At 51.2% G+C, this 369,620-nt stretch carries 292 protein-coding genes, 6 tRNA genes, 1 other RNA gene and 14 pseudogenes (1 of these 313 running past the window's edge); 126 read left to right on the forward strand and 187 right to left on the reverse strand.

From position 1 onward, the window contains the following. The 6 genes from KMZ15_RS07390 to rph form a co-directional block, all read right to left on the reverse strand. Positions 1-1,413, reverse strand: the 5' portion of a protein-coding gene (locus tag KMZ15_RS07390; protein ID WP_223691866.1) for an IS1634 family transposase. The gene continues 267 nt to the left of window position 1, outside the view; 1,413 of the gene's 1,680 nt are visible here — the first part of the coding sequence; the start codon lies at positions 1,411-1,413; the stop codon falls past the left edge of the window. 444 nt (positions 1,414-1,857) lie between these two features. Then, positions 1,858-5,874, reverse strand: coding sequence for an NACHT domain-containing protein (locus KMZ15_RS07395; RefSeq protein ID WP_223692161.1), 4,017 nt, complete (start codon positions 5,872-5,874; stop codon positions 1,858-1,860). A gap of 669 nt (positions 5,875-6,543) precedes the next feature. Beyond that, positions 6,544-6,633: transfer RNA gene (locus KMZ15_RS07400), tRNA-Ser, on the reverse strand. 28 nt (positions 6,634-6,661) lie between these two features. Next, positions 6,662-7,903, reverse strand: a complete 1,242-nt coding sequence (gene hemW, locus KMZ15_RS07405) for a radical SAM family heme chaperone HemW (RefSeq protein ID WP_223692163.1) — start codon at positions 7,901-7,903, stop codon at positions 6,662-6,664. Further along, on the reverse strand, positions 7,900-8,526 hold the full coding sequence (rdgB, locus tag KMZ15_RS07410) for an RdgB/HAM1 family non-canonical purine NTP pyrophosphatase (protein WP_223692166.1): 627 nt from the start codon (positions 8,524-8,526) through the stop codon (positions 7,900-7,902). Before rdgB ends, hemW begins: the two co-directional genes overlap by 4 nt. Then, positions 8,516-9,256, reverse strand: a complete 741-nt coding sequence (rph, locus tag KMZ15_RS07415; RefSeq protein ID WP_223692168.1) for a ribonuclease PH — start codon at positions 9,254-9,256, stop codon at positions 8,516-8,518. Before rph ends, rdgB begins: the two co-directional genes overlap by 11 nt. A 159-nt stretch (positions 9,257-9,415) precedes the next feature. On the opposite strand from rph, the gene KMZ15_RS07420 reads away from it, so the two are divergent. The 4 genes from KMZ15_RS07420 (at position 9,416) to KMZ15_RS07435 (ending at position 13,863) form a co-directional block, all read left to right on the forward strand. After that, entirely contained in the window at positions 9,416-10,354 is a 939-nt protein-coding gene (locus tag KMZ15_RS07420) for a YicC/YloC family endoribonuclease (RefSeq protein ID WP_223694787.1), read from the forward strand. A 125-nt stretch (positions 10,355-10,479) separates the two neighbouring features. Then, positions 10,480-11,154 (forward strand): guanylate kinase, encoded by a 675-nt coding sequence (gene gmk / locus KMZ15_RS07425; RefSeq protein WP_223694789.1) that lies wholly within the window; start codon positions 10,480-10,482, stop codon positions 11,152-11,154. A gap of 78 nt (positions 11,155-11,232) precedes the next feature. After that, complete coding sequence (gene rpoZ, locus KMZ15_RS07430; protein WP_223692170.1) at positions 11,233-11,439, forward strand: DNA-directed RNA polymerase subunit omega; 207 nt, start codon at positions 11,233-11,235, stop codon at positions 11,437-11,439. A gap of 54 nt (positions 11,440-11,493) precedes the next feature. Further along, the gene (locus KMZ15_RS07435; protein ID WP_223692173.1) at positions 11,494-13,863 is read left to right on the forward strand and encodes a bifunctional (p)ppGpp synthetase/guanosine-3',5'-bis(diphosphate) 3'-pyrophosphohydrolase; all 2,370 of its coding nucleotides are present in this window, start codon (positions 11,494-11,496) and stop codon (positions 13,861-13,863) included. 53 nt (positions 13,864-13,916) lie between these two features. Here the strand turns inward: KMZ15_RS07435 and greB are convergent, their stop codons facing one another. Further along, on the reverse strand, positions 13,917-14,486 hold the full coding sequence (gene greB / locus KMZ15_RS07440; protein WP_223692175.1) for a transcription elongation factor GreB: 570 nt from the start codon (positions 14,484-14,486) through the stop codon (positions 13,917-13,919). Positions 14,487-14,670: 184 nt separating this feature from the next. Between greB and KMZ15_RS07445 the strand changes: the two genes are divergently transcribed. After that, a tRNA-Gly gene (locus KMZ15_RS07445) sits at positions 14,671-14,746 on the forward strand. A gap of 69 nt (positions 14,747-14,815) precedes the next feature. Beyond that, positions 14,816-14,889: transfer RNA gene (locus KMZ15_RS07450), tRNA-Cys, on the forward strand. Positions 14,890-15,488: 599 nt separating this feature from the next. Here the strand turns inward: KMZ15_RS07450 and KMZ15_RS07455 are convergent. From KMZ15_RS07455 to KMZ15_RS07465, 3 genes are all read right to left on the reverse strand, one after another. After that, positions 15,489-16,448: an Rpn family recombination-promoting nuclease/putative transposase gene (locus tag KMZ15_RS07455; RefSeq protein ID WP_223692177.1), complete on the reverse strand. Its 960-nt coding sequence runs from the start codon at positions 16,446-16,448 to the stop codon at positions 15,489-15,491. 132 nt (positions 16,449-16,580) lie between these two features. Continuing rightward, positions 16,581-21,983 carry an NACHT domain-containing protein gene (locus KMZ15_RS07460; RefSeq protein ID WP_223692180.1) on the reverse strand — a complete coding sequence of 1,801 codons (5,403 nt, stop codon included), beginning with the start codon at positions 21,981-21,983 and terminating at the stop codon, positions 16,581-16,583. 374 nt (positions 21,984-22,357) lie between these two features. Beyond that, positions 22,358-23,638: a class I SAM-dependent RNA methyltransferase gene (locus KMZ15_RS07465; protein WP_223692183.1), complete on the reverse strand. Its 1,281-nt coding sequence runs from the start codon at positions 23,636-23,638 to the stop codon at positions 22,358-22,360. A gap of 240 nt (positions 23,639-23,878) precedes the next feature. On the opposite strand from KMZ15_RS07465, the gene KMZ15_RS07470 reads away from it, so the two are divergent. Together KMZ15_RS07470 and KMZ15_RS07475 are read left to right on the forward strand one after the other, a co-directional pair. Beyond that, positions 23,879-25,291 carry an amino acid permease gene (locus KMZ15_RS07470; protein WP_223692185.1) on the forward strand — a complete coding sequence of 471 codons (1,413 nt, stop codon included), beginning with the start codon at positions 23,879-23,881 and terminating at the stop codon, positions 25,289-25,291. Between the two features lie 54 nt (positions 25,292-25,345). Further along, positions 25,346-26,743, forward strand: a complete 1,398-nt coding sequence (locus KMZ15_RS07475; protein WP_223692188.1) for a KamA family radical SAM protein — start codon at positions 25,346-25,348, stop codon at positions 26,741-26,743. 152 nt (positions 26,744-26,895) lie between these two features. Here the strand turns inward: KMZ15_RS07475 and KMZ15_RS07480 are convergent, their stop codons facing one another. From KMZ15_RS07480 to KMZ15_RS07490, 3 genes are all read right to left on the reverse strand, one after another. Beyond that, a complete protein-coding gene (locus tag KMZ15_RS07480; RefSeq protein WP_223692191.1) occupies positions 26,896-27,393 on the reverse strand; it encodes a hemerythrin domain-containing protein in 498 nt (165 codons plus the stop codon). A gap of 137 nt (positions 27,394-27,530) precedes the next feature. Further along, the gene (locus KMZ15_RS07485) at positions 27,531-28,490 is read right to left on the reverse strand and encodes a hypothetical protein (protein ID WP_223692193.1); all 960 of its coding nucleotides are present in this window, start codon (positions 28,488-28,490) and stop codon (positions 27,531-27,533) included. Between the two features lie 764 nt (positions 28,491-29,254). Beyond that, a complete protein-coding gene (locus tag KMZ15_RS07490; protein WP_223692195.1) occupies positions 29,255-29,800 on the reverse strand; it encodes a hypothetical protein in 546 nt (181 codons plus the stop codon). 102 nt (positions 29,801-29,902) lie between these two features. Between KMZ15_RS07490 and KMZ15_RS07495 the strand changes: the two genes are divergently transcribed. Next, positions 29,903-31,228, forward strand: a complete 1,326-nt coding sequence (locus KMZ15_RS07495; protein ID WP_223691058.1) for an IS4 family transposase — start codon at positions 29,903-29,905, stop codon at positions 31,226-31,228. Positions 31,229-31,586: 358 nt separating this feature from the next. On the opposite strand, the gene KMZ15_RS07500 is transcribed toward KMZ15_RS07495, so the two are convergent. From KMZ15_RS07500 to KMZ15_RS07535, 8 genes and pseudogenes are all read right to left on the reverse strand, one after another. Beyond that, positions 31,587-32,795, reverse strand: coding sequence for an aromatic amino acid transporter (locus tag KMZ15_RS07500; protein ID WP_258134746.1), 1,209 nt, complete (start codon positions 32,793-32,795; stop codon positions 31,587-31,589). 203 nt (positions 32,796-32,998) lie between these two features. Beyond that, positions 32,999-33,424, reverse strand: coding sequence for a CopD family protein (locus tag KMZ15_RS07505; RefSeq protein WP_223692199.1), 426 nt, complete (start codon positions 33,422-33,424; stop codon positions 32,999-33,001). A gap of 229 nt (positions 33,425-33,653) precedes the next feature. Further along, positions 33,654-34,925: a glutamate-5-semialdehyde dehydrogenase gene (locus KMZ15_RS07510; protein WP_223692201.1), complete on the reverse strand. Its 1,272-nt coding sequence runs from the start codon at positions 34,923-34,925 to the stop codon at positions 33,654-33,656. 1 nt (position 34,926) lies between these two features. Next, on the reverse strand, positions 34,927-36,012 hold the full coding sequence (gene holA, locus KMZ15_RS07515; RefSeq protein ID WP_223692205.1) for a DNA polymerase III subunit delta: 1,086 nt from the start codon (positions 36,010-36,012) through the stop codon (positions 34,927-34,929). Positions 36,013-36,043: 31 nt separating this feature from the next. Further along, on the reverse strand, positions 36,044-36,556 hold the full coding sequence (gene lptE / locus KMZ15_RS07520) for an LPS assembly lipoprotein LptE (protein ID WP_223692207.1): 513 nt from the start codon (positions 36,554-36,556) through the stop codon (positions 36,044-36,046). Positions 36,557-36,566: 10 nt separating this feature from the next. After that, positions 36,567-39,233 carry a leucine--tRNA ligase gene (leuS, locus tag KMZ15_RS07525; RefSeq protein ID WP_223692214.1) on the reverse strand — a complete coding sequence of 889 codons (2,667 nt, stop codon included), beginning with the start codon at positions 39,231-39,233 and terminating at the stop codon, positions 36,567-36,569. Between the two features lie 90 nt (positions 39,234-39,323). Next, positions 39,324-40,130 (reverse strand): 4-hydroxy-tetrahydrodipicolinate reductase, encoded by an 807-nt coding sequence (gene dapB, locus KMZ15_RS07530; RefSeq protein ID WP_223692215.1) that lies wholly within the window; start codon positions 40,128-40,130, stop codon positions 39,324-39,326. 2 nt (positions 40,131-40,132) lie between these two features. Further along, positions 40,133-40,576: pseudogene (locus tag KMZ15_RS07535) on the reverse strand (outer membrane protein assembly factor BamE); the annotation flags it as partial. A gap of 244 nt (positions 40,577-40,820) precedes the next feature. On the opposite strand from KMZ15_RS07535, the gene fur reads away from it, so the two are divergent. Continuing rightward, entirely contained in the window at positions 40,821-41,258 is a 438-nt protein-coding gene (gene fur / locus KMZ15_RS07540; protein ID WP_223692217.1) for a ferric iron uptake transcriptional regulator, read from the forward strand. Between the two features lie 153 nt (positions 41,259-41,411). On the opposite strand, the gene gap is transcribed toward fur, so the two are convergent. The 5 genes from gap to rplM form a co-directional block, all read right to left on the reverse strand. Beyond that, on the reverse strand, positions 41,412-42,422 hold the full coding sequence (gap, locus tag KMZ15_RS07545; protein ID WP_223692222.1) for a type I glyceraldehyde-3-phosphate dehydrogenase: 1,011 nt from the start codon (positions 42,420-42,422) through the stop codon (positions 41,412-41,414). A 129-nt stretch (positions 42,423-42,551) separates the two neighbouring features. After that, positions 42,552-44,570: a transketolase gene (tkt, locus tag KMZ15_RS07550; RefSeq protein ID WP_223692223.1), complete on the reverse strand. Its 2,019-nt coding sequence runs from the start codon at positions 44,568-44,570 to the stop codon at positions 42,552-42,554. 35 nt (positions 44,571-44,605) lie between these two features. Further along, a complete protein-coding gene (erpA, locus tag KMZ15_RS07555; protein ID WP_223692225.1) occupies positions 44,606-44,974 on the reverse strand; it encodes an iron-sulfur cluster insertion protein ErpA in 369 nt (122 codons plus the stop codon). 200 nt (positions 44,975-45,174) lie between these two features. Beyond that, positions 45,175-45,567, reverse strand: a complete 393-nt coding sequence (gene rpsI, locus KMZ15_RS07560; protein WP_223692226.1) for a 30S ribosomal protein S9 — start codon at positions 45,565-45,567, stop codon at positions 45,175-45,177. Positions 45,568-45,577: 10 nt separating this feature from the next. After that, positions 45,578-46,006, reverse strand: a complete 429-nt coding sequence (gene rplM / locus KMZ15_RS07565; RefSeq protein ID WP_223692227.1) for a 50S ribosomal protein L13 — start codon at positions 46,004-46,006, stop codon at positions 45,578-45,580. A gap of 286 nt (positions 46,007-46,292) precedes the next feature. Here rplM and KMZ15_RS07570 point away from each other — a divergent pair. Continuing rightward, a pseudogene (locus KMZ15_RS07570) lies at positions 46,293-47,360 on the forward strand (YhcG family protein). Between the two features lie 79 nt (positions 47,361-47,439). Here KMZ15_RS07570 and recG read toward each other — a convergent pair. After that, a complete protein-coding gene (recG, locus tag KMZ15_RS07575) occupies positions 47,440-49,584 on the reverse strand; it encodes an ATP-dependent DNA helicase RecG (protein ID WP_223692228.1) in 2,145 nt (714 codons plus the stop codon). A 95-nt stretch (positions 49,585-49,679) separates the two neighbouring features. Here recG and queA point away from each other — a divergent pair, with 95 nt between their 5' ends. The 5 genes and pseudogenes from queA (at position 49,680) to secF (ending at position 55,354) form a co-directional block, all read left to right on the forward strand. Further along, entirely contained in the window at positions 49,680-50,786 is a 1,107-nt protein-coding gene (queA, locus tag KMZ15_RS07580) for a tRNA preQ1(34) S-adenosylmethionine ribosyltransferase-isomerase QueA (RefSeq protein WP_223692229.1), read from the forward strand. Beyond that, the gene (tgt, locus tag KMZ15_RS07585) at positions 50,780-51,910 is read left to right on the forward strand and encodes a tRNA guanosine(34) transglycosylase Tgt (protein WP_223692230.1); all 1,131 of its coding nucleotides are present in this window, start codon (positions 50,780-50,782) and stop codon (positions 51,908-51,910) included. Before queA ends, tgt begins: the two co-directional genes overlap by 7 nt. 79 nt (positions 51,911-51,989) lie before the next feature. After that, positions 51,990-52,322, forward strand: coding sequence for a preprotein translocase subunit YajC (gene yajC / locus KMZ15_RS07590; RefSeq protein WP_223692231.1), 333 nt, complete (start codon positions 51,990-51,992; stop codon positions 52,320-52,322). Positions 52,323-52,455: 133 nt separating this feature from the next. After that, positions 52,456-54,309, forward strand: a pseudogene (gene secD / locus KMZ15_RS07595) (protein translocase subunit SecD); the annotation flags it as partial. 103 nt (positions 54,310-54,412) lie between these two features. Continuing rightward, positions 54,413-55,354: a protein translocase subunit SecF gene (secF, locus tag KMZ15_RS07600; RefSeq protein WP_223692233.1), complete on the forward strand. Its 942-nt coding sequence runs from the start codon at positions 54,413-54,415 to the stop codon at positions 55,352-55,354. A 183-nt stretch (positions 55,355-55,537) separates the two neighbouring features. Here the strand turns inward: secF and KMZ15_RS07605 are convergent, their stop codons facing one another. The 5 genes from KMZ15_RS07605 to KMZ15_RS07625 form a co-directional block, all read right to left on the reverse strand. Further along, positions 55,538-60,505 carry an NACHT domain-containing protein gene (locus KMZ15_RS07605; RefSeq protein WP_223692235.1) on the reverse strand — a complete coding sequence of 1,656 codons (4,968 nt, stop codon included), beginning with the start codon at positions 60,503-60,505 and terminating at the stop codon, positions 55,538-55,540. Positions 60,506-60,626: 121 nt separating this feature from the next. Further along, the gene (locus KMZ15_RS07610) at positions 60,627-61,037 is read right to left on the reverse strand and encodes a DNA-binding protein (RefSeq protein ID WP_223692238.1); all 411 of its coding nucleotides are present in this window, start codon (positions 61,035-61,037) and stop codon (positions 60,627-60,629) included. After that, positions 61,030-61,647, reverse strand: a complete 618-nt coding sequence (locus KMZ15_RS07615; RefSeq protein ID WP_223692240.1) for a nucleotidyltransferase domain-containing protein — start codon at positions 61,645-61,647, stop codon at positions 61,030-61,032. The genes KMZ15_RS07610 and KMZ15_RS07615 overlap by 8 nt, the downstream gene beginning before the upstream one ends. Positions 61,648-61,654: 7 nt before the next feature. Next, positions 61,655-61,840 carry a hypothetical protein gene (locus tag KMZ15_RS07620; protein ID WP_223692242.1) on the reverse strand — a complete coding sequence of 62 codons (186 nt, stop codon included), beginning with the start codon at positions 61,838-61,840 and terminating at the stop codon, positions 61,655-61,657. A 139-nt stretch (positions 61,841-61,979) separates the two neighbouring features. Further along, the gene (locus KMZ15_RS07625) at positions 61,980-62,552 is read right to left on the reverse strand and encodes a phospholipase D-like domain-containing protein (protein WP_223692244.1); all 573 of its coding nucleotides are present in this window, start codon (positions 62,550-62,552) and stop codon (positions 61,980-61,982) included. Positions 62,553-62,669: 117 nt separating this feature from the next. On the opposite strand from KMZ15_RS07625, the gene KMZ15_RS07630 reads away from it, so the two are divergent. Further along, positions 62,670-63,911, forward strand: coding sequence for an ATP-binding protein (locus KMZ15_RS07630; RefSeq protein WP_223692246.1), 1,242 nt, complete (start codon positions 62,670-62,672; stop codon positions 63,909-63,911). A 106-nt stretch (positions 63,912-64,017) separates the two neighbouring features. Here the strand turns inward: KMZ15_RS07630 and KMZ15_RS07635 are convergent, their stop codons facing one another. Both KMZ15_RS07635 and purN read right to left on the reverse strand, forming a co-directional pair. Then, positions 64,018-65,298: an RsmB/NOP family class I SAM-dependent RNA methyltransferase gene (locus KMZ15_RS07635; protein WP_223692248.1), complete on the reverse strand. Its 1,281-nt coding sequence runs from the start codon at positions 65,296-65,298 to the stop codon at positions 64,018-64,020. After that, a complete protein-coding gene (purN, locus tag KMZ15_RS07640; protein WP_223692250.1) occupies positions 65,295-65,939 on the reverse strand; it encodes a phosphoribosylglycinamide formyltransferase in 645 nt (214 codons plus the stop codon). Before purN ends, KMZ15_RS07635 begins: the two co-directional genes overlap by 4 nt. A gap of 283 nt (positions 65,940-66,222) precedes the next feature. On the opposite strand from purN, the gene KMZ15_RS07645 reads away from it, so the two are divergent. The 5 genes from KMZ15_RS07645 to dut all read left to right on the forward strand — a co-directional run bounded on the left by KMZ15_RS07645 (position 66,223) and on the right by dut (position 72,264). Next, positions 66,223-67,164, forward strand: a complete 942-nt coding sequence (locus KMZ15_RS07645) for a bifunctional riboflavin kinase/FAD synthetase (RefSeq protein ID WP_223692253.1) — start codon at positions 66,223-66,225, stop codon at positions 67,162-67,164. Next, a complete protein-coding gene (gene ileS, locus KMZ15_RS07650) occupies positions 67,161-70,001 on the forward strand; it encodes an isoleucine--tRNA ligase (protein ID WP_223692255.1) in 2,841 nt (946 codons plus the stop codon). Before KMZ15_RS07645 ends, ileS begins: the two co-directional genes overlap by 4 nt. Then, a complete protein-coding gene (gene lspA, locus KMZ15_RS07655) occupies positions 70,001-70,492 on the forward strand; it encodes a signal peptidase II (protein WP_223692257.1) in 492 nt (163 codons plus the stop codon). The genes ileS and lspA overlap by 1 nt, the downstream gene beginning before the upstream one ends. A gap of 127 nt (positions 70,493-70,619) precedes the next feature. After that, the gene (coaBC, locus tag KMZ15_RS07660) at positions 70,620-71,816 is read left to right on the forward strand and encodes a bifunctional phosphopantothenoylcysteine decarboxylase/phosphopantothenate--cysteine ligase CoaBC (RefSeq protein ID WP_223692258.1); all 1,197 of its coding nucleotides are present in this window, start codon (positions 70,620-70,622) and stop codon (positions 71,814-71,816) included. A 1-nt stretch (position 71,817) separates the two neighbouring features. Then, complete coding sequence (dut, locus tag KMZ15_RS07665) at positions 71,818-72,264, forward strand: dUTP diphosphatase (RefSeq protein ID WP_223692259.1); 447 nt, start codon at positions 71,818-71,820, stop codon at positions 72,262-72,264. Positions 72,265-72,391: 127 nt separating this feature from the next. Here the strand turns inward: dut and KMZ15_RS07670 are convergent, their stop codons facing one another. Then, positions 72,392-76,054 (reverse strand): NACHT domain-containing protein, encoded by a 3,663-nt coding sequence (locus KMZ15_RS07670; protein WP_223692260.1) that lies wholly within the window; start codon positions 76,052-76,054, stop codon positions 72,392-72,394. A 70-nt stretch (positions 76,055-76,124) separates the two neighbouring features. After that, entirely contained in the window at positions 76,125-81,506 is a 5,382-nt protein-coding gene (locus tag KMZ15_RS07675; RefSeq protein WP_223692261.1) for a HEAT repeat domain-containing protein, read from the reverse strand. Between the two features lie 747 nt (positions 81,507-82,253). Between KMZ15_RS07675 and KMZ15_RS07680 the strand changes: the two genes are divergently transcribed. From KMZ15_RS07680 to KMZ15_RS07690, 3 genes are all read left to right on the forward strand, one after another. After that, positions 82,254-85,082 (forward strand): DEAD/DEAH box helicase, encoded by a 2,829-nt coding sequence (locus tag KMZ15_RS07680; protein ID WP_223692262.1) that lies wholly within the window; start codon positions 82,254-82,256, stop codon positions 85,080-85,082. A 33-nt stretch (positions 85,083-85,115) separates the two neighbouring features. Further along, the gene (locus KMZ15_RS07685; protein ID WP_223692263.1) at positions 85,116-86,183 is read left to right on the forward strand and encodes an SWIM zinc finger family protein; all 1,068 of its coding nucleotides are present in this window, start codon (positions 85,116-85,118) and stop codon (positions 86,181-86,183) included. A 530-nt stretch (positions 86,184-86,713) separates the two neighbouring features. Beyond that, positions 86,714-87,619 carry an Rpn family recombination-promoting nuclease/putative transposase gene (locus KMZ15_RS07690; RefSeq protein WP_223692265.1) on the forward strand — a complete coding sequence of 302 codons (906 nt, stop codon included), beginning with the start codon at positions 86,714-86,716 and terminating at the stop codon, positions 87,617-87,619. Positions 87,620-87,784: 165 nt separating this feature from the next. Here the strand turns inward: KMZ15_RS07690 and lpxC are convergent, their stop codons facing one another. The 17 genes and pseudogenes from lpxC to coq7 all read right to left on the reverse strand — a co-directional run bounded on the left by lpxC (position 87,785) and on the right by coq7 (position 107,030). Next, positions 87,785-88,702, reverse strand: coding sequence for a UDP-3-O-acyl-N-acetylglucosamine deacetylase (gene lpxC / locus KMZ15_RS07695; protein WP_223692269.1), 918 nt, complete (start codon positions 88,700-88,702; stop codon positions 87,785-87,787). A 177-nt stretch (positions 88,703-88,879) separates the two neighbouring features. After that, positions 88,880-90,061, reverse strand: a complete 1,182-nt coding sequence (ftsZ, locus tag KMZ15_RS07700; protein WP_223692278.1) for a cell division protein FtsZ — start codon at positions 90,059-90,061, stop codon at positions 88,880-88,882. A gap of 130 nt (positions 90,062-90,191) precedes the next feature. Then, positions 90,192-91,421, reverse strand: a complete 1,230-nt coding sequence (ftsA, locus tag KMZ15_RS07705) for a cell division protein FtsA (RefSeq protein WP_223692280.1) — start codon at positions 91,419-91,421, stop codon at positions 90,192-90,194. A gap of 52 nt (positions 91,422-91,473) precedes the next feature. Then, a complete protein-coding gene (locus tag KMZ15_RS07710; RefSeq protein WP_223692282.1) occupies positions 91,474-92,223 on the reverse strand; it encodes a cell division protein FtsQ/DivIB in 750 nt (249 codons plus the stop codon). Positions 92,224-92,238: 15 nt separating this feature from the next. Then, positions 92,239-93,168 (reverse strand): D-alanine--D-alanine ligase, encoded by a 930-nt coding sequence (locus tag KMZ15_RS07715; RefSeq protein WP_223692284.1) that lies wholly within the window; start codon positions 93,166-93,168, stop codon positions 92,239-92,241. 26 nt (positions 93,169-93,194) lie between these two features. Next, positions 93,195-94,583, reverse strand: a complete 1,389-nt coding sequence (murC, locus tag KMZ15_RS07720; protein WP_223692286.1) for a UDP-N-acetylmuramate--L-alanine ligase — start codon at positions 94,581-94,583, stop codon at positions 93,195-93,197. Continuing rightward, a complete protein-coding gene (gene murG / locus KMZ15_RS07725; RefSeq protein WP_223692289.1) occupies positions 94,580-95,677 on the reverse strand; it encodes an undecaprenyldiphospho-muramoylpentapeptide beta-N-acetylglucosaminyltransferase in 1,098 nt (365 codons plus the stop codon). Before murG ends, murC begins: the two co-directional genes overlap by 4 nt. Next, a pseudogene (gene ftsW / locus KMZ15_RS07730) lies at positions 95,674-96,810 on the reverse strand (putative lipid II flippase FtsW); the annotation flags it as partial. The pseudogene ftsW and the gene murG, both read right to left, overlap by 4 nt. Continuing rightward, positions 96,810-98,354 carry a UDP-N-acetylmuramoyl-L-alanine--D-glutamate ligase gene (gene murD, locus KMZ15_RS07735; RefSeq protein ID WP_223692299.1) on the reverse strand — a complete coding sequence of 515 codons (1,545 nt, stop codon included), beginning with the start codon at positions 98,352-98,354 and terminating at the stop codon, positions 96,810-96,812. The pseudogene ftsW and the gene murD, both read right to left, overlap by 1 nt. Positions 98,355-98,368: 14 nt before the next feature. Continuing rightward, positions 98,369-99,538: a phospho-N-acetylmuramoyl-pentapeptide-transferase gene (mraY, locus tag KMZ15_RS07740; RefSeq protein WP_223692301.1), complete on the reverse strand. Its 1,170-nt coding sequence runs from the start codon at positions 99,536-99,538 to the stop codon at positions 98,369-98,371. A 12-nt stretch (positions 99,539-99,550) separates the two neighbouring features. Further along, positions 99,551-100,948 (reverse strand): UDP-N-acetylmuramoyl-tripeptide--D-alanyl-D-alanine ligase, encoded by a 1,398-nt coding sequence (murF, locus tag KMZ15_RS07745; protein WP_223692303.1) that lies wholly within the window; start codon positions 100,946-100,948, stop codon positions 99,551-99,553. After that, positions 100,945-102,525: a UDP-N-acetylmuramoyl-L-alanyl-D-glutamate--2,6-diaminopimelate ligase gene (locus tag KMZ15_RS07750; protein WP_223692305.1), complete on the reverse strand. Its 1,581-nt coding sequence runs from the start codon at positions 102,523-102,525 to the stop codon at positions 100,945-100,947. The genes murF and KMZ15_RS07750 overlap by 4 nt, the downstream gene beginning before the upstream one ends. Continuing rightward, positions 102,522-104,306, reverse strand: a complete 1,785-nt coding sequence (locus KMZ15_RS07755; RefSeq protein WP_223692307.1) for a penicillin-binding protein 2 — start codon at positions 104,304-104,306, stop codon at positions 102,522-102,524. Before KMZ15_RS07755 ends, KMZ15_RS07750 begins: the two co-directional genes overlap by 4 nt. Next, positions 104,303-104,605 (reverse strand): cell division protein FtsL, encoded by a 303-nt coding sequence (gene ftsL / locus KMZ15_RS07760; protein WP_223692310.1) that lies wholly within the window; start codon positions 104,603-104,605, stop codon positions 104,303-104,305. Before ftsL ends, KMZ15_RS07755 begins: the two co-directional genes overlap by 4 nt. Further along, entirely contained in the window at positions 104,602-105,540 is a 939-nt protein-coding gene (gene rsmH, locus KMZ15_RS07765; RefSeq protein ID WP_223694791.1) for a 16S rRNA (cytosine(1402)-N(4))-methyltransferase RsmH, read from the reverse strand. Before rsmH ends, ftsL begins: the two co-directional genes overlap by 4 nt. A gap of 13 nt (positions 105,541-105,553) precedes the next feature. Further along, positions 105,554-105,982, reverse strand: coding sequence for a division/cell wall cluster transcriptional repressor MraZ (mraZ, locus tag KMZ15_RS07770; RefSeq protein WP_223692312.1), 429 nt, complete (start codon positions 105,980-105,982; stop codon positions 105,554-105,556). A gap of 418 nt (positions 105,983-106,400) precedes the next feature. Next, positions 106,401-107,030 carry a 2-polyprenyl-3-methyl-6-methoxy-1,4-benzoquinone monooxygenase gene (coq7, locus tag KMZ15_RS07775; protein WP_223692316.1) on the reverse strand — a complete coding sequence of 210 codons (630 nt, stop codon included), beginning with the start codon at positions 107,028-107,030 and terminating at the stop codon, positions 106,401-106,403. A 361-nt stretch (positions 107,031-107,391) separates the two neighbouring features. On the opposite strand from coq7, the gene KMZ15_RS07780 reads away from it, so the two are divergent. After that, positions 107,392-108,579, forward strand: a complete 1,188-nt coding sequence (locus KMZ15_RS07780) for a porin (protein WP_223692319.1) — start codon at positions 107,392-107,394, stop codon at positions 108,577-108,579. A 103-nt stretch (positions 108,580-108,682) separates the two neighbouring features. On the opposite strand, the gene KMZ15_RS07785 is transcribed toward KMZ15_RS07780, so the two are convergent. The 10 genes from KMZ15_RS07785 to KMZ15_RS07830 form a co-directional block, all read right to left on the reverse strand. Further along, positions 108,683-110,353, reverse strand: a complete 1,671-nt coding sequence (locus KMZ15_RS07785; RefSeq protein WP_223692321.1) for a long-chain-fatty-acid--CoA ligase — start codon at positions 110,351-110,353, stop codon at positions 108,683-108,685. Positions 110,354-110,411: 58 nt separating this feature from the next. Continuing rightward, positions 110,412-111,113, reverse strand: coding sequence for a phosphate signaling complex protein PhoU (gene phoU / locus KMZ15_RS07790; RefSeq protein WP_223692323.1), 702 nt, complete (start codon positions 111,111-111,113; stop codon positions 110,412-110,414). Between the two features lie 12 nt (positions 111,114-111,125). Beyond that, positions 111,126-111,911 (reverse strand): phosphate ABC transporter ATP-binding protein PstB, encoded by a 786-nt coding sequence (pstB, locus tag KMZ15_RS07795; protein ID WP_223692325.1) that lies wholly within the window; start codon positions 111,909-111,911, stop codon positions 111,126-111,128. Further along, complete coding sequence (gene pstA / locus KMZ15_RS07800) at positions 111,912-112,793, reverse strand: phosphate ABC transporter permease PstA (RefSeq protein ID WP_223692328.1); 882 nt, start codon at positions 112,791-112,793, stop codon at positions 111,912-111,914. Next, positions 112,790-113,779, reverse strand: coding sequence for a phosphate ABC transporter permease PstC (gene pstC, locus KMZ15_RS07805; protein ID WP_223692330.1), 990 nt, complete (start codon positions 113,777-113,779; stop codon positions 112,790-112,792). Before pstC ends, pstA begins: the two co-directional genes overlap by 4 nt. Before the next feature lie 27 nt (positions 113,780-113,806). After that, a complete protein-coding gene (gene pstS / locus KMZ15_RS07810) occupies positions 113,807-114,838 on the reverse strand; it encodes a phosphate ABC transporter substrate-binding protein PstS (protein WP_223692332.1) in 1,032 nt (343 codons plus the stop codon). Positions 114,839-115,249: 411 nt separating this feature from the next. After that, positions 115,250-116,605 (reverse strand): phosphoglucosamine mutase, encoded by a 1,356-nt coding sequence (glmM, locus tag KMZ15_RS07815; RefSeq protein WP_223692335.1) that lies wholly within the window; start codon positions 116,603-116,605, stop codon positions 115,250-115,252. A 15-nt stretch (positions 116,606-116,620) separates the two neighbouring features. Next, entirely contained in the window at positions 116,621-117,406 is a 786-nt protein-coding gene (folP, locus tag KMZ15_RS07820; protein ID WP_223694793.1) for a dihydropteroate synthase, read from the reverse strand. A gap of 150 nt (positions 117,407-117,556) precedes the next feature. Beyond that, on the reverse strand, positions 117,557-119,458 hold the full coding sequence (gene ftsH, locus KMZ15_RS07825; protein WP_308710176.1) for an ATP-dependent zinc metalloprotease FtsH: 1,902 nt from the start codon (positions 119,456-119,458) through the stop codon (positions 117,557-117,559). A 118-nt stretch (positions 119,459-119,576) separates the two neighbouring features. Then, on the reverse strand, positions 119,577-120,230 hold the full coding sequence (locus KMZ15_RS07830; RefSeq protein ID WP_223692337.1) for an RlmE family RNA methyltransferase: 654 nt from the start codon (positions 120,228-120,230) through the stop codon (positions 119,577-119,579). A 116-nt stretch (positions 120,231-120,346) separates the two neighbouring features. Between KMZ15_RS07830 and KMZ15_RS07835 the strand changes: the two genes are divergently transcribed. Beyond that, on the forward strand, positions 120,347-120,865 hold the full coding sequence (locus tag KMZ15_RS07835) for a YhbY family RNA-binding protein (protein WP_223692339.1): 519 nt from the start codon (positions 120,347-120,349) through the stop codon (positions 120,863-120,865). Between the two features lie 38 nt (positions 120,866-120,903). Here KMZ15_RS07835 and greA read toward each other — a convergent pair whose 3' ends face one another. The 5 genes from greA to KMZ15_RS07860 all read right to left on the reverse strand — a co-directional run bounded on the left by greA (position 120,904) and on the right by KMZ15_RS07860 (position 127,353). Beyond that, on the reverse strand, positions 120,904-121,380 hold the full coding sequence (gene greA / locus KMZ15_RS07840; RefSeq protein WP_223692341.1) for a transcription elongation factor GreA: 477 nt from the start codon (positions 121,378-121,380) through the stop codon (positions 120,904-120,906). Positions 121,381-121,415: 35 nt separating this feature from the next. Continuing rightward, positions 121,416-124,691 carry a carbamoyl-phosphate synthase large subunit gene (gene carB / locus KMZ15_RS07845; protein WP_223692346.1) on the reverse strand — a complete coding sequence of 1,092 codons (3,276 nt, stop codon included), beginning with the start codon at positions 124,689-124,691 and terminating at the stop codon, positions 121,416-121,418. 21 nt (positions 124,692-124,712) lie between these two features. After that, positions 124,713-125,867, reverse strand: a complete 1,155-nt coding sequence (carA, locus tag KMZ15_RS07850) for a glutamine-hydrolyzing carbamoyl-phosphate synthase small subunit (RefSeq protein WP_223692347.1) — start codon at positions 125,865-125,867, stop codon at positions 124,713-124,715. Between the two features lie 254 nt (positions 125,868-126,121). Then, positions 126,122-126,583 (reverse strand): ribonuclease HI, encoded by a 462-nt coding sequence (gene rnhA / locus KMZ15_RS07855; protein ID WP_223692349.1) that lies wholly within the window; start codon positions 126,581-126,583, stop codon positions 126,122-126,124. Further along, positions 126,583-127,353: a methyltransferase domain-containing protein gene (locus tag KMZ15_RS07860; RefSeq protein ID WP_223692351.1), complete on the reverse strand. Its 771-nt coding sequence runs from the start codon at positions 127,351-127,353 to the stop codon at positions 126,583-126,585. Before KMZ15_RS07860 ends, rnhA begins: the two co-directional genes overlap by 1 nt. 9 nt (positions 127,354-127,362) lie before the next feature. Between KMZ15_RS07860 and gloB the strand changes: the two genes are divergently transcribed. The 4 genes from gloB to KMZ15_RS07880 all read left to right on the forward strand — a co-directional run bounded on the left by gloB (position 127,363) and on the right by KMZ15_RS07880 (position 130,767). Next, complete coding sequence (gene gloB, locus KMZ15_RS07865; protein WP_223692354.1) at positions 127,363-128,163, forward strand: hydroxyacylglutathione hydrolase; 801 nt, start codon at positions 127,363-127,365, stop codon at positions 128,161-128,163. A 75-nt stretch (positions 128,164-128,238) separates the two neighbouring features. After that, positions 128,239-129,840: a transglycosylase SLT domain-containing protein gene (locus KMZ15_RS07870; protein WP_223692356.1), complete on the forward strand. Its 1,602-nt coding sequence runs from the start codon at positions 128,239-128,241 to the stop codon at positions 129,838-129,840. Positions 129,841-129,895: 55 nt separating this feature from the next. Then, positions 129,896-130,612, forward strand: a complete 717-nt coding sequence (dnaQ, locus tag KMZ15_RS07875; protein WP_223692358.1) for a DNA polymerase III subunit epsilon — start codon at positions 129,896-129,898, stop codon at positions 130,610-130,612. Positions 130,613-130,692: 80 nt separating this feature from the next. Beyond that, a tRNA-Val gene (locus KMZ15_RS07880) sits at positions 130,693-130,767 on the forward strand. A 638-nt stretch (positions 130,768-131,405) separates the two neighbouring features. Here KMZ15_RS07880 and rnpB read toward each other — a convergent pair. After that, positions 131,406-131,802: RNase P RNA component class A (gene rnpB, locus KMZ15_RS07885), an RNA gene on the reverse strand. A gap of 169 nt (positions 131,803-131,971) precedes the next feature. On the opposite strand from rnpB, the gene KMZ15_RS07890 reads away from it, so the two are divergent. Together KMZ15_RS07890 and KMZ15_RS07895 are read left to right on the forward strand one after the other, a co-directional pair. After that, positions 131,972-132,304 (forward strand): helix-turn-helix transcriptional regulator, encoded by a 333-nt coding sequence (locus KMZ15_RS07890; RefSeq protein ID WP_223692360.1) that lies wholly within the window; start codon positions 131,972-131,974, stop codon positions 132,302-132,304. Positions 132,305-132,414: 110 nt separating this feature from the next. After that, entirely contained in the window at positions 132,415-132,603 is a 189-nt protein-coding gene (locus KMZ15_RS07895) for a hypothetical protein (RefSeq protein ID WP_223692362.1), read from the forward strand. Here KMZ15_RS07895 and pyrC read toward each other — a convergent pair. Next, entirely contained in the window at positions 132,600-133,688 is a 1,089-nt protein-coding gene (gene pyrC, locus KMZ15_RS07900; protein WP_223692365.1) for a dihydroorotase, read from the reverse strand. The genes KMZ15_RS07895 and pyrC overlap by 4 nt on opposite strands. 373 nt (positions 133,689-134,061) lie before the next feature. Between pyrC and KMZ15_RS07905 the strand changes: the two genes are divergently transcribed. The 6 genes from KMZ15_RS07905 (at position 134,062) to cofD (ending at position 146,416) form a co-directional block, all read left to right on the forward strand. Further along, the gene (locus tag KMZ15_RS07905) at positions 134,062-139,728 is read left to right on the forward strand and encodes a non-ribosomal peptide synthetase (RefSeq protein ID WP_223692367.1); all 5,667 of its coding nucleotides are present in this window, start codon (positions 134,062-134,064) and stop codon (positions 139,726-139,728) included. Between the two features lie 421 nt (positions 139,729-140,149). Continuing rightward, positions 140,150-140,998: a GTP cyclohydrolase FolE2 gene (gene folE2, locus KMZ15_RS07910; RefSeq protein WP_223694797.1), complete on the forward strand. Its 849-nt coding sequence runs from the start codon at positions 140,150-140,152 to the stop codon at positions 140,996-140,998. 142 nt (positions 140,999-141,140) lie between these two features. Continuing rightward, on the forward strand, positions 141,141-141,953 hold the full coding sequence (gene cofE, locus KMZ15_RS07915) for a coenzyme F420-0:L-glutamate ligase (RefSeq protein ID WP_223692369.1): 813 nt from the start codon (positions 141,141-141,143) through the stop codon (positions 141,951-141,953). A 212-nt stretch (positions 141,954-142,165) separates the two neighbouring features. Next, positions 142,166-142,825, forward strand: coding sequence for a 2-phospho-L-lactate guanylyltransferase (gene cofC / locus KMZ15_RS07920; protein WP_223692371.1), 660 nt, complete (start codon positions 142,166-142,168; stop codon positions 142,823-142,825). Continuing rightward, entirely contained in the window at positions 142,803-145,301 is a 2,499-nt protein-coding gene (gene cofH / locus KMZ15_RS07925; RefSeq protein WP_223692374.1) for a 5-amino-6-(D-ribitylamino)uracil--L-tyrosine 4-hydroxyphenyl transferase CofH, read from the forward strand. The genes cofC and cofH overlap by 23 nt, the downstream gene beginning before the upstream one ends. Positions 145,302-145,444: 143 nt before the next feature. Beyond that, positions 145,445-146,416 (forward strand): 2-phospho-L-lactate transferase, encoded by a 972-nt coding sequence (gene cofD / locus KMZ15_RS07930; protein WP_223692376.1) that lies wholly within the window; start codon positions 145,445-145,447, stop codon positions 146,414-146,416. Between the two features lie 105 nt (positions 146,417-146,521). Here the strand turns inward: cofD and KMZ15_RS07935 are convergent, their stop codons facing one another. Continuing rightward, the gene (locus KMZ15_RS07935) at positions 146,522-148,387 is read right to left on the reverse strand and encodes an ABC transporter ATP-binding protein/permease (protein WP_223692379.1); all 1,866 of its coding nucleotides are present in this window, start codon (positions 148,385-148,387) and stop codon (positions 146,522-146,524) included. Between the two features lie 433 nt (positions 148,388-148,820). On the opposite strand from KMZ15_RS07935, the gene KMZ15_RS07940 reads away from it, so the two are divergent. The 3 genes from KMZ15_RS07940 to KMZ15_RS07950 all read left to right on the forward strand — a co-directional run bounded on the left by KMZ15_RS07940 (position 148,821) and on the right by KMZ15_RS07950 (position 151,083). Then, the gene (locus KMZ15_RS07940; protein ID WP_223692381.1) at positions 148,821-149,507 is read left to right on the forward strand and encodes a DUF6088 family protein; all 687 of its coding nucleotides are present in this window, start codon (positions 148,821-148,823) and stop codon (positions 149,505-149,507) included. Then, the gene (locus tag KMZ15_RS07945; protein WP_223692383.1) at positions 149,441-150,559 is read left to right on the forward strand and encodes a nucleotidyl transferase AbiEii/AbiGii toxin family protein; all 1,119 of its coding nucleotides are present in this window, start codon (positions 149,441-149,443) and stop codon (positions 150,557-150,559) included. The genes KMZ15_RS07940 and KMZ15_RS07945 overlap by 67 nt, the downstream gene beginning before the upstream one ends. A 125-nt stretch (positions 150,560-150,684) precedes the next feature. After that, entirely contained in the window at positions 150,685-151,083 is a 399-nt protein-coding gene (locus KMZ15_RS07950; RefSeq protein ID WP_223692386.1) for a hypothetical protein, read from the forward strand. A 15-nt stretch (positions 151,084-151,098) separates the two neighbouring features. On the opposite strand, the gene KMZ15_RS07955 is transcribed toward KMZ15_RS07950, so the two are convergent. The 6 genes from KMZ15_RS07955 to KMZ15_RS07980 form a co-directional block, all read right to left on the reverse strand. Next, a complete protein-coding gene (locus tag KMZ15_RS07955) occupies positions 151,099-151,812 on the reverse strand; it encodes an ABC transporter ATP-binding protein (protein ID WP_223692388.1) in 714 nt (237 codons plus the stop codon). Next, positions 151,812-152,606, reverse strand: a complete 795-nt coding sequence (locus KMZ15_RS07960) for an ABC transporter ATP-binding protein (RefSeq protein WP_223692390.1) — start codon at positions 152,604-152,606, stop codon at positions 151,812-151,814. The genes KMZ15_RS07955 and KMZ15_RS07960 overlap by 1 nt, the downstream gene beginning before the upstream one ends. Further along, complete coding sequence (locus KMZ15_RS07965) at positions 152,603-153,736, reverse strand: ABC transporter ATP-binding protein (protein WP_223692393.1); 1,134 nt, start codon at positions 153,734-153,736, stop codon at positions 152,603-152,605. The genes KMZ15_RS07960 and KMZ15_RS07965 overlap by 4 nt, the downstream gene beginning before the upstream one ends. A gap of 96 nt (positions 153,737-153,832) precedes the next feature. After that, positions 153,833-154,783, reverse strand: a complete 951-nt coding sequence (locus KMZ15_RS07970; protein ID WP_223692395.1) for a branched-chain amino acid ABC transporter permease — start codon at positions 154,781-154,783, stop codon at positions 153,833-153,835. Between the two features lie 9 nt (positions 154,784-154,792). Beyond that, on the reverse strand, positions 154,793-155,782 hold the full coding sequence (gene ispH / locus KMZ15_RS07975) for a 4-hydroxy-3-methylbut-2-enyl diphosphate reductase (protein WP_223692397.1): 990 nt from the start codon (positions 155,780-155,782) through the stop codon (positions 154,793-154,795). A 9-nt stretch (positions 155,783-155,791) separates the two neighbouring features. Then, positions 155,792-156,247 (reverse strand): peptidylprolyl isomerase, encoded by a 456-nt coding sequence (locus tag KMZ15_RS07980; protein WP_223692400.1) that lies wholly within the window; start codon positions 156,245-156,247, stop codon positions 155,792-155,794. A 29-nt stretch (positions 156,248-156,276) separates the two neighbouring features. Between KMZ15_RS07980 and radC the strand changes: the two genes are divergently transcribed. From radC to nadB, 4 genes are all read left to right on the forward strand, one after another. Continuing rightward, on the forward strand, positions 156,277-157,038 hold the full coding sequence (radC, locus tag KMZ15_RS07985) for a DNA repair protein RadC (RefSeq protein WP_308710177.1): 762 nt from the start codon (positions 156,277-156,279) through the stop codon (positions 157,036-157,038). A 213-nt stretch (positions 157,039-157,251) separates the two neighbouring features. After that, positions 157,252-157,485 carry a 50S ribosomal protein L28 gene (gene rpmB / locus KMZ15_RS07990; protein ID WP_223692402.1) on the forward strand — a complete coding sequence of 78 codons (234 nt, stop codon included), beginning with the start codon at positions 157,252-157,254 and terminating at the stop codon, positions 157,483-157,485. Positions 157,486-157,497: 12 nt separating this feature from the next. Further along, the gene (rpmG, locus tag KMZ15_RS07995; protein WP_223692405.1) at positions 157,498-157,665 is read left to right on the forward strand and encodes a 50S ribosomal protein L33; all 168 of its coding nucleotides are present in this window, start codon (positions 157,498-157,500) and stop codon (positions 157,663-157,665) included. A 101-nt stretch (positions 157,666-157,766) separates the two neighbouring features. Then, positions 157,767-159,395 carry an L-aspartate oxidase gene (nadB, locus tag KMZ15_RS08000; RefSeq protein ID WP_223692408.1) on the forward strand — a complete coding sequence of 543 codons (1,629 nt, stop codon included), beginning with the start codon at positions 157,767-157,769 and terminating at the stop codon, positions 159,393-159,395. Positions 159,396-159,439: 44 nt separating this feature from the next. Here the strand turns inward: nadB and KMZ15_RS08005 are convergent, their stop codons facing one another. From KMZ15_RS08005 to KMZ15_RS08015, 3 genes are all read right to left on the reverse strand, one after another. Beyond that, positions 159,440-159,580, reverse strand: coding sequence for a hypothetical protein (locus KMZ15_RS08005; RefSeq protein ID WP_223692411.1), 141 nt, complete (start codon positions 159,578-159,580; stop codon positions 159,440-159,442). A gap of 5 nt (positions 159,581-159,585) precedes the next feature. Beyond that, on the reverse strand, positions 159,586-195,468 hold the full coding sequence (locus tag KMZ15_RS08010; protein WP_223692414.1) for a non-ribosomal peptide synthetase: 35,883 nt from the start codon (positions 195,466-195,468) through the stop codon (positions 159,586-159,588). 654 nt (positions 195,469-196,122) lie between these two features. After that, positions 196,123-197,292: a Fic family protein gene (locus KMZ15_RS08015; protein ID WP_223692417.1), complete on the reverse strand. Its 1,170-nt coding sequence runs from the start codon at positions 197,290-197,292 to the stop codon at positions 196,123-196,125. Positions 197,293-197,350: 58 nt separating this feature from the next. On the opposite strand from KMZ15_RS08015, the gene KMZ15_RS08020 reads away from it, so the two are divergent. Together KMZ15_RS08020 and KMZ15_RS08025 are read left to right on the forward strand one after the other, a co-directional pair. Beyond that, positions 197,351-197,605 (forward strand): hypothetical protein, encoded by a 255-nt coding sequence (locus KMZ15_RS08020; protein ID WP_223692419.1) that lies wholly within the window; start codon positions 197,351-197,353, stop codon positions 197,603-197,605. A 132-nt stretch (positions 197,606-197,737) separates the two neighbouring features. Next, entirely contained in the window at positions 197,738-198,550 is an 813-nt protein-coding gene (locus KMZ15_RS08025; RefSeq protein ID WP_223692421.1) for a BPSS1780 family membrane protein, read from the forward strand. A 91-nt stretch (positions 198,551-198,641) separates the two neighbouring features. On the opposite strand, the pseudogene KMZ15_RS08030 reads toward KMZ15_RS08025, so the two are convergent. The 4 genes and pseudogenes from KMZ15_RS08030 to KMZ15_RS08045 form a co-directional block, all read right to left on the reverse strand. Beyond that, positions 198,642-199,144 (reverse strand): annotated as a pseudogene (locus KMZ15_RS08030) (nicotinate-nucleotide diphosphorylase); the annotation flags it as partial. Between the two features lie 290 nt (positions 199,145-199,434). Further along, a complete protein-coding gene (locus KMZ15_RS08035; RefSeq protein ID WP_223692424.1) occupies positions 199,435-200,484 on the reverse strand; it encodes an inosamine-phosphate amidinotransferase 1 in 1,050 nt (349 codons plus the stop codon). 93 nt (positions 200,485-200,577) lie between these two features. Further along, entirely contained in the window at positions 200,578-201,585 is a 1,008-nt protein-coding gene (locus KMZ15_RS08040; protein ID WP_223692426.1) for an aminotransferase class I/II-fold pyridoxal phosphate-dependent enzyme, read from the reverse strand. 91 nt (positions 201,586-201,676) lie between these two features. After that, positions 201,677-202,678: a fatty acid desaturase family protein gene (locus KMZ15_RS08045; RefSeq protein WP_223692428.1), complete on the reverse strand. Its 1,002-nt coding sequence runs from the start codon at positions 202,676-202,678 to the stop codon at positions 201,677-201,679. Positions 202,679-202,967: 289 nt separating this feature from the next. Here KMZ15_RS08045 and KMZ15_RS08050 point away from each other — a divergent pair. The 3 genes and pseudogenes from KMZ15_RS08050 to KMZ15_RS08060 all read left to right on the forward strand — a co-directional run. Next, a pseudogene (locus tag KMZ15_RS08050) lies at positions 202,968-203,129 on the forward strand (IS982 family transposase); the annotation flags it as partial. A 142-nt stretch (positions 203,130-203,271) separates the two neighbouring features. After that, the gene (locus KMZ15_RS08055; protein WP_223692430.1) at positions 203,272-203,451 is read left to right on the forward strand and encodes a hypothetical protein; all 180 of its coding nucleotides are present in this window, start codon (positions 203,272-203,274) and stop codon (positions 203,449-203,451) included. A 208-nt stretch (positions 203,452-203,659) separates the two neighbouring features. Beyond that, on the forward strand, positions 203,660-204,670 hold the full coding sequence (locus KMZ15_RS08060; protein WP_223692433.1) for a DMT family transporter: 1,011 nt from the start codon (positions 203,660-203,662) through the stop codon (positions 204,668-204,670). 29 nt (positions 204,671-204,699) lie between these two features. Here KMZ15_RS08060 and nadC read toward each other — a convergent pair whose 3' ends face one another. The 8 genes from nadC to KMZ15_RS08100 all read right to left on the reverse strand — a co-directional run bounded on the left by nadC (position 204,700) and on the right by KMZ15_RS08100 (position 212,563). Further along, on the reverse strand, positions 204,700-205,566 hold the full coding sequence (gene nadC / locus KMZ15_RS08065; RefSeq protein ID WP_223692435.1) for a carboxylating nicotinate-nucleotide diphosphorylase: 867 nt from the start codon (positions 205,564-205,566) through the stop codon (positions 204,700-204,702). A gap of 57 nt (positions 205,567-205,623) precedes the next feature. Next, the gene (gene nadA / locus KMZ15_RS08070) at positions 205,624-206,772 is read right to left on the reverse strand and encodes a quinolinate synthase NadA (protein ID WP_223692438.1); all 1,149 of its coding nucleotides are present in this window, start codon (positions 206,770-206,772) and stop codon (positions 205,624-205,626) included. Between the two features lie 2 nt (positions 206,773-206,774). Further along, positions 206,775-207,971: a fatty acid desaturase gene (locus tag KMZ15_RS08075; protein ID WP_223692440.1), complete on the reverse strand. Its 1,197-nt coding sequence runs from the start codon at positions 207,969-207,971 to the stop codon at positions 206,775-206,777. Positions 207,972-208,243: 272 nt separating this feature from the next. Continuing rightward, positions 208,244-208,501, reverse strand: a complete 258-nt coding sequence (locus tag KMZ15_RS08080) for a YfhL family 4Fe-4S dicluster ferredoxin (protein WP_223692442.1) — start codon at positions 208,499-208,501, stop codon at positions 208,244-208,246. 3 nt (positions 208,502-208,504) lie between these two features. Then, a complete protein-coding gene (coaD, locus tag KMZ15_RS08085) occupies positions 208,505-209,032 on the reverse strand; it encodes a pantetheine-phosphate adenylyltransferase (RefSeq protein WP_223692444.1) in 528 nt (175 codons plus the stop codon). Continuing rightward, positions 209,029-209,733: a 16S rRNA (guanine(966)-N(2))-methyltransferase RsmD gene (rsmD, locus tag KMZ15_RS08090; protein ID WP_223692446.1), complete on the reverse strand. Its 705-nt coding sequence runs from the start codon at positions 209,731-209,733 to the stop codon at positions 209,029-209,031. The genes coaD and rsmD overlap by 4 nt, the downstream gene beginning before the upstream one ends. Before the next feature lie 23 nt (positions 209,734-209,756). After that, positions 209,757-211,115 (reverse strand): pitrilysin family protein, encoded by a 1,359-nt coding sequence (locus KMZ15_RS08095; protein WP_223692448.1) that lies wholly within the window; start codon positions 211,113-211,115, stop codon positions 209,757-209,759. Next, on the reverse strand, positions 211,115-212,563 hold the full coding sequence (locus tag KMZ15_RS08100) for a pitrilysin family protein (protein ID WP_258134747.1): 1,449 nt from the start codon (positions 212,561-212,563) through the stop codon (positions 211,115-211,117). The genes KMZ15_RS08095 and KMZ15_RS08100 overlap by 1 nt, the downstream gene beginning before the upstream one ends. Before the next feature lie 259 nt (positions 212,564-212,822). Between KMZ15_RS08100 and ftsY the strand changes: the two genes are divergently transcribed. Next, complete coding sequence (ftsY, locus tag KMZ15_RS08105; RefSeq protein ID WP_223692452.1) at positions 212,823-213,848, forward strand: signal recognition particle-docking protein FtsY; 1,026 nt, start codon at positions 212,823-212,825, stop codon at positions 213,846-213,848. 19 nt (positions 213,849-213,867) lie between these two features. Here ftsY and KMZ15_RS08110 read toward each other — a convergent pair whose 3' ends face one another. Next, the gene (locus KMZ15_RS08110) at positions 213,868-214,566 is read right to left on the reverse strand and encodes a fumarylacetoacetate hydrolase family protein (protein ID WP_223692455.1); all 699 of its coding nucleotides are present in this window, start codon (positions 214,564-214,566) and stop codon (positions 213,868-213,870) included. Positions 214,567-214,776: 210 nt separating this feature from the next. Here KMZ15_RS08110 and rpoH point away from each other — a divergent pair, with 210 nt between their 5' ends. Then, entirely contained in the window at positions 214,777-215,628 is an 852-nt protein-coding gene (rpoH, locus tag KMZ15_RS08115; protein WP_223694801.1) for an RNA polymerase sigma factor RpoH, read from the forward strand. A 23-nt stretch (positions 215,629-215,651) separates the two neighbouring features. On the opposite strand, the gene clpA is transcribed toward rpoH, so the two are convergent. The 8 genes from clpA to KMZ15_RS08155 all read right to left on the reverse strand — a co-directional run bounded on the left by clpA (position 215,652) and on the right by KMZ15_RS08155 (position 223,556). After that, complete coding sequence (clpA, locus tag KMZ15_RS08120) at positions 215,652-217,949, reverse strand: ATP-dependent Clp protease ATP-binding subunit ClpA (RefSeq protein ID WP_223692457.1); 2,298 nt, start codon at positions 217,947-217,949, stop codon at positions 215,652-215,654. Continuing rightward, positions 217,946-218,260: an ATP-dependent Clp protease adapter ClpS gene (gene clpS / locus KMZ15_RS08125; protein WP_223692459.1), complete on the reverse strand. Its 315-nt coding sequence runs from the start codon at positions 218,258-218,260 to the stop codon at positions 217,946-217,948. The genes clpA and clpS overlap by 4 nt, the downstream gene beginning before the upstream one ends. A 125-nt stretch (positions 218,261-218,385) precedes the next feature. Next, on the reverse strand, positions 218,386-219,489 hold the full coding sequence (gene nagA, locus KMZ15_RS08130; protein WP_223692462.1) for an N-acetylglucosamine-6-phosphate deacetylase: 1,104 nt from the start codon (positions 219,487-219,489) through the stop codon (positions 218,386-218,388). 67 nt (positions 219,490-219,556) lie between these two features. Then, positions 219,557-220,150 (reverse strand): SCO family protein, encoded by a 594-nt coding sequence (locus tag KMZ15_RS08135; protein ID WP_223692464.1) that lies wholly within the window; start codon positions 220,148-220,150, stop codon positions 219,557-219,559. 16 nt (positions 220,151-220,166) lie between these two features. After that, positions 220,167-221,075, reverse strand: a complete 909-nt coding sequence (gene cyoE, locus KMZ15_RS08140; protein ID WP_223692467.1) for a heme o synthase — start codon at positions 221,073-221,075, stop codon at positions 220,167-220,169. A gap of 22 nt (positions 221,076-221,097) precedes the next feature. Continuing rightward, positions 221,098-222,168, reverse strand: coding sequence for a heme A synthase (locus KMZ15_RS08145; RefSeq protein WP_223692469.1), 1,071 nt, complete (start codon positions 222,166-222,168; stop codon positions 221,098-221,100). A gap of 21 nt (positions 222,169-222,189) precedes the next feature. Beyond that, on the reverse strand, positions 222,190-222,798 hold the full coding sequence (locus KMZ15_RS08150; protein ID WP_223692472.1) for a cytochrome C oxidase subunit I: 609 nt from the start codon (positions 222,796-222,798) through the stop codon (positions 222,190-222,192). A gap of 47 nt (positions 222,799-222,845) precedes the next feature. Beyond that, the gene (locus KMZ15_RS08155) at positions 222,846-223,556 is read right to left on the reverse strand and encodes an SURF1 family protein (RefSeq protein WP_223692474.1); all 711 of its coding nucleotides are present in this window, start codon (positions 223,554-223,556) and stop codon (positions 222,846-222,848) included. 92 nt (positions 223,557-223,648) lie between these two features. On the opposite strand from KMZ15_RS08155, the gene KMZ15_RS08160 reads away from it, so the two are divergent. Then, on the forward strand, positions 223,649-223,858 hold the full coding sequence (locus tag KMZ15_RS08160; RefSeq protein WP_223692478.1) for a twin transmembrane helix small protein: 210 nt from the start codon (positions 223,649-223,651) through the stop codon (positions 223,856-223,858). Between the two features lie 86 nt (positions 223,859-223,944). Here the strand turns inward: KMZ15_RS08160 and KMZ15_RS08165 are convergent, their stop codons facing one another. From KMZ15_RS08165 to KMZ15_RS08180, 4 genes and pseudogenes are all read right to left on the reverse strand, one after another. Beyond that, on the reverse strand, positions 223,945-224,802 hold the full coding sequence (locus tag KMZ15_RS08165) for a cytochrome c oxidase subunit 3 (RefSeq protein WP_223692480.1): 858 nt from the start codon (positions 224,800-224,802) through the stop codon (positions 223,945-223,947). A gap of 104 nt (positions 224,803-224,906) precedes the next feature. Beyond that, entirely contained in the window at positions 224,907-226,502 is a 1,596-nt protein-coding gene (ctaD, locus tag KMZ15_RS08170) for a cytochrome c oxidase subunit I (protein ID WP_223692483.1), read from the reverse strand. A gap of 40 nt (positions 226,503-226,542) precedes the next feature. Next, positions 226,543-227,820 (reverse strand): annotated as a pseudogene (gene coxB / locus KMZ15_RS08175) (cytochrome c oxidase subunit II); the annotation flags it as partial. A gap of 97 nt (positions 227,821-227,917) precedes the next feature. Further along, the gene (locus tag KMZ15_RS08180) at positions 227,918-228,922 is read right to left on the reverse strand and encodes a methyltransferase domain-containing protein (protein ID WP_223692486.1); all 1,005 of its coding nucleotides are present in this window, start codon (positions 228,920-228,922) and stop codon (positions 227,918-227,920) included. Positions 228,923-229,020: 98 nt separating this feature from the next. On the opposite strand from KMZ15_RS08180, the gene KMZ15_RS08185 reads away from it, so the two are divergent. Then, complete coding sequence (locus KMZ15_RS08185) at positions 229,021-229,809, forward strand: ComF family protein (RefSeq protein ID WP_223692489.1); 789 nt, start codon at positions 229,021-229,023, stop codon at positions 229,807-229,809. A 79-nt stretch (positions 229,810-229,888) separates the two neighbouring features. Next, the gene (gene trmL / locus KMZ15_RS08190; protein WP_223692493.1) at positions 229,889-230,359 is read left to right on the forward strand and encodes a tRNA (uridine(34)/cytosine(34)/5-carboxymethylaminomethyluridine(34)-2'-O)-methyltransferase TrmL; all 471 of its coding nucleotides are present in this window, start codon (positions 229,889-229,891) and stop codon (positions 230,357-230,359) included. 32 nt (positions 230,360-230,391) lie between these two features. Here the strand turns inward: trmL and KMZ15_RS08195 are convergent, their stop codons facing one another. The 4 genes from KMZ15_RS08195 to KMZ15_RS08210 form a co-directional block, all read right to left on the reverse strand. Further along, on the reverse strand, positions 230,392-231,408 hold the full coding sequence (locus KMZ15_RS08195) for an NAD(P)H-dependent glycerol-3-phosphate dehydrogenase (RefSeq protein ID WP_223692495.1): 1,017 nt from the start codon (positions 231,406-231,408) through the stop codon (positions 230,392-230,394). 94 nt (positions 231,409-231,502) lie between these two features. Beyond that, complete coding sequence (secB, locus tag KMZ15_RS08200; RefSeq protein WP_223694803.1) at positions 231,503-232,060, reverse strand: protein-export chaperone SecB; 558 nt, start codon at positions 232,058-232,060, stop codon at positions 231,503-231,505. A gap of 45 nt (positions 232,061-232,105) precedes the next feature. After that, entirely contained in the window at positions 232,106-232,369 is a 264-nt protein-coding gene (gene grxC / locus KMZ15_RS08205; RefSeq protein WP_223692497.1) for a glutaredoxin 3, read from the reverse strand. An 8-nt stretch (positions 232,370-232,377) separates the two neighbouring features. Next, the gene (locus KMZ15_RS08210; protein WP_223692499.1) at positions 232,378-232,785 is read right to left on the reverse strand and encodes a rhodanese-like domain-containing protein; all 408 of its coding nucleotides are present in this window, start codon (positions 232,783-232,785) and stop codon (positions 232,378-232,380) included. A gap of 152 nt (positions 232,786-232,937) precedes the next feature. Here KMZ15_RS08210 and gpmA point away from each other — a divergent pair, with 152 nt between their 5' ends. The 4 genes from gpmA to KMZ15_RS08230 all read left to right on the forward strand — a co-directional run bounded on the left by gpmA (position 232,938) and on the right by KMZ15_RS08230 (position 236,452). Continuing rightward, positions 232,938-233,684, forward strand: a complete 747-nt coding sequence (gene gpmA, locus KMZ15_RS08215; protein WP_223692501.1) for a 2,3-diphosphoglycerate-dependent phosphoglycerate mutase — start codon at positions 232,938-232,940, stop codon at positions 233,682-233,684. Between the two features lie 81 nt (positions 233,685-233,765). Further along, entirely contained in the window at positions 233,766-235,271 is a 1,506-nt protein-coding gene (locus tag KMZ15_RS08220) for a S41 family peptidase (RefSeq protein ID WP_223692510.1), read from the forward strand. 13 nt (positions 235,272-235,284) lie between these two features. Continuing rightward, positions 235,285-236,037, forward strand: a complete 753-nt coding sequence (locus tag KMZ15_RS08225; RefSeq protein WP_223692512.1) for a molybdopterin-synthase adenylyltransferase MoeB — start codon at positions 235,285-235,287, stop codon at positions 236,035-236,037. 187 nt (positions 236,038-236,224) lie between these two features. Beyond that, the gene (locus tag KMZ15_RS08230) at positions 236,225-236,452 is read left to right on the forward strand and encodes a cold-shock protein (protein ID WP_223692515.1); all 228 of its coding nucleotides are present in this window, start codon (positions 236,225-236,227) and stop codon (positions 236,450-236,452) included. 68 nt (positions 236,453-236,520) lie between these two features. Here KMZ15_RS08230 and icd read toward each other — a convergent pair whose 3' ends face one another. Next, positions 236,521-237,780, reverse strand: coding sequence for an NADP-dependent isocitrate dehydrogenase (gene icd / locus KMZ15_RS08235; protein WP_223692517.1), 1,260 nt, complete (start codon positions 237,778-237,780; stop codon positions 236,521-236,523). A 265-nt stretch (positions 237,781-238,045) separates the two neighbouring features. Between icd and KMZ15_RS08240 the strand changes: the two genes are divergently transcribed. Continuing rightward, positions 238,046-238,531: a DUF192 domain-containing protein gene (locus tag KMZ15_RS08240; RefSeq protein WP_223692519.1), complete on the forward strand. Its 486-nt coding sequence runs from the start codon at positions 238,046-238,048 to the stop codon at positions 238,529-238,531. Between the two features lie 179 nt (positions 238,532-238,710). On the opposite strand, the gene rhuM is transcribed toward KMZ15_RS08240, so the two are convergent. The 3 genes and pseudogenes from rhuM to KMZ15_RS08255 form a co-directional block, all read right to left on the reverse strand. Continuing rightward, positions 238,711-239,733, reverse strand: a complete 1,023-nt coding sequence (gene rhuM / locus KMZ15_RS08245; protein WP_223692521.1) for a virulence protein RhuM/Fic/DOC family protein — start codon at positions 239,731-239,733, stop codon at positions 238,711-238,713. Further along, positions 239,734-239,955 (reverse strand): hypothetical protein, encoded by a 222-nt coding sequence (locus KMZ15_RS08250; protein WP_223692524.1) that lies wholly within the window; start codon positions 239,953-239,955, stop codon positions 239,734-239,736. Beyond that, positions 239,904-240,157 (reverse strand): annotated as a pseudogene (locus KMZ15_RS08255) (IS481 family transposase); the annotation flags it as partial. The pseudogene KMZ15_RS08255 and the gene KMZ15_RS08250, both read right to left, overlap by 52 nt. 34 nt (positions 240,158-240,191) lie before the next feature. Between KMZ15_RS08255 and KMZ15_RS08260 the strand changes: the two are divergent. Further along, positions 240,192-240,317 (forward strand): annotated as a pseudogene (locus tag KMZ15_RS08260) (DUF192 domain-containing protein); the annotation flags it as partial. A gap of 43 nt (positions 240,318-240,360) precedes the next feature. On the opposite strand, the gene KMZ15_RS08265 reads toward KMZ15_RS08260, so the two are convergent. Both KMZ15_RS08265 and xseA read right to left on the reverse strand, forming a co-directional pair. Then, the gene (locus KMZ15_RS08265; RefSeq protein WP_223692526.1) at positions 240,361-240,942 is read right to left on the reverse strand and encodes a superoxide dismutase; all 582 of its coding nucleotides are present in this window, start codon (positions 240,940-240,942) and stop codon (positions 240,361-240,363) included. An 84-nt stretch (positions 240,943-241,026) separates the two neighbouring features. Next, positions 241,027-242,271: an exodeoxyribonuclease VII large subunit gene (gene xseA / locus KMZ15_RS08270; protein ID WP_223692529.1), complete on the reverse strand. Its 1,245-nt coding sequence runs from the start codon at positions 242,269-242,271 to the stop codon at positions 241,027-241,029. Positions 242,272-242,567: 296 nt separating this feature from the next. Between xseA and lpxK the strand changes: the two genes are divergently transcribed. The 4 genes from lpxK (at position 242,568) to adk (ending at position 245,393) form a co-directional block, all read left to right on the forward strand. Continuing rightward, the gene (gene lpxK / locus KMZ15_RS08275; protein WP_223692531.1) at positions 242,568-243,590 is read left to right on the forward strand and encodes a tetraacyldisaccharide 4'-kinase; all 1,023 of its coding nucleotides are present in this window, start codon (positions 242,568-242,570) and stop codon (positions 243,588-243,590) included. Beyond that, positions 243,571-243,777: a Trm112 family protein gene (locus KMZ15_RS08280; RefSeq protein ID WP_223692534.1), complete on the forward strand. Its 207-nt coding sequence runs from the start codon at positions 243,571-243,573 to the stop codon at positions 243,775-243,777. The genes lpxK and KMZ15_RS08280 overlap by 20 nt, the downstream gene beginning before the upstream one ends. A gap of 16 nt (positions 243,778-243,793) precedes the next feature. Then, complete coding sequence (gene kdsB, locus KMZ15_RS08285) at positions 243,794-244,645, forward strand: 3-deoxy-manno-octulosonate cytidylyltransferase (RefSeq protein WP_223692536.1); 852 nt, start codon at positions 243,794-243,796, stop codon at positions 244,643-244,645. 79 nt (positions 244,646-244,724) lie between these two features. Continuing rightward, positions 244,725-245,393, forward strand: coding sequence for an adenylate kinase (gene adk / locus KMZ15_RS08290; RefSeq protein WP_223692539.1), 669 nt, complete (start codon positions 244,725-244,727; stop codon positions 245,391-245,393). 38 nt (positions 245,394-245,431) lie between these two features. Here the strand turns inward: adk and murJ are convergent, their stop codons facing one another. Continuing rightward, entirely contained in the window at positions 245,432-246,982 is a 1,551-nt protein-coding gene (murJ, locus tag KMZ15_RS08295; RefSeq protein ID WP_223692542.1) for a murein biosynthesis integral membrane protein MurJ, read from the reverse strand. A 161-nt stretch (positions 246,983-247,143) separates the two neighbouring features. On the opposite strand from murJ, the gene rpsT reads away from it, so the two are divergent. Further along, on the forward strand, positions 247,144-247,434 hold the full coding sequence (gene rpsT, locus KMZ15_RS08300; protein ID WP_223692544.1) for a 30S ribosomal protein S20: 291 nt from the start codon (positions 247,144-247,146) through the stop codon (positions 247,432-247,434). A 530-nt stretch (positions 247,435-247,964) separates the two neighbouring features. Here the strand turns inward: rpsT and KMZ15_RS08305 are convergent. Beyond that, a pseudogene (locus KMZ15_RS08305) lies at positions 247,965-248,280 on the reverse strand (DUF3579 domain-containing protein). Between the two features lie 235 nt (positions 248,281-248,515). On the opposite strand from KMZ15_RS08305, the gene KMZ15_RS08310 reads away from it, so the two are divergent. Continuing rightward, positions 248,516-249,454, forward strand: coding sequence for an NAD(P)-dependent oxidoreductase (locus KMZ15_RS08310; protein WP_223692547.1), 939 nt, complete (start codon positions 248,516-248,518; stop codon positions 249,452-249,454). Positions 249,455-249,496: 42 nt separating this feature from the next. Then, a complete protein-coding gene (locus KMZ15_RS08315) occupies positions 249,497-250,777 on the forward strand; it encodes an FAD-dependent oxidoreductase (RefSeq protein WP_223692549.1) in 1,281 nt (426 codons plus the stop codon). A 23-nt stretch (positions 250,778-250,800) separates the two neighbouring features. On the opposite strand, the gene KMZ15_RS08320 is transcribed toward KMZ15_RS08315, so the two are convergent. Continuing rightward, positions 250,801-251,115, reverse strand: coding sequence for a DUF3579 domain-containing protein (locus tag KMZ15_RS08320; protein ID WP_223692552.1), 315 nt, complete (start codon positions 251,113-251,115; stop codon positions 250,801-250,803). 190 nt (positions 251,116-251,305) lie between these two features. On the opposite strand from KMZ15_RS08320, the gene argF reads away from it, so the two are divergent. Further along, positions 251,306-252,235: an ornithine carbamoyltransferase gene (argF, locus tag KMZ15_RS08325; protein WP_223692555.1), complete on the forward strand. Its 930-nt coding sequence runs from the start codon at positions 251,306-251,308 to the stop codon at positions 252,233-252,235. Positions 252,236-252,253: 18 nt separating this feature from the next. Beyond that, positions 252,254-253,480 (forward strand): argininosuccinate synthase, encoded by a 1,227-nt coding sequence (locus KMZ15_RS08330; RefSeq protein WP_223692558.1) that lies wholly within the window; start codon positions 252,254-252,256, stop codon positions 253,478-253,480. Positions 253,481-253,486: 6 nt separating this feature from the next. Here KMZ15_RS08330 and murB read toward each other — a convergent pair whose 3' ends face one another. After that, positions 253,487-254,512, reverse strand: a complete 1,026-nt coding sequence (murB, locus tag KMZ15_RS08335; RefSeq protein WP_223692568.1) for a UDP-N-acetylmuramate dehydrogenase — start codon at positions 254,510-254,512, stop codon at positions 253,487-253,489. 179 nt (positions 254,513-254,691) lie between these two features. Here murB and KMZ15_RS08340 point away from each other — a divergent pair, with 179 nt between their 5' ends. After that, on the forward strand, positions 254,692-255,177 hold the full coding sequence (locus KMZ15_RS08340; protein ID WP_223692570.1) for a YajQ family cyclic di-GMP-binding protein: 486 nt from the start codon (positions 254,692-254,694) through the stop codon (positions 255,175-255,177). Positions 255,178-255,203: 26 nt separating this feature from the next. On the opposite strand, the gene plsY is transcribed toward KMZ15_RS08340, so the two are convergent. Further along, the gene (gene plsY, locus KMZ15_RS08345) at positions 255,204-255,839 is read right to left on the reverse strand and encodes a glycerol-3-phosphate 1-O-acyltransferase PlsY (RefSeq protein WP_223692571.1); all 636 of its coding nucleotides are present in this window, start codon (positions 255,837-255,839) and stop codon (positions 255,204-255,206) included. Positions 255,840-255,997: 158 nt separating this feature from the next. On the opposite strand from plsY, the gene KMZ15_RS08350 reads away from it, so the two are divergent. Beyond that, the gene (locus KMZ15_RS08350) at positions 255,998-257,656 is read left to right on the forward strand and encodes a class I adenylate-forming enzyme family protein (RefSeq protein WP_223692572.1); all 1,659 of its coding nucleotides are present in this window, start codon (positions 255,998-256,000) and stop codon (positions 257,654-257,656) included. Here the strand turns inward: KMZ15_RS08350 and ppa are convergent. From ppa to KMZ15_RS08365, 3 genes are all read right to left on the reverse strand, one after another. After that, positions 257,625-258,152: an inorganic diphosphatase gene (gene ppa / locus KMZ15_RS08355; protein ID WP_223692573.1), complete on the reverse strand. Its 528-nt coding sequence runs from the start codon at positions 258,150-258,152 to the stop codon at positions 257,625-257,627. The two genes, KMZ15_RS08350 and ppa, sit on opposite strands and share 32 nt — an antisense overlap. A gap of 116 nt (positions 258,153-258,268) precedes the next feature. Continuing rightward, entirely contained in the window at positions 258,269-259,204 is a 936-nt protein-coding gene (gene xerD / locus KMZ15_RS08360; protein ID WP_223692574.1) for a site-specific tyrosine recombinase XerD, read from the reverse strand. 126 nt (positions 259,205-259,330) lie between these two features. Continuing rightward, the gene (locus KMZ15_RS08365; protein WP_223692575.1) at positions 259,331-259,813 is read right to left on the reverse strand and encodes a methylated-DNA--[protein]-cysteine S-methyltransferase; all 483 of its coding nucleotides are present in this window, start codon (positions 259,811-259,813) and stop codon (positions 259,331-259,333) included. Between the two features lie 610 nt (positions 259,814-260,423). On the opposite strand from KMZ15_RS08365, the gene KMZ15_RS08370 reads away from it, so the two are divergent. Beyond that, positions 260,424-260,813 carry a CCDC90 family protein gene (locus tag KMZ15_RS08370; RefSeq protein WP_223692576.1) on the forward strand — a complete coding sequence of 130 codons (390 nt, stop codon included), beginning with the start codon at positions 260,424-260,426 and terminating at the stop codon, positions 260,811-260,813. Positions 260,814-260,819: 6 nt separating this feature from the next. Here KMZ15_RS08370 and queG read toward each other — a convergent pair whose 3' ends face one another. Continuing rightward, entirely contained in the window at positions 260,820-262,112 is a 1,293-nt protein-coding gene (gene queG, locus KMZ15_RS08375; protein ID WP_223692577.1) for a tRNA epoxyqueuosine(34) reductase QueG, read from the reverse strand. Between the two features lie 15 nt (positions 262,113-262,127). Here queG and KMZ15_RS08380 point away from each other — a divergent pair, with 15 nt between their 5' ends. Both KMZ15_RS08380 and KMZ15_RS08385 read left to right on the forward strand, forming a co-directional pair. Continuing rightward, entirely contained in the window at positions 262,128-262,691 is a 564-nt protein-coding gene (locus KMZ15_RS08380; protein WP_223692578.1) for a tRNA (adenosine(37)-N6)-threonylcarbamoyltransferase complex ATPase subunit type 1 TsaE, read from the forward strand. Continuing rightward, positions 262,673-264,154 (forward strand): N-acetylmuramoyl-L-alanine amidase, encoded by a 1,482-nt coding sequence (locus tag KMZ15_RS08385; RefSeq protein WP_223692580.1) that lies wholly within the window; start codon positions 262,673-262,675, stop codon positions 264,152-264,154. Before KMZ15_RS08380 ends, KMZ15_RS08385 begins: the two co-directional genes overlap by 19 nt. Before the next feature lie 4 nt (positions 264,155-264,158). On the opposite strand, the gene KMZ15_RS08390 is transcribed toward KMZ15_RS08385, so the two are convergent. Beyond that, positions 264,159-264,800, reverse strand: coding sequence for a VTT domain-containing protein (locus KMZ15_RS08390; RefSeq protein WP_223692582.1), 642 nt, complete (start codon positions 264,798-264,800; stop codon positions 264,159-264,161). Positions 264,801-265,027: 227 nt separating this feature from the next. Here KMZ15_RS08390 and mutL point away from each other — a divergent pair, with 227 nt between their 5' ends. From mutL to KMZ15_RS08405, 3 genes are all read left to right on the forward strand, one after another. Further along, on the forward strand, positions 265,028-266,980 hold the full coding sequence (gene mutL, locus KMZ15_RS08395) for a DNA mismatch repair endonuclease MutL (RefSeq protein ID WP_223692584.1): 1,953 nt from the start codon (positions 265,028-265,030) through the stop codon (positions 266,978-266,980). After that, on the forward strand, positions 266,977-267,954 hold the full coding sequence (gene miaA, locus KMZ15_RS08400; RefSeq protein WP_223692586.1) for a tRNA (adenosine(37)-N6)-dimethylallyltransferase MiaA: 978 nt from the start codon (positions 266,977-266,979) through the stop codon (positions 267,952-267,954). Before mutL ends, miaA begins: the two co-directional genes overlap by 4 nt. A 108-nt stretch (positions 267,955-268,062) precedes the next feature. After that, complete coding sequence (locus KMZ15_RS08405) at positions 268,063-268,377, forward strand: hypothetical protein (protein ID WP_223692588.1); 315 nt, start codon at positions 268,063-268,065, stop codon at positions 268,375-268,377. Here the strand turns inward: KMZ15_RS08405 and purM are convergent. Next, positions 268,374-269,429 carry a phosphoribosylformylglycinamidine cyclo-ligase gene (purM, locus tag KMZ15_RS08410; protein WP_223692590.1) on the reverse strand — a complete coding sequence of 352 codons (1,056 nt, stop codon included), beginning with the start codon at positions 269,427-269,429 and terminating at the stop codon, positions 268,374-268,376. The genes KMZ15_RS08405 and purM overlap by 4 nt on opposite strands. Positions 269,430-269,549: 120 nt before the next feature. Between purM and hda the strand changes: the two genes are divergently transcribed. The 5 genes from hda to panB are packed head-to-tail and all read left to right on the forward strand — an operon-like array spanning position 269,550 to position 273,845. Next, positions 269,550-270,278, forward strand: coding sequence for a DnaA regulatory inactivator Hda (gene hda, locus KMZ15_RS08415; protein WP_308710652.1), 729 nt, complete (start codon positions 269,550-269,552; stop codon positions 270,276-270,278). A gap of 10 nt (positions 270,279-270,288) precedes the next feature. Next, positions 270,289-270,975, forward strand: a complete 687-nt coding sequence (locus KMZ15_RS08420; protein ID WP_223692595.1) for an HAD family phosphatase — start codon at positions 270,289-270,291, stop codon at positions 270,973-270,975. Further along, on the forward strand, positions 270,972-272,450 hold the full coding sequence (gene pcnB / locus KMZ15_RS08425) for a polynucleotide adenylyltransferase PcnB (protein WP_223692605.1): 1,479 nt from the start codon (positions 270,972-270,974) through the stop codon (positions 272,448-272,450). The genes KMZ15_RS08420 and pcnB overlap by 4 nt, the downstream gene beginning before the upstream one ends. Before the next feature lie 12 nt (positions 272,451-272,462). Further along, positions 272,463-272,948, forward strand: a complete 486-nt coding sequence (folK, locus tag KMZ15_RS08430; RefSeq protein ID WP_223692607.1) for a 2-amino-4-hydroxy-6-hydroxymethyldihydropteridine diphosphokinase — start codon at positions 272,463-272,465, stop codon at positions 272,946-272,948. A gap of 60 nt (positions 272,949-273,008) precedes the next feature. Further along, positions 273,009-273,845: a 3-methyl-2-oxobutanoate hydroxymethyltransferase gene (gene panB / locus KMZ15_RS08435; protein ID WP_223692609.1), complete on the forward strand. Its 837-nt coding sequence runs from the start codon at positions 273,009-273,011 to the stop codon at positions 273,843-273,845. Between the two features lie 102 nt (positions 273,846-273,947). Here panB and KMZ15_RS08440 read toward each other — a convergent pair whose 3' ends face one another. Both KMZ15_RS08440 and KMZ15_RS08445 read right to left on the reverse strand, forming a co-directional pair. Continuing rightward, the gene (locus KMZ15_RS08440; protein ID WP_223692612.1) at positions 273,948-274,259 is read right to left on the reverse strand and encodes an H-NS family nucleoid-associated regulatory protein; all 312 of its coding nucleotides are present in this window, start codon (positions 274,257-274,259) and stop codon (positions 273,948-273,950) included. 467 nt (positions 274,260-274,726) lie between these two features. Continuing rightward, positions 274,727-274,882, reverse strand: a pseudogene (locus tag KMZ15_RS08445) (branched-chain amino acid ABC transporter substrate-binding protein); the annotation flags it as partial. A gap of 165 nt (positions 274,883-275,047) precedes the next feature. Between KMZ15_RS08445 and KMZ15_RS08450 the strand changes: the two are divergent. The 4 genes from KMZ15_RS08450 (at position 275,048) to fliO (ending at position 277,650) form a co-directional block, all read left to right on the forward strand. Then, positions 275,048-275,539, forward strand: a complete 492-nt coding sequence (locus tag KMZ15_RS08450; RefSeq protein WP_223692615.1) for a hypothetical protein — start codon at positions 275,048-275,050, stop codon at positions 275,537-275,539. Further along, positions 275,536-276,345 carry an endonuclease/exonuclease/phosphatase family protein gene (locus KMZ15_RS08455; protein WP_223692624.1) on the forward strand — a complete coding sequence of 270 codons (810 nt, stop codon included), beginning with the start codon at positions 275,536-275,538 and terminating at the stop codon, positions 276,343-276,345. The genes KMZ15_RS08450 and KMZ15_RS08455 overlap by 4 nt, the downstream gene beginning before the upstream one ends. Positions 276,346-276,469: 124 nt before the next feature. After that, positions 276,470-277,240: a ferredoxin--NADP reductase gene (locus tag KMZ15_RS08460; RefSeq protein ID WP_223694805.1), complete on the forward strand. Its 771-nt coding sequence runs from the start codon at positions 276,470-276,472 to the stop codon at positions 277,238-277,240. A 26-nt stretch (positions 277,241-277,266) separates the two neighbouring features. Next, positions 277,267-277,650, forward strand: a complete 384-nt coding sequence (gene fliO, locus KMZ15_RS08465) for a flagellar biosynthetic protein FliO (RefSeq protein ID WP_223692626.1) — start codon at positions 277,267-277,269, stop codon at positions 277,648-277,650. A 57-nt stretch (positions 277,651-277,707) separates the two neighbouring features. On the opposite strand, the gene wzxE is transcribed toward fliO, so the two are convergent. Next, a complete protein-coding gene (gene wzxE / locus KMZ15_RS08470) occupies positions 277,708-278,967 on the reverse strand; it encodes a lipid III flippase WzxE (RefSeq protein ID WP_223692634.1) in 1,260 nt (419 codons plus the stop codon). A gap of 454 nt (positions 278,968-279,421) precedes the next feature. On the opposite strand from wzxE, the gene kdsB (KMZ15_RS08475) reads away from it, so the two are divergent. After that, complete coding sequence (gene kdsB, locus KMZ15_RS08475) at positions 279,422-280,249, forward strand: 3-deoxy-manno-octulosonate cytidylyltransferase (protein WP_223692636.1); 828 nt, start codon at positions 279,422-279,424, stop codon at positions 280,247-280,249. A gap of 104 nt (positions 280,250-280,353) precedes the next feature. Here the strand turns inward: kdsB (KMZ15_RS08475) and KMZ15_RS08480 are convergent, their stop codons facing one another. Continuing rightward, positions 280,354-281,841: a DASS family sodium-coupled anion symporter gene (locus KMZ15_RS08480; protein WP_223692644.1), complete on the reverse strand. Its 1,488-nt coding sequence runs from the start codon at positions 281,839-281,841 to the stop codon at positions 280,354-280,356. Positions 281,842-282,188: 347 nt separating this feature from the next. On the opposite strand from KMZ15_RS08480, the gene KMZ15_RS08485 reads away from it, so the two are divergent. Genes KMZ15_RS08485 through KMZ15_RS08495 form a run of 3 tightly spaced genes read left to right on the forward strand, consistent with a single transcriptional unit; the run spans position 282,189 to position 284,860 of the window. Beyond that, entirely contained in the window at positions 282,189-283,625 is a 1,437-nt protein-coding gene (locus KMZ15_RS08485; protein ID WP_223692646.1) for a cytochrome ubiquinol oxidase subunit I, read from the forward strand. A 33-nt stretch (positions 283,626-283,658) separates the two neighbouring features. Next, complete coding sequence (gene cydB, locus KMZ15_RS08490) at positions 283,659-284,675, forward strand: cytochrome d ubiquinol oxidase subunit II (RefSeq protein ID WP_223692649.1); 1,017 nt, start codon at positions 283,659-283,661, stop codon at positions 284,673-284,675. Continuing rightward, a complete protein-coding gene (locus tag KMZ15_RS08495; RefSeq protein WP_223692652.1) occupies positions 284,675-284,860 on the forward strand; it encodes a DUF2474 domain-containing protein in 186 nt (61 codons plus the stop codon). The genes cydB and KMZ15_RS08495 overlap by 1 nt, the downstream gene beginning before the upstream one ends. Here the strand turns inward: KMZ15_RS08495 and KMZ15_RS08500 are convergent. Continuing rightward, positions 284,846-285,625, reverse strand: a complete 780-nt coding sequence (locus KMZ15_RS08500) for a phytanoyl-CoA dioxygenase family protein (protein ID WP_223694807.1) — start codon at positions 285,623-285,625, stop codon at positions 284,846-284,848. The genes KMZ15_RS08495 and KMZ15_RS08500 overlap by 15 nt on opposite strands. A gap of 102 nt (positions 285,626-285,727) precedes the next feature. Between KMZ15_RS08500 and KMZ15_RS08505 the strand changes: the two genes are divergently transcribed. The 4 genes from KMZ15_RS08505 to KMZ15_RS08520 all read left to right on the forward strand — a co-directional run bounded on the left by KMZ15_RS08505 (position 285,728) and on the right by KMZ15_RS08520 (position 288,989). Then, entirely contained in the window at positions 285,728-285,913 is a 186-nt protein-coding gene (locus KMZ15_RS08505) for a hypothetical protein (protein ID WP_223692654.1), read from the forward strand. 36 nt (positions 285,914-285,949) lie between these two features. Beyond that, positions 285,950-286,840, forward strand: coding sequence for a BadF/BadG/BcrA/BcrD ATPase family protein (locus KMZ15_RS08510; RefSeq protein WP_223694809.1), 891 nt, complete (start codon positions 285,950-285,952; stop codon positions 286,838-286,840). A gap of 56 nt (positions 286,841-286,896) precedes the next feature. Beyond that, complete coding sequence (locus KMZ15_RS08515; RefSeq protein WP_223692656.1) at positions 286,897-287,187, forward strand: H-NS family nucleoid-associated regulatory protein; 291 nt, start codon at positions 286,897-286,899, stop codon at positions 287,185-287,187. 122 nt (positions 287,188-287,309) lie between these two features. Continuing rightward, positions 287,310-288,989, forward strand: a complete 1,680-nt coding sequence (locus KMZ15_RS08520) for an IS1634 family transposase (RefSeq protein WP_223691866.1) — start codon at positions 287,310-287,312, stop codon at positions 288,987-288,989. Between the two features lie 13 nt (positions 288,990-289,002). Here the strand turns inward: KMZ15_RS08520 and KMZ15_RS08525 are convergent. The 5 genes and pseudogenes from KMZ15_RS08525 to KMZ15_RS08545 all read right to left on the reverse strand — a co-directional run. Next, positions 289,003-289,275, reverse strand: a pseudogene (locus KMZ15_RS08525) (hypothetical protein); the annotation flags it as partial. 43 nt (positions 289,276-289,318) lie between these two features. Further along, positions 289,319-291,070, reverse strand: coding sequence for a phosphoenolpyruvate--protein phosphotransferase (gene ptsP / locus KMZ15_RS08530; RefSeq protein ID WP_223692658.1), 1,752 nt, complete (start codon positions 291,068-291,070; stop codon positions 289,319-289,321). Positions 291,071-291,125: 55 nt separating this feature from the next. Beyond that, positions 291,126-291,395 carry an HPr family phosphocarrier protein gene (locus tag KMZ15_RS08535; protein ID WP_223692660.1) on the reverse strand — a complete coding sequence of 90 codons (270 nt, stop codon included), beginning with the start codon at positions 291,393-291,395 and terminating at the stop codon, positions 291,126-291,128. Then, on the reverse strand, positions 291,367-291,837 hold the full coding sequence (locus KMZ15_RS08540) for a PTS sugar transporter subunit IIA (protein ID WP_223692663.1): 471 nt from the start codon (positions 291,835-291,837) through the stop codon (positions 291,367-291,369). Before KMZ15_RS08540 ends, KMZ15_RS08535 begins: the two co-directional genes overlap by 29 nt. Positions 291,838-291,956: 119 nt before the next feature. Further along, positions 291,957-292,295 (reverse strand): P-II family nitrogen regulator, encoded by a 339-nt coding sequence (locus KMZ15_RS08545; protein ID WP_223692665.1) that lies wholly within the window; start codon positions 292,293-292,295, stop codon positions 291,957-291,959. Between the two features lie 244 nt (positions 292,296-292,539). On the opposite strand from KMZ15_RS08545, the gene KMZ15_RS08550 reads away from it, so the two are divergent. The 5 genes from KMZ15_RS08550 (at position 292,540) to KMZ15_RS08570 (ending at position 297,401) form a co-directional block, all read left to right on the forward strand. Further along, positions 292,540-292,791, forward strand: a complete 252-nt coding sequence (locus KMZ15_RS08550; protein ID WP_223692667.1) for an accessory factor UbiK family protein — start codon at positions 292,540-292,542, stop codon at positions 292,789-292,791. A 21-nt stretch (positions 292,792-292,812) separates the two neighbouring features. Then, positions 292,813-294,348, forward strand: coding sequence for a YifB family Mg chelatase-like AAA ATPase (locus KMZ15_RS08555; RefSeq protein ID WP_223692669.1), 1,536 nt, complete (start codon positions 292,813-292,815; stop codon positions 294,346-294,348). A gap of 59 nt (positions 294,349-294,407) precedes the next feature. Then, positions 294,408-294,953, forward strand: coding sequence for a TlpA disulfide reductase family protein (locus KMZ15_RS08560; protein WP_223692671.1), 546 nt, complete (start codon positions 294,408-294,410; stop codon positions 294,951-294,953). Positions 294,954-295,129: 176 nt separating this feature from the next. Then, complete coding sequence (locus tag KMZ15_RS08565) at positions 295,130-296,179, forward strand: N-acetylmuramoyl-L-alanine amidase (protein ID WP_223692682.1); 1,050 nt, start codon at positions 295,130-295,132, stop codon at positions 296,177-296,179. A gap of 58 nt (positions 296,180-296,237) precedes the next feature. After that, positions 296,238-297,401: a Fic family protein gene (locus KMZ15_RS08570; protein WP_223692685.1), complete on the forward strand. Its 1,164-nt coding sequence runs from the start codon at positions 296,238-296,240 to the stop codon at positions 297,399-297,401. Between the two features lie 18 nt (positions 297,402-297,419). Here KMZ15_RS08570 and KMZ15_RS08575 read toward each other — a convergent pair whose 3' ends face one another. After that, positions 297,420-298,304, reverse strand: a complete 885-nt coding sequence (locus KMZ15_RS08575) for a ferritin-like domain-containing protein (protein ID WP_223692687.1) — start codon at positions 298,302-298,304, stop codon at positions 297,420-297,422. 341 nt (positions 298,305-298,645) lie between these two features. Between KMZ15_RS08575 and KMZ15_RS08580 the strand changes: the two genes are divergently transcribed. Beyond that, the gene (locus KMZ15_RS08580; RefSeq protein WP_223692689.1) at positions 298,646-298,903 is read left to right on the forward strand and encodes a DUF3567 domain-containing protein; all 258 of its coding nucleotides are present in this window, start codon (positions 298,646-298,648) and stop codon (positions 298,901-298,903) included. Positions 298,904-298,967: 64 nt separating this feature from the next. Here the strand turns inward: KMZ15_RS08580 and can are convergent. The 5 genes and pseudogenes from can to argS form a co-directional block, all read right to left on the reverse strand. Beyond that, positions 298,968-299,639: pseudogene (gene can, locus KMZ15_RS08585) on the reverse strand (carbonate dehydratase); the annotation flags it as partial. Positions 299,640-299,686: 47 nt separating this feature from the next. Continuing rightward, on the reverse strand, positions 299,687-301,300 hold the full coding sequence (locus tag KMZ15_RS08590; RefSeq protein ID WP_223692691.1) for an ABC transporter substrate-binding protein: 1,614 nt from the start codon (positions 301,298-301,300) through the stop codon (positions 299,687-299,689). An 86-nt stretch (positions 301,301-301,386) separates the two neighbouring features. Beyond that, on the reverse strand, positions 301,387-302,025 hold the full coding sequence (locus KMZ15_RS08595) for a thiol:disulfide interchange protein DsbA/DsbL (protein ID WP_223692692.1): 639 nt from the start codon (positions 302,023-302,025) through the stop codon (positions 301,387-301,389). A 60-nt stretch (positions 302,026-302,085) separates the two neighbouring features. Beyond that, positions 302,086-302,688, reverse strand: coding sequence for an SPOR domain-containing protein (locus KMZ15_RS08600; RefSeq protein ID WP_223692694.1), 603 nt, complete (start codon positions 302,686-302,688; stop codon positions 302,086-302,088). A gap of 59 nt (positions 302,689-302,747) precedes the next feature. Next, positions 302,748-304,520, reverse strand: a complete 1,773-nt coding sequence (argS, locus tag KMZ15_RS08605; protein ID WP_223692697.1) for an arginine--tRNA ligase — start codon at positions 304,518-304,520, stop codon at positions 302,748-302,750. Between the two features lie 101 nt (positions 304,521-304,621). On the opposite strand from argS, the gene KMZ15_RS08610 reads away from it, so the two are divergent. Then, positions 304,622-304,945: a DUF1840 domain-containing protein gene (locus KMZ15_RS08610; RefSeq protein WP_223692699.1), complete on the forward strand. Its 324-nt coding sequence runs from the start codon at positions 304,622-304,624 to the stop codon at positions 304,943-304,945. A 64-nt stretch (positions 304,946-305,009) separates the two neighbouring features. Here the strand turns inward: KMZ15_RS08610 and mnmE are convergent, their stop codons facing one another. Continuing rightward, a complete protein-coding gene (gene mnmE, locus KMZ15_RS08615; protein WP_223692702.1) occupies positions 305,010-306,404 on the reverse strand; it encodes a tRNA uridine-5-carboxymethylaminomethyl(34) synthesis GTPase MnmE in 1,395 nt (464 codons plus the stop codon). Positions 306,405-306,503: 99 nt separating this feature from the next. On the opposite strand from mnmE, the gene KMZ15_RS08620 reads away from it, so the two are divergent. After that, the gene (locus KMZ15_RS08620) at positions 306,504-307,979 is read left to right on the forward strand and encodes a deoxyribodipyrimidine photo-lyase (RefSeq protein ID WP_223692705.1); all 1,476 of its coding nucleotides are present in this window, start codon (positions 306,504-306,506) and stop codon (positions 307,977-307,979) included. A gap of 51 nt (positions 307,980-308,030) precedes the next feature. Here KMZ15_RS08620 and KMZ15_RS08625 read toward each other — a convergent pair whose 3' ends face one another. The 4 genes from KMZ15_RS08625 to KMZ15_RS08640 all read right to left on the reverse strand — a co-directional run bounded on the left by KMZ15_RS08625 (position 308,031) and on the right by KMZ15_RS08640 (position 310,780). Next, positions 308,031-308,753 carry a pirin family protein gene (locus KMZ15_RS08625; RefSeq protein ID WP_223692707.1) on the reverse strand — a complete coding sequence of 241 codons (723 nt, stop codon included), beginning with the start codon at positions 308,751-308,753 and terminating at the stop codon, positions 308,031-308,033. A 136-nt stretch (positions 308,754-308,889) separates the two neighbouring features. Next, positions 308,890-309,372 carry a DUF4411 family protein gene (locus KMZ15_RS08630; protein ID WP_223692710.1) on the reverse strand — a complete coding sequence of 161 codons (483 nt, stop codon included), beginning with the start codon at positions 309,370-309,372 and terminating at the stop codon, positions 308,890-308,892. Beyond that, the gene (locus KMZ15_RS08635; RefSeq protein ID WP_258134748.1) at positions 309,359-310,510 is read right to left on the reverse strand and encodes an ImmA/IrrE family metallo-endopeptidase; all 1,152 of its coding nucleotides are present in this window, start codon (positions 310,508-310,510) and stop codon (positions 309,359-309,361) included. The genes KMZ15_RS08630 and KMZ15_RS08635 overlap by 14 nt, the downstream gene beginning before the upstream one ends. Positions 310,511-310,704: 194 nt before the next feature. Continuing rightward, positions 310,705-310,780: transfer RNA gene (locus KMZ15_RS08640), tRNA-Lys, on the reverse strand. Positions 310,781-310,831: 51 nt separating this feature from the next. Here KMZ15_RS08640 and rfaE2 point away from each other — a divergent pair. Beyond that, positions 310,832-311,350, forward strand: a complete 519-nt coding sequence (gene rfaE2 / locus KMZ15_RS08645) for a D-glycero-beta-D-manno-heptose 1-phosphate adenylyltransferase (RefSeq protein WP_223692714.1) — start codon at positions 310,832-310,834, stop codon at positions 311,348-311,350. Positions 311,351-311,740: 390 nt separating this feature from the next. Continuing rightward, on the forward strand, positions 311,741-312,199 hold the full coding sequence (locus KMZ15_RS08650; protein WP_223692717.1) for a copper chaperone PCu(A)C: 459 nt from the start codon (positions 311,741-311,743) through the stop codon (positions 312,197-312,199). 328 nt (positions 312,200-312,527) lie between these two features. Here the strand turns inward: KMZ15_RS08650 and KMZ15_RS08655 are convergent, their stop codons facing one another. Together KMZ15_RS08655 and KMZ15_RS08660 are read right to left on the reverse strand one after the other, a co-directional pair. Next, positions 312,528-313,355: a type III pantothenate kinase gene (locus tag KMZ15_RS08655; RefSeq protein ID WP_223692719.1), complete on the reverse strand. Its 828-nt coding sequence runs from the start codon at positions 313,353-313,355 to the stop codon at positions 312,528-312,530. A gap of 54 nt (positions 313,356-313,409) precedes the next feature. After that, the gene (locus KMZ15_RS08660; protein ID WP_223692722.1) at positions 313,410-314,261 is read right to left on the reverse strand and encodes a biotin--[acetyl-CoA-carboxylase] ligase; all 852 of its coding nucleotides are present in this window, start codon (positions 314,259-314,261) and stop codon (positions 313,410-313,412) included. 84 nt (positions 314,262-314,345) lie between these two features. Here KMZ15_RS08660 and KMZ15_RS08665 point away from each other — a divergent pair, with 84 nt between their 5' ends. Genes KMZ15_RS08665 through KMZ15_RS08680 form a run of 4 tightly spaced genes read left to right on the forward strand, consistent with a single transcriptional unit; the run spans position 314,346 to position 318,209 of the window. After that, positions 314,346-315,356 (forward strand): ABC transporter permease subunit, encoded by a 1,011-nt coding sequence (locus tag KMZ15_RS08665; RefSeq protein WP_223692724.1) that lies wholly within the window; start codon positions 314,346-314,348, stop codon positions 315,354-315,356. Positions 315,357-315,358: 2 nt separating this feature from the next. Then, entirely contained in the window at positions 315,359-316,228 is an 870-nt protein-coding gene (locus KMZ15_RS08670) for an ABC transporter permease subunit (protein WP_223692726.1), read from the forward strand. A gap of 5 nt (positions 316,229-316,233) precedes the next feature. After that, a complete protein-coding gene (locus KMZ15_RS08675; RefSeq protein ID WP_223692728.1) occupies positions 316,234-317,235 on the forward strand; it encodes an ABC transporter ATP-binding protein in 1,002 nt (333 codons plus the stop codon). After that, complete coding sequence (locus KMZ15_RS08680) at positions 317,232-318,209, forward strand: peptide ABC transporter ATP-binding protein (protein ID WP_223692730.1); 978 nt, start codon at positions 317,232-317,234, stop codon at positions 318,207-318,209. The genes KMZ15_RS08675 and KMZ15_RS08680 overlap by 4 nt, the downstream gene beginning before the upstream one ends. Before the next feature lie 27 nt (positions 318,210-318,236). Here KMZ15_RS08680 and KMZ15_RS08685 read toward each other — a convergent pair whose 3' ends face one another. Further along, positions 318,237-319,328, reverse strand: a complete 1,092-nt coding sequence (locus tag KMZ15_RS08685; protein ID WP_223692733.1) for an ABC transporter substrate-binding protein — start codon at positions 319,326-319,328, stop codon at positions 318,237-318,239. Beyond that, on the reverse strand, positions 319,321-320,289 hold the full coding sequence (locus KMZ15_RS08690; RefSeq protein ID WP_223692735.1) for a LysR family transcriptional regulator: 969 nt from the start codon (positions 320,287-320,289) through the stop codon (positions 319,321-319,323). Before KMZ15_RS08690 ends, KMZ15_RS08685 begins: the two co-directional genes overlap by 8 nt. Positions 320,290-320,848: 559 nt before the next feature. On the opposite strand from KMZ15_RS08690, the gene KMZ15_RS08695 reads away from it, so the two are divergent. From KMZ15_RS08695 to KMZ15_RS08715, 5 genes are all read left to right on the forward strand, one after another. Further along, a complete protein-coding gene (locus KMZ15_RS08695; RefSeq protein WP_223692737.1) occupies positions 320,849-322,108 on the forward strand; it encodes a 2-hydroxycarboxylate transporter family protein in 1,260 nt (419 codons plus the stop codon). A gap of 105 nt (positions 322,109-322,213) precedes the next feature. After that, a tRNA-Phe gene (locus KMZ15_RS08700) sits at positions 322,214-322,289 on the forward strand. Between the two features lie 69 nt (positions 322,290-322,358). Continuing rightward, positions 322,359-323,084, forward strand: a complete 726-nt coding sequence (queC, locus tag KMZ15_RS08705; protein ID WP_223692739.1) for a 7-cyano-7-deazaguanine synthase QueC — start codon at positions 322,359-322,361, stop codon at positions 323,082-323,084. A 36-nt stretch (positions 323,085-323,120) separates the two neighbouring features. Then, on the forward strand, positions 323,121-323,756 hold the full coding sequence (gene queE, locus KMZ15_RS08710) for a 7-carboxy-7-deazaguanine synthase (RefSeq protein WP_223692742.1): 636 nt from the start codon (positions 323,121-323,123) through the stop codon (positions 323,754-323,756). A gap of 12 nt (positions 323,757-323,768) precedes the next feature. Next, positions 323,769-324,233 carry a 6-carboxytetrahydropterin synthase gene (locus KMZ15_RS08715; RefSeq protein WP_223692744.1) on the forward strand — a complete coding sequence of 155 codons (465 nt, stop codon included), beginning with the start codon at positions 323,769-323,771 and terminating at the stop codon, positions 324,231-324,233. Here KMZ15_RS08715 and rodA read toward each other — a convergent pair. From rodA to KMZ15_RS08740, 5 genes are all read right to left on the reverse strand, one after another. Next, complete coding sequence (rodA, locus tag KMZ15_RS08720; protein WP_223692746.1) at positions 324,230-325,372, reverse strand: rod shape-determining protein RodA; 1,143 nt, start codon at positions 325,370-325,372, stop codon at positions 324,230-324,232. The genes KMZ15_RS08715 and rodA overlap by 4 nt on opposite strands. A gap of 36 nt (positions 325,373-325,408) precedes the next feature. Then, a complete protein-coding gene (gene mrdA, locus KMZ15_RS08725; RefSeq protein WP_223692748.1) occupies positions 325,409-327,370 on the reverse strand; it encodes a penicillin-binding protein 2 in 1,962 nt (653 codons plus the stop codon). Between the two features lie 99 nt (positions 327,371-327,469). After that, on the reverse strand, positions 327,470-327,982 hold the full coding sequence (gene mreD / locus KMZ15_RS08730) for a rod shape-determining protein MreD (RefSeq protein ID WP_223692750.1): 513 nt from the start codon (positions 327,980-327,982) through the stop codon (positions 327,470-327,472). Then, positions 327,979-329,010, reverse strand: coding sequence for a rod shape-determining protein MreC (gene mreC, locus KMZ15_RS08735; RefSeq protein WP_223692753.1), 1,032 nt, complete (start codon positions 329,008-329,010; stop codon positions 327,979-327,981). Before mreC ends, mreD begins: the two co-directional genes overlap by 4 nt. Before the next feature lie 62 nt (positions 329,011-329,072). Continuing rightward, positions 329,073-330,116 (reverse strand): rod shape-determining protein, encoded by a 1,044-nt coding sequence (locus KMZ15_RS08740; RefSeq protein ID WP_223692755.1) that lies wholly within the window; start codon positions 330,114-330,116, stop codon positions 329,073-329,075. Between the two features lie 157 nt (positions 330,117-330,273). Here KMZ15_RS08740 and gatC point away from each other — a divergent pair, with 157 nt between their 5' ends. From gatC to KMZ15_RS08760, 4 genes are all read left to right on the forward strand, one after another. Continuing rightward, on the forward strand, positions 330,274-330,573 hold the full coding sequence (gene gatC, locus KMZ15_RS08745) for an Asp-tRNA(Asn)/Glu-tRNA(Gln) amidotransferase subunit GatC (protein ID WP_223692757.1): 300 nt from the start codon (positions 330,274-330,276) through the stop codon (positions 330,571-330,573). Positions 330,574-330,650: 77 nt separating this feature from the next. After that, a complete protein-coding gene (gatA, locus tag KMZ15_RS08750; RefSeq protein ID WP_223692766.1) occupies positions 330,651-332,168 on the forward strand; it encodes an Asp-tRNA(Asn)/Glu-tRNA(Gln) amidotransferase subunit GatA in 1,518 nt (505 codons plus the stop codon). Positions 332,169-332,170: 2 nt separating this feature from the next. Continuing rightward, positions 332,171-333,667: an Asp-tRNA(Asn)/Glu-tRNA(Gln) amidotransferase subunit GatB gene (gene gatB, locus KMZ15_RS08755; protein WP_223692768.1), complete on the forward strand. Its 1,497-nt coding sequence runs from the start codon at positions 332,171-332,173 to the stop codon at positions 333,665-333,667. A gap of 69 nt (positions 333,668-333,736) precedes the next feature. Next, the gene (locus KMZ15_RS08760) at positions 333,737-334,513 is read left to right on the forward strand and encodes an exodeoxyribonuclease III (protein ID WP_223692771.1); all 777 of its coding nucleotides are present in this window, start codon (positions 333,737-333,739) and stop codon (positions 334,511-334,513) included. 11 nt (positions 334,514-334,524) lie between these two features. Here KMZ15_RS08760 and KMZ15_RS08765 read toward each other — a convergent pair whose 3' ends face one another. From KMZ15_RS08765 to hslV, 5 genes and pseudogenes are all read right to left on the reverse strand, one after another. Then, positions 334,525-335,775 carry an AmpG family muropeptide MFS transporter gene (locus tag KMZ15_RS08765; protein WP_223692773.1) on the reverse strand — a complete coding sequence of 417 codons (1,251 nt, stop codon included), beginning with the start codon at positions 335,773-335,775 and terminating at the stop codon, positions 334,525-334,527. Between the two features lie 103 nt (positions 335,776-335,878). Beyond that, positions 335,879-336,044, reverse strand: a pseudogene (locus KMZ15_RS08770) (methionine biosynthesis protein MetW); the annotation flags it as partial. A 142-nt stretch (positions 336,045-336,186) separates the two neighbouring features. Continuing rightward, complete coding sequence (argB, locus tag KMZ15_RS08775; protein WP_223692775.1) at positions 336,187-337,086, reverse strand: acetylglutamate kinase; 900 nt, start codon at positions 337,084-337,086, stop codon at positions 336,187-336,189. 56 nt (positions 337,087-337,142) lie between these two features. Then, positions 337,143-338,522 carry an ATP-dependent protease ATPase subunit HslU gene (hslU, locus tag KMZ15_RS08780; protein ID WP_223692778.1) on the reverse strand — a complete coding sequence of 460 codons (1,380 nt, stop codon included), beginning with the start codon at positions 338,520-338,522 and terminating at the stop codon, positions 337,143-337,145. Positions 338,523-338,532: 10 nt separating this feature from the next. Next, on the reverse strand, positions 338,533-339,069 hold the full coding sequence (gene hslV, locus KMZ15_RS08785; protein WP_223692780.1) for an ATP-dependent protease subunit HslV: 537 nt from the start codon (positions 339,067-339,069) through the stop codon (positions 338,533-338,535). A 45-nt stretch (positions 339,070-339,114) separates the two neighbouring features. Here hslV and KMZ15_RS08790 point away from each other — a divergent pair, with 45 nt between their 5' ends. Next, positions 339,115-339,258 (forward strand): hypothetical protein, encoded by a 144-nt coding sequence (locus tag KMZ15_RS08790; protein WP_223692783.1) that lies wholly within the window; start codon positions 339,115-339,117, stop codon positions 339,256-339,258. 42 nt (positions 339,259-339,300) lie between these two features. On the opposite strand, the gene dksA is transcribed toward KMZ15_RS08790, so the two are convergent. From dksA to KMZ15_RS08815, 5 genes are all read right to left on the reverse strand, one after another. Then, positions 339,301-339,720: an RNA polymerase-binding protein DksA gene (dksA, locus tag KMZ15_RS08795; RefSeq protein ID WP_223692786.1), complete on the reverse strand. Its 420-nt coding sequence runs from the start codon at positions 339,718-339,720 to the stop codon at positions 339,301-339,303. 232 nt (positions 339,721-339,952) lie between these two features. Then, positions 339,953-340,312 carry a c-type cytochrome gene (locus KMZ15_RS08800; RefSeq protein ID WP_223692788.1) on the reverse strand — a complete coding sequence of 120 codons (360 nt, stop codon included), beginning with the start codon at positions 340,310-340,312 and terminating at the stop codon, positions 339,953-339,955. A gap of 42 nt (positions 340,313-340,354) precedes the next feature. Then, positions 340,355-341,035, reverse strand: coding sequence for a BON domain-containing protein (locus tag KMZ15_RS08805; protein WP_223692790.1), 681 nt, complete (start codon positions 341,033-341,035; stop codon positions 340,355-340,357). Positions 341,036-341,070: 35 nt separating this feature from the next. Beyond that, a complete protein-coding gene (locus KMZ15_RS08810; RefSeq protein WP_223692793.1) occupies positions 341,071-341,661 on the reverse strand; it encodes a phosphoheptose isomerase in 591 nt (196 codons plus the stop codon). Between the two features lie 146 nt (positions 341,662-341,807). Further along, positions 341,808-342,170: a YraN family protein gene (locus KMZ15_RS08815; protein ID WP_223692795.1), complete on the reverse strand. Its 363-nt coding sequence runs from the start codon at positions 342,168-342,170 to the stop codon at positions 341,808-341,810. Between the two features lie 93 nt (positions 342,171-342,263). On the opposite strand from KMZ15_RS08815, the gene rsmI reads away from it, so the two are divergent. Further along, positions 342,264-343,181 (forward strand): 16S rRNA (cytidine(1402)-2'-O)-methyltransferase, encoded by a 918-nt coding sequence (gene rsmI, locus KMZ15_RS08820; protein WP_223694811.1) that lies wholly within the window; start codon positions 342,264-342,266, stop codon positions 343,179-343,181. A 240-nt stretch (positions 343,182-343,421) separates the two neighbouring features. Here rsmI and lipA read toward each other — a convergent pair whose 3' ends face one another. The 15 genes from lipA to def all read right to left on the reverse strand — a co-directional run bounded on the left by lipA (position 343,422) and on the right by def (position 358,167). After that, the gene (gene lipA / locus KMZ15_RS08825) at positions 343,422-344,393 is read right to left on the reverse strand and encodes a lipoyl synthase (RefSeq protein ID WP_308710653.1); all 972 of its coding nucleotides are present in this window, start codon (positions 344,391-344,393) and stop codon (positions 343,422-343,424) included. A 54-nt stretch (positions 344,394-344,447) separates the two neighbouring features. Further along, entirely contained in the window at positions 344,448-345,155 is a 708-nt protein-coding gene (gene lipB, locus KMZ15_RS08830) for a lipoyl(octanoyl) transferase LipB (protein ID WP_223692797.1), read from the reverse strand. Between the two features lie 30 nt (positions 345,156-345,185). Beyond that, complete coding sequence (locus KMZ15_RS08835; RefSeq protein WP_223692799.1) at positions 345,186-345,455, reverse strand: DUF493 family protein; 270 nt, start codon at positions 345,453-345,455, stop codon at positions 345,186-345,188. A 25-nt stretch (positions 345,456-345,480) separates the two neighbouring features. Continuing rightward, positions 345,481-346,419, reverse strand: a complete 939-nt coding sequence (locus tag KMZ15_RS08840; protein ID WP_223692801.1) for a D-amino acid aminotransferase — start codon at positions 346,417-346,419, stop codon at positions 345,481-345,483. A gap of 18 nt (positions 346,420-346,437) precedes the next feature. Next, complete coding sequence (locus KMZ15_RS08845; RefSeq protein WP_308710245.1) at positions 346,438-347,628, reverse strand: D-alanyl-D-alanine carboxypeptidase family protein; 1,191 nt, start codon at positions 347,626-347,628, stop codon at positions 346,438-346,440. 68 nt (positions 347,629-347,696) lie between these two features. Next, a complete protein-coding gene (locus KMZ15_RS08850; RefSeq protein ID WP_223692805.1) occupies positions 347,697-348,341 on the reverse strand; it encodes an alpha/beta hydrolase in 645 nt (214 codons plus the stop codon). A 79-nt stretch (positions 348,342-348,420) separates the two neighbouring features. Continuing rightward, positions 348,421-348,735 (reverse strand): ferredoxin, encoded by a 315-nt coding sequence (locus KMZ15_RS08855; protein WP_223692808.1) that lies wholly within the window; start codon positions 348,733-348,735, stop codon positions 348,421-348,423. Continuing rightward, a complete protein-coding gene (locus KMZ15_RS08860; RefSeq protein WP_223692810.1) occupies positions 348,735-349,445 on the reverse strand; it encodes a response regulator in 711 nt (236 codons plus the stop codon). The genes KMZ15_RS08855 and KMZ15_RS08860 overlap by 1 nt, the downstream gene beginning before the upstream one ends. Continuing rightward, a complete protein-coding gene (locus tag KMZ15_RS08865) occupies positions 349,446-351,845 on the reverse strand; it encodes a PAS domain-containing sensor histidine kinase (RefSeq protein ID WP_223692812.1) in 2,400 nt (799 codons plus the stop codon). Beyond that, a complete protein-coding gene (locus KMZ15_RS08870) occupies positions 351,835-352,386 on the reverse strand; it encodes a DUF4390 domain-containing protein (RefSeq protein WP_223694815.1) in 552 nt (183 codons plus the stop codon). The genes KMZ15_RS08865 and KMZ15_RS08870 overlap by 11 nt, the downstream gene beginning before the upstream one ends. 29 nt (positions 352,387-352,415) lie before the next feature. Then, on the reverse strand, positions 352,416-353,726 hold the full coding sequence (gene rsmB / locus KMZ15_RS08875; RefSeq protein ID WP_223692814.1) for a 16S rRNA (cytosine(967)-C(5))-methyltransferase RsmB: 1,311 nt from the start codon (positions 353,724-353,726) through the stop codon (positions 352,416-352,418). Between the two features lie 99 nt (positions 353,727-353,825). Then, positions 353,826-354,797, reverse strand: coding sequence for a methionyl-tRNA formyltransferase (fmt, locus tag KMZ15_RS08880; protein WP_223692816.1), 972 nt, complete (start codon positions 354,795-354,797; stop codon positions 353,826-353,828). A gap of 58 nt (positions 354,798-354,855) precedes the next feature. Beyond that, entirely contained in the window at positions 354,856-355,716 is an 861-nt protein-coding gene (gene htpX, locus KMZ15_RS08885; protein ID WP_223692819.1) for a zinc metalloprotease HtpX, read from the reverse strand. Between the two features lie 123 nt (positions 355,717-355,839). Continuing rightward, entirely contained in the window at positions 355,840-357,621 is a 1,782-nt protein-coding gene (locus tag KMZ15_RS08890) for a glycosyltransferase family 39 protein (protein WP_223692821.1), read from the reverse strand. Between the two features lie 42 nt (positions 357,622-357,663). Beyond that, entirely contained in the window at positions 357,664-358,167 is a 504-nt protein-coding gene (def, locus tag KMZ15_RS08895; protein WP_223692823.1) for a peptide deformylase, read from the reverse strand. Positions 358,168-358,358: 191 nt separating this feature from the next. On the opposite strand from def, the gene dprA reads away from it, so the two are divergent. The 3 genes from dprA to KMZ15_RS08910 are packed head-to-tail and all read left to right on the forward strand — an operon-like array spanning position 358,359 to position 362,650. Continuing rightward, on the forward strand, positions 358,359-359,594 hold the full coding sequence (dprA, locus tag KMZ15_RS08900) for a DNA-processing protein DprA (protein ID WP_223692825.1): 1,236 nt from the start codon (positions 358,359-358,361) through the stop codon (positions 359,592-359,594). Positions 359,595-359,629: 35 nt separating this feature from the next. Beyond that, entirely contained in the window at positions 359,630-360,025 is a 396-nt protein-coding gene (locus KMZ15_RS08905; RefSeq protein WP_223692827.1) for a thioredoxin family protein, read from the forward strand. 36 nt (positions 360,026-360,061) lie between these two features. Beyond that, positions 360,062-362,650: a DNA topoisomerase III gene (locus KMZ15_RS08910; RefSeq protein ID WP_223692829.1), complete on the forward strand. Its 2,589-nt coding sequence runs from the start codon at positions 360,062-360,064 to the stop codon at positions 362,648-362,650. Between the two features lie 297 nt (positions 362,651-362,947). On the opposite strand, the gene KMZ15_RS08915 is transcribed toward KMZ15_RS08910, so the two are convergent. After that, entirely contained in the window at positions 362,948-363,796 is an 849-nt protein-coding gene (locus KMZ15_RS08915) for a CoA ester lyase (RefSeq protein WP_223692831.1), read from the reverse strand. Positions 363,797-363,904: 108 nt separating this feature from the next. Next, on the reverse strand, positions 363,905-365,269 hold the full coding sequence (locus tag KMZ15_RS08920; RefSeq protein WP_223692832.1) for a 2-hydroxycarboxylate transporter family protein: 1,365 nt from the start codon (positions 365,267-365,269) through the stop codon (positions 363,905-363,907). 230 nt (positions 365,270-365,499) lie between these two features. Here KMZ15_RS08920 and KMZ15_RS08925 point away from each other — a divergent pair, with 230 nt between their 5' ends. Continuing rightward, on the forward strand, positions 365,500-365,916 hold the full coding sequence (locus tag KMZ15_RS08925; protein WP_223694817.1) for a transcriptional regulator: 417 nt from the start codon (positions 365,500-365,502) through the stop codon (positions 365,914-365,916). Positions 365,917-366,207: 291 nt separating this feature from the next. After that, positions 366,208-366,627, forward strand: a complete 420-nt coding sequence (locus KMZ15_RS08930; RefSeq protein ID WP_223692834.1) for a transcriptional regulator — start codon at positions 366,208-366,210, stop codon at positions 366,625-366,627. Between the two features lie 94 nt (positions 366,628-366,721). On the opposite strand, the gene yidC is transcribed toward KMZ15_RS08930, so the two are convergent. Genes yidC through rpmH form a run of 4 tightly spaced genes read right to left on the reverse strand, consistent with a single transcriptional unit; the run spans position 366,722 to position 369,194 of the window. Continuing rightward, positions 366,722-368,350: a membrane protein insertase YidC gene (yidC, locus tag KMZ15_RS08935; protein ID WP_223692836.1), complete on the reverse strand. Its 1,629-nt coding sequence runs from the start codon at positions 368,348-368,350 to the stop codon at positions 366,722-366,724. After that, positions 368,340-368,615 carry a membrane protein insertion efficiency factor YidD gene (yidD, locus tag KMZ15_RS08940; protein ID WP_223694819.1) on the reverse strand — a complete coding sequence of 92 codons (276 nt, stop codon included), beginning with the start codon at positions 368,613-368,615 and terminating at the stop codon, positions 368,340-368,342. The genes yidC and yidD overlap by 11 nt, the downstream gene beginning before the upstream one ends. A 14-nt stretch (positions 368,616-368,629) precedes the next feature. Then, positions 368,630-369,025 (reverse strand): ribonuclease P protein component, encoded by a 396-nt coding sequence (locus KMZ15_RS08945; protein WP_223692838.1) that lies wholly within the window; start codon positions 369,023-369,025, stop codon positions 368,630-368,632. A gap of 34 nt (positions 369,026-369,059) precedes the next feature. After that, positions 369,060-369,194, reverse strand: a complete 135-nt coding sequence (gene rpmH, locus KMZ15_RS08950) for a 50S ribosomal protein L34 (RefSeq protein ID WP_223692840.1) — start codon at positions 369,192-369,194, stop codon at positions 369,060-369,062. Positions 369,195-369,620 lie beyond the last annotated feature (426 nt).

A 369,620-nucleotide genomic window follows, 5' to 3' on the forward strand; every position in this document is an offset into this window, starting at 1 on the left:
CATGAGGCATAAGGTCATCACCATCATCAATGCAGCGATACGCTGTGGCGATTTTAAAAAGAGCGTATCCGCTAGGAAGTCAGGATTTTTCAAAAACCGAAAGCCATTCTCAACCGTTTGCTGAGCTTTGTAGTCGGCGAGAATGCGCTTGTCGGGGTAACCCTGCTTGTCACCCTCGTTGGTGGCCAGGATGAAACGCCCTTTAGTTTGCAGTAGCTTCTGGATCGCTTCGTCATTGCGCTGGATCTGAACCTGGATTTGATACCCCATACATTGTTTTGTTTCTCCCTTCTTGGGACGACCTGCTTTCTCATACTTTTCTACTGGCGCAACAGTCGGGGCCAAGATGAATAGCGGGTGCGACTTCTGTTCTCGCCTGAATGTTTTATGCGCGTCGGCTTCACACGCAAACAGCTCGGTGCTGAATTGTTTCATTTGTTTTTGCAGCGCTTGTTCTTGTTTGGTCAGGCGCTTTTGGAGAGACTGTGCTTCGCGTTGGTATGCCTGTTCTGAGAAGACGAGTAACCAGCGTTGTTGGATGCCGGCATAATCCATATCGAATGATGCATGTCGATAGCCGTCTTCCTGTTCACTCCAAGCTATTTCTTGCGTTGATTTGCTCACTAACTCCCGAGCTTCCAGGATTGTTTCTGGTACACGTGATACCCAAATGGTGTGCTCCATCTTTTTGAGGTTTTCAGCTGTGTAAAGCGCCGAATCGGCCACCCAACGCAGCGTACGGGTGCAATCAATTTCTTGGCGAAATGCATTGATGCGTTCTATTGTTTCTGGCAACACCGTCTTGTCTGAGGCGTTGCCATCGCAAGGCATCATCCATAACGGAATGCCTGAACCGCCTGCCACCGCCAATGACAGCACGACTTGTTTCAAATCAGGGCGATGGTCTTTGGAGTACCCATGAGTCACAGTAATTTCAACCGCCTCGCCTGCGTCCTCTCTTTGTTCGCTAACTCCCTCATCGCTTGCATATTTGCCATGCACAGAAAAACTCGTCGTATCCACATGCACCAACTCATCAAGAAGGTCATGTTCCAGTGCAATCTCAAAGGCCACTTCCCCGAATAGCTTGCTCGGCCCATACTGCGCTATCGCGTCCAATGCGTCTCCCAACGCATCATCATTCAAATGCCTGGCCTCAATCCCAGACCCTAATAAAGCTTCTAATGGTTTGCTTTCAAAAAACTGTGGCGTCAGATACAGTCGACGGTTCGTAAATCCCAGTCCATTCAGAATCATCGCAACGCAGGCTGTGCCATAGCTGACAATTCGCCCAGGGTGGCTAGTCAAATGCTTATCTATCCGCTGAGCAAGTTGCAAGTCCTGGCATTTCGATGCAACCAAGCCATGATGATCTAGTACATGTGTGATGATTGCTGGTGCACTTTGACCCATATTCCGCCCTCTGAAAAATCAAATGGCTATCTCAACATGATGTAAAGTGAAATTCAAGTTTTTTTGAAGGGGAGGTGGCGGAATGTCGGTGCAAAGGAAATTTATGTTAAATTGACACTAAAAACCTGTAGCGAAAGCGCCTCACCGCGCTTTCGCTACTCCCTGTCAAAACCACACTTTCAACTCCACACAACTCTACAAAAACATCAAAGGGCCCCTCTCTCTACATTATTAGGCTCCGGCGCTTCCAACTTCCTTTGAGTTGAGCCCAGCATCATTATTTTCCTCCCTACCTCCCCCAAGCGCGACACAGATCCTCGCTGATCAAGGAGTGCCCTGTTTAACTCGCTTAAGCCTTCTACTCTATGGATCGAGACACCTTCCACTTTCAGCTCCCCATGCGGGGACATCCAGCGCAGGCGTACTTTATATCCGCCTCCCTCATTACTCCGAGGCAACATCCCACACTCGCACCGTCTTGTCACCACTGCCCGAGGCAAGCTGATCTCCGCTCGGCGAATACGCTACGCTATTAATCTCACCGGTATGGCCGCTTAAGGTATGGCGGACTTCTCCCGTGTTAGCGTCCCACACTCGCACCGTCTGGTCATCACTGCCCGAGGCTAGTTGATCTCCGCTCGGCGAATACGCTACGCTCAAAACCCAGGAGGTATGGCCGCTTAAGGTATAGCGGGCTTCTCCCGTGTTAGCGTCCCACACTCGCACCGTATTGTCCCTACCGCCCGAGGCCAGTTGATCTCCGCTCGGCGAATACGCTACGCTATAAACCCTGTTGGTATGGCCGTTTAAGGTGTAGCGAGCCTTTCCCCTGTTAGCGTCCCACACTCGTACCGTATGATCCCCACTGCTCGAGGCAAGCTGATCTCCGCTCGGCGAATACGCGATGATAAAAACCCAGGAGGTATGGCCGCTTAAGATGTAGCGGGCCTCTCCCGTGTTAGCGTCCCACACTCGCACCGTCTGGTCATCACTGCCCGAGGCAAGCTGATCTCCGCTCGGCGAATACGCTACGCTCCAAACATAGGCGGTATGGCCGCGCAAGGTGTGGTGGGACGCTCCCGTGTTAGCATCCCACACTCGCACCGTATTGTCCCGACTCCCCGAGGCGAGTTGATCTCCGCTCGGCGAATACGCTACGCTATAAACCCTGTTGGTATGTCCTTCTAAAGTGTGCACAAGTACTCCGCTTTCCGCCTCCCACAGGCGTACCGTATTGTCCCAACTCCCCGACGCGAGCTGCGAGCCGCTCGGCGAATACACAACGCTAGTAACGTCTCCGGTATGTCCGTCTAAGGTGCGGATTACTTCCCAATTCGAGATCGAATCCACATTACTTTCTTCTTCAAGATACGACCAATCTCCATACTGTACCCCTGACATCTTCACGCCACTTAAATTCACACCCTCCTGCTTTATATTCCGTAAATTCACCTTTCTTAAATCCGCCCCCTCCAGCTGCGCACCATTAAACTCACCACCACTCAGATCCGCTCCAGGTATCTGAATTCCCTTTAAATCCGCCCCGGTAAACGGCACCTCTGCTCTAACTAAAATCGTTATCGCGTTCGCTGCTGCTTGCCGCAACTCACCATCCGTTTTCGACCGCTCGACTATCCTTAACAGCTGAGCCTTAAAAGCAGTCTCTTGAGCAACACGATCCGTCAACAAGCCCACAACACCCTGATCCCCTACCCAATGCTTCGGCGATAACGATAACCCTACCAGCGTTCGACGCGGCACAACAGCTTGCTTTTCAAAACTATAAACTGATGCATCACTACCTCGACGCGAGCGGCTTTCCGGCTCTATGCACGCATCGAATGAATCAAACAACGTCCGCACTGCGCAATATTCCAGCAGCGATTTATGGATAAACCGGTATTGATTCCCGCTTCGGATCAGCGGCCACGCTTCTCGCAACAGTTGCTTTTCGTCTTCTCGACCGAAAAAGCTCCCCTTCCAATTTCCCTTGTCTTGGCGCAACGAATACTCAACAACGGGGTTACCCCCATTCTCTGTATACAAATGCACCGCTAACTCTTGCACAAATCCAATTCCGTGCTCGGCAAAATCATCATCGCACAATTCTCTAAACAGCTCTCTTTTTGCCCCTGTTAAATTTTGCGCGCTTAACCACTGCTGGTTGCGATCAAACCACTGTCTAAAGAACTGATCATACAGATCCAACCGTAACTGCACCGCACTTCGCTCTTTCAACTCATTTTCTAGGTACGGCAAAGCTTCCAGCACCACTCGCAGCAGAAACGGCGTGCTCGCCAATTCTTTTAAATGTTCTTGTTTAAGCGCAAACTGATATCGTTGCGCGGTCCAGCCCGTAGCGTTGTGCTGCACATATTTTTCTAGATACTGATTGCGCTTTGCTTCTGAAAACGGCTCAATTTTCACCTCTTGAAATAACACGTCCTCCCCCTTAAGACGCGGCTTTGGTTGAAAACGTTTGCCATACTCTCCGCCAAGATACTCGCTGCCACAACTGATTAACATTTGGCCCTGCCAGTTGCCCGCACGGTTGATCTCATTACTCAGATACAGATTCCGCGTCTGACGTATCTCATCATAACCGTCCAAAATAAATACAAATTTATGCTTTTTCTTTAACTTCTCTATCTGATATTCTGACAACCCTCTTTTCTTTAATGCTTTGCCAATCAGATCGTGCTCTGGCTTATCGATACTCGCCAGAGATATAAACAGCGGAATCGCTTCATCCGCTTCTTTTCTATTCTCCCATAAGTGCTTTTCTAGCACTCGGCTGAACGTCGTTTTCCCCGATCCAGAATCTCCCTTCAACAAAATCACCCGTTTATCTTTGAGCAACCCTTCGACCTGCGCTAACAGGCCGGTAGCAACTCCTTGCAGACTCGCTTTACCCTGCGGTTCAACATACAGCTGTAGCGTTTCATTAAATGCCTCATCTTGCTTCAGCGCAGCAAAATACTGTTCCTTCAGCGCAGCTCTCGGGTCTGCATTCAGCAACCGCAGTTGCTGATGCTGCTGTTGCATGGTCGACGCAAGCTGGCTGTGCAACGTTGTCCGTATACCGTCGAAGATGCCATCTAATAGCTTCGCAAACTCTAGCCTGCCAAACTTTGAATCACTCTTTAAACAGGATATAAAATTGCTGTGACCATCCCAAAATTTGCTTAGAAACGTTTTAGCCTCATCACTGCCCACTAACAGCCGCTCGATCACCTTAAACAGCACACCATGCGAACCTTGGTTCAGATAAACTTCCTCTCCCTTTTTCGCTTGCAAATCAAATCGCAGAGGATCCTCCATCCGAACTGTCGTCGACTCAATAAATTCCTTCAGACAGTAGTCATAGCTATTTGCGGTCAATGAAACCGGGATTATGCCGTGTTGACCTTCCAGATGCGCTGCGCGAATTTCCAAAAAGGCCATTTCCGTCAATACATGATGGAACTCCAACTTATATTTTTCCTCTTGGGAAAATTTTCTGACTACCTCACGTAACGCTGGAGTACCCTTTTGTTTATCGTCTTTGAGGTAGACTTCTCGATCTTCGTCATAGGCTTTTTTAAGCTCATCACGAAACTCTTTATAGGACTGCCCTTTTAGGTAGCTTCCTAAGACATCAGAACAACACACAATCACCTTATTCACCGGCTCCACATCAGCTCGCAACTGAGCGGGCAGCAAGCAAAGCTGATTGGTTAAAATATCTTCTAGCTTGCCATCCGCTTCCAGACTTTCAACCGAGCTTGAATACGCTTGTCCTATCGGCGTTTGATCCGAATAAAGCGTCACGCCTCGGATTTTTGATAAATTATTGATTAAATATTTAGATGTCGAGGCCTTCGCCTCTCCATGAGCATCATTGTCATGGGCATACACCAGAAACAGGCTCGGTTTATTCGACACCTCTAAGGTGTTAAGCGTCAACAGCGCCTTTTCAAACAGATAATCAACCAACTCGCTTTTTTCTTGGAGCGATGTGGCAGACAGCCGCTGCATTGAGGCAGAAGCCACCGTCTGTGCCAAAGCCGACACTCCACGCGCAGGTAACGACTCAGGCGGCACAGGGGCTAACTTGCTCGCGTCATAGCCCCACGCTTGCGCTTTCCTGTAACTCGCTTCCGCTTTTGCCGCTTTGCCCAATTTTTCCAACAGTTCCGCGCGCTCAAAATACACCTCTGCAATGCGCCGGTGCAGCAACACTTCTTCCTGTGTCTTAGGCGTCATGGCTTCGATCAAAGCGTCTTTCACCTCCGATAACGAAGGCATAAGTTGGCGACCATTTGCGACATGCATAAAGGTCACTTTTGCTTGGTCATACAAGGCTAAGGACACCTCGAAACTCTTCGCCGTCTTTTGCTGACGGGCTTGATCCAGATAGATTTGCGCGAGCACCTGTGCTTGATTACGGCTCATGGCTTGCGAAATAGGATTACCTAACATAATGAACTCTCACTAAGGATTTTCGCCACCCCCTGCACTGGTGTTGACCTCATTTGTCAGACAGCGGAGCGTTTCAATTCATCCGCACAAAGGCAAGGCGCGTGAGAATATGTTGCGAGGAGATATTTACACTCAGAAAAAGGGACTGGGCTTTCCCTGGATTTAGACGGCCTCATTTATGCAATAAATAGGCCAGCTTAATCCAGCCATTTTGCAATGAACTTATTTCAAAATGGAAAAGAGATAGAGGATTGGGCGCCAATTACATGCACTTGCCTTAACCTTGCTATTGGACACTCAACCTGAGCATCCTATCGCACACCCACATTCCTTTTAATATAAAACACTTCAATGCAAGCATACAGCTTACATTGCCCCCTAATCTATGTTCATGCCCAAACTAGACCGCTACATTCAACACTTTTTGTACTTCGATTTCAGATGAACTGCTGAATGGATAATAGGCACGAAAAAAATGTTCGTCAAGGAAATTTTGCAGGCTGCGTAGCAACGCTTATCGAACGATTAACGCTCCCTTAAAATCCTGAAAGTTACCCACAATTTGCACTGGCTGCCCCTTGTTAAACCTGGGCATTATTTGCAACAAAAACCTCGCCAACCCTTTTAAATACTTATTTTTTTAAATCTTGGCAAGGTTTGCGCTATAACTGGCGGAGGCGGTAGGATTCGAACCCACGGTACGGTCGCCCGTACGGCTGATTTCAAGTCAGCTGCCTTCAACCACTCGGCCACGCCTCCAAAGAGGACGCTATTGTAACGCATGGGCTCACAAAAACAAACTCTGTAAATCATTTAAAAAACGCCGGCCAAGTGGCGTTGGCGCAATCGTTTCATGGTCACGCAGCAGTAGCCCGCGTGCTTCGGCTGCACGCAATGGCGCCTCGATGGTGCTGAGCGACAAGCCAGTACGCTCAATAAAACGATAGACTGGAAACCCTTCCGGCAAGCGCAATGCGTTCAACATAAATTCAAACGGCAGGTCATGAGTACGCACCTCATGTTCTTCCTGTACGGGAAGCGCCTGCTTGCATTGCGTGAGATAGGTCGCTGGATGCTTATACCTGATTTGCCGGATGATTCGCTCTGGAAAAGATAATTTGCTATGCGCGCCTGCGCCAATGCCGAGATAATCACCAAAACGCCAATAATTCAGATTGTGCCGACAGGATTGGCCTGGCTGCGCATAGGCGGAGACTTCGTACTGAAGGTAGCCCGCCTCCTGCATCCTCAGTTGAATCCACTCCTGCATATCCGCGCAGAGATCGTCATTAGGTAAGATCGGCGGGTATTTTGCAAAGCGGGTGTTAGGTTCAAGCGTGAGCTGATACAGCGAGAGATGGGGCGGGTTATAGGAGAGCGCGGTTGCTAGATCTGCGCGGCATTCCTCTAGGGTCTGACCTGGCAGCGCAAACATTAAATCAAGGTTAAAGTTACCAAACACGTGTTGCGCAATTTCGGTGGCTCGCCGTGCTTGCTGCGCATCATGGATGCGACCAAGCGCAGTCAGATGTGCGCCATTGAAACTTTGGATCCCAATCGATAAACGGTTAACGCCACTGGTGCGAAATTGGCTAAATTTCTCAGCCTCAAAGGTACCAGGATTCGCTTCTAATGTAATTTCCGCATCTGCCACCAGCGGCAAGCGCGCGCGTACATCCGCTAGCAAGCGGTCAAGGCCTGCTGCCGACAAAAGGCTAGGCGTCCCGCCGCCAATAAATATCGAATGAACCGGCCGCCCCCAGATCAATGGCAACGCATGCTCGAGGTCCGCACAGAGCGCATCAAGATAGGCCTCTTCTGGAAACTCACCAGCCCCCTTCCATTCATGCGAATTAAAATCGCAGTAGGGACATTTTTTAACGCACCATGGAAAATGCACATAGAGCGAAAGCGGTGGCAAGGCAGACAGTTGAATCCGCCCCGGCGCGAACAGCGGAGCGACTACGCTACGTTGCGCGGTTGGCAAGCTTATAACAACTGGCTTGACTAAGCTTATATCTAAGCTCATAGCGCGGTCTCAACGCCTTCGTTTTTGAGACGCAGCAATAAGCGCGCACTCGCGAGGGCACGATGACTGATGGTATTTTTAATCGTTGGGTCTAATTCAGCGGCCGTTTGTCCGAGTTCTGGCAGATAAAAAAGTGGGTCATAACCAAAACCATGTGCGCCGCGCGCAGCGGTTGCAATTTCACCGTACCAGCGTGCTTCAACGATGATTGGCTCAGGGTCATGCTCGTGTGCGACATAGACTAAGACACAAGTGTAATGCGCACGCCGGTCGCGATACGACTCAAGCTCGCTGAGTAACAGTGCGTTATTGGCCGCATCTGTTTTAGCGCCACCCGCGCGTTGCGCAAATCGAGCTGAATGCACGCCAGGCGCACCCTGCAGCGCGTGCACACATAAACCGGAATCATCCGCCAGCGCAGCCATGCCGCTTGCACGCGCGGCATGGCGTGCTTTAGCCAGCGCATTTTCAACAAAGGTTAGGTAGGGTTCTGCCGCTGGTGTCACACCAAGCTCATTTTGCGGCACTAATTTAAGTCCCGCTTGCGCCAACAAAGCGGTAAATTCACGCAGCTTATTGGCATTGTTTGACGCTAACACCACCTGGGCAGCTTTACGCAACATCGAGTCCCAACGCTTCTCTTTGTTTTGTGATTAGACTTGCGATACCGGACTGCGCCAGATCAAGCAACTGATTCATTTCTACTCGCGAGAAAGCAACTCCCTCGGCGGTGCCTTGGACTTCGACGAAATGACCTTGGCCGTTCATCACGACGTTCATATCGGTGCCACATTGCGCATCTTCATCGTAGTTCAGATCAAGCACAGGAACGCCATTGACAATCCCAACTGACACCGCAGCCGCCCAATCCGTGATGGGCGACAGCGCAATCCGCCGGGTTGTCAGTAGCTGGGTTACCGCATCGTGCGCGGCTACAAAAGCACCGGTAATACTCGCCGTGCGTGTGCCCCCATCAGCCTGAATCACATCGCAATCGATATGCAGCGTACGCGCGCCAAGCTTTTTAAGGTCAAATGCTGCACGTAACGCACGTCCAATTAAACGCTGGATTTCCTGGGTGCGGCCGGTCTGCTTACCGCGTGCTGCCTCGCGCTCGCTACGCGTATGGGTCGCGCGCGGCAACATGCCATATTCCGCGGTGAGCCAACCTTGATCTTGTCCGCGCAAAAATTCTGGCACTCGCTCAGCGACGCTCGCCGTACAAATCACTTTGGTATGACCAAATTCAACCAATACCGAACCTTCGGCATGTTTTGTGTAATCGCGGGTCACGCGTACTTCACGCATTTGACCAGGGGAGCGGCCATCCGGCCGTAGTGATAATCCATTCATAGAGCGCTAATTATATACTGCTACGCGGCCTAAGCGCGTTGCTACCAAGAATAAAGGAAGCGTATATCCTTTAGAATACGGTAATCTACCCTTGACCTAGTTAAAATGAATTTTCTCGCCGTTATTTAGATGGCGTTGCAACATCTAGCGAGCACAATGATGATTTATAGCATGACCGGCTATGCCAGCGTCACACACGAAGTACCTATTGTAGCGGATAGTGGTGATCCACCAACGAGTGTATCGGTTGAGTTACGCACCGTTAACTCGCGTTTTCTGGATCTCAATTTTCGTATCCCCGATGACGTTCGCGCCAGTGAACCCATCTTGCGCGAAATGTTGACACAAAAATTAGGCCGCGGCAAAGTCGAGATTCGCATCAATCTGCAGCGCAGTGAAATACTTCCTACAATCAATACGCTTAACCATGATGCGCTAGAACAGCTCGCTTTACTTGAGCCTCAGATATTGCGCCACTTTCCAGCAGCGGGACGGCTGACAACTAACGAGATTTTGCATTGGCCTGGCGTACTGAGTAGACGTAACGGCAGCGCTCAAATGGCAGATAGTTTGAGCGAAACCGTGATCAAATGCGCTCAGCAAGCCCTCCACGAATTAATTAGCATGCGCGCACGCGAAGGCGCGCAACTTGCAGCCATGCTGCTTGCCAAAGTGGCTGAGATGGAGAGCCTTGTCAGTCAAATTACGCCTTGGGTGCCAGAATTAATGGCCAAGCACCAACAGAAGATTGTCGAACGTCTACAAGAGGCGCTTGGACTGGCCACCGCAGGCAATGCGCCGGCGCTGGTCTCGCCAGAGGAAACCGCCGAGCGCATACGGCAGGAAATGACCATTTACGGCATTCGCATTGATATCAATGAAGAATTGTCGCGCCTATCGGCTCATTTAAACGAGACCAGACGCATGACCCAGCAAGGTGGTCGAGTGGGCAAGCGGCTTGATTTCATGATGCAAGAGCTCAACCGAGAAGCCAACACACTTGGCTCAAAAGCTGCCGCTAAGGAACTGGCCGATACCGCCATGTCGCTTAAGCTTTTAATCGAGCAAATGCGCGAACAGATACAAAATTTGGAGTAAGCTTCTGGCTTATTATTCAGCACCTATTTTCAAGCTATAACCCTTCTCTCGCGGTCCCCAATCATGCGAGAGAGCATTTTTAAACTGGAGCCCGTTTTATCATGAGCCAGGCCACCTCAGCTTCCATGCCTCCCTCTGCCACTCCACGCAGCCACTCAGCGGACAATCAGTATCCTGGCCATTTGTTTATGGTCATAGCGCCTTCAGGCGCTGGCAAATCAACGCTGGTCAATGCCTTACTTGAGCAAGATGCAGGCATTAGTTTATCGGTCTCTTATACGACACGCGCGCCTCGGCCTGGTGAGGTAGATGGACAGGCTTATCATTTTGTGACTCAGGAAGATTTTTTCGTGCGCCGCGCCAGCGGTGAATTTATCGAGAGCGCCGAGGTGCATGGACATTATTATGGGACTTCACGCCTGTGGATTGAAAAACAGATCGAAGCTGGCCACGATGTGCTGCTTGAAATTGATTGGCAAGGCGCGCGGCAAATACGCCGGCAGTTTAGTCATGCGGTGAGCATTTTCGTTTTACCGCCTTCGCTTGAGGCCCTCGAAGAACGGCTAAAAAAACGCGGGCAGGATGCGCCCAATGTGATTGTGAGAAGGTTGCTCGCCGCCGGCAACGAAATAGCACATGCCGCCGAAGCTGATTACGTCGTCATCAACGATGTGTTTGCACATGCACTCGCCCAATTGCAATCGATTGTCACCACGACACGGCTACGCTTTGCCTCGCAGTGTGCGCGTCATGCTCAGTTGTTTACTGAGTTAGGCATTCATGCGCCTAACGCCAATTAAACAACAAAATACCTTTAAAAACCTCTTTAAACCCTACTGAGGTAAAATGCACTTACTCTTATAAAGGAAGAACTCATCATGGCCCGCATTACTATCGAAGACTGCCTGCAACCCGGTACCAATCGTTTTGATCTTACGCTGGCGGCTACTTACCGGGCGCGCCAGCTCATCTTAGGACACGCCACTAAAGTGGGTAACCGCAATAAGCCGCCTGTTGCCGCTTTGCGTGAGATTGCCGACGGCGTTGTAGAGATTAATGAGATGTTAAAAAAAGTGCCGCTGTAAGCACATCCAGCCGCGCTCATCTCAAGCGAGTACGATTAATTTATGGAGGCAAATATGAACGAAAGTCCATCCTCTGCCTCCAAATCAGATACACCGGTAGCGCGCCAATATATCGATGAAGTGCTTGAGCAGTCGTTTAAGCATTTATTTGGCCCCACTGCCACGCCTGAACAGCCGCGTAAGCATGAAGTCGTTTCAATCGCACAATTAACCGCAGCTTTATCCGATTACCTCGAACAGTCAGAAATCGAGCAAATCAAAGTTGCTTTCCATTTCAGCGATCAAGCTCATCTTGGCCAGTATCGGCAAAGTGGCGAACCCTACATCACCCATCCGATTGCAGTTGCCGAAATTTGCGCCAGCTGGCGACTCGATGCGCAATCCATTATGGCAGCCTTGCTCCATGATGTGATGGAAGACCAAGGGGTCACCAAAGACGCGTTGGCGGAGCATTTTGGGCCGAAGGTCGCTGAATTGGTCGATGGTTTATCCAAACTCGACCGCATGGAGTTTCGCAGTCGCGAAGATGCACAAGCGGAAAATTTCCGCAAAATGATGCTGGCCATGGCGCGCGATGTGCGTGTGATCCTCGTCAAATTAGCCGATCGTTTGCACAATATGCGCACACTCGGCGCTGTGCCGGCGGAGAAACGCCGCCGCGTCGCGCGTGAAACGAACGATATTTATGCGCCGATTGCACACCGACTAGGCTTAAATAATACCTATCGGGAATTGCAGGAAACTAGTTTTGCGAATTTTCATCCGCATCGCTACGCAACGATTGAAAAAGCCATAAAAGCAGCACGCGGTAATCGCCGTGAAGTGGTTGGCAAAATCCTGGAGGCAGTCCAGTACGCATTTGCAGATGAGCAGATTGACTGCGAAGTCACGGGCCGCGAAAAAACCATCTATAGCATCTACCGTAAGATGCGTGACAAACAATTGTCGTTTTCGCAAGTTCTTGACGTATATGGTTTTCGCATCGTGGTCGAAAAACCAATTGAATGTTATTTATGTATGGGAGTCTTGCACTCCCTTTACAAACCCGTACCCGGTAAATTTAAAGATTACATCGCGATTCCCAAAATCAACGGCTATCAGTCATTGCATACCACACTGGTGGGCCCGTTTGGCACCCCCGTTGAATTTCAGATCCGTACCGAAAAGATGCACGATATCGCCGAGGCCGGCGTCGCTGCGCATTGGCTCTATAAAAATGGCAGCGCAGATCTGAACGATGTCCAACAACGCGCTCATCAATGGCTCAAATCGTTGCTGGATATTCAATTGGAAGCGGGCGATGCGAGTGAGTTCCTGGAACACGTTAAGATCGACCTCTTTCCAGATGCCGTCTATGTGTTTACGCCGGCATCAAGCATCATCACGCTGCCACGTGGCGCCACGGCACTTGATTTCGCTTACGCCATCCACAGCGAACTGGGCAATCAATGCGCCGCAGTAAAAATCAACAATGAAATGCTGCCGGTGCGCACTGAGTTGCAAAGCGGCGATATTGTCGAGGTTATCACCGCCCCCTCTTCCAAGCCGAATCCAGCGTGGCTTAGCTTCGTGCGCACTGGCAAAGCGCGCTCGGCCATTCGGCACTACCTCAAAACGATGCGCTTCAATGAATCCATACAATTGGGTAAACGGCTTATAGAACAAGCCCTCAAAGGCTATGGCCTCTCATTAGAAAGCATGACGCCGCAGGTTTGGAGCAAACTAGAGCAATGGACGAATCACAGCAGCCAAGAAATCTTCGCTGACGTTGGACTGGGCCGTTGCATTGCCGCCGTCATGGCGAAACGGATTGAGGTCTTGCTAGGAGGACATGAAGATGAAGCTCATAAAGATACACAGACTAAGCCTCTAGGGTCAGACACCGCCCCGGCCAACAGCACCCATAGTCCAATCCCCATTATGATTAGCGGCGCTGAGGGCATGTCTGTCCAATTATCGTCCTGCTGTCGCCCGATTCCAGGGGACGCCATCATGGGCTACATTGGACTCGGCCTGGGGATGGCGGTTCACACCACAGAATGCCGCGTAGCCCACCGCATTCACAAGCGCGATCCAGAGCGTTGGATTGATATCGCCTGGGCACCCCAACCAGGACGTTTGTTCGATGTCGTGATCAAGATCCTAGTGCGTAAAACAAAAGGCGTTTTTGCGCGCATTGCAGCGGATATTACAGCCGCCGATGCCAATATTGCGCATATTGCGATGGACGAAGATTTCGCCCAAGAATCTGCTGTGCTACGCCTGGTGATTCAGGTGGCTAATCGAGTGCATCTAGCGAATGTGATGCGCCGCACGCGCATCAATCCGGATATTATGCGTATCGCCCGCGAAAAATCTGGCGAAAACCAAGCTAGCCGTCGCAATGGCGGTATGCAGATTGAGCGCGAGCGGCCAGATTATTAATGGTATTACTATCCCCAAGAACCGTGCTTGGCGCACGCATATAGAAGTCTCACTTAACCCGCATCGGCTCGGTCAGGGTATTGGATCTTAAGCACCTCGATTTGCATTATGCCGGTTGGCGTATGAAGCGGCACCGTGTCACCTATTTTTGCTTTAAGCAAAGCCCGCGCAATCGGTGAGACCCAACTCACATGACCTTGCTCTAGATTAATTTCATCCACCCCGACAATGGTGACGGAGTGTTCAACGCCCTCATCTGTCGCATAGGTAACCGTTGCGCCAAAAAACACCTGATCTAGATTTTCTTGGTAACTGCTGTCTACGACCTCCGCATTATCCAGCCGCTTGGTCAAAAATCGAATTTGTTTGTCGATTGCACGTAAGCGCCGCTTGCCGTAAATATAATCTGCATTCTCCGAACGGTCTCCATTGGCAGCCGCCCAGGATACGGTGCGAACCACCTCAGGCCGCTCATGATCAAGCAAACTCAATAACTCTGCTTTTAATTTACGATAGCCTGCTGGCGTCATGTAATTCTTCGCCCCAGCGGGTATTTGCACCTGCTCAAGCTCCATTTCATTTGGCTCAGCGGGTTCCGATTCTTTAATCCAAGCTTTATTCACGTACAACCTTTTCCTCTAAATCCAGCCCCTAATTGGCCTTGCCACCCAATTTTACCCTAGCGATCGCCCCTTCTTTTACATCTAAATGTAAGTATATTGTAGCAATCACTTGACACCAAATAAGCACTTATTCATAATCTCGTCTTTGCATTAAATAAGACGCAAAACGCGCATTGCAATTTATGCGGGAATAGCTCAGTTGGTAGAGCGCCACCTTGCCAAGGTGGAGGTCGCGAGTTCGAGTCTCGTTTCCCGCTCCAATCTATCAGTCTACATATAGAGGGATGACTGGCAATGTAAACATTGTCGCCCAGTCAAGCTTGATACATGGCGGGATGGCAGAGTGGTCATGCAGCGGCCTGCAAAGCCGTCAACGCCGGTTCGATTCCGACTCCCGCCTCCAGTTCTCCAATGCCAAGAACACACGCAAAAGCTGGCTGGCTCGCTTTTACGTCTTTCCTTTATCCGCGTTATTCCATCCTACCTTTGCTGTTGGTTTGAGTTCTTAGATCCAATCGTACGCAAAACTATTTCCTAGATGGATACGCCAGAAGTACTGGCACGAAATCGGAAAGATAGACCGCACAGCAGATAAATCGGACATGTTTATTTTCTCCTAACACTTCAAGTGGTTAAATGCGTGATTTACAGATATAGTTTTACTTAAAATACGCGGATGAACGAAGAAATTCATCGGCAACTTAAATGGGTCAAGATGTAGGCGTAGGATGCCGACGTTGTGGCGTCAGAAGAGTATTTTGCCCCTCTTGCTTTTAATATCTAAGCTTTTCTTAGTGTGTTTGCTTAAGGATTGTGGCGATTTCTTTCTCTCTTAGCCCAGTGGCCTTCTCAATGAAAGCGTTGTCCATTCCCATCGCTCTCAAACTCTGAACAATGGTACTCGTTTCTTCTCGGCGACCTCGTTGTAAACCTTCTTGCAAACCTTTCTGCAGGCCGTCTGCCCAGACGTTCAATGCTGGGCTCCTGTCTAAGACGTACAATTCAATGACATGTAAGCTCTTTGATTTTATCGTCAGAAAGTTTAGTGGCTTGCTTGATCAAATCTAGCGCGGCACCTCCTGCTAGCAAATTCTTAGCAATTTCAAGCGCAGCTTTTTGCCAACCTTCGAGCAGTCCCTTTTGCTGCCCTTCGAGTAGCCCCTTTTGCTGTCCTTCAAGCAATCCTTCGAGTAGCCCTTTTTGCCGGCCCTCTTCAATTAAATATTGTGCAGCAGACATAATATCCTCCTGGTAATGTGGTGCAATGTTAATCATAGATTGGACAAATTGCTTGTCTAATCCTCGGCCTTCATTTGCTAGATAATATAGCAATGCTTTTCTTTTTTCAATAGAAATTGGATAACGCTCAAATAGCTCAAATATTTTTGGTGCAAGCTCCATCAACTCCAAACCATGAATGTGTTTTTGCGCCAATTCCATTACTGCACAACGTTTATGTGTCATCAACATCTCGTCTGGTATCGTCGATAACGCAATCAGTTGAATGGGTTCTGTTAATGCAAATATTTTTTGTGCTATTGGCTTGTGTCTGAAGCACTCTAAGAGACAGAGTGAGCCTTTATATGGATCTGTACCCCGATAAAAAATTAATGGCAATACCACCGGTAGCAATGTATCGCCTTGATTAAGGTGTTGTTTCATGATGGCACTTTGATAACGCCACAGCTTAAAAGGTGTTAACTTACCCACCGCACTTTCATGTTCTAGCAGGATATACGCTAAGCCTTGGTTTTTCATTACGTGGACTGAATAGACAATGTCGCTGTAATGCTGGCTTAAATTGGCCTCAACGAATGCGCCCGGAGCAAGGGATAGAGTATTGAAATCAAATTCTTGTTGCCAAGAGTCAGGCAAATGGATTTGTAGAAATTCTTTAGCAATTTCGATATCCATAAGAAATAATTTAAATAAGGCATCGTGCGGCATTGATAAGTTGTTCATCTAGCATTTATCTTGTTTGTTGACTTACCGCCAACAGGTTGAGAATGCTAAATATTCTGGCACGATGACCCAATAATAAATACTAGGCTGAATGGCTAATTTTTTTCCCTGAACGAGTTCTTTTTAATTTAATCATCCTTGTATTTGCCTTTGTGCGAATAAGCGAACGTTCATTGGACTTAAGCCTTGTGCATCTTGAATCGAGGCATGGGTTAAGGTGAGTTGGTTTTGAGATGAAGCCCAATATAACCCGACCCGCCAATCATTCGCTTTCGGTTCTATTTGCCAAATATGCGCGGCCCGCCCTTTGCCACCCGCCAATTTGATAATATGTTCCGCGGACTCAGGCCAAACGATTGAATCAACCCAGTCAAAAAAACAGGGCAGTGTCGCCTTGCATTCTCCTGTCTCTACTGACCACAGCCTGACCGCCTCATCCTTGCCACTCGACACCAAAAGCGTGTTATCTGGTGAGAAATTCACGCTCATCACCCAATGAGTATGTCCGGCAAGCGTGTGCACTATTTTTCCGCTGTCTACTTGCCATAGCTTCACTACCTTATCAGCCCCGCCTGACGCCAGCAGCTTGCCATCTGACGAAAAAGTCACGCTACTGACCCCAGGCCAATGCCCTTCAAGCACACGCAACATTTCTCCGTTTTCTATGTTCCATAGCTTCACGCTCCCATCTTTACTCGCCGACGCTAGGAGCTTACCGTCTGGTGAAAAATTCACACTACTCACCCAACTATCATGGGCCTTAAGGGTATATAGCTCTGCTTTGCGGTCTACGCTCCATAGCTTCACTGTGTTATCCCAACTCCCTGAGGCCAGGAGTTTGCCATCTGGCGAAAAACTCACGCTACTGATCCTTTCACTATGTCCTGCAAACGTATGCAACTCTTCTGCGTTGTCTACATTCCACAGCTTCACCGTATTATCCCAACTCCCTGAGGCCAAAAATTTGCCATCTAGTGAGAAATTGACTTTAAGCACACTGAGTGTATGACCTGTAAGCGTACGTAATTCTTCGCCGCTTTTTACACTCCATAGTTTTACCGTGTTATCCGCACTGCCCGACGCCAGATACTCACCGTTGGGGGAAAATTTCACACTCCTCACCCCATGACTATGCCCTCCGAGCATAGGCCGCTCTTCCCCGTCTTCGACTCGCCATAACTTCACCGTTCCATCCCCACTCCCCGACACCAAAAACTTGCTGTCTGGCGAGAAGCTCAACCCTTTTACCCTACCGCTATGCCCTTCAAGCGTAGACAATTCCTCGCCGCTTTCTACGCTCCATAGCTTGACCATATTATCTGAACTGCCCGAGGCCAGAAACTTGCCATTGGGCGAAAAATTTACACTACTCACCCAACCATTATGCCCTTCAAGCGCATGTAATTCTTTACCACTTGCTACTTCCCACAGCTTCGCTACCCTGTAATTGCCGGCCGCCAGCAATTCGCCATTAGGCGAAAAATTCACACTATTGACTGCGCTACCATGGCATTCAAGTGTACGTAACGCTTCTCCGCCTGCGGTGCGCCATAGTTTCACCGTCCCATCCTTGCTCCCCGACGCGAAAATCTCACCGTTTGGCGAAAAACTCACGCTCCTCACCCGGTCACTATGCCCGGCAAACGTATGCAATTCTTCGCCGCTTTCTGTGCGCCACAATTTCGCCGTTTTATCCCGACTCCCCGACACCAGGAATTCACCATTGGGGGAAAAACTCACACTATTCACCGCATCGCTATGGCCTTCAAACACATGCACTGCATCTCCGCTTTCTACTTGCCATAGCGTCACCTTTGTATCCTCTCCTCCTGACGCCAGGAATTCGCTGTTTGGTGAAAAACTCACACTATTCACCCTCACAGCATCATCCGCCCCTGCAAGCGTATGCACCAACTCTAATGCTTCAGTTCGATACAGTTTTATCTCGCCCTCGCTGGTACCCACAGCCAACCAGTGCCCATCAGGGGAATAACAACAATCAGACACCTTGCTATTCAACTCTAAACTAGGCAACTCACCAAAGTTAATGCCTCTCAACTGTGCCGTCTCTAAGTTTGCCCCACGCAACCATGCGCCGCGAAATTTGACTTCCCTTAAATCCGCCCCTTTAAATTGAGTTTGGTCAAAGACCCCATAACTTAAATCCGCTCCCGGCACTTTGATTTGGCTCAAATCTAAGCCATTCAATTGCCGGCCTGCCTTGACTAAAATAGTCAAAGCATTGGCCGCGGCTCTGTCAATGCCATCTCGGGTCTTTGACGCCTTGACCCACGCTAAGAGGGACTTGATTAAAGTAGGCTCCTGCCTTACTTGCTCGACTAAAAAACTCAGTACCGCTGGATCTTCCACTACGTTAAGTTGGTTGAGCAACGCCGCTGGCTGCAACGCAAAAAAATCTTCCAACTCGTTCCATAACAGACGTTGATTGTTCGTGGCACTAAGTTCCTTAGATAACTCTTGCCCGCTCCCAGCAGAGGTTCTCATTTCTTCCCATAGCGCACGCGCCACAAAATAATCCTGTAACGATTTATGGATAAAGCGATACTGATTATCTTGGCGGATTAACGGAGCATTAAAGCGCAGCAAACGCGTCTTTTCAGCGTTGCCTAAAAATTCTTCGCGCCAATCTCCATGCTTGGCATCACTTGCCGCTGAATAAGTGACGGTGACCGCTCGAGCTAGATGCAACGCTACCGCAAAGCGTTGACTAAACTCTATTTCGTGGGCCACAAACCCCTCTTCATCTAAACGCTCAAATGCCTCCTGTTCCGCGGGTCTTAATTGAATCCGCCCTAAGCGTTCTTGCGAGCGCGCAGACCAGTTGTCCACAAAGATGTCATAGAGCGCGACGCGCGTCAGTCGTGACTTCCGGCTCTTGTGCGAATCCAGTGTAGACAATACCTCTAAGGCCATATTGAGCATAAAGGGATTGCGCACCAGATCTTTTAATTCCGGCGCACCTTTAAAAGCCTGTTGATATTCTTGAGCACCCCATTTTGGCTTTACATATTTCACATATTGATGAATATAGTGTTCTATTGACGCATCCGAAAATGGCGCCAGCCGACACTCTTCGAATAAACGAGGTTTGCCTTGTGGCTGGAATTTACTTTGATAGCCGCTCCCTAAATATTCTGGCCGGCTACTCATGATCACATGCGCTTGCCACCGATCCAATCGGTTATCTGCATAAAAAGCACGTGAGCGCTGGGCCAGCTCATCATAGCCGTCTAGAATAAAGATAAAGCGACGTGCCTGACGTAACGCCTCTATCTGAGCCTTTGACAAACCCTGTCCTGCCAGATATTGCTCGATCAAATTCTTACTTGAATCCTCCAAGGTAGAAAGTGGAATAAATAAGGGGATAGGACGCTCCTGCGATGACTGAGCTTTGTGATAGTCATCCCATAAGCGACGGGCAAGGTGCCGGTTAAAGGTTGATTTGCCAGAGCCGGCCTCGCCCAACAACAAAAATACCTTTTTCTCTGATGCCAGAAATGCGCTCACTTTGCGCTCTAAATCGAAGTGCTCAGACGCATCAACGGTCAGCTTGCCCTGTGGCGCGACATACATCGCGAGGGCATCTTTTACCTCATCCACTTCCTCAAGCTCTTTTGCATAGTGCGCTTCTAATGCCAAGATATCTTTCTCTAGACCTAAAAACGCCAGCGGGGCCTTGCTGCTTTGCAACATAACGCTTTGCGACTGGGTTAAAAGAAGATCATCTCCCCGCGCCAGCTGCAGTAACTGAGTGCCCACTTGCTGCCAAGCCGGATCCCATACTGGCACAACGTAGTGATCTATAGCATGCGCTGTTTTAGCTTGCTGAAGCATAGGCGGCAACTGCTCTAGCAGTGCTCTGACTTGCGCTTGCATGCGTTCAGATAAAGTTTGGGTCTTTGCCAAGCGGCCTAAGGCGTGGCGGACAGCTTGCTGCACCCGGGCATACTGCCCCCACTGGCGGCTTTTGTTTTGCACCACATCACCTAAAAACTGAAGGGCTGCGGCTTGCGTGGTGTCCTCTGTTTGGATACGAGCTATTTGCTCTAAGCGTTGGCACAATCCTAATAAGAAGGCTTCGTTGCGGCTATATAGACTATGCCGAGCAAATTGCTCGAATGGCACCAGTTGGCCCTCTTCTAAGCAGGTATCTAAGAATTGCAGCGCCGCATACCAACGTTGCTGCTTACTTTTTGTTAAACGATCACGAATTGCCGTGCCGGTTGCCAGCACAGTGGCACCAAAATCGTTCATTTCATCGGCTAACTCGGCTAAACGCTTGACGGTCTCGCTCGCGCCAGAAAATGCCTCGCTAAAATGATCAAAAGCATTCAGCAATTTTTTCGGGTCAAAAGTCTGCACCACATGAGCCAAGTTCGTCGCGCCTAAAATGACGCTTGAACTCCGGCGCCATGTTTCTTGCCAACGGCTTTCATCATTCGGAATATGCGCTAAAGCTTGACGCGCGTAGTACGCTTGAAAGCGCAACTCGGGCGTTTGGCTTAATTTTGCTAAGACCTTATCTAGCGGTTCCTGAACCTGGATACGGTTAATCCCGGTAACGCTCGCTTTGGCCATCGCGTCTAAGACCTGTGAGGTGGTGTGCAGCAGCAACTGAAATTGCTGCACATTACCTTCTATATGCTCGCTAGATAAACGCCTCGTCAAGGTTTGCAACAGTTTGACTAAATCTCCTGCACTTTTCTTAAAGAGCGCTTCCGGCAAGTTGTGAATCATCATAGCCAAACTCTGGAGAGCAGATAGATCCAAGAGTTTTTCTTGTATCACCAGTGCATCATGAGCTTTGCCAATCAAATAACGGCATTTCTCTGGATCTGCGGTGGCCGCTAATGGCACAACTTCTCGCCAGAGATCTAAATCTTTGAAATCTCTTTGGGCGAAGGCCTCCAAGATATTACGCGCTAATTCGTTTAATTCTTGAGTTGGAGGTGATTGAGTAGATTGCAGACAGCGGGCTAAGTGGCGAGTATTTTTAATGTCACGCGCAGCCGTTGAATGATCAGTATCCACCACCACAGGCGGTAAATTATGCTTAAAGCAGGTTGCCCTGAGCGCCGCAGACGATAGCAGTACGCGGGCGTCTAAATTGACGGAAGAGGCAATTAAGTTTTGAAATACGAGTTTTTGAGGAAAACCTGGCGTTTTAACCACGCTCAATGCTTGCAGTTTTTCATCTGCGGCAGGTTGATCAAACGCTCGGGCAGCTTCGTAACTGGCACGCGCCTCTTTGATAAAGCCCATATCTCGCAGTCGATTACCGTGCTCAAGATGAGCTTGCGCTATATTTCTGTTAATTTCTGTATTTTTTTCGGCAGGGGGGATTTTATTAAAGAAGGTTTGCGCTTTGCTGAATAAGCGCCGGGCTTCAAGCAGATTTTGACTTTGCTGTTGGTAAGCCCGATCTAAGTATTTTTTACCTTCTTTGAAGTAATGAAGCTGGCTATAGCCTAAAGCATTGCGCTTGAAATTCGAAACCCCGGAGATTCTTTGCATCGTGATACATATGAGCCCCTCCCGGTTCACCAAGCAATTCCTTCCATTTCAAGCTGATGGAGCGACTCTTTAACCTTACCGCCTCATCGCCACTTGCTTGAGCCACCTATCACAAGCCCACATCCTATTCAAAATGAATGACAAATGCTATACAAGTTTGCAATGTGTATAGTCCCTCTAGCTTCTATTGATGGCACGAAATGAGCCGCTTAACTCACAGTTTACTGATGACCCCAGCTACGCTATGGATACTAATCGGGCTAAGCGTCATTCGTCAATCCTATCGTCTGGATTTGTCAGGAGCAAATAAAAATGCCGGCTTGGGGTCCGCGACCGCAGACTGATATAAAGCAGGGCCGCATAAAATAATACAATTACTCTTCATCGGAGCGCCGCTCGCGCATTGAACCCGTCACCAGATCAAAGCGGAATAGCCGGCACTCAATTGGGCCATTGAAAAGCGGGGTTCGTTTTGCTGCCCGTAAACGCATTTGGCCGGGCAGACCGCGGTCAGAAGTTAAAACAAAGGCTTGCCAACCCGTAAAACGTTGTTTAAGAGCATCACCAAAAGCACGAAAAAATTCAGCGCTAGCCTCGTCTGGCTGCGCGTCGCGAAAAAATTCGTTCTGGTCGCGGCGTCCAGTCTGCATCTCACGGTCTTGGCTACGCGCTCGCGGCGCCTGGCCACGCACCTCGACCCGCTCGCCATAAGGCGGATTAGCGACAATGATGCCTGGCGTTTCCGTAGGCGCTACCATGGCACACGCATCAACCTGCTTTAACCACAGTTGACGAAGCCCAGCCCGCTCTAGATTAGCCTGGGCTTTAACCAGCATATCACCCGAAATATCGCTACCAAATATATTCAACTCACTGTGCTGACTACGCGCTATCTGTTGCGCCTCAAGCGCTGCTGCCTTTAACATAGGCCATGCGCTCATATCGTAGGATTGGAGTTTTTCAAACGCAAAATGGCGCTCGCCTCCAGCCGCCAAACCAAGCGCCATCTGGGCCGCCTCTATAATAAAGGTACCGCTGCCACACATTGGATCATAGAGCGGTACCGCCGGCGTCCAACCGCTTAAGCGCAAAATACCCGCGGCTAGATTTTCGCGCAGCGGCGCCGCGCCCTTATCAAGCCGCCAACCGCGTTTAAACAGCGCTTCGCCAGTTGTATCTAAGTACAGCGTGCACTCTGTGGCACTCAGAAAAACGAATACCCGCACATCTGGTGTGGCGGTATCAATATTAGGTCGTGCGCCGGTTACCGCGCGCAGACGATCGCAGATCGCATCTTTGACACGCAAAGCCGCGAAACCTACATTGCGCACGGGCGCCGTCTTAATCGCGGTAATATCCACGCGCAATGTTTGTTGTGCCGTGAACCAATCCTCCCAAGCCTGCTCAGACGCAAACGCAAAGAGATCATTCTCATTGTGATAAGATTGCTGGGCTACTTTCAATAAGACACGGCTTGCAATACGCGAATGCAAATTCACGGCCATGGCAGCGGCGGGCCCGCCGGTGAAATATACGCCACCCGGCACAGAAGCGCCGACCTCAAGAGGAGCACGTAAGGCAATCTCATGCAATTCGTCAACAAATACTGCCTCAAGGCCGCGCGGGCAGGGTGAAAAGAACTCGAATGAAGGCATAATTTTTGTTAGACTTGGCGCTTTTTGCGCGAAGCCCTCATTTTAATAGGTTCTTAACTAGAATAGAGGGGAATCTACTGGTTTTTTACGCTTTTTCAGGTGAATATAGCTAATTTATAGCATTGTATTTTCCAGAACTGAAGGTATCGTTTTGGAAAGCTCTGGTTAATTTAACGTTAGAAAAATAGCTAATGTTCTAACGAGATGTTCAAAATATTGGAGTAGAAATTGAAGAAAGGCATGACCAAACCATTGGGCAGTCGAATTGCTGCACCAGCAACTTGCGGTGTTCTCGATACTGGGCTCAAGGAACGCCACGTTGCAATGCTTTCGATTGGCGGCGTGATTGGCGCTGGCTTATTCGTTGGTTCTGGACATGCGATTGCCGCGGCTGGGCCAGCTGTGATCATTGCGTATCTGATTTCAGGAATCATCGTTTTATTGGTCATGCGGATGTTAGGCGAAATGGCAGTCGCTTTACCGGATACGGGCTCTTTTTCAACTTATGCCGATCATGCCATTGGTCGTTGGGCAGGTTTTACAATCGGCTGGCTTTATTGGTGGCGCAAGGTTTTAGTCATCCCGCTAGAAGCGACTGCCGCAGCGATTATTTTGCATTCATGGTTTCCAGATATTGCCACTTGGGTCTTTGCTCTAACGATTACTGCGGCGCTAACTTCAAGCAATTTATTGAAAGTCGCGTACTACGGCGAGCTTGAATTCTGGTTTGCCCTCACCAAAATTACCGCAATTATTATCTTTATTTGCATTGGCGCGGCCGCGATTATGGGCTTTCTGCCAAACAGTAGCGTCAGCGGCATAGGCGCGCTTTCTAATGCGGTGGGCGGCTTTGCGCCAAACGGTTTGGAGGCGGTGATCGGGGCCATGGTGATTGCCATGTTTAGCTTATTTGGCGCGGAAGTCGCGACGATTGCTGCGGTTGAATCCAAAAATCCCGTCCGGCAAATCACCCGAGCGACTAATTCCGCCATCTGGCGTATCAGTATCTTTTATCTAGCCTCGCTTTTCGTAGTGATCTCGTTAGTGCCATGGGACGATCCCCTATTGCCAGAGATGGGTGCGTATCAACGTGTGCTTGAGTTAGTTAACATCCCTTATGCGAAAGCGCTGGTGGATATTATTGTCCTGATCGCGTTAATTAGTTGCCTAAATTCTGCTCTATACACTGCCTCAAGGATGATTTTTTCGCTTAGCCAGCGTGGCGATGCCCCGGCTGCAATTCAACGCACAACGCGCAATGGCGTGCCAGTACTCGCAGTGCTTGCCTCTACCGCAGTCGCTTTTTTAACGGTCATTGCCAACTATATAATGCCCAAGCAAGTATTTACCTTCTTGCTCGCAACTTCAGGCGCGATCGGGTTGTTAGTGTATTTAGTCATTGCCGTCTCTCAGCTGCGTTTACGCAAGCGCTTACTCGCTAACGGTGAGCAACTAAAACTTAAGATGTGGCTCTTCCCATGGCTCACTTGGATTGTCATTGTAGCTATCGTTGGGATCTTATTCGCCATGTTTATCCAGCCTCACCACCGCACGGAAATGCTGATCACGACAGCGTTAGCAGTGATTGTGGCAGTGACGGGCTTAGTCATCAATCGCCACCGCAAGGAACCTGAGTTCCCATCTAATCGTTAAGCTGAGATGTAAGCGCAATTCTTAAGAAAATCAGACTGAATAGGGGTATATAAAGTGACTCAAGAGGTTCTCGCTGCACCGAAATTTAAGCCTTATACCCGGCAATCCATCCAGCAAGCGCCGCAGTGGGAAAAAATCCCAACAGAACTGCGCGAAGCAGTACTCGTAGTTTCGCGTGTCCTGCCCTTTCGTACGAATCAATATGTCATGAGCGAGTTGATTGATTGGGATCGTGTGCCAGACGATCCAATGTATCGTCTCACCTTTCCGCATCAAGACATGTTGCCACCCGCAGAGTATGCTCATCTGAGGGATTTAGTGCTCATCAAAAAAGATGAGGCGGCGATTGAAATGCAAGTTAAAAAAATCCGCTTGCAAATGAATCCGCACCCAGCCGGCCAAATGACGCACAACGTGCCTATGCTAGATGGAGCCCCTGTTCAGGGCCTACAGCATAAATATAAAGAGACCGTGTTGTTCTTTCCAAGCGCCGGACAAACCTGCCATGCCTATTGCACATTCTGCTTTCGCTGGCCGCAATTTGTGGGCATGGAAGGCCTCAAGTTCGATGCGAGAGAGTCAAGCGAATTAGTTTCCTATCTCAAGCAACATAAAGAAGTCACGGATGTGCTGATTACTGGGGGGGATCCCCTCATTATGAACACCCGCTCGCTGACTGGGTACATTGAGCCACTACTCGATCCAGAACTCGAGCATATTCAAAACATTCGCATTGGGACTAAATCGGTTGCTTACTGGCCACAGCGGTTTGTAACTGATAAAGATGCCGACGATTTATTGCGCCTTTTCGAGAGGGTTGTCAAGGCAGGTAAAAACCTAGCGCTCATGGGCCATTACAATCACCCGGTTGAATTGCGCCAAGAGATGGCGCAAAAAGCGCTTAAGCGTATTCTGTCAACCGGCGCCACGGTACGAATGCAGTCCCCGTTAATCCGCCACATCAATGACGACGCTAAAGCATGGGCCGAATTATGGACACTGGGCGTTCGTCTAGGGGCCATTCCGTACTATATGTTTGTTGAGCGCGATACCGGACCCCATGAATATTTTCAAATGCCGCTGGCCAAAGCGTATGAGATTTTTCAGGCAGCGTATCAAACCGTCTCTGGCCTAGCTCGCACCGTGCGCGGCCCTTCAATGAGCGCGTTTCCGGGTAAAGTGGTGGTAGATGGTATCGTGAATATTCGCGACGAAAAGGTGTTTGCGCTACAGTTTCTGCAAGCCCGCAACCCAGATTGGGTACGTCGGCCTTTCTATGCGAAATTCGATCCAAAGGCCACTTGGTTAGATGACTTAGTGCCGGCTTTTGGCGAGAAACGCTTTTTCTTTGAGACAGAAGAAAAGGCTCCTACAGATATTAGGTCAAACATAAGCCACCCGACGCATTCAGTGATCAAATTTACTCCGCGCGAACTACGCAAGGCGTCTTAGAGCAATTTAAAATAATTGATCAAAAACGGCTCTAATCAGCCGATGGATTAAGGCCTATTCACCCTTATTATTTTGTAATTCGGTTGATCTCCGAGGGCCGGCAACTTCAGTCCATCTCAGTTTTTGCAAAAAACTGAGATGGACTACATCAACTACGCAAACTTTATCCTCAACTCATCCTTACGAGCTGCCATCTGGGCACCTAGTTCAATCATGTCTAACTTTGAGCCCTCGACCTTTGGAAACATCTCGTTCTGCTCTTCCTTGACATGATGCTTCACGTACTCGGACAACACTTTGATCTTCGCGTCGAACATTTCGCCATTGGGCTCAACGTCCTTGACTTGAGCGATGAGGTTCTTAAGGGTATCGTGTTCGACAGTTGCCTCAGGCACCAGCTCGTGGTCCTTTAAAGCTTTCTTGACGGCGGGATAAAATATCTCCTCTTCAAGCTGGGCATGGACCGTTAACTCGATGCAAATTTGCGTGACCAAGTCTTTTTTCTTCGTGGCCACGCGCGCTTTTTCGTATTCTTCGAAAAGCTCCTTGACGTGTTTGTGGTCAGCCCGCAGCATCGCTGTGGCTCCTAAGGTTTTTGATGCATGGGTGCTCTTCTTCGTGGTCGTCGTTGCCGTCTTTGTGCTTGCCATGATTGAGTCCTTTAAAAGGGTGCCACAAGAATGAGGGCATGAACAAAGCGATCAAAATGGTGATCGGAATGGGCATACCAAGAAAAAGCAATAGCGGTGAATGCATGTTACGGCTATAAAAACCATTCTATGGCGATTTATAAATCTTGGCGACGGCCGCCATACATGGCACCCAAACTGCCAAAAAAAGCACCGAAAAGCAACGATGCAGAAAACCAAAGCGCTGCATAGGAAGACGCTTTGCGCACCTTGTCGGCGGATTCCTTCGCAGTGTCCTCGACCTCCTTGAGCTTCACCTGAATCTTGTCAAAGATAGCTGTCACGCGCTTTTCGGCATCGGCTTGAGCCATGCCTGTGCGTTGCGCAACCAATTGGGCAACGTAGCGCCTATCTTCTGAAGGCAAAGTGTTCGTTCGGATGCCATTGGAAAAGATACGAATCACTTCAGACTTGGAATTGGCCGAGCTAACTTCACTGCCTGTTGGCTGGGCTGAAAATGAGTCCGTTGATGCGCTCATGCCCTTGCGAAAAAGCGAATCGACAAAGTAATCCGTATTCTCACCAAGGGAAGGAGCAGCATTCTTGGCTACGGCCCCTCCAGCGCTGACAACAGTGCCGGCTACCGAGGCAGCTGCTTCGCCGCCTCTAGTGAGAATAGAGCTGATCGTTGTAGTCAGCAATGCTGCGGTCAATAGTGTCGCTACGGCCCATGTAATGAAACCATGCGCTGTGTCGCGAAAACATCTCTCGTCCGTTTGCACGACCGCCCATTTCGTCCGCAGCCGACCGGCCAGATAGCCGCCCACACCAGACGCCGCTAGTTGCGTAAAAGTAAGCCACAAAATGGTCGACATACCTATCGCCGCCGTGCTGGCGCCTTGGTTCGACCACGGCGAGACGGATGACAAGCCGAGGCCCATGCCAAGCATCAGAAGAATCAAGGAAAGCGCTGCTGCCCCGGCTGCGCCTGCAAAAATGGCACCCCAAGAAACGCCTGAGGTGATGGGAGCTATCTCAGCTGACTGAAGGCTGCCTGCTGTCTGGCTGCCCCCGCGTGAGGTTGTGGTGGCTAAGGTTGGTGTAGTTGGTGTACTCATCTTTTCCTCTGTCGTGAATTCAAAGCATTATTCTCGCAAATCAATACATCTACCTTCAAAGCATCGATCGTAGTGCGTTTAGCCTTACAGATCCCTTTGAAATTCCTTGATCTCATTTAGAAAATCGTTTTGTGTACCGACTAACGTTATCATTTTCTGCTCCTTATAAAAATGTGAGAAGAGGACCACGGTATAGCTAAAAGTGAGCTTTTTTCTATCAAATTAAAAGCCCTAGATGGCTAACACAATCTAATATAGCACCATGCTGTGACTTATCAGTGGTAAATGTCCTCGAATTTTGGGGGTTGAATTGCTGCGCTTTTTGGCCTATGGCCGGCGCTTGTCAGGATGAAAATGCGTCGGTCAGGGATGCGGCAGCCCGTGCGCTCAGTATGCATATTGATCTTATTTACTTGTGTGATTGAACACAAAAGTAGATTTTTTTAATTCGAATTTGACACTCATCGTGACCGATTTATGTACAATCTCAACACCTTCACTTGCCTCACTTTATCGATCACGATAAATCTGCAACTGGCAGTCACGATCGCCGAAATACGCAATGTGATACGTTTTATGTGAAAGATCCTGAGTATAGCTCTGATAGAAGCTATGCAGCAAAACATGCAAATTGTGCTTAAGTACACTTTACGTTCCATTGATCCCCAAAGGCTTTAACTAGTTTATCGTCCAACTTTCGGGAGTCAGTTCAAACTTCAGGATACCTTATCGAAGCAAGGTCAAACTAACCTCAAATACACGCCCTAGCAATTGCGTTTAGAAAAATCAAGTTGATCGTAGGGAGTGAGTTGTGCGGCTTCTGCAAGTTGCTTTGTCGCGGCAACGTCAGAACCTTTGATAATGATGGCACAGTAGGAGTCAGAATCTGTTTCAAAATGCAGAAGTGCAAGTTCTCTTGCGGCCAGCCACTCCGACAATGCCTGAAATGCAGCAGGAACTGATTCGAATTCCATTTCGCAATCATGATCCCACTGCTCTTGGACATTGAGGGTTGCCAGAATCTCAGCAACCTGCCATCCAATTTCTTCACTTGCCTTCCAGTCTAGTTGAATAATCAGCCACTGACCTCGTCGTTGGCCGTCGTCCCCTGACATGACTTCCTGTAGCGCCTCAAACGAGCTTTCTGTTTCGTATAGGGCGGTGCGGGCTACTTGCCATAGACGCCGAGCTTCCGTCTGGGATAAGGAAGCGGTCAAGAGCTGGATGAACTTCTGAAGATTTTTTTCCAATTGTTCCAAATCAGGCCCATTTTCATTATCCAATAGTTCGGCAACACTTTCTTCAGGCACATCTGTATCAACAGGATCGGCATCCTTAGACTCATGTCCTTACACACAACTATAAACAGCCAAGTACAATAAACCTTTAAAAGAAAGAGATGACAGGCAGAGATGAGCTGGGCAGCGAAAGAATTTAAGACAGTAGATTTAGGTGACAAGCGGTTAAACAAGAGGCTGATGTTGCTTGCAGAGCGTCTTGGGGAAAAGCCGACGGCGAGTCTGCCTGGGGCATGTAAAGGGTGGGCGGAAACCCAGGGGGCGTATCGATTTTTATCTCAAGAGGATATAGGTTGGGAGTCTATTTTAGAGCCGCACTGGTCCTGTTCGCGTGCGCGCTTACAAGAGCAGCGTACCGTTTTGTGCATCCAAGACACCACGGAACTGAACTTCAACGGACAATCGATAGAAGGCTTGGGTCCCCTGTGTTACGAAGCGCAACGAGGTATGTACCTGCACCCGACGTATGCGGTATCGTTGGAGCGTGAACCGTTAGGCGTATTAGATGCGTGGATGTGGGCACGTGCATCCAAAGAAGACGTAGAGAATCGGTCTGGGATCAAGGAAAGTATACGCTGGATCGAAGGGTATAGCCGACTGGCAGAACTCTCAGCCGAGTTACCCGAGACACGTTTGGTGTATATGGCAGACCGTGAATCCGACATGCTAGAACTGATATGCAAAGCCTCCGAACTGGGGAATCCGGTGGATTGGTTAATTCGCTCGTGTCACAACCGGGTGCTACCAGATGGTGCTCGCCTGTGGGAGGCAGTCGGTGCGCAGGCAGCGGTAGGCGAATTGCATTTTATGATGCCCTCACGGCATGGCCAAAAGGCTCGAGCGGTACGTCAGCAAGTCAGAATGAAACGCGTTGTCCTTGATGATAGAAAGGGCTCCCCGTTAGAAGTGACCTGCGTAATAGCCCAAGAAGTGGAGGTACCGTCTGGCTGTAAGCCTGTGGAGTGGCGCTTGCTCACTAATCGCGTGGTACTTGATTTCGACGCAGCAGTGGAGTTGATTGACTGGTATCGGGCTCGCTGGGAGATTGAGATGTTCTTCCACGTTCTCAAAAACGGCTGTCGCGTCGAGGCGCTGCAACTAGGGGCTATCGAAAAGTTAGAGAGGGCGCTGGCGGTCTATATGGTGGTGGCTTGGCGAATCGCTCGCTTGATGAGACTAGGCCGTACTTGCCCTGATCTGGAAGCAGAACTGCTGTTTGAGCCAGAGGAATGGCAAGCCGCGTATCTTCTCATGAAAAAACCTGTGCCAAAAAAGACGCCTCGACTCAATGAAGTAGTGCGGCTTATTGCGATGTTGGGTGGATTCTTAGGCCGAAAAGGGGATGGCGAGCCCGGCGTAAAAACCATCTGGCAAGGATTACAGCAGGTTACTGCCTTTGCTCAGGGTCTACGCTGGGCGCGCCAAAACCAGATATTTTGAGTTGTGTATAAGGATATGCCTTAGACTGGCTACCACTAAATATTTTTTTCAGAAATTTCAACATTTTGATCATTCTCCAAAATTTCCTAGATGGGGATGTAAGCTGGAAGCGGAGAAATTTTTGAAATCTAAATAAATCAACAGGTTACATTAGGCTCGTTGGGTTAAGTGACTGGAATAGGCCTTTTATAAGTTATTGATTTATATACGTTCCAAAAATTTCTCCGCTTCCAGCTTACACCCCCTAGATGGTATCGTAGATATTCGCGACGAAAAGGTGTTCGCGCTGCAGTTTCTGCAAGCCCGCGACCCACTTAGATGGCACTTTCTGCTCTATGCGGTCACTACCTCTACAGCTTTACTTGAAAACTGGCAACCAACCAAACATACTCATAATCACCGTCAGGTAAACTATAAAGCCGCAAACAATAATCAGGTTAAGCATTAGATTATTGCATGGTGCAGTATATATTGCCTGCGCATAACGCTTGCGAGCGCTTTTTACCAAAAACGGCGGTAAAATCACGCTCCAAATAGTAAAAGCTAGCCCAGCATACCCAATAGCATAAATAAAACCATTAGGATAAAAAGAACAGACCACCGCCGGAGGTAAATAGGTGATAACGGCGGTTTTAAATCGTCCAATACGATCATTTTTGAAATTAAAGAGGTCGGCGATATAATCAAACAGCCCTAATGTTGCCGCCAACATTGAACTCGCCACGGCAAAATTCCCAAAAAACGTCAAAATCAAATCCATGTACTTGCTGTTCAAAGCACCGTGGAGCGCTCCGACAAAGGTATCGATGTTGCCGCCTTTGGCGATAATCTGGGGAAACTCGGCGCGGCTAATATTGCCCATTGTGACTAGCAGCCAGAAGATATAAAGCAGAAGAGAAACTGCCATGCCGATAATAATAGAACGAGTGATGTTACGGATGCCGGATTTTCCATACAATCTCACTAAGCTAGGCATGTTACCGTGAAAACCAAACGAAATAATACAGAAGGGCAAGGTCATCAGTACATACGGGAAATAATGAGTGTCTTTGAGCGCGACCGAGGCCGAATCTAAAAGTTTAGCTATTTCAATATGGCTGACCATGCCGGAAAAGGTAGCAAAAAAAGCAATAAATTTACCAAAGGTCAGTACGGTAACAATCCGGCCGACCCACCGTGAGCTATACCAAGCAATCAGACCAACAATAAAACTAACGATAAGCACCAAGAAACTCACCGGCAGCGATATATCAGTATATTTAATTAGGGTCTGAGAGAGTACTGCTGAAGAGCCGGAAATATAAGCATAGGTCAGAATATACAGCACAAAAATAAAAGAGGCGCCAACTAGCACGCTCCATTTTTTACCCAGCAGCTCGGTGGTAAAAGTATTAAAACTCGCACCGGGCTTGAAATGAAGATTGACCTCCAGTAAAAGCAAGCCAGTCATCAGCATCATTAAGGCAACTAAAATAAGGATAGTTGCCCCGCCAACAAACCAGACGCCGGACATGGCGATAGGCAAGGAAAACATACCGCCGCCTACCACCGTGGCGATAATCAACATCACTCCGCTGGTCAAGCCAGGGGGGTTTTGGGGATTTTTTATGTTTATCATTTGTAGGTATGCAAAATACAAAATAGCCTCACCATACGATGAGGCCGACTGAATCGAAACGCGATCGGATGGTAGGGCTCTGATCTAGCCTGAGAGAGGATGTTACGATGCAATAGTCAAAGGATTGATAGGGAGCGACGCTACAATACGCTTTAAAACGGTTTGAAAACCACTAAAAGTACAGCAGCTAGCAGCCCCAACACCGGCAGCTCACTAAACCCCCGATACCAGCATTGGCTACGTTTATTACGCCCCTGCTCGAATACCGCTAGCAGCTTGCCACAGGTAATATGGTAAGCAATCAGCAGCGCAACAATACTTAGCTTCGTATGCATCCAGCCATTACCTGGGCCTTCCAGGCCAATGCCAACCACTAGCCATAACCAAAGGCCAAAGCCAAGCGCGGGTATGGCAATAATCGTCATAAAGCGAAACAGCTTACGAGCCATCATCAGCAAGCGTTTGATCGCTGCCGGCTCGGTTTCTTGCGCCAGATTCATATAAATCCGTGGCAGGTAAGCCAGGCCCGCAAACCACGATGCAACAAAAACAATATGTAACGATTTAATCCAAAGCATGAGTATCTTTTAAAAAAGACGCCAGCTGACAGGTTTTGCAACACGCTAAGTTTGTCAGACACCAAACGTCAAAAAATAAATATCGGAGATCACTAGGCCGGATATTATGCCAGACTTGCTAACCGTGACGCAGTAGTTTTGCGCTCATTCCAGGGCCTTTTCGGCAACAAATAATCGAATGTTCATTGAGTTAGCTGCCATGACATCATTTTCGGTAATCCTGAACTTTTTAGCTCCTGCCTTCGCCGTGGCCTAACACAATATATTTCAACGAAGTTAAACCTTCTAAGCCCACCGGTCCGCGCGCGTGCAGCTTGTCGTTTGAGATGCCGATTTCCGCGCCAAGTCCATATTCAAAACCATCGGCAAACCGCGTTGAAGCATTCACCAGAACACTGGCCGAGTCCACTTCGCGCAAAAAGCGTTGCGCATGGTCATAATGCTCAGTCACGATGGCATCTGTGTGGGCTGAACCGTAAGTATTAATGTGGTCAATGGCAGCATCTAGATCATCGACAATACGAATCGCTAGAATAGGTGCGAGGTATTCGGCACGCCAATCTGCTTCAGTTGCATCGGTCAGAGAAGCAATCCCGGCTTGCTCAAGCACTGTACGACTGCGAGCACAGACGCGTAAGGCGACGGCTTTATCCTGATACAGCCGGCATAGCGGCGGCAGGACGGTCGCCGCTATGCTAGCGGCAACTAATAGTGTCTCCATCGTGTTACACGTGCCGTAGCGCTGCGTCTTTGCATTGTCGCAAACCGCTAGGGCCTTGGTCAGGTCGGCCGCACTATCGACGTATACATGGCACACACCGTCTAGGTGCTTAATCATGGGCACGCGCGCTTCGCGCATTAAGCGCTCAATCAAACTCTTGCCGCCACGCGGTACCAGCACGTCGATATATTCAGCCATCGTCGCCAATTTGCCCACAGCAGCCCGATCAGCCGTCGCGACCACTTGCACTGCATCGGCCGGCAAGCCGGCGGCTGCAAGCCCGCTGCTAATTGAACGAGCAAGGGCCAGATTGCTATTGAGCGCCTCCGAACCACCCCGCAAAATCACCGCATTACCGGCTTTCAGGCACAGTGCCGCAGCGTCAATGGTGACATTCGGCCGAGCTTCATAAATGATGCCAATCACGCCAAGTGGCACGCGCATCCGGCCAACCTGAATGCCACTTGGGCGGAATTTGAGTTCACTGATTTCGCCAATCGGGTCTGGCAACGAGAGTACCTGTCGCAGGCCAGCAATCATTGTGCGCAGCGCTGCATCGGATAGGGTTAGGCGATCAATAAAAGCTGCCTCCAAGCCTTTTTCTTGCGCCTGCGCACAATCGCGTGCATTGGCTTCTTTTAACACCGTAATGTCTTGCTCAAGCGCAGATGCAATCGTCGCTAGCGCATTATTCTTGGCCGCCGTTGTGGCTCGCGCCATGGCACGTGAAGCGGTGCGAGCGCGTTGACCGAGATCGGTCATATAGTGATCAATATTCATATTATTCCCGGCTTTGGCCTACCCTTGATTGATTCGACAGCGCTACCATCATAGCTAACTCAAAGAGGCCATGCCACAGGTCCGCAGGTGGCAAAGCCTGCGGCGGCTCACTGGCAAAAAGACGCGTAAGCCCTTTCATTTGACGATCTAGGCGCGCCGCAAAAGCTAAGCCCGCGACCAGTGCTTCTTCGCTCAAGCGCGCTAACGCAGGACCTATGAGCTTCTCGCGCGGCCCCCATACGCGCTGCTCACGCAGCAGGGTATTGAGCGGCCGGCCAGCAGCCACGCCGCGCTTAAGCTGCAGCAGCACCCGCAATTCTTCAACCAATGCCCATAGTACCAGCATAGAAGCTTCGCCTTCGCCGCGCAAACCATCCAGCATGGTGGCGAGCCGCCGCACATCACCTGCGAGCATGGCCTCATTCAGCTTAAAGACATCATAACGAGCCACATTTAATACCGCCTCGCGGATTTGCTCGACGCTAAGCTCGCCCGGAAGGTAGAGCAACCCAAGTTTTTGAATTTCTTGATGAGCCGCCAGCAAATTACCTTCGACTCGTTCCGCAATCAGCCGCAATGCCTGCCGCCCGGCTTCACCAGGCGGCATCTGCTGGCCCTGGGCGGTCAGACGCTGGCTAATCCAGTTCGGCAGCAAGGCTCGCTCAACGCGATCAATGCGGATGGCGACCCCGGCTGCGAGCAAAGCCGTAAACCACGCGGTTTTTTGAGTGGCGGCATCCAGTCTAGGTAAGGTAATCAAGACCACCCTATCTGGATGAGACTCAGCCGCTAGTATTTTTAGAGCTTCGGCGCCCTCCTTGCCCGGCTTACCGCTTGGAATGCGCACTTCAAGCAATTGGCGCTCACCAAACAGCGACATGGCTTGGCTGGTGCCGAGCAACGCGCTCCAATCAAAGCCACGCTCCACCGTAAAAATAGAGCGATCCGTATGAGCTGCCGCGCGCGCAACTGCGCGAATGGCATCCAGTGTTTCTTGAATGAGAAGATGCTCATCGCCATATACAATGTAAAGCTTTGCAAGCTCCTTGCGTAAATGGCTAGCGAGCGAATCAGCGCGCAGTTGCATGGGTTTCTTGTTGAGTCAAGCAGGTATAAAGCTATTGTGCAGGCTTAAGGCTATGCACCAAGGCCAGACGACGCATTAATTGATCCGTCGCATCATTTTCCATATCGCGATACAGCAATTCAGATTCAGCTTGTTTGGCCAGCGCATACCGATCATTATAGGTCATCGAACGATTCAGCCTAATCATACTGGTTGGGATTAAGATCGTGCCGTCCATGCTGGTGAGTGCATAAACCACCGACGTAGCCAGTTCATATTCTTCAACCACCCCTTGGGCAGTCAAGCTTAGGGCGCGCTGATTGCGCGCGGCGGAGACCGACAGGATCGCATCGGCATCATGCGTGGCAGCGACGATAACTGTATCGCTGCCAGTCTGAATCATCCGCTTCACGCGCACGATCATCGACGGACTGGCCGTGCCAGAGGGCTCGATATAAAGGCGCTTGAAAGCGTAATCCTGCTGACCTTTAAGCTGAAAGCCACACGCCGCTAGCAAGATCAAGGTGAGGAGGATGGGCACAGCGGCCACGCGGGTGCTCAACATAAGAAGCCCCTTAAATCACCAGATTGACAAGACGCCCAGGCACCACCACCACTTTCTTTGGCATCTGGCCATTAGCAAAACGCTTAAACACCTCATGAGCGAGCGCTGCTTGCTCAATCTCATCACGGCAGGCCTCTTTGGCAACGGCGAGCGCGCCTCGTACCTTACCGTTGATCTGCAACACCAACTCGATCTCGCTTTTCTCAAGCGCGCCCTGATCAATCTCAGGCCAAGGCGCATCTAATAGCGCGCAGCCAAATTCAGCGTTAAATCCAAGCGCATCCCACAAGTTGCAAGCAATATGCGGTACCACTGGGTACAACACGCGCAGCAAAATGCCATATCCCTCGCGCACCACTAGACCCCACATTTCGGTGGCCTCACCCGCTTGGGCCTCGGTTGCAGCTTCAAGTGCCTTGAGCATTTTCATGGCAGCCGAGACAACCGTATTGTACTGAACGCGCTGATAGTCAAATTCAGCTTGCGTCAAGATGCGATGAATGTCGCGGCGCAATGCCTTTTGCGCTTCAGTTAAACGAGCTAAATACGTACTGGAGGCCAACGAAGTGACGTTCAAAGAGGCTGCACGCGCCATCAAGTCAGCCTGTGCATAGCCAAATGTCCAAAGCCGGCGTAAAAAGCGACTCGCGCCCTCGACCCCGGCACTCGACCATTCAAGCTGTTGCTCGGGAGGCGCGGCAAACATGATAAATAAACGTGCCGTATCTGCGCCGTACTGGTCAATCAATGATTGTGGGTCAACGCCATTATGTTTTGATTTGGACATTTTCTCAATGCCCCCCACGACCACCGGTAAGCCATCCGCGTTGAGCACGGCGCCACAAGGCCGGCCTTTACTATCACGGCTCAAGGTCACTTCAGTCGGGTTAAACCAGGTGCGTTTGCCAGCAGCATTTTCACGATAAAAAGTTTCGTTGAGCACCATGCCCTGTGTCAGTAAATTTTTTATCGGCTCAGAAAACGTCACCAGGCCGAGATCGCGCATCACTTTGGCCCAAAAACGAGAATACAGCAAATGCAAAATCGCATGCTCAATACCACCGATATATTGGTCCATCGGCATCCAGTACTCGGTGCGCGCATCGACAATCGACGGTTGGCCATTGATTTGCGCAGCCGGACAGGTATAGCGCGAGAAATACCAGGATGAATCGACAAAGGTATCCATCGTGTCGGTTTCGCGACGTGCAGGCGCACCGCATTTAGGGCAGCTGCAATTAACAAAAGCCGCTGATTTGGCCAGCGGATTGCCGCTGCCATCTGGCACTAAATCTTCCGGTAAGACAACGGGCAAATCCGCCTCTGGCACGGGGACCTCACCACATGCAGCGCAATGAATCAGTGGAATCGGCGTGCCCCAATAGCGCTGCCGCGAAATACCCCAATCGCGCAAACGCCATACCACACGTTGCTCACCCAGACCGAGTGCGGCTAAGTCAGCAACAATCGCCTTGACTGCCTGCTCATAGGCCAAGCCATTGTATTTTCCGCTATTTACGCAGACGCCATTTTCTTTATCTGTATACCAATCGGCCCAGTTGGTATTAGAGTAAGGCTGCTCATTGACCGCAATCACTTGCTTAATCGGCAGACCATATTTAAGCGCAAACGCAAAATCACGCTCATCATGCGCTGGCACCCCCATCACCGCGCCTTCGCCGTAGCTCATTAACACGTAATTACCCAGCCATACTTCGATGTCTTGCCCGGTCAGTGGATGCTGAACGAAAAAACCTGTGGCGACACCTTTCTTTTCAAGGGTTGCCAGATCGGCTTCGGCACTGCCGCCTAATTTGCAGGTATCAATAAAAGCCTGCAATTCTGGCCGGTTTTGCGCTAAGTGCAGCGCCAGCGGATGTTCGGCAGCTATCGCACAAAAGGTTGCGCCCATCAGAGTATCGGCGCGCGTGGTAAAAACCCGTAACAGCTTTTGTTCCCCATCGAGTTGATAGGGAAAGCTGATATTCACTCCGGTACTTTTACCTAGCCAATTCTGCTGCATCAGCTTAACCCGCTCTGGCCAGCCCAGATCATCGAGTGCGTCTAATAACTCGCCCGCATAGTGCGTAATCCGCATGTAGTACATTGGGATTTCACGCTTTTCAACTAACGCGCCTGAGCGCCAGCCGCGGCCATCGATAACTTGTTCATTCGCCAATACGGTTTGGTCAACCGGATCCCAATTGACGGTGCCGGTTTTTTTGTAGACGATGCCCGCCTCAAGCATCTTCAAAAACAGCCACTGATTCCATTTGTAGTAATCCGGCTCACAGGTTGCAAATTCGCGCGACCAATCTATGGCCAAGCCCATCGCCTGCATTTGCTTTTTCATGTAGGCAATATTGTCATAGGTCCATTGCGCCGGCGCCACGCCATTTGCCATCGCCGCATTTTCTGCCGGCATGCCGAATGCATCCCAGCCCATCGGCATTAATACATTGAAGCCTTTCATCCGTAGATAGCGGGCCATCACATCATTGATTGTATAGTTGCGCACATGCCCCATATGCAACTTGCCAGAAGGGTAAGGCAGCATCGACACGCAATAAAATTTCTTATCCCGAGGGGCCGCTTCGCTTGCCTGATATACATTGTGTTGAGCCCAATGACGTTGCATCGCCGCTTCAACTTCGGTAGGAATATATTTTTCTTGCATAACAGGTAAGGTATTCAATAAAGTAACCGGGAAATTCTATGAAATAGCGTAACCGCTGCGCGGTAGATAATTATACTGGCTGCACTCTAATCAACGCAGACCAAGCACATCTTGCATATCAAATAGGCCATTTGGCTTATCCGCCAAAAAATGCGCCGCCCGTAGCGCACCTTGCGCATAGCTCAGGCGGCTAGATGATTTATGAGTAATTTCAATGCGCTCGCCGATGCCCGCAAACAGCACCGTATGATCGCCCACAATATCACCGCCGCGCACGGTTGCAAAACCAATCGTCGCAGGGTCCCGCGCTCCGGTGACCCCTTCGCGGCCATACACTGCCACTTCCGCTAAGTCACGGCCCAATGCATGCGCCACGATTTCGCCCATCTTCAAGGCAGTGCCTGATGGCGCATCGACTTTATGCCGGTGATGCGCCTCAATAATTTCAATATCATAACCGCTAGCTAAAGAACGCGCAGCCAGCTCCAGCAGCTTAAAAGTCACATTCACGCCAACACTCATATTCGGCGCTAGCACAAGCGGCACTTTAGTCGCGGCCACGGCCAACTCGGCCTGCTGAGTTGGCGTAAACCCGGTCGTGCCAATCACCAACTTTACGCCGTACTGACAGGCTAGGTTCAAATTGGCGAGGGTACCTTCTGGACGCGTAAAGTCAATCAAGCATTCAGCCGGCGCTAACACCGCGTCGAGATCATTAGAGACGGCCACCCCTGTAGATTGACCTAAGAAAGCCCCGGCATCTTGCCCTACCAGCGCATTATTGCTGCGCTCATACACGCCCACGAGCTGCACGCTGGGCGTAGCCAGGATTGTCTCAATCAGCATGCGGCCCATGCGCCCAGAAGCGCCCGTCAAGGCAATTTTAAGCGCACTCATTAGCTGCCCGCACGGGGTGAGCCAGCAGCTGCCCCTTGTTTGCTACGCGTATTTGCATGCCGATCACCATCGATCTCAGCCAGCAATTCATATTCAGAGGGTAAATCTTCTCCGCCAGCCCAGCGCAACAAGCGATCACGCTCAAAATAAACCACCAAATGGCGTTGTTGCACCACTGTATTGGCACCACGCTTAAAGTAAAAAATATAATCCCACTGCTCTGAGTGGAACATATCGGTGACAAGTGGCGTACCCAACACTGCGCGCACCTGCTCTCGCCCCATGCCGGCGTGTAGCTTGGCAATTGCCTCGCGGGAAATAAAATTGCCCTGTACAATCGTAATCTGGTAGGGTGTAATGCGCTGGATGATGCGTTGACTTGTGCTGTCATATGTCGAGCAAGCCGTCAACAGCGTAGCGCACGCTATTGCCATCGACCACCCCATGATATGAGGCAAATCAAATCGGCGTTGGCGAGTGGACGTGAAAAGAAACGATTTCATGTTAAAAACTTTGACTAAATAGAGAGTTGGAACTGATGACCGGCTAAAGGCTATAAGAGACTTATCCCTTTATACATCCTGCAAAAAGAAGCTTCTTTCACTGGTCATAAATTACATTGCTTGGCCCAAAAACCTATTATTATTAAAGATACGCATTGTACTCTCTACTCCTGACTGATATCCAATAATGACCAATCATTCCGATCTAAAGAGCATCGGCCTCAAAGCGACCTTACCACGCCTGAAGATCCTCGAGATCTTTCAAAACAGTGATATCCGGCATTTGAGCGCTGAAGATGTGTATCGCGCGCTTCTTAACGAGGAGCTTGATATTGGTCTTGCCACCGTTTATCGAGTGCTCACGCAGTTTGAACAAGCTGGGTTGCTGATCCGCAGCAACTTTGAATCAGGTAAATCCGTGTTCGAGCTTAATGAAGGCACGCATCATGATCATTTGCTTTGTATCGACTGTGGTTTAGTCGAGGAATTTTACGACCCTGAAATTGAGCGACGCCAGCAGATGATTGCAAAAAGCCGGGGGTTTGTCCTGCACGAGCATTCGCTTTCCTTATATGGTTCATGCCGTAAGGAAAACTGCCCGCACAAGAAATCTTCATCTGTTTAGACAGAGTTCTTTTTCATTTAGACGAAGTTCTTGCTCATACACTTTGTACTTTTCTAATTCTGCTTCTCGCGTGCCATCCTTAGGATTCTAATCTTATAATCAAGTTGGCCGCGATGGGCCAACTTATTGAGGATACTTGAGCTTTAAACGCGTTTACTTCGCCTGTGCAAACGCCACTGCTGTATCTAGCATGCGATTTGAAAAGCCCCATTCATTGTCATACCAACTCGAGACTTTAACCAGCCGGCCTGATACTTTAGTCAGGGTTGCATCAAAAATTGACGACGCTGGATGGTGATTGAAATCTGTCGAAACGAGCGGCAGTGTGTTGTAGGCCAAAATGCCCTTGAGCGGACCATCAGCGGCTTCTTTTAGAATTGCGTTGACCTCATCCACTGTGGTGTCGCGCGCTGCTACAAAAGATAAATCCACAATCGATACATTGATCGTCGGCACACGGATGGCAAAGCCATCAAGCTTGCCGTTCAGCTCAGGCAGGACTAAGCCAACCGCTGAGGCAGCGCCGGTTTTAGCTGGGATCATGCTCTGCGTGGCCGAACGCGCGCGCCGCAGGTCTTCATGATACACATCGGTCAGTACCTGGTCATTGGTATAAGAATGGATGGTTGTCATCAAACCGTTGACCACCCCAATCTTGTCATGCAATGGCTTAACCAAAGGGGCCAGACAATTGGTCGTGCACGATGCATTTGAAATCACGGTGTGCTCTTTTTTTAGCGTCTGATGGTTCACGCCATACACAATCGTGGCATCCACATCTTTGCCGCCAGGCGCTGAAATAATGACTTTCTTCGCGCCCCCTTGCAAATGGGCACTGGCCTTTTCTTTGCTGGTAAAAAACCCGGTGCATTCCAGCACCACATCGACCCCAAGCTCGCCCCATGGCAAAGCCGCTGGGTTACGATTAGCCAACACGCGAATCCGGTCGCCATTGACGATTAGGTTTTCGCCATCGACCTCTACCGTACCCGGAAATTGACGATGGGTTGTATCGTATTGCGTCAAATGAGCATTGGTCTTGGCATCGCCTAGATCATTAATCGCCACAATCTCGAGATCGTGCTTTTTGCCTGCTTCATAAAATGCGCGTAGCGTATTGCGGCCAATACGGCCATAGCCATTAATTGCGACGCGAACCGTCATTTTTTCTCTCCTGATTACCTAAGTGAATAATGAACGCGTACGCCATCGCCTACTCTATGAATTAACCGACTCGCAAGCGATCTGTTCAGTAAGCGCTGGCATACGCACAAACCATTGTGTCAGTCGCCGCTAGCTCAACAAAGCGCGCGCCTTTTTGACAATATTTTCTACCGTAAAACCGAAATGCTCAAAGAGCGCCGCCGCCGGGGCTGACTCGCCAAACGTATCAAGGCCAATCACATCACCTTCCAGGCCAACGTATTTGCGCCAGTAATCGCTTACGCCCGCCTCAATCGCCATACGCATCACCCCTTTGGGTAATACAGATTCGCGCCAATCTGCCGTTTGCCGGTCAAACACGGTGGTTGCAGGCATGGATACAATACGCGCCGCAATGCCAACGCGCGCAAGTGGCTCAATTGCCGCTAACGCCAGCTCGACTTCTGAACCGGTAGCCAGCAGAATCAACTTGTGTGCAACGATCTCTTCATTCCAATCACGCAGCACATAGCCACCTTTAGCGATATTCTCAATCTGCGCATCGCTACGCGCAATAAAGGGTAAATTCTGGCGGCTAAACACCAGACAACTGGGTCCTTGTCTCTCAACCGCATGCACCCATGCTACCGCGGTCTCAACGGTATCGGCGGCACGCCACACATCCAGCTGCGGAATCAAGCGCAGGCTGGCGAGGTGCTCGACTGGCTGATGCGTCGGGCCATCTTCACCTAAACCGATTGAGTCATGCGTAAACACGAAGATCGAACGCGCCTTCATTAAGGCAGCGACACGAAGCGCATTGCGACTGTAATCGGAAAACGTCAAGAAGGTGCCGCCAAACGGCCGATAACCACCATGCAATGCAATACCATTCAAGACTGCGCTCATACCGAATTCACGCACGCCATAATTGATATGATGGCCGAATTGCAAGCCATGTTCAGTCGCACGCACGGGTTTTGCAGCTTTCCAGTTGGTCAAATTTGACCCGGTCAAATCTGCTGAGCCGCCGAGCAATTCGGGCAGGATCGCAGCCAGGCCGTCAATGGTCTGTTGCGAAGCTTTACGGGTAGCAATGGTTTCAGCTTTTGCATAAGTACCGGCGATGAAGGCGCGGGTTGCCTCAGGCCAGTTAGCCGGCAGTTCGCCGTTGCTGCGGCGCATAAATTCAAGAGCTTGCTGTGGGTACTTCGCGCGATAAGCGTCAAAGCGCTCGCGCCAGTTAGCTTCCGCTTCAGCGCCACGGTCACGCGCGCCCCAAGCGGCGTAAACCTCAGCAGGTATGGCAAAAGGCTCAAACGGCCAGTCAAGCGCTATCCGGGTAGCCGCGATCTCAGCTGCGCCTAACGGAGCGCCGTGGACATCATGCCCTCCCGCTTTAGTGGGAGCGCCCTTGCCGATCACTGTGCGGCAACAAATCAAAGTTGGCTTACCGGTTTTTTTCGCGGCAGCAATAGCGGTATCTACCGCCTCGACATCGTGTCCATCGACTTGACGAATCACGTGCCAGCCATAGGCTTCAAAGCGCTGCGGCGTATTATCCGCAAACCAGTGCTCAACGTTCCCGTCAATTGAGATCCCATTGTCGTCATACAATACGATCAATTTGGCGAGCTTCAAGGTGCCAGCCAATGAACAGGCTTCATGCGAAATGCCTTCCATCAGGCAACCATCGCCAACGAAAGCATAGGTGTAATGGTCGACGATTTTGATCTCGTCATGATTGAATTCTTGTGCCAGCAGCGCCTCAGCAAGCGCCATCCCAACTGCGTTGGCGAGCCCTTGTCCAAGTGGGCCGGTGGTGGTCTCTACCCCTGACGTAATACCGACTTCTGGGTGTCCAGGGGTCTTGCTATGCAATTGCCTAAAGCGTTTTAACTCTTCGATTGGCAGATTATCATAGCCGGTCAAATGGAGCAGCGCATACAGCAACATTGAACCATGTCCATTTGACAACACAAAGCGGTCACGGTCAGGCCAATGGGGATTCGTTGGATTATGTTTCAAATGACGATGCCAAAGCGCAACGGCAATCTCAGCCATGCCCATTGGCATGCCAGGGTGACCAGAATTCGCTTGCTGCACTGCATCTATAGCTAACACACGGATCGCATTCGCCATCCGTGTGGCCTGAGAAGTTGACGACATTATTTTTTAGATTTAAAACAACACTTAGATAGGCATCAGACAGAAAATGAAGAGCCACAACCGCAACTGGTCGACGCATTCGGATTTTTGATCACAAACTGCGCACCGCTCAGATCATCTTTATAATCAATTTCAGCCCCTACCAAATATTGATAGCTCATCGCATCAATCAGTAGCTGAACACCGTTTTTATCCATCACGGTATCGTCTTCTCCGATTTCTTCGTCAAAAGTAAAACCGTATTGAAAGCCCGAGCAACCGCCACCTTGCACAAAAACGCGCAGCTTGAGTGCTGCATTACCTTCTTCCTCAATTAATTGCTTGACCTTATTCGCCGCGCTATCGGTAAAAATTAGTGGCGCTGAAGGGATGTCCGCTGTAGAAACTTCAATTGCCGCGCTCATCATTTTCTCCAAATAAAACAGGGTTCCGACATTATAAAGCCGCAAGGCAGCTCAAGTCGATCGCAATGCTGCTGATATTACACTACGCATATAGTGTAGCTGGCTTCTGGAAGAATAGGTAAAGTCCCCTATTTGAAAAAAGCCGCATAAGCGGCTTTTTTCGAGCAATATCCACCAGCACTTGCGTGCCAACAAATATATTAACGCTTCGAGAATTGCTTACGACGGCGGGCTTTATGAAAGCCGACCTTCTTACGCTCAACTTCGCGGGCATCTCGGGTCACAAAGCCGGCTTTCGACAAAGCAGGCTTTAACGTCAGATCATAATCGATTAACGCACGAGTAATGCCATGACGCACCGCACCCGCTTGACCGGTCTCGCCACCGCCGCTCACGTTGACTTTAACATCAAACGTTTTGCCATGTTGGGTCAGCTCAAGTGGCTGGCTCACAATCATTAGCGATGTTTCACGCGAGAAATAATCAGCGATTGGCTTGTCATTCACAATGATAGCGCCGCTACCCTGCTTAATAAAGACGCGCGCAACCGCACTTTTGCGGCGGCCGGTGCCATAGTTCCAGTTTCCAATCATAACGGTCTCTTTAGATTTCTAGGGCTTGCGGCTGCTGTGCCGTATGCGGGTGGGAATCGTTTGCATAGATCTTAAGTTTCTTGATCATTGCATACCCTAACGGGCCTTTAGGCAACATCCCTTTAACGGCCTTTTCTAGCGCGCGCCCTGGGAAACGCTCTTGCATCTTGCTGAAAGTTGTTTCATAAATACCACCCGGGTAACCCGAGTGACGGAAATACTTTTTGTCAGTGGCTTTATTGCCAGTGACTTTCAACTGACCAGCGTTAACGACAACGATAAAATCGCCGGTATCGACGTGTGGAGTGAACTCGGGTTTGTGCTTACCGCGCAAACGGCGCGCCACTTCACTGGCGACACGACCGAGAATCTTATCCTTCACGTCAACCACATACCATTTATGCGTAACCTCAGCAGGTTTAGCAGAAAATGTTTTCATGATTGATCCAAAATAAACCACCCCTTGTTTTTCCTGCTTATATTTTTAGCGCAGGCTCTCCCTATCATTTTTCCGCGGAGGCGTAAACGGAAAACCCTAGATTATAAAGGATTTTTGCATTTAAAAGAATTTCCCGAAAGGGGGAGTGGTGGAGGCAACGATCGCGGGTTATTTTCTGGTGCATGAAAACATTGTGCACGGAAGTAGATTTTCATCTGAACACACAGCTACCTATCGAGGACAGCATAGCATTCACCTCTTGAAACAAATTACCAAGGACACTCATATGCCCCAAAAGGCCACAGAAATAAATTTACCCTCGATAGATGCACAAACTGGAAAAATTGACCGCATTGCATCGACAATCATTGGTGACATTCGTGATTTGATCAACCAAGCCAAGTCCGAACTAGCCACCACCGTCAATTCGGCTCTAACCCTGCTTTATTGGCATATTGGACGACGCATATATATAGAGGTACTCAAGGGGAAGCGAGCTGAGTACGGCGAGCAAATTGTTGTGGCGCTGGCTCAGCAGTTGGAGGCCGAATATGGGCGTGGTTTCAGCACTAAGAACCTTCGCCATATGCTGCGTTTTGCCGAAATATTTGAAGCTGAGAAGATTGTCTACGCGCTGAGTAGACAATTAAGTTGGACTCACTTGCGTAGCCTAATCTACATTGAAGACCCTCTCAAACGCGAATTCTACCTTGAGATGTGCCGCAGCGAGGGCTGGAGTACCCGTACTTTACAGAATCGCCTTGATTCTATGTTGTTCGAGCGCACAGCGCTCTCGCGCAAGCCAACCGAGTTACTCGCAGTCGAACTAGCAACATTACGAGATCAAGAAGCTTTAAGCCCTAATCTCGTACTAAAAGATCCCTAGGGACTGCATGATCGCTATCTTGAAAAAGACCTCGAAGATGCAATCCTACGCGAACTGGAACACTTTCTGCTTGAGTTGGGTACGGGATTTAGTTTTGTCGCTCGTCAAAAACGGTTGCAGATCGACAATGCCGATTTTTATATTGATTTGTTGTTCTACAACCGTCGTCTCAAACGACTCGTAGCCATCGAATTAAAGCTTGGTGAATTCAAAGCAGCAGATAAAGGTCAAATGGAACTTTATCTGCGCTGGCTTGCAAAATATGAGCAAGAACCGGATGAGGCACCACCGCTGGGCATCATACTATGCACAGGCAAAAATCATGAACAAATTGAACTTCTGGAACTAGGCCAAAGTGGCATTCATGTCGCCGAATACATGACCGGTCTGCCATCTCGACAATTACTAAAACAAAAGTTGCATGAAGCAATAGAGCTGTCGAAGGCGCGGCTTGAGAACTGTGCATGACCATTATTCAGCTTAACTCAATAATACTTGGCACAGGCATGTTGCTCACCCAAAATGCTTTAAAGCTTCGCCCTATCCGTCATACTTTTAAATAGTTTTCTCGTCCCTCTAGCCAGCGCTTTAAATGTTGCATCACAATATCTGGATGCTTACGCAGTAAATAATCAGCTGCCCGCTGAGCGGGTTCAATCAGCCAGAGATCTTCCTGCAGATCGGCAAAACGCAGCATCGCCGTACCAGATTGACGCGCGCCCAGAAACTCGCCCGGCCCCCGGATTTCAAGGTCACGCCGCGCAATTTCAAAGCCATCATTCGTTTCGCGCAATGTATTTAAACGCGCTCGCGCGGTATAGGACAATGGCCCAGCATATAACAAAACGCAGGCGGAAGCTGTGCTTCCGCGTCCGGTGCGGCCGCGCAATTGGTGTAACTGAGACAAGCCAAAACGCTCAGCATGCTCAATTACCATCAGCGATGCATTCGGTATATCAACGCCCACTTCAATGACCGTGGTGGCCACTAACAACTGAATTTCATTCCGCGTGAAGGCGGCCATCACCTCAGCTTTGTCTGCTGGCTTAAGCCGGCCATGGATTAAGCCAATCTTTAATTCAGGCAGCGCCGCAGATAACATCGCAAAAGTATCCTCTGCCGTTTGCAATTGCAAGGTTTCGCTTTCTTCGATCAATGGGCAAACCCAATATACCTGCCGGCCAGCCAGCGCTGCTTGCCGTACACGCGCAATCACTTCTTCGCGCCGCGCTTGTGAAACCAACTTCGTCACAACCGGCTGGCGGCCAGGCGGAAGCTCATCTAGCGTAGACACATCAAGATCTGCGTAATAGCTCATGGCAAGCGTACGCGGGATGGGCGTGGCGCTCATCATTAATTGATGGGGCTGCCAGTTTAAACCAGCCACCTCATGGTGCGCCTTGCTCCGCAATGCCAGCCGCTGCTCAACGCCAAAACGATGCTGCTCATCGATAATCACCAGCCCAAGCCGGGCAAATTCAACTTTATCTTGAATGATCGCGTGCGTGCCCACAATCAACTGCGCGTCGCCTGCCGCTGCCGCCGCCAATGCGGCGCGTTTTTCTTTGGCTTTTAGGCTTGCGGTCAACCATACGAGATGTATGCCAAGCGGCTCAAACCAACCACGCAGCTTGCGCACATGTTGCTCAGCCAGCAGTTCTGTGGGGACCATCAGCGCAACTTGATAGCCAGCGTCAATTGCTTGCGCTGCCGCAAGTGCTGCAAGCACCGTTTTGCCGCTGCCGACATCGCCTTGCAAGAGCCGCTGCATTGGATGGGGCACCGCTAAATCCACGCTAATTTCTTTTTGCACACGCTGCTGAGCGCACGTTAGCACAAACGGCAGCGCAGATAATAAGCGCGCCACCAATGTTTGCTCTGTGGCCAAAAGACTAGCAACTAACGCCGGCGCTGAACGCGTGCGCCGTTGCATGTGCGCTCGCTTTAATGACAATTGTTGCGCTAAGAGTTCTTCAAATTTGATGCGGATCCAAGCAGGATGCGTACGCTCAAGCAATGCGGTGGCATCAACCTCAGCAGGCGGATGGTGTAGCGTGCGCACCGCAGCCGCCAGCGGTGGCAATTGCAGCGGTGCGATAATCTCGGCCTTCAACTCATCCGGAAACAATTCTGGCAACGGGGTCTCAGCCAGCGCATGATTAATCGCTCGGCGTAGATACGCTTGACTCAAACCCGCGCAGGTTGGATAGATAGGCGTCAGCGCTTGCGGTAATGCTTCATCTTGGGTAACGATCCGATACGCTGGATGCACCATTTCCATCCCCAAAAATCCATCCCGCACCTCACCACGGGCACGCAGTCGCACGCCCACAGCAAGCTGCTTGACTTGCGAACCGTAAAAATTCAAAAAGCGCAGCAGCAGCGGATCGCCATTTTCATCCGTTAACGTAATACACAGTTGGCGGCGCCCTCGATACGTAATTTCATGATGAGTAATCAGGCCCTCAACCTGAGCACTTGCGCCAGGAGGCAGATCGCGGATTGCCGTGAGCGTCGTTTCGTCGTCATAGCGCAACGGCAAATGCAAGACCAAATCAAGCGCGCGCCTCAGCCCAAGCTTAATCAGCTTGTCCGCTTGAGGTCCAGAAGAGGACTTGGGGAGACTCGCAGGCGTTGCGGCAGGCGCCGCATCCGCCAGCGGTTCGTTTAACAAGGTTTTAGATGCCGGCATCGCCGCCTTTTCTGTAGAACTTTAACCAGATACAAGTACAATATTGGGCTTCATGCCCTATCCTACCCTGGCCTTTATGTGGCTTAGGCCCCTTCATGTATACACTTTCTGACTTCGATTTTAAACTGCCCGCTGAATTAATTGCCCAAACGGCCCTCGCTAACCGTAGCGCAAGCCGTTTGCTTGAAGTCGATAATTCACGCACACCAGCGCAATGTATTGACCGACACTTTACCGAATTACCTGCTTGTATTGCAGCAGGCGATCTGCTTGTATTTAATGACACTAAAGTGCTTAAAGCCCGTTTTTTCGGGCACAAGGCAAGTGGCGGTAAGGTCGAAGTACTCATTGAGCGTATTATTGACACGCATACGGCGCTGGCGCAAGTGCGTGCCAGTAAGCGCCCAGCAGTAGGCAGCACACTACGCCTGGCCGATGCATTTGACGTGACCATAGGCGAGCCGATTGAAGCTCAAGCTGATGAGGCTAACCCGCCATCGCAGTTGGATGCTTATGCGCCTTTTTATACGCTGCACTTTCCTGCCGACTGTCTGAGCCTCATCGAACGCTATGGGCGGTTACCGCTGCCACCTTATATTACGCATGATGCCGATGCAACGGATGCAGTCCGTTACCAGACCGTTTATGCCACCAACCCAGGCGCGGTGGCGGCGCCCACTGCCGGCTTACATTTTGATGAAGCACTGCTGGCTCAGCTTGACGCGCGCGGCATACAGCGCGCAACCCTTACGCTGCACGTTGGCGCTGGCACGTTTCAGCCTGTGCGCACGGAAAATCTTGCACAACACCGCATGCATAGCGAGTGGTATCACATACCGCAGTCGCTGGTCGATGCCATTGCACACACTCGCGCCGCCGGACGGCGGGTGATTGCAGTGGGCACCACCTCACTGCGCGCACTTGAAGCCGCGGCTCATGCCAGCGACCCGCAAGAAGCCCGCCCCCATCTGCTCCGCGCCGGTAGCGGCGAAACAGATATCTTTATCACGCCGGGCTATCGCTTTCGCTTAGTCGATCAACTGGTGACGAATTTTCATTTACCTAAATCGACTTTACTCATGCTAGTGAGTGCCTTTGCCGGCATTGACACCGTGCGCCTGGCCTACCAGCATGCCATCAGCCAACAATATCGTTTCTTCAGCTATGGTGATGCCATGTTTTTAACCCGACTACCATGCTAAATTTTAACTTACTGAGTACAGACGGCCATGCGCGCCGCGGCCGCCTACAATTAAATCACGGCACGATTGAGACGCCCATTTTTATGCCAGTGGGCACCTATGGCGCAGTCAAGTCCATCTCACCGCATGAGCTTGACGACATCGAAGCACAAATTATTCTTGGCAACACTTTTCATTTATGGCTACGACCAGGGTTGGAGGCAATCGCCGCCCATGGTGGTTTGCACCGCTTTATCGGCTGGCAAAAACCGATTCTTACCGACTCCGGCGGCTTTCAGGTGTTTAGTCTGGGCGCCTTACGCAAAATTACCGAAGAGGGGGTCACCTTTGCCTCGCCGATTAACGGCGATCGCCTTTTTTTATCGCCTGAAGTATCGATGCAAGTACAGCACAAGCTGAATTCAGACATCGCGATGCAATTCGATGAATGTACGCCATACGCAACTGCCGGCGTGCTCACGACTCAAGCGGAAGCCGCCGACTCAATGCGCTTGTCGTTGCGTTGGGCGCGCCGTTCAATCAACGAATTTAAGCAACTCAACAACCCCAATGCATTATTTGGGATTGTCCAAGGCGGCATGCATGAAGCTTTGCGCGACGAATCGCTTGCAGGGTTAACTGAACTGGATTTTGATGGCTATGCGATTGGTGGGCTCTCCGTAGGTGAGCCCAAAGAGGAAATGAAGCGCATCCTGAATCATGTCGGCCCGCGCTTGCCCGCCGATAAACCGCATTACTTGATGGGGGTGGGGACACCGGAAGATTTAGTCGCTGGCGTCGCCGCAGGAATTGATATGTTCGATTGTGTGATGCCAACCCGCAACGCACGTAATGGCTGGCTCTTCACTCGCTTTGGCGACTTAAAAATCAAGAATGCCGCGCATCGCCAAGATCCACGTCCGCTCGACGAAAGCTGTGCTTGCTATACCTGTAGCCATTTTTCGCGCGCCTATTTACATCATTTACATCGCGTTGGCGAAATCCTGGGGGCACGGCTCAACACGCTCCATAATTTGCATTATTACCTTGAGTTAATGCATGAAATGCGCACCGCCATTGGCTCACGCACATTTAGCGCGTTTGTGCAAAAATTTCACGCAGAGCGCGCGCGTGGCGTGTTATAAAGCGTTGGCTTAAGACTTTCGCCATCTAATGATGGTAGAATGCCCAACCATTTTGACCACCCATTTATGGAGATTTAGCATGTTTATTACCCATGCTTTCGCTCAAGGCGCAAGCGCCGGCGCTACCGGCATCGAATCTAGTCTGATGAACTTTTTGCCTCTCATCGCGATGTTTGCTGTCTTGTATTTCATCATGATCCGCCCGCAAATGAAGCGGCAGAAAGAGCATCGTAATTTGCTAGCAGCCATGGCAAAAGGCGATGAAGTCGTCACCAACGGCGGTATTCTCGGCAAAGTTTCCAAAGTCAACGACGCTTATGTTGACATTGAGATTGCTGAAGGTGTTGAAATTACAGTACAAAAAAATGCAGTGACGGCGACCTTGCCTAAAGGTACGATCAAGTCGCTATAAAAGCATTCGCTTCAAAAGGCTGCCACAAACTCCACCTGCTTATGCCGGTGTTTTGTGACAGCCTTGCAATCAAATGCAGCGCTAAGCAGATGGCTGCGTATTGTGTTTTTCCTTATTCTCACCGCGCCCCTCAATGAACCGCTACCCTCTGTGGAAATATATCGTGATGTTGATGGCACTCGCCATCGGCCTGCTATATACACTGCCTAATTTCTTTGGTGAAACGCCTGCAGTGCAGATCTCAAGCGGCAGGGCAACCGTGAAGATCGATCATGGCGTCTTAAAAAAAGTAGAAGACGCGCTCGCTTTAAATCAAATTGCAGCGATTAACACGACGTTCGATAACAGCGCCAATAACGCTAGCGTACGCATACGGTTGGCGGATACAGATACTCAGCTGCGCGCCAAGGATCTACTTGCCAAAGCCCTCAATCACGATCCCTCTAATCCGGCTTATATTGTTGCTCTAAATTTGCAAAGCGCTTCGCCTAAATGGCTGACAGCGCTACACGCGCTACCCATGTATCTGGGCCTAGATTTGCGTGGCGGCGTGCATTTCTTGTTACAAGTGGACATGGCCGGCGCACTCGCCAAAAAACTCGATACCAGCGCAAGCGATATCCGTACCCTGCTGCGTGAGCGCACTATTCGTAGTGGCGGCATCAGCCGCGTTGAGCAAACCATCCGCATCAATTTTGCCACTGCGGCGCCTGCCGAAGCTACGCGCACCTTGCTCTCAGACAAGTTCAGTGAGTTGCAATGGAACGTGCAAACAGCGGCAGACGGCTATCAGGTGATTGGCGTTTTTTCTCCGAGCGCCCTGCGTACCGTTCAAGAAAATGCTCTGAAGCAGAATATCGCAACGCTGCATAATCGTGTCAATGAGCTCGGTGTGGCTGAGCCCGTGATCCAACAACAAGGGGTGGATCGCATCATTGTCGAGCTCCCGGGCGTACAAGACACGGCTAAAGCTAAAGACATCATAGGCCGCACGGCAACCCTCGAAGCGCGCTTAGTCGAGGTCAACGCGCCGCGTTTCCCCAATCCACGTGATCCAGTGCCGGCGGGTGCTGAACTCTTCACCGAGGGCAACAGCGCTCCTGTGCTCCTCAAAAAACAGATTATCTTTACTGGCGATCGCATCACCGATGCGGCGGCAGGCTTTGATGAACACCAGCAAGCTGCGGTTAAAATTCGCCTAGATGCAGCCGGCGGCCGCGTGTTGCGCAGCGTCTCGCGCGACAACATCGGCAAGCCAATGGCGATTGTGTTATTTGAAAAAGGCAAAGGCGAAGTCCTGACAGTCGCCACGATTCAATCCGAGCTCGGCGAAAATTTTCAGATCACCGGCTCCGCCTCCACTGCGGCAGCCAATGATCTCGCCTTGCTGTTGCGCGCAGGCTCACTGGCCGCGCCAATGGAAATCATAGAAGAGCGCACCATCGGTCCTAGTCTAGGCGCGGATAATATCAAGAAAGGTTTTGATTCCGTACTCTATGGCTTTACCGCTATCGCCCTCTTTATGTTGGCGTATTACATGCTGTTCGGCTTGGTTTCAGTTCTGGCCCTATCGCTTAACCTGCTGCTCTTAATCGCCGTGCTATCGATGCTGCAAGCCACGCTGACTCTGCCAGGCATTGCCGCGATTGCCCTCACCCTTGGTATGGCCATCGATGCGAACGTATTAATCAACGAGCGCATCCGCGAAGAACTGCGTCATGGCGCATCACCGCAAACGGCCATTTCTTCTGGCTTTCAGCATGCCTGGTCGACCATTCTCGATTCAAATGTGACCACCTTAATTGCTGGTCTTGCCTTGCTAGCCTTCGGCTCCGGGCCAGTACGAGGCTTTGCCGTGGTGCATTGCATCGGTATTTTGACGTCAATGTTCTCGGCCGTATTCTTTGCCCGCGGTTTAGTCAACCTCTGGTACGGTGGCCGGCGCAAGCTGAAGTCACTGTCAATTGGCCAGATATGGCGTCCGGCAACGCCCGCCGCCCTCTTCCCGTCTACCGACAATCAGAGTGACGGCAAAAAGGTCAACGCATCGTCGGCTAACCACACTACGTCACGCTGATTCGGAGAGCAAGATGGAATTTTTTCGCATCCACAAAGACATCCCATTTATGCAGCGTGCGTTGATCTTCAACGCAATCTCATTGCTGACGTTCATCGCTGCGGTGTTTTTTTTACTCAGTCGCGGACTGCATTTGTCGGTTGAATTTACCGGGGGGACGGTGCTTGAAGTCAATTACCCTCAGCAGGTTCAGCTCGAGCCGGTACGCGCCACGCTTGGCAAGCTCGGCTATAACGATGCGCAAGTGCAAACTTTTGGCACCTCACGCGACGTATTGATCCGCCTGCCCTTGAAAGCCGGGATGTCATCTGCGCAGCAAAGCGAGTACGTCATCAACGCGCTCAGTGCACACACGCCGCAAGCTCGCCTACAACGGGTTGAGTTTGTCGGCCCACAAGTCGGCAAAGAGCTTGCTGCCCATGGGCTACTCGCCTTACTCTGCGTGGTACTCGGCATTATTGTGTATCTCTCATTTCGCTTCGAGTGGAAATACGCAATCGCAGGGGTGCTTGCCAATTTGCATGATGTAATTATTATTCTTGGCTTCTTTGCATTTTTTCAGTGGGAGTTTTCGCTCTCAGTTCTAGCCGCAGTGCTTGCTGTGCTAGGCTATTCGGTTAATGAATCTGTAGTGGTCTTTGACCGGATCCGTGAAACCTTTCGTAAAACGCGTAAACTCACCGTCATTGAGGTGATTAACCACGCCATCACCAGCACCATCTCACGCACGATTATTACGCATGGCAGCACCCAGATGATGGTATTAGCGATGCTGTTATTTGGTGGGCCTACGCTGCACTTTTTCTCATTAGCGCTCACAATCGGGATTTTGTTCGGGATTTATTCATCGGTCTTTGTCGCCGCCGCGATTGCCATGTGGCTTGGCGTGAAACGCGAAGATCTGATTAAACCGGCTAAGCCTAAATATGATCCGAATGCTGGGGCGCAGGTTTAAGGTTTAGCAGAGTTTTTTAATATTTTTGGCCAGTATGATCGTTCAACTTGACACCCAAAGCCCGTAGCTAAAGCCCCCTCAGAGGCCTTTAGCTACGCCCTGTTAAACCCCACTTTCAACTCTACACAAACATCAAAGGGCTGCTCTCCCTACATTATTAAGCACCGGCGCTTCCAACTTCCTTTAGGTTGATCCCAGCATCATTATTTTCTTGCCCACCTCCCGCAAGCGCGACACAGATCCTCGCTGATCAAGAAGCGCCCTGTTCAACTCGCTTAAGCCTTCTACTCTATGGATCGAGACATCTTTCACTCTCAGCACCCCATGCGGGGACATCCAGCGCTGGCGTATTTTGTATCCGCCACCCTCTCCTATCACCTGCCACTGCCGAACTAAATTATCATCACTCCCAGTCAACAAATAGGAACCCTCAGGCGTCGCTTTCCAGGCTACGCTATTGACTGCCCCGAAAAAATCTTTAATCACCGCCTGACACTGACCCGAGGCAACATCCCACAGTCGCACCGTCTTGTCCTCACTGCCCGAGGCGATCTGCAAACCGCTCGGCGAATACACCACGCTCCTAATTTCTCTGGTATGTCCTTCTAAGGTGTGCCCAAGGGCTCCACTGTGCACGTCCCACACCCGCACCGTCTTGTCATCACTGCCCGAGGCGATCTGCAAACCGCTCGGCGAATACACCACGCTATTAACACCTAAGGTATGTCCTTCTAAGGTGTACTCAAGGGCTCCGCTTTCCGCGTCCCACACCCGCACCGTCTTGTCAGAACTGCCCGAGGCGATCTGCAAACCGCTCGGCGAATACACCACGCTCCTAATTTCTCTGGTATGTCCTTCTAAAGTGTGCCCAAGGGCTCCGCTTTCCGCGTCCCACAGCCGCACCGTCTTGTCAGAACTGCCCGAGGCGATCTGCAAACCGCTCGGCGAATACACCACGCTCCAAACATAGGAGGTATGTCCGCGTAAGGTGTGCCCAAGGGCTCCGCTGTGCGCGTCCCACACCCGCACCGTCTTGTCATCACTGCCCGAGGCGATCTGCAAACCGCTCGGCGAATACACCACGCTCCAAACAGAGTTGGTATGTCCTTTTAAGGTGTGCCCAAGGGCTCCGCTGTGCGCGTCCCACACCCGCACCGTATCGTCATGACTGCCCGAGGCGATCTGCAAACCGCTCGGCGAATACACCACGCTCAAAACATAGGAGGTATGTCCTTCTAAGGTGTGCCCAAGGGCTCCGCTGTGCGCGTCCCACACCCGCACCGTAGTGTCCTCGCTACCCGAGGCGATCTGCAAACCGCTCGGCGAATACACCACGCTAAAAACAGAGTCGGTATGCCCTTCTAAGGTGTGCCCAAGGGCTCCGCTGTGCGCGTCCCACACCCGTACCGTCTTGTCTAAACTCCCCGAGGCGATCTGCAAACCGCTCGGCGAATACACCACGCTAGTAACATAGTAGGTATGTCCTTCTAAGGTGTGCCCAAGGGCTCCGCTGTGCGCGTCCCACACCCGCACCGTCTTGTCATCACTGCCCGAGGCGATCTGCAAACCGCTCGGCGAATACACCACGCTCCTAATTTCTCTGGTATGTCCTTCTAAGGTGTGCCCAAGGGCTCCACTGTGCGCGTCCCACACCCGCACCGTCTTGTCATCACTGCCCGAGGCAATCTGCAAACCGCTCGGCGAATACACCACGCTATTAACGCCTAAGGTATGTCCTTCTAAGGTGTAATCAAGGGCTCCGCTGTGCGCGTCCCACACCCGCACCGTCTTGTCATCACTGCCCGAGGCGATCTGCAAACCGCTCGGCGAATACACCACGCTAGAAACAGCTTCGGTATGTCCTTCTAAAGTGTGCCCAAGGGCTCCGCTATGCGCGTCCCACATCCGCACCGTCTTGTCCCTACTCCCCGAGGCGATCTGCAAACCGCTCGGCGAATACACCACGCTCCAAACAGTGAAGGTATGTCCTTTTAAGGTGTGGATTTTTTTCCAGTTCGAGGCGTCATATACACTGATCTTGCCGTTCTCAAGACCCACAGCACAGGTTTTCCCATCCGGGGAATACGCGCAGGACCTCACCTCGCTCTTTTCTTTGAGAGTCGGCCATTCCCCAAACTGCACTCCGGACATCTGCGCTCCGCTTAAATTGGCATTACGCAGCCATATACGGCGAAGAGTGGCCTTTCTTAAATCCGCCCCTTGTAACTGCGCTGAATCGAATACGCCAAAACTCAGATCTGCACCAGGTATCTGGATTCCCTTTAAATCCGCCTCAATAAACTGCACCCCGGCTCTGACCAGAATCGTCATGGCATTCGCCGCTGCCTGGCGCACACCCGCATCCGTTTTAGAGCGCTCGATTATCGCTAATAGTTGTTTCTTAAATGACGGCTCTTGCCAAACTCGCTCCGTCAACAAACGCACAACCCCCAGATCGCCTACCCAATCCCTTAGCGCTAACGATACGTCTCGCACCTTTCGAGGGGGTGGAACCCGTTGGTTTTCAAAACTATAGACGGAAGCGTTGCTACCACGGCGGAGGTGGGGGACCGGCGCGATGCATTCATCAAACGACTCAAACCACTCAAACAACTCTCGCGCCACAAAATACTCCAGGAGCGATTTATGCATAAACCGGTATTGATTCCCGCTTCGGATCAGCGGCCACGCTTCTCGCAGCAGTGGCTTCTTATCTTCTCGACCAAAAAATGTTTCCTTCCAATTCCTTTGGTCTTTGAACTCTGAATACTCGACTATCGGATTGCCTCCATTCTCTGTATACAGATGCACCGCTAACTCTTGCACAAAGGCGATACCATGCTCGGCAAAGTCATCATCGCTCAACGCTCTAAATATCTCTCTTTGACTTCCCGCTAAATTTTGTGTGCTTAAACGCTGCTGGTTACGCTCGAACCAGCGTCTGACAAAATGCTCATACAGGTCCAGCCGTAACTGCACGGCACTGCGCGCTTTTCCCTCATTTTCCAGAAACGGCAACGCTTCCAGCACCACTTGCAGTAAAAATGGGTTACTCACCAAGTCTTTTAAATGAGGCTGCTCCAGCGCTCCTTGATAGCGTTGCGCTGCCCATCCCATCCCGTTGTGCTCCACATATTTTTTGAGATAGCGATTGCGCTCTTCTGCTGAAAACGGCTCGATCACCACTTCTTCAAATGACGGGTCCTCACCTGGCCGACCCGGATTCGGTTGAAAACGGTTTCGATAATCTTGGCCCAGATATTCGCTGCGACAACTGATCACCATCCGGCCCTGCCAGCCGTCGGACTGGTTGATCCGATTGCTCTGATACAGATTCTGCGTCTGCCGTATCTCATCATAGCCATCTAAAACAAAGACGAACCTTTGTTTTTCCTTCTTCAAGGTCTGAATCTGAAATTCTGACAGCCCTCTTTTCTTTAACGCTTTGCCAATCAGATCGTGCTCAGGCTTGTCAATACTAGGCAAAGAAATAAACAGCGGTATCGCATCATGTTCTTTTTTATTCTCCCATAAGTGTTTTTCTAGGACGCGATTCAACGTGGATTTGCCCGCCCCCGAGTCCCCCGTCAACAACACCACGTGTTTATCCTTGATCAGCGCTTTAACTTTGGATAAAAGGTCAAACGTCTCTGCCTTCCCATCTAAACTCGTTTTGCCACGCGGTTTAACATACAGCTGTTGGGTTTCCGTAAACGCGTCATCTTGTTTGAGCGCAGCGAAATATTGCGCCTTCAGTGCTTCTCGGGGATCCGCATTCAGCACCCATAACTGGTGGTGCTGTTGCTGCACGGTAGAGGCCAGCTGACTGTGGAGTGCTGTGCGTATGTCGTCGAAGATGCTGTCTATTGACTGGGCAAAATCAAGGTAACTAAGTGGAGGCTCTTTTTTTAAACGGGCAATAAAATTGCCATGCCCATCCCAAAACTTGTCCAAAAACGTTTTAGCCTCATCGCTGCTTGCTAACAGTCGTTCAATCAGCTTAAACAGCACGCCCTGCCGACTTTGGTTCGAATACACTTCTTGCCCAGCTTGCGCTTGCGCCTCAAAGCGCAGGCAGTCCTCCATCCGAACGATCGTCGCTGAAATAAATTTCGCCAAACATTGATCATAGCTCCCTTGGGTTAACGAAACTGGGATAATGCCGTGATCCTTCAGATACTCTGCCCGAATTTGCAAAAAGGCCATTTCCGTCAACACATGATGGAACCCTGCTTTATAGTTTTTCTCTTGGGAAAATTTTCTCACCACCTCACGAATTTCTGGGATGTCTGCATTGGCCGGTTGTTCACGATCTTTCAGATAGGCGGCTCGAAGCTCCTGATAAAAGCGATCATAGTCCGGCCATTTTAGATAGCTTCCTAATACCTCAGAACAACAGACGACGACCTTATTGACCGGTTTCACGTCGTCTCTTAGCTGGGTGGGCAACAAACACAACTGATTGGTTAAAATATCTTCGAGCTTGCCATCCTTTTTCAGCGCTTCTGGCGAGTCGGAATATTTTTTTCCCATCGGCGTTTGATCGGAATACAGATTGACTTGGATTTTTGATAGCTTATTGATTAAATATTTAGATGTACTGGCCTCCGCCTTGCCGTATTCGATATTATCGTGCGCATAGACCAGAAACAGGCTAGGTTTATTGGATACCTCTAAAGCGCCCAGCGTTAACAGGGCCTTTTCAAATAGATAATCCACCAGCTCGCTTTTTGCCTGGGTAGGCATTACGCTAGGCGTTGCAGTTTGAGCCAAAACCGGCGCACCGCGCGCAAGCAGCGACGCAGCGGGCGTCGAGGAACATGTCATTTCCTGATAGCCCCATTTTTGCGCCTTTTGATAGCTCACCTGCGCCCTATCGGGTTGCCCTAACTGGTCTAACATCTTGCCGCGCTCAAAGTAAGCTGCGCCGATGTTATTGCGCAGCGTTTGATCAGACAGTATCTCCGGAGAAAGCGCTCGTTTGAAGGCATTTTTTGCTTGGGACAACGAGATTTCCGCCTCATCGCAGAAGATTGAAGCGAGATGCCTATCCTGGGTTTGTCGAGCGTTGTTTAAATAAGTATTGGCAATGTCAAGCATTTGCTCTGCGGAAAGCGAGCTCCGTGATGACGAAAAGATGCTGCCCAACATGGTGTTCTCCCTGTTATTTTCTGCTAGAGCCGTCGACCGTTCCGGCACGCACAGGGAAGTATATCGGCACTTTTCGGGTGCTACCATTCATTCGTTGCTAGCTGAAGCAGCCTAACCGGCTCTATATCAACTCTGGTCTGTTCGCCCTTAGCCAAGCTTCTATATGTATTAACAGCGCCTTTGCGCTTGCGACACATTCCTGCACTGCTGACTCAGGCACCAAATCACCCGAATAATCCAAAAGATTACGCTGTTTCCTTAATGCATCTAGCACAATCACTTGATCCATCTTTAACCCTACCGTCTGTGGCAAAGTCTGAATTGCTATCTGATGATGCCCAGGCTTGCTTGTCAACGTACGGTAGCCATTGGCGTGAAGCGCTAATATCGCCAGTTGCATCACAGCTTTATACGCTGTATCAAACCGATTTTCCTCGCTTAACTCTACGAGCTGAGAGTCCGCTAAATTGCGCTTAGCCGCAGCCAGCAATTTAAGTACCATTGGCCGATTTGGCTCAATGACATCAAACATTCTCCCGACTAAATTTTGCAAAGTCACTGTCATCACCAATCAGAAAAATTTTGGGTTTATTTACGACATCTTGTACGAATGAGTCACCTGCTTCCATTTTGGTTCTCCACTCTTTTACTGTAAATACCTTTGGATTGATCTCCCGCCCTATAGTCGCTTGCACCGGATATAGCAACCGAACAGCTTCCGCAAAACCAAGGGCGCCAATTATCATTACATCCACATCGCTATTTTCGTTCTCTTGCGCCCTTGCAACAGAACCAAACACAAAAGCAATGGCGATTTGTGCCGCTACTGGCATCAGCGCTTGTTCAATCACATGCGCGATCCCAGAGGTCTTACGCATAATAGCGGCTAGCTCGCCATAAATAGGGTTCGCCTGATTAGCGCTATAGACAAGTTGATTGCCACGCTGCTGACGTAGCAAAATACCTGCGCTTGCCAATTTGTTCAGCTCTTTGTGAAGCGTACCCGCCACAGTACCCGTAAGACGCGCAATTTCCCGAACATGATAAGACTGCTCTGGGTGCAGCAAAAGCAAGCCTAAAACATGGCGACGATATCCACCAAAAAGAGTTTGAGATATAAGTTGAAGCATAATTAGCTTCAAATGTAGCCTAATTGACTACGATATGCAATACTGAGAATCCATTGAGTTGTTGCCCATCGGCAAAATCAGATCTCTGAATAGCGAGATTCTGAGTGGCTACCAGTGCAATGGTGATCAGGGTCCAACCCTTTAATTCAATCAATAAGGTGAAATATAAACCAATTACAAAGAATGCGCAAGTGCTTTCAGCCATACCTGTGGGGGCAAATGAATTGTCCGGTTTTTGGGTGGGTTATGGATATCCCCAAACAAGGCGGGTTTCTCTACCACTTGATTGAGTTGATGTGAATCACTCAATTTTACAGAAATTGATCACGGCCTGCCGTCCCGAATTAGTACCGCACAGCCTCATCCGCATGACGTTGCCAATTTTTTGCATATTCACGCGCAAGCGCTGGAAAATCCCGAATAATCAGCATATTCTCTGCATTTTTTTGCTGAGCCGTATACGTAAAATTAAAACTACCTGTAATCAACACTGGATGCGCGCTATTAGCGTCGATTACCATCACTTTGTTATGAGCATTACGATATTTCACTTCTCGGCGAACCCAAATGCCAGCCTGAGCCAGCGCAGATAGGCGTGAATTGCGTGCCTCTTCCAGCCGCGCGGCGTCAACTAATATGCGCACATCAACGCCGCGCGCATGAGCCTTAAGCAAGGCATGAATAATTCGTTTATTTGACAGCAGATAGGTTTGTACCAGAACTTGTTTGCGCGCACGCCGCACAGCAGCCACGATTAATCCCTCAACATTATCGCGTGGCACAAACGCAGCCTGCACCGTGCCTTGCGCCTTCAGCACTACAGGTGGCATGTAGTTAATTGATATGCGAGCATCGCTTGCAGTCACTAACGATGCCGTCAAGACAAGCAATGTACTTAAACTAAAAAGAGCCTTCATGATTCGATCACAGGAGTTTATAATCCGGATTGGACGAGCTTTTAATCCAAATTAGACGAGCTTACAATCCGAATTGGACGGGAGTTAAATCCATATTAGACGGAGTTTAAATACGAAATGGCCGGGACTCATTTAACCCTTTTTCCGCGGTTTGCCATCGAGCGCATCCTCACGGCGCTTAAAGACACCCCAGTGGTGATGGTCAACGGCCCGCGTCAGTGCGGCAAAACCACCTTGGTTCGCCAGTTTACCAGCACGGGCCATGTCTACATTACGCTTGACGATGACACAGTGCTTGCGGCTGCTCGCAGCGACCCAAGCGGATTTGTGCGCCAACTGGATTATGCCATTATCGATGAAGTACAGCGGGCCCCCGAGCTGTTACGCGCAATCAAAAAGGCGGTTGATGATGATCGCCGGCCCGGGCGCCTCCTGCTCACTGGCTCAGCCAATATACTCACTCTGCCGACAGTATCAGAGAGCTTAGCTGGACGCATGGAAATCGTGCAACTGTTGCCCCTTTCGCTCACTGAGATCAACAGTAAAAAGCCAGCATTCTTAGCTCATGCATTTGCTGGCGCCCTTGTGCAGCCAGCAGAAATAATGCTCGATCATGCACTTGTGCAAACCGTGTTGACTGGCGGTTATCCAGAAATGTTTGTGCGTCAAAATCCAAAACGGCGCCAAGCATGGCGACGTGATTACCTGCATGCGCTCTTACAGCGCGATGTGCGAGACGTCGCAAAGATTGAGAAATTTGACCTTTTACCGCGTTTGCTACAAATTCTCGCCCACCACTCTGGGCAATTGCTCAATTTCACCCAGATTGCGGGCCAACTTGGCCTTGATAGCAAGACGGCAAGTAAATATTTGGCTGTTTTCGAGCAATTATTTCTTGTTTATCGCCTCAAACCTTGGTTCCGCAATCAGCTTAAACGAGTTATCAAGACGCCCAAGCTACATTTTTTTGATGCCGGATTACTGGCCAGTATACTAGGTGCAACACCTGAACGAATTGCAGAAAACCACACCCTATTCGGTCCGCTCCTTGAGACTTTCGTTGTCTCTGAAATAATGAAGCAGATCACATGGAGCGATGAAACGTATACGCTCCACCACTATCGAGATAAAGAGCAAGATGAAGTAGATCTTGTGGTTGAAAACGAAGTAGGCGCCGTGCTTGGTATCGAAATTAAGGCATCCGCTTCGATCTCTGCCAGTGATTTCAAAGGGCTGCGCAAGCTAGCTCATATCTGCCAAGATGACTTTAAGCTCGGGATTGTTTTTTATAACGGGGAGAACATCGTTCCGTTTGGGGATCGTCTATTCGCCGCGCCTATATCCTGCCTTTGGGGATAAGCACTGCTTTCTCACGCGCTACATGGGTCAACAAAATACGGAAGGCCCCCGATACACAGAGTTCGGGGGAGATCTAGCAAGATGAATTTAAGCTCGAGATGGCCTTTTATTCAACACGCCGCTCAAGCACCGCAGCAAAAAAACCATCTGTCATATGTCGGTGCGGCCATAGCGATAAATAATCGCCGGTATCAAGATCGATATGCTGTCCGGCAAACACCCCACTAGCGGGGATTAACTCAAACCCCGGATGCGCTGCCAAGAAAGCTTCAACCACGGCTTCATTTTCTGCCGCAAGCAAGCTGCAGGTTGCATAAATCAAGCGTCCACCTGGCTTAACCAGACGCGCCGCGCTCGCCAGAATTGAGGCTTGCTTAAGCGCCAACTCAGCCACTGACGCAGGCGTGTGTCGCCACTTAAGGTCAGGATTACGGCGTAGCGTGCCTAAACCACTGCATGGCGCATCAATCAAAACCCGATCAATCTTGCCAGCAAGCCGTTTGATCTTGCTATCGTGCTCACTATCCAGAAGCACAGGATGGACATTAGACAGACCGCTTTTTGCCAGCCGGGGCTTGAGTTTGGCCAGGCGCCTATCGGCCACATCAAAGGCATACAAACGCCCGGTAGAGCGCATCAGCGCTCCTAGCGCCAGTGTTTTGCCACCCGCTCCCGCACAAAAATCTACCACCATCTCACCTCGTTTAGGCGCGACCAGATGGCACAGTAACTGACTGCCTTCATCTTGCACTTCAAAGTGACCTTGCTCAAAAGCCAGCAGACGGTTTAACGCGGGTTTACCTGTCACGCGCACGCCAAACGGCGCAAATGGGGTCGCCTGTGCTTCTATGCCAGCTTCAGCCAGCGTAGCAATCACTTCATCACGGCTTGCTTTGAGGGGATTGACCCGCAAATCAAGCGTCGCGGGGTAGTTGAGCACGGTGGCCAGGTGTTTGTATTCATCGGCGCTAAAACCCTTGCCGGAGAGTTGCTCACTGAGCGCTGTCTCAAGCCACTCCGGCAAATTCATTTGAATCCGTGGAGGTAAGCTTGCCGGATCAATTTTTGCGACGCGCTCAAGCCACTCTACCTCAGCAGCAGATACAGAAGGCAGCAGTGTTTGCCGTCCCACTGTTTGCATCAGCCCAAGCAGTGCAAGCCGCCGAGTAGGCCGGTTGCTGCCGCTTTCAGCCAAATGCGCAAACTCAAGCTTACGGCGCAAGACTGCAAATACCGCTTCAGCAATGAAGCCACGTTCAGCATGGCCAAGCTTTGGCTGGGAGCGGAAAAAACGGCTGGTGACGACATCTGCCGGGCCGGTAAATTTCAATAACTCATTGAGCAATGTTTCGCTTTGATCGATGAGCCAAGGAGGGAGTTTTCTCATATTGAGCCTTCGGGGGCAATCAGCCATTGGGGGTCAGGTGGTATCAATCTCACGCGCGCGCCATCAAGCATCAGCCGGTCTTCGACAAACCAGCGTACGACGCGCGGATAGAGGATGTGTTCGCTCGCCAAGACGCGTGCGGCTAGGGTTGTCTCGTCATCATCCACCATTACAGGTACGGCGGACTGGGCAATAATCGGCCCGCCATCGAGTTCTGAGTTAACGAAATGGGCCGTCGCGCCATGGATTTTGACACCGGAATCTAACGCGCGCTGATGCGTGTTTAAGCCACGAAAGCTCGGTAACAATGAGGGATGGACGTTCAGTATGCGGTTTGCGTAACGCTCAACGAAAGCTGCTGTTAAGACCCGCATAAAACCCGCTAATACAATCAAATCTGGCGTAAATGAATCAATTGCTTCAGCCAGCGCTGCTTCAAACAACGCGCGCTCAGGATACGTCTTTGAATCAACGGTCACCGCCGCAATCCCTTGCGAGCGCGCGAAGATCAGACCTTTTGCATCGGCCCGATTTGCAATTACAGCCGCAACGCGTGCAGGCCAACGCTGCGCTTCACAGGCGCGCACAATCGCTTCCATATTGCTGCCGCGCCCGGAAATTAGAATCACAATTTTTTTCATTGACGGATTTTAACACCAGAGACGGCCGATTCATTCCCTCTGAGCGTAATAAGTACCCAGTGCTATACTTGTTATCTTCCTCTTCTGAGCTAGCCGAAAAACAGGATAGCTCGATTAAACGGTTAAACAGCACGAAAAGCAGTGGATAGGCAAAAATTGGGTTTATGGCAGCATCGAAGCGGCAATTGTCAGATCATTTGCGCAACCGAAAGTGTCCAATCAACAATGGTTATCATCAATCGGTCACAGCACATAAATAGATGGCACATAATAGAGGCTGAATGTGAGAGTGTTTAGAGGCCTTTCGAACGCGCGCAGCAAAACACCATGCGCCTTAACTATTGGCAATTTTGATGGCGTGCACCGCGGCCATCAAATGCTGCTAGCGCATATGCGCGAACAGGCTCAGCAACGAGGCTTGCCGGTTTGCGTGATGACTTTTGAGCCACATCCACGCGAATTTTTTAATGCGGCCAGCGCACCGCCACGCATTGCGCTGTTGCGTGACAAGCTTGAAGCCTTGCGCCTGTGTGGCGTGAACCAGGTGATTGTTGAGCCATTCAATGCTACTTTCGCGAGTCAAGCTGCGGCGACTTTTATCGAGCGCGTCATCGTACAAGGCCTAAATACACGCTGGCTCTTAGTGGGCGATGACTTTCGTTATGGCGCAAAACGGGCTGGCGATTTCGCTACCTTACAAACCGCCAGCAAGCAATATGGGTTTGAGGTCGAGAAAATCGCCACTATTACCAATGGCAATCTACGGATCTCTAGCTCTGCTGTACGGGCCGCCTTGCTCACGGGAGATCTGGCCAGCGCCGGCGTTTTGCTGGGTCGTGCCTATATGATTAGCGGTCATGTCATACATGGCAGAAAATTGGGGCGCGAGCTTGGTTTTCCGACCTTGAATTTTCGCATAGCGCCCCAACGCTTAGCGCTTAGCGGCATCTTTGCGGTACGTGTGCATGGACTAGCCCCAAACCCATTGCCTGCTGTCGCCAGCCTTGGCATACGACCTACGGTGGATGATTCGGGCCGGACGTTGCTCGAAGCGCATGTCCTCGATTGGCAAGGCGACGCTTATGGCAAACTAGTGCGAATTGAATTCCTGAAAAAATTGCGCGGCGAGGAAAAATATGATGGCCTTGCCACCTTACGCGCCGCGATTGCGCGCGACGTAGACAATGCGCGTACATTCTTCATCTCCTCTGATCAGAAACTATGAGCGATAAAAAAGCGGATGCAAAACCAGTTGCAAAATATCCGGTTAACCTCCTAAACACCTCTTTTCCAATGCGCGCTGAGCTACCCAAACGCGAACCGCAATGGATCAAAGCATGGCAACAAAAAAAGGTGTATCAAAAAATTCGCCAGATTTGCAAGGGGCGCCCGCAATTTGTCCTGCACGACGGCCCCCCCTATGCCAATGGCGATATTCACCTTGGCCATGCGGTTAACAAGATCTTGAAAGACATGATTGTGAAAGCGCGCACGCTGGCTGGCTTTGATGCCGCCTATGTGCCGGGCTGGGATTGTCATGGCATGCCGATCGAAATTCAAATTGAAAAAAAGTTTGGCAAAGCACTGCCCACTGCCGAAGTGCAGCGCAAAGCGCGCGCTTACGCGAATGAACAGATCGAGCGGCAAAAGACTGCATTTCAGCGCTTAGGGGTACTCGGCGATTGGGAGTCACCTTATCTCACGATGGATTTTGCCAATGAGGCTAATGAAATCCGCGCCTTCGCCAAAATTCTCGAAAAAGGATATATCTTTCGTGGCCTAAAACCTGTGAATTGGTGCTTTGATTGCGGCTCGGCCCTAGCCGAAGCGGAGGTCGAATATCAAGATAAAACCGATCCCACGATTGATGTTGGCTTTGCTTTCGCCCAACCAGAAAAAATCGCACAGGCATTTGGGCTCACCACGTTACCCCAAGCAAACGGTTGGATTGTCATCTGGACCACGACCCCGTGGACCATTCCGGCGAATCAAGCGCTGAATCTCCATCCAGAGTTTAGCTATAGTTTGGTTGACACGCCACGTGGCTTACTGATTCTGGCTACCGAACGCGTTGAAACATGCCTACAAGCGTATGGGCTCAGCGGCACGATCATTGCATCGGCGCCAGGTAAAGCGCTAGCAGGGCTCCATTTTCATCATCCGCTGGCCACTGCGCACGAAGCCTATCAACGGACTGCGCCCATCCACCTTGGCGATTATGTAACCTTAGAGACGGGCACGGGGGTGGTTCACTCAGCACCGGCCTATGGCGTTGAGGATTTTATTTCGTGTAAAGCGCATCACATCCATGATGAGCAGATCATTAACCCGGTGCTCGGCAATGGCCATTATGCTGAATCGCTGGCCCTTTTTGGCGGCCTGTCGATTTGGCAAGCGAATCCTAAAATTGTCGAAGCCTTAGACCAAGCTGGCGGGTTATTCAAAACCGAAATGTATACGCATAGCTATATGCATTGCTGGCGGCATAAAACACCCATCATTTATCGTGCGACTTCGCAATGGTTTGTGGGCATGGATCTAGTCCCTAAGGAAGGCGGCAAAACTCTGCGCGCCGCCGCCTTGGAAGGCATTGAGGCGACACATTTCTACCCGGCCTGGGGCAAACAGCGGCTATTTGGCATGATTGCTAACCGTCCCGACTGGACGGTCTCGCGGCAACGTCAATGGGGCGTACCGATCGCTTTTTTTGTGCATAAAGAAACTGGCGAGCTCCATCCTAATATGCTGGCCCTGCTTGAAGAAATCGCCCAACGCGTTGAGCAGGGCGGCATTGAAGCATGGCAAGCGCTTGATCCGCGTGAGTTACTCGGCGATGACGCAGATCACTATGAAAAAAACCGCGATACGCTCGATGTTTGGTTTGATTCTGGCACCACCCATTGGCATGTACTACGCGGCTCTCATCAGGATCAGCTTACCTTTCCAGCTGATTTGTATTTAGAAGGATCCGATCAGCATCGTGGCTGGTTCCATTCATCGCTGTTAACCGCGTCTATGCTTGATGGCCAGCCGCCTTACAAAGCCCTGCTCACGCATGGCTTTACTGTCGACGGACAAGGCCGCAAGATGTCAAAGTCGCTCGGCAATGTGATTGCGCCGCAGCAAATCACTGACACCCTGGGTGCTGAGATTATTCGGCTCTGGGTCGCATCGACCGACTATTCAGGCGAGTTATCCATTTCCGATGAAATCTTAAAACGCGTCGTCGAGAGTTATCGACGCATCCGTAATACGCTGCGCTTTTTATTGGCCAATTTGTCTGATTTTGTATATGCGCAGCACGCTCAACCGATCGCTAGCTGGCTTGAAATGGATCGCTATGCGCTGGCAATGTCAGCGGCTTTGCAACGCGAGATTCTCGTGCATTACGAGCAATATGAATTCCAGCCAGCGCTAGCAAAGCTCCAAACCTTTTGTTCAGAAGATTTGGGGAGTTTTTACCTGGATATCCTTAAAGACCGCCTCTATACCGCAGCGCCAGATGCGCCCGCACGGCGCGCCGCGCAAACCGTGCTGTATCACATCACGCAAAGTCTGTTGCGGATGATTGCGCCTATTTTATCCTTTACCGCCGAAGAAGCATGGCAAGTCCTAGAGCCGGACGCAGCCACCATTTTTACCGAAACTCATCACACATATCCAGCCGTCGAGCACGCTGAAACACTGATCGCCAAATGGCAACTGGTGCGCACGGTACGTAGTGAAGTCACCAAAGCACTTGAAGCTGCTCGCACCAGTGGTCAGATCGGTTCATCGTTGCAAGCCGAGGTGGAGTTAAGCATGAGCGGCGTGCGTTATGAGACCTTAGCAAGCTTAGGCGACGACTTAAAATTTATTTTGATTACGTCCGCCGCGACCGTCGTCAAAGTTGAGCAGGAAAGCGATGAAGGCATCTATGTGACCCCTTCTGCGCATCACAAATGCGAGCGTTGTTGGCATTATCGTAGCGACGTCGGCACAGAATCCGCCCATCCCACCCTCTGCATGAGATGTTTTAACAATCTATTTGGCGCTGGCGAACCTACGCGGAGGGCGGCATAATGGCAAACCAACACAATCGCGAAACACTCATACGTTGGTTAGGGTTAGCGCTGGCCATTATCTTGTGCGACCAGCTCAGCAAGCTCTCAATCATGCACACTTATGCTTATGGCGAGTCGCATCCGCTGACTTCATTTTTTAATCTAGTCCTGGTCTATAATCCAGGCGCGGCTTTTAGCTTTTTAGCGAAAGCCGGCGGCTGGCAACGCTGGGCTTTTATTGCGTTGGGCATAGCTGCAGCACTTTTTATCACTTACTTACTTAAACGGCACAGCGGCCAAAAGCTTTTTTGCACTGCGCTGTCTCTCATTCTTGGGGGCGCGCTTGGCAATGTCGTCGACCGGCTGTTATATGGCCATGTCATTGATTTTCTCGATTTTCATTTTCGGGGCTGGCACTGGCCAGCCTTCAACGTGGCCGATAGCGCGATTACGTGCGGTGCAATTTTGCTGATTATCGATGAACTGCGGCGTGTTCGTCGCGCACGCTAAAGCAATAGAGGTGCGGCGCCGCAATCACGAACGCACGGCTGATGAGGCCATGCTCATTTAGGCTGATGACGCCATGCTCAGTTATTGTGCGAAACTCCGAACCGGCTGATTAACTTAAAGAATCCAGATGGATCTGCTCAACAAACATCTCGTGCTTGGTCTAACAGGCGGCATTGCCTGCTATAAATCAGCGCAACTAACCCGTCTTCTCACCCAAGCAGGCGCTACTGTACAGGTCGTGATGACCGACGCCGCGACCCAATTCATTACACCGGTTACGATGCAAGCGCTGTCAGGCCGCCCAGTCTATACCAGCCAGTGGGATGCACGCATGAGCAATAATATGGCTCATATCGACCTCTCACGGGCAGCCGATGCAATCATCATCGCGCCCACTTCAGCGGATTTTATTGCGAAACTGGTCCACGGCTTGGCCGACGATCTTCTCTCCACGCTAGCCATTGGGCGCACTTGCCCGCTGCTGGTGGCCCCGGCGATGAATCAGCAGATGTGGCAAAATCCAGCCACCCAGCGCAACCTCGCGCAACTTCATGCAGATAAAATCTTGGTGCTGGGCCCTGATGCCGGGTCGCAAGCATGCGGCGAAACCGGTGCAGGCCGGATGCTTGAGCCAATGGCAATATTAGATGCCATCATTGCATTTTTCCAACCGAAATTACTGGCCGGCAAACGCGTACTCATCACGGCAGGCCCGACCTATGAACCGATTGATCCAGTCCGCGGCCTCACCAACCGTTCAAGCGGCAAAATGGGCTTCGCTCTGGCACGCGCAGCGGCGCACAGTGGCGCGCAGGTTCGCTTAATTGCAGGCCCAACGCCACTTGCCACGCCCGCCGGCGTGATCCGTGACGATGTACAAACCGCTCAACAAATGTGTGATGCCGTCATGGCCGAAATAGCCGAAACCGATATTTTTATCGCGGTCGCAGCCGTTTCTGACTGGCGCGTTGACCAAGTCAGCATGGAAAAGATTAAGAAAAATAGCGAAGCCATCACCCCTCGCTTCACTTTTGTTGAAAATCCAGATATTTTACGGATGGTCGCCCATTTGCCCAAGCCCCCCTTTTGCGTAGGTTTTGCAGCAGAAAGTGAAGAGCTTGAGAAGCATGGACAGGAAAAACGGATACGCAAAAACGTACCGCTTTTAGTCGGCAATCTTGGTCCTAAGGCTTTTGGTTACGACGACAACGAAGTCACATTATTCGACGCAACAGGCGCGACCCCGCTGCCGCGCATGGATAAACAAGCGCTGGCCCGCACTTTAATCGCTGAAATTGCACAGCGTCTAACTGTTAAAGATTAATATGAAAATCGATATCAAAATTCTCGATCCGCGCATGCGTGATCAATTACCGCACTATGCAAGCCCGGGCAGCGCCGGCCTTGATTTGCGTGCGTGCCTTGAAGCTCCGCTGACGCTTGAGCCTGGCGCTACGGCATTAGTTCCCACCGGGCTCGCGATTCATCTAAATGACCCAGGCTATGCCGCGCTGATTTTGCCACGCTCAGGGCTTGGGCATAAACACGGTATTGTGCTGGGCAATCTAGTGGGGCTGATTGATTCCGACTACCAAGGGCAGTTGATGATCTCGACCTGGAACCGAGGGCAAACTCGCTTTACGCTCACGCCCTTTGAGCGTTTGGCCCAACTCGTAGTCGTGCCTGTGATACAAGCTGAATTTAATATTGTTGATGAGTTTGCGCAAAGTGCACGTGGTGAAGGCGGGTTTGGGAGTACAGGTAGGGCGTAGATAACTCCGATTTGTGCGGCTAGCACCTGTGTTTGGTTGCGTTGGAAAACGCGATGATTGAACGTCATCAACGCTCTCCATTTTGCTTCGTTTTAATTTGGTGCTAAGCCGCTTGAACTCACTGGGGTTACATAACTAGACAACGATTTTGCTGTTGTCGCGCCTCTTCGGCTCTGCGTTGCGCGTCAGCCTCACTTTTAAACGGCCCATCATACGGGCGAGTGCGCGCCTCAAGCGGGGAGCCCAATCGATATCCGTAGACGCTAGGAAGCGCTTGCTGGGACAAGAGATACATCGCTTGCCCTGCATCTTCCGCCTCCACCCTGAGGCCCGGTTTGGCGAAAAATCCTTGCACACTCCAAGGCTTTTTTGGCTGCTTCGATTCTTTCCCTTTGAGCCGAGTTAAGCTGGTACTCGCTTCGCCCGTCATCAACGCGAACACTACCTGCTCCTGGGAAGACAATGTGCCGGCTCGCCCGATTTTCAGATAGTCCATCACACGCCGTGCACCATACTCAGCCAGCTTTTCAATATCGTTTATTGGCCAGGTGTGTGCCGAGAGCACAGGCTGCCAGCAACGGGCCGCGTAGTTGGCCATCTCCTCAATCTGCTGCTCAATACGGTCACGTACTTGTAGACTCTTAGGCTTTTGCCCTGCGGCTGCCAAAGCATCGGCCACCTGCTGGGCCTCCGCCTTTTCCTTCATGCGCTGCCGCTCGCTAAGCGTTTTCGTCACCCCCTGCACAAGGGCCGCCAGATCCACTGCGGCGGTGATACTCCCCCCCATGACGTCTAACTGGATTTCAGGCAATAGCCCCGAAAACGCATCGATCAATCCTTGTGTCAATTCAGCTTTACCCATCGGCATCGGCTCTCCATTCGCATGGCGCAGTTGTTGAACCATTTGATACAACAGTGCTTCTTTGAATTGCTCAGCAAACAGACTAATCTGTTTGTTCTCTTGCGCCTTCAAGTCAATCCTCTGCGCTAAAGTACGGTACCACTGCTCTTCCCTCTCACGCTGCTGTTCATGTTTTTTCGCCCGTTTTTTTTCCTGAGCGTCGAGCTCAGCGCTTTTCTCCGCCAACTCGGCCTCCTTAGCGTCAAACTCGGCGTCTGAATGATGCTGCCATAACCAGCCGTAGGCCGCCGTCTCAAGCGCCTGAATTTGCGCTCGAGAAATGCGTTTTGATGGCGCACTGTCTGTGACCAGTTGTTTTTCACAATATTCGGTTAGGTTCGCCTGCTTCTCCCAGCGGGCAGTTGAGGCATAACCTGAATGCGACGTCGTCCGCTTATGGCGCTGCAGTAGTTTCTGTTCTATTTTGATACGTAACGCCTCTGTTGTGGGCTGATAAGCCTTGATTTGAAGAGGTGCTGCCAGATCAATAAAGAGTTTAGCCAGGGCTCCATATTCCGCCTCATCAAACGCACGCGCCAGAATGAAATAAGCCCGCGCCTGTCTTTCTTGGCGCTTGCCATCGTAATGCAAAATCTGGCAGGTATGCGTGACCCCGCTTTCGAAATCCTGATTCGCCAGATAGGTTTCACCGAGATAAATGGACAGCATCCCCAGTGCCTGGCGTTGGTTTTGGGCCTCGTGTTTCAGATAAATACGCTGCGTCTCACACAGCAAATCGAGCGCCGCCTGATAATTTCGCTGATCTTCGGGCTGGCCATCTTCCACTTCCTTTTGGATAATCCCCTGATCAACCAGAAGCTCCGCACGCCTGCGCTCATCGAACTTTGCCGAGTGCTGATCCAGCCATTCCGTTAATTTTTGATATTCTTCGAGGGCATCCAATAAACGGCCCTGCTTGCGTAAGGCTCGCGTGAAGTTGCGTAGCGTATAGGCAATCGCCTCCGGATCGACCGCCTCACCCAAATTCACTTGAATCGCGTAACTCGTCTCAAAATCCTGCATCACCTCTACCGCCACCTGGCCCCGTGACACCAGTTGGGAAGCGAGGGTGCCCGACTGATACAGGTACTCCTGCGCATACAGTTTAAGTAACGCCGCTTCTTCCTCGCTCGGTGACTGAGCCGTAAAGTCCTTTGGCGCTTGTTCAAACTGCGCGATCAATTCCTTGGATAGCCCTTGCTTAAAGAAGTGCTGGGCCCTTTGTAGGCACTCATAGGCGAGCTTCAATTCACCGTGATACTGGTAATAGAGTCGGGCCAAACTGCTACCCAAGGTCAATACCTGATTGAGTAAAGGCAGATTTTCTGACAAACCGGCACATGTCTTAAAAAGAAGAGTGTGCACCAGATCCGCATAGGGTTTTAAGTCTTCTGGCTGGCTCTGGCGACCGCTTGTACTTTCATTATCCGTCAAATAACTAAAGACTTCTGATAGGCGCTGAATGTTTTTTTCTAGCAGCGAGCGCTGCTCTGATAGATACTGGTTTTGCACCCCGCTCAGAAAAACCGAGTTTAACTTCAGACTTTGAGTGGCTCGATCGATCTCCACAATCGCGAGTTGCTTGTTGCGTAACGTCTGAATGGCCTCTAGATCGACCTGCCGGTGCTCATTCACAAAAAACGCAAAAGGAATAGAATTCTCTCCCAACCCGGCGGCTTGCTTAAGCAGCATCAAGGCGCGGGCAGTGACTGGGTTCGTCTGCGCTTCCGTTTCGAGCGACGCTAGACTGGCCCGAGCAATTTCATTCAGCAAACTCTCTCGCACCCCTTGGTGTTTCACCGGTTGTGCCAAAAAGTCAGCAAAGTTCCTAAACCCCACATCCACGGTCTGATAGTGTCCGCACAGCGCCTGAATCACCCCGGGATACCCTTCTGTCAGCAGAATGAGCTGGGCAAAATCGCCTGCTTCAAGCGACTCTTTTGGTAGACACTGCTGCACTAAATTCTGCGCTTGATCTGCGTTTAACGGGCTCAGAGGAAGCAATTCGACAGATCGCCCTAGGGGGCTCAGTTGATCGGTCAAGCTCCGGGTCGTCGTGTAAATCAGCTGAGCAGATCCCAAAGACGACTTAAGCCAACTCAAGACAAAATCGACATTGCTTGGCGCTAATCCATCCAAGATCAAGAGCGAATGCGGATGCTGCTGCACATAATTCGCGACTTTCTTCAGCGCCGATTGTGGGTCTAAGCTGCCGTGACCCAGCGCATAACTGATGGCTTGGATGTCCTCATGGGCGCTGCTCACGCTACTGCAGTCAACCCAGCCAATTAAATCGTAGGACGCGAAGAGTGGATCGAGGCGTGGATGCATCAGGCGCTGCAGCAGCATAGTTTTGCCCACCCCCGGCGGGCCACTGATTTCAACCACAGCTTCAGACTGATCCTTCAGTAGCTCGAGTAATTTGGCCGACGGCTCTTTGTGTACATCATGGGCGGATTGAACCGGGCGCCGACCCAGGGAAAACCGAGGACCTGATACCGGCAGTCCACGGTTCAATTGCATCGCAGCATCAGGGTGGCCCCAAGCCTGGGCTTGTTGGTAACACGCTTGCGCTGAGTCAGTCTGTTTGAGCCGGTCAAAGACAGCCCCATGCTCAAAATAGACCTCAGCAATAAGCTGCCGTAAGGCGCTTTGCTCCAGCGTCTCAGACTCGTCACGATCGGTCAACAGAACCGCTAGATCTGATGGCTTTACGCCCTGCTCCTCAACCAATTTAAGCAGGGTGTCTTCTACCTGCGTATATAAGCGATCGGCCTGTTCGGGCTTTGTTTCTTTGTGTGCGCGCGCTTGCGCTAAATTCTTTGTAAGGCTATCTGTGGCAAATGGAAGTGACGGCGCCTGCGGATAATGCACTTGAATTGTGTTCATTAGATGGGCCTTATTTTTTAGACTTTGGATAGGTTTTATTTCAGTGAGTTTTCTGTGCCTATTGATTACTTCACTCCTCTATTAAAAAACGCTCTTCCTCGGGTAACAGCGGAAGATCTGCTTCCGAACGGATTGCTTTAAGCGCTTTAATAATAACTATACTCTGTTCAGAATTCAGTTTAATCGGTTGCCCCAGACCAATCGCTGTATAAAAGTGAAGCTGATTGTTTTGAATAACTAATGGAGCAATTTGTTTGCAACTATGCGGAAATAAAACTTTGGTACAAATAATTTGAAGTTCTTTAAATTCTAGGCTTGGGAACAAACTATAAAGCTCATTAAGATGCCAGCTTAATGCCCAAATTGATGAAGACCTGACTTCTTTATGAGTATCGTGCAACGCTTGGATCAAAACGCGAATAGCACTTTGTGAAAGCGTATTCTGTACGCGCAATACTCTGGCACTTGCAGCTCTGACACGCCAGTCCTGATCATTGATTAGTGCAAGGCTCAAAGTAGAAATCACCGTTTCTAATAGTGTTTTTTGATTTTCTAACACTTTAATCGCTGCCAATTTATTGAGCACATCTTGGTCCCGTAACAATAATTCAGTTAGGGCGAAAACAGCGTCTTCTGGTAACGATTCTTGCTCGCCTAATGCTTTAATTACCATATGCCTGACATCTTCATCGTTATATTGTAGTGTGCTGCTCAAGGCACTAACAACCTCTTTTTTCAGCGTTTTCTGACCTCCTAATACGGCTGCAGTCACTTGCTTAGCATCTCTATTCCCACCTTGCAGCACCTTGACCAAGCTAGAAATAGCCGTCTCTGGCAGACTTTCTTGATGCTTCAAAGTCCCCATCGCTACGTCTCTTATAACTTTATCATTGCTCTGCAATGTATCAATTAAGGTAAGAATAGTGGTTTCTGGTAGATTTTTCTCTTTTCTTAATATGCTAAGTACTGTCAAATTTATACTACCATTTTCATTCTTTAAAATATTGCGTAATTCAGAAATAGCGTTTTCATTCAAAACTGTTTGCTTGTATAAAGTGTTGGTGGCCACAGTTCTGATTTCCTCGCTTGGATCCTGTAACGCAGCAATTAAGACAGAAACACCCGCCTCTGGCAACGAGTCGTAACTCATTAATGCACTAAGAACGGTATTTTTAAGAGCCTCTTTGTTGTTTTTTTGTAGTGTGGTAATCAAGATAGAAAGAACAGCCTCTGGGAGCGTATTATGGACAGCTAATGCCAAAGCGAACATAAATCTGACACTTTCATTGTCAACCTGTTGTAATATCCTGAGCAATACTGCACTCGTTGATTCTGATAACGTTCTCTGTCGGAATATTACCTGGGAAGTGTATAATTTAACACCCAGATTCAACGCAAGCGTCTCAAACTCTTTTTCCTTACACAGTATCAGTAGCGCCTTAGCCAAGGCAGAAATGATGCGCTCTGTTAGAGCGTTCTGTTGGATTAGAGCATCAACAGCAGAAGCTCTAATCATTGTGCTTTCATCTTCTAGCGTACCAATCAGTGCCGCAATGGCCTCTTCTGGCAGGGCCTTTTGCTCCTTTAAGTTGTTAGCCGCATCATATCTAATCGAGTGATCTTTATGTTTTAGCTCAGCACTCAAAGCAGAAATGGCAGCTGCCGATAGTGTATTCTGGCTACCTGATACTTGAGCAACCAAAAATTTAATATCTTCGTCATCTGTATCTTCTGACAGCTTGCTCAGGGCAAAAATAGCAGCTTCAGATAACGTATTTTGCTTACCCAATACATCCAATGCCGCTAATTTAGTAGATTTAGTTTGAGCTTGAATAATCATGTCAATTAACGCAGAAATAGTAGCTTCTGGTAAATTTTTCTGAGTGCCTAATTCATTGGCAGCCATAACTTTAAATTTTTCTTTTTCATCCCTTAACACATCAGTTAAAGCAAAAATCATGGCCCCTGACAGCTCATTGCGACTGCCTAATGCATAAATCGCTCGCCCCTTTATAAATTCGTCGCTCTCCTTTATTAGATTACTTAATACAGAAATGGCTGCTTCTGTTAAGATTTTCTGTCCCTTCAGCACGTCAATTGCCTCTAGTCTGACCCTTAGGCTTTCATCTTGTAGCAAATGGACCAAGATTGAAATAGTATTTTCTGGCAGCGCTTGCTGCCGGCTTAACGCTAGTACAGCTTCAAGCCTAATGTCCGAATATCCATCCTTTAGTGTCTCCGTCAAGGCTAGAATGGCTTCTTTGGGCAAGTTTTCTTGCTCGCTTAATGCTTTGGCGGCCTCGTTTCTAACCTTCGTATCCTCATCTTTTAATCCATTGATCAACTTCAAAATAGTGGGATCGGAGCTTATATCGTGAGCCTCTAATACTTTAGCCGCAGCAGCCCGAGCTCTTTGGTTACTACTTTGTAGAGCCTGATTAAGATTCGAAACAGCATTTTTTGATAATGTTTTCTGTTTGCTTAACGCCTGCACTGCCACATCTTGAACCTCACCATTTTCATCCCATAATAAGTTGATCAAATCACAAATCGCTTCTTCAGACAAAATTGAACGTACGCCTAAAGTTTGCACGATCTGCTTTTTTTTGCTTTCAGACTGCGTCAAGCTCTTAAGCAGCAAATGTTCTGGAAAAATGGTCTGGCGGCCCAGTTCACTCAAGCCATTTTCGTTCCATTTCATTTCAAAATGGAGCCATTTCATAAACGCTTGCTCTAGTTCAGTGATTTTTGTTTCATGCAATTGACTGCGTGCCTCGCTCAAGCACCCCATGATCACTTGCTGGTGACGACCTCCAATTAAATCTCGCGGTGTTTTTTCTAATAGAGCAAAGAAATGCTGCAATGCGCCACCTGTCAACAACCCTGCCACCATAGACCACACAATTTCATAACGCGGGTTATATTTATGCTCTGCAACAAAAATTTTGAGTGCGTCTGGGCTGAGCATTAATCCCAACTTGGCGTGCGTGGCTTCTGAAGAAACCGACCTTGCAGTTGATTCTGAATAAGCTCGAAGATGGCCGACAAGAAACTTCGCCGCAAAAAATTCTTGAAATGTTAAATGCAGAAAATGGTAGTGTCGCTCGGCTTCGAGCCGCTCCGCATCCGCCGTATGTAAATACGAGGTCTTTTTTAGATTCGTGGTGAAATCAAGGGGTAATTTTCTCCCGGTTTGAGACCACTCACTCAGCTCTTTTCTACGCTGACTCAGCTCTTTCCGGCTAAATTCAATTTTCTCCGTCTCTAATCCCTTAAACGCTAAATAGCCTAAATAGTGGATTTCGGCCGTCATTAATTCTTCCAGATCCGATTCTGACAAATCTTCAATGACATCGACTCCTAATACCTTTCCATCCTCTTCTTTCTCTAAACGCACGCTGTCTTTGCGCCATAATTTATCCACCATGGCCTCATATAGCATGGCCATCGTTACTTCTTGATTTTGGGGGAGCCGATCCCAGCTATAACATAGTGCATCCAGCTGAATCGGGATATTCACCAGTCCCCGAATCAACGGCGTACGATAGATAAATTGCTGAATCGCCGCCTGGTTCGATTCAGGCACACATTTTCCAATATAGGCCTGTACATTAGCCGTGCTAAAGCCAATCGTTTCCAACTCCAAATCAAACTGACCCAACAGTTTGGCATTGACCCCCGCAGGCCGGGAGGTAATCACCACATGCGCCTGATTGAGCAACATCCGTAAAAAATCCTTTAAAGGCCTGCCTTCGTTGAGTTCCCCGATCACTTCATCCAAGCCATCTAAGATAAATAACGTTTTGTCCTGATGCGCGTAAAAAACCTTTGATAATGCCTGCGCTGGCCTGCTTTCATAGCCTACAAAATACTGTGTGCAGAGCAAGTCTTCTAAACGTTTAGGAGCATGTGTCTTGAGTTCTCGTAAGGGCACCCACAACACGCTCTCAAACTGATCTTGCCAAAGTCCATTTTGATGGTATTCATAGACTAATTTTTTGCATAACGTGGTCTTGCCAATACCCGCCCGCCCCTGAATCAGAATCCGTTTTGGCACCCCTTCTGAGCCGTTGCGTAACTTTTGCGCCTCAAAAAGCTTCTCTAGTGCAATCAACCTGTTTGGATTGGTCGCCTCAAGCTGCTGCCGCTCACTGCTGGGCAGGCGTTCAAAAGTCGCGGCTTGCTTTTCCAGTTCTTTTTTGTCTTCTTCACGTTGTGCCTGACTTTCTACAATCGCTAGATTGATATAACAGTTACGCAGTGATGTTGTCTGGCCCGATACTCGCTGGATCGAGAGATTCGAGCGTTGATAATGCTGATACAGTGCATCGCGCAGCTCTAAGAGACTGGGTAGACGCAGTTTTCCTACTATATTTTTGTGCTGCTGCAAGACGTGGACGAGCTGACTGCGCAACTCTCTGTCTATATCGTCGAAGATACTGTCTACTAGCTTGGTAAACTCAAGCTCGTCAGGCGTTGATGACTCTTTGTTTAACCGAAAAATACACTTGTCGTATCCCTGCCAAAACTTGTTCAGAAACGTCTGGGCCTCATCGCTGCCCACTAATAACCGTTCGATCAGTTTGAACAGCACCACGTGCTGACCTTGATTCAGATACACGTCTCTTCCTGCTTTAGCCTGCTCCTCAAAGCGAGAAATATCTTCCATGCGCACTGTGGTCGAGGCAATAAAACCTCCCAAACACTGCTTAGCACTTTTTGGCGTAAGCGAAATCGGGATAATCCCATGCTGCTCCGTGAGTTGCTCTGCCCGGATTTGCAAAAAAGCCATTTCCGTTAACACATGGTGAAACTCTGCCTTATATTCCTCTCCTTGTGAAAATGCGTTGACCACTTCCCGTATTGCCGAAGTCCCCTTTTGCTCACAGTCTTTGCGATACGCTTCTCGAAGTTCTTGACAAAATTCTCCGTAGTGCGGCCATTCCAAGTAGTTTTCTAACACCTCAGAACAGCACACCACGACCTTATCGACTGGTTCTATATCGTCTCTTAATCGAGCGGGCAACAAACAGAGCTGACTGGTTAAAATATCGTCTAGCTTGCCGTCTTCCATACAATCTTCTACAGCACGCGAAGGCGGTTGCCCCATCGGCGTTTGATCCGAATACAGGTTGACCCGGATTTGAGATAATTTATCGATTAAATACCTAGAAATAGCGGCCTCAGCCTTTCCATAAGGCGGATTGTCGTGGGCATATACCAGAAAAAGGCTGGGTTTATTCGGCAGCTCTAAAGAACCAAGCGTCGATAACGCTTTTTCAAATAGATAATCGACCTGCGTGTTTTTTGCCTGGACAGACAAGCTAATCGGATGCCCATTTAATGGAAGTTCGTTTAACAAAGTCAAGGATCCAGCGCGTATCTCATCGACGACTCTTTTTGCTTGCGAATTACCGGGATTTTCTTCGAGTTCAATTTCGGCCTTTTCCATCGCATCTCTGTACGATTTTTGGGCTGCCTCTAGATTTCCAACGGCTTTGTACGCGTGCGCCTGGCCTAACAAATGCTGCGAAGTTATGGCCAGATGCCGCGAGGAGGGGACTGGCGATGACGGACGCAATCCGGCGATAAAATTAAACAATTTCTTCCCCTATGTATTCTGAAGTGTTTCTATTTTTGGAGGCCGTTACTCGGTGTAATGGCTACTGCGCAACCGCCATCCTCCTGAACAATTTTTCTGAATTGTAGAGGATTAGGTCTAATTTTGGCAAAGAATTTTTGATACCTCTGTGACACACGCCTCTTTGATTTCGTTGGACCGAGGATGTTTGAGCGGGCGGTCAAGTTTGATAGCCGGTATTAGCGGGCTTACAAATGCGATTTTAATTTTAAAAATGGTTGGACGATAGGAGCCAGATGAATCGAGAGATTCACGTCCTGGTGTATTAGGTCTAGCGGTACAATTGAAACTCATTGTAAGCTATTCGTAATCGGACCCAAAGCGCCCTTCTGCGGAATTGGAAGATAGCAAGAGTCCCGTAAAACATAATGCCCTCATCCAAAACCATAACTGCCGATAATTACGAACCTTACGTTTCTCACCAAACGTTCGTCGCAACTCTTCGTACTGCACATTCTCGTAAAAGTGGTTTTTGGGCTCACATGAAAGAATTTGGCATGGATCAGTCGATTGCTTAATTTTGCTTAGAATGTATTCAACCTCCTCCAAAAAAACTTTATGTCGAGCAAGCAGGCGCATCAACCCCAACCACAGAAGATGGACCAGCAGGAGCATTTAAACCAAGGGAATGGTCGCCCTCTCCCATCTGAGGTTGACGATTCTGCGCGGCCCGACACTGGCTCCACAGAGAGTACTCTGGCCCTGGAAATATCTCCGACGGGGCGAATCCATCTGGCATCTGTTGCAGGGTCGTCTGATTTATCCCCAGCGGCCACCACGCGCATCCGCCAAGCCTTCGAGCGCGGCAGCGGCCATGGGCTACTCCACTTGGGCGCAGTAGAGCTGGCGACGTGGTTGCCGTCTTCTCTTGCATTCGGTCGCGAGTTGGGCCATCTGTTCATGGCGCGTTTGTGTGCGGTGCCGGATTTAACGCATCAGTGGGACAGCGCCGAGATTGCCCCCCCTCTCACCGAGTTGGAAAAGCTGGTAGCGTCAATTCCGCTGATGATCGGAGCGCACTATCTGGATCTCGCCGGCTTGGCAATTTTTTGGGCTGATCTGCACGCCGCGGCGCGCACAGAAATCTCAGCCGAACATGGCGACGTGCAGGCATGGCTACAGCGTAAGCACGCAAGCTGGAATTTGGTTGGTCGCGTTTGTTTTCATCTCGCCGAAAATAAAAATAATGAGCAAGCGCCCTTCGCTTTTCTCGCGACGTATGCAGCCGGCGTATCGCAACGATCACAGGTGCAGCACCAGGCGCTAGGCAAGGCGTTACAAGAGTACGCTGGCGTAGGCGACCGCAACACGCTGCTTGGGCTGCTGCTGCCGGTGCACAAGGCGGCCGAGCAGAGTCCATGGTTAAAAGTGCTGGTGGACTCCGGCGCCATTTTTCGTCCAATCGCGTGGGCGCCATCCGACGCACATCAATTCTTGCGTAACATTCCACTCTTCGAAGCATGCGGTATCGTGGTGCGGATTCCGGACTGGTGGAAACCCCATCAGCCAGCACGACCGCAGGTACAGGTGAGTATCGGCAACCGCGCTGCTGGGTTAGGGCTGGATACGATGCTCGACTTCAATGTATCGCTTTCACTCGATGGCGAGGCGCTTTCGTCTGCTGAATGGGAACAACTGCTCGCTGCCGGCGATGGTTTGGTACGACTCAAAGGGCGTTGGGTTGAACTGGATCGAGAAAAGCTCGATGGGGTCCTCGCACATTGGCAAAAAGTACAGCGCGAGGCGGCTGGAGAGGGTATTTCTTTTCTTAATGGTTTGCGCTTGTTAGCCGGTGCCGCAGTAGAAGCCAATGGCATGGCAGCACTATCACACGATACGGCAGATTGGTCTACTGTAGTGGCGGGTGACTGGCTGAAGGATGCGCTGGAAGGGCTACGCAATCCACACAATGTGCGTAGCAAAGCGCACCCCGGAGCGGAACTCAAGGCACAGCTACGCGCCTACCAACAAGATGGCGTGCAGTGGTTATGGTGGTTGCATCGTCTGGGGTTGGGAGGATGCCTGGCAGATGATATGGGTCTAGGAAAGACGGTGCAAGTCATCGCGCTGCTCTTGCTAGCCAAACAGGAAGCCGATCCGGGTCCGCATTTACTGGTGTTGCCCGCCTCATTGATCGGCAACTGGCAAGCCGAAATGGCCCGCTTCGCGCCTACTTTACGCATATTTGTGGCGCACTCCTCGGCGCAACCAAGCAAAGCGCTTGCTACCCTATCTGCCGGGCAACTGGCCGAGTGGGATATTGTCATCACCAGTTACGGTAACTTAATCCGCCTACCCTGGCTGCTGGAGATACACTGGTCGCTGGTGGTGCTGGATGAAGCCCAGGCCATCAAAAATCCGGGGGCGCGGCAGACGCAAGCGGCCAAGGCATTGAAGAGCCGGGTGCGATTTGCGTTGACCGGGACCCCAGTGGAAAACCGACTGGGCGATTTATGGTCACTGTTCGATTTTATCTGTCCCGGTCTACTGGGCTCCAACAAGACGTTCAGTCGTTTCGCACGCCTTTTAGAGCAAGACGAGCAGCTTGGTTACGCGCCGTTGCGCAAGCTGGTTCAGCCTTACATTCTGCGCCGCCTGAAAAGCGATAAGCGGATTATTGCCGACCTGCCGGACAAAACCGAGGTTAAGGCTTATTGCGTACTCAGCCGACTGCAAGCCAGTCTGTATCAACAAGCGGTCGATGCGCTGGCCAAGCAGATCGAAACTCTGGATGGCATCGCCAGGCGGGGTGCGGTGTTGGCGTTCCTGATGCGCTTCAAGCAGATCTGCAATCATCCGTCCCAATGGTTAGGCGATGGTGCTTATGCGCCAGATGACAGCGGAAAATTTGCCCGTTTGCGCGAACTTGCAGAAGCGATTGCGGCGCGCCAAGAAAAAGTCTTAATATTTACCCAATTCCAGGAAATGACCGGGCCGTTAGTTGAATTTTTACAAGGGGTGTTTGGGCGACCTGGATTGCTGTTGCATGGCGCAACCCCTGTCAAAACACGCCAGTCGCTGGTTGATCAATTTCAACAGGAACAAGGACCGCCGTTTTTTGTGCTATCCATCAAAGCGGGGGGCACTGGCCTTAATCTGACGGCCGCATCGCACGTGATTCATTTCGATCGCTGGTGGAATCCCGCGGTGGAAAATCAGGCGACCGATCGTGCCTACCGCATCGGCCAGAAAAAAAATGTGCTGGTCCATAAATTTATTTGTCGCGGTACTGTCGAAGAAAAAATCGATGCGCTGATCGATGCCAAACTCGGACTATCAAATGATATCCTTGCAAACGGTGGTGAAATGTTGCTGACCGAAATGGATAATAAGGCATTACTAAAGTTAGTATCGCTTGATATTAATAGCGCCATGGATGATAAATAAACTCGCTTTGCAGCTCTGTCATGTGGAATGAAAATGGATTTTTATGATGGTGGTTGGGCGCCTTATGTCTCGGTCGCGGAACGACGCGACAAAGCGCAACGAAAATTAAAATCCCTTGAAAAAAAAGGGCGAGTCTGTCAGCCAGTCACCATTGAGGGGCGCGCTATCGCTCGTACTTTCTGGGGCAAAAAATGGTGCGACAATCTTGAGGCCTATAGCGACTATGCTAGCCGCTTACCGCGCGGACGCGCCTATGTGCGGCATGGTTCGGTGGTTGATCTAAAAATCAAGGCCGGCAAAATTACGGCGTTGGTTTTTGGCTCAGAAATGTACACGGTTAGCATCGGAGTAGACGCACTAGAGGCCGAGCGCTGGCAATCGATTTTGCGTGAATGCGCGGGTCAGGTTGCATCGCTGGTGGAGTTGTTGCAGGGGCGTTTGTCGAACTCCGTCATGGAAGTGGTCACGCGTCACGGCGCCGGCTTGTTTCCGGTCCCGCAACAGATTGCTTTTCGTTGTAGCTGCCCCGATTCAGCGTCGATGTGCAAACATATTGCCGCGGCATTGTATGGTGTGGGCACTCGCCTAGATAGTCAGCCAGAATTATTGTTTGAGTTGCGCCATGTCGATCCGCTGGAATTGATTCGGCAAGCGGGTAACCTATCGATAGCCGACGCACAGTCGGAACCGCACCAACAACTGGATACGTCAGATCTGTCGGCATTATTTGGTATTGAATTAAATGAGTCACCGGTTGCGATAGCTGCACCTTCTGTGGCGGCAAAGAGTCCTGCGATCACGGCCAAACGCTCTGGCAAGCCTGCCCGCTCGCTGGCCCCAAAGGCGGCCACTCGTCAAGCAGCGCAGGTCCAGCCTGCGCCGGTAAAGAAAAAAATGGCAGCGCTGCGTCAACCGCGCCAGAAACCAGCAAAGACCGTCACCGCACGTGATCTACTTGGGCGCGGCATACCTCGCCATATGCAGCAAAGCTGGCTCAAATCTGGCATCCTGCTACGTACTGACGAACGCGGCGTATATCACGCAACGAAGCAAACAAAAAAACGAATCGAGGATTACCTAGGGCGAGTCGCGATGACCTGAGCTTAGGCCACCACCCGGATTGGGGTAAACCACAGCGGGGCGATCCAAACACACGGGGTTGGATGCACTGCCTGAATCTAGCCGGCGATACTCTCTTAAGCCTATACTCCGCTACCCCCGCTTTCAATAAACAGAATTATAAGCTATTGATATATAAGAACTATTTATATTTCCTTTGAAGGCCATTCGGCTAGCGAGCCGCTTACCACACTTCCAAAAGCTTGAGTTTGAGCAAGTTATCACTTCAATTTACTAGTTAATTTTGCATATTGGCGAACTCAGTATATTTACCGAAACTACGTGCCCAACCGTAGTGCTGATCATCTGTTATTCCATCTTAAAAGCTAATAGCAAGCTCAATTAAACCTTTAGCCGCCCCCTGACTGTCGTCCAGATTAATAGACAAATCATGGTAGTCACCCAAGTATCGTTTGAGTCACACAAAATTAATCATAACACCTCGACTTACACCATTTTAACTAGTATACTATTTTTCTTTAACATTTGAATTCAGTATTCCAGCGACTTCTATGTCCATCATTTCTCACCCTCATGACAAATTTTTTAAGGGAAGCCTCAAAGAAAAACAAATTGCTCTCGATTTTCTAAAAGCCCATTTACCTGCTGATATCTATCAACAGCTTGACTTCAGCACTCTGCGAGCCATTGATAAAAGCTATGTTAGTGCTGAGCTACGCGAAGTGCATAGCGACATGGTCTATGCTTGCCAAATCAATGGCAAAGCGGGCTATATCCCCCTTTTACTGCTGCTTGAGCATCAATCTACCGCCAGCAAACATATGGCTTTTAGACTGCTGCAGTACACTGTAAATTTGATGGGAGATCATTTAAAAGCTGGACATAACTCACTACCACTAGTCTTGCCAATATGTCTTTATCATGGCGCCGTATCTCCCTATCCGTATTCAACAGATATCTTTGAAGACTTTGATGATGTTGAGATGGCAAGAGCGCTCGTCTTCAAACAGTTCCAACTCATTGACTTGACAATGCTGCCAGTCGATACCTTGAAGCAGCATGGAGCAGCCTCACTGATGGAACTACTTTTTAAGCGCTATCAGGAACGCGATTTTATTGAAACAATTCGGCAGCTTGCAGACCAAGGCATCTTGAAGATGGCCGTATCTCATACGACAGAGTCATATTTTTTTGCTATGCTAGAGTATATTGGTTCAAATGAACAAGGGAAGCAACCGCAAAAAGCGGAAGATTTATTTAAGCTACTAAGCACAGTATTACCTGAGAAGCGGGAGAGTATCATGACTTTTAACGAACAATTACGGCAAGAAGGTGAACGTCAGAAAGCGCTCGCTATTGCTAAAAAAATGCTAGCCGAGGGATCAGAACCTGCTTTTGTTAAAAAAGTGACCGGGCTTTTTGACGAAGACATCCAAAAAATAGCACTCCAGCATTAAATACTCTCAGCACGCTTTAACCGGGCTTCATTGTCTATTTGCTCAGTTACTACACAACTAGTACCTGAGAAGCGGAGCGGGGGTAGCGGAATATGGGATTAAGCGAAGACCAGCAACGGTGACTCTCTCCGCTTAAAGACATCAGCGATGATCATAAAACTTAATTTATACAAAAGCCGTTTGCACATCAAAGGCAAAACCACGAGGCGCTTTGTGTACATCCTCAAAGGTCACAATCTCATAAGCGTCTTCGTGCGCAAACAGCTCACGCAATAATGCATTGTTAAGCTTATGGCCCGATTTATAAGCCTCATAAGAAGCCAACAGCGGGTGACCCGCTACATATAAATCGCCAATCGCATCCAGCATTTTGTGCTTCACGAATTCATCTTCATAGCGTAAGCCATCGTTATTCAAGATGCGATATTCATCGAGCACAATGGCGTTGTCCATACTGCCGCCGCGCGCTAAACCCAACTCGCGCATCGCTTCCACTTCATGCGCAAAGCCAAAAGTCCGCGCGCGCGCGATTTCGCGCACATAGGAGGTATCCGCAAAATCAACCACTAGCTTCTGGCCTGTTTTGTCAACGGCAGGATGGTGAAAGTCAATCGTAAATTTAAGCTTAAAACCAAAGTATGGATCGAAGCAGGCGAATTTATCGCCATCGCGCACCTCAATTCGCCGTTTAATTTTGATGAATTTTTTGGCAGCGTTTTGCTCTTCAATGCCAGCTGACTGCAATAAAAAGATAAAAGAAGCGGCGCTGCCATCCATAATTGGAATTTCTTCAGCGGTCACATCGACGTAAAGATTATCAATCCCAAGCCCGGCACAAGCCGACATCAGATGCTCAATGGTTGAAATGCGCGCGCCCTCTTTTTGCAGCACTGAGGCTAGCCTAGTATCGCCGATGCTAGAGGCAGAGGCTGGAATTTCAACTGGCGGCATCAGATCAATGCGCGTAAACACGATACCCGTATGAACTGCTGCAGGACGTAGCGTAAGCTCGACCTTGCGACCAGAATGCAATCCGATGCCAACGGTTCTGACAATGGATTTAATTGTGCGCTGCTTTAGCATATTTAATATTTATAATCGAAAACCTTGGACCAATAGGTTGAATTATACTCAATTCAGCCTATTGGCTTTTATCAAACTGTTGCGCACTGTTACCAAAAGCAAACGAGCGCAGTCCCCCTCCCGTTTGCCATCCGTAGCGCTTAAGGGGAGTGGCTTGGTCAGCCGCGGCGCCGTTCGTCAATCCGCCTGATTACGCAAAAAGGCCGGAATATCATATCGATCCACGCCTTTTTTCTCTAGCGCGCTAACATGAGCAGACGCCGTCTCACGCGAGCTGCGCCAAACGGCAGGGGTATCCAGCGCACCATAGTCGGTTGTATTCGATAACGGGGCGTGAGCCACGTTCACCGGTACATTATCCGTTCCCGTTCTTAATAGGGTCATCGGCACGGCTTGTGCTTTTTTGGCAGTCCGGCCTAAACCTGTTGCCACTACGGTGACCCGCAGCGCCTCACCCATGGCATCATCATAAACCGTGCCAAAGATCACCGTTGCATCTTCAGCAGCGTAGCTTTTGATGGTATTCATCACTTCGCGTGTTTCAGATAGGCGCAATGAACGGCTGGCGGTGATATTCACGAGCACACCACGCGCCCCCGACAAATCAACCCCTTCCAGCAATGGGCTGGCCACCGCTTGTTCTGCCGCCAGACGTGCGCGGTCAATGCCGGCGATGGTGGCCGTACCCATCATCGCTTTGCCTTGTTCGCCCATGACCGTTTTCACGTCTTCAAAGTCAACGTTGACTAGACCTTCGACATTGATGATTTCTGCAATACCGGCGACAGCGTTGTGCAGCACGTCATCCGCACACTGAAAACATTTGTCCATCTCAGCATCATCGCCCATGACGTCAAAGAGCTTATCGTTGAGCACGACAATCAATGAATCCACTTGCGCTTCAAGCGCTTGCGAGCCGGCCTCAGCGATACGCATCCGCTTGCCCCCTTCAAATTCAAAGGGCTTGGAGACGACACCAACAGTCAGAATGCCCATTTCCTTGGCGATTTGCGCCACCACTGGGGCCGCTCCGGTGCCGGTGCCTCCGCCCATGCCTGCGGTGATAAAGACCATATGCGCACCGCGCAAACAATCGGCGATGCGCTCACGTGCTTCTTCGGCAGCAGCTTGCCCCATTTCAGGTTTAGCGCCCGCGCCCAGACCCGTCTTGCCAAGTTGAATCACATGCGCGGCTTGTGAGCGCATCAAGGCTTGCGCATCGGTATTCATACACAAAAAATCCACCCCTTGCACGCCGCGGTTAATCATGTGCTGCACCGCATTGCCGCCTGCTCCGCCCACGCCTACCACCTTAATGATGGTACCGCTGGTTTCCGTTTCCAGCATTTCAAATTCCATTATGATTCTCCATCAAAATTAAATTAACTTAAACTTTTCAAACTCTAACTGGCCTTTTCGATGTTTTAAAAAAGCGTGCGCCACGCGCTCGCTTGCCACCTCTAAGATCCACTTTTCCCTGTTAATTTTTTTAAAAACTGCGCAAAAACCACTCCTTCATCCGCGTCCAAACCTGTGCGGCCGAACCCGCGCGCACAGCAACTTTGCGGCCCCTTATCCGTTGTGCATGTCCTTCGAGTAACAGCCCCATGGCCGTTGCATAACGCGGGCTACGCACGACATCAGCCAAACCGCCGAGATAATGAGGAATGCCAATACGTACAGGTTTCAAGAAAATATCCTCACCCAACTCGATCATGCCGGCCATTAGCGCTGCGCCGCCGGTTAAAACTACACCGGAAGACAATATTTCTTCGTAGCCGGATTCCCGCACAACTTGTTGCACCAGTGAAAAAAGTTCTTCAATGCGCGGCTCAATCACCGCTGCTAGCGCCTGCCGAGACAGCATGCGCGGGCCACGCTCGCCAAGACCTGGGACTTCGATCATTTCATTTGGATCAGCCAAGACCTGTTTAGCAATGCCATGGCACACCTTAACGTCTTCTGCATCTGGCGTAGGGGTGCGTAAAGCCATCGCGATATCGCTGGTGATTTGATCGCCGGCAATTGGAATCACCGCCGTGTGCCGAATTGCGCCTTCAGCAAAAATAGCGATATCCGTCGTGCCACCACCAATGTCAACTAACACCACGCCTAGCTCTTTCTCATCTTCGGTGAGCACCGCTAGACTTGAGGCTAAGGGCTGTAAAATCAGATCATTCACTTCAAGCCCACACCGCCGCACGCATTTGACGATGTTTTGCGCCGCCGAGACCGCGCCTGTCACGATATGCACTTTCACCTCAAGCCGAATGCCGCTCATGCCAATCGGTTCGCGCACATCCTCTTGCCCATCGATAATGAATTCCTGGGTGAGGATGTGCAGCACTTGCTGATCGGTCGGAATATTGATGGCTTTGGCCGTTTCGATGACACGAGAAACATCGGCTGACATCACTTCTTTGTCTTTGATCGCCACCATGCCGCTCGAATTAAAGCTGCGGATATGGCTACCCGCAATGCCGGTGAAAACATTCGCGATTTTGCAATCCGCCATGAGCTCAGCTTCTTCGAGCGCGCGCTGAATCGACTGTACCGTGGCCTCAATGTTGACCACCACCCCTTTTTTGAGTCCTTTCGAGTCACTTTGGCCAAGACCGATCACTTCGTAGCGGCCCTCGCCCTTTTGTTCAGCCACCACCGCGACCACTTTCGAGGTGCCGATGTCAAGTGCGACTAATAGGTCTTGATAATCTTTCATAGGATCAATTAAAGCAGTAGTAAAGTGTCCAGCCTATTTAAGCGTATGAGCGCTATTTTGGGCGGTCGATAAATTTCATCCCAGCAGCACGAATTGCAAAACCATTTGGATAGCGTAAGTCGGCATATTCAATCTGAGAGCCCCATTGCGTGGTCATATAGTGCCAGGCAGCAACCAAGCGGCTACAACGTTTCGCTAACGTGTCCATATTTAAGTCTTCACTCTGCTCACGGCCGAGTTCAATGCGCATGCCACTGGCAAGCTCAACGCTCCACGCATAGCGAGACGATAAAGTGACCTCTTGCACCTGGACACCAAGTGGGGCAAACCAGCGTTTAAAATCGTGATAGCGCGCCACCACCTGCTGCTCGCTGCCCGGCGGCCCGTTAAACGCGAGCAAATCATCGCCGGCTTCCGCCGGATTGGCGGTGAAACGCTCGCCTTGCGTACTGACCAACCAATCACTACCCCATGTGCCAAGCGGCTTATATTCATCGAGCGCTACGCTGAGCCGATTAGGCCAAATGCGCCGTACGCTCGCGTGGCGCACCCATGGCATGGCCTCAAAAGCGGTGCGGGCGGCATCCAAATCCACCGTAAAAAAATTACCCCGCAACTGACTCATCGCGGCGCGCGCGCCTTGCATATTGAAGTGGCTCGTATCCCCTTCAATGCGCAACGCTCGCAGCACAAACACCGGTTGCCGATTTAACCAGTACGCCAAACCCACCAGCAATAGCAACGCACCGCACGCGCTCAGCAGATTAGCGAGTAAGTTGAGTTGACGAAGGTTGTGCCACATTTTGCGCGGATCTTTTTAGACTAAGGTGAGAGACAGCGCATGCAGCATTAATTCGTCATAACTGATCCCGATGGCAGCTGCCGCCTTGGGGATCAGCGAGTGACTGGTCATGCCTGGCACTGTATTGCCCTCTAAAAACCAAGCCTTACCATTGGCGTCAAGCATAAAATCTATCCGTCCCCAACCCTTGCCGCCGAGTACTTTGAAGGCATGGCGGGCGAGTTCCAGCAGGCGTTTTTCCTCGGCGCTCGCCAGCCCGCAAGGAACAATATATTGGGTATCTTCAGCAAGATATTTGGCGTGATAATCGTAAAATTCACTGGCGGGTATGATTTTTATGATCGGCAGGTCAAGCCCCTCGACAAGCGATATCGTATATTCACCCCCGCCGTCGATGCCTTTTTCAACCAGCACAACGGGCTCATGATGAGCAATTTCCGCCAGTGCCGCGGCTAATCGATCCGCTGTTTTCACTTTGCTAATGGCAATACTTGACCCTTCGTTGGCGGCCTTCACGAAAAGAGGTAAGCCGAGTTGAGTGGCGATCTCTTGCGCGCGGGCTTCGTAGTTTTCACCTCGCAGCACCACCTCAAACGGGGGCGTGGGTACGCCGCTTTGCTGCCAGATCCATTTGCTGCGCACCTTATCCATCATCAAGGCGCAACCCAACACCCCAGAACCGGTACAAGGAATACCGAGAAATTTCAGCGCACCTTGGACCGTGCCATTCTCGCCATCCCCGCCATGCAGCACGTTAAAAACGCGTGCAAACCCCTCTTCCTTTAGCGCGAAAAGTGGCCGCTCGCTAGGATCGAATAGCCAAGCATCCACGCCGCGCGCGCGCAACGCAGCTAATACCGCCTGCCCAGAATTCAACGATACGCCACGCTCGGCGGACTCGCCACCGCATAGCACCGCAACCTTGCCAAATATTTTTGGATCCATGATTGATCTATCCTCTGCCTCTAATTTCAAATATGCGACTGCGTTAGCCACACCGGGACATAACCCATCGAGCCTGCCCCCATCGTAATCACAACATCACCGGCTCGCGCCTGCTGGGTAATCGCCTCGGGCATCGCCTCGATGGTCTCAGCAAAGACAGCGTCTACCTTACCCAGCGCACGAAGTGCGCGCACCAAGGCCTGTCCATCGGCCGCGGTGATAGGCTCCTCACCGGCCGAATACACTTCTGTGAGGATGGCTGCATCCGCACTAGAAAGCACTTTAACGAAATCCTCAAAGCAATCGCGGGTACGCGTAAAACGGTGCGGTTGAAAAGCCAGCACTAGCCGCCGCCCAACAAAAGCGCCGCGCGCAGCCTCAATCGTGGCCGCCATTTCGACCGGATGATGGCCATAGTCATCAATCAAGGTATAACTGCCACCAGCGCTTAGCGGGATTTCTCCATAGCGCTGAAAGCGGCGGTCTACACCCGTAAACTCTGCCAGCGCTTGGCAAATAGCCTCATCGGCCACCTCCAGTTCAGTGGCAATCGCAATCGCCGCTAAAGCATTACGGACATTGTGCAGGCCCGGCAGATTCAACTCGATGGCCAAGGGCGCAGCATCTGCGCGCAGAACAGTAAAGTGCATACGGCCGGCCTCGGCGCGAATCTCCACGGCGCGTACCTGAGCCTGCTCCGACAGTCCATAACGCACAATCGGCTTAGTCACGGCAGGCAAAATCTCGCACACATGCGGGTCGTCAACGCATAACACCGCAATACCGTAAAACGGCAAGCGCTGCGTAAATTCGATAAAGGCTTGCTTCAGTTTTGTAAAATCATGTCCATACGTCTCCATATGGTCCATATCAATATTGGTGATGACTTCGATCACGGGGAACAGGTTCAGAAAAGAAGCATCTGATTCGTCTGCCTCGGCCACAATAAAATCACCGGCGCCAAGCCGGGCATTCGCGCCGGCACTATTTAATCGTCCGCCAATCACAAAAGTTGGGTCGAACCCACCTCGCGCCAGAACACTTGCCACTAAGCTCGTGGTGGTGGTTTTGCCGTGCGTGCCGGCAATCGCAATACCCTGCTTTAAGCGCATCAATTCGGCTAGCATCGCAGCGCGCGGCACCAGCGGAATGCCACGTTGACGGGCTGCTAGCATTTCCGGGTTATCTGCGCGGATCGCGCTAGACACCACCACCGCGTTGGCCTCTCCAATATGCTCAGCCTGATGACCCAATGCGATGCGCGCACCTAATGCCGCCAAGCGATCCGTGACTGCGGTCCGATTTAAGTCGGAACCGCTGACGCAATACCCTAGATTTAACAGCACTTCGGCAATGCCGCTCATGCCCGAGCCACCAATGCCGACAAAATGAATGTTTTTAACGACATGCTTCATAGCTGTCCCTTATTGCGTTCAGCCACCGCTAAACAAATTTTGCTCACTTGCTCGGCTGCATCAGGTTTAGCCAGCAGGCGCGCACGCTCAGCCATTTGGCTTAAGGCCTCACGGGTTTGTGTTTTCAGCCAAGCCGCCAGCTTGTCTGCCGACAACTCGCGCTGCTGAATCATCACGGCGGCTCCATGCGTAGATAAAAACGCCGCATTGGTTGTTTGGTGATCATCTACCGCATGTGGAAACGGCACCAAGAGGGCCGCGACCCCGACTGCGGCAATTTCTGCAATCGTCATCGCGCCGGCCCGGCAGATCACCAAATCAGCATCGGCATACGCCTGCGCCATATCTTCAATAAACGGCGTCAATTCAATTTGTTCATGATCGTGCAAACCAGCGGCGGCATAATTTGCCCGCAAAGCATCAATCTGCCGCACGCCCGCTTGATGCACGACATGCGGCTGCTCATCGACAGCTAAAGCGCTGAGCGCGCGCGGCACAACCTCATTGAGTGCCGCCGCGCCTAAACTGCCACCGACCACCAATAAGCGCAATCGACCACTCCGCTGCCGATAGCGTTGCGCTGGCTCAGGCAAGGCCATCAGCGCATCGCGTAGTGGATTACCGGTCCATTCGGCACGCGGCAAGACATCTGGAAACGCAACCAACACCCGACGCGCAATTTTGGCAAGCACTCGGTTCGCCAGCCCAGCAATTGAGTTTTGTTCATGCAAAATAAATGGGCGGCCGCTGAGTACAGCCATCACGCCGGCCGGGAAACTAATATAGCCACCCATCCCGAGCACCACAGTCGGTTTAATTTTTGCCAGCACACGCAGGCTTTGCCAAGCCGCGCGTAGTAAATTAATCGGCAGCATTAACTTGGTGCGCAAACCCTTGCCGCGCAGCCCGCTAAAGCGCACAAATTCAATTGGAATACCGTGCTTGGGCACCAGCGCAGCCTCCATGCCCGTGGGATTGCCAAGCCAGACAACATGCCAGCCATGACGGCGCATCCGATGGGCGACGGCTAGCCCCGGAAACACATGCCCTCCCGTGCCTCCTGCCACAATCAGCAAAGTGCGCGCATTACTCATACTTTTCCTCCGCGCATTAAGAGGCGATTTTCATAATCGACCCGCATTAATAGCGCAAGCGCAATACAATTAAGCAAAATACCTGAGCCGCCATAGCTCACTAGCGGTAGGGTTAACCCTTTAGTCGGCAACAAACCCAGATTGACTCCCATATTGATAAAGGCTTGAGCCCCTAGCCACAAGCCAATACCTTTGGCGGCAAGGCCCGCAAATACACGATCTAGCACCAGTGCTTGACGGCCAATTTCGAAGGCGCGCCGCACCATCCAGTAAAACAGCACAATAACGGCCAACACACCGAAAAAACCCAGCTCTTCGCCAATCACAGCCAGAATGAAATCGGTATGGGCCTCTGGCAAGTAATTGAGTTTTTCAACGCTGCCGCCTAAACCAACGCCAAACCATTCACCGCGGCCGAAGGCGATCAACGAATGCGTCAACTGGTAGGCTTTACCTTGGGCATAACGTTCATCCCACGGATTTAGGTAAGCAAAAATGCGTTCACGCCGCCATGGCGATAACCAAATTAACAAGGTAAAGGTACCCACTACCGTCAGAGCAATGCCACCAAACCATTTGCCATTCACTCCGCCCAGAAAAAGCACCCCCATCGCAATCACCGCGATCACCATAAAGGCGCCCATATCGGGTTCAAGCAGCAACAATGCACCGATACACCCTACGGCCAACGCCATGGGCAAAAATCCCTGGCCTAGGCTATGCATTAATTCCTGTTTACGAACGGTGTAATTCGCGGCATAGACGGTGACTGCGAGTTTCATAATTTCGGAGGGCTGGATATTGAGTAAACCCAGCGAAATCCAACGATGTGCACCGTTAACCCCTTTGCCAAATGGAGGAATCAAGACCATCACCAGCAACACCAAGGCGAACAGAAAAAGCTTAGAAGCAAACCGATCCCAAAGTTTAAGCGGCACCCAAAACACACAAAATGCCGCCACCATCCCCAGCGACAGCGACACAATATGCCGCAACAAGAAATGATTCGCCTGATAAGAGGCATATTTCGGCGCATCCGGCATCACAATCGATGCCGAATACACCATCACCAACCCTAGCCCCAGCAGCGTAATGACGGCCCACATCAACGGCGCATCATATTCAAGCAGCTTCATAAAACCACTCCGCAAGCACTCGCTAGCTCGGCGACTGTCTGCCTGAACACTTGCGCCCGGTGGCGGTAGTCGCGAAACATATCAAAGCTCGCACAAGCCGGCGAGAGCAGAACTGTGTCGCCCTTTTGGGCCAGGGTGGCGGCCGCGCGGGTCGCATCTATCAAGGTGGCATATTCGTTCAGCGGCACGCCCGTAGCCGCCAATGCCTGCCGCAAACGCGGCGCATCGCGACCAATCAACATCACGGCCCGGCACCAATCGGCAACAGGAGCGGCGAGTGGCGCAAAATCTTGCCCTTTACCCTCCCCGCCCATAATTAATACAGTGCGCCGCGCCAAGCCATTCAGGGCAGCAACCGTTGCCCCGACATTGGTGCCCTTACTGTCATCAACAAACTCGACGCCGTTTAAAGAGAGAATCGTCTCAACCCGGTGCGGCTCACCATGGTATTCACGCAGGCCATGCATTAGACTGGCTAGCGGCAGGTCGATCGCGCGACATAAGGCCAACGCGGCCAGCGCATTCGCCGCGTTATGCAAACCACGAATGCGCAATGCCTCAACCGGCATCAGCCGTTTCAGGGCAATCTCATCCGCAACTTTTGCCCGCGGGCGCGCACGCGGAGATAGCGGCACCGTGCTGTCAGAAACAGATTCAGCCAGCGCCAACCAGGCCATGCCGTTTTCTTGCGCTAAACCGTAATCCCCATTGATGTGCGGAGCGTCAAGTCCGAAGCTAATCACCCGCGCCGCTTTTTGCGTCGAGCTGCATAGGTTTTTTTCGCTCTCTTCGCTGACCCAGTCAGAACTTTGCACGAGCGCCATGATATTCGCATCATCACGATTCAAAATACGCACGGTATGAGCGCCAAAAATACGGCTTTTAGAGGCAATATAGTGTGCCAAACTCTGATGCCAATCGAGATGATCTTGCGTGATATTGAGTATCACAGCAGCGTCAGGCGCAAACGTGTAAGCACTTGCCAGCTGAAAACTCGACAGCTCAAGCACCCAAATTTCGGGCAGCTGATGAGCGTTGAGGGCTTCGGCTAAGCGCTCAAGCAGCGGCGGACCAATATTGCCGGCGATACCCACGCGCCGGCCGGCGCGCTCGCACAATAAACCCGTGAGCGCAGTGGTTGTCGTTTTGCCGTTAGTGCCGGTAATCGCGAGCAGTTTCGGCTGATAAGCCTCCATCCTCAGTGCTCGCAACGCCTGTGCAAAAAATTCAAGCTCTCCCCACAGCGGCACACCACGGGCACGCGCAACCTCAAGCAATGGCGCAAATTCGGGATGCCACGGCGAAATCCCCGGGCTCAGGGCAACTAACTCAATGCCATCGAGTAATGCTGGCGTTAACTCACCATGGATAAATTCCGCGGCGATCTGTTCTTCTTTAAGCGCTGCCAGTTTAGGCGGCTCTGCTCGCGTATCGGCAATCCGCACGGCACAACCATAGTGTGCACACCAACGCGCTAAGGCCAGGCCCGAAGCGCCTAGGCCTAGCACTAACACAGCGGGTTGTTGGAGTTCACCAAACATTGACATAGTTTCTTTTACCGCAATTTGAGCGTAGATAGACCGATCAAAACTAGCATCAGCGTAATAATCCAAAAACGCACGACCACCTGAGTTTCTCTCCAGCCTGATAACTCAAAATGATGGTGCAGCGGCGCCATCTTGAATAAACGGCGCCCGGCGCCGTAATACCGTTTGGTATATTTAAACCAGATGACTTGGATCATCACCGACAAGGTTTCGACAACAAATACGCCGCCCATGATAAAGAGGACGATTTCCTGCCGCACAATCACCGCCACCGTACCCAGTGCGCCACCCAGCGCGAGCGCACCTACATCGCCCATAAAGACCTGTGCCGGATAGGTGTTGTACCAAAGGAAGGCAAGGCCTGCGCCCCCCATCGCCGCGCAAAAAATCAGCAACTCGCCAGCACCTGGAACATGGGGAAACAACAGATATTTTGAATAGACGGCACTGCCCATCACATAGGCAAAAATCCCCAATGCTCCGCCGACTAACACAACCGGCATAATCACTAGACCATCCAAGCCATCGGTTAAATTCACCGCATTGCTAGTACCCACAATCACAAAATAAGTGAGCGTAATAAAACCATATAAACCTAATGGATAACTGATCGACTTGATAAACGGCAGCAGTAAATCTGCCCGCGCCGGCAAATCAGTCGACAAGCCACTGCGCACCCATGCCATAAAAAAATCAAACACGGGAACATTGCTGGCCTCCGATACGCTACACGCAAGATACACCGCAGCAAAAAGGCCAATCAGCGATTGCCAGCCGTATTTCTCGCGTGACGACATGCCACGCGGATTTTTATGAACCACTTTGCGATAATCATCAACCCAACCAATCAGGCCAAAGCCAAACGTAACCAGCATCACAATCCAGACAAAACGATTGGTCAAATCGGCCCACAATAAAGTCGATACGGCGATACCAATTAAAATCAGCACCCCGCCCATGGTTGGGGTGCCTGCTTTGACCAGGTGCGTGCTCGGACCATCTTGGCGCACAGCCTGGCCCATTTTGAGTTTGGTGAGCTTACGAATCACCCATGGACCGCACACTAAGCCGATCACTAGGGCAGTAATGGCGGCCATCACCGCTCGCAAAGTCAGATAGTGAATCACGCGCAAAAAACTTACGTCATGTTGTAGCCAGTGCGCCAGCCAAAGTAGCATTGCCTTAATTTCCTATGAATGTAAAAGGGGCGCTTGGCCCTCAATCGATTCAGCGCTAAGCGCTGCGACAATGCGTTCCATTTTCATAAAACGCGAACCTTTAACCAGCACAGTGGCGCTGGCATCAAAACCCGCACCTAACAGCTGTTTAATTAATGCTTCAGCACTACTGAAATGTTTAGCCTCTGCACCAAATGCGCTACAGGCATCGCGCGTAGCGTCTCCTAATGCATATAACGCATCAATGCCACGCTCACGGGCATAGATCCCCACTTCACGGTGAAAAGCAGCGCCTTGCGGCCCGAGCTCACCCATTTCGCCAATCACCAATACCCTCGGCGTCGCACGCGTTGCCAACACGTCAATTGCTGCGCGCATTGAATCGGGATTCGCGTTGTAGCTATCATCAATTACCATGGCCCCGGCAAATGGCCCAACGCGAACCACTTTGGCAGCCAGCCGGCCACTCACCGGCTGGAATTTTTCAAGTCCCAAGCGGATGGCAGCCAGCGTCACTCCCGCGGCCAGCGCCACGGCGGTTGCCGCCAGCGCATTGCGTGCATTGTGTACGCCCAGCACCGGCAAGGTGAGCTCGAACCGACCAATGTCCGTTTGCACTGCCAGCCGGCCCTCAGAGCATAACGTGCCGCTGACAGCCGCGGCGCTCGCCAGTGCAAAATCGATGATGCGACGTCCACTCGCCGCACTGCGCCAAATCGACGTATAGACATCGTCTGCTGGCAGCACCGCGATACCCTCCACAGGTAAGGCACGCAGCACATTCGCATGTTCGTGCGCCACGGCTTCTACGCTGGCCATGAATTCTTGATGCTCGCGCTGCGCATTGTTAATCAGCGCGATGGTGGGTTCGGCAATCGCGGCCAGCGGCGCCGTTTCACCTGGATGATTGATGCCAAGCTCGACCACAGCGAGCCGATGCGCCGCATTTAAGCGCAACAAAGTGAGCGGTACGCCCACATCATTATTTGAGTTACCGCGGGTAGCAAGCCACGCCCCCTCGCCCACTGCCGCCGTGAAAATCGACGCAATCATTTCTTTGACTGTCGTTTTGCCATTGCTACCCGTCACCGCGACCAAGGGTAGTTTGAATTGGCGGCGCCAGCCACGCGCCAACGCACCGAGCGCTTGTTGTGTATCAGACACACATAAAGTTGGCACAGAAACCTGACTAGGAGGGCGTGACACTAAGATCGCAGCCACGCCACGCGCCACTACGTCGGGCAGAAAATCATGCGCATCAAAGGTTTTTCCCTTTAGTGCGATGAAGAGATCGCCTGGGCCGGCGGTGCGGCTGTCAGTAGAAATTCGCTCAAAACAGGTGTCTGGCTCGCCCAGAATCTGAGCACCCGCGATCAGTAGCGCGGCCTCACGCAATGACAGTGGACTCATCCATGCCCCCCTACCGCTTGCGTTGCACGCGCGGCCAAGGCAAGACGCACATGGTCTTGATCACAAAATTGATACTTTTGGCCCTGTATTTCTTGCGTCGTCTCATGACCTTTGCCGGCCAGCAAAATCACGTCCTCACAGGCAGCCGCACGAATCGTACGCAAAATTGCGCGCGCGCGATCTTCAATGCACTCAGCACGTGTCGGGTCGGACATGCCGTGCACAATCTCGTCGATGATCGCAGCAGGCTGCTCGTGACGCGGATTATCGCTGGTTAATACGACGGCATCGGCAAGCCGTTCGGCGCTACGCCCCATGAACGCGCGCTTAGTGGTATCGCGGTTACCGCCACAGCCAAAAACACAGACCAAATTACCCCCGCGGGCCTGGGCAATTGGGCGCAGTGCAACCAAAGCCTGTTCCAGGGCATCAGGGGTATGGGCATAATCAACTACCACCAGCGGCTCGTTCAATGTCATATTGCCGCCCAATTGTTGCATGCGGCCAATCACTGGCTCTAAGCGAGCAAGTTGAGCCAACGCAACCTCGAATGGCACCTCTGCCGTTAACAACGTAGCCAACACGGCAAGTAAATTACTCACATTAAAAGTACCTAACATCGGCACCGTAATTTCACCCTCGCCCCAACTAGAACTCACTTTGAATGCCGTACCCGCGATCGTCGAGCGAATGTCCTGCGCGCGCAGCACACCGTCTGCGTTCATTCGCTGAGACGCCACGGTCGCTTCATTAATACCATAAGCAATCGTCTGCACTTTGCCATGCAGGCGCGCCAGCAAACGCGCGCCTGCAGCATCGTCACAATTAATAATGGCGTAGCGCAATGTCGGCCAGTCAAATAAACGCGCCTTCACGCTTTCATAGTTCTCTAATGTGCCGTGATAATCTAGGTGGTCATGCGATAGATTGGTAAAAATCGCCGTATCAAAAGCAATGCCATTGACACGCTCTTGCTGCAAGCCGTGCGATGACACTTCTATGGCAACCGCTTGCGCACCTGCGCGACACACCTGCGCTAAACTGCGCTGCAGTTGAGTCGCATCGGGAGTCGTGAAGCCCGTGGCCACCAATTTGCCAGGCAAGCCCGCCCCCAAAGTACCCATAATCGCGCACGGTTTATCAAGCGCGGACAAGGCCTGCGCAACCCAATGGCTACAAGAAGTTTTACCATTCGTGCCAGTCACTCCGATGACCATTAGCGCCTGACTGGGCGCACCGTACCATTCACTGGCAATCGGCCCCGCCAACTCAGTGAGGTTAGGGATGGCTAAGGTTGGCACAGCAAAATTTTCTGCCCCTACCAAGCCGATCGGCGCAGACTCCGATTGCCCAGGCTGCCACAGAATTGCGCCCGCGCCCCGTTTGATTGCTTCGCCAAAATAACGGCGCTGCTCTTCTTCCGTGACGGCATAACTCAAATAAATATCGCCTGACTGCACAGCCCGGCTATCTGCGTGCACATTCGCGGTGGCAGGAACACGCGCACGCAGCCAGTTAAGCGTGTATGCCAGCACGTCCACCACCTTATCATTCGCTAAATTACATACGCTGCTCATCTATTCGCCTCCAAACGATTCTGTTGCACACTATTCGCTACCGCCATCAGTTGTACCGGTTTATCGGGGGTCACATTTAATGCCCGCAACGTATCATTGGCGATTGCCGCAAACACTGGAGCGGCGACTTGACCGCCAAAATGTTTGCCGGCGCTTGGCTCATCGATGGAAATTGCAACAATAATGCGCGGCGCCGACATGGGCGCAATGCCAACAAACGAGGCACGATATTTTGATTTATCGTACTGACCCTTAGCATGCTTATACGCAGTACCCGTCTTGCCGCCAGCCCGGTAATCGGCCAACTGCGCAGCTGGCGCCGTGCCACCAGGCCCGATCACCGCTTCGAGCATCTGCCGCACCTGACGAGCCGTCTGCGGCGAAATAACCTGCACGCCAGCAATGCGTTCACTTGCCTGATTGCCATGGTCAGAATTTTTGAACAGTGTCAGCGGCAGCAACTGCCCATCATGCGCTAACGCAGTATAAGCACGCGCTATCTGAAACAACGAAACTGAAATGCCATAGCCATAAGCCATCGTCGCTTGCTCAATCCGCCGCCAACGCTGCCAAGGTCGCAAGCGGCCTGCAACCGCCCCCGGAAAACCAATCTCCGGCGCCTGCCCAAAACCAACGCTGGTAAACATGTCCCACATTTCTTCTGGCTTGAGCTGCAAGGCAATTTTGGTGGTCCCAATATTGCTTGATTTTTGCAGCACGTTAGCCACCGTCAGGACACCAAAATCACGGCTATCGCTAATCGTTGCGTTATCCAGTTTATAGCGGCCAGGCGAAGTGTTAATCAGTGTCGTGGGCGCGACCCGCTTCAAGTCGAGCGCCCGGGCCAAGGTCAGCGGCTTCATAATCGAGCCTGGTTCAAAGGTATCCGTCAGCACGCGATTGCGCAGCTGAGCACCGGTCAACTGGGTTCGACGATTCGGGTTATAGGCCGGATAATTCACTAAGGCCAACACTTCGCCAGTATGCGCATCAAGCACAATCGCGGCCCCCGCTTTGGCTTTATTGAGCAGCACCGCTGCTTTCAAATCGGTATAGGCGATATACTGCAATTTGCTATCAATCGACAAGGTTAAATCACGCCCATCGCGTGGCGACACCAATTCATCGACATCTTCTACCACGCGCCCCATCCGATCTTTAATCACACGGCGGCTGCCTGGCATACCGATCAGTTGCTTTTGCATACTGAGTTCAATCCCTTCTTGACCCTCATCCTCAATATTGGTAAAGCCCACTAAGTGGGCTGTGATTTCCCCTTCTGGATAAAAGCGTTGATATTCCTTACGCTGATAAATCCCTGGGATATCCAGCGCCGCAACCTGCTCAGCTACGTCAAGCGGCACTTGACGTTTGATATACACAAAACTTTTATCTTCGGCCAACTTGCGACGCAGCGCCTGACGACTCAAACCTAGCAGTTTGCCCAATGCCTCAAGCTTAGGGTCAGCTAGGTCACTCGGTGCATCTTCTGGAATCGCCCAAATGGCGCGCACCGGCAAACTGGTCGCCAGCACCACGCCATTACGATCAAAAATTTTGCCACGGGTTGCCGGTAGCGCAAGCGTGCGCTGATAACGGCTCTCACCTTGTTTTTGATAAAAGTCGTTACCCGGCCCCTGGATCCATAAGGCGCGCACAGCCAGTGCAGCAAAGCCCAGAAAGAGCAAAAAGACGACGCATTTTGAACGCCATAACGGCAAGCGCAGCGATAACACTGGGCTTGCCGAAAACGGAATGGCGCGGTGTGAGACCTGTTTCATCCCCCACCCTTTTCAGAAAAAACCGGCGCTTGGGGGGCTTGATCAGTTAAATAGTGAGTCAAACCGGAACTCACCGGCCGCATTTTAAGCACGCGCTGCGCGACGCTCTCGATACGCGATATTTTTGACAACGCACCTTGCTGATATTGCAATTGCGACCATTCCTGCCGCAACTGGCGCTCTTGCGTCTGCGCACGATCAAGCTCGATAAAGATGCGACGCTGCTGATCGGTTGCGTTAATCACGGATAACGCACACATCACCAGCGCACCTAACAACAAAAAATGCAGGCGGCTCATGACGCCACCTTTTCGGCGCAGCGCAGCAACGCCGAGCGCGCACGCGGATTAAGCGCAATCTCAGCTGCGCTCGCGCGTATACGCCCATGCAATTTAAGTAATGGCATGGGCAGATCAACAGCCCGAATCGGCAAGCGGCGGTCAAGCATAGGAGGCATCGCATGTTTTTTTAAAAACTGCTTAACGATCCTATCTTCAAGCGAATGAAAGCTGATCACCACCAAACGCCCTCCTGGTTCTAATAAATTGAGTGCCGCGGCCAGCGCTATTTCCAATTCTTCAAGTTCTTGATTAAGGTAAATCCGTATAGCTTGAAAGGTGCGCGTAGCCGGGTTTTTCCCCGGCTCACGAGTTTTGACGGCGCTGGCCACGATCTCGGCCAACTCGCGGGTGCGCGTGATCGGTCCCAAGCGTTCAGCTTGCGCCCGGCGAGCAATAATCGCTTTTGCAATCTGATGAGCAAACCGCTCTTCCCCATAATCCCGTATGACCTCGGTTAATTGCTGTTGTGGCACGCGCGCCAGCCACTGCGCCGCCGACTCGCCACGGCTTGAGTCCATCCTCATATCCAGTGGCCCATCTGCTTGGAAGCTAAAGCCGCGCTCAGGATCGTCAAGCTGCGGCGAGGAAACGCCCAAATCCAATAAAACACCCGCGACCCGCTCTACGCCACGCTGCGCCATTTCGTCATGCAAATTAGCAAAACTGCTATGCACGATCTCAAAACGCCGATCTGTCATCTGCTGTGCCGCCAGCAACGCCTGCGGGTCTTTATCAAAAGCCACCAAACGCGCATCCGCACCCAGCCGCTCAAGCACCAACTGGCTGTGTCCGCCGCGCCCAAAAGTGCCATCAATATAGATGCCATCGGGCCGCCAAATCAGGGCGTTAACCGCCTCCTCAAGCAGCACCGTACAATGTCGCAAACCCTGCATAGCGACAGTCACCTTAGAACGTAAAATTTTTCAATGCAGCAGGCATTTCTTGAGCCATCACCGCTTGTTCTTTAGCTGCATAAGTCTGCGCGTTCCAAATTTCAAAACAGCCGCCCATACCCAGTAACATGACTTCTTTATCGAGCGCTGCGGCGCTGCGCAATTCAGGCGAAATTAACACCCGGCTCGTACCATCCAGTTCGACCTCAGAGGCATTGCCTAAGAAAATGCGACGCCACCAATGAGCATCCATCGGCAAAGCGGCAATTTTTGTGCGAAAGTTTTCCCATTCAGCGCATGGAAAAAGCAGCAAACACCCATCCGGGTGCTTTGTCATCGTCACCCGACCTGCTGCTTGTCCTTGCAACGCCTCCCGATAGCGAGACGGAATCGACATCCGTCCTTTCGCATCGAGTGTCAGCGCTGACGCCCCTTGGAACACTCGCTTCTCCTAACTTGGAACACCTCACGGCGCCCACTCAATCCATTTAACCCTCATTAGAGTTATCCCTAATGAGAAATTCACACAAAAATGCACTTTGTCACACTTTTCCCCACTTTAGATGAAGGTTGCACAATGGTCAAGCGACACAACGGCTTTTTATTTGATTTTTATTAGAAAAAACAACAACTTAGCGAGGACACTTTAGAACCCAAAAGGGAATTCCCTTTGAAATAAGGCAGATACTGAGGTTTGTGAAGGTAATTTATGAAGATTAAGGGAAACCGGGAGGCGAAAAAAGACCCGCTAAGCGCACGCCCCGCTTAGCGCAGCGAAGGCCCGGCTCACTCACCGGCCATTGCGATAATGACCGGGATGCATCACTTGCTTCCTCGAGGGGAAGAGCCGCTCATTACATCTATATATAATAAGCGGTATAGGTCATCACCCGTGAACTCATGCGCATTAAATCACGCACCGGCAACGGTAACTCTACTCCCCCGGCATCGGAGGCGGCGCGCCCATGCGCGATTTCATCAGTACGCATTTGTTCGATAATGGCACGCGATGCATGGTCATTTACTGGCAATTTTTCTAAATGGGTATCAAGATGCTGCTCAACTTGCCGCTCTGTCTCGGCCATAAAACCGAGGCTAATGCGATCGCCCATTTTTCCAGCGATAAAACCAATCGCAAAAGCACCAACATACCATAACGGATTAAGCAAACTCGGACGCGCGTCTAACGTATTTAAACGCTCCGCTAACCAACTCAGATGGTCCTCTTCCTCACGTGCTGCATGCTCGAAACTGGCTTTCAGGCGGGATGACTGAGTCGCAAGTTTCTGCGCTTGATACAGCGCTTGCGCACAAATCTCCCCAGTGTAATTCACGCGCATTAACGCACCTGCCTGCTTTTTCTCTGGTTCCAGCAACTCGGCCGCCATCCCTTCATCCAAGGCCTGGGGTATGGGCCGCGCGGCCCGGACAACACCTGTTATCGCCCGCAAACTTCGGTCAAATTCACCAATTAAACCATCAATCATCATCTTTACCCCATTACTGAAAACACTCGCCACCATGCAGCAGTTGCTCGCGCTTAGCTATATGCACCCAGCCTGTTGTTGTGTAAATGTGACATAAATTTAGAATACATGGCGTGTAAAAGAGCTTTTTCTTTAACCTAGCTACTGAATTTGTTACAGTAGATTAACTTCTTGTGAAGTTGTAGCAGTAAATTTGATATCTGGCTCCGTATTTTTTATGGGCGGGTTTACCTAGTGTTTTAGGGGGCCGCTGGAGCGCAGCGCTATAGTGCTTGCAGGTTATTTGGGCCTCAAGTTGTGAGCTGTGCGAGGGTCAGATCGTATATTTTGCCAAATAAATTCCCAATCTTCTTGGAGATACTCAATGAAAAAGTCACTTCTTGCTCTCGCGGCACTGGGTGCATTCGCTGGTGCGGCTCAGGCCCAAAGCAGCGTGACGCTGTACGGTGTAATTGACGCAGGTGTTAACTATGTTAGCAGCGTGCAAGCTACAGCTAAAGCTAAAGGCGGCAGACAATTTAGCCTAACTAGCGGTGTTATGCAAGGCAGCCGTTGGGGTGTGCGTGGTACGGAAAACCTCGGTGGTGGCTTGAAAGCTATTTTCACCTTGGAAAACGGGTTTGAATTGAACAATGGCCGTTTGGGTCAAGGCGGTAGCGAGTTTGGCCGTCAAGCTTTTGTTGGCTTGTCAGGTGACTTCGGTACAGTAACCGTTGGTCGTCAATATGACTCGATTGCTGATTTTGTCGGTGGCTTTGCTGCCGGCAGCCAGTGGGGTACATATGCGGCTCACCCAGGTGACCTCGATAACTTCAATAATAGCGCTCGTATCAACAACTCGATCAAATACACCAGCCCAAATAACGGCGGCTTCACGTACAGCGCGTTGTACAGCCTGGGCGGCGTAGCAGGTGAATTCCAGAAAAACCGCACCTGGTCAGTTGGTGCAGGTTATGCAAATGGCCCGTTGGCTTTTGGTGTTGCCTACTTGAACGCGATGAATCCTAATCTCTCGTTCTACGGCAATACTTCGGCAGACGGCGGCGTTGCAAAAAGCTTCTCCAACAACGCGATCTTAGGTGGCTTTGCATCTGCTAGCACCTTGGAAATCGTTGGCTTGGGCGGTGCCTATACATTTGGTCCAGCTACGGTTGGTCTGACTTATAGCAATGTCAAACTCAAAGATTTGAATGACAGCCGCTCAGATGCAGGGAAATCTAACTTTACTGGTTCGCCTAAGTTCAACAACGGTGAAGTTAACCTCTCGTATCAATTGACACCAGCTCTGAAAGTAGGAACAGCTTACTCCTACACAGAAAGTAACTCTGTCAGCATCAAAGGTAGTGACGAAAAAACTTCTAAAGCGAAGTTTCATCAAGTTAACCTCGGTGCTGATTACTCTCTGTCAAAACGCACCGATGTTTATGCCCTCGGCGCTTACCAGAAAGTCTGTGGTGGTAATGATGTAGTTGCTGCACAAATCGCTGGTCTTGAGCCTTCACGGAACAAGCGCCAAGCTGTTGTGCGCGTAGGTCTTCGCCACAAGTTCTAAATTGAGAAATGAAATTTAATTGAAAAATTAAATTAAGTTCTTATTAAAAAGGCGCCTTCGGGCGCCTTTTTTATTGGTGCACCACATGGCTTAGTCACAATGATCATACCTGCTCCCGCAAAACCCTACGCAAAACCTTCCCCACCTTCGTCTTAGGCAATTCAGCGCGAAACTCTATAAACTTCGGGCGCTTATACCCGGTTAACCGTTCTTTGCAAAAAGCTATCACATCCGCTTCGATCAAAGCGGGGTCTTTTTTAACCACAAAAATCTTAACCACCTCTCCTGAATGCTCATTTGGCACGCCAATCGCCGCTGCTTCAAAAATACCCGGATGCTGCGCCAGGACTTCTTCGACCTCAGTCGGGTAGACATTAAATCCTGACACAATCATCATGTCTTTTTTGCGATCGACGATTTTGAGGAAGCCCTCTTCATCCATAACCCCAATATCGCCCGATTTAAAAAACCCATCCTCAGTCATTGCTTTAGCGGTTTCTTCCGGCCGATTCCAATAACCCGCCATCAATTGCGGCCCACGGATGCAAATTTCGCCCTCTTGACCTAGCGCTACTTCAACGCCGTCTTCATCTCGAATTGATACCTCAGTGGAGGGAATAGGCACTCCAATCGTACCTGAATACGTCGTGGCAACCACCGAATTGCACGTCACGCACGGTGAAGTCTCAGACAGCCCATAGCCCTCAACAATCGGGACGCGTGTGAGATCAAACCAGTGGCGCGCCACCACTTCTTGTACCGCCATGCCTCCGCCATGCGCTACCAATAACTTTGAAAAATTGAGTTGCCCAAAGCTAGGGTGATTCAGCAATGCTTTATATAAGGTATTCACCGCCGGAAAAGTATTAAATGGATACGGTTTTAAGGTTTTAATCAAACCAGCAATATCGCGCGGGTTCGGAATTAAAATGCCCAGCCCGCCCGTGCGAATGCTTAGCAGCGCACATACGGTAAGCGCATACACATGGTAAAGTGGCAAAGCAACCACCGTGACCAGTTGCTTAATCTCTGGCCGATTGCGATGCGCGGGCGCCAGCCAGGCTTCTGATTGCAAAACATTCGCCAAAATATTGCGATGCAATAAGACAGCGCCTTTAGCTAAGCCTGTCGTACCGCCGGTATATTGCAAAAATGCAATCTGATCGGCGCTTGGCCGAGTGAATTTAAAGGCTAAGCGCGCACCGCTCGCCAACACCTGATTAAAGCGGACATACTTTTTAAGCCGCCAAGCAGGCACCATTTTTTTCAAATAACGCACAGCCGCATTAATGAACGGCCCTTTAACACCCATTAAATCGCCCATTGACGCCACGATTACCTGCTTAACGGCCGTACGGCCAATAATCCTGGCTAAGGTAGCTGCAAAATTTTCCAGTACGACAATGACCTCAGCGCCGCTGTCGCTCAATTGATGCTCAAGCTCATGGTCCGTATAGAGTGGATTCACATTAACCACCACATAGCCCGCCCGCAACACCGCCATCATCGCCACTGGATATTGCAAAATATTAGGCATCATCAAGGCAACGCGCGCGCCTGGCTGCAAATTTCTTGCCTGCAACCAAGCCGCCATCTGGCGCGAGAGCCGGTCCAGCTGACCATATGTCATGCTTTTGCCCATGCAGACAAAGGCTTCCCGTTGGGCGTATTGGCTTAAGCTTTCTTCAAATAACTCAACCAATGATGCATAAGCCGATAGATCAACTTCGGCAGGAACTCCGGCTGGATAGGATTTAAGCCAGATTTTTTCCATTTTTAATACTTCCCTTTAATCTCTTTACTCTTATTTTTTAACCAAATGAAGTATTTTTCTAAGTTAATATTTCACGCTCAAGCTGGTCAGGTGGTACATGGCGTACATCCGTGCCTTTCACGATATAGATAATCAATTCGGCGAGATTGGTGGCATGGTCGCCAATGCACTCAATCGCCTTAGCGATAGAAAGATAATCCAAGCCCACCGAAATCAGGCGTGGGTCTTCCATCATATAGGTAATCAGCTTGCGGACAAAAGCCCGGAATTCTTCGTCAAGCGCGCGATCATCGCGGACGATTTGCGCCGCTGAAAGAGTGTCAAGCTGGGCAAAGGCTTCTAGCGCGCGCCGCAAAATGGTCACAGCCATCTCGCCGGCCAGTTTGACTTCAGAATAATTAATCGCGCGAGCGCCGTTTGCGATGATATATTGGGTGCGCGTGGCAATTTTTTCGGCTTCATCGCCTACGCGCTCGAGATTGGTAATCATCTTAGAAATCGCCATGAGGAGGCGTAGATCGCGGGCGGCTGGCTGGCGCCGGGCAATTGTGTAGCAACACGCTTGATCAATTTCAATTTCCATCGCGTTGACAGATTGCTCATTTTTGATCACTTGAGCTGCATTATCCGCATCGAGCTCATTCAGTGAACGCATAGCAACAATCACTTGCGTTTCAACAAAATGGCCCATTTCCAGCACCTTTGCGCGCAGAAGATTCAAATCGGCATCAAACTGGCTAGAGAGATGTTTGTCGGACATGGATCAGCCTCCTCAGCCAAAACGGCCAGTAATATAATCTTCCGTTTCTTTGCGAGCCGGCTTCACAAAAATTTGGCTGGTTTCGCCAACTTCGATCAACTCGCCCAAATACATATAAGCAGTGTAATCTGAGCAACGTGCTGCTTGCTGCATATTATGCGTGACAATAACCACCGTGTAGTCACTTTTTAATTCTGCAATCAACTCTTCAATCCGCCCGCTCGAAATAGGATCAAGCGCAGAACAAGGCTCATCCAGCAGTAAAACCTCTGGACGAATGGCGATCCCCCGCGCAATGCATAGCCGTTGTTGCTGGCCGCCTGATAGGCTATGGCCGCTTTGTTGCAATTTATTTTTGACTTCCTTCCATAACGCCGCCTTAGTCAGCGCCCATTCAACGCGATCATCCATTTCAGTACGCGAGAGCGCTTCAAACATGCGTACACCGAACGCAATATTGTTATAAATCGACATTGGGAAAGGCGTAGGTTTTTGGAACACCATGCCAATCCGTGCGCGTAACAAAGAGATATCTTGCTTGGGGCTCAGCAGGTTTTCTCCATCCATCCAAATTTCGCCCTCGGCGCGCTGCTCTGGGTAAAGCGCATACATTTTATTGAAGGTGCGCAAAAGAGTCGATTTACCGCAACCGGAAGGGCCGATAAATGCGGTTACTTTACCTTCAGGGATGGCTAGCTCAATATTTTTTAGCGCGCGATATTGGCCATAGAAAAAATTCAGTTGTTTCACCTGAAGCTTGGCGGGTATAGATAAAACAGGGGCAGGGGCGTGCACCATTTATTTTTTCCTCAGCGCTAGACGAGCCAAAATATTGAGTCCTAACACGCTTAGCGTAATTAAAAAAACTCCAGCCCATGCAAGCTGCTGCCATTCTGTGTAAGGACTCATCGCAAACTGGAAAATCGTCACCGGCAAACTCGCTAAAGGCTGATTCAAATCGATGCTAAAGAAACGATTGGACAAAGCCGTAAAGAGCAGCGGCGCGGTCTCGCCAGCAATCCGTGCAACCGCCAACAGGATGCCGGTGATAATTCCGCCCGCAGCCGCTTTTAGCGTAATCGCGCCAATCATTTTCCATTTTGGCGCGCCTAGTGCGAAGGCTGCTTCGCGTAGCGCGCTAGGCACTAACTTGAGCATGTTTTCAGTGGTGCGCATCACAATTGGAACTTGCAAGAGCGCAAGCGCCATCATACCGGCCCAGCCACTGAAATGCCCCATACGCATCACCACCAAGGCGTACACAAAAAGACCGACGACAATCGAAGGGGCGGAGAGCAAAATATCATTGAAAAAACGCACGCTCTGCGCCAGCCAACTGCGCTGCCCGTATTCAGCCAAATAAATCCCCGGCAGAATGCCGAGCGGCACACCGATCAAGGTAGCGAGCCCGACCAAAATCGCACTGCCGACAATCGCGTTGGCGAGCCCTCCCCCCGCGGTATTGGGCGGCGGCGTCATCTCAGTAAAAAGTTGCAGCGATAAACCGCCTAGCCCGAGTTTGAAGGTGGTCAACAAAATCCAGACGAGCCATAACAAACCAAACACCATCGCCGCCAATGAGAGCGTCAATGCAAGCAGATTGCGGCGACGGCGGCGTGCTTGCAGCTTAATCAATGACGCATTTATGCGGGGCAAGCTCAAGGCCGTGTTTAAGCTCATGTGCCCTTCTCTTTTTGCTCAAGCCTGAAGAGCATTACTTTAGACAGCGCCAAGACCACGAAGGTAATCAAAAAGAGAATCAAACCAAGCTCCATCAACGCCGCAGTATGCAAGCCCGCGCCGGCTTCGGCAAATTCATTGGCGAGCGCCGAGGTAATACTATTGCCTGGCGAGAAGAGTGATGCATTGCGCAGTAAATTGGTATTGCCAATCACGAAAGTAATCGCCATTGTTTCGCCCAGCGCGCGGCCAAGCCCAAGCATGATGCCACTCACCACACCTGCTTTGGTATAAGGTAAGACAATATAGCGCATGACTTCCCAGCGGGTGCAGCCGATCCCATAGGCTGACTCCTTCAACAACACAGGAGTCAACTCAAACACATCGCGCATCACCGCAGCGATATACGGCACGATCATAATTGCTAGGATCACGCCGGCGCACAGAATCCCAGTGCCAATTGGCTGCCCTTGGAATAACGCACCGAGCAAAGGCACTGGACCGAGCAATTGACCAATCGGTTTTTCAAAAAATTCAGCAAAGATCGGCGAGAAAACCAGTAAGCCCCACATGCCATAGACAATTGACGGAATCGCTGCCAGCAGTTCAATTGCCATTCCAAGCGGCTGACGCAACCATGCAGGCGCCAATTCAGTCAAAAAAAATGCGATGCCAAAGCTCACGGGTACGGCAATCAGTAAAGCAATCGATGACGTCACCAACGTGCCGTAGATTGGCACCAACGCACCAAAGATCTCGGCCGGCGGGTCCCAGCGAGAATGCCAAAGAAAGCCTAAGCCAAATTTTTGTATCGCTGGCCAGGCGGTAACCAGCAAAGACAGGATAATGCCCGCGAGCATCAGCAAGCTCACTAGCGCCGCCACATAGGTCAGCGCGGCAAAGCACTTATCGCCCAGCCGAGACAGCGGACTCAGTGCTTTGCGGCTGACCTGGCGCGACTTAGGCAAGGCAAAGTCGCCAGACATATTTATGTGCAGCAGCCAATGGCATATTTAGTGGGTCAGTGGTTTGCCAGCAGCATCTTTTAGCCTGAGCTGCCATTGCGAGCGAATCTTCGCCGCGACTTGCTCAGGCAAGGTCACATAATCAAGCTCAGCCGCCGCTTGCTGGCCTGCTTTAAACGCCCAGTCGAAGAATTTAAGCGTTTCCTGAGCTTGTGCTGGTTTATCTTGCGTTGTATGCAGCAGCACAAAAGTAGCGCCAACAATCGGCCAAGCATTTTTGCCCGGCTGCTCAGTCAGAATTTGATAGAAAGATTTGGACCAATCCGCGGCTGCAGCAGCGGCTCTAAAGGTTTCGGTTTTGGGCTCAACGATCAAGCCTGAAGCGTTTTTTAACCGTGCATATTGCATCTTGCCCGATTTTGCATAGGCCCACTCAACATATCCGATGGCGCCTGGCAAACGTTGCACAAAAGCTGCCACGCCATCATTGCCCTTGCCACCCGTACCAACCGGCCAGCTTACCGTAGCGCCCTCGCCCACGCTCTTTTGCCACTGGGGATTCACTTTAGATAAATAATTCGTCCAGATAAAATTGGTGCCTGAGCCATCTGCGCGATGCACAACCGCAATATCGAGATCAGGCAGTTTCAGCTTGGGGTTTAATGCAACAATAGCCGGATCATTCCATTTTTTAATTTTTCCGAGATAAATATCGCCCAACACTTGGCCCGATAACGCAAGTTTATCCTGCTTCAGATTGGGTACATTCACGACGGGGACAACACCACCCACAACGGTTGGAAATTGGAACAAACCCGCTTGGTTGAGTTCAGCGCCTTTCAAAGGCATATCGGAGCCTGCGAAATCGACTGTTTTTGCAATGATTTGCTTAACCCCGCCAGACGATCCAATACCTTGATAATTCACCCTACCGCCGCCTGCTTTCTGATAACTATCGGCCCACTTAATATAAATATGGGCAGCAAAAGTACTGCCAGCGCCAGTGAGATCAGCCGCCTGGCTGGTAGCCGCCACCACACATACAGCCAAGCCAACCGACAAAGTTTTAATCAGATTCATTAGAACTCCAACAGGTTAAGAAGTTGAACAAACAAACCGAAAACATCACAAAGCTTAGCATCTTCATTAGCGCAATCGATGACATGAGCGAAAAAACTAGCAAGCTACAAATGGCTCATCGCTTAGCAGATAAAACATAACATAAATGCTCAACTTAGAAAGCGCCGTCGTACGCATTATGGTTAATTTAGCCGAAATTAGGCTAAAGTATTGCGAGATAGCTCGGCTTACCCCCCCGTTCGGTTGAAGCAAAAGCACCGCCCAGAGGAAAATTTTGATAAACAGGAGATGAAGATTGAGTATGTTGAGGAAAGCGACCTACCGCTGACAAATGAGTACTAAACCAAATGGCTAATTCATTAGCCCTAAAAGAAATAGAAGAAGGTCGAAGCGATTAGATCATCATAATCGTTAGGCGACACTACGCACCTTGTCTGCAATGGCTTCGGCATAGTGTACTGCGGCAGTTGCTTCCGCCGCCTCAACCATCACGCGCAATACTGGCTCGGTGCCAGAAGCCCTGATGAGCACACGACCGGTAGCGCCAAGGGCATGCTCAGCATGCGCAATCGCTGCTTTAATTTCATGATTACTATGCCAATCACTCCCTGGGCGTAGTTGAATGTTAATTAATTTCTGCGGGAAAAGCTGCACGTCGCGCAATATCGCAGCCAGCGTCTTGCCACTACGTTTTAACGCGGCCAGCACCAGTAACCCAGAAACGATACCATCGCCAGTGGTGTGCCGATCAAGCGATAGAATGTGGCCCGAGCCTTCTGCGCCCAGTTGCCAGCCGCGCGCCCGTAAACGCTCAAGCACATAGCGGTCACCCACCGCGGCCCGCTCAAAGGCCACGCCTAACCGTTGTAAAGCGATTTCTACCGCTAAATTGGTCATCTGCGTCCCGACCACGCCAGCCACTTTGCCGTCTGTTGCAATGCGGTCAACAACGAGCACATAAAGCAGCTCATCGCCGTTATAGAGGCGCCCAGCAGCGTCGACAATTTGTAGCCTATCGGCATCCCCATCCAGCGCAATCCCCAAATCTGCATGGTTTTCTCGTACGGCTTGGATTAATGCATTGGGCGCAGTGGCACCACACTCTTTATTAATATTAAAGCCATTTGGCTGAATGCCAAGCGCGACGACATCGGCGCCCAATTCATGAAATACATGGGGCGCAATATCATACGCTGCGCCATGCGCACAATCGACCACTAATTTCATCCCGCGCAAATCAAATTGTGCGGGAAAAGTACTTTTGCAAAACTCGATATAACGCCCTGCTGCATCATCCAACCGGCGCGCCTTGCCCAATTGCTCAGAGGGCGCGCACACTAGAGCCCGATCCAGATTTGCCTCAATCTCACGCTCAATCTCATCAGGTAGTTTATTGCCATCGCCTGAAAAAAATTTAATCCCATTATCGTAGTAAGGGTTATGCGATGCGCTAATGACCACCCCCGCGGCTAAGCGTAAGGCACGGGTAAGATAAGCCACGCCTGGCGTTGGCATCGGACCCGCCAACATGACATCGACCCCAGCAGCAGAAAGCCCCGCCTCTAAGGCCGCTTCCAGCATATAGCCAGATACCCGCGTGTCTTTTCCTATTAGGACAGTTGGCCGGTTACCTGTTTGTAGTCCATGATCCGCACCTGCCAAGACTTTACCGACGACATAACCCAAGCGTAATACGAAATCAGGGGTGATCGGCAATTCACCGACTTTGCCGCGAATACCATCTGTACCAAAATAATGGCGGTTCATTGTTGGGGGTTTCCTTTATCTAGCAGAATCTGCGGTTCGTACCGCACTCCATATTTTTAATGCATCAACCGTTGGCGCCACATCATGCACGCGAATGATGCGCGCGCCCCGCTCGGCGGCACAAATTGCACCCGCAATGCTTGCTGCCGCGCGCTCGCTAGCCGGCCGGTCAATTACCGCCCCCAACATCGATTTGCGCGATAGGCCAATGAGTAGCGGCACATCAGCGGGCGCTAACTGCGCCAAATGGGCCAGCAAAGTGTAATTATGTTCAAGCGTTTTGCCAAAACCAAAGCCAGGGTCTACGCTAATGCGCGAGCGCTCAATCCCAGCTGCTTCCAATTCTGCAATCCGTGCGTGCAAAAAAGCCGCGACTTCGGCCACCACGTCTTGATAGGATGGCGCCCTTTGCATCGTCTGCGGAGTGCCGCTCATATGCATCACGCATAGGCCACAACCGCTTTGCTTGACGAGTTCAAGTGCGCCAGGCTGGCGCAAGCCCCAAATATCGTTAATTAGATCTGCCCCCTCAGCAAGGGCGGCCCGCATGACATCCGGCTTATGCGTATCGATAGACAGCGGCACGCCGACATCGCGCAAGGCTTTAATGATTGGCAGCACACGCTCGAGTTCTTCGTTAAGCGGTACGGCTGGTGCGCCCGGACGCGTCGATTCGCCACCGATATCGATAAGATCCACGCCTTCATCAACCATTTGCATAGCACGCGCCAGGGCAGCATCATGGGTCAGAAAATGCGCGCCATCATAAAATGAATCGGGCGTAATATTTAGAATGCCCATGACCAGCGGGCGCGTCAGCGCAAGCTGAAAGCGCCCGCATTGAAATTCACTCGGACCAGAGATATTCACGCGTTGCACAAAGAACGTTTAAGTTAAGACCAAGAAAAAATGAGCGGCGCTCCCACCCCCGCTCACTCACATCACCACCGATCAGCCCGCTTCAGCAGGTTGTGCTGTAGTGGCTGGCTTAATTTCGGAATAACCGTCGTTGTCACCGCCCGCAGCCGAACTCCCGTCTGATGAATCATTCTTTGGTGAACGGGGAGGATTGCCAGCCATAATGTCGTTGACTTGATTGGCATCGATGGTTTCCCACTCAAGCAAAGCTTTGGCCATCGCTTCAACCTTATCACGGTTATTTTCGAGCAAATCGCGAGCCCTCTGATACTCTTGATCTAGCAGCCGGCGAATTTCTGCGTCGACCTTCTGTTGGGTGGCTTCGGAGACTGATTTTGAGGCTACTTTACCAAACATTGATTCTTGCTCGGTATCTACGTAAACCATCGTGCCCAGCACATCCGACATACCATAGCGAGTGACCATATCACGGGCAATTTTAGTCGCGCGCTCAAAATCGTTTGAGGCCCCCGTAGACATCGAGTCGAGAAATACTTCTTCCGCTACCCGGCCGCCAAAAAGAATGGCGATCTCTTCTAGCATTTTGTCGCGATATAAATTGACCCGATCGTGCTCAGGCAGTTGCCAGGTAATCCCTAGCGCCATGCCGCGCGGCATAATCGAAACCTTATGCACGGGATCTGCGTGCGGCAAGAGTTTAGCGACCACAGCATGACCAGATTCATGGTAGGCCGTATTACGGCGCTCCTCTTCCCGCATGACCGCCGACTTGCGTTCTGGCCCCATAAAGATCTTGTCTTTTGCATCTTCAAAATCTTTCATTTCGACAATACGCTTATTGCGCCGTGCAGCAAACAACGCAGCTTCGTTGATGAGGTTGGCAAGGTCAGCGCCAGAAAAACCCGGTGTGCCACGCGCGATAATCGATGCATCGACATCATTTGAAATCGGCACTTTGCGCAAATGTACCTTCAAAATATGCTCACGCCCGCGGATATCAGGCAAACCAACATAGACTTGGCGATCAAACCGGCCTGGGCGCAATAGTGCTTTATCCAGCACATCAGAGCGGTTGGTGGCGGCAATCACAATGACGCCTGAATTGGCTTCAAAGCCGTCCATTTCAACCAACATTTGGTTTAAGGTTTGTTCGCGCTCATCATTGCCGCCGCCCATACCCGCGCCACGGTGACGCCCGACGGCATCGATTTCATCAATGAAGACAATGCATGGTGAATGTTTTTTTGCTTGTTCGAACATATCACGTACGCGCGCAGCACCCACGCCAACAAACATTTCAACGAAATCTGAGCCAGAGATACTAAAGAAAGGGACCTTCGCTTCGCCAGCAATGGCGCGAGCCAACAAAGTTTTACCTGTACCCGGCGGACCAATCAGCAGCACGCCACGCGGAATACGGCCGCCAAGTTTTTGAAACTTCTGCGGATCGCGCAAAAAATCGACCAACTCTAGTACTTCTTCTTTGGCTTCGTCGCAACCTGCGACATCGTTAAAATTGATCGCATTATTATTCTCGTCGATCAGCCGCGCACGCGATTTGCCAAACGAGAAAGCGCCGCCTTTGCCACCGCCTTGCATCTGCCGCATCATATAAAACCAGAAGCCGATGATCAAAAGCGTTGGCCCGAGGTATGTCAGTGCAGAGATCAGTACATTGGTTTCTTCGTCAGGTTTACCGCTCACCTGGACGTTGTATTTCATTAAATCGCCAACCATCCACATATCGCCAGGCGATGCAACTTGATATTTATTACCCTCAACTGGCGTCACCGCCAAATTGCGCCCGTGCACTAGAACATCCTTGATTTTGCCGTTCTTTGCATCCTCCATAAACTGGGAGTACGCAATCGTATTCTCGGGTGGGCGCGGCTTATCGAACTGCTTAAACACAGTAAACAATACCAGTGCAATGACCAGCCATACTAATGTCTTCGAAAGCATATTGTTATTCAAAGCGTCACTCCTTGGTCCATCGTGTGGAATTCACGATGCATAATATTAATTCAGTCCGCCTGCTATCTTCATAGCAAAAACTAAGCAGCTCATAGAAAATGCTGCAATGACTCACATATTATTGCGCCACTTTTAAACATTTTCCTAAAATAAAAACCTCGGCAGACTTGTCGCGCGAAGCCTTAGGCTTACGTGCTGCGACTGATTTGAAGCTCTGCTTAAACTTCTTAATAATTTGGCTATAGCCACTGCCATGAAAACATTTAACAAGCAATGCACCCTCTTGATGCAAGCACTGCTGCGCAAATTCTAACGCTAGATCGCACACATCTTCAATCCGTGCTGCGTCCGCTACCGCCACCCCTGATAAATTGGGCGACATATCAGAAAGAATCAGATCTATTTTACGCGTTCCAATCATTTCGGTTAACTGCGCCAACACAGCATCCTCACGAAAATCGCCCTGAATAAAATGGACATCTGCAATAGGCTCCATCGGTAGTATATCAAGTGCAATGATCGTGCCCGAGAGATTATTTGTCTCAGAACGTGAATTTTGTGCAAGTTTGTGACGAACATATTGGCTCCAACTACCCGGAGCCGCCCCCAAATCAACAATAATTTGGCCCGGGCGAATGAGCTTATCTTGTTCATCGATTTCTTTCAATTTGTAGGCCGCCCGGGCCCGATACCCTTCACGCTGGGCAAGTTTTACATAAGGGTCATTGATATGATCATGCAACCAAGACTGGTTAAACCGGTTTTTTGCCATCTAATAAAAGTTATATCTATGTTTTTACTGAAATTTTAGCGGATAATATGGTTTTATATTTACTATAGCTGACTCTTTGTCTAACGTCAGTGTGTAAAAACTACTATTCTTAAATCATGCCTGCTTTATCCATTACGCCCGCCAAACGGGCGACTTTACGCGCACAAGCCCATGCCCTCAAGCCCGTCGTTATGATTGGCGCTGATGGCTTAACCGAAGCTGTGCTTGCTGAAATTGAAATCCATCTCAGCGTGCATGAGTTGATCAAAATTCGTGTCTTGGGCGACGATCGCGACGCGCGCGCCGCCATCTACCAACATATTTGCGGGCAACTTAACGCCGCGCCGGTTCAACATATTGGCAAGTTATTGCTGATTTGGCGCGCCACGCCTGCGCCTCAGGAACACCAAACAACTTTAGCGCGCCCGACCCATCAAGGCCAAGCAGCCAAGCCTGCTAAAGGACGCGGCTCACGCCTGGTGACGATTGTCAAACCGAACCCAAATCCAAGCCGGCGTCCGCAAACTAAAAGCGTCCTAGTGCGCGGCAATGAACGCGTCACGGCAGGCGGCTCAATCAAGAAAGCAAAAAACCGGCAGGCCAGCACAAAACGCCAGTATCAGTCTGACAAATAGCGCTATCGCTAGACCTGTTTCAGCCCCCTACAGGTCTATTAAATATAGCGAATCGCAATAATTTCATATTCGCGCACGCCGCTTGGTGCTTGCACGGTCGCAACATCGCTTTCATATTTGCCAATTAGCGCTCGCGCAACGGGCGAACTGATTGAAAGCAAGCCGTGCTCAAGATTGGCTTCATCATCCCCAACAATTTGATAGGTTACTCTTTCGCCCGAGGCCAGGTCCTCAAGATCAACCGTGGCGCCAAATACGGCGCGGCCGTCCGCATCAACCAGCGCCGGCTCGATAATTTGCGCGGCAGATAATTTTGCTTCTAACTCTAAAATCCGGCCTTCGATAAAAGCTTGCTTCTCTTTTGCCGCATCATATTCGGCATTTTCCGAAAGATCACCCTGAGCACGGGCTTCTGAGATTGAATAAATCACCGACGGCCGCTCGACTGTTTTCAGCCGATGCAGTTCGTCTTTTAATAGGCCAGCGCCACGTTTGGTTAACGGAATAGAAGTCATGAGGAAATTATACGGTACCTAAATACATTGAGGGGTTAGTTTAGACTAGCATGTAGCCCTTGTATATCATATACCTCTAGATTTTTTAAATAACGCAATCCCTCAACCGCTGCGCGCGCGCCTGACATCGTTGTGTAATACGTGACTTTATTAGCCAGAGCGCTGATCCGAATCGAACGGGAATCGGCAATCGCTGCGCGCGTTTCATCAACCGTGGTAAAAACTAACGCAATCTCACCATTTTTAAGCATATCGACAATGTGTGGGCGGCCGTCTTTCACTTTATTGACCGCCTTGACCGGCACGCCAGCCGCACTAATCGCCGCGGCCGTGCCTTTGGTTGCAACCAAGAAGTACCCGAGCTCGTGCAGTAAGCGCGCCAACTCAACTGCAGTGGGCTTATCGCTGTCTTTTACGGTCATCAAGACCGTACCAGAAACCGGTAAGCGCGAGCCAGCTGCAAGCTGCGACTTAAATAGCGCCTCGCCAAAAGTGCGACCAATCCCCATCACCTCGCCAGTTGAGCGCATTTCAGGACCAAGTACGGGGTCAACGCTTGGAAATTTAGCAAACGGAAAGACCGCCTCTTTAACGCTAAACCAAGACGGTTCAACTTCCTCACCGATATGCTGCGCATCAAGGCTTTGCCCAACCATGCAACGCGCGGCAATTTTTGCGAGTTGCATGCCGGTTGCCTTGGAAATATAAGGGACTGTGCGTGAAGCGCGTGGATTGACTTCAAGCACATAAATAATATCTTCAACCTGCTGGGTCGGTCCAGTGCCCGCAGCTTGACGCTGAATCGCAAACTGCACGTTCATCAGCCCAACCACTTTTAGAGCCTGTGCCATCGCGACCGTTTGCCGCTTCAACTCGGCAATCGTGGCAGCCGAGAGCGAATAGGGCGGCAGTGAACACGCCGAGTCGCCCGAATGCACCCCAGCTTGTTCAATATGCTCCATCACGCCACCAATAAAGACCCTTTGCCCATCTGCAATGCAATCCACATCACATTCAATGGCATCGTTCAGAAAACGGTCAAGTAACACCGGCGAATCGTTGGAAACCTTAACGGCCTCTCGCATATATCGCTCAAGCTCGCGCGGCTCATGCACAATTTCCATCGCGCGCCCACCGAGCACATAAGAAGGCCGTACCACGAGCGGATAACCAATTTCCTCGGCCAGCGCCAGCGCTTTTTCTTCGGTTCGAGCGGTGCGATTGGGTGGCTGGCGCAAGCCAAGTTTAGATAACAATTGCTGAAACCGCTCGCGGTCCTCAGCCATATCGATCATATCCGGCGTCGTCCCGATGATCGGCACGCCATTGGCCTCAAGATCAAGCGCCAGTTTGAGCGGAGTCTGCCCACCATATTGCACGATCACGCCTAAAGGTTGTTCTTTATCGACAATTTCGAGCACATCCTCTAACGTCAGCGGCTCGAAATATAGGCGATCCGACGTGTCATAATCAGTCGATACTGTTTCTGGATTGCAATTGACCATAATCGTCTCATAGCCATCTTCACCCAGCGCAAGCGCCGCATGCACGCAACAATAATCAAACTCAATACCTTGCCCAATCCGATTCGGGCCACCACCTAACACAACAATTTTTTTGCGCTGAGTCGGCTGTGCTTCGCATTCTTCTTCATACGTTGAATACAAATAGGCCGTTTTTGTCGCGAATTCAGCCGCGCAACTATCCACGCGCTTATAGACTGGGCGCACATTGAGCGCCAGGCGACGGGCGCGCACGGCAGCTGGCTCCACCTCCAGCAGTTTAGCCAAGCGCCGATCGGAAAAACCACTCCGCTTTAACTCACGCAATTCGTCGGCTGACAGACTCTCCAATGAACGTGTCCTCAAGGCCTGCTCTTTCAGCACGATTTGCTCAATCTGCGCTAAAAACCAAGGGTCGATATGGGTTTCTTGGTAAATTTCAGCTAGACTTAAACCGATCCGAAACGCATCGGCCACATACCAGATACGATCGGGGCCAGGCTCACCAATTTCTTCGCCAATTTGGTCGCGATCGGTCGATTTTTCATCCAGCCCATCCACTCCCACTTCAAGCCCGCGCAACGCTTTTTGAAAAGACTCCTGAAAGGTGCGGCCAATTGCCATGACCTCCCCGACCGATTTCATTTGGGTGGTCAAATGCGGATCAGCGGCGGGGAATTTCTCAAAAGCAAACCGTGGGATCTTGGTCACTACATAGTCAAGCGTAGGCTCAAACGAAGCCGGCGTGCCGGAGCCCGTTTCATTGCTGGTAATTTCATTTTTTAATTCATCGAGGGTGTAACCTACGGCAAGCTTAGCGGCGATCTTCGCAATTGGAAAACCGGTTGCCTTTGAGGCCAGCGCTGATGAACGCGATACCCGGGGGTTCATTTCAATGACCACCATCCGGCCATCGGCCGGATTAATCGCAAACTGTACATTTGAGCCCCCCGTATCAACGCCAATTTCGCGCAAGACGGCTAGCGAGGCGTTGCGCAAGAGCTGATATTCTTTGTCCGTGAGCGTTTGCGCAGGCGCGACAGTAATTGAATCCCCGGTATGGATCCCCATTGGGTCTAGGTTTTCAATTGAGCAAACAATGATGCAGTTATCATGCCGGTCGCGCACCACTTCCATCTCAAATTCTTTCCAGCCCAAGAGAGACTCTTCAATCAATAACTCATGGGTCGGCGAAAGATCAAGGCCGCGTTTGCAAATTTCTTCAAACTCTTCACGATTATAAGCAATCCCACCGCCTGAGCCACCCATTGTAAAAGAGGGCCGGATAATCATTGGATAACCCATACCGCCGGTTTGTATTGAGATCTCGGCCTGTACTCTTAGCGCGTCCTCAAACGAATGAGCAATGCCAGATTTTGCCGAAGCCAGGCCAATCTTTGTCATGGCTTCTTTAAATTTCTGCCGGTCTTCTGCTTTATCAATCGCAGCCGGCGAAGCGCCAATTAATTCAACGTTGTATTGGGCAAGCACGCCATGATGATGTAGATCAAGCGCACAATTAAGGGCGGTCTGCCCACCCATGGTTGGCAAGATGGCGTCAGGACGCTCTTTGGCGATAATTCGCTCAAGCACTTCCCAAGTAATAGGCTCGATATAGGTCACATCCGCCATTTCCGGGTCAGTCATAATCGTTGCCGGATTACTATTGACCAAGACCACCGTGTAACCTTCATCACGCAATGCCTTGCACGCTTGCGCGCCTGAATAGTCGAACTCGCATGCTTGGCCGATGATAATCGGACCCGCTCCGATGATTAGGATTTTATTAATATCTGTGCGCTTAGGCATAAAATTCTCTAAATAGTTTTCTTATACGGCCGCTTTGTTGCCGGCACGTTCACGTGCCATGAGCGTGATGAATCGATCGAATAGATAGCCTAGATCATGCGGCCCCGGCGATGCTTCTGGGTGGCCCTGGAAGCAAAATGCCGGGGACTCCTTCAAAGCAAAACCTTGCAAGGTACCGTCAAATAGCGAAACATGCGTGATCCGGGCGTGTGCCGGCAAGCTCTGCGCATCCACCGCAAAACCGTGATTTTGCGAAGTAATCACCACGCGGCCATCATCCAGGTCTTTCACCGGATGATTAGCGCCATGATGGCCGGTTTTCATTTTGACTGTCTGCGCGCCAATCGCCAACGCCATAATCTGATGCCCAAGGCAAATGCCGAAAGTCGGCAATTTTTGCTCGATCAACTCACGCACAGCACGAATTGCATAATCGCATGGCTGAGGATCGCCCGGACCATTGGATAAAAAGATGCCATCTGGTTTAAGCGCCAGCGCCTCAGCTGCGCTCGTTTGAGCCGGCAGCACAGTGACCCGGCAGCCACGCTGCGCTAACATGCGCAAAATATTAAATTTGACGCCATAGTCAAAAGCCACGACGTGGTAGCGTGGTTGCGTCAACGTGCCGTAGCCAGTACCCAACTGCCATTCGGTTTGCATCCATTCATAGGGTTTAGGCGTTGAGACAACTTGAGCCAAGTCCTTCCCTGACAACCCGGCAAAAGCTCTGGCCAACGCAAGCGCTTTCTCAGCATCCGTGTCGCCAGCCAGAATACAGCCGTTTTGAGCGCCACGCTCGCGCAAAATCCGGGTCAAGCGACGCGTATCAATACCGGCAATCGCGACCATCTGCTGCTCGCGCAGATAATCAGCAAGCGGCTGATGCTGACGGAAATTAGACGACAATACAGGAAGATCACGAATGATAAGGCCAGCCGCTTGTATTTTTGCAGCATCAATATCTTCGTGATTAACCCCCGTATTACCAATATGAGGATAAGTAAATGTCACCAGCTGATGAGCGTAACTCGGATCCGTCAGGATTTCCTGATAGCCCGTCATTGCAGTGTTAAAGACTACCTCACCCACAGTATGACCGGCAGCGCCAATCGAAACGCCACGAAAAATCGTGCCATCAGCAAGCGCAAGCAAAGCAGGTTGAAAAGACGGCAACACGGCTAACTCCTAAAGGCAACACGCCTACTGTCAACCCGCCGCCGGTCACTAAATTGCCCGTGTGCTCGCCAGAGAGCTCCACACCAGCATTAAGGCTTGGTTGCATGCAGTCGCTCTACTTGACTATGCGGGACCAGAACGGAGGATACGGGTAGGCGCTAAGATAAATTTAACTCAGATAAACCTTCTAATTATAACTTGAAAGCGTTCTATTTTTTGTATTTTTTGAGGATAAAACCTTGCCCCTTATCCGCTTAGCCACTATTTGCCTGATATTTCTGCGCCTCAATCAGGCCACGATTAGCCAACGCATCAGCACGCTCATTCTCCGGATGACCCGCATGTCCCTTAACCCAGCACCATTCAATTTCATGCTGATTAGCTAGCCGATCTAAGCGCTGCCATAAGTCGACGTTTTTCACCGGTGTTCTCGCTGAGGTTATCCAGTTTTTTTGCTTCCAACCGTGAATCCATTGACTAATGCCCTGTTGCACGTATTTTGAATCTGTATAAATAGCAATTTTGGCGCGGCGCTTTAATGCTTCAAGAGCCGCAATCACCGCCATCAACTCCATCCGATTATTGGTGGTAGCCGGTTCGCCGCCTGACAATTCTTTTTCTTGCATACGATAGCGTAACAACGCGCCCCACCCCCCTGGACCTGGATTGCCTTTACAAGCCCCGTCGGTGTAAATTTCGATCGTTTCGGAATGCATTATTTACGCCTCTGAGTTTGTGGCGTGGCCACCGGCGGCAAAGCCGGCGCCAGGGCGGCGGAACTGCGCGGCGCGGCGCCGACTAAACGCACGCCACGCACGCGCTTAATCGCCGTAATCATGTACACTGCGCCAAAAATAGGCCACCAGCGATCCCCGGCTTTTTCTACGCACGCAAATCGCGTCAGCCACTGTTCACTCATAAAGGGCGGCTGATAACAACCAAAGCGCCCGCGATTTAATTCAAAACCCAGTAACTTAAGCCAGTCCTTGAGGCGCGAAAACGCAATCAGCTTACGGTGAGCGGGAACAAAAGAGCGCTTAGTTAACCCCTTAAGCGCTTGTCGAGCTCCCCATAGACTCAATGTATTAAAGCCAAAGATCACCAATTGTCCTTCGGGCAACAACACGCGCTCAACTTCTCGTAATAGCCGATGTGGCTCACACGTCAATTCAAGCGTGTGTGGCAAAATAAGTAAGTCGACACTTTGGGAGGCGAAAGGCAGCTCAGGCAAATCGCACCGAATGCAGCTATATTCGGCAAACGCAGCCAACATTTTTAAATCAGACTCTGCATTCAACACCACCGCGCGGGATGGCATGCGATTTTCACGCAGCGCGTCAAGTTGAGGCAGGCCAAGTTGTAATGCATAATAGCCGAAGATATCACTCACCAGGCGATCAAGTTGTGCCTGCTCCCAGGCAAGCACATAGCGCCCAGGGGCAGAAGCCGCCCAAGCGGACCACTCTATAGTAGATTGATTAGACATGATGCTCCAATGAATACGTCATTTACTGCTCGCAAATTACTTGAGTACGTAGCAGTCCCCGCGTTTCAAGACAACTATATTTGGTTGGTATCGGATGGCCAAGCCGCATTCGTGGTCGACCCAGGCGATGCAACCCCGGTCATCGCTCAATTGCGCGAACGTGGCTGGCATTTAAGCGCTATTTTACTCACACATCATCATTACGATCATGTCGCTGGAGTAGCGAGCCTACTTAGCAGGTGGGACGTCCCTGTATACGGCCCAGCGCAGCAGACCATCGACACCGTCACGCACCCGCTCAAACATAATGATACGGTATGTCTGCTAGCACCGCAGTTAGAATTTGCCGTGCTTGAAATACCCGGCCATACAAATGACCATCTGGCTTATTTCATCAAAGGCGCAGAGCAGACAGCGCCTCGCGTATTCTGCGGCGATACGCTTTTTGCTAGCGGCTGTGGCCGTCTATTTGAGGGTACGCCGCAGCAGATGCTCGCCTCACTCGATGCGTTAGCCGCGTTACCCAGCGCCACGCGCGTACACTGCGGACACGAATATACGCTAGCGAATATCCGCTTTGCGTTAGCTTGCGAGCCGAATAATTTAGACTTACACACTTGGCAACGCCAAGCACACGCTCTGCGCGCACAGGGTAAACCAACCGTACCCACGACCTTGGCTCACGAAAAACGCGTTAACCCCTTCTTACGGGTTGACCAAGCAGAGATACAGCAGCGGCTTGCTGTGCCAACGAGCGATCGGCTCGCTACATTTATCGCGCTGCGTGAATGGAAAGACCACTTTAGTTAAAATACGGTTGAAAACAAGTTAAGCTTCCCTGCTATGCTTGTACTTTTTACGGCTTTACCTGGAATTCTTGCCCTAATGAGATTCATCTTTAGTGTGCTATGGGTCGCATCGGCCATATTATTAGCCTCCTGCGCCAGTAGGCCGCCCGCTAATACTGAGAACACGCTGTCCACGGTAGATGAGCGCTCTTCTTTTTTCTCTTCTTTCGCCGCTCGTTTTAAAACCGCCAACGTTGATCAAACGATTGACCTTGACCATGATTCCGTCAATGCCCATAGCGGGAATTCGGCTGATTTATGGAGCCGTATCCGGCGCGGTTTTCAGATGCCAGATCTCAAAAATGACCTAGCCCAAGCACAACTGTCTTGGTATGCTGCGCGGCCTGAATATGTCCAGCGCATGACCGAGCGTTCCAAACTTTATCTTTATCATATTGTAGAAGCGCTGGAAGCACGCAATATGCCCACTGAGCTTGCGTTGCTGCCCTTTATTGAATCTGCCTATAACCCACAAGCCCTGTCAGTCGCTAAAGCGGCAGGTATGTGGCAATTTATCCCGGGGACAGGGCGCAGTTATAATCTCAAACAAAATATTTTCCTAGATGAACGCCGCGATGTACTCGCTTCAACCAATGCCGCGCTCGATTACTTAGCTAAGCTACACGGTATGTTTGGCGATTGGCGCCTCGCCCTAGCAGCTTATAATTGGGGAGAAGGCAATGTCTTGCGCGCGATCGCGCGTAATCGCAAAGCAGGTTTGCCAACCGATTACCTCAGCCTAAAAATACCTAAAGAAACGCGTCATTACGTACCCAAATTACAAGCTGTTAAAGATATCGTTGCGCAACCGCAAAAGTATGGCTTAACGCTGCCGTCGATTCCAGATCATCCCTACTTTGTCACCGTGACGACTGCACGCGATATTGATGTTGCGGTAGCCGCACAGCTTGCCGGCTTATCGGTTGATGCATTTCGCGCACTCAATCCATCGTTTTCAAAACCGATTATTTTAGGGGCGACGCAGCCACAAATTTTGTTGCCGTTTGAAAATGCACAAATGTTTGAGCAAGGCCTAAATAACTATCAAGGTCTACTCTCAAGCTGGACCACCTATACCGTCACCAAACGCGAGCGCACAATGACGCTGGCAGCAAAAATCGGCGTTGATCCAGCAACCCTATCTGCGATCAATAAAATTCCGGTTGGCATGCGGCTCAAGCCAGGCTCTACGGTACTGATACCCAAAGTCAAAGCCGAAGACGATGAAGATATCAGTGCCTATATCGCAGAAAATGCGGTCTTCGCACTTGAGCCGGATGTGCCAGACACTCGCAAAATGTTGATTCGTGTGCGCCGGCATGAAACGATGGCCGCCTTTGCTAAGCGCTATCGTATCCCGGTTGCCCAAATTCAAGCGTGGAATCATACCAAACGCACCAAGCTCGCGCCTGGGCAGATTGTGATGCTGCATGTTCCGACGAGCCAAAAACCTACGTTGGTTAAAGCTAAACTGCGCGTGCGGCCACTGCCGCCGACAGCCAACGCAATCAAAGCACGAGCCGTTAAGCTCAACGCGAAAAAACCCATAGTCAAGCACAAAGCAAAAGTTGGGCCAATCAAAACCCCCAAGGCCAAAGCCCAAAGCTCGCTGCCGGCGCGAAAAATAGCCTCAAATTAACCCGCTCCATTCACAAAAAACAGAACCGAGATAACCCGTCTCAGTGGAAAAATTTATGCGCCAACTTGTACTCGATACTGAAACGACCGGCCTGAAAGCCCGTGGCGGCGATCGTATTATTGAAATTGGCTGTATTGAGCTCATCAACCGCCAGCTCACCGGCAACCATCTACATTTTTATATCAACCCAGAGCGTGACAGCGACCCAGGTGCGCTGGCGGTACACGGGCTAACCACCGAATTTTTAAGCGACAAACCCAAATTCGCTCAAATCGCCAGCGAACTATGCGATTTTGTCAAAGGCGCACAAATTATTATTCATAATGCGCCGTTCGACGTCGGATTTCTGGACGCCGAATTAGCCTTACTCGGCCTTGCGCCATTTAATGAACAGTGCGGCACGGAAGTGATCGATACGCTCGTTCATGCAAGGCAGATCTTTCCCGGCAAACGCAACTCGCTCGATGCGTTATGCGAACGCTTTAGCATTAGTAACGCGCACCGGACCTTGCATGGCGCGCTCCTTGATGCTGAGCTACTCGCTTTAGTTTACCTAGCCATGACGCGTGGCCAGGAGAACCTATTGCTGGATATGCTAAACGAGCCCTCCGCCGATACCCGTCACCATGCGTCGGTCGCACTTGAGCAACTCATATTGCCGGTACTCCGTGCGACTCCAGATGAAATCGCGGCCCATATCACTGTATTAGACGAATTAGAAAAAGCCGCAAAAATCCAAAGTGTGTGGCGCAGCAGCAGCATTGAAAAGTAGCGTTCCACACCCTTTATCTGATAAGCTTATTAGTTGTGCTGCGCAGACATGCATGCGTGACTATCTCAAGCAATCAATTAGGGCGATTAACTCAGCGGTAGAGTGCCACCTTCACACGGTGGAAGCCAGTGGTTCGATCCCACTATCGCCCACCAAATCCTTCCCGCCAGCGACATTGTGCTTTTCTTTAAGGATCGTAAGCTCGCTGAATTTTCTACGACCCGCTTTTTGCTAAAACAAAAAGGATTGAGTCGATACCCCTGCCTTGCTGCGCTAAAAAGCCAGCGAAATACCTATAAACATAACGGATAAAAAAAAGCCCAAACCGGAGTTTGGGCTGAATCCACCAAAGGAGGAGGGTGGAGGAGACACTGCTTGGTTACCAATCGGTAACCGATAAACAGATTATAGCAATGACTCTTGTGCAATGCAAGGAACTTTATAATATAAAATCATTTTTTACATTATGAAAAATTAGAGGATTTTGCCAGAAAAATAAAAGTGCTTATTATTCAATAGGTTAGACTCCAACACCCCGAGCTTGGGCGTTACCTTACAAAAAATTAGAGAACTATTCAGTCGTTATTTTAGGTCATTTACCCTAAAAATTAATTTGCTGCGCAGCACAAATTATTTTGGATAATCTATCTGCCGCGAGCTTGAAATGGTATCCGTTTGCCACGCACACGCACAGTCGCAGCGTAAGTAATACCCAGATGAATAAATGTGAAGAGGAAAAAATACTGAAGAGGTTCGCAGCCCCAATACACAACGGGGCCTAACTATAAAGAAAAGGCAAAGCAGACCGATAAGCCGGATTCTGTGCACGCAACCAGAGTTGCGCGTGACAGCCATTCCTCTAGGCGCGTCATTACTGACGCGCTCAAGCTTCCTACCCGCGAACTAGCAAGGGGCCTGCTTGCATCCTATAGATGCATGCTCGCCTATTTGGAATTGCTCCGGGTGGAGGTTACCGTGCCAGCTGCGTCACTGCAGCCGCGGTGCGCTCTTACCGCACCGTTTCACCCTTACCTGAGCCATCAAACTTAACGCTTGAGGCCATCGGCGGTTTGCTTTCTGTTGCCCTATTCCGCGTGTCGCCACGGATGGCCGTTAGCCATCACCCTGCCCTTTGGAGTCCGGACTTTCCTCCCCCTTCTAACGAAGGCGGCGGCTGTCTGGTCTACTTTGCCAACTAAAGTTTAGCACGCTTATTCAATTAACCCGAGTTCTGGTTAAGGAAATGCCGAGATAGGAGAAGAAAATTTGCTCGTTTAGCGCTAAAAATTTAAAACACTGTATTCAAGTACAGAAAAATACCCATTATAATAGGCAAAAAATCGTATAGAGCCTACTATAATGAACAAATTTACACTTCCCGCACAGGTTTTAGAGCATATAACTCAACTTGGACAGCGTATCCGTTTAGCAAGAATACGTCGCAACTTATCCGTCGTTGACTTAGCAAAAAAAGCTGGCATTAATCGAAATACTCTTAATTCCCTGGAGCTTGGTAAGCCTGGAACCAGTATCAGCGCAATTATTGCCACACTGTGGGCGCTCGGATTAGATAAAACGCTAGATACTGTCGCTGATCCCGATATGGATACGCATGGCAAGGTATTGGAGGCTTCACGTCGGCCAAAGCGAGCAAGCAAACTAAAAACCGTAGGAAATGAATATGATTTCTGAACGCAAAGTCTATATTTATATTCAGCTTCCCGGCTCATTAGAAAGCATTCCTGCAGCTATTCTCAGGGTGCAAACTTTGTCAGATGGTATGTGTATAGGTCGGTTCCGATATGGTGACCGCTATCTTCAGCCTGTCAGTCGAGGATGCACGCCACCAAATCAACCATATCGTCGAAGTAGTGCTGCAGTGGCGCGAAATCTTTTTTAATTGTGGTGTGTCAGTGCACGATATGGACTATATCGCTCCAGCGATATTGCCCAAGTGCTTCTTACTTGAAACCCCAGCTGACGTCAATTAAGCGAGTCGCCACGCGATTGTTTCACCTGCACCTAATGGCACAATCGTGTGCTCACCTGCGGGTAATTCAAGTGGCAGCTGCCATGACTCGCGCCGCAGCGTCACCGTTCCCGAGTTGCGCGCCAAGCCATAAAACGCCGCGCCGTGAAAGCTTGCAAACCCCTCAAGCTGCGCCAAGGCACCGACCCGATCAAAAGCCTGCGCGTAAAGTTCAAGCGCATGCAAAGCCGTGTAACACCCAGCGCACCCACACGCGTGCTCCTTCAAGCCTTTAGGGTGTGGTGCACTATCCGTACCCAAAAAAAAGCGCGGATTACCCGAGGTTGCCACTTTTACTAATGCCATCCGGTGCCGCTCGCGCTTTAAAACTGGCAAGCAATAATAGTGTGGCCGCAACCCTTTTTGGAACAGCGCATTGCGGTTATACAACAGATGATGCGCGGTAATCGTCGCGCCAAGCGTGCCAGGCGCTGCCTCTGCGTCGCGCACATAGTCAGCCGCTTCTTGCGTGGTGATATGCTCAAAGACAATCTTCAACGCCGGAAATGCGCGCCGCACAGGCACCAGTACTTGATCGATAAATACTTTTTCACGATCGAATAAATCAATTGACGGATCCGTCACTTCACCGTGTACCAGCAGCGGCAAACCAAGCTCTTGCATCACTTCAAGCGTTTTTGCGCAGTGTTTAAGGTCCGTCACGCCGGCATCTGAATGAGTCGTGGCCCCTGCCGGATAGAGCTTAATCGCATGTACAACGCCTGACTCATGGGCGCGACGAATTTCATCAGCAGGCGTGTTATCGGTGAGATACAGTGCCATCAATGGTTCAAAATCCGCAGAGTCTAGCAACGCATCCAGAATGCGGCGGCGGTAAGCCAGTGCTTGCGCTGTGGTCGTTACCGGCGGATTCAGATTGGGCATTACTAGCGCGCGCCCAAACTGGCGCGCGCTATGCGGCAACACAGCCGCCAGCATCTCACCATCGCGCAAATGCAGATGCAAGTCATCCGGACGCGTCATGGTGAGTGAGTTAATCTGCGCTGTTTGAGGTTGAGTGGGAGCTTGATTAAAGTGATTTTCCATGAAGTTGAGCCTAACTCAGAAGATATATGATTCAATTTATTATAATCTGCAAGCGCATCTTAATGGGATGGTTAGAAATTAGAGTATAAACACAAATTGTGCTTGCGATAAATTTGCTCATCAGGCAAAATCTTTCCAAGCTTCAATCGAAATTCATCCATAAGAAGTAATCGACGCATTGCAAACTCGCATTGTGTCGGTATGAGAACCTCAACAATACGGGCTTGCTCTTATTTTGCAAGAGCTTAGTGCCAAACTTCAACAGCCCCCCTAGTATTTTTTAGGTTCTGTAGTCCAAGTTCCATAGTTGAAATTTTATAGCGTGGCTCATCAACCTATGGCCGACCTTTAATTTTTGCTTTAGGTAAGACTTATGCCTGCTTGCGTCAATCCAAATCCAGTAACCTATCCCTTATCCGCTGCACAAATGGAGATTTGGCTCGCGCAGCAAATCACCCCCCGTAGTCCTGTCTACAATATTTGCCAATTCACAGAAATCCATGGCGCCGTTGACTCGGCCTTGTTCGAAGCCGCCTTGCGACAGGTGGTCGCGGAAGCAGAAAGCTTTTGTCTTCAGTTCATCGACAGTAGCGATGGCATTCAACAATTTGTCAGTTTACCGGATTGGTCACTTCCTTTGATCGATCTCAGCGCAGAGGTTGATCCTCAAGCTGCTGCCGAAGCTTGGATGAAAGCGGACTACGAACAGCCAACCGACCTACTGAATAACCTGCCGTTTGGCTTTGCATTGTTAAAAGTCGCACCTGACCGATTTTTTTGGTATCAGCGTTGTCACCATATCGCGATGGATGGGGCCGGTGGCCGCCTCATCGCGCAACGCATGGCGCAGGTATATAGCGCACGAGTCAAAGGGGTAATAGCACAAGAGCGCCCATTCGGACCCGTATCGCTGCTGCTGGAAAATGACGTTCGCTACCGCGCCTCTGCGCACTTTACAAAAGACCGGGAATATTGGCTTGCGCACTGCGCGGATTGGCCCAGCGCTGTGACACTTGCAGATAGGCAAGCCCCCGCTTTGCACCACCGTTTGCGTCAGACAGCTTACCTCTCCTCTCAAACAATGCGCACTTACGCTTCTGACGCAAGTGGTTTGGCTCAGTTTATTACCGCTGCCGTGGCGGCGTATCTTCATCGTTTAACCGGTGCTCAAGACGTGGTGTTGGGCTTTCCGGTGCCAGCTCGCTTTGGCGAAGGCCGGCGTATTCCCGGCATGACTTCTAATGTCATGCCTATCCGACTCACGGTGCAGCCAGACACGAGCCTCACATCATTGATAGAACAGGCGGCGCAAGAGATTAAACGCGGATTTCGGCATCAACGCTATCGCTGTGAAGAGCTACGGCGGGAACTTCGACTGGCGCAAGGCCGGCCATTGTTTGGTCCCACCATCAATCTGATGCCATTTGACCATGACCTGCGCTTTGGCAAACATGCATCGACCACTCATAATCTTGTCAATGGGCCGGTCGAAGACCTAATGATCGCGGTCTATGTCCTATCCGGGGACAGCCCATTGCGGATTGACTTTGACGCGAACCCCGCCCTCTATACAGCAAACGAACTCATTGCACACCAGCGCCGTTTTCTAAAATTCCTGGACGCCCTGGTCACAGAGCCCACCCAGCCAATCGACGGCATCGACCTGCTCAGTGCAGCGGAGCGGCGGCAATTGCTGGTCGAATGGAATACAACGGAGGCGCCCTATCCAGCGCACCAGTGCATTCATCAGTTATTTGAAGCACAGGCTGAGCGTACACCGGACGCCATTGCCTTGGTGTACGAAGGTCAGGCATTAGGGTATGCGGAACTGAATGCGCGTGCTAATCGTCTTGCGCATCAACTCATCGAGCTGGACGTTCAACCAGATACGCTGGTGGCGATCTGCGTGGAACGCAGCCTAGCGTTGGTGGTGGGGCTACTGGCAACTCTCAAGGCGGGTGGTGCTTATGTGCCACTTGATCCGGCGTATACGGGCGAGCGGCTGGCGAGCATTCTCACCGATGCGGCGCCACGGATCCTGTTGGCAGACGCAGTGGGCCGCGCCACATTGGGCGAAAGGGCCCTAGCCTCGTTGACTGTGCTCGATCCAGCGGTGCAGCCAGAACAGGCAGTCACTAATCCGCACGTGCTTGGCCTGACTGCTCGTCATCTTGCCTATGTAATCTACACGTCCGGTTCTACCGGCGCACCCAAAGGCGTGATGGTTGAGCATGCGCAGATTGTACGTCTGTTTGATGCCACAGAACCTTGGTATCACTTTAACCAGCATGATACCTGGTGCCTGTTCCATTCTTTTGCCTTCGACTTTTCGGTTTGGGAGCTCTGGGGAGCCTTGCGCTATGGCGGGAAACTGATCTTAGTCCCTCATCAGATTGCCCGCTCGCCACAAGAGTTTCATCGGCTGGTTTGCGAGCAGGGCGTGACCGTATTGAACCAGACGCCCAGTGCTTTTAAGACCTTTATCGCCAGCCAAGCACAAAGCCAATTGCGTGATCAATTACGCTATGTGATTTTCGGTGGTGAAGCGTTTGAACCTGCAATCTTGCAGGCATGGTACGCCATGCGTTCAGAGCACGCGCCTCAATTAGTGAACATGTATGGCATTACGGAAACCACCGTGCATGTCACTTACCAGCCGCTACGACAACAGGATAGTCATCAAGTGGGCAGTCCGATTGGGGTAAGGATTCCCGATCTTAAGGTTTATCTGCTGAACGCCGATGGTCAGCCCGTGCCGTTGGGAATGGTCGGCGAACTGTATATTGGCGGAGCGGGTGTCGCACGTGGCTATTTGAACCGCCCTGAATTGACCGCCGAGCGTTTTCTTTGCGATCCGTTCAGCAATCATGTTGATGCCCGCATGTATAAGACGGGCGACTTGGCCCGCTATCTGCCCGACGGCAATCTCGAGTTCCTCGGCCGCAACGATCACCAGGTTAAGATCCGGGGCTTTCGGATTGAGCCCGGCGAAATCGAAGCACACCTTATCGAGCATCCGCTGGTGCGCGATGCTATCGTGCTTGCGCTAGGCGAGGACGGCGACAAGCGGCTGGTTGCCTATGTTGTGGCCGAGGTGGACGAACAGCTAGCGAGCACACTGCGTACGTATCTCGTGGCCGGGCTACCTGAGTATATGGTGCCGGCCGCCTTTGTGCGCTTGGATGCACTGCCGTTGACGCCCAACGGCAAACTTGATCGCCGGGCACTGCCGGCGCCGGATGGCGAAGCCTTTGCGCGCCAGGCATACGAGGCGCCGCAAGGTAAGATAGAGACCACGCTGGCCACAATCTGGGCAGAACTGCTCGGGGTTGAATGCGTCAGCCGTCACGACAGCTTCTTTGCGCTCGGTGGCCATTCGATGCTCGCGGTGCGGATGATCGAACGCCTGCGTTATCTTGGCTTGACGGTCTCGGTGCGTGCATTGTTCGATACGCCTACGCTGAGCGTGCTAGCCCAATCGCTGGGCCAGCATCGGGAAATAGCCGTGCCGCCCAATCTCATTACATCCGACACCACCATGCTTACGCCGGACATGCTGCCGCTGATCGATCTCAGTCAGGCTGAGATCGACCGGATTGTGGCACAGGTCCCCGGTGGCGTTGCGAACATCCAAGATATTTATGCATTGTCCCCGCTGCAAGACGGTTTCCTGTTTCACCACCTGCTGGCGACTGAAGGCGATCCGTATCTGTTGATTGCCCAAATAGCCTTTACTGACCGGGAGCAACTCGATCGTTATCTAGACGCGATCCAGCAGGTCGTCAAGCGCCACGATATCCTGCGTACCGCCTTTGTCTGGGCGCATCTGTCCACGCCCGCGCAGGTAGTCTGGCGTCAGGCAACGTTGTCTATCACGGAGCTCACACTGGATCCGTCCGATGGACCGATCACTGAACAACTGGCTCAGCGTTTCCGTCAGCATCGTCTTGATTTGACCCAGGCCCCGTTGCTGCGTTTCGTGATTGCGCAGAACAGTGATGGCCGCTGGCTGCTGGTCCAGCTGTTACACCATTTGATCGAGGATCATTCGACGCTAGAAATCATGCAGACCGAGGTGCAGGCGTTCCTCGAAGGCCGGGGCGATATGCTGCCCGCTGCCCAACCGTTCCGCAACCTGGTGGCGCAAACGCGTCTGGGTATGAGTCAGGCCGCGCACGAGCGGTTCTTTACCGATATGCTGGCCAAAGTGGAGGAGCCTACGTTGCCCTTCGGGCTGACCGATACTTATCGCGACGGCACCCAGGTTACCGAATCGCGTCGACTACTGCCGCAGGAGTTGAACGATCGCCTGCGCGTTCAGGCGAAACGACTGGGCGTGAGCCTGGCCAGTCTATGCCATCTGGCCTGGGCACAGGTGCTGGCACGCAGCAGTGGCCTACAGCGAGCGGTGTTTGGCACGGTGCTATTTGGGCGGATGCAGGCAGGTGACGGGGCGGACCGTGCCCTGGGGCTGTTCATTAACACCTTGCCACTGTGTGTTGAGTTGAACCGCAGCGTTGAGCACAGTGTGCGGGATACGCACGCGCTCCTAGCTGGACTACTCGACCATGAGCATGCATCGCTGGCGCTGGCCCAACGCTGCAGTGGTGTGCCGGCTGGTACATCCTTGTTTAGTGCGTTGCTGAACTACCGGCACCACATTGTGGTGCCATCAGAGGGCCAACTGGCGCCCGGTATTGAGTTGTTGAGTGTGGACGAACGCACGAACTATCCACTCGCTCTGTTCGTGGAGGATTTCGGAAAAACGTTGGGACTGATCGCTCAGGTTGTGAATCCGCTTGATCCTAATCATATCTGCGGTTATATGCAGCAGGCGTTGCAGAGCCTAGCCGAAGCGCTTGAACAGCGGCTGGACAAACCGGCTTGGCAACTGGAAGTGCTGCCGAGCGAAGAGCGCGAGCTTCTGCGTATGTACAAGACGGGGGACCTAGCGCGCTACCTGCCCGACGGCAAGCTTGACCGTCGGGCGCTGCCAGTCCCGAACGACGAAGCCTTCGCCCATCAAGCGTATGAAGCGCCACAAAGCGAGATCGAGATCGCATTCGCCACAATCTGGGCTGAACTGCTTGGTTTGGAGCGCATTAGTCGTTACGACAATTTCTTCGCGCTCGGCGGCCACTCACTGCTCGCCGTGCGGATAATCAATCGTATTCGCACCACGTTGGGCGTCGAGATTGCCCTCCACATGCTGTTTGAAGCGCCTACCATCGCGGGACTGGCGCAGCGTTTACTCAAGCTAGACGGAGCCCAAGACGATTCATTTAAGGTCTTGCTTCCCATCAAGCCAGAAGGCGCTCGGCCACCTCTTTTCTGCGTTCACCCCGTGGCTGGTCTGAGTTGGAGTTATATCAGTCTATCTCAGCATTTAGACGCGGACCAACCTATCTATGGTCTGCAAGCTTGTGGACTCAGTGGCGTATCGCAGCTTGCAGAAACAATCGATACCATGGCGTCAGACTATATTAAACACATTCGCCGCATTCAGCCTAACGGGCCTTATTATTTGCTGGGATGGTCTTTTGGCGGCAATGTTGTTCACAGCATCGCAACACAGCTTGAACAACAAGGCGAAAGAGTCTCTTTGCTTGCTTTATTGGATAGTCATCCGGGCCCTTTCCAGTTGAACAATAAACTTGAGTTAGATCAAGAAACTATCTACATCAAACTTCTTGATCGCTATAGCGGTGAAAATATTTCAAATGCGGGGGAATATTTATGGGAAAAAACCCGAAATATCATCAAAAATAACCTTTGCCTTTTAAATAATTTTTCTCCGCTCATTTATTCCGGCGACCTGCTCTTCTTTCATGCAACGATAATGGAAGATGGATCTACCCAGCCCTCCTTTTCTCATTTATGGAAACCTTACGTTCTCGGCAATATCGAAACTTACGATATCCACTGCAAACACGACGATATGGATAGGCCCGTGCCAACCGCTAAAATCGGTCGTATTCTAGCCCGAAAACTAGATGAACTACAGAAGAAGCATCACCCACCCCAAAGCGAAGAGGTGTAAACAGGGGTTCCTACATGGTTAGAAATTAAAGTTGCCCGCTTTTCACAGATAATCTAAACTAGCCAAAACTTAGCCGCACACCTCAGCGTGACATGACACTCTCTATGCAACGCTGGGCTAGTAACACAATGTAAAACAATGAGTGTAGTCAATCGATGCGCTGGTGACGATTGAAAAGGAGGAGCGTGTGCTGAAAAACGGAGACTCAGCCCATCTCAAAGACCTGATCGCTACGGGTATCTAGCACCTTAACTCATCATTAAATTTGCCAGTTTTTATCGTTCATAGGGACCGGCGCAGCAATTGGCAGACTGTGACTTAAAGAGCGTCCGCATAGACAGATCATGCGGATCGAAATTTGGGAATTGGGCACCAACTCCACTGAATTTATTATATAAAAAGCTCGGGAGATTATTTTATGATGAATTGTGTAGACTCTGTTTTGGCTATGTCAGATGTGCAAAGCAGCACTGATCACCGCGAAATCTCGATTCAGCGAGTTGGCATCAAAGCGATACGTCATCCACTAACAGTACTGAGCGCCACTGGCGCGAGCCAGCCAACAATCGGCCATTGCGAGCTTGATGTTTACTTACCGGCCAATCAAAAGGGCACTCATATGTCGCGCTTTATTGCCCTATTGCAAGAAAGCACGGTAGACCCTAAGACAGGAAACACGATCCCGCTCGATCTCTCGGGCTTTCAGAAGATGGCCCTCAAGATGCTCAACAAATTAGAGAGCTCCGCGGGCCGCATTGAAATTACTTTTCCTTATTTCATCAATAAAACAGCGCCAGTATCGGGAGCTCAAAGCTTGCTTGATTATGAAGTCAGCTTTATTGGCGAAGCGCATGGCAATACGAGCCGGATTTTTTTGAAAGTTTTGGTGCCCGTGATGAGTTTATGTCCATGTTCCAAAGAAATCTCGTTTTATGGCGCGCATAATCAACGCTCGCATGTGACCATTAAGGCAGAGTTAAATAGTCTTGAGATATCGATTGAGACATTGATACGCATCGCTGAGGAATCGGCATCTTGTGAATTGTGGGGGCTCTTAAAACGGCCAGATGAGAAATTTGTGACCGAGCGCTCTTATGATAATCCAAAATTTGTCGAGGATTTAGTGCGTGATACTGCTAGCCGGCTCAATCAAGATGATCGGATTATCGCTTACGTGCTTGAAGCCGAGAATTTTGAGTCGATCCATAATCACAGCGCGTATGCATTAATCGAACACGATAAGCGGAAAAGAAACTTGAAAGTTGTTTAAATTTGTCCAGCTCAATACACCATCATGGCTAATGCGAAAGCAATCGGGCTACTGTGCGGCACACTTAGACGCCCGTTTAACTTTCCTTGTTGGTGAAGAGCTGACTGATTAATCATTGAAAACTTAAAAAGGAGAGCAGGAGATGAGCCGTTTTATACCATCAAGCAAAAGCCTAACGTTACACGCCGTATCTGGCATTCCCCTTATCCAGACTGGGGATGACCTTAGCCAAATCATTCTTAAGGCGCTACATGAGGACGATCTCGTCTTAGCAGATGGCGATGTGTTGGTGCTGGCTCAAAAGATCGTTTCCAAATCTGAGGGGCGATGGGCTAAGTTATCCTCAGTCACGCCTTCTGAGCAAGCCATCGATTTGGCACAGAAGGTCGATAAAGATCCACGACTGGTTGAACTCATCCTCTCGGAGTCGGTGGAAGTCATCGCGCACAGGGAAACAGGTATGCTCATCGTCATGCATCGCCATGGATTCGTCATGGCGAACGCCGGTATTGATCATTCGAATGTTGGCGGTGGCGACACCGTACTTTTACTGCCCAAAGACTCTGATCACAGTGCGCAGAAATTGAAAGAGCAGATTCACCACCTGTGCGGTGTCAACGTTAACGTTATCATCAATGACAGCTTTGGCAGAGCCTGGCGCCGCGGTACGGCGGGATGCGCAATTGGTGTGGCAGGCTTTGCGCCGCTTAAAAACTATATTGGAAAGCCAGATTTATTTGGCTGCCTCTTACAGACAAGTCAAGTGGCAGTAGCTGACGAACTCGCCGCAGCGGCCTCCTTTCTGATGGGGCAAGCGGACGAGAGCAGGCCTGTTGTGCTGATCCGCGGCGCGAATCTGCCCCCAGCCGATGGCACGATTCAGCAGCTGATTCGTAGCAAACCAGAAGATGTGTTTCTTGAGACGGCGTCGACGTTTTCGCTAAAAGCCGCGTGAACGGTGGCTTAGCACAAGACATCGCAAAAAGAGAACGGGCGAACCATCGGCGCGGAGTGTGTCAATCAGAAATGATTAGACAACTGAATTATTATATGGCAGCATCGTGTTCAAATATAAAAATATTGAATGAAGAACCCATTGAAGTGACGCGCATTCACAATGCGCGTCACCTTGATTTTTCAGGAAAATAATAAAAAGGAGACTGCACTATGCATTCTGCTTCTGCGCGTCAGCGCAGCGACGGTATTTGGGGAGTAGTGCCATTAAAAGCGCCTGAATGCGCTAAGACACGCCTGGCTGGCGTTCTCAGCCACGCCTCCCGCCGCTCATTGTTTTTCTCAATGGCTAATCACGTCATTAGTACGCTGAAGGCATCATCCCAAATCGCGCGTCTGCTGGTGGTTACGCCCTCTGAAATCAGCGCAGAGATGGCTCGGGCCGCGGGTGCAGAGATCTTGTGGGGACCCCCCGATGAAGGCATGGCCAACGCCTGCGCGCGGGCAACCGCCCATGTTGCCGCAGCGGGCGGACAACGTGTGATGTTCGTCCCCGGCGATTTGCCGCTGCTAGATGTAGCCGCGGTCGACATGTTGAGTCGCGCACCAGTAGATGCAATTGGCATGGCGCCGAACCGGGAAGGCTATGGCACCAATGGGCTGATTTGCCGACCTGGCGCGATTCCGATGCATTTTAGCGGGCACAGCCTGTCCGCTCATAAAGACGCTGCGCGGCGCGCAGGAATTGATGTTTGGATCGTCCGTTCAAGAAGCTGGGCGCTAGATGTTGATTTACCAGCCGATCTTGACGAATTCAAGTCTTCTATCAAAAATGTCCAATGGAGGGGTTATGATGAAAGCAGCAATGAGTAGTCCGGTGAGTCAAATACTCAAGAAAATTGAGTACTCCGCTGATGCCGCTCAGCCAAGGCTGAATCAAAAGGAGTTAGCGTATGAACTTGAGGCGGTGCAGGATTGGCGAGCGCTATCTGATCTTGCCTCGGCCTGGCGAGATATCGGTTGGGGCAACAACGTAAGCTATTCGCGCAAAGTTTTCATTCCGCTCACCCATCTGTGCCGGGATGTTTGCCACTATTGCACATTTGCCAAAGCACCGCGGGTGGTTGGCCCAGCATTTCTGACGGTGGAGCAAGCGCTAGAGATTGCCCGGGCGGGCGCTGCAGCAGGCTGCCGCGAGGCCTTATTTACGCTGGGTGACCGACCTGAAGCGCGCTATGCAGCCGCGCGCGAAGCACTCCAGCAACTCGGGCATGCTAGCACAGCCAGCTATGTCGCTGAGGTCGCGCAACGCGTACGAGCCGAAACAGGACTGCTGCCGCACTTCAATATGGGCGTGCTCAGCGCTGCCGAGTACCAGGCGTTGCGGCCGCATGCGCCTTCTTTCGGAATCATGTTAGAGACGGCCTCTGAACGGCTTTCCGAGCGTGGCGGGCCACATTACGGCTCACCGGATAAACATCCGGCAGTGCGGCTTGAAACGATGCGCTTAGCTGGCGAAGCACATATACCGATCACTTCAGGCATCTTGATCGGCATCGGCGAGACCCGCCGTGAGCGGCTGGAATCGCTCTTTGCGCTGCGCGATTTGCATGATCGCTATGGACACCTGCAGGAAGTCATTGTCCAAAATTTTCGCGCCAAAGCCGGCACCAAGATGGTTAACGCTCCTGAGCCATCGATGGACGAACTATGTTGGACCACAGCGGCTGCCCGTTTAATCCTCGGCTCAGCCATGAGTATTCAGGTGCCACCTAATCTTTTCGAAGGCGATCTCACCGACTTGATCCGCGCGGGCATTAACGATTGGGGAGGTGTATCGCCCATCACCCCCGATCACGTCAACCCCGAAGCACCTTGGCCGCACCTCGAACGGCTGAGCGACGTCACGGCCCGTGGTGGCAAGGTATTGGTCGAGCGACTGACGGTCTATCCGCAGTATATCGATGCCCGCGATCAATGGGTCGACCCAGGTTTGCACCGCGACCTCCTCCTCCATTCAGACTGTGGTGGACTGGCCAGAACCGATGGTAAATGGATAGCAGGCTCCAGTACGGCAACCGACATTTCCGGCCTGCAGGTGCAGGCTACGATACCCAATGCTGATAGCGTTTCGCCACAGACCATCGATATCGTCAACAAATGCTTGTCTGGCGATCGCCTTGAAGAAGCTGATCTCGTGCACTTATTCAAGGTCCGCGGCAACGATTTCGCGTATGTTACTCAAACGGCTAATCGTCTGCGCCAAGAGACCAACGGAGACAATATTACTTATGTTGTCAATCGAAATATCAACTACACCAATGTCTGCCAATATCATTGCAACTTTTGCGCCTTCTCGAAAGGGCGCGTAGAAGAAAGCTTGCGCGAAAAACCCTATATCGTCGAGCTTGACGAAATCCGCCGCCGCGTCCGGGAGGCTTGGGATCGCGGCGCCACCGAAGTTTGCCTGCAGGGTGGCATTCATCCAGACTACACGGGACACACTTATCTCGACATTTGCTCAGCGGCCAAAACGGAATGCCCGGACATTCATATCCATGCCTTTTCACCCCTTGAGATCATGCATGGCGCACAGAGTCTGGGCAGAACAGTCAAAGCATTTTTGTCTGATTTGAAAAAGGCTGGCTTAAGTACCTTGCCTGGCACTGCGGCCGAGATTTTAGATGACGAAGTGCGGCGTCAGATTTGTCCAGACAAATTAAATACGCAGGAATGGCTGACGGTCATTCGAACGGCTCACGAGCTAGGCTTGCGCACCACCGCCACGATCATGTTTGGCCATGTCGAATCTTACCGGCACTGGGCGCAGCATATCCTCAAACTAATCGAGCTGCAGCGGAACACAAGAGGGCTGACTGAGTTTGTCCCGCTGCCCTTCGTGCACGAAGAAGCTCCCCTGTTCAGAAGAAATCGCTCTCATCAAGGGCCGACCTTGCGCGAAGCCGTTTTGATGCATACCGTAGGACGCCTAGCCTTTCATGGTCTGATTGATAATATCCAGACATCTTGGGTGAAGATGGGCGAGCAAGGCTCACAACTTTGCTTGCAGGCAGGTGTTAACGATTTGGGTGGCACCTTGATGAACGAATCGATCAGCCGTGCTGCCGGCGCGGCCCACGGACAAGAACTACCGCCAGCAGCGATGGCAGCACTTGCTGCCCGCTTGGGACGAACCGCCGTACAGCGCACCACGCTGTATGGGCGCGTGAGTATCGAGCGGCAGCAGGCGGCCCAGGCCGCTCTTCCGCTAACCCCTGTCAAGTATGTAAAAGCCGGGCGTCTCGTGCGCGGAGAGGGACACCAAGTCTTACGCAGCGTGGCGTCATGAGCTAAATTTTCTAAAACACCGCGGCGTCATGATCTAAATTTCTAGCCTTGTGATTGACGCCGCGAAAAACGCTGAAGTAGCGTATACACCCGCTGCAACAGCATTAAAAACGCTCTCATGCGGGTCTCCGTAAGGAAAATAGGATGGCAAAGTATGTTGCATTATGCGGCGGGGTTGGCGGCGCCAAATTGGCGTTTGGATTAGCACACGCCCTCCCACCCGGCGAATTAACGATTGCTGTAAACACCGGTGACGATTTTGAGCACCTTGGCTTACTCATTTGCCCCGATCTAGACACGGTTGTCTATACGCTCGCAGGCATCGCTGACGCAGGCAAGGGATGGGGACGTGCTAGCGAGAGTTGGTTAGTGCAGGAAGAACTGGCTCGTCTAGGCGGGCCAACCTGGTTTCAGCTCGGTGATAAGGACCTAGCACTTCACCTTTATCGGCGCAGCTTGCTTGACGGCGGAAATAGCCTATGCGACGTGACCACAACACTCGCTAACACTTTGGGTATCAAACATACGATCGTCCCGATGTCCAATGACCCAGTGAGAACCATCGTTGAGACAGATGAAGGCGCTTTGGCTTTTCAGCATTATTTCGTCGCCCGGCGATGTGAGCCGCGCGTCTCGGGCTTTCGCTATAAAGGCACTACCACAGCAAGAGTATCACCGGCGCTTGCAGCAGCGCTCAGCGCACCCGATCTCACTGGCATCATCTTATGCCCTTCGAACCCATTCGTAAGTATTGGACCGATACTGGCATTGCCAGGGATGCGCGATCAGTTGCGCACCAGCAATGCCCCAATCTTAGCCGTTGCACCGCTTGTCGGTGGCGAAGCAGTCAAAGGCCCGCTGACCAAAATGATGCATGAACTAGGGCTAAAGGCTTCCATTGACGGGATCGCATCGCTTTACGCTGATTTTCTTGACATTCTTGTTATTGATCCACAGGACGAGTGTGATGCCAGCGCCTTGTGCACGGATTCGATAGAAATCGATATGATCAAAACGCTCATGAAAACGCCTGACGAGCGTATCACTCTCGCGCAGCACGTCCTGGCCCGTCTTAAAAACCTATCCTCAGATGGCAAAGTGTACGCAATGTCTTAACCCGCGTCGACTTATCGCAAATCTCGCAGCGGTTTAGGATAGGCGTTTCTGTTGTAATTCATACCCCGGTGCCGAGCTCAACCGGCGGACACGAACACAGTCACTTCAATCGGCGACCAGAGGCAGCATTTCATCTTCCCCCGTTGGCGCATGCTGCTGATGTTGCAACGCCCACATCTGAGCATACACATTGCCCGCAGCAAGCAATTCTTGATGGGTACCGCGCTCAATGATGCGGCCCTGATCCATCACCAGAATCTGCTGTGCATGGATGATGGTTGACAGGCGGTGCGCGATAATCAGCGTTGTACGGTTGCGCGCGATCTGCTCCAGCGCTTGCTGAATCGAGCGCTCTGCACGTGAATCGAGCGCTGACGTCGCTTCATCAAAAATGAGAATATGCGGATCTTTCAATAATGCGCGAGCGATCGCAATGCGCTGCTTTTCGCCGCCAGATAACTTCAGACCACGCTCACCCACTAGGGTGTCATAACCCGCTGGCAGGCTTTCGATGAAAGCATGAATATGCGCATGGCGCGCAGCCGCGATGACTTCGTCTCGCGATGCGGATGGCCGACCATACGTGATGTTGTGATAGATCGTGTCATTGAAAAGCACGGTATCTTGCGGTACGATACCCATTGCTGCGCGCAGTGAATCCTGCGTCACTGCACGAATGTCCTGGCCGTCGATCACAATCCGTCCCCCAGCCGCCTTATCGATATCGTAAAAACGAAGTAACAGTCGCACCAGCGTTGATTTGCCTGAGCCGCTATGACCGACAACCGCGGTGGTTGTGCCGGCTGCAATCGTAAACGTCAGATCACGCAAAATCTGCCGCGGCGGTTCATAGGAGAAGCTGACATGCTCAAAGCGCACCTCAGCGCTACGCACGGCAAGCGGGGGTGCCCCCTGGATATCCTGAATTTCAGACTCGATTTCTAACAGCGAAAACATCCGCTCCATATCGGTAATGCTTTGCTTCAAAACGCGATACCTATTGCCCAAGAAACTGAGCGGAATATAAAGTTGCAACATGAAAGTATGAATTAACACAAAATCGCCCAATGTTAATTGCTTATCCAGCACCCCCTGCGTCGCCCGCCACAGAACCGCGATCAGACAGAGGGCGATGATTAACTGCTGGCCAAGACTCAACAATGACAGTGATCTTTGTGCACGAATCGCCGCCTTACGGTAAAGCATCAAGTGCTCATCGTAGCGCTGCGCTTCATAGTGCTCATTACCAAAATACTTGACGGTTTCGTAATTGAGCATCGAATCGACCGCTCGCGTACTGGCGGCTGAGCCGAGTTCGTTGATCGTGCGCCTTAAGTGCGTGCGCCACTCAGTCATTTTCACGGTAAACGTGATATAAGCGACAAGTACGGAAAAGGTGACAATCGCATAGTATGCTTCGTAGCGGACCGCGAGAAAAATCAACACCAGCAACACTTCGATAGCGATCGGCAAAATGCTGTAAAGCGAATATGAAACCAGAGTTTGAACACCCCGAGTGCCACGCTCGATATCGCGCGACACACCGCCAGTTTGTCGCTTCAGATGAAAGCGCAAAGACAATCTATGCAGATGCCGGAAAGCCGCAAGCGCTACCTGCCGCCCCGCGCTATAAGCCACTTTCGCAAAGAGAATCTCACGCAACTCGGCAAACAGCGAGCTTGATAAGCGCACAACCGCATACGCCACGACCAGCAAACCAATGCTGCTGAGCAAGCTAAACGTCGTCTCATACGCCGGTGCCGGCAGCCGATTAGTTACCGCGAGTTGATCGACAATCGCTTTCATCACAATCGGCACACCCAAATTCGCGATTTTCGCGCTAATCAAGCAGGCCAACGCGAGCGCGACACGCACTTTATAGGCCAGTAGATAGGGCAAGAGTGTAATGATTGTCTGCCAATCGCTGCGCTGATCTGAAGACGGAGGCAAAGAAGTGGGGAACGGGTGCATAGTGAATAGGTATCGTTATCTTGCTTGCGCGGTACGGCAAGCATTTTTGATTCTTCGCATCGTCGACTCCGGGCAAAAAGCGCACTTACGAGTATACGGATACGCACTAAGCAGGTAAACGGCAGCTTTTCCTATGTTTTACCGCTCGCACCATTTCCTGCTGCTAATAAACCTGAAGTTTCAGCCAATGGCATGCTCTTTCTTGCTATATCCAGGCCATGGCGAGCCAAGCAACATTGATCGCTCGAATTTAGCAAATGACACAACGCTCTACATCACCAACTTACGCGCCGTAGAGAATACCAATAATATACAGCCTCCACGGCGAAGGCAATAAAAGCGCGCTTTTATCATTGGTGATAAATCTATGGCATCACCTCTCCTCTCTCAGGCCTGCTTGACTATGTCCGAAAATTGTATACAATTTTCGGACATGAGGCAAAATACACTTTATCCATCTCCAAACATCAAGTCGTTGATCGTGCAACGCATTGATCAAGCCCCGGTAGACACCGTATGGACACCGGTGGATTTTCTTGACCTAGGCGGTCGCGATGCGGTCGATAAAACCTTACAACGCATGGTCACTGGCGGTGATTTGCATCGTTTCGACCGTGGGCTCTACGGCCGACTTCGGTTAAATGCATTGACCGGACGGCTTACTGTTCCTGATTACCGTAATGTAATTAACGCTGTAGGTCGGCGTGACCAAATTCGAATGTTGATCGACGGCATGACTGCCGCTAATGATTTGGGTTTGACCAATGCCGTACCTGGGCAAGTTATCATACATACCGATGGTCGGCTGCGTCCTATCCAGTTGGGAAATCTAACGATCCAATTCAAATTGACCGCGCCCAGCAAACTTTACTGGGCAGGTCATCCAGCTATGCGTATCGTGCAAGCTTTGTACTGGTTGCATGACAGCATCAAAAATAGTGCTCAATTGGAACATGATGTCGTCAAAGCCAAATTGATTCGACTACTGTGCGATCCAAATCAATCGGATAAGATTTATGATGATCTGCAAACTGGCTTGCACACGGTCCCCTCATGGATGCAGCAGTGGATAAGAGAGCTACTGGCATCGACGCCCCAGGAAATGGGGGGGCAAACATGAATCCAGGCTTCCTTTCCGTCATTGCAGCTACACCTAAAGATCGCCTTGGCTTATTTTTGGCAACGGCCAACCAACTTGGTACCTCTTTGCAAAACGTTGAAAAAGATTTTTTGGTATGCTGGGTATTGGATTTACTATTTAATGGAAGAGAAATTACCGAACCACGATTGTTATTCAAAGGGGGGACCTCGCTCTCCAAGGCCTATGGATTGATCTCTCGTTTTTCGGAAGATATAGACATTACGGTTTTCCGTGAAGATATCGGCCAAGACATTGAAATCAGTGACCTAGAGAGATTGTCTGGCAAGCAACAACGCATACGTCTAGGTGCTATCAAACAGGCTTGTCAGACATACATTCAAGGAGCCCTCAAAGAGCGGTTAAATCTGCAGATCGAAACTGTATTTCGTGAAGCAGGCATCTCAGCGATCCAAGAAGCAGTGGTTTCAGATGTCGATGACCATGACCAGCAAACACTGTTGATACGTTATCCAGCAACGACTACCGAAGTGGAAGATTATGTTAGACCAACCGTCAAGATAGAAGCTGGTGCTAAGTCTGCTTTGGATCCGCATCGCCAGACCATCATCAAACCTTATATAGCTGACGAAATAACTGGGGCCAATTTGGCTGTAGAAAATATTGTCACTATTGATGCCGAACGCACGTTTTGGGATAAGGTAGTCATTTTGCATGGTTTGCGTCGTTGGCATGACAACCGTGGGCAGCTACGTCAGCAAGGGCATCGGATATCGCGGCATTACTACGATATCTACAAGCTAACTCAATCCGAGATGGGACAGCGCGCCAAAAGAAACCATATGCTTGCTATCGATTGCGCGCGTCATGCACAAATGTTCTTCAACAGCGCAGATTTGGACTTAAAAAGTGCTCGCCCAGGATCGTTTGCACTTGCGACAACACCAGAGATGATCGATGCGCTTAGACGAGACTATCAGGCGATGTCTGGAATGATTTTTGGTGAAGTACCGGATTTCACAATAGTGATAAATGAGATTAGGGAGCTGGAACAGCAAATCAATCAACTTTGAGATTAAGGTTTTCTTCATTTAAAATAAACACAATGTAACCGATAGTAGAAGCACGCAGATTGAAAGTGGATTTAAGCGACTGCGATATACTTTTTGACACACCAGTATCAATAAAGGAAAGAGTCATGATGCCGACGTTTAGTGAACGACAGAAACTTGCCCAACAATTCGCCACCGACATTACTCGTATGCAGCATTGTCTACATACGGCCGGTCGCCATGTCTCTGACGACAACGTAGTCTATGCGTGGGCGGAATATTCCGATCATGTCAGCGCAAGTTGGCTCACGCTACCGGACGATGAGGCAGCATTACTAGAAACCTTACTGAAATATTTGCCGTCCGGAGCAGGTACACAGGCCATTATGTGGCGTACCACTTGCCTGTATGCAGGTGATGGTAGCGGTGACAGCATCGTCGAGTTGCCCGACGAACTGCTGGCTCAATTGGGCTGGAAGGTGGGAGACACACTGACCATCAGCAAGACGGATTCAGGCGAATTGATACTGCGGCGTGCGGATTGAGCATACCCGAGCCAATCATTCCCCCAAATAAGACGCCCTCACTTGCGGATCTCCGAGCATCTGTTTGGCGTCTCCAGACATCGAGATCAGCCCAGATTCCATCACATAAGCACGATTAGCCGCGTGGAGCGCAAGCCGCGCGTTTTGCTCGACCAGTAAGATTGTTAGCCCTTGCGCTGAAATTTCCCGCACGACTTCAAAAATGCGCTCAACCATCAATGGCGAGAGGCCCATTGATGGCTCATCTAGGAGCAGTAGCTTGGGCCGGCTCAGTAGCGCGCGCGCCATGGCCAGCATCTGCTGCTCCCCGCCCGAAAGGGTGCCGGCAAGCTGCGATATACGCTCTTTCAAACGCGGGAAATAAACGAACATCTGCTCAATGTCTTGCTTAATGCCGCGGGTATCATGACGCAAATAGGCGCCCATGCGCATGTTTTCGAGAATGGTCATGCGCGCAAAAATGCCACGCCCTTCAGGAACCATAGCGAGCCCACGTTTGAGCAATTCGTGCGCAGGAACGCCTCTGAGCAATTCACCACAATACTCGATATCGCCAGCAGCGCAGCTTTTTAAACCGCAAATTGCCTTCATGGTGGTTGTTTTACCGGCGCCGTTAGCACCGATAAGCGTGACCAACTCACCTTCAAAGATTTCTAAGTCGATCCCCTTAACCGCTTGAATGCCGCCATAAGCCAGTTGCAGCCCTTTGATTTTTAAGAGTGCTGACATTAACTGCCTCCTGCGCCCAGATAGGCTTCGATAACTTTAGGGTTTTTTTGGACCTCCTGCGCTGACCCAGTGGCAATCACTTTACCGTACTCCAGCACGGTCATTCGGTCACATAGCCCCATCACAAGTTTCACATCGTGTTCGATCAACAAAATAGTTTTACCATCGTTGCGAATTTTTTCGAGTAACTGACGCAAATCTACTTTTTCAGTGGCATTCATGCCCGCGGCAGGTTCATCGAGGGCCAGCAGTTTCGGCTCAGTTGCCAATGCACGCGCAATCTCAAGCCGGCGTTGGTGACCGTACGATAAGTTACGGGCCGTGTAACCCGCATACTGTCCAATCTCAACATAATCGAGTAAAGCGCGAGCATATTCTTTAATTTCTTTTTCTTCACGACGTTCAGCAGGCGTGCGCAAGACCGCTCCTAATAGTCCTTGCCGCGTACGCACATGGCGCCCTACCATGACATTCTCAAGCGCTGTCATGCCACCGAATAGACGGATATTTTGGAAGGTGCGCGCAATTCCGGCGCGCGCTACTTGATGCACCGCAGTGGGCTGATAAGGCTCGCCATCAAGTATAAAGGTACCGGCATCGGACTTAGATAAGCCCGTTAACACATTGAAAAGAGTGGTTTTGCCTGCCCCGTTTGGGCCGATCAGGCCATAAATATGTCCGCTGACGATCTCTAAACTCACGCCATGCAGTGCCTGCAAGCCACCAAAACTTTTATTGACACCTTTAACCGATAAACGAATGGGTTGAGTGGGTACTATCGTCTCAAGATTCATATACGCCCAATGCAATTGCGCTTGGCTTTTTTAGCCATCCGGTCTTCATGCTTAGCGGCCGGCCATAAGCCTGCAGGACGGTAAAGCATGATAATAATCATGGTCAAACCATAAAATAGTTGACGAATGGCCTCGGCGTCGACAATTTCACGAGCAAATAGCGCATGCTGTAAAGGTCCCATTGTCGAGCGCAAAAACTCTGGGAAGAGTGAAAGGAGTAAGGCACCCAAAATCACACCTGGAATATGCCCCATGCCACCCAGCACAACGCAAGATAGCACCACAATGGATTCCCAAAAAGTGAAGGACTCAGGTGAGACAAAACCTTGGAAAGCCGCGAACATGGCTCCCGACACACCACCAAATGAAGCGCCCATGGCAAATGCGAGCAGCTTCATATTACGCGTATTAATACCCATCGCTTGGGCCGCCGTTTCATCTTCGCGAATTGCTACCCAAGCCCGGCCGATGCGAGAATGCTGCAGCCGGATAGAAACAAAAACCACCAGCACAGCAAGCGCGGCAAATAGATAATAATATAAATAGACGGAGGGGAAGTTCAGGCCCAAAAAAGTATGCGTCTTCGATAAATCAAAGCCAAATATAGTAACCGGTGCAATATTGGCGATCCCTTTTGGGCCGTTGGTAATATTGAACGGGCGGTCAAGGTTGTTCAGAAAAATCCGCACAATCTCGCCAAAGCCAAGCGTCACGATAGCCAAATAATCGCCACGCAAACGCAGAGTCGGCGCACCCAACAAAACGCCAAAGAGGGCTGCCATGGCAAGCGCAATGGGCAAAATCAACCAAATTGAGAAGTGTGGTCCAGCTGGCAGTAATTGGGCAATCCAATCAAATTGCATCAATAGATGCGGGGACGATAAAAAAGCTGCGGTATATGCACCCACCGCATAGAATGCGATGTACCCTAAATCAAGCAAACCGGCAAAGCCAACCACCACATTCAGGCCCAATGCCAGCATCACATAGAGCATGGCAAAGTCAAGCACCCGCACCCAATAATTGCCGCCCACCGCACCAATCAAAATCGGCGCTAAAAGCAGCGTGAGCGCAAGCAATATCATGCCGACATAGGCCGTCACTGGTTTTTTTGTAGTGAACGCTATCATATGTTTAAGCAAAACTTAATATAGGAGAGTTAATCGCAAAGCCAAGGCTGATACCGGCGCTTTATAGAGCCGGCTACGTCAGAGTCATGCGATGCTTTATGCACGGTCAGCAACCCGCTCGCCTAACAAACCAGATGGCCGGAGCACCAACACGACAATTAACACCATAAAGGCAAATACATCTTGATAATTACTGCCGAATACACCGCCGGTCAAATCCCCAATATAACCCGCGCCCAGTTGCTCGATAACACCGAGCAAGATCCCACCTACCACCGCACCGCCTAGATTACCAATACCTCCTAGAACCGCCGCAGTAAAAGCTTTAATCCCCGGGATAAAGCCCATATTGAAATGGGCATTGCCATATTCGGAAGCAATCATCACGCCGGCCAGTGCCGCCAGAGCCGCCCCAATCATAAAAGTGGCGCAAATCACAAGATTGGGATTCACGCCCATTAAGCTTGCCACGGCTCGGTTTTCCGCGGTGGCACGCATCGCGCGGCCAAGGCGCGTTTTATGAACCAACAGCAATAAACCACCCATGGTGATAAAAGCAACCACAATAATAATGATCTCAGTCATTGAAATCACCGCCCCCGGCTGATCGCCTTTAGGTGTAATCACATTAATTGGATCTGTCGGCAGCAATTGCGGAAACATCAATGGATCGCGCGACCAGATCATCATCGCCAGTGTTTGCAGCAAAATCGAGACGCCAATCGCCGTGATTAATGGCGCCAGCCGTGGTGCATTACGTAGTGGCCGGTAGGCCACCCGCTCGATCACATAGGCAAGCGCAGCACAGGCAAATGCAGCGACTGCCAGGGCCATCAATAACGTCGGTATAGGTCCAAGCTGTGGCCAGTACGCTTGGATGAGCTTAATCACCGAGAGCGCGATGAGCGCGCCGGCCATCAGCACGTCACCATGAGCAAAATTGATAATGCCCAAAATGCCATAAACCATGGTGTAGCCTAGTGCAATCAATGCATAAACACTACCCAGCACTAAACCATTCAGAATTTGCTGGATAAAAATATCCACTTACCCTCCTCAATTTGGCTTATTTGAATTTTCCGGGCCACCGGCTAATGCACTCAGTTCACGCGGCAGCGGGAAAGACACGTTTTCAGCAACGCCCTCTAAGGTGCGCACCTTCGCCACGCCAAGTTCGCGCAAGCGTTCAATCACCGATTGCGCGAGCGCTTCAGGCGCTGATGCGCCTGCCGTGACGCCAATCCGACGTTTGCCCACGAGCCAGGCGGGGTCAATTTGCGCTGGCTCATCCACCATATAAGATGGAATGCCAAGCTTTTGAGCCACTTCACGCAGGCGATTTGAATTTGAACTATTCGGACTCCCCACTACAATCACCAGATCGCATTGCGGCGCCATAAATTTGACGGCATCTTGCCGATTCTGCGTGGCATAGCAAATGTCTTGCTTTTTTGGCCCAAGAATCGCCGGGAAACGTTTCTTTAACGCCGCGATCACCTGCGCTGCATCGTCAACCGATAAGGTTGTTTGCGTCACATAAGCAAGCTTTTGTGGATCAGCCACTTGCAGTTGCTCAACATCGGCTAGATCTTCCACGAGATGCATTCTATCGCGCACTTGTCCCATCGTGCCCTCAACTTCGGGATGGCCTTTGTGTCCAATCATAATGATCTCATAGCCATTGGCCCACATTTTAGCCACTTCGACATGCACCTTCGTCACTAATGGGCAGGTTGCATCGAAAATATGTAAACCAAGGCTTTGAGCTTGCGCATGCACTTCCTTGGGCACGCCATGCGCACTAAAAATAACCGTGCTACCGGCAGGCACTTGCTCAAGCGACTCAATAAAAACAGCCCCTTTGCGGCGCAAATCGCTCACCACATAGGCATTATGAACAATTTCGTGGCGCACATAAACCGGCGCGCCAAAACGCGCCAGCGCACGCTCGACAATTTCAATCGCGCGATCAACTCCCGCACAAAATCCGCGTGGCTGCGCCAGCAGAATCTCAGCTTCAGTCTCGGTTAAAGCAGGGTGCGTCATGATATGCCTCTACAAAATACCAATAATGTGCACCTCAAAAACAAGCGCCTGACCCGCTAACGGGTGATTAAAATCAAACAGCGCTCCACTTGCATCTATTTCTTTTAACACCCCCGCATAACGCCCGCCGCTAGGTGCATTGAATTCAACTAAATCTCCTGGCACAAATTCATCACTACCCACCCCATGTTCGTGCAAAGTCGTTAACGTGACTTTTTGAATCAAGGCGGGGTTGCGAACCCCAAAAGCCTGCTCCGGTGTTAGCCGAAAGGTAGAGTGGCTTCCTACTTTCATTCCGAGCAAAATAGCCTCAAGCGGCGGTGCGATCTGACCGGCTCCTAATAACAAAGTAGCCGGCCGATCATCGAAAGTATTCACGATATCAGCACCCTCTGCTAACGAGAGGCGGTAGTGCAGCGTAATGTGCGAGCCTTGCTTCACTACATTAATATTAGTCAGGGTCATGCGATGCTTAATCAATATTTATCAAACCGGTGGCAAAAAAACTGCACCGTAAAACACAAAAAAACGATATTGTAAGCGACTTAACCCAGATGAGACAGTTAGACAACGGAACCAGCCATCCCATTCACGCTTGGCCAAATAGCGAACGCCCGCGCGAAAAATTAGCCAATGCCGGCCCCGCGGCCTTATCAAATGCCGAGCTGCTGGCCATTTTTTTACGCGTTGGGGTCGCCGGACAAAGCGCGGTTGACCTTGGGCGCACTTTGATCAATCATTTTGGTTCGCTACGCGCTTTATTGAACGCTTCACATGCGGATCTGAACGCCGTGCATGGCATGGGACCCGCCAAAATTGCTCAACTCCATGCAATCAGCGAGCTTATTCAACGCGCTCTAGCCGAAGAATTACGCAATAACACCTACCTAGAGTCGCCCACGGCGGTCCGAGATTATTTAAAACTGCTGATCGGCACGCGCCCTTATGAAGTTTTTGTTTGCCTATACCTTGATGCGCGCCATCGGCTCATTCGGGCGGAAGAGTCATCACGCGGAACGTTAACCCAAACGACCGTTTATCCGCGAGAAATCACTCGACAAGCGTTACTATTAAACGCGGCGTCTCTTATCGTGGCCCATAACCACCCCTCTGGCACTGTCGCCGCAAGCCCGGCCGACCAACATTTAACTAAGCAGCTGCAAGCCGTCCTGGCGTTATTTGAGATTAAGCTGTTGGATCATTTTATCGTCGCCTCTAATGCCATTTTGTCGTTCTCTGAACATGGCTGGCTTTGAGGCGAACGGTCAACCGCAGATGGCAACATGATTTGCCGCATATCTCCTGGGATATTAGTGGCCTCCGGTATGTAATTAAAAAAATGGCAAAACGCAAATGCCACCAACCGAAAGTTTTTATGCTAGAATCTCGCTCCTGTTTTTATAATCTTTTTTGCAACGCGCAGTAGTCATGACTACTGCAGCTAGAATTTAGCGTACCAGGAGTGCTCAATGGCACGAAAATGTAAGGTAACCGGGAAAGGGCCAATGGTTGGCAATAATGTTTCCCATGCCAATAACAGAACAAAACGCCGCTATTTACCAAATTTGCAGTATCGTCGCATCTGGGTAGAAAGCGAAAACCGTGACGTGCGACTGCGCATCTCGAGTGCCGCATTACGCCTGATCGATAAGAAAGGAATTGATGCCGTGCTCGCTGATTTGCGTGCACGTGGCGAAATTTAAGGGGTATAAATCATGGCTAAAGGCGGACGCGAAAAAATCAAGCTAGCATCATCAGCTGGCACTGGTCATTTTTATACCACGACAAAAAATAAACGCACTAAACCAGAAAAGATCGAGCTTATGAAATTCGATCCGGTTGTGCGCAAGCATGTTTCTTATACAGAAACAAAGCTCAAGTAAGCGGTTTTAGACCACCGAATCAACAAAAACCCCGCCAGCTGCTGCCTCATCGTTTTGTTGCAGTTGCTTCGTGCGGGGTTTTTGCTGCACCTGGCTTGTAGATGCCAAACCTTGAAGAATCTTCCAAACACTTAAATTTCGACGTTGTCATCGTAGGCAGCGGCCTAGCTGGCTTAAGTGCCGCCTTAAAACTCGCCCCTACGTTGCGCGTAGCGGTGATTGCTAAGCGCTCAGTACAAGACAGCGCAAGCGACTGGGCGCAAGGCGGTATTGCCGCTGCGTTGGATTCAGCGGACAGTATTGAAAACCATGTACAAGATACGCTGATTGCTGGCGGCGGGCTGTGTCATGAAAGCATGACCCGCTTTATCCTCGAACGGGGTCAGCAGGCGATCGAATGGCTGATCAAGCAAGGTGTGCCTTTTACACGCGATGATGCCAGCGAGTTTGGTTTTCATTTAACCCGCGAGGGTGGCCATAGTCACCGGCGGATTATTCACGCAGCAGACGCCACCGGCCATGCGGTGGTGACCACTCTAGCCCAGCGCGTACGGGCACACCCTAATATCACGCTGCTTGAAGAACATTTTGCGATTGACCTGATCACAACCGCCTTGCCTGGCTCGTCCGGGCGGCGTTGCAATGGCCTATACGTACTAGATTCAAGCAATGGCCGCACCCTCACCCTACAAGCACACCATACGATACTCGCCACTGGCGGCGCAGGTAAAGTCTATCTATATACGACCAACCCTGATACCGCAACCGGCGATGGCATTGCAATCGCTTGGCGGGCAGGCTGCCAGATTGCGAATATGGAGTTTATCCAGTTCCATCCCACCTGCCTTTACCATCCCTATGCAAAATCATTTTTAATCAGCGAGGCGGTGCGCGGTGAAGGCGGCCTACTCAAGCTCCCGGCTAGCGACGGCAATGGCATACGCTTTATGCCCACGCACGATGCACGCGCTGAGCTAGCGCCTCGCGATATTGTGGCGCGCGCCATCGATTTTGAAATCAAAAAGCACGGCATCGACTATGTTCATCTTGATATTAGTCACCAGCCGGCCGAGTTTTTACGCGCACATTTTCCAACCATTCTCTCGCGCTGCCTGGAATTTGGTATCGATATTACGCGCCAGCCTATTCCAGTTGTGCCGGCGGCACATTACACCTGCGGCGGGGTGGTAACCGATGTGTCTGGACGCACTGAGATTGCGGGGCTCTTTGCGATTGGAGAGACGGCTTACACGGGTTTACATGGCGCTAACCGGCTAGCCAGCAATTCTCTGCTCGAATGCGTCGTCATGGCGCACTCAAGCGCGCGGGCTATTCAAGCCGATCTCGCCACCCATACATATCGTCCGAGCGCGCAGCTGCCCATCTGGGATGAAAGCCGCGTGACAGACCCGGACGAAGAAGTGGTGATTACCCATAACTGGGACGAACTACGCCGACTAATGTGGAACTATGTTGGCATTGTCCGCACCGATAAACGTTTGTCGCGCGCCAAACATAGAATTGCACTCTTGCGCAGTGAAATCGATGAATATTATGCAAATTTCCGCATTAGCCGGGATTTGCTCGAATTACGTAACCTAGTCGATGTCGCAGCGCTGATTGTGGACAGTGCGTGCTCACGGCGCGAAAGCCGTGGCCTACATTTCAGCCGAGATTGGCCTGACCAGCTTGCTAAAGCGCGGCCTACTGTGCTGGCGCGGCAGCGTTAAAGGGCTACAAAATTTTTCTCTTATTGACCTATGGAATTGATAGGTCAGATGTTATCTTCTCTCTCCGTACAATCGCCGCTCAGATCATGAGCGCGGTATCTTAGGCGGCTTTGCAAAGCGGGCATTGAAATCAGCGGCGCAAAAGCATTCGCCGCGTCCTTGGTGTCAACAGCAATTTTCGTCATTGGCATCACCCAACTAAAGGCTCCTCTTCGCTTTGGAGCGATTGGCCCATCTGTAATTTATCTAGCTTATGAGCCAGAATACGACCGATTTCAGCGATCGAGGCGGGCTTATCCATGTCTTCGTGCCTACAGTGGATATCGTAAGCTTCGATCTCCCCGAGAACATAAGGCTGCCATAAATCAGGAGAGGAGCACGGGATAGTTTCATCGGGCCCTATCGTTGCCCGAAAGAAGAGCACGTCGCCACAAAAAATAAGTGGGGAAAAACTCTTTACGAGATGAACATTATTTTTGGTGACATCTCGGGTTTTTTCCCATAAATATTCCCCCACATTTGGCATATTTTCATCGCCATAACGAGCAAGAAGCTTAATGTAGGCATCATCTTGAGCCATCTCCGGTTCATCATCCAGCCGAGCATGGTCTGGGTAACTATCTAGCAAAGTCAGTAGCGCCACTTTTTCGCCCTCTTGTTCGAGTTGTGTAGCCATGCTGTGAGCAACGTGGCCGCCGAAGGACCATCCCAGAAGATGGTAAGGCCCATTAGGCTGAATGTGGCGAATTTGCCTGAGGTAGTCTGACGCCATGGCATCGATGGTTTCCGCAAGCGGCGAAGCACCATTGAGTCCACGGGCTTGCAGGCCGTATATGGGTTGATCTGCGTCTAAATGTTTAGACAGACTGATATAACTCCAACTCAGACCAAGAGCAGGGTGGACACAAAAAAGAGGAGGTCGGGTACCTGTTGGTTTGAGAGGAAGCAAAACATCAAATGAATCGTCTTGGGTAATGCCTATCTCTTGGGTAATGTCTATCTTAAGTAAACACTGCGCCAGTCCTGCGAGGATAGGCACTTTAAACAGCGTGCTCAGAGCAATCTCGACGCCCAATGTAGTGCGAATAAGATTGATCATCTGCACCGCGAGCAGCGAGTGGCCCCCAAGCGCGAAAAAGCTGTCGTGCCGGCTAACGCGCTCCAGACCCAGCAACTCAGCCCAGATGGCGGCCAGTGCAGTCTCGATTTCCCCTTGCGGAGCCTCATACGATTGACGGGCAAAAGCCTCGTCATCTGGGACAGGCAATGCTCGGCGATCGAGCTTGCCGTTAGGCGTCAGCGGTAGCACATCCAAGCCCACGAAGGCCGCTGGCACCATGTATTCAGGCAACCGGCTTGTAAGGTATGAGCGTAGCGTGTGAGCGAGCTGTTCGTCAGGCTCAGCCACGACATAGGCGACCAAACGCTTGTCACCCTCCTCGCCTAACGCGAGCACGACGGCTTCGCGTACCTGTGGATGCTCTATAAGCCGCGCTTCGATCTCACCAGTTTCGATCCGAGAGCCTCGGATCTTGACCTGATGGTCGTTACGGCCCAAAAACTCCAGATTACCGTCGGGCAGATAGCGGGCCAAGTCGCCTGTTTTATACATCCGTGCTTCTTCATCATCGCTAAACCGATCAGAGAGGAAACGCTCAGCGGTCAGTTCAGGACGGTTTAGATAGCCACGCGTAACACCGGCCCCGCCAATGTACAGTTCGCCTACTGCCCCCAATGGTACAGGTTGACCGTGCACGTCCAGCAGGTAGAGCCGAGTATTCGCGATGGGTCGACCAATGACTGCCTGTGGCGGTACTTGGTCCACGCAGCCGTATTCATAGAACGTGACGTCGCCATTAACTTCCGACGATCCATAAAAATTTAGCAACCGAATGCTCGGCCATGTGGTGACAACCTGCCGTGCCAACTCGGGCGCTAGCCGCTCGCCACTGCATACGAGTATTCGTAGCATGTCGAGCTGATCCTTTTCCCCTTCCAAAAAAGCTTTGAGCAACGATGGCACGACGACCAAATGGGACACGCCAGTCTGCCTTAAACGTCGCGCGAATAAGGACGCGTCTTTAACCGTAGCATTGTCGAACGCAACCAACATGCCGCCAGCGAGCAACGCCCCAAGTACCTCGGTGACCGAGTCTACGAAGCCAATACTCGTCTTCAGTGCAGTGATCGGCGGTTCTTTCACCACATTCAGGACAAACCACAGCAGGCGGTTAGTCAGTCCCCCGATGGTCGCGCTTACCCCCTTAGGCGTGCCGGTCGAACCCGACGTATAGATCACATACGCGAGATGACGATCCGTGAGGCCCGGCACCGACGGATTCGTGTCCGCCCGATCCAGTAACGCATTCGGATCGAGCACAATCAACGAGCCAACAGCTGCCTCGCCCAGCGCAGCGCGTCCAACCCCATCGGCCAACAGGAGTGTCGGCATAGCATCGGCCAGAATGTACGTCAAACGATCGCTCGGATAGGCTGGATCAAGCGGTACATAGGCGCCCCCTGCTTTCAAGATCGCCAGCAGCCCAATTATCATCGCAGGGCTGCGCGCCACACAAATCGCCACACGCGCATCCGGTTCAACCCCCAGTTCGATAAGGCGATGCGCGAGGCGGTTGGCGCACACATTCAGTTCGGCATAACTCAGCATTTGATCTTCATACACGAGCGCTGTCGCTTCTGGCGTACGCTCGACCTGCTCTTCGAACAACTGGTGGATGCACTGCTGTTCGAGATACTCTGTTGCCGTTGCATTCCACGTCTGAAACAACAGTTCACGCTCCTCAATAGGCAGCACTTCCAGTTGCCAAACTGGCATATAGGGCGTGAACTCTAGCGCTTCAGCCAAGCTTTCCAGCGTTTGTTGCATATAGCCACACACACGAGCTGGATTGAACGGCTGTATGACCTGAGCAGTCAGCCCCAACGCGGAACCAAAGTCCTCCATCGACAGTGTAAACGGGTAATTGGTGCGCTCCTGCGCACCGAGAAATTCCATACCGGACGCTGCGGAGCTTCCTCCTGGCGACATCGCATTGTGCCGGTAGTTCAGCAGCGCGCTAAACAACGGTGCCCCGGCTGGCACGCTGCTGCAGCGCTGCGCGAGAGCCAGCGACGCATGCTCATGCTCGAGCAACGCAGCGAGCCGTGCATGAGTATCACGCACGCTGCCTTCAACGCCACCAACCAGATCAATGCGTAGCGGCAGCGTGTTAATAAACAAGCCCATTGCATTGTCTGCGCCCTCACCTGCCTGCATTCGACCGAATAACACCGTGCCAAACACCACCCGCTGTTGGCCGCTTGTGCGCGCAAGTACCTGAGCCCAGGCCAGATGGCACAGACTTGCCAAGCTCACACCTAACCGCTTAGCCTGAGCGCGCAGGCGGTCATTCAAGTCCTGCGGCAGCATGCGGTGCGATTCCGTAACTTCGCCGCCATCACGGTGGACTTCGGCCAACCCGAAGGGAAGTGTGGGCTCGTCCACCTCAGTCAGCATCTCCTTAAAGAAGCGTTCGTGCGCCTCTTGACTCACCCCTAAGCGCGCCTGTACCACTAAGTTACGAAACGGCTGTGGAGCAGGCAGACTATCGCCCCGGCCTTCGATAAAAGCCTGCACCTCAGCATGCATCACCTCTAGCGTCGTATGGTCGCCAATCAGATGGTGCAGCAGTTGGAGCAGCAGCCAGCGGCCATCACTGTCCTGCGTGATCGCGAAACGCAGCAAGGGAGCCTGGCTCAAGTCAACACGATAGTGGCGAGGATTGAAACACTGGAGCAGTTGCTCGATGATCGGTCCATCGACTGTATTCAACGCGAGCTCAGTAATTGACAGCGATGCCCGGCGCCAGACCGTCTGGGCCGGCGTGGACACCCCCTCCCAGACAAAGGCGGTACGCAGAATATCGTGGCGATTCACCACTTGCTGGACCGCCTCCAGGTAACGATCGAGCAACGCTCGGTCGGAAAAAGCCAACTGGGCAACCAGCAGATAAGGATCGCCCTTAGTTGCCAGTAGGTGGTGGAACAGAATGCCATCCTGCAGGGGAGATAGGGCATAGATATCTTGGATATTGCCAACGCCACCCGGCGTCTGTGCAACGATACGGTCGATTTCGGCTTGGCCAAGGTCGATCAGTGGCAGCAGGTCCGGCGTTAGTGCAATAGTATTCGGCGTAATAAGATTGGGTGGTGTGATCACTTCGCGGTGTTGGCCGAGAGATTGAGCCAGCATGCTGAGCGTGGGCGTCTCGAACAGCGTGCGCACGGAGAGACCCAGGCCAAGACGCCGCAAGCGCTCGATTATTTGCACCGCGAGCAGCGAGTGGCCCCCGAGCGCGAAAAAACTGTCGTGCCGGCTAACGCGCTCCAGACCCAGCAACTCAGCCCAGATGGCGGCCAGTGCAGTCTCGATTTCCCCTTGCGGAGCCTCATACAATTGACGGGCAAAAGCCTCGTCATCTGGGACAGGCAATGCTCGACGATCGAGCTTGCCGTTAGGCATCAGCGGTAGCACATCCAAGCGCACAAAGGCCGCTGGCATCATGTATTCAGGCAACCGGCTTGTAAGGTGTGAGCGTAGCGTGTGAGCGAGCTGTTCGTCAGGCTCAGCCACGACATAGGCGACCAAACGCTTGCCACCCTCCTCGCCTAACACGAGCACGGCGGCTTCGCGTACCTGTGGATGCTCGATAAGCCGCGCCTCGATCTCACCCGTTTCGATCCGAAAGCCGCGGATCTTGACCTGATGGTCGTTGCGGCCGAGAAACACTAGATTGCCGTCGGGCAAGTAGCGGGCCAGATCGCCCGTCTTGTACATACGGGCATCCTTACGCTCGCTGAACGGATCGGGGAGGAAACGCTCGGCGGTTAATTCGGGGCGGTTCAGATAACCGCGCGCGACACCGACTCCGCCAATGTACAGTTCGCCCACCGCCCCCACTGGCACGGGCTGGCCGTGCGGGTCCAATAGATAGAGCCTGGTGTTCGCAAGTGGTCGGCCAATGGGGACCACTTCACTGCTGAGCTCCGCTGAGCAACGCCATGCAGTAGCACAAACCGTGATTTCCGTTGGACCGTAGTCATTGAAGATAACGCCTTGGTGAAGCAAGGTTTGAAGCAAGGTTGCACTGAGCGCTTCACCTGCTAGAATCAGAGTTAAAGGGGTGCTCAGGCGAGGCAAATCCTTACCATCCTGAAGCAGCGCGGGGGTGAGTGTCACGTGAGTGATCGCATATCTCGCCAAGTAATCCCACAGCTCATGCCGATCAAGACGGACGCTATCGGGTGGCAAATACAAACCTGCACCACATCCCAAGGCCATGAATATTTCTGAGACGCTGGTGTCAAAACTGAGAGAGGCAAACTGCAAGACTCGGCTGGAGGGGTGAACCCCAAGGTAGGCCGGCTGTGCTAGAGCGAGATTCACCACGCCTCGATGCTCGATCATGACACCCTTGGGGGTGCCGGTGGAGCCGGAAGTGTAAATTACATAGGCGAGATGATGGGAGACCAGTGCAGAGACCTGCGGGTTGGTGATCGCTGACTCTGGCAGTCTGTTCGGATCGAGCACCGTCAACGAGCCAACAGCTACCTCGCCCAGCGCAGCGCGTCCAACCCCATCGGCCAGCAGGAGTATCGGCGTCGCATCGGCCAAAATGTGCATCAGACGATCGCTCGGATAGGCTGGATCAAGCGGTACATAGGCACCCCCTGCTTTCAAGATCGCCAGCAGCCCAATTATCATCGCAGGGCTGCGTGCCACACAAATCGCCACTCGCGCATCCGGTTCAACCCCCAGCTCGATGAGACGATGCGCGAGGCGGTTGGCGCACACATTCAGTTCGGCATAACTCAACATTTGATCTTCATACACGAGCGCTGTCGCTTCTGGCGTACGCTCCACCTGCTCTTCGAACAACTGGTGGATGCACTGCTGTTCGGGATACTCCGTTGCCGTTGCATTCAATGTTTCGAGCACACGTTTTCGCTCAACTGGCGCAAGCAGATCGACCGTGGCAACGGGGCGCTTCGCATCGGTGGCCATCTCCCGCAGCATCACATGCAGGTAGCCGACCTGCCGCTCAATCGTTTGAGGGTCGAACAAAGCAGTGGCATAACGCAATTCCCCAACGATCTCGTCGCCAGTCTCTCGTAGATCAAGTTCGAGATCGAACTTGACGATGTCATAGTTCAATGCAACGGGTGCCATCTCGAGAGTGAGCAAAGGCCATTCACCCACGTCATTATTTTGCCACGCGAACATCACCTGGAACAACGGCGTATGGCTAAGCTTGCGAGGAGGCTGCATAATCTCGACAACCTGTTCGAAAGGCAAATCCTGATGAGCATACGCCGCCAGCGTACTACACCGAACCCGCTCAAGCAGCTCAACCGTATTCGGCTCGCCGGCCAGATCGATGCGTAGCGCCAGTGTGTTGACAAAAAAGCCGATCAAAGGCTCGATCTCACGGTGATTGCGATTGGCGATAGGCGTGCCAATCACGACATCGTCTTGGCCAGCTAGCCTAGATAGGACTGCCCCCCAAGCAGCTAACACGATCATAAATAAGGTCACGCCCTGCTCTTGACTCAGGCGTCTGAGCAAGCGCGTCATCTGCGCATCAAACCGAACTGGCACCTGAGCCCCAGCAAAGGACTGCTGAGATGGACGAGGTCGGTCGGTGGGCAGATCGAGCAGCACGGGCGCCTCAGCCAGTATCGTATGCCAGTACGCACCCTGAGTCTGGAGCCGTTCGCCCGAGAGCCATTGTCTTTGCCAAGCAGCGTAGTCCGGATATTGGATCGCCAGCGGCGGCAATGGATCGGGTTTACCCGCATGGTACGCCGCATAGAGTATGCTCAATTCACGCAAAAGCACCCCTAAAGACCAGCCATCTGAGACGATATGGTGTTGCGTGAGCAGGAAGACGTGCTCCTCGTCAGCCAGTTGGATTAAGCGTGCGCGAATCAGCGGCCCCTGGGTTAAATCGAATGGCACGTGGGCTTCCTCCGCGCTCAACTTCTCTAGTTGCTCATTAGCATTGAGTGCATCCCGCAGGTCATGCCTACGTGTCGGCAGGCCCGATTCGGGGGCCAGCAGTTGAACCTGGGGCTGACCATCAACGGTGATGAAGACCGAACGTAATGCTTCGTGTCGCGCAAACACAGTATCCAATGCCTGCTGCCAAGCAGTCCAATCTAGAGGCCCACACAAATGGAACCCCAGTGGAATATGATACGTTTCACTTACCCCATCGAGTTGCGCGAGGAACCACAGGCGCTGCTGAGCAAACGAAAGCGACAAGACGCTTTCGCGGGACACAAGGCTAATAGCAGGAGGCGTATCACCCCCTTGGACCAGATGCTGACTGACCACTTCAGCGAAAGCTGACAGGCTGGGCGAAGCAAACAAGGTAGCTAACGGCAGTTCAGCACCGAGTGTTGCGACGCGGTTCATAAGACGCACCGCAAGCAGCGAGTGACCACCGAGCGCGAAAAAACTGTCGTGACGGCTGATGCGCTTAACACCAAGCAGCTCGGTCCAGATCGCGGCAAGTGCGCTCTCAATCTCGCCTTGTGGCGCTTCATACGCTTGACGGGCAAAAGCGTCATTGTCCGGTGCCGGTAGCGCCCGACGATCAAGCTTACCGTTAGGTGTCAACGGCAACGTATCCAACCGTACGAAGGCCGCTGGCATCATGTACTCCGGCAACCTGGCCGTGAGGTGCTCGCGTAGTGTATAAGCGAGTTGTTCGTCAGGTTCTGCCGTGACATAGGCAACTAGGTGTTTATTGCTGTCCTCGCCCAGCGCAAGCACGATGGCTTCGCGCACCTGTGGATGTTCGACTAGGCGCGCCTCGATCTCACCAAGTTCGATCCGGAAGCCACGAATCTTGACCTGATGGTCATTACGGCCAAGGAACTCCAAATTGCCATCAGGCAGATAGCGGACTAGGTCCCCAGTCTTGTACATGCGAGCATCTTTATCTTCGCTAAATGGATCGCGGAGAAAACGCTCAATGGTTAATTTGGGGCGGTTCAAATAGCCACGTGCGACCCCGTCCCCGCCAATATATAGCTCACCCACTGCCCCTAGAGGCACTGGCTGGCCATGTGCATCCAATAAATAGAGCCGAGTGTTTGGAATTGGTCGGCCGATGGAGGACATTGCATTGTTAAGGTAACACCGTGTCGTAGCCCAAACGGTTGCCACGTGAGTTTCTGTCGGGCCATAGGCATTGAAGACGACGCCTCGGTGGATCAAGTTTTGAAGCAATGTTGTACTCGGCGCTTCACCTGTCAGAATCAGTGTCAGAGGGGTTTTTAGGCTGGGTAAATCCTTACCCTCTTGAAGCAGAGCGGGGGGTAATATCGCATGAGTGATTTCATATCTATCTAAATAATTCCACAGCGCATCCCGATCAAGGCGGACGGCAGCAGGCGGCAAATACAGGCTCGCGCCACAACTTAAGGCTGTGATGATCTCCCAGATACTCACATCGAAACTAGGGGAGGCAAACTGCAAGACCCGGCTGGAAGGGTGAATATCAAAATAGCCCGTCTGCCCTTGAGCAAGGTTCACAATGACTCGATGCTCAACCATGACACCCTTGGGTATGCCAGTGGACCCGGAGGTATAGATCACGTAAGCAAGATGACGTGAAGTCAGTTCACGGACTTGCAGATTGGTGATGGGCAATGGCGGCAAGTTATTCGGATCAAGCACCTTTAATGAGGCAAGCGTTGCCTCGCCTAGTGTAGCGCGGCCAATCGCATCAGCAAGCAGAATGGTTGGCCTTGCATCGGCGAGGATGTGCGTAAGACGCTCGCTTGGATACGCCGGATCGAGTGGCACATAAGCGCCCCCTGCTTTTAAAATCGCTAGTAGCCCGACTAGCATCGCTGGTGAGCGTTCGGCACAGATCGCCACGCATGTATCTGGTTGAACACCTAATTCAATCAGCTGATGCGCAAGGCGGTTCGCATGCGCATTGAGTTCGGCATAGCTCAATATTTGATCTTCGTACACTAGTGCAGTGGCCTGTGGCGTGCAGGCCACCTGCTCTTCAAACAAATGATGAATGCATTGCTGTTCCAGATACGGTGTTGCTGTTGCATTCCACGTCTCGAGTAAAAGTGCTCGTTCGCTTGGCGCGAGGATATCAACAGCGGTAACAGATCGCTTGGCATCGGTCACCATCGCTTGCAACATTGCATGCAAATAACCAACCTGCCGCTCAATCGTCTGACGATCAAACAGGGCGGTTGCATAACGCAATTCCCCGGCGATCTCGTCGCTCACCTCTTGTATATGTAGTTCAAGATCAAACCGAATAACGTCATTGCTCAATGCGACTGATATCGCTTCTAGTGCAGGCAGGCGCCATTCGCCCACCTCGTTGTTTTGCCAAGCGAACATGACTTGGAATAGAGGAGTATGATCCAGCCTGCGCGGCGGCTGTACAATTTCCACCACTTGCTCAAAAGGCAAATCCTGATGGGCTTGAGCGGCAAGTGCGCTACGCTTTACTTGCTCAAGTAATTCAACTATATTCGGCTCGCCGGCCAGATCGATACGTAGTGCGAGCGTGTTAACGAAAAAGCCAATCAAGGGCTCGATCTCAGGGTGGTTGCGATTGGCGCTGGGTGTGCCGATGACAATGTCGTCTTGGCCAGAAAGTCGGGACAAGACCGCGCCCCAGGCGGCCAATACGGTCATAAAAAGGGTCACGCCGTGCTCTTGGCTTAGACGCTTGAGCGAGCGCGTCATCTGCGCATCAAGGCGAATTGGCACTTGAGCCCCGGCAAAGGACTGCTGAGGTGGACGAAGTCGGTCGGTGGGCAGATCTAGCAGCACCGGCGCCTCAGCCAGTGTCGTATGCCAGTACGCAACCTGAGTCTGGAGCCGTTCGCCCGAGAGCCATTGTCTTTGCCAAGCAGCGTAGTCCGGATATTGGATCGCCAGCGGCGGCAATGGATCGGGTTTACCCGCATGGTACGCCGCATAGAGTATGCTCAATTCACGCAAAAGCACCCCTAAAGACCAGCCATCTGAGACAATATGGTGTTGCGTGAGCAGGAATACGTGCTCCTCGTCAGCCAGTTGGATTAAGCGTGCGCGAATCAGCGGCCCCTGGGTTAAATCGAATGGCACATGGGCTTCCTCCGCGCTCAACTTCTCTAGTTGCTCATTAGCATTGAGTGCATCCCGCAGGTCATGCCTACGTGTCGGCAGGCCCGATTCGGGGGCCAGCAGTTGAACCTGGGGCTGACCATCAACGGTGATGAAGACCGAACGTAATGCTTCGTGTCGCGCAAACACAGTATCCAATGCCTGCTGCCAAGCAGTCCAATCTAGAGGCCCACACAAATGGAACCCCAGTGGAATATGATACGTTTCACTTACCCCATCGAGTTGCGCGAGGAACCACAGGCGCTGCTGAGCAAACGAAAGCGACAAGACGCTTTCGCGGGACACAAGGCTAATGGCAGGAGGCGTATCACCCCCTTGGACCAGATGCTGACTGACCACTTCAGCGAAAGCTGATAGGCTGGGCGAAGCAAACAAGGTAGCTAACGGCAGTTCAGCACCGAGTGTTGCGACGCGGTTCATAAGACGCACCGCAAGCAGCGAGTGACCGCCGAGTCCGAAGAAGCTGTCGTGGCGACTGATCTGTTCGACCTTGAGCAGCTCGGCCCAGATGGTGGCGAGTGCGGTTTCGATTTCGCCTTGCGGCGCTTCATATGCTTGACGCACAAACGCATCGCCGTCCGGTGCGGGCAGCGCCCGGCGGTCGAGTTTGCCGTTGGGCGTTAGTGGCAGGCCATCTAGGCGCACGAAGGCGGCCGGCGTCATGTACTCCGGCAGCTTGGTCAAGAGATGCGCGCGTAGCGTATGGGCGAGTTGTTCGTCGGGCTCAGCCACAACATAGGCGATGAGGCGCTTGTCGCTGTCCTCACCCAGCGCGAGTACAGCGGCTTCCCGCACTTGTGGATGTTCGACGAGACGCGCCTCGACCTCACCAGTTTCGATCCGAAAGCCGCGGATCTTGACCTGATGGTCGTTGCGGCCGAGAAACACTAGATTGCCGTCGGGTAAGTAGCGGGCGAGATCGCCCGTCTTGTACATACGGGCATCCTTACGTTCGCTGAACGGATCGGGGAGGAAACGCTCGGCGGTTAATTCGGGGCGGTTCAGATAACCGCGCGCGACACCGACTCCGCCAATGTACAGTTCGCCCACCGTCCCTACTGGCACGGGCTGGCCGTGCGGGTCCAGCAGGTAGAGCCGGGCGTTTGGGATCGGTCGACCAATGGGAGCTACTTCACCGCTGAAATCACGTGAGCAATGCCATGCAGTGACATAAACGGTGGTTTCTGTTGGACCGTAGTCATTGAAGACGGCGCCTTGGTAAAGCAAATTTTGAAGCAAGCTTGCACTGAGTGCCTCACCCACCAGAATCAGCTTCAGAGGAGTGCTTAGGCGGGGCAAATCTTTACCATCTTGTAGCAGCGCAGGGGTGAGTGTCACGTGAGTGATCGCATGTCTTGCCAAATAATTCCACAGTTCATTTCGATCAAGGCGGACAGTATCGGGCGGCAGATACAAGCTTGCGCCACTAGTTAGGGTCATGAAAATTTCCCCAACGCTCACGTCGAAACTGAGAGAGGCAAACTGCAAGATTCGATTGGAGGGGTGAATCTCATAGTAAGTTGTCCGTGCTTTAGCGAGGTTCACAACACCTCGGTGCTCGATCATCACCCCTTTGGGTATGCCAGTGGAGCCGGAGGTGTAGATCACATAAGCAAGGTGACGCGAGGTCAGTGCAGGGACCTGCGGATTGGTAATGGGTGATGTCAGCTGTACATTTGGATCGAGTATTGTCAGCGAAGAGAGGGCTGCCTCGCCCAGCGCAATGCGTCCAACCGCATCGGCTAGCAGAATCGCCGGCATCGCATCGGCGAGAATGTGCGTAAGACGCTCGCTCGGATACGCTGGATCAAGTGGCACATAGGCGCCGCCCGCCTTCAAGATCGCCAGTAGCCCAATTATCATCGCAGGGCTGCGCGCCACACAAATCGCCACACGCGCATCCGGTTCAACCCCCAGTTCGATAAGACGATGCGCGAGGCGGTTGGCGCGCACATTCAGTTCGGCATAACTCAGTATTTGATCTTCATACACGAGCGCAGCCGCTTCTGGCGTACACTCGACCTGCTCTTCGAACAACTGATGAATGCACAGGTGTTCTGGATACTCTGTTGCTGTTGCATTCCATGTTTCGAGCACACGTTTTCGCTCAACTGGCGCAAGCAGATCGACCGTGGCAACGGGGCTCTTCGCATCGGTGGCCATCTCCCGCAGCATCACATGCAGGTAGCCGACCTGCCGCTCAATCGTTTGAGGGTCGAACAAAGCAGTGGCATAACGCAATTCCCCAACGATCTCGTCGCCAGTCTCTCGTAGATCAAGTTCGAGATCGAACTTGACGATGTCATAGTTCAAGGCAACGGGTGCCATCTCGAGAGTGAGCAAAGGCCATTCACCCACGTCATTATTTTGCCACGCGAACATCACCTGGAACAACGGTGTATGGCTAAGCTTGCGAGGAGGCTGCATAATCTCCACCACCTGCTCGAACGGCAGATCTTGATGCGCTTGCGCGTCCAATGTCGTGCGTCGCACCCGCTCGAGCAGTTGCGCCAAACGCGGCTCGCCTGACAGATCCAGGCGCAACGCCAGCGTGTTCACAAAGAAGCCGATCAATGGCTCGATCGCGGTGTGCCCCCGGTTCGCGCTTGGCGTGCCGATCACCAGATCGTGTTGGCCCGACAAGCGCGAGAGCACCGCGCTCCACGCCGCGAGTACCGTCATGAACAGTGTCGCGCCGTGCGTGTGGCTCAAACGCTTGAGCGCGCGCGTCGTGGTCGCATCGATATAAATGGGCACCCGCGCGCCGGCAAACGACTGCTGCGCGGGGCGGGGACAGTCCGTGGGCAGTTCGAGCAGCACCGGCGCGTCAACCAGCGTCGTGCGCCAGTAGTCGCTTTGGGCCTCAAGCCGCTCGCCCGAGAGCCACTGCCGCTGCCAGGCCGCATAATCCGGATATTGGATCGCCAGCGGCGGCAGCGGATCGGCTTGGCCGTCACAGGCCGCGCGGTACAGCGCACCGAATTCGCGCACGAGCACCCCGGTCGACCAGCCATCCGAGACGATATGGTGCTGCGTGAGCAGCAATACGTGCACATCGTCGGCCAGCTGGATCACGCTCGCGCGGACCAGCGGGCCATGCGTCAGATCGAATGGCGCGTGCGCTTCCTCGGCACAGAACGGCGCCAGTTGCGCATCGGCATCGCTCACTTTACGCCAATCGTGCCAATTCAGCGGCATGCCCACCTCGGCGGGCAGCAGCCGTACCTGCGGCTGGCCGTCCACGCTCAAAAAGACCGAGCGCAGCGCTTCGTGACGGGCCCATAGCGCATCCAGCGCCTGCTGCCACGCGCGCCGGTTCAAGGACCCCCGCACGCGCAGCGCGAACGGGATGTGATACGTGGCGCTCACGCCATCGAGCTGCGCGAGGAACCACAGCCGTTGCTGCGCGAACGACAGCGGCAGCGCCCCTTCGCGGGAGAGAGGTGAGATTGCAGGCAGCGCGGCGCTGTCTGGCGTGCTCTGCACGTTGAGCGCGGCGGCGAACCCGGCCAGCGTGGGCGCGGCGAATAGCGCGGCGAGCGGCAAGTCGGCACCGAGCGCAGCCACCCGGTTCATCAGTCGCACGGCGAGCAGCGAATGCCCGCCGAGCGCGAAAAAGCTGTCGTGCCGGCTGACCTGCTCGACGCCCAGTAGTTCAGACCAGATTGCCGCGAGCGCGGTCTCGAGCTCGCCTTGCGGCGCCTCGTATGCTTGATGCGCGAACGCATCGGCGTCCGGCGCCGGCAGCGCACGCCGGTCCAGCTTGCCGTTCGGCGTCAACGGCAACGCGTCGAGCTGCACGAACGCGGCCGGCACCATATACTCGGGCAAGGTTGCGGCGACATGTGCGCGCAGCGTGCTGGCCAGCGCATCATCCGGCTCAGCCACCACATAGGCGACCAGGCGCTTGTCGCTGCCGTCGCCCACCACCAGCACGACCGCGTCGCGCACTTGCGGGTGCTGCGCCAGACACGCCTCAATCTCGCCCAACTCGATACGAAAGCCCCTCAGCTTGACCTGATGGTCGTTACGGCCGATGAACTCCAAATTGCCATCGGGCTGATAACGCGCCAGGTCGCCCGTCTTGTATATCCGTGCGTCATCCTTGTCCGAGAACGGATCGCGCACAAAGCGCTCGGCCGTCAACTCGGGCCGGTTCAGGTAGCCGCGCGCGACGCCTGCGCCACCGATGTACAGCTCGCCGACCGCGCCCAGCGGCACCGGCTGACCGCAGGCATCCAGTAAATAAATTCGTGTGTTCGCAATCGGCCGGCCGATCGGCACAGTGTCTTCTGCGTAATCCGATGGGCAACTCCAGGCCGTCACGTCAATCGCGACTTCCGTCGGACCATACAGGTTATACAGCCGCGCACCCGGTAATAGCGTTTGGCAAAGCCGGACACTCGCACCGGATAGCGCTTCACCACTGCAGATCAACCGTTGCACAGACGTACAGTGCTGAATCCCTTTATGGTGCAAAAACGTGCCGAGCATGGACGGCACGAAATGAACAGTGGTAATGCGCTGCCGGATTACCAACGCCATTAAGGCCGCGGTATCTCGGTGCACATCCGGTGCGGCCACAACCAGGGTGGCACCATTGAGCAAAGTCCAGAAAAACTCCCAGACAGACACGTCAAAACCAAAGGACGTTTTCTGTAGCACGCGGTCGGCCGTCGTCAAGCCATAGGCTTGTTGCATCCAGACCAGACGATTGATCAGCGCCCGATGCTCACTTTGCACACCCTTCGGGGTACCGGTGGAGCCGGACGTGTAGATTACATACGCGAGATGGCGGGCCGTGAGACCCGGCACTGACGGATTCGTGTTCGCCCGCTCCGGCAGCGTGTTCGGATCGAGCACGGTGTGCTCGGTGAGCGCCGCATCACCGAGCGCGGCACGGCCCGCCGCATCGGCCAGCACAATGTCGGGCGCGGCATCGGCCAGTACCTGCGCGAGCCGCTCGCCCGAATACGCCGGGTCCAGCGGCACATAGGCGCCGCCCGCCTTTAAGATCGCCAGTAGCCCCACCACCATCGCGGGACTACGCTCCACACAGATCGCCACGCGCGCATCCGGCTGTACCCCCAACTCGATCAGCCGATGCGCGAGGCAATTGGCCTGTGCATTCAACTGTGCGTAGCTGAGCGTTTGATCCTCATACACCAGCGCCGTCGCCTCGGGCGTACGTGCCACCTGCGCTTCGAACAGCTGATGGATGCATTGGTGCGCAGGATAATCCTGTTGCGTTGCATTCCATGTCTGCAGCAGTAAGGTCCGCTCCGCGTTGGGCAACACCTCCAACTGCCGCACCGGCCGCTCGGGTGTCGCCTCGAGCGCCTCGGCCAGGCTTGCCAGCGCCTGCTGCATATAACCACACACCCGATCGGGATCCAGCGGCTCCACCACCTGCGCCGTCAGCCCCAGCGCCTGCCCGAAGTCCTCCACCGACAGCAGCAACGGATAATTGGTGCGTTCCTCTGCACTCAGTAGCTCGACGCCTGCTAGCCCGCCGCGCTCGCCCGAGGGCACATTGTGCCGGTAATTGAGCAGCGCACTAAACAGCGACGCGCCCGCCGGCACCCCGCTGCAGCGTTGCGCCAGCGCCAACGACGCATGCTCATGTTCGAGTAGCGCCGCCAGCCGCGCATGCGTGTCGCGCGCGCTGTGCTCAACGCTGCCGTCGAGCTCCACGCGCAGCGGCAGCGTATTGATAAACAGCCCCATCGCGCTGTCGGCGCCGTCACCCGCCTGCATCCGCCCGAACAGCACTGTGCCAAACACCACCCGCGGTTGACCGCTCGCGCACGCGAGCACCTGCGCCCACGCCAGATGACACAGGCTGGCCAAGCTCACACCCAGGCGTCTGGCCTGCGCACGGAGCCGATCGTTCAATGCCGGCGGCAACATCCGCTGCGCGTCGTGCACGTGCGCACCGTCGCGATGCACCTGCGCAAGACCAAACGGCAACGTGGGTTCGTCCACGTCCGCGAGCCACTCGGTGAAAAAACGCGCATGCTCGGCTTGACTCACGCCCAGGCGCGCTTGCGCGACCAGATGACGGAACGGCTGCGCTGCCGGCAGTGTCTCGCCCCGGCCTTCGATAAACGCCTGCACCTCAGTATGCAGGACTTCCAGCGTTGAGTGATCGCCAATCAGATGGTGCAGCAGTTGGACGAGCAGCCAGCGGCCATCGGCATCTTGCGCAAGCGCAAAGCGCAGCAGCGGCGCCTGGGTCAAATCCAGACGAAAGTGGCGGGGATCGAAGCGCTGCGCCAATTGTTCGGCGATCGGCCCGTCGGCGGCCTCCAGCACGAGTTCGGTCACCGACAGCTGCGCGTGACGCCAGACCACCTGCGTGGGTGTGGACACCCCTTGCCACACAAATGCGGTGCGCAGAATGTCGTGCCGGTTGACGACCTGCTGGATGGCACCCAGATACTGCTCGAGCCGCGCCCGGCTATCAAAGGCCAGTTGGCCGATCAGCAAATACGGATCGCCTTCGCTTGCCAGCAGATGGTGAAACAAGATGCCGTCCTGCAATGGCGAGAGCGCATAGATATCTTGGAGATTCGCGATGCCACCCGGCACTTGCCCGACAATCCGGTCGATCTCGGCCTGCGTCAGGTCAATCAGTGGCAACATCGATGGCGTGAGCGCGGTGGTCTCGGGCGTGATGACGTTGGGCGGCACCGTCACGTCGCGAAGCTGGCCCAGCGCTTGAGCCAGCGCGCTGAGCGTCGGGGTGTCAAACAACGCACGCACGGACAATCCGAGCCCCAGACGCCGCAAACGCTCGATGAGCCGCACCGCGAGCAGCGAATGCCCGCCGAGCGCGAAGAAGCTGTCGTGACGGCTGACGCGCTCCAGACCCAGCAACTCAGCCCAGATGGCGGCCAGTGCAGTCTCGATTTCCCCTTGCGGAGCCTCATACAATTGACGAGCAAAAGCCTCGTCATCTGGGACAGGCAATGCTCGGCGATCGAGCTTGCCGTTCGGCGTCAGCGGTAGCACATCCAAGCGCACGAAGGCCGCTGGCATCATGTATTCAGGCAACCGGATTGTGAGGTGTGAGCGTAGCGTGTGAGCGAGCTGTTCGTCAGGCTCAGCCACGACATAGGCGACCAAACGCTTGCCACCCTCCTCGCCTAACACGAGCACGGCGGCTTCGCGTACCTGTGGATGCTCGATAAGCCGCGCCTCGATCTCACCCGTTTCGATCCGAAAGCCGCGGATCTTGACCTGATGGTCGTTACGGCCCAAAAACTCCAGATTACCGTCGGGCAGATAGCGGGCCAAGTCGCCTGTTTTATACATCCGCGCCTCTTCATCACCGCTAAATCGATCAGGGAGAAAACGCTCAGCGGTCAATTCAGGACGGTTTAGATAGCCACGCGTAACACCGGCTCCGCCAATGTACAGTTCGCCTACTGCCCCCAATGGCACAGGTTGACCGTGCACGTCCAGCAGGTAGAGCCGAGTATTCGCGATGGGTCGACCAATGGGAACCACTTCGCTGCTCAATTCATGAGAGCAATGCCATGCTGTGGACCAAATGGTGGTTTCTGTCGGGCCATAGGCATTGAAGACAGTACCCTGACAAATCAAGGTTCTAAGCAATGTCGAACTGGGGGCTTCGCCTGTCAAAATTAGCGTCAGAGAGGCGTTCAGGCAAGGCAAATCCTGGCCACCCTGAAGCAGTGCGGGGGGTAAGATCGCGTGAGTGATCACCTGCCTAGCCAAATAATCCCATAGTTTATGCCGATCAAGACGGATATTATCGGGCGCCAGATACAAGCCTGCACCACACCCTAAGGCCATGACGATTTCCCCGACACTCACGTCAAAACTGAAAGAAGTAAACTGCAAGACTCGGCTGGATGGGCGAACCCCAAAGTAAGCCGTCTGTGCCTGGGCGAGATTCACAACGCCTCGGTGCTCGACCATCACCCCCTTGGGCATGCCGGTAGAGCCGGAAGTGTAGATCACATAGGCAAGTTGACGCGAGGTCAGTCCGGGGACATGCGGATTGGTGGCAGATGATTCCGGCAGTCTGTTCGGATCGAGCACAGTCAACGAGCCAACAGCTGCCTCGCCCAGCGCAGCGCGTCCAACCCCATCGGCCAACAGGAGTGTCGGCATAGCATCGGCCAGAATGTACGTCAAACGATCGCTCGGATAGGCTGGATCAAGCGGTACATAGGCGCCCCCTGCTTTCAAGATCGCCAGCAGCCCAATTATCATCGCAGGGCTGCGTGCCACACAAATCGCCACTCGCGCATCCGGTTCAACCCCCAGCTCGATGAGACGATGCGCGAGGCGGTTGGCGCACACATTCAGCTCGGCATAACTCAGCATTTGATCTTCATACACGAGCGCTGTCGCTTCTGGCGTACGCTCCACCTGCTCTTCGAACAACTGGTGGATGCACTGCTGTTCGGGATACTCCGTTGCCGTTGCATTCAATGTTTCGAGCACACGTTTTCGCTCAACTGGCGCAAGCAGATCGACCGTGGCAACGGGGCGCTTCGCATCGGTGGCCATCTCCCGCAGCATCACATGCAGGTAGCCGACCTGCCGCTCAATCGTTTGAGGGTCGAACAAAGCAGTGGCATAACGCAATTCCCCAACGATCTCGTCGCCAGTCTCTCGTAGATCAAGTTCGAGATCGAACTTGACGATGTCATAGTTCAATGCAACGGGTGCCATCTCGAGAGTGGGCAAAGGCCATTCACCCACGTCATTATTTTGCCACGCGAACATGACTTGGAACAACGGTGTATGGCTAAGCTTGCGAGGAGGCTGCATAATCTCGACAACCTGCTCGAAAGGCAAATCCTGATGAGCTTGCGCGTCCAATGTCGTGCGTCGCACCCGCTCGAGCAGCTCAACCGTATTCGGCTCGCCTGCCAGATCGATGCGTAACGCTAGTGTGTTGACAAAAAAGCCAATCAAAGGCTCAATCTCACGATGATTGCGATTGGCGGTAGGCGTGCCAATCACGACATCGTCTTGGCCAGCTAGCCTAGATAGGACTGCCCCCCAAGCAGCTAACACGGTCATAAATAAGGTCACGCCCTGCTCTTGACTCAGGCGTCTGAGCAAGCGCGTCATCTGAGCCTCAAACCGAACTGGCACCTGAGCCCCAGCAAAGGACTGCTGAGGTGGACGAGGTCGGTCGGTGGGCAGATCGAGCAGCACGGGCGCCTCAGCTAGCGTTGTGCGCCAGTAAGCACTCTGAGTCTGAAGCCGCTCACCTGAGAGCCATTGTCTTTGCCAAGCAGCGTAGTCCGGATATTGGATCGCCAGCGGCGGCAATGGATCGGGTTTACCCGCATGGTACGCCGCATAGAGTATGCTCAATTCACGCAAAAGCACCCCTAAAGACCAGCCATCTGAGACGATATGGTGTTGCGTGAGCAGGAAGACGTGCTCCTCGTCAGCCAGTTGGATTAAGCGTGCGCGAATCAGCGGCCCCTGGGTTAAATCGAATGGCGCATGGGCTTCCTCCACGCTCAGCTTCTCTAGTTGCTCATTAGCATTGAGTGCATCCCGCAGGTCATGCCTACGTGTCGGCAGGCCCGATTCGGGGGCCAGCAGTTGAACCTGGGGCTGACCATCAACGGTGATGAAGACCGAACGCAATGCTTCGTGTCGCGCAAACACAGTATCCAATGCCTGCTGCCAAGCAGTCCGATCTAGAGGCCCACACAAATAGATCCCCAGTGGAATATGATACGTTTCACTTACCCCATCGAGTTGCGCGAGGAACCACAGACGCTGCTGAGCAAACGAAAGCGACAAGGCGCTTTCGCGGGACACAGGGCTAATGGCAGGAGGCTTATCACCCCCTTGGACCAAATGCTGACTGACCACTTCAGCAAAAGCTAACAGGCTGGGCGAAGCAAACAAGGTAGCTAACGGCAGTTCAGCACCGAGTGTTGCGACGCGGTTCATGAGACGCATGGCAAGCAGCGAGTGACCACCGAGCGCGAAAAAACTGTCGTGACGGCTGACCTGCTCGACGCCTAGCAGCTCCGACCAGATTACCACGAGCGCGGTCTCGAGTTCGCCTTGCGGCGCCTCGTATGCTTGATGCGCGAACGCGTCGGCGTCCGGCGCCGGCAGCGCCTGACGGTCGAGCTTTCCATTAGGCGTGAGCGGTAGTACATCTAAGCGCACGAAGACGGCTGGCACCATGTACTCAGGCAGCCTAGCCGCAAGGTGCGCACGTAGCGTGTGGACAAGCTGCTCGTCCGGCTCTGCCACAACATAGGCGATGAGGCGCTTGCCACTGTTCTCATCTAACGCGAGTACCGCGGCTTCCCGCACCTGCGGGTGCTCAATCAAGCGCGTCTCGATCTCGCCGAGTTCGATCCGAAAGCCGCGGAGCTTGACCTGCTGGTCGTTGCGCCCCAAGAACTCTAGATTGCCGTCAGGCAAGTAGCGGGCCAGATCGCCCGTCTTGTACATACGAGCATGCTCACGCTCGCTGAACGGATCGGGAAGGAAACGCTCGGCGGTCAATTCAGGACGATTCAGATAGCCACGCGCAACACCCGCCCCACCAATGTACAGCTCGCCTATTGCCCCTAATGGCACGGGCTGGCCGTGTGCATCCAGCAGATAGAGTTGGGTGTTCGCGATCGGCCGGCCGATAGGTAGCCGATCCAGTTGATCGTCAAGTCTACTCACCTCGTAAGTTGTTGAAAAAGTGGTGCTCTCAGTGGGCCCATAGCAATGGATAAGATGACTCGGCCCTCCATTTTTCAGTAACGCTACGAAAGACTCCCGTTTTTCTTGCTCTCCTCCACAGAGTAGATATTTCAGTTGCGCTAAGGCTGGACCTATAGCCAAAACGAATTGATTGAACAACACGGTCGTCAAGAAGAGCGATGTCACCTTATGCCGACAAAGCGCATTTGCTAGACGTTGTGGGTCAGTGAACGTATCGGCATCAATGATGACAATACGGCCCCCATTAAGCAAAGGGGCCCAGACTTCAAAAGTGCTAGCGTCGAAAGCGGAATTGGCGGCAAAGGCCACGCGATCATTGACTCCGATGTCGGCATAGCCGTTGTTGATCACCAAGCGAGCAATGGCGCGATGCGGCACGAGCACCCCTTTGGGGACGCCGGTCGAGCCTGAGGTGTACATCACATAAGCGGTATCTAGACTGGAATGGACCAGGTCGGGATTGGCAGCTGGCGCATCCGTTTCATTTACGTCCCTTGATGCCAGACGTAGCAATGGTGTAAGCAGGGCGGCAGGAATCTCGGTATGAGTATCGGTGACCAATAGGCGCGCGGCGCAATCGGCCAAGATCCAGGTTTGTCGCTCCGCAGGGGCTTGAGGATCAATTGGCACATAGGCGGCCCCCACTTTGAGGATCGCCAGTTGAGTGGCGACCAACTCCACAGAGCGCTCAAGCAACGTAGCAATATAGTCACCCGGTTGAACCCCCAGCTCGATGAGCTGATGCGCGAGACAGTTGGCGCGCGTATTCAGTTCGGCATAACTCAGCATTTGATCTTCGTACACGAGAGCAGTCGCTTCTGGCGTACACTCGACCTGCTCCTCGAACAACTGATGAATGCACAGGTGTTCTGGATATAGCGTGGCCGTCGCGTTCCAGGTTTCGAGTAAGCATTCACGCTCTTCGATAGGCAGCACCTCCAGTTGCCAAACCGGCATGTCGGGCGCGTGCTCCAGCGCCTTAGCCAGGCTTTGTAGCGTCTGCTGCATATAACTGCACATCCTAGCCGGATCGAGTGGTTGCACGACCTGAGCAGTCAGGCCCAACGTGGCACCAAAGTCTTCCACCGACAGCGTGAACGGATAGTTGGTGCGCTCCTGTCCACCCAAGAACTCTATGCCGGACGCGATTGCGCTCTTGCCCGATAGCATGGCATTGTGCCGGTAGTTCAGCAGCGCGCTAAACAACGGTGCCCCGGCTGGCACGCTGCTGCAGCGCTGCGCGAGCGCCAGCGACGCATACTCATGCTCGAGCAACGCAGCGAGCCGTGCATGAGTATCACGCACGCTGCCTTCAACGCCACCAACCAGATCAATGCGTAGCGGCAGCGTGTTAATAAACAGGCCCATTGCATTGTCTGCGCCCTCACCTGCTTGCATTCGACCAAATAAGACCGTGCCAAACACCACCCGCTGTTGGCCGCTTGTGCGCGCAAGTACCTGAGCCCAGGCCAGATGGCACAGACTTGCCAAGCTCACACCTAACCGCTTAGCCTGAGCGCGCAGGCGGTCATTCAAATCCTGCGGCAGCATGCGGTGCGATTCCGTCACTTCGCCGCCATCACGGTGGACTTCGGCCAACCCGAAGGGAAGCGTGGGCTCGTCCACCTCAGTCAGCATCTCCTTGAAGAAGCGTTCGTGCGCCTCTTGACTCACCCCTAAGCGCGCCTGTACCACTAAGTTACGAAACGGCTGTGGAGCAGGCAGACTATCGCCCCGGCCTTCGATAAAAGCCTGCACCTCAGCATGCATCACCTCTAGCGTCGAATGGTCGCCAATCAGATGGTGCAGCAGTTGGAGCAGCAGCCAGCGGCCATCACTGTCCTGCGTGATCGCGAAACGCAGCAAGGGAGCCTGGCTCAAGTCAACACGATAGTGGCGAGGATCGAAACACTGGAGCAGTTGCTCGATGATCGGTCCATCGACTGTATTCAACGAGAGCTCAGTAATTGACAGCGATGCCCGGCGCCAGACCGTCTGGGCCGGCGTGGACACCCCCTCCCAGACAAAGGCGGTACGCAGAATATCGTGGCGATTCACCACTTGTTGGACCGCCTCCAGATAACGATCGAGCAACGCTCGGTCGGAAAAAGCCAACTGGGCAGCCAGCAGATAAGGATCGCCCTTAGTTGCCAGTAGGTGGTGGAACAGAATGCCATCCTGCAGGGGAGATAGGGCGTAGATATCTTGGATATTGCCAACACCACCCGGCGTCTGTGCAACGATATGGTCGATTTCGGCTTGCTTGAGGTCAATTAACGGTAGCAACTGCGGTGTTAACCTCGTGGTATCAGGCGTAATGAGGTTAAGCGGTACAAGCACTTCGCGGTGTTGCTCCAGCGCTTGGGCCAGCACGCTGAGCGTGGGTGTCTCGAACAGCGTGCGCACGGAGAGACCCAGGCCAAGACGCCGCAAGCGCTCGATTATTTGCACAGCAAGCAGCGAATGGCCCCCAAGCGCGAAAAAACTGTCGTGCCTGCTAACGCGCTCCAGACCCAGCAACTCAGCCCAGATGGCGGCCAGTGCAGTCTCGATTTCCCCTTGCGGAGCCTCATACAATTGACGAGCAAAAGCCTCGTCATCTGGGACAGGCAATGCTCGGCGATCGAGCTTACCGTTAGGCGTCAGCGGTAACACATCCAAGCGCACGAAGGCCGCTGGCATCATGTATTCAGGCAACCGGCTTATAAGGTGTGAGCGTAGCGTGTGAGCGAGCTGCTCGTCAGGCTCAGCCACAACATAGGAGACCAAACGCTTGTCACCCTCCTCGCCTAACACGAGCACGGTGGCTTCGCGTACCTGTGGATGCTCGATAAGCCGCGCCTCGATCTCACCCGTTTCGATCCGAAAGCCGCGGATCTTGACCTGATGGTCGTTACGGCCCAAAAACTCCAGATTACCGTCGGGCAAATAGCGAGCCAAGTCGCCTGTTTTATACATCCGCGCCTCTTCATCATCGCTAAACCGATCAGAGAGGAAACGCTCAGCGGTCAATTCAGGACGGTTTAGATAGCCACGCGTAACACCGGCCCCGCCAATGTACAGTTCGCCTACTGCCCCCAATGGCACAGGTTGACCGTGCACGTCCAGCAGGTAGAGCCGAGTATTCGCGATGGGTCGACCAATGGGAACCACTTCGCTGCTCAATTCATGAGAGCAATGCCATGCTGTGGACCAAATGGTGGTTTCTGTCGGGCCATAGGCATTGAAGACAGTACCCTGACAAATCAAGGTTCTAAGCAATGTCGAACTGGGGGCTTCGCCTGTCAAAATTAGCGTCAGAGAGGCGTTCAGGCAAGGCAAATCCTGGCCACCCTGAAGCAGTGCGGGGGGTAAGATCGCGTGAGTGATCACCTGCCTAGCCAAATAATCCCATAGTTTATGCCGATCAAGACGGATATTATCGGGCGCTAGATACAAGCCTGCACCACACCCTAAGGCCATGACGATTTCCCCGACACTCACGTCAAAACTGAAAGAAGTAAACTGCAAGACTCGGCTGGATGGGCGAACCCCAAAGTAAGCCGTCTGTGCCTGGGCGAGATTCACAACGCCTCGGTGCTCGACCATCACCCCCTTGGGCATGCCGGTAGAGCCGGAAGTGTAGATCACATAGGCAAGTTGACGCGAGGTCAGTCCGGGGACATGCGGATTGGTGGCAGATGATTCCGGCAGTCTGTTCGGATCGAGCACAGTCAACGGGCCAACAGCTGCCTCGCCCAGCGCAGCGCGTCCAACCCCATCGGCCAACAGGAGTGTCGGCATAGCATCGGCCAAAATGTACGTCAGACGATCGCTCGGATAGGCTGGATCAAGCGGTACATAGGCGCCCCCTGCTTTCAAGATCGCCAGTAACCCAATTATCATCGCAGGGCTGCGCGCCACACAGATCGCCACTCGCGCATCCGGTTCAACCCCCAGTTCGATAAGACGATGCGCGAGGCGATTGGCGCACACATTCAGCTCGGCATAACTCAGCATTTGATCTTCATACACGAGCGCTGTCGCTTCTGGCGTACGCTCCACCTGCTCTTCGAACAACTGGTGGATGCAATGCTGTTCAAGATACTCTGTTGCCGTTGCATTCCACGTCTGAAGCAACAGTTCACGCTCCTCAATAGGCAGCACTTCCAGTTGCCAAACCGGCATATAGGGCGTGAACTCTAGCGCTTCAGCCAAGCTTTCCAGCGTTTGTTGCATGTAGCCACACACACGAGCTGGATTGAACGGCTGTGTGACCTGAGCAGTCAGCTCCAACGCGGAACCAAAGTCCTCCACCGACAATGTAAACGGGTAATTGGTGCGCTCCTGTCCACCCAAGAACTCTATGCCGGACGCGGTTGTGCTCTTGCCCGATGGCATGGCATTGTGCCGGTAGTTCAGCAGCGCGCTAAACAACGGTACCCCGGCTAGCACGCTGCTGCAGCGCTGCGCGAGAGCCAGCGACGCATGCTCATGCTCGAGCAACGCAGCGAGCCGTGCATGAGTATCACGCACGCTGCCTTCAACGCCACCAACCAGATCAATGCGTAGCGGCAGCGTGTTAATAAACAGGCCCATTGCATTGTCTGCGCCCTCACCTGCTTGCATTCGACCGAATAACACCGTGCCAAACACCACCCGCTGTTGGCCGCTTGTGCGCGCAAGTACCTGAGCCCAGGCCAGATGGCACAGACTTGCCAAGCTCACACCTAACCGCTTAGCCTGAGCGCGCAGGCGGTCATTCAAATCCTGCGGCAGCATGCGGTGCGATTCCGTCACTTCGACGCCATCACTGTGGACTTCGGCCAACCCGAAGGGAAGCGTGGGCTCGTCCACCTCAATCAGCATCTCCTTGAAGAAGCGTTCGTGCACCTCTTGACTCGCCCCTAAGCGCGCCTGTACCACTAAGTTACGAAACGGCTGTGGAGCAGGCAGACTATCGCCCCGGCCTTCGATAAAAGCCTGCACCTCAGCATGCATCACCTCTAGCGTCGAATGGTCGCCAATCAGATGGTGCAGCAGTTGGAGCAGCAGCCAGCGGCCATCACTGTCCTGCGTGATCGCGAAACGCAGCAAGGGAGCCTGGCTCAAGTCAACACGATAGTGGCGAGGATTGAAACACTGGAGCAGTTGCTCAATGATCGGTCCATCGACTGTATTCAACGAGAGCTCAGTAATTGACAGCGATGCCCGGCGCCAGACCGTCTGGGCCGGCGTGGACACCCCCTCCCAGACAAAGGCGGTACGCAGAATATCGTGGCGATTCACCACTTGTTGGACCGCCTCCAGATAACGATCGAGCAACGCTCGGTCGGAAAAAGCCAACTGGGCAGCCAGCAGATAAGGATCGCCCTTAGTTGCCAGTAGGTGATGGAACAGAATGCCATCCTGCAGGGGAGATAGGGCATAAATATCTTGGATATTGCCAACACCACCCGGCGTCTGTGCAACGATATGGTCGATTTCGGCTTGGCCAAGGTCGATCAGTGGCAGCAGGTCCGGCGTTAGTGCAATAGTGTTCGGCGTAATAAGATTGGGTGGTGTGATCACTTCGCGGTGTTGGCCGAGAGATTGAGCCAGCATGCTGAGCGTGGGCGTCTCGAACAGCGTGCGCACGGAGAGACCCAGGCCAAGACGCCGCAAGCGCTCGATCATTTGCACCGCGAGCAGCGAGTGGCCCCCGAGCGCGAAAAAGCTGTCGTGCCGGCTGACCTGCTCGACGCCCAGTAGTTCAGACCAGATTGCCGCGAGCGCAGTCTCGAACTCGCCTTGCGGCGCCTCGTATGCTTGATGCGCGAACGCATCGGCGTCTGGCGCCGGCAGCGCACGCCGGTCCAGCTTGCCGTTCGGCGTCAACGGCAACGCGTCGAGCTGCACGAACGCGGCCGGCACCATATACTCGGGCAAGGTTGCGGCGACATGTGCGCGCAGCGTGCTGGCCAGCGCATCATCCGGCTCAGCCACCACATAGGCGACCAGGCGCTTGTCGCTGCCGTCGCCCACCACCAGCACGACCGCGTCGCGCACTTGCGGGTGCTGCGCCAGACACGCCTCAATCTCGCCCAACTCGATACGAAAGCCCCTCAGCTTGACCTGATGGTCGTTACGGCCGATGAACTCCAAATTGCCATCGGGCTGATAACGCGCCAGATCGCCCGTCTTGTACATCCGTGCGTCATCCTTGTCCGAGAACGGATCGCGCACAAAGCGCTCGGCGGTCAACTCGGGCCGGTTCAGATAGCCGCGCGCGACGCCCGCGCCACCGACGTATAGTTCGCCCACCGCGCCCAATGGCACCGGCTGTCCGTATGCATCGAGCAAATAAACCTTCAAATCCGGAATCCGCACGCCCATCGGACTGCCAACTTGAGTGCTGTCCTGGGATCGAAGCGGCCGGTAGGTCACATGCACAGTCGTTTCTGTAATTCCATACATGTTTACCAATTGCGGAACCTGCTCTGCGCGTGTCGCATACCACGTTTGCAAGATGGAAGTCTCCAACGCTTCTCCACCAAAAATCACATAGCGTAATTGATCCCGTAATGTGTTTTGCGCTTGGCTGGCGATAAATGTCTTGAACGCACTCGGGGTCTGATTCAATACGGTGACACCCTGTTCACAGACCAACCGGTGGAAGTCTTGTGGTGAACGAGCAATCTGATGGGGAACGATGATGAGCTTGCCACCATGACGCAATGCTCCCCAGATCTCCCAAACAGAGAAATCGAAAGCAAAGGAGTGAAACAGGCACCAGATATCATGCTGGTCAAAGTGATACCAAGATTGGGTCGCGTCAAACAGACGGACAACCTGTGCATGCTCGACCATCACGCCCTTGGGCGTGCCGGTCGAGCCAGATGTATAGATCACATACGCGAGATGACGGGCCGTCAGGCCCGGCACCGACGGATTCGTGTCCAGCCGATCCGGCAGCACAGTCGGGTCGAGTACGGTACGGGACACGAGCGCCACGTCACCGAGCGCGGCGCGGCCCGCCGCATCGGCCAGCACAATCTCGGGCGCGGCATCGGCCAGAATATGCGCGAGCCGCTCGCCCGAATACGCCGGGTCCAGCGGCACATAGGCGCCGCCCGCCTTCAGGATCGCCAGTAGCCCCACCACCATCGCCGGACTCCGCTCCACACAGATCGCCACGCGCGCATCGGGCTGTACCCCCGACTCGATCAGCCGATGCGCCAGGCGATTAGCCTGTGCATTCAACTGTGCGTAGCTGAGCGTTTGATCCTCATACACCAACGCCGTCGCCTCAGGCGCGCGCGCGACCTGCGCTTCGAACAACTGGTGGATGCATTGGTGCGCAGGATAATCCTGTTGCGTCGCATTCCATGTCTGCAGCAGTAAGGTCCGCTCCGCGTTGGGCAATACCTCCAACTGCCGCACCGGCCGCTCGGGTGTCGCCTCGAGCGCCTCGGCCAGGCTTGCCAGCGCCTGCTGCATATAACCACACACCCGAGCGGGATCCAGCGACTCCACCACCTGCGCCGTCAGCCCCAGCGCCTGCCCGAAGTCCTCCACCGACAGCAGCAACGGATAATTGGTGCGTTCCTCTGCACTCAGTAGCTCGACGCCTGCTAGCCCGCCGCGCTCGCCCGAGGGAACATTGTGCCGGTAATTGAGCAGCGCACTGAACAGCGGCGCGCCCGTCGGCACCCCGCTGCAGCGTTGCGCCAGCGCCAACGACGCATGCTCATGTTCGAGTAGCGCCGCCAGCCGCGCATGCGTGTCGCGCGCGCTGTGCTCAACGCTGCCGTCGAGCTCCACGCGCAGCGGCAGCGTATTGATAAACAGCCCCATCGCGCTGTCGGCGCCGTCACCCGCCTGCATCCGCCCGAACAGCACTGTGCCGAACACCACCCGCGGCTGACCGCTCGCGCACGCGAGCACCTGCGCCCACGCCAGGTGACACAGGCTGGCCAGGCTCACACCCAGGCGTCTGGCCTGCGCGCGGAGCCGATCGTTCAATGCCGGCGGCAACATCCGCTGCGCTTCGTGCACGTGCGCGCCGTCGCGATGCACCTGCGCAAGACCGAACGGCAACGTAGGTTCGTCCACGTCCGCGAGCCACTCGGTGAAAAAACGCACATGCTCGGCTTGACTCACGCCCAGGCGCGCTTGCGCGACCAGATGACGGAACGGCTGCGCTGCCGGCAGTGTCTCGCCCCGGCCTTCGATGAACGCCTGCACCTCAGTGTGCAGGACTTCCAGCGCCGAATGATCGCTCACCAGATGGTGCAGCAGTTGGACGAGCAGCCAGCGGCCATCGGTGTCTTGCGCAATCACAAAGCGCAGCAGCGGCGCCTGGGTCAAATCCAGACGAAAGTGGCGGGGATTGAAGCGCCGCGCCAATTGTTCGGCGATCGGCTCGTCGGCGGCCTCCAGCACGAGTTCGGTCACCGACAGCAGCGCGTGACGCCAGACCACTTGCGCGGGTGTGGACACCCCTTCCCACACAAATGCGGTGCGCAGAATGTCGTGCCGGTTGACGACCTGCTGGATGGCGCCCAGATACTGATCGAGCCGCGCCCGGCTATCAAAGGCCAGTTGGCCGATCAGCAAATACGGATCGCCTTCGCTTGCCAGCAGATGGTGAAACAGGATGCCGTCCTGCAATGGCGAGAGCGCATAGATATCTTGGAGATTCGCGATGCCGCCCGGCACCTGCCTGACAATCCGGTCGATGTCGGCCTGCGTCAGGTCAATCAGTGGCAACATCGATGGCGTCAGCGCGGTGGTCTCGGGCGTGATGACGTTGGGCGGCACCGCCACGTCGCGAAGCTGACCCAGCGCTTGAGCCAGCGCGCTGAGCGTCGGGGTGTCAAACAGCGCACGCACGGACAAGCCGAGCCCCAGACGCCGCAAACGCTCGATGAGCCGCACCGCGAGCAGCGAATGGCCGCCGAGCGCGAAGAAGCTGTCGTGACGGCTAACGCGCTCCAGACCCAGCAACTCAGCCCAGATGGCGGCCAGTGCAGTCTCAATTTCCCCTTGCGGAGCCTCATACGATTGACGGGCAAAAGCCTCGTCATCTGGGGCAGGCAATGCTCGGCGATCGAGCTTGCCGTTAGGCGTCAGCGGTAACACATCCAAGCGCACGAAGGCCGCTGACATCATGTATTCAGGCAACCGGCTTGTGAGGTATGAGCGTAGCGTGTGAGCGAGCTGCTCGTCAGGCTCTGCCACGACATAGGCGACCAAACGCTTGTCACCCTCCTCGCCTAACGCGAGCACGGCGGCTTCGCGTACCTGTGGATGCTCGATAAGCCGCGCCTCGATCTCACCAGTTTCGATCCGAAAGCCTCGGATCTTCACCTGATGGTCGTTACGGCCCAAAAACTCCAGATTACCGTCGGGCAGATAGCGGGCTAAGTCGCCTGTTTTATACATCCGTGCGTCATCCTTGTCCGAAAACGGATCGCGCACAAAGCGCTCGGCGGTAAGCTCGGGCCGGTTCAGGTAGCCGCGCGCGACACCTGCTCCACCGATGTACAGCTCGCCGACCGCACCCAGCGGCACCGGCTGACCGCAGGCATCCAGTAAATAAATTCGTGTGTTCGCAATCGGCCGGCCGATCGGCACAGTGTCTTCCGCGTAATCCGATGGGCAACTCCAGGCCGTCACGTCAATCGCGGCTTCCGTCGGGCCATACAAGTTATACAGCCGCGCACCCGGTAATAGCGTTTGGCAAAGCCGGACACTCGCACCGGATAGCGCTTCACCACTGCAGATCAACCGTTGCACAGACGTACAGTGCTGAATCCCTTTATGGTGCAAGAACGTACCGAGCATGGACGGCACGAAATGAACAGTGGTAATGCGCTGCCGGATTACCAGCGCCATTAAGGCCGCGGTATCTCGGTGCACATCCGGTGCAGCCACAACCAGCGTGGCACCATTGAGCAAAGTCCAGAAAAACTCCCAGACAGACACGTCAAAACCAAAGGACGTTTTCTGTAGCACACGGTCGACCGTTGTCAAGCCATAGGCTTGTTGCATCCAGACCAGACGATTGATCAGCGCCCGATGCTCACTTTGCACACCCTTCGGGGTACCGGTGGAGCCGGACGTGTAGATTACATACGCGAGATGGCGGGCCGTGAGACCCGGCACTGACGGATTCGTGTTCGCCCTATCCGGCAGCGTGTTCGGATCAAGCACGGTGCGCTCGGCGAGCACCGCATCACCGAGCGCGGCACGGCCCGCCGCATCAGCCAGCACAATCTCGGGCGCGGCATCGGCCAGAATATACGTGAGCCGCTCCCCCGGATACGCCGGGTCCAGCGGCACATAGGCGCCGCCCGCCTTCAAGATCGCCAGTAGCCCAATTATCATCGCAGGGCTGCGCGCCACACAAATCGCCACACGCGCATCCGGTTCAACCCCCAGCTCGATAAGACGATGCGCGAGGCGGTTGGCGCGCACATTCAGTTCGGCATAACTCAGCATTTGATCTTCGTACACGAGCGCAGTCGCTTCTGGCGTACACTCGACCTGCTCCTCGAACAACTGATGAATGCACAGGTGTTCTGGATATGGCGTGGCCGTCGCGTTCCACGTTTCAAGTAAGCGTTCTCGCTCCTCGATGGGCAGCACCTCCAGTTGCCAAACTGGCATGTCGGGCTTGCGTTCTAGCGCCTCGGCTAGGCTTTGCAACGTCTGCTGCATATAGCTGCACACATGGGCTGGATCGAGCGGTTGCACAACCTGAGCGGTCAGGCCCAGCGCAGCGCCGAAGTCTTCCACCGACAGCGTGAACGGATAGCTGGTGCGCTCCTGCCCACCCAAGAATTCTATGCCGGACGCGGTTGTGCTCTTGCCCGATGGCATGGCATTGTGCCGGTAGTTCAGCAGCGCACTAAACAATGGTGCCCCGGCTGGCACGCTGCTGCAGCACTGCGCGAGAGCCAGCGACGCATACTCATGCTCGAGCAACGCAGCGAGCCGTGCATGAGTATCACGCACGCTGCCTTCAACGCCACCAACCAGATCAATGCGTAGCGGCAGCGTGTTAATAAACAGGCCCATTGCATTGTCTGCGCCCTCACCTGCTTGCATTCGACCAAATAAGACCGTGCCAAACACCACCCGCTGTTGGCCGCTTGTGCGCGCAAGTACCTGAGCCCAGGCCAGATGGCACAGACTTGCCAAGCTCACACCTAACCGCTTAGCCTGAGCGCGCAGGCGGTCATTCAAATCCTGCGGCAGCATGCGGTGCGATTCCGTCACTTCGCCGCCATCACGGTGGACTTCGGCCAACCCGAAGGGAAGCGTGGGCTCGTCCACCTCAGTCAGCATCTCCTTGAAGAAGCGTTCGTGCGCCTCTTGACTCACCCCTAAGCGCGCCTGTACCACTAAGTTACGAAACGGCTGTGGAGCAGGCAGACTATCGCCCCGGCCTTCGATAAAAGCCTGCACCTCAGCATGCATCACCTCTAGCGTCGAATGGTCGCCAATCAGATGGTGCAGCAGTTGGAGCAGCAGCCAGCGGCCATCACTGTCCTGCGTGATCGCGAAACGCAGCAAGGGAGCCTGGCTCAAGTCAACACGATAGTGGCGAGGATCGAAACACTGGAGCAGTTGCTCGATGATCGGTCCATCGACTGTATTCAACGAGAGCTCAGTAATTGACAGCGATGCCCGGCGCCAGACCGTCTGGGCCGGCGTGGACACCCCCTCCCAGACAAAGGCGGTACGCAGAATATCGTGGCGATTCACCACTTGCTGGACCGCCTCCAGATAACGATCGAGCAACGCTCGGTCGGAAAAAGCCAACTGGGCAGCCAGCAGATAAGGATCGCCCTTAGTTGCCAGTAGGTGGTGGAACAGAATGCCATCCTGCAGGGGAGATAGGGCGTAGATATCTTGGATATTGCCAACACCACCCGGCGTCTGTGCAACGATATGGTCGATTTCGGCTTGCTTGAGGTCAATTAACGGTAGCAACTGCGGCGTTAACCTCGTGGTATCAGGCGTAATGAGGTTAAGCGGTACAAGCACTTCGCGGTGTTGCCCCAGCGCTTGGGCCAACACGCTGAGCGTGGGTGTCTCGAACAGCGTGCGCACGGAGAGACCCAGGCCAAGACGCCGCAAGCGCTCGATTATTTGCACCGCGAGCAGCGAATGGCCCCCAAGCGCGAAAAAACTGTCGTGCCGGCTAACGCGCTCCAGACCCAGCAACTCAGCCCAGATGGCGGCCAGTGCAGTCTCGATTTCCCCTTGCGGAGCCTCATACGATTGACGGGCAAAAGCCTCGTCATCTGGGGCAGGCAATGCTCGGCGATCGAGCTTGCCGTTAGGCATCAGCGGTAACACATCCAAGCGCACGAAGGCCGCTGGCATCATGTATTCAGGCAACCGGCTTGTGAGGTGTGAGCGTAGCGTGTGAGCGAGCTGTTCGTCAGGCTCAGCCACAACATAGGCGACCAAACGCCTGTCACCCTCCTCGCCTAACGCGAGCACGGCGGCTTCGCGTACCTGTGGATGCTCGATAAGCCGCGCCTCGATTTCGCCGGGTTCGATCCGAAAGCCGCGGATTTTGACCTGATGATCGTTGCGGCCGAGAAACACTAGATTGCCGTCGGGCAGGTAGCGGGCTAAGTCGCCTGTTTTATACATCCGTGCGTCATCCTTGTCCGAAAACGGATCGCGCACAAAGCGCTCGGCGGTGAGCTCGGGCCGGTTCAGGTAGCCGCGCGCGACACCTGCGCCACCGATGTACAGCTCGCCGACCGCACCCAGCGGCACCGGCTGACCGCAGGCATCCAGTAAATAAATTCGTGTGTTCGCAATCGGCCGGCCGATCGGCACAGTGTCTTCCGCGTAATCCGATGGGCAACTCCAGGCCGTCACGTCAATCGCGGCTTCCGTCGGACCATACAAGTTATACAGCCGCGCACCCGGTAATAGCGTTTGGCAAAGCCGGACACTCGCACCGGATAGCGCTTCACCACTGCAGATCAACCGTTTCACAGACGTACAGTGCTGAATTCCTTCATTGTGCAAGAACGTGCCGAGCATGGACGGCACGAAATGAACAGTGGTAATGCGCTGCCGGATTACCAGCGCCATTAAGGCCGCGGTATCTCGGTGCACATCCGGTGCAGCCACAACCAGCGTGGCACCATTGAGCAAAGTCCAGAAAAACTCCCAGACAGACACGTCAAAACCAAAGGACGTTTTCTGTAGCACGCGGTCGGCCGTCGTCAAGCCATAGGCTTGTTGCATCCAGACCAGACGATTGATGAGCGCCCGATGCTCACTTTGCACACCCTTCGGGGTACCGGTGGAGCCGGACGTGTAGATTACATACGCGAGATGGCGGGCCGTGAGGCCCGGCACTGACGGATTCGTGTTCGCCCGCTCCGGCAACGTGTTCGGATCGAGCACGGTGCGCTCGGCGAGCACCGCATCACCAAGCGCGGCACAGCCCGCCGCATCAGCCAGCACAATGTCGGGCGCGGCATCGGCCAGAATATACGTGAGCCGCTCCCCCGGATACGCCGGGTCCAGCGGCACATAGGCGCCGCCCGCCTTCAAGATCGCCAGTAACCCAATTATCATCGCAGGGCTGCGCGCCACACAAATCGCCACACGCGCATCCGGTTCAACCCCCAGTTCGATAAGACGATGCGCGAGGCGATTGGCGCACACATTCAGTTCGGCATAACTCAGCATTTGATCTTCATACACGAGCGCTGTCGCTTCTGGCGTACGCTCCACCTGCTCTTCGAACAACTGGTGGATGCACTGGTGTGTCGGATAATCACACACTGTCGCGTTCCACTCGACCAGCAATTGCCGCCGCTCCACCGCATCGAGCAAGTCGACGCCGCCAATCGGCTGAATGGGCTCGGTGGCGAGGGCATCTAGGAACTTTAAGAAACGGCGTTGGTGTGCAATCAGTTCATCTGCCGTATAAAGCGCAGGGTTCGCGTTAAAGTCAATCCGTAGCGGGCTGTCGTCGGATCGCATATAGACCGCGATCATCAGATCTTCTACCGGCCCATTGCTGAGGTTATGAGTGGTCGACGCATGTTTGCCAAAGTGCAGGTCATTGTCAAATGGCATAAGATTGATGGTGGGACCAAACAATTGCTGGCCTTGCGCCAGTCGGAGTTCTCGCCGTAGCTCTTCACAGCGATAGCGTTGATGCCGAAACCCGCGTTGAATCTCTTGCGCCGCTTGTTCTATCAATGATGTGAGGTTCGTGTCTGGCTGCACAGTGAGCCGGATAGGCATGACATTAGAAGTCGTGCCGGGAATACGCCGGCCTTCGCCAAAGCGAGCTGGCACCGGAAAGCCCAACACCACGTCTTGAGCACCGGTTAAACGATGAAGATACGCCGCCACGGCAGCGGTAATAAACTGGGCCAAACCACTTGCGTCAGAAGCGTAAGCGCGCACTGTTTGAGAGGATAGGTAAGCTGTCTGACGCAGACGGTGGTGCAAAGCGGGGGCTTGCCTACCTGCAAGTGTCACAGCGCTAGGCCAATCCGCGCAGTGCGCAAGCCAATACTCCCGATCTTTTGTAAAGTGCGCAGAGGCGCAGTAGCGAACATCATTTTCCAGCAACAGCGATACGGGCCCGAATGGGTGCTCTTGCGCTATTACCCCTTTGACTAGTGCGCTATACACCTGCGCTATACGTTGCGCAGTGAGGAGGCCACCGGCCCCATCCATCGCGATATGGTGACAACGCTGATACCAAAAAAATCGGTCAGATGCGACTTTTAACAATGCAAAGCCAAACGGCAAGTCATTCAGTAGATCGGTTGGCTGTTCGTAGTCCGCTTTCATCCAAGCTTCGGCAGCAGCTTGAGGATCAACCTCTGCGCTGAGATCGATCAAAGGAAGCGACCAATCCGGCAAACTGATAAATTGTTGAATGCCATCGCTACTTTCGATGAACTGAAGACAAAAGCTTTCTGCTTCCACAACCACCTGCCGCAAGGCGACTTCGAACAAGGCCGAGTCAACCGCGCCATGGATTTCTGTGAATTGGCAAATATTGTAGACAGGACTGCGGGGGTTGATTTGCTGCGCGAGCCAAATCTCCATTTGCGCAGCGGACAAGGGATAGGTTACCAGATTGACACAAGCAGGCATAAGTCACCTAGAGTAGAAGTTAAAGGTCGGCCCTGGGCTGACGGGCCGTACAACAGAACTTAAACAGATTTCAACACGACAGGTGAAGCATAAGAACTAAAAAGCTCCCAATCTCCTATTCACGCTTTCATTCAGGGCGTGAATAACTCAGATTGAATGGTAACCAAGCGTCAGCAATTTAAGCAGCCAATGTGGATACGGTAGCACTTAGCCAAGTCAATAGTGGGGGGTTTTTGATCCATCGTGCAATTACCTTTCTTCTTGTTTCGGGTGAACCCTCAACACCGCACGAACATTAATTTAGGCAATACTAGGCACGCATAGGCACTCACCCTCTGCGCTTGCCAAGCAGCATTCTCCACCTATCTCCATGCTCTATTTTTACGACTGAGGACACCCCTTAGTTAAGGAAGTCTGACAACAGTACTTTTTACTTTGAAGCTAAATCTTTGAAAAAGATAACAAAGGATTTAAATTTTTGCAATACAAAATTTGTATATTGATTTTTACCCTTAAGAAACAAATTATAAGCAATTGATTTTAACCAGTTGGCTAAAGCGCGGCCTACTGTGCTGGCGCGGCAGCGTTAAATATTAATTGGTCTGTCACAAAAGGTCCACTAAGAAGTTCCCCACAACTCTAGGCTAAAGCGCGTCACTTCTCCAACGGCCCTATACCTCGATCCACTATTTCTATATACCTTGCATAACTGAACAGGCGGTTTCGCTTCTGGGGGGTGAGTGCTTGTACGATACCCAGTTTTTCCATGTGAGCCAATGTCTTATTGACAGTGGCGGGTGTTAGACCCGTTTTCTCTACTAACCCGCCCGAGGTGGTAACAGGGCGCTCGATAAGTACTTGGTGGATTTGCAAAGCAGAAGGTGCCGCTCTGCCCAGCCTATTCATTTTTTCTCGATCCTGAGCGAGCAATTCGAGAAGTTGTTGCGCCGTTACTACTGCCTGGGTAGCGGTGACAGTAATGGCTTCAGTAAAAAAATCGAGCCAGGCTTCCCATTCACCAGTCAAGCGGACATTATTGAGCAGTTCATAATAGTATTGGCGATGGGCTTTGAAATAGAGGCTCAGATAGAGCATGGGCTCTCGTAACACCTTCTGTTCATATAAAAGCAACGTGATCAGGAGGCGGCCCAAACGACCATTACCATCGAGAAATGGGTGAATCGTTTCAAACTGCACATGCGCTAGCGCTGCTTTAAGCAAGACTGGCGTTGGCTCTGGCTGATCATGAAGAAATAGCTCGAGCTTGCTCATACATGCGAGCACTTCCTCAGCAGGAGGCGGAACGAAAGCCGCGTTGCCTGGCCGTGTGCCCCCAATCCAGTTTTGGCTGCGTCGAAATTCCCCTGGGGTTAGCCTACAACCACGACCCTCTGCTAACAGCACGCTGTGCACTTCTCGAATCAGCCGCAATGACAATGGCAGCCCTTCTTTGAGCAGGCGCAAACCATGTTCGAGTGCTGCGACATAGTGGCTCACTTCACGTACATCATCTAATGGGACACCCGGCATTTCATCTAGCTCGAATAACAACAAATCGGAGAGTGAAGATTGCGTCCCTTCGATCATGGATGAGAGCACCGCCTCTTTACGTACATACATGTATAGAAAAAGCGAGGTGTCAGGTAGCAGCGTTGATACGCTATCTAATTGTCCTAGCGCGAGTAACGCCCGGTCGAATTTTCTGCGCAATTCGGCAGTCCAAGCGATAGGTGGGCAAGGTGGAAGCGGTGCGGGTACGAAGGCCCGCGCTTTTTCGCCCGTTGTCGATATCGTGACATAACGACCTTGGAGCATTCGTTTCATCGGGCGTAACCTAAAATAAGAAAGGTCCTTATTTTACGATACAAATCGAAAGTAAAATATGTTTTTGTCAAGGAATTTTATTGTGATCGAAATGGTGGCGGGTGACAACACCAAGGGAAGCGAGCGTTGTGTAGCCAGTACCCTCTCTGAGCGCTGGCATACCACGAGCGGCCGGTTTGACCCCGATGTGAATGCCAGGCTGGCATTGCTGTGCAAGAACACGAGTGTTGGGTCTACCCCTTCAAAAAGGGCGTGCAGTGGATCACCGTTAGAGGCGTACCCTCATCCACCCGCTCAGGCCACGCCTTTATGATGTTTATTTACCACGTCAAGCGCAAATGCTTAAGTCTCATGACCCGGCGTACTTTGAGAAAATACTACGTGCTCATATAATAGCGCCAGCTTTGCATCCACTTTAATTTATAGGAATTTTCCACTCCTGTATATGCATATTAATAAACTCCCCGCCAAAGCGGGTTATACATGGTTTAAAAAAGGGCTTTGGCTGTTTGGGCAAAACCCTTTTATTTTCCTGATCGGTTCTTTGTGCAGTTTGTTTTTAATCCTACCCCTTTTAATTGTAGGAGAATGGCTTTTAAGTCCATTCATACGAGTCGGCTTTATGGCAGTATGCCGCAAAAAACTCAATCAAAAATCAACCTTACTTGCCACCCAGTCAACTCTACGCAGCACGTATAATAAAAAAACTGTTGGGCGACTGCTATTGCTCGGTTTATATGAAGTGATCGCCCTTTTTATCTCGGCTGTTTTAGCGCTTTTGGTAGTCTTAATATGGGTCACTCCCAATCAATTTATTAAAGACATAGCAGCAGGAAATTATGCGTCGTTTTATGTGCTAGGCGCAATGATGATAAGGATAATAATTTACAGAATATTTCGTATGTTGACCCGATTTACCCCAGCTTTAATCACTTGGCATCGGATGCCGCTACATAAAGCGCTAGGTCTTAGTGTGCTTGCATGTTGGCGTAATTTTAGCGCGATTATGCTGAACTCACTGCTGTGGCTACTATGTTTAAGCGCTGCCTATATCTTGGCGTTTAGCATACTCTTTATGTTAAACGTTGATACGCTGGTGTTTGCAGTATTAGCACTGACCATTCCCATCCTCTCGATACCGATTCTTTTGTGTATGAATTATGCGAGCTACGTTGACTGTTTTTCACACGATATTGAGTCTTTAAGCGATAAGCTAGATTCTGAAATTAACCTCCTCTCACGAACAGTTAATGGCTGATATTTTTTAATGTGGAAGTGAGTGTAACAATATTTTCCAAGATGAGACTGTTGGCAGAGTAGGTAGAGTCTGCCGCTCTGGCACGGCAGCGCTACTCAATCACCCGTAACGAGTAATCCGTTGCCTGCAGATGCTTAGTCAATGCTCCGATTGAAACTCGATCCACACCCACCTCAGCAATTGCGCGTACGGTCTCTAGATTCACACCTCCCGAGACCTCGAGTACAGCGCGTCCAGCATTGATGCGCACAGCTTCGCGCAGGTGCTTAAGGGTAAAGTTATCCAGCAGAATTAACCGTGCCTGTGCGCTAAGCGCCTCTTCAAGCTGAGCCAATGTCTCAACCTCTATTTGGACTGGCACCTGTGCCTTCAGCTCACTGGCGGCAGCAAGCGCCTTAGCGACGCCACCTGCTGCGGCGATATGATTTTCTTTAATTAAAAAATACCATCATATAACGCCAGCCGCTGATTCTCACCGCCGCCAACACGGACCGCATATTTTTGCGCAAGCTGTAAGCCGGGTAAGGTTTTGCACGTATCAAAGATATGCGCTTGCGTGCCTGCTATAGCGTTAACATAATGCTGTGTCGCAGTCCGCGAAAGCCACGGCCTACATTTCAGCCGCGATTGGCCTGACCAGCTTGCTAAAGCGCGGCCTACTGTGCTGGCGCGGCAGCGTTAAAGCGCTATAAAATTTTCTCTTATTGACCTATGGAATTGATAGCCTAGGCACGCGCGCCGGGCGCATGGCTCGCCCCCCTCCGGCAATTGGTTGTTGCCCCTCCATTTAACCTCCGAAAAATCCCCAAAAAACCATCTCAGCAGATTTCAGAAAAATATTCAAGGGCTTCAAAGGGGGAGTGGCAGAATGTAGGGGCAGCCGGTTAAAAATATTTTTCCAATTTTCCAGCGCGTTTCACATCCAGCGTAATACAGTGAAATCCTCCTCCTAACGTCCGCCCATGTCGCAATGTAAGAGGTAACACGTTTATGTTGTTCTGCTCTAGCAACTTAATTAATGGGGTCTGGTGCGCATCAACTACTGCGAGATCAGGCGCAAGCATGAGGAGATTCATGCCAAGCCATTTAGAGGATATTGGCTCCATTTCTGAGTAAGAATACTCAACCATGTCTGGTGCGTAAATAACCTTCCAGCTCTGCAGAGATTTGGGAAGTGACTCCAAACTCTTAACTCTCTCCGGATTAGCCAGAATGAGTCCTGGTCGAAGTAGGCAAAGCGTGGAATCGATGTGAACTGACGAATAAATATCTGAGCTGATTGGATGGACGGTATATTCTGAGCCAAGCATACTTGCCAACCATTTCAGGCCCATTTCATTGCCAGTGTCGGAGATTTGGTAAAAAATATCGTACCCAGCTCGCAAAACATTGGCTGCATCAAACACCGGCTCATCATTGTTCAACTTTAGCCCATTGGCATTTCGTGTGTAGTCATAGATAGTGTCTAGTAGCCTCGGCTTTGGTGCTGAGAACCATCGGGCACCCTGATCCATGTATTCCGCGAGCAGATTTCTATAGGAAATGGTTTCAAAATATCTGGATCGATAAGGCCCTGGAGTCTCAATAATTCTGTCTCCAACAACCAGCAGTACATCACGTGGGCAATAGGGGAAAAAACGATCACACTTCCAATCTGGCGTAGCAAAATCCGCCATTGGAGGCGGCTCAGGTCGCCGGACAGTTATCTTTAATTTGTTCAGTTCTTCTACGAATTTATTAATGTCCTCCTCAGTTTCCTGAAGAATCTTGGCTGGATAATTTCCATAAAAAGGATTGTTGTTTATCCCATCTGGAGATGAAGTATTTGTAAACTCCATATTAAGCCCCGTATCCAAACTTGGGGCGTAGCAGTAAAGCCCAGTACCAACAATAATTTCCTCAACTTTGTCCCACTCATTGTGGCTTTGAATCATTATTAAATCTCCCTTTAATTTATATGAATTGGACACCAAAACAGCAGAAAACTTAGATCGACTCAGCGTCTAACTTTCTTGGAACACTTCAGTTTATTTCAATAGACGCGACATGCGTAACATGGCCTCTTTGAAATGATCTGGTGGTACTCCTAGCCTCAAGCGGAAAGAATCTGGCATACCAAAGGCATCACCAGGAAGCACGAGCACGTCTTCTCGCGTAATGAGTTCCTTTGCAAAAGCTTGCGCTGATGGCCAGTTTTTGATTCTAGGAAAGGCCACCGAGCCAGCTTTCGGCGGAACATACTCGATTGCAGATGGATGCGCATTCACTAAAGTATTTAATGTGGCAAGATTGGTTAAAATCCAGGTGCGGTATTGGCTAGTGAGCTCCGTATGACGCTCAATAATTTTACGCGCCAAAAAGTCCGATCCTTTAAATACCGTATGTGTTGTGAGCGTTTTAAAACTAGCACACCGTTCTATAATCTCTTTTCTCGCTGCCATCCAACCAACACGTAGTCCAACACAGCCAAAACATTTTCCAGGTGATGATAGGGAAATCACGCGCGGGGATTGGTCAACAGGGCTGGGTAAGTAATTGCTAGCAGTTTCATAGGGTAAAAATCGATATTCCTCATCTGCCACAATATCGCAGTCGACACGCTCTGCAATTTCAATCAATGCCTTCCAGTCGCTAGCCGTGCACACCATACCTGTTGGATTATTGGGGGAGCACACAATAATCGCTGAGGTGCGGTTATCAACATTTTGCTTAATCTCATCGAGCGGCAGAGCAAACTTGTTTTCGCGGCGCATGGAAACTTTCCGTACTTCAAATCCTAAGTCGCTCGGCACATCATATAAACAGTGGAAAGTTGGCAGAACGATGACGACATTGGCCCCTGCTTGGAAAGTCGATAAATAATATAAAAGAATAGCTTCTGTAGCGCCGCTGGTGATTAATATCTGATTCTCGTCGAGCGTGTCATAAAGAGCAGCAACGGCACGCCTGAGTTCAGGCGAACCCAGTATATCGTTATGCTCAAAGTCGAGCCTGGCAAACTCATCAAGGCCATCACGGTTCAGAAAATCACTCACTAGATTATTCTGAATGCCACTTTCACCGAGGTTAAAAAGTGCATCTTTGTAGGTGTCTAGCCAGATATCTAAAGGACTGAGTTCCATAATCTTATTTAACTAAGTTTTGAGATGATTCAAACATTTTGCGTTGGCGGCATTGCTGTATCAAAAAAGAGATCACTGAGGGTGCTCCATTCGATGACATAAAAATACCACCGCATTGACTATCCCATTTTTTGTATTCCGCATCCTGCAATAGGATTTTGTGACACGCAGCCACTTGCCAGAATGGAATGCGAGGCCTTAGATGATGTACCAGATGGTAAGACTCACCATGCATGCCGGTTAGAAACTTCTCGAGCCAGTGGCTGTGCCGATTGCGGGTCATATGCAGATCAAGCTTATTTTCCATCAGCGGCCCATGCTCCGCGAGTTCTATAAACCATCCGATAATTTGGAAAGTAGTAAAAAATGGAATAATCCAAAACAAAAACAAATTCAATAAGTTTCCTGAAAGATAAAAACCTATAAGTAAAATAGCCCAATAAGCACATAAAATCCCATGCTCTAATCGCTCTTTAGGGATTTTTGCGCCAAATGTGCGAGCTTTAATTAAATAAAATAAAAAGCTAGGCATACTCCACAACAAGAGAGGTTTTATTATTGCATCACCAATAAGTTTCTTCTCATCTTTTATACGATATATATCTTTCCCTATCATATATTTATAATCAGGGTCTAGCTCTACATTACCGAACTGACCATGGTGATATTTGACATGCGAAGCTTTATACACGGAGAAAATAGAAAAAATCAAATAACCACTGAAAAAGGTGGCCAGAATCTGTGAAAATCGTTTATTAGACGTTAAAGTACTATGAGCTGCTTCATGCAATATTGTTGCCAAAGCGCGTTGCCGTGAACCGATGATAAGCACAGCAAGTGGATAAATTATCCATCCAATATAAAGAGTGGCGATTATTGAAGCCATAATAACCGTGTAATCAAGAATGACTGCAACTGGAGCGTGCCAATTGTCTAATCTAGAAAGCTGTTCTGATTGCTCTAAGATATTGCGGTCAAAAATATGTCTTTTATAGCTTCGTCGCATTTCCTTTCCATTTCCAAATTTTTTGATTTGTTTAACGCTCTATTGTTCTATGCAAATTCTGTGTTTCGATGTTTGGAAAACGATAATACCGTAATAGAATATAGTTTGCAAATTTAGGCCAAGCACAGATGCAAGTAATGCCCAAAAATGGTGACAAGCTCTGGCAAGCAATAAACCCAACACATCCCTTTATCCCTCCTATGTTTGACAGCCTAGCCAGACTTGCTTTTTGCAATTTCTACCCTGATTTCCATGGATCTCAATCTAATTCATTGATTTATATAACCTTCCAAAATTTCCACGCTTCCAGCTTACCCCCTGTATTGAGCTGCTACCGCGCTGTAACCTTGCTTTGGCTGCGCTGTTTGAAACCCTCAAAGGGCAATGCTCAGGGATTTCTATTGCAGACTCTACGCCAACCGCAGTTTGCGACTGCCTGCGTATTAGTCGCCCAGGGCTTTCGCATGAAGCCCTAAGTAAATAAAAGAGTAGAGCCAATAACAGGGTTGTAAATTGTAAATAAAGAGGGTCTACTGTTGGCTTTTTTTGGAGCCAAGAGATGCCGTCGATGATGGAATCGTTTTCGGAGCTGAGTGGATACGTGGGAAATGATGGTTCTGTGGGGACGTAGTCAACTAGAATGGTTTGCTGCTGCCCAAGCCGCCGGTAAATTAGAGCATTCTTATTTGGGTCGTTTGACGAAACGTAAATTAAAGTACGCTAAACCTTTGGAATGGGTTGAACGGCCTGAACCCAATTTCTCAACGCCCTAGAAGCTCCACAGGCTCGCCTTACGGACAATTGTGGTTCATTAGGTTGAACCGATCGCCATCGAACCGGAAGCATAAACAAAGTAGTCATTAAGCATAGAAGGCTTTATAAATAAAGGGTTTCAATGCACTAGCGTACTTTAATTTACGCTTCGTCAAACGGCCCCCTATTAAAAATGAGAAGATTACCAAGGTGCAATAAAGGTGAAATATGAGAGTTAAGCAATACGGTACGCAGGAAGCAGCAAAATTTTTTGCTGCTTTATTTTTAAATCGTCAGGCACAGTGGCCAGCGTTTGCTTTGATTGTTGGCGCATCGATTTGGGGTGTGATTTGGTATCCATTACGCCAATTAGCTGCGTTGGGTTTATCAGGTGCTTTAGCTGTGGCGCTTATTGGGCTGGCGGCATGTTGTTTTGCGCTGATTGCATTTCGCCAGCCGTTGCTGGAGTCATGGCGAATTATATTGACGCAAGCTGCGCCTAAAGGAAGTTCGTATTGGTTGTTGCCAATCTTAGGGGTGACCGCTGGGATGAGTAACGTAAGCATTATATGGGGCATGATTCATGGCGAAGTGATACGGGTACTGCTGTTGTTTTATCTGTCACCTGTGTGGACCGCATTTTTTGCTCATTGGCTTTTACGTGAGCGCGTCACTTTGGTCGATATGGCGGCTGCGCTGTGTGCGCTGATAGGCACAGCGTTGATTTTATGGTCGCCTGAGTTGGGCTTCCCCATACCAACCGTGTTAGCTGAGTGGGCTGGCCTTTTCGCTGGCATTGGCTTTGCTTTGCAAAATGTGTTGGCGCTCAAAATTAGTCGTACGCTGCCCGTGCAAACGCCACAATTGCGCACCACTATTGTATTTGCTGGCGATATGGTGGTCGGCTTTTTGATTTGCGGGTTTGAGTGGATGCGTGGCTCTCTTATGAGTGCGCCACTGACTCAGCCAGGTTTTGCTTTTATCTTATTAATCGGCTTAGGTATTTTGCTCGCAGCGAATAGCCTGTTGATTCAATATGGTTTGTCACGTATGCCTGCGAATCGAGCCGCGCTTTTAATGCTTTTTGAAATTGTGGTGACAGCTATTTCAACTTGGTTGCTAGCGGGAGAAACACTAGGATGGCGCGAGGTGTCTGGGGGCGGGGCAATCGTGGCAGCTTCACTCTTGTCTAGCTGGTTTCAGCAGCAAGAGCGTGTTGCCCACCAGGCTGTGCCATAGAGTGGCTAATAAATGGATGCTAGGTTAACCTAATCAATCACCCGTAACGAGTAATCCGTTGCCTGCAGATGCTTAGTCAATGCACCGATTGAAATTCGATCCACACCTACCTCAGCAATTGCGCGCACGGTCTCTAGATGCACGCCTCCCGAGACCTCGAGTACAGCGCGGCCAGCATTGATGCGCACGGCTTCGCGCAGTTGCTTAAGGGTAAAATTATCCAGCAGAATTAACCATGCCTGTGCGCTAAGCGCCTCCTCAAGCTGAGCCAATGTCTCAACTTCTATTTGGACCGGCACCTGCGCCTTCAGCGCACTAGCGGCAGCCAGCGCCTTAGCGACGCCACCTGCTGCGGCGATATGGTTTTCTTTAATTAAAATACCATCATATAACGCCAGCCGCTGATTCTCACCGCCGCCAACACGGACCGCATATTTTTGCGCAAGCCGTAAGCCTGGTAAAGTTTTGCGCGTATCAAAGATACGCGCTTGCGTGCCTGCAATAGCGTTAACATAATGCTGTGTCGCAGTCGCTACCCCTGATAGCATTTGCAAAAAATTGAGCGCAGTTCGTTCACCGGTCAAGATTAAACGGAGCGGTCCACGCACGATGCAAACCACATCGCCAGCTCGCATCAGTTCACCTTCCTGATAAAACCATTCGAGCGTAATCGTTGGCTCAAGCTGACGCATCACCTCGGTAACCCACGGGATGCCGCACAACACGGCAGCTTCACGCACGATGATGCGTGCCGCGCCCATCTGACTCGCATTGAGCAAACGGCCCGTTTGATCTTGTGAACCAATATCCTCACTCAGCGCATCCGCTACAGTGCGGATCAGCGCCTGCTCAAATAGTTCGCCATATTCACTACGGATTGTTTCAGAGGGTGCCATTTTGTGAAGAAGAGAATGCGTTGGGTATTGAGTCAGATGCTTTCCGCGTCAAAGCACTCAAGCTGGTCCAACATGAGCAAATAACGCGCCATCGCGTGCGAGATCGCCACTGGCACGCACGGTACTACGCTGACGCGCGGCAAAATCCAGCATGCGATCAATCGGCACACGCGCGCGCGCCGCAATCTCTGCATCAATCTGAATTTCGTTATGTCCACGCTCCAGTACATCGGCGAGGTTGGCCAGCCCATTCATCGCCATCCAAGGGCAATATGCACAACTTTTACAGGTTGCGCTATTGCCCGCTGTTGGCGCTGCAATGAAGTGCTTAGTGGGCGCTGCTGCGCGCATTTTGTACAAAATCCCTAAATCGGTGGCAACGATAAATTCAGTTGCATCGAGGTTTTGGGCGGCAGCAATCAATTGCGTCGTTGAGCCAACCACATCCGCTTGCGCCACCACGGCAGCCGGCGACTCTGGATGCACCAGTACTTTAGCGTGCGGATGCTCAGCGCGCAGTAGTTCTAGTTCAACCCCTTTAAATTCGTCATGCACCACGCATGAGCCCTGCCAAAGCAACATATCCGCGCCGGTCTTTTGCTGAATATATTGGCCGAGATGGCGATCTGGCGCCCAGAGGATTTTTTCTCCCTGAGCATGCAATTGAGCGATGATCTCGAGGCCAATCGATGACGTTACCATCCAGTCCGCCCGCGCTTTGACGGCGGCGCTGGTGTTAGCGTAGACCACTACCGTGCGCTCTGGATGAGCATCGCAAAAAGCCGAGAATTCATCTGCCGGGCAACCCAAATCCAGTGAGCAAGTCGCATCAAGATCAGGCATCAGCACGCGCTTGTCTGGGCTTAGAATTTTGGCGGTCTCACCCATAAAGCGCACCCCTGCCACCACTAAAGTGCGCGCGGGATGATCGCGGCCAAAACGCGCCATTTCTAGTGAATCTGCCACACAGCCGCCGGTTTCATCCGCCAGCTCCTGCAATTGAGCATCCACATAATAATGCGCCACCAACACGGCTTGATTGCGGATGAGCAAAGCACGAATACGCTCTTTTAACGCGAGTTGCTCAGTTGGGCTCGGCACGTCTGGCACACGCGCCCAACCACGCCCTACGCCGCAGACGGCGCCTTGCGTTTGCGGGTGGTCAAAATCAACCGCCTTAATAACTTGCGACGAAGATTGCTTCATTGTCATGAATAACAGCGTAGGCGTAGCGAAAAGTCTTGTAAAGCTTTAATGCCACTTTCTTCGGCCCGGTGACACCAAGTTTGTAGCTGATGTAACAGTTGCTCGCGTGAAGCATTTGAGCGTTCCCAGATAGCGGCTAGCTCGCCCTGCAACTCATGAAAGGTACGCAATGCATTGCTATGCGCCAAAATGTGTGGCAACTGCTCTTTTTGAAATTTCTCGAGGCGAGTGCTTTCGTTATGAAACCATTCACGCGCGCTTTTAACCAACAGATATTTTTCTTGGCCGCCGAGTTCTTTAAGGTGCACCAATTCCTGCCGATACGCACGCTTTGCCGTCTTGGCGTAACGCGCCATCACCTCATAACGATTCGCCAAGACCGCCTGCAAAGTCTCAAGATCCAGTACCGGCTTGCCTTGTGTCAGTTTGGGTACGGGCGCCACTTTTTTGACTGTAGCCAGTCGTAGCGCAGACAAAATCCGAATATACATCCAGCCAATATCGAACTCATACCATTTACTCGATAGCTTAGCTGAGGTAGCAAAAGTGTGGTGATTGTTATGTAATTCTTCGCCGCCAATTAATATCCCCAATGGGAAAATGTTGGTGCTGGCGTCGGCGCAATCATAATTGCGATAACCCCAATAGTGCGCAAGCCCATTCACCACGCCGGCAGCCCAAAACGGCACCCAAATCATCTGCACCGCCCACACTGACACACCAACCACACCAAAAAGCGCAATATTGATGATCATCATCAGAGAGACGCCAAGCACCGAATGCTTGCCATATACATTGCGTTCCAGCCAATCATCGGGCGTGCCACGGCTATATTTGCTCAGTGTTTCTTGATTTTTTGCTTCCGCTCGGTACAATTCGGCGCCTTCTAGCAATACTTTCCAGATGCCGCGCCGTTGCGGGCTGTGTGGATCTTCATCGGTTTCACATTTGGCATGATGTTTACGATGAATGGCGGCCCACTGACCCGTCACCATCCCCGTTGTTAGCCATAACCAAAGCCGGAAAAAATGACTGACGATTGGATGTAACTCAAGCGCACGGTGCGCTTGGCAACGATGCAGATAAACTGTCACCCCAATAATCGTGATATGGGTTACAGCAAGGGTATAGATGGCAATTTGCCAATATGACAAATTCAATAAGCCATGAGAGAAAAATTCAAGCAAAGCGTGCAACAAAATAGCCGCCTCCTGTTAGAAAGGTCAAAAATAACACCGCTAAGCGCTCTCAAAACTTCGGCTTCATAAGATTTCACTGAGACGGCAGAATAAGCGTATTTTATCCTATACGGCAGATGCGCCGTTCACCTAAGCTAGATATTGCCCAAAAGCGCGCGCTAGTCGGTTATACAGAAATAGCATACGCCTCAGTCTAGAAGGGGGGACACGCGGTATTTCGGGGCCGTTCGCGATAACGAACTATTCAGCCGTAGCGGGCAATCTGCCATTGATTACTCTCCCTTTTGCACCACCAGTTTATGATATTTCTGCAGTAACTGGACGCGTGTTTCAGTATATTCAGGGTTAAGCGGAATGCACTCAACTGGACATACTTGCTGGCATTGCGGTTCATCAAAATGTCCGACGCATTCAGTGCATTTACTCGGGTCAATGACGTAAATCTCAGTCCCCATTGAAATCGCGTCATTTGGGCATTCCGGTTCACAAACGTCACAATTAATACACTCATCGGTAATCATCAGCGCCATAGCTTATCCCCGCACCTGTTGCGGCAGGCTATGACGATCAACCTCAGCCGCGAGCACCGCGACTTTTTCTTTGATCTTTTTTTCGACCGATGGAAAGACAAATTTGCTAATATCGCCGCCCAGTTGCGCGATTTCTCGCACAATCGTACCGGAAATAAATTGGTACTGGTCAGCCGGGGTCATAAACATCATTTCAATATCCGGCATCAGATAACGATTCATGCCGGCCATTTGAAATTCATATTCAAAATCTGACACGGCGCGCAGGCCACGCACAATTACGCGCGCTTCATGGCTACGTACGAAATCTTTTAGTAAGCCCTTAAAACTCTCGATTTGAACATTAGGATAATGTCCAAGCACTTCGCGCGCAATCGCCAGCCGTTCATCGAGGGTAAAAAAAGGCCGTTTATTACGACTATCGGCAACCCCGATAATCAGTTTGTCGAAAATGCTGGCAGCCCGGCGCACAATATCCTCGTGGCCGCGCGTGAACGGATCAAAGGTCCCCGGATATACTGCAACGATCATGCCGTTTCTCCATCAGAAGGCAAAATATCGCCAGCCTGGCTAGCCAGGCGGCGAAGTAAATGATAATGCACAGCCCCTGCCCTACCGTGCCGTACGACGCTCCACTCCATCTGCTCACCCGTCAGCGCTAACCCAGATGGGTCGCCCGTCGAGATAGCATCCGTTGGCAAGACCAGTTGCTTGCCCCGGGCCAGTGACCTAGATGATTCAATATAAATGGCGCCTCCTATGCGCACAAGCGGCATACACAGCTTTAATGCAGGTTCAAGCAAGTTCGTAGCAAACGGGGGATCAAGGAAGATTAAATCAAAACTGCCCGCGGCAAGCCCACAGGCAAATTTTAGCGCATCCGCATGGACAATTTCTATTGTCTGAGCCGCGAGCTTTTCTCGATTGCGCCGTAGTTGCTGCACAATCCGTAATTGTCGCTCAACCATCAGCACGCGCGCAGCGCCTCGCGAGGCAGCCTCGAAACCTAATGCGCCGCTACCGGCAAATAAATCCAAGCACACCAAGCCATCAAGCCTTTGGCCCAACCAATTGAATAGTGTTTCACGAACCCGATCAGGGGTTGGCCGCAATTCGCCCATATCCAGCACCGGCAAATGCATGCGCTTCCAAGCCCCGCCGATGATGCGCACCGAATGTGCCGCGGCGCGCGTACGCGCTGCGGCAGTAGAAAATTCAGATGAAATAGCCATAAACTAAAATGCTGATTGCACCTCTAGGGTGCAACTGGCGCGCCGACTAATACGGTCGCCATCTGGTTTACACTCACATGTTTTACAAATGCGGCGTGCGCTTCGGCACGCGTCACTGCATTGACACGCGCAGGCCAGGTTTCTAGATAATCCAAAGGCAGCCCGTAAACACCTATGGTCGCCACGATCCTCAGCCACTTGCCATTACTGTCAAGTTGCAATGGAAAACTGTTCACCAGATAATTCTTGGCCGCATCCAATTCTGCTTGGGTAGGCCCCTGGGCAATAAATGTCGCGAGAGTTTCACGCACCACAGCCAAGGCCTCATGAGCCTGGTCTTTGCGTGTTTGCAGGCTAATTTGGAAACTACCCGGCTGCGCTGCAGGGATGAAAGCGCTGTATACACCATAGGACAAGCCGCGCTGCTCCCGCACTTCATGCCCGAGCCGAGAGATCAGTGTGCCACCACCTAGCACTTGATTCGCCACTAATAACGGAAAATAATCCGGGTCACCTCGTGCAATGGCGGGCGCGCCAATCAAAATGTGCGCTTGCGAGGCCGGATTCAGCAGCTTAATCTCAGATGAGCCAGATAGCGGTACCACCGGGGGCAGCGCTGCGCCTGGCGCGCTATCAGGCAACGCGCGCATCAGCTGCTCAGCAATGCGCTCTGCTTGCGCCCGGTCACAGTCACCGACAATGCTGAGGACCGCATGTTGGGCAGTATAGTGTGCCTGATAGAACGAAATTAGGTCGGCTTGCGTCAAAGCTGCAATGCTTTTGGGGCCAGGCGATGCGCCATATGGATGCGCGCCAAATACGGCGGCCTTGAAGGCCTTTTCAGCCTGCGCCTGTGGCTGCTTTTCCGACACATTGAGAGCCGTGATCACACGCTGCCTTTCACGGACTAACTTTTTTTCCGGCAAAGCCGGACACTGCAAAATGCCCGCAAAAACCGCCAGCGCCGCATCGCGCTTGGGCGCAGCTGACAATGTGCGCAAGCGCAAAGCCGCGCTATCGCCATCCACGGTATCCGAGATCACGCCGCCAATCTCGGCTAAGCGATCTTCAATCTGCGCTTCCGTCAACCCTAAGCAACCTTTGGCCGTACGCGTTCCCGTACTCAACATGTGCGCCGTCATGGCGGCTAATCCGCTGCGGTTAGGTGGGTCATAACGGCTGCCTGCAGAAAAATTGACTTGAATATCGAGCATTGGAATCGCATGATCTTCAACCAACAGTACTTTTGCCCCCGACGGTGTGGTCCATTGCTGAATCAACGGTCCAGCCAATAACGGCGCCGGCCATCCCAGCACGACTGCGGCAAGCAGAGTCGTTAAACGTAAAAATTTAATCCTAAGCGGCATCCTGACTCGTTCCATTACTTTCCTTGCGATCTTTTTCTCAAGCGCGGCGTTGACTGCGTGTGCGGTGGCATCAGCGTAGCCACGGTCAGCTGATCATCACTGAAATAACGCGCCGCCACCGCTTGCACATCTTGCGCCGTCACCGCATTGAGGGCTTGATCCATGGGCTCGATGGCGCGCCATGAATGCCCCGCCACTTCAGCTAAACCTATTTCCATCACTTGGCTAAAGACAGAGTCTCGTCCATAGATCCGCGCGGAGTACAGTTGCGTTTTGACACGCTGTAGCTCCTGAGCACTGACCCCGTTTTGCGCAATTCGCCGTAGCTCACTGCGTAAAGCAGCTTCTAGCTCGATTAACGAGCGGCCCTGCGCCGGGATCGCGCTTAGCGTAAATAGCTGAGGCCCACGCGCCACCATACTATAAGAGGCATCGACCCAGTCGGCTAGGCGTTGTTCGCGCACAAGATGTTTTTCCAGTCGTGCATTTGGATAGCCATCCAGCACAGCGGCCAGCACACTGAGGGCGTAAGCATCTTGCTTCGCCGCGGAGTTTGCCTCTAACGGCATGGCTTTGAATGCCAATACGACGCGTGGCACATCAGCAGGCGCCTTGATCGTCACGCGTTTCAAGCCGCGCTGAAGCGGTTCATTTTGTGGTTTACGCGCCGGCAATGGCCGTGCTGGAATCGCGCCAAACCAACGCTCAGCCTGGCTGCGCACAGATGCAGCATCAACATCTCCGGCCACCACCAGCACTGCATTATTCGGTGCGTACCATCGTTCATACCACGCCCGGGCGTCAAACCACGTCATCTGTTGCAAATCATCCTGCCAGCCAATCACCGGCCAGCGCGCAGGCGACGCATTATATGCCGTTGCCTGCAAGGCCTCATCCAGCAGCGCCTCAGGTTTATCTTCAAGGGATAAACGCCGCTCTTCCATCACCACGCGAATTTCCCGCTCGAATAGTTCGCTGGTGATAGCAAGATTTTGCATCCGGTCCGCTTCTAACGCCATGATTTCAGATAGATGCGATTTCTCTATACGCGTGAAATACGCTGTACAGTCTTGCATCGTAAACGCATTCTCGCTGCCGCCGAGAGCTGCCACGCGTTGCGAAAATTCTCCCGGTCCAAACTGCTGAGTGCCGCGAAACATCATGTGCTCGAGCACATGCGCCACCCCAGTGGTACCGCTTAGCTCATCTAGCGAGCCGGCTTTATAAAAAAGCATCTGCAGCACAGTCGGCGCCCGGTGATCTTCACGCACGATGACGCGTAAGCCGTTAGCTAAAGTAAATTCCGTTGTCGGCAACGCGTGTTGGAGGTCAGCACTTGACGCGCCTTCAGCCCTCGAGGTGGCAGCCGATACGCTAGCTACGCAGAGAAGTGTCAACAGACAGGCACCGCTTCGCAAGAAATGGCCTCGCATATAAGCGCGCGCCATAACGCGTAATGGCATAGCTGCTTTAGCTAGCTTTTTCAATATATTCTTATTCAGCAACATAAATTAATTGAACTCAATGCTGATTGATCAACAGTCCTAGATACCGTGATTTTCGACTAAGCACATTTTGCTTACACTAAAAATACCCAATCATGATGAAAGCACTGATACATGCTCCGTAGGGAGAGGGCTTTCCATTCCATCTGCTAGAATAAACGCTTCTTTTGCATCCACACTGAGCGCTTTCCAAGCCAAGTGCTCGAAACTATAAACCATGTTTAGCTTCTTCAAAAATCTTAATAAGGGCTCAACATCGGCCCCAGCACCTTCTGAGCCAGAGAATAAATCAAAAGCCAGCACTCCGGCTAAAAATCTGCCGAGCACAGAGCCTACTGCCAACCGCTCAACTTCCTGGGTAACCCGACTAAAATCAGGTTTAGCGAAGACGCGTAACAGCTTTACCAGCATTTTTGCTGGCGCAAAAGTCGATGAGGCCCTTTTTGAAGAACTCGAAGCTGCGCTATTAATGGCCGACACAGGCATTGAAGCGAGCGATTTTCTACTGAGTGCCCTACGTCAGAAAGTAAGCGCTGAGCGGCTGAATGAAGGTGAAGCCGTCAAATCTGCCTTGCGCGCTCTCTTGATTGATTTATTAAAACCGCTTGAGCACACATTAGTACTGGGCCGCGCGCAACCCTTGGTGATGATGATCACGGGCGTCAACGGCGCAGGTAAAACCACCAGCATTGGCAAACTGGCCCAACATTTACAGCAACACGGACAGTCTGTGTTGCTGGCCGCAGGTGACACTTTTCGCGCCGCCGCACACGAACAGCTTGCACTGTGGGGTGAGCGTAATCAGATCAATGTCATTTCACAGCAAAGCGGTGACCCCGCCGCGGTCATTTTCGACGCCCTTAACGCCGCGCGCGCACGTAAGCTAGATATACTCATGGCGGACACCGCTGGGCGCCTACCGACACAATTACATTTAATGGAGGAGTTAAAAAAGATCAAACGCGTCATCGGTAAGGCGATGGAGGGGGCCCCGCACGAAGTGCTGCTGGTGATTGACGCAAATACCGGGCAGAATGCCCTCGCGCAGGTGAAAGCTTTTGATGACGCCCTTGGCCTCACCGGATTGATTGTGACCAAGCTTGATGGCACTGCTAAAGGCGGCATCCTCGCCGCGATTGCGCGACAGCGACCTATCCCCGTGTACTTCATTGGCGTGGGAGAACAAATTGATGATCTACAGCCGTTTTGCGCCGCAGAGTTCGCCAGCGCGCTGCTGGATTAAACCCTCACTCAGCCTAAGCTCAAGTGACTTTGACGGCAAATTCACCCAACCCCTCAATGCCGCCTATCATCAGGTCACCCTTCACAATCGGCCCCACCCCACCTGGGGTTCCCGTATAAATTAAATCCCCCGGCACAAGCTCGGACAAGGTTGATAAATAAGAAATGGCCTGCGCCACCGGCCAAATTAACTGAGACACATCAGCACGCTGCTTCTCAACGTCATTCACTTTGAGCCAAATCGCCCCCTGCTGGCAATGCCCAATCTCGTCTACTCGGTGAATCGGCCCCAGCGGCGCAGCATGGTCAAACGCTTTGCCGATTTCCCATGGATAACCTTGTCGTTTCATCTCCGCTTGCAAATCACGGCGCGTCATATCGAGACCTAGGGCATAGCCAAACACATACTCAAGCGCCCGCTCAACCGGGATATCGCGACCGCGCTTACCTAGCGCAACCACCAGTTCCATCTCATAATGCACATTGTTTGAACTGGGTGGATAAGGAAATTGTCCAACCATACCGGGTGCTACATACAAGATAGCGTCAGTCGGTTTATTGAAAAATACTAAGGACTGATGATCCGGCTCACCACCCATTTCACGGGCATGCTCGACATAATTGCGGCCAATGCAGTAAATACGGCGCACAGCAAAGCAGTCGTTTGAATGGGCGATTGGCACAGTGACTGGGGCTGCTGCGGCAAATATTTCACTCATGATGATTTTCCTAGCCTAATTTAGATGGGTTTGCTCGGCATGGGCAAACCCATCGCATGATTATAATTCTCTTACGTCTCTCGATAGCATTAGCACTCTATCAAGAAGAGTGCTAATATTATTAAAAACGTCCTCTCTAAGGAGTGTAAAGTGAGTGCGAATCATCTCAATAAATTCAATCAAGACGGAGCATTGACCCTGGCTCCTGCGATGCCGGTACTTGGCCAGCTAGGCGATCTTAACGCCTATATCCAAGCGGTTAACCGGATTCCAATGCTGCAAGTACATGAGGAGCAGCAGCTCGCTGCCGACTACCGTGAACACAGCACGCTTGAATCCGCCCGCAAGCTGGTTTTATCCCATCTGCGTTTGGTCGTCTCAATTGCCCGTAACTACTTGGGTTATGGGCTGCCGCATGCAGACCTCATTCAAGAAGGCAATATTGGTCTGATGAAAGCCGTGAAACGCTTCGATCCAGAACAAAATGTACGGCTCGTGTCATACGCCATTCATTGGATCAAGGCTGAGATTCATGAATATATCCTACGCAATTGGCGGATTGTGAAAGTCGCCACGACCAAGGCTCAACGGAAGCTTTTTTTCAATTTGCGCCGCCATAAACAAACGATGCAAGCGTTTACATCGAGTGAAATCGATGCCTTAGCTAAAGAATTGAACGTCAAGCGTGAAGATGTCCGCGAAATGGAAACGCGCATGACGAGTGGGGATATTGCGCTAGAAGGACAAATGGAAGATGGTGAAGAATCATTTGCTCCGATCGCCTATTTAACCGATACTCAGCACGAGCCAACTGAAGTGCTGGCAAATCGCCAGTTGGATCGGTTACAAAGCGACGGCTTAACAAGCGCACTGGATACCTTAGATGCCCGTAGTCGCCGCATTGTTGAAGCGCGTTGGTTACAGGTCGACGATAATGGTACTGGCGGCGCCACACTGCATCATCTAGCGGCTGAATTCGGCGTATCCGCCGAGCGGATTCGCCAGATCGAAGTCAGTGCAATGAAAAAGATGCGCAGTGCACTGACTTCTTATGCCGCATAAAGTGGAAATCAAGGTTTGAGCCGTCAGTCAATCTCCGCCGTTTCGGGGTTTGTATTCTGTGATGCGCCGTTTTCATCAAAGACGAGTTGCACGTTGTTTTGATCGTCTACATCAACCGTGACACGGCCCCCGTTTGACAGCTTGCCAAAAAGCAGTTCGTCGGCCAACGCACGCCGGATGGTGCTTTGAATTAAGCGTTGCATAGGCCGCGCGCCCATTAACGAATCAAAACCGCCTTTAGCAAGATATTTGCGCAGCTCATCCGTAAAGACAACGTCCACCTTCTTTTCATGCAGTTGTTCTTCCAGTTGAATTAAGAACTTATCAACGACGCGCAGAATAATCTCTTCGTTGAGCGAATGGAAGTTAATGATCGCGTCCAGCCGGTTACGAAACTCCGGGGTGAAGGTCCGTTTAATTTCAGCCATTTCATCACCGGCTTCGTTGCGTACGGTAAAGCCAATTTTGGCTTTTTGCAGCGCTTCTGCGCCGGCGTTGGTGGTCATGATGAGAATCACATTGCGAAAATCCGCTTTACGGCCATTGTTATCTGTCAATGTGCCATGATCCATCACTTGCAGCAAAATATTATAAATATCTGGATGCGCTTTTTCGATTTCATCAAGTAACAGCACGCAGTGGGGCTTTTTCGTAATCGCCTCAGTCAACAGGCCACCTTGATCAAAGCCGACGTAGCCGGGCGGTGCGCCGATTAAACGGCTGACCGCATGACGCTCCATATATTCAGACATATCGAAACGTGTCAGCTCAATCCCTAAAGTGAACGCCAGCTGACGTGCGACTTCAGTTTTGCCAACGCCGGTTGGGCCTGAAAATAAAAACGCGCCGATTGGCTTGCCAATTTGACCTAGCCCGGCACGGGCCATTTTAATCGCAGCTGCCAATGCTTCAATGGCGGGGGCTTGTCCAAAGACCACACTTTTAAGGTCACGCTCAAGCGTTTGCAATTTGCCACGATCATCCAGTGAAACGCTTTGCGTAGGCACGCGGGCCATTTTTGCGATAATTTCTTCGATGTCGACTTTACCGATAATCTTTTTTTGTTTCGATTTAGGTAATACACGTTGCGCGGCACCGGCTTCATCAATGACGTCAATCGCCTTATCAGGCAAATGACGATCCGCAATAAAACGAGCGGATAATTCAGCCGCAGCCGATAACGCGGCGAGAGAATATTTAACATTGTGATGTTCTTCAAAGCGCGACTTAAGACCACGCAAAATCGCAATGGTTTGGGCTACGGTTGGCTCAGATACATCGATTTTTTGAAACCGCCGTGACAGCGCTGCATCTTTATCAAAAATACCGCGATATTCAGTAAAAGTCGTGGCGCCAATACATTTTATTTGCCCTGAAGAAAGCGCTGGCTTTAATAAATTTGATGCGTCTAGGGTACCGCCTGAGGCAGCGCCGGCACCAATCAAAGTATGAATTTCATCGATAAAAAGTATTGCATTTGGGCGATCTTTTAATTCCTTAAGCACTATTTTTAAACGCTGCTCAAAATCCCCACGATATTTGGTGCCGGCCAGCAAGGCGCCCATATCCAATGAATACACAATTGCATTGGCCAAGATATCGGGTACTTCGCCACGCGTGAGCCGCCAGGCGAGCCCTTCAGCGATCGCCGTTTTGCCTACACCGGCTTCACCGACTAGCAACGGATTGTTTTTGCGACGGCGGCACAAAATTTGCACCACACGTTCAACCTCAGGCTCGCGGCCAATTAACGGGTCAATGCGACCCTCTTTTGCCAATTGATTTAGATTTTGCGTAAATTGCGCCAATGGCGTTTCTTTCTGCCCGGCCGACCCGTCACTCTCTGCGCCCACGTCAGTCGATTTTGCAGCTTCACCCTCGCCTGTTTTGGTCATGCCATGCGAAATAAAATTGACCACATCTAAGCGCGTGATACCTTGTTGTTGCAAGGCATAAACAGCATGCGACTCCTTTTCTCCAAAAATGGCAATCAGCACATTGGCGCCCGTGACTTCTTTTTTGCCATTTGAAGCAGACTGCACATGCATAATTGCGCGCTGAATCACCCGCTGAAAACCTAATGTAGGCTGGGTATCAGCATCTACCGAACCCGGCACAATAGGGGTGTTGTCATGAATAAAATGATGCAAGCTATGTCGCAAGTCATCAATATTGGCCGCACAGGCACGCAAAACTTCAACGGCGGTTGGATTATCCAACAGTGCCAATAGCAGATGCTCTACCGTAATGAACTCATGCCGGGCTTGGCGCGCTTCCATAAACGCCATATGCAAGCTGACTTCTAGTTCTTGGGCGATCATATTCTCTCCATAACACACTGTAGCGGATGGCCTTCTTGTCTGGCATGGGTTGTAACCTGCTTGACTTTAGTCATCGCCACATCGCGCGTATAAACCCCACAAATTGCTCTACCTTCGCAATGTACTTTCAGCATAATCTGAATTGAGGCCTTTGGGTCTTTTCTAAAGTATTTTTGAAGAATCATGACAACAAACCCCATCGGCGTAAAGTCGTCATTTAACAACACCACTTGATACATGGATGGCGGTTTTATTTTTTGCTTTTGCCGCTCAACCACAGCGTTGTCTTCTATATCTGAAAAAATAGCCATAGTCTTTATTCTAAACAAGTTGCATGTACTTGCATGCCGGCTGAACTCATTAGAGTAGAGCAACTAGCTTTATATTTAACCTCTTTTCTACAACACTGTCGAACCAAAATGCGCTTCGACCCAGCTTAAATCTCTTCCCCTTCGACATAGGTCGCCTGTACCATCAGTTGGCGGTCAAGCACCACTAAATCTCCCCACGCACCGACACCAAGCCGGCCACGTTGGGCTAAGCCAAGGTAGTCCGCCGCATAGCGCGATAACCGATGCGAGGCTTCGGCTAAAGGCAAACCAAGCGAGACTAGATTACGCAATGCTTGATCCATCGTCAATGTGCTCCCCGCCAACGTGCCATCGGCAAGACGTACGCCGTTTACGCATTTAGTCACCGTCTGGCTACCCAGCGGGTAAGCGCCATCCGGCATCCCTGCTGCCGCCGTGCTATCCGTCACGCAGTAGAGCTTAGGAATCGCGCGCAGCGCGGTGTGAATCGCACCTGGATGCACATGCAGCAAATCTGGGATAAGTTCCGCATATTCAGCATGCGCCAGGGCCGCCCCGACCATGCCTGGCGCCCGATGATGCAAGCCCGTCATGGCATTAAATAGATGGGTGAAACCGGATGCTCCGTGCTTGAGCGCATTGACGCCATCTTCATAACTCCCGAGCGTGTGGCCAAGCTGTACGCGTACGCCACGCGCGGCAAGGTGGGTAATGATATTTAAATGACCGGCCAACTCCGGCGCCAACGTCACGACCCGAATCGGGGCCAGCGTTAAATAATAGAGTATTTCATCCAACGCAGCGAGCGCCGTTGCATCAGGTTGCGCCCCCAGTTTGCCAGGATTGATATAAGGTCCTTCAAGATGCACCCCAAGAATACGCGCGCTACCAGGCGCGCGCTGCTGCACCTCATGCGCAAGCCTAGCCAATACAGCAGCCAACTCAGCCGGTGGCGCCGTCATCGTGGTCGCCAATAAACTTGTCGTGCCATACTGAGCATGCATCCGCGCCATGATTTGAGCAGCCGCGCCGCCTTCCATCACGTCGGCCCCACCCCCGCCATGCACATGCAGGTCAATAAAGCCAGGCAAAATATAGGCTTCATGATTGACCGCCGGCTCGCTAGATGCGCCACTCAGGGCAACAATCCGTCCGCCCTCGAGCGTTAAATGACCGAGCCTCCAGCCCTCGGGCGTTAAGATATTTCCGTACAGCTTTAGGCTCTTCACAGATTACTCTTGAAAGCAAAACATCTTTGAGATCCTCGCCAGCCTAAAGAGTTTACTGCGCACCTGATCAATTAAGCAGTATTTTAAGATCGTGCACCCACGGCTTCGATCCTTGCCCATCGCGGGCAAAAAGGCGCAGCTTGCCGGTTGCGTCAAACACATAGCCGGCTGCCGTATGGTCCATCGTATAGGCATTGGAAATTTCATCTAACACAGAGGGTTTTGCCCTCGTGTCTACGTTTGCCTGCTCGCGTGCATAGTGCACGCGAAAATCTTGCGTCACCTTTTTGAGTTGCGCTTCATTCGCCGGCCGCAAACCGATAAAACTCGGATCAAAAGCAGGGACATAGTGCGCTAACGAAGAGGATGTATCACGCTCTGGATCGACAGTCACGAATAACACCTGCACCCGTTTTGCATCTGGACCCAATTGTTTAAGCGTTTGCGCAAGCGTTGCCAGCGTCATTGGGCAAATGTCTGGGCAGTGCGTGTAACCGAACAACACCACCACGACTTTTCCTTTAAAGTCCGCTAATGTACGCAACTGGCCAGTCGTATCCGGTAGCGTAAAATCGTTGCCAAAACTGGGGTTGTCAGTCAAATCGGTATTTTTGAACACGGGCGCACGCGTGCAGCCCGCCGCCCATATCAGGGCGCACATTAGGCATACAATAAATTTAGATGCCGCGGCAGTAGAGTTGCACATAGTGATCCGCCAGTAGCGCTGCAAACAGCAACGATAAATAAATAATTGAATATCGAAAAAGCCTGCGCGCCAGCCTATCCGAATAAGCGCGCCATATTTGCCACGCATAGGCTAAGAAAATCACCCCCAGTACCAGCGCGGCGACTAAATAGACCAGCCCACTCATGCGCGAGGCAAATGGCAGCAACGACACACCAAATAAAATGATGGTATAAAGCAAAATATGCAAGCGCGTAAATTGCTCACCATGGGTAATCGGCAACATCGGCAAACCCGCTTGCGCGTAATCTTGCCGGCGATATAACGCCAGCGCCCAAAAATGGGGCGGCGTCCAGACAAAAATAATCAACACCAGCAACCAAGCATCAGCCGGCACCGTTCCCGTCACAGCGGCCCAGCCAAGAGCCGGCGGCATGGCGCCTGCGGCGCCGCCAATCACAATATTTTGCGGCGTTGCAGGCTTTAGCAGCACCGTGTAAATCAGCGCATAGCCAATAAAGGTGGCCAGCGTGAGCCACATGGTCAAGGCGTTGGTGAAAGCATACAGCGTCCACATGCCAAGCCCACCCAGCATGGCTGAAAAGAAAAGAATTTGGACCGAGGTTAATTCGCCACGCGCAGACGGACGCCATGCGGTACGGCGCATTAGCCGATCCACTTTGCGCTCAAGTAAACAATTGACCGCAAACGCGGCGCTGGCTAATAGCCAAATCCCCACCGCGCCACCTAGCAAGATGGACCACGGCACGCTACCGGGCGTTGACAGTAGCATCCCAATCACGGCGCAAAATACCGCGAGCTGGGTCACCCGAGGCTTAGTCAGTGCACAGTATTGGGAAATTCGGTTGCCAAGAGATGGGCAAATAGAGATACTTTCCATGGATTCAGACCTGCGTTGCGGCTTACCGCATACCTTGTCTGCTAATTACGATACGATAGTTTAGCATGATGAGCAGCAACAATAATACCGCCGCGCCGCCATTATGCACGAGCGCAATCAGCAAAGGCCACTGCAATACGATATTCGCTAAGCCGGTTAAACACTGCAGCACAACCAAAGCGATCAAGCCATAGGCTAAGGAGCGCAGCGCAGCAAACTGGCGCAACTGCAGGCCGAGCCCAAGCAACCATACACTCACTCCCAGCGCAAAAGTACGATGCGTCCAATGGATTGCCACCAGCGCGTCTGGCGTAATAAAATCCCCTGCTTTGGTTTGGCCCAGCGAGCGCCACAGCTGAAAACCTTGCGCAAAATCCATTGGCGGCAGCCAAGCGCCATGGCAGGTCGGGAAATCTGGACAGGCGAGCACAGCGTAGTTCGCACTCACCCAACCCCCTAAAGCAATTTGCAATACCAACAGCACCAGCCCCACCCATACCGCCCACTGCCAACGTGCCGCGGCGGGCGCCAGCATGGGCGCAGGCGCACAACTCATGGCCAGCCGAGCCAAGCCACCAAGTAGGGTCAGCCCTAGCAATAAGTGAATCGTCACAATCAACGGCTGCAATTTTAAGGTCACGGTCCAAGCGCCAAACGCGCCTTGCACGCAGACTAGCGCCAGTAACGCCACCGGCCACCACGGTGACACCAATAACGATTTACGTTTGCACCACGCCATCACAACCTGCGCAATCATCAGCACCCCCAAGGCCAGCGCGAGATAGCGGTGGATCATTTCAATCCACGCCTTGGTCATCGTGACCGGGCCACTGGGCAATAAGGCTTGCGCTGCCCGAATCGCTTCGTGCGCGATAAATGGCGATGCGGTGCCATAACAACCAGGCCAATCAGGGCAGCCTAGGCCCGAATCTGTCAGGCGCGTAAAGCTGCCAAACAGCACCAGATCAAAGGTGAGCACAGTGCTGACCCAGACCAATTTACCAAATTGATCGGCGCCACTGCGCAGCCACGCCCAACTTAGCGGAATGAGTGCAAGGCAAAGACCTATTAAGCTAAGTTGCAGAATAAACACTGAGAGATCCTGAGAACGATTTTAGCCAATGCCTGACCACTTCAACAATTTGCTCAGGTCTTTTTTGATTTTGCCTGGGTCTGGCTGGGCTGGAAAGCGCATCATCAGATTACCGTTTGGGTCCACTAGATAAATATGGTCGGCCAGCTGCCGGCCTTCATCAAGCGGCAACCATTGAAGCAAGGTAGCCGGATCGACGCTCAAAAAATGCGTCTCAGCATAGGCGCGTTGCACGGCAGGAGGCACCGGAGCACGGTCGGTGCGCAACCAAACCGTTACCACCCGCTCACGTTCAATACCCTGCGCAGCACGTACTTGCCTCATAAAATAGAGTTTTTTGGCACAATTTTCATCGCATGCGCTCGCATCAACAGCCAGCAATAACCATTTGCCTTGTAAAGTTTGCAAGGGCGTGATAGTGCCATTTTCTGTGCGCGCCATTAAACTGGGCGGGATGGGCCGCTGCGGCTCAATCAACTGACCATAATTCGCCGATCCGCCGACTGGCTTGAAAACATAATAAAATAAGTAAGACGCAATCACTGGCGCCAGACACACCGCTACCACCAGCCACAACACCCTCCAGTTCGAGTCTTTGCGACCTGACTTTACGTCAGATACAGCCAACATCTTTGGCTCTAGATCATGATTTTTCATTGGCAGTTCTAAAATAAGTCCTACTTAGAAGCGCTAAGCGCTGCGCGGCGCGCAGCGTACAGGCCCGATAATACTATAGCAACCGCTATTCCCCACCATTGGACCATATAACCATAGTTACGCGCCACACCCGTTAAAGGGCTTGGCCAAACACGCACCAGTTGGTCATTTAGATGATTGGTCTGCCAAAGGATAAATGGCTGCAGCGGCAAACCAGTTTCTGCTTGGTATGCCGCAATCTCCAAATTTTGCCGAATCCGCAAACGCGCCGCGGAACCACCAGAGCCAAGCTCAAAGGCACGGCCCGCATCAGCGCGGGCAATCCCTTCTATGTCGACGATACTCGCCGGCGTGCAATATGGCGCAAACGCAATACGATCTTTTATATTACGGGGTATCCAACCCCGTTTGACCAATACATACCCCCCCTCTTCTAATGCCAGCGGCATCAGCACATGAAAACCTGGCTGGTCGTTATAGGGCCGGTTATCAAGATACACGACGTGCTCCGGCATGAAACGCCCGCGCGCACGTAGCCGATGGTATTCGATTTCTTTAAGTGGCAGTAACGATGAGCCCACAGATATCGGCGCGCTATGCTGATGGCGCGTGATTTGGGCTGCCAGCGCTTCTTTCTGATGCGCACGATCCCGCTGCCAAAAGCCTAAGCGTATGGCAAGCACCACCGCTATAAGGACCACCAAGGCTGGCCAGAAACGAATTTTTAGCATAGCTGTTCGAGCGCACATGATAGAACCGTTAGTGCGATAATAGTACGGCTTACGCTGTTCTTTTGAAACTTTGCTGAATTATTTCTACCCATATGGCTTTTCTAGTTGCACTTGCTTTTATCCTAATTGGCGCTAGCCTAGTTTGCGCACTGTATTTCATGATGCACGACCGAGGTACAACAAAGCGGATGGTTTATTCATTAATGGCCCGCGTTGGGCTTTCAATTGGGCTTTTTTTATTTATTTTATTCGCGTATTGGATGGGATGGATTCAAAGTACCGGCATTCCGTATAGCGATTAAAGAGAATGCAAGCGTTTAGAATGCTGACGGCATTCTAAACGCCTCAGATGGCGGTATCTGGCCCTTCGAACAAACTCCAAACCCCATCAAAGCCAATACACCACAACATATAAGCCAAGCCATACGACGTCGACAAAATGCCAATACCAGGCAGCACCCTCAAACGCAAAGTGGTGCTCCGGGCTAAAGTGTCCACGTATTAAGCGCACCAGCACGATAGCCAACATCAATGTCCCCATCATCACATGGAAGCCATGAAAACCCGTTAGCAGAAAGAAGGTTGAGCCATACATGCCAGAGGTGAGCTTGAGATTAAGCTCATGGTAAGCATGCACATACTCATAGCCTTGCATAAATAAGAAGATGGCGCCAAGCAACACCGTAGCAGCGAGCCAAATAATCGCTTGTTTGCGATGATCATCCCGTAGCGCATGGTGCGCCACCGTCAAGGTAGCACCAGAGGTTAACAACAAAGCGGTGTTGATGGTCGGGATCGGCCAGGCCGTCATGGCCTTAAAATGTGACACCAAACCGGAGGGTCCGACATTCGGCCAGGCCGCCATAAAATCTGGCCACAGCAACCTATTATCAAGGTCGCCAAGAAGCGGGCTGGCAAACGAGCGGGCATAAAATAGCGCACCAAAAAACGCGCTAAAAAACATGACTTCGGAAAAGATGAACCAGCTCATGCTCCAACGGTAAGATGCATCAATCCGTTTGCCGTATTGCCCACCCTCGGATTCAGCAATTGCATCGCCAAACCAGCGCCACAGTATAAAAAATAACCAAGCAAGACTCATCGCAAATGTAAACGGCGCCCAGCCCTGACCATTCAGCCAGCCCGTTAGCGAAAGCATAATGCCCAGTAAACTGAGCGCTGCCAAAATCGGGTGCTGCGAAGGATTTGGCACGAAATAATAAGGGCTCTGGTTTTGGCTACTCATCGTTGCAGTTCCATGTCAATCTCAATTTCAATCGGTGGTTTCGATATTGCCGTTGTATCTTCTGTTGTCTCAGACTCATCCATTACATAGGATAAATCATGCGCTTACTCAACCACGGGGGGCGTCTCGAAAGTATGAAAAGGGGCTGGGCTTGGGATTGTCCATTCAAGCCCCTGCGCACCGTCCCATGGCCTATCTGCCGCCGGTAAATGCCTTTTGCCACGATACGTTGGCAAAGCCACCCAAAACAAAAAGTACACCTGCATTAAACCAAAAACAAAAGCGCCAATCGTCGCGATCTGGTTAAAATCCGTGAACTGCGCCGGGTAGTCGGCATAACGGCGAGGCATGCCCGCTAAGCCCAGAAAGTGCATCGGGAAGAACGTGATATTGAACGAAATTAGCGAGCCCCAAAAGTGAATCCGGCCGCGTACTTCGTTATACATATAGCCAGTCCATTTTGGCGACCAATAGTACCAGCCTGAAAAAAGCGCAAACAATGAACCGGCCACCAAGACATAATGGAAATGCGCGACCACATAATAAGTCCCATGCATGGCCACATCAAGCGGCGCCACCGACAGAATTAAACCGGTAAAACCGCCCATCGTAAATACAAATAAAAAGCCTATGGCAAATAACATCGGCGTCTCAAACGTAAGCGCGCCGCGCCACATAGTAGCCACCCAATTGAAGACTTTGACACCCGTTGGGACCGCAATCAGCATCGTTGAATACATGAAAAAAAGCTGCCCGGTAACCGGCATACCGGTAACAAACATATGATGCGCCCACACCATAAATGACAGGATAGCAATTGACGCCGTGGCATACACCATCGAATGATAACCAAACAAAGGTTTGCGCGAGAAAGCTGGAATCACCTGTGAGATGATGCCAAACGCGGGCAAAATCATGATGTACACTTCCGGATGCCCGAAAAACCAAAAAATATGCTGATAGAGCACCGGGTCACCGCCACCTGCGGCATTAAAAAACGAGGTGCCAAAATGACGATCAAAGAGCAACATGGTAATAGCGCCCGCCAATACTGGCATGACCGCAATTAACAAATAAGCGGTGATGAGCCAAGTCCAGGCAAACATCGGCATTTTCATCAGCGACATGCCAGGGGCGCGCATATTCAAGATGGTGACCACAATATTGATGGCGCCCATGATCGAAGAGGCGCCCATAATATGCAGCGCAAAGATAGCCAGATCCATGCCTGGCCCCATTTGCACTGAAAGCGGCGCATATAGTGTCCAGCCTGCAGCGGTCGCACCACCTGGCACAAAAAATGATATCGTCAATAACAACGCAGCTGGGGGCAACAGCCAGAAGCTGAAGTTATTCATGCGCGCAAATGCCATATCCGATGCGCCAATTTGTAATGGCAGCATCCAATTCGCAAAACCAACAAACGCCGGCATAATTGCGCCAAACACCATCACGACACCGTGCATGGTAGTGAGCTGATTAAAAAATTCGGGACGCATAATTTGCATGCCAGGCTCGAATAACTCGACCCGAATCAACAGCGCCATCACGCCACCAGACAAAAACATGATGAATGAAAATATCAAATACAAAGTACCAATATCTTTATGGTTCGTCGCGTATAGCCAACGCCGCCATCCAACTGGATGCTGATGCGCATGATCGTGCTGCGCTCCCTGGTCGTGTCCGATCGTGGTCATAGAAACTTTCCTTATTTGAATGGTTTCACTGTGCAGATTATGCGGCTGAACCGGATGTCCGCGCTTGGCCTAGTACTGGCGATTTGCCTGCCTTGGCTGAGGCGGCCTGCGGGATTACAGGGCGCTGTGCAGAAACGGCTTGCACTTGGCTAGCTTCGTTGAGCAGCGCTCGGTTGCGTGCCGCTGTCACTTGCCGCGGTTGGATTAAATCGCCAGTATGATTGCTCCACGCATTACGCTGGTACGTCACCACAGCAGCCAAATCAATATCATTGAGCGTTGAAGCCCACGGCGGCATTTGGGCTTTGCCATGGAGCACAAGATTCAGGTGGCTGCTGAGCGGGCCATTGGTCACCAGACCGCCATCAAGCGCTGGAAACGGGCCAATGCCTTTGCCGTTAGCATGGTGGCAGACAGCGCAATGGCTTGTATAAATTTGCTCGCCACGCACTTTAAGTTGGCTCATGGTCCAAGTTTTACTGAGTTCAGCATGCACTGACGTGGTTTTTATCCGCTCGTCTACCCATTGCGCATAGTCCTGTTCAGACAAAACTTTTACGACGACTGGCATATAGGCATGATCTTTACCGCATAGCTCAGTGCAAAAACCATGATAGGTGCCTATTTTTTCAGCTTTAAACCAAGTGTCCCGGACAAAACCGGGAATGGCATCCTGTTTTACGCCAAGGGCTGGCACCGACCAAGAATGCACCACATCATTAGCGGTCGTCAGCACACGAATCTTTTTATTAACCGGCACCACCAGCGGGTGATCCACTTCCTGCAAATACGTATCGGAAACCGGCTGCCGGCCCTCTATTTGATCGCGAGGCGTTGAGATGGTTGATAAAAACCCAATGCCGGCACCTGGGCCATTGATATAGTCATAGCCCCATTTCCATTGATAACCCGTGACTTTTACCGTGACATCTGCATTGCTGGTGTCTTTCATAGCGATCACCATCTTCGTCGCCGGCCAGGCCATCAAAATCACGATCAAAAATGGCACGACGGTCCAGATAATCTCAACGGTGGTGCTTTCATGAAAATGCGCCGGCTGATGTCCTTTGGACTTACGGTGAGCCACGATCGAATAAAACATCACCCCAAACACGCCTACAAAAATCACTAGGCAGATGATCAGCATCAGGGTGTGCAGACCGTATAGGCCTTCAGCGATCTTGGTCACCGGCGTTTGGAAATTGAGTGCGTTGACCGCCGGGCCGCCCGGAAGGTCATTGACCGCATGAGCAACATTTGCCAGCAGCAAGCCACTACCTGCTAGCGCCCCTATTAGAATTCGTTTGATTGTTTTCATCGGCATCTTTAATCTGAGTACAGTCTACGAATGAGGCGCAATACTTCCGCCCTCTTCATTTTTCTAATCCAATCAAACGACGCATTATAATTGCGTTTCACGACTTTTGCTTTGCAGCTTTGGTAATTTCATCAAGACGCACAATCGCATAGCCTTCTGCAGTGGTTCTCGCAGCCGCCTTCCAGGCATGCCCGTAAATGATTTCAAAGGTGAGCGAAAGCGTGCCATCGGCTCGCCGCTGCGCCTCTAGCGCCGTCATTAGCGCCTCGTGCCAGCCACGGCCAGTCAGTCCCGCTGGACGCTGTGCCAGATTGAACGGATAAGCGCCCCAGCGACGCACATCACTGAGCAAGGCAGCCGGCGAGGAATACGTAATGGTCAGCTTTTCCATCTCCATCACAGGTATCTCAAAGCCGCTCGCCACCAGCATATCGCCCAGATCATGCATATCCGTGAAATCAAGCACCCGCGAAGAAGGCATCTGGGCGCCTGCACGCTGCCCTGCCGCCCGCAATTCACAGAGTGAATCAGGCCCCAATAAACTAAACATCAGTAGGCCGCCGGTTTTTAAGACGCGCTGCCATTCCAGCAAAACTTGCTCGGGTCGAGGATGCCAATGCAACGCCAGATTTGACCAACATAAATCGAATGTACTCGCGGCAAAAGGCAGCGTTGCAAAATCAGCTTGCACGGTCTGCCGCGGGCGCGGCTGAAAAATCTGCATTAATTTTCTGCCCCGAGGGCTTTTAAATTGTATTTTTCGAGATAGGGTATCCGCTAGACGCCCTCGCCAACCTAGCCGCGGCGCACCAGTGGCGGCTAATGCTCGCGCCAGCATCTGATGAGAGACATCGAGTCCATAGATTTGCGCAGAGTCAAAATAGGCTTGCAGGGCTAATAAATCGTCGCCCAAGCCGCAGCCGGCATCCAAGATACGGGTAGGCGTTAGGTTCACGCACTCAAGGCGCTCGCGCATACGTTGCGCGACTTCGCGCGGCAAGAAACTCACGGCATCAAAAGTTTGCGCACGTCGATCAAAAATTCGCTGCAAACGCCGAATATCGACGGCGGGTCGAGAAGAGTCCACGGATGAAAGAGGCATGGGTATGAATACACTAAGAGTTATGAGTATACTTGCCTACTGAAGAAGTAAGGTTTAAAGATTAAAAAATTTAACCGAGCGCCTTGACGTTTTAGCCCATGCCGCGACCTTTTTTTGCTGTTACCGCATTTGCCCAGCATACGTTCAATTTATGTAAAGTATGCACTCGTCTCGCGCTACCGTGCCGGTGCGCATTGTGTGGTAATTTGTCACCAACCGCCATCTGCGACGGGTGTGACAACGCTTATTGGCAGACCAAGCATAGCCGCTGCACACGCTGCGCCTTACCGCTGGAGCGCAACCCTACCCACCCCAACAACCCCTCTCTTTTATGCCACCACTGTATCGCCACGCCACCTGCATTTGATGCAACCCTCACGCTGGCACACTATGCCGCGCCACTTGATCAACTGGTCCTCGCCTTAAAGTTTAACGCCCAACTCACAATTGCCACCATTTTTGCTGAGCGTCTCGCGAGCTTAGTGCAACAAACCTATGCCAACGGCATGCTGGCCTGGCCCAGCCTGATTGTGCCCGTGCCGCTTTCTGCTTGCCGGCTGGCCACGCGTGGCTATAATCAAGCCTGGGAAATTGCTCGGCCCTTGGCTCATCTCCTGCGCATCCCAAAGCAAGCCACATGGGTTAAGCGCGTTATTGATACGCCGCCTCAGGCGCAACTCAGCCACCTCCAAGAAAGACGACGCAATCTGCGTCGCGCATTCGTTGCTGCAATGAATGCGCGGCAGTTAGCCAGCGTGCGCGGACAGCATATTGCAGTGGTCGACGATGTGATGACTTCCGGCACAACGCTTGAGGCAGTAGCTCGTATATTAAAAAACGCCGGCGCCGCGCGGGTCACCAATTTGGTCGCGCTGCGCACGCCATAAATCCGGCATGACAGTGCAGCTGGTGCGCTATCCCAGGCTATAATCCCGGCGCTATGCACACAGCTGGGCCATCTTTCTTATGTTTAACGTTGTTCTTGTCGAACCTGAAATTCCATCCAATACGGGCAATATCATTCGCCTGTGCGCCAATGCAGGCGCCCAATTGCATCTGATTGAGCCGCTTGGCTTTAAGCTCGATGATGCAAAAATGCGCCGCGCCGGACTTGATTATCATGAATTTGTCTCGCTGCGGGTGCATCAAAACTGGCAAGCTTTTATGTCTAGTGAAAGCGTCTCTGACACGCGTATGTTCGCGTTTACGACCCGAGGCGCCAGCCACTTGCACCATCACACATTTGCCAAAGGTGATTGGTTTGTGTTTGGTCCAGAAACGCGTGGGCTCAGCACCGAGCTACTAACGCAGTTCACAGCGGAGCAACGCGTACGGCTGCCAATGAGGCCCGGCAATCGTAGCCTTAATTTGTCAAATGCTGTCGCGATCACGGTCTTCGAGGCGTGGCGGCAACAAGACTTTGCCGGCGGCGCATAACCCCCCAATGAAAGGATCTCGCCTCTAACGCGCTATACGCCAGCTAAGCTCGTTTCTACCTTCGCTTCTCGCTGTAACAACGCATAGGCCGCAGCGCGCGGCGCACAGCCATCAAATAACACGGAGCACACCGCTTGCGTAACCGGCATTTCAACTGCCTGCGCTTGCGCCAAGGCTAATACCTCTGGCGCACAACGCACCCCTTCTGCGATATGACCAAGCGTAGCCAGAATGTCGGCCAGCGGCCGCCCGGTTGCCAACTGTAAGCCAACGGTGCGATTGCGCGATAAATCGCCGGTTGCCGTTAGGATCAAATCACCAAGACCGGCCAGCCCCATAAAAGTCTCGGCTCGAGCGCCTAGCGCCACACCTAACCGGGTCATTTCGGCCAAACCACGGGTAATCAAGGCAGCACGCGCATTTAGGCCAAGCTCAAGCCCATCGGCAATGCCCGCCGCAATCGCCAATACATTTTTGACCGCACCCCCCACTTCGACGCCGATCACATCGTCAGCCGTATAGATACGCATTGCGGCATGATGAAGTGCGCGCACGGCCGCATCACGGCAAGCAACGGATTGACTCGCTATGGTTAGCGCCACGGGCAAACCTTGCGCAACTTCACGCGCAAAGCTCGGGCCGGATAAAGCCCCGCAACTACGATGCGCGCCCAGTTCAGCGGCCACGACTTGGTGGGGCAAGCAGCGGCTAGCCACCTCAAATCCTTTACATAACCAAATCAGGTGAGCGGGGATACAGTTAAGCTCGCGCATGGTTTTACATAGCGCGCGTAGGCCAGCGACTGGCGTTGCAATAATACAGAGCGCATCCTCTGCCGCCGCATGCTCAAGACTCGCCAGCAAATCCGCTTCATAGCGCAAACTGCTAGCCAGCGGCACACCGGGCAGATAAGTCTGATTATGCTTATCATGCGTCAATTGCTCAACTAAGGCCGCATTGCGCGCCCATAGCAAAGTAGAGTGACGATCCGCCAGATGATGGGCAAGCGCGGTCCCCCAGGCACCCGCGCCTAGAACAGTAATATTCATCAAGTCACTGACAAAGATATGGCCTGGTTCTCTGCAAAATAACGCATGGATCGCAGTCTAAAGAGAAATCGTGCATCACACGACAATGAATCGATCATGCTCGCGGCAGAGGTGGCCGCTTAAGATGATTCGCGAAAGTCAGGTTCGCGCTATTGCTGTCTACTGCTTTTGGTTTTTGCGCTGGCGCTTCTTTTTTGGATTCTGCCTGCTGTGCCAAACGGTGCTCATACAACGACTGAAAATTAATTTCGGCAAGATGAATTGGCGGAAAACCAGCACGTGTTACTGCATCAGCCAAATTTGCACGCAAATAAGGGAAAACAATCGACGGACAAGCAATATTCAGCAGCGGATCCATTTGTTCTTCTTTGATATTGCGAACCTCAAATAGACCGGCTTGTTTTGCTTCGATTAAAAGCACCACTTTATCTTTTAGTTTTGCTGTTACAACAGTCGAAACAACGCTCTCATAGATCTCTTCTGAAATCTTTTCTGCTTTGAGGCTAACCTCGATTTCAATGGTCGGGGCTTGTTTTTCAAGTTCACTCAGAATGGCCGGTGAGTTAGGCTGTTCAAGCGACAAATCCTTAAGATAGAGGCGCTGAATATTAAATACAGGCTGCGTATTTTGTTGAGTACTTTCGGTTACCATCATATTCCTTACAGTTGCAGTTTAAGTCGAATGACTCTAAATTGATTACGCGCTCACTGCGAGCAAAGACGCTAAACCACCATTACGATCAAGCGCGGCCAATTTATCATAGCCGCCTATATGGGTACCGTCGATGAAAATTTGTGGCACAGTGCGCAGGCCAGTACGCTGAATCATTTCATCGCGCTGGGCCGGGTCCTTATCGATCGCGATTTTTTCGATATGCTCGACACCACGCGCCTTCAGCAAGCGCTCGGCCATATCGCAATATGGACATACTTGTTTACTATACATGAGCACTTTTTTCATCATGATCCTTATTTTATGACTGGCATGCCTGCTTGCTGCCACGCGGCTAAGCCGCCTTGCAAGACAAATACTTCGGTATATCCGGCTTGCTTCAGAACCGCGAGCGCCTTATGCGAACGCCGGCCAGTCTGACACGTTAACAGCACTGGATGCGCCTTGTTTTTAGCAATTTTCATCACTTTTGAAGAAAGCGCGTCCCACGCCACATGGCGTGCCTGCGGCAAATGGCCTTGGCCGTACTCAGCAACTGTTCTGAGATCGATCACCGTTGCATTGCGATGGTTAATGAATTGCGTTGCCTGCTGCACCGACAAGTCGCGGCCACGGCGCATCAAGCTTGGCCAGAGTAACAACCCGCCCGCAATCATGGCGGCAACAAGCAAAGCAAGATTAGTGTAGTCAGTGAAGAATTTCACAGGAATTCCGATAATTAAGAAAAGTTATCCTCACATTATATAAAATAAATGCTTGACGGTTACTAAATCTGGCTCGATTATTCAAAATCATGCTGATGAAGCGTTTGTTTTCGCTTATTTTCTGTACTTTTTTACGACTACTTTTATTTTACATGTATAAACTTGTCCTCATCCGTCACGGCGAATCGACGTGGAATAAAGAGAACCGCTTCACTGGCTGGGCTGACGTTGATCTTACCGAGCAAGGCATAAATGAAGCTCGCCAAGCCGGGCAGCTGTTACAAAACGCCGGCTATACCTTCGATGTTGCGTACACCTCAGTCTTAAAGCGCGCCATTCGCACACTTTGGCATATTCAAGACGAAATGGATCTTTTGTATCTACCCGTCACCCACTCATGGCGCCTCAATGAACGCCACTACGGTGCATTGACCGGCTTAAACAAAGCAGAAACAACCGCACAATATGGCGCGGAACAAGTTTTACAATGGCGCCGCAGCTATGAAACGCCGCCGCCAGCGCTGGACCCCTCAGATCCGCGCACGTCCTACAGTGATCCGCGTTACGTAAAAATCCCTAGTAGTGAGTTGCCACTTGCCGAGTGCTTAAAAGATACGGTGGCCCGGGTCTTGCCTTTATGGAATGACTCGATAGCGCCTGCCATTAAAGCTGGCCAACGCATTATCATCGCAGCGCATGGCAATTCATTGCGAGCCTTGATCAAATACCTTGAGGGGATTTCCGATCAAGATATTCTTAGCATGAACATTCCAAATGGAGTGCCCCTTGTGTATGAACTCGACGCAACACTCAAGCCAGTCTGGCGTGCCTATTTAAGCGAACACGAAGATCTTGAGAAAGCTCAAAAAACTCCTACTGGTCACGGTCAGGCGGCTTAAACTAATGCAAACACATTGGCATTTTGCTTAAAAAATGTGCCACAATTGAACTCACTTTGACAGCTCTTAGCCCTATATTCCATGCGTAAACACCTCAAATACATCAGCTTAATCGCCCTTGGTCTGGTGACGGGCGTACTGGCTACGTTGCAATTTTCTGCCGCGGCGCAAAACAATAATGATGCGCCGCTGCCACTTGATCAATTGCGGCTTTTAGCTGAGGTATTTGGACAGGTCAAACACGACTATGTCGAAACCGTTAACGATAAAAAGCTGCTCACCGCCGCGATCAAAGGCATGGTCTCAAGCTTAGACCCGCACTCGTCTTATCTCGATCAAAAAGAGTATAAAGAACTCCAGGAGCAAACACGGGGGCGCTTTGCTGGCCTAGGCATCGAGATTTCGCAAGAAGACGGGCTCATCAAAATTATTTCACCGATTGAAGACACCCCCGCATTTCGGGCGGGCATCCAACCTGGCGATTTAATCTCGCGCATTGATGACAAACCTGTGCGCGGCATGACGCTTGACCAAGCGGTTAAGCTGATGCGGGGCAAAGCGGGGACTCCTGTGACGCTGACCATTTATCGAAAAAGCGCCAATCGGATGTATCCGATGACCATTACACGTGCTGAAATCCATGTGCAGAGCGTCAAAACAAAAATTATCGAACCGGGCTATGCGTGGGTTCGCATCACCAGTTTTCAGGAGCGCACGGTAGCTGATCTCGCCACAAAACTCGAAGAACTTGTCAAAAAACAGCCGCAAACTCAACGTCTAAAAGGCTTGGTGCTGGATTTGCGCAGTAACGGCGGCGGCTTATTGCAAAGCGCAGTAGGTGTTTCCAGCGCTTTCTTGCCACTCAATGCAACCATTGTTTCAACCAATGGCCAAGAAACCCATGCTAAAGAAACCTATCGCAGCACCTTTGCGCATTACCGCTTACCCTCACTCAGCACAGACCCTTTAAAAGATTTGCCGGCTATTTTTAAAACCGTGCCAATCATTGTCTTAACCAATGCATATTCGGCATCGGCCTCTGAAATTGTTGCAGGCGCACTACAAGGCCACCAACGCGCACTGATTATGGGCCAAGCGACCTTTGGCAAAGGCTCAGTACAAACCGTGCGACCTCTCACCACGGATACCGCCCTACGCTTAACAACGGCCTACTATTACACCCCAAACGGCCGGTCAATCCAAAACAAGGGCATCCTTCCCGATATGTCGGTTGATCAATATTCAGAGGGCGACCCAAACGACGTTTTCATCACGCGCGAGGTTGATTATTCAAATCACCTAGCCAATACACAAGACCCGAACGAGAAAAAAGAACAAGAACTCCGCGAGCAACGGCGCATTAAGCAATTGCGCGAACTTGAAACAGAAAACGCCAAAAAAACACCTGAGCAACGTGACAAAGACCGCGAACGCGTTCCTGCTATTTTTGGCAGCAAGGAAGACTTTATGCTGCAACAAGCCCTGCATCAGCTAAAAGGTGAACCGGTACAGTTATCAAAATCGAAAATCGAGCGCACAATCGCGGCAAATAAATCTGCTCGCCCAGCTGTTGCGCCAGCAAATTAGGCGGGTTGCGGCAATGAATGACGAACAACTCCTACGCTATTCCCGGCATATCTTTCTGGATGAGCTGGGGATTGAGGCGCAGCAACTTTTCCTGGATGCCCACGTCCTGATTATTGGCGCTGGCGGGCTCGGCTCGCCAGCCGCGCTCTACCTTGCTGCCGCAGGCATTGGCACCTTGACGCTGATGGATGCGGACACGGTCGATCTGGCCAATTTGCAACGGCAAATTATTTACACCACCGAAACGGTAGGCCAAGCCAAAGTATCCGCCGCACGCGCGGCGCTAGCGCGTCTTAACCCAGAAGTCCAGGTCAATGCATTGGCGTTATACGCCGATGCGGCGGTGCTGGATGAATGGGTTGCGCGCGCCAGCGTGGTCCTTGACTGTACGGATAATTTCGCCACCCGCCACCTGATTAATCAGGCGTGTATTACGCATCGTAAACCGCTCGTATCAGGCGCCGCGTTACGTTTTGACGGGCAAATTAGCACCTTTGATCTACGTTTAGCTGATTCCCCTTGTTATGCGTGCCTTTTCCCTCCAGCGCCGGCGTCGGCAGAAATGAGTTGCTCTAGAACAGGGGTATTTGCGCCATTAGTTGGCATTATCGGCTCCATGCAGGCCGCGGAAGCCCTCCGCCTTATCGCACAAACAGGCACCTCCCTAACCGGCCGGCTGTTATTACTAGATGCGTTGCAGATGAATTGGCGTTCATTGCAGATCGCCCGACAGCCTGATTGCAGCGCGTGCAGCGCAATTATTTAGAATAAAAACTTTATAATAATTCAAAAAAAACTTGACATAGAACCCAAGAGACCCAACAATCAGGGTGGCGCGTTTTTTATAAAAGAAGCGCCGGGGTGAGCTTAAGTGAGGAGGGAGTGGCGCAAGTCGTCTAGCTTTTCGAACCGCGCTCGTGGTTGAAGTAACAAGAGTAGAAGGAAAGTTGTATATGTCAATTGATCAGAACGCAGATCGCTGCCTAGGCACAGTCAAGTGGTTTAACGACGGCAAAGGCTTTGGGTTTATCACATCTGATACAGGCGGTGAAGATCTCTTCGCCCATTTCTCAGCAATTCAATCCAATGGTTTCAAATCATTGGCTGAAGGTGATAGAGTTAGCTTTACCATCGTAGATGGTCCTAAAGGCAAACAGGCTTCAAATATCCAAAAGGTATAAAGCCGGTTAAAAACCCTTTGTTTTAAAGAACGGCCGCATTTAATGCGGCCGTTTCTTTTATGACCGCCCTACTTTCCCATATTTTCGATTAGAACCCTGCCAAAACCCGAGCAAGATACTTGCGTTGCCCCTTCAAGCGAGCGCGCAAAATCATAGGTCACCTGTTTTTGTAAGATCGATTTCTCCATTGCCGAAATAATGATATCGGCAGCTTCAAACCAGCCAAGATGGCGCAGCATCATCTCCGCAGAAAGAATCTCTGAACCTGGATTCACATAGTCTTTACCGGCGTATTTAGGCGCCGTGCCATGCGTTGCCTCAAACATAGCAATCGAATCCGACAAATTCGCACCGGGTGCAATGCCGATCCCGCCCACTTGAGCCGCCAGCGCATCCGAGACATAATCCCCATTCAAATTAAGCGTCGCAATCACATCATATTCAGCTGGGCGCAGCAAAATTTGTTGCAAAAAGGCATCCGCGATCACATCTTTAACAATGATCTCACGACCTGTTTTTGGGTTTTTAAATTTCGCCCATGGGCCGCCATCGATCAACTGCGTGCCGAATTCTCTCTGCGCCAACGCATAGCCCCAATCACGAAATGCCCCTTCCGTATATTTCATGATATTGCCTTTGTGCACCAGCGTCACCGATTGACGATCGTTATCAATGGCATACTGGATCGCCTTGCGCACTAGCCGCTCAGTCCCCTCGCGAGAGACCGGCTTGATGCCAATCCCTGAGGTGTGCGGAAAGCGAATTTTCGTCACGCCCATTTCTTCTTGCAAAAAACGGATGACTTTTTTCGCTTGCTCGGAATCAGCGGCCCATTCAATGCCGGCATAAATATCTTCTGAGTTCTCTCGAAAAATCACCATATCGGTCTTTTCCGGCTCACGCAACGGTGAAGGCACTCCCTTGAAATAGCGTACTGGACGCAGACAGACATACAAATCAAGTGCCTGGCGTAACGCGACGTTCAAAGAACGGATACCGCCCCCCACCGGGGTCGTCAATGGCCCTTTGATCGATACACTATATTCTTTTACCGCGGCCAATGTCTCATCAGGCAACCAGACATCAGCGCCATAAACCTGGGTCGACTTTTCACCTGCGTAGACTTCCATCCAGTTGAGCTTTTTTTTGCTGCCATACGCTTTGCGAACCGCTGCATCAACCACCTCGATCATCACCGGCGTGATATCGACGCCGATACCATCTCCCTCAATATAAGGAATAATGGGCTGGTCAGGAACATTGATTGAAAAATCCGCGTTGACGGTAATTTTTTCACCGGCTGGAACTTTGATATGCTGATATGCCATGTCGAATTCTCCAATAGGGGACTTGTTTAGATACACATAAAGGGCTTAAGAGATTTAGCCAACTCTTATATAAGACATAAGAATTATACACCGATTAAGCATGAGTACTTTTACCTGACTGCCGCTGAGAAAAATATTTACCTTGATTGGCGATAAACGAACACAATACGCAGGTATAGACCGAGCCTGCGAGTACTGGAAAGATTGGCAAAGGAAAACTGACGATGAGAGATTTTAATTAATACCCTACCTTGTGAGGATGAAAATGAGAAAATTGATCACTGTTTTAGCTGCGAGCCTCTGCATCGGCGGCATAGCGTTACTTGCCACTTCCGCTCAAGCTCAGTCGGTCCCGTTTAAACACCACAGAAAACTTCCAGTGATAACTCTCGCCATCGGCATACATACAGTACAAGCTGAAGTCGCGGCGAATGAAGCTAACCGCCAGCAAGGCTTAATGCATCGCACCAACCTCGGGCCCAATGAAGGCATGTTATTTGTCTTTGATGAAAGCGCTCAGCATTGCTTTTGGATGAAAAACACCAAGCTCCCGCTTTCAATCGCTTTTATTGACGATAACGGCACCATCACCGACATCGCTGAAATGAAACCTGAGACAATGGCTAACCACTGCCCTACGCGGGCTGGCCGCTATGCCCTTGAAATGAACCGAGGCTGGTTTGCTGCAAAAGGAGTCCAGCCTGGCATGGCGATCGGTGGGTTGCCTGCATGGCAAGAAACCTTCCGCTAAATCTGAGCCTAGCGTCAGCTTCTTGCCGCACTATATGTGTAACGGCTCGCGTTTGAAACTGGTCATGCTCGCAATCAGCGCATTTTCTGCGCTCAGATTAACTGCAAATGAACTTGCATTTATAGCCATTGGCTCGCATTCTATCGCCGTGTGCTCACACTAAGTGCAAAGAAATTCTTTCAGGCACCCTGCGTCAGCATGTTCATGATTAAGCGGATCATCGTCTTCTTTTGCGCCGGATCAGACTCAGCCACTAACAACGCTAAAGCAGCAAGGCCAATGTCATTGATAACAGGCTGCTCGTGCTTGTTGAGCAAGCGGCCATTTCGATTGAGGAAATCCACAAATAGAAAGGCACCGCTACGCTTGTTGCCATCAAAAAATGGATGATTTTTGATAACAAAATAAAGCAAATGGGCTGCCTTGGCTTCGACGCTAGGATAGGCCGGATCACCAAACACCGTTTGGTCGAGGTTGCCCAGCAACGCGGCAAAGGCATCTCCGCGCTCGTTGGCGAAGAGTTCGGTAGCCTCGCCGCGGGCGATCAAATCTGCTTTGAGCCGGATCAATCCCTGTCGTGCCTCATCCAACGTTGGCAGTACCCCACCAGCTTGCGTTAGTGGCTCGATCAGCAGCCCCTCATCGTAGCGTTGCAGGAGCAAAAATGTTTGTGTATAGCGGGTGACAATATCGACCAGACCGCGTCCTGTATCGGTCAACAGATTAGAATCTTGTGCGGTTTTCCTGATCAATTCCAATGCGGTTGCCAGTTCATTGGCGTTGGACTCGAAGCGTTGACGGTGAAGGGTATAGCCCTGGGTTAAATGTTCACGCAAAATGCGCGTGGCCCACTGGCGGAACAACACAGCGCGTTTGGAACTGACGCGGTAGCCAACTGAGATAATCGCATCGAGATTGTAATGTTTCACCTGGCGGGTGACTTGCCGGCTGCCTTCCTGGCGAACTACCGAGGAATCCTCGGTAGTTGCCATTTCGTTCAATTCTTCATCGGAATAAATGTTTTTGAGATGCAGGCTAATATTGTCTGTTGAAGTTTCAAACAAGTCTGCCATTTGACGCTGCGTCAGCCACACTGTATCTCGTTCGGCATCCAGCCTCACCTCAACCAGCTGACCTGCATCCTGGAAAATCACCAAATTTTGCTGTGTTGTTTCTATCTTCAATTTGTATTCGCGACTCATTTATATAGGCAATCCGGCTGCAAGCATCCGGTCCCGTAGCTCTGCCGTTCGGGTCGGATCAAGCTGATTGTTGAATAGCGCTCTGATTTCTGCTGATTTGGCATCGAACTGCGCGACTATATCCTTCAGGCGATAGCCGTGGCGCGTTAATGTCGGTTCCAGGTCAGTTTCTCGGAACAATGTTCCTGATCGTTGTAACGCAACAAGTAGCGCATCAGCCACTCATTGGCTGTGCCTCCGTTTCCGGCTTGTGAAAATGATACAGCGTTTCATGCGCCTCCTTGACCGTCCGAAATGGTCGTTCTACTTTGCCCTTCGAGCGTGCTGTCGTGCAAGCTCCATCTTTGCCGGCCGGAATGTGCGTCTGCCATTCGATACCAAGTGCCAGCATGACGATCTGAGCCAGAAAGTGCGCTGATTGCGAGTATGTCCGGTTTCAAAAGCGAGCCGTTACATCTAACCACAGCCCTACGCGGGCTGGCCGCTATGCCCTTGAAATGAAGCGAGGCTGGTTTGCTGTAAAAGGAATCCAGCCTGGCATGGCGATCGGTGGGTTGCCTGCATGGCAAGAAACCTTCCGCTAAATCTGAGTCTAGCGTCAGCTTCTTGCCGCACTATATGAATCGCTTAAGCGCCGAAGTTGTGCGCCGCAAACTCCCAATTCACCATATTCCAAAACGCCCCTACAAAATTCAAACGCACATTGCGATAATCAATGTAATAGGCATGCTCCCAAACATCTAATGTCAGCAACGGTTTTGCATCCGTCGTGAGCGGGGTCGCCGCATTACTGGTTGAAACAAGATCGAGTGAACCATCGGTTTTTTTGACCAGCCAAGCCCAACCAGAGCCAAAAGTGCCAATAGCAACCTTAGTGAAGGCTTCTTTAAATTGATCATATGACCCCCATTGGCGGTTGATCGCCTCAGCCAGCGCGCCCGTTGGCTGCCCACCGCCTTGTGGCGATAAGCTATGCCAGAAGAAAGTGTGATTCCAGATTTGGGCAGCATTGTTAAAAATCGGGCCAGAGGCTTTTTTAATGATGGCTTCAAGCGACAAACTCTCGAATTCTGTCCCTACAATTAATTTATTCAGAGTCGTAACATACGTTTGATGATGCTTGCCGTAGTGAAACTCAAGCGTTTCTTCTGACATATGGGGCGCGAGTGCATTTTTTGCGTATGGCAAAGCAGGCAGAATATGTTCCATGGGTAAATTTCCTTTTTTCTACTGGCTAAATAAATGTGGAAGAATTAATCAATCATTTTAGGCGACTTAGTCTATCCGAGCAAATTAGAACGCGACTGCCGAGCGTGGCTGTACCCGAGTCAGCTCCACATCTGCGCTGCCCTGCGCTAAATGAACCACAATCTGAGACATCTTTGCTAAAGCGGCCGGGGAGCGTATCGCGTGTTGACTGCGGGGGTCTATTAAAGCAGCATACCCTCGCTCTAAGGTGCGCTGCGGGCTTAAAAGCTCGAGCTTCGCAGCCGCTTCACGCAGCGTTGCGCGCCGCTGTGCATGTGGCTGCGCAAAGGCCATGGCTAAACGCGTAGCGTGCTGCTGCAGCTGATTTTGTTGCCGCCGCAGTCGCTCAGCCGGGTTCAGTAAGCCACGTGCCAGCCAATCCAACTGCTGTGCACGCCCTTCGACTAAACGAGCACAAGCACGCATTAGCTGTCGCCGAGATTGCTCAAGCTCGCGCAATAACATCTCACGGGCCGGACTCACCAGCTCAGCCGCGCCAGTTGGAGTGGGTGCGCGTTGATCAGCCACAAAATCCGCAATCGTAAAATCAGTTTCATGGCCGACGCCACTGACAATAGGTAAGTGACTGGCCGCAATCGCACGCGCTAAAGTTTCTTCGTTGAAGGCCCACAAATCTTCCAGTGAGCCACCTCCGCGGCAAATAATCAGCAGCTCAACTTCAGCCCGCTGATTGGCACATTCGATCATTTTGGCTAGTTTAGCAGCTGCCTCTACCCCTTGTACTGGAGATGGATACACAATGACAGACAGATGCGGTGCGCGACGTCTAAGGGTGGTTAAAACATCTTGTAGCGCAGCCGCTTGCAACGACGTAACAATACCGATCGTTCGAGGGTAAGGAGGCAGCTCTCGTTTTCTTGATGCTGCAAACAATCCTTCGCTTTCAAGTTTTTGCTTAAGTTGTAAAAAAGCCTCATAAAGCTGGCCTTGCCCGGTGCGACGAATGGATTCAATCTTGAGTTGGACTTCACCTCTTGGTTCATAGACTGTGACCAATGCCCGTACTTCAATCCGATCTCCATTCGCCGGAACAAACGACATTGACTGCGCCCGCATACGGAACATGACACAACGAATCTGAGCCGCGCTATCTTTCAAAGAAAAATACCAATGGCCGCTTGCCGCACAGGTAAAATTCGACACTTCACCCGCCACCCAGATGAGCGGAAATGTCCGTTCAAGGGCCGTGCTTATTGCACCATTTAATGCCGACACAGAAAGAACCGTCTCGCCACCATTTGACACTGGCCAACTGCTTTTAATTTCCATATATCTTTTGGTCGATTGAGATCATTTGCTATATCGCATATTTTATAGTGACATACGTGAAGTTACCTATTTATCGAGAACAAACATTACAAATATTACATACAACACGCATTTTACGTATAATTTTTTACGTCAACCTGTCTATCCATTGCGGTATTGACCAGCAATGTTAGCGATTTTTAAAAAATCCTCGACTTACCGTCGATAAACCTTGCTAAATCTAAGGTATTTAAGCGATATCGTACTTAAGCGCTATCGCGATCGGCTCACTGAAATTAGGATGGCTCAGCATAGATATGCTAAAAAACTGGAAACTCCACTGCGAGCAGTATGTATGGCGCGAATGGCAACGTAGAGGTTTATTTTCTTGGGCGCTACGACCACTGTCTTACCTATTCGGTATCATCGCCGCGTTACGGCGAGCAAGTTTTACCTCCGGCTTACGCCGGGTTGAGCGTATGTCTGTGCCAGTCATCATTGTTGGCAATATCACCGTTGGCGGTACCGGCAAAACCCCTGTCGTGATTGCTCTGATCGACGGATTGTGCCGTGCAGGGTTTAATCCAGGCGTTATTTCACGGGGCTATGGTGCGCAGATTAAAGCACCACGTGCAGTCAGCGCGCAATCCGATGCGACTGAAGTCGGCGACGAGCCGCTTTTAATTGCCCAACGCACAGGTGCGCCAGTATGGGTCTGCCCTGATAGAGTCGCTGCCGCACGCGCATTATGCGCAGCACATCCAGAGATTGATTTGATCATCAGCGATGACGGCTTACAGCACTATCGACTCGCCCGTGCAGTCGAATTGGTGGTCTTCGATCAGCGGCTCGGCGGAAATGGTTTACTCTTACCTGCCGGCCCATTGCGCGAACCGATGTCCCGCCGGCGCGATGCAACCTTGATTAACGGCCCCTCTCCTCATGCGTTACCGAGTTGGCCAAACACTTTTACATTAAACTTGACCACAGGAGCCGCCTGGCATTTAGATAACCCATCTTTGCGCCGACCACTGAGTCAATTTGTTGACAAACGCATCTTGGCCGCAGCGGGTATTGGTGAGCCCGAACGTTTTTTTTCAACTTTGCGCACGCAGGGTCTCACCTTAACAGCGACACGGGCGCTGCCCGATCATTTTGCTTATAGCGCTAATCCGTTTATCCATACATCCGCTGAAATCATTCTAATTACCGAAAAGGATGCAGTAAAATGCCAAGGTTGGCGTGATGCGCGGCTGTGGGTTGTTCCAGTTGATGCTACGCTTGATTCACGCCTACTGACCCTTATTACAGAGAAAGTCCGTGGATCCTCGTTTACTTGAAATTCTGGTGTGCCCATTATGCAAAGGCGCACTCACTCATGATCGTGCAGCGCACGAATTGATTTGCCATGTTGATAAACTCGCTTACCCGATTCGCGACGGCATTCCCGTGATGATTGTTGAACAAGCTCGCCAAACCGTCGAAGGCAAGCTGCTTGAACCGGTAGCCGTCAGCAAACCTGAGTAATCAATATATTCTTCAAATGCGTGATCTCGCTGGCTCTAGCGCAGTTAATGCGCTCGCCCCTCAACCTTTTATCGCCGTCATCCCGGCTCGGCTAGCGTCCTCCCGCTTGCCTGGCAAAGCGCTGCTTGAGATTGGCGGGCAACCGATGGTCGTGCATGTTGCCAAGCGCGCGCGTGCAGCCGGCGCGCAACAGGTGATTATCGCCACCGATACGCAAGCCATTATCGAGGTTGCGCACCAATATGGCTTTCAAGCTGTACTCACGCGCCAAACTCACCTGTCTGGCACGGATCGATTAGCTGAAGTGGTTGAGCATTTTGGGTGGAGCGACGAGACAATTGTGGTCAATACGCAAGGTGACGAGCCTTTGTTAGAACCGGCACTGATACAAAGTGTCGTCGCCCATCTAGCCAGTCAAAAAGAGTGCGCCATCGCCACCGCGGCGCACCCGATCACGGATCCCTCAGAGATATTTGATCCTAATGTGGTTAAAACCGTGCTTGATATAGGTGGCCGCGCGCTTTATTTTTCACGCGCACCGATTCCATGGGCGCGCGATGCGTACCAGGCCCACTGGCCCAATCTGCAAGCGATGCCAAGCCCGCCCTGCGCCGTCTATCGGCACATCGGATTATATGCATACCGTGCCGCTTTTTTGCGCCGCCTCCCACATTTAGCCGCGGCGCCGCTTGAAAAAGCTGAGGCCCTTGAGCAATTACGCGCACTCTGGCATGGCGAGCGTATTGCGGTGCTGATCACAGACCAAGTACCCAGCGCGGGTGTTGATACGCCAGCGGACCTTGCTCGTGTGCGCAAGCTCTTTCAAGCTACGCAAAATGCGCGCCCTAATTCAAGTCAAAAAACTTAAGCCAAGCAACCATGGCATAATCCAGTTGTTTTTACATATTGCGTAGTGCAATAAACCACACTATTCGGAGAATCACATCATGCGTTTGATCCTGCTCGGCCCCCCTGGCGCAGGCAAGGGTACCCAGGCAAACTTTATCCGAGAAAAATTTGGCATCCCGCAAATTTCGACCGGTGATATGCTCCGCTCCGCTATCAATGCAGGAGCACCGCTTGGCCTCAAAGCTCGCGGATTTATGGATGCTGGAGAGTTGGTGCCAGATGAACTCATCATTAGTTTGGTCCAAGAGCGCTTACAGCAACCCGACTGTGCCAACGGCTATCTTTTTGATGGCTTCCCGCGCACCTTGCCCCAAGCTGAAGCAATGCGACACGCTGGCGTGGCGCTTGACTATGTGGTTGAGATCGATGTGCCATTTGATGAAGTTATTTTGCGCATCAGCGGGCGCCGCGTGCATCCCGCCTCGGGCCGCAGCTACCATATAAAATTTCAGCCGCCCAAGGTGGCAGACCAAGACGATGTTACAGGTGAGGCGCTTATTCAGCGCAAAGATGACGAGGAAGAGACGGTCCGCAAACGACTGTCTGTCTATCTCGAGCAAACCAAACCATTAGTCGATTACTACGCTAATTGGGCGAACCGCGTTGAAAACAACAATAGCCCGATTTCAGCGCCCCAATACCGGCGCATCAGCGGGCAAGGCAGCGTTGACGAAATTCGCCAGCGGATTTTTGATGCGCTGCAATAAAAACAAAATCAATCAATAACGTACAGATGCGGAATCCATCACCGCATCTGTCGTTTGAACCAAGTGTAGTTGAATCCCAACAGCCACAATATCGCAAAATAAACCGCTGCCACACTTATCAAACTGGCCGCCAGCAAAGCCATTCTTAAGAGCGGCGAGGCACCTAGCTCAATCCAGTCGAAACGCTGGCGGAACCACCACAGGACACCCGCCAAGACAGAACAAGCCAAAGCAAGTTGCGCAAAAAAGCGCCCCCAACCCGGCGATGGCGTATAAAAGCCCTTTTTACATAAGCCAACAAAAAGCAGTAACGCATTGATACACGCGCCAATTCCGATCGACAATGACAACCCCATATGGGCAAAAAACGGTACGAAGAAATAATTACACAATTGCGTCATGGCGAGCACAAACAAGGCGATTTTGACGGGCGTTTTGATATCTTGCTTGGCATAAAAGCCTGGCGCGAGAATTTTAACCAAAATTAACCCAACCAGCCCAATTCCATAGGCACTTAAAGCACGGCTCACCATCGCGACATCAACTGCGCTAAAACGGCCATAGTGATACAGCGTTGCAATCAGCGGCTCAGCATAAATGAACAGCGCAATTGCGCTTGGTGTCGCGAGCAAAAACGTCAACCTTAGGCCCCAATCAAGCAACGCTGAATATTCAACGGCATCCGCTTCAGCATGCGCCTGCGCCAAACTTGGCAGCAAAATGGTGCCCAGCGCCACGCCTAATAAAGCACTTGGGAACTCCATTAAGCGATCCGCGTACGATAACCACGAGACACTGCCTGACGCCAGCCTTGATGCAATATTGGTATTGATCAGCAGACTAAGCTGTGCAACCGATACCGCGAAAGTAGCCGGCAGCATCTTCGCCAGGATTCTCTTAACGCCAGGGTGCGCCAATGCCTGCAACGGATGAACGCTAATTTTTGGCAGCATGCCAAGTTTTGCCAGCGCCGGCAATTGCACGGCCAACTGCAAAACACCCCCAACAATCACCGCAAAAGCAAGCGCATAAATAGGCGTGTCCAGGTAAGGCGCAACCCATAGCGAGGCCACAATAAAACTCAGATTAAGCAAAACGGGAGCCACTGCCGGCAGTGAAAAATGCCGATATGTATTCAGTACGCCAGACGCCAGCGAAGCCAGCGAAACCAATGCAATGTAAGGAAACATGACGCGTGTCATAAACACGGCGGCAGAAAACGCGTGCGCATCTGCTTGCAGCCCGGTTGCAACCCCCCAAATAACCCACGCAGCCCCGCTCACCCCCAGTACCGATAGCAGCACAAGAATCCATAGTAATACCGTCGCGCTCGCGTCGACTAACGCTTTAGTCGCTGCCTGGCCTTGCTGGTTCTTGAATTCGGCCAAGATGGGCACAAAGGCCTGCGAAAAGGCCCCTTCGGCCCACAAGCGGCGAAGTAAATTCGGAATTCTGAAGGCGATATTAAACGCGTCGGTATATAGACTGGTTCCAAATGCGCGGGCGAACAGCATTTCACGAACTAAGCCAGTGATCCTCGAGAGCAAGGTAAATCCGCTCACCGTGAAAAGCGTTTTAAGTAGATTCATGCGCCAATATTATACGTAGCCTAGAAAGCCGATTTCGCTAAATTTGCTAATTTTATGCAGGCCTTGTTATAATCACCGGTTCTAGAAACTCCCGTCATTTTCCGATTCCGTTTGTTTGCGTCGGAAATCCTACGGTTGAACAGACACAAAAAGGAATTGTCATGGCTAACTCTGCACAAGCTCGCAAGCGCGCTCGCCAAGCCGCTAAAGCTAATTCTCATAATTCTGCTTTGCGCTCAAAACTGCGCACGGCAATTAAAGCTGTTCGCAAGGCTATTGCAGCCGGCGACGCAAGCAAAGCGAATGAGGTATTTAAGCAATCATCGAAAACGCTCGATATTATTGCCGACAAAAAGCTCGTGCATAAAAACAAAGCAGCTCGTCACAAAAGCCGTCTGGCTGCTGCAGTGAAGAGTTTGTCTGTGCCAGCAGCAGTTGCTGCTGCTGAATAACAAAAAGAGAAATAGCGGTCACTGTCAATAAGAAAGTACCGCAATCCCTTATTTGGTATTAGGTGAGAGTCGCAACCCTCGCCTTGTTTTGCATGGCTTTTGCACTCTAGCTAGGTATAGCAACCGGTCATTGAAAAAGGCAAAAGCCCGTAATCCAGCATATCCATACCCGGATCGGCTACGCCCGCCGCGGTTACCTACGGCAGGTCAAAGCAGCAACGTAGACTATTTCCACTTCAAGCAGCAAGCCTGGGGTTTATGTCGCGGTTTGATGGCAGTTTGAGTTTAGATGCCACGGATGCCATGCTGATGTTTACGAAACACACATCAAATTTCGGTGCGCCCGAGGATTTTTACTGAGTGCTTGACGAGAAAGAATGGCGGAACATCTTCAACCCCGACACAATACTGTCGATCGCCAGCACGCTAGAGCATTTTGTGGACCTTCCTGCACTAAACGCTAAGGTGATTAGCGCAGCGCAGAGTCATCCGAACATCTCTATACTAACAAACTATGGCTAGGCTTTAGACTATACGGCAGGGCCGGGCAGCGAACACGCTTGGGTCACAACCAGTTTGATTATCCTTCGCAAAATTCATCACGAAATCAAACGCCATCGGTTCAATTGTGCGTAGCTGTTCATCGACAACCACACATTTTAGATCGCCCACCATCACTGGCCGCACATAAAAAGAATATTTGAGCCGCGCGTCCGGGCCGCTGGCGCCAGGCCCAAATGACGACATCACACCGCATAATCGCTCCGGCCAATCACTTGGCCGAAATCTCTGTCCGTTTTCACTCACGCCCTGGATAAAATATTCACTTGGTAACGCTTTGATCATGGAAAAAACTGGCAAATTTCGGTGTAAAGCAGTTGCGATTATGGCGTAGAAGCAAGCTACATCACTTCAAGTCATAGCCTGTGGAGATACAGGAAAAATGACAAGATAAAAAAGTGCGCTCGCTAGTCGTCTGTGATAATCTTCAAGTCAAGAGTAGGCACATACACTCTTAGTATAAAAAGTAAAGAAAAATTGGGCAGAAAACTATTTCAAATATTATTTTTGGTATAAGGCCATGCATAAAGATAAAATTTTGATTACGGGATCCAAAGGGCTAATTGGCAATGCTCTTAAAAAGAGTTTAGAACAATTGGGCATGCAGGTAATTGGAATAGATATAAATTATCCAATTCATCATGAAGAGCATGGAGATATACGCGACCATCGTTCATTTAAAACATTAACTGCTGAATGCGTAGGCATTGTACATCTGGCGGCCGTTTCCAGAGTTATTGCTGGTGAAAAAACCCCCGAGCTTTGCTGGGAAATGAATGTAGATGGAACCCATAATATACTTAAATCAATAAATACTTTACCTAATAAACCCTGGATTATTTATGCCAGTAGCCGTGAAGTTTACGGTCAGCAAACTAAGTTGCCAGTTAGTGAGGATGCTGATTTATTACCGTTAAATATCTATGCGCGCTCTAAGGTTGCTGCTGAAAAATTAGTAGCGGAATATCGTGAAAATGGCTTACAGACTGCGACTGTTCGTTTCTCAGGTGTCTATGGATCAACCGATGATCATATTGACCGGGTTATTCCAGCTTTTTGTCGTGTAGCTGCATTCGGCGGCACCATGCAGATTGAAGGGAGAAGTCATACTTTTGATTTCACACATATTGACGATGTGGTTGATGGTTTGATAAAAGTCATTCACAAATTACAGGATGGGTGTATAGATTTACCCACTGTGCATTTTACAAGTGGCCAAGCTATAACTTTATGGGATTTGTCAGAACTAGCAAAAAGATTCAGTTTAATTCAGGTTAAATATATTGAGGTCCCACCCCGCACCTTTGATATATCTAGTTTTGTTGGCAATACTGAGCTTGCGAATTTAGTATTAAATTGGCGGGCAAAAGTTCCACTTCAAGATGGAATTGAAAAATTGATTTTCCAATACAGGCAAACGCCCAGTATCAAGGGCCAGCACAAGATTGCTCACGGATAACTTACAATAATAGTAGCAAACCCATTTAGGAGCCTGAGGATCATGGATAGCGATTATATAGTGATTGGAGGCGGCTTCGCTGGTCTGCATTGCGCCAAGAGCCTAGCCGATGTAGGTTTTCAGGTTACCCTCCTTGAAAGTGCCAACAAACTGATGGATGGCGCCACTCGCCACAACATGGCGAGGATTCACCTTGGCTGGCACTACCCAGGAAGCCTCGAAACAGCGCTGGACTGCATACCTGCGGCCTTCGACTTTCTTAAGGATTTTGGTGATGTCCTGCTCAAGCCCAAAGTGGCTTCTATTTCTCCATTCAAAAATGGCTTATGTGCTCTTGCCGTCAATTCGTTCACAAGTAAAACAGAGTGGCTAGCAATAGCAGATTCCCTACGCTCTTGTTATGCTCAGGAATTTACGAAACACACAGCAAATTTCGGTGCACCCGAGGATTTTTACCGAGTGCTTGACGAGAAAGAATGGCGGCACATCTTTAACCCCAGCACAATACTGTCGGTCGCTAGCACGCTAGAGCATTTTGTGGACCTTCCTGCGCTAAGCGCTAAGGTGATGAGCGCAGCGCAGAGTCATCCGAACATCTCCATACTAACAAACCATGAAGCGCTTGAAGGATACCCCATAACGGCAAACGGCAAAGAAGCCGTCAGATTGCGCGTGCGAGTGGGTGATGGTTCCATTCGGAACTTCAGCGCCAACTGCGTGCTCAATGCCAGTTGGGCCTCGCGCAGAAAACTCGACGCTAGCATGGCGCGCCATCTCAAAGTTGACGAGCCCTCTAGCGTCACATACCGGCTGCGGGTTATATCAAGGGTGCAACTTGCAGGCGATCTTATAACCTTGCCATCTTTGATTACTGTACACGGCCCACTCTTTTCTTTCACGAACTGTGGAGATGGAACCGCGCTGATGATGTATGAACCGGTGTCAAATGCCACCAGTGAAAACAGCATACCCAAAGAATGGCTACCGATGATTTCTGGCAAGCTGCCGAAATCAGAACAGGCAGATTTAGCTCAATTAATTAGCCACGGGGTAAGCCAGTTTATGCCAGCGCTAAAAGGTGTTAAACCTATAAGCATAGCCGCTGGCGTCGTTTACCACACCGGCAATGCGGATATGTATGACCTGAACTCAACAGTCCATCACCGCCTCGGAACTGGCATCAAAGCTATCGCAGATAATTGGATTTCATTGGACAGCGGAAAACTATCCTGGATTCCAAGATATGCAAGACAGGTCGTCGAACTGGGTCAACGCCAATCGTCAGCGAGTAGTACAGCTCATGCTAGCTGCTTTGATAAATAGCAACCGCTAGGCTAGGCTTTAGACTATACAGAAGAATCAGGCAGCGAACACGCTTGGGTCACAACCAGTTGATTATCCTTCGCAAAATTCATCACGAAATCAAACGCCATCGGTTCAATTGTGCGTAGCTGTTCATCGACAACCACGCATTTTAGATCGCCCACCATCACTGGCCGCACATAAAAAGAATATTTGAGCCGCGCGTTCGGGCCGCTGGCGCCAGGCCCAAATGACGACATCACACCGCATAATCGCTCCGGCCAATCACTTGGCCGAAATCTCTGCCCGTCTTCAGTCACGCCCTGGATAAAATATTCACTTGGTAACGCTTTGATCATGGAAAAAACTGGCAAATTTCGGTGTAAAGCAGTTGCGATTATAGCGTAGAAGCAAGCTACATCGATCATTGTCTTAAGCAACGAAGACTCGTCAAATGCTCGCAAATCCTTTATGCTTTAACATACTCATTCAAAAAAGCAGCTATGCCGAGCGCACGCTAGCAGCTAATAAGGTTGTTGTATTTGCTCTATGAACTCAAAAAAAATTCGCCATTACCTGCAATTTAAAGATTTTTCGCTTGATGAATACACATACGTGTTTGAACGCGCACGCTATTTGAAGCAAAAGTTCAAAAACTACGAAACCTATCATCCACTGCATGACTGCACGCTGGCGATGATTTTTGAAAAAAATTCGACCCGTACCCGGCTTTCGTTTGAAGCGGGTATCCATCAGTTAGGTGGCCATGCAGTCTTCATGAACACGAAAGACACGCAACTGGGCCGTGGCGAGCCGATTGAAGATGCCGCGCAGGTCATTTCGCGGATGGTCGATATCATCATGATCCGCACTTTTGGCCAAGATATCTTGCAGCGGTTTGCCGATCATTCGCGGGTACCTGTGATTAATGGACTAACCAATGAATATCACCCCTGCCAAGTTCTGGCTGATATTTTTACCTATTACGAACGGCGCGAATCGATCTCTGGTAAAACCGTGGCATGGATTGGCGATGCCAATAATATGGCCTACACATGGGCTGAAGCGGCTCAAATTCTCGGTTTTAAACTGCGTATTTCAGCCCCGCCTGGTTACCAGCTTGAACGCGCACGCCTGAGCGCAGAAAATTTGCCTTGGATCGAAGAATACGATGACCCGTTTGCCGCCTGCGAAGGGGCTGACCTGGTGACCACGGATGTTTGGACCAGTATGGGGTTTGAGGCAGAAAACGAAGCTCGTCGACAGGCATTTACACAGTGGTGCGTAAACACAGAGATGATGGCGCAAGCGCACCCAGAAGCACTCTTTATGCACTGCCTGCCTGCGCATCGCGGCGAAGAAGTCACGGCTGAAGTGATTGACGGGCCGCAAAGCGTGGTTTGGGAGGAAGCAGAAAACCGCCTGCATGTGCAAAAGGCTTTAATGGAATTCCTCTTACTGGGCCGTATCGGCCATTAAATATATTTAAGATAAATTATGAGCACTCCCCCGAAAGTTGTACTTGCCTATTCCGGCGGCCTTGACACTTCCGTTATCCTTAAATGGCTGCAGGACAACTATGATGCCGAAGTCATTACCTTCACCGCCGATATTGGTCAAGGTGAAGAACTTGAGCCCGCGCGTAAGAAAGCCATACAGCTTGGCATTAAACCCGAAAATATTTTTATCGACGATCTGCGCGAGGAATTTGTCCGCGACTTTGTGTTTCCGATGTTTCGTTGCAACACCGTGTATGAAGGCGAGTACCTGCTAGGTACTTCAATTGCACGCCCACTGATTGCCAAACGGCAAATTGAAATCGCTCGCCAAACGGGGGCGCAAGCAGTCTCTCATGGCGCTACTGGCAAAGGCAATGATCAGGTGCGCTTTGAGCTAGGCTATTATGCGCTTGAGCCCAATATTAAAGTCATCGCGCCTTGGCGCGAATGGGATCTGCTGTCGCGCGAAAAACTTCTCACCTATGCGCAGCAGGCGGGTATTCCAATTGAAATGAAGCACAAGCAAGGCGGCGCACCGTATTCAATGGACGCCAATTTGCTGCACATTTCTTATGAAGGCCGTCACCTTGAAGACCCCAAAGCACAGGCCGAAGCCGATATGTGGCGTTGGACGATAGCGCCTGAGCAGGCGCCTGAGCAACCCTGCTATCTGGAGCTTGAATATGAACAGGGCGACCCAATTGCATTGAATGGTCAACGCTTGACGCCGGCCCAAATGCTGGCCGAGCTGAACCGGATAGGCGGCGAGCATGGCGTTGGCCGTTTGGATCTAGTCGAGAATCGCTATGTTGGCATGAAATCACGCGGCTGCTATGAAACGCCGGGCGGCACCATTTTGTTAAAAGGACACCGCGGCATTGAATCCATCACGCTTGATCGCGAAGTCGCTCACCTCAAAGATGATCTGATGGCCCGTTATGCGGCCCTAATTTATAACGGTTATTGGTGGAGTCCTGAGCGCCAGGCATTGCAAGTGCTGATCAATCACACCCAGCAAAACGTGAATGGCTGGGTGCGCATTAAGCTCTATAAAGGAAGTGCCAGCGTGGTGGCGCGTGACTCCAAGCAGACGCTGTTCGATCAGACGATTGCCACCTTTGACGATGATGGCGGCGCTTATGATCAGGCCGATGCGGGCGGCTTTATTAAACTCAATGCACTACGCATGAGAATTGCCGAAAACGCACGGCGCCGGCGCTCGTAATAGACACTATATTACGGTGGGTTCCAATTCAAGGTGCACGCCAAACCGTGCATCTACATCACGCTGAATTGCGCCCGCCAGTTCAAGTATGTCTTGACCTTGTGCACCACCCTGATTGATCAGCACTAACGCATGCTGCGCATGAACGGCTGCCGGCCCAAGCCCACGCCCTTTCCAACCGCACTGTTCAATCAGCCAGCCGGCGGCCAGCTTGACGCGCCGGTCGGGCTGGCGATAGGCCACAATATCTGCTTCGCGCGCCAGTAATAAATCAAAATCCTCAGCGCTGACCGCTGGATTTTTAAAAAAGCTGCCTACATTGCCAATCTCAGCCGGGTTAGGGAGCTTAGCGCGGCGAATCGCCACCACTGCCTCAAAAATATCACGCGGCGTCGGTTGAGCGCCATTCATACCTGCGACTGAGAATTGTCGAGCAAGGTCAGCATAATCACAGCGCGGCCGCCATTTTTTCGGCAAACGGAACGTCACCGAGGCAATCACAAAACGTCCGCGTCCCTGTTGTTTGAAAAAACTATCGCGATAAGCAAACCCGCAATCAACCTTATCAAACACAACGCTTTTGCCCGTCGACAGTTCAATCGCACTCAAGGTAGCAAAATGCTCAGCTATTTCCAGACCATATGCGCCAATATTTTGCACTGGCGCGGCCCCCACTAGACCAGGAATCAGCGCAAGATTTTCTAGGCCAGGCCAACCTTGTTCGAGCGTCCAAGCCACAAATTCATGCCAACTCTCACCGGCGCCTGCTTCCACAAACCAAGCCTGCTCATCCTCGTGTACTAAGCGCCGACCCTTCATGCTGATTAACCACACAATCCCGTCAAAATCGCCTGTTAGCACGATATTGCTGCCGCCACCCAGCACCAAACGCGGCAAATCAGCGATGCGGGGATCAACCAACGCCGCTCTAAGCATGGCTTCATTTTCGATGCGTAGCGCATAGCGCGCGTGCGCCTTAAAGCCGAACGTGTTGTGCGCCTGCAAAGGGTAATCGGTCATCAATTCAGACATAATTATTCAATCTACAGAAAAGCGATTTGAGCAAAATAGCCAGCCTCGGTAAAATAGTGCGTTATTCTAGGTTAGATTTTTTCATCGTTATCGCGCGTTTTGCGAAGCAGTGATTATAAGAGCTTATCTATCTGCCGTGGCTAACGCCACAACCCCTGTGTATTTTTCCGGAGAAATTCATGCCAACATTCGATATCGTTAGCGAAGCTAACCTAACTGAAGTCAAAAATGCAGTTGATCAAACCAACAAAGAAACCTCCACCCGTTTCGATTTTAAAGGATCTGATGCGCGGATTGAGCAAAAAGAGGGTGAACTCACCGCTTATGCAGATGACGATTTTAAACTCGGCCAACTCAAAGACATCTTAATTTCCAAAATGGCAAAACGCCAAGTCGATGTGCGCTTTTTGGATTACGGCAAGATCGAGAAAATCGGTGGCGACAAAATCAAGCAGCTTATCACGGTAAAAAAAGGCGTGTCAGGTGAGCTGGCTAAAAAAATTGTCAAACTCGTGAAGGACAGTAAACTCAAAACACAAGCGAGCATTCAAGGCGACGCCGTACGCATCTCTGGCAATAAACGAGACGACTTACAGGCAGTCATGGCGATGTTGCGCGACGAAATCAAAGATACGCCCCTCGACTTTAATAATTTCCGGGATTAAGCCCGCCCTTTAGACGCTCTGCTTGATTAAGGCCGCTTTTCGTTAGAGTTATTTCTGATTGCAATCTGGCCTTCCTTACCGGCTAATAGATTTTTTATATTTGAGCGATGGCGGTAAATTAACAGCAGGCTCATTGCCAGCACGGCCACTGACCTGGTATCAAAGCCAAACATAAATACTTCATACAGCGGGGCAAAGACGGCAGCGACTAGCGCGGCGAGCGACGAATAGCGGAAGAAAAACGCCATTATCAACCAACTCGCAGCCGTTGCCAGGCCGAGAATAGGATGGATAGCAAATAACACGCCAGCCGCCGTTGCGACCCCTTTGCCCCCTTTAAAGCGGAAAAATATCGGTAACACATGACCCATAAATACGGCCATGACGGCTAATCCAATCGCCTCATTACCCACGCCGTATTGGCCGCCGAAATAATGGACAAACCTCGCCGTCAGCCAGACTGCCAACCAACCTTTAAATGCATCGCCAATTAAAGTGAGCACCGCGGCCAGTGTATTGCCACTGCGCAGTACATTGGTCGCCCCAGGGTTTTTCGAGCCATAACTGCGTGGATCTTGCAACTTCATGGCCGCACTCACGACCACGGCAAAAGAGATTGAACCGATCAAATAAGCCAAAACCGCGATAAGTAGATAAATCATAAATCTGCTTTTTAAAAAAAGGGGAAATCAACCGGAATTAACTTCGGATAGAATTGGACACTATTGTACCGAAGCCATCCGCACCGATTTGCTAAACTATTAGGAATGCCTCATTAGAGGTTGATCCAGCCAACTTATGCTCCAGTACTACACACCTCATGCAGCGCGCGCATAACCCTATCATAAATGCCTCGCCAAGCGACTTTGATGAGACTGAGTCAATCCAAGCTCTGCTCGCCAGTTTGCCTCAGCGGATTGATGAGCTGCCTGAGCGTATCGCGCAGCATCATCCGGCAGCGCCGGCACTCATCGAAAATACTCGCCGCCTGAGCTATGCGGACTTGCGTGACGCCATCAATGCAATGGCGCAGCAACTTCGCCTAGCGGGCGTGCAGGCAAACGATCGGGTCATGATTATCAATGAAAACTGTATCGCGTTGATTGTACTGATATTCGCGACCACCCGACTCAACGCCTGGCCACTGCTCGTTAATGCAAGGCTAACCAGCGCTGAGATTGAGCAGATCCGTGCTCACGCGAAGCCGTGTCTGACGGTATACACGACTGAGGCCTCTCCCTCGGCCCAACAGCATGCTAAACGCGACCACGCGTGGAACGCCTCCTGTGTAGCGTTTGACATTGGCGCACTGGCTTTTTCAAAGGCCGCTGCCAGCCCTCTTGGCCTGAACCCTTCGCTCACACCGCATGACCCGGCGCCTAGTGCAGGAAACCCCACTACAGATTGTTCGCAACAGTGCGCCGCACTCCTCTACACGACAGGTACAACAGGTACCCCGAAAGGGGTGATGCTGTCGCACCACAACTTACTTTTTATTGCGGCAGTCTCTAGTACGCTCCGTCACGTTACGGCTAATGACATCGTCTATGCCGTGCTACCTGTCTCGCATGTGTATGGACTTGCCTCTGTCTGTCTCGGCACATTATTCGCCGGCGCAGCATTGCGGCTCGCCCCCCGCTTCTCGCCTGAAGCCGTTTGCCATGCGCTAGCGCATGAGGGCATCACGATTTTGCAAGGGGTGCCAACCATGCACGCCAAACTCATCGAATATGCACAGGCGCATCCCGAGCACTGGCATACGCCACAGCTACGCTTTGTTTATTCAGGCGGCTCGCCACTTGATGCCACTCTTAAGAGGCGCGCTGAAGCGCTCTACGCTATGCCGCTACATAACGGCTATGGCATGACCGAAAGCAGTCCAACGATTGCACAAACCAGACTGAATGCCTCGCCGGCCGATACTTCAGTTGGCCCACCCATTCCAGGCCTGCAAGTGCGGATTGTCGCGGCCGACGGGGCCATCCTCGAACAGGGTAAAGTCGGTGAATTATGGGTACGAGGCCCCAATGTCATGCTTGGCTATTACCGTGATGCGATTGCAACCCAGGCCGCGGTGGTTGACGGTTGGCTCAAAACCGGCGATCTAGCCCGCCAGGATGCCAGCAACGCATTACATATCATCGGCCGCTGCAAAGAATTAATCATCCGTTCCGGCTTTAATATTTATCCGGCTGAGATTGAACAGGTTTTAAATAGTCACCCAGATGTCATGCATTCAGCAGTGATTGGGCGCCCGCTATCAGGCGATGAAGAAATCATCGCCTTTATTGAGCTTAAACCAGGTATCTGCGCAACGCCGCAAACCTTCGCCAGTTGGTGCGCTGCGCGCCTGGCGCCGTATAAGCAACCGGCTGAAATCCGCCTGCTTAAAGCATTACCCACGGCCGCCACAGGGAAGATCTTGAAGCGTACATTGCATCAGCTGTTTACTGACGATAGTTCGCCACCCCTTCGCTAATTTCACGGTGCGCTGCATCCAAGCCTTGCCAGCCTTCCACTTTGACCCATTTGCCTTTTTCCAGCGCTTTATAGTGCTCGAAAAAATGCTTAATTTGATCTTTTAAATAAGCCGGGACATCTTCAATGGTTTTAAGGTCTGCGGTCATTGGACAAACCTTATCGGCGGGGACCGCAATTAATTTTGCATCCACCCCCGACTCGTCCGTCATTCTTAACATGCCAAGCGCACGGGCGCGGACCAGCGAACCCGCCAATAAAGGAAAAGGCGTCAGCACCAGCACATCAACCGGGTCGCCATCACCTGAGAGCGTTTGCGGAATAAAGCCATAATTCGCTGGATAACGCATCCCCGTGCCGATAAAACGGTCAACCACCAGCAAGCCGAACTCTTTGTCGGCCTCATATTTCACCGGCTCGCTTTGCGCTGGAATTTCGATAATGACATTGAAATCAGTGGGTAAGTCTTTACCGGCGGGAATGTGATTGAAGCTCATGAATTTTCCTGTTTAATATTGAAGAAATTGCAGAAAGAACTGACAACTGCAATGCGTTTAACTATTGGCTCGCGAAAAACTGAATTATAGCCATTAACCCATCAGCCAGACATAGGTTAGCCGCGCGGATGATGCAATGCATGCAGCACGCTCAACCGTTCACGTGCAACATGCGTGTAAATCTGCGTCGTTGAAATATCGGCGTGACCCAGCAACAGTTGCACAACCCGCAAATCCGCACCATGATTGAGCAAATGAGTCGCAAAAGCGTGTCGCAATGTATGGGGAGACAATGGCGCATGAATCCCGGATAGATGCGTATAGTGTTTAATGATGTGCCAAAACTGCTGACGCGTCATACCCGCGCCGCGCACAGTAATAAACAGCGCATCAGCAGCAGGTCGGGCCTGCAATAGCACGGGCCGCGCCGCGCGCAGATAGTGCTCAATCCAGCCTTGCGCTTCTGCGCCAAACGGCACCAACCGCTCTTTCGAGCCTTTGCCTAAGACCCGCACAACCCCATCGTTCAGACTAACGTCTACCGTCTTGAGCCCAACCAGTTCAGAGACGCGCAAACCGCTTGCATACATCAACTCAAGCATGGTTCTATCGCGTAAACCCAACGGCGTGGTCAAATCCGGCGCCGCTAGCAGCGCTTCAACTTGAGCCTCAGATAAAGTCGAGGGAAAACGCATGGGCTGTTTGGCCATGCGGATTTTCAAGGTAGGATCAAGCATCAGCCGGCGCTCGCGCAAAGCCCAAGCACAATAGCGTCGAAAGACCGAGAGCCGCCGATTGGCAGAACTCGCTTTATCTGCCCTGCGCGCAGCGATATAAGCACTTAACTGGGCCTCGCTAGTTTGATCAAGCATGGTTGCCTCATGCTCAGCCAGCCACTCCGCAAACAGCCGTAGGTCACGCCGATACGCCTCCAGCGTATTCTTGGCCAGCCCATATTCAAGCCATAAAACATCGCAAAACGTATCGATTGCAGCCAAACTAGCGCTCAAAACCATTGAGTCGGCTGGCAGCGGTTTGATCTCTGAGTTCATCGCTATTTAATCGTCATCACGGGCGCTTCATCCTTGCCATAAATGGGCGGTTTGTCGCACATTTAGGTCACTAACTAAGTCATACACGGTCATAAAATAAAGCTATTTAGAATCGGCTCGGTTGAATCAATAATGAACACCTTCATGCGCCAGCAGCCAGCGTTTCACGGTACGGAAATAGCCATCGCCACCATGATGCGCAAAGCCACCGATGCCAGTTGAGCCAACCACCCGGTGGCAAGGAATCACTAATGGAAAATAATTGGAGCCACAAGCCTGCCCGACCGCGCGCGGCGCACTGCCAATGGCACGCGCGAGCTGCCCATAAGTCATCACGGTCCCCGGCGCAATTTCACTAATCGCTTGCCATACACGGCGCTGGAAAACGCTGCCCACTTCGGCAAGCGGCAGATCAAAGGCAGCACTAGGCTGTTTAAGATAGCGTTCGATTTGGCGTACTGCTCGCCGCGCAAGCGCATTATTGGGTGGTATTTCCTGGGCCGTGATGGGCAAATACACAATTTCAAATATTGCATTTGCCTCTGTGCGGATACCCACTTTGCCAAATGGCGTAGCAAACACGGCATTAAACGTAGAGATTGCATGCATCACTTTAACCGCTCCTTTTAGTGCACAAACTGTGTCACCCAACGCACCGATAAGACGTAAAGCGCACTTCTATATAAAGAAGCTTAGCAAAACTCATCGCACCGTGGCAGAGAATCTAACGCAAATCCACTGCTCCGGCATTTTTCCTAAGAAAGCGTGGTGCTCTCATATTGACACGAATGATTGCCCTAAGAAGAAAAGCTTAGAATTATTGTCGGTTTCCTCCCTACCTTGCACTCATTTACTCACCGTCTAAACTTTCTAAAAATCGCTTGCAATCCCTCCCCAATAATTTACAATTAACTCATATAGGAGAAATATGGTTGGTTGAGGCAATTTGCGCATAGCAGCCAAAAATGCCATATGTTGTATTTTGTCGAAGCGTTTCCTGATATCGAAATTGTCTCGACGTTGTCGAGACAATTGGCCTGGAGTCATTTTCTTGGAATTATCTATCACCGTTCAAAATCTCTAAAAAATCGCTTGTAATCCTTCTCAAATGGTTTATAATTATCTTACATAGGTTAACAAAGGTTAGTTTGCTACACCCTATTGGATAGAACAGAAAATGGCACAAGTCTTAAACGTTAAAGAACTGAGGGAGCTCGCAATGTTTGTCACCGCTTTCGATACGCTAAAATTGGTGAAACGCCTCATAGGCATCGGCGCTTCACCTGCTCAAGCAGAAGCTGGAGCTGAAATACTCGCCGAAATCTTCGATAATAATTTGCGAGAACTCGCAACTAAAGAAGATTTACAGCGTGAGATTAATGGGCTGCGTAAAGACGGAGATGTTAAGCATGATGTGCTACGTAAAGACATGGAATCCCTGCGTAAAGATATGGATACCAAGCATGAAACACTACGCAAAGACATGGATTTAATGGCCGAACGCTTTGACTCTACATTGGAAAAATTCGGGCTTAATTTAACCATCAAACACGGCCTTATAACTGCCGCTATAATCAGCGCAGCCTCGGCACTCAATAAGCTTTTTTAGCCTTTTTCACTGGCCTAACGCCCACTGCACATGCTCGCGCACCAAAACCGACGAATCCTGCACACGCTGTTGCAGCGCCTCGGTCAATTGTCTATGTTCCAAATGACGGCCTGCCGCCCAAGCCGCACGCCGGGCATTGCCCAAACCAACAGCCAGATTGCGTAGCCAGCGTTGATGCCCAATTCTGCGTATGGCACTGCCGGCAAGCCGCATCTCAAATTCAGACTCACTCCAGTTAAAAAGTTCAATTAATGACGCCTGGTCTAATTTATTGCGCACGTCAAAATCACCCACGCTGCTTGGGCTAGCAAATTTATTCCATGGGCAAACTAATTGGCAGTCATCGCAGCCATACACGCGATTACCCAATAAGGGCCGTAGAGGTTCTGGAATACTGCCTTTTAATTCAATCGTCAGATAAGAAATACAAAGACGCGCATCAAGCCGATAAGGCGCAACAATTGCGCCCGTTGGACAGACATCAATGCACCGCGTACAACGACCGCAATACGCACCATTCTCTGTCTGTTGATGGCCGCTTGAATCTGCTATGTTCGGCGGCTCTGGTGGCGGCAGGTCAACCGGCAAGGGCAAATCGATATAAATTTCCCCCAGAAAAAATAATGACCCTTCATCGCGCTGTAATAATAAAGTATGCTTACCACGCCAGCCGAGGCCCGCTTTTTGCGCCAGCGCGACTTCAAATACCGGGGCAGAATCTGTAAATACTCGGTAACCAAAGGGGCCAATTTCAGCCATAATCCGATCCGTTAGCTTTTGCAGCCGTTTTCGCATCACTTTATGATAATCTCGGCCACGTGCATAGATCGAAATAACCGCCTGCGTAGGATCGGCCAGCCGGGCATGTTCGATCGCGCGCCAGTCCGCTGGTACTGGACCCGGCCCTGCTGTAGCACTTGCCAGGCTTTTATCGGTCGGTTGTTGGTGGGCTAACTCCGGTTGATGATTGAGCGCAGCCTGCGCTGGCAAATAAGCCATGCGCACAGAAATCACTCGCACCGTACCTGCGACCAACTCAGCGGGTTGTATGCGCCGAGAGGGATGTTTCGCCATATAATCCATTTCGCCGTGAAAACCTGCTGTCAACCAGGCTAAAAAACCCGGCTCAGCTGCGGATAAATCGGTATCAGCAATACCCAATCCGTTAAAGCCCAGTTCACGCGCCCAGACTCTGATGCGTTGCGTAAGCTCAGTAAGCGCGCCGGTTTCAAGTTGGGGACTGATGGCGGCGACGACCTGATTGGTTTTGTCTGGTAAATTATTTAAATTTGCATTCATCTGAAAATTGTATCTATGCGTGCTACCTCAGCTAAAACTGAACCTTTGCTTGAGCGCCTATTTGAACTGCCCGATGAGGCAGCCACGGAGAGATTTGGCAAAAGTTTCGCGCACGCGCTGATGACACTGTACACCACAGATTTCCCAGGGCTACAGGTACACCTCTATGGTGAACTCGGCATGGGCAAAACCGCGCTCGTGCGTGCTACCTTGCGCGCACTTGGTTATACTGGCCGAGTGCGCAGCCCAACTTACACGCTAGTTGAACCTTACATGCTTGAAGTTGCCAAACTAGTGTCGTCGGGTGCAACTCAAACACTTAATTCAGGCTTTAATTTACCTCTTAATATTGTCCATTTTGATCTCTACCGTTTTACCGATCCGACCGAATGGGCTGATGCAGGGTTTCGGGAATATTTCAATCTGCGCGCGCTTTATCTAATCGAATGGCCACAACAAGCAGGAAGTTTACTGGGTATGCCCGATCTTGAGTTTACACTTGACCTCGCCGGCGCTGGGCGGCGCCTGCTGGTACGCGCTTTTAGCCAAACTGGACAAGAATGCCTCGCTCGATGTTAATCAAACCTTTTCGTTCACTCGAATCCACTGCTAGCACGCCCCCTATTTGGCGGCGGCGGCAACTCCTGCGTGCAGGCGCTTCTATATTAGTGCTAGGCCTATTGCCAAAATATGCACAAGCCGCATCCATTCTTGCGGTCCGCGTCTGGCCTGCGCGAGATTACACTCGTTTAACCATTGAGTCTGATCAACCGCTTACTTACACTTCTCACCTGTTAAAAGAGCCCGACCGGATTGTGGTTGATTTCAAAGGCCTTGAACTGGATGCAACCCTCAAAGAGTTAGTTGCAAAAATTACGCCTAATGACCCACAAATTCGACAGGTCCGCGTAGGTCAATTTGCCCCCAATGTTGTGCGGCTGGTACTTGATCTGAAAGACGCTGCTAAGCCCCAAGTATTCACCCTACCGCCCATTAGCACCTATCGCCATCGGCTGGTATTCGATTTATATCCAGCCGTCCCCCCCGATCCACTGCTTGATTTACTGGCCAAGACCGAAGCCAAGGCCATGGTAAACGCACACAATACCCCACCAGCCCTCAGCGGACCACAACCTCCCTCTATCATCGATCCAAGCGACGCTTTTTTTGAGCGCTTTGCAAAAGCAGACTCCGCTCCCGCAGAGGCTTTAGATCAACGCGCGCAGACCAAAACATCGGACGCCACCAGTACGACCGCTCGAGCACCCTCCGTGCATGCCAGCGATGATGTATACGGCCTGAGTAAACCTGCACCTACTAAAGCGCACACCGTGCGCCTGCTAACGATTGCCATTGACCCGGGTCATGGCGGCGAAGATCCTGGCGCGATCGGCAAAAAAGGCACTTACGAAAAACATGTTGTGCTCGATATTGCACGCCGGCTACGGACAAAAATTGATGCCTTGCCGAATATGCGCGCGATGATGACGCGCGACGATGATCATTTTGTGCCTCTGCATGTCCGTGTGCAAAAAGCGCGCCGGGTTGAAGCAGATTTATTTATCTCAATTCACGCAGATGCCTTCATCACCCCAAAGGCACACGGGTCATCTGTCTTTGCGCTCTCCAATCATGGCGCCTCAAGCACCACTGCAAAATGGATTGCCAATAAAGAAAACGCCTCCGATTTGATCGGCGGCGTGAATATTAAAACGCAAGATAAAACGATATCGCACGCGCTGCTGGATATGTCGACCACGGCACAAATTAACGACAGCATGCGCTATGGCAATTATGTACTGAATGAAATCGGACGGATTAATAAACTCCATAAGCGTGCTGTCGAACAAGCCAGCTTTGCTGTGTTAAAAGCGCCAGATATCCCGTCAGTGCTGGTGGAAACCGCTTTTATCAGTAACCCGGAAGAAGAGGCTAAACTGAATAGCCCCGCCTATCGCGAGCAAATGGCAAAGGCGATTTTAAGCGGCATTAAGCGTTATTTTGCAGCCAATCCACCACTCGCCAAAAACAAGATGCTTTAAGCGCTCAAGACTTGCGCCGCACCCATTGCCAAAGCCCGCCGACTAACACCGGCACCGCTGCTGTTGCCACGCCCACCAACACAATCACATTCAAGTATTGCTTAACAAATGGCAAATTACCGAAGAAGTAACCCGCCAGCACCAGGCTTAACACCCATAGCAACGCACCAGATATATTGAACCATTGAAAGCGGGCGGCACGCATTTCAGAGATGCCCGCCACAAACGGCGCAAAGGTCCGCACAACGGGAAGAAAACGCGCCAAGACAATGGTCTTACCACCATGCCGTTGGTAGAAATGTTGAGTTTTCAGCAGCGCTGCGCGATCGAGCCAACGCCAGTCCGACTCAAATACCTTGGGTCCGAGATAACGACCGATCCGGTAATTAAGCGTGTTGCCCAGTATGGCGGCAATCAACAGCAACGCAATTAAAACCGGCAGCGACATCGCACCCATCGCGCAAAATGCCCCACCGACAAAAAGCAAAGAATCGCCCGGCAAAAATGGAAAAACCACCAAACCGGTTTCGCAAAACACAATCAAAAACAGCACAACATAGATCCATGCACCGTATTGCTGGATAAAAATTCCCAAAAAACGATCGATATGGAGCAACATTCCGGCAAAATGCAATACGGTTTCCAACGATTTCTCCTGACGTCCTAAAATAAGCAATCATACCGGAGTTAAAGCGGGATAATGTGACTCGCTCTGCCTTCACGATCAGAAAACCTGGACTCTTTACTCTTTGACTACTCTGCTGGCGCACCGCATAGATTTTTTCTGAATTTTACATACGCTTCTATTTAGCCTCTACAAGCGCAGACAATTTATAATTTAATTATATTCAACAATTTCGCTGCACCCTCGCTATGACAACAAACCACCCACGCTCTATCCAACCACTACCCGATCAATTAATCAGCCAAATTGCAGCAGGCGAAGTTGTTGAGCGGCCCGCATCGGTGGTCAAAGAGTTGATTGAAAATGCATTTGATGCCGGTGCTCGCTCACTGCGTATTACACTTGAAGCCGGCGGCGTAAAGCGTATTGCGATTGTAGATGATGGCAGCGGTATCGCGCCTGACGAGTTGCCGCTTGCGTTAATGCGCCATGCTACCAGTAAGATTCACTCGCTGGCGGAACTCGAAGCCGTTTGCACGCTAGGTTTTCGCGGTGAAGCCTTAGCTTCGATCGCATCGGTGGCGCAGGTGTTGCTCACGAGCCGTACCGCTGACGCGCCACATGCGACTTCAATTGATGGGGAGACCGGCGCACTAGCCCCAGCCGCCGGCGGGGTGGGTACCTCAATTGAGGTGCGCGAGTTGTACTTTAATACGCCGGCCCGCCGCAAATTTTTAAAAAGCGAGCAAACCGAGTTTGGTCATTGCTTAGATGTTATCCGCCGGGCAGCGTTGGCGCGGCCAGAAATCGCTATTTCAGTGCACCATAATGGCCGCGCTGTCGAGCATTGGAATGCGGGTGATGCCGCCCTGCGCGTCAGCAAAATCCTGGGCGAAGCTTTTTCACTCGCCCATTTACCGCTTGAAGAGCAAGCGGGTCCGATTGCTTTGCGCGGTTTTGTTGGGTTACCTACGGCCAGCCGTGGGCGAGCTGATCAGCAATATTTTTTCGTCAATGGCCGCTTTGTTCGTGACAAACTGCTCACACACGCCGTGCGCGCTGCCTATGAAGATGTACTACATGGAGAGCGCCATCCAGCCTATGTGTTGCTGCTTGAGGTCCCGCCTGAAAGCGTCGATGTCAATGTACACCCTTCTAAAATCGAAGTCCGGTTCCGTGACTCTCGTGCGATTCATCAATTTGTCTTTCATGCGGTGCAACGCACACTCGCACAGCACGCAGGCATTTCCCAGCCCACCACCGCAGGAGGTCACTCCGCGCATCTTACGCCGCTTAGCGGCTTAACGACCTCAAGTGAGCTTGAGGCAAATACACGCTGGCTACCGCAAGCACGGATGCGACAAGGCACATTGCCAATGCAAACCAAGGTTGAACAACCTTTTGCTGTCTATGATGCACTCTTTGGCCGGCGTGAAACCGACCCCAATACGACGCGCGACGAAAAGCACACGGCGGCGGCGCCCGCTCCTTTGGCAGATCCAGAGTCCAACCATGCCGCCGATTTAAGCACCGCAAATCTAACCGAGTCCGCCAAGCCAGTAAACGCACAAGTGCCACCTACGGCAGCATTGCCTTCTACAACGGGTGACGAAGAAGATCACCCGCTTGGCTTTGCGGTCGGTCAACTGCACACTATTTACATCCTGGCACAAAACAAACGTGGCCTAGTGTTGGTTGATATGCATGCAGCCCATGAACGAGTTGTCTATGAGCAGTTCAAAACCGCGCTGGCAGAACATTCGATCGCCGTGCAACCGCTCTTAATCCCATTGTCTATACCGGCTAGCGAGATTGAAATTGGCGCCGTCGAAGAAAATCAAGATACGCTTTTAGCGCTTGGCTTTGATATCGCCATGCAATCCCCGACCACACTTGCTATTCGGGCTGTCCCCGCGCTTCTGAAAAACGCTGATTTATCCGCACTCGCGCGTGCAGTGCTGCATGATCTTCAGACTTACGGTGGCTCACAGGTGCTGCTTGAGCATCAAAACGAACTGCTCGGCACGATGGCCTGCCACCACGCTGTGCGGGCAAACCAACGCCTAACGCTTGATGAAATGAATGGCTTGCTGCGCCAAATGGAAACTACCGAGCGCGCCAATCAATGTAATCACGGGCGGCCCACCTGGTATCAGCTCTCTCTAGCCGATCTCGATCGGCTCTTTATGCGCGGGCAATGAACTCAACCGCTACGCGCCAAGCTAAACCACCCTCTTCGCCCGTAGTCTGCCTGCTCGGCCCGACTGCTTCCGGTAAGACTGCGGCAGCGCTCGCCCTGGCCAAGCATGCACCGATTGAAATCATCAGTGTCGACTCGGCTTTAGTCTATCGCGAGCTAGATATTGGCACGGCCAAACCTACTCTAGCCGAGCGCGCCATTGTCACGCATCATCTGGTTGATATTCTCGACCCGGCTCAGACCTATTCTGCAGCCTGTTTCAGGGCGGATGCACAACGCTTAATTGGCGAAATTTACGCGCGCGGAGCACTCCCATTATTAGTTGGCGGGACCATGCTGTATTACAAGGCCCTTACCGAAGGGCTCGCCACCTTGCCAGCTGCTGACCCTCAGGTGCGTGCAACGCTTGACCAAGAAGCTGCCCGTGATGGCTGGCCCGCTTTACACGCGCGCCTTGCCGCCTGTGACCCTGCGCTCGCCGCAAAGCTTGCACCGAATGATGCTCAGCGCATTCAACGCGCACTCGAAGTATGGACGCTCAGTGGACAGCCAATGTCTCAGTTACTGGCGGCTCAAAACCAGGCACAGTCGCTTTATGATTATGCGCCAATTGCCCTTGAACCCTCTGACCGGAGCGTATTACATAAACGGATTGCGACACGTTTTGACGCCATGCTTGAAGCTGGATTTGTCGCTGAAGTGACACGCTTACGGGCGCGCGACGACTTGCATCCAGATTTACCCGCCTTGCGCTGCGTGGGCTATCGTCAGATCTGGCAATACCTCGAGGGTAAGATCAATCAGGCCACCATGCTCGAACAAGGCGTATCTGCTACGCGTCAACTCTGTAAACGGCAATTAACCTGGTTGCGGGCAATAGACAAACGCCTGATCATTGATTGTTGCGCACCGGATGTCAGCGCACAAGTCATAACAACTGCAATGCGTATTTGGCGTAGGGCAGTTAATAGTTAAATATGTCGATCCTTTAAACATATCTGATTTATATGTCGATGAAATGCGATAAAATCGACATATGATATTCCATCCACTGAACAACGCTGGGAAGAATGGATTCTTTTTATGCTGGAGGCAGTGACTCAAACCGCTCAATGGACCACTGATCTGATTAAATCGATCAAGGTGTTAATTGAAGGAACCGCCATTCTGATGCGCTTAGCCGCACCACAGATTTACAGCCGCGAGTTGACTGAACTTATTTTCGTGCAACCTTATTGCCGCATTGCCAATGTGGTTGAAGCCGGCATCGCGCAAAGACAAACTGCCTCTACTTATCTAAAGCAACTGTGTACTATCGGCTTATTGCATGAAATTAAAGCAGGCCGAGAAAAAATCTTTGTTAACCCAGCCTTCTTAAAATTGCTCACCCAGCGTTAAACAACAATAGTTTGCGCTTCGCCCTCACCACGTGCACGAATCGTACCGATGCACCAGGCCGTTTCGCCGGCGGCTGAAAGCTGAGCAAGCGCGGCTTGCGCACTATCCGCCGATACGACTAACACCATCCCAATGCCGCAGTTGAAAACACGGTGCATTTCGTTATCTGCAACGCCGCCGTGCTCAGCTAGCCAGCTAAATAAAGGCGGCAACGGCCAAGCGCGATGATCAAGCTCAGCGCATAAAGAATCTGCCAACATTCTTGGGATATTTTCAAGCAAACCTCCGCCGGTGATATGGGCAATGCCGTTGATCGTCATTTTCTCAAGCAAAGCAAGCACCGGCTTAACATAAATGCGCGTCGGCGCCATCAGTGCGTCAGCCAATGAGCGGCCATCAAGGCTGCTCGCTAAATCAGGCTGTGCGTGCTGGATAATCCGGCGCACCAAAGAGTACCCATTTGAGTGGATGCCACTTGAAGCAAGACCAATCACCACATCGCCCACGGCAATGGTATGACCATCGATGATTTTGCTTTTTTCAACGGCCCCCACAGCAAAACCGGCTAAATCGTATTCATCTACCGGATACATTTCCGGCATTTCCGCCGTCTCGCCGCCAAGCAATGCGCAACCTGCAAGCTCACAGCCGGTCGCAATACCGTTAACAACCGTGGCCGCCGTCTCAACATCGAGCTTACCGCAGGCAAAATAATCAAGGAAAAAAAGTGGCTCGGCCCCTTGTGCGAGAATATCGTTCACACTCATGGCAACCAAATCTTGTCCAATGGTCTCGTGCCGATTCAGCTGAAAAGCCAGTTTAAGCTTAGTCCCCACGCCATCGGTGCCTGACACCAATACCGGTTCGCGATATTTTTTGGGGACCTCAAAAAGTCCGCCAAAGCCCCCCAGCCCGGCCAGTACACCGGGACGCAACGTGCGCTTGGCAAACGGTTTAATGCGTTCGACGAGCGCATCGCCCGCTTCCATATCAACACCTGACTCTTTATAGGTCAAGCCAGCAGGCCTAGTGGCAAAATTTGATGAGTCCATTTAATACAGCGGAAAGAGGTTTTGAGAAGTCCGGTAGAATAGGGATTTTAACCGATGTTCTCGCTCCAGCATAATGGATTGCGGGTTTTTATCTCCATTTTTATTTTTTGCATCACTTTTATATTTGTGTCTCGTCAGCTATTGCTTGATTTCGGTGGCCCGCCTAGCGCTACTTTCGATAACTTCATCACCGGTGCAAATACTGAACTTGTGACGCAGTTTGCCACGCTTAATGAAACCCTGGCAAACGGCAATGCCGCCGATCGTTCGTTTTATCTTTGGGGTGAAGTCGGGAGTGGGCGCAGCCATTTACTGCATGCGCTTTGTCATCGCGCAGGTGCCGGCCGCGCACGCCTTGCCGGGCCATGGGCAGCACTGGCCGCGTTTGAATTCGATCCGGCCTTGGCCCTGTATGCGATTGATGATTGCGATGCGCTCTCGCCCGTGCAGCAAATTGCCGCCTTCAATCTGTTTAATGAAATCAAGGCGCATTCAAATAGCGCTTTTATTGCCACAGGTCAGGTACCACCACGCTCGCTCAAGATACGCGAAGATTTGCGCACTCGGCTTGGCTGGGGGCTTGTCTACCAGCTTATAGCACTTGATGATGTGGGTAAACTTGAAGCGCTAATAAGCGCCGCCCAAGCGCGCGGCATCACGCTCACCGCCGAGGTGCCGCCTTATCTGCTCACGCATTTTAGACGCGATATGCCAACCCTCATCGGCTTGCTTGATGCCCTTGACCGTTTTTCTTTAGAACAACAGCGGCCAATCACCCTACCCCTATTACGCACCATGTTACTTAATGAGAAAGTGGCGGCTCTCACCGCGCCCCTGCGCTTCGAGTAAAATGCCAGTTATGACAAACCTTGTCCTATTTGATCTCGACCATACGTTGATTCCGACTGATAGCGATTATGAATGGGGCTGCTTTGCGGCGCGCCTCGGTCTAGTCGATACAGCGCATTTTACGCGTGAGAGCGAGCGTTTCTACGCCGATTACCAAGCGGGCCAGCTCGATATCTACGCCTATCTACGTAGCACGCTAGCGCCACTGGCGCGCTACCCGCGTGCGCAATTAGCCGCTTGGCGCACGCAATTTATGCAAGAAGTGATTACCCCCGCACTGCGACCAGTTGCTTTTGAACTGGTCCAACGTCATCAGATTGCAGGCGATGTATGCTGCATGGTGACGGCGACGAATAGCTTTATCACGGCGCCTATCGCTCGCGCATTCGGCATCGATCATTTAATCGCACCAGAGCCCGCGACCGTCAATAATGATCCAACTGCTGAGTATACGGGTGAGATTGATGGCGTTCCAAGTTATCGCGAAGGAAAAATCATCCGTACCGAAGCTTGGCTACAGTCGCTTGATAAAAATTGGGCGAGCTTTAAACAAAGCTATTTTTATAGCGATTCACACAACGACATCCCGCTGCTCGAAAAAGTCAGCATTCCTATCGCGACTAACCCAGATGACAAATTGCGTGCTCATGCACAGTCAAAAGGCTGGCGTATTTTAGAATTGTTCAAAACCCCGTGATTAGAAAATTTATCCGCAAACTGCTGGGCCAGTCTGAATTGCCCACCTCGAGCCACACTACTAAACAAGCCGCTCATAAAAAACAGCCGGTGAACGTGCCTGTCCGTGTACACCAAATAGATCCAGCATTGATTTCACGCCATGCAATACGCGTAACCAGCACATTACAGCAAGCGGGTTATCGGGCGTTTATCGTCGGCGGCGCAGTACGCGACTTGCTACTGGGTTTTGCCCCGAAAGATTTTGATGTGGCGACCGATGCCACGCCTGAACAAGTGCAAAAACTCTTTCGCCGCGCGCGCTTAATTGGCCGGCGCTTTCAAATAGTTCATGTGCCGTTCGGACAAGAAATTATTGAGGTTTCGACTTTTCGTGCCAGTCTTGGCGCAGCCAGTGTCCCGCCAGACCCAGCTAGCACTGACTTGCCTGTACGCCAAGGACCGCGCGCGCGGCGCAATGAGTTAGATTATCGCCCCCATGCAATCGATGCGAGCGGACGCGTTTTGCGCGACAACATCTGGGGGCAACAGCACGAAGATGCGGCGCGGCGCGATTTCACCATCAATGCCATGTACTATGATCCAGCGGCGCAAACTGTGCTCGATTATCATAATGGCATGGCGGATATTCGCGCCCGGCTCCTGCGCATAATTGGCGATCCGGCTACTCGCTACCGTGAAGATCCCGTTCGGATGCTGCGCATTATGCGCTTTGCAGCTAAGCTAGGCTTTGAGATCGAAGCAACCACACGGCAACCTATCCGCGCCCTCGCCGAGTTAGTCCGCAATGTGCCGAGTGCTCGGCTGTTTGATGAAATGCTCAAATTGCTGTTATGCGGCCAAGCTCTGACCTGTTTACGCCAACTACGCACCGAGGGGCTGCACCATGATTTATTGCCCATGCTCGATACGGCTCTCGCGCAGCCGCAAAGCGAAAAATTTATTACGCTTGCGCTCGATAATACAGATGAACGTATTCGTGCTGGCAAGTTTGTATCGTCTAGCTTTCTATTTGCGGCGTTGTTATGGCATGAAGTACACGAGCGTTGGCAAAAATATATAGCCGCAAACGAATACCCGATTCCGGCGCTCCACCACGCGATGGATGAAACGCTCTATGTACAAATGAAAAAATTGGCGATTCAACGACGCCACATTGGAGATATGAAAGAAATTTGGGGCCTACAGCCTCGTCTTGAGAAACGTGGCCACAGCGCATTCAAATTGCTCGAGCACCCACGTTTTAGGGCGGCTTATGATTTTCTGCTATTACGTTGCGAAGCGGGCGAACTCGATGCCACTGTGGGGCAATGGTGGACTGCTTTCATTGCAGCCGATGCCAGTCAGCGCGAAACACTGCTCTCAGAAGGTGAGCATGAACGCTCCTCACGCCGCCGCAGACGAGGTCGGGCAAAACCCCAAGCCTCTCACAATGAGGACAAATTAACGGTTAAAACGCCCACAGAGTCTAGCTGAAAAAAGATACCCATGGCGATTGCTTATCTCGGTCTGGGCGCAAATCTTGGCGATGCGAGCCAAACTTTACACGCCGCCATCTCCTGGCTAGCACAGCAAACGGCTGTCGCCGTGCGCGCCCAATCTAGCTTCTATCGGAGCGCGCCGGTGCAAGCCAACGGCAATGATTATTACAACTGCGTGCTGGCGATCGAAACGACGCTCTCGCCATTCCAACTACTCGCGCAATGCGCGGCGGGCGAAAGTTATTTTGGCCGCACGCGCTCTTACCGTAACGCTCCACGTACGCTTGATATCGACATTTTGCTGTACGACCAACTGTCTATTAACGAAGCTAGACTGATTATTCCACATCCGCGTTTGACCGAGCGCGCATTCGTGCTGGTACCACTGCTTGAACTTGATGCTGAAGTTGAAATTCCACAGCTCGGTCGAGCCGATGCATTTTTGCCCATGGTTGCATCACAACGAATTGATCAGGTCCGAGACAAAAACTGAAGCAAGTTTCACCTGGCCAACACCGCTTTTTCTGGCTCAACTTTTATTCGCAGACCCGATATGAACTATCTCCAAGAAGCCTCCCGCAAAGCCATTACCGTACCGCGCCTACAAGTCATGCGCGAGAATGGCGAAAAAATCGCTGTACTTACCTGTTATGACGCGAGCTTTGCCGCCCTCCTCGACCAGGCAGGAATCGATGCGTTACTGATTGGGGACTCTTTAGGCAATGTCATCCAGGGCCACGCCACGACACTCCCGGTCACCGTTGCCGATATCGCTTATCACACAGCGTGCGTTGCACGTAGCAAGCCGGCAGCATTAATTGTTGCCGATTTACCCTTTGGCACTTACGCCACGCCAAGCGATGCGTTTACCAATGCAGCTACTTTGATGCGCGCAGGCGCTCAAATGGTTAAACTCGAAGGGGGGGTATGGTTGGCCGATACGGTGCGTTTTTTGGTTGAACGCTCAATTCCAGTGTGCGCCCATATAGGCTTAACACCGCAATCAGTACACGCCTTGGGTGGCTTCAAGGTACAGGGAAAAACTGATATAGCCGCCGAACAATTGCTGCGCGATGCGAAAGCCCTGCAACAAGCTGGCGCACAATTGCTGGTGATTGAGGCAGTACCTGCCTTGCTTGGCACGCAATTAACCCAGGCCCTGACAATTCCGACCATTGGCATTGGAGCCGGCGCTGACTGCTCAGGGCAAGTACTGGTATTGCACGATTTATTAGGGATATCCGCAGGCAAACGCCCGCGTTTTGCGAAAAATTTTGTCTGTGAACAAACGCCACGAACGTCAAATCAGCCTATTTTGCACGCCGCCGTCGAAGCTTATGTGCGCGAAGTCAAAACGGGGACATTTCCAGCAGCAGAACATACATTTTGACTTAGTACATTAAGCCACGGCGAAAATTTATAGCGTGGAGGCCTCCAGCAAAAAATTGGGGTACCTCCACCACTTAAATTTTTGACAAAACCCAAGCAAGCTTTAAATCAGATACGAAGCACGATCCTGATCAACAATCCATTTAGGCGGTTTGCCACGGCCTGACCATGTAACACCCGTCTGTGGATCGCGGTATTTAGGCGCCACGCGTGTGCGCACACGTAGCTTGCCTGCCGTCGATTTTCTCAGGCTAAGTTCTTTTTTACTGAAACCCAGTTCATCGAGTGTAATGCCAAAAATAGCAATCTTTTTCTTTATCTCGTCGATGACCGCAGCACATTCCCGGGCTTTAGCTTCTTCGATTTGTTTTTCAAGTTTTGCTTGTTGAGCAAGCAATTCTTCATATGAAGACATACGTCTTTCCTTCACAAAGTTAAAATGCGAACCTTGAGACTTTTTTATGAGTCCCGCAGTTCAAGTTATTAATGAGGCACATAAATAATACAGAGTAATTTTGCGCTTGCAAAGAAAAATGAATATTTTTTATTAATTTTACGACCAATGAACTTCATTAAGTTCATCAACTGACGTGCTAGTTAGAGCGAATCGCGTGGCGACTCATTTTTAATTAATTTAAAATAAAAACAACTTCATTCCTCTTGCTTTTTTCTACTGGCTTAGAGCACATCTAGAAGCCTTGCTCGTCCGAAGACAATTGCGAAAATTTTAATTTAAATTTACAAAAATAATAAAAATATTTTGAGCTTCCGCCCAACCTGACTATCTACAACCCTGCGCCTATTATATCCGGTTTATCACAACCATATTATTTTGAGCAGCACACAAGCCATAAATTTATGTGCCGCCCAGACTTTTGGTTAGATCAGCAAACCCTTAGCATTAATTTCTTCAACCGCTAAGCGGGCGCCGCTCTCATTATCTTTGCCAAGATGGGCGATCCCGCTTGTGAGCGGAGCGACATGGCCAATCTTGACCACCTGCTCAGCGGCAATAGCGGGTAGCGCTAGATATAACAGGTGAGTGTGGACACTTAAGACATTTACAAAACTTTTTATTACTAAGTTACTGTTACTATTGTGACATGCCAGTCGCTGCAAAGTGAAGCATCCCATAGTAATTTTATTGATTATTTGCAGATGTCAGCTTTAGCCACAGCTCAACATCCAGTAAAAAGGAATTTCATGTATCGTTTGTCCCTTAAAATGCTGATTGCAAGCGTGCTGAGCTTGTTTTCTTGGGCTAGCCTGCCAGCGTGGGCCCAGCCGTCAACCCCCATCGTGCAGTGGGAATTGCACATTATGCAAGAAGGTCGGCAGGTTGCCAGTTTGGCCGGCCAAACCCCCCTTGGTCAATCGCATACTGAAACAAACCGCTATCTAGTTAGTCCTGCGCTGGGTTGCGATCAAGCCACCATCGAATTGTCCCGCACCATTATCATCACGCCTGACACTCTCACGGACCAGGCTGTAACCTTTGCTCTTGAGACCCGCGAAACCCTCGAAAAACCAAGCGCATCTGCCTTACTGAACTGCGCATCGCCCGCATCTCCTCGTATCGTCAATGCGAGCCATCCGAGACTCGTGGTTCCCTTTAACGCATGGGCTACCTGGCAAATTCTGCCGCGCAACCCCATGCTCGTTTATCGACTGCGGGCTCGCCTTAGCCACTCATGAAATCTCCAGCAATTTTACGCACGGCGTCCCGCGACCCACATGAGCTCATTGCAGTCAGCTGGAATCTACACAAAGGTCGCTCGCCACTTGGGTTTCAAACATGGCACGCGATGCAGCGCTGGCTGCAACTCACCCCTGCCGACATCTATTTTTTGCAAGAAACAATAGCGCGACGCCTATCTGCGCCAAGGTCGACAGCCGAGCGGAGCAAAGCCAAAATCGCCACCACGGATGAAAATTGGCACTGCCATGCGACTGAGATCTCAACCAGCCTAAAACTGCATCTCGCACTCGGACCTAATGTGCACAGAACCTCGTGGCGACACGGCAATGCCATTCTGTCCCCTTACCCACTGACTCCAGGCGGACGATGGGACATTTCCGCCCATCGCTTTGAACAGCGTGGACTATTAGTCGCACGGATGACCGTCAACCAACGCCCAATCATCTTATTGTGCGTGCATCTGGCCCTTACCCGTGCTGCGCGCTTGCGGCAAATGGAATGGGTCGCTCATTGGATTACGCGCGAGGCGCCTACCGGTCCCTTAATTCTCGCTGGCGACTTTAATGACTGGAAAAGCGATTCGGTTCCTATTTTTAATGCTCTGGGTCTAAGCGAAGTCGCTATGACACTCGGGCAAGCGGCAAAAACATTTCCCGCTTTTTCGCCAACCTTAGCGCTCGACAAAATGTTCGTGCGTGAACTCACCCCCGTCGAACTCGTACCCGCCGCCAAAGCGGCTTGGTTATCAGACCACTTGCCTTACATTGCGCGCTTGCGTCTTGAGCCGCTCGGTGCACGCTAGGCAGAAAAAATAGATATAAAAACGCAATTTTAGGAAACGAGAATCACTCTTATTTCCAATTAAGAGTAGAATGAAGCTTAGCCCACTTGAGGGGCTATTTGTTGTTATCCGCGACCGATTGATCATGAGTAATCTGACCCAACAAACTGTATTAAGTATCCACCATTGGACCGACACGCTTTTCAGCTTCACCTGTACGCGTGATCGCTCTTTTCGTTTTGATAATGGTCAATTCACCCTAGTAGGCCTTGAAGTTGACAACAAGCCCCTGGTGCGCGCCTACAGTATGGCCAGCGCCAACTATGAAGAAACCTTAGAGTTTCTTTCAATTAAAGTGCAAGATGGCCCGCTGACTTCACGCTTGCAACATGTACAAGTGGGCGATTCAGTTTATATCAGCAAAAAATCAACAGGGACGCTGATTGCTGATTCTCTATTGCCCGGCTCTACCCTCTGGTTATTATCAACCGGCACAGGTCTGGCGCCGTTCATGAGCATTATTAAGGACCCTGAGATCTACAGCCGCTATAAACGCATTGTGCTGACTCACACTTGCCGCTTTATCGATGAATTGGCTTACAAAGAATACATTACCCAGTCGTTGCCGCAAGATGAACATATTGGCCAGCTGATTCGAGATCAACTGGTCTATTACCCAACGGTCACACGCGAGTCTTTCCACAATCGTGGCCGTATTACGGATTTAATTCAAGAAGGCAAGCTCTTTGAGGATGTGGGGTTACCCCCCTTCTCCATTGAACATGACCGTTTAATGCTATGTGGCAGCCCGCATATGCTTAAGGATACGCGCGCCTTGCTTAAAGAAATGGGTTTTACCGAAGGTACCCATTCGCAACCTGGCCATTACGTGGTTGAACGGGCATTCGTTGGCTAAGCTTCACTCTACCTTGGAACTGAATCATGCATAGTATTACTGTGCGCACTGCGCTATGCCGCGCCCTCACCACGGTCATCTTGCTGCCCACTACAGCCCTAGCTAATGAGCACGCCCCACTACCGAGCGCAGTAGGCCTAGCTTCAGTGGCGCAGACTGTCGCTTGGCTGATTGCCGTCATTGGGCTTGCCTATGTTTGCGCATGGGCCGCCCGCCGCTTTGGCATGCGACCACCGCTACGACGTCCAGGCTTAATCAAAGTCTTAGGCAGTACCGCTCTTACGCCCAAAGAAAAAGTGATGATCGTTGAAATAGGTAATACCTGGCTTGTCCTAGGCGTAGCAGCAGGCAGCATACACACGCTGCATACCATGCCAGCCAGCAACGATGCCGCAGCAACGGTTAATTAGCGTCCCCAAACAAATCGCTTTTGGAGATTTAGAGAGAAACAGCCGCGGTAAAGAGGGCTAGCCCTTCTTACAGTAGAAGAAAAACGCAGATGCACACAAGGCGCAATAAATAACGTAAGTTGCCGCATAAGCTTGTACCGCCCCGAGCGCGCCGCCAGCCGGAACCAACCCGTGCGAAAAGAGCAGGAGCAAACCAAACTGGCTGATTTGGGCTAGCACGCCAAGGCTCAGCGAAGCCCGAGCAGTGACTAGATAAGCGAACACATAGGCGCTTATTTTGAACGCATCGCCGCTCAACTGCCACGCGAAAAGATCACGCATCGACCTAAATTCAACTGAAAAGAATAATCCAATCACACTATCGCGCAGCAGCCACAGACTCAAACTGACGGCGACTGCTAGCGGGAACAAAAAGCACTGCGCGCGGCCGATTTCATGCGCCAAGTCTTGCTTGGTTTTTTGCCTGGAGAGCACCGGCAGCAAATACACCGTGAAGGGTGCCGTAATCAATTGCAGATACGCCTCCGATACGCGGTTCATTCCCTGCCAAATGCCGACTTCGTCCCAACCGTAATGCGCCGCCAGTAGCTCTCTTATGGCGGTATAGGCGATCGGCAGCGAGATGGCAGTCAGGATCATCATCGCCGTAAATTTAAGCAAGTTACGCGCTAGCCCGCCATCCCAGGTTAGCTGCAGCCCATTGCGCGGCACGATGCCACTTTTGAACAGCATGATCCCTGCCGGCAATGCCAATAACGCCGGTACCAAAGCGAGCCCAATCAGGGCGCCCTGGTAACCACCGCAACGAAACGCGATCCAGTATGCCCCGAGGCCAAGCAAACTGCCGCTAACCATCGATAGGGCAGTCCCTTTCGCATCGGATCGGCCTTTCAAGATGGCCAGAAAAAATTGAGCGCAGGCCATGCCTAATTGAATTAAAGCGATCGCCCGCAGCACGCCCTGGAAGTCTTTAGAGCCAAATAGCAGTTCGCTCAGCGGAGCTGCGGCCAAAATAAACAGCAGCGCCAGCAAACTCGAGCAACCCAGCACGAGAGCAGCAGCGGTACCAAGCAGGCGGCGCAAACGGACTGGATCGTGCTGAAACTCAGCAACATATTTGGTCACGCCATTGTGAATACCTGCGCCTGAGAGCGCACTTAATACCGCAACCAGCGCCATAAAGTTCCCGGCACGGCCCACGCCGTCTGGGCCAAAAGCCACTGCCAGCCACTTAATGAGTAGCAAATCCACGGCAATTTTAATCAGGGTGGCCGCCGCGGACCAGCCTAATGCCCGCGCTAGAGATAGCTTAGACAAAGAGCTTCACAACAGCGCTTATCATAGCGTGACGGTGACTGCACCGCACACTCGCATATTTCTTTATTGGACAATAATTTAGCTGCGCCACGTGTCTCTCCTTTCATGCAATTAATGCACCGCGATGGCTATTTTTGTTTTGAACGGGGCAAGAGGATTTAACCTCTGACCACCTGCACTCCATGTATGTAGGCTACCCGGCTAAGCTACACCACGAAGCAAGCGGCAATTGTAGCAGAGCAAAAATGGGGCGGTTGGAGCACCGTCAGGACTCCTGCATAAATATGCAATAATCACTTTGGCAGCTTTTCAAGCTGTGCTTTTTAGGGAGCCTGTTCACAAATTTGATATGAGGCTGCGATTTGCCGTTAGTGGGCTAACTGTTATCGTTTTTTCATGACGCAATTTGTTACCTCTATTTACCGCTAAGCCTTTCTAATCCGGGAGTTTTTTCGTGCATGACATACGTTTTGATGTAGTCATCCCCGCTCGCCTTCAATCCACCCGGCTGCCTGAAAAGGCGCTGGCTGAAATTGGCGATAAGCCGATGGTGATACATGTGGCGCAGCGCTCGCAGACATCTGGCGCACAACGCACGATCATTGCGACGGATTCTTCGCGGATTGTCGAGTGCGCCAATCAATATAACGTAGAGGTTATGTTAACAGCCAAGCATCATGAGTGTGGCACCGACCGGCTTGCCGAGCTTGCGACCCAGTTGGATTGGGCGGATGACCAGATCATCGTCAATGTGCAAGGCGATGAACCACTGATCAACCCTACCTTAATTCGAGAAGTGGCCGCCCATCTGGCGGCAAACCCTAGCTGCGCGTTAGCGAGCGCTGCGCACCCCGTGAGTAGCCGCGAAGAAATTTTCAACCCCAATGTGGTTAAAGTGGTGCTCGATGCCAGAGGGTATGCGTTGTACTTCTCCCGCGCACCGATTCCTTGGGCGCGGGATGCGTGGCAAGACGTGATGGGAAAAACTGGCTTTTCAGTCAACAAAGCAACCAGCGCGAATAGCACAGATAACCTAAGCCAGCTGCCGGTGTATCGCCATATTGGTATATACGCGTATCGCGCTTCTTTTTTACGCCGCTTTGCAAGCTTAAAGCCGTCCCCTTTAGAAGCAGTGGAAGCACTGGAACAATTGCGCGCGCTGTGGCATGGCGAATCTATTGCTATCCATTTAACGGATAAAGCACCTATTGGAGGCGTAGATACGGCCGCTGATTTAGAGCGCGTACGAGCTTTGTTTAAGCAGGGTAGAACCTTCGCTTGACACCACAGCAGCGTGAATTTTACAAAAAGTCTACAACTTCCCTGGCTTTTTTAAAATATCACGCTGCGTCTTGACCCGCACTAGCTCTGTTCAGAGCGACTCATTTAAACCCAGCCTAAGAACTTCCAGTAAGTTTGCGAGAAAACCAGCAACAGGGCATAGCCAATCAAGGTCATCACAAAACCTACTTTGGTAAATTGTCGAGTCGTAAAAGTATTGGTCGCCAAGCAAACCATATTCTGCGGAGCGTTAATCGGCAAAATAAAACCAAAGCTCACCGTAAAGCCTAGCAACATCGTCAAACCCAGTCGATTAAAATCGCCAGGCACCGTCTGCAGCACAGCAATTAAGATCGGCAGCATGGCTGAAGTCAATGCCGTCGCACTCGCAAACCCTAGGTGAATGACAATTAAAAATAGGCTGAGCACAGCAAATATTAGGCCGGGACTCAACACGTCCAGCCCTGTATGCTGCACAACTTGATCCCCTAGCCACTGACCTGCGTGTGTGGTTAACAAGGCCGTCCCTAGGCTAATGCCAATGCCAAATACAATCAACGTACCCCAAGGCGTTCGTGATTCAAGCGTTTTCCAATTCATCACGCCAATCCGGGGCATCAGCAAAAGAGCCAGTCCGGCAAAAGTAACTGAGGTCGTATCAAATGAGTGTAACTTACCTTCAGTTGACCAAAATGCTAGCAGCGTCAACGAAATCAGCAGCAGGCGCTTTTGGGCAGAGGTCATCGGACCCAATTCCGCCAATGATCGGCGCACCGCTTCAGCGCCCCCGGGAATGGTCTCTGTTTCTGGCGGCAACATTTTACGTACGACGTATAACAGAATGACGGACATCACAATGGCCCACGGCAAACCGGCAATCAACCATTCGCCCCAAGTCACACGCTGCCCAAGGATGCGCTCCATAAAACCGACTGTCAGTAAATTCTGCGCCGCAGCGGTTTGAATCGCAATATTCCAAATGCCAATGCTTTGCGCTACCACAATCATAATGCCAGCAGCAATATTAGAGCGTCGGTCCAAACCAAAGGCGGACACGACGCCAAGCATAATCGGCACCATACACGCCCCCCGCGCAGTCGCGCTAGGCACCACTAATGACAGCATCGCCGTCACCAACACCGTGCCAATCATAATCCGCTGTGTGCTGGAACCAATCTTGGACAATGTCACCAGCGCGATGCGCTTATCAAACCCGGTCGAGGTCATGCCGGCAGAAATAAAAAGCGCTGCCGCCACTAGCGCCAAGGCGCGATCGGAAAAACCCGCCAAGGCCATTGAGAGAGCGCCCGCCGTACCATAAGCCAGAGTCGCATCGTCCACCCGGGGCGCCGCGCCAATCAAAAAAGCAATCAGCACGGTAATCAACACCGCACTCACCTCATACGTCACCGCCTCAGTGATCCAGACAATCACCGCGAACGCTAAAATTGCCAACATCCGCTGGCCAGCCACCGGCAGGCCAGGCAAAGCAGGCATTAAAACTAAGCCAAGGAGCACAATAGAGGCTGCAATCAGACCAAGAGAAATAGGAAAAGACCGCTTACTAGGAGCGGCTACGGAGGGTTTAAGCATTCTGTTTCCTTTTAAAACCACGCGTCACAATCAACGCTAAACTTGGATCGCAATATATTCGGCACAGCGGAATTTTATACCAGCTCATATTTTTTGAGTTTTCTGAATACTTCATGCAAGTCTTTTTCTGCTAGCAATACGCGAAAAATTTTTGCGCACGACACTGATCGACGTCCTCCAAGGCTCATTTCTGACATTGGTTTAACTCGCCTTCTTTGCACTCACTTCTGGAATTGACCACTTTAGTTGCCTGATTTACGCTAAAATATAAATGGAGTTTTTTAAGGGTGCTGTTCGTTAAGAAGGCCCCTGCTTTTAGTCAAAATTTAATCATTTTATAGAGTCATATGGTTGAGCTGAACGCCTTAATACTTGCACGGATTCAATTCGGCTTCACCATTTCATTCCATATCATCTTCCCCGCATTAACGATTGGTCTCGCCAGTTATCTAGCTGTGCTTGAAGGTTGGTGGCTGCGCACCCGCAAACCGGTGTATCAAGATCTGTATCATTTTTGGTTAAAGATTTTCGCCATTAATTTCGGCATGGGCGTGGTTTCTGGCCTAGTCATGGCATACCAATTTGGCACTAACTGGAGCTATTTTTCAGCGTTTGCAGGCGGTGTTACTGGCCCCTTGCTGGCTTATGAAGTGCTCACTGCGTTTTTCCTTGAGGCCGGGTTTTTAGGCGTGATGATGTTCGGCTGGAACCGGGTCGGCCCAGGCTTGCATTTTCTGTCGACGATCATGGTGGCGATTGGCACCTTGGTGTCGGCCACTTGGATTATCGCCTCCAATAGCTGGATGCATACGCCTGCAGGCTATGAAATTGTGAATGGCAAAGTCGTGCCAACCGATTGGCTGCAGGTTATTTTTAATCCATCCTTCCCATACCGGCTAGTGCACATGGGCGTGGCCGCATTCCTGGCCACGGCGCTCTTCGTCGCCGCGGTCGGGGCCTGGCATCTGTTACGCGGCCGTCAACAGCCCGCCATCCGCAAAATGTTTTCAATGGCGCTTTGGATGGCATTGCTGGTAGCGCCCCTGCAAGCATTAATTGGCGATTTTCACGGTCTCAATACGCTTAAGTACCAACCCGCCAAAATCGCTGCGATCGAAGGGCACTGGGAAAATCACGACGGCCCAGGCATGCCGCTGACCTTGTTCGGCTGGCCGGATATGAGCCGCGAAGAGACTCGCTACGCCATTCAAATTCCCCGTTTAGGCGGCTTAATTCTGGCGCATAGCTGGGATGGTCAAGTTCCAGGCTTAAAAGAATTTGCACCACAAGACCGGCCCAATGCCACAATTGTGTTCTGGAGCTTCCGCACGATGGTCGGTTTGGGCGTTTTAATGATTGCGCTAGGGGTCTGGGGATTTTATTTGCGCTGCCGCAACCGCCTGTACCACTCTCGTGCATTTTTGCGCTTTGCCTTATGGATGGGGCCGACAGGGATTATCGCCATTCTCGCCGGCTGGTACACCACTGAAATTGGACGCCAACCTTGGACGGTCTATGGTGTGATGCGCACCGCCGACGCTGTCTCTACGCATAGCGCATTGCAACTAGGCATTTCTTTAGTGCTCTTTGTATTGGTCTATCTAGTCGTATTTGGGGCTGGCATTGCCTATATGATGCGTTTAGCTAAAATAGGACCGATCCTCAACGAAGGCAAAGAGGAGAATCTTGGCGGGCCGGGCCAGCTACACCAACCGATGCGGCCGCTTTCCGCTGCACCCGCGGTTTTAGAAGATGAGGCGCGCAATGCTGATCCAAAAAACTAATCCAGAAACCTCTTTTTAATCTATTTGAGTATCATGGGTATCGATCTTCCGCTCCTTTGGGCCATTATTATTTTATTTGGCGTCATGATGTATGTCATCATGGACGGCTTTGATTTGGGCATCGGCATTCTCTATCCTTTTTTTAAAAGCAAGGAAGACCGCGATGTCATGATGAATACCGTAGCGCCCGTTTGGGATGGCAATGAAACCTGGCTGGTGCTCGGCGGAGCAGGCTTGCTAGCGGCTTTTCCGATTGCTTATGCAGCCATTCTGAGCGCTTTTTATTTGCCACTTATTTTTATGCTGATTGGCTTAATCTTTCGCGGCGTCGCGTTTGAGTTTCGTTTCAAAGCAGCAGAACACGAGCAACATTTCTGGGATAAAGCTTTTATCGGTGGCTCAATTGCCGCCACTTTCTTCCAAGGCGTCACCTTAGGCGGATTTATTCATGGCATTGAGTCAGTCGATGTCTATACCGGCGCTTACACCGGCGACGATATACTGCACTGGCTTACGCCATTTTCGGTTTTTACGGGTTTGGGATTAGTGGCCGCTTACGCGTTACTAGGCAGCACTTGGCTCATCATGAAAACCGATGGTGAGCTACAGCAACGTATGCGCGCTCTTACCCGCCCGCTGGCCTGGATTTTGCTCGCTGTTATCGCGGTCCTTAGTGTCTGGACTCCGCTGACACATGACGCAATTGCACACCGCTGGTTTAGTTTGCCCAATTTATTTTATTTCTTACCAGTTCCACTATTAGTCGCGCTGACTATATATCATCTGCTGAGTACCGTTAAAGATGCGCATGCTGCGCCATTCTTACTCACCTTGGTGTTGATCTTTTTGGGTTATAGTGGACTTGGCATTAGTCTGTGGCCAAACATTATCCCACCCAATATCACTATTTGGCAGGCCTCTTCTTCTAGCCAAAGCCAAGGCTTTGCACTGATTGGCACGCTACTCATTCTACCCGTCATACTGCTTTATACCGCATGGAGCTATTACGTCTTTCGCGGTAAAACACGTCATGGCGATGGTTATCATTAATGAGTAACGCCTCTGATCCTAGCAAATTGCCGCCACCACACCCGATAAGCAGGCCAAGCTTAGGAGGATGGTGCAAAAAGCTCAGTTGGTTTATTTTGCTATGGACAGTCAGTGTATTGGCCCTAGGCGCGGTCGCTTATTTATTTCGCATCCTCATGCGCGCGGCGGGTTTAAGCACGACTTAAAGCCAGAGCCACTTCGCTGTGCGACGCGGAACGCGAAGCCGGTAGCGGCGGATTGCTAATCCCGTGATAAGTAAAAACCAATGAGAACTTTACCGCATCGGTCTTATTTGGCCCCGCCGAGTGCAACGTATTGCAATGAAAAAACACCACGTCCCCGGCTTCTAGCTCTGTAGAACAAGCGGTATTGATTAATTCACTATTTTCTGGCGGATCAGCACGAAAAAACTTCGCCTGATCAAAACGCTCAGCGGATAACTTCAAACGCTGAGATTTAGGCACCAGCCAAAGCGCCCCATTCTCGACTTTTTCAGGGCCGAGCGCGAGCCACACAGAGATCAGGTCATCGCGCTTAAATGACCAATAACGGGCATCGCGATGCCAGCCAGTTAAGCTGCCGTACGCTGGATGCTTGGTCATGACACAGTTATGATGCACGCGTGACAAAACTGCCCGCTCACCAAAATACATTTCCATCCAAGCCGCGATCTCTGGCGACCCGGCCCATTGCCGAAATAATGCATCACGGCCATACGCATCCAGCAACCGACGCACGGTTTCCCCGCCTGCCGCCTGCCGCGATGCCGGGGCACCGGGATAACTCAAATCTGCCTCATATTCAAGCGGTGCTGCATTGGCGGCGAGTTGCGCCTCAGCCACCCCTCTAATCGCCGCACAACGCTTAGCATCGACCAAGCCACGCACCACCACAAACCCTTCTTCGCGCAGCACTGCAATCTGTCGCTTTAAGTTCAAATTATCGACCATCATCTATTCGTCCACACCAAAATTTAGATTATGACTGCCTTTGGACACATTTGACCAAGCTATCAACTATACTTAAAAAGTAACATCAAATAAACGGAGGCAATGATGGAAAGTTTCACGCTCGATGACCTCATTTTGCTGCTCCCGCTCGCTTTAGCGGGCGCAATTATGCTTGGCTCAATTCCGGTTGCCTCCAAATTAAAATTAACCAGCTTGCGTATCGCGGGCGCCCTACTTGGGGCTTTGTTTGGCCTGATCTTTATTGAGGGATTGCCTGCTTTAGTCTAGCCCGGGATAATGCCGGGCATGACTTCATCCGAAACATTGAATGCACCGTCTTATTTAATTGGGATTGATGGCGGCGGCACCAGCACGCGGGTACTGTTAGCCGATGTACATAGTACGATCCTCGCCCAAGCGAATGGGGGACCTTCGGCACTTGGGCTAGGGGTTCATGCTGCCTGGCAGGAGGTGACAGCACTATGCACCGCCGCCTTTAACCAAATCGGCCAACCCCTCAACTGGACTCAATGCGCATTAGGCTGTGGTCTAGCCGGAGTTGACAATCCGGGGTGGCGCACCCAGTTCATCGCACAAGCGCCTTTATGCCAAGCGCTTACGGTTGAAACAGATGGTTATACAACCCTACTTGGCGCCCATAGCGGTCAGCCTGGCGTGATTATCGCCCTCGGCACTGGCAGTGTAGGCGTCGCCCTCAATGCGCAGGGCAAGCGCAAAATAATAGGCGGTTATGGCTTTCCTTCCGGCGATGAAGCCAGTGGCGCAGCATTAGGTTTACGGCTTGCGCAACACGCTCAACACGCATTGGACGCGCGTACCGCCCGCGATGCATTTGCGGTCGCGATCCTGAGCGCGATTGGCGCAGATGACCGGGAGAGTATGCTCACCTGGTTAGGCAATGCTAAGCAAACGCAATACGCATCGCTGGCGCCGCTGGTTTTTGCCCACGCCAACCACTCATTTGCACAAACGCTGCTGATCAGTGCTGGCGATGAAATCGCCAAGATGATAGAGGCGCTTGACCCAACCGGCACTTTACCCGTTGCGCTATGCGGCGGACTGGCAACCGCCTTTGCCCCATATGTACCCATCAGCCACAGCGCGCGCTTACGGCCCGCGCAAGGCAATTCCGCACAAGGCGCATTACGGCTCGCATTATGTAAGATTAGTACTGATTTTCACTTTTTTAAATAATCTTTTTGTGAGATCATTTATACTCTATTTTCATTTAATATAAGGGAAAGCAAGAGATGCCCACTTATCAGGCTCTACAACTTCAAATTGAGCAATTGCAAGCACAAGCGCAAGAAGCCCGGAAAAGGGAATTGACTGCTGTTATCGCTGAGATCAAGCAGAAAATAATCGATTATGATTTAAACCTTTCAGATCTAGGACTCACAAGTTCTAAGCGAACCCAAGCCGGTGCCAAAGCACCACTACCCCCTAAATATAAAAATCCACGCACAGGCCAGACCTGGAGCGGCCGTGGTAAGCCACCCAATTGGATTGCCGGTAAAAATAAAGAGAAATTCCTGCTTTAATTTTTCTAAATACACTAGAGCAGTATCCATTATCCGACATTCCGCCACCTCCCCTTCAAAAAAACTTGAATTTCACTTTACATCATGTTGAGATAGCCATTTGATTTTTCAGAGGGCGGAATATGGGTCAAAGTGCACCAGCAATCATCACACATGTACTAGATCATCATGGCTTGGTTGCATCGAAATGCCAGGACTTGCAACTTGCTCAGCGGATAGATAAGCATTTGACTAGCCACCCTGGGCGAATTGTCAGCTATGGCACAGCCTGCGTTGCGATGATTCTGAATGGACTGGGATTTACGAACCGTCGACTGTATCTGACGCCACAGTTTTTTGAAAGCAAACCATTAGAAGCTTTATTAGGGTCTGGGATTGAGGCCAGGCATTTGAATGATGATGCGTTGGGAGACGCATTGGACGCGATAGCGCAGTATGGGCCGAGCAAGCTATTCGGGGAAGTGGCCTTTGAGATTGCACTGGAACATGACCTTCTTGATGAGTTGGTGCATGTGGATACGACGAGTTTTTCTGTGCATGGCAAATATGCAAGCGATGAGGGAGTTAGCGAACAAAGAGAGGACGCAGGCGAGGCGGTTGAAATTACTGTGACTCATGGGTACTCCAAAGACCATCGCCCTGATTTGAAACAAGTCGTGCTGTCATTGGCGGTGGCAGGCGGTTCAGGCATTCCGTTATGGATGATGCCTTGCGATGGCAACGCCTCAGACAAGACGGTGTTGCCAGAAACAATAGAACGCATCAATGCATTTCGCCAAGAAATTGATTGCACCCGTACGCTGCGTTGGGTGGCCGATTCGGCGCTTTACACAGCTGAAAACCTCAAAAAGATGGAGCACACCATTTGGGTATCACGTGTACCAGAAACAATCCTGGAAGCTCGGGAGTTAGTGAGCAAATCAACGCAAGAAATAGCTTGGAGTGAACAGGAAGACGGCTATCGACATGCATCATTCGATATGGATTATGCCGGCATCCAACAACGCTGGTTACTCGTCTTCTCAGAACAGGCATACCAACGCGAAGCACAGTCTCTCCAAAAGCGCCTGACCAAACAAGAACAAGCGCTGCAAAAACAAATGAAACAATTCAGCACCGAGCTGTTTGCGTGTGAAGCCGACGCGCATAAAACATTCAGGCGAGAACAGAAGTCGCACCCGCTATTCATCTTGGCCCCGACTGTTGCGCCAGTAGAAAAGTATGAGAAAGCAGGTCGTCCCAAGAAGGGAGAAACAAAACAATGTATGGGGTATCAAATCCAGGTTCAGATCCAGCGCAATGACGAAGCGATCCAGAAGCTACTGCAAACTAAAGGGCGTTTCATCCTGGCCACCAACGAGGGTGACAAGCAGGGTTACCCCGACAAGCGCATTCTCGCCGACTACAAAGCTCAGCAAACGGTTGAGAATGGCTTTCGGTTTTTGAAAAATCCTGACTTCCTAGCGGATACGCTCTTTTTAAAATCGCCACAGCGTATCGCTGCATTGATGATGGTGATGACCTTATGCCTCATGGTCTACAACCTCGCACAATTTCAAGTGCGTGCAAAGCTCGAGGCCTATGCTGACACCTTACCCAATCAACTGGGCAAACCCACCAGTACACCTACCTTGCGATGGATATTCCAGTTAATGGAAGGCGTTGCGTTGGTGCGTATCTTCGATCATCAACGCGCGTTAATCCATGAAGCCGTTTCCAACCTTAATGACGTCAGAATCAAGATTATCCGGTTGTTTGGCGATACCGCTTGTAAAATCTATCAGATTGAGGAAAGGGAGTAGCGGAATGTCGGCATTATGCACGTGCAATTGCAGGTGTAATGGATACATGCTTGCCTCGCAAATGACGGTGATTTGACGATAAAGCTTCTGGATTAACGGCATGATAGATATCGCCTTTTAGATAAGCTAAGATATTCTCAAACGCAGCCCGAAAATACATTTCATAACTTTCACGTTCTACATAACCGATATGTGGCGTGCAAATCACGTTTTCCATACGCAGTAAATTGTAGCCTTGTAAAATTGGCTCGCTCTCATAAACCTCAATCGCAACCATGCCAGGGCGGCCCATCGTCAGCGTGGTGATTTACCCGACCAAACCCCAAGCGTTACACTTGCGCTAATCGCCGTAGTGCCGCTTGCAGCTCTGCCGGCTCATAGGCAGCCAGGACTTCTTTCACAGCGATTTCAAGCGTCGGCAGATGGGCGCGCAAGATCTCTTGCTTAACCACAAGTAGCTGGCTAGGATGGGTTGAAAATTCAGTTAAGCCCATACCCAGCAATAAACGGGTAAATGCAGGATCACCCGCCATTTCACCGCACACTGACACTGAGACACCAGCTTGCTTTGCTTGCCGCAAAGTATGCGCAATTAAATGCAAGACCGCAGGGTGCAGGGGGTCATACAAATGGGCAACCGCACTGTCAGAACGGTCAATCGCCAGCGTATATTGAATCAGATCGTTCGTGCCAATTGACAAAAAATCAAAATGCTTTAAAAAAAGCCCGACAGCAAGTGCCGCCGCCGGAATTTCGATCATGGCACCAAGCTTAAGTTCTGAACTATAAACCAGCCCGGCGTCATCGCATTGGCCCTTGGCTTGTGCAAGTAAATCGAGCATTTGAGTGATCTCTTGCGCATGCGCCAACATCGGGATAAGTAATCTCACCGGCCCAAAAGCCGAGGCCCGTAAAATAGCGCGCAACTGGGTCAGAAACATCTGGGGCTCGGATAAACTCCAACGAATTGCACGTAGACCGAGCGCCGGATTAACCGTATCCTCAACCTCGCGCATATCAAGCGATTTATCCGCGCCCACATCAATGGTACGAATGGTGACAGGCAAGCCTTTCATCGCCTCAATCACCCGCCGATAGGCATCAAATTGCTCTTCTTCATCGGGTAGCGCATGCTGACTATGCATGTACAAAAACTCGGTCCGAAAAAGGCCAATGCCCACCACCCCCGCAGCCAGTGCGGCGCCCGCATCCTCAGGGAGTTCAATATTTGCATAAAGTCCGATCGGCGTGCCATCTAGGGTTTGCGTTGGCGAGAATTTAAGTCTTTGTAGCTTGCGTTGCTCCAGCGTTTTTTCGCTTTGCCGATAGATATATTCTTCCAGCACAATCGGCGGAGGGTCAACAATGACCACGCCTCGCTCGCCATCTACAATGATCAGATCATCTTGGCGAATCAAAGAACTGGCCTGTTGCACGCCAATCGCGGCCGGAATGCCTAAGCTGCGCGCCATAATTGCCGTATGCGAAGTCCGCCCACCCAAATCTGTCACAAAGCCATGAAAAACTTGGGTTTTAAATTGCAGCATGTCGACCGGCGCGATATCGCGCGCCACAATAATCATTTCACCATGGTCAGCCGTGCTGGCTGCTTTATCGGCAATCGCCGCCACGGCAAAGGATGAGCCCGCCAGGGCTTTTAATACACGCTCGACAACCTGTTCAACATCCGCCTTACGCTCACGTAGATATTCATCTTCAATCTCATCGAAATGACGGCCCAAACGCTCAAGCTGCTCAATCAATGCCCATTCGGCGTTGTAGTGGCGGGTACGAATCAAATCAACGGTGGCTTCGGCCAGCATTGCATCACGCAAAATCAATGAGTGCAGATTGACGAATGCACTCATTTCGCTCGGCGCATCTGGCGGCAATTCTGCACATAAAATCTCGAGCTCGCGCTGGGCCGCATCTTGCGCGGCGCAAAAGCGCGCGACTTCAGCTTCGAGCTGGTCCGGATCAATAAAATAGTGATCGACTTCAAGCGCGGTGGCCGCTATCAGATAAGCCCGTCCGATCGCGATACCGCTGGATATGGGAATTCCATGCAGCATAAAAGACACGCGAATCTCCTAAGGTAACCTTTTTGTTTTGATTTGCGAACGATTTAACAACTGACTACCCCCCTTCGCCAAACTTGTCCGCGACCAGCGCTAGCAGCGCTGCCATTGCCTCGGCTTCATCCACCCCGTCTGCTTCAATTAATACGGTACTACCGATGCCAGCCGCCAACATCATGACGCCCATAATGCTCTTAGCATTAATCCGGCGACCGTTACGCGTCATCCAGATTTGACATTGGTAACGCGCAGCAAGTTGCGTCAGTTTGGCAGAAGCGCGTGCGTGCAGGCCCAGTTTATTAACAATGGTGGTTTCTTGTTGCAGCATGGTACTCCGGTTGGTAAAACTCAGATAAAGATGAAGTGGGCGGTAAAGGACCTGAGGGAATAGTGATCGCTTGAATACCTTTTGCGCCACCCGCTAGTGCTTTCTCAGCCAGCTGATCAAGCGGGGTTGTACGATAGCAAACAGCCCGTACCAGCATCGGTAAATTAACCCCGGCCAGCACCCGCACCTGGGGGAGATGGACCAATTGACTCGCAATATTGGCAGGCGTTGCCCCGAAAAGATCAGTCAGCACCAGCGCACCATTGTCTTTGATTAAGCAAGACAGTTCATTGTGCGCGGCGGCAAGTAGCTCTGCTGGATCGCTATCGGGAACAACATCAATCGCCCCAATGCGCGTCGGCAGCTCACCATAAATATGCGACAGACAGCATTTTAAAGCGCCCGCGAGCGGAGCATGTGCGATGATTAGAATACCTGCCATATCAGCCTAAAGTAGAAGACTCTATGACTATGCAATGCTGTAGTCGAGTACAAAATACCATTTATAACCAGCCTAGCATATACTAATATACGCATGATAATGCACTTTGTTGCGAATACTTAAAGGGCATTCGTGCCCGTTTCGCCAGTGCGAATCCGGATTGCCTGTTCGATCGGCGCCACAAAAATTTTGCCATCGCCAATTTTTCCTGTGCGTGCCGTGCACTCAATGGCGTCAATCACCTGCTCAACGAGTTCTTTCGGCACGGCAATCTCAATTTTGACTTTCGGCAAAAAATCGATCACATATTCAGCGCCACGATATAATTCCGTATGCCCTTTCTGTCGGCCAAAACCTTTAACTTCGGTCACGGTGATCCCAGAAATACCAATTTCTGACAAGGCCTCACGCACTTCATCGAGTTTAAATGGCTTGATGATTGCGGTAATCCATTTCATTAAAAACTCCGTCAAAAACCAAAAAAATATTTGTCTAGCCTAAATGGCTAATTCGTACCCAATAGACTTAAGTATACGAGGCATTCATGCTACAGTCGTCTTATCTAAGCGTGATGTATCTGCATCACGCCGATACTGAGCAGTGACTAGTATGGCATATCATTCATTTCCATAGCGCAGTCATTGCGTCGTTCATCTTTCCTTTTTTACGCACAGCCTCTGTGCATTGCTCCGAGGTCACACTATGAAACCTAGCGAACTCTTTCAAGACTTGCAGGCGAAAATTTCTGATTTACTTAAAAATTCACCCGTCAAAGATATTGAACACAATCTGAAAGCCATGCTCACGCAAGGCTTTGCTAAACTAGACCTGGTCACTCGTGAAGAGTTTGATATTCAGACACAAGTCCTCGCCCGCACCCGAGCAATGCTTGAAGAGCTTGAGTTGCGCGTGGCTCAGCTTGAGCGCGAGCTCAATTTGTCTAAAACGGATTAAACGAGTATCTGGAGATAAGGTATGTCGCTTGCTGTGGTTCACAGCCGCGCACTCACGGCGGCAAGCGCACCTGAAGTCACCGTTGAAGTCCATTTGGCCAATGGATTGCCCTCATTTTCTATTGTCGGCTTGCCCGAACTTGAAGTGCGTGAAAGCCGAGAGCGGGTGCGCGCAGCACTGCAAAATTCTGGTTTTACATTTCCGGTGCGCCGCATCACAGTCAATCTAGCGCCGGCTGATCTGCCCAAACAATCTGGCCACTTTGATCTACCGATTGCGCTAGGTATTTTGGTCGCTAGCGAGCAATTACCCGCCGCGGCACTACATACACACGAATTTGCCGGCGAATTATCCCTGACCGGCGCTTTGCGGCCGATGCGCGGCGCTTTTGCCATGGCATGTGGACTTGCGGCCCAAGCCGCAAAAGCTAATCCATCGCCCGCAACGCCCGTTCATCTCTACTTACCGCTAGGCTGCGCGGCTGAAGCCGCACTCGTGCCTACGATTGCGGCTTTTGGAGCCGCTGATCTGCGCACCCTATGCACTCATCTAGCTGGCTTGCTTAGCCCTCCCCTGCTACCGTTTAAGCCAGTTGAGGCAATATATTCCGCCATCCTCCCCGATATGGCGGACATTATCGGCCAAAGTGCCGCCAGACGCGCGCTTGAAGTAGCTGCAGCCGGCGCCCATCATATTTTGATGATCGGTCCGCCAGGCTCCGGAAAATCTATGCTCGCCACCCGTCTTGCCAGTATTTTGCCGCCAATGTCCAATCAAGAAGCGCTGGCCTCTGCGGCCCTATTAAGTGCCAGCTCACTAGGCTTCACACCGGCACAATGGCGCTGTCGGCCGTTTCGTGCGCCACACCATTCGGCCACGGCTACTGCCCTAGTCGGTGGCGGCAATCCGCCTCGGCCAGGAGAAATTACGCTAGCGCATCATGGCGTATTATTTCTAGATGAATTACCGGAATTTAACCGGTGCGCATTGGAAATGCTGCGAGAACCCCTAGAAACCTGCTCCATCACCCTCTCACGCGCATCGCATCAGGCTGAATTTCCTGCTGCCTGCCAATTAGTCGCAGCAATGAACCCTTGTCCTTGTGGCTGGCTGGGTGACCCAAATGGACGATGTCACTGCTCGCCAGAAAATACCGCTCGCTACTGGCGCAAATTATCCGGGCCGCTGCTGGATCGCATTGACCTACACATTGAAGTGCCCGCGCTGACTCCCGCCGAATTAGCCGAACGGACTACACTATCATCGGAAGCAAGCGCCACCGTAGCCGCCCGGGTCGTCGCTGCGCGTTCGCGCCAACTCACGCGGCAACAGCAACCCAACCGATTTCTAAGCGGCCGTGAAATCGACGCCCTATGCAGGCCAGACCATGCCGGAGAAACTTTATTGCGCAGCGCAAGCTCTCGCTTTGGCTGGTCAACCCGGACTTATTACAGTGCACTCAAAGTCGCACGGACGATTGCCGATCTCGCTGACGTTAAAATGCTCGATGCTTCTCATATAGCCGAGGCCATTCAGTATCGCCGGGTATTCAAATAGGACTGGAAACTGGAGAAATGATTGTCGAGTAACAATCATTCATGCTTTACAATTTGCATATGAATATTTTTCAGCGCCTTTGTCCTCACCGCCGGCTTATCGCCTACGTTATCGCATCAGTCATCGCCACCACTCTTGGCTGCGCTGCATGGCTCGCATTCAATTCGACCCCGCATGTGCCTCATGCGACATTTACTCTCCTTTCTGGCCAGAAAATTTCCACTGAACAGCTTACAGGCAAAGTCTATCTGGTCAATTTTTGGGCAACCAACTGCCCCAGTTGTATCCAGGAAATGCCCACGCTCGTTAGCGCCTACACTGAATTCAAAGACCAAGGGCTCGAAGTTATCGCGGTTGCAATGAGCTACGACACGCCAAGTTATGTGAAAAACTATAGTCAAACACGCCAATTGCCGTTCAAAGTCGCCATTGATGATGGCAGCGCTGCGAAGAAATTTGGCAATATCCAACTCACCCCCACTACTTTTGTGATTGATAAAGATGGGCGCATTTTGAAGCGCTATATCGGTACGCCAAACCCTCACGAACTACATCAGTTACTCAAGTCAGCACTCGCCTCTGCTCGCGCGAATACATTCGTATAAATATCTGCCCATTTTTTGCCCAGAGTTACCTTAAATAGATACAAGAATTTGGCGAATAAAACCATACGCCGGATCGACCATCATCATGGCGTTTCTCTCGCCTCTGACCATAAAAATAACAGCAATTATATTGGGGCGATGCAAATTTCCCGGAACATTCTTTAAAAGAAATTCAAATGTTTTCTATACTCTCCGTCCAACCCGCTATGCCTCTTACGGGCACCCACCCTCTAGCGCCGGAAGCCGCCTTGGAAAAGGCATTAGCGCAGCCTGAATCCGCTGCCGCGCTGGGCAATACGTTATTGAAAAATGCTTTTTTAGATGCAGCAAAGAATGAGCGTTTTCAAACAGCTTATTTTAAAGAATTCGAAAAAACTGAACGATACATGTTTCGAGAGAGACTTCGTCAAGATGACGTTTTCCAACATTTTCTATCGCAACGTTTTAAACATGATATTGCTCATCAGCAAAAAATAAGCAGGCAGCCAGATATATTTTGGGAAAAAATGAAATTTTTCCCTACGGTTAATCAAAATGAGCGCGGGTCTGTCGACATTCAAATTACCCACATCATTTTGCATCATACTGCGACTAACAGTGCAGCCGAAACGGTGAAAATTATGGCGGATCATAATGTGAGCTCTCATTATTTGATTGACCGTGATGGTGATTTGATATGCTTAGTTCCGGATAACTATCAAGCTTGGCATGCTGGCGTATCAAAGTGGCAAGGAATGAAAAATGTCAATTTTTGTTCAATTGGCATCGAACTGGTTAATAACGGATTTGAACCTTTTCCAAATGAACAGATCAACAAGCTATTTGAATTACTCGAAGATCTCAAAGATCGTCACGCTATCCCGATTGAAAATTTTATTAGCCATGCAGATATCTCACCCGGGCGGAAAGTTGATCCCAATTGGTTTTTCCCATGGGGTTTGCTAGGTGACAAAGGGTTTGGATTGTGGCTGAAGCCGGGAGAGCGGCAGAGCGAACTGCCAGAGAATTTTGATACCGCTGATGCGTTAACGACACTTGGGTATCAAGTAGAACCGCTTAGGAATGCAATTCAAGCTTTCAATCTACACTACTTGGGGCACAAGGAAAAATTTGAACTAGATGAAGAGGGCAAATTCACTTTGCATAGCCTTGCAATAAAAGTATGCGGCAGAGTTGAAGATACCACTTTGCACGTCAAGACCTCTGGGATCAATGATTTTGCTTAATTGACTTGCCTATGAAGCGATTACAGCCGATAATCGCTTCAATAATTGAAGCGATTAAATGATGCAAATATCTGACCTGTGGATTTGGCAACAATCCGGTTGGCCACAATTTAGCTGGCAGCAAGATAAACTTTCTCCAGCGTTAGCCCGTGCGCGGTTAGCGCAAGGCAAAATATTAGGCGCCACGCGTTTGCTCGATACCAATCTGACGCGTGAAGCGATAGCCTCTATTCTTGTTGAAGACGGTTTAACCACAAGCGCGATCGAAGGCGAACAACTCAACCTGGATGCAGTCCGTTCATCGGTAGCCCGGCACTTGGGATTGCCTACGGTTGGGTTACCCGCTCCGGCGCGCGCTGTCGACGGATTGATTGAAGTTTTACTGGACGCAACACAGCACTATAGTGCTCCGCTTACGACTGAGCGCCTGCTGGGCTGGCAAGCAGCGTTATTTCCCAATGGTTATTCGGTACTGCATCCCGTGCGTTCTGGCGCATTGCGAGGGGATGCGCCAATGCAAGTGGTTTCAGGTCGCATCGGCCACGAACGGGTACATTTCATTGCACCACCGAGACCAGGGCTAGAGTTAGAACTGGAGCGCTTTTTAACCTGGTTTAATGCCAAAGAGGCTAAGAGCGATGGCTTGATCCGTGCGGGACTCGCTCATTTGTGGTTCGTCACATTACATCCCTTTGAAGACGGCAATGGCCGGCTTGCTCGTGCCATTACTGACATGGCATTAGCGCAAGATGAACGTCAATCGATGCGATTTTTTAGCTTATCTGCACAAATTCTGCGGGAACGAGCAAATTATTACACCTACCTTGAGCGCACGCAGAGAGGCGGCCTAGATGTTACCGAGTGGTTGGTTTGGTTTTTAATGCAAATTGAGGCCGCTGCCACCGCCGCACAACAATCCATCACCAACACTCTGGCTAAAGCTCGATTTTGGTTACATCATCAAGCAAGCAGTCTCAATGAGCGCCAGCATAAAGTGCTCAATCGTTTGTTGGACGCTGGCTCTAAAGGGTTTGAAGGCGGCATCAACACCCGTAAGTATATAAGTTTGACTAAAACCAGCCGCGCTACAGCCTATCGCGAATTAAGCGAGTTAGTTGCAAAAGGCTGCCTTACTTCTACGGGTAAGGGAGGGCGCAGCACTAGCTACGAAATTATATATCCGTGCGACGGCTACGATCCCCACCACCCAAATGGCCGATAGGCCAGTGACTCGCCGGCTTTAAGCAGGTTGCGGAACTTCACCCGTTGCACTACCACTCTGAGCTTGTAAGCGTAAAATGACTTCTTTGCGATACCGGTTTAATTCTTGCGCGGTTTTAAACGAGCGATCAAAAATAAGCGATAAATTATGCAAAATTCGATCAACCACTTTATTTTCCCAACCGCCGTCAAAACGTATCTGCTCATCAAGCCAGTGCTCAAGCCATTCAGGATCAGGTAAACGCGATTGCACCGTGTCACGCGGAAAAAGCGCGCGATTCACGTGCAAATTAGTCGGGTGCAAAGGTTTTTCAGTCCGGCGGGCCGACGCCATGAGCACGCCAATTTTAGCGAATGCAGCACGCGCAGTATCACCGGATTGCACCAGCGCTTTTTTCATATAGCGTAAATAGGCGCCACCATGCCTTGCTTCATCGCGCGAAATAGTTTCATAAATATGCTTGATGACCGGCTCAGTATGCCAACCGGCTGCACACCGATACCAGTGATTTAAGCGGATTTCACCGCAGAAGTGCAACATTAGCGTTTCTAACGGCGGCGCTGGGTCAAACGGAAAGCGTACGGCATGCAACTCCTCTTCCGTCGGCAATAGTTCCGGGCGAAAACGCCGTAGATACTCCATCAGCACCAGAGAATGCTTCTGTTCTTCAAAAAACCAGATACTCATGAATGCAGAAAAATCGCTGTCATGGTGGTTATCGCGCAAGAACATTTCTGTTGCAGGCAGCGCCGCCCATTCGGTAATGGCATTCATCTTGATGGTGTTAGCCTGCTCTGACGTCAATAAAGAGGCATCAAAACGGTCCCATGGAATGTCTTTTTCCATGTCCCAACGTACGGCTTCGAGCGATTTATACAACTCGGGATAAAGCATTGTGTCCATATAGTTCATTCCTGTGTCCGCTATCTACAATGTGGCGGACTAGACTTCCTCAATTGTCTTATGATAGCACGCTCTACGTCGGCTTGTTCACCGCCTTATACATACACGGTTTACAATAGGGCCAAACAAGTTACCATCAAACTAAAATCGTTTCTTAGGCCGATCATATTTGATATTTTGTTGAGGAAATACTCAATAATGTACATATTTCCCCCTATTTTGGCTAAAGCGCGCTACGATGGAATGGCATAGTTTTTATAAATAGGCTGTCTATTGAATTTGATCCAAACCGCTCCATATGCGTTGAGCATCACCGAAGCGTCGGAACAAGGAGTCATACCATGCAGATGATTTATAACAGCCCAAACTATTGTATCGTTGAGTTTCCAGCACAAGTCGGCAGTTTCTCGCTGAAGGCTGGAGCATATGAAATCGTTGCGAAAAATCTACAACGTGAACTGTTTATTGATGGTGAAATGGCGGCGCAATTCCGAGAAAATGTGCAAAAATTGATTGAATTACAACCCACTATTGACGAAATAGACGATTTCCTCGGTCAATTCGATAGTCTGATGACACATCCGGTCATCCTGCACTAAAGCAGCTTGTTGCCGTTTTTCGCATGATGACGCACAACGGGCATTAGCGCCATTATTGTGATCCAAGCGCCTCGATGCAACACGCATAAGTGGCATCGAGCGCACCTGGTTCAGACACAGTCATACCAAGGTCACGTAAGCGACCATCATGTACGCCATATACCCAGCTATGAATCATCAACGCCTGACCACGCGCCCAGGCGTCCCGCACGATGGTTGTACGGCATACGTTGACAGTTTGCTCAATTGCATTGAGCTCAATTAAACGCCGATGCCGCTCTTCGCCAGCAGGTATCTGTTCTAGCAGTTGCCGATGCTTGTCTTGGACATCTTGAATATGGCGCAACCAGTTATCCGCCAGCCCCACACGTCGCTCAAAGAGCGCCGCCCCCACCCCAGAACATCCATAATGGCCGACCACCATAATATGCTTAACTTTGAGCAGATCAACCGCAAATTGAATCACCGACAAGCAATTTAAATCGGAATGAACAATCACATTCGCAATATTACGGTGGACAAATACTTCACCAGGGGGCAAACCAATAATTTGATTTGCCGGCACGCGCGAATCAGAGCAACCGATCCATAGATATTCCGGTGTTTGCTGATCCTTTAAACTTAAGAAATAATCGGGATTCTCAGCCAACATGCTCTTAACCCACGCACTGTTGTTATCGAACAGATGGCTAAGGGGATCGGGATGATCTTGCGCCGAATGATTGATTGTATCCATCAGAGTAGGGTCATTTTCCAATTTACGTGACATGCCAGTTGAGCGAATTAATGAATCGATACAGCATTGAAATTCTGCCGCCCGAACGGACTCACACGGTAGCCAGAAACGTTACCACGCGTCAATGCAATCACTTTGGGATGGCCAATCGGAAGCCACAGCGCTGCATCGTAGATGATTTTCTGCGCCGCAAGATACAATTGGGTACGCTGCGTTTGATCCGTCGTGGCCTTTGCCTTAGCAATCAACTTATCCAGTTCAGGCTGACAAAAACGTGCGAAGTTAGTACCCGAACGTACCGCCGCACAGCTAAATTGCGGGGTCAAGAAATTATCTGGATCTCCATTATCGCCAGCCCAGCCCATAAACAATAGATCATGCTCGCCTTGCTTCGCCTCGCGGATCAACTCGCCCCATTCAACAATTTTGACCTGTGCCTTAATGCCAATTTTTTCAAGATCAGCCTGCAATAGCTCGGCGCCTGTTTGTGGATTTGGGTTCAGAGTGCTGCCCGTTGGACGCGTCCAAATCACGGTCTCAAAGCCCTTAGGATAGCCCGCCTCAGCAAGAAGTTGTTTGGCTCGGACAATATTGTTCGGCCATGGTTGAATGTTTTTCGCATAACTCCAAGTACCTGGCGGATAAGGGTTGCCAGCAGGCAAAGCCGTTCCATTAAATAGCGCATTCAGATAATTGGGGCGATCAAATGCTAAGTTGATCGCTTGGCGCACTTTTTTATTATCGAGCGGTTTATGCTGGGTGTTCAAAGCGACAAAGGCGGTCATAAAACCAGGGGTTTCAATCGTTTTAACCAATTGATTTACCCGCGTTGCGCTCACGTCTTGCGGCCGTGGCGACAATGAAATTTGGCACTCGCCAGCTTTCAGCCTTTGCACACGCACAGCTGGATCGGGGGTAATCGCATAAATCAGCTGGTCAACCTGCGGGCGCGCGCCCCAATACTGTGGGTTGCGGTCATAGCGGATAAGCGCATCTTTTTGATAGCTACGCAGCATGAATGGACCCGTGCCGACGGGCTCTAAATTGAAATCTGCAGTGCGGTTCGCGGTGAGCAACTGGTTTGCATAGTCGGCCGAATAGATCGAGGCAAAACCCATCGTCAGTACTGACAAAAAGGTGGCATCGGGTTGATTCAAAGTAAAGCGTACTGTATCTGCGTCAATTTTTTGGATGGCTTTTAGCCGCTCCGGCAATTGCAGCGATTGCGCATGTGGAAAGCCGCTGGGGCCCGCCACCTTATGCCAAGGGTTGGCCGGATTCAGCATCCGATCAAAAGTGAAAACCACATCATCCGCATTCAATGTGCGACTCGGCTTGAACGCGCCCCTGGTCTGAAAATGCACATTAGGGCGTAAATAAAAAGTGTAATTGAGTCCATCTGCACTCACATCCCATTTCTCAGCCAAGGCCGGTACGATTTTGCTGGTCACCTCGTCGAAAGCCACTAGGCCATTAAAAATAAGGTCGGCGCTTGCATTCGTGGTCACCAACGCATTGTACTGAACAACGTCGAAACCATCAGGGCTTGCTTCCGTACAAACGGTTAAAGACTTAGACACTGCAGATTTAGCGACAACGGTTAACGGCGCGCTCAACAATAATAAACTCGCGCAGCAAGTAGCGATCAGTTTTTGCTTCATAAAGCCTTTCTCTCTGATAATTGGCATGCGAGTGTGGCCTTACACTGGCTTCCCGTTTGCGGTTTTTTTAACTTTTAACAGCAAACTTACATTTTTTTCGCACGAATCTGCGACACAACAAAGTCTAACACTGGCATGACCCCTTCCAGGCTATTCGTCAGCGCCGGAGAAATCTCATATTTTCCCTGCACAGCTAGCGCAGGTACGCCCGTAAGGTTGTAATCCACCATCAATTTATTGTCACGCTGTAGCTCACTTGCCGTACTGAAAGAGTTGTAGATCTCGAGGAATTTTTTCTTATCAACACCATGCTGCGCAATAAATTCTGCTTGCGCTTCGGTGGTTTGCAAATAATTCCGGTCGACATGAATGGCTTTAAAAATTTTTGGCGCCACCTGAGTCGCGACCCCGAGTGCATCAAGCGCATGATACAGTCTTTGATAAAGCGCCAGGTTTGCGTCAAACGCAATCGGCACACGCTTAAGCACAACATCAGGACCTTGTTTGCTAGCCCACGCTTCAATCAAAGGATCAAAGTCTTTGCAATGTGGACAACCGTACCAGAAAAACTCAATCACTTCGATTTTGCCTGCCGCCACACTCACTGCCTGCGGGGTTTTCAGGACTTTATAGTGTTTGCCCGCTTGCGGCACTAAAGCCGACGCATCAGCGCTACCCACGGCAAAAAGGATCAAGGCGAAGAAAACACCAAGCGATTTTTTCATATTAATCTATAACCACTATCGAGTTAAAAATACAGAAATATATCATTTAGGCAGACACACTCATTTATTGCTTTGTGGACGGATAATCGCCGTATCAATGCCCGCATCGGTCAGCCGCAAACGCGCCTGATTCATTTGCTCGAAGCGCGTAAACGGACCAAGGCGCACGCGATAATACAAGATGCCCGCATTCTCGTAGCGGGTTACCTTCGACTCAAAGCCTTGTAAGGCAAGTTTAGCCCGTTGCTGTTCGGCATCTGCCCGTGTCTTGTATGCGCCCACTTGCAAATAATAACTGCTGTTCGCCCCGTTAGAGGCTAGCTCAGATTTATTGACAGCTTGGCCGCTGTTTAGCGCGCCGGCAGACGATGGCACTTCGACAATCTGCGGTTCGATCATAGAGCCTGGCTCAGAAGATGGCCCCGCTGGTGCCACTGGCTGACTAGGAGATCTGCCTTGCAAGAGTCGGTTTGGATCAGCACTGGCTTGGCTATTTAGACTCTCCGCGCTAGGTGCTGGCGCAGTCTTTGTGACAAAAGGCGTGGGCGCCCGCGTCACGTATAACGCAACCACAACCGCAATCGCCAATCCAACTGTGAGACCGAGCACGATACCCAAAAGTGTCCCCCCATTTTGCTTAGAAGAACGGCGTTGCTTTCTCATGATTCAAACAGTACCCAAGTAATTTCAAAATAAGGCCCATGATTAATGGGGTCTTTCAGCTACATTTTAGCGGGTGCGCTGACACCCAGTATAGCTAAGCCATTCGCCAATACTTGGCGGGTTGCTGCAATCAAAGCTAAACGCGCTATACGCTTAGCATCGTCATCAACCAAAACACGCTCAGCATTGTAAAACGCATGAAACTGACCGGCGAGCTCGCGCAAATAAAAAGCCACCGCATGTGGCGCAAGTTCAGTCGCCGCGCGCGTTAGCATTTCAGGATATTCAGCCAAACACTTAAGCAACGCGTTTTCATGCGGACTGACCAGTGGCGTGACATCCGCTTGCGTCAAGGTGGTCAAATCCCCGCCCCACTGCGCCAGCACTGAGCAAATACGAGCATGTGCGTATTGCACGTAATACACCGGATTTTCATCGCTTTGCTGCAACGCAAGGTCAATATCAAATACAAACTCCGTATCCGCCTTACGAGAAACCAGAAAAAAACGGACGGTATCGCGACCACGCCTGATGATGTCATCATCAGGCAGCGCAGCTGTTGGCAGCTTTTCTGGTGCAGCTTGGCCGCCGCCTGACCATTCGATCAAATCACGCACCGTCACGTAACTGCCTGCGCGTTTTGAGAGTTTAACCTCCTGACCGTTGCGCATTACCGTCACCATCTTGTGTAACACATAATCCGGGTAACCTTGCGGTATATTCAGCCCCAACTGCTGTAAACCCGCTCGCACTCGCGCAATCGTCCCGTGATGATCAGAACCTTGCACATTAATTACCTTATTAAAGCCGCGCTGCCATTTTGTCACATGATAAGCAACATCTGGCACAAAATACGTATAACTGCCATCGGTTTTGCGCATGACCCGGTCTTTGTCGTCGCCCTCATCCGTTGTGCGCAACCAGAGCGCACCGTCGTGTTCGTACGTTTTGCCAGCCGCCACTAAAGCGGCAACCGTTTCCTCAACCCGGCCATCGCTATACAGCGATGACTCAAGATAGTATTGATCGAATTTAACCCCGAACGCCTGCAGATCCAGATCTTGTTCGCGGCGTAAATACGCCACCGCAAAACACTGGATTGCCTCGAGGTGATTCGCATCGCCCAGCCCTTTTACCGGCTCAGCATCTTGCCTTACGACCGTAGCCCCAGCCAGATAATCGCGCGCGATTTCAGCAATATATTCGCCGTTGTAGGCCGTTTCTGGCCAATCCGCATGGGCCGGCGTCAAACCGCGGGCACGCGCTTGCACTGACAACGCAAGATTATTAATTTGCACGCCCGCATCATTGTAATAAAACTCACGATGCGCCTGCCAGCCTTGCGTGCTCAGCACATTCGCCAGGACATCGCCTAGCGCTGCCTGCCGGCCATGGCCAACATGCAGCGGGCCCGTCGGGTTAGCAGATACAAACTCTATCAGCACGCGCTTGGCCGGCTGCTCAGCCACTGCAAAGGCACACCCAAACGACGCGGTTTCATTCAGCACCGCCCGCGCCACCGCTTGTTTCGCCGCAGCCGACAACTTTAAATTGATAAAACCCGGCCCAGCAACGTCGGCCGACTCAATCAAACCTGACGCACGCGGATGCGCACATACGCTCTCTGCGAGCTGCTGAGCAAGCTGACGTGGATTCATGCGCCATGGCTTAGCGAGCTGTAAGGCAAGATTACTCGCCACATCGCCATGGGCAGCGATCTTAGGGCGCTCGAGCGTAATCAGTAAATCTAACTCACTGGCAAATGATGGCGCTAAATTTTTGATCGCGTCAGTAAAAATGGCTTCAATAATCTGTTTTTGGGCTGGTAACATGCAAGGCAAAGAAACGTAATGCACAAATTTGCGCGGAAGTAAGGATTCTAGCAGTGATACAAAGCCTTCAGCTTGTAACCGACAAAATTTAAGGAGCTCCTATGTTAATTACTTTTAAATCAATCGCTACCCCTGAGATCATCATGCTCGATAACCTTGCACGGTTCTTACTGAGGATTATCGGCAAACCACTGGATAAGCAAGGGGTGATTAGCCACGATGAGCTAGCGCAAGCCATCGCTCGCTTAGAAGCCGCTATTGATGATGAGCAAAAAAAAGAAGCGCTAGCGCGTGCCGAACATCATTTTGACCATGACGAGCTAGCCGATGAAACACCTGTTGGGCTTGCGCAACGCGCGTTTCCACTGCTGGATATGATGCGTGTTGCGCATCAGCAAGAAGCCGATATTGTCTGGGGTATTTGATTACAGTGAAGGTCTTTTGTCCTTAGGCTCCAGACTTTCAATGCGGTATCGGTCAACAGCTGTGTCATTTACCAATACAAAACCGACTAAAAATCTCGCCAAGTAAATCATCCGAAGTGAATTCACCTGTAATGGTATTGAGTTGCAGTTGCGCCAAGCGCAGTTCTTCGGCAAAAAGATCAAGCGCCTGCGCGTTCTGCGCTGCTTGCTCCGCCGCGTTCAATAGATGACGGTTGGCTGCGCGCAGTGCAATCAAATGCCGCTCACGCGCCGAATAAACACTTTCAGTACCGACTTGCCAGCCAGCAATCTCCAACAACTGCGCACGTAAATCGTCAATCCCCGCGCCTGATTTTGCTGACAAGCGTACAGTCCGCACAGCTTTGGCCTCGGTGGCCAAAGCCACAGCAGCCGATTCTGCAAGCAAATCAATCTTATTATGGAGTTGAATAATCGGCACGCCTGCCGGTAAGCTAGCAGCAATCGCCGCATCTTCATGCGTAAAGCCGATACGCGCATCTAGCAAATGCAGCACAATGTCCGCCTGCTTAATCGCTTGCCAAGTACGAGCGATGCCAGCCCGCTCAACCTCATCCTCTGTCTCGCGCAAACCTGCAGTGTCAACGATATGCAGCGGGATACCTTCAATCTGAATGGTCTGCGCAATTTTATCGCGGGTGGTGCCAGCAATCGGCGTCACAATCGCCAGCTCAGCGCCAGCTAGCGCATTCAATAATGAAGATTTACCTACATTAGGCTGTCCGGCCAACACCACTGACAGCCCTTCGCGTAATAATGCGCCTTGCCGCGCATCAGATTGAATCTGGCTCAGTTCATGACGAAGTGTAGCGAGTTTGCCACGCGCATCTGCAGCCTCCAGAAAATCAATTTCCTCTTCCGGAAAATCAAGAGTGGCTTCGACCAACATTCTAAGGCGAATCAAATCCTCCACCAACTGCTGAATCGCGCGCGAAAACACCCCATCTAGCGAGCGACCGGCACAACGGGCCGCGGCTTCCGTACTCGCCTCAATCAAATCAGCAACCGCTTCGGCTTGCGCTAGGTCAAGCTTATCGTTAAGAAAGGCGCGACGCGTAAATTCACCAGGCTCAGCTAAACGCAAACCCGGTACTATATTCGCAGCAAGACAACGCTGTAACAATAACTGCAAAACAATTGGCCCACCGTGCCCTTGCAACTCGAGTACATGTTCGCCGGTATAAGAATGAGGCGCAGCAAAATAAAGACCTATACCGCGGTCCAGAATCCCTCCCTGCGCGTCCAAGAATGGTACGTAAGTCGCGTAACGTGGCAAGAGCTCCTGACCGCACACGGCTAACATCAAGCGGGCAACCACTTCTGCCACCAGCTTGCCAAACGATAGGCGCACTACGCCGATCCCACCCCGGCCTGGGGCGGTAGCAATAGCAATAATTGGATCTTGATGAGTTGTAAACATTAGCGGCACACCTACGATCTTTGTAATGATAGAAGACACGTCAGATCAGTTTCGTGAGAATATGGCAAAAAGATTGACAGCAAATTTTAGAGATTGACCATGGCGACACAATCCTCAAATAAAGAGACCAGCATTGCTCTTGTCTGGTTTCGTCGGGATCTACGACTATTTGATCACGCCGCACTTTATCATGCGCTGAAAGAATACGACCAGGTTATCCCAGTCTTTGTCTTTGACACCACCATTTTAGCGACCCTACCCCGTGCAGATCGTCGCGTTGAATTTATTCATGCATCACTGCGTGCGCTCAAAGACGAATTACAACAAGCCAAGAGCGATCTTGTCATACGACATGCAAATGCTGTTACAGCGATTCCGGAGTTAGTCGCCGAATTTAGAGCTAGCGCAGTTTATACTAATCGCGACTATGAGCCAGATGCCATCAAGCGCGACGCCGAAGTCACCACTGCTCTTCGTGAGCAGGACGTCGCGCTGCGCACATTCAAAGATCAGGTAATTTTTGAGCAGGACGAAATTGTCACTCAAGCCAATAGTATGTATAGCGTGTTTACGCCCTACAAACGTGCATGGCTTACCAAGTTAAACGATTTCTACCTACGCTCATATCCCGTAGCACCTTACCTGCATCACTTAGCCCAATTGGATGCACAACCTTTTCCGTCATTGCAAGAACTCAATTTTGTGCCTGCCGGATTAGCTGATTTGCCCATCCAACCTGGCACGACAGGCGGTGAAGCGCTATTTGAGAATTTCAAGGAGCGTATTGATCGCTATCACCTCAGCCGCGATTTTCCAGCAGTCAAAGGGCCATCTTATTTGTCCGTACATCTACGCTTTGGTACGCTATCGATTCGTGAGTTAGCGGCTTACGCCTGGCGTGAAGGCAGCCACGGAGCTCAGACGTGGCTCTCAGAATTGATCTGGCGTGAGTTCTATCAGCAGATTCTTTGGCACCGGCCAGATGTGGTGCACCATGCCTTCAAGCGGGACTACGATGCGCTAGCCTTCCCAAACGATGAGATCTTATTTACAGCTTGGTGCCAAGGACAAACTGGCTACCCTATGGTTGACGCAGCCATGCGCCAGCTCAATCAGACTGGCTATATGCATAATCGACTGCGCATGATCACTGCGAGTTTTCTGGTCAAGGATTTATTGGTTGATTGGCGTTGGGGAGAACGTTACTTTGCCAAACAGCTGATTGATTTCGATCTGGCTGCCAACAATGGCGGTTGGCAATGGGCGGCGAGCACCGGCTGCGATGCTCAGCCCTATTTCCGCATTTTCAATCCGGTCACACAATCAACAAAATTCGACTCTGATGGCAAGTTTATTCGCCGCTATTGCCCGGAGCTAAGCGCTTTGCAAGGTAAAGCTATTCATGCACCATGGCTGGCAAACCAAGCCACGCTCGATGCTGCGGGTATTACGCTTGGCGTGGATTACCCATTGCCAATAGTTGATCACGCCTGTCAACGCGATAAAGCATTGGCATTGTTTAAGCACCGAGACAGAACATCAATCAAATCCAATGACGATTCTGCTACCGCCTAATCTCGCCACCTTTATCACAACTCTTTAGGTCTTCAAGAGCGTCAAAGCCAATCAAAGAGCTTGTGCAGAATCCTCGGGGCGCAGATCAAATACCAACACCTCTGCCTGTTTCCCTGCCGAAAAATGTAAAGAAGACTCATCTCTCACACGCACTCCATCTCCTGCGTTTAGCTCTTTCTCATTAAGCATGATAGAGCCGCGTGCGACATGCACATAAGCGCAACGCCTACGATCAAGCTCTAGGTTAGCGGCTTGCGCGCCGTCAAATACGCCTACATACATATGCACATCTTGATGGATTTGGAGGGTGCCTGCCGCCCCATCAGGTGACAATACTGGCCGTAACCGCCCATTTTTATCAGCCTGCGGAATATGCATCTGCGCATGACGAGGGGCGATCCCTTGCTTACCGGGGAGGATCCAGATTTGCAGCAAATGCACAGGTTCATTTGGATCAGGATTCATTTCGCTATGCATGATGCCCGTACCAGCACTCATGATTTGCACTTCATCGGGGCGCATCGTCGCATGGGTACTCGTCGAATCTCGGTGCTCTAGAGTACCGGTTAGCACATAGGTGACAATTTCCATATTTTGATGCGGGTGCATCCCAAACCCACGGCCGGGCGCAACGATGTCATCATTAATCACCCGTAAGTCAGAAAACCCCATATGCGCAGGATCATAGTATTGACCAAAAGAAAAAGTGGGGCGGGAATGCAGCCAGCTAGAGCGCATAAGACCCCGTTCATCGGCTTTACGTATTTCAAGCATGGCGCCTCCTTAAAAGGAAATGTATGCTGAGTGTATCTTAAATTCAATCGGATAATTTAGCGCCGCCCTCTTTTTTAATAAATTCTAAAAGTAGAAAGCTAAGCCATGCTGCAAGGGCTCATTTCTGCTGTGTGATTTAACCGAAGACGGCTTCTGATCGACGTATGTATTGGACGAAGTCGATGCATGGCACGGCAACTTCGTGCATAGAACATACAGAAGGTATCTTTCGTTTCGATTTCACGGCGGGTAGCAGATTTTGTCGCCCTTCATTTGATACCAGCTCTCTCCTATGAGCTCGTGCTGTAGCAATGATGAGCAGATCATTCTCGCCGACGCCATTCGAATGATACTTGTCACCCACAATTCCGAGTAGCCCCTTCATCCGGATCGCGTCTTGTATGATTACGTTCGTGATTCCTAGTTGCTCTAGATTCGCCGTCACCAGCCAATTACTGCAATCAGGTGTTTTCTTACGAACCTCTTCGTATGCCACGCTAGGCATCGTGAGCCTTCGCTGGTTGATCTCAGCCGCTATCCATACCCACAAACCAGGAAATTGACCTACTGGATAATTGTCCCAAGCGTAGATCATGGAAGAGGCGTCAAACACCTGCATAGTAGCGTTCCAATTGATGCAGGTCATTGATCTTCAAGCCATCGAGATAACTACTTGCCTTCGCCAAGGTGATGTACCGACTATTGAGTGCATCCAATACAGCGCGCACGAATCTATCGCCGAAAATGTGCGAAGGCTCTCGATGGCGGTACATCCGGGTTCCACCATTCTGCTCAGGAGAAGACTGAGCAGACCGCCAGTGTCGGTAATCAGCATATTGCTCTTGCGACAGCCGACCAATATCAAGCAGGCGACGCAAGATGACTTCCGTGCTAAGGCCCCACTCTCGCCGAAGCGGTTTCAACCACTCATCGAACTCAGAAACTTGTCGCGGGCGGTACTTATCATCCACTCTTGCTAGAAATGCCACAGGCACAAGCAGGTGTCCAGCGAACGTGTTTGCGTCTTTTTCGTGACCTTGGTGGGACTGTATATCGCGCTCGTCGTCAATTGAGCTGCTTCGATGCAATAGCAAGTGCCCCAACTCGTGCATGAGGGTGAAGGATTGCTGAGATTCCGAGGCCTGCTTTTTTACAACGATGACGGGACAATCACGGTCGTAAATGCTGAAGCCCAGAATCGGACTCTCTTTGGCGATTTGCCACTTGCCATTGTATCCGTTGCTACGAAAAACCAGCACACCACGCGCTTCTAGCGCCGTTCTATAACTGTCAAACGTATTACTGTCATCGAGACCCAGCCAGCGGCGCGCGACCTTGGCTGCTTCCGTGGGGTTCTCGCGCGGCAGATCCTCCGGCTCTTCAAACCGAGGCAAATCGGCGCCATCTAAATCTTCGCGAAGGCTCAGATATATCTCACGCTGTCTCTCGACGCGCTCGATGAGTAACTTCAACCCGGTTGTTAGCTCAGGTTTTTGATTTGCCAAGGTCCGGAACGCGGCGGTATGCACTTGGGTTTCGTCGACCGGCCCGGGTTCTAGGAAAAAAAGCGCTCCCCGACCAAAGAAGCTTGCGACCTTACTGAGCTGAGGGAACGTTAAGCCGTGCTCTCCCGCCAGAACGCGCTCCATCGTCGCTGGCAAGATGCCGACCGCAGACGCGAGTTCGCCTGGCGTTGTGCCGTGATCGGCACAGCACCAAATTATCCTCTCCGAATTGATCGACTGAATTAGCTCCATAACACCCCATTATACCGACCGGGCATTGCCTTGCAAGGCGTCTTCGCTTCTCTCAGGAGAGGTGCAGGGGCGGTAGTAACGTCTCGATGACAAAGCACTATGTGCGCAAACGAGGGAGACTCGTTAAGCCTACAAAATAGATTTTTGTAGAACAAAATAAAGAACCCAAATTAGGCTAGAAGCCTGATGGTATATGGTGGGGCGTGAGCGGCTCGAACGCTCGACCTACGGATTAAGAGTCCGCTGCTCTACCAACTGAGCTAACGCCCCAAGAGAAAGCGTATTATAACAAGCTAACACACACTCAAAATCGTATTTCGTATGCTTGCTCATTTTGAACAGAAAATTTTAACCCGCGAAAATCTCGTCGCAAAGCGTCCAACTCTTTCAGCGCCAGTTGTTTTTACAAACGGCGTATTTGATATTTTGCATCGCGGCCATGTCAGTTATCTAGCTCAAGCGCGTACATTAGGCGCATGTTTGGTGGTTGGCGTTAATAGCGATGCGTCGGTACGCTTACTTGGTAAAGGTGAGGATCGCCCAATCAACAATGCTGCTGATCGCATGGCGCTGATAGCCGCACTTGCGAGTGTCGATTGGGTGGTATGTTTTGAGGAGCCAACGCCAACTGCATTGATTGATGCATTACGGCCGGAGATCCTCGTTAAAGGCGGCGATTATGATATGGACGCATTGCCAGAAGCGGCGCTTGTGCGCGGTTGGGGTGGACAAGCGCTGACGATTCCTTTTGAGTATCAGCGCTCAACGTCTGCTTTATTGCATAGGGTGCGTGCATTCTCGCTACGGGACGCGATCCCCGCGGTAACAACGACAAATTAAAGTGTGATTTCTCAGGTAGGGTACCCATCATTAAATTGGGCCCGTGATGAGAATGGGTGTAATCACACACAAATTTCGAAAACCGTCAAGATCCTTATTGGATTTTTGTCATGATTCCGTTTATTCAGCCCCTTGCTTTAATTTGAGTTGACGTTATTAATGATGGGTTACCAGAACGTTGGCCAAACACAACAGGACGCAGTTATTTATTTGAAAAACCCGACACAGGGGAGTACTTTATTATGTACTGCCTGGATATATTTAGGCGTTCATATTTCTAACAAAAGAGAGGGGGGAATACACAAAACGGACCAAGACTCAAACTCAATCATTTAATAGCACTCTCAGTTTAGGCATTCTTTTTAATAAACATCATAATCAGGAGAAACCATGAGACTTCTTACTTTGCTCTTAACCAGTGTATTGACTTTCATTTCACCCACTTCAGCATTTGCCAAAACGCCTGTATCGACTGACATTACAGCAGCGGTTAATTCAGTTTGGGTACGTTGGTTACCTAACGCGCTTCCTGCTGCCGGCTATATCACATTGAAAAATAGCTCAGACCAAGCGCTCGATGTCACTAAAATCACGAGCCCAGACTACCAAAGGATCACAATATATCAAACTGTAGCCGATGCAGAATCCAGCAAAATGGTTAAAGTCGATAGATTCACTATCCCTGCGAAGGGTGAGTTTGCGCTCGTTCCCGGCAGTTACCACCTTATGTTTGAAAAGCCAACCCGCTTAATTACGCCAGGCGACAACGCCAGAGTTATTTTCTTTTTGTCAGACGGCAAAGTGTTTAAAGCAAGAATGCCGGTACGCACATCTCCAGAACTCTATTAAAATAAAATTAGCGTTCGCATATTGTGCAGCCAATCATAACGCAATAAGTGTTTACTTAAGGAGGCGCACACTTAAAGTCAGTGCGCGCCTCTTCGATTGAGTTGAATCGACGTGAACTTTGCTTAAACAGCGTCCGATTATCATAACCCCATTCTATCCATAATCTGCTTTATCCCTTTTGCAAGCTCTTGCGTAAAGTTTACAAGAGACAAAACGCCCACCTGGACCGAGCAAAAGCAATTCAAATATGTCTCAGTGTCATAATCTGCCGACTGGATTAGCATGCCTCGACCAGGTGTCATCGCTGTTTAACATCAGCAATCCTAATTTATCTATCATTAGACGAATTCACTTGCTCGCGCGCAATTAACGCAAGCCCTGTTAGCACTAAGTGCTCATGGTAGGTGTAGTCAATTGTCAACAAGCGGCTCACTCCTTTGGCCGCACCACCACTTAATACGCATCGGACCGGAGCGCCAATCTGGGTGCATAAATCGCGCCACGCGCGCTCAATTAAACTAGCTTGAGCAAGTAAACAGCCTTCATGCAAAGCAGTCTGCGTATCGACCGCAAAGGGCGCTCCAGCCTGCCCGCCATGTGGGTCTTGTCCTTCAGTCATGTGTTCCGCCGTCGGCAACAACGCGGTATGTTGACCCAACGACTGCATCATCATCGTCCCGCCGGGCGCAATCAAGCCGCCAGCAAAAGTGCCATCTGCATAAAGCGCTTCCAATGTAGTCGCGGTACCTAAAGTAGCAATCAGCAGATGTTCCGCCGGATAGGTTGCGCGCGCGCCAATCAGACTAGCCCAACGATCACTGCCAAGTTGCCGATAATCGCGATAACTATTCCGCACGCCGCACAGGCTGGGCTGTGCGCTTACCGTATGGCGCGGGGCATGCGGCCAACGTGTGCTGGTTAAGGTTTCAAGGCGCCTGGCCGTACGCTCACCCGCCACATTTGCAATCCAAACACTACCGGGTATTGGCAGCATCGACCAATCCGGCTCTGGCAATGAGAGTAACGCGCCACGTTCATGCGCAAAGGCGCCAGATGCAATGCGCGTACCGCCGGCATCGGCCAGTGCCCATTTAATGCGGCTATTACCCGCATCGATTAAAAGAAAAGGAGCCGCAGATGGAGCAAAAGACATCATGAGTGTATTGAAAAAGAAGCCCTTTTATAGGCGGAATAGGAAAAACCGACGATGTTACAGAATATATGCTCGCAACGAAACGTCACCACTTGCCAGCGCTTGAATGCCGTTGCCTGTATCGATCAACAATCGGCCATACGAGTCAATGCCAGTTGCGACACCACGTAAAATTTCATGGCCATTCTCTAATATCAGCACTTTCTTGCCAGTATAAGCATGATCCACATCCCACGCCTGCAGAAAAGGCGCTAAACCATGCTTCTCAAAAAGCTCGAGCATGGTGACCAGGGCATTCAGCACCTGGGCCAAGACATCGGTCATGGCCACCGCCGGTAATACTCGCGCTAAGGCCGCCGGCGGATTGGCCCGCGCATCAAGCTGTGCCGCCAGCGCAGCCTCACCATCCAGGTTAAGTCCAATACCGATCACCACTGTACTCGAGGTATTGGTACAGCGCACCGTTTCAATCAAACTGCCCGCCAATTTTGCGCCATCGAGCAAGACATCATTAGGCCATTTAAGTGCCAGCCGATGCGTATCCGTGCGCATCAGGGCGCGCAATCCAGCGACTATCGCGGTACCTACGGCAAGGCTAAGCCCAGCAAGTTCGGCAGGTGGCCGAGCTATTTTATAGGCAAACGAAAAAAGTAACGCATCGCCCGCCGCGGCAAACCATGGCCGCCCATGCCGCCCACGGCCAGCCGTTTGTTGATACGCAACCCGCACAATGGGTAGTGGGGGTTTATGCGCAGCCCTTAAATGGGCGATTAAATCAGCATTCGTCGAACCGGTCTTAGCCACCACCTCAATCGTCAATTTTTGTAAAGAGGCGGATAAAAGTGTACGAAGTCGCTCACCGTCAATGCGTCGTGTGTTAGATAATAGGGAAGTCGAAGAAAAAACCATAGTAAGCGTATTTTAACGGACCACGCACCACGCTACGTTAGTCTGCCGTACAATCATTGAATCAATCAGTTATAAAATAACGCTATGTTGCGATCTATCTTACGCCGTCTTGGTATGTTCGTGCCGACTTTTATCGGCATTACAATGCTTACCTTCACGCTTATCCATGTGATTCCTGGCGACCCAATCGAAGTCATGATGGGCGATCGCGGGATTACCCCTGAAGCTCATGCTGAAGCGATACATCGCCTCGGGCTTGATTTGCCATTACCGGTGCAATACTTGCGCTATTTATCAGATGTACTGCAAGGCAACCTCGGCACTTCGCTGGCCACTCATACGAGTGTGATGGGTGAATTTTTAGCGCGCTTTCCAGCCACGATTGAGCTCTCGTTGGGGGCGCTTTCTTTCGCCCTCATCCTTGGCTTGCCGATTGGTATTTTGGCGGCGCTTAAGGCTGGCTCGATTTTTGATCGCGCTATAATGAGCCTTGCACTGGCTGGCTATTCAATGCCTATCTTTTGGTGGGGCTTGATTTTAATTATGTTTTTTTCAGTGCAGCTTGGCTGGCTACCGGTATCGGGCCATCTGGCGATTCAATACGATATACCCTCCGTGACCGGTTTTACATTGATTGATACCTGGCTCTCCGGCCAAGAGGGTGCTTTGCGCTCTGCTTTGCGTCATTTAGTCTTGCCATCGGTTGTATTAGGCACTATTCCGCTCGCCGTCATCGCACGCATGACCCGCTCATCGATGCTTGAAGTTTTGCGTGAAAATTACATTCGTACGGCACGTGCCAAAGGGCTCTCGCCGAGCCGAGTGGTCATCGTCCATGCGTTACGTAATGCCTTAATTCCCGTGGTGACCGTGATTGGCCTGCAAGTTGGTTCGCTGCTTTCAGGCGCGGTGCTAACAGAAACTATTTTCTCTTGGCCAGGGGTTGGCAAATGGCTAATTGATGCGATCAACCGGCGCGATTATCCGATTGTACAAAGTGGAATTTTGGTCCTGGCCACACTGGTTATCATCGTTAATTTGTTAGTCGATGTGTTATACGGCGTGCTTAATCCGCGTATTCGCCACTCGAGATAACAATGAACCAATCCAATTTAGCGGAATTTTGGGCGCATTTCCGCACCCACCGGGGCGCTGTCTTAGCGGGCGGCCTGCTTATAGTATTTATGCTTGCCGCGATCTTTGCGCCCGTGCTTGCGCCGTATGATCCAACTGAGCAATATCGCGATGCCATTCGCGTCCCCCCCGTCTGGCAAGAGGGCGGCTCCTGGCGTTTTTTACTCGGCACAGACCAAGCGGGACGCGATATGCTTTCGCGCTTGATGCATGGCGCACGCTTGTCGTTTTGGATCGGCAGCATCTCCGTCTTGCTCGCGCTTTCACTGGGCACCGTGCTTGGCTTGTGCGCGGCATTTTTTCAGCGCTGGCTGGATGTGCCAATCATGCGTTTGATCGATGTACTGCTTGCATTGCCGGCACTTTTGCTAGCGGTCGCGGTCGTCGCCGTACTGGGTCCAGGGCTTACCAATACGATGTATGCCATCGCCATTGTGACCCTTCCCGGTTATGTGCGACTCACGCGCGCCTCAGCCCTGGCTGAATTAAGCAAAGAGTATGTGACGGCATCGCGCGTGGCTGGCGCAGGTACCTTGCGCTTGATGTTTTTGCAAGTATTGCCAAACTGCGCAGCTCCGTTGATTGTACAAGCAACGCTTGGCTTTTCGACGGCACTGCTCGATGCGGCAGCGCTTGGCTTTCTTGGCATTGGGGTGCAGCCCCCGCTTGCCGAATGGGGCTCAATGCTTGCTTCCGCGCGCGATTACATGAATAGCGCATGGTGGATGGTGACCCTGCCGGGCATTGCTATTTTGGTGACCGTTCTGTCTATTAACCTGCTTGGTGATGGACTGCGCGATGCGCTTGACCCCAAGTTAAAACAAATTCACTAATTTCAATGAAGCAAAATCTTTTAACTATCCGCCAACTCTCGGTCAATTTCGGCGGGCCGCCAGTCGTGGATCATATTGATTTCGAGATTGCGCCTGGCGAGGTTGTCGGTATTGTCGGTGAATCGGGTTGCGGCAAAAGCATTACCATGCTGGCCTTAATGGGACTGGTTGATGCGCCGGGTCAAGTGCGCGCCGACGAGATTAGCTTTGATGGTAAAGATTTGCTCAATGCATCGCCTCGTGCGCGGCGCAAAATTATCGGCAAAGATATCTCAATGGTGTTTCAAGACCCGTTGGCAAGCCTTAACCCAAGCTACACCGTTGGTGCGCAAATTAAGGAAGTCCTATGGCAGCATGAGAATTTGCGCGGCGCAGTGCTGCAGCGGCGTACGCTAGAGTTACTTGATCAAGTTGGCATTTCAGACGCCAAAAATCGTATGGATGCTTTTCCGCATCAACTCTCGGGCGGGATGAACCAACGTGTGATGATTGCCATGGCCATTGCCTGCAATCCAAAATTGTTAATTGCTGACGAGCCAACCACTGCGCTTGATGTCACCATCCAAGCCCAGATTATGCAACTGCTGGTTGATTTGCAAAAAGAGCATTGTATGGCTTTAGTCCTGATTTCGCATGATCTGGCAGTCGTCTCGCAAGTCGCTCGACGGGTGGCCGTCATGTATGCTGGCCAAATTGTTGAAACCAATCATGTCCCCAATATTTTTGAGCAACCGCACCATCCTTATACCGAAGCATTATTGACGGCGATCCCCGAGCATAATCGCGGCGCTAAGCGCCTAGTCGCCTTATCTGGCGTGGTGCCGGGCCAACACGACCGGCCACCGGGCTGCTTGTTTGAGCCGCGCTGCAAATATAGGATTGCAGCTTGTCAACAAACACGACCGTCATTAGCCCCTATTGCAGCAGGCGCTGTGCGTTGCATTAAGCCACTCAATTTGCCATCAGCTGGCAGCACGCCGGTAGTTGTTTCTCACTCCACATCATGAATGCACCAGACACCGTGCTCGTCGCGGACCGTTTAACCAAACATTATTCGGTACGCCGAGGATTTTTTGGACACAGCCAGGTCAAGGCATTGAATCAAGTGTCGTTTTCGCTCGCCCGTGGCAAAACGCTTGCTGTTGTTGGGGAGTCAGGGTGTGGCAAATCAACGCTTGCGCGCCAGATCACTATGGTTGAAGAGCCAACCTCTGGTACGCTCTTGATCAATGGCCATGATGTCGCCACCGCTGACCGCGCTACCCGCACAGCGCTACGCCGTTGCGTGCAAATGGTTTTTCAGCACCCATTTGCCTCGCTTAACCCGAGAAAAACCGTCGCCGCTACTCTGGCCGAGCCCCTCATCATTAATACTGACTTTGATCGCGCCACCCGCTTTACGCGCATTCAGGAGATGATGGCTACCGTTGGCTTACGGCCAGAGCATATGCGGCGTTATCCGCATATGTTTTCTGGCGGTCAACAACAGCGCATTGCGATTGCGCGGGCGATGATCCTTGAGCCGCAAATTGTGGTGGCCGATGAACCCGTCTCCGCGCTTGATGTGTCTATTCAGGCGCAAATCCTCAATCTCTTTATGGATTTGCAGGATCGTTTCGGCATTAGCTATGTATTTATCTCGCACGATCTGTCCGTCGTCGAACATATCGCGCATGATGTTATGGTGATGTACCTTGGGGGCATTGTTGAGTTTGGCGACAAGGCCACGCTTTTTGCCCGCGCTCGTCATCCCTATACGCGCGCCCTTATGTCTGCGACCCCGGCTATCCGCCCCGCTGAAAGACGGATTCAAATTCGCCTCGAAGGGGAACTGCCATCGCCACTTAACCCTCCGGCTGGTTGCACGTTTCATCAACGTTGTCCGTATGCGATTGAGCGTTGCCGACGTGAGGTGCCGATCTTACGTGAGGTGGATCATCGGCAGGTTGCTTGCCATCGGGCAGAGGAATTAGAGATTTAGTATGGTGTAGAAGGGTTCAGGGTTAAATCAACTTAGCATCCAATCATTAAACCGTTGGATAGCGTGATCCTGATTCTTGCACCAGTAGGCCGCATCAATGTGTCGCCCTCTCTCAAGATTCGTCGGATAACTTGTAAGATTCATAGCTTGCTCCGGTTTAATATAATTGAAAGCATCGGGCTGTGTTGGGCCAATGGCGTATGCTGCGAGCAGCGCCTGCCGCTCTGGGTCTGAGGCAAATTTGATAAATTCGCGGCATGCACCTGCATTAGGCGTGCCTTTTAAAATTGCCCAGCTATCGCACTGGTAAATATGCTGGTGCCAAGAAAATGCTACTGGCGCACCTGCATCTATTGCTGTTTGTACACGAGATATCCAAGCCGGTGTTAAATCTATCTCGCCGGATTTTAGCAGTTGCTCAACTTGTGGCCCACTCGTCCACCAGACACTAATATCCCGCTTGATTTTACTAAGACTACGAAACGCCCTATCAAGATCGCAAGGGTAAATATCATTCGCAGGGACACCATTAGCCATTAACGCAATCTCGGTCATGTCAAGCGGGTGCCTATATAAGCCACGCCGCCCCGCAAAATTTTTTATATCCCATAAATCTTTCCATGTTTGCGGTGCCTGATGTTTTTTAAATACATCAGTGCGATAAGCAAGCACGGTAGAATATACATTTGTTCCCACCCCATAAGGTGACATAAATTGTGGCGGAATTCGTGAAATAACAGGGTCAAGCTCAAGTTTATGTTTTTCCAGAAAGCATTTGTCGCCGCTGCCAGTCGTTAACAGTAGGATAGCCATTTCTCCCAAAGCGGCCATATCCCACAAGTAATTCTTTGATTGAACCATCGTTTGAATCTGGGCGGTAGGATTTGCGCTTGCAGGAACGCCAATAACTTCAATGCCCGTTTTTTTAGAAAAAGGCTTATAGAGCACCTCGTTATATGCCTGATTAATTATCCCGCCTGAATCCCGAATTAAGATTCGCTTTGAAGAGGCTCGTGAAGGGGTCATCATAAATGGAGCGCAAAGGGTGGTTAAAATGCCAACTGCCATTTTTTTAAGGGATTTGCGCCGATTAATAAAAAGTTTAGTTTGATCATCCATAAGTGCAGGCAGAAGGAAGAAAATCTTGCTCGTTATGCGTAAAAATTAATAACTTATTCTTGAGCAATCCAAGCAATTTCTTAAGTGCTGGCGAAAATATTTTGCCCCGCCTGACGACTAAGGAAGCTTCCACGCTGGTCAAAAGCGGGTTATCAATTTCAAGTGCAATCAATTGCCCCTCTCTAATTTCCTGGCGAGCTGCAAACGCAGTCATAATCGTTGTGCCATTCTTGACACTGGCGAATTTTTTTTGAGCACAACAAGAGTTCGTCGTTAATATTGTCTTTAACTGGATTTTCTCTAAGCGCTCTGCGGATTGAAGTAGCTTTCTAAAATTAAAAGAATTAGGTGGCAAAGCGAGCGGGTAACGAGATAACTCTTCGAAACTAACCTTTTGTTCGTGAGCTAGCGGATGGCTCCGACTCACTAACGCACGCATGGGTAGGAGCCTATTTGCATAACAAAGAATATCTGGATTAGGTATGTTATTAAAAATAATCCCAACATCTGCAGAGTCCGCTAAAACGCTAGTGACTATTTGAGAGGAGTTGTTAATTTCTTCGACAACTATATTTAAGTTAGGGTGTTCATGGCAAAAATCAGTAAATATGTCTTCCATAAGCGTATCGATATAAGCCGCTGGCAGAGCAAAGCGAATAGTTCCCCGCTTCATACTGCGCAACTCATCTAAACAAACTTCCATGTGATCTTGCTGCGCACGAGACGCCCGGTAGTATTCCAAAACAATCTTAGCCGCTTCGGTGGGTTTCATCCCATTCCGATGGCGTCGTTCAAATAATAGCGTTCCTAATTCCTTTTCTAGTAATTGAATGTGGCGTGTCACAACTGCCGCAGAAGTATTTAAACTATCTGCCGCAGCACATGCTGAGCCCGTGGAATAGACTGCATAGAAACAGCGAATGCGGCGCTGATTAATTTCGCTTGATAAGGATGGATTCATGCTTGTTTCTAACCCGCAGTGATTATTTAGTTACGTCTATCAAACAGCGTAAAAAACTCCTCTAAGTCACTAAAGTGTAGAACACAGTACAAAAATTAGGTGAGCTTTTTTGATTTTAATTGTTCTACTTTCTAAGAGAAAAGGTTGCAACAAAAGCAGCAACGCGAGGTAAGCACAAATTTTTATTGCACTAAATTCATAACGATAAAAAATAAAAATTGACCTTGTTGTGAATATCCCTTGTTACCCATACTAGAGCCAGAAAAGTTTATTGAAGATAAGCGTCCCTTCGATGCAACATGACTTTGGTTTAGGTAGCGGTATGAAAATATCGCGTCTTTTTTTAGACGTACCCTGATCGATAGAGCTTAAAAAAGCTTAGGGGCCGTCCTTGGTGGCTGGTGCTAAATGAATATTCAGATCAAGGAGATGTAGGCAAATGAATACTTCATCCGCTGATAGCGATGTTTTGGTGCATAAAAAGTGGCGATATTTTCTACAGGGACATAAAACTGGTATGTTTCGCTTCCCGTTTGCTTGTCTTCAATGGCAGAAACTAATGAATCTGCGCATCGGCATTATTCCATTACCGGCGTATTGCCTTACTCTTGTTTGCTTAGGCTTCCTCTTGGCCTTGGGGGAAATCTCCGGCGATATCTCCGTCATGATTGCGCTACTTGCCGTATTCGGTTTTACCTGTGCCGAATTGGGCGCACGTATTCCGGGCCTGCGTCAGATTGGTGGGCCAGTCATTGTCACTACCTTTTTACCCTCTTGCCTCGTCTATTACAAACTCCTGCCCAACGAATTAGTTAGTTCAATCAATAATTTCTGGCAATCAACTAATATCCTTTATCTATTTATTGCCTCTGTGGTCGTGGGCAGTATTCTTAGTATGAATCGCCTAACCATTGTAAGAGGTTTTGTTAAAATCTTTCTGCCCCTTGTCGCTGGCTCTATTGCCGCAGCCCTTTTTGGAACCCTTACCGGAATGGCCTTTGGCTTGAGCGCACACCAAACTTTCTTTTATATTGTTATTCCTATCATGGCCGGTGGTATCGGTGAGGGGGCTATCCCTCTCACACTAGGCTATGCTGACATTCTGAATCTGCCGCAAAAGCAGCTTTTTGCACAGATTCTGCCTGCTGTCATGCTTGGCAACTTAACCGCTATTATCTTCGCTGGCTTGCTCAACCAATTCGGTAAACGTCACCCCTGCTACACGGGCAACGGTCGTCTACATATCAACGACGATGGTACGTTACTAAAGAAAAATAATAATGCCGTGGCTTCGGTTGAAAATATCGCCGCTGCTGGCATGATCGCAATTACGCTCTATATCATGGGTATCCTCGTGCATAAGCTTATAGGCTTACCAGCTCCCGTTACGATGTTTTTTCTAGCAGTGCTCGCTAAGCTAACTTATGCGGTTTCACCTAAATTAGAGGATGGCGCGCACACGGTTTATCACTTTTTCTCAACCACAGTCACCTATCCGTTACTCTTTGCCATTGGGGTCACTATTACCCCTTGGAATGATTTATTAGCCGCTTTTAATTTAGCAAATATCGTTACCATTTTCGTGACGGTGCTAACCCTGACTACGGTTGGCTTTTTTGTAGGCCGCTGGGTGGGCCTCTATCCGATTGAAGGAGCGATTATTAACGCTTGCCATAGTGGCATGGGGGGTATTGGTGATGTGGCCATTCTTACCTCGGCTAATCGCCTGCAGCTTATGCCTTTTGCGCAAATGGCAACGCGCCTAGGGGGAGCGCTCACTATCACTGTCGCAATTGGCTTACTCGGATTAACTGCCTAAATACCGAATAGCAGCAACAATCGTATTAAGTTGGTTACACACAAGCGTCATATGTAGCGAATCTATACACCCGCTTAGGTTCTTTGCTATACTCTCGTTTTAAGTGGCCCGGTAGCTCAGTCGGTAGAGCAGCGGACTGAAAATCCGTGTGTCGGTGGTTCGAACCCGCCCCAGGCCACCAGCATTTCAGGACTTGCATGATTGCAAGTCCTTTTTACTGTCAGCATAGGTTCCATGACAGGAGACTAAAGTGACGGCACAAACACATCCTCATAGCCGCGCACTCGTACTATTCTCTGGCGGCCAAGACTCTGCTACGTGTCTGGCATGGGCGCTTCAGCGGTACCATCATGTTGAGACCATCAGCTTTGATTATGGTCAGCGACATCGGATTGAACTTGAATGCCGCAGCCATTTCCGAGCGCGCCTTATAGAAACCGAAGCCTTTGCACCCTGGCGTACGCGTCTACACGACGATCATTTGGTTGATTTATCGATGTTCGGTTCGTTAAGCGACACTGCCATGACGCGTGACGTTCAGATTGAAACGCTTGCTAACGGTTTGCCAAACACCTTTGTGCCAGGCCGCAATTTGATGTTCCTGACGATGGCCGCAGCGCTTGCCTATCGGCGTGGCTTGCAAGTACTGGTAGGCGGTATGTGCGAGACGGATTTTTCTGGTTATCCCGATTGCCGCGACGATACCCTCAAGGCATTGCAAGTTGCCCTCAATCTGGGGATGGATCGTCGTTTTGTCATTGAAACCCCACTGATGTGGCTTGATAAAGCGCAAACATGGCAACTAGCACACACGCTTGGCGGTGATACATTGCTTGATTTAATCCGCCTTGAAACTCATACATGTTATCTTGGTGAGCGTAGTACGCTGCATGACTGGGGCTATGGCTGCAGTGAATGCCCATCCTGTCTATTACGTAAACGGGGTTATGAAACTTTCATAGCTGGCCTAAATTAAAGACGTGGCGGCCTTAAGTCGATAGAGTTCTTTGTCATGGCGTTTTATTCAATTAAAGAAATTTTTTATACTTTGCAGGGTGAAGGTATTAATGCCGGGCGGCCTGCTGTGTTTTGCCGCTTTGCGGGCTGCAATCTCTGGTCCGGCCGCGAGCAAGATCGCGCGCAGGCGATTTGCCGTTTTTGTGATACTGATTTTGTTGGCACAAATGGCGAAAATGGCGGCAAATACAAAGGCGCCGCTGCAGTAGTCGCCCAGATTGCCTCGCTATGGCCGGCAGGCGCGGCGCATCGCTTGGTCGTCTGTACCGGCGGAGAGCCGTTACTACAGCTTAACGGTGAATTGATCGCAGCGCTGCATGCCGCACAGTTTGAAATTGCGCTTGAAACCAACGGCACGCTGCCTATACCAGCAGGCATTGATTGGGTTTGCGTCAGCCCCAAAGCGGCTGCGCCGTTGGTCGTCACACAGGGCAATGAACTCAAAGTGGTGGTGCCGCAGGACCATCAGCAGCTCTTGGCTTATGAAAAACTCGACTTCGATCATTTTCTGGTGCAACCGATGGATAATGCAGCACGCGAGCTTAATACGCGCTTTGCCATCGATTGGTGCAAGCAGCATCCGCGTTGGCGGCTATCGATGCAAACCCATAAATATTTACACATTCCCTAAATTTGTCCTGCCGTGTTAACCATCACTCGTAAACTTGAATTTGATGCTGGTCACCGTATTCCAGACCATCGCAGCCTATGCTGCAACCTGCATGGTCATCGTTATGTGCTTGAAATTACGCTAACAGGCAAGCCAATCGCCACCGAAGGCGCGCCTGATCGCGGCATGGTGATGGATTTCGCACAGGTCAAAGCGCTCGCCCTTCAGCACTTGGTCGAGCACTGGGATCATGCTTTTTTAGTGTATGCTGGCGATACTGCAGTACGGACCTTTCTTGATACGCTGCCAAACCATAAAACGGTTGTCCTCGAACAGATACCTACCGTCGAAAATCTGGCCGCGATTGCGTTTGATACACTTGCTCTGACGTATAACAGTCACTATGGCGCAGATTTAAGGCTTAAGCGGGTGCGCTTATATGAAACACCCAATTGTTGGGCCGAGGTTGAGCGCCCTGCGAGTTTAAACACTGCCTAACTCTGTATTAAAGGTTTTTGCCGACCCATACTCATGATTAAACCAACCGCAATACCCAGCGTAACGAGGGCCGTCCCACCGTAACTCATAAAAGGCAACGGCACCCCGACTACTGGCAATAAGCCAATCACCATGCCAATATTGACGAACGTATAGGTAAAAAAGCTTAAAGTGAGCGAGCCTGCCAATAAACGAGCAAAAAGGGTCGCGCCATTAGCGGCAACATATAATCCGCGCACAATCAAACATAAATAAAGCAAAAGTAAAGCAATACTGCCCACTAGGCCAAACTCCTCTGCATACACGGCAAAAATAAAATCGGTATGCCGCTCAGGAATAAATTCGAGATGGGCTTGAGTACCTTTTAACCAGCCTTTACCAAACAAGCCCCCCGAGCCAATCGCGATCACCGCCTGAATCGTATGAAAGCCTTTCCCAAGAGGATCGGTGGTTGGGTCAAGTAAGGTGCAAACACGGTGTTTCTGATAGTCATGCAATAATGGCCATTGCACTTGCGGTTGGCAGATTTTTTGTTGAAATACAATCAGCGAGCCCGCTGCAATCGTAATCGCAAGTAATACCGGTACAATTAATTTAAAGCTCAAACCAGCCAAATAAATGACAAAAAATCCGGCCGAAAACACCAGCACTGCGGTACCTAAATCAGGTTGCTTAGCGATCAAACCGACCGGGACTGCCAGCAATGCTAAGGCCACAATATGGTCATACCAACGCAGCGCGCCCTCACGCCGCTGGTAATACCACGCCAGCATTAATGGCATCGCAATTTTCATGATTTCGGAAGGCTGAATCACCAACCCAAGATTGATCCACCGTTGCGCGCCTTTGCGTATCAGGCCAAAGAGTGCAACGGCAATCAGTAAACTAATACCGAACGTATATAAAGGAACCGCCAAACGGCTTAACACTTGGGGCGATAAATTGGCAATTCCCCACATTAGGACGAAGGTCAATAAAATGTTGCGCAATTGGTCTTGCACACGACCTGGCATATTAAAGCTCGCGCTATATAAGGTCAGCATGCCGACCGCAATTAAGGCTAAAACAAACAGGAAAAAAGGCCGGTCAAAACCGACGAAAAGCGGTTTAATGCGTTTTAAATAAATTTTAATCGACATTCTAGTCCTCAAGCCAAGAGCGCTAGCAGTGGCTCATTATTGTTTGATGGCACGTTTTTCAATGGCAGTGACAGGCGTGGCTGGCATTGCAGCAGCGCTGGTTTTGGGCTTGAGACGATCCACCAAATAGTAATCAAGCAGTTTGCGTACAATCGGCGCCGCAGCTCGCCCACCCCAACCACCATTTTCGACAACTAAAGCAAGCGCAATAGATGGCTTATCAGCAGGTGCGTAAGCAATAAATAATGCGTGATCGCGCCGATTCTCGGCCAGCGTATGCGCACGATATTTTGCACCTTGCAGCGAGAACACCTGAGCTGTACCGGTTTTACCGGCGGCTTGATAGCCTGCCCCTCTAAAAGCATTCGCCGCAGTACCTTGGGTGATAACTCCGACCATCGCGCGCTTAATAAAATTAATATCCTGCTGGTTCACATTGACCTGATAACTTGCGCTTGGCACAGTCAGACGGGTTTCATGCGTGAGCGGATGCTCGATTTCTTTTACCAGATGAGGCTTCATCACCACGCCATTATTAGCCAGTATCGCGGTTGCATGCGCCATTTGCAAAGTAGTAAATGAGTTATAACCTTGCCCGATCCCCAAATTAATGGTGTCGCCGTCGTACCATCTTTGCAAATCAGAGCGTCGGTGGGCCTTCTTTTTCCAGCCGGTCGAAGGCAATACGCCTCTCGTCTCACCGTCAATATCAATGCCGGTTAACTGACCAAAGCCCCATGGCGCCATAAACTCAGCCATTGCATTCACGCCCAGGTCACGCGCCAACATATAGTAATAAGTGTCGCACGACAGCACAATGGAGCGATACATATCAACCCAGCCATGCCCCCCGGGCACATCATCGCGGAAAGTGTGCCCCCCCAGGGTATAAGACCCAGGATCCTGAAAACCCCATTGCGGGGTACGCTTACCCAATGCTAACGCGGCCAGCGCAACAAAGGGTTTATAGGTTGAGCCTGGCGGATAAGTGCCTTGCAATGGACGATTCAAAAGCGGCCGATCGGTTGACGTATTGAGTTCATCCCAGGTTTGCTGATCAATCCCATCAACGAAAGCGTTGGGATCAAAACTAGGGGCGGAAACGAAAGCCAAAACATCGCCACTCGCAGGCTCGATCGCCACCAGCGCCCCACGCCGGCCGGCAAAGGCTTGCTCGGCAATTTGCTGCAAATTAATATCCAGTGAGAGCACCAGGTTATTGCCCGCGACTGCCCGGCTATGCGACAAAGTGCGTACTCGGCGTCCACCCGCGGTCACTTCGACCTCTTCAAAGCCAGTCTGGCCGTGTAGCTCAGTCTCGTAGCTTTGTTCAACGCCAATTTTGCCGAGATGGTCAGTGCCTTTATAATTATTTGCATCAAGCCGCGGATCATAAGGTTTAAGCCCGCTATTATTGAGCTCGCTTGCGTTCCGAATGCGCTCCTGGTCACGCTGCGAGAGCCGGCCAATATAACCAATCACGTGCGCCGCAGTTGTGCCAAGTGGATATTGGCGAAACCAACGAATACGCACTTCAACGCCAGGAAACCGAAAGCGCTGCGCAGTGAACCTTGCCACCTCGGTATCGGAAAGGCGGATACGCAATGGCAAGCTTTCAAAATTTTTTGAATCTTCTAACAGCTTTTTAAAGCGGCGCCGATCCCGTGCATCAACCGCTACAATTTGCGACAGGCTATCAACCACTTCGTCTAGTGTGCCATTAATTTTTGAGGGCGTAATTTCAAGCGTGTAAGCAGAGTAATTTTTGGCCAACACAATACCGTTGCGATCGGTAATAATGCCGCGGTTTGGCATAATTGGCGCGACCGCAATACGGTTTTCATCCGCCTGTAATGAATATTGTCCGTAGCGCCAGATTTGCAAATATAGAAAACGTCCCGCCAATAGCGCAAAACACAAAAACACAAATATCGCGGCCGCTGCCACGCGCAAGCGGAATTGCTGTAGCTGCTGCTCGGTATTTTTGAATTCAGGCATGAATTTAGGCCCAAGCGACTAATGAGCCCAACTTAAAGGCGAGTAAAAGCCCTAACCCGCCAACCGATATCCGCTTTATGATAAAACTAAATCGCTTTATCATATTGGACGCGTATCATCAGTATTGGCTGAGCGCTTTTGCGGCGCGAGCAGCAGGACACTGGCCACTGGCCATAGCGCCGCTTCGACCAAACCGTCTATCAAATATCCCCACCCCGGAAAAGCAGCGCCGGTCATCAAGCGAATCGTAAAGGGTACGATTTGTGCCAGCAGAAGTAACGGCAAGACATGCAGCGCCTGCCCTAGCAGGGGAGACCACAAGACGCGGCGATGAATCATAATGGCGCCATATGAAAGCAAGGTATAGGCAAGCGCATGCTCACCCAACAAGCTGGCATCATGTACGTCCATCAATAGGCCCAAGCCAAACGCAATCCCCATGCCAACTTTGCGCGGCTGATGGATATTCCAAAATAGTACAACCAACGCGACAAAATCCGGCATTCCCATCAGCCGCCCCCAAGGCAGCAGATTTAATACAAAAGCAACGATCAGGCTAAACGCAATAAATAACGGATTCACCGGCAATAAGATGTGATGCAAGCGGTTCATTGCGGGCCCTGGTTTGTCGTATCTGGCGCTGGAGCGCTCTGGCTTTTGGCGCTAGTTTTCGGTTTTATATTTTTACGCTTAACAGAATTCGTGGGCGTCGCGCTCGCGGTTGCTTTAGCTTTAGCTTTAGCACCGGCATTGTTTCCAGCTGCATTCAATGTATTTTTTGCCGCGTCATTTAACTCAAGTGGCGGCGGGTTTTCATAATGCAGCACCAGCAACTGGCGTGTCCCTCGGACCGGAGTGTAAGGTACGCAAATGACCCGGGCGAATTCAGCGCCATCTTGACGCTCAACCCGCAGCACCTTTGCTACCGGCAAACCTGGCGGAAAGACCCCATCCAGACCACTGGTGACTAATTGATCATCCGCTTGGATATCCGCACTGACTGGGATATAGCGCAATTCAAGCAAATCGCCGCGAGGCGTACCAGAGATAATACTTCTAACCCCCGTGCGCACCAATTGTACAGGCACCGCCTGATCTTTATCCGTCAATAGAGTCACTTCTGCTTGCAGTGGATAAACCCGGGTTACTTGACCAATCACGCCCTCTTCATTGACCACTGGCGCGCCGGCTTGCACGCCCTGCCGCAGGCCACGGTCAATGACCACTTTTTGCGTAAAGGGATCATGAGCATCATATTGAATTTCAGCGAGCACCGTACCCACTGTTTCGCGTTGTTCAAATTGCAGCAATGCGCGCAGATGGGCATTTTCAGAGCCAAGTTGAACCGCTTGTAACGCTTGCAGTGCGAGTTTTAAGTTGCGTGTTTTGAGCTCCTGGTTTTCAGCCCGCAAGGTGGTCAGCGTGACAAAGAACCCTGAAATACCACGCACCAGATCACGCGGCGCAAGCGCTACGCGTTGTAACGGATAAAGCCCAGTGCCAATAACTTGGCGTAGCGTTTCAAGCGTACGATAGCGCGCATCGGAAATCAGCAAGCCGAGCGCGAGCGCAACGAAAACCATCAGCCGCGCAAATGCAGACGGCCCCTGCTTGAAAAGTGGCGGCGGACTGTATTCCATGGTCGGCGCCAATCATTAGTTATTCGTGTCGTGCCATCGCGGCACCGACACGCTCTTGTTTATCAATCATGCGAAAAAATGCTGCCCAATTTATCCATCCGCTCTAGCGCCATGCCTGAACCGCGCACCACGCAGGTGAGCGGATCTTCGCCTATTAGAACGGGTAGCCCTGTTTCTTCAGCAAGCAGACGATCAATATCGTGCAACAATGCCCCGCCACCCGTCAGCATCATGCCACGTTCGGCCACATCCGCGCCGAGTTCAGGCGGCGTTTGCTCCAGGGCGATTTTGACTTGCGAGACAATTTGATTCAAGGGCTCAGTCAGCGCCTCAAGAATTTCATTGCTAGAAACCGTAAAGCTGCGCGGAATGCCCTCTGATAAATTGCGCCCTTTGACTTCCATTTCTTTAACTTCAGAACCCGGAAAAGCCGAACCAATTTTCTTTTTAATCGTTTCTGCGGTTTGCTCGCCAATTAACATACCGTAATTGCGACGGATATAATTGACAATAGCCTCATCGAATTTATCGCCGCCAACGCGTACCGATCCTTTATAGACAATACCGCCGAGCGAAATGACGCCGACCTCAGTCGTGCCACCGCCAATATCAACCACCATCGAACCGGTGGCCTCAGAAACCGGCAGGCCTGCGCCAATGGCAGCGGCCATGGGCTCCTCGATCAAATAAACTTGAGAGGCGCCAGCGCCGTGCGCAGCTTCTTTGATGGCCCGGCGTTCAACCTGAGTTGAACCACACGGCACGCAGATAATAATCCGCGGCGAAGGCGACAACATGCGCGACTCATGGGCCATTTTGATAAACTGCTTAATCATCTGCTCGGTGACCGTAAAATCCGCGATCACCCCGTCCTTCATTGGGCGAATGGCCTCAATATTGCCCGGCACCTTGCCAAGCATTTGTTTGGCTTCTTTACCGACGGCTTGGATGGTTTTTTTGCCATTTGGCCCGCCTTCTTGGCGAATTGCCACTACCGACGGCTCATCTAAGACAATGCCTTTGCCGCGCATATAAATTAGCGTATTCGCGGTACCCAGATCAATCGCCAGGTCATTAGAGAAATAACTACGCAGAAAACCAAACATTCAAGGATCCTAACTGACTCAATAAAATAGCTAATCATACCTTATAATTTGCCTTTACTTGCAGGAAAACTCTTTTTGTGCTGCAAATTGATTTTCCACAAAACTTCGATTTTCTATTTAGTTTTTCCGGTTAATCCACTTCTTTTTCGTTATTTTTATGGCTTTGACCTTAACTGATGTAAAAAAAATCGCTCAGCTTGCCCGGCTGGAGCTAGCTGCTGGCGAGGATGAGCACACGCTGACTGAGCTTAACCATTTTTTTGATCTGGTCGCTCAAATGCAGTTGGTCGACACAACCGGGGTCGAACCCCTGGCTCATCCAATTGAACAAATTCAAGAAGCGCGCTTGCGCTTGCGTGATGATGCGGTGACTGAAACCCCGGCCCGCGATGAATATCAGCGCAATGCGCCCGCCATACAAGACGGCCTTTACCTAGTACCCAAAGTGATCGAATAGCCGCCACCCAGCCTAAAAACGATGACGTTATTTCATCTCTTTATTCACTGCGTTTGCTTTTTTCGGAAAACCGCACGATGCATCAAAAGAATTTAACTGAGCTGCGCCTAGCGCTTGATACCAAAGCCGTGTCAGCGGTCGAACTCGCGCAGCACTTTCTAGCACGCATTAAAGCTGCCAGTGCGCTGAATGCCTTTCTTGACATTAACCCGGAGTGCACGCTCGCATCTGCAGCGCAAGCCGATATAGCGATTGCCAACGGACACGCAGGACCTTTAACCGGCATTCCGATCGCCCATAAAGATGTCTTTGTGACCCGCCACTGGAAATCTACCGCTGGCTCAAAAATGCTCGCTCACTATAAGAGCCCGTTTGAGGCCGCCGTAGTTGAGCGGTTAGCCAATGCCGGTATGGTTTGCGTTGGCAAAACCAATATGGATGAATTCGCCATGGGGTCTTCCACTGAAAACTCCTTTTTTGGTTCGACCCAAAATCCATGGGATCTTAGCGCGGTGCCAGGCGGCTCATCAGGCGGCTCGGCCGCCGCCGTCGCGGCTCGGTTAGTGAGTGCGGCCACCGGCAGCGATACCGGCGGTTCGATTCGCCAGCCCGCCGCGTTCACTGGCGTGACGGGCATTAAACCAACCTATGGCCGCGTTTCACGACACGGCATGATTGCGTTTGCCTCGTCACTTGATCAAGCGGGTCCAATCGCGGTCAGCGCAGCAGATTGCGCGCTTCTTCTCAATGCCTTGGCAGGCTTTGATCCACGCGACTCAACCAGCCTTGAGCGTGAGACCGAAGATTTCAGCCGCTACCTCGGACACTCATGGAGCGCTCAGGTCCATGCCAGTCAGCCAACGCCAACTCGACAAGAGCAGCCTAATTTAAAAGGTCTACGCATCGGTTTACCCAAAGAATATTTTGGCGCCGGTTTAGCCGCTGATGTACGCACGGCGATTGAAGCTGCGCTTAAGGTATATGAATCATTAGGGGCGACGCTGATTGAAATTTCATTGCCTAAGACCGAGCTCTCCATTCCGGTGTACTACGTGCTGGCCTCAGCTGAAGCGTCCTCTAATTTGTCGCGCTTTGATGGCGTGCGCTACGGACACCGTGCGGCACACTATCGCGACCTTGCCGATTTGTACCAAAAAACGCGTACTGAAGGGTTCGGGGCAGAAGTTAAACGGCGCATTCTGATGGGTAGTTACGTGCTGTCGCATGGCTATTACGATGCATATTATGTTCAAGCACAGAAAATTCGCCGCATCATCGCCCAGGATTTCCAGCAAAGCTTTGCTCAATGCGACGTTATGATGGGGCCTGTGTCACCGACTGTCGCCTGGAACCTAGGTGAAAAAACCGATGATCCTCTGCGCATGTACCTAGCAGATATTTACACTCTATCTATCAGTTTAGCGGGCCTACCTGGCATGAGCGTACCTTGTGGTTTTGGCAGTGGGGATACCCCTTTAAGGCCGGTTGGCCTACAAATCATTGGCAACTATTTTAGCGAAGCGCGCATGCTGCAAATTGCGCACGCTTTTCAACAAGTGACAGATTGGCATACCCGTATGCCAGCGGGAGTTTAAGTATGCAATGGGAAGCCACTATCGGCCTTGAAACACACGCACAACTCACTTGTGTTTCGAAAATTTTCTCCGGCGCTTCAACGCAGTTTGGGACGCCCCCCAATACGCAGGCCAGTGTAGTAGATCTTGCGCTACCAGGCGTTTTACCCGTCATGAATCGGACCGCAGCTGAGCTCGCGATTCGTTTTGGTCTGACGATTGGCGCCACCATCACGCCGCGCAGTGTTTTTGAACGCAAGCATTATTTTTATCCAGATCTACCTAAAGGCTATCAAATCAGCCAGTGCAAGCTTCCTGTCGTACAAGGCGGCACCTTGACAATCCATGTCCCGGCGCACGAAAAAACCAAACAAGCCGCCTACCAAAAAACCATCCACCTCACCCGCGCGCATCTTGAAGAAGATGCCGGCAAATCATTGCATGAAGATTTTTCTGAGATGACCGGCATTGATTTAAATCGCGCTGGCACGCCCTTACTAGAAATTGTGACCGAGCCCGATATGCACAGCGCCGCCGAAGCGCTGGCCTATGCCAAAACCTTGCATACGTTGGTGGTATGGCTTGGTATTTGCGATGGCAATATGCAAGAAGGGTCATTCCGCTGCGATGCCAATGTATCCGTGCGTCCAATCAACCAAGCAGAGCTTGGCACCCGCACTGAAATCAAAAATCTCAATTCTTTCCGCTTTTTGGAAGAGGCGATTAATTACGAGATACAACGTCAAATTGAGTTGCTTGAAGATGGCGGGACGGTTAAACAGGAAACACGTTTATATGATCCCGAACGGCGCGAGACACGCCCGATGCGCAGTAAAGAAGATGCGCATGATTACCGCTATTTTCCTGACCCAGATTTGATGCCGTTGGTGATTGATTCCGCGTGGATCGAACGCGTGCGCAGCACCTTGCCAGAACTACCTGCCGCCATGCAAATACGCTTAATTGAGCAATATGGGCTTAGCCCCTATGATGCCGCTGTGTTGACTTCGTCAAAAGCGCTGGCAGCCTATTACGAGGGCGTCGTTACACAAATCAGCGCACTGCAAAAAAACCAAGCGATTGATCCAAATTTAGCCAAAGCCGCGGCCAACTGGGTGATGGGTGAACTTAGTTCACAGCTCAACCGTGACAGCATTGAAATCAGCGCTTGCCCGGTCTCCGCTAAGCAACTCGCGCGGCTACTCGTGCGCATTGCCGATGGCACACTTTCAAACAAACTTGCCAAAGAAGTATTTCAAGCGATCTGGGATGAGAAATCTAATGATGAGCAGGCAGCAGACCGCATCATCGAAGCCAAAGGATTGCAACAAATCTCCGATACGAGCGAGCTCGACGCAATCATAGAGGCGGTGCTCACCGCCCATCCAAAATCCGTCGAGGAGTTCCGTGCGGGTAAAGAAAAGGCGTTTAATGCGCTGATCGGCCAAGCGATGAAAGCCACCCGCGGTAAAGCCAACCCGCAACAGGTCAATGAGATTTTAAAGCGAAAACTAGCTTGATCATTTCCCGATAGGAAGCATCGGCTAGTTTATGGATATTCTAAAAAATAGGATCGTGATTTAACTCAAATGTTACGCATCATTAGTGCCAACCTGAACGGCATCCGTTCAGCGGCAAAAAAAGGCTTTTTTGACTGGTTCGGCAAACAACAAGCCGATATTGTCTGCGTGCAAGAGTTAAAGGCGCAACAAGACGATATGACACCTGATTTTCTAGCACCGCATGGTTATCACAGCTGTTTTCAGCATGCCATTAAAAAAGGCTACAGCGGAGCGGGTCTCTATATGCGACACGAACCCGATGACTGCATTATCGGCTTTGGCAACCCTGAATTCGATGCTGAAGGGCGTTATGTTGAGATTCGTTACGGCACGCTATCGGTCGTGTCCGTCTATATGCCCTCTGGCTCCAGTTCGGATGAGCGGCAACAAGCAAAATTCCGCTTCATGGACGCTTTTATGCCGCATTTGATTGAATTAAAGCAGCAACGCGAAGTCATTTTATGCGGCGATATCAATATTGCACATACGGAAATGGATATTAAAAACTGGAAGGGCAATCTAAAAAATTCCGGTTTTTTGCCAGAAGAGCGCACCTGGCTTACCAAGCTTTTTGATGAAGTAGGGTATGTGGATGTTTTTCGTAAACTTGATCCACGTGCTGATCAATACACTTGGTGGAGCAACCGAGGACAAGCCTATGCAAAAAATGTCGGGTGGCGCATTGATTATCAGCTTGCAACGCCGGCGATTGCCGCACAGGCAATCAACACTTCAATCTTTAAAGAGATCAAGTTCAGCGATCATGCGCCGTTGACCATCGATTATGCGTATACATTGAAATAGGATCGCATTTTTTAGGTCTGCCGAGTTTTCCAAGGCGCAATCCAAGGCAACAATAACATGCCTGGCAGGGCCAGCGCGGTACATACAAAGAAGAATTCAAACCAGCCGACCTGCTCAACGATATAGCCAGCACCTGCATTAGCAAAGGTGCGCGGCACAGCGGACAAGCTGGTAAAGAGGGCAAATTGAGTCGCCGAGTAACGTGGATTCGTAGTCTGCGCGATATAGGCAATAAATGCGGCTGTACCAAGCCCGGTAGCAAACATCTCACAAGCAATCACCATCGCCAGCCAAAACTCCACCGGCCCCATATGCGCAAGCCAAGCAAAGCTTAAAATGGCCACCATTTGCGCCACACCAAACAACCATAAGCCACGTGCGATGCCAAGTTTCAGCAGCGACACGCCACCAACAATGCCGCCGCCAATACTCGCCCAAAGTCCAACCGTTTTGGCGATCATCCCGATCTCGGTTTTAGTGAACCCCAGATCCAGATAAAAAGCCGTGGCCAGCGAAGTCGCCATACTATCGCCCAGCTTGTACAAAAACATAAAAGCCAGAACCAGTACAGCATGCCGCCAACCATTACGCATCATGAATTCTTGCAAGGGTAGTACGACGGCATCTCGCAATGTTTTGGGGGGCATGATGTGCACATTGGGTTCGCGCACGATACAGGTCAAGATAATGCCTGGCAACATAAAAGCCGCCGTAATCACAAAAACTTCCGACCATTGAAGGAGGTCTGCCAAAATCAATGCTAATGCGCCGGGTACCAAACCGGCAATTTTATAAGCATTGACATAAATCGCGGTGCCAAGCCCTTGTTCCTGATCATTTAACAGTTCCCGGCGATAAGCATCCAGCACAATATCTAGGCTCGCACTAAAAAATGCGAGTGCTGCAGCCAGTGCAGCAACCGCCCACAACGTATCATGAGGCGAAACAAAACCCAGCGCAGCGATGGTGCCAGCCACCAATAATTGCGTGCAGAGCATCCACGCACGCCTTCGCCCTAACGGCACGCCGGGCAGCTTGGGGATAAAGCGATCCATCATCGGCGCCCAGATAAATTTCCAGGTGTACGGAAATTGGATCAATGCAAACAGCCCAATTGACTCCAGATCGATTTTTTCAGAACGCAGCCATGCTTGCACCAAATTAAGCAAAACGAAGAGCGGTAAACCCGACGTGAAGCCTAAAAAAAAGCAAATCAGCATGCGCGTGTTGAAATATACGCCCCAGCCGTGCTTAAGCTTCATATAAAGAACCTATATCAGTTTGCGATTCCTAGCGTGCTAGATGAGCCTGCTAGCCATATCGTTTGACACGACAAACCACAAGACTACCACGCCAATTTGGTTCTCAACGCACAACCGCCCCCCCGAGGCAAAACTATGCGGTCAATAATTTCAATGCCCGCCGCATACGCATGCGCTTCAAAATCACGCACGGTCAATCTTCGGACATTCGGAGTGTTGCGCCACTGATAGGGCAAAGACGCTGATACCGGCAGGCGGCCACCCAGCACAGTCTCTGACAAAATTTTCGTTGTACAGTGAATAGTTTGGCTGTGACAATACCAACCGATGATGTCATGCTAACTGAGATAGGCCGCCTAATGTAGTGAGGTTACACCAAGCCAGTGCGCTTGAGCAGGTTAGCTGCAGCAATTAATGCGAGCGAATCACCGTGCCAAGCGATTGCTCAGTCAATATTTCAAGCAGTAGCGAATGCTCGATGCGGCCATCCATAATATGCACCGACGGCACACCGCTTTTGGCCGCATCAAGGGCAGCATTGATTTTAGGCAGCATCCCGCCAGAGATGGTGCCATCTGCAAATAGCGCGTCAATTTGGGAGGTGCTTAAATCGGTCAGCAGCGTGCCTTCTTTATCCATCACACCAGCAATATTTGTCATGATCAATAATTTTTCCGCATTGAGTATGGTGGCCAGTTTGCCCGCGACCCAATCTGCATTTAAATTATAAGAAACACCATCACCGTCAAAGCCGATCGGCGAAATTACTGGAATGAAAGAACCACGTTGCAAAGCCTTAACGACGGCCGGATTAATTGTCTCAACCTCGCCCACTTGGCCAATATCCAGAAATTCGCCCACGCGTTCCCGATCTGGCACCTGCATCCGGCGCGCCCGAATCAAACCACCGTCTTTGCCGGTCAAGCCGACCGCCTGGCCGCCATAATGGTTAATTAGCGAGACAATTTCTTGTTGAATTTCGCCGGCCAAGACCCATTCGACGATACTCATCGTTTCTGCATCGGTGACACGCATGCCTTGTAGAAAGGCGCGCTGCTTACCCACTCTTTGCAAAGCTCGATCGATTTGCGGCCCACCGCCATGGACCAAGACTAAATTAATGCCGAGCAGCTTGAGCAATACCGCATCGCGCGCAAAGCCTTGCTTGAGATGCTGTTCAGTCATCGCGTTACCACCATATTTGATGACCACAGTTTTACTGTGATAGCGTTGAATATGAGGCAGCGCTTCCGCGAGAATATGAGCCTTTAATTCACTCGCTATTAACGATAAATCAAGTTGTTTGGACATAGCAGCAATAACTCAGCAGTAAGTGTTGTAAGGTGCATAAACGCCAATCAATACGCTTACAAAATATAACGCGATAAATCTTCGTTTTTAGCAACATCGTTGAGTGCTGCATCCACATAAGCCGCATCAATTTTCACCTGTTGCTTGCCTTGGCTGCCCGCCACGAAGGCAATTTCTTCCAGCAATTTTTCAATCACGGTATAAAGCCGGCGCGCACCAATATTCTCGGTTTTTTCATTCACTAAAAAGGCAATTTCCGCCAAGCGACGAATGCCATCTTTAACAAAATCCAGCTTTACGCCATCCGTCCCTAAAAGCGCTTCATATTGCTTCACTAAACTTGCGTCAGTGCCACTCAAAATAGCTTCAAAATCTTCAACGGAGAGTGAGTCGAGCTCAACCCGAATTGGAAAACGCCCTTGTAACTCAGGAATTAAATCACTCGGTTTAGATAGATGGAAAGCGCCACATGCGATAAACAAAATATGATCTGTTTTAACCATGCCATATTTAGTGCTCACGGCTGTACCTTCAACCAGTGGCAATAAATCACGCTGCACCCCCTGGCGCGATACTTCGGCTCCGCTGGCTTCACTGCGCGAAGCGATTTTGTCGATTTCATCGAGAAATACAATGCCGTTTTGCTCAACGCTCTGCACGGCTTTTGATTTGACCTCGTCGTCATTCAGCATCTTCGCCGCTTCTTCATCGGTCAAAAGCTTCATCGCTTCTTTAATGCTAACCTTGCGTCGCGTTTTACGCCCACTCCCCATACTCGAGAGCATACTGCGAATTTGCTCCGTCATTTCTTCCATCCCGGCCGGCCCCATAATATCCATCGTGGTGGCCGCCGACTCTAAATCGAGTTCAATCTCTTTATCATCGAGTTTGCCTTCGCGCAAACGCTTACGAAAGGTTAGGCGCGTTGCATTATTTTTTTTATCATTGTCGGCTTTGTCGTCCGCCTCTTGATGTTCTGGCTCTACCGCGTCAGGCGATGCGTTGGCCGCTAACGAACGTGGCGTCGGCAATAAGATATCGAGAACTCGCTCCTCAGCAAAATCCTCTGCTTTAGTAAGCACCTTACGCATTTCAGATTCGCGCGTTTGCTTAACGGCAATCTCGATCAAATCACGCACAATGCTATCAACATCGCGGCCGACATAGCCCACTTCAGTGAATTTAGTGACTTCAATTTTGATAAAAGGCGCCTCCGCTAACTTCGCCAGACGGCGAGCGATTTCGGTCTTGCCTACGCCAGTTGGGCCAATCATCAAAATGTTTTTAGGGGTAATTTCCTGGCGCAATGGCTCTGCCACTTGCTGCCGGCGCCAACGGTTGCGTAGCGCAACGGCTACCGCGCGCTTGGCTTTATCCTGGCCAATAATATGCTTGTTCAGTTCCGAGACGATTTCGGCGGGGGTCATATTGCTCATATCAGAGTGCTCAGTCGAGGGTCTCGATAACAAAATTGTGGTTAGTATAAATGCAGAGATCGCCAGCAATGCCAAGTGACTTTTCAACGATCTCGCGCGGCGCTAGTTCGGTATTTTGCACCAGCGCGCGGGCTGCTGCCTGCGCGTAAGTCCCCCCCGAACCAATCGCACAGATACCGCTCTCAGGATCAAGCACATCACCGTTACCGGTTAAGACCAGCGTTGTTTCCGCATCAGCTGCGATCATCATCGCTTCTAAGCGACGCAACATCCGATCGGTACGCCAATCTTTAGCAAGCTCAACAGCGGCGCGCATTAAATTGCCTTGATACTTCTCAAGTTTCCCTTCAAAGCGGTCCAGCAAGGAGAATGCGTCAGCCGTGCCGCCCGCAAAGCCGACCAGTACTTTATTGTCATGAATGCGGCGAATTTTTCTTGCACTGCCTTTCATAACGACATTGCCCAAGGTAACCTGACCATCTCCGCCGACAGCTACGTGCTTGCCGCGTCGCACCGAAACAATGGTGGTGCCGTGATACTGTTCCATATAGATTCCTTCTGAAAACGCTACGCCCTCAACTGACTGCATCTCATGGCTGAGAACAGACACATAGCAAAACAACAACGGGGGCCGAGCGAGCTAACCTTAAGCGTGAATGCCATTATTTTAGGGCGCCGCCCCGATTATCAAGGGCAACGCAAAACACTTTTCGATACGTTATGGGTATTTAATTAATGCTTGGGCCTAAAAGCAAAACACGGCGTGTTCTGGCTCTAATCAATCGCCAAAGAGCTTTTGGCGCAACTCCCGACGCTCTTGCGCCTCGAGCGACAATGTAGCAGTAGGCCGAGCAAGTAAGCGCGCAAGACCAATCGGTTCGCCCGTTTCCTCACACCAACCATATTCGCCCGACTCAATCCGTGCGAGTGATTGCAGAATTTTTTTGAGTAATTTTCTTTCTCGATCGCGAGTACGCAATTCCAGTGCATGCTCCTCTTCAATGGTAGCGCGATCAGCCGGATCGGGTACAACCACCGTTTCACGCAAATGCTCGGTAGTTTGACCGGCGTTATGCAAAAGCTCTGCTTGCAACTGTTCGAGCTTGCGCTTGAAAAAATCGCGCTGCTCGTCGTTCATATAATCCTTTTCGCCCATCTTTAGGATTTCAGCTTCAGTCAAAGATTTTTTCGTGCTCATTTAGCGGATGCTTTCGATAGTAATACGGTGTGGATCATAGCCCGGCGCCATGTACAAAACAGGTAGACTGCGGCAGTCTTTCGGCAGAGTGACACGTGTTGCGCAGCAGGCCTTGCGATAAGGCGGTTGTCATTTTACCTCAACTTTTCCCAAACTGACGCCCAAATGCAAACCGCCTTTGACCTAGAAAATTCAGCTATACAGATTGACAAAGCTCTCTCGCCTCGTTGATTTATTCGGACGGCGCGCCCGCCAACACCCACACCACAATCGTTTGTGCATCAACTTCGCTTAAACGAGGATGTGATGGCATTGGAACGGCCCCCCATGCTCCCCCTCCCCCTTTTTTTATTTTTTCGACTAGTTTTGCCAAGGCATCAGGCTTATCCCTGTACCTAGCCGCGACGTCCCGATAAGAAGGACCGATTCGTTTCTGGTCAGCCGTATGGCAGCTGATGCATGCATTGCGCCGAGATAATAACTGCGCATGAACTGCATCGACTGCATGCGCCGCGAGACTATTCACAACGCATGCAGCAATACCTAGAAAAATAACCGACTTGCGTATGATTTGGCGCAGAATTTTATCCAAATTGTCGGTAAACACTTCGTTTGAAATGAGCGTTGCTTACGTTTAATGCGACGGCGTAAGCAATTGTTTATTTACAGTGGCAGGTGCGTGACCAGGCTGCGGTGGCGTGCCAAGCGACAGTTTTTTAGCCTCTGGTTCAGAAATATATTGGAACGCTTTGACGACTTGCAACACACCAGGTACACGGCCGGCGAGTTCAGCTGCACGATCGCCCTCGCTTTTTGTCACTAAGCCCATCAGATACACGATGCCGCGCTCGGTTACCACTTTTATAAAAGCCGCGGAGATGTCAGGCGCATGGACATGCGATGCTTTGACTTTGGCCGTCAGGTACGAGTCATTTGAACGCGAGCCAAAGGAACTTGCGCCCTGAATGACAAGCTCGTTGACAACCTCTTGCACATTGGCAACAGTGCGCACGATAGTTTCAGCTTTCAGCTTGACCACTAGATTTGGCACCTCACCGGTTAACAACACACGCCGGTTAAATACCGTGGTACTAACATGCGCCTCATCAGCTAGATCACGTTTGAGAAGGGTCGCCGCTTTGACTTGAATCTCTCGATCTTCGGTCTGTGCGCCGAGTGTACGGCGGTCCGCCGCAACTAACGCACCACCGCCGGTGGCGCCCGCTACCAATAGCGGACATCCCTGCAATGAAGAGAGTAAACCAAAAGCTAATATAGCGCGGCCAACTGTTTTGCTTATTTGCATTGAAATCATGCCAAACTCCTTTGGTTAACGTGATGAAGATACGACTACGACCTATCGCCGAGTAGCATTGCATCAATGCCATCACATAGACAATGCACCGTCAGCGAATGAACTTCTTGTATCCGTGCTGTACGCTCGCTAGGCGCACAGATATGTAAATCTATCTCGTGCAAGGCATCCTTTATACGCCCGCCCCCTTTCCCCGTTAATGCAATCACGAGCATTTCTCGTTCATGTGCACTTTCAATCGCAGCCAATACGTTCTCTGAGTTACCAGAAGTAGAGATTGCAATCAATATATCACCTGGCTGACCCAGCCCGGAGACTTGCCTGGCAAAGATTTGCGCAAAGCTATAATCATTGCCAATCGCGGTTAACACAGATGAGTCGGTGGTCAAAGCAATCGCTGGCAGAGCTGGCCGCTCTTGTTCAAAACGACCGATCAACTCAGCCGCCAGATGTTGCGCATCCGCAGCTGAACCGCCATTACCACATATCAGCACTTTACCACCGTTGGCAAACGCCGCAAAGACCGTATCAATGGCAGCAGCAATTGGCGCCGCAAGCACTTCAAGCGCGGCGAGCTTAGTAGACGCGCTATCTTGAAAGTGCTGCTCAATTCTCTCAATCAACATCGAATTTTCCGTTGGCAATGGGCCATAATTAAAACATTACAATCGATTCTATCGTATTTGCTCACAGCCTTGGCAAACAATAGCAGACAATTTCTTTAAACTAAGTCCTAAATCTTTAGCCAAGATCTTTATAGCACGCGCTCACCTCAATCACGATCGGCACCCAATATATTCGTCAACCAAGTAATCTGCTCACCGTCAAATATGACGGCATCGAAACGGCACACAGGCAATTCACCGTGCCATTTAGCAAGATAGTAACGCGCGGCTAATCGCAGGCGTGCACATTTAGTTGCGTCAATACTGGCTAATGCCCCACCAAAACGCATACTGGCGCGGGCGCGGACTTCAACAAATACAAGCACACTCTCGGCATCGCGCATAATCAGGTCAATTTCACCTCTGCGATAAGTCACATTGCGCGCCACCAGCGTCATGCCACGTTGCTGCAAATATTCTAATGCACGCGTTTCAAACGCAGCGCCAAACATTCTTGTGGTTTTAAACATAGCTGTGACACCACCCTTTACTCACAGTCAATAGGTGATTGCATGGCACAATGGCTAGCATCGCAATACCCCGCTTTATACTCAGGACATGAATTGATTGATTTACTTTCACTCGCCCAGCATCAGACTTATCCGGCCGCAGCGTTATATGTCGTTGCCACCCCCATCGGCAATACCGCTGACATTACATTACGTGCGCTCCATGTGCTCAAGCTGGTTGATCGCATAGCCGCAGAAGATACGCGTAACAGCACGCAATTGCTTGCTCGTTATGGCATCAGCAAACCGCTACTGGCCGCGCACCAGCATAATGAGCATGAATCCGCTGCACGGATTGTGGAGCACCTGCGCGCAGGTGAACGAGTTGCTTATATGTCCGATGCCGGCACCCCCGGCATTAGCGACCCAGGCGCAAAAATAGTGGATGCGGTTCGCGCAGCGGGCTTTGCCACGATACCCATTCCTGGCTGCAATGCCCTCGCGGCGGCCCTTAGCGTTACGGGTGAAGGCTTCAGCCACGGCGCTTCTAATGCAGCCGGAACCTTCACTTTTATTGGCTTTCTTCCTGCTAAGCCAAAACAACGTGCAGCACAACTCCGCTCACTTGTTCAACATCCTTATGCGATGGTCTTTTACGAAACACCGCATCGCATCTTAGAAACAGTCAGTGCGCTTTCGACGGTACTTGGTAGCGAACGACAGCTATTCATTGCCCGCGAAATAACAAAGTTACACGAAAATTTGTACCGCGGCACTCTAGCCGAAGGGCTAATCTGGCTACAGGAAGACAGCAACCGGCAGCGCGGAGAATTTGTATTAGTCGTAGAAGGCGCAGACCTCGTTCAGGAAAGCGATGCGAGCCAACACGATGAACTGTTACAGTTGCTGTTAACACATCTGCCGGTTAGCACCGCAGCAAGGCTTGCAGCCACGCTCACGCACGTCTCGCGTGACTCCCTTTACGCACGAGCACTCGATTTACAAGCGAAAAGCCGAGACGAAAACAGTTAAGCATATGAGCCGCTTAATTTCTGCATTGGATTTTGGCTATGACTGATATCCGCCAGAGTGGGGCTCACATACTCACCTGAGTTGGAGGTTGTTGCGCAACTCGCCAGCAAAATAGCGACAAAAAGCGCTGAGCCGTATCGAGTCAATCGGAATTTCTTTATCTCTGCACACATAGGTCGCCCCGCTCTAGTAGCTTCTGCAAATGAGTGATTTTCCGCCACGCATTTACCGCTAAAACCGTCAATTCATCACGCCCGCGCTATGCGCCTGCTCATCCGCATGGTAACTTGAACGCACCATCGCTCCCACCGCAGCATGCGTAAAGCCCATTTTGTACGCCTCTTCCTCATACATCTTGAACGTATCAGGATGAATATAATCACGTACCGGCAGATGATGCTCCGAAGGCTGCAAATACTGACCAAGCGTCAACATATCTACATTATGTGCACGCAAATCCCGCATAACCTGCAAGATCTCTTCTTCACGCTCCCCGAGCCCAACCATCAGCCCAGATTTAGTCGGAGTATTGGGATGCACAGCTTTAAATTCTTTTAGCAGATTCAGCGAATGTTGATAATCAGAGCCAGGCCGAGCCTCTTTATACAGACGTGGCACGGTTTCAAGATTGTGATTCATCACATCAGGCGGCGCTGCATTTAGGATGGAAAGCGCACGATCCAGCCGGCCTCTAAAATCTGGCGTCAGAATTTCGATGCGCGTTTGCGGGGAGAGCGCTCGTACCCGCTCAATACATGCAACAAAATGGGCCGCTCCACCATCACGTAAATCATCACGATCAACACTCGTAATCACGACGTATTTAAGTTTTAATGCAGCGATCGTCTTTGCCAGATTCTCTGGTTCATTTTGATCAAGCGGATCGGGGCGACCATGACCCACATCGCAAAATGGACAACGCCGCGTGCATTTATCGCCCATGATCATAAAGGTCGCCGTACCCTTACCAAAGCATTCGCCAATATTTGGGCAGCTCGCCTCTTCGCAAACGGTGTGCAACTGGTGCTCGCGCAGAATTTGCTTAATCTCGTAAAAGCGCGTGTTTGAACTGCCGGTGGCGGCTTTCACGCGAATCCAGTCCGGTTTTTTTAATTTCTCGGCAGGCACGATTTTAATCGGGATACGCGCCGTTTTAGCTTGGGATTTTTGCTTAATAGCAGGATTATAAAATGGCGGTGCGTTTTCGATCATGGGCGAAGCCGTCAATCGGCTCACCGGTGTTTCTGTTGTCATACGATTGTCCTATCAAGCAGCACAATTGGCATTGGCGGAGGGGCTCGCCGGGTTGTGCGCGGCAATATGGTGGGTTAACTGGTTAGCAAGCGTCTGTGCAACTTCGCGCCATTCGGCAACGACGCCTAAGCTAGCCATATCGACAATTTTCAAACCTGCGTAACCGCAAGGATTAATGTCATTAAAGGGTTGTAAATCCATCTTTACGTTTAAACTCACGCCGTGGTAACTACACCCTCGGCGGATTTTGAGTCCGAGCGCGGCAATTTTTGCGCCATGCAATGAGTCAGCATACCGTTCGGAAGATCCTGCGTAGTAAATACCCGGTGCGCCGGATTTACGCTCACCGACGATATTATACGCTGCCAGCGTATCAATCACCGCTTGCTCGATATAGGTGACCAATTCGCGCACCATTAACTGACGACGGCGCAGGTCGCACAACAGATACACTATCACCTGACCGGGGCCGTGATACGTAATTTGCCCGCCCCGATCAACCTGCACCAGTTCAATCTCTGGATTAGCCACCAGTAAATGGCTGGGCTTGCCGGCTTGCCCTAAAGTATAAACGGGGGGGTGCTCAACCAACCAAAGCTCATCTGGCGTGTCGCTCGTGCGCGTTTCAGTAAAGGCGCGCATTGCCTCAAAACTTATTTGGTACGGTTCAACGCCGCGCCATTGAAGGCAGATCTTTAACGCATCGGTAGATGTCGACATTTGTTTGGCCTCGCATTCGGCCCGCTGAAACTAAAGAACAACTGATACCATCGGGTGCAAGCTCAACGCGCGATAGATCTCGTCCAGCTGGTTACGATCACGCGCATGCACAATACACGTCAGGCCAATGTAGTTGCCATTACGCGAAGGACGCATTTCAATAGACGCGCCATCAAAATCAGCGTCAAACTGTTTGAGCAATCGCAGTATCTCTTCAGCAAAGCCTGGCTGGGTTTTGCCTAGCACTTTAATCGGGAAATCGCACGGGAAATCGATCAATGACTCATTCGCCGGGTTCATTCACGCATCCTTGGTTCATGAGCGATTACTGCGCGGCCAAACGTTTGGCATCAATCTTGATGCCTTCATCGGCCGAGAGCGGTCTTTCTTTCATGCGCTGATAACCTGCATAAAGCGCTGCAAAAACAGGGCCAGGCCGACCATTGCCCACTGGACAGTCATCAAGCCGAGTGATCGGTAGAATTTCTCTGCTGGCCGAACTCATCATAATCTCATCGGCTGCACGCAACTCCGCCTCAGTAATGATCCGCGCTTCAAATGTAATGCCCGCCTCAGCAGCCAGCTCTTCGAGCAGTCGATAACGGATCCCCTCCAAAATCAAATGATTAGACGGAGGAGCAAAAAGTCGGCCCGCTTTTACCACCCAAATATTAGATGATGAACCTTCGGTCAATTCTCCATTACGTAACTGGACAGTTTCAACCGCATTGTGTTCGGCCGCATATTGCGCCATTAACACATTGCCCAGTAGCGAGGTGGATTTAATATCGCAATGCAGCCAACGTGCATCTGGCGCCGTCACCGCTACTACGCCCTGCTCACGCGTTAGCGCACTAGGCGGTGTAAATGAATTGGCCATCATCAATACGGTTGGCGTACTGTGCGCTGGGAATACCTGCGCTCGAGCTGCAATTCCACGTGTTACCTGGATATAAATCAAACAACTCGTGTCATTGGTGTGCCTACTCACATGAAGGGTAATCGCCTTTTCAATCAGTGTGCGCCAGCCAGCCTCATTAAACGGGTCGGTAATACGGACTTTTGCAAGGCTGCGGACAAGCCGCGCCAGATGCTGCTCTATCCGAAACGGCCGCCAAACGTTAAGGGCCGGATCAGAGACTCGATAGACGGGTATGACTTCATATACGCCATCACCAAAAATAAAGCCTCGGTCCAGCACCGAAATACGCGCTTCTGACAAAGGCAACCATTCGCCATTTAGATAAACTGTTGAATCGTTCATGCAATGCAACCTTATTTTTTATTTCTGCCACATTTTTAGCAACATTAACCAAGCAGTATCCCACCAGCGGCCAAAGAAGCCGGCTTCTTTGACTTCTTCCAGCGCTACCAGTGGAAAGGCCGCGATTTCTTTGTCATCCGCCATGACTTTCACCATGCCAACCGGTTGCCCATTCGCGATCGGCGCAATCAAAGGTGTATTTAAATGCGCAATCGGCTTAATCTTATCTCCCATACCGCGAGGTACAGTAATGAATTTATCAGACTTTACACCAACTTTGAGCGTATTAGCCGCGCCTTTAAAAAGCCGCGGCGTATCAACCGGCTGCGCCCCAGGGTAAAGCCGGACCATATCATAGGCCTGATAGCCGTAATTAAGCATCTTAAGGCTATCCTGCACCCGGTCTTGTTCTTTGCGCTCACCCATCATCACCGTGACTAAGCGCCGGTTTATCTCTGGCGTTTGCGGTAGCGGACGCTTGGCCGATGCCGCTAGACAAAAACCCGCGGAGGTCGTGTGTCCTGTCTTCACGCCGTCAACCGTAGAGTCAAGCCATAACAATCGGTTCCGGTTAAATTGACGAATCTTATTGTAGGTAAATTCCTTCAGGGCAAAAAGCGGGTAATACTCTGGAAAATCTTGAATCAAGCGGGCCGATAACAACGCCACATCACTTGCGGAGGTATAGTGCTGTGGATTAGGCAAACCATTCACATCGGCATAGTGCGTATGTTTCATGCCTAAGCGTTGAGCCGCCTGGTTCATCAAGGTCAAAAAATTGGCTTCGCTACCGCCAATTAACTCCGCCAAGGCAATTACGGCATCATTGCCTGATTGCACCACCATCCCATGCACCAAATCGGAAACGGTGACCGGTTTATGCGCTTGAATAAACATCCGCGATTCATCCGGTTTAACGCGTCGCACCGCGTCACTCGGGGCGATACTTTGCTCCATGCCAATCTTTTTATCTTTAAGCGCCTCGAAAACCAGGTAAGCCGTCATTAATTTGGTTAACGACGCAGGCTCAACTTGCTCATCCGGATTGCTAGCAGCTAAAACCTGATTACTGGTTGCGTCCATTAATATCCATGAGCGCGCCAACACCGTAGGCGGCGGCACTTGCGCCTGCGCCAAAACAGAGGTTAAGGCCAAGCAAGCGCTTAACAGGGATAGAACCAAGTAGGAGAACGAAATCGGAAATCGCATAGTTTGCATAAAAATAAGGCTGAAAAGGGCTAGGAGAATACGCAACAACCGCTGGCTACAGCACTTTACTATACGCGCCAGTTCTCCACAATAATTCGCTTAAGGAGATGAAGCTTGCGATGAAAGAAATGATCCGCACCTGGAATAACAGTCACCGGCAATTCCTGCGGACGCGCCCAATCAAAGACCTCCGTCAATGGAATCGTCTCATCTTGTTCGCCATGAATGACAATCGTATCTTCCGGTACGGGTGCTACCGCCCAACGGCCGGCTGCTGTGCCAACAAAAACCAGCCGCTGCACGCTGATATTATTTTGCGCTAAACGTTGTGCAAGATGCGACAACACAAAGGTGCCAAATGAAAACCCCGCCAGCACCAGTGGGCTATCAGCACAAAGTGGCTGCGCCCGAAGATGCTCAAGCACCGCCAATAAATCATCTTGCTCGCCGTTACCCTGGTCATGCTCGCCTGCCGTTTGACCCACCCCACGAAAATTTGAGCGAACCGCAACGTAGCCAAGCTGCATAAACGTGCGCGCGAGCGTATGAGCGACCTTATTATCCATTGTGCCACCCAGTAATGGGTGCGGATGCGCAATCAGGGCGATACCACGCGCCGGGGCATTTTGTTCAATCGCCTCTGCTGGCCAATCGACAGCTATTTCGATTTTGCCAATTGGCCCATCGATTAAATATTTTTTTGGGTCCGCCATTTTTTAATTTAAATACCTCAATTAATCACTACTTAAAACTATCCCGCTCTCTTTTGTAAGATCCCAGAGAATTCCCGGGCTAAATCAACAAACGTTCAACGACCTTGCCGCCGACCAGATGCGAATCAATAATTTCATCGATATCAGCCTCATCCACATAGGTATACCAAATGCCTTGCGGATACACAACTATCACCGGACCTTGTTCGCAGCGATCAAGGCAACCCGCTTTATTAATGCGAATCTGCGCCGGCCCACTTAAGCCTAGTTCGCGCACTCTTTTTTTTGCGTATTCCTGCATCCGCTGCGCATCGCAATTTGCGCAAGAAGCGCGGGTATTGTTAGCGCGCTGATTTAAGCAGAAAAAAACATGGTGTTGATAAAAATGATTCATTATTCAGCTCGATTTTTACATAACTCTATGCCTAATTGCTTCAGTTTCCGGTAAAGATGGGTCCGTTCAAGCCCAGCCCGCTCGGCAATCCGCGTCATGCTGCCATTGGCTTGCCTTAGGTGGTATTCAAAATAGGCGCGCTCAAAGGCATCGCGCGCGTCGCGCAGTGGCAGTTTAAGAGAAATGGTCACGCACTCGCTCGATGACGCGATGGTAGGGTCTGCCGCGCAATGGCTGGCCATTGACAACGCTACTGTCCCCATTGACGACGAGGCCATTAACTCTGACTCGGGCTGGACGATTGGCCTTAGGGTGAGTTGGGCATTCGCTTGCGCATTCATCTCCGTTCCTCGCATCAGCCCCTGCCTCACTGCCTGTAATAACTTTTGCAAAGCGATCGGCTTTTCAAGAAAATCAAGCGCGCCAATTCGAGTGGCCTCAACCGCTGTATCAATTGTTGCATGCCCAGACATCATGATCACCGGCATCGTTAGGCGGCCCTGTGCCGCCCATTCTTTTAACAATGTAATACCATCGGTATCTGGCATCCAAATATCCAGCAAAACCAAGTCCGGCACTTGACGCATGCAATAAGCACGCGCCTCTTGCGCATTCTCAGCTACATCCACCACATGACCTTCATCGTTCAGAATTTCCGAGAGAAGCTCTCGGATACCCATTTCATCATCTACCACTAAAATGGTTGTCATTTACACTACCTTTGTCCGCTGTCTCGCTATCTGCTCGATTTTGCTTGAAATTAACTTCCCTGTATGCAGCCCTAACTCGCTATCTGCCAATTGAAGAAAAAGAATCGAAACTTGCGCACCGCTGACTCCTGTACTCGTCCCATCCACCGGCGGACGGTTACGAATATCAATGCTAGCAGCATGCTCATCAATAATTTTTTTAACCGTGGCAAGACCTAAGCCTGTACCTTTGGCCTTGCTCGTCACGTAAGGTTCAAAAGCGCGCGTGAGAATCCGTGCCGAAAAGCCGGGGCCGTTATCCGTTACGGTTAACCTCACCGCTGAGCCGCTCTTACCAGGCATATCTGGATGCTCGTATTCTACTGCTTTTGCCTCAATCAGCACACTTGGCGAAGAGACCTCAGCCACGGCATCTTGCGCATTTTGCAGCAAATTATGAATCACTTGGCGCAATTGGGTTGGATCGCCACGAATCATCGGCAGCGCAGCCAAATCGACTTGGATCGGACTTTTATCTTCGCCAACGCCATAAAGTGCCAGGACCTCGGTGATCAAATCATTTAATTGCAGATCGTGCAAAACTGTCGGCGGCATACGCGCATATTCTCGAAAATCATCAACCATCTGCTTCATCGCAGCAACCTGGTTAACAATCGTCACAGAGCCTCGCCGCAAGACCTCTGCGTCAGCGGGCGCAAGCTTGTCGGCTAACTTCATTTGCAGCCGCTCGGCCGAGAGTTGAATCGGCGTTAGCGGGTTTTTGATCTCATGCGCCAAGCGGCGCGCAACCTCACCCCAAGCAACCGAACGCTGCGCAGAAATAATATCTGAAATATCATCAAAGACAACCACATAACCCGCTATCACCGTATTTTTAGGATGCATGGCTTCACCCGCCTCAATTGCCGGCAACAACAAACGCGTCCCCCGCACCAGCAAGGTGAGAGGGTCCCCTTCGCCTTGGACATGCACTTCAAATTGTTGCTGCCAATGCCCCGTATCACCACTCTCAGCTGTCGCCAGGGCAACATCTCGTACCGCAAAAGCCTTGCGTACCATCGAAGCAAAACCGGCCAACACAGCAATGTCTTCAAGCAGACAATTTAAGTGCCCCTGAAACGGTTGATGGAAAATCCGCTCAGCCCCAATATTAGCAATCGTGAGCCGAAATTTTCGATCAAATACGAAGACCCCCGCCGTTAAATTCGCCAAGACACTTTCAAGGTATGCTTTGGAATTTTCCAGGGCAATCCGATTCCGCTCAACGGCTACGCGCGCCTCCGATAGCTGTCGGGTCATCACATTAAATGACTGCATCAAAAAACCAAGCTCGTCATTCGTGTTGATTTCATGTTTTTGCGTATAGTCGCCTCGCGCTACTTCAAGCGTGCCTTGAGCCAACAAGAAAAGGGGGCGCGCCAGTTGATTGCCCAACCCCAGAGCGAGCACCATGGCAATAAAAGTTGCCAAAAAGAGGGCCAACGTTAGAGTACCGATGTACATTTTACGCAAGCCGGTGCGGCCCAATGCTTTTTCTTGGTAATCACGCCAAGCGCGTTGAATATCCGCCGCGTGACGCGCCAATTGCGGTTGGACTGAGCGGGTTAATTGCAAAAAGCGCTCGTCTTGACGCGCTAAAGTTTTGTAACCCGCGGGTATGCGCACCACTACGCGCAAACGTAAGACCCCTTTCTCGCTCTCAATAGGCTTACTCGTATGTTCCGCTTCAAGCTCGCCCTCGAGCCCAGCATAACCGGTGGTGCGCGCTTGGCGCAACATCATAGGGGTGGGCAGATCATCCGGCACAAGGGCCGTAAAGCTGGGGGAAGCTTGCGCCACCACACGGCCGGCCGAAGATACGACCGTTGCTTCGTGCACCCCAAATTGCTCACGCAAGCGCAATAAGGTCAGCGTCAAATTCGCTTCATCGGCGGTGGCGAGTTGGTTCGCGATCAAGCGGCCGCTATTTTGCAGATCCGCTAGTGAGTTATCGAGTAAGCCCCGACCAAGGTCAAGCCCAGAAGCCAGGGCTTTTTCAACATTTAAGTCAAACCATGATTCAATACTGCGTGAAACAAATTGCAGCGAGACCAAATAGATAATGCCACCCGGCAGGACCCCAACCAAGGCAAAAAATACGGCTAGTTTTGCTAACAGCCGGGTACCAAATTTACCCTGGCGTAAACGAGCGATAATAATCCATATTAAGCCGCCGACAATCAACATGAAAATTAACGCAATCGCAACGTTGGCCGCATATAACCACGAATAATAACGATCAAAAAATTCCGTATTGGCGCTGGCTAGCGCCAACAATACAAGCAGCAATAATGCTAGAACGGCGATCGTTGTGAGCAACGAGCGAACAATAAAACGCGTGAAAGCCGTCTTATTTGGCATGTTGATTCACCACAAAAGCAAAGCGCTTCCAATCGGAAGAAAGTTTCCAGTCACGATTGTTCACTGCATCAATTTGAAATGGCTTAGGCATAAGGGCAGTATCGAGCTGCATGCGCACCGATGCTGTGTAAACATATCCCGGCGTGACTGCCGCACGGTCGATGGTATGCCATACACTGACATGTTTAATGACTTTAAGGGCATCCGAAAGCGTTGGGAAACCGAGTTGCAAACCACCGCTTGAGAGTCGATATTGGCGGGTGAGGGGTTGGTAGGAAAGCCGTATACTTTGTGAAGTACTCACAGCTTGTTCGTCAAACCAATACCAGCGCGCTCGCGTTAATTCAAAACCAGTGGTGAAATAAAGCGGTATTCCCCGGTTGATCGCATCTTCAAGGCTACGGCTTAAAACAAAATCAAAACGCGCATCAAGCGCCCAGCCGGCGCTATCGGCCTCCAGCGAGGCACGCTGCACATAGATCGTATTCGCTTGTGCGAAAGCGACTGTAAGGCCAGGCCAGATAAGCCAGATAGCAACTATCCGCTTGCATAGAAAAAGGCGTAAATCAATCACTGTTTACGAAAACGTGCATAAAAGAATCCGTCATGGTCATCCGTATTTGAGTCGCTGCCCGGCAGGGTAGTTGATGGCAGAAGCTGGCCCGGAGCAGTTAATCGTACCGCATCTTGTTGCTTACTTTCAAACCATTGCGCTTGGAGCTCGCCTTCTGTCGGAAAAATAGAACAGGTAGCATAGAGTAATTCACCGCCGGTTTTCAGCAATGGCCAGAGTGCCGCTAAAATGCGGCGCTGTTCGTTGGCCAGCGCCGTCAAATCAGTTGAACGCCTAAGCCAACGGATGTCCGGATGGCGACGCACAATGCCCGAGGCAGAACAAGGGGCATCAATTAGCACTCGATCAAATAATTGCCCATGCCACCATTCCTTGGGAGTGCCTGCGTCACCGATGCACACCGTTGCAGTTAATCGCAAACGATTCAGGTTTTCATTAATACGCTGTGCACGCGCCTGATCCGCCTCCAGTGCCACTAAATCTATATCCGCTAATTCAAGCAAATGCCCCGTCTTACCGCCAGGAGCTGCGCACGCATCGAGTACACGCATACCATTATGCACCTCAAGGAGCGCAGCTGCCCGCTGTGCGCTAGCATCTTGCACCGAAACCACGCCTTGCATAAAGCCAGGCACCCGCTCAACGGGTAATGCGCGCAATAGTCGCACCGCGCTGGGACCAGCCGCTACCGCTGGGATATTTGCCGCATGCAAGACCTCAAGATACGCAGCAACTGTCGAACGGCGCTGATTGACGCGTAAAGTCATGGGCGCATGCGTATTGCCAGTTAACAAAATATTTTGCCAAGCAGCTGGCCAGGCGGCACGCACTTGATCAATCCACCAGAGCGGATAATTCCAGCGGGCGACCGGGTTACTCATGATTTGCGCAAGTAAGGTATCGCGTGAGCGCAGAAAATTACGTAATACCGCATTCACCAGCCCCTTCATTGGACGCGCGTCGCGTTGCGTGCTCACTGCGTGAACGGCCTGATCCACCACAATGAAAGGCGCATAAGCGGCATCTTCAGGCTCATCGCTTAGCAAAGCCAAGGCACAAGTCAGCAGATTTGCCACCGGCGCCGCAGGCGGTTTACGCACCAGCGTAGCCACCAATGCATCCGCCCGACCTAAGGCGCGTAACGTGCGGTAGGCAATATCCTGAATTGCCCCGCGGGCCGCAGGAACCTCAATCGTTGCAAATAACGCCGCAAGCGCTGCCGGCAATGCCGTCCCAGCGCGCACAGCAGCAAGCGCGCGGGCCGCATGATTGAGGGCAAAAGCAAGGGAATCTGGAGCAAGCTGCATAAAAAATAAAGATAGACCGTATTGTGGGTATTAAATGGGTGTGTTATTGGTTCAAATTAGTGGTCGCGGCGTTTGTTATGAGTTGCAATGATTGCCCCCTCAAACCACAAAACGCTGCCCTTCTCGCAACGTAAAACCCTTTAGAAATTCACCTACCGGAAGCCTTTTCCCACCTGGCTTTTGCCACTGCGTCACACGCAGCGCATCAGCGCCACACGCAATCGTCACCGCATTGGCTGTAATTTCAATGATTTCTCCCGGCATCGCCACTTTGTGTGCGGCAACAGGCGCTGCTTCCCATATTTTAAGTGGTTCGTCATCAAGCATGGCAAACGTGCCTGGGAACGGGTCAAAAGCACGCACCTGACAAGCAAGCCTCTTAGCTGGCAGCTGCCAATTAAGCCTCGCCTCGTGTTTGCTGATCTTTTGCGCATAAGTTACGCCCTCAACAGGTTGCGGTGTTGCGAGTAACTTACCTTGCTCGGCCAGTAGGCGTAACTCTTCAACGATGAGTTGCGCACCTAATGACGCCAATTTGTCATGCAAGGTTGCTGCCGTATCTGCGGGTGAAATGGGTATTTGCGCACGACTTAACATAGGCCCCGTATCAAGCCCCGCATCCATTTGCATTAGTGTAATGCCGGTTTGCGTGTCACCCGCGGCAAGTGCGCGTTGGATTGGCGCCGCCCCACGCCAGCGCGGGAGCAAAGAAGCATGAGCATTGAGACAACCGTGCCGAGCAATATCGAGCACTGTTTGCGGCAGCAGCAAGCCATATGCCGCAACCACCATGACCTCATGCGGGATTGAATGCAAACGATCCAATGCAGCCGCCGCTTCAAGCGGAAATTTACCATCCGTGCGTAGTGATGCCGGTTGGATAACGGCCAAGCCTTGTTCAAGGGCAAACTGCTTAACCGGGCTGGCCGTGAGCTTCATGCCACGGCCCGCTGGCCGATCAGGCTGCGTCAGTACAAGCGGTACCGCAAAACCTGCCGCATGAATAGCCGCGAGGATCGTCGCAGCAAATGCCGGCGTACCGGCAAAAATCACTTTTAAATTCTGAGACATGAAAACAGCGCCTTTAGAGGTTCACACGATGATAAGCGCTGACCGCTACGAATACCGCTCAAATTGGATAATGCCCGACGCGCGCCATTTCCATTAAACGCGCCACCCGCTCTTCAACCTCGGGGTGAGTCGAAAAAAGGCGCGCAAGCGAAGCGCCTGAGAGAGGGTTCATAATCATCATCTGCGCTGTCGCCGGATGAGATTCAGCTGCCGCAAAGGGAACGCCCTTTGCATAGTGATGAATCTTTTCAAGCGCTAAGGCCAATGCTTGCGGCTCACCCGAAATGAGGGCGCCGCCCCGGTCGGCTTCAAATTCACGCGCTCGAGAAATAGCCATTTGAATCAGCGCCGCAGCCAAAGGCGCAAAAATAGCCACAGCAATGCTGGCTAACGGATTGGTCGGACGGCCATGCTCATCACGCCCGCCAAAGAACATGGCGAAATTGGCCAAGGCCGAAATCGCCCCCGCCATCGTGGCAGAAAGCGTTGATAATAAGATATCGCGATGCTTCACATGGGCTAGCTCATGTGCCATCACGCCGCGGATTTCGCGCTCAGACAAAATCCGCAACAGCCCGGTAGTCGCGGCGACCGCTGCATGTTGCGGATTACGCCCAGTCGCAAAAGCATTCGGCGCAGCTTCATCAATCAAATAGACACGTGGCATCGGCAGCTCAGCGCGTATCGCCAGTTCACGCACCATTCGGTAGAACTGTGGCGCGCTGATTTCATCGACTTCCTGCGCGTTGTACATGCGCAGCACCATTTTGTCAGAGAACCAATAGGAAAAAAAGTTCATGATGAGCGCAAATGAGAACGCAATCACCATCCCTTGCTGGCCACCAATCATCGCGCCAACAGCAATAAATAGGCCCGTGATAGCGGCCATTAATAGGGTTGTTTTGATCCAATTGAACATCACGATATCCTCTTATGCAAATGCCACAATACGCTCGTTGCGCGCAGTACTCAAATCATCACCTTCTTTCACAGCACAAGATATGGGTCCCCAATGAGCGCTTTGCAAGGTCACCGCCATTTTCTACCTTTGATTCTTATCAACGCTTAATTCGCGCCGCAAATAGGCGCGAAAGCGTTCATTGTCATCACCCATCCGGCCACCACGCCAGATTTCTTGCCACTCGGCGGGCGAGAAACCGGCCAAGCGATGGTCTGCTTTATCCAGTATAAGTGCCGCCTGGCAAGGCGTTGCCCTCAAAGCTGCGGTTTGTAGCGGCTTAACGCCAATAAAATAATGCAGCATAGCCCGCTCCGATTCGCCAACATTAAACACCGCCAGACAATCATACTGCTTAGGCAATGCCATCTGTAATGCCTTAAACGCACTCCGATAGCTACGGGCCTCATTAAACCAGGGCAGCAACACCGTATGCAGCAGCCCCCAAACTAGCGTTATGCCAGCAAAGCTAGTGGCAATTGCACCAAGGCGCACACGCCAAACAATTGCACAGACCCATAGTCCGCTTAAGCTGAGACCCGCCAATAGCCAGCCTAGACTGAACGGCAGAACATAGTCCAGCGGCAACCAACGCGCGAATAAAGCCGGCATTAACTGACCGCGGCCAGCCAACAACGCCCCCCAACAGAGCCAAATCCAAATCCCACAAGCAGAAAAGAAAATCACGACGACAGCACGCCAAATACGATCTAGACGTGTAGGCAGGGTGATGCTAACCCCCAGTAACGCCAGTGCAGGGTATACCGGCAAAAGATACACCTCACGCAGCGAGGCAGACATCAGCAACAAGACCGTATAAAAAGTTATTGCATAAATCCAGAGAACCGCACGGGCTAATTTAACTTCACTCCTAACGCCACCAAAGACCAGTGCTTTTTGCGCATCTCCTGTCGCCGAGTACACGCGCCAGCGCTTGAACATTTCTGCGACGGCTAACCAGCCAGCAGGAAAGGCTAAGGCAATGGCCAAACCAATGTCTTGCAAATAATTGGAGCGCGATCCTGGAATTTCAGAAAAGCCGAAAAACCGGCCAAAATTATTATCCCAAAACCACTCAATAAATAAAGGCTCCGCAGCCCGCCAGAATAGATAGGGCCAAACGATCAGCCAGGGCAACGCCGCCAAAGCCGCCCACAATAACAATACCGCCGCACGGCGCGTGCGAAACGCGGGTAGCACAATAACCGAGACTAAATAAGTCAATGCCAACACACCAGGCACCAACACGCCTTTACTCATAAACGCGATGCCTGCGCCAGTACCTAACATCAGCCCAGCCTTCCAAGAGGGCGCTTGCTGTGCAATCACAAAATGCACCAACCCAGCTAGCGCCAATACCGTCCCAGCCAATTGCGGCACGTCTGCAATCAACTTGTGCACATGTACGACAACGCCTAGCGTTCCGAGTAAGAGCATACAAGCCGGTAAACGATAGCGGCCGCCATACAGCCAGCGAGCCATTATCGATAACGTAATAAGCGTCATCGCCATCCATGCGATAACCGCCAACTGCGCGCCCTCTTGCAACGGCAAAAAAGCCGAGGTTAAGTAGGCAAATAGGGCCGCGGTCCAATACATTAATGGCGGCTTTTCAACGAAAGGATCGGTGCCCACATAAGGCACGATCCAATCCACGCTCCAGGGTAACCCCTGCAGAAAATTTAAGGCCATGCCAAATGAATAAGGTTCATCCGCTTTCCATGGGTCGCGCCCAAATACGCCCGCAAGCATATAGGCAATAACCAGCCATAGAGAAAGCCAGTAAATCGACTGAAACTGAAGCTGCGAATCGCTGGCTGAAAGAGACGCTAAATTTTTCGTTTTAGGTACTTGCTTGCTTGACATTGAGTTTGGGGGGGAAATGTTAGAACAATATCCAATTACACACTACATTGCTTTCATGAGTTTTTTCATTTTTGTTTTGATGCGCGTTTGTTTAAGTGGCGATAAATATTCAACGAATATTTTACCCAGTAAATGATCCATCTCGTGTTGAATACAGACCGCCAGCAGGCCCTCTGCATTCAGTTCAAAACTTTCTCCGCGCTCATTGAGTGCTCGCACTTTTACGCGGTCTGGCCGCTCTACTTTGTCATAGATGCCGGGTACGGATAAACAGCCCTCCTCGAAGACCTTTTTATCTTCGCTTGACCAAAGCAACTCGGGATTAATCAATACTTGCAGTTGGTCTCGGGTATCAGAAATATCAATCACAACCACGCGCTCATGCACATCCACTTGAGTGGCAGCCAGGCCAATGCCCGGCGCAGCATACATCGTTTCAGCCATATCCCGCACAAGCTGACGGATACGTTCATCGACGACTGCAACTGGTTTCGCTTTCTTATAAAGCCGGGAATCAGGATAATTTAATATATTTAATAAAGCCATGATAAATCAATTTGAAATAGCCAAACGGCCAACTTGCGATAACCCCAGAGTCCATGCACAATCTAGAAAAACTGCATACTTACTTCTGGGAAGCATACCTTAAGCACCGCAAATTACTTAACGAATGACGTAATATTAACTTAAAACATGGCTTATTGACCTAGGCTAGCGCCTCGGACCGTATATCTGAAATGCAAACCCTCACCCTCACTGACGATGAAATCGCTGCATGGCTACGCCTTGTCAGTACGCGTGGCGTGGGTCCAGTTGCGGTGCGCCATTTACTCAGTATTTATGGATTACCGCACGCTATTTTCGAGCAATCGCCGGCAGCATTAGCGCAAGTCGTTGGCGCCAAACTTGCTGGGGCAATCAAACGCGCCGACCCTGATGGTCTGGCTGAACGCGTTGCACGCGTGCTCAAATGGGCTGCCATCGCCGGCAATCATTTTGTCACCCTAGCTGATCCAGCCTATCCACGCACGCTATTAGAGATCACTGCCCCCCCTGTCCTACTCTACGTAAAAGGACGGCTAGAGTTACTGCATGCGCCCGCACTGGCGATTGTCGGCAGCCGGAATGGCACTGCTCAGGGGCTGGCCAATACCCAGCAATTTGCACACGCACTCGCTCATGCAGGCTTAACGATTGTATCTGGGCTAGCGCTAGGTATCGATGGCGCCGCGCATCGTGGCGCACTGGCTAGCCCTAGCAGCACAATTGCCGTCATGGGTACTGGCGCCGATCTAGTGTATCCAGCACGCCATTACGCGCTAGCGCATGAAATCGCTGCGCACGGGGCGATTGTCTCTGAGTGGCCGCTCGGCACAACGGCTCGCGCTCAGCATTTTCCGCAACGCAACCGGTTGATTGCTGGCTTAACTCAAGGCGTACTCGTGGCTGAGGCGGCCACGCAATCTGGCTCTTTGATTACCGCTCGCTTAGCGGGTGAAATGGGGCGTGAGGTGTTCGCCATACCAGGTTCAATTCATGCGCCGCTTGCTAAGGGCTGTCACCAGCTCATCAAAGAAGGCGCTAAGCTCGTCGAATGCGTGCAAGATATACTTGATGAGATACCATACAAAGGTTTACCCGGATCCATTGTCAACTCAGAAAATCACACAAATTCAGCCCAGCCAGAACAAAACTCTGAGTTAGCTAAACCCACGCCAAAGACCCGCCAGCCGCAGCAAGTCCAGCATGCCCCAACTGCGCACGCTATGATAGATACGCTCGATAGCCACGCGCGCTGCGTGCTTGCCGCGCTGGATTATGACCCAACCCCACTTGAATCGCTGGCCACGCGCACCCAACTAAACAGTGCGATACTGCAAGCAGCCCTATTGCAGCTAGAACTGGGCGGTTGGATTGCTGCCTTGCCTGGCGGCCGTGTAGAACGCATCAAGCACGACGCTGTCAGCCCATAGAACTGTCCCGCCTCAAAGCTAGGAGAAATACGTCCATGCCCGCGTTTAACCTCGATACAGATGCTCACGCCATTGCCACCCGGCTGACCAAGCCAGATATTCTGCTGGTTGCCTGTCTTTGCGCTCAATGGTGCGATGCTTGCCGAGCTTATCAAACACTTTTTAACTCACTGGCCGATATACATCAATCTATCTGCTTTGTCTGGATCGATATCGAGACACATGCCGATCAACTTGATGAAATCGAAGTTGAAGATTTTCCAACCCTTTTGATCGAAGACGCGCACAATACCTACTTTTTCGGTACAGTACTCCCTTATGCGGCCGTAGTTGAGCGGTTATTAGCCAGCTTACCGTCAGTCAACAAGGCGGTTGTCGCACCTAAGCTACATCCATTACTTACCGCGTATTTGCCGAAAACTGTGCTATAAAACAGCCGTTTGCGAGATCCACTCTATATTTTTTTCATGCCTAAAGCTCTAATCATTGCCGAAAAGCCTTCCGTTGCAGCCGATATCGCGCGCGCCTTAGGTGGCTTTACCAAACATGACGAATACTTCGAAAGCGAGCAGTACGTGCTATCGTCAGCTGTTGGTCACCTGCTAGAAATTGCTGCTCCCGAAGAATACGAAGTCAAGCGCGGCAAATGGAGTTTTGCGCATTTGCCGGTGATTCCGCCACGTTTCGATCTGCTGCCAATCGCCAAAAGCGCAACACGCCTCAAGCTTCTGAGCAAACTGATTAAACGCAAAGATATCAATACGCTAATTAATGCGTGCGATGCGGGGCGTGAGGGCGAACTGATTTTCCGTTACATCGCACAACATGCCAAGGCCAAGCAAACGGTGCAACGGCTATGGCTACAATCCATGACGCCACAGGCCATTCAAGACGGTTTTGCACGCTTACGCAGCGATAGTGAGATGCAGCCGCTGGCCGATGCTGCACGTTGCCGTTCAGAAGCTGATTGGCTAGTAGGCATCAATGGCACTCGCGCCATGACCGCCTTTAATAGTAAAGGCGGAGGGTTTTTCCTAACAACCGTTGGACGCGTGCAAACTCCCACCTTATCTGTTGTGGTTGAGCGTGAAGAAAAAATTCGCCGTTTTGTGCCACGTGACTACTGGGAAGTTAAAGCTGAATTTGTGAGCGCGGCCGGCTTTTATGACGGCCGTTGGTTCGATCCCAAATTTAAGAAAAATGAATTCGACCCGGAGCAACGCGACTCGCGTCTGTGGAGCGAAGCCGCAGCTGATTCTATCGTAGCGGCGTGCCGAGGTAAACCCGGCATCGTTAGTGAAGAAACCAAAGCTTCAACTCAACTCTCTCCATTATTATTTGATCTCACTAGTTTGCAACGTGAAGCAAATGGACGCTTTGGTTTCTCGGCAAAAAATACTTTGGGGTTAGCACAAGCCCTATACGAAAGGCATAAAGTTTTAACTTATCCGCGTACGGATTCGCGTGCCTTGCCTGAGGATTATCTCGACACCGTCAAAAGTACACTCGGAATATTAAAAGAAAGCAACAACTACCTGCCTTTTGCTAAACAGATTCTTGATAAAAATTGGGTCAAACCGAATCGTCGCATTTTCAATAATGCCAAGATCAGCGATCACTTTGCGATCATTCCAACCCTACAAGCGCCTAAAAATTTATCGGAAGCAGAGCAAAAATTATATGACCTGGTGGTTAAGCGCTTTTTAGCAATATTTTTTCCGGCAGCTGAGTATCAACTGACCACACGCATCACTGAAGTCATTGGCCATCACTTCAAAACGGAAGGTAAAGTGTTGGTTACACCGGGTTGGCGGCAAGTATATGGACATGAGGCACAGGATGAAAGTGCCAATTTAGTACCCGTAGCCAAGGGCGAAACCGTTAAGACCGATAAAATTGCAGTACATTTGCTCACCACTAAACCGCCTGCGCGTTATAACGAAGCCACCTTACTATCGGCCATGGAAGGCGCGGGTAAATTAGTTGAAGATGATGAGCTACGCGCCGCAATGGAAACCAAGGGCTTAGGAACACCAGCCACTCGCGCAGCGATTATCGAAGGCTTACTGACAGAAAAATATTTGATTCGCGAGGGACGCGAGCTGCTTCCGACCGCTAAGGCATTTCAATTAATGACCCTCCTGCGTGGGCTTAATGTAAAAGAACTCACCGCAGCCGAGCTGACCGGAGAATGGGAGTCTAAGCTAACGCAGATGGAACATGGCCAGCTCACGCGCGACACGTTCATGCGCGAGATCGCACAAATGACACAATTGATCGTCAAGCGTGCCAAAGAATACGACTCAGATACCATCCCGGGCGACTACGCCACGCTGTCCACACCCTGCCCACATTGCGGCAACCAAGTAAAAGAAAATTACCGGCGTTTTGCGTGCACTCACTGCGAGTTTTCAATCACCAAAATTCCAGGCAGCCGGCAATTTGAAATCGAAGAAGTTGAAAGCTTGCTTAGCAACAAATCAATTGGACCGCTTTCTGGTTTTCGCAGCAAAATGGGGCGGCCTTTTGCAGCGATTTTAAAGCTGGTAGAAGATAAAGAAATAAACAACTACAAACTCGAATTTGATTTTGGTCAAGATCAAAACGAAGAGGGTGGTGAAGCGCCTGACTTTTCCTCTCAGACACCCGTTGGCCCCTGTCCAAAATGTAACAGCCCGGTTTTTGAGCACGGCTTAAGCTATGTATGTGAAAAATCTGTCGCCCATCCAAAGAGCTGCACTTTTCGCTCAGGCCAAATCATTCTGCAGCAAGAAATTTCACGCGAGCAGATGGAAAAGCTACTGGACGCTGGCCGTACAGATTTGCTGACCAATTTTAAGTCAGCTCGTACAGGCCGTCTGTTTAAAGCTTACCTTGTTAAGCAAAATGACGGCAAGATTGGGTTTGAGTTTGAAAAGAAAGAACCTGCAGCCAAAAAAACGGCTGCGGCTGCCAAGAAAACCGCTACTGCCGCCAAGAAAACCGCTACTGCCGCCAAGAAGGCTGCTCCGGCCACCAAGAAAACGGCCAAAAAGAAAGGAGAAAAAGTTAGCTGAGATTATCTTATGCTTAAGTGATATCTTACATTTTCGTAGGCGCCACAGCTTGTGTGATTAGAAATGCGTGGCGCAATGCGAAAATTAGGTTCGGACAAAAGAGAGACTAATCCACAATCTAGTAGTTAATTTGTTCTACCATAACAGAACAGAATTATTATTTTTGTTCTACTATAGTGGAACAATATTGAATAAACAGAGACCAATCTAACTCCGAAAATCTGCTTGCGTACAATCAAAATGAAAACTCCCGGCTTGCGCCGAGAGCCTATATAGCACACACTACTCTATACGTACCTATCTACTAGTCTGACCATATTTATCCAGTAACTTCTGAGCTGCTTTAATCAATGGCGTACCAATCAAAGTACCGTCTAATAAATAAGCATTGCCCTCATTTTCCTGAGCAGTGGCAACGATCCTTCTTGCCCTATCAAGTGCCGCCTCATCCGGTTGAAACACTTCATTAATATGTCGAATTTGTAATGGATGAATGGCGGATTTCCCGGTATAGCCAAGCGCTTTAACTCGGAGTGAGTCGGCAATCAAGCCATCGAAATCATGAGCATCAAAATAAGGCGTATCGATGATCTCGATGCCGGATATCTTGGCTGCATTCAAAACCTGTGTCCGTGCAAAATAAAGGCTTTCCCAGGTAATCGCGCCGCCCGTGCTACTTGCGTAGTCAGCAGCGCCAAAAATAAGCCCTTTCAGCCTTAAAGAGGCCGTAGCGATTTCTTTAGCATTAGCGACCCCTTCAGGCGTTTCAACCGCAACCAGAAATTGAATATCATTCTCTTTATGGCCCAAGATTTTCTCAGTGATAATGATTTCCTGTGCACTCTCCACCTTTGGCAAGAGAATATAATCAGGTAATATGGTTTGCCGGAAGATTTCAAGCAAATCTTTAAGCCCATCCTGGGTACGCAACGAATTAACTCTGACCGCAAATTTGACGTGCTTAGAGTGCGGAATGGCCAAGCATTGAGCAAGCTTTCCCCTTGCGTCTTCCTTCAGATTAGGTGCAACGGGATCTTCTAAATCAATCACACAAACGTCCGCGCCACTTTGAGCCGCCTTAGCAATTCGCTCGGGTCGCAGTGCTGGTGTAAATAATACAGATCTGCAATAGGTGTTGGAAGTCATAGCAGCACTCCTAAGTTAAGTTGAAAATAAGCTGATTCGTAAGGCAGTCACAATGGGGTGACTGCCTACTAGGCAGATGGGATGAAATCAGATGAGTTTAATGCCGGGTTAACTTAAGCAGCCAATCGCTAACAAAGCGATGATGACCACAATAACGCCCCCAATACGCGTAGAAATTTGCGCGAATGGCATTAAAGATAGGCGATGAGCAGCAGATAAAATAGCGATATCGCCACTGCCCCCCATGCCGCTATGGCAGCCCGTGACAATGGCGGCTTCAATTGGGAATAAACCAACTTTGCGGCCAACTAAAAATCCCGTCGCCATCAATGAAATGACGGTTGAAAAAACCGTCACGATAAACGGCAAGTTGAATGCGGCGGCGAGCTTTTCCCATGGAATAATTGTCATCCCAGCAGCAAATAGCAAAGGATAAATCGTGACCTTCACAAAAAAGTGATATAAACCGATCGCACCTTCATGCATAGCCGGCGAAACTAGATTCAGCAGCTTAACTAAGACCGCAATCAAAAGCATTGCGATCGGAGCAGGCCAGCCAAACAATTGATGTGTGAGCACCCCAATCAAATAAAAAGAAATGGCGATCATCCCGGTCGCAGCTACATCAGTCAGCAAAGGCCTGACGTCCTCATGGGGGCCTTCTGCTTTGACGGCACCGCCTTTTTCTTTATCCACTCTTAACAAATGCCCATCCCCCGAAAAGCGAGGGTAATGGCGCCCCAAAAGATTCAGTGCGGCCGCCGTCACGATCACGAAAAGGTTGGCAAATATAATTGCCGGTAGGATTTGGGCCAATAAATCTCCCTGTGGCTGGCCGAGTATTTTTGCATAGCCAATCGATAGCGGAATCGCACCTTCGCCAAGCCCTCCGGCCATGATGGGTACAACAATAAAGAAAATAATATGAAATAAATCGAAACCAACCGCCAAACCAACTAAAGTGCCAGTGATTGCGGCCACAATTGAGCCCATCAGTAACGGCACGAAAATCTTTATAAATCCTTTGATTAATATCTGGCGATCCATGCTAAGCACGCTACCGACAATGACGGCAACGATAAATAGATAAATCGGATGGTTGTTTTCCCAAAATGCGTGAATAGGATCGACAAAATCCGCTGGCAGCAACTGGTGAGCAACCAGATAAGCGGGGACAAAAGTCACAATAATGACCGAGCCCCCAATACGACGGAAAAATGGGATTGATTGGCCAATCGTAGAGCAGGTATAACCACACACCGCCAATAAGGCAATCATTGTGCAAATATTGTTACCCATCAACTGATGATTCCACACCATCGTCGCTAAACAGGCCACTAGAATTAGATAAACCGGCAACGGAATAATGCCGATTGATTTATGTGACAGTGTTTTCAGGGTTTTAATAGAAAAATAGTCAATACAGCGCTTAAATGCTGATTTTCTATCGGGCGTATATTGATGTTCGCTCATTGGTCAGTCTCCCTACTTTTAGAGGCCGCAAAAAATATTGCGTAGACGTCAGCCTCTTCGGTTTGTGCTTTCAAAAGAACCTTTACTCGTGGCCAGGTAGCGTTGTAGCCACTCTTTTTCATGCCGCGTAGAAGAAAAATAACTCAATTGAGAGATAATGTAAACTATTTTAGTTAAATATCGCACAAAAAGTTTAGCTCAGAGGAAATATGATGCGGCAGAATCGCTTTATGCCATCCGACCAAGAAAGAAGCGCCTTCTCAGAACGTTTGCGGCTTGCGTTAAAGCGAGGCCATAAACCTGTTAAAGGGGCAACAGATTTAGCCCGCCTGTTCAATTTGCAACATGACGGTACCGGTGTTTCGGTGCAGACTACGCATAAATGGTTAAGCGGCCGCGCAATTCCAACTACGGAAAAGATCAAGACACTAGCTGAATGGCTTGGTGTGAGTGAGCATTGGTTACATTATGGACCACCTCCCGATCCGAGCCTGTCAAAAACCAAAGAGACCAAATTCCAGCAAGCTAAGTATCCAGCCTCTCCTGAAACAATTGAGCTAGCTAAAAAGATTGAGGCATTGCCCGAACATCAAAAATATTTGGTAGAGGAACTGATCACTCAGTTTTATGGACAAGGGCCAGATTGACCTGGTGAGCAGCGCAGTCATACTTCCTCAAAACTGCACCGCACACAGGCAAACCTGGTTTGCGTCTGCCGACTGTCTTTCGGGAGGCTTTGCATGCATTCAGGACAGCCTTTTAGAAATCCCTCCTACAAGCAAATTAACTCAATAGGATGCGCTGGCTCATATGTTTTTAGCTCAATAAGGGACTAATTCTAAAAAAATAGCTCAATAAAGCAAAACTCTAAACTAATTTGGGTATATATAGCATTAAGGGTTGAACCATGGGGAAATATGATACGGCAGAATTCCCCCATGCCATCTAATCAAGAAAGATCAGCCTTCTCAGAGCGTTTGCGGCTTGCATTAAAGCGAGGCCCCAAACCCGTTAAGGGCGCAACAGACCTAGCGCGCCTTTTTAACCTACAACATCGTGACGGTGCCGGCGTTTCGGTGCAGACTACGCATAAATGGTTAACTGGCCGCGCAATTCCAACCGCGGATAAAATCAAAACCCTCGCCGAATGGCTTGGTGTTGGAGAACATTGGCTGCATTACGGACCGCCACCTGATCCAGCACTGCTAAAAGCTAAAGAGGTCAAGCTTAAACAAGCTAAGTATCCGCCTTCACCGGAAACCGTTACGCTTGCCAAGAAGATTGAAGCTCTGCCAGAGCATCAGAGATATTTGGTGGAAGAGCTCATTACGCAGTTCTACGGGAAAGTACCCGAATAATCCCACCCTCTTAGCAAAAAAACGCCCTTCAGTCTGAAGGGCGTTTTTTTTGTGGTCAGAAGAGCCCCTAAGTTGGGGCTCAATCGTTTTCTAACTAATTACGTACAATCCGTCTCGTGATATACCATTGCTGCAGTATAGACAGCAGATTATTCACTACATAATAGAGAACTAAGCCGGCGGGAAAGAAGAAGAACATAACCGAAAATGCAAGCGGCATAAACATCATCATCTTGGCCTGAAGCGGATCCGGCGGCGTTGGATTTAAGCGCGTTTGCACAAACATTGAAAGCGCCATCAGAATTGGCAAGATGAAATAAGGATCTTGCTGTGACAAGTCATGAATCCAGCCGATCCAGGGCGCACCACGCATTTCTACTGATGACAGCAATACCCAATACAGCGAAATAAACACGGGAATTTGGATGACTACCGGCAAACACCCACCCAATGGATTTATTTTCTCTGTTTTATAAAGCTCCATTAACGCAGCATTCATCTTCTGCGGATCGCCTTTATAACGCTCTCGTAACGCTTGCATACGTGGCGTAATCTCTTTCATGCGGGCCATTGAGCGATAGCTGGCGGCCGACAATGGAAAGAATACGGCCTTAATCAGTAAGGTTAATGCAACAATTGACCAGCCCCAATTGCCCAACCAGCTATGTATTTTGTCGAGCAGCCAGAACAATGGCTTGGCAATAATCGTCACCCAACCATAATCTTTCACCAACTCAAGACCCGGTGCAATCGTTTCAAGCATGCGCTCTTCTTCAGGGCCCGCAAAAAGACGTGCCTGCACTTGGACCGCTTGCCCCGGCATCAGGGTTTGCACAGCTTGTTTCGCCCCTACGCGATACAGTGACGAATCCAGTTTATTGACATAAATATCTCGCGTCACGCCTTGCTGCAACAGCCATGCCGATGCAAAATGATGCTGCACCATGGCGATCCAGCCATTATCGGCTTGTCTGGCATAGTCCGCTTTATTTTTATCAATATCGCTAAAGCCGACTTTCTGGAAATTTTGCTGCGAGGTATACACCACCGGCCCGATATAGGTATGCGAGAACCGTGGGGTTTCAACAGGCGTGCTATCACGCACCAACTCCATATAGAGTACTGGCTGCACCGGCGCTGAACTGGCGTTGATGATGTCGTGCTGGACATCGATCACGTAACTGCCACGTGTAAAAGTGTAACGCTTTACAAGCTTGACACCATTTTTCACGGGAGATTCAAATTGAACCTCAAGCGTATTTGCATTAACCGCTAATTCACGAGGGCCAGACTGGACGCTAAAGAGATCGTTATGGTTGGGAAAATCGCCGCCAATCAGGCCCGTACGGGCTAAATAAACATGAGTGGGCGTCTCATCAAAAAGCGCAACGTACTGGTTAGCTTGTTGACTATCTGTTTGCTGAGTCAGCGCTAATTTAGATAGCGTAGCGCCTTGTGTACTGATGTCCGCTTCATACACATCCGTTTTAATATGGATCTTTTGGCTATTTGCTACCCCTTGGGCAGCCGGCACAGTTGCTGCGCTAAGCGATGAGGAAGCCGTAGGCGGTGCATTAGAAGAAGTCACCTTATCCACTGTATGGGCAGGCACCGGGTCAGGGAAAAACCTCGCGGGGCGTCCATTGTAACGCTGCCAGTTATCAAACAGCAGCACCAGCGAAATCACTAAAACAATCCACAAAATGTTGCGTTTAATATCCATTTGATTTTGTCTCATCTTGATACTGGGTGGCGGCATCAGCGCCTGAAAGATTAAGCGGAGGCAGCGGATCTACACCGCCGGCGGCAAACGGATGGCAGCGACACACTCTTTTGAAGGCAAGATAACTGCCGCGCGCCGCACCATAATGCTGGATGGCCTCACGGGCATACTCTGAGCAAGACGGCATAAAACGGCAACGATTGCCAAGATACGGGCTAAGCACAAATTTATAGCCGCGTAGCAACGCCAGCAGCACTCTTTGCATAAAAGTCGCAAACATCATGTCGAGCGCTTAATATGGTGGCGCATAGCATCGATTAATAACGCTTCAAGCTCGTTATTGCAGACGACCTTAAAAGCCGTGGATGAAGCACTTGACCACGTTTTTCGGTCCACCTTAGTACGCAATCTAAGCAAAATATCCCAACCGCAAAACTCAGAACGCTTGAGGCGGAATATTTCGCGGGCAACGCGTCTAATTACATTGCGACTGACCGCACGCGGCGCATACTTGCGCCCAATCACCAAGCCAAGCCGTGCTGCTTGGCCCGTGTGCCGTCCATACAATACAAAATGCACGCTGCGCCCCCAAGGACGCACGCGAAAAACCGATGAAAATTCATCTGGCTTTAAAAGCTTGGCGGCTTTTGGAAAGCCGGTGCCGGCGGCCTGCAATGAAATAACGGAAGGCGTATTAAACGCTCACGCGTTAAACTGCTAGACGCTTGCGGCCTTTTGCACGGCGTGCGTTAAGGACTTTACGCCCGCCTACAGTTTTCATACGGACGCGAAAACCGTGAGTCCTTTTACGACGTGTAACAGAAGGCTGATAAGTACGTTTCATGATTAATGCTCTCACAAGCTCCGTCCGTTAAGACGAAGTGTTGGTAATTTTCTTGCTTATTTGGACAAGCCGTTAGTTGCTTCAAGGAGCATCGACTTAATCCACCAGAATTTTTCGCCAAATTTTTGCGCGAACCCTCTATTTAATCGTTTTTTCTATTGATAGTCAATAGCTTAGCCCGCGCATGACGCATCACAAGCCCGCCACCAAGTGCAGCCTAGTCCTGTGGATAAGTGACCCGCCCGACGGTTTTTGGCGGTAAAATCTCACTTCCTTTGGCATTCCATATTTATTTAAATGGGGTTGCCTCCACATGCCAAGCCGCTTGTCTCGGCTCTTTTTTGTTGTTTTTGTTACGCGCTGTTATACGTCTTTTTCGCTATATTGTGCCGCGACGACCCTATTTAGCCTGCGCCTCGATTGAAT

Origin of the sequence: Mycoavidus sp. HKI (genome assembly GCF_020023735.2) — a bacterium.
GTDB lineage: Bacteria > Pseudomonadota > Gammaproteobacteria > Burkholderiales > Burkholderiaceae > Mycoavidus.

Coding starts and splice junctions, on each gene's coding strand:
- lpxK (WP_223692531.1), top strand. CDS start 242,568: ATGCTAAAAAACTGGAAACTCCACTGCGAGCAGTATGTATGGCGCGAA.
- KMZ15_RS08320 (WP_223692552.1), bottom strand. CDS start 251,115: ATGATCAAAGCGTTACCAAGTGAATATTTTATCCAGGGCGTGACTGAA.
- KMZ15_RS08560 (WP_223692671.1), top strand. CDS start 294,408: ATGAATATTTTTCAGCGCCTTTGTCCTCACCGCCGGCTTATCGCCTAC.
- nadC (WP_223692435.1), bottom strand. CDS start 205,566: ATGGCACCCTCTGAAACAATCCGTAGTGAATATGGCGAACTATTTGAG.
- KMZ15_RS08910 (WP_223692829.1), top strand. CDS start 360,062: ATGCCTAAAGCTCTAATCATTGCCGAAAAGCCTTCCGTTGCAGCCGAT.
- KMZ15_RS08540 (WP_223692663.1), bottom strand. CDS start 291,837: ATGGCAGGTATTCTAATCATCGCACATGCTCCGCTCGCGGGCGCTTTA.
- fur (WP_223692217.1), top strand. CDS start 40,821: ATGACCAATCATTCCGATCTAAAGAGCATCGGCCTCAAAGCGACCTTA.
- lptE (WP_223692207.1), bottom strand. CDS start 36,556: ATGTTGAGCACCCGCGTGGCCGCTGTGCCCATCCTCCTCACCTTGATC.
- rnhA (WP_223692349.1), bottom strand. CDS start 126,583: ATGCATTCCGAAACGATCGAAATTTACACCGACGGGGCTTGTAAAGGC.
- lipB (WP_223692797.1), bottom strand. CDS start 345,155: ATGTCGACATCTACCGATGCGTTAAAGATCTGCCTTCAATGGCGCGGC.
- pyrC (WP_223692365.1), bottom strand. CDS start 133,688: ATGGAAAATCACTTTAATCAAGCTCCCACTCAACCTCAAACAGCGCAG.
- KMZ15_RS08060 (WP_223692433.1), top strand. CDS start 203,660: ATGAGAGTTAAGCAATACGGTACGCAGGAAGCAGCAAAATTTTTTGCT.
- KMZ15_RS07495 (WP_223691058.1), top strand. CDS start 29,903: ATGAGCTGGGCAGCGAAAGAATTTAAGACAGTAGATTTAGGTGACAAG.
- KMZ15_RS08680 (WP_223692730.1), top strand. CDS start 317,232: ATGAATGCACCAGACACCGTGCTCGTCGCGGACCGTTTAACCAAACAT.
- KMZ15_RS08310 (WP_223692547.1), top strand. CDS start 248,516: ATGCATAAAGATAAAATTTTGATTACGGGATCCAAAGGGCTAATTGGC.
- murD (WP_223692299.1), bottom strand. CDS start 98,354: ATGTTTGGTGAACTCCAACAACCCGCTGTGTTAGTGCTAGGCCTAGGC.
- KMZ15_RS08185 (WP_223692489.1), top strand. CDS start 229,021: ATGCCGCGACCTTTTTTTGCTGTTACCGCATTTGCCCAGCATACGTTC.
- ftsY (WP_223692452.1), top strand. CDS start 212,823: ATGTTTAGCTTCTTCAAAAATCTTAATAAGGGCTCAACATCGGCCCCA.
- KMZ15_RS08370 (WP_223692576.1), top strand. CDS start 260,424: ATGTTTGTCACCGCTTTCGATACGCTAAAATTGGTGAAACGCCTCATA.
- KMZ15_RS08005 (WP_223692411.1), bottom strand. CDS start 159,580: ATGACGAAAATTGCTGTTGACACCAAGGACGCGGCGAATGCTTTTGCG.
- KMZ15_RS08110 (WP_223692455.1), bottom strand. CDS start 214,566: ATGAGTGAAATATTTGCCGCAGCAGCCCCAGTCACTGTGCCAATCGCC.
- KMZ15_RS08625 (WP_223692707.1), bottom strand. CDS start 308,753: ATGCTTGAAATACGTAAAGCCGATGAACGGGGTCTTATGCGCTCTAGC.
- rsmB (WP_223692814.1), bottom strand. CDS start 353,726: ATGCAGCTTGCTCCAGATTCCCTTGCTTTTGCCCTCAATCATGCGGCC.
- KMZ15_RS07395 (WP_223692161.1), bottom strand. CDS start 5,874: ATGTTAGGTAATCCTATTTCGCAAGCCATGAGCCGTAATCAAGCACAG.
- KMZ15_RS08765 (WP_223692773.1), bottom strand. CDS start 335,775: ATGAAGCTTAAGCACGGCTGGGGCGTATATTTCAACACGCGCATGCTG.
- KMZ15_RS07625 (WP_223692244.1), bottom strand. CDS start 62,552: ATGAAGGCTCTTTTTAGTTTAAGTACATTGCTTGTCTTGACGGCATCG.
- KMZ15_RS07500 (WP_258134746.1), bottom strand. CDS start 32,795: ATGTTGATTATCGCCACGGTGGTAGGCGGCGGTATGTTTTCCTTGCCT.
- KMZ15_RS08565 (WP_223692682.1), top strand. CDS start 295,130: ATGTTTTCTATACTCTCCGTCCAACCCGCTATGCCTCTTACGGGCACC.
- hslU (WP_223692778.1), bottom strand. CDS start 338,522: ATGAGCAATATGACCCCCGCCGAAATCGTCTCGGAACTGAACAAGCAT.
- cofE (WP_223692369.1), top strand. CDS start 141,141: ATGAGCCGTTTTATACCATCAAGCAAAAGCCTAACGTTACACGCCGTA.
- KMZ15_RS08665 (WP_223692724.1), top strand. CDS start 314,346: ATGTTGCGATCTATCTTACGCCGTCTTGGTATGTTCGTGCCGACTTTT.
- KMZ15_RS07435 (WP_223692173.1), top strand. CDS start 11,494: ATGAACGAAAGTCCATCCTCTGCCTCCAAATCAGATACACCGGTAGCG.
- KMZ15_RS07685 (WP_223692263.1), top strand. CDS start 85,116: ATGGATTTTTATGATGGTGGTTGGGCGCCTTATGTCTCGGTCGCGGAA.
- htpX (WP_223692819.1), bottom strand. CDS start 355,716: ATGTTCAATTGGATCAAAACAACCCTATTAATGGCCGCTATCACGGGC.
- lpxC (WP_223692269.1), bottom strand. CDS start 88,702: ATGCTAAAGCAGCGCACAATTAAATCCATTGTCAGAACCGTTGGCATC.
- KMZ15_RS07505 (WP_223692199.1), bottom strand. CDS start 33,424: ATGCTTTGGATTAAATCGTTACATATTGTTTTTGTTGCATCGTGGTTT.
- KMZ15_RS07605 (WP_223692235.1), bottom strand. CDS start 60,505: ATGTTGGGCAGCATCTTTTCGTCATCACGGAGCTCGCTTTCCGCAGAG.
- KMZ15_RS07980 (WP_223692400.1), bottom strand. CDS start 156,247: ATGACCCTGACTAATATTAATGTAGTGAAGCAAGGCTCGCACATTACG.
- KMZ15_RS08180 (WP_223692486.1), bottom strand. CDS start 228,922: ATGCCTCTTTCATCCGTGGACTCTTCTCGACCCGCCGTCGATATTCGG.
- murC (WP_223692286.1), bottom strand. CDS start 94,583: ATGAAGCATGTCGTTAAAAACATTCATTTTGTCGGCATTGGTGGCTCG.
- def (WP_223692823.1), bottom strand. CDS start 358,167: ATGGCTTTATTAAATATATTAAATTATCCTGATTCCCGGCTTTATAAG.
- KMZ15_RS08535 (WP_223692660.1), bottom strand. CDS start 291,395: ATGCTGCAACAAGAAACCACCATTGTTAATAAACTGGGCCTGCACGCA.
- cyoE (WP_223692467.1), bottom strand. CDS start 221,075: ATGGAAAGTATCTCTATTTGCCCATCTCTTGGCAACCGAATTTCCCAA.
- folE2 (WP_223694797.1), top strand. CDS start 140,150: ATGAATTGTGTAGACTCTGTTTTGGCTATGTCAGATGTGCAAAGCAGC.
- mreC (WP_223692753.1), bottom strand. CDS start 329,010: ATGGAATACAGTCCGCCGCCACTTTTCAAGCAGGGGCCGTCTGCATTT.
- KMZ15_RS07750 (WP_223692305.1), bottom strand. CDS start 102,525: ATGAGCAGCGTATGTAATTTAGCGAATGATAAGGTGGTGGACGTGCTG.
- KMZ15_RS08740 (WP_223692755.1), bottom strand. CDS start 330,116: ATGTTTGGTTTTCTGCGTAGTTATTTCTCTAATGACCTGGCGATTGAT.
- hslV (WP_223692780.1), bottom strand. CDS start 339,069: ATGGAACAGTATCACGGCACCACCATTGTTTCGGTGCGACGCGGCAAG.
- icd (WP_223692517.1), bottom strand. CDS start 237,780: ATGGCATATCAGCATATCAAAGTTCCAGCCGGTGAAAAAATTACCGTC.
- KMZ15_RS07835 (WP_223692339.1), top strand. CDS start 120,347: ATGCCTGCTTTATCCATTACGCCCGCCAAACGGGCGACTTTACGCGCA.
- KMZ15_RS07945 (WP_223692383.1), top strand. CDS start 149,441: ATGGATGCAGCAGTGGATAAGAGAGCTACTGGCATCGACGCCCCAGGA.
- KMZ15_RS08545 (WP_223692665.1), bottom strand. CDS start 292,295: ATGAAATGGATTACCGCAATCATCAAGCCATTTAAACTCGATGAAGTG.
- KMZ15_RS08515 (WP_223692656.1), top strand. CDS start 286,897: ATGCCCACTTATCAGGCTCTACAACTTCAAATTGAGCAATTGCAAGCA.
- pstS (WP_223692332.1), bottom strand. CDS start 114,838: ATGAATCTGATTAAAACTTTGTCGGTTGGCTTGGCTGTATGTGTGGTG.
- KMZ15_RS08195 (WP_223692495.1), bottom strand. CDS start 231,408: ATGAATATTACTGTTCTAGGCGCGGGTGCCTGGGGGACCGCGCTTGCC.
- tgt (WP_223692230.1), top strand. CDS start 50,780: ATGCTAAATTTTAACTTACTGAGTACAGACGGCCATGCGCGCCGCGGC.
- KMZ15_RS07630 (WP_223692246.1), top strand. CDS start 62,670: ATGGCCGGGACTCATTTAACCCTTTTTCCGCGGTTTGCCATCGAGCGC.
- KMZ15_RS07785 (WP_223692321.1), bottom strand. CDS start 110,353: ATGGAAAAAATCTGGCTTAAATCCTATCCAGCCGGAGTTCCTGCCGAA.
- KMZ15_RS08840 (WP_223692801.1), bottom strand. CDS start 346,419: ATGAACGATTCAACAGTTTATCTAAATGGCGAATGGTTGCCTTTGTCA.
- KMZ15_RS08100 (WP_258134747.1), bottom strand. CDS start 212,563: ATGCCATTACGCGTTATGGCGCGCGCTTATATGCGAGGCCATTTCTTG.
- KMZ15_RS08580 (WP_223692689.1), top strand. CDS start 298,646: ATGCAGATGATTTATAACAGCCCAAACTATTGTATCGTTGAGTTTCCA.
- KMZ15_RS08650 (WP_223692717.1), top strand. CDS start 311,741: ATGAGACTTCTTACTTTGCTCTTAACCAGTGTATTGACTTTCATTTCA.
- rhuM (WP_223692521.1), bottom strand. CDS start 239,733: ATGAGTCGCGAATACAAATTGAAGATAGAAACAACACAGCAAAATTTG.
- KMZ15_RS07940 (WP_223692381.1), top strand. CDS start 148,821: ATGAGGCAAAATACACTTTATCCATCTCCAAACATCAAGTCGTTGATC.
- KMZ15_RS08760 (WP_223692771.1), top strand. CDS start 333,737: ATGTTACGCATCATTAGTGCCAACCTGAACGGCATCCGTTCAGCGGCA.
- kdsB (WP_223692536.1), top strand. CDS start 243,794: ATGCGTGATCTCGCTGGCTCTAGCGCAGTTAATGCGCTCGCCCCTCAA.
- KMZ15_RS08380 (WP_223692578.1), top strand. CDS start 262,128: ATGCGTGCTACCTCAGCTAAAACTGAACCTTTGCTTGAGCGCCTATTT.
- KMZ15_RS08865 (WP_223692812.1), bottom strand. CDS start 351,845: ATGCCAAATAAGACGGCTTTCACGCGTTTTATTGTTCGCTCGTTGCTC.
- KMZ15_RS08915 (WP_223692831.1), bottom strand. CDS start 363,796: ATGACTTCCAACACCTATTGCAGATCTGTATTATTTACACCAGCACTG.
- KMZ15_RS08805 (WP_223692790.1), bottom strand. CDS start 341,035: ATGATTTCAATGCAAATAAGCAAAACAGTTGGCCGCGCTATATTAGCT.
- KMZ15_RS07460 (WP_223692180.1), bottom strand. CDS start 21,983: ATGCAAAGAATCTCCGGGGTTTCGAATTTCAAGCGCAATGCTTTAGGC.
- ftsL (WP_223692310.1), bottom strand. CDS start 104,605: ATGAGCCGCCTGCATTTTTTGTTGTTAGGTGCGCTGGTGATGTGTGCG.
- hemW (WP_223692163.1), bottom strand. CDS start 7,903: ATGAGCTTAGATATAAGCTTAGTCAAGCCAGTTGTTATAAGCTTGCCA.
- folK (WP_223692607.1), top strand. CDS start 272,463: ATGGCGATTGCTTATCTCGGTCTGGGCGCAAATCTTGGCGATGCGAGC.
- KMZ15_RS08925 (WP_223694817.1), top strand. CDS start 365,500: ATGCCATCCGACCAAGAAAGAAGCGCCTTCTCAGAACGTTTGCGGCTT.
- KMZ15_RS07870 (WP_223692356.1), top strand. CDS start 128,239: ATGAGATTCATCTTTAGTGTGCTATGGGTCGCATCGGCCATATTATTA.
- KMZ15_RS07420 (WP_223694787.1), top strand. CDS start 9,416: ATGATTTATAGCATGACCGGCTATGCCAGCGTCACACACGAAGTACCT.
- KMZ15_RS08890 (WP_223692821.1), bottom strand. CDS start 357,621: ATGTCAAGCAAGCAAGTACCTAAAACGAAAAATTTAGCGTCTCTTTCA.
- KMZ15_RS08600 (WP_223692694.1), bottom strand. CDS start 302,688: ATGAGAAAGCAACGCCGTTCTTCTAAGCAAAATGGGGGGACACTTTTG.
- recG (WP_223692228.1), bottom strand. CDS start 49,584: ATGCCGGCATCTAAAACCTTGTTAAACGAACCGCTGGCGGATGCGGCG.
- KMZ15_RS07610 (WP_223692238.1), bottom strand. CDS start 61,037: ATGTTTGATGTCATTGAGCCAAATCGGCCAATGGTACTTAAATTGCTG.
- KMZ15_RS08930 (WP_223692834.1), top strand. CDS start 366,208: ATGCCATCTAATCAAGAAAGATCAGCCTTCTCAGAGCGTTTGCGGCTT.
- greA (WP_223692341.1), bottom strand. CDS start 121,380: ATGACTTCTATTCCGTTAACCAAACGTGGCGCTGGCCTATTAAAAGAC.
- KMZ15_RS07680 (WP_223692262.1), top strand. CDS start 82,254: ATGTCGAGCAAGCAGGCGCATCAACCCCAACCACAGAAGATGGACCAG.
- yidC (WP_223692836.1), bottom strand. CDS start 368,350: ATGGATATTAAACGCAACATTTTGTGGATTGTTTTAGTGATTTCGCTG.
- KMZ15_RS08240 (WP_223692519.1), top strand. CDS start 238,046: ATGAGAAAATTGATCACTGTTTTAGCTGCGAGCCTCTGCATCGGCGGC.
- KMZ15_RS08555 (WP_223692669.1), top strand. CDS start 292,813: ATGTCGCTTGCTGTGGTTCACAGCCGCGCACTCACGGCGGCAAGCGCA.
- KMZ15_RS08660 (WP_223692722.1), bottom strand. CDS start 314,261: ATGGTTTTTTCTTCGACTTCCCTATTATCTAACACACGACGCATTGAC.
- coaBC (WP_223692258.1), top strand. CDS start 70,620: ATGGATCTGCTCAACAAACATCTCGTGCTTGGTCTAACAGGCGGCATT.
- lspA (WP_223692257.1), top strand. CDS start 70,001: ATGGCAAACCAACACAATCGCGAAACACTCATACGTTGGTTAGGGTTA.
- KMZ15_RS07905 (WP_223692367.1), top strand. CDS start 134,062: ATGCCTGCTTGCGTCAATCCAAATCCAGTAACCTATCCCTTATCCGCT.
- secB (WP_223694803.1), bottom strand. CDS start 232,060: ATGGTAACCGAAAGTACTCAACAAAATACGCAGCCTGTATTTAATATT.
- KMZ15_RS08495 (WP_223692652.1), top strand. CDS start 284,675: ATGAGTAACGCCTCTGATCCTAGCAAATTGCCGCCACCACACCCGATA.
- rpmH (WP_223692840.1), bottom strand. CDS start 369,194: ATGAAACGTACTTATCAGCCTTCTGTTACACGTCGTAAAAGGACTCAC.
- KMZ15_RS07830 (WP_223692337.1), bottom strand. CDS start 120,230: ATGGCAAAAAACCGGTTTAACCAGTCTTGGTTGCATGATCATATCAAT.
- folP (WP_223694793.1), bottom strand. CDS start 117,406: ATGGGCATTCTAAATATTACGCCCGATTCATTTTATGATGGCGCGCAT.
- ispH (WP_223692397.1), bottom strand. CDS start 155,782: ATGACGCACCCTGCTTTAACCGAGACTGAAGCTGAGATTCTGCTGGCG.
- tkt (WP_223692223.1), bottom strand. CDS start 44,570: ATGTCGTCAACTTCTCAGGCCACACGGATGGCGAATGCGATCCGTGTG.
- dksA (WP_223692786.1), bottom strand. CDS start 339,720: ATGAGCACGAAAAAATCTTTGACTGAAGCTGAAATCCTAAAGATGGGC.
- rpmG (WP_223692405.1), top strand. CDS start 157,498: ATGGCTAAAGGCGGACGCGAAAAAATCAAGCTAGCATCATCAGCTGGC.
- leuS (WP_223692214.1), bottom strand. CDS start 39,233: ATGCAAGAAAAATATATTCCTACCGAAGTTGAAGCGGCGATGCAACGT.
- rpoH (WP_223694801.1), top strand. CDS start 214,777: ATGCCGGTACTTGGCCAGCTAGGCGATCTTAACGCCTATATCCAAGCG.
- clpA (WP_223692457.1), bottom strand. CDS start 217,949: ATGATCGCCCAAGAACTAGAAGTCAGCTTGCATATGGCGTTTATGGAA.
- KMZ15_RS08385 (WP_223692580.1), top strand. CDS start 262,673: ATGCCTCGCTCGATGTTAATCAAACCTTTTCGTTCACTCGAATCCACT.
- KMZ15_RS07780 (WP_223692319.1), top strand. CDS start 107,392: ATGAAAAAGTCACTTCTTGCTCTCGCGGCACTGGGTGCATTCGCTGGT.
- KMZ15_RS08035 (WP_223692424.1), bottom strand. CDS start 200,484: ATGATTCAAAGCCACAATGAGTGGGACAAAGTTGAGGAAATTATTGTT.
- mreD (WP_223692750.1), bottom strand. CDS start 327,982: ATGAACCGCTTGCATCACATCTTATTGCCGGTGAATCCGTTATTTATT.
- queG (WP_223692577.1), bottom strand. CDS start 262,112: ATGAATGCAAATTTAAATAATTTACCAGACAAAACCAATCAGGTCGTC.
- KMZ15_RS07675 (WP_223692261.1), bottom strand. CDS start 81,506: ATGGAAAAGGCCGAAATTGAACTCGAAGAAAATCCCGGTAATTCGCAA.
- gap (WP_223692222.1), bottom strand. CDS start 42,422: ATGACGGTTCGCGTCGCAATTAATGGCTATGGCCGTATTGGCCGCAAT.
- murG (WP_223692289.1), bottom strand. CDS start 95,677: ATGAGTAATGCGCGCACTTTGCTGATTGTGGCAGGAGGCACGGGAGGG.
- ctaD (WP_223692483.1), bottom strand. CDS start 226,502: ATGACCACGATCGGACACGACCAGGGAGCGCAGCACGATCATGCGCAT.
- erpA (WP_223692225.1), bottom strand. CDS start 44,974: ATGAGCGCGGCAATTGAAGTTTCTACAGCGGACATCCCTTCAGCGCCA.
- KMZ15_RS08620 (WP_223692705.1), top strand. CDS start 306,504: ATGGCGACACAATCCTCAAATAAAGAGACCAGCATTGCTCTTGTCTGG.
- rsmD (WP_223692446.1), bottom strand. CDS start 209,733: ATGGCTATTTCATCTGAATTTTCTACTGCCGCAGCGCGTACGCGCGCC.
- KMZ15_RS08695 (WP_223692737.1), top strand. CDS start 320,849: ATGAATCTGCGCATCGGCATTATTCCATTACCGGCGTATTGCCTTACT.
- KMZ15_RS08520 (WP_223691866.1), top strand. CDS start 287,310: ATGGGTCAAAGTGCACCAGCAATCATCACACATGTACTAGATCATCAT.
- KMZ15_RS08860 (WP_223692810.1), bottom strand. CDS start 349,445: ATGACAACCATTTTAGTGGTAGATGATGAAATGGGTATCCGAGAGCTT.
- trmL (WP_223692493.1), top strand. CDS start 229,889: ATGTTTAACGTTGTTCTTGTCGAACCTGAAATTCCATCCAATACGGGC.
- gatA (WP_223692766.1), top strand. CDS start 330,651: ATGCATCAAAAGAATTTAACTGAGCTGCGCCTAGCGCTTGATACCAAA.
- yidD (WP_223694819.1), bottom strand. CDS start 368,615: ATGCAAAGAGTGCTGCTGGCGTTGCTACGCGGCTATAAATTTGTGCTT.
- yajC (WP_223692231.1), top strand. CDS start 51,990: ATGTTTATTACCCATGCTTTCGCTCAAGGCGCAAGCGCCGGCGCTACC.
- KMZ15_RS08690 (WP_223692735.1), bottom strand. CDS start 320,289: ATGAATCCATCCTTATCAAGCGAAATTAATCAGCGCCGCATTCGCTGT.
- KMZ15_RS07935 (WP_223692379.1), bottom strand. CDS start 148,387: ATGCACCCGTTCCCCACTTCTTTGCCTCCGTCTTCAGATCAGCGCAGC.
- KMZ15_RS08670 (WP_223692726.1), top strand. CDS start 315,359: ATGAACCAATCCAATTTAGCGGAATTTTGGGCGCATTTCCGCACCCAC.
- KMZ15_RS08045 (WP_223692428.1), bottom strand. CDS start 202,678: ATGCGACGAAGCTATAAAAGACATATTTTTGACCGCAATATCTTAGAG.
- KMZ15_RS08630 (WP_223692710.1), bottom strand. CDS start 309,372: ATGCAGGTGTTTGACGCCTCTTCCATGATCTACGCTTGGGACAATTAT.
- KMZ15_RS07755 (WP_223692307.1), bottom strand. CDS start 104,306: ATGAAACAGGTCTCACACCGCGCCATTCCGTTTTCGGCAAGCCCAGTG.
- ileS (WP_223692255.1), top strand. CDS start 67,161: ATGAGCGATAAAAAAGCGGATGCAAAACCAGTTGCAAAATATCCGGTT.
- KMZ15_RS08025 (WP_223692421.1), top strand. CDS start 197,738: ATGCATATTAATAAACTCCCCGCCAAAGCGGGTTATACATGGTTTAAA.
- KMZ15_RS08905 (WP_223692827.1), top strand. CDS start 359,630: ATGCCCGCGTTTAACCTCGATACAGATGCTCACGCCATTGCCACCCGG.
- KMZ15_RS08095 (WP_223692448.1), bottom strand. CDS start 211,115: ATGGAACGAGTCAGGATGCCGCTTAGGATTAAATTTTTACGTTTAACG.
- KMZ15_RS08855 (WP_223692808.1), bottom strand. CDS start 348,735: ATGAATCATTTTTATCAACACCATGTTTTTTTCTGCTTAAATCAGCGC.
- holA (WP_223692205.1), bottom strand. CDS start 36,012: ATGCAACTGCGCGCTGATTCGCTCGCTAGCCATTTACGCAAGGAGCTT.
- KMZ15_RS08570 (WP_223692685.1), top strand. CDS start 296,238: ATGATGCAAATATCTGACCTGTGGATTTGGCAACAATCCGGTTGGCCA.
- KMZ15_RS08330 (WP_223692558.1), top strand. CDS start 252,254: ATGAGCACTCCCCCGAAAGTTGTACTTGCCTATTCCGGCGGCCTTGAC.
- rpmB (WP_223692402.1), top strand. CDS start 157,252: ATGGCACGAAAATGTAAGGTAACCGGGAAAGGGCCAATGGTTGGCAAT.
- coq7 (WP_223692316.1), bottom strand. CDS start 107,030: ATGATGATTGATGGTTTAATTGGTGAATTTGACCGAAGTTTGCGGGCG.
- KMZ15_RS08265 (WP_223692526.1), bottom strand. CDS start 240,942: ATGGAACATATTCTGCCTGCTTTGCCATACGCAAAAAATGCACTCGCG.
- KMZ15_RS07715 (WP_223692284.1), bottom strand. CDS start 93,168: ATGGATCCAAAAATATTTGGCAAGGTTGCGGTGCTATGCGGTGGCGAG.
- KMZ15_RS08575 (WP_223692687.1), bottom strand. CDS start 298,304: ATGGACACAATGCTTTATCCCGAGTTGTATAAATCGCTCGAAGCCGTA.
- rsmH (WP_223694791.1), bottom strand. CDS start 105,540: ATGCAGGGTTTGCGACATTGTACGGTGCTGCTTGAGGAGGCGGTTAAC.
- plsY (WP_223692571.1), bottom strand. CDS start 255,839: ATGATTTATCTACTTATCGCGGTTTTGGCTTATTTGATCGGTTCAATC.
- rpoZ (WP_223692170.1), top strand. CDS start 11,233: ATGGCCCGCATTACTATCGAAGACTGCCTGCAACCCGGTACCAATCGT.
- dprA (WP_223692825.1), top strand. CDS start 358,359: ATGCAAACCCTCACCCTCACTGACGATGAAATCGCTGCATGGCTACGC.
- xerD (WP_223692574.1), bottom strand. CDS start 259,204: ATGAACTCAGAGATCAAACCGCTGCCAGCCGACTCAATGGTTTTGAGC.
- KMZ15_RS08160 (WP_223692478.1), top strand. CDS start 223,649: ATGGCTTTTCTAGTTGCACTTGCTTTTATCCTAATTGGCGCTAGCCTA.
- panB (WP_223692609.1), top strand. CDS start 273,009: ATGAACTATCTCCAAGAAGCCTCCCGCAAAGCCATTACCGTACCGCGC.
- KMZ15_RS08835 (WP_223692799.1), bottom strand. CDS start 345,455: ATGAACCCGGCGAATGAGTCATTGATCGATTTCCCGTGCGATTTCCCG.
- KMZ15_RS07710 (WP_223692282.1), bottom strand. CDS start 92,223: ATGTGGCACAACCTTCGTCAACTCAACTTACTCGCTAATCTGCTGAGC.
- KMZ15_RS08675 (WP_223692728.1), top strand. CDS start 316,234: ATGAAGCAAAATCTTTTAACTATCCGCCAACTCTCGGTCAATTTCGGC.
- KMZ15_RS08015 (WP_223692417.1), bottom strand. CDS start 197,292: ATGAAACGAATGCTCCAAGGTCGTTATGTCACGATATCGACAACGGGC.
- murJ (WP_223692542.1), bottom strand. CDS start 246,982: ATGAATCTACTTAAAACGCTTTTCACGGTGAGCGGATTTACCTTGCTC.
- carB (WP_223692346.1), bottom strand. CDS start 124,691: ATGCCTAAGCGCACAGATATTAATAAAATCCTAATCATCGGAGCGGGT.
- KMZ15_RS08480 (WP_223692644.1), bottom strand. CDS start 281,841: ATGCTTAAACCCTCCGTAGCCGCTCCTAGTAAGCGGTCTTTTCCTATT.
- KMZ15_RS08340 (WP_223692570.1), top strand. CDS start 254,692: ATGCCAACATTCGATATCGTTAGCGAAGCTAACCTAACTGAAGTCAAA.
- KMZ15_RS08405 (WP_223692588.1), top strand. CDS start 268,063: ATGCTGGAGGCAGTGACTCAAACCGCTCAATGGACCACTGATCTGATT.
- argB (WP_223692775.1), bottom strand. CDS start 337,086: ATGTCCAAACAACTTGATTTATCGTTAATAGCGAGTGAATTAAAGGCT.
- cofH (WP_223692374.1), top strand. CDS start 142,803: ATGATGAAAGCAGCAATGAGTAGTCCGGTGAGTCAAATACTCAAGAAA.
- cofC (WP_223692371.1), top strand. CDS start 142,166: ATGCATTCTGCTTCTGCGCGTCAGCGCAGCGACGGTATTTGGGGAGTA.
- gmk (WP_223694789.1), top strand. CDS start 10,480: ATGCCTCCCTCTGCCACTCCACGCAGCCACTCAGCGGACAATCAGTAT.
- KMZ15_RS08500 (WP_223694807.1), bottom strand. CDS start 285,625: ATGGTCGATAATTTGAACTTAAAGCGACAGATTGCAGTGCTGCGCGAA.
- KMZ15_RS07670 (WP_223692260.1), bottom strand. CDS start 76,054: ATGAACACAATTCAAGTGCATTATCCGCAGGCGCCGTCACTTCCATTT.
- KMZ15_RS08365 (WP_223692575.1), bottom strand. CDS start 259,813: ATGCATGCAATCTCTACGTTTAATGCCGTGTTTGCTACGCCATTTGGC.
- KMZ15_RS07465 (WP_223692183.1), bottom strand. CDS start 23,638: ATGCCTTCATTCGAGTTCTTTTCACCCTGCCCGCGCGGCCTTGAGGCA.
- cofD (WP_223692376.1), top strand. CDS start 145,445: ATGGCAAAGTATGTTGCATTATGCGGCGGGGTTGGCGGCGCCAAATTG.
- KMZ15_RS08845 (WP_308710245.1), bottom strand. CDS start 347,628: ATGCGATTTCCGATTTCGTTCTCCTACTTGGTTCTATCCCTGTTAAGC.
- KMZ15_RS08455 (WP_223692624.1), top strand. CDS start 275,536: ATGAAATCTCCAGCAATTTTACGCACGGCGTCCCGCGACCCACATGAG.
- coaD (WP_223692444.1), bottom strand. CDS start 209,032: ATGATCGTTGCAGTATATCCGGGGACCTTTGATCCGTTCACGCGCGGC.
- KMZ15_RS08590 (WP_223692691.1), bottom strand. CDS start 301,300: ATGAAGCAAAAACTGATCGCTACTTGCTGCGCGAGTTTATTATTGTTG.
- KMZ15_RS08230 (WP_223692515.1), top strand. CDS start 236,225: ATGTCAATTGATCAGAACGCAGATCGCTGCCTAGGCACAGTCAAGTGG.
- mnmE (WP_223692702.1), bottom strand. CDS start 306,404: ATGTTTACAACTCATCAAGATCCAATTATTGCTATTGCTACCGCCCCA.
- KMZ15_RS07485 (WP_223692193.1), bottom strand. CDS start 28,490: ATGAGTACACCAACTACACCAACCTTAGCCACCACAACCTCACGCGGG.
- KMZ15_RS08315 (WP_223692549.1), top strand. CDS start 249,497: ATGGATAGCGATTATATAGTGATTGGAGGCGGCTTCGCTGGTCTGCAT.
- purN (WP_223692250.1), bottom strand. CDS start 65,939: ATGAAAAAAATTGTGATTCTAATTTCCGGGCGCGGCAGCAATATGGAA.
- ppa (WP_223692573.1), bottom strand. CDS start 258,152: ATGAGCTTCAATCACATTCCCGCCGGTAAAGACTTACCCACTGATTTC.
- queE (WP_223692742.1), top strand. CDS start 323,121: ATGGCGTTTTATTCAATTAAAGAAATTTTTTATACTTTGCAGGGTGAA.
- dapB (WP_223692215.1), bottom strand. CDS start 40,130: ATGAGTGCGCTTAAAATTGCCTTGACGGGCGCTTCTGGGCGCATGGGC.
- rfaE2 (WP_223692714.1), top strand. CDS start 310,832: ATGCTTGCTCATTTTGAACAGAAAATTTTAACCCGCGAAAATCTCGTC.
- KMZ15_RS08225 (WP_223692512.1), top strand. CDS start 235,285: ATGAATGACGAACAACTCCTACGCTATTCCCGGCATATCTTTCTGGAT.
- KMZ15_RS07890 (WP_223692360.1), top strand. CDS start 131,972: ATGAACAAATTTACACTTCCCGCACAGGTTTTAGAGCATATAACTCAA.
- KMZ15_RS08450 (WP_223692615.1), top strand. CDS start 275,048: ATGTATCGTTTGTCCCTTAAAATGCTGATTGCAAGCGTGCTGAGCTTG.
- mutL (WP_223692584.1), top strand. CDS start 265,028: ATGACAACAAACCACCCACGCTCTATCCAACCACTACCCGATCAATTA.
- gatB (WP_223692768.1), top strand. CDS start 332,171: ATGCAATGGGAAGCCACTATCGGCCTTGAAACACACGCACAACTCACT.
- KMZ15_RS08080 (WP_223692442.1), bottom strand. CDS start 208,501: ATGGCGCTGATGATTACCGATGAGTGTATTAATTGTGACGTTTGTGAA.
- KMZ15_RS08550 (WP_223692667.1), top strand. CDS start 292,540: ATGAAACCTAGCGAACTCTTTCAAGACTTGCAGGCGAAAATTTCTGAT.
- murF (WP_223692303.1), bottom strand. CDS start 100,948: ATGAGTCCACTGTCATTGCGTGAGGCCGCGCTACTGATCGCGGGTGCT.
- glmM (WP_223692335.1), bottom strand. CDS start 116,605: ATGAACCGCCATTATTTTGGTACAGATGGTATTCGCGGCAAAGTCGGT.
- ftsZ (WP_223692278.1), bottom strand. CDS start 90,061: ATGGAATTTGAAATGCTGGAAACGGAAACCAGCGGTACCATCATTAAG.
- KMZ15_RS07455 (WP_223692177.1), bottom strand. CDS start 16,448: ATGAACAACTTATCAATGCCGCACGATGCCTTATTTAAATTATTTCTT.
- KMZ15_RS08150 (WP_223692472.1), bottom strand. CDS start 222,798: ATGTTGGCTGTATCTGACGTAAAGTCAGGTCGCAAAGACTCGAACTGG.
- gpmA (WP_223692501.1), top strand. CDS start 232,938: ATGTATAAACTTGTCCTCATCCGTCACGGCGAATCGACGTGGAATAAA.
- KMZ15_RS08685 (WP_223692733.1), bottom strand. CDS start 319,328: ATGGATGATCAAACTAAACTTTTTATTAATCGGCGCAAATCCCTTAAA.
- KMZ15_RS08920 (WP_223692832.1), bottom strand. CDS start 365,269: ATGAGCGAACATCAATATACGCCCGATAGAAAATCAGCATTTAAGCGC.
- KMZ15_RS07955 (WP_223692388.1), bottom strand. CDS start 151,812: ATGTCAGCACTCTTAAAAATCAAAGGGCTGCAACTGGCTTATGGCGGC.
- secF (WP_223692233.1), top strand. CDS start 54,413: ATGGAATTTTTTCGCATCCACAAAGACATCCCATTTATGCAGCGTGCG.
- KMZ15_RS08850 (WP_223692805.1), bottom strand. CDS start 348,341: ATGGCGGACCCAAAAAAATATTTAATCGATGGGCCAATTGGCAAAATC.
- gloB (WP_223692354.1), top strand. CDS start 127,363: ATGAATACGTCATTTACTGCTCGCAAATTACTTGAGTACGTAGCAGTC.
- cydB (WP_223692649.1), top strand. CDS start 283,659: ATGGGTATCGATCTTCCGCTCCTTTGGGCCATTATTATTTTATTTGGC.
- KMZ15_RS08440 (WP_223692612.1), bottom strand. CDS start 274,259: ATGTCTTCATATGAAGAATTGCTTGCTCAACAAGCAAAACTTGAAAAA.
- murB (WP_223692568.1), bottom strand. CDS start 254,512: ATGTCTGAATTGATGACCGATTACCCTTTGCAGGCGCACAACACGTTC.
- purM (WP_223692590.1), bottom strand. CDS start 269,429: ATGGACTCATCAAATTTTGCCACTAGGCCTGCTGGCTTGACCTATAAA.
- pstB (WP_223692325.1), bottom strand. CDS start 111,911: ATGGTGCACGCCCCTGCCCCTGTTTTATCTATACCCGCCAAGCTTCAG.
- fliO (WP_223692626.1), top strand. CDS start 277,267: ATGCATAGTATTACTGTGCGCACTGCGCTATGCCGCGCCCTCACCACG.
- nadA (WP_223692438.1), bottom strand. CDS start 206,772: ATGAAGCAATCTTCGTCGCAAGTTATTAAGGCGGTTGATTTTGACCAC.
- KMZ15_RS08165 (WP_223692480.1), bottom strand. CDS start 224,802: ATGAGTAGCCAAAACCAGAGCCCTTATTATTTCGTGCCAAATCCTTCG.
- fmt (WP_223692816.1), bottom strand. CDS start 354,797: ATGTCTCAGAATTTAAAAGTGATTTTTGCCGGTACGCCGGCATTTGCT.
- KMZ15_RS07620 (WP_223692242.1), bottom strand. CDS start 61,840: ATGGCTGAAAGCACTTGCGCATTCTTTGTAATTGGTTTATATTTCACC.
- KMZ15_RS08505 (WP_223692654.1), top strand. CDS start 285,728: ATGATGGAAAGTTTCACGCTCGATGACCTCATTTTGCTGCTCCCGCTC.
- lipA (WP_308710653.1), bottom strand. CDS start 344,393: ATGATCGAAAACGCACCGCCATTTTATAATCCTGCTATTAAGCAAAAA.
- rplM (WP_223692227.1), bottom strand. CDS start 46,006: ATGAAAACATTTTCTGCTAAACCTGCTGAGGTTACGCATAAATGGTAT.
- gatC (WP_223692757.1), top strand. CDS start 330,274: ATGGCTTTGACCTTAACTGATGTAAAAAAAATCGCTCAGCTTGCCCGG.
- pstA (WP_223692328.1), bottom strand. CDS start 112,793: ATGAGCTTAAACACGGCCTTGAGCTTGCCCCGCATAAATGCGTCATTG.
- rodA (WP_223692746.1), bottom strand. CDS start 325,372: ATGTCGATTAAAATTTATTTAAAACGCATTAAACCGCTTTTCGTCGGT.
- KMZ15_RS07480 (WP_223692191.1), bottom strand. CDS start 27,393: ATGGCAAGCACAAAGACGGCAACGACGACCACGAAGAAGAGCACCCAT.
- KMZ15_RS08155 (WP_223692474.1), bottom strand. CDS start 223,556: ATGCTAAAAATTCGTTTCTGGCCAGCCTTGGTGGTCCTTATAGCGGTG.
- KMZ15_RS07965 (WP_223692393.1), bottom strand. CDS start 153,736: ATGATAGCGTTCACTACAAAAAAACCAGTGACGGCCTATGTCGGCATG.
- KMZ15_RS07895 (WP_223692362.1), top strand. CDS start 132,415: ATGGTGACCGCTATCTTCAGCCTGTCAGTCGAGGATGCACGCCACCAA.
- KMZ15_RS08350 (WP_223692572.1), top strand. CDS start 255,998: ATGCAGCGCGCGCATAACCCTATCATAAATGCCTCGCCAAGCGACTTT.
- KMZ15_RS07510 (WP_223692201.1), bottom strand. CDS start 34,925: ATGAATATTGATCACTATATGACCGATCTCGGTCAACGCGCTCGCACC.
- KMZ15_RS07635 (WP_223692248.1), bottom strand. CDS start 65,298: ATGAGAAAACTCCCTCCTTGGCTCATCGATCAAAGCGAAACATTGCTC.
- KMZ15_RS08135 (WP_223692464.1), bottom strand. CDS start 220,150: ATGTGCGCCCTGATATGGGCGGCGGGCTGCACGCGTGCGCCCGTGTTC.
- rdgB (WP_223692166.1), bottom strand. CDS start 8,526: ATGTTGCGTAAAGCTGCCCAGGTGGTGTTAGCGTCAAACAATGCCAAT.
- KMZ15_RS08595 (WP_223692692.1), bottom strand. CDS start 302,025: ATGAAAAAATCGCTTGGTGTTTTCTTCGCCTTGATCCTTTTTGCCGTG.
- KMZ15_RS08635 (WP_258134748.1), bottom strand. CDS start 310,510: ATGGAGCTAATTCAGTCGATCAATTCGGAGAGGATAATTTGGTGCTGT.
- pstC (WP_223692330.1), bottom strand. CDS start 113,779: ATGTCTGGCGACTTTGCCTTGCCTAAGTCGCGCCAGGTCAGCCGCAAA.
- mraY (WP_223692301.1), bottom strand. CDS start 99,538: ATGCTACTTTGGCTGGCGCACTGGCTACAACATGACGTAAGTTTTTTG.
- KMZ15_RS07470 (WP_223692185.1), top strand. CDS start 23,879: ATGACCAAACCATTGGGCAGTCGAATTGCTGCACCAGCAACTTGCGGT.
- argS (WP_223692697.1), bottom strand. CDS start 304,520: ATGTTACCAGCCCAAAAACAGATTATTGAAGCCATTTTTACTGACGCG.
- KMZ15_RS07690 (WP_223692265.1), top strand. CDS start 86,714: ATGTCCATCATTTCTCACCCTCATGACAAATTTTTTAAGGGAAGCCTC.
- grxC (WP_223692497.1), bottom strand. CDS start 232,369: ATGAAAAAAGTGCTCATGTATAGTAAACAAGTATGTCCATATTGCGAT.
- KMZ15_RS08020 (WP_223692419.1), top strand. CDS start 197,351: ATGTTTTTGTCAAGGAATTTTATTGTGATCGAAATGGTGGCGGGTGAC.
- KMZ15_RS08655 (WP_223692719.1), bottom strand. CDS start 313,355: ATGATGTCTTTTGCTCCATCTGCGGCTCCTTTTCTTTTAATCGATGCG.
- dut (WP_223692259.1), top strand. CDS start 71,818: ATGAAAATCGATATCAAAATTCTCGATCCGCGCATGCGTGATCAATTA.
- miaA (WP_223692586.1), top strand. CDS start 266,977: ATGAACTCAACCGCTACGCGCCAAGCTAAACCACCCTCTTCGCCCGTA.
- KMZ15_RS08010 (WP_223692414.1), bottom strand. CDS start 195,468: ATGCCTGCTTGTGTCAATCTGGTAACCTATCCCTTGTCCGCTGCGCAA.
- KMZ15_RS08460 (WP_223694805.1), top strand. CDS start 276,470: ATGAGTAATCTGACCCAACAAACTGTATTAAGTATCCACCATTGGACC.
- dnaQ (WP_223692358.1), top strand. CDS start 129,896: ATGCGCCAACTTGTACTCGATACTGAAACGACCGGCCTGAAAGCCCGT.
- phoU (WP_223692323.1), bottom strand. CDS start 111,113: ATGTCCGACAAACATCTCTCTAGCCAGTTTGATGCCGATTTGAATCTT.
- queA (WP_223692229.1), top strand. CDS start 49,680: ATGTATACACTTTCTGACTTCGATTTTAAACTGCCCGCTGAATTAATT.
- KMZ15_RS07950 (WP_223692386.1), top strand. CDS start 150,685: ATGATGCCGACGTTTAGTGAACGACAGAAACTTGCCCAACAATTCGCC.
- clpS (WP_223692459.1), bottom strand. CDS start 218,260: ATGGCTATTTTTTCAGATATAGAAGACAACGCTGTGGTTGAGCGGCAA.
- KMZ15_RS07860 (WP_223692351.1), bottom strand. CDS start 127,353: ATGTCTAATCAATCTACTATAGAGTGGTCCGCTTGGGCGGCTTCTGCC.
- rph (WP_223692168.1), bottom strand. CDS start 9,256: ATGAATGGATTATCACTACGGCCGGATGGCCGCTCCCCTGGTCAAATG.
- KMZ15_RS08220 (WP_223692510.1), top strand. CDS start 233,766: ATGCGTAAACACCTCAAATACATCAGCTTAATCGCCCTTGGTCTGGTG.
- KMZ15_RS08815 (WP_223692795.1), bottom strand. CDS start 342,170: ATGTTTAAAACCACAAGAATGTTTGGCGCTGCGTTTGAAACGCGTGCA.
- nadB (WP_223692408.1), top strand. CDS start 157,767: ATGCCAAACCTTGAAGAATCTTCCAAACACTTAAATTTCGACGTTGTC.
- KMZ15_RS08610 (WP_223692699.1), top strand. CDS start 304,622: ATGTTAATTACTTTTAAATCAATCGCTACCCCTGAGATCATCATGCTC.
- ftsA (WP_223692280.1), bottom strand. CDS start 91,421: ATGAAAGATTATCAAGACCTATTAGTCGCACTTGACATCGGCACCTCG.
- rpsT (WP_223692544.1), top strand. CDS start 247,144: ATGGCTAACTCTGCACAAGCTCGCAAGCGCGCTCGCCAAGCCGCTAAA.
- KMZ15_RS08810 (WP_223692793.1), bottom strand. CDS start 341,661: ATGTTGATTGAGAGAATTGAGCAGCACTTTCAAGATAGCGCGTCTACT.
- KMZ15_RS08420 (WP_223692595.1), top strand. CDS start 270,289: ATGACAAACCTTGTCCTATTTGATCTCGACCATACGTTGATTCCGACT.
- adk (WP_223692539.1), top strand. CDS start 244,725: ATGCGTTTGATCCTGCTCGGCCCCCCTGGCGCAGGCAAGGGTACCCAG.
- KMZ15_RS08485 (WP_223692646.1), top strand. CDS start 282,189: ATGGTTGAGCTGAACGCCTTAATACTTGCACGGATTCAATTCGGCTTC.
- mrdA (WP_223692748.1), bottom strand. CDS start 327,370: ATGCCTGAATTCAAAAATACCGAGCAGCAGCTACAGCAATTCCGCTTG.
- xseA (WP_223692529.1), bottom strand. CDS start 242,271: ATGGAAATTAAAAGCAGTTGGCCAGTGTCAAATGGTGGCGAGACGGTT.
- argF (WP_223692555.1), top strand. CDS start 251,306: ATGAACTCAAAAAAAATTCGCCATTACCTGCAATTTAAAGATTTTTCG.
- rpsI (WP_223692226.1), bottom strand. CDS start 45,567: ATGATTGGAAACTGGAACTATGGCACCGGCCGCCGCAAAAGTGCGGTT.
- KMZ15_RS07960 (WP_223692390.1), bottom strand. CDS start 152,606: ATGAATCTTGAGACGATAGTACCCACTCAACCCATTCGTTTATCGGTT.
- KMZ15_RS08790 (WP_223692783.1), top strand. CDS start 339,115: ATGGCTGAGAACAGACACATAGCAAAACAACAACGGGGGCCGAGCGAG.